Origin of the sequence: Pseudomonas sp. CCC3.1 (assembly GCF_034347405.1) — a bacterium.
Taxonomy (GTDB): Bacteria; Pseudomonadota; Gammaproteobacteria; order Pseudomonadales; family Pseudomonadaceae; genus Aquipseudomonas.
In genome coordinates this window covers 3,103,307-3,564,679 of sequence record NZ_CP133778.1, presented here as the reverse complement: position 1 = coordinate 3,564,679, position 461,373 = coordinate 3,103,307, and the positions used below count along the sequence as shown (strand labels likewise).

General features: G+C 57.6%; 384 protein-coding genes, 5 tRNA genes and 7 pseudogenes (2 of these 396 only partly in view). 214 read left to right on the top strand and 182 right to left on the bottom strand.

From position 1 onward, the window contains the following. From RHM56_RS15655 to araD1, 3 genes are all read right to left on the bottom strand, one after another. Window positions 1-336: the 5' end (the start) of an altronate dehydratase family protein gene (locus RHM56_RS15655; RefSeq protein WP_322233647.1), read on the bottom strand. The gene continues 1,221 nt to the left of window position 1, outside the view; only the first 336 of its 1,557 coding nucleotides appear in the window; it begins with the start codon at window positions 334-336; its stop codon lies beyond the left edge, outside the window. Window positions 337-364: 28 nt separating this feature from the next. Beyond that, the gene (locus RHM56_RS15650; RefSeq protein WP_322233644.1) at window positions 365-1,684 is read right to left on the bottom strand and encodes an MFS transporter; all 1,320 of its coding nucleotides are present in this window, start codon (window positions 1,682-1,684) and stop codon (window positions 365-367) included. A gap of 69 nt (window positions 1,685-1,753) precedes the next feature. Next, on the bottom strand, window positions 1,754-2,752 hold the full coding sequence (gene araD1 / locus RHM56_RS15645; protein WP_322233642.1) for an AraD1 family protein: 999 nt from the start codon (window positions 2,750-2,752) through the stop codon (window positions 1,754-1,756). A gap of 128 nt (window positions 2,753-2,880) precedes the next feature. On the opposite strand from araD1, the gene RHM56_RS15640 reads away from it, so the two are divergent. Beyond that, window positions 2,881-3,810 (top strand): LysR family transcriptional regulator, encoded by a 930-nt coding sequence (locus RHM56_RS15640; RefSeq protein WP_322233640.1) that lies wholly within the window; start codon window positions 2,881-2,883, stop codon window positions 3,808-3,810. A gap of 205 nt (window positions 3,811-4,015) precedes the next feature. Here the strand turns inward: RHM56_RS15640 and RHM56_RS15635 are convergent, their stop codons facing one another. Then, the gene (locus RHM56_RS15635) at window positions 4,016-4,636 is read right to left on the bottom strand and encodes a TetR/AcrR family transcriptional regulator (RefSeq protein ID WP_322233638.1); all 621 of its coding nucleotides are present in this window, start codon (window positions 4,634-4,636) and stop codon (window positions 4,016-4,018) included. Between the two features lie 120 nt (window positions 4,637-4,756). On the opposite strand from RHM56_RS15635, the gene RHM56_RS15630 reads away from it, so the two are divergent. The 13 genes from RHM56_RS15630 to RHM56_RS15570 all read left to right on the top strand — a co-directional run bounded on the left by RHM56_RS15630 (window position 4,757) and on the right by RHM56_RS15570 (window position 22,870). Beyond that, complete coding sequence (locus RHM56_RS15630) at window positions 4,757-5,962, top strand: MFS transporter (RefSeq protein WP_322233636.1); 1,206 nt, start codon at window positions 4,757-4,759, stop codon at window positions 5,960-5,962. A 346-nt stretch (window positions 5,963-6,308) separates the two neighbouring features. Further along, a complete protein-coding gene (locus tag RHM56_RS15625) occupies window positions 6,309-7,532 on the top strand; it encodes an SfnB family sulfur acquisition oxidoreductase (RefSeq protein ID WP_322233634.1) in 1,224 nt (407 codons plus the stop codon). A 2-nt stretch (window positions 7,533-7,534) separates the two neighbouring features. Then, window positions 7,535-8,200 (top strand): methionine ABC transporter permease, encoded by a 666-nt coding sequence (locus RHM56_RS15620; RefSeq protein ID WP_322233632.1) that lies wholly within the window; start codon window positions 7,535-7,537, stop codon window positions 8,198-8,200. Between the two features lie 34 nt (window positions 8,201-8,234). Further along, on the top strand, window positions 8,235-9,005 hold the full coding sequence (locus RHM56_RS15615) for a MetQ/NlpA family ABC transporter substrate-binding protein (protein WP_322233630.1): 771 nt from the start codon (window positions 8,235-8,237) through the stop codon (window positions 9,003-9,005). A 277-nt stretch (window positions 9,006-9,282) separates the two neighbouring features. Further along, window positions 9,283-10,338, top strand: coding sequence for an NADP(H)-dependent aldo-keto reductase (locus RHM56_RS15610; protein WP_322233628.1), 1,056 nt, complete (start codon window positions 9,283-9,285; stop codon window positions 10,336-10,338). Between the two features lie 15 nt (window positions 10,339-10,353). Continuing rightward, window positions 10,354-11,754 carry an LLM class flavin-dependent oxidoreductase gene (locus RHM56_RS15605; RefSeq protein ID WP_322233626.1) on the top strand — a complete coding sequence of 467 codons (1,401 nt, stop codon included), beginning with the start codon at window positions 10,354-10,356 and terminating at the stop codon, window positions 11,752-11,754. A 250-nt stretch (window positions 11,755-12,004) separates the two neighbouring features. Then, the gene (locus RHM56_RS15600) at window positions 12,005-13,657 is read left to right on the top strand and encodes an ABC transporter substrate-binding protein (RefSeq protein ID WP_322233624.1); all 1,653 of its coding nucleotides are present in this window, start codon (window positions 12,005-12,007) and stop codon (window positions 13,655-13,657) included. Between the two features lie 13 nt (window positions 13,658-13,670). Continuing rightward, complete coding sequence (locus tag RHM56_RS15595; RefSeq protein ID WP_322233622.1) at window positions 13,671-14,651, top strand: ABC transporter permease; 981 nt, start codon at window positions 13,671-13,673, stop codon at window positions 14,649-14,651. Continuing rightward, complete coding sequence (locus tag RHM56_RS15590) at window positions 14,648-15,511, top strand: ABC transporter permease (RefSeq protein WP_322233620.1); 864 nt, start codon at window positions 14,648-14,650, stop codon at window positions 15,509-15,511. Before RHM56_RS15595 ends, RHM56_RS15590 begins: the two co-directional genes overlap by 4 nt. Continuing rightward, window positions 15,508-17,220, top strand: coding sequence for an ABC transporter ATP-binding protein (locus RHM56_RS15585; RefSeq protein ID WP_322233618.1), 1,713 nt, complete (start codon window positions 15,508-15,510; stop codon window positions 17,218-17,220). The genes RHM56_RS15590 and RHM56_RS15585 overlap by 4 nt, the downstream gene beginning before the upstream one ends. Before the next feature lie 270 nt (window positions 17,221-17,490). Then, window positions 17,491-17,646 carry a hypothetical protein gene (locus tag RHM56_RS15580; RefSeq protein ID WP_322233616.1) on the top strand — a complete coding sequence of 52 codons (156 nt, stop codon included), beginning with the start codon at window positions 17,491-17,493 and terminating at the stop codon, window positions 17,644-17,646. Continuing rightward, window positions 17,643-22,478, top strand: a complete 4,836-nt coding sequence (locus RHM56_RS15575) for an RHS repeat-associated core domain-containing protein (RefSeq protein WP_322233614.1) — start codon at window positions 17,643-17,645, stop codon at window positions 22,476-22,478. Before RHM56_RS15580 ends, RHM56_RS15575 begins: the two co-directional genes overlap by 4 nt. Further along, window positions 22,475-22,870 carry an Imm50 family immunity protein gene (locus RHM56_RS15570; protein WP_322233612.1) on the top strand — a complete coding sequence of 132 codons (396 nt, stop codon included), beginning with the start codon at window positions 22,475-22,477 and terminating at the stop codon, window positions 22,868-22,870. The genes RHM56_RS15575 and RHM56_RS15570 overlap by 4 nt, the downstream gene beginning before the upstream one ends. A 342-nt stretch (window positions 22,871-23,212) precedes the next feature. Here RHM56_RS15570 and RHM56_RS15565 read toward each other — a convergent pair. The 6 genes and pseudogenes from RHM56_RS15565 to RHM56_RS15540 all read right to left on the bottom strand — a co-directional run. Beyond that, window positions 23,213-23,967: pseudogene (locus RHM56_RS15565) on the bottom strand (IS5 family transposase); the annotation flags it as partial. 276 nt (window positions 23,968-24,243) lie between these two features. Then, window positions 24,244-25,347, bottom strand: coding sequence for a sigma-54 dependent transcriptional regulator (locus tag RHM56_RS15560; protein WP_322233610.1), 1,104 nt, complete (start codon window positions 25,345-25,347; stop codon window positions 24,244-24,246). Between the two features lie 8 nt (window positions 25,348-25,355). Continuing rightward, entirely contained in the window at window positions 25,356-26,543 is a 1,188-nt protein-coding gene (locus RHM56_RS15555) for an acyl-CoA dehydrogenase family protein (RefSeq protein ID WP_322233608.1), read from the bottom strand. Between the two features lie 73 nt (window positions 26,544-26,616). Continuing rightward, window positions 26,617-27,018, bottom strand: a complete 402-nt coding sequence (locus RHM56_RS15550) for a biopolymer transporter ExbD (protein ID WP_322233607.1) — start codon at window positions 27,016-27,018, stop codon at window positions 26,617-26,619. Between the two features lies 1 nt (window position 27,019). Beyond that, a complete protein-coding gene (locus RHM56_RS15545) occupies window positions 27,020-27,739 on the bottom strand; it encodes a MotA/TolQ/ExbB proton channel family protein (protein WP_322233605.1) in 720 nt (239 codons plus the stop codon). 91 nt (window positions 27,740-27,830) lie between these two features. After that, window positions 27,831-28,634, bottom strand: a complete 804-nt coding sequence (locus RHM56_RS15540; protein WP_322233602.1) for an energy transducer TonB — start codon at window positions 28,632-28,634, stop codon at window positions 27,831-27,833. A gap of 572 nt (window positions 28,635-29,206) precedes the next feature. Between RHM56_RS15540 and RHM56_RS15535 the strand changes: the two genes are divergently transcribed. Next, a complete protein-coding gene (locus RHM56_RS15535) occupies window positions 29,207-31,300 on the top strand; it encodes a TonB-dependent receptor family protein (protein WP_322233599.1) in 2,094 nt (697 codons plus the stop codon). Window positions 31,301-31,658: 358 nt separating this feature from the next. On the opposite strand, the gene RHM56_RS15530 is transcribed toward RHM56_RS15535, so the two are convergent. Then, window positions 31,659-32,021 (bottom strand): MerR family transcriptional regulator, encoded by a 363-nt coding sequence (locus RHM56_RS15530; protein ID WP_322233598.1) that lies wholly within the window; start codon window positions 32,019-32,021, stop codon window positions 31,659-31,661. 76 nt (window positions 32,022-32,097) lie between these two features. On the opposite strand from RHM56_RS15530, the gene RHM56_RS15525 reads away from it, so the two are divergent. Then, the gene (locus RHM56_RS15525) at window positions 32,098-32,508 is read left to right on the top strand and encodes a hypothetical protein (RefSeq protein WP_322233597.1); all 411 of its coding nucleotides are present in this window, start codon (window positions 32,098-32,100) and stop codon (window positions 32,506-32,508) included. A 77-nt stretch (window positions 32,509-32,585) separates the two neighbouring features. Here RHM56_RS15525 and RHM56_RS15520 read toward each other — a convergent pair whose 3' ends face one another. Together RHM56_RS15520 and RHM56_RS15515 are read right to left on the bottom strand one after the other, a co-directional pair. Then, window positions 32,586-33,893 (bottom strand): HAMP domain-containing sensor histidine kinase, encoded by a 1,308-nt coding sequence (locus RHM56_RS15520; protein ID WP_322233594.1) that lies wholly within the window; start codon window positions 33,891-33,893, stop codon window positions 32,586-32,588. Continuing rightward, complete coding sequence (locus tag RHM56_RS15515; protein ID WP_322233592.1) at window positions 33,890-34,630, bottom strand: response regulator; 741 nt, start codon at window positions 34,628-34,630, stop codon at window positions 33,890-33,892. Before RHM56_RS15515 ends, RHM56_RS15520 begins: the two co-directional genes overlap by 4 nt. 289 nt (window positions 34,631-34,919) lie before the next feature. On the opposite strand from RHM56_RS15515, the gene RHM56_RS15510 reads away from it, so the two are divergent. From RHM56_RS15510 to RHM56_RS15495, 4 genes and pseudogenes are all read left to right on the top strand, one after another. Further along, the gene (locus RHM56_RS15510; RefSeq protein ID WP_322233590.1) at window positions 34,920-35,183 is read left to right on the top strand and encodes a DUF2790 domain-containing protein; all 264 of its coding nucleotides are present in this window, start codon (window positions 34,920-34,922) and stop codon (window positions 35,181-35,183) included. A 114-nt stretch (window positions 35,184-35,297) separates the two neighbouring features. Continuing rightward, a pseudogene (locus RHM56_RS15505) lies at window positions 35,298-35,735 on the top strand (thioredoxin family protein); the annotation flags it as partial. Window positions 35,736-35,886: 151 nt separating this feature from the next. Next, window positions 35,887-36,564, top strand: coding sequence for a glycoside hydrolase family 19 protein (locus RHM56_RS15500; RefSeq protein WP_322233588.1), 678 nt, complete (start codon window positions 35,887-35,889; stop codon window positions 36,562-36,564). Window positions 36,565-36,611: 47 nt separating this feature from the next. Then, a complete protein-coding gene (locus RHM56_RS15495) occupies window positions 36,612-37,145 on the top strand; it encodes a DUF3087 family protein (protein WP_322233586.1) in 534 nt (177 codons plus the stop codon). 78 nt (window positions 37,146-37,223) lie between these two features. On the opposite strand, the gene ppnN is transcribed toward RHM56_RS15495, so the two are convergent. From ppnN to csrA, 3 genes are all read right to left on the bottom strand, one after another. After that, window positions 37,224-38,597: a nucleotide 5'-monophosphate nucleosidase PpnN gene (ppnN, locus tag RHM56_RS15490; RefSeq protein ID WP_322233584.1), complete on the bottom strand. Its 1,374-nt coding sequence runs from the start codon at window positions 38,595-38,597 to the stop codon at window positions 37,224-37,226. A 554-nt stretch (window positions 38,598-39,151) separates the two neighbouring features. After that, window positions 39,152-39,697, bottom strand: coding sequence for a DUF1269 domain-containing protein (locus RHM56_RS15485; RefSeq protein ID WP_322233582.1), 546 nt, complete (start codon window positions 39,695-39,697; stop codon window positions 39,152-39,154). Between the two features lie 297 nt (window positions 39,698-39,994). Beyond that, window positions 39,995-40,189, bottom strand: a complete 195-nt coding sequence (gene csrA / locus RHM56_RS15480) for a carbon storage regulator CsrA (RefSeq protein WP_322233580.1) — start codon at window positions 40,187-40,189, stop codon at window positions 39,995-39,997. A 252-nt stretch (window positions 40,190-40,441) separates the two neighbouring features. Between csrA and RHM56_RS15475 the strand changes: the two genes are divergently transcribed. Then, window positions 40,442-40,798 carry a hypothetical protein gene (locus RHM56_RS15475; RefSeq protein ID WP_322233578.1) on the top strand — a complete coding sequence of 119 codons (357 nt, stop codon included), beginning with the start codon at window positions 40,442-40,444 and terminating at the stop codon, window positions 40,796-40,798. Window positions 40,799-40,996: 198 nt separating this feature from the next. Here the strand turns inward: RHM56_RS15475 and RHM56_RS15470 are convergent, their stop codons facing one another. Next, on the bottom strand, window positions 40,997-41,281 hold the full coding sequence (locus tag RHM56_RS15470) for a helix-turn-helix transcriptional regulator (RefSeq protein ID WP_322233577.1): 285 nt from the start codon (window positions 41,279-41,281) through the stop codon (window positions 40,997-40,999). Window positions 41,282-41,581: 300 nt separating this feature from the next. Between RHM56_RS15470 and RHM56_RS15465 the strand changes: the two genes are divergently transcribed. Further along, window positions 41,582-42,202, top strand: a complete 621-nt coding sequence (locus tag RHM56_RS15465; RefSeq protein ID WP_322233574.1) for a TetR family transcriptional regulator C-terminal domain-containing protein — start codon at window positions 41,582-41,584, stop codon at window positions 42,200-42,202. Between the two features lie 149 nt (window positions 42,203-42,351). On the opposite strand, the gene preA is transcribed toward RHM56_RS15465, so the two are convergent. The 3 genes from preA to hydA are packed head-to-tail and all read right to left on the bottom strand — an operon-like array spanning window position 42,352 to window position 46,492. Beyond that, window positions 42,352-43,626 (bottom strand): NAD-dependent dihydropyrimidine dehydrogenase subunit PreA, encoded by a 1,275-nt coding sequence (gene preA / locus RHM56_RS15460; protein ID WP_322233572.1) that lies wholly within the window; start codon window positions 43,624-43,626, stop codon window positions 42,352-42,354. Continuing rightward, window positions 43,627-44,994, bottom strand: coding sequence for an NAD(P)-dependent oxidoreductase (locus RHM56_RS15455; protein WP_322233570.1), 1,368 nt, complete (start codon window positions 44,992-44,994; stop codon window positions 43,627-43,629). Between the two features lie 58 nt (window positions 44,995-45,052). Then, window positions 45,053-46,492: a dihydropyrimidinase gene (gene hydA, locus RHM56_RS15450; protein WP_322233568.1), complete on the bottom strand. Its 1,440-nt coding sequence runs from the start codon at window positions 46,490-46,492 to the stop codon at window positions 45,053-45,055. A gap of 594 nt (window positions 46,493-47,086) precedes the next feature. On the opposite strand from hydA, the gene RHM56_RS15445 reads away from it, so the two are divergent. The 6 genes from RHM56_RS15445 (at window position 47,087) to RHM56_RS15420 (ending at window position 54,098) form a co-directional block, all read left to right on the top strand. Continuing rightward, complete coding sequence (locus RHM56_RS15445) at window positions 47,087-48,574, top strand: NCS1 family nucleobase:cation symporter-1 (RefSeq protein WP_322233566.1); 1,488 nt, start codon at window positions 47,087-47,089, stop codon at window positions 48,572-48,574. Between the two features lie 36 nt (window positions 48,575-48,610). Beyond that, entirely contained in the window at window positions 48,611-49,891 is a 1,281-nt protein-coding gene (locus RHM56_RS15440) for a Zn-dependent hydrolase (protein ID WP_322233564.1), read from the top strand. Between the two features lie 458 nt (window positions 49,892-50,349). After that, window positions 50,350-51,300 carry a PLP-dependent cysteine synthase family protein gene (locus RHM56_RS15435; protein WP_322233562.1) on the top strand — a complete coding sequence of 317 codons (951 nt, stop codon included), beginning with the start codon at window positions 50,350-50,352 and terminating at the stop codon, window positions 51,298-51,300. Beyond that, entirely contained in the window at window positions 51,297-51,881 is a 585-nt protein-coding gene (locus RHM56_RS15430) for a phosphoribosyltransferase family protein (RefSeq protein ID WP_322233560.1), read from the top strand. Before RHM56_RS15435 ends, RHM56_RS15430 begins: the two co-directional genes overlap by 4 nt. Before the next feature lie 46 nt (window positions 51,882-51,927). Continuing rightward, entirely contained in the window at window positions 51,928-52,842 is a 915-nt protein-coding gene (locus tag RHM56_RS15425; protein ID WP_322233557.1) for an EamA family transporter, read from the top strand. 8 nt (window positions 52,843-52,850) lie between these two features. Then, entirely contained in the window at window positions 52,851-54,098 is a 1,248-nt protein-coding gene (locus RHM56_RS15420) for an ATP-grasp domain-containing protein (protein WP_322233554.1), read from the top strand. Window positions 54,099-54,163: 65 nt separating this feature from the next. On the opposite strand, the gene RHM56_RS15415 is transcribed toward RHM56_RS15420, so the two are convergent. Genes RHM56_RS15415 through RHM56_RS15405 form a run of 3 tightly spaced genes read right to left on the bottom strand, consistent with a single transcriptional unit; the run spans window position 54,164 to window position 59,943 of the window. After that, window positions 54,164-55,582: an efflux transporter outer membrane subunit gene (locus RHM56_RS15415; RefSeq protein WP_322233552.1), complete on the bottom strand. Its 1,419-nt coding sequence runs from the start codon at window positions 55,580-55,582 to the stop codon at window positions 54,164-54,166. After that, complete coding sequence (locus tag RHM56_RS15410; RefSeq protein WP_322233550.1) at window positions 55,566-56,732, bottom strand: efflux RND transporter periplasmic adaptor subunit; 1,167 nt, start codon at window positions 56,730-56,732, stop codon at window positions 55,566-55,568. The genes RHM56_RS15415 and RHM56_RS15410 overlap by 17 nt, the downstream gene beginning before the upstream one ends. Then, window positions 56,722-59,943: an efflux RND transporter permease subunit gene (locus tag RHM56_RS15405; RefSeq protein WP_322233548.1), complete on the bottom strand. Its 3,222-nt coding sequence runs from the start codon at window positions 59,941-59,943 to the stop codon at window positions 56,722-56,724. The genes RHM56_RS15410 and RHM56_RS15405 overlap by 11 nt, the downstream gene beginning before the upstream one ends. Window positions 59,944-60,167: 224 nt before the next feature. Between RHM56_RS15405 and RHM56_RS15400 the strand changes: the two genes are divergently transcribed. Further along, the gene (locus RHM56_RS15400) at window positions 60,168-60,578 is read left to right on the top strand and encodes a hypothetical protein (RefSeq protein WP_322233546.1); all 411 of its coding nucleotides are present in this window, start codon (window positions 60,168-60,170) and stop codon (window positions 60,576-60,578) included. Between the two features lie 176 nt (window positions 60,579-60,754). On the opposite strand, the gene mapR is transcribed toward RHM56_RS15400, so the two are convergent. The 4 genes from mapR to RHM56_RS15380 all read right to left on the bottom strand — a co-directional run bounded on the left by mapR (window position 60,755) and on the right by RHM56_RS15380 (window position 65,391). Continuing rightward, window positions 60,755-62,164 (bottom strand): GntR family transcriptional regulator MpaR, encoded by a 1,410-nt coding sequence (mapR, locus tag RHM56_RS15395; RefSeq protein ID WP_322233544.1) that lies wholly within the window; start codon window positions 62,162-62,164, stop codon window positions 60,755-60,757. A gap of 122 nt (window positions 62,165-62,286) precedes the next feature. Continuing rightward, window positions 62,287-63,708, bottom strand: coding sequence for a cytochrome c oxidase accessory protein CcoG (gene ccoG / locus RHM56_RS15390; RefSeq protein ID WP_322233541.1), 1,422 nt, complete (start codon window positions 63,706-63,708; stop codon window positions 62,287-62,289). A 208-nt stretch (window positions 63,709-63,916) separates the two neighbouring features. Then, window positions 63,917-64,651, bottom strand: a complete 735-nt coding sequence (locus tag RHM56_RS15385; RefSeq protein WP_322233538.1) for an ABC transporter ATP-binding protein — start codon at window positions 64,649-64,651, stop codon at window positions 63,917-63,919. Beyond that, window positions 64,651-65,391: an ABC transporter permease gene (locus tag RHM56_RS15380; protein ID WP_322233536.1), complete on the bottom strand. Its 741-nt coding sequence runs from the start codon at window positions 65,389-65,391 to the stop codon at window positions 64,651-64,653. The genes RHM56_RS15385 and RHM56_RS15380 overlap by 1 nt, the downstream gene beginning before the upstream one ends. A gap of 962 nt (window positions 65,392-66,353) precedes the next feature. Between RHM56_RS15380 and glgB the strand changes: the two genes are divergently transcribed. Then, window positions 66,354-68,576, top strand: a complete 2,223-nt coding sequence (glgB, locus tag RHM56_RS15375) for a 1,4-alpha-glucan branching protein GlgB (RefSeq protein ID WP_322233534.1) — start codon at window positions 66,354-66,356, stop codon at window positions 68,574-68,576. Window positions 68,577-68,737: 161 nt separating this feature from the next. Here the strand turns inward: glgB and RHM56_RS15370 are convergent, their stop codons facing one another. From RHM56_RS15370 to RHM56_RS15345, 6 genes are all read right to left on the bottom strand, one after another. After that, window positions 68,738-69,538 (bottom strand): endonuclease/exonuclease/phosphatase family protein, encoded by an 801-nt coding sequence (locus tag RHM56_RS15370; RefSeq protein WP_322233532.1) that lies wholly within the window; start codon window positions 69,536-69,538, stop codon window positions 68,738-68,740. A gap of 139 nt (window positions 69,539-69,677) precedes the next feature. Further along, window positions 69,678-71,834, bottom strand: a complete 2,157-nt coding sequence (gene glgX, locus RHM56_RS15365; RefSeq protein ID WP_322233530.1) for a glycogen debranching protein GlgX — start codon at window positions 71,832-71,834, stop codon at window positions 69,678-69,680. 209 nt (window positions 71,835-72,043) lie between these two features. Beyond that, window positions 72,044-72,292, bottom strand: coding sequence for a DUF2934 domain-containing protein (locus RHM56_RS15360; protein WP_322233528.1), 249 nt, complete (start codon window positions 72,290-72,292; stop codon window positions 72,044-72,046). 116 nt (window positions 72,293-72,408) lie between these two features. Beyond that, window positions 72,409-74,490: a 4-alpha-glucanotransferase gene (gene malQ / locus RHM56_RS15355; protein WP_322233526.1), complete on the bottom strand. Its 2,082-nt coding sequence runs from the start codon at window positions 74,488-74,490 to the stop codon at window positions 72,409-72,411. A 72-nt stretch (window positions 74,491-74,562) separates the two neighbouring features. Beyond that, complete coding sequence (gene glgA / locus RHM56_RS15350; protein WP_322233524.1) at window positions 74,563-76,125, bottom strand: glycogen synthase GlgA; 1,563 nt, start codon at window positions 76,123-76,125, stop codon at window positions 74,563-74,565. 367 nt (window positions 76,126-76,492) lie between these two features. Further along, the gene (locus RHM56_RS15345; protein ID WP_322233522.1) at window positions 76,493-76,939 is read right to left on the bottom strand and encodes a DUF411 domain-containing protein; all 447 of its coding nucleotides are present in this window, start codon (window positions 76,937-76,939) and stop codon (window positions 76,493-76,495) included. A gap of 149 nt (window positions 76,940-77,088) precedes the next feature. Here RHM56_RS15345 and RHM56_RS15340 point away from each other — a divergent pair, with 149 nt between their 5' ends. Continuing rightward, the gene (locus RHM56_RS15340; protein ID WP_322233520.1) at window positions 77,089-77,874 is read left to right on the top strand and encodes a helix-turn-helix transcriptional regulator; all 786 of its coding nucleotides are present in this window, start codon (window positions 77,089-77,091) and stop codon (window positions 77,872-77,874) included. An 84-nt stretch (window positions 77,875-77,958) separates the two neighbouring features. Beyond that, window positions 77,959-78,918 (top strand): zinc-binding alcohol dehydrogenase family protein, encoded by a 960-nt coding sequence (locus RHM56_RS15335; protein WP_322233518.1) that lies wholly within the window; start codon window positions 77,959-77,961, stop codon window positions 78,916-78,918. Window positions 78,919-79,163: 245 nt separating this feature from the next. Here RHM56_RS15335 and RHM56_RS15330 read toward each other — a convergent pair whose 3' ends face one another. Further along, window positions 79,164-79,703, bottom strand: a complete 540-nt coding sequence (locus RHM56_RS15330) for a DUF4946 domain-containing protein (RefSeq protein ID WP_322233516.1) — start codon at window positions 79,701-79,703, stop codon at window positions 79,164-79,166. 228 nt (window positions 79,704-79,931) lie between these two features. On the opposite strand from RHM56_RS15330, the gene RHM56_RS15325 reads away from it, so the two are divergent. From RHM56_RS15325 to rfaD, 6 genes are all read left to right on the top strand, one after another. After that, window positions 79,932-81,209, top strand: coding sequence for a serine/threonine transporter (locus RHM56_RS15325; RefSeq protein ID WP_322233514.1), 1,278 nt, complete (start codon window positions 79,932-79,934; stop codon window positions 81,207-81,209). Window positions 81,210-81,370: 161 nt separating this feature from the next. Beyond that, window positions 81,371-81,883 (top strand): sigma-70 family RNA polymerase sigma factor, encoded by a 513-nt coding sequence (locus RHM56_RS15320; protein ID WP_322241788.1) that lies wholly within the window; start codon window positions 81,371-81,373, stop codon window positions 81,881-81,883. A 17-nt stretch (window positions 81,884-81,900) separates the two neighbouring features. Beyond that, window positions 81,901-82,875 (top strand): FecR family protein, encoded by a 975-nt coding sequence (locus RHM56_RS15315; protein ID WP_322233512.1) that lies wholly within the window; start codon window positions 81,901-81,903, stop codon window positions 82,873-82,875. A 131-nt stretch (window positions 82,876-83,006) separates the two neighbouring features. Then, window positions 83,007-85,460: a TonB-dependent siderophore receptor gene (locus RHM56_RS15310; RefSeq protein WP_322233510.1), complete on the top strand. Its 2,454-nt coding sequence runs from the start codon at window positions 83,007-83,009 to the stop codon at window positions 85,458-85,460. Between the two features lie 69 nt (window positions 85,461-85,529). Further along, window positions 85,530-86,306: a class I SAM-dependent methyltransferase gene (locus RHM56_RS15305; RefSeq protein ID WP_322233508.1), complete on the top strand. Its 777-nt coding sequence runs from the start codon at window positions 85,530-85,532 to the stop codon at window positions 86,304-86,306. Window positions 86,307-86,375: 69 nt separating this feature from the next. Further along, window positions 86,376-87,359, top strand: a complete 984-nt coding sequence (gene rfaD / locus RHM56_RS15300; protein WP_322233506.1) for an ADP-glyceromanno-heptose 6-epimerase — start codon at window positions 86,376-86,378, stop codon at window positions 87,357-87,359. Between the two features lie 77 nt (window positions 87,360-87,436). Here the strand turns inward: rfaD and tal are convergent, their stop codons facing one another. Next, complete coding sequence (gene tal, locus RHM56_RS15295) at window positions 87,437-88,360, bottom strand: transaldolase (protein ID WP_322233504.1); 924 nt, start codon at window positions 88,358-88,360, stop codon at window positions 87,437-87,439. 309 nt (window positions 88,361-88,669) lie between these two features. Here tal and RHM56_RS15290 point away from each other — a divergent pair, with 309 nt between their 5' ends. The 6 genes from RHM56_RS15290 to RHM56_RS15265 all read left to right on the top strand — a co-directional run bounded on the left by RHM56_RS15290 (window position 88,670) and on the right by RHM56_RS15265 (window position 99,259). Beyond that, on the top strand, window positions 88,670-89,338 hold the full coding sequence (locus RHM56_RS15290; RefSeq protein ID WP_322233502.1) for a DUF3313 domain-containing protein: 669 nt from the start codon (window positions 88,670-88,672) through the stop codon (window positions 89,336-89,338). 136 nt (window positions 89,339-89,474) lie between these two features. Continuing rightward, window positions 89,475-89,975: a thiol peroxidase gene (gene tpx, locus RHM56_RS15285; protein ID WP_322233500.1), complete on the top strand. Its 501-nt coding sequence runs from the start codon at window positions 89,475-89,477 to the stop codon at window positions 89,973-89,975. 305 nt (window positions 89,976-90,280) lie between these two features. Further along, complete coding sequence (locus tag RHM56_RS15280) at window positions 90,281-91,570, top strand: MdtA/MuxA family multidrug efflux RND transporter periplasmic adaptor subunit (RefSeq protein ID WP_322233498.1); 1,290 nt, start codon at window positions 90,281-90,283, stop codon at window positions 91,568-91,570. Continuing rightward, the gene (locus RHM56_RS15275) at window positions 91,567-94,668 is read left to right on the top strand and encodes an MdtB/MuxB family multidrug efflux RND transporter permease subunit (protein WP_322233496.1); all 3,102 of its coding nucleotides are present in this window, start codon (window positions 91,567-91,569) and stop codon (window positions 94,666-94,668) included. Before RHM56_RS15280 ends, RHM56_RS15275 begins: the two co-directional genes overlap by 4 nt. Further along, window positions 94,665-97,772: an efflux RND transporter permease subunit gene (locus RHM56_RS15270; protein ID WP_322233494.1), complete on the top strand. Its 3,108-nt coding sequence runs from the start codon at window positions 94,665-94,667 to the stop codon at window positions 97,770-97,772. Before RHM56_RS15275 ends, RHM56_RS15270 begins: the two co-directional genes overlap by 4 nt. Then, a complete protein-coding gene (locus tag RHM56_RS15265) occupies window positions 97,769-99,259 on the top strand; it encodes an efflux transporter outer membrane subunit (protein WP_322233492.1) in 1,491 nt (496 codons plus the stop codon). The genes RHM56_RS15270 and RHM56_RS15265 overlap by 4 nt, the downstream gene beginning before the upstream one ends. A gap of 206 nt (window positions 99,260-99,465) precedes the next feature. On the opposite strand, the gene RHM56_RS15260 is transcribed toward RHM56_RS15265, so the two are convergent. The 4 genes from RHM56_RS15260 to RHM56_RS15245 form a co-directional block, all read right to left on the bottom strand. Continuing rightward, window positions 99,466-100,557 carry a GGDEF domain-containing protein gene (locus tag RHM56_RS15260; protein WP_322233490.1) on the bottom strand — a complete coding sequence of 364 codons (1,092 nt, stop codon included), beginning with the start codon at window positions 100,555-100,557 and terminating at the stop codon, window positions 99,466-99,468. A 162-nt stretch (window positions 100,558-100,719) separates the two neighbouring features. Beyond that, window positions 100,720-101,436: an HPP family protein gene (locus RHM56_RS15255; protein ID WP_322233488.1), complete on the bottom strand. Its 717-nt coding sequence runs from the start codon at window positions 101,434-101,436 to the stop codon at window positions 100,720-100,722. A gap of 150 nt (window positions 101,437-101,586) precedes the next feature. Then, a complete protein-coding gene (locus tag RHM56_RS15250; RefSeq protein WP_322233485.1) occupies window positions 101,587-101,910 on the bottom strand; it encodes a hypothetical protein in 324 nt (107 codons plus the stop codon). A gap of 370 nt (window positions 101,911-102,280) precedes the next feature. Next, window positions 102,281-103,192, bottom strand: coding sequence for a MurR/RpiR family transcriptional regulator (locus tag RHM56_RS15245; RefSeq protein WP_322233484.1), 912 nt, complete (start codon window positions 103,190-103,192; stop codon window positions 102,281-102,283). Between the two features lie 380 nt (window positions 103,193-103,572). Here RHM56_RS15245 and RHM56_RS15240 point away from each other — a divergent pair, with 380 nt between their 5' ends. The 3 genes from RHM56_RS15240 (at window position 103,573) to RHM56_RS15230 (ending at window position 105,862) form a co-directional block, all read left to right on the top strand. Further along, entirely contained in the window at window positions 103,573-103,977 is a 405-nt protein-coding gene (locus tag RHM56_RS15240; protein WP_322233482.1) for a TraR/DksA family transcriptional regulator, read from the top strand. Window positions 103,978-104,173: 196 nt separating this feature from the next. Then, the gene (locus RHM56_RS15235) at window positions 104,174-105,517 is read left to right on the top strand and encodes a DUF2235 domain-containing protein (RefSeq protein ID WP_322233480.1); all 1,344 of its coding nucleotides are present in this window, start codon (window positions 104,174-104,176) and stop codon (window positions 105,515-105,517) included. Window positions 105,518-105,643: 126 nt separating this feature from the next. Further along, entirely contained in the window at window positions 105,644-105,862 is a 219-nt protein-coding gene (locus RHM56_RS15230) for a hypothetical protein (RefSeq protein ID WP_322233478.1), read from the top strand. Here RHM56_RS15230 and RHM56_RS15225 read toward each other — a convergent pair. Together RHM56_RS15225 and RHM56_RS15220 are read right to left on the bottom strand one after the other, a co-directional pair. Then, window positions 105,850-106,086 (bottom strand): DUF2789 family protein, encoded by a 237-nt coding sequence (locus RHM56_RS15225; RefSeq protein WP_322233476.1) that lies wholly within the window; start codon window positions 106,084-106,086, stop codon window positions 105,850-105,852. The genes RHM56_RS15230 and RHM56_RS15225 overlap by 13 nt on opposite strands. 102 nt (window positions 106,087-106,188) lie before the next feature. Further along, window positions 106,189-106,419 carry a hypothetical protein gene (locus tag RHM56_RS15220; RefSeq protein WP_322233474.1) on the bottom strand — a complete coding sequence of 77 codons (231 nt, stop codon included), beginning with the start codon at window positions 106,417-106,419 and terminating at the stop codon, window positions 106,189-106,191. A gap of 469 nt (window positions 106,420-106,888) precedes the next feature. On the opposite strand from RHM56_RS15220, the gene RHM56_RS15215 reads away from it, so the two are divergent. The 5 genes from RHM56_RS15215 to RHM56_RS15195 all read left to right on the top strand — a co-directional run bounded on the left by RHM56_RS15215 (window position 106,889) and on the right by RHM56_RS15195 (window position 113,442). Next, on the top strand, window positions 106,889-107,359 hold the full coding sequence (locus RHM56_RS15215) for a hypothetical protein (protein ID WP_322233472.1): 471 nt from the start codon (window positions 106,889-106,891) through the stop codon (window positions 107,357-107,359). Next, window positions 107,356-107,562: a hypothetical protein gene (locus RHM56_RS15210; RefSeq protein WP_322233470.1), complete on the top strand. Its 207-nt coding sequence runs from the start codon at window positions 107,356-107,358 to the stop codon at window positions 107,560-107,562. Before RHM56_RS15215 ends, RHM56_RS15210 begins: the two co-directional genes overlap by 4 nt. Window positions 107,563-107,853: 291 nt before the next feature. Continuing rightward, entirely contained in the window at window positions 107,854-110,265 is a 2,412-nt protein-coding gene (locus RHM56_RS15205) for an efflux RND transporter permease subunit (protein ID WP_322233468.1), read from the top strand. A gap of 82 nt (window positions 110,266-110,347) precedes the next feature. Further along, window positions 110,348-111,730: a DUF1329 domain-containing protein gene (locus RHM56_RS15200; RefSeq protein ID WP_322233466.1), complete on the top strand. Its 1,383-nt coding sequence runs from the start codon at window positions 110,348-110,350 to the stop codon at window positions 111,728-111,730. A gap of 98 nt (window positions 111,731-111,828) precedes the next feature. Further along, window positions 111,829-113,442, top strand: coding sequence for a DUF1302 domain-containing protein (locus RHM56_RS15195; RefSeq protein ID WP_322233464.1), 1,614 nt, complete (start codon window positions 111,829-111,831; stop codon window positions 113,440-113,442). 81 nt (window positions 113,443-113,523) lie between these two features. On the opposite strand, the gene RHM56_RS15190 is transcribed toward RHM56_RS15195, so the two are convergent. Together RHM56_RS15190 and RHM56_RS15185 are read right to left on the bottom strand one after the other, a co-directional pair. Further along, window positions 113,524-114,708, bottom strand: coding sequence for an acyl-CoA dehydrogenase family protein (locus RHM56_RS15190; RefSeq protein ID WP_322233462.1), 1,185 nt, complete (start codon window positions 114,706-114,708; stop codon window positions 113,524-113,526). Next, window positions 114,705-115,877, bottom strand: a complete 1,173-nt coding sequence (locus RHM56_RS15185) for an acyl-CoA dehydrogenase family protein (RefSeq protein WP_322233460.1) — start codon at window positions 115,875-115,877, stop codon at window positions 114,705-114,707. Before RHM56_RS15185 ends, RHM56_RS15190 begins: the two co-directional genes overlap by 4 nt. 254 nt (window positions 115,878-116,131) lie before the next feature. Here RHM56_RS15185 and RHM56_RS15180 point away from each other — a divergent pair, with 254 nt between their 5' ends. The 8 genes from RHM56_RS15180 to RHM56_RS15145 all read left to right on the top strand — a co-directional run bounded on the left by RHM56_RS15180 (window position 116,132) and on the right by RHM56_RS15145 (window position 123,753). Then, on the top strand, window positions 116,132-116,884 hold the full coding sequence (locus RHM56_RS15180; RefSeq protein ID WP_322241787.1) for an enoyl-CoA hydratase family protein: 753 nt from the start codon (window positions 116,132-116,134) through the stop codon (window positions 116,882-116,884). 10 nt (window positions 116,885-116,894) lie between these two features. Further along, window positions 116,895-118,049 carry an acyl-CoA dehydrogenase family protein gene (locus tag RHM56_RS15175; RefSeq protein WP_322233458.1) on the top strand — a complete coding sequence of 385 codons (1,155 nt, stop codon included), beginning with the start codon at window positions 116,895-116,897 and terminating at the stop codon, window positions 118,047-118,049. Between the two features lie 8 nt (window positions 118,050-118,057). Beyond that, window positions 118,058-119,116 (top strand): acyl-CoA dehydrogenase family protein, encoded by a 1,059-nt coding sequence (locus tag RHM56_RS15170; protein WP_322233456.1) that lies wholly within the window; start codon window positions 118,058-118,060, stop codon window positions 119,114-119,116. A gap of 3 nt (window positions 119,117-119,119) precedes the next feature. Continuing rightward, window positions 119,120-120,271: an acetyl-CoA C-acetyltransferase gene (locus tag RHM56_RS15165; RefSeq protein WP_322233454.1), complete on the top strand. Its 1,152-nt coding sequence runs from the start codon at window positions 119,120-119,122 to the stop codon at window positions 120,269-120,271. A gap of 13 nt (window positions 120,272-120,284) precedes the next feature. After that, on the top strand, window positions 120,285-121,163 hold the full coding sequence (locus RHM56_RS15160) for an SDR family oxidoreductase (RefSeq protein ID WP_322233452.1): 879 nt from the start codon (window positions 120,285-120,287) through the stop codon (window positions 121,161-121,163). Window positions 121,164-121,270: 107 nt separating this feature from the next. Continuing rightward, a complete protein-coding gene (locus RHM56_RS15155; protein WP_322233451.1) occupies window positions 121,271-122,056 on the top strand; it encodes an SDR family oxidoreductase in 786 nt (261 codons plus the stop codon). A gap of 9 nt (window positions 122,057-122,065) precedes the next feature. Then, a complete protein-coding gene (locus RHM56_RS15150) occupies window positions 122,066-122,536 on the top strand; it encodes a MaoC family dehydratase (protein ID WP_322233449.1) in 471 nt (156 codons plus the stop codon). A gap of 8 nt (window positions 122,537-122,544) precedes the next feature. Beyond that, window positions 122,545-123,753, top strand: a complete 1,209-nt coding sequence (locus tag RHM56_RS15145; protein ID WP_322233447.1) for an acetyl-CoA C-acyltransferase — start codon at window positions 122,545-122,547, stop codon at window positions 123,751-123,753. A gap of 102 nt (window positions 123,754-123,855) precedes the next feature. On the opposite strand, the gene RHM56_RS15140 is transcribed toward RHM56_RS15145, so the two are convergent. Beyond that, complete coding sequence (locus tag RHM56_RS15140) at window positions 123,856-125,373, bottom strand: MFS transporter (protein ID WP_322233445.1); 1,518 nt, start codon at window positions 125,371-125,373, stop codon at window positions 123,856-123,858. A 162-nt stretch (window positions 125,374-125,535) separates the two neighbouring features. On the opposite strand from RHM56_RS15140, the gene RHM56_RS15135 reads away from it, so the two are divergent. From RHM56_RS15135 to RHM56_RS15110, 6 genes are all read left to right on the top strand, one after another. Further along, on the top strand, window positions 125,536-126,420 hold the full coding sequence (locus RHM56_RS15135; protein ID WP_322233442.1) for a LysR family transcriptional regulator: 885 nt from the start codon (window positions 125,536-125,538) through the stop codon (window positions 126,418-126,420). Between the two features lie 106 nt (window positions 126,421-126,526). Beyond that, window positions 126,527-128,623, top strand: a complete 2,097-nt coding sequence (locus RHM56_RS15130) for a putative bifunctional diguanylate cyclase/phosphodiesterase (protein ID WP_322233441.1) — start codon at window positions 126,527-126,529, stop codon at window positions 128,621-128,623. Between the two features lie 67 nt (window positions 128,624-128,690). After that, entirely contained in the window at window positions 128,691-129,437 is a 747-nt protein-coding gene (locus RHM56_RS15125; protein WP_322233439.1) for an SDR family oxidoreductase, read from the top strand. A 281-nt stretch (window positions 129,438-129,718) separates the two neighbouring features. Continuing rightward, complete coding sequence (locus RHM56_RS15120) at window positions 129,719-130,219, top strand: sigma-70 family RNA polymerase sigma factor (protein ID WP_416194917.1); 501 nt, start codon at window positions 129,719-129,721, stop codon at window positions 130,217-130,219. Next, window positions 130,216-131,193, top strand: coding sequence for a FecR family protein (locus tag RHM56_RS15115; protein WP_322233435.1), 978 nt, complete (start codon window positions 130,216-130,218; stop codon window positions 131,191-131,193). Before RHM56_RS15120 ends, RHM56_RS15115 begins: the two co-directional genes overlap by 4 nt. Window positions 131,194-131,295: 102 nt before the next feature. Continuing rightward, complete coding sequence (locus RHM56_RS15110; RefSeq protein WP_322233433.1) at window positions 131,296-133,728, top strand: TonB-dependent siderophore receptor; 2,433 nt, start codon at window positions 131,296-131,298, stop codon at window positions 133,726-133,728. Between the two features lie 184 nt (window positions 133,729-133,912). Here the strand turns inward: RHM56_RS15110 and RHM56_RS15105 are convergent, their stop codons facing one another. From RHM56_RS15105 to pvdM, 6 genes are all read right to left on the bottom strand, one after another. Continuing rightward, window positions 133,913-135,157 carry an AGE family epimerase/isomerase gene (locus RHM56_RS15105; RefSeq protein WP_322233431.1) on the bottom strand — a complete coding sequence of 415 codons (1,245 nt, stop codon included), beginning with the start codon at window positions 135,155-135,157 and terminating at the stop codon, window positions 133,913-133,915. 86 nt (window positions 135,158-135,243) lie between these two features. Further along, window positions 135,244-136,107 carry a LysR family transcriptional regulator gene (locus RHM56_RS15100; protein WP_322233429.1) on the bottom strand — a complete coding sequence of 288 codons (864 nt, stop codon included), beginning with the start codon at window positions 136,105-136,107 and terminating at the stop codon, window positions 135,244-135,246. A gap of 144 nt (window positions 136,108-136,251) precedes the next feature. Next, entirely contained in the window at window positions 136,252-138,723 is a 2,472-nt protein-coding gene (locus RHM56_RS15095; RefSeq protein ID WP_322233427.1) for a TonB-dependent siderophore receptor, read from the bottom strand. 235 nt (window positions 138,724-138,958) lie between these two features. Next, window positions 138,959-140,623 carry a cyclic peptide export ABC transporter gene (locus RHM56_RS15090; protein ID WP_322233425.1) on the bottom strand — a complete coding sequence of 555 codons (1,665 nt, stop codon included), beginning with the start codon at window positions 140,621-140,623 and terminating at the stop codon, window positions 138,959-138,961. Between the two features lie 162 nt (window positions 140,624-140,785). Continuing rightward, a complete protein-coding gene (locus tag RHM56_RS15085; protein WP_322233423.1) occupies window positions 140,786-141,640 on the bottom strand; it encodes a formylglycine-generating enzyme family protein in 855 nt (284 codons plus the stop codon). 15 nt (window positions 141,641-141,655) lie between these two features. Beyond that, window positions 141,656-142,999, bottom strand: coding sequence for a pyoverdine-tailoring dipeptidase-like protein PvdM (gene pvdM / locus RHM56_RS15080; RefSeq protein WP_322233422.1), 1,344 nt, complete (start codon window positions 142,997-142,999; stop codon window positions 141,656-141,658). Window positions 143,000-143,208: 209 nt separating this feature from the next. On the opposite strand from pvdM, the gene RHM56_RS15075 reads away from it, so the two are divergent. Then, complete coding sequence (locus RHM56_RS15075; protein WP_322233421.1) at window positions 143,209-144,069, top strand: pirin family protein; 861 nt, start codon at window positions 143,209-143,211, stop codon at window positions 144,067-144,069. Between the two features lie 224 nt (window positions 144,070-144,293). Here the strand turns inward: RHM56_RS15075 and RHM56_RS15070 are convergent, their stop codons facing one another. Together RHM56_RS15070 and RHM56_RS15065 are read right to left on the bottom strand one after the other, a co-directional pair. After that, a complete protein-coding gene (locus tag RHM56_RS15070; protein ID WP_322233420.1) occupies window positions 144,294-147,581 on the bottom strand; it encodes an EAL domain-containing protein in 3,288 nt (1,095 codons plus the stop codon). 57 nt (window positions 147,582-147,638) lie between these two features. After that, on the bottom strand, window positions 147,639-148,532 hold the full coding sequence (locus tag RHM56_RS15065; RefSeq protein WP_322233418.1) for a LysR family transcriptional regulator: 894 nt from the start codon (window positions 148,530-148,532) through the stop codon (window positions 147,639-147,641). Window positions 148,533-148,664: 132 nt separating this feature from the next. Here RHM56_RS15065 and leuC point away from each other — a divergent pair, with 132 nt between their 5' ends. The 5 genes from leuC (at window position 148,665) to asd (ending at window position 153,865) form a co-directional block, all read left to right on the top strand. Next, on the top strand, window positions 148,665-150,083 hold the full coding sequence (leuC, locus tag RHM56_RS15060) for a 3-isopropylmalate dehydratase large subunit (RefSeq protein ID WP_322233416.1): 1,419 nt from the start codon (window positions 148,665-148,667) through the stop codon (window positions 150,081-150,083). A 10-nt stretch (window positions 150,084-150,093) separates the two neighbouring features. After that, window positions 150,094-150,738 (top strand): 3-isopropylmalate dehydratase small subunit, encoded by a 645-nt coding sequence (gene leuD, locus RHM56_RS15055; protein WP_322233414.1) that lies wholly within the window; start codon window positions 150,094-150,096, stop codon window positions 150,736-150,738. A gap of 24 nt (window positions 150,739-150,762) precedes the next feature. Beyond that, window positions 150,763-151,530, top strand: coding sequence for a class I SAM-dependent methyltransferase (locus RHM56_RS15050; protein ID WP_322233412.1), 768 nt, complete (start codon window positions 150,763-150,765; stop codon window positions 151,528-151,530). Between the two features lie 71 nt (window positions 151,531-151,601). Next, window positions 151,602-152,684, top strand: coding sequence for a 3-isopropylmalate dehydrogenase (leuB, locus tag RHM56_RS15045; RefSeq protein ID WP_322233410.1), 1,083 nt, complete (start codon window positions 151,602-151,604; stop codon window positions 152,682-152,684). A gap of 68 nt (window positions 152,685-152,752) precedes the next feature. Next, on the top strand, window positions 152,753-153,865 hold the full coding sequence (gene asd / locus RHM56_RS15040; RefSeq protein ID WP_322233408.1) for an aspartate-semialdehyde dehydrogenase: 1,113 nt from the start codon (window positions 152,753-152,755) through the stop codon (window positions 153,863-153,865). A gap of 204 nt (window positions 153,866-154,069) precedes the next feature. Here the strand turns inward: asd and RHM56_RS15035 are convergent. The 8 genes and pseudogenes from RHM56_RS15035 to RHM56_RS15000 form a co-directional block, all read right to left on the bottom strand. Then, window positions 154,070-154,384, bottom strand: a pseudogene (locus tag RHM56_RS15035) (transposase); the annotation flags it as partial. A gap of 525 nt (window positions 154,385-154,909) precedes the next feature. Continuing rightward, window positions 154,910-155,071 carry a hypothetical protein gene (locus RHM56_RS15030; RefSeq protein WP_322233406.1) on the bottom strand — a complete coding sequence of 54 codons (162 nt, stop codon included), beginning with the start codon at window positions 155,069-155,071 and terminating at the stop codon, window positions 154,910-154,912. Between the two features lie 190 nt (window positions 155,072-155,261). Further along, window positions 155,262-155,567 (bottom strand): hypothetical protein, encoded by a 306-nt coding sequence (locus RHM56_RS15025; protein WP_322233404.1) that lies wholly within the window; start codon window positions 155,565-155,567, stop codon window positions 155,262-155,264. A gap of 91 nt (window positions 155,568-155,658) precedes the next feature. Then, window positions 155,659-155,934 (bottom strand): annotated as a pseudogene (locus RHM56_RS15020) (IS630 family transposase); the annotation flags it as partial. Between the two features lie 210 nt (window positions 155,935-156,144). Further along, complete coding sequence (locus RHM56_RS15015) at window positions 156,145-156,636, bottom strand: hypothetical protein (protein ID WP_322233402.1); 492 nt, start codon at window positions 156,634-156,636, stop codon at window positions 156,145-156,147. A 105-nt stretch (window positions 156,637-156,741) separates the two neighbouring features. After that, entirely contained in the window at window positions 156,742-157,620 is an 879-nt protein-coding gene (locus RHM56_RS15010; RefSeq protein WP_322233400.1) for a tetratricopeptide repeat protein, read from the bottom strand. Then, window positions 157,620-158,912 (bottom strand): phospholipase D-like domain-containing protein, encoded by a 1,293-nt coding sequence (locus RHM56_RS15005; protein WP_322233398.1) that lies wholly within the window; start codon window positions 158,910-158,912, stop codon window positions 157,620-157,622. Before RHM56_RS15005 ends, RHM56_RS15010 begins: the two co-directional genes overlap by 1 nt. Continuing rightward, the gene (locus RHM56_RS15000; protein WP_416194858.1) at window positions 158,878-159,111 is read right to left on the bottom strand and encodes a hypothetical protein; all 234 of its coding nucleotides are present in this window, start codon (window positions 159,109-159,111) and stop codon (window positions 158,878-158,880) included. Before RHM56_RS15000 ends, RHM56_RS15005 begins: the two co-directional genes overlap by 35 nt. Window positions 159,112-159,497: 386 nt before the next feature. Here RHM56_RS15000 and RHM56_RS14995 point away from each other — a divergent pair, with 386 nt between their 5' ends. The 16 genes from RHM56_RS14995 to RHM56_RS14920 all read left to right on the top strand — a co-directional run bounded on the left by RHM56_RS14995 (window position 159,498) and on the right by RHM56_RS14920 (window position 178,887). Beyond that, window positions 159,498-164,168, top strand: coding sequence for a dermonecrotic toxin domain-containing protein (locus tag RHM56_RS14995; RefSeq protein WP_322233396.1), 4,671 nt, complete (start codon window positions 159,498-159,500; stop codon window positions 164,166-164,168). A gap of 126 nt (window positions 164,169-164,294) precedes the next feature. Further along, window positions 164,295-165,305 carry an aspartate-semialdehyde dehydrogenase gene (locus tag RHM56_RS14990; protein WP_322233394.1) on the top strand — a complete coding sequence of 337 codons (1,011 nt, stop codon included), beginning with the start codon at window positions 164,295-164,297 and terminating at the stop codon, window positions 165,303-165,305. 178 nt (window positions 165,306-165,483) lie between these two features. After that, complete coding sequence (locus RHM56_RS14985; RefSeq protein ID WP_322233392.1) at window positions 165,484-167,877, top strand: FimV/HubP family polar landmark protein; 2,394 nt, start codon at window positions 165,484-165,486, stop codon at window positions 167,875-167,877. A 303-nt stretch (window positions 167,878-168,180) separates the two neighbouring features. Next, complete coding sequence (gene truA / locus RHM56_RS14980; RefSeq protein ID WP_322241786.1) at window positions 168,181-169,005, top strand: tRNA pseudouridine(38-40) synthase TruA; 825 nt, start codon at window positions 168,181-168,183, stop codon at window positions 169,003-169,005. Between the two features lie 63 nt (window positions 169,006-169,068). Next, window positions 169,069-169,692 (top strand): phosphoribosylanthranilate isomerase, encoded by a 624-nt coding sequence (locus tag RHM56_RS14975; RefSeq protein WP_322233390.1) that lies wholly within the window; start codon window positions 169,069-169,071, stop codon window positions 169,690-169,692. 270 nt (window positions 169,693-169,962) lie between these two features. Continuing rightward, window positions 169,963-170,883, top strand: coding sequence for an acetyl-CoA carboxylase, carboxyltransferase subunit beta (accD, locus tag RHM56_RS14970; RefSeq protein ID WP_322233388.1), 921 nt, complete (start codon window positions 169,963-169,965; stop codon window positions 170,881-170,883). Then, a complete protein-coding gene (gene folC / locus RHM56_RS14965; RefSeq protein WP_322233386.1) occupies window positions 170,880-172,187 on the top strand; it encodes a bifunctional tetrahydrofolate synthase/dihydrofolate synthase in 1,308 nt (435 codons plus the stop codon). The genes accD and folC overlap by 4 nt, the downstream gene beginning before the upstream one ends. Then, the gene (locus RHM56_RS14960) at window positions 172,171-172,806 is read left to right on the top strand and encodes an SPOR domain-containing protein (RefSeq protein ID WP_322233384.1); all 636 of its coding nucleotides are present in this window, start codon (window positions 172,171-172,173) and stop codon (window positions 172,804-172,806) included. The genes folC and RHM56_RS14960 overlap by 17 nt, the downstream gene beginning before the upstream one ends. Before the next feature lie 106 nt (window positions 172,807-172,912). Further along, on the top strand, window positions 172,913-173,470 hold the full coding sequence (locus tag RHM56_RS14955) for a CvpA family protein (protein ID WP_322233382.1): 558 nt from the start codon (window positions 172,913-172,915) through the stop codon (window positions 173,468-173,470). A 41-nt stretch (window positions 173,471-173,511) separates the two neighbouring features. Then, window positions 173,512-175,017 (top strand): amidophosphoribosyltransferase, encoded by a 1,506-nt coding sequence (gene purF, locus RHM56_RS14950; RefSeq protein ID WP_322233380.1) that lies wholly within the window; start codon window positions 173,512-173,514, stop codon window positions 175,015-175,017. Between the two features lie 96 nt (window positions 175,018-175,113). Further along, entirely contained in the window at window positions 175,114-176,325 is a 1,212-nt protein-coding gene (locus RHM56_RS14945) for an O-succinylhomoserine sulfhydrylase (RefSeq protein WP_322233378.1), read from the top strand. Beyond that, the gene (locus RHM56_RS14940) at window positions 176,322-177,101 is read left to right on the top strand and encodes an SDR family oxidoreductase (protein WP_322233376.1); all 780 of its coding nucleotides are present in this window, start codon (window positions 176,322-176,324) and stop codon (window positions 177,099-177,101) included. Before RHM56_RS14945 ends, RHM56_RS14940 begins: the two co-directional genes overlap by 4 nt. 94 nt (window positions 177,102-177,195) lie before the next feature. Beyond that, window positions 177,196-177,271 (top strand) — tRNA-Val (locus tag RHM56_RS14935). Between the two features lie 55 nt (window positions 177,272-177,326). After that, a tRNA-Asp gene (locus RHM56_RS14930) sits at window positions 177,327-177,403 on the top strand. Window positions 177,404-177,504: 101 nt separating this feature from the next. Next, window positions 177,505-177,581, top strand: a tRNA-Asp gene (locus tag RHM56_RS14925). Between the two features lie 337 nt (window positions 177,582-177,918). Further along, window positions 177,919-178,887: a DUF2242 domain-containing protein gene (locus tag RHM56_RS14920; RefSeq protein WP_322233374.1), complete on the top strand. Its 969-nt coding sequence runs from the start codon at window positions 177,919-177,921 to the stop codon at window positions 178,885-178,887. Window positions 178,888-179,073: 186 nt separating this feature from the next. On the opposite strand, the pseudogene RHM56_RS14915 reads toward RHM56_RS14920, so the two are convergent. Together RHM56_RS14915 and RHM56_RS14910 are read right to left on the bottom strand one after the other, a co-directional pair. After that, window positions 179,074-180,170: pseudogene (locus tag RHM56_RS14915) on the bottom strand (AraC family transcriptional regulator). Between the two features lie 4 nt (window positions 180,171-180,174). Continuing rightward, entirely contained in the window at window positions 180,175-181,305 is a 1,131-nt protein-coding gene (locus tag RHM56_RS14910) for a carbon-nitrogen hydrolase family protein (protein WP_322233372.1), read from the bottom strand. Window positions 181,306-181,515: 210 nt separating this feature from the next. Between RHM56_RS14910 and RHM56_RS14905 the strand changes: the two genes are divergently transcribed. After that, window positions 181,516-183,552, top strand: a complete 2,037-nt coding sequence (locus tag RHM56_RS14905) for an NADPH-dependent 2,4-dienoyl-CoA reductase (RefSeq protein ID WP_322233370.1) — start codon at window positions 181,516-181,518, stop codon at window positions 183,550-183,552. An 81-nt stretch (window positions 183,553-183,633) separates the two neighbouring features. Here the strand turns inward: RHM56_RS14905 and RHM56_RS14900 are convergent, their stop codons facing one another. After that, a complete protein-coding gene (locus tag RHM56_RS14900; RefSeq protein ID WP_322233368.1) occupies window positions 183,634-184,542 on the bottom strand; it encodes a LysR family transcriptional regulator in 909 nt (302 codons plus the stop codon). A 120-nt stretch (window positions 184,543-184,662) separates the two neighbouring features. Here RHM56_RS14900 and RHM56_RS14895 point away from each other — a divergent pair, with 120 nt between their 5' ends. Beyond that, window positions 184,663-186,183, top strand: a complete 1,521-nt coding sequence (locus tag RHM56_RS14895; protein ID WP_322233366.1) for an MFS transporter — start codon at window positions 184,663-184,665, stop codon at window positions 186,181-186,183. A gap of 46 nt (window positions 186,184-186,229) precedes the next feature. On the opposite strand, the gene RHM56_RS14890 is transcribed toward RHM56_RS14895, so the two are convergent. From RHM56_RS14890 to RHM56_RS14865, 6 genes are all read right to left on the bottom strand, one after another. Then, entirely contained in the window at window positions 186,230-187,018 is a 789-nt protein-coding gene (locus RHM56_RS14890) for an amino acid ABC transporter ATP-binding protein (protein WP_416194857.1), read from the bottom strand. 16 nt (window positions 187,019-187,034) lie between these two features. Further along, window positions 187,035-188,276 (bottom strand): FAD-dependent oxidoreductase, encoded by a 1,242-nt coding sequence (locus RHM56_RS14885; RefSeq protein ID WP_322233364.1) that lies wholly within the window; start codon window positions 188,274-188,276, stop codon window positions 187,035-187,037. 49 nt (window positions 188,277-188,325) lie between these two features. Further along, window positions 188,326-189,036, bottom strand: coding sequence for an ABC transporter permease subunit (locus RHM56_RS14880; RefSeq protein ID WP_322233362.1), 711 nt, complete (start codon window positions 189,034-189,036; stop codon window positions 188,326-188,328). Further along, a complete protein-coding gene (locus RHM56_RS14875) occupies window positions 189,033-189,752 on the bottom strand; it encodes an ABC transporter permease subunit (protein ID WP_322233360.1) in 720 nt (239 codons plus the stop codon). The genes RHM56_RS14880 and RHM56_RS14875 overlap by 4 nt, the downstream gene beginning before the upstream one ends. A 103-nt stretch (window positions 189,753-189,855) precedes the next feature. Continuing rightward, a complete protein-coding gene (locus RHM56_RS14870) occupies window positions 189,856-190,611 on the bottom strand; it encodes a transporter substrate-binding domain-containing protein (protein WP_322233358.1) in 756 nt (251 codons plus the stop codon). A gap of 13 nt (window positions 190,612-190,624) precedes the next feature. Continuing rightward, the gene (locus RHM56_RS14865) at window positions 190,625-191,500 is read right to left on the bottom strand and encodes a MurR/RpiR family transcriptional regulator (RefSeq protein WP_322233356.1); all 876 of its coding nucleotides are present in this window, start codon (window positions 191,498-191,500) and stop codon (window positions 190,625-190,627) included. A 143-nt stretch (window positions 191,501-191,643) separates the two neighbouring features. Here RHM56_RS14865 and RHM56_RS14860 point away from each other — a divergent pair, with 143 nt between their 5' ends. After that, window positions 191,644-192,672, top strand: a complete 1,029-nt coding sequence (locus tag RHM56_RS14860) for an Ldh family oxidoreductase (RefSeq protein WP_322233354.1) — start codon at window positions 191,644-191,646, stop codon at window positions 192,670-192,672. A 214-nt stretch (window positions 192,673-192,886) separates the two neighbouring features. Here RHM56_RS14860 and RHM56_RS14855 read toward each other — a convergent pair whose 3' ends face one another. Beyond that, window positions 192,887-193,921, bottom strand: a complete 1,035-nt coding sequence (locus RHM56_RS14855; RefSeq protein ID WP_322233352.1) for an AraC family transcriptional regulator — start codon at window positions 193,919-193,921, stop codon at window positions 192,887-192,889. After that, window positions 193,918-194,838, bottom strand: a complete 921-nt coding sequence (locus RHM56_RS14850; protein ID WP_322233350.1) for a GGDEF domain-containing protein — start codon at window positions 194,836-194,838, stop codon at window positions 193,918-193,920. The genes RHM56_RS14855 and RHM56_RS14850 overlap by 4 nt, the downstream gene beginning before the upstream one ends. Window positions 194,839-195,206: 368 nt before the next feature. Here RHM56_RS14850 and RHM56_RS14845 point away from each other — a divergent pair, with 368 nt between their 5' ends. From RHM56_RS14845 to RHM56_RS14820, 6 genes are all read left to right on the top strand, one after another. Further along, on the top strand, window positions 195,207-197,741 hold the full coding sequence (locus RHM56_RS14845; RefSeq protein WP_322233349.1) for a TonB-dependent receptor: 2,535 nt from the start codon (window positions 195,207-195,209) through the stop codon (window positions 197,739-197,741). 195 nt (window positions 197,742-197,936) lie between these two features. After that, window positions 197,937-199,847, top strand: a complete 1,911-nt coding sequence (locus RHM56_RS14840; RefSeq protein WP_322233347.1) for a phytase — start codon at window positions 197,937-197,939, stop codon at window positions 199,845-199,847. A 116-nt stretch (window positions 199,848-199,963) separates the two neighbouring features. Then, window positions 199,964-200,674 (top strand): protein TolQ, encoded by a 711-nt coding sequence (gene tolQ, locus RHM56_RS14835; RefSeq protein WP_322233345.1) that lies wholly within the window; start codon window positions 199,964-199,966, stop codon window positions 200,672-200,674. 12 nt (window positions 200,675-200,686) lie between these two features. Further along, window positions 200,687-201,133, top strand: coding sequence for a protein TolR (tolR, locus tag RHM56_RS14830; RefSeq protein WP_322233343.1), 447 nt, complete (start codon window positions 200,687-200,689; stop codon window positions 201,131-201,133). Then, entirely contained in the window at window positions 201,130-201,915 is a 786-nt protein-coding gene (locus tag RHM56_RS14825; protein ID WP_322233340.1) for a TonB family protein, read from the top strand. Before tolR ends, RHM56_RS14825 begins: the two co-directional genes overlap by 4 nt. A 183-nt stretch (window positions 201,916-202,098) precedes the next feature. After that, the gene (locus RHM56_RS14820) at window positions 202,099-203,589 is read left to right on the top strand and encodes a DASS family sodium-coupled anion symporter (protein ID WP_322233338.1); all 1,491 of its coding nucleotides are present in this window, start codon (window positions 202,099-202,101) and stop codon (window positions 203,587-203,589) included. A 115-nt stretch (window positions 203,590-203,704) separates the two neighbouring features. On the opposite strand, the gene RHM56_RS14815 is transcribed toward RHM56_RS14820, so the two are convergent. The 7 genes from RHM56_RS14815 to RHM56_RS14785 form a co-directional block, all read right to left on the bottom strand. Further along, window positions 203,705-204,076: a Na+/H+ antiporter subunit G gene (locus RHM56_RS14815; protein WP_322233336.1), complete on the bottom strand. Its 372-nt coding sequence runs from the start codon at window positions 204,074-204,076 to the stop codon at window positions 203,705-203,707. Continuing rightward, a complete protein-coding gene (locus RHM56_RS14810) occupies window positions 204,073-204,351 on the bottom strand; it encodes a K+/H+ antiporter subunit F (RefSeq protein WP_322233334.1) in 279 nt (92 codons plus the stop codon). The genes RHM56_RS14815 and RHM56_RS14810 overlap by 4 nt, the downstream gene beginning before the upstream one ends. Continuing rightward, on the bottom strand, window positions 204,348-204,836 hold the full coding sequence (locus RHM56_RS14805; RefSeq protein ID WP_322233332.1) for a Na+/H+ antiporter subunit E: 489 nt from the start codon (window positions 204,834-204,836) through the stop codon (window positions 204,348-204,350). The genes RHM56_RS14810 and RHM56_RS14805 overlap by 4 nt, the downstream gene beginning before the upstream one ends. Then, window positions 204,833-206,512, bottom strand: coding sequence for a monovalent cation/H+ antiporter subunit D (locus RHM56_RS14800; protein ID WP_322233330.1), 1,680 nt, complete (start codon window positions 206,510-206,512; stop codon window positions 204,833-204,835). The genes RHM56_RS14805 and RHM56_RS14800 overlap by 4 nt, the downstream gene beginning before the upstream one ends. After that, entirely contained in the window at window positions 206,509-206,853 is a 345-nt protein-coding gene (locus RHM56_RS14795) for a Na+/H+ antiporter subunit C (protein ID WP_322233328.1), read from the bottom strand. The genes RHM56_RS14800 and RHM56_RS14795 overlap by 4 nt, the downstream gene beginning before the upstream one ends. Next, window positions 206,853-209,759: a monovalent cation/H+ antiporter subunit A gene (locus RHM56_RS14790; RefSeq protein ID WP_322233326.1), complete on the bottom strand. Its 2,907-nt coding sequence runs from the start codon at window positions 209,757-209,759 to the stop codon at window positions 206,853-206,855. Before RHM56_RS14790 ends, RHM56_RS14795 begins: the two co-directional genes overlap by 1 nt. A 204-nt stretch (window positions 209,760-209,963) precedes the next feature. Beyond that, the gene (locus tag RHM56_RS14785) at window positions 209,964-210,971 is read right to left on the bottom strand and encodes a DMT family transporter (RefSeq protein WP_322233324.1); all 1,008 of its coding nucleotides are present in this window, start codon (window positions 210,969-210,971) and stop codon (window positions 209,964-209,966) included. 15 nt (window positions 210,972-210,986) lie between these two features. Between RHM56_RS14785 and RHM56_RS14780 the strand changes: the two genes are divergently transcribed. Then, window positions 210,987-211,580, top strand: coding sequence for a helix-turn-helix domain-containing protein (locus RHM56_RS14780; RefSeq protein ID WP_322233322.1), 594 nt, complete (start codon window positions 210,987-210,989; stop codon window positions 211,578-211,580). 163 nt (window positions 211,581-211,743) lie between these two features. Here the strand turns inward: RHM56_RS14780 and RHM56_RS14775 are convergent, their stop codons facing one another. Next, a complete protein-coding gene (locus RHM56_RS14775; protein ID WP_322233320.1) occupies window positions 211,744-212,175 on the bottom strand; it encodes a hypothetical protein in 432 nt (143 codons plus the stop codon). A gap of 549 nt (window positions 212,176-212,724) precedes the next feature. Between RHM56_RS14775 and RHM56_RS14770 the strand changes: the two genes are divergently transcribed. From RHM56_RS14770 to RHM56_RS14760, 3 genes are all read left to right on the top strand, one after another. After that, window positions 212,725-212,798, top strand: a tRNA-Cys gene (locus tag RHM56_RS14770). A 387-nt stretch (window positions 212,799-213,185) separates the two neighbouring features. Then, window positions 213,186-213,548 carry a hypothetical protein gene (locus tag RHM56_RS14765; RefSeq protein ID WP_322233318.1) on the top strand — a complete coding sequence of 121 codons (363 nt, stop codon included), beginning with the start codon at window positions 213,186-213,188 and terminating at the stop codon, window positions 213,546-213,548. Continuing rightward, complete coding sequence (locus RHM56_RS14760; protein ID WP_322241784.1) at window positions 213,505-214,263, top strand: APH(3') family aminoglycoside O-phosphotransferase; 759 nt, start codon at window positions 213,505-213,507, stop codon at window positions 214,261-214,263. Before RHM56_RS14765 ends, RHM56_RS14760 begins: the two co-directional genes overlap by 44 nt. A 294-nt stretch (window positions 214,264-214,557) precedes the next feature. Here the strand turns inward: RHM56_RS14760 and RHM56_RS14755 are convergent, their stop codons facing one another. Beyond that, window positions 214,558-215,496, bottom strand: coding sequence for a LysR substrate-binding domain-containing protein (locus RHM56_RS14755; RefSeq protein WP_322233316.1), 939 nt, complete (start codon window positions 215,494-215,496; stop codon window positions 214,558-214,560). 135 nt (window positions 215,497-215,631) lie between these two features. Here RHM56_RS14755 and RHM56_RS14750 point away from each other — a divergent pair, with 135 nt between their 5' ends. After that, the gene (locus RHM56_RS14750; RefSeq protein ID WP_322233314.1) at window positions 215,632-216,114 is read left to right on the top strand and encodes a nuclear transport factor 2 family protein; all 483 of its coding nucleotides are present in this window, start codon (window positions 215,632-215,634) and stop codon (window positions 216,112-216,114) included. A gap of 34 nt (window positions 216,115-216,148) precedes the next feature. Continuing rightward, on the top strand, window positions 216,149-217,264 hold the full coding sequence (locus tag RHM56_RS14745; protein ID WP_322233312.1) for an alkene reductase: 1,116 nt from the start codon (window positions 216,149-216,151) through the stop codon (window positions 217,262-217,264). Between the two features lie 13 nt (window positions 217,265-217,277). Here RHM56_RS14745 and RHM56_RS14740 read toward each other — a convergent pair. The 27 genes and pseudogenes from RHM56_RS14740 to RHM56_RS14610 form a co-directional block, all read right to left on the bottom strand. After that, window positions 217,278-217,726: pseudogene (locus RHM56_RS14740) on the bottom strand (IS66 family transposase zinc-finger binding domain-containing protein); the annotation flags it as partial. Then, window positions 217,705-217,953, bottom strand: coding sequence for an IS66 family insertion sequence element accessory protein TnpB (gene tnpB / locus RHM56_RS14735; protein WP_322233310.1), 249 nt, complete (start codon window positions 217,951-217,953; stop codon window positions 217,705-217,707). The pseudogene RHM56_RS14740 and the gene tnpB, both read right to left, overlap by 22 nt. 205 nt (window positions 217,954-218,158) lie before the next feature. After that, on the bottom strand, window positions 218,159-220,162 hold the full coding sequence (locus RHM56_RS14730; protein ID WP_322233308.1) for an acyltransferase family protein: 2,004 nt from the start codon (window positions 220,160-220,162) through the stop codon (window positions 218,159-218,161). A gap of 207 nt (window positions 220,163-220,369) precedes the next feature. Beyond that, entirely contained in the window at window positions 220,370-221,686 is a 1,317-nt protein-coding gene (locus RHM56_RS14725; RefSeq protein ID WP_322233306.1) for an undecaprenyl-phosphate glucose phosphotransferase, read from the bottom strand. Window positions 221,687-222,017: 331 nt separating this feature from the next. Beyond that, window positions 222,018-222,671, bottom strand: coding sequence for a hypothetical protein (locus tag RHM56_RS14720; RefSeq protein ID WP_322233304.1), 654 nt, complete (start codon window positions 222,669-222,671; stop codon window positions 222,018-222,020). Window positions 222,672-222,763: 92 nt separating this feature from the next. Continuing rightward, complete coding sequence (locus RHM56_RS14715) at window positions 222,764-223,468, bottom strand: winged helix-turn-helix domain-containing protein (RefSeq protein WP_322233302.1); 705 nt, start codon at window positions 223,466-223,468, stop codon at window positions 222,764-222,766. A gap of 502 nt (window positions 223,469-223,970) precedes the next feature. Next, the gene (locus RHM56_RS14710; RefSeq protein ID WP_322233300.1) at window positions 223,971-226,052 is read right to left on the bottom strand and encodes a YjbH domain-containing protein; all 2,082 of its coding nucleotides are present in this window, start codon (window positions 226,050-226,052) and stop codon (window positions 223,971-223,973) included. Next, entirely contained in the window at window positions 226,049-226,795 is a 747-nt protein-coding gene (locus RHM56_RS14705) for a capsule biosynthesis GfcC family protein (protein WP_416194916.1), read from the bottom strand. Before RHM56_RS14705 ends, RHM56_RS14710 begins: the two co-directional genes overlap by 4 nt. Window positions 226,796-226,827: 32 nt before the next feature. After that, on the bottom strand, window positions 226,828-227,493 hold the full coding sequence (locus RHM56_RS14700; protein ID WP_322241783.1) for a YjbF family lipoprotein: 666 nt from the start codon (window positions 227,491-227,493) through the stop codon (window positions 226,828-226,830). A 12-nt stretch (window positions 227,494-227,505) separates the two neighbouring features. Continuing rightward, window positions 227,506-228,606: a polysaccharide biosynthesis/export family protein gene (locus RHM56_RS14695; RefSeq protein WP_322241782.1), complete on the bottom strand. Its 1,101-nt coding sequence runs from the start codon at window positions 228,604-228,606 to the stop codon at window positions 227,506-227,508. Window positions 228,607-228,692: 86 nt separating this feature from the next. After that, complete coding sequence (locus RHM56_RS14690) at window positions 228,693-228,992, bottom strand: hypothetical protein (RefSeq protein ID WP_322233296.1); 300 nt, start codon at window positions 228,990-228,992, stop codon at window positions 228,693-228,695. A 299-nt stretch (window positions 228,993-229,291) separates the two neighbouring features. Continuing rightward, the gene (locus RHM56_RS14685; RefSeq protein ID WP_322233294.1) at window positions 229,292-230,710 is read right to left on the bottom strand and encodes a mannose-1-phosphate guanylyltransferase/mannose-6-phosphate isomerase; all 1,419 of its coding nucleotides are present in this window, start codon (window positions 230,708-230,710) and stop codon (window positions 229,292-229,294) included. 29 nt (window positions 230,711-230,739) lie between these two features. Continuing rightward, window positions 230,740-231,210 carry a GDP-mannose mannosyl hydrolase gene (locus RHM56_RS14680; protein ID WP_322233292.1) on the bottom strand — a complete coding sequence of 157 codons (471 nt, stop codon included), beginning with the start codon at window positions 231,208-231,210 and terminating at the stop codon, window positions 230,740-230,742. 3 nt (window positions 231,211-231,213) lie between these two features. Next, window positions 231,214-232,422, bottom strand: a complete 1,209-nt coding sequence (locus tag RHM56_RS14675) for a glycosyltransferase WbuB (protein ID WP_322233290.1) — start codon at window positions 232,420-232,422, stop codon at window positions 231,214-231,216. Continuing rightward, window positions 232,422-233,399, bottom strand: coding sequence for a GDP-L-fucose synthase (fcl, locus tag RHM56_RS14670; protein WP_322233288.1), 978 nt, complete (start codon window positions 233,397-233,399; stop codon window positions 232,422-232,424). Before fcl ends, RHM56_RS14675 begins: the two co-directional genes overlap by 1 nt. A 2-nt stretch (window positions 233,400-233,401) precedes the next feature. Beyond that, window positions 233,402-234,523 (bottom strand): GDP-mannose 4,6-dehydratase, encoded by a 1,122-nt coding sequence (gmd, locus tag RHM56_RS14665; protein ID WP_322233286.1) that lies wholly within the window; start codon window positions 234,521-234,523, stop codon window positions 233,402-233,404. Between the two features lie 71 nt (window positions 234,524-234,594). Continuing rightward, window positions 234,595-235,551, bottom strand: a complete 957-nt coding sequence (locus RHM56_RS14660; RefSeq protein ID WP_322233284.1) for a glycosyltransferase family 2 protein — start codon at window positions 235,549-235,551, stop codon at window positions 234,595-234,597. Next, window positions 235,548-236,105: a putative colanic acid biosynthesis acetyltransferase gene (locus RHM56_RS14655; RefSeq protein WP_322233282.1), complete on the bottom strand. Its 558-nt coding sequence runs from the start codon at window positions 236,103-236,105 to the stop codon at window positions 235,548-235,550. Before RHM56_RS14655 ends, RHM56_RS14660 begins: the two co-directional genes overlap by 4 nt. Next, window positions 236,102-237,205 carry a glycosyltransferase gene (locus RHM56_RS14650; protein ID WP_322233280.1) on the bottom strand — a complete coding sequence of 368 codons (1,104 nt, stop codon included), beginning with the start codon at window positions 237,203-237,205 and terminating at the stop codon, window positions 236,102-236,104. The genes RHM56_RS14655 and RHM56_RS14650 overlap by 4 nt, the downstream gene beginning before the upstream one ends. A gap of 47 nt (window positions 237,206-237,252) precedes the next feature. Next, on the bottom strand, window positions 237,253-238,389 hold the full coding sequence (locus RHM56_RS14645; RefSeq protein ID WP_322233278.1) for a glycosyltransferase: 1,137 nt from the start codon (window positions 238,387-238,389) through the stop codon (window positions 237,253-237,255). Window positions 238,390-238,413: 24 nt separating this feature from the next. Continuing rightward, entirely contained in the window at window positions 238,414-239,565 is a 1,152-nt protein-coding gene (locus tag RHM56_RS14640) for an O-antigen ligase family protein (protein WP_322233276.1), read from the bottom strand. A gap of 193 nt (window positions 239,566-239,758) precedes the next feature. After that, a complete protein-coding gene (locus RHM56_RS14635; RefSeq protein WP_322233274.1) occupies window positions 239,759-240,721 on the bottom strand; it encodes a beta-1,6-N-acetylglucosaminyltransferase in 963 nt (320 codons plus the stop codon). Continuing rightward, window positions 240,675-241,508: a polysaccharide pyruvyl transferase family protein gene (locus RHM56_RS14630; RefSeq protein WP_322233272.1), complete on the bottom strand. Its 834-nt coding sequence runs from the start codon at window positions 241,506-241,508 to the stop codon at window positions 240,675-240,677. The genes RHM56_RS14635 and RHM56_RS14630 overlap by 47 nt, the downstream gene beginning before the upstream one ends. 62 nt (window positions 241,509-241,570) lie before the next feature. Further along, window positions 241,571-242,917, bottom strand: a complete 1,347-nt coding sequence (locus tag RHM56_RS14625; RefSeq protein WP_322233270.1) for a flippase — start codon at window positions 242,915-242,917, stop codon at window positions 241,571-241,573. A 40-nt stretch (window positions 242,918-242,957) separates the two neighbouring features. Continuing rightward, window positions 242,958-244,280, bottom strand: a complete 1,323-nt coding sequence (locus tag RHM56_RS14620; RefSeq protein ID WP_322233268.1) for a UDP-glucose/GDP-mannose dehydrogenase family protein — start codon at window positions 244,278-244,280, stop codon at window positions 242,958-242,960. Window positions 244,281-244,530: 250 nt separating this feature from the next. Beyond that, on the bottom strand, window positions 244,531-246,759 hold the full coding sequence (locus RHM56_RS14615) for a polysaccharide biosynthesis tyrosine autokinase (protein WP_322233266.1): 2,229 nt from the start codon (window positions 246,757-246,759) through the stop codon (window positions 244,531-244,533). 39 nt (window positions 246,760-246,798) lie between these two features. Further along, window positions 246,799-247,239, bottom strand: coding sequence for a low molecular weight protein-tyrosine-phosphatase (locus RHM56_RS14610; RefSeq protein WP_322233264.1), 441 nt, complete (start codon window positions 247,237-247,239; stop codon window positions 246,799-246,801). Window positions 247,240-248,204: 965 nt separating this feature from the next. On the opposite strand from RHM56_RS14610, the gene RHM56_RS14605 reads away from it, so the two are divergent. Both RHM56_RS14605 and umuC read left to right on the top strand, forming a co-directional pair. Then, on the top strand, window positions 248,205-248,633 hold the full coding sequence (locus RHM56_RS14605) for a S24 family peptidase (protein WP_322233262.1): 429 nt from the start codon (window positions 248,205-248,207) through the stop codon (window positions 248,631-248,633). Beyond that, window positions 248,623-249,897: a translesion error-prone DNA polymerase V subunit UmuC gene (umuC, locus tag RHM56_RS14600; protein WP_322233260.1), complete on the top strand. Its 1,275-nt coding sequence runs from the start codon at window positions 248,623-248,625 to the stop codon at window positions 249,895-249,897. Before RHM56_RS14605 ends, umuC begins: the two co-directional genes overlap by 11 nt. Before the next feature lie 15 nt (window positions 249,898-249,912). Here the strand turns inward: umuC and RHM56_RS14595 are convergent, their stop codons facing one another. Beyond that, a complete protein-coding gene (locus RHM56_RS14595; protein WP_322233258.1) occupies window positions 249,913-250,635 on the bottom strand; it encodes a pirin family protein in 723 nt (240 codons plus the stop codon). A gap of 622 nt (window positions 250,636-251,257) precedes the next feature. Here RHM56_RS14595 and RHM56_RS14590 point away from each other — a divergent pair. Continuing rightward, on the top strand, window positions 251,258-252,721 hold the full coding sequence (locus RHM56_RS14590; protein ID WP_416194856.1) for an ATP-binding protein: 1,464 nt from the start codon (window positions 251,258-251,260) through the stop codon (window positions 252,719-252,721). Here the strand turns inward: RHM56_RS14590 and RHM56_RS14585 are convergent. After that, a complete protein-coding gene (locus tag RHM56_RS14585; protein WP_322233255.1) occupies window positions 252,674-255,463 on the bottom strand; it encodes an ATP-binding protein in 2,790 nt (929 codons plus the stop codon). The two genes, RHM56_RS14590 and RHM56_RS14585, sit on opposite strands and share 48 nt — an antisense overlap. A gap of 267 nt (window positions 255,464-255,730) precedes the next feature. On the opposite strand from RHM56_RS14585, the gene RHM56_RS14580 reads away from it, so the two are divergent. The 3 genes from RHM56_RS14580 (at window position 255,731) to ycaC (ending at window position 258,880) form a co-directional block, all read left to right on the top strand. Then, window positions 255,731-256,324 carry an antibiotic biosynthesis monooxygenase gene (locus RHM56_RS14580; protein WP_322233253.1) on the top strand — a complete coding sequence of 198 codons (594 nt, stop codon included), beginning with the start codon at window positions 255,731-255,733 and terminating at the stop codon, window positions 256,322-256,324. Window positions 256,325-256,346: 22 nt separating this feature from the next. Next, the gene (locus RHM56_RS14575; RefSeq protein ID WP_322233251.1) at window positions 256,347-258,185 is read left to right on the top strand and encodes an amidohydrolase; all 1,839 of its coding nucleotides are present in this window, start codon (window positions 256,347-256,349) and stop codon (window positions 258,183-258,185) included. Window positions 258,186-258,250: 65 nt separating this feature from the next. Next, window positions 258,251-258,880, top strand: coding sequence for an isochorismate family cysteine hydrolase YcaC (ycaC, locus tag RHM56_RS14570; RefSeq protein WP_322233249.1), 630 nt, complete (start codon window positions 258,251-258,253; stop codon window positions 258,878-258,880). Between the two features lie 122 nt (window positions 258,881-259,002). Here ycaC and RHM56_RS14565 read toward each other — a convergent pair whose 3' ends face one another. Further along, window positions 259,003-260,427, bottom strand: coding sequence for a mechanosensitive ion channel family protein (locus tag RHM56_RS14565; RefSeq protein ID WP_322233247.1), 1,425 nt, complete (start codon window positions 260,425-260,427; stop codon window positions 259,003-259,005). Between the two features lie 110 nt (window positions 260,428-260,537). Here RHM56_RS14565 and RHM56_RS14560 point away from each other — a divergent pair, with 110 nt between their 5' ends. Both RHM56_RS14560 and RHM56_RS14555 read left to right on the top strand, forming a co-directional pair. Next, window positions 260,538-261,422, top strand: coding sequence for a LysR family transcriptional regulator (locus RHM56_RS14560; RefSeq protein WP_322233245.1), 885 nt, complete (start codon window positions 260,538-260,540; stop codon window positions 261,420-261,422). 164 nt (window positions 261,423-261,586) lie between these two features. Next, on the top strand, window positions 261,587-261,760 hold the full coding sequence (locus RHM56_RS14555; RefSeq protein ID WP_322233243.1) for a hypothetical protein: 174 nt from the start codon (window positions 261,587-261,589) through the stop codon (window positions 261,758-261,760). Here the strand turns inward: RHM56_RS14555 and RHM56_RS14550 are convergent. Beyond that, the gene (locus RHM56_RS14550) at window positions 261,757-262,248 is read right to left on the bottom strand and encodes a DUF2938 domain-containing protein (protein ID WP_322233241.1); all 492 of its coding nucleotides are present in this window, start codon (window positions 262,246-262,248) and stop codon (window positions 261,757-261,759) included. The two genes, RHM56_RS14555 and RHM56_RS14550, sit on opposite strands and share 4 nt — an antisense overlap. 80 nt (window positions 262,249-262,328) lie before the next feature. On the opposite strand from RHM56_RS14550, the gene RHM56_RS14545 reads away from it, so the two are divergent. The 4 genes from RHM56_RS14545 (at window position 262,329) to RHM56_RS14530 (ending at window position 266,770) form a co-directional block, all read left to right on the top strand. Continuing rightward, window positions 262,329-262,772, top strand: a complete 444-nt coding sequence (locus tag RHM56_RS14545) for a helix-turn-helix domain-containing protein (protein WP_322233239.1) — start codon at window positions 262,329-262,331, stop codon at window positions 262,770-262,772. A 94-nt stretch (window positions 262,773-262,866) separates the two neighbouring features. Next, window positions 262,867-264,582 (top strand): PAS domain-containing sensor histidine kinase, encoded by a 1,716-nt coding sequence (locus RHM56_RS14540; protein ID WP_322233237.1) that lies wholly within the window; start codon window positions 262,867-262,869, stop codon window positions 264,580-264,582. Further along, complete coding sequence (locus RHM56_RS14535) at window positions 264,582-264,950, top strand: response regulator (protein ID WP_322233235.1); 369 nt, start codon at window positions 264,582-264,584, stop codon at window positions 264,948-264,950. The genes RHM56_RS14540 and RHM56_RS14535 overlap by 1 nt, the downstream gene beginning before the upstream one ends. Window positions 264,951-264,979: 29 nt before the next feature. Further along, window positions 264,980-266,770 carry an EAL domain-containing protein gene (locus RHM56_RS14530; protein ID WP_322233233.1) on the top strand — a complete coding sequence of 597 codons (1,791 nt, stop codon included), beginning with the start codon at window positions 264,980-264,982 and terminating at the stop codon, window positions 266,768-266,770. Between the two features lie 102 nt (window positions 266,771-266,872). Here the strand turns inward: RHM56_RS14530 and RHM56_RS14525 are convergent, their stop codons facing one another. The 7 genes from RHM56_RS14525 to RHM56_RS14495 all read right to left on the bottom strand — a co-directional run bounded on the left by RHM56_RS14525 (window position 266,873) and on the right by RHM56_RS14495 (window position 274,505). Further along, on the bottom strand, window positions 266,873-267,415 hold the full coding sequence (locus RHM56_RS14525; RefSeq protein ID WP_322233231.1) for a sarcosine oxidase: 543 nt from the start codon (window positions 267,413-267,415) through the stop codon (window positions 266,873-266,875). A gap of 3 nt (window positions 267,416-267,418) precedes the next feature. Continuing rightward, the gene (locus tag RHM56_RS14520; RefSeq protein ID WP_322233228.1) at window positions 267,419-270,316 is read right to left on the bottom strand and encodes a 2Fe-2S iron-sulfur cluster-binding protein; all 2,898 of its coding nucleotides are present in this window, start codon (window positions 270,314-270,316) and stop codon (window positions 267,419-267,421) included. Further along, on the bottom strand, window positions 270,313-270,615 hold the full coding sequence (locus RHM56_RS14515; RefSeq protein WP_322233226.1) for a sarcosine oxidase subunit delta: 303 nt from the start codon (window positions 270,613-270,615) through the stop codon (window positions 270,313-270,315). The genes RHM56_RS14520 and RHM56_RS14515 overlap by 4 nt, the downstream gene beginning before the upstream one ends. 13 nt (window positions 270,616-270,628) lie before the next feature. Next, window positions 270,629-271,870 carry an FAD-dependent oxidoreductase gene (locus tag RHM56_RS14510; RefSeq protein WP_322233224.1) on the bottom strand — a complete coding sequence of 414 codons (1,242 nt, stop codon included), beginning with the start codon at window positions 271,868-271,870 and terminating at the stop codon, window positions 270,629-270,631. Then, window positions 271,852-272,757, bottom strand: coding sequence for a bifunctional methylenetetrahydrofolate dehydrogenase/methenyltetrahydrofolate cyclohydrolase FolD (gene folD / locus RHM56_RS14505; RefSeq protein WP_322233222.1), 906 nt, complete (start codon window positions 272,755-272,757; stop codon window positions 271,852-271,854). Before folD ends, RHM56_RS14510 begins: the two co-directional genes overlap by 19 nt. Beyond that, a complete protein-coding gene (gene purU / locus RHM56_RS14500) occupies window positions 272,754-273,620 on the bottom strand; it encodes a formyltetrahydrofolate deformylase (RefSeq protein ID WP_322233220.1) in 867 nt (288 codons plus the stop codon). The genes folD and purU overlap by 4 nt, the downstream gene beginning before the upstream one ends. Window positions 273,621-273,905: 285 nt before the next feature. Then, window positions 273,906-274,505, bottom strand: a complete 600-nt coding sequence (locus RHM56_RS14495; protein ID WP_048369155.1) for a helix-turn-helix domain-containing protein — start codon at window positions 274,503-274,505, stop codon at window positions 273,906-273,908. A gap of 282 nt (window positions 274,506-274,787) precedes the next feature. Between RHM56_RS14495 and glnT the strand changes: the two genes are divergently transcribed. From glnT to RHM56_RS14470, 5 genes are all read left to right on the top strand, one after another. Beyond that, complete coding sequence (gene glnT / locus RHM56_RS14490) at window positions 274,788-276,122, top strand: type III glutamate--ammonia ligase (RefSeq protein WP_322233218.1); 1,335 nt, start codon at window positions 274,788-274,790, stop codon at window positions 276,120-276,122. Between the two features lie 48 nt (window positions 276,123-276,170). Next, window positions 276,171-277,076, top strand: a complete 906-nt coding sequence (locus RHM56_RS14485; protein WP_322233216.1) for a glutamine amidotransferase family protein — start codon at window positions 276,171-276,173, stop codon at window positions 277,074-277,076. 11 nt (window positions 277,077-277,087) lie between these two features. Then, the gene (locus RHM56_RS14480) at window positions 277,088-277,771 is read left to right on the top strand and encodes a protein glxC (protein WP_322233214.1); all 684 of its coding nucleotides are present in this window, start codon (window positions 277,088-277,090) and stop codon (window positions 277,769-277,771) included. Between the two features lie 20 nt (window positions 277,772-277,791). Continuing rightward, complete coding sequence (locus RHM56_RS14475) at window positions 277,792-279,129, top strand: FMN-binding glutamate synthase family protein (protein WP_322233212.1); 1,338 nt, start codon at window positions 277,792-277,794, stop codon at window positions 279,127-279,129. Between the two features lie 113 nt (window positions 279,130-279,242). Continuing rightward, entirely contained in the window at window positions 279,243-280,568 is a 1,326-nt protein-coding gene (locus RHM56_RS14470; protein WP_322233210.1) for an ammonium transporter, read from the top strand. A 47-nt stretch (window positions 280,569-280,615) separates the two neighbouring features. Here RHM56_RS14470 and RHM56_RS25965 read toward each other — a convergent pair whose 3' ends face one another. Together RHM56_RS25965 and RHM56_RS14460 are read right to left on the bottom strand one after the other, a co-directional pair. Further along, complete coding sequence (locus tag RHM56_RS25965) at window positions 280,616-281,266, bottom strand: methyl-accepting chemotaxis protein (RefSeq protein WP_416194915.1); 651 nt, start codon at window positions 281,264-281,266, stop codon at window positions 280,616-280,618. Between the two features lie 1,733 nt (window positions 281,267-282,999). Then, window positions 283,000-284,709, bottom strand: coding sequence for an amidase (locus RHM56_RS14460; protein ID WP_322233206.1), 1,710 nt, complete (start codon window positions 284,707-284,709; stop codon window positions 283,000-283,002). A 344-nt stretch (window positions 284,710-285,053) separates the two neighbouring features. Here RHM56_RS14460 and RHM56_RS14455 point away from each other — a divergent pair, with 344 nt between their 5' ends. The 8 genes from RHM56_RS14455 to RHM56_RS14420 all read left to right on the top strand — a co-directional run bounded on the left by RHM56_RS14455 (window position 285,054) and on the right by RHM56_RS14420 (window position 294,618). Beyond that, window positions 285,054-285,395, top strand: coding sequence for a hypothetical protein (locus tag RHM56_RS14455; RefSeq protein WP_322233203.1), 342 nt, complete (start codon window positions 285,054-285,056; stop codon window positions 285,393-285,395). A 98-nt stretch (window positions 285,396-285,493) separates the two neighbouring features. Continuing rightward, entirely contained in the window at window positions 285,494-286,750 is a 1,257-nt protein-coding gene (locus RHM56_RS14450; RefSeq protein WP_322233201.1) for a TolC family protein, read from the top strand. Beyond that, the gene (locus tag RHM56_RS14445) at window positions 286,747-287,991 is read left to right on the top strand and encodes an efflux RND transporter periplasmic adaptor subunit (protein ID WP_322233199.1); all 1,245 of its coding nucleotides are present in this window, start codon (window positions 286,747-286,749) and stop codon (window positions 287,989-287,991) included. The genes RHM56_RS14450 and RHM56_RS14445 overlap by 4 nt, the downstream gene beginning before the upstream one ends. Continuing rightward, window positions 287,988-291,146, top strand: a complete 3,159-nt coding sequence (locus RHM56_RS14440) for an efflux RND transporter permease subunit (RefSeq protein WP_322233197.1) — start codon at window positions 287,988-287,990, stop codon at window positions 291,144-291,146. Before RHM56_RS14445 ends, RHM56_RS14440 begins: the two co-directional genes overlap by 4 nt. A 141-nt stretch (window positions 291,147-291,287) precedes the next feature. Then, window positions 291,288-291,497, top strand: coding sequence for a hypothetical protein (locus tag RHM56_RS14435; RefSeq protein ID WP_322233196.1), 210 nt, complete (start codon window positions 291,288-291,290; stop codon window positions 291,495-291,497). A 4-nt stretch (window positions 291,498-291,501) separates the two neighbouring features. Further along, window positions 291,502-291,807, top strand: coding sequence for an NIPSNAP family protein (locus RHM56_RS14430; protein ID WP_322233194.1), 306 nt, complete (start codon window positions 291,502-291,504; stop codon window positions 291,805-291,807). A gap of 153 nt (window positions 291,808-291,960) precedes the next feature. Then, on the top strand, window positions 291,961-292,341 hold the full coding sequence (locus tag RHM56_RS14425; RefSeq protein ID WP_322233192.1) for a RidA family protein: 381 nt from the start codon (window positions 291,961-291,963) through the stop codon (window positions 292,339-292,341). 24 nt (window positions 292,342-292,365) lie between these two features. Beyond that, window positions 292,366-294,618 carry an NAD-binding protein gene (locus tag RHM56_RS14420; protein ID WP_322233190.1) on the top strand — a complete coding sequence of 751 codons (2,253 nt, stop codon included), beginning with the start codon at window positions 292,366-292,368 and terminating at the stop codon, window positions 294,616-294,618. A 19-nt stretch (window positions 294,619-294,637) separates the two neighbouring features. On the opposite strand, the gene RHM56_RS14415 is transcribed toward RHM56_RS14420, so the two are convergent. Then, window positions 294,638-298,312 (bottom strand): tetratricopeptide repeat protein, encoded by a 3,675-nt coding sequence (locus tag RHM56_RS14415; protein ID WP_322233188.1) that lies wholly within the window; start codon window positions 298,310-298,312, stop codon window positions 294,638-294,640. Between the two features lie 164 nt (window positions 298,313-298,476). Between RHM56_RS14415 and crcB (RHM56_RS14410) the strand changes: the two genes are divergently transcribed. Together crcB (RHM56_RS14410) and crcB (RHM56_RS14405) are read left to right on the top strand one after the other, a co-directional pair. Beyond that, window positions 298,477-298,857, top strand: coding sequence for a fluoride efflux transporter CrcB (gene crcB / locus RHM56_RS14410; protein ID WP_322233186.1), 381 nt, complete (start codon window positions 298,477-298,479; stop codon window positions 298,855-298,857). Window positions 298,858-298,872: 15 nt separating this feature from the next. Further along, the gene (gene crcB / locus RHM56_RS14405) at window positions 298,873-299,271 is read left to right on the top strand and encodes a fluoride efflux transporter CrcB (protein ID WP_322233184.1); all 399 of its coding nucleotides are present in this window, start codon (window positions 298,873-298,875) and stop codon (window positions 299,269-299,271) included. Window positions 299,272-299,348: 77 nt separating this feature from the next. Here the strand turns inward: crcB (RHM56_RS14405) and RHM56_RS14400 are convergent, their stop codons facing one another. The 5 genes from RHM56_RS14400 to RHM56_RS14380 form a co-directional block, all read right to left on the bottom strand. Then, window positions 299,349-300,632 carry an FAD-binding oxidoreductase gene (locus tag RHM56_RS14400; RefSeq protein ID WP_322233182.1) on the bottom strand — a complete coding sequence of 428 codons (1,284 nt, stop codon included), beginning with the start codon at window positions 300,630-300,632 and terminating at the stop codon, window positions 299,349-299,351. Window positions 300,633-300,938: 306 nt separating this feature from the next. Continuing rightward, window positions 300,939-301,628 (bottom strand): RES family NAD+ phosphorylase, encoded by a 690-nt coding sequence (locus RHM56_RS14395; RefSeq protein ID WP_322233180.1) that lies wholly within the window; start codon window positions 301,626-301,628, stop codon window positions 300,939-300,941. Beyond that, on the bottom strand, window positions 301,628-302,029 hold the full coding sequence (locus RHM56_RS14390) for an MbcA/ParS/Xre antitoxin family protein (protein ID WP_322233178.1): 402 nt from the start codon (window positions 302,027-302,029) through the stop codon (window positions 301,628-301,630). Before RHM56_RS14390 ends, RHM56_RS14395 begins: the two co-directional genes overlap by 1 nt. A gap of 167 nt (window positions 302,030-302,196) precedes the next feature. Next, complete coding sequence (locus RHM56_RS14385; RefSeq protein WP_322233176.1) at window positions 302,197-303,291, bottom strand: DUF1615 domain-containing protein; 1,095 nt, start codon at window positions 303,289-303,291, stop codon at window positions 302,197-302,199. 56 nt (window positions 303,292-303,347) lie between these two features. After that, window positions 303,348-303,689, bottom strand: a complete 342-nt coding sequence (locus RHM56_RS14380) for an FKBP-type peptidyl-prolyl cis-trans isomerase (protein WP_322233174.1) — start codon at window positions 303,687-303,689, stop codon at window positions 303,348-303,350. Between the two features lie 342 nt (window positions 303,690-304,031). On the opposite strand from RHM56_RS14380, the gene RHM56_RS14375 reads away from it, so the two are divergent. From RHM56_RS14375 to RHM56_RS14335, 9 genes are all read left to right on the top strand, one after another. Continuing rightward, on the top strand, window positions 304,032-306,290 hold the full coding sequence (locus RHM56_RS14375; protein ID WP_322233172.1) for a TonB-dependent siderophore receptor: 2,259 nt from the start codon (window positions 304,032-304,034) through the stop codon (window positions 306,288-306,290). Window positions 306,291-306,422: 132 nt separating this feature from the next. Further along, entirely contained in the window at window positions 306,423-306,713 is a 291-nt protein-coding gene (locus RHM56_RS14370; protein WP_322233171.1) for an iron transporter, read from the top strand. After that, window positions 306,710-308,248, top strand: coding sequence for a PepSY-associated TM helix domain-containing protein (locus tag RHM56_RS14365; protein WP_322233169.1), 1,539 nt, complete (start codon window positions 306,710-306,712; stop codon window positions 308,246-308,248). The genes RHM56_RS14370 and RHM56_RS14365 overlap by 4 nt, the downstream gene beginning before the upstream one ends. Before the next feature lies 1 nt (window position 308,249). Beyond that, window positions 308,250-308,585, top strand: a complete 336-nt coding sequence (locus tag RHM56_RS14360; RefSeq protein ID WP_322233167.1) for a DUF3325 domain-containing protein — start codon at window positions 308,250-308,252, stop codon at window positions 308,583-308,585. A gap of 156 nt (window positions 308,586-308,741) precedes the next feature. Continuing rightward, window positions 308,742-311,537, top strand: coding sequence for a C2H2-type zinc finger protein (locus RHM56_RS14355; protein WP_322233165.1), 2,796 nt, complete (start codon window positions 308,742-308,744; stop codon window positions 311,535-311,537). A gap of 363 nt (window positions 311,538-311,900) precedes the next feature. After that, window positions 311,901-313,220, top strand: coding sequence for an MFS transporter (locus RHM56_RS14350; protein ID WP_322233163.1), 1,320 nt, complete (start codon window positions 311,901-311,903; stop codon window positions 313,218-313,220). A gap of 84 nt (window positions 313,221-313,304) precedes the next feature. After that, window positions 313,305-313,799, top strand: a complete 495-nt coding sequence (locus RHM56_RS14345) for a sigma-70 family RNA polymerase sigma factor (protein ID WP_322233161.1) — start codon at window positions 313,305-313,307, stop codon at window positions 313,797-313,799. Next, window positions 313,799-314,776: a FecR family protein gene (locus RHM56_RS14340; protein WP_322241781.1), complete on the top strand. Its 978-nt coding sequence runs from the start codon at window positions 313,799-313,801 to the stop codon at window positions 314,774-314,776. The genes RHM56_RS14345 and RHM56_RS14340 overlap by 1 nt, the downstream gene beginning before the upstream one ends. Before the next feature lie 228 nt (window positions 314,777-315,004). Further along, window positions 315,005-317,350: a TonB-dependent siderophore receptor gene (locus tag RHM56_RS14335; RefSeq protein WP_322241780.1), complete on the top strand. Its 2,346-nt coding sequence runs from the start codon at window positions 315,005-315,007 to the stop codon at window positions 317,348-317,350. A gap of 23 nt (window positions 317,351-317,373) precedes the next feature. Here RHM56_RS14335 and RHM56_RS14330 read toward each other — a convergent pair whose 3' ends face one another. Beyond that, a complete protein-coding gene (locus tag RHM56_RS14330; protein WP_322233159.1) occupies window positions 317,374-318,525 on the bottom strand; it encodes an MFS transporter in 1,152 nt (383 codons plus the stop codon). Window positions 318,526-318,660: 135 nt separating this feature from the next. Continuing rightward, window positions 318,661-320,676, bottom strand: a complete 2,016-nt coding sequence (uvrB, locus tag RHM56_RS14325; protein WP_322233157.1) for an excinuclease ABC subunit UvrB — start codon at window positions 320,674-320,676, stop codon at window positions 318,661-318,663. A 333-nt stretch (window positions 320,677-321,009) separates the two neighbouring features. Between uvrB and RHM56_RS14320 the strand changes: the two genes are divergently transcribed. Next, window positions 321,010-322,206: an amino acid aminotransferase gene (locus RHM56_RS14320; RefSeq protein ID WP_322233155.1), complete on the top strand. Its 1,197-nt coding sequence runs from the start codon at window positions 321,010-321,012 to the stop codon at window positions 322,204-322,206. Between the two features lie 65 nt (window positions 322,207-322,271). Next, a tRNA-Asn gene (locus tag RHM56_RS14315) sits at window positions 322,272-322,347 on the top strand. 88 nt (window positions 322,348-322,435) lie between these two features. Here RHM56_RS14315 and RHM56_RS14310 read toward each other — a convergent pair. From RHM56_RS14310 to RHM56_RS14290, 5 genes are all read right to left on the bottom strand, one after another. Continuing rightward, the gene (locus tag RHM56_RS14310) at window positions 322,436-323,632 is read right to left on the bottom strand and encodes an OprD family porin (RefSeq protein WP_322241779.1); all 1,197 of its coding nucleotides are present in this window, start codon (window positions 323,630-323,632) and stop codon (window positions 322,436-322,438) included. A gap of 147 nt (window positions 323,633-323,779) precedes the next feature. Beyond that, the gene (locus RHM56_RS14305) at window positions 323,780-324,067 is read right to left on the bottom strand and encodes a YciI family protein (protein ID WP_322233152.1); all 288 of its coding nucleotides are present in this window, start codon (window positions 324,065-324,067) and stop codon (window positions 323,780-323,782) included. 85 nt (window positions 324,068-324,152) lie between these two features. Continuing rightward, window positions 324,153-325,460 (bottom strand): MFS transporter, encoded by a 1,308-nt coding sequence (locus RHM56_RS14300; RefSeq protein ID WP_322233150.1) that lies wholly within the window; start codon window positions 325,458-325,460, stop codon window positions 324,153-324,155. A 42-nt stretch (window positions 325,461-325,502) separates the two neighbouring features. After that, window positions 325,503-326,282, bottom strand: a complete 780-nt coding sequence (locus RHM56_RS14295) for an SDR family NAD(P)-dependent oxidoreductase (protein ID WP_322233148.1) — start codon at window positions 326,280-326,282, stop codon at window positions 325,503-325,505. A 3-nt stretch (window positions 326,283-326,285) separates the two neighbouring features. Beyond that, complete coding sequence (locus RHM56_RS14290; RefSeq protein ID WP_322233146.1) at window positions 326,286-327,170, bottom strand: sugar phosphate isomerase/epimerase; 885 nt, start codon at window positions 327,168-327,170, stop codon at window positions 326,286-326,288. 128 nt (window positions 327,171-327,298) lie between these two features. Between RHM56_RS14290 and RHM56_RS14285 the strand changes: the two genes are divergently transcribed. Further along, complete coding sequence (locus tag RHM56_RS14285) at window positions 327,299-328,216, top strand: LysR substrate-binding domain-containing protein (RefSeq protein ID WP_322233144.1); 918 nt, start codon at window positions 327,299-327,301, stop codon at window positions 328,214-328,216. A gap of 3 nt (window positions 328,217-328,219) precedes the next feature. Here the strand turns inward: RHM56_RS14285 and RHM56_RS14280 are convergent, their stop codons facing one another. Next, complete coding sequence (locus RHM56_RS14280; protein WP_322233142.1) at window positions 328,220-329,476, bottom strand: MFS transporter; 1,257 nt, start codon at window positions 329,474-329,476, stop codon at window positions 328,220-328,222. A 103-nt stretch (window positions 329,477-329,579) separates the two neighbouring features. Here RHM56_RS14280 and RHM56_RS14275 point away from each other — a divergent pair, with 103 nt between their 5' ends. Next, entirely contained in the window at window positions 329,580-330,455 is an 876-nt protein-coding gene (locus tag RHM56_RS14275) for a LysR substrate-binding domain-containing protein (RefSeq protein WP_322233140.1), read from the top strand. Window positions 330,456-330,479: 24 nt separating this feature from the next. On the opposite strand, the gene RHM56_RS14270 is transcribed toward RHM56_RS14275, so the two are convergent. The 3 genes from RHM56_RS14270 to RHM56_RS14260 form a co-directional block, all read right to left on the bottom strand. Further along, window positions 330,480-333,005, bottom strand: a complete 2,526-nt coding sequence (locus RHM56_RS14270; RefSeq protein WP_322233138.1) for a TonB-dependent siderophore receptor — start codon at window positions 333,003-333,005, stop codon at window positions 330,480-330,482. A gap of 102 nt (window positions 333,006-333,107) precedes the next feature. Further along, complete coding sequence (locus RHM56_RS14265; protein WP_322233136.1) at window positions 333,108-334,055, bottom strand: FecR domain-containing protein; 948 nt, start codon at window positions 334,053-334,055, stop codon at window positions 333,108-333,110. Next, window positions 334,052-334,588 carry a sigma-70 family RNA polymerase sigma factor gene (locus RHM56_RS14260; RefSeq protein ID WP_322233134.1) on the bottom strand — a complete coding sequence of 179 codons (537 nt, stop codon included), beginning with the start codon at window positions 334,586-334,588 and terminating at the stop codon, window positions 334,052-334,054. Before RHM56_RS14260 ends, RHM56_RS14265 begins: the two co-directional genes overlap by 4 nt. Before the next feature lie 633 nt (window positions 334,589-335,221). On the opposite strand from RHM56_RS14260, the gene RHM56_RS14255 reads away from it, so the two are divergent. From RHM56_RS14255 to RHM56_RS14245, 3 genes are read left to right on the top strand one after another with little or no spacing between them, the layout of a single operon-like run. Then, window positions 335,222-336,655, top strand: a complete 1,434-nt coding sequence (locus RHM56_RS14255) for an aldehyde dehydrogenase family protein (RefSeq protein ID WP_416194855.1) — start codon at window positions 335,222-335,224, stop codon at window positions 336,653-336,655. A gap of 4 nt (window positions 336,656-336,659) precedes the next feature. Next, the gene (locus tag RHM56_RS14250; protein ID WP_322233132.1) at window positions 336,660-337,490 is read left to right on the top strand and encodes a shikimate dehydrogenase; all 831 of its coding nucleotides are present in this window, start codon (window positions 336,660-336,662) and stop codon (window positions 337,488-337,490) included. Beyond that, complete coding sequence (locus RHM56_RS14245; protein ID WP_322233130.1) at window positions 337,477-339,075, top strand: GMC family oxidoreductase; 1,599 nt, start codon at window positions 337,477-337,479, stop codon at window positions 339,073-339,075. Before RHM56_RS14250 ends, RHM56_RS14245 begins: the two co-directional genes overlap by 14 nt. Window positions 339,076-339,193: 118 nt before the next feature. On the opposite strand, the gene RHM56_RS14240 is transcribed toward RHM56_RS14245, so the two are convergent. The 5 genes from RHM56_RS14240 to RHM56_RS14220 form a co-directional block, all read right to left on the bottom strand. Continuing rightward, window positions 339,194-340,441: an aspartate aminotransferase family protein gene (locus RHM56_RS14240; protein WP_322233128.1), complete on the bottom strand. Its 1,248-nt coding sequence runs from the start codon at window positions 340,439-340,441 to the stop codon at window positions 339,194-339,196. 102 nt (window positions 340,442-340,543) lie between these two features. Further along, window positions 340,544-341,368 (bottom strand): ABC transporter permease, encoded by an 825-nt coding sequence (locus RHM56_RS14235; RefSeq protein WP_322241777.1) that lies wholly within the window; start codon window positions 341,366-341,368, stop codon window positions 340,544-340,546. 2 nt (window positions 341,369-341,370) lie between these two features. Further along, complete coding sequence (locus RHM56_RS14230; RefSeq protein WP_322233126.1) at window positions 341,371-342,627, bottom strand: ABC transporter permease; 1,257 nt, start codon at window positions 342,625-342,627, stop codon at window positions 341,371-341,373. Window positions 342,628-342,637: 10 nt separating this feature from the next. Then, window positions 342,638-343,765 (bottom strand): ABC transporter ATP-binding protein, encoded by a 1,128-nt coding sequence (locus RHM56_RS14225; protein WP_322233124.1) that lies wholly within the window; start codon window positions 343,763-343,765, stop codon window positions 342,638-342,640. A 103-nt stretch (window positions 343,766-343,868) separates the two neighbouring features. Beyond that, the gene (locus tag RHM56_RS14220) at window positions 343,869-344,921 is read right to left on the bottom strand and encodes an ABC transporter substrate-binding protein (RefSeq protein WP_322233123.1); all 1,053 of its coding nucleotides are present in this window, start codon (window positions 344,919-344,921) and stop codon (window positions 343,869-343,871) included. A gap of 387 nt (window positions 344,922-345,308) precedes the next feature. On the opposite strand from RHM56_RS14220, the gene RHM56_RS14215 reads away from it, so the two are divergent. Next, a complete protein-coding gene (locus RHM56_RS14215) occupies window positions 345,309-345,944 on the top strand; it encodes a cupin domain-containing protein (RefSeq protein WP_322233121.1) in 636 nt (211 codons plus the stop codon). A 68-nt stretch (window positions 345,945-346,012) separates the two neighbouring features. On the opposite strand, the gene RHM56_RS14210 is transcribed toward RHM56_RS14215, so the two are convergent. Both RHM56_RS14210 and RHM56_RS14205 read right to left on the bottom strand, forming a co-directional pair. After that, window positions 346,013-346,912: a LysR family transcriptional regulator gene (locus RHM56_RS14210; protein ID WP_322233119.1), complete on the bottom strand. Its 900-nt coding sequence runs from the start codon at window positions 346,910-346,912 to the stop codon at window positions 346,013-346,015. A gap of 110 nt (window positions 346,913-347,022) precedes the next feature. Next, window positions 347,023-350,046, bottom strand: coding sequence for an FAD-binding and (Fe-S)-binding domain-containing protein (locus RHM56_RS14205; protein WP_322233117.1), 3,024 nt, complete (start codon window positions 350,044-350,046; stop codon window positions 347,023-347,025). A gap of 185 nt (window positions 350,047-350,231) precedes the next feature. Between RHM56_RS14205 and RHM56_RS14200 the strand changes: the two genes are divergently transcribed. After that, window positions 350,232-351,110, top strand: a complete 879-nt coding sequence (locus tag RHM56_RS14200; RefSeq protein ID WP_322233115.1) for a LysR substrate-binding domain-containing protein — start codon at window positions 350,232-350,234, stop codon at window positions 351,108-351,110. Between the two features lie 10 nt (window positions 351,111-351,120). Here RHM56_RS14200 and RHM56_RS14195 read toward each other — a convergent pair whose 3' ends face one another. Beyond that, window positions 351,121-351,591 carry an FAD/FMN-containing dehydrogenase gene (locus RHM56_RS14195; RefSeq protein ID WP_322233113.1) on the bottom strand — a complete coding sequence of 157 codons (471 nt, stop codon included), beginning with the start codon at window positions 351,589-351,591 and terminating at the stop codon, window positions 351,121-351,123. Window positions 351,592-351,740: 149 nt separating this feature from the next. Between RHM56_RS14195 and yghX the strand changes: the two genes are divergently transcribed. After that, window positions 351,741-352,625, top strand: coding sequence for a YghX family hydrolase (gene yghX / locus RHM56_RS14190; protein ID WP_322233111.1), 885 nt, complete (start codon window positions 351,741-351,743; stop codon window positions 352,623-352,625). A gap of 81 nt (window positions 352,626-352,706) precedes the next feature. Here the strand turns inward: yghX and RHM56_RS14185 are convergent, their stop codons facing one another. After that, complete coding sequence (locus RHM56_RS14185) at window positions 352,707-353,078, bottom strand: hypothetical protein (protein WP_322233109.1); 372 nt, start codon at window positions 353,076-353,078, stop codon at window positions 352,707-352,709. A 268-nt stretch (window positions 353,079-353,346) separates the two neighbouring features. On the opposite strand from RHM56_RS14185, the gene RHM56_RS14180 reads away from it, so the two are divergent. From RHM56_RS14180 to RHM56_RS14145, 8 genes are all read left to right on the top strand, one after another. Beyond that, entirely contained in the window at window positions 353,347-354,321 is a 975-nt protein-coding gene (locus RHM56_RS14180; RefSeq protein WP_322233107.1) for a WD40/YVTN/BNR-like repeat-containing protein, read from the top strand. Window positions 354,322-354,331: 10 nt separating this feature from the next. Further along, on the top strand, window positions 354,332-356,758 hold the full coding sequence (locus tag RHM56_RS14175) for an efflux RND transporter permease subunit (protein ID WP_322233105.1): 2,427 nt from the start codon (window positions 354,332-354,334) through the stop codon (window positions 356,756-356,758). A gap of 165 nt (window positions 356,759-356,923) precedes the next feature. Continuing rightward, window positions 356,924-358,168 carry a helix-turn-helix transcriptional regulator gene (locus RHM56_RS14170; RefSeq protein ID WP_416194854.1) on the top strand — a complete coding sequence of 415 codons (1,245 nt, stop codon included), beginning with the start codon at window positions 356,924-356,926 and terminating at the stop codon, window positions 358,166-358,168. Between the two features lie 88 nt (window positions 358,169-358,256). After that, window positions 358,257-359,024, top strand: a complete 768-nt coding sequence (locus RHM56_RS14165) for an SDR family oxidoreductase (protein WP_322233101.1) — start codon at window positions 358,257-358,259, stop codon at window positions 359,022-359,024. 15 nt (window positions 359,025-359,039) lie between these two features. Beyond that, a complete protein-coding gene (locus RHM56_RS14160; protein ID WP_322233099.1) occupies window positions 359,040-359,873 on the top strand; it encodes an SDR family oxidoreductase in 834 nt (277 codons plus the stop codon). 498 nt (window positions 359,874-360,371) lie between these two features. Beyond that, window positions 360,372-361,409, top strand: a complete 1,038-nt coding sequence (locus RHM56_RS14155) for a Rieske 2Fe-2S domain-containing protein (protein WP_322233097.1) — start codon at window positions 360,372-360,374, stop codon at window positions 361,407-361,409. 28 nt (window positions 361,410-361,437) lie between these two features. Next, window positions 361,438-362,613 carry an MFS transporter gene (locus tag RHM56_RS14150; protein WP_322233095.1) on the top strand — a complete coding sequence of 392 codons (1,176 nt, stop codon included), beginning with the start codon at window positions 361,438-361,440 and terminating at the stop codon, window positions 362,611-362,613. Between the two features lie 80 nt (window positions 362,614-362,693). After that, window positions 362,694-363,707 (top strand): AraC family transcriptional regulator, encoded by a 1,014-nt coding sequence (locus RHM56_RS14145; protein ID WP_322233093.1) that lies wholly within the window; start codon window positions 362,694-362,696, stop codon window positions 363,705-363,707. Window positions 363,708-363,727: 20 nt separating this feature from the next. Here RHM56_RS14145 and RHM56_RS14140 read toward each other — a convergent pair whose 3' ends face one another. The 4 genes from RHM56_RS14140 to RHM56_RS14125 all read right to left on the bottom strand — a co-directional run bounded on the left by RHM56_RS14140 (window position 363,728) and on the right by RHM56_RS14125 (window position 367,313). After that, entirely contained in the window at window positions 363,728-365,266 is a 1,539-nt protein-coding gene (locus RHM56_RS14140) for a SulP family inorganic anion transporter (RefSeq protein ID WP_322233091.1), read from the bottom strand. Window positions 365,267-365,348: 82 nt separating this feature from the next. Next, window positions 365,349-366,077 (bottom strand): carbonic anhydrase, encoded by a 729-nt coding sequence (locus tag RHM56_RS14135; RefSeq protein WP_322233089.1) that lies wholly within the window; start codon window positions 366,075-366,077, stop codon window positions 365,349-365,351. A gap of 226 nt (window positions 366,078-366,303) precedes the next feature. Then, entirely contained in the window at window positions 366,304-366,528 is a 225-nt protein-coding gene (locus RHM56_RS14130) for a YgdI/YgdR family lipoprotein (protein WP_322233087.1), read from the bottom strand. 110 nt (window positions 366,529-366,638) lie between these two features. Further along, window positions 366,639-367,313 carry a histidine phosphatase family protein gene (locus RHM56_RS14125; RefSeq protein WP_322233085.1) on the bottom strand — a complete coding sequence of 225 codons (675 nt, stop codon included), beginning with the start codon at window positions 367,311-367,313 and terminating at the stop codon, window positions 366,639-366,641. Window positions 367,314-367,549: 236 nt separating this feature from the next. Here RHM56_RS14125 and RHM56_RS14120 point away from each other — a divergent pair, with 236 nt between their 5' ends. The 3 genes from RHM56_RS14120 to RHM56_RS14110 all read left to right on the top strand — a co-directional run bounded on the left by RHM56_RS14120 (window position 367,550) and on the right by RHM56_RS14110 (window position 370,046). Next, window positions 367,550-368,254 carry a YoaK family protein gene (locus tag RHM56_RS14120; RefSeq protein WP_322233083.1) on the top strand — a complete coding sequence of 235 codons (705 nt, stop codon included), beginning with the start codon at window positions 367,550-367,552 and terminating at the stop codon, window positions 368,252-368,254. 95 nt (window positions 368,255-368,349) lie between these two features. After that, on the top strand, window positions 368,350-369,099 hold the full coding sequence (locus RHM56_RS14115; protein WP_322233081.1) for an electron transfer flavoprotein subunit beta/FixA family protein: 750 nt from the start codon (window positions 368,350-368,352) through the stop codon (window positions 369,097-369,099). Between the two features lie 2 nt (window positions 369,100-369,101). Then, window positions 369,102-370,046, top strand: a complete 945-nt coding sequence (locus RHM56_RS14110; protein WP_322233079.1) for an electron transfer flavoprotein subunit alpha/FixB family protein — start codon at window positions 369,102-369,104, stop codon at window positions 370,044-370,046. A gap of 70 nt (window positions 370,047-370,116) precedes the next feature. Here RHM56_RS14110 and RHM56_RS14105 read toward each other — a convergent pair whose 3' ends face one another. Further along, window positions 370,117-370,446 carry a hypothetical protein gene (locus RHM56_RS14105; RefSeq protein WP_322233077.1) on the bottom strand — a complete coding sequence of 110 codons (330 nt, stop codon included), beginning with the start codon at window positions 370,444-370,446 and terminating at the stop codon, window positions 370,117-370,119. A gap of 751 nt (window positions 370,447-371,197) precedes the next feature. Here RHM56_RS14105 and RHM56_RS14100 point away from each other — a divergent pair. Genes RHM56_RS14100 through RHM56_RS14080 form a run of 5 tightly spaced genes read left to right on the top strand, consistent with a single transcriptional unit; the run spans window position 371,198 to window position 376,777 of the window. After that, window positions 371,198-372,862 carry an AMP-binding protein gene (locus RHM56_RS14100; RefSeq protein ID WP_322233075.1) on the top strand — a complete coding sequence of 555 codons (1,665 nt, stop codon included), beginning with the start codon at window positions 371,198-371,200 and terminating at the stop codon, window positions 372,860-372,862. 23 nt (window positions 372,863-372,885) lie between these two features. Beyond that, window positions 372,886-373,647, top strand: coding sequence for an SDR family NAD(P)-dependent oxidoreductase (locus RHM56_RS14095; protein ID WP_322233073.1), 762 nt, complete (start codon window positions 372,886-372,888; stop codon window positions 373,645-373,647). Window positions 373,648-373,657: 10 nt separating this feature from the next. Continuing rightward, window positions 373,658-374,851 carry an acetyl-CoA C-acyltransferase gene (locus tag RHM56_RS14090; protein ID WP_322233071.1) on the top strand — a complete coding sequence of 398 codons (1,194 nt, stop codon included), beginning with the start codon at window positions 373,658-373,660 and terminating at the stop codon, window positions 374,849-374,851. An 8-nt stretch (window positions 374,852-374,859) separates the two neighbouring features. Continuing rightward, complete coding sequence (locus RHM56_RS14085) at window positions 374,860-375,987, top strand: acyl-CoA dehydrogenase (RefSeq protein WP_322233069.1); 1,128 nt, start codon at window positions 374,860-374,862, stop codon at window positions 375,985-375,987. Window positions 375,988-376,003: 16 nt separating this feature from the next. Beyond that, complete coding sequence (locus tag RHM56_RS14080; protein WP_322233067.1) at window positions 376,004-376,777, top strand: enoyl-CoA hydratase; 774 nt, start codon at window positions 376,004-376,006, stop codon at window positions 376,775-376,777. Window positions 376,778-376,842: 65 nt separating this feature from the next. Here RHM56_RS14080 and RHM56_RS14075 read toward each other — a convergent pair whose 3' ends face one another. Beyond that, window positions 376,843-377,964 (bottom strand): NAD(P)-dependent alcohol dehydrogenase, encoded by a 1,122-nt coding sequence (locus RHM56_RS14075; protein ID WP_322233065.1) that lies wholly within the window; start codon window positions 377,962-377,964, stop codon window positions 376,843-376,845. Between the two features lie 19 nt (window positions 377,965-377,983). Next, window positions 377,984-379,462: a benzaldehyde dehydrogenase gene (locus RHM56_RS14070; protein ID WP_322233063.1), complete on the bottom strand. Its 1,479-nt coding sequence runs from the start codon at window positions 379,460-379,462 to the stop codon at window positions 377,984-377,986. Window positions 379,463-379,762: 300 nt separating this feature from the next. On the opposite strand from RHM56_RS14070, the gene RHM56_RS14065 reads away from it, so the two are divergent. The 8 genes from RHM56_RS14065 to catA all read left to right on the top strand — a co-directional run bounded on the left by RHM56_RS14065 (window position 379,763) and on the right by catA (window position 387,175). Next, window positions 379,763-380,719: an AraC family transcriptional regulator gene (locus tag RHM56_RS14065; RefSeq protein WP_322233061.1), complete on the top strand. Its 957-nt coding sequence runs from the start codon at window positions 379,763-379,765 to the stop codon at window positions 380,717-380,719. Between the two features lie 263 nt (window positions 380,720-380,982). Continuing rightward, the gene (benA, locus tag RHM56_RS14060; protein ID WP_322233059.1) at window positions 380,983-382,338 is read left to right on the top strand and encodes a benzoate 1,2-dioxygenase large subunit; all 1,356 of its coding nucleotides are present in this window, start codon (window positions 380,983-380,985) and stop codon (window positions 382,336-382,338) included. Then, the gene (gene benB, locus RHM56_RS14055) at window positions 382,338-382,826 is read left to right on the top strand and encodes a benzoate 1,2-dioxygenase small subunit (RefSeq protein WP_322233057.1); all 489 of its coding nucleotides are present in this window, start codon (window positions 382,338-382,340) and stop codon (window positions 382,824-382,826) included. Before benA ends, benB begins: the two co-directional genes overlap by 1 nt. Before the next feature lie 70 nt (window positions 382,827-382,896). Further along, complete coding sequence (benC, locus tag RHM56_RS14050) at window positions 382,897-383,910, top strand: benzoate 1,2-dioxygenase electron transfer component BenC (protein WP_322233055.1); 1,014 nt, start codon at window positions 382,897-382,899, stop codon at window positions 383,908-383,910. A 21-nt stretch (window positions 383,911-383,931) separates the two neighbouring features. Then, complete coding sequence (locus RHM56_RS14045) at window positions 383,932-384,693, top strand: 1,6-dihydroxycyclohexa-2,4-diene-1-carboxylate dehydrogenase (protein WP_322233052.1); 762 nt, start codon at window positions 383,932-383,934, stop codon at window positions 384,691-384,693. Window positions 384,694-384,721: 28 nt separating this feature from the next. Then, a complete protein-coding gene (locus tag RHM56_RS14040) occupies window positions 384,722-385,846 on the top strand; it encodes a muconate cycloisomerase family protein (RefSeq protein ID WP_322233050.1) in 1,125 nt (374 codons plus the stop codon). 60 nt (window positions 385,847-385,906) lie between these two features. Beyond that, window positions 385,907-386,197: a muconolactone Delta-isomerase gene (gene catC, locus RHM56_RS14035; protein ID WP_322233048.1), complete on the top strand. Its 291-nt coding sequence runs from the start codon at window positions 385,907-385,909 to the stop codon at window positions 386,195-386,197. Between the two features lie 54 nt (window positions 386,198-386,251). Then, window positions 386,252-387,175: a catechol 1,2-dioxygenase gene (gene catA, locus RHM56_RS14030; protein WP_322233046.1), complete on the top strand. Its 924-nt coding sequence runs from the start codon at window positions 386,252-386,254 to the stop codon at window positions 387,173-387,175. A gap of 17 nt (window positions 387,176-387,192) precedes the next feature. On the opposite strand, the gene RHM56_RS14025 is transcribed toward catA, so the two are convergent. Next, the gene (locus RHM56_RS14025) at window positions 387,193-388,563 is read right to left on the bottom strand and encodes a PLP-dependent aminotransferase family protein (protein ID WP_322233044.1); all 1,371 of its coding nucleotides are present in this window, start codon (window positions 388,561-388,563) and stop codon (window positions 387,193-387,195) included. A gap of 131 nt (window positions 388,564-388,694) precedes the next feature. On the opposite strand from RHM56_RS14025, the gene RHM56_RS14020 reads away from it, so the two are divergent. The 4 genes from RHM56_RS14020 (at window position 388,695) to RHM56_RS14005 (ending at window position 392,995) form a co-directional block, all read left to right on the top strand. Beyond that, window positions 388,695-389,981 (top strand): hydroxymethylglutaryl-CoA reductase, degradative, encoded by a 1,287-nt coding sequence (locus tag RHM56_RS14020; protein WP_322233042.1) that lies wholly within the window; start codon window positions 388,695-388,697, stop codon window positions 389,979-389,981. Window positions 389,982-390,071: 90 nt separating this feature from the next. Then, on the top strand, window positions 390,072-390,548 hold the full coding sequence (locus tag RHM56_RS14015) for a hypothetical protein (protein WP_322233040.1): 477 nt from the start codon (window positions 390,072-390,074) through the stop codon (window positions 390,546-390,548). Continuing rightward, window positions 390,545-391,933, top strand: a complete 1,389-nt coding sequence (locus tag RHM56_RS14010) for a tripartite tricarboxylate transporter permease (protein WP_322233038.1) — start codon at window positions 390,545-390,547, stop codon at window positions 391,931-391,933. The genes RHM56_RS14015 and RHM56_RS14010 overlap by 4 nt, the downstream gene beginning before the upstream one ends. 39 nt (window positions 391,934-391,972) lie before the next feature. Further along, entirely contained in the window at window positions 391,973-392,995 is a 1,023-nt protein-coding gene (locus tag RHM56_RS14005; protein ID WP_322233036.1) for an SMP-30/gluconolactonase/LRE family protein, read from the top strand. Between the two features lie 268 nt (window positions 392,996-393,263). Here the strand turns inward: RHM56_RS14005 and RHM56_RS14000 are convergent, their stop codons facing one another. From RHM56_RS14000 to RHM56_RS13975, 6 genes are all read right to left on the bottom strand, one after another. Next, window positions 393,264-393,785 carry a hypothetical protein gene (locus RHM56_RS14000; protein ID WP_322233034.1) on the bottom strand — a complete coding sequence of 174 codons (522 nt, stop codon included), beginning with the start codon at window positions 393,783-393,785 and terminating at the stop codon, window positions 393,264-393,266. Between the two features lie 172 nt (window positions 393,786-393,957). Continuing rightward, a complete protein-coding gene (locus RHM56_RS13995; RefSeq protein WP_322233032.1) occupies window positions 393,958-394,593 on the bottom strand; it encodes an XRE family transcriptional regulator in 636 nt (211 codons plus the stop codon). Between the two features lie 5 nt (window positions 394,594-394,598). Further along, complete coding sequence (locus RHM56_RS13990; protein ID WP_322233030.1) at window positions 394,599-394,760, bottom strand: hypothetical protein; 162 nt, start codon at window positions 394,758-394,760, stop codon at window positions 394,599-394,601. Between the two features lie 198 nt (window positions 394,761-394,958). After that, window positions 394,959-397,385: a TonB-dependent siderophore receptor gene (locus tag RHM56_RS13985; protein WP_322233028.1), complete on the bottom strand. Its 2,427-nt coding sequence runs from the start codon at window positions 397,383-397,385 to the stop codon at window positions 394,959-394,961. 287 nt (window positions 397,386-397,672) lie between these two features. Next, window positions 397,673-398,653 (bottom strand): DUF4880 domain-containing protein, encoded by a 981-nt coding sequence (locus RHM56_RS13980; RefSeq protein ID WP_322233026.1) that lies wholly within the window; start codon window positions 398,651-398,653, stop codon window positions 397,673-397,675. After that, the gene (locus RHM56_RS13975; protein WP_322233024.1) at window positions 398,650-399,159 is read right to left on the bottom strand and encodes a sigma-70 family RNA polymerase sigma factor; all 510 of its coding nucleotides are present in this window, start codon (window positions 399,157-399,159) and stop codon (window positions 398,650-398,652) included. Before RHM56_RS13975 ends, RHM56_RS13980 begins: the two co-directional genes overlap by 4 nt. A 432-nt stretch (window positions 399,160-399,591) precedes the next feature. Between RHM56_RS13975 and RHM56_RS13970 the strand changes: the two genes are divergently transcribed. From RHM56_RS13970 to RHM56_RS13905, 14 genes are all read left to right on the top strand, one after another. After that, window positions 399,592-400,287 (top strand): GntR family transcriptional regulator, encoded by a 696-nt coding sequence (locus RHM56_RS13970; protein WP_322233023.1) that lies wholly within the window; start codon window positions 399,592-399,594, stop codon window positions 400,285-400,287. Between the two features lie 14 nt (window positions 400,288-400,301). Next, window positions 400,302-401,213, top strand: coding sequence for a dihydrodipicolinate synthase family protein (locus RHM56_RS13965; protein ID WP_322233021.1), 912 nt, complete (start codon window positions 400,302-400,304; stop codon window positions 401,211-401,213). Further along, window positions 401,206-402,723 (top strand): aldehyde dehydrogenase, encoded by a 1,518-nt coding sequence (locus RHM56_RS13960; protein WP_322233019.1) that lies wholly within the window; start codon window positions 401,206-401,208, stop codon window positions 402,721-402,723. The genes RHM56_RS13965 and RHM56_RS13960 overlap by 8 nt, the downstream gene beginning before the upstream one ends. Beyond that, window positions 402,720-404,066 (top strand): FAD-binding oxidoreductase, encoded by a 1,347-nt coding sequence (locus RHM56_RS13955; RefSeq protein ID WP_322233017.1) that lies wholly within the window; start codon window positions 402,720-402,722, stop codon window positions 404,064-404,066. Before RHM56_RS13960 ends, RHM56_RS13955 begins: the two co-directional genes overlap by 4 nt. Before the next feature lie 67 nt (window positions 404,067-404,133). Next, window positions 404,134-404,982, top strand: coding sequence for a glycine betaine ABC transporter substrate-binding protein (locus RHM56_RS13950; protein WP_322233015.1), 849 nt, complete (start codon window positions 404,134-404,136; stop codon window positions 404,980-404,982). Window positions 404,983-405,058: 76 nt separating this feature from the next. Then, window positions 405,059-406,177, top strand: a complete 1,119-nt coding sequence (locus tag RHM56_RS13945; protein ID WP_322233013.1) for a glycine betaine/L-proline ABC transporter ATP-binding protein — start codon at window positions 405,059-405,061, stop codon at window positions 406,175-406,177. Next, window positions 406,174-407,022: an ABC transporter permease gene (locus tag RHM56_RS13940; RefSeq protein ID WP_322233011.1), complete on the top strand. Its 849-nt coding sequence runs from the start codon at window positions 406,174-406,176 to the stop codon at window positions 407,020-407,022. The genes RHM56_RS13945 and RHM56_RS13940 overlap by 4 nt, the downstream gene beginning before the upstream one ends. Then, a complete protein-coding gene (locus tag RHM56_RS13935) occupies window positions 407,019-407,870 on the top strand; it encodes an ABC transporter permease (RefSeq protein WP_322233009.1) in 852 nt (283 codons plus the stop codon). The genes RHM56_RS13940 and RHM56_RS13935 overlap by 4 nt, the downstream gene beginning before the upstream one ends. 107 nt (window positions 407,871-407,977) lie before the next feature. Then, window positions 407,978-409,003 (top strand): GlxA family transcriptional regulator, encoded by a 1,026-nt coding sequence (locus tag RHM56_RS13930; protein WP_322233006.1) that lies wholly within the window; start codon window positions 407,978-407,980, stop codon window positions 409,001-409,003. A gap of 95 nt (window positions 409,004-409,098) precedes the next feature. Continuing rightward, entirely contained in the window at window positions 409,099-409,608 is a 510-nt protein-coding gene (locus RHM56_RS13925; protein WP_322233003.1) for a sigma-70 family RNA polymerase sigma factor, read from the top strand. A 35-nt stretch (window positions 409,609-409,643) separates the two neighbouring features. Continuing rightward, the gene (locus RHM56_RS13920; protein WP_322241776.1) at window positions 409,644-410,555 is read left to right on the top strand and encodes a FecR domain-containing protein; all 912 of its coding nucleotides are present in this window, start codon (window positions 409,644-409,646) and stop codon (window positions 410,553-410,555) included. Window positions 410,556-410,723: 168 nt separating this feature from the next. Further along, window positions 410,724-413,114: a TonB-dependent siderophore receptor gene (locus RHM56_RS13915; RefSeq protein WP_322233002.1), complete on the top strand. Its 2,391-nt coding sequence runs from the start codon at window positions 410,724-410,726 to the stop codon at window positions 413,112-413,114. Between the two features lie 174 nt (window positions 413,115-413,288). Next, window positions 413,289-414,074, top strand: coding sequence for a hypothetical protein (locus RHM56_RS13910; RefSeq protein ID WP_322233000.1), 786 nt, complete (start codon window positions 413,289-413,291; stop codon window positions 414,072-414,074). 23 nt (window positions 414,075-414,097) lie between these two features. After that, the gene (locus RHM56_RS13905; RefSeq protein WP_322232998.1) at window positions 414,098-415,153 is read left to right on the top strand and encodes a linear amide C-N hydrolase; all 1,056 of its coding nucleotides are present in this window, start codon (window positions 414,098-414,100) and stop codon (window positions 415,151-415,153) included. An 84-nt stretch (window positions 415,154-415,237) separates the two neighbouring features. Here the strand turns inward: RHM56_RS13905 and RHM56_RS13900 are convergent, their stop codons facing one another. From RHM56_RS13900 to RHM56_RS13875, 6 genes are all read right to left on the bottom strand, one after another. After that, on the bottom strand, window positions 415,238-416,407 hold the full coding sequence (locus RHM56_RS13900) for a M20 aminoacylase family protein (protein WP_322232995.1): 1,170 nt from the start codon (window positions 416,405-416,407) through the stop codon (window positions 415,238-415,240). 25 nt (window positions 416,408-416,432) lie between these two features. Next, the gene (locus RHM56_RS13895) at window positions 416,433-417,665 is read right to left on the bottom strand and encodes a diaminopropionate ammonia-lyase (RefSeq protein WP_322232993.1); all 1,233 of its coding nucleotides are present in this window, start codon (window positions 417,663-417,665) and stop codon (window positions 416,433-416,435) included. A gap of 44 nt (window positions 417,666-417,709) precedes the next feature. Then, the gene (locus RHM56_RS13890; RefSeq protein ID WP_322232991.1) at window positions 417,710-418,486 is read right to left on the bottom strand and encodes an amino acid ABC transporter ATP-binding protein; all 777 of its coding nucleotides are present in this window, start codon (window positions 418,484-418,486) and stop codon (window positions 417,710-417,712) included. After that, on the bottom strand, window positions 418,479-419,147 hold the full coding sequence (locus RHM56_RS13885) for an amino acid ABC transporter permease (RefSeq protein ID WP_322232989.1): 669 nt from the start codon (window positions 419,145-419,147) through the stop codon (window positions 418,479-418,481). Before RHM56_RS13885 ends, RHM56_RS13890 begins: the two co-directional genes overlap by 8 nt. A gap of 8 nt (window positions 419,148-419,155) precedes the next feature. After that, window positions 419,156-419,797 (bottom strand): amino acid ABC transporter permease, encoded by a 642-nt coding sequence (locus RHM56_RS13880; protein WP_322232987.1) that lies wholly within the window; start codon window positions 419,795-419,797, stop codon window positions 419,156-419,158. Window positions 419,798-419,912: 115 nt separating this feature from the next. After that, window positions 419,913-420,818, bottom strand: a complete 906-nt coding sequence (locus tag RHM56_RS13875) for a transporter substrate-binding domain-containing protein (RefSeq protein WP_322232985.1) — start codon at window positions 420,816-420,818, stop codon at window positions 419,913-419,915. Window positions 420,819-421,156: 338 nt separating this feature from the next. On the opposite strand from RHM56_RS13875, the gene RHM56_RS13870 reads away from it, so the two are divergent. Beyond that, window positions 421,157-421,621, top strand: coding sequence for an Lrp/AsnC family transcriptional regulator (locus RHM56_RS13870; RefSeq protein ID WP_322232983.1), 465 nt, complete (start codon window positions 421,157-421,159; stop codon window positions 421,619-421,621). 22 nt (window positions 421,622-421,643) lie between these two features. Here RHM56_RS13870 and RHM56_RS13865 read toward each other — a convergent pair whose 3' ends face one another. Next, window positions 421,644-422,498 carry a LysR family transcriptional regulator gene (locus tag RHM56_RS13865; RefSeq protein ID WP_322232981.1) on the bottom strand — a complete coding sequence of 285 codons (855 nt, stop codon included), beginning with the start codon at window positions 422,496-422,498 and terminating at the stop codon, window positions 421,644-421,646. A 130-nt stretch (window positions 422,499-422,628) separates the two neighbouring features. Between RHM56_RS13865 and RHM56_RS13860 the strand changes: the two genes are divergently transcribed. Next, window positions 422,629-424,110: an MFS transporter gene (locus RHM56_RS13860; protein ID WP_322232979.1), complete on the top strand. Its 1,482-nt coding sequence runs from the start codon at window positions 422,629-422,631 to the stop codon at window positions 424,108-424,110. Here the strand turns inward: RHM56_RS13860 and RHM56_RS13855 are convergent. Further along, window positions 424,105-424,704, bottom strand: coding sequence for a TetR/AcrR family transcriptional regulator (locus RHM56_RS13855; protein ID WP_322232977.1), 600 nt, complete (start codon window positions 424,702-424,704; stop codon window positions 424,105-424,107). The genes RHM56_RS13860 and RHM56_RS13855 overlap by 6 nt on opposite strands. A gap of 92 nt (window positions 424,705-424,796) precedes the next feature. Here RHM56_RS13855 and RHM56_RS13850 point away from each other — a divergent pair, with 92 nt between their 5' ends. From RHM56_RS13850 to RHM56_RS13810, 9 genes are all read left to right on the top strand, one after another. After that, window positions 424,797-425,546 carry an SDR family oxidoreductase gene (locus RHM56_RS13850; RefSeq protein WP_322232975.1) on the top strand — a complete coding sequence of 250 codons (750 nt, stop codon included), beginning with the start codon at window positions 424,797-424,799 and terminating at the stop codon, window positions 425,544-425,546. Next, window positions 425,539-426,297, top strand: coding sequence for an SDR family oxidoreductase (locus RHM56_RS13845; RefSeq protein ID WP_322232973.1), 759 nt, complete (start codon window positions 425,539-425,541; stop codon window positions 426,295-426,297). The genes RHM56_RS13850 and RHM56_RS13845 overlap by 8 nt, the downstream gene beginning before the upstream one ends. 157 nt (window positions 426,298-426,454) lie before the next feature. Beyond that, window positions 426,455-428,530, top strand: coding sequence for a hydantoinase/oxoprolinase family protein (locus tag RHM56_RS13840; RefSeq protein WP_322232971.1), 2,076 nt, complete (start codon window positions 426,455-426,457; stop codon window positions 428,528-428,530). Between the two features lie 30 nt (window positions 428,531-428,560). Beyond that, on the top strand, window positions 428,561-430,228 hold the full coding sequence (locus tag RHM56_RS13835) for a hydantoinase B/oxoprolinase family protein (protein WP_322232969.1): 1,668 nt from the start codon (window positions 428,561-428,563) through the stop codon (window positions 430,226-430,228). Beyond that, window positions 430,228-431,430 carry an aminotransferase class I/II-fold pyridoxal phosphate-dependent enzyme gene (locus RHM56_RS13830; RefSeq protein ID WP_322232967.1) on the top strand — a complete coding sequence of 401 codons (1,203 nt, stop codon included), beginning with the start codon at window positions 430,228-430,230 and terminating at the stop codon, window positions 431,428-431,430. Before RHM56_RS13835 ends, RHM56_RS13830 begins: the two co-directional genes overlap by 1 nt. A gap of 35 nt (window positions 431,431-431,465) precedes the next feature. Continuing rightward, entirely contained in the window at window positions 431,466-432,278 is an 813-nt protein-coding gene (locus RHM56_RS13825; RefSeq protein ID WP_322232965.1) for an NAD(P)-dependent oxidoreductase, read from the top strand. Between the two features lie 33 nt (window positions 432,279-432,311). Next, complete coding sequence (locus RHM56_RS13820) at window positions 432,312-433,508, top strand: FAD-binding oxidoreductase (protein WP_322232963.1); 1,197 nt, start codon at window positions 432,312-432,314, stop codon at window positions 433,506-433,508. Between the two features lie 24 nt (window positions 433,509-433,532). After that, entirely contained in the window at window positions 433,533-435,221 is a 1,689-nt protein-coding gene (locus RHM56_RS13815) for a thiamine pyrophosphate-binding protein (protein WP_322232961.1), read from the top strand. Between the two features lie 75 nt (window positions 435,222-435,296). Further along, entirely contained in the window at window positions 435,297-436,748 is a 1,452-nt protein-coding gene (locus RHM56_RS13810; RefSeq protein ID WP_322232959.1) for an NAD-dependent succinate-semialdehyde dehydrogenase, read from the top strand. A 24-nt stretch (window positions 436,749-436,772) separates the two neighbouring features. On the opposite strand, the gene RHM56_RS13805 is transcribed toward RHM56_RS13810, so the two are convergent. Beyond that, the gene (locus RHM56_RS13805) at window positions 436,773-437,498 is read right to left on the bottom strand and encodes a FadR/GntR family transcriptional regulator (RefSeq protein ID WP_322232957.1); all 726 of its coding nucleotides are present in this window, start codon (window positions 437,496-437,498) and stop codon (window positions 436,773-436,775) included. 450 nt (window positions 437,499-437,948) lie between these two features. Between RHM56_RS13805 and RHM56_RS13800 the strand changes: the two genes are divergently transcribed. From RHM56_RS13800 to RHM56_RS13780, 5 genes are all read left to right on the top strand, one after another. Next, window positions 437,949-439,097, top strand: coding sequence for a branched-chain amino acid ABC transporter substrate-binding protein (locus RHM56_RS13800; protein WP_322232955.1), 1,149 nt, complete (start codon window positions 437,949-437,951; stop codon window positions 439,095-439,097). A gap of 148 nt (window positions 439,098-439,245) precedes the next feature. Continuing rightward, complete coding sequence (locus RHM56_RS13795; protein ID WP_322232953.1) at window positions 439,246-440,184, top strand: branched-chain amino acid ABC transporter permease; 939 nt, start codon at window positions 439,246-439,248, stop codon at window positions 440,182-440,184. Window positions 440,185-440,195: 11 nt separating this feature from the next. Further along, window positions 440,196-441,440, top strand: a complete 1,245-nt coding sequence (locus RHM56_RS13790) for an ABC transporter permease subunit (RefSeq protein ID WP_322232951.1) — start codon at window positions 440,196-440,198, stop codon at window positions 441,438-441,440. Next, complete coding sequence (locus tag RHM56_RS13785; protein ID WP_322232949.1) at window positions 441,437-442,210, top strand: ABC transporter ATP-binding protein; 774 nt, start codon at window positions 441,437-441,439, stop codon at window positions 442,208-442,210. The genes RHM56_RS13790 and RHM56_RS13785 overlap by 4 nt, the downstream gene beginning before the upstream one ends. Before the next feature lie 2 nt (window positions 442,211-442,212). After that, window positions 442,213-442,929, top strand: coding sequence for an ABC transporter ATP-binding protein (locus tag RHM56_RS13780; protein WP_322232947.1), 717 nt, complete (start codon window positions 442,213-442,215; stop codon window positions 442,927-442,929). A 184-nt stretch (window positions 442,930-443,113) separates the two neighbouring features. On the opposite strand, the pseudogene RHM56_RS13775 reads toward RHM56_RS13780, so the two are convergent. The 4 genes and pseudogenes from RHM56_RS13775 to RHM56_RS13760 all read right to left on the bottom strand — a co-directional run bounded on the left by RHM56_RS13775 (window position 443,114) and on the right by RHM56_RS13760 (window position 447,796). Continuing rightward, a pseudogene (locus RHM56_RS13775) lies at window positions 443,114-445,554 on the bottom strand (TonB-dependent siderophore receptor). 105 nt (window positions 445,555-445,659) lie between these two features. Further along, the gene (locus RHM56_RS13770; RefSeq protein WP_322232945.1) at window positions 445,660-446,628 is read right to left on the bottom strand and encodes a FecR family protein; all 969 of its coding nucleotides are present in this window, start codon (window positions 446,626-446,628) and stop codon (window positions 445,660-445,662) included. Continuing rightward, window positions 446,621-447,154: an RNA polymerase sigma factor gene (locus RHM56_RS13765; protein ID WP_322232943.1), complete on the bottom strand. Its 534-nt coding sequence runs from the start codon at window positions 447,152-447,154 to the stop codon at window positions 446,621-446,623. Before RHM56_RS13765 ends, RHM56_RS13770 begins: the two co-directional genes overlap by 8 nt. A 111-nt stretch (window positions 447,155-447,265) precedes the next feature. Further along, complete coding sequence (locus RHM56_RS13760) at window positions 447,266-447,796, bottom strand: glyoxalase superfamily protein (protein WP_322232941.1); 531 nt, start codon at window positions 447,794-447,796, stop codon at window positions 447,266-447,268. A gap of 252 nt (window positions 447,797-448,048) precedes the next feature. On the opposite strand from RHM56_RS13760, the gene RHM56_RS13755 reads away from it, so the two are divergent. After that, window positions 448,049-448,528, top strand: a complete 480-nt coding sequence (locus RHM56_RS13755) for an ATP-binding protein (RefSeq protein ID WP_322232939.1) — start codon at window positions 448,049-448,051, stop codon at window positions 448,526-448,528. Between the two features lie 6 nt (window positions 448,529-448,534). Here RHM56_RS13755 and RHM56_RS13750 read toward each other — a convergent pair whose 3' ends face one another. The 3 genes from RHM56_RS13750 to RHM56_RS13740 form a co-directional block, all read right to left on the bottom strand. Further along, window positions 448,535-448,978, bottom strand: coding sequence for a hypothetical protein (locus RHM56_RS13750; protein ID WP_322232937.1), 444 nt, complete (start codon window positions 448,976-448,978; stop codon window positions 448,535-448,537). A gap of 197 nt (window positions 448,979-449,175) precedes the next feature. After that, on the bottom strand, window positions 449,176-449,760 hold the full coding sequence (locus RHM56_RS13745; RefSeq protein ID WP_322232934.1) for a flavin reductase family protein: 585 nt from the start codon (window positions 449,758-449,760) through the stop codon (window positions 449,176-449,178). A 101-nt stretch (window positions 449,761-449,861) separates the two neighbouring features. Continuing rightward, window positions 449,862-450,443 carry an NAD(P)H-dependent oxidoreductase gene (locus tag RHM56_RS13740; RefSeq protein WP_322232932.1) on the bottom strand — a complete coding sequence of 194 codons (582 nt, stop codon included), beginning with the start codon at window positions 450,441-450,443 and terminating at the stop codon, window positions 449,862-449,864. Between the two features lie 92 nt (window positions 450,444-450,535). On the opposite strand from RHM56_RS13740, the gene RHM56_RS13735 reads away from it, so the two are divergent. From RHM56_RS13735 to RHM56_RS13710, 6 genes are all read left to right on the top strand, one after another. Next, window positions 450,536-451,174: a TetR/AcrR family transcriptional regulator gene (locus RHM56_RS13735; RefSeq protein ID WP_322232930.1), complete on the top strand. Its 639-nt coding sequence runs from the start codon at window positions 450,536-450,538 to the stop codon at window positions 451,172-451,174. Between the two features lie 182 nt (window positions 451,175-451,356). Further along, window positions 451,357-452,253, top strand: a complete 897-nt coding sequence (locus RHM56_RS13730) for a TauD/TfdA family dioxygenase (RefSeq protein WP_322232928.1) — start codon at window positions 451,357-451,359, stop codon at window positions 452,251-452,253. Window positions 452,254-452,289: 36 nt separating this feature from the next. After that, window positions 452,290-453,309, top strand: a complete 1,020-nt coding sequence (locus RHM56_RS13725; protein WP_322232926.1) for an ABC transporter substrate-binding protein — start codon at window positions 452,290-452,292, stop codon at window positions 453,307-453,309. Between the two features lie 5 nt (window positions 453,310-453,314). Next, on the top strand, window positions 453,315-454,175 hold the full coding sequence (locus tag RHM56_RS13720; RefSeq protein WP_322232925.1) for an ABC transporter ATP-binding protein: 861 nt from the start codon (window positions 453,315-453,317) through the stop codon (window positions 454,173-454,175). Window positions 454,176-454,193: 18 nt separating this feature from the next. Beyond that, the gene (locus RHM56_RS13715; protein ID WP_322232923.1) at window positions 454,194-455,060 is read left to right on the top strand and encodes an ABC transporter permease; all 867 of its coding nucleotides are present in this window, start codon (window positions 454,194-454,196) and stop codon (window positions 455,058-455,060) included. A 150-nt stretch (window positions 455,061-455,210) separates the two neighbouring features. Then, entirely contained in the window at window positions 455,211-456,266 is a 1,056-nt protein-coding gene (locus RHM56_RS13710; RefSeq protein WP_322232922.1) for an alpha/beta hydrolase, read from the top strand. Window positions 456,267-456,316: 50 nt separating this feature from the next. Here the strand turns inward: RHM56_RS13710 and RHM56_RS13705 are convergent, their stop codons facing one another. The 6 genes from RHM56_RS13705 to deoA all read right to left on the bottom strand — a co-directional run. Beyond that, the gene (locus RHM56_RS13705; protein ID WP_322232919.1) at window positions 456,317-457,228 is read right to left on the bottom strand and encodes a LysR family transcriptional regulator; all 912 of its coding nucleotides are present in this window, start codon (window positions 457,226-457,228) and stop codon (window positions 456,317-456,319) included. 11 nt (window positions 457,229-457,239) lie between these two features. Beyond that, window positions 457,240-457,860, bottom strand: a complete 621-nt coding sequence (locus tag RHM56_RS13700; protein WP_322232917.1) for a TetR/AcrR family transcriptional regulator — start codon at window positions 457,858-457,860, stop codon at window positions 457,240-457,242. Between the two features lie 118 nt (window positions 457,861-457,978). Beyond that, the gene (locus RHM56_RS13695) at window positions 457,979-459,067 is read right to left on the bottom strand and encodes an endonuclease/exonuclease/phosphatase family protein (RefSeq protein WP_322232915.1); all 1,089 of its coding nucleotides are present in this window, start codon (window positions 459,065-459,067) and stop codon (window positions 457,979-457,981) included. A 107-nt stretch (window positions 459,068-459,174) separates the two neighbouring features. Then, window positions 459,175-459,894, bottom strand: coding sequence for a purine-nucleoside phosphorylase (gene deoD, locus RHM56_RS13690; protein ID WP_322232913.1), 720 nt, complete (start codon window positions 459,892-459,894; stop codon window positions 459,175-459,177). 2 nt (window positions 459,895-459,896) lie between these two features. Further along, window positions 459,897-461,138, bottom strand: coding sequence for a phosphopentomutase (locus RHM56_RS13685; RefSeq protein WP_322232912.1), 1,242 nt, complete (start codon window positions 461,136-461,138; stop codon window positions 459,897-459,899). Then, window positions 461,135-461,373: the 3' end of a thymidine phosphorylase gene (deoA, locus tag RHM56_RS13680; RefSeq protein ID WP_322232910.1), read on the bottom strand. The gene runs 1,084 nt beyond the window's last position; 239 of the gene's 1,323 nt are visible here — the last part of the coding sequence; its start codon lies off the right edge, out of view; it ends in the stop codon at window positions 461,135-461,137. Before deoA ends, RHM56_RS13685 begins: the two co-directional genes overlap by 4 nt.

The window sequence follows — 461,373 nt, the reverse complement described above, 5'->3', positions numbered from 1 at the left end:
CGGGGTCTCGATACCACGCGCATCAACGCCAAAGGCGTAGTCACGAGCGAAGTCACCCATGGCCAGGTTGTGCACGTGCACATGCTCACCGGCCTTGATCGGCTGGCTGGCGAAACCAATGATCTGACCGTAGCGGCGCAGCGGTTGGCCGACCTCCAGGTCACGGGTTGCGATCTTGTGGCCAGATGGAATGGCGTTCAGGGCTTCAAGCCCTTCGGCTTCCAGCACCAGGCCCTTGGGGATGGGCTGACGGGCAATCAGCACATCGTCCAGCGGGTTGAGTCGGATCACGGCATTGGCAGCATTTTCGCTGCCTGTTTTAGTTATCAGTTGCATCACAGTTACCTCAATGAAATGCAGAGCCTCAGGCTAGGCCGCGTTCACGATAGTCGATGAGGGAGGAGAACAGCATCAGGCCGAAGGCCATCACCACAAAGAAGATCAGCGCCAGGAAATACGAGCCGGTGAACTGCACGATCAGGCCGATCAGGATCGGCACAATCACACCGACCATGTTGCCGCAGAAGTTCATGCTGCCACCCAGCACGCCCGCCTTGGATTTGCCGCCCAGAATGGCGGGCAAGCACCAGTACATGCCGCACCAGCGAATGAAAAACAGCGCGACGCACAGCAGTGAAATCACTGTGAATGCGTCCGGGGTGTACGCCACCAGCAGGATGCACAGGGCCGCAATGGCAGCCGAGCCGCCGAACATGGTGCGCATGACTTTGTTAGGCGCGCCGCCCGCGTCTTTCCATTTGTCGGCCAGCCAACCGCCGAAGATCTCGCCGATAAAGCCGCACATGAAGATCAGGAACGTAGCGCCACCCATGGCCTTGATGTCCAGGTTGTGGGCTTTGTGCAGGTAGCTCGGCATCCAGGTCAACAGGCCGTAGAACACGCTGTTGTAGCAGGCATAACCGGCGAACATCGCCAGTACCGAGCGGCTTTTGAGCAGGTCCTTGAGGATCGCTTTGCGCTCGCCGTTGGTCTTTGCCGCTTCGGCGTTGGCGTTGGTGATATAGGCCAGCTCAGCTGCGTTGACCTTCGGGTGCTCAGCCGGGTTGTTGCGGATGTACCACCACGCCCAGACACCGACAATCATGGTGCCGACACCGGCGATCACGAATGCGATACGCCATGAATCGAACCAAGTGATCAGGCCCGCGATGATGATTGCGCCAAACGCGGTACCCAGCGGCGCGCCGCCATCGACCAGGGTTGCACCGCGCCCGCGTTCATTGGGCGTCAGCCAGGCGCCGTTCAACTTGGCACCGGCGGGCATGATCGGTGATTCCGCCACACCCAGACCGATACGCGTGGCCAGCAAGGTCATCCAGCTGTGAGCACCGCCTGCAATGGCCTGGAAAAAGCCCCAGCCCACCGTGGCAACACCGACGATATTGCGCACCTGAAAACGGTCCAGCAGCATGCCGCCAGGGATTTGCATCAGTGCGTAAGACCAGAAAAACGCGCTCAGCATCAGGCCTTCCAGGGCCGGGGTCATTTCAAATTCGCTGGAAATCAGTGGCAAGGCCACCGACAGTGACGCGCGGTCGATGTAGTTGATCGCCGATAGCAGCAGCAGGATCAAAAATATGCGCCAGCGCACCGTGGTCGGCCGCGAGGCATCCGCGACTTCAGCGGCTTGGGGCGCAGCTGCGGATGCAGTTTTACTGTTCATGTTCATCTCGCTTTTTTATGTTTTTTATCAAGCGGGGAGCGGGTCCGGGCACAGACCCGCCAAGTGCTTCTACAACGTTGTGACTTTACCGGCAGGCAGTTCAGCGGCGCCTGCCTGTATGCCGTTGATCAGCGGTGCGCCGAACTCAGGCATGCTGATCTCGAACCGGTCGCCTTCTTGGGTCTGAATATTGTCGGCAACCGACAGCGTGGCGGTGCCGAAGAAATGCACGTGCACATCGCCGGGACGCAGGAACTGGGTGTACTTGAAGTGATGGTATTCAAGGTTTTCCAGGCTGTGGCACATGTTGTCCTCACCGCTCAGAAACTCTTTTTCCCAGACCACTTCATTGCCGCGCAGGATGCGGCTCATGCCGGTCAGGTGGCGCGGCAGTTCACCCACACGCAACTCAGGGCCGAAACTGCAATTGCGCAGTTTGGAATGCGCGAGGTACAGGTAGTTGCGGCGCTCCATCACATGGTCAGAAAACTCGTTGCCCAAGGCAAAGCCCACACGGTACGGCTTGCCATCGTCGCCGACCACGTACAGGCCGGTCAGCTCGGGTTCTTCGCCGGCATCTTCTGCGAAGGGAGGCTTATCAAAGGCGCTGCCGGGGCGTACCACAATCGAGCCATCACCCTTGTAGAACCATTCCGGCTGAACGCCCACCGTGCCGGATGCTGGACGGCCGCCTTCAATGCCCCACTGGAAAATACGCGCGGTGTCGGTCATGGCGGATTGATCGGAGGTGTTTTGCTGGTGCATCTTGTCGCGGGTCGAGGCGCTGCCCAAGTGGGTCAAGCCCGTACCGCTGATCAGGCAGTGGGCCGGGTCTTCATGGTCCAGCGGCGGCAATACGCGGCCTTCTTCCAGTAGCTGGCGGTAGCTCAGCGGGCTCTGCTGGGTGCCTCGGGCCAGCACTTCTTCAACCAGGCCATGGCCTTTACGAATGGCGCTGAGGGCCAGTTCACGGGTGTTTTCAGTGCCCTGCACGATGTGGATCTGGTCACCCTCGATCACGCCGACCTGGCGCTGGTCTTGAGCTGTTTCAAATTGGATCAAACGCATGACGTGAACTCTTGGCCGTTTATTTTTATGGCGGAGCTGTCAGCTCCCTCTGGCGTTCACTTTAATTTTTGTCAGGGATGCTGCCTAATGACAGATGCTGATTGAGCGATAACCAATAGTCATCCCCTATGCTGCCACCCCTCACTACCATCATTTCCCGGCTGCGCCTCAAGCAATTGCGGTTGTTGATTGCGCTGGACGAATTCGGCTCGCTGCACAAGGCGGCCGAGTCGGTGGCCATTACCCAGCCCGGCGCGACCAAGGCACTGCACGAAATAGAATCGACTCTGGGCTCAACCCTGTTCGAGCGCACGACCAAAGGCCTGACCCCCAATGACCTGGGGCGTTGCGTGATCCGCTATGCGCGGTTGATCCACACGGACGTGGCGCACTTGCGCGAAGAAATGCTCGGCATCATGCAAGGCCATGGCGGGCGGCTATCGGTGGGGGTGATCATGGGCGCAGTGCCAGCCTTGGTGGAGTGCCTGGCGCAATTGCGCGCCAAGCAGCCGCAGTTATCGGTCGAAATCGTCGAAGACACCAGCGCCCGGCTGCTGGCCTTGCTCGATGAAGGGCGGCTGGACGTGGCCATCTGCCGTACCAGCGTCAGCAAACACCCGGCGGCGTATGACTGCCGTTTTCGCGACCAAGAACCGTTGATCGTGGTTGCCAACACCGCGCACCGCTTTGCTGGCCGGAGTGCCTTGTCGTTGAGCGAACTGGCGGATTCGTCGTGGGTGGTGTTCCCGGTCAACATGCCCATGCGCTTGACCCTGGAGCGTGAGTTCAGAGAAGCCGGGCTGAGCTTTCCGACTTACCCGATAGAAACCTCGTCGACCTTCACCACGCTCTCGTTGCTGCGCCAAGACCCGCAACTGGTCGCCGTGATGCCCATAGACGTCGCGCAAATGGCTGTTAGCCACGGCATGCTGACGCGCTTGGCGCTTGAGCTGAAATCACGCAGCGAACCCTATGAAATCGTCACCCGGCAGGGCGTAGCACTCACAGCGCCGACCCAATTGCTGATTGAGGAACTGACCCGGCAAAAGCAGGAATGAGTACCCCTGTGGGAGATTTCAGGGTGTGCAGCAAGCCGATTTCGTAGCAGTTGCCGAGCCTGCGAGGCTACGTCCGGCTGCGCAGCAGTCGTAACATCAAGCACTGTGGGGCGCCAGTTAAACACTGCACTTAGGCTTAACGATCGCTTCGCAATCGGACGCAGCCTCGCAGGCTCGGCAGCTGCTACGAGATCGCGCGGGAGTATCAGGCGCGGTGTGTATCGGCGCACATAGCGTCCCACACACTCATTACCTGCGTCACACCCGCGTCCAGCACGGCATGCGATACGCCGTCCCGGGCAAGGGTCGTCAGCCCCAGCAAAAAACTTTCAAATACCGTGGCAAGCGCTACAGGGTCGGTGTGTGCGACCAACTCTCCCGAGGCCACAGCGCGCTCAACGCAGGCAATAAACCCGGCCCGGTTGCGGGCACGGGTTTCGGCGAGCGGGGCACACACCGTCTGTGCTGAGCTGGCGTTCATCAGCCCCAGCGTGACCAGACACCCCCGTGGATGCCCTGGCTCGCATTGCATGTTGGCCGAGCGGCGCAATGCCCGTTCAATGGCCTCGCGCGGCGCCATTGTCGTGTCTTGCAGGCTCTCGGTCACCCGGCCATGGGTATTCAGATAGCGCTCCATCACCTCTTTGTACAAGGCTTCCTTGGAACCAAAGGCGGCGTAAAAACTGGGCGCGGAAATCCCCGAGCCGATGTTCGCCTTGAGCTGACTCAGTGAGGTGGAATCGTAACCGTGCTCCCAAAACAGGTGCATGGCTTGGGTGATTGCCGCGTCACGGTCAAACGTACGTGGGCGTCCCATCTGGGCCATTTCAGTCTCCTTTTGTGTAAGACATAAATACTAGTCGATACAAAAGTCGTTGACCAATAGCTTTTGCCTGTCCTACATTTGTACTCATCGATACATAATTTGATAAGGCTGGAATACGCGATGACGGCAGGGCAAAACACCACTGAACGATTACCCATGGGCGCGCTGCTGGCGCTGGCCATGACCGGTTTTATTTGCATCGTCACCGAGACGTTACCTGCGGGTTTACTGACCCAGATCAGCAGCGGGCTTGAGGTGTCATCTGCGCTGGCCGGGCAGATGGTCACGGTCTACGCGTTGGGCTCATTGCTGGCAGCGATCCCGCTGACCATCGCCACTCAAGGCTGGCGGCGGCGCAATGTGTTGCTGCTGACGATTGTCGGTTTCTTGCTGTTCAACTCGATTACCGCGTGGTCTTCGCACTATGGCGTGACGTTGATTGCGCGGTTTTTTGCCGGTGCTTCTGCCGGTTTGGCCTGGAGCCTGTTGGCGGGTTACGCCCGGCGTATGGTCGCCCCGCATTTGCAGGGTCGAGCCATGGCAGTGGCGATGGTTGGCACCCCGATTGCCCTGTCGCTCGGGGTGCCGCTGGGCACGTGGCTGGGATCGTTGGTGGGGTGGCGAACCGCGTTTGGCCTGATGTCGCTCTTGACCCTGGTGCTGATGGTCTGGGTACTGGTCAAAGTGCCGGATTACCCTGGGCAGGCCAGCTCCCAGCGCATCGGTTTGCGCCAGGTGCTGCTAACGCCGGGCGTGCGTTCTGTGCTCGCCGTGGTGATGACCTGGATGCTCGCGCACAACATGCTCTACACCTACATCGCGCCGTTTGTAGCCCCGGCGGGCCTGGCCAATGAAGTCGACATCGTGTTGCTGGTGTTCGGTCTTGCGGCGTTGCTGGGCATTTGGGTGACGGGGCGTCTGGTCGATCGGCACTTGCGCAAAGCCGTGCTCGCCAGCCTCGCAACGTTCGCGGCAATCGCCCTGCTGTTTGGCCTGTTCGCCCAATCTGCGGAGGTGGTGTACGCGGGTATTTTTGTCTGGGGACTGTCCTTTGGCGGCGCAGCAACCTTATTGCAAACAGCGCTGGCCGATACGGCAGGCGAGGGCGCCGACGTTGCACTGTCGATGAACGTGGTGGTGTGGAACAGCGCGATTGCCGCCGGTGCGCTCACCGGTGGCGTGTTGCTGGACCAAGTCGGCGTGAGCGCCTTCCCCTGGGTATTGCTGGTGCTGTTGCTGGCCGGATGGTGGATTGTATTGCGCGCCCGCAGCCATGGTTTCCCCCATGGCCAGCGCCAGACCGGCGCCGCCGTAGTCGGGCACTGACCCGATAGCGTGTAGCAGTTGCCGAGCTCCGCGAGGCTACGTCCGATTGCGCAGCGATCGTAAAGTCTGAGAAGCCGATTTAACTGAAGGACCGCAATAGGCTATTTACGACGGCTCCGCCGCCGGACGTAGCCTCGCGGGGCTCGGCAACTGCTACGAGGTTTGGCAGCAGGTGTTGGCACATCAACAGTTGCTGCGCAGACTGTTGCCCTGACAACTATGCGGGCCCTGCATAAAACATAATCTGTTGATTTATATGTAAAAAATATCTGGCACAGTTCCTGCTCAGCCTCCTGTAACGGTCGCCCCTGTTGGCGATCCAACACGAGTAAAGAGTGAGAACTTCATGTCGTACACCCCTGCCGACGCCCCTTATCCACTGTCTGTCGCCGATGCCCATGTCATCCGCACTGACGCAGAAGCCATAGACGTCGCCCATAAAGTGGCGGCGTTTTTACTCGAAGGTGACGCTGAGCGTGACCGGCTGCGTGAAGTGCCCGCCGAGGTGGTAGACGTGTTCTCCAACAGCGGCCTGTGGGGCATTACCGTACCCAAAGAATGGGGTGGCGCACAGATCTCGTACGCCACGCTGGCTGAAGTAATCGCCATTATTTCTGCTGCCGATGCTTCGCTCGGGCAGATCCCGCAAAACCACTACTGCTTGCTTGAAGACATCCGCCTGCAGGGCACCGACGAGCAAAAAGCCTGGTTCTTCGACCTCGCGCTCAAGGGCAATCGCTTCGCCAATGCCATTTCAGAAACCGGCGGCAAGACCGTTCAAGACATCCAGACCCGTTTTGTCACTGAAGGCGATGAGGTGGTCATCAACGGTCGCAAAGGCTATTGCACCGGTTCGTTGTACGCGCATTGGCTCGGTGCGCTGGCCCTGGATCACGAAGAAAAAGCCCACTTGGCGTTTGTACCGCGCAGCACCCCGGGGCTGATTGTGGTGGATGACTGGTCGAGCATTGGTCAGCGCAACACGGCCAGCGGCACGGTGTTGGCTGAAAACCTGCGCGTGCCAGCGTTCAACGTCTTCAAGACCTATCGCTCCTATGAAAACCCGACCCTGGCCGGGCCTTTTGCGCAAATCACCACGGCGGCAATTGACGCCGGTATCGCCCGGGCCGCCTTGCGCGACACCCTGAGCTTTGTTCGTGATCACGCGCGCCCATGGATCGATTCAGGGCTGGAAAAGGCCAGTGACGACCCGCTGACGATCATCCAGATCGGCAAGCTGAGCATTCAACTGGACGCCGCCGAAGCCTTGCTCGAACGTGCGGGCAAGGTCATGGACAGCGTGCGTGCGGCACCCGATGAAGACGGTGTGGCGCGTGCCTCGGTGGCCGTCGCCAAAGCCAAAGTGCTGACCACGGAAATCGCTCTGGAAGCCAGCACCCGGCTGTTTGAACTGGGCGGCACGCGCTCTTCGCTGGCGCGCCACAACCATGATCGACACTGGCGTAACGCCCGCGTGCACACCCTGCACGATCCGGTGCGCTGGAAGTACCACGTGGTCGGCAACTGGTTGCTGAACGGGGTTAACCCGCCGCGCCATGACTGGTCGTGAACATGGGGGCGCTGCTAAGCAATATTAACTGGCCGGAAATCGGCCAGGCCTGCCTCGATACCTTGAGCATGCTCGGTATGGCTCTGGGTTTTACCGTGCTGCTGGGGTTGCCATTGGGGGTGCTGCTGTACCTCACCGGCAAGCAGCAGTTGCACGCTAAACCGGGCATGTATCGGGTGCTGTCGGTGGTGGTGAACATTCTGCGTTCGCTGCCTTTCATCATTTTGCTGATTGTGCTGATCCCGGTGACCACGTTGCTGACTGGGACTTCGCTGGGCGTGGCCGGGGCTATTCCGCCGTTGGTGGTGGGGTGCACGCCATTCTTCGCGCGGCTGGTGGAAACCGCATTGCGCGAAGTTGATCGCGGGTTGGTGGAGGCCACCCAGTCCATGGGCGCCACCACGTGGCAAATCATCTGGCACACCTTGTTGCCAGAGTCGCGCCCGGGGTTGATTGCCGCCGTCACTGTGACCGCCATTGTGCTGGTGGATTACACCGCGATGGCGGGCGTGATCGGCGGTGGCGGCCTTGGGGATCTGGCGATTCGTTTTGGTTATCAGCGTTTTCAGACCGACGTCATGGTGGTCACCGTGGCGCTGCTGGTCATGTTGGTGCAAGGGCTGCAAATGACAGGGGATCGTCTGGTTTCGCATTACAGCCGTCGCTGAGACGGTCCATTTCTAATTGTTTGGAGTTTGTGCAATGAAAAAGCTGCTTGCTCTGGTGGCCGTGGTTGCTGCCTTTAGCGCCCAGGCCAATGAAAAGCTGGTGGTTGGCGCCACCCCGGTACCACACGCCGAAATCCTTGAATTTGTGAAGCCTGAGTTGGCGAAGGAGGGCGTTGATTTGCAAATCAAAGTGTTCAACGACTTTATCCAGCCCAACAAACAGCTGTCGGAAAAGAACATCGACGCCAACTATTACCAATACCGGCCGTTTCTGGATGAGTACAACAAGACCCGTGGAACTGATCTGGTGCCTGTCGTTGGGGTGCACATCGAACCGTTTGGTGCTTACTCGACCAAAATCAAGAACATCGCGGAGTTAAAAGACGGCGCTTCGGTGGCGATTCCCAATGACCCGGTAAACGCGGGTCGCGCGCTGGTGCTGCTTGAGGAAGCCAAGCTGATTACCCTCAAAGAGCCGGGCAATCCGCAGGCAACCACGCGTGACATCGTGGCCAACCCCAAGCACCTGAATATCCGTGAGCTGGAAGGCGCGATGCTGGCCCGTTCGGTGAACCAGGTTGATTTGGCCTTTGTGTTTGCCAACTACGCGCTGGAAGCCGGTATCGACACCAACAGTGCGTTGATTGTCGAGAAGGGCAAGGACTTGTACATCGAATTTTTGGTCGCCCGCCCGGACAACATTAATGATCCGGGGATCCAGAAACTGGCCAAGGCGCTGAACTCCGATGCCGTGCGTCAGTTCATCCTGACCCGCTATAAAGGTCAGATCGTTCCAGGTTTCTAACACCATTGCGCATTACACCCCGGTAGGAGCGAGCTTGCCTCGCGATCTTTTAAAAGATCAAAAGATCGCGAGGCAAGCTCGCTCCTACCGGGGTGTGTTGTTGGTGGTTAAACAGTTGATAAGCAGATTGCATGACGCTCAACAATGCGTCGCGCTGTGTACGTAAGTGAATAGACCCAAAGCGCGCAGGCGGGCAGGTGTTCGTTATCCGGTAATTGTCCGTGGCATGTTCGGTGCATAAGCCCTTGGCAGTGCTAAACACTTAAAAGGACTTCCCATGCATTACCGTCAACTGGGCAACAGCGATATTAAAGTCAGTGTTCTGGGCCTAGGCACCATGACCTGGGGCCATCAGAACAGCGAAAGCGATGCCCATCAGCAGATCGAACTGGCGCTGGCCGAAGGCGTCAACCTGATCGACACAGCCGAGATGTATCCCACGCCCACTCGCGGCGAAACCTGGCGCACCACCGAACGTTACATCGGCAATTGGCTGGCGGCGAACAGCGCGCGTCGTGCGGACATCGTGCTGGCGAGCAAAATTGCCGGTCCGGCCCGTGAACCCGGCGGCCAGTTGCACATTCGCGACGGCCTGACCCGTCACGACCGGCGCAACATCGTCGAAGCCCTGGACGGCAGTCTCAAGCGCCTCAACACCGACTACCTCGACCTCTATCAACTGCACTGGCCGGATCGCCCGACCAATATTTTCGGGCAGCGCGAATACCCGTATGTCGAGGACACGCAGAGCGTGGCCATCGAAGAAACCTTGTCGGTGCTGGCCGATCAGGTCAAGGCGGGCAAGGTGCGGCACATCGGTGTGTCCAACGAAACGCCGTGGGGCGTGGCCGAATTTATCAAGCAGAGCGAGCGCCTGGGCCTGCCGCGAATTGTCAGCGTGCAAAACCCCTACAGCTTGCTCAATCGCTTGTACGAAGGCGGCCTGTCGGAATTCACCCATCGCGAAGGCGTGGGGCTGCTGGCGTACTCGCCGCTGGCGTTCGGCACACTCACCGGCAAGTACCTGGGCGGTGCGCGTCCTGAGGGCTCGCGTCTGGCGGCGGTGTATCGAACCTTCAGTCGCTACGACAGCGTGCTGGCACAAGAAGCCATCGCCGGTTATGTGCAGATCGCCCAAGAGCACAACCTGACTCCGGCGCAATTGGCCCTGGCGTACGTCATCAACAAACCCTTTGTGGCCAGCGCCCTGACCGGGCAGACCAGTCTGGTTCAACTGCGCGACAACCTCAGTGCGCGCAACGTCACCCTCAATGAAGAAATCCTGAACCGGATTGAGGCCATCCATCAGCGCATCCCCAACCCGGCGCCATAGGAAGGAGTACGGGCGATGCCCAAGCAACTGCACGTCAACCTGTTTGAAATGAATTGCGTGAGCCATATCGTTCACGGCTTGTGGGTTCACCCCGAGAACAATCGACACCGCTTCAACGACTTGGATTACTGGACCGAACTTGCGCAACTGCTGGAGTACGGGACATTCGACGGGGTGTTTCTGGCGGACGTGATCGGCACCTACGACCGTTTTCGCGACGGCCCGCAAACGTCATTGCGCGAAGCCATGCAAATCCCCAGCAACGACCCGCTGATGGTGATTCCGGCCATGGCCGCAGTGACCAAAAACCTGGGCTTTGGCGCGACCTTTTCGACCACCTACGAGCCGCCGTTTGCCTTTGCCCGGCGCATGAGCACCCTTGATCACCTGACCAAGGGCCGAGTCGGCTGGAACATCGTCACCTCATATTTGCCCAATGCTGCGCGCAATTTCGGGCATGCCACCGAGGTGGTCCACGACCATCGCTATGAAATCGCCGATGAATACCTGGATGTGCTCTACAAGCTGTGGGAGGGCTCTTGGGACGATGACGCGGTGATCCAGGACCGCGAGCAGCGCGTGTACACCGACCCGCAAAAAGTGCGCTACATCAACCACGTTGGCGAGCATTTCCGTGTGGCTGGCCCACACCTGTGCCAGCCCTCGCGGCAGCGCACGCCGGTGTTGTTTCAGGCAACCGGTTCACCGGCCGGAATCGAGTTTGCCGGTCGACATGCCGAAGTGGTCTTCACAGGCGGACTGGACACCCGAGAGGTACGCGCCAACATCCAGGCCATGCGCAACAAGGCCATCGCCCATGAGCGGGACCCGGCGGGCTTGAAATTCATCGTCATGGCCGGGGTCATTGTGGGTCGCACTGATGAAGAGGTCAGTCGCAAACTCGACAGCTACCGTCAGTTGATGAGCGTTGAAGCGTCACTGGCCCATGCGCAGTCAGCGATTGATCTCACGGTTTACCCCAAGGATGCGCTGATCAGTGATTTGATCGAGCTCAAGGTTGAGGGCTGGGAGAGCTTGCAGCGCTATAAGCCCGAGTGGACCGTGGGCACGGTGTTGGCACAGTTTTCGGGGTTCAACCGAGAGCGATTCTTCGTGGCCGGAACGCCGACGGTGGTGGCGGATGAAATTGAAAAGTGGCTGGATGTCGACGGCATCGACGGGATTAACCTGCGCCAGTACCTGTCGTTCGAAACTGCCCGTGACTTTATCGAACTGGTGATCCCGGAACTGCGTCGTCGGGGCCGTTTTCGTGAGCGTTATAACGAAGGCGAAACCCTTCGCGAACGCTTGTTTGGGGCAGGGCAGACGCGCTTGCCGAATGATCATTTCGGCGCCCGTTATCGCGACCCGGCGCTGTTGCAGCAGCCCGCCAAGCCGTTGCGATTTACCCGGTAAACCCGCAATAGCAGCCTCCGTAGGAGCGAGCTTGTCTCGCGATCTTTTGATCTTTTAAAAGATCGCGAGGCAAGCTCGCTCCTACACAAACGTACGGCGTTACATCCCAACTGTTGGCTCCCCAACAGTCGCTGCACACACTGTTGCTTTTTACCCCCCTCCCACGCCAATTCACACCTGTTTAGCGGGTAAAAAACCCGGCATGCCTTGTGCAATAGCCTTGTTTCCGGACTTAAGGCAGCAGGCCCTCATGCGCGATAACTCCCCCTCTCTTCGACGCCTTCCATTGCTCGGTATCGCGACCCTGTGCTCTGTGTTGATCGGCTGTGGTCAACAAACGTCAACCGTCGCCCGCAGCGACAAGCCGGTCAGTGGCGGAACGCTGATTTACGCCACCGACCGCGAACCCACGTGCCTCGACCCCCATGTGTCAGGTGACATGCCGCAGGTGTTCATCGGTCAGCAATACCTCGATTCGCTGGTGTCGATGGATGCACAAGGTCAAATCGGCCCGTGGCTGGCCACGCGTTGGGAGGTGTCCGCCGACGGCCTGGATTACACCTTCCATTTACGCGATGACGTGCACTTTACTGACGGCACGCCGTTCAACGCTGCCGCGGTCAAGGCCAACCTCGATCACATGGCCAACCCCAAAACTCAGTCGAGCACGGCAGGCGGCTATATCCGTCAATACCGCAGCACTGACGTGGTCGATGAACACACGGCGGTGGTGCATTTGGCCACGCCGTACGCGGCCTTTCTGGAAGTGCTGGCGCAGGGTTTCCTGGGTATTGAGTCGCCCACCGCCTTGCTGCGCTCGCGTGACGAAAACTGTGAAAGTCCGGTCGGCAGCGGCCCGTTCAAGATTGTCCGCTGGGACCGTCAAAGCCAGGTCGAACTGGTGCGCAACCCCGATTACAACTGGGCGCCACCGACCGCCAAGCATCAAGGCCCAGCGTGGCTGGAGCGGATCGTCTGGAAGTTCATTCAAGAACCGTCTATTCGTTTCGCCTCGTTGCAAGCGGGGGAGGTCGATGTGATTGAGGCATTGCCGCCGGAGTCCCATGAGGCTGCGCGGCGCAATCCCGACCTCACCATGCTGGTTGCGTTGCGCCCCGGCAACCCGACCAACGGCACGCTGAATATCACCCGCGCACCGTTCGATGATCTCAAGGTGCGTGAAGCCTTTGTGCGCAGTGCCGATGTCGTGGGCGCACTCAAAAGTGTGTACTTCAATGAGTTCCCGCGTGCAGGTGGGCCGCTGAGTTCGGCGACTCGTTTCTACAGTCCGGATTTCGAACACGCTCAGGACTACGACCCGGCTCGCGCCGCCCAACTGCTGGATGAAGCCGGTTGGACCGGGCGCGATGCCGAAGGGTACCGAACCCGTGACGGCAAACGCCTGCAAGTGCATGTGGTGATGGGCAATCGAACGCCGCCTTCGGAAGTCACGCTCTGGGAGCAGGTTCAGGCGACCACGCGCCAAGCCGGTTTCCAGCTCATTGTCGAGCTGATGAGTGATGTTCAAGCCACCAAACGCCAGGCTGACTGGGACTACGACATCCGCCTTGGCTACTGGAACACCAATACCGCTGACGTGCTGCGAATCATCTTTGGCTCTGAATTCATTCGCCCTGCCGGTGTCGGCGGCTATCACCAGAACACTGCGGGCTTCAATGACGCGACGTTCGACGGCCTGATCCAGCAAGCCTTGGCCACGCAAGATTCTGAGCAGCGGCGTGCGCTGTATTACAAGGCTCAGCAGATCGCCTCAAGCCAATACCTGCAACTGACCACCTACCCGCAAAGCTCACGCTTGGGCATCTACAAGACCACTCAGGGCGTGCGGCTGGAGCCGTCGTTGGCGGTGACTTATCTGTATGACGCCTGGGTCAACAAATGAAAAGGGTGAATATATGAGCCAAGTAGAAGCCGTGAATCCGCAACGCGAACGCTGGGCGCAATTGGGGCGGCGTGCCGTGTGGCGCCTGGCCGGTGGGGTGCTGGTGCTGTGGGCTGTGGCCACCCTGACCTTTTTTGCCCTGCGCCTGATACCGGGTGATCCGGTGCTGGCTATCCTCGGTGGGCCGAGCGCCAACCCCACCCCGGAAACCATCGCCGAAGCCACCCGTGAATACGGCCTGGACAAGCCTCTGGCGATTCAATACCTGGTGTATCTGGGCCGTCTGGTTCAGGGCGATCTGGGGGTTTCTTACTCTCAACATTTGCCTGTCACCAAGGTGCTGGCCGAGCAGTCCTGGGCCACGCTGCAACTGACCTTTACCTCGCTGCTGCTGGCTTGGCTGTTGGTGTTGCTGCTGACCGTACTCACCGCGGGGCGTCGGCGTTGGGTGTCCAATCTGGCATCGCTGGCCGAAACGGTATCAGGCGCATTGCCGCATTTCTGGATCGGTATTTTGCTGCTGGCGGTGTTTGCCTTTGGTTTGCGCTGGTTCCCGCCAGCCGGTAGCGATGGCTGGCGCACGTTGGTGTTGCCGTCTTTGGCGCTGGCGATTCCGCTCGCGGGCTTTATCGCTCAAGTGACCCGTGAGTCTCTGGAATTCACCTTGGAACAACCCTTCGTTCTGACCGCCCGGACACGCGGCTTGAGTGAGACGGCCGTGCGTTTCAAGCACGCGCTGCGGCATGCCGTATTGCCCGGGATTTCATTGTCAGGGTGGGCCATCGGCGCGTTGATCAGTGGTGCGGTGGTGATTGAAGTGATCTTTTCACGCAAGGGATTGGGCCGTCAGCTGTATCAGGCGGTGCAGGCGCAGGACTTGCCGCTGACCATCGGCATCAGTCTGGCGGTCGCCGCCGTCTATGTGCTGGCCAACATTGTGGTCGACCTGTTGTACCTGTGGGTCGACCCTCGCCAACAGGGGAAAACAGCATGAGCGCACTGACGTTGGAGACCCCATTACCCGGTATTCGGGTGCAGCGAGCAGCCCGTAAAGTACGACTGGGTTCTCTGCTGGCGTTTGGATTTTTGCTGTTTGTGATCATCGCGACGCTGGTGCCGCAACTCTTTGCCCACAGCAATCCCTTGGCGATTGTGCCCAATGACGCGTTTCATCCTCCCGGATGGGGCCACTGGTTCGGTACCGATCAGTCGGGGCGCGATATTTTTTCGCGGGTGATTTACGGCACACGCCAGTCGTTGTTGATCGGTTTGGCGGCCACTGCGCTGGCCATGTCTATCGCGATTGTTTTGGGACTGCTGGGCGGGCTCGGCGGGCCTCGGCTGGATCGCGGGGTCAACTGGCTACTGGAAATCCTATTCGCGTTCCCCAGCCTGATACTCGCACTGCTGTTTGTTGCCGTATTTGGCAGCGGTATCGGGCCACTTATTGTCGCCACCGGACTGGGCACGGCACCCGGCTATGCGCGGATGGTGCGCGGTCAGGTATTGGCCGTGCGTAACGCAGGCTACATCGAAGCGGCTGTTGCCCTTGGCCACTCGACGTGGCGGATCATCGTGCGCCAACTGCTGCCCAATGCCATGCGCCCGCTGATCGTGACCCTGACCATGGGGGTCGGTCAGGCGATTGTCTGGGCGTCGGCTCTGAGTTTTCTGGGCCTGGGTGCACCACCGCCAGCGCCGGAGTGGGGGACCATGCTGTCCATGGGCCGCGACTTTGTGGCCAACGCCTGGTGGCTGACCTTCTTCCCGGGGCTGTTCATCGTCCTCACCACGCTGTCGACCACAGTCGCTGGCCGTTACTTGCAACAACGTCTGGAGGGTCGTCTGTCATGAGCGACAAACATTTGATCGTCGAGGGCTTGTCCATCGAATTTGGCGGCCAGTCTGTGGTGCGCGATGTGTCTTTTACCCTGGCGCCGGGCAAAACCCTGGCGTTGGTGGGGGAGTCGGGCTCAGGCAAAAGCGTGACCGCCCGTAGCCTGATTGGCCTGGCTGGTGCGGGGGCGCGAGTGACGGCGCGCACCTTGAGTTATGGCGGGCAGGACCTGCTCGCGTTGTCCGAACGCGGCTGGCGCGGGTTACGTGGCAAAGGCATTGGTTTTGTGTTGCAGGATGCGCTCGTGTCACTCGATCCCTTGCGGCCGGTGGGCAAGGAAATTCTTGAAGTGCTCAAGACCCACAACTGGGGGGATCGGCGCAGCCGCAGCGAGCGGGTCATCGAGTTGCTGGAGAAAGTCGGCGTGCCCGAACCCGAACTGCGTGCTCGCCAGCGTCCCGATCAACTGTCGGGTGGTCTGCGTCAGCGCGCGTTGATTGCCAGTGCGCTGGCGATGAGCCCCGGCCTGGTGATCGCCGACGAACCGACCACCGCGCTGGACGCCACGGTACAGGCGCAGATTCTGCACGTGCTGCAAGAGATCAAGGCACGCGGCGACTCGCTGCTGATCATCAGCCATGACCTGGCAGTGGTCGCGCAGTTGGCCGATGAAGTGCTGGTGCTGCGCCACGGCGTGGTGGTCGAGCAAGGGCCCATGCAGCACGTGTTGCGCAACCCGAGTCACCCCTACACCCAAGCGTTGCTGGACGCGGTGCCCGCCGAACATGCGCGGGGTACGCGCCTCTCGCCACAAGGCAGCGCTCAGGCGGTGGCGCCTCGCCCTGGAGTCGACTCGCCGGTGTTGCTCAAAGCCACCGGGCTGGGCAAGCGCTACATCGGCCCCGATCAGCAATCGCGTCAGGTGGTGGACGACGTCAGCTTTGAACTGCGGGCGGGGCGCACACTGGGCATCGTTGGAGAGTCCGGTTCGGGCAAAACCACCGTCGCGCGTATCGTGCTCGGGCTGCTGGAGCCGGATGCCGGTCAGGTGCAGTTTCTTGGCCATGCGTGGTCGGGCGTTGGTGCTGAGCGGGTGCTGGAAAAAGACCGCCGCGTGCATCGACGTGACATCAGCGTGATCTATCAAGACCCGCTGAGCTCGTTCGACCCGCGCTGGAGCATCGGCCAGATCCTTGCCGATGCGCTGGATGTGGCGGGGGTGACGGCAGAGCAACAACCTGCGCGCATCAGCGAGTTGTTGGAGCAAGTGCGCCTGCCGGCCGAACTGGCCATGCGCAGGCCCTTGCAATTGTCAGGTGGGCAACGCCAGCGCGTGGCCATCGCCCGGGCCATTGCCAGCAACCCGAAAGTGATTATTTGCGATGAGCCGGTCTCGGCACTCGACGTCTCGGTGCAGGCGCAGGTATTGGATTTGCTGGCAGACCTGCAAGCGGCGCTGGGGCTGGCGTATCTGTTTATTTCCCATGACCTGGGGGTGATACGCCATGTCAGCGACGAAGTCTTAGTGATGCGCCACGGCAAAGTGGTGGAAAGCGCGCCGGTCGACGTACTGTTCGAAAGCCCCCAGCACGCCTACACCCAGCGCCTGTTGGGTGCCGTGCCACGCCTGCCGGGCGCAGGCAGCGAACTGGTCGTGCCGCCCCTGGAAGCAGAAAATACAGCGTGGTTATTCGATGAATCACAGCTGTGGAAAATCGCTATTTAGGTTGCTGCTACTGAACAGCCTGTGAAGTGGCTCTCCCGGCACAGATGCCGAGAGAGCCGTGACGCGAAAAGTCGTACACCCTCATTCTCCTGCGCTTCCACGAATGCGGACTACATCTAACACCTCCAAACTCCTACCCAATATTCGCCTAGAGCCTTGGCCGGCATAGACTCGCCCTACATCCAGCCTCTACACCGTCCTTGCACACTTGCGCACCGAAAAACCTGACGTTTTGTTACATCAGGACGACCGCAGCGCAAGGAATCGCGGATGTCACGCTCACAGCCCCCGTTTCGTTTCAGCCTGACCCTTGATGGTTTTACTGGCGAAGATGCCATCAGCACGCCCTACGCGCGCTCATCCCCTTCACAACGCCAAGACAGCGGGCTGTTGCTGGCTCATGTGCAGCAAGGGGCTTGCTCATGATCCTCATTCCTCTGGGTAGCCTGTTTCTGTCCGTCGATGCCACCCAGCCTGACCCACAGCAGGTGCTCAACGAGCTGACGCATTGCCTTGAAGGCTACCGCGACCACGCTGATGCCTGGTACGGCGGCATGCTCGACGTAGAACAACAGTTCCGCGTCGGCAATGAAGTGGTAACACGCGACAAGGACAGCAGAGCGCCGGTGGTGTTTTATGCCCAATGTCAGCGGGACGCCAAGCTGACCTTGGTCCACGCCTTCGAAGCCACGCGTTTCGTGCCCATCGGCAATACCCGTGTGCGTTTGGTGCCCGTAGGCGGCGGCCCTGTCATTGAAACGCTCATTGGCGACTCCGGTATCAAACTGATCGAGGACTGCCTGCCCAATCAGAAATACCAGATCACCTTTTACCCGCAGATCACGGGCGAACAGATCGATGCATTTTTCGATTCTTACAAAACCGTGCTCAACGACCTCAGCCGTTGGCTGGGTACCCAGTGGGACACGGAATATCTATCGCTCTGGCAAGCGCACCAACAAGCCGATGCACTGGGCCGCGCCCGCATGGAGATGCAAGCTCAGTGGGATGGCCTTATCAAAGCACTGCTGGCGGTGTGGGATGACATCACCGGCTTCTTCACGCTGATAAGCCATCCCGAAGAGAACTACGAAAAGCTAAAAAAATACTTCACTGAAGAGCAGCTCCAACTGCTGTTGAAGGCCTCCAAAGAGGCGCTGCAAACAGCGTTATTGATTGCCAGCGATGAACCGCTGATGTGGGCCTACTTCTCGGCCATGATTGCCTGGCTGAAACTGTTGCCGCCGCCAATTCGCAGCGAAATACAGGCGCGCCTCACCAGCGAAGTGCTGATCGGTATCGTGTTGGGGATTCTGTTGACGGGCGGTGCTGGCCTGGCCATACGCCTGTCCCTCAAGGGCGCCAATAAGGCCGTCGAAGCGGCCAAGGCCACCGGGCTGCTGGAGGACTTTGTCGAGCTGCTGATGCGCACCAGCAAGGCGCATTCAGGCCCTCATGCCGCGGCAGGCAAACCCATTTTGCTACAGGGTGAAGGGCGACTGAATTCAGGGTTGAAGGCTGACCTGGACATCAACCCGCAGAACGAACCCAGCGCGGCCACACGCATTCCTGACGGCACCGTAGCGGCTCGCCGCAAACCTCAAGCGAAAACCTCCCTCGAACTCGTCCAGCACGTCGACGACGCCCCCGCTCAATCCAGAACCCCCAACGACAAAGCCGCTGAGCCGGCCAAAGACACCCAAACCCACGGCTGTCCGGTCTCAATGGTCACCGGCGAAGAACTGCTGACCCTGACCGATGGCGTGCTCGACGGCGCGCTGCCACTGGAGTGGACGCGCCTGTACCGCACCAGTGCCGTCGAGATAAACGGCGATCTGGGATTTGGCTGGAGCCACACGTTGTCCCATCGCCTGCAACGCGATGGCGACGACCTGCTGTGGACCGATCACGAAAACCGTCAGACCCGTTTTCCGCCCCCCAGCGCTCAACGCCCGGCCATCATCAACAGCCTGGCCAAGGCCGCGATTTACCTGGGCGACAAAGACAACGAACTGATCCTCGCGCACGCCGGGAAAAACAGCCGTTTCTACCACTTCAACGACCTGCGCCTGTCGGCCATCAGCGACGCCTACGGCAATCGCCTCAAAATCACCTACCGCGACGGGCGCCTGCACCGCATCGATAACGGCGCCGGGCGCGCCTTGCTGTTGCGTTATGACCACGCTCGCCTTAGCGCGGTGGACTACCAGCACTACGATGAAAGCCGCGAATTTGCCGAGCGCTCTAACGCTCACCACGCCACACACCGCGTGCACCTTGAACGCTGGACCACCCTGCATACCCAGGTCAGCTACCGCTACAACGACGCCGGGCAACTGATCAGCGCCAGCAATGCGCTGCAAGAAACCGAGCATTACCGCTACGACGCCGAACACGTCATTCAAGAGCGGCAACTGGCCGGTGGCGCGGCGTTTTACTGGGCGTGGCAACACGCGGGCAAACAGGCGCGCTGCACCCGTCACTGGGCCAACTTCGGGCAGATGGACGCCACCTACGAGTGGGATGACAACGGTTCGGTCACCGTCAAAAACCGTGACGGCAGCCAGCAGGTGTATGTGCACGACGACAACGCCCGGCTGATCAGCCAAACCGACCCGGACGGCGCCGAACACCACAAAGCCTACGACGAAAAAGGCCGCCTGATCGCCGAAAAAGACCCGCTCGGCGCCGTCACCGAATACCAGTACAACGAAGCCGGGCAACTCACCGCACTCATTCCGCCCGCGACCGAGCCGACGTTCTACAGCTACTTCAACGGCCACGTGCGCAAAGTGCAACGCGGCCTGGCGAGCTGGAAATACGAACACAACCCCCAAGGTGACATCACCCGCCAGACCGACCCCGACGGCAACATCACCCACTACACATACACCGCCAAAGGCCAACTGAGCGGCCTGTATTACCCGGACGGCAGCCAGCACACCCTGACCTGGAACCCGCTCGGGCAACTGCTCGACGAAACCCTGCCCGATGGCACGCAACGGCGTTACCGCTACGACGCCCAGGGTCGAAAAATCACCCAGCAGGACGAACGCGGCGCCATCACCCAGTACCAATGGGACGCTGCCAACCGCCTGATCCAAACCACCTTGCCCGGCGGCAAAACCCGCGCCTGGAGCTACAACGCCTACGGCAAAGTCACTGCCGAGCGCGACGAACGCGGTCACATCACCCGCTACGAATACGCCGACAACCTGCACCTGATCAGCCGCCGCATCAACCCGGACGGCAGCCAGCTCAACTACCGCTACGACAACGCCCGCCTGCTGCTGACCGGCATCGAAAACGAACGCCACGAACACTACCAGCTGGAGTACCACCCCAACGGCCTGATCCGCCAGGAAATCGGTTTTGACGGCCGCAAAACCGCCTACGCCTACGACCTCAACGGCCACCTGCTGGAAAAAACCGACTACCCGGACGCCGACCACCCCGACACCGAAGCCCTGAAAACCGCCTATCAGCGCGACGCCGCCGGACGCTTGCTGATCAAAACCCTGCCCGACGGCAGCGAAATCACCTACACCTACGACACCCTGGGCCGCCTCACCGCTGTCGATGACGATCAATGGCCATTGGCCTACGAATACGACCTGCAAGATCGCCTCATCAGCGAGCATCAGGGCTGGGCCACCCTGCGCTACCGATACGACACACTCGGCCAACTCAGCGACTGCCGCCTGCCTGATGGCAACCGCCTGCACTACCACTACCAAAAAGGCGGCGCCCTCAAAGCCATCGACCTCAACGGCCAGCGCCTCACCGGCCACCGCTACGAAGCGGGTCTGGAAACCATTCGCCAACAAGGCCATCTGGTCAGCCACTACCAATACGATGAACAAGGCCGACTGCAAGACCACGCCGTCAGCCAACTGAACGCCCGTGGCCACATCGACGCCGACCCGCTGTACCGACGCAACTACCGATACGACGCCAACGGCAACCTCAGCCTGCTCAGCGACAGCCGCAAAGGGCAAAAAAGCTACGCCTACGACCCGCTCGACCGCCTGACCGAAGTGCGCGGCAAACACCCCGAACACTTCATCCACGACCCGGCGGGCAACCTGCTCGACCAAAGCACCGAGGTCCGCAGACACGGCAGCTACGCCAACATCAAAGGCAACCGCCTGCTGATGCAAGGCGACAGCCATTTTGACTACGACGCCTACGGCAACCTCCGCCAGGAACGACGCGGCGCAGGCCAATGCCTGACCCGCCACTACCGTTACGACAGCCAACACCGGCTGATCGGCATCACCCTGCCGGACGGCAGCCAAGTGACCTACCGCTACGACCCCTTTGGCCGACGCATCGCCAAAGAAGTCGACGGCACCACCACCCAATTCATCTGGCAAGGCGAACGCCTGATCGCCGAAAGCGCCCAACAAAAAGGCCGCTACGGCCTCAGCCACTACAGCAGCTACCTCTACGAGCCGGGCACCTTCAAACCCCTGGCCCTGCTACAAGGCGAAGGTAAAAACGCACAGATCTACCACTACCAACTCGACCACCTCGGCACCCCGCAAGAACTCACTGCCCACAGCGGACGAATCGTCTGGTCGTCCCATTACCGCGCCTACGGCAACGTACTCAAGCTTGATGTTGCAGACGTCATCAACCCGTTGCGCTTTCAGGGCCAGTATTACGACGAAGAAAGCGGACTACACTACAACCGCCATCGCTACTACAATCCCAACACCGGCCGCTACCTGACCCCCGACCCGATCAAACTGGCGGGTGGGCTGAACAGCTACCAGTACGTGCCCAACCCCACGGGGTGGGTGGATCCGTTGGGGTTGAGTGCTAGGTGTCCCGGCGGGAAAGATACCCCAGCGTGCGAGCGGCCAAATGAACTGAGTCCTCCCGAGGTCTCTCGAAACGGTGCTTTTAAGCAGGCTAAGCTTGAGGCGGGAATACCCAGGACACAACAGCCTGACCCTATATACGACCCTATAACAGGCGAGACTGGCCAGTATAAATACGCGAGAATGACTAGCAAAAACAATGAAAGCATTCTGAATAATGAAGGTAAGCCTATTATGACTAGGGAGTATCAATTCACTCGTGCCGATGGTTCAAAAATCATCATTCAAGATCATAGCGCCGGTCATAAATTTTTTGCGCCAGGAAATATAGGTGACCAACCAGCTCACCTCAATCTAAGACCAATCGAGAAAATTAGAACCGGTAAGGTCAGCGGGGCAAGAGACCATTTCTATTTTAAGGAAAGAAAATGAAGTTCTGGAACGATCTGGATGGTGCCGTCCTTCTAGGCAAGGTATTTAGCACTCCCGTGCCAGTCAGTGTCGTTGAACTTTCCGGCATAAGTATAGATAACGATAGAAATAACATAACTATTGGATTTGATATAGATGAAATTCCAGATGTTATTCCTGAAAAGTGGTTGAAAAATAAATTCAACACTTGTCGCATAGGTTTGGATTGCGGAGAAATTAAAAATCTCTTAATGGAAAATATACCAACAACATCGAAGCTAAAAGTGGAAATAAAAAAAGCTGACGATTGTTACCTGGTAATCATCTCAAGCAATACATCCGCAATAAAATTCACTGCTAAGTATATTTTTTTAAGGGGGCCTACTGTGTATTTTAATACTGAACGCCTGTAAATATTTACTTGATCGTTTGAGTTAAATAAAAATATACTATTTAAAAACTGATCTGTAATTAAAGAATTGGGGAGGTCCGAATGTAACTCGCTGGCTGACACCTGCGCTACCAAAAAGGCGGTATCTTCAAGGCCATTGACCTCAACGGCGCTCCTCTCTCCAGGCACCGCTATGAAGTAAGTCTGGAAACCAGAGTTCAATAAGTCCATCTGGTAAGCCGCTACCAATACGACGAACAAGGCCGACTGCAAGATCACACCGTCAACCAACTGAACGCCCGTGGCAACATCGACGGCCAACCGCTTTACAGGCATAACTACCGATACTAAGGTCGGTGGGGTTTATGGAGCGCTTACCTTTCAACCAGCCGAACATACGCTCGATGATGTTGCGCTGCCGATACTTGGGTCGATCAAAAAGCCTCGGCAACCCCGGTTTTGGTTTGCGTTTCATGCTGCGCAGAGGAATCACCGGCTGCATCCGATATCGGTCGCAATAGCGACGTAACGCTTCAGCGTCATAGCCTTTATCTGCGAGCAACCATCTGCACCTTTTACGGGGGCGACCGCGCAAGCTGGGTATATAGGCTTCATCGAGCAACGGCTGGGCATATGTGATGTCGCTGGCTTGGCCGCCCGATAATAGAAATTTCAGTGGCACACCATTGGAATCGCACAGCATGTGAATCTTGGTGGTCAGACCGCCCCGGCTGCGCCCGAGTGCGTGATCTTGCGGTTCTTCAGGCCCCCTTTTTTCCCGCCGCCAGAAGAGGCTCGGGTTGCGCGTACTGCTGTGGAGTCGATCATCCAGGTTTCCAGATCAATTAACCCTTGCTCGTTGAGCTTGATATGGAGTCGTTTGAGCATCTGGTCAAAAGCCCCGCGGTTACGCCAATCACGAAAACGCAGACAAACCGTCGACCACGGGCCAAAGCGCTCAGGCATGTCGCGCCAAGCGGCGCCTGAACAGAGCACCCAAAGTATACCGTTGAGCATCAAGCGATCGTCTGTTCGTGGACGCCCGCCACGACAAGGTTTATAGAAAATATCCGCAACCAAATCCCAGGCTGCATCGGGGAGTTCATACCGTTTAGCCATCGTGGGCTCCTGCCTTAGATGGTCACGGACTTTACTGAATCTCGATGCCTGTAGGTTTCAAATTGGTTTCGGATGATTTCGTACAGAACCTAAACCTGCCGCGTCCTTTCAAACCAACCCGGCTTTCAACTTTTAATAAGACTATTGAGTCCGACGCAGCCCCACGTTACTCCCCTGCGGCTACATGCCGGCATGCGCCTCAAATTCCCTCTAGTGAGCTTGCCCGCGATGCAGACGCTAGGTTCTCCAATCACGTCGCAAGCCCAGCCCAACCCCTCAAATCGACAGTTGTAGCACACGCTCGTTTTGTTGCTTGGGCTCCGACGCGCTGCGTTTGTTGACCTTCAATTCCCCCAGGTTAATTAGCAAGGTGCGGGTCACGTTACGGCTCAGCCCCAGCAGTTTGGCGGTGTGGACCTGGTTGTGGTGGCAGAAGCGATAAGCCGCCCGCAACAGGCTGCGTTCGACGTTTTCATGCAGGTTGTCGGACTGGCTTTCGAATAGCCGCTGGAACGCGTGCTCCAGTAAGTCTTCGGCGCTTTGATCGCTGCTGGTGACGCTGTCCTGGCGAGCAATGCGCAGGTTGGACATGCGTAAGTCATCACTCTGGATCACGCCGTCGCGGCAGATCAGCAGGGTGTGGTGGATGACGTTTTCAAGTTCGCGGATGTTGCCCGGCCAGGTGGAGTTGGCGAGTTTTTGCTCCGCTTCGGGGCTCAACACCACGTCGCCGTAACCCAGTCGGCGGCTGTAGGTGTCGATGAAGTAGCGCGTCAACGGCAGGATGTCACCGGGCCGCTCGCGCAGAGGGGTGAGTTCAAGGTTGACGACATTCAAGCGGTAAAACAGGTCTTCGCGAAAGTGCCCCGCGTTGATGGCTTTTTCCAGTTGCACATTGGTCGCTGCCAACACTCGCACGTTGATGGGAATGCTTTTGCGCGAGCCCAGACGCACCACTTCGCGTTCTTGCAATACACGCAGTAATTTGACCTGGATCGGCATGGGCAGATCGCCGATTTCATCGAGGAACAACGTTCCGCCATTGGCTTCTTCGAACCACCCAGCCTTGGCTCCCAAGGCACCGGTGAAAGCGCCTTTCTCATGGCCGAACAGTTCGGACTCCACCAGCGACTCAGAGAACGCGCCGCAGTTCACGGCCAGGAATGGCTGGTTTTTACGCGCGCTCAGGTTATGGATGTGGCGCGCGATCAGTTCTTTGCCGGTGCCGGTTTCACCAATGATCAACACGCTGGCATCACTGGGGGCGATTTGTTGCAGGTGCTGGAGCAAGGCTTTGGATTTTGGGTCTTCAAAGACTTGCGCTGTCGCCCGGATCGAGGTGGCCAGGGCGGGAGAGGGGGGCAGGGTTAGAAGTTGCATGTCGGTCCCTATGAATAAAATGTCGGGATGGGGGACGCGCCGTTGAGTGCCCAATCGCCCAGTTCCTGAAGCTTGTAATCCAGAGGGTCATGCAGGCTCTGTGTGCGCAAGTTGCGCCAGTGCCTGTCGAGTGCCACCGAGGTTTGCGTCGCGCGCGCGCCCGTGACATCGAAGACCTTGCTACACAGTTCCAGGCCGTTGCGGCTGGCAGCAACTTTGGCGGTGGCGATGGCGATGGCCACTTCGCCGCGCTCTTGGCTGGTCAATGCCGAACCTTTGGCCCAGGCGGTGTCCAGCACCACGCCTGCACGTTCAACCAGCAGGCGAGTGCTTTGCAGGGCGACCCAGAAGTCGCCGTAGTGGCCGAGAATGTAAGGGTCCTGTGTGTTATGCGTGGCGCTGGATTTGAACCAGGGCCGGGTTTCTTCCAGGGTGTATCGGCGTGCTTCTTCAAAGGCACCTTCGGCAATTCCGAGAAAGATATTGGCGAAGTGCAGTTGGGCAATCAGCGGCCGCAGGCAGGCAAAGGGCGTGCTCAGGGGGCCGGGATCAAGCAGCAGGTCCGACTCTTCAACGCGAACACGCTGAAAGGTCACGCTGCCGCTGTCTGTCTGACGCTGGCCCATGTTGTGCCAGTCGTTGTGCAAGGTAATGCCGGAGCGAGCGCTGGGAATCGCAGCAATCAGCAACTTGCCACCGGCGCTTTCATCGATAGCAGAAGCAATCAGCATTTCTGAATCGCTGGCGCCTGAGCAAAAGCTTTTTTTGCCGGAAAATTCACGCCAGCCGTCGTGGTCCTTGACCACGGTACGGGTGTCCAGCGGGTTGAGGGTGTTGCCCCAGAACCAGTTTTTGTTGGCCGTGAGTTTGAACCAGGTCTGCCATTGCGACGGTTTGGCGAACAGCCGCACCGTGGCCAGCATCAGGTGATGAAAGCCGAAGACATGGGCGATTGAACTGTCGACCCGGGCAAACTCGCGCACCACTTCGAAGGTCTCGGACCACGTGGCATTCAGGCCGTCAAACTGGCCTGGAATGCTCATGGCCAACAGGCCGCTGTCGCGCAACAAATTACGTTCATGCTTGGGCGTACCGCCTTTGGCGTCACGCTCAACGGCGGTAAGGGCGAACTCGACTGCCAGCTCTCGGGCAATGTCCAACGGCGCCTTCCTGGCATTTAGCACTGTGACAGTCACGTATGTTCACCTCATTTGAATGTCGCCCCCCCAACGTCATGTCGGGAGGGTTGCCAGTAGGCTGCTGTTCACTTCATTTGGCTGTGATGACCGACAGCTTGGTGATGCCAGCCCGTTCAATCGAGGCCATGGCCCGTGCGACTTCGCCGTAGTTCACGCCGTTGTCTGCCTGCAATTGCACGCGCACTTCGGGGTCTTTGGCCTTGGCCGCTTGCAGGTTGAACTCCAGCAGACTCGGCTCAACTTCATCTTTGTTGATGAACACTTTGCCTTTGTCGTCGATGCTCACCACCAGTGGGTCTTTTTGCTCCACGGGGGCGACCGAGTCAGTCTTTGGCAGGTTGATCGGGATGGCGTTGGTCAGCAGGGGCGCGGTGACGATAAACACCACCAGCAGCACCAGCATCACGTCTACCAGTGGCGTGACGTTGATTTCACTCAGCACTTCATCGCTGTCTTGGGTTGAAAAAGCCATCTCAGGAAGCCTCCTTCACTTTTGCCGCAGGGGCAGCTGACTTGTTCAGCACCGGGTGCAGGTGCACGCGGAAGGAACTCTTCTGGGCCAGGCTGTAGAAGTCGTGGGCGAAGTCATCGAGGTCCGCGGCGGTCAGTTTCAGGCGGCGCAGGAAGTAGTTGTAAACCAGCACCGCAGGCACCGCGACCGCGATCCCGACGCCGGTGGCAACCAGCGCCGCACCAATCGGGCCCGCCACAGTTTCAAGGCTCGCCGAACCCGCCGCGCTGATGCCTTTCAAGGCCGACATGATGCCCCACACTGTGCCGAACAGGCCGATGAAGGGCGAGGTGCTGCCGATACTGGCGAGGATCGCCAGGCCGGTTTCCAGCGAGCGGCGCTCACGCACGATTTGCTGACGCAAGGAGCGCTCAAGGCGATCTTGATGATTGATGGTGTGGGCCAGGTCATTGGCTTGCGGCGCTTCGGTGACTTGAATCGCAGCATAACCAGACTGTGCCACGCGAGCCGCAGCGCCAGGGGCGGTGCTGGCCAGTTCGGCGGCGGAGTCGAGGCTGGTGGCAGCCCAGAATTGCTTGAGGAAGCGTCGGTCCTGACGTTTCAGGCGACCGAACTGCACGCCTTTAAGCAGGAACAGGCCCCAGGTGGCGACCGAGAAAATAATCAGCAGCCAGATGACCGCGTGTTCAATGGATTCGAAGGGGGATGCAATCAGGTTCATGGTTCAGACTCTCTAAATTAGGACATCAAAAACGGTCAGAGCGATGCGCCTTTTGTCAGGTAGCCCGCGGTGCAGCAAATAGGGTGTCGGCTTATTTGATTTTGAAGTCGATGGGCACGCTGACCCAGCCGTCAATCGGGTCGTTGCCTTGTTTAGCTGGCACAAAACTCCAGCGTTTAACCGCATCTTTGGCGGCGCTGTCGAGCTGGTCGCGACCGCTGCTTTTCTGGATCTGGATCTCGCCCGGTTTGCCGCTGGCCAGTACGTGTACCCGTAGCAGCACGGTGCCTTCCCACCCACGGCGCATGGCCAATGACGGGTATTCAGGCGCCGGGTTGTGCAAATAACCGGCGTTGGCGGACGCTGGGGTTATCGGGGCCGGAGCGGGTGGCGCAGCAGGTGCGGGTGCGGCAACCGGCTGTGGGGGCGCAGGGGGTTGCTCTACAGGCTTGACCTCAGGTTTTGGAACAGGCTTGACCACGGGTTTGGGTTTTGGCTTTGGAATCGGTTTGGGTGGCGGTTTTACGGCCAGTTCGTCTTCCACGGGCGGTGGCGGTTCGACCACGGGCTCAACGATGGGCTCGGGGGGTGGAGGCTGAACCACTGGCGGTGCCGGCTGGGAAAACTCGATGGTCATCGGTGGAACTTCCGGCGGCACGATCGGTAGTGCAGGCGTCGGGTTCTGGCTGATCCAGTAAATCACTGCACCGTGTAACGCCAGTGCGAAAACCCCCAGCAATACCGCTTCACGGCGGCTCAGGATGCGCGTGGGCGTACTCTGCAGGCGTGACAATGACAGTGGGCCGCGAAACGTGCGCCCAAGATCAAGCAGCTCGCCGCCGGGGCCCTGGCGCCAGAGCACATCCAGCGCGCTGGCAGTTTGGACATTGGCCATTAATAACTCCTGGCTTTTAGCAAAACAGAGCCGTATTCGTGATCAATACGCTCCACTGGTTTCATCTACTTGCCGAAGCAAACAGGCATGTCGGAAAGTTAGAGCAAGAGCCATACCAACTATTAAGAACACCGAAAAGCTGGCCTGTCTGGTTATTTATCAGGCGTAAAGTTGTGGCTGAGACAGCGCTTTGTTCAACCACTGTTGCTGGAGCAACAGTGGTTGAGCAGTTACGTGTCTAAAAGCTCTATCTCGGGCATCTTGGCGAGGGTGGTGACAGCATAAAGGCATATGTATTAATCAAATTGTTATAAGCAAAGTTGAACTTTGTTCCGACTGTTGAAATGCAAACAGCCCCTTAACAAACTGTTTGATCCACACAACAAGATTGCTGTTTAAAGCCCGTATTCAGCTGTTTTCTGGCTGGCATGAACCCTGCAAAAGTGAGTGTGAGAGCGCGACTATACGAATAGATGCTCCACCCACTAATCGCCTACGTGTCTATCCCTATAGGGGGGAGCGCCCACACGGCGTGTAGATACCCGTGCACTCACCGGCAGGAGCATCAATTGATGTGGAACACCTTAGAGAGACGCGCACTGGCGACAGCCTCCAGCATGGGGATTCTTCTGATGCTGGTTCAAGCCACTGCTGTTGCCGCCGAAGATAAAGATCCAACGCTGGCCACAGTGGTGGTGACGGGAGCCGAAGCCAGCGAGGCGCAAAAGGCCCAAAAGGAACTGAAGAAAGTGGCGGGTAATACTGCCGTGGTCGACAACCACGACATTGAGCGCGGCCGTGCCGCCAATGCCGAGGACGTGCTGGCACTGCAACCCGGTGTGTTTGCACAGGCCACCAGCGGTTCCAGCGCCAACAAAATTTCGATCCGCGGTTCGGGCCTCAATACCTTCTACCAAGGCTATGTGCTGGGGATTAAGTTTTTGTATGACGGCCTGCCGCTGACAGGTCCGGGAGGCACCCAGGAAGACATGCTCGACATGGCGTCGGTGGATCACACGGAAGTGCTCTATGGCGCCAACGCTTACCGCTATTCAGCCCTGTCGTTGGGAGGCGCGATCAATTTTGTGAGCAAGACCGGCCGCACCGATCCCGGCAATTACGCGCGTTTTGAGGCGGGCAGTTACGGGTATCAGAAGGAGCAACTGAGCACCGGTGGTGTGGTTGGCGATGCTGATTACTACGTCAGTGTGTTGCACAACCAGCGCGATGGTTATCAGGACGACACGTCCAACAAAGGGCAGGGGCTGGTCGCCAATTTTGGTTATGTATTCAGCCCCAAGCTTGAGACGCGGTTCTTCCTGCGTTATCGCGAAGAAACCCTGACCCAGGGCAATACGCTGACCAAGTACCAACTCAAGCATGACCCTACAAGCAACGATGTGCCCTTCGGACGAAAAAAGAACGGCTCGACCTTGATCGGCAGCAAAACCACTTACACCTTTGACGACAACGCCAAGCTGGAAGTGGGGCTGGGCTACAACAACTATCCCTTGATTAATGGTTGGCGTTATTCGGCAACACCCGGTGACTGGCGTTCCACAGACCTTAACGTGACCCTGCGCTATTTGCGCACGGGCGATACGTTCCTTGGCTTGCCCAGTGACAGCAGCGTGACTTTCAGCAATACCCAGGCGTACCTGGCTGACGTGACAGCGCACAGTAGAAGCACGGGTGCCACGCTGCAAAAAACCGACTACACCGGTTCGCGTGACACGGTCTTTTCGTTGGGTAACGAACTGCAACTGGGGGATCGCACCTGGCTGTCCAGTGGTGTGTCGTTGATCAATGTGAAACGCAAGGCACAAATTGAATACACCACGGGGGTCAACACCAGTCAGTTCCCCAGTGGTGTCGAATACACCGAAACGGATCTCGCTCCGCGCCTGGGCTTGCGCTATCAGCTAACCCCGGAATTTGAACTGTTTGGTAACGTCAGTCGCTCCGTTGATCCGCCCGTTACCTGGCAACTGGGCAGCACCAGCGTGCCTTACATTCGTGATGTCAAGCCGCAAAAAGCCAACACCGTGGAGCTTGGTATTCGGGGTGGGCACGGCATTTTCGACGGCAGTTTCACGGTCTACCGTTCGTGGGTACAGAAAGAACTGCTGTCTGTTGTTGTCAGCCAGGCGACGGCGACGCAGGACCAAGTTGTGGCCACGTCCAATGGCAGCCCGACGATTCACCAAGGGATAGAAGCCGGGCTCAATGCTTTGCTTTGGGAAGGCGCCAATGGCGACACCGTGTCGTTGCGTCAGGCTTATACCGTGAACGACTTCCACTACCGCAACGACTCGACCTTTGGCGACAACCAACTGCCTGGCCTGCCACGTCAGGTGTATCAGGCTGAACTGCAATACCGGCAGTCGGGTGGTTTCTACGCGCAAATCAATGCCCGCGCTGCTACCAGCTATTACGTCGATTTTGCCAACACCTTGAGTGCGCCGTCTTACACCCTGTGGGGGGCCAAAGTGGGCTACGAAGCGCCCAGTAAAAAATGGGAGGTGTTTGTTGACGCACGTAACCTGACCAATCAGCGCTACGCCACGGCGACCAACACTGTGTATGACGCCAAAGGCAAGGACTCGGCCAACTTCTACCCCGGTGACCCCCTTACCGTCACTACCGGCGTGTCATTCCACTTCTAGCGGCTCAGTTCATCTGATCGCCACTCTCCGGCACATCGTGCTCCGCGTGTAACGCTTCTCCTGTTGAGTGCCATGGATGGCAACTCCAGCCCCCGACAGGGCAACTGATCCGTATTTTTTGGCTTTATCTGCGTCTGTTATGAGTGCAGATCAAGGTGCAAAATGCTTTCCAACCTTTCGAGACAGGCAATAACGCGAGACCAACACATCACTCGCGGGTTGTCAGCCGATGTTCTGCACCTGTTTTATTACGAATGTTTGACGGGGTACTGTTATGGGCAAGATGGCATGGTTTTTAGGTGGTTTTTTAGTACTGACCATCGGTATCGGTATTTTGGCGACCATTCCGCCGGGTTGATCAGCGACCTTCATTCAGCAGCGGGCATACCTGTTGTGCCCGCTCTGCCAAAGCACTTCGCAGTTGCTGCATCTGCGCGATGCGTTGATCAAGAATCTGCAGCTTCTGAGTAAATATCTGCGCCAGCAACGCTTGCGGCTCCTGTGTTGAAGACCACAGCATGGGCAGGTTTTCGCCTATTTCGGCCAATGAAAAGCCCAGTTGCTGCGCTGTCTTGATATACCCCACCAATTGCACCGTCTCGGGTGCGTAGCAGCGATAACCGTTGGCGCTGCGGGTTGAGTCAATCAGCCCTTTCTCTTCGTAAAAGCGCAAGGCATCCGGGCTTGTACCGGTCAACTTGGCGACTTGCCCGATCTTCATTGTGTTCTCTCACGCATGTTGACTCTGGACTTAAGTCCAGGGTTTAGGCTGGCTTTTTTGATAGTGAGGGAAGGCAATGATCGACTCAACCAGCAACCTGAGAATTGTTCGAGCCAGCGCTTGGTATGACTTAATCGTAACAGCCGGTTTCATGACGCCCTGGACGGCGGCGCTGGTGCTCAGTGTGCTTGGCACAGTGTCTGCACACCTGGGGCTTGAGCGTGGTTTTCCGGCAATGGATGCGACCCAGATGATGCTGGCTAACTTGCTGGGCAGCGTTGTGGTGGTGTGGTCGTTATGGCGTGTACGCCATGCCAGTCGGCAAGTGGGTTATTACGATGTTGGCGCCAGAGTGCTGTTTGCGGTCTGGCAGGTGTATGCAGTGAGTCAGGGTGCGAGTTACCTGATTTTGCTGTTTACGATGATGGAAGTGGTGTTTGGCATTGCGCAGGCGCTGCCTGTGCGCTCCCGTTCTGAAACGCCATAATGGGCGCGCGATTGGGGGGCTGAGGGCTGTGCGTCCAGCAGCTTGCGCGGGTTTATAGCTTCTTCACACGCCATCGTTTACTCAGCCGGCACTAAGAGTTGTGCACACAACCCACCCCCTTCGCGCTGGCTCAAACTGAGCGAGCCGCCCAGCGCCAATGCCAATTGCTGAGCAATGGCCAGCCCCAGGCCAGTGCCTCCGGTGTCGCGGTTGCGTGAGCTTTCCACTCGGTAAAACGGTTTTAGCACGTCATCCAGCTCATCGGCAGGAATGCCCGTCCCGCGATCCAGCACCTTGATCGATACGCTGCCGTCGGCCTCGGCGCTCACCACCAGTTCAGCCGCCCCGGAAAATTTCAGGGCGTTGTCCAGCAAGTTGATCAATACCCGGCGCAGCGCATGGGGACGAGTGTCGATAGGAGCGCCGTAGCGGCCGCTGCGCTTAACCTCTTTGCCCACGTCCTGATAGTCAAACACGATGCTGTCGACAAAGGCGTCCAGGTCCAGCCGGCAGTTGACTTCGGTCGATCCATGCACGCTGCGGGCATACGCCACGCCTTCGCGCACCAGGTGTTCCATCTCACTCAGATCGCTCTGCAATTTGTCACGCTCCACCGAATCGTCCATAAACTCGGCGCGCAGTTTCATGCGGGTAATCGGGGTCTGTAAGTCATGTGAAATGGCAGCCAGAATGTGCATGCGTTCTTTGAGGTAGTCGGCGATGCGTTGCTGCATGGCATTAAACGCTGCGGCCGCATGTGCGACTTCGGTGGGGCCGTTTTCGTCCAGACGCTTGATGCGGGCATTGGGATCAAGGCTTTCTACGGCGCGTGAGAGCTGGGTTAGCGGGCGTATCGCCAGTCTGACCGCCATCCAGGTGCAGCCCAGCAGCAACGCCAGTTGCAGCACCAGCACCACCGGTAGCCACAAGGCCACCGGTATGGCAGATGGATGAACGTCAATCGTCACGGGGTTGCCATCAGCCAACTGCAAGAGCACCTGATAGTGCGGGCGCACCCCCGGAATCTCGGCAAATGTCAGCGGGTAATGCTGGCCCAGCATGTCTTTGATTGAGGTGGCCGACATCGGCGGGTCTTGCGTGTCCATGGGCACGCCTGTGTCGCCCTTGCTCAGCAGGTACCGATAATTTTGCCGGTCAAGGCGCTTGAGCCACTCCGGGCGCTCTTCGGCAGGCAGGCGGTCGAGGATGGCAATCGAGGTCGAGACATCGTTTTCCATATTGCCGAGCATGGTCGAACGAGTGGTCAGATAGCGCTCATAGAACTGCACGCTGAACGAAAGCCCGTTGGCCAGTAACAGGCTCACCAAAAAGATCAATGACAGTTGTGATGCCAGGGTTTTTGGCCAGCGCAGATGTTTGATCATGCTGACGCACCGAGGATTTTCACCGGCAATGAAAATACATAACCTTCGTTGCGTACGGTTTTGATACAGGCCGGTTCGCGGGCGTCGTCCAGCAAGCGTTGACGCAGGCGGCTGACCAGCAAGTCGATGGAACGATCAAACAGATCAGCGTCACGGCCTTGGGTCAAGTTGAGCAATTGATCGCGGCTGAGGACCCGCTGCGGATGATCAAGAAACACCCGCAACAGGCGGTATTCGGCGCCGCTGAGGGCGACCATGGTGTCGTCCTGATCCAGCAAGTGACGCGCTGAGGTATCCAGACGCCAGCGGCCGAAGGCCAGCAGGCTGCCACTGTCAGTGACCTGCAAGTTGGGAGGCAACATACGCGTACGGCGCAGTACGGCGTTGATCCGCGCCAGCAGTTCGCGGGCGGCGAACGGTTTGACCAGGTAATCGTCGGCGCCCATTTCGAGGCCGATAATGCGATCGGTTTCGTCGCTGCGTGCGGTCAGCATCAAGACGGGCGTGGTCTTGTGCTTGCCGGCTCGCAGTTCGCGGCAGAGCAATAAGCCATCGTCACCGGGCATCATGATGTCCAGCACGATCAGATCCACCGGCGTGCCTTCCAGAAAACTGCGCATTTGCCTGCCGTCTGCGACCACGGTGGTGCGCAGGCCGTTTTTTTTCAGGTAATTACCCACCAGTTCGCGGATCTCACGATCGTCGTCGACGATCAGAATGTGATCGACATGCTCCATGGCTTTGCTCTCTCGCGATTGATTGGTTGTGCATCATAGCCAGACACCATTCCCTTGCCTGCAGGCCTTTGTATTCCAGTGTATCTAAGGATTTACAGATACACGGCGAAGTAAAAGTCCTGGCACCGTGCCACGGCCCTGAATGGTCGCAATGTATCGTGTTGTATCTGTCGGCCGTTCTGATACGCAAGGAGTCATCCTTCAGGTTTCTCGACACATTGGCGATACCTCGCGGGCTTTGAATAGGTTCCATCGAGGCAGTGGGTCTCGAGCCTGTGAGGAACTGACCATGAACATTAAAATCGCCTGTGTCGCCAGTGTGTTTGCCGCCCTGAGTGTTTTCACCCTCGCCGCACAGGCGCAGGAGGCACCGGCGTCGCAAAACTACACGTATGGCACGCATCTGGATGTGAAGAAGGTGTTGGCCATCAATGAAGATCCGGGCACTGACTGCCAAGTGGTGAAGTCGCACATGACGTACCTGGATTCTCAAGGACAGACGCATGTGCTCAATTACCTGAAAGTCTCCCAAGACTGCAATGAAGGGGGCTAACCCATGGTTGTCAGGTTTTCAGGCATGGGCGCAGTGGTGCGCTGGGCGATGCTGCTGAGCGCTTTTATGGCCGCGAGCTCAGGCACGTTCGCGGCCGAGCAGAGCGGCCCGCTGATGCCGCAGTTGTCGGGCGCAGTTGAATGGTTGAACTCCCCGGCACTGACGCGTGAGTCGTTGCGCGGCAAAGTGGTGCTGGTGGACTTTTGGACGTATGACTGCATCAATTGCCAGCGCAGTTTGCCGTATGTCAATCAGTGGGCGAAAAAGTACCAAAAAGACGGGCTGGTGGTGATTGGCGTCCATACACCTGAGTTTGACTACGAAAGAGTGGTCGATAACGTACGCCAGCAGGTGAAGAAACTCGGTATTGAATATCCGGTGGCTATCGACAATAACCACGTGATCTGGCGCGCATTTAATAATCAATACTGGCCCGCTCACTACTTTGTCGATGCCAAGGGGCAGGTTCGAGCGAGCCATTTTGGTGAAGGACAGTATCAGCAGCAGGAACAGTTTATTCGGCGTTTGCTTGAGGAAAGTCACGAGGGCTGATGCGTGGTGCCGAGATACAGGGGCAGCGTTAAGAAAGTGTGTCAGTTGATTCTGCATTGCCGGTGGGTTAATTCTATTTAAGTGTTTGGCTAGAGTTTTAAAAGACCGGAAGTGCTTCACTTTTGAAATTATTAATCAAGAGTGAACTACGATGTTGACCCGAGAAATCATGTTGCAGCTGTTTCCCAAGAGCGCACAGTTTGTTGATATTTATTTACCCTTTCTGAACGCGGCGACTGACCGGTATCAGATTGATACCCCCCGGCGCCAGGCGGCTTTTCTTTCGCAAGTCGGGCACGAGAGTGCCGGTTTTACCCTGCTGGTCGAAAGCCTTAATTACAGTGCTGACGGTTTAGCCATGACGTGGGGCAGGCGTTTCGCCGAGAAAGATTCTGCCGGTAAATACATCCTGGTGAAGGACGGCAGTCGCTTGCGACGTATGCCTAACAGTGCCGCGCAATCACTGCACCGAAAGCCCGAAGCGATCGCCAACCGGGTTTACAGTGATCGGCTGGGCAATGGCTCCGAGTTGTCGGGGGAGGGGTGGTTATACCGAGGCCGTGGTTTGATTCAAGTGACCGGCAAGAGCAACTATCAACAGTGCAGCCTTGCGCTGTTTTCTGATGAGCGATTACTCATGACCCCACAGCTGTTGGAAGAATGGCAATGGGCAGTGGAGAGCGCAGGCTGGTATTGGGCGTCGCGGGGCCTAAATGTACTGGCCGATGGCGATGATTTTGAACGTGTGACCGAGGCCATCAATGGTGGTTTGAATGGTCATGCCCAACGTTTGCAGGTGTATCAGGAGGCGCTGAGTTTATTGGGGTAATATGCCGCGCACATTGCCCCCATTCTCGCAGGAGCCACACTGTCGTGATGTTTGAAATAAAACCGGTCAGCCCCCAGGTTTATCGTCAGCAAACCCGACGCAGCACGCTGTATATCGCGCTGCTCTTTGCGTTGTTGGCAATGGTGATTTCCGGGTTGGCGGTCATGTCGCTGGGTGTTGCGGACGGCGACAACTTTCGGCTCAATCTGGCAGGTGTGCTAGTTGCATTGGTCATGACCCTTGCGCTGGTGCGTTACGTTTTTTGGTCGCAATCCTGGATGGCGCCCGCCGTCTATGGATGGCAGCTCAAGCGCAGTCTGATGAAAGTTACCAATGTGATGCATTACGTGACGGCGGGCGTGATGGCCGGTGATACCGCGGCCATGAAGTTGCTGCGTTTTTATCACCTGGGCATAACCCAGATGTACCAACTGGATGCCAACTCCAGTGCGTTGAGCCAGATGGTGCGCGAGATCGACTTGCACAAGGCGCGTCTGCAAGCGCTGCACATCGACACTGAACAGACCCGGCTTGATCCAGCCTGGCTTGAGGCGGTGAAGCAGTTCACGCCATTGAAGTGATGCCTTGGATGGGCAAGCCAAGCGAGGTGCGGGCATGATGCAACGCTTTTCGCTCAGCGAGCCCTTCGGGATGGCAGATTAGCTTACGACGCGATAGCACGGCACATAGGCCGCGCCGCCTGGCAGTTTCATGCGGTGTTGTTTGACGAACGCATGCAGCAGTTTGTCCAGCGGTTTCATGATTGCAGGGTCTCCGTGGATCTCATACGGGCCGTGCTGTTCGATCAGATGAATACCTTTCTCTTTGACGTTGCCTGCGACAATCCCGGAAAAAGCTTGACGCAAATTGATCGCCAGTTCGTGTGGTGGCAGGTCGCTGCGCAATTGCAGGTCGGCCATGTTGGCGTGCGTCGGATCGAATGGGCGCTGGAACCCCTCATCGATTTTCAATAACCAGTTGAAGTGGAAGGCGTCGTTGCGTTCGCGACGGAACTGTTTGACCGTCTTGAGGCCCGCGGTCATTTGACGCGCCACTTCAGCCGGGTTGTCGATGATGATCTGGTAGTGGCTTTGTGCAGTCTCACCCAGCGTTGCGCCGACAAACTCATGCAATTGTTGCAGGTACGGTTCGGCTTCTTTGGGGCCGGTCAAAATCACCGGGAAGGGCACGTCGATGTTGTCCGGGTGCATCAGGATCCCGAGCAAATACAGAAATTCTTCAGCCGTGCCAGCGCCGCCAGGGAAGATGATGATGCCGTGACCGACACGCACAAACGCTTCGAGGCGTTTTTCAATGTCTGGGAGGATCACCAGCTCATTAACGATCGGATTGGGGGCTTCGGCGGCAATAATGCCCGGCTCGGTGAGGCCCAGATAACGGCCGCCGGTAAGGCGTTGTTTGGCGTGAGAAATGGTTGCCCCTTTCATTGGGCCTTTCATCACGCCAGGGCCGCAGCCGGTGCAGATGTCGAGGCTGCGCAAGCCCAGTTCGTGTCCGACTTTCTTGGTGTATTTGTATTCTTCGGTGTTGATCGAGTGGCCACCCCAACACACCACGATCTTGGGTTCTACTCCAGGGCGCAAGGTGCGGGCATTACGCAGCAGATGGAACACATAGTCGGTGATGCCGGCTGAACTGCTCAGGTCAATGCGCGGGCTATCGAGGCCGCTCTGGGTGTAGACAATATCGCGCAGGGCGCTGAACAACATCTCACGGGTGCTGGCGATCATTTCGCCGTCGACAAAGGCATCCGCCGGAGCATTGAGAAGCTCAAGGCGTACGCCACGGTCTTGCTGATGAATCCGGACTTCGAAATCTTTGTAGGCTTCAAGAATGGTTTTAGCGTTGTCGACATGCGCGCCAGTGTTGAGGATGGCGAGCACGCATTGGCGGAACAGTGTGTAACTGCTGCCTGAGCCGACTTCGCTCAGTTGTTGCACTTCACGTTGCGAAAGCGTCTCCAGGCTGCCTTTTGGGCTGACCGAAGCATTGATGACTTGTCTTTGGACCATTGTGGGCTTCCTGTGAGCGGGATCGAAAAATGGCTTGGCGCTGCTCTGTCAGTTTTTTATCAGCAATCCGCATCTGCCGAGCGAGAGGTCCCAACTCTTGCGTCTTTAGGTTCATTCGATTTAAGCATAGCCGCCTCGGGTGAGGCATGTTGCAGAGCCATCAACCTCACCTTAACGGCGTGGCTACAGTAACACTGCTCGCGCATAAGGCTAGGCTCTGTACCAAATGTATCTACGCTCGGTTATGCGGCGTTGAAAACAGGCTCGGAATGCTCATTTACAGCCCGTAAACTCCGCTTCCTTGCCTGTTTTCGCCTTGCCTAACCTTCGCTCGAAAACATTTCGTACAGGCCCTGGCGCTGCCCTGAATACATTCAGGCACGGATTCGCACGCGTGTTGAACAAGCACAAGCGGGAGAGGGGAAGGTCCTCACGCAGAGCTTGAGCGTTTGCTGAAGATGGGCATTGCAGGGCTTTTTTGTTAAGGGTTTCGACTGCCCGGTACGCGCAGTCGAAAAGCCGGACAGGCAGTTGTCCGGCGGGGGGATACAGGTTTAAACCGTCAGAGAATCAGAGGCGGTCAAGGTGTTCTTGGACAGGGCTTCCTGAAGTTTTTGCTCTTGCTCAGGCGACAGTGAGGTACGCAGCACTTTGCCCTTGAAGTCTGAATCTTCAAGCTCTTTCAGGACTTTTTCCGGCTGGAATTTGCGCAACAGCACAAATAGCGCGGAAGAGTCATTGGGGATGGTCTCACTCAACTTCTTGATAAAGTCGTCGTCAATTCCGTAGTCGCTCAACGAACCCGACAGTGCGCCGGTGCCAGCGCCCAAGGCGCCGCCAATGGCAAAACCAGCCAATGGGTTGAGAAACAGCAGGCCGACCAATGCGCCCCATAGGCCGCCAGTGACCAAGCCTGAAGTGGCGCCGATTGCGGTGAGGTTGACGCTTTGTTTGATATGGATCTTGCCTTCGGCGTTGCGCACAACAATGACTGCGTCTTCCAGCTCAACCAAATGTTCTTTGCTGAGCGAAACCATTTTGGTGAGGGCGCGATCGGCTTTTTCGGTGTCTGAAAATCCCACTACGATTAGATCGGACATGTCTTTCATTCCTTGACGGTACAGGTCCAGCCCTGAAAGGGCTGACATTAGGAGGAGTCTCTCAAGTCGTCACAACGTATAAACGCCTTGCCCCGCAGTGATTCAGATGGATCGAATCTTCTGCGAAGATTGAGCGTGGTCGTAAACCTTGAGATGTCAAGTCAGCAGGAAATATCTGTTAGCTGTCACAGGGGGGGAGCTGAGGGAAGGGGAGGTACCGGCAGGTACATATTTTGAATTGTGGAGGGCTGGCTGCGCAGCCCTGACACTCACTCCAAGGGCTGATACCTCGGAGATTTACGATTGAGCGTTTTTGTCGGCTGCAGTCAGACCCGCCTGGATGCGTTGATAGATCTCTTCACGGTGGACAGCAACATCTTTCGGCGCATTGATGCCGATTCTGACCTGTTGGCCGCTGACTCCTAAAATAGTGATCGTAATATCGTCACCGATGTTTATGCTTTCACCAACTTTACGGGTGAGTATCAGCATTTTTTTCTCCTTGATGGCTTTGTAAGGCACGTCTCTGAGACGGTGCGGCTTCGGTCATGGCTACAGAATACTGCTAAGTGCATATAAATGCGCCGCTCATTACAGACGTCACTGCCAGATGTAAAATTCCCTGCACGCGGGAAACTCTCGCAGATGAACCTAAAATAGGGGCGGATTGGATTTGTTCAAGGAGAGCAAAGGCCGCTGCCTCAGTGATAAAATCGACCCACTCAAATAGATAGGGGAAACGCAGTGCGTAAAGTCATCATGATGACAGCAATATTGGCCTTGACGGCTTGCGGTCAGGAGTCTAACGATAAAATCGAGCGGGCTAAAGCTGCTTCTGAATCAACGGTGGTCCAGGTGCCGGTTGCTCACTGGGCGCTGGAGCTCACAGAGGGCCAGAGAGCCACAATTACTGATACCACTGGCAGGCTTCTTGACAACGGTTTTGTCACTTACATTTTAGAAAAAGATGGCGTTCAGCATTTTTTGATCGGGCCATTTGCGACCGAAGCCAAAGCCAAAGAGGCTCAGGACCAGATCAAGCTGAAACCTAAACTCGAAGGCATTGAAACGAATGTAATCGAGCTGCCACCGTCACCCTAATTCGCCAGCACCACGTTTGGTCGCTAAGCGTAGCGCTATATTAGCGTTACGCGACGTTTGGCAGATAAATGTTTGTTCATCTCCAGGCATAGGCGAATCCGGGGGGGAGGGACGTGTTTGAAACGATGGGATGCCCCGATTACGTGCGTATTAACGGCGATGCAGTCGACAACGTGGGCATCCATGCTCTTCGAGGTGTCAGCAGCGCTTGACTATCCCCAGTTCCATTGCTTTCGACACGGCTCCGGTGCGGTTCACCCCGCCAAATTTGAGACGAATATTACCGAAATGAAAATTGACCCCTGATTCGGAACATTTGAGGATCACGGCAATTTCCCACGAGGTTTTTCCCAGTGCTCCCCAAATGAGCACCTCTTTTTCTTTTGGGGTGAGTTTGATGGCGTTGTCACTGTTCTCTTGAGGCTTTGCGGGTCTGGCACGGCGTGGTGATTTTTCACTGGCTGTTGACTGAGACTGATGCATGGTAAGGCGCTCCCATAGATCAATAAAAACATAAGCTGGCTGTAGGAAATATCTTTGTGAATGCTAAGGATGTTTCGTAGGGTTTTTCTTCGGTACAGGTGTTGTTATAAACCGTTCTGTCTTCCTTGGAACCTGTCAAAAATGACAGTGCAGGCACTTTTCAGGCGACGCACAATCAAAAAATAAATCACCTTATTGCCACGGCCGTTAAGTGCTATTCAATTGAATGGCATGCCTTTATCAGGGCAAGCAGATGCCAGGGTATGCACCGACGAATCGCGATGCCGAGGGCAGGACGTAATGAGCAACCACAAGATCGAAATTCGTCGCAGCAACGTCGAAAAAATTCTGCTTGGCGCTGAAAAGGTTTTTGCCGAGAAAGGATTTGCTGGGGCAGCCATGGCCGACATCGCCGCTGAAGTTGAATTGCCGCGCTCCAATTTGCATTACTACTTCAGCACCAAAACCGAGCTGTACAACGCCGTGCTATTAGGCTTGCTTGAGGTGTGGAAACAGGATGCGCTGTGCTTCGAAACCTATGACGATCCGCGGTTGGTACTCAGCAGTTATATACGCGCCAAAATGACCCACTCGCGGACACGGCCTTATGGTTCGAAAGTCTGGGCGGATGAAATCATCCACGGCGCTCCGATGCTGGGACTGAGGTTGGATGCAAGCCTTTATGATTGGGCCAAAATGAAAGAAGCCAAAATCCGCCAATGGGTGGCAGACAAGCGGATTTTGGCGGTCGAGCCGTCCAGCGTGCTGTACATGATCTGGGCCTCGACTCAGCACTACGCAGACTTTGACCATCAGGTGAATATTCTGAACGAGCACCAACCACTGTCGGATATTCAGTTCGAGCGTGCGGTGCAGAGTGTTACCAGCATCATCCTGCGAGGGATCGGGCTGGAGCCGTAACAAAGGCTTTACGGATTGTGTGAGCGACGCAAAACCTGTGGGAGCCGGGCTTGCCCGCGATGCAAGCAACTCGGTTTCTCTGTTAAGCCACTCCGATACCATCGCGAGCAAGCCCGCGCCCACAGATCCGTGTTTGCCTGAGGCATCTCCTACGACGCCACGCGGTACGGGTTACGTGGATCATGGTTCCAATCCATGAATGGCTTACCGGTGCTTTGCGGCATCATCTCGATACAATCCTCGACCGGGCAGGTGATCTGACACAGGTTGCAACCCACGCACTCGTCGTCAATCACTTCATAACGATGGGTCCCGTCAGCCAACCTCAAGCTCGCAATCGCCTGGTGAGAGGTGTCTTCGCAGGCAATATGACAGCGACCACAGCCAATGCACGCCTCCTGATCGATTTTGGCAATCACCTGATAATTTATATCCAGATATTTCCAGTCGGTGGTATTGCCCACTGCACGCCCAGAAAAGTCCTCCAGACTCGAATACCCTTGGCTGTCCATCCAGCGCGACAAGCCGTCTTTCATTTCGTCGACGATCCGAAATCCGTGAAGCATGGCGGCTGTGCAGACCTGCACTGCGCCACACCCCAGTGCGATGAACTCAGCCGCGTCTCGCCAACTGCCAATACCGCCAATCCCACAGATCGGCAAGCCTTGGGTCTGTGGATCGCGGGCAATTTCGGCCACCATATTCAGCGCTATCGGCTTGACTGCCGAGCCGCAGTAACCGCCGTGGGTGCTCTGCGTTCCCACCATGGGCAACGCGACCATGCGCTCAAGGTCGACGCTGGTGATCGAGTTGATGGTGTTAATCAGCGACACCGCATCTGCTCCGCCTCGATAAGCCGCACGAGCGCTAAGGCGCACATCGGTAATGTTGGGCGTGAGTTTGACAATCACCGGCAGCGTGCAATACGTCTTGCACCAGCGCGTGACCATCTCCACGTACTCGGGCACCTGGCCAACCGCCGCGCCCATACCGCGCTCCGGCATGCCGTGGGGACAGCCAAAATTCAGCTCGATGCCATCAGCACCCGTGGCTTCGACCAGCGGCAAAATGTATTTCCAGGCCTGCTCCTCGCACGGCACCATCAGCGACACAATCAGCGCACGATCCGGCCAGTCCTTTTTGACTTGGGTAATTTCACGCAAATTGATTTCAAGCGAACGGTCGGTAATCAGCTCGATATTGTTGATACCCATGACTTCGCGGTTAGGCCCGAAGTGCGCCGAATAGCGCGAGGACACGTTGACCGCTGCCGGGTCTTCTCCCAGGGTTTTCCAGACCACGCCGCCCCAGCCTGCTTCATAGGCGCGGACTACGTTGTAGGCTTTGTCGGTGGGCGGCGCGGAGGCCAGCCAAAACGGATTAGGGGCTTTGATACCGGCGAAATTGATCGAGAGATCGGCCATTTACGCAGCCTCCTGGTTGAGCATGAGTTGGGCATGAATGGCTTCAGCGGCCAGCTTGCCGTGCTGCACAGCTTGCACGGTCAGGTCTTGCCCGAGCGAGGTGCAGTCGCCACCGGCATAAACCCCGGGAACGCTGGTGCGCAGTTGCTCGTCCACTGAAATGCGATCGCCTGTGCGTTGCAGTGAGTGCGCCAGCGGATCGCTCAGCGCGGTCTCATCAAAGGTTTGGCCGATAGCCTTGAACACGGCATCGGCCGCCAACTCAAAGGTTTCGCCGGTGTTGACTAAGTGCCCGTCCTCAAGTCGGGTGCGGGCAAAGCGCATGCCACGGACCTGGCCCTGTTCATCCAGCACCACTTCGTCAGGTTGTGCCCACGTCATCAGGCGTACCTGATTGGCCTTGGCAATGTCTTGCTCGTGCCCGGTGGCTCCCATGTCTTCCAGTCCACGGCGATACACCAGGTTTACCTCGCGGGCGCCAAGACGGGCCATTTGTACCGCCATGTCGATGGCCGTGTTGCCAGCGCCCAGCACAATGCAGCGCTCGGCCAAGGGCAGTTGGGTCAAGTCGTCGCTTTGGCGCAGTTCGCGGATATAGTCAGTGGCCGCCAGCACGCCGGGGGCGTCCTCGTGTGGCAGTCCCAGTTGCCGACTGGCCGCCAGGCCGATGGCCAGAAAGACGGAGTCAAACTGCTGGTGCAGTTCGCTCAGACTCAGGTTGTCGCCCAAGTGCTGGCCATGACGCACCTCGATGCCGCCGATCTGCAACACGAAGTCCACTTCGCGCTGGGCGAAATCATCCACCAGTTTGTATTTGGCAATCCCGTATTCATTGAGCCCGCCGGATTTCTCCCGCGCTTCGAAAATCACCACCTCATGCCCGTGCACCGCCAGTCGATGGGCGCATGCCAATCCGGCAGGGCCCGCACCCACCACGGCAATGCGTTTACCAGTAGGAGCGGCACGCTTGAACGGGTGCTCGCTGAACTGCGCATGGTCGATGGCGTAACGCTGCAGCAGGCCGATCAACACCGGGGCGCACTCCTGCGCGTTGTTGCGTACACACGCTTGCTGGCACAGCACCTCGGTCGGGCACACGCGGGCGCAACTGCCGCCGAGGATATTGGCCGAGAGAATTTTCTGCGCCGCACCTTGCACGTTTTCCTGCTGGATATTGCGAATAAACGACGGGATATCGATTTCACTGGGGCACGCATTAACGCAAGGTGCGTCGTAGCAATACAGGCAGCGTGAGCTTTCCAGTTCGGCCTGGCGCGCGGTCAGGGGGGGCGCCAGATCGGTGAAATGACTGGCCAGCACCAGGGCATTTTCATGGGGGTGCGGTAAATGATTCAGGGACTTGATCACAGTAATTGCCTCACGGTTGTGGGAAGCGTTCTGCCTCTGACGGGCAGTGGTTGTGCACTCAGCGTTTAACAGCGACGGGCGGGTGATACTCAGCGCGTTTTTTCAGCAGATCGAACACGGCCGGGTAGGCCGGGCGCTCGATGTAACGGCCAGCCCCGCGTTCTGCGCGCAGGTCGCCATCGGCCCACACCACGCGGCCTTGGCTGATGGTGTGACTGGGCACGCCGCGTACGATCTTGCCTTCGAAAATGTTGAAATCGACCTGTTGATGGTGGGTTTTAGCGGAAATAGTGCGCGTGCCTTGCGGGTCCCACAGCACCAGATCGGCATCAGCGCCGACCCGGATCGAGCCCTTGCGCGGGTACAGATTGAAAATCTTCGCGGTGTTGGTCGAGGTCAGTGCCACGAACTCTTGCATCGACAAGCGCCCGGTGTTCACGCCTTCATCCCACAACACCGCCATGCGGTCTTCAATGCCTGCCGTGCCGTTGGGGATCTTGCTGAAATCGTCGCGCCCGGCGGCCTTTTGTTCGGCGCAAAAGCAGCAGTGATCGGTGGCCGTGGTGTGCAAGTTGCCCGATTGCAAGCCATGCCACAGCGCTTGTTGATGACCGAGCGGGCGGAACGGCGGGCTCATCACATAACCCGCGGCGGTTTGCCAGTCGGGATGCTGATACACGCTGTCATCGAGCAGCAAGTGTCCGGCCAGCACTTCGCCATACACCGGCTGGCCTTGACTGCGGGCGTAGGTAATTTCGTCCAGTGCTTCACGGGTCGAGACATGCACCAGGTACAGCGGCGTACCAATGGTTTGAGCGATGCGAATCGCCCGACTGGCGGCTTCGCCTTCAACTTGCGAAGGGCGCGACAGCGGGTGCGCTTCCGGGCCTGTCATGCCCTGGGCCATGAGCTTGCGCTGCAAGTGGTACACCAGCTCGCCGTTTTCGGCATGCACGGTCGGCACGGCGCCGAGTTCCAGGCAGCGCTCAAAGCTGGCCACCAGCGTGTCGTCGGCGGCCATGATCGCGTTTTTGTAGGCCATGAAATGCTTGAAGCTGTTAATCCCGTGCTGGCTGACCAACTCAGACATTTCCTCGCGAACCTGCTCGCTCCACCAGGTAATGGCGACATGAAACCCATAGTCCGACGCTGACTTCTCAGCCCAGCCGCGCCATTGGTGAAACGCCTCCAGCAACGACTGCTGAGGGTTGGGAATGACAAAATCAATGATGGACGTTGTGCCGCCTGCCAGACCGGCCGCCGTGCCACTGAAGAAGTCTTCACTGGCCACTGTTCCCATAAACGGTAATTGCATATGCGTGTGCGGATCGATACCACCGGGAAGTAGATATTGACCGCTGCCATCCAACACTTCGCAGCCAGCCGGAACATCAAGATCAGTTCCAATTGCGCGGATTAGACCGTCTGCACAATAAACATCAGCACAATAACTTTCATCATGGGTCACAAGCGTAGCGCCACGGATTAACAGTGACATACCAAGTTCCTCGCAGGCAGACCGGCTAAGGCCGGTTCTAATGTTGTTATTACGACCGTAGTACAGGATTTCATTCCTGTCACTGGTGACAGGAATGAAATCTAGTGGGTTGTTAGCGAATGAGCAAATAATATTTTAAGCGCGCTTATTGTTAAGTAAGTTTATGATTTATATGGTTTTATTTATTTAAACGCCAAAATGGTGCATGCGTTCACCATTTCGGCGCACTTGACAGGAATAAAATATAGGCGAAGTTTCTTATGCTAAATCAGGTGCTTGAAGCACTCGGAGAACGCTACGCAGCGAACAAAAGTAAATAAGCCTGCACCGATATGTTTCGTTTAGTTCTATCAAAAAATTGATAAATGTTTTGAGGCAGGGTTTAAAGGCGCGGCCGGGGTCATTGAAAGCGCTTTAAAACCAGCCAGTTGTAAGGTGTGAACACCACTGTGGGTGAACACTGCAACTGTGTCGGCACAGTTTTTGATTACCGCTGCTTAACCCGGATGACCTAAATCCGAAAGGGAACGCTCTGCGTCCGTGCGCAGAGTCGATCACTAAAACAAGAGCCTCCAAACAAGAGAGTGAGCGAGCATGCAAACGAGCAGATCTCAAGTCACCGAACGAAACGGTTTGTACGAGTTGGAAGCCGGGCCTGAAATTCTCGACAGCCCCCGTTACAACCACGACATCGCCCCCACCAAAGTCCACGAGCGTACCTGGAACAAATGGCACATCACCGCGCTGTGGATCGGCATGTCCATTTGCGTGCCCACCTACACCTTGGGCGGCGTGCTCACTGCCTACTTCGGGCTGTCGGTTGGCGAGGCGCTGCTGGCGATTTTGCTGGCCAATATCGTGGTGTTGATCCCCCTGACCCTGAACGCGTTTGCAGGCACCAAATACGGAATTCCGTTCCCGGTACTGTTGCGTTCCTCGTTCGGCATTCTGGGTTCCAACGTGCCATGTCTGATCCGTGCTCTTGTGGCCTGCGGCTGGTTCGGGATCCAGACGCTGTTTGGCGGACTGGCCATTCACCTGTTTCTGGGGTCGGTATTTGAGGGCTGGAAAAGCCTCGGCGGCACTGGGGAAGTGATCGGCTTCATGCTGTTTTGGGCGCTCAATTTGTGGGTGGTATTGCGCGGCGCCGAATCAATCAAGTGGCTCGAAACCCTGTCTGCGCCGTTGTTGGTGCTGGTGGGTGTCGGCTTGCTGGTTTGGGCCTTGCCGAATGTGTCGATGACCGAGTTATTGGCCCAGCCGCCCAAGCGTCCCGAAGGTGCCAGCGTGTATGGCTACTTCTTCGCGGGCTTGACTGCGATGGTGGGGTTTTGGGCTACCTTGTCGCTCAATATTCCCGACTTCAGCCGCTACGCCAAAAGCCAGAAAGACCAGATATTGGGGCAAATATTTGGCTTGCCGCTGACCATGTTCCTGTTCGCTGCACTGGGCGTGGTGATGACTGCCGCGTCCGAAAAACTGGTCGGTGTGACGGTGTCTGACCCGGTCAGTCTGATCGGCCATATCCAGAGCCCTGTGTGGGTCGCGCTGGCCATGGCCTTGATCATCATCGCTACCTTGTCGACCAACACGGCGGCCAACATCGTGTCGCCCACCAATGACTTCCAGAACATCGCGCCCAAGCTGATCAACCGCACCAAGGCGGTGATGTTGACGGGCCTGGTGGGGCTGGCGCTGATGGCGCACGAACTGCTCAAAAAACTCGGCCTGCTGGTGTCCGATGTCAGCCTCGAAACCGTGTATTCCAACTGGCTGCTGGGCTACTCCAGCCTGCTGGGGCCGATTGCCGGGATCATGGTGGTCGACTACTTCATCATCCGTCAGCAAAAACTCGACCTTGCCGGGCTGTACCGCGACGGCGTCTACCCGGCCTGGAACTGGAACGGTTTCATCGCTTTTGGCGTCCCTGTGGTCTTGACCCTGTTGTCCTTGGGCAGCAGCGCTTTCAGTTGGTTTTATGACTACGGCTGGTTCACCGGATCGTTTCTCGGTGCAGCGATTTACTACGGACTGTGCCGCCTGAGCAGCCCGCAAACGGCCGCTGCCAAAGGCACGGTTTGAGCTGGATTTTTATAAGAAACTGCCTGAGGAAATATCATGAAAGCAGCACAAGACCTTCAGCAGCAACGCACAAAACTGGTCAACGGCGAACGCCTGTGGGCCTCGCTCATGGAGTTGGCGCAACTGGGCGCCACCGTCAAAGGCGGCGTCTGTCGCCTGGCCTTGACCGACCTCGACCGCCAGGCCCGGGACATCTTCGTGCGCTGGTGCCAAGACGCGGGTTGCACCGTCAGCGTCGACGCTGTGGGCAATATTTTCGCCCGCCGCCCTGGGCGCAACCCGGACCTGCCGCCGGTGATGACCGGCAGTCACATCGACACCCAACCCACCGGCGGCAAGTTTGATGGCTGCTTCGGTGTACTGGCCGGGGTTGAAGTGTTGCGCACGCTCAATGACCTCAACATCGAAACCGAAGCGCCACTGGAAGTGGTGGTGTGGACCAACGAAGAAGGCTCGCGTTTTGCGCCGTGCATGATGGGCTCGGGCGTGTTTGCCGAAAAATTCACCCTTGAAGAAACCCTGGCCAAAACCGATGCCCAAGGCGTGACCGTCGGCGAGGCCCTGAACGCGATTGGCTATGCGGGCAAACGAAAAGTCAGTGGCCATCCAGTGGGCGCCTATTTTGAAGCCCACATCGAACAAGGGCCGATCCTGGAAGACGAACGCAAAACCATCGGCGTGGTGCTCGGCGCTCTCGGGCAAAAATGGTTCGACCTCAACCTGCGCGGCGTAGAAGCGCATGCCGGCCCGACACCGATGCACCTGCGCAAAGACGCTTTGGTCGGCGCTGCGGCCGTGGTCGCGGCAGTCAATAAAGCCGCTTTGGGCCATCAACCCCACGCCTGCGGCACGGTAGGTTGTCTGCAAGCGTACCCGGGATCGCGCAACGTCATCCCGGGCGAAGTGCGCATGACCCTGGACTTCCGGCACCTACTGCCTGAGCGCCTGGACGCCATGATCGCCGAGGTTCGCGGTGTAATCGAAGCCACCTGTGCCAAACATGGCCTGAGCTTTGAACTGACCCCGACTGCCGACTTCCCGCCGCTGTACTTCAACCCCGACTGCGTCAACGCCGTACGTGAGGCGGCGAGTGAACTGGGGCTCAGCCACATGGACATCGTCAGTGGGGCAGGGCACGACGCAATCTTCCTCGCCGAGTTGGGCCCTGCGGGCATGATCTTCGTCCCCTGCGAAGGTGGCATCAGCCACAACGAAATTGAAAATGCCGACCCAAAAGACTTGGCAGCAGGGTGTGCGGTGTTGCTCAAAGCGATGCTGGCGGCGTCGAAAACAGTGGCGGGTTCAGCGGTCAGATAAAGCACAAATAACCACGTGGGGGTAGTCGCAGGCTGCGATCATTTGATCTTCAACATCAAAAGATCGCAGCCTGCGACTGTTCCTGCGAAAGTGTTCCTCTTTGAATTTTTCATTTACTTGAGTCTTCTCAGGCACCCCTCTACAAATAAGCCATCAAGGTCATTGTATCGGCAGGCGCTATACATGCCTGATGACCCACACCCTTCCGATGTCGCTATCCACGCGATGCTGAATATTCTCGAATTAGTATTTCAGGTTGTTACTTGTGCCTAAGTGAGTGCGCTGAAACTTTAGGTGGTGAAGTCATGAAAACAATGAGTTAGCGGCGTCTGAACGTTATAGGCGTAGTCCTGCGTAGGGCATTTCGATAAAATTTTGTTTGTTGAACTGTATTTGACAGGGTTAGCGTCTGTTTGTGAGTCCCTTACTTCGGTTTTCGTACTGATAAGGAGGTTGCGATGAAATTGGCTGATGTCGGAAATACGCCTTTTGTAGAAGTGTATGGATTACTCCCGAATGGCAATCGTCTTTTTTCAAAATGTGAATATATGAATCCTACAGGTAGCCATAAAGACAGAACCTATCTGAATATTATTGAAAACATGGAAAAGCAGGGCGTTATCAGGAAAGGAATGACGCTCATTGATTGCTCAACCGGTAATGGTGGGGCCGCCCTTGCATGGATAGGTAGAGAGAAAGGTTATAAGATAATTGTTTTTATGCCTGAAGGCATGACCGATGAACGCAAGCAGCAAATCCTCTCTTTTGGAGCGGATATTATTGAAACACCAAAAGAAACATTTTTGATGGGTGCCGCTATTGCAGCAGACGAATATCGGAAAAAACACCCTGTTGGAGAAGTTTGTTTTTTGGATCAGTCCAGTACATTGCTTAATAAAAGTGCGTGGCATGCCTGTGGGCAGGAAATTGTCAGCGCGTTGCATAGGCAACGAGTAGTGCCAGACTTATTTATTTGTTCGATCGGTACGGGAGGTACGTTTTGCGGTATTGCTGACATATTGAGGCGGGAATATAAAAATATTAAAACGATCGGTATTGAAGTAGATAGGTCCGCACCTTTGTACGCCTCCCGGCGAGGTGAGGTGTTTGAACATAAATCTCATAATCTTATGGGTCTTGGTGCTGGGGTGCTATCGGTTAATACAATTCCTGAGTTGATCGATGAAGTAAGGGTGGTCGATGGTCATGCGGCATGGGATCGAATGAAAAAATTTATAGCGGAATATAATTTTGGCATTGGCCCCACGTGTGGAGCAAACCTGATGGTGTGTGAAGACGTGGCCCGCCTGGAGAGTGGAAAAAATATTGTCACTCTTTTTTTTGACAGCGCCTGGAAGTATGAAAGTCGCTGGGAAGGTGTTTATCCTGATTATGCGGAGGCAGAATGAAACTGCTCAAAGATGTTTACGAGAAAGCTAAAGTTGTGAGTGTCGGATCGACATTGATTACAGTCAATGAATTCAGCGATCAACTCCCGGCCCTTCGACCCGAAGTGCTGTCTGAAGTGGCTAATGAGGTTGTTAAGTTGATGGATTCGACTGCAGATAAGATTGTCACAGAAGAAGATAAAGGTGCTCCTTTGGCAACGGCGGTATCACTGTTGACGGGTATCCCGATGGCAATGGCGCGTTGGTATACCTATCGTTTGGACAGTGTGAACCAGGCGGCGGTTGACATCACTTCTGAATATTTTCAGGGCACGTTGTACCTCAATGGTATTCAACCCGGTGATCGCGTTGTGATCGTGGACGACACCCTTAGCACTGGAGGGGCTGTGATCTCCCTGATTGAATCGATCAGGCAATGTGGCGGCGAAGTGATTGACGTAATCTGCGCAGTTGAAAAGGTTCAAAAAGAGGGCGCGGTCAACGTTTTTAACAAAACCGGTATTACGGTTAAAACGCTGATGAAAATAAAGCTGTCAGGCGAGAAAGTAGAGGTTTTAGGGTTTGACGAGCTAACTTCCTGATGCGAACGGTACCATTGGCTCTACCACTGCCAAGTAGGTTGGTCGAATGCAGATAAAAAACAAGGGTGTTGTTTTAGGGCTGTTATTTTGTTTTATAAGTGCTGCTTTTGATGTCTATGTTGCTTTTGTGACTCAGACACTCAGTACAGTTGTGGTGATTTTTTATTGCTTTGTTTCTTCTTCGTTGTTGTTTTTAGGGTGCAGCCTCTGGAAAGACCGAGTGTCATTGTTTTCTAATGTTAAGCAAGGGAGGATGCTGGTTGTCTGGATTAACATTTCAGTTGTTCTTAACTGGGGAGGGCTTTTTTACGCCCTGCGTTATTTGGAACCTGCGGTCGTAGGCGTGGCATCGGTTGCTTGTGGTCCGGCATTAACCATGATCATTTCTGCTTTTATAAAATCAGACAGTAAAGCGACACCGGCCGAAGCGGTGATTGCATGCCTGGTGTTGTTGTCAGTAGCGATTATGCTATTTCAATCATTTGTTGGAGTAAGCGGCATTTCATCTACGACGTTCGAACAGCGAATTATCGGTATCGTTAGCGTGGTGTTATGTGCGCTGGGTACTGTGCTTTATACCGTGGTTTCTAAAAGAATGTTTGCGCGCCACTGGAAGGTCGAGCAAATTTTGGCGATCAGAAATCTATTGATGGTTGCGATATGCAGTGTGCTTGTTTCTGTAAGTGATGTTTCATTCAGTGTCGCAACTGAGTGGATAGCGCCGATGCTGGTGTTGGTGGTCCTTGGTCATGTGTTACCCATTTATTTGATCCAGCAATCAATTTTTCACCTCAGCGCGCTGCATGTGTCTTTTGTATTGCTGACACTGCCAGTGTTCACGTTATGGCTTCAGTATATGGATTCACGTGTCGCATTTTCTATGTCGAGTGTGGTTGCAGTCGGTGTGATCGTGGCGCTGCTGTTACTGCTGTCGCTTTCAAGCGTCAGGAAAAAAAGGTAGGGTTTAATATGATCAAGGTTTTAATCGTCGACGGATTTTCCTCGGGTAAGTTTGTGGCGAAAAAACTATACGAAGACGGCTGCCTGTTATGGCACTTGGCGTCCAGTGCTGAGATTGACGATTATTACTACGTGGGTTTTGATTTCAGTATTTACCAAAAAGCAATGGTAAATGTGGATATCGACACCACACTTCTTGAACTCAAGCAGTTTGGAGCCGATGTCGTTGTCGCCGGTGCAGAAAGTGGTGTGCTGCTGGCCGATAGGTTGAATGAGTATTTTGGATTGAGCTATGCCAATGACGCTGGCAGTTCTTGTGCGCGAAGAAATAAATACCACATGATCCAATACGTAACTCATGCGGGGTTGTCAGCTGCCGCGCAGTGCGCAGTTGATAGTTGGGCAGCAGGGTGCGAATGGATTAAAACGCATCAAAAATTTCCTGTTGTCGTGAAGCCGCTGGAAAGCGCAGGGGCCGATGGAGTTTATATATGCCCAGACCTCGCGGCCTGCGAGCGTGCATTTAAAGAGCTGCTGGGGACGCGTAATAGACTCAATATCGAGAACAGGCAAGTGTTGCTGCAAGAGTATTTGGTAGGCACTGAGTATGTGGTGAATATGGTGTCTTTAGGCGGGCGGCAACTGGTTACGGAGGTTGTCAAATATCAAAAATGCCTTTTAGCCTCTGGCAGCGTTGTGTATGACATCGATCAATTAATCGACTCCAGCGCTGAGGGATACACCGAATTGGTCAATTACACCCGGCAGGTGGTTAAAAGTCTGGGAATTAAAAATGGGCCGAGTCATGCTGAGGTCATGCTTACCGAAAATGGCCCAGTGCTGGTCGAAGTTGCGGCCCGCACGGATGGGATTCTCAGGGCCAGTGTTTGCGCTGAAACAACTGGGCTAGGACAGATTGATGCATTAGCGCTATCGATTACTGACCCCGGCGAATTTGAGCAATTGTTGGCATCTGGCGCAGACTATGAAGTGTTCAATCACACTTACAACGTCTGCCTTATAAACACTGAAGAAGGTGTATTCCGACAAAAAGCGTTTCTAACTGAAGTAACTCGTCTGGACTCGTTTTTTGAAGTGGTTTTCTACCTCGCGGATGGGCAAAAAATCGGTATCACCCGCGATGTTTTTAGCCAGCCTGGTACGGTTTATCTGGTTCATCCTGACCTCAGTCAAATTGAAAGTGACTACGCTAGAATCCGCGAAATGGAAGCGGCAGGTATTTACCGAGAGCATTGAGTCTTCATGCGAGGTCTGCGCCGAGCCAGCGTACATAGGCAGTCTCGACGCAGACAGGTCCAACGTTACTGTTGGCCCTCCCAACCGCCTCCCAGCGCCGTCAACAACCCGACACTGGCCTGCAACTGCCGGGTACGCAGGGCTTGCACCTGACGCTGTGCCTGCAACGCCGCCGTTTGCGCAGTCACTACGTCCAGGTAACTCACAGCCCCCGCCTCGTAGCTGTTGGTGGCGAGGGTTTGGGTATGTTGCGCTGCGTTGGCTGCCGCTTGTTCGTCGAGGCTTTCCTGCCTCAGGTCGCGCAGTTGCGCCAGGTTGTCTTCCACTTCTCGTACGGCGTGCAGCACTTGGCTGCGGTAGTGCGCAGACGCTTCTTCGAACTCGGCTTTGGCCTGGCGCTCTTGGGCGTCCAACCTGCCGCCATCGAATATAGGCAAGCTGACCAGTGGCCCCAAGGCCCAGAAACGATTGCCCGCTGACAACAAATTTCCGCTGCCCTGGGTTTGTCCGCCCAGCAATCCGGTCAGGCTGAAGTCCGGGTACCAAGCGGCCTTGGCCACGCCGATTTGGGCGTTGGCAGCGAATACTCGGCGTTCGGCTGCGGCGATGTCTGGCCTGCGTTGCAGCAAGGTGCTGGGCAGGGCGGCGGGTTGCGCCGGGACGTTCAAGGTCTGCGTGCTCGGCGCCAGGGCAAAGCTGCTGGCAGGCTCGCCCACCAGTTCGCCAATGGCGTGTTCGGTCAGGTTGCGCTGGGCGCGCACGTCGTCCAATTGTGCTTCGGCTGTGGCCAATTGGTTTTGTGCGCGGGTCAGGTCGAGTTCAGAGGCAATTTGCCCTTGAAAACGGGCGCGGGTCAGTTGCAAGGCTTGGCTGTAGTCATCCAGGGTGCTGGAGAGGATGCGGCTTTGCGCATCCAGCCCGTCGAGTTGCACGTACAGGCTGGCCAGTTGTTGTTGCAGGCTCAAGCGTGCAACCGCCAGGTCATCGGCTGAGGCTTGGGCCTGGGCATCACCGGCCGCGACTTGATTGCGGATTTTGCCCCATAAGTCCAAATCATAATTGAGCGCAAAACCTGCGGTGTTGCTGTTGTACATCGAAGGCTGGGTGGTACCGCGCAACGGCCGGTTGTCTGATTGACGCTGACGCAACGGCTGCCCGCTGGCGGTGATTTGCGGAAACAATCCCGCATGGAACTGGCTGGCATACGCCTGCGCGGCATCGTAGTGCGCAAGGGCTGCCGCCAGATTCGGGTTGGCACTGAGCAGGCGCTGTTGCAGGTCGTTCAAGCGCTCATCGTGGTACAGCCGCCACCATTGTGGCGACAGTTGATCGCCCGGCTGCGCGCTGTGCCACGGGCCATCGCTAGTCTGCTCGCGGTAGTGCTGCGGCAGGTCGAGCACGGGCGGTTCGTAGGTCGGGGCCAGCGAGCAGCCTTGCAGCGCCAGCGCCAACAACAACGCGCTGCGTTTAAGCTTTGGCGACATGGGGCGCTCCTGTATCGGCAAGTTTGACCGTGTCACCTTCGCGCAAGGCATCAGGCGGGTTGTCGATGACCGTGTCAGCGGGTTTCAGGCCCTGGTCGATCACCAGTCGGTCGCCCAAGTCCATGCCGATATGGATGTTCTGCAAGTGCACGTGTTTCGCGCTGTCCAGCACCGCCACTTGGGTGCCTTGCGCGCGGAAGATCAGCGCACTGGCCGGAATGCTCACGCCATGGGTGTCCGCTGGAATGGACAGCACCGCTTCGGCATAGTCGCCGGGCAACAGGGCATCGTTGGGGTTTTGCGCGACGAACTGTGCCATCAAGGTGCCAGAGCGCGGATCAACCGACGTCGAGTTGCCGATCAACTGGGCGCTGAAGGTTTGCCCGGGATGCTCCGGCACATTGAGTTGCACCTGCATGCCGGGGCGAATCACGCTGGCGTAGTTTTGCGGCACGGGCACGTACAGGCGCAGTTGATGGATGTCGGCGATGTCGAACAATTCCGGGTCGCTGTCGGTGTCAGCCTTGACCAGTTGGCCAATGTCGGTGTTGCGCGCGGTGATGGTGCCAGCGAATGGCGCACGAATGGTTTTGTAGTCCTCCAGCGATGACAGCCGTGCGTAATCGGCTTCGGCGGCTTGGGCATTGGCCTTCGCGGCAGCGGCGTTGGAGTGTTTCTCGTCGGCCTCCTGACGCGATACCGAATGACTGGCCAGCAGGTTTTGCCAGCGGGTGGCCGTGGTCGCGGCAAGCCGGGCGTTGGCCTGTTCTTGAAGCATATGGGCGCGGGCTTGCGCCAATTGCTGGTCAAGGTCAGGGCTTTCAATCACGGCCAGCACCTGACCGGTGGTGACCTTGCTGCCGATGTCGGTTTTCCAGCTTTTGAGGTAGCCATTGACCCGCGCATGAATCGGCGCCTTGCTCCAGGCTTCAAGGTGCGCGGGCAGGCGCAGGGTGTCGCCGTGGGCGTTTTGCAGGGGCTGGAACACGCTGACCACCGGCAAGGCGGCGGCCTCGGTCCAGCCAATCACCGCATGCTCATGCCGGCTGCGCGCTGCCAGGCCATTGGCGACCAGTAACGCGGCCAGTGTCAGGCCGCCGATGCCCAGTAGCATCAAACGCTTGCGCGAAGGTTTTTGATCAGACGACATGGGTAGTTTCTCCAGCAGCAGCGCGATTTTTTTCACTGCCGTGCACCAGGCTGAACACCACGGGCACGAACAGCAGGGTGGCGACGGTTGCCAGCATCAGACCGCCAATCACGGCGCGTCCGAGCGGGGCGTTCTGTTCTTCTGAAATAGCCAGCGGCAACATGCCGATCATCATCGCCAGCGCGGTCATGCACACCGGACGGAAGCGTGTGTAACCCGCTTCGAGTGCGGCTTTGAGTGCATCGCCATGTTCGGCCAGGCGCTCTCGACAGAAGCTCACCACCAGAATCGAGTTGGCGGTGGCCACCCCCATGCACAAGATGGCGCCGGTCAAGGCCGGAACCGACAGCGATGTGCCGCTGAGAAACAGCATCCACACAATCCCGGCCAGGGCGGCGGGCAGGGCGGTGATGATCACAAACGGATCGACCCAGGACTGAAAGTTGACCACGATCAGCAGATAGATCAGCACCACGGCGCCGAGCAGGCCAAAACTCAAGCCATTGAAGGCTTCATGCAGGGCGTCGATCTGGCCGTGCAAGGTGATGGTTGCGCCTTTGGGACGCAGGTCCGATGCGCCGTCAATCACCTTCTGCACATCTGCCGCCACCGAGCCCAGATCGCGGCCCTGAATGTTGGCGTACACGTCCAGCGTGGGCTGGATGTTGTAGTGCGTGACCACGGCCGGGCTGTCGACGCGACTGATGGTTGCCAGGCCGCCAAGGATTTGTGTCTGGCCGTTGCTACCGGTCACCGGCAAGGCTTCCAGGGCTGGAAGGCTGTCCAGGCGGTATTGCGGGGTGGCCGCGACGACGCCGTAAGACACGCCGTTTTGCGGGTTAAGCCAGAAGGTCGGGGCCACCTGGGAGCTGCCGGCCAAAGACGCCACCATGCTGTTGGTGACATCGCGTTCGGTAATCCCTAGGCCACTGGCGCGCAGGCGATCGACGTTGACTTGCAGCGATGGGTAACCCACCGACTGCTGGATCCGCAGGTCGGCAATCCCCGGGACGTGTTGCAAGCGTCGTTGCAGTTCCAGTGCATACGCCCGGTTGGCCGCGTCGTCACGTCCGGAGATTTTTATGTCCAGCGGTGCCGGGGCTCCGAAGTTGAGGATCTGGGTACTGATATCCGCAGGCATAAAGGCAAACTGGCTGCCGGGGAAACTCTCGGGCAAGGCTTCGCGCAAGTGTTTCACGTAGTCCGCCGTCGGGCTGTGATCGGCCTTGAGCGAGATTTGAATATCGCCGTCTTGCGGGCCGACAGTGCCGCTGCTGCTGTAGGCCATGTCGATACCGCTTAACGGAATGCCAATGTTATCGATGATGGTGTCCAGTTGATCGGCCGGAATGATTTCGCGAATCCGCGACTCGATACGGTCGAAGGCGGCGGCACTTTCTTCAATCCGTGTCCCCAGCGGCAAGCGCACGTGCAGGGCCAATGCCCCGGCATCGGTGGCCGGAAAGAAGTCTTGCCCCAGGCTTGGCAGCAACACAAATGAGGCCAGTACACACGTCATGAATCCCAGCAAAAAACGTTTGCGATGGGCCAGGGCCAGTTCCAGCACGCCGTAGTAAGCATCACGTACAGCCGAGAAACGGCGCTCAAATCCTTGCTGAAAGTTCAGCAGTGCACGCACTGGCGCCGAGTGTTTCTGGGTGTGCTGATCGCCCTCGTGATGGTTGATGTAACCATCTTCCGGGTGATGCCCCGAGCCTTGCTCCGGCACGTGGGGCTTGAGCAGGAACATCGCCAGCGTTGGTACCAGGGTCCGCGACAGGATGAACGAGCTGCCCATCGCAAAAATCACCGACAGCGCCATGGGGCGGAACAGGTAACCGGCAATCCCCTGCAACATAAACATCGGCACAAACACGATGCAGATACACAGCAGCGACACAAATGCCGGGCCGACAATCTGCTTGGCCCCATCGAGAATCGCATCGCGCACCGACTTGCCTTGTTCAAGGTGCCAGTTGATGTTCTCGATGGTCACTGTCGCATCGTCGACCAATATTCCCACCGCCAGTGCCAGCCCTCCGAGCGTCATGACGTTCAGGGTTTGCCCACTGAGGGCCAGCAGAGCAATGGCTGAGAGCACCGCCAGCGGGATCGACACGGCAATGATCAGGGTCGAACGCCAGCTGCCCAGGAACAGCAGAATCATGGCGCTGGTCAGCAAGGCGGCAATGATGCCTTCCTGCGCCACGCTGCCGACCGATTGCTTGACGAACACCGACGCGTCGCCCAGCAACGAAGTTTTAAGCGAGGGCGGCAAGGTTTCATTGATGCGTGGCAGCATCCCGCGGATGCCGTCGACAATCGACAAGGTCGAGATATTTCCGTTTTTCAAGGCCGGCATCAGCACTGCCCGTTGACCGTCGACACGCACGATGTTGGTTTGCGGCGGCGATCCATCGCGCACGTGGGCCACTTGACCAATGGTAATCAGCGCGCCATTGACGGTTTTGATCGGCATGTCATTGAGCTCATCAATCGCCTTGGGGCTGTTGTTGAGCATCACGGTGTATTCGTAGGTGCCGAGCTTGGCCGTCCCGACCGGAATAATCTGGTTCTGCGCTGCCAGGGCGGCCCCTACGTCTTGTGCTGACAAGCCTTTGGCTGCCAGTGCCTGCGGGTCAAGGTCGAGGGTGATCTGGCGCTGTTTACCGCCCATGGGCGTTGGCATGGCCAGGCCAGGCAGCGAACTCAAAGGCAGGCGAATATTGTTCTGTACCAGATCGCGGATTTTGGCTTCCGAGAGCGTCGGGCTGGAGAACGCCATTTGCAGAATGGGCACCGTCGACGCGCTGTAGTTGAGAATCAGCGGCGGGGTGATGCCGGGTGGCATTTGCTTGAGCACCGTTTGTGACACGGCGGTCACTTGCGCGTTGGCGGTGCGAATGTCGACGCCGGGCTGGAAGAAAATCTTCACGATGCCCATACCGGGCAGCGATTGCGACTCGATGTGTTCGATGTCGTTGACCGTGGTACTCAACGAGCGCTCGTACGTATAAATGACCCGGCCTGCCATATCGGCAGGCGCCAGCCCGGTGTATTGCCATACCACGGCAACCACGGGAATACCAATGTCAGGAAACACATCCGTCGGGGTGCGCACAGCCGCCAGCGGCCCGATGATGCAGATGAAAATCGCCAGCACGATAAACGTGTAGGGCTTGTGCAATGCGGTCTTTACCAGCCCGAGCATGCCAGAACCTCCGAGGAGTGAAATTGCAAACACGGGCAGTCTTACCGCTCAAACCTAACGATCAGCTTTCAGCAACATGAAGGAAGGTTTAGGTATGGGCTGAAAATCCCTTCACCTTCATTCATTAGGCCGGTCGCGGGTTGCAGATCAAGCTTGAGGCCTATTCGACGGGTTGAGTGTTGGGCCTGTCGCACTCTTTGGTTTCATTTGTGAGGCACACCTTGATGAACCTTAAACCCCTGTTAGTGATTCCGTCCCTGAGCCTGGTGCTGTTGCTGTCAGCCTGTGCTGGCCCGATGCCCAAGCAAGACCCGAGCGAAGCCTGGATAGGCCTGAAGGAAGAAGGTAACAGCGACTTGATGGCCGAGCGCGTCGATGGCAAGAACATCAACGACGGCCGCTACTTTGAAGTCACCCCAGGCGCGCATCACCTTGATGTCACCTTGTTTGAAGGGGCCACCGGTGATGAGAACGAAGTGAATTGCCAAGGCAAGGTCAATTACCAGCAATTCAAGGCGGGCGAGCGTTACGAACTGATCGAATCGAGCTTGGGCCCAGAGGTCAGCGCCACGCTGGTTGATTCCCACGGTAAGGAAGTGGCCCACACCGCTGACTTCAACTGCATGCCGGGCTAACACCCCGCGTACTGTAGCCGCTGACGAGGTACGAAGGCTGCGATCGAGTGCGCAGCAGTCGTAAAATCTCAGGCCCCTCAGCGCATCTGGGACTCCGGGCCAACAGGTTTACGACGGCTGCGCCGCCGATCGCAGCCTTCGTGCCTTGTCAGCGACTACAGGGTTTGGTGTGTCAGTTAAAACGAGCGAACAATCTTGCCCAGGGTTTCCATGGCCTTTTCACAGGTCTCATCCCAGGGGCTGCCGTAGTTCAGGCGGATGCAGTTTCTAAAGCGCTGGGTCGCCGAGAAAATCGGCCCCGGCGCGATGCTGATGCCTTGGGCCAGGGCCATCTGAAACAGTTTGAGCGAGTCCATCTGTTCAGGCAGTTCCAGCCACAAAAAATACCCCCCTGCAGGTTTACTGACTCGGGTTTGCGCCGGGAAGTACCGCGCAATCGCTGCCAGCATCGCGCTTTGCTGGTCCTCCAGCGCATCGCGCAGGCGCCGCAAGTGACGGTCGTAACCGCCGTGCTGCAAATAGTCGGCAATCGCCGCTTGTGCCGGCATTGATGCGCACAGCGAAGTCATGAGTTTCAGGCGCTCTATCTTTTGCGCAAAGCGCCCGGCCGCGACCCAACCGATCCGATAACCCGGTGCCAGGCTTTTGGCAAATGAGCCGCAATGCATCACCAGCCCTTCGGTGTCGAAGGCCTTGGCGGGTTTGGGCGCGTGTTGACCGAAGTACAACTCGGCGTACACATCGTCTTCAATCAACGGCACCTGATGCTCGCGCAGCAGTTCGACCAGCGCCTGTTTCTTGGCTTCGGGCATGGTGGCGCCAATCGGGTTTTGAAAACTGGTCATGCACCACACGGCCTTGATCGGATGCCGATCGAGGGTCTGCGCCAACGCATCGAGGTCGATGCCGTCGCGCGGGTGGACCGGGATTTCGATGGCCTTGAGCTTGAGTCGCTCCAGCACTTGCAGGCAGGCGTAAAAAGCCGGGGCTTCAATCGCGACCAGATCACCGGGTTCAGTGACGGCTTGCAGGCACAGGTTCAAGGCTTCCAGCGCGCCATTGGTGATCAGCAACTCCTCCATCGGCAGCATCAGCCCGCCGACCATATACCGCAGGGCAATCTGGCGACGCAGTTGCGGGTTGCCCGGCGACATGTCGGTGACCACCATGCGCGGGTCCATTTCGCGGCTGGCGCTGGCCATCGAGCGAGCCAGACGTTGCAGCGGGAACAGCATGGGGCTGGGGAAGGCCGAGCCGAACGGCACGGTATGCGGGTCTTTGATCGAGTCCAGCACTGAGAACACCAGGTCGCTGACATCGACCTGAGTGGACTCGGTGGCGTGGCTGCTGACCACCGGTTCGGAAAACGGGCTGGGCGCGTGCGTGTTGACGAAATACCCCGAGCGCGGCTTGGCGCGAATCAGGCCGCGGCGTTCGAGCAGGTAATAGGCCTGAAACACCGTGGATGGGCTGACCCCATAAGTCTGGCTGGCATAGCGCACCGACGGCACGCGCTGACCGGGGCCGAGCACCCCGGATCGGATCAGTTCAGCAATATCGTCAGCGAATTTTTCGTAGCGTTTCATGAACTAAAACTCAGCTAATCCTGTGGAAGTGGGCTTGCTCGCGATGTTAACGCTGCGGTTTGCCGAAATGACCGCGTCGATGCTATCGCGAGCAAGCTCGCTCCCACAGGAGAATGTGTGATTTAACGATTTATCGGTGCAACAAACCGGCTCTTGGCCACACTGCGCACACTCGGTTCATCGGTGTCGGTGACCACAAATTCAATGGTCTGTGAGCTGCTCTTGGGGCGCTCGGCCAGCAGCGCCACCGACACCGGCACTTCGACAATTTCGCCAGGGGCCAGGGTCAACTCGGTTTTGCCCTGTAACTGGAACGCCTCATCCGGTTGCAGCAACACGCGATAGTGCTGCGGCTCCTGGGTTTTGTTAATGATTTTGAGGCTATAGATGTTCTCGATCTGCCCCTGGCTGTTCTCACGGAACAGGCCCCGGTCCTTGATCACATCCAGTGACACCATGGAACGTTGATTCAAGGCCACCACCAACGCGCCGATCATCAGCACCAGCACCCCTGCGTAGCCCATCAGGCGAGGGCGCAACCAGTGGGTTTTGCCGCCCTGCAATTCATGTTCGGAGGTGTAACGCACCAGGCCACGGGCATAGCCCATTTTGTCCATCACCGAATCACAGGCATCGACGCAGGCCGCGCAGCCGATGCACTCCATTTGCAGACCGTCGCGAATGTCGATCCCGGTCGGACACACCTGTACGCACATCGTGCAATCGATGCAATCTCCCAGCCCGACCTGCGCCGGTTCCACCCCGCGTTTGCGCGGGCCACGGCTTTCGCCACGGGCCACGTCATACGAAATCGCCAAGGTGTCCTTATCAAACATCACACTCTGAAAGCGTGCATAGGGGCACATGTGCATGCACACCGCTTCACGCAGCCAGCCCGCGCTGATGTACGTGGCGCCGGTAAAAAACAACACCCAGAACAAACTGATGCCGGCTATTTCCAGGGTCAACAACTCGATAGCCAGAGGGCGAATGGGCGTGAAGTACCCGACAAAGGTCAAAGCCGTCAGCACACTGATCGCCAGCCAAAGCGAATGCTTGGCCGTCCGCCGGGCAATCTTGTTCAAGCGCCAGGGCGTGGCTTGCAGTTTGATGCGCTGGTTTCTGTCACCTTCGGTGATTTTTTCACACCACATAAACAGCCACGTCCAGGTACTTTGCGGGCAGGTGTAGCCACACCACACCCGGCCTGCAAACACCGTGATCGCAAACAGGCCAAAGGCGGCAATGATCAGCAGTGCCGACAACAAAATAAAATCCTGAGGCCAGAACGTGGCGCCAAAGATGTGGAATTTGCTTTCGGACAAATCCCACAACACAGCCTGACGACCATCCCAATGCAGCCAGACGGTGCCAAAGAACACTAAAAACAAAAAACCGGTGCTCACGATGCGAAGCGTGCGGAACAGGCCGGTAAAACTGCGGGTGTGGATCTGGTTATCGCTGGCCCTGTTTTTAGTAGTGGAGGCTTTGGAATGCGCAGCCTCAAACGCTTCAAGTCTCTGGACGGGAATGTGATTGCTCATGGTCCTTCACTCATCAGCCTCCATCAGGCCAGAGCACTATCGCCCGCCAACTGTTTGCATAACAGGCTCAGCTAACTGATTAAAAGACGGATCAGATGGTTTTTTTCAGCCCGTATACCAATAAGCAATCACCCGTAGAATCTGGCCTTGGAGCCGTTAGCTCAAATATCTGGCGCAAGTACTGATCAAGATCAACGCACTCAGCGAATCAGGGGAAGGCGCCGTTTAAGGGCTGGTGAGAGCCTGCTGCTGCGTTAATAAATGCGCGATCAAGGGTGGCTGCCTGAAAACGCCTTTTGAATGCATCGCCGTTTTCAAAATGCATGAATTGCTGTTGGCTGATCATGTAAAAGCCATCGCAGTTTTGGCTTATTTCGTCAACGTTGTGTGACGAAACAAGAATTGCCGTGCCACCCTTCGTTGCCGCTCGCAAGCATTGCCAGATATAAAAGCGAAACTCGGGATCTACACCAGCCGTTGGCTCATCCAAAATTAAAAGATCAGCGTCTATCGACAATAAAGACACGGTAAAGAACCAGCGTTTTTCACCGTAACTGCACAGAGACGATTTCTTGCTCCATATCTCGTTGTAGCGCTCCACGACTTGAGGGCTCCAGCAGGCCAGCTTATCCAGGGTATTGTCCTTGGTCATTGAGGTGCTTGAGCAGAGCAGAGTCATCATTTTAAAAATATCAAACATACGCAGTGCGGGAGGTGTTATCACGGTTTGAGATAAATAAAGCTGTTTTGGAAACGTATTTATTAATTGCCCTGAGTTGGGCTGCTTTAAGCCACAAACAAGATCGAAAAATGTAGTTTTGCCCGACCCGTTAGGCCCTAGAAGACCGACGATTTGTCCTGGTTCAACCGTTAAGGATGCTTGTGTAAATAGGCTCTTGGCAGCGTATTTGAAATCAATGTTGTTCGCCTGCAGAACGTTCATCAATATCGGCTCCAAATAGGGTTGATTCGTAAATGTTTGCGTGCTTGAGTCATCGCCAAGCCGAATATTATAAAAATACTGATGATCAATAGTCGGGAAGAAGGGGCTTCATCTAGCATAATGTTTTTTCCGAGTTCCAGAATATTCAGTGCACTAATAGATGTGCCGACTGTGCCGGGCAATGCTGTTTGAGATATCCCCAGCGCCAGCATCAGGAAGGATGCAATTGAGAAAATAGTGTTGGCAGTTTGAAAGTTTAACGGCAGAAACGTTAATAACAGACCGGGAATGCAAAATAATACAAGGCAGCTATAGAACCGTAGAAAAATAGTAAGTGCTTCGTCAGCGGAATACGATCCGAAAGCAGGCCGGGTCATAATGTAGAAAATCATGCAATATATGAGCGCGATGACTGAGTAAGCCAAAAACTGTGCAAGAAGAAATACCGTTTTAGCATGGAGTGTGTAAATGAATGACCGCATGAATCCGCTTTCTCGTCTTCCGATGATATAAAAAGAGAAACCAAAGAAAGCAATGCTTAGTGATAGGTAAGCATAAAACCATGCCGCTGCGCTGGAGTAGTCTTGCTGGAAGTAGGTGCTGCCTTTTGAAAACGCAAGCAAATAAAAAATAGCACTGGGTGAGAGTAATATCCAAAAAAGTGCGATGGGCTCTTTTAATTGCTCTTTTATTAATATTCCGGCCAGCCGTACCGCTCGAATTGTCATAGGGCTATGCATGTTTTACCTGCTAAGGGAATGGCACCATAGTGCGCTGGCGTTCGGGGATTATGTTCTCTAGAAACTGTGCAGAATACGTATTTTTTAGATTGATGTTCTTGGCGTTATTCATGTGCATGAATAGTTGTGGGGGAATAAGTTTGCAGAGTGTTGCGGGATGATTTCCTAAAAATAATTATGCCCAATGTATCGTTCATGTCGATAACTCCGTGTTTAAGTTTTGAGTCGATTAAAATAGTGGTGGTTTAATATATTTTTTAGTGTCTGTCAAAACTACCGTCATGCTGCGTGGGAAAAGTCATCGGTGTGCTGGGTCATCAGCCTACTATTTAATAGGCGGTTCGAGAGTGGTGGCTTCGATGTTGAGTGAGCTCCCAGTTTTAGAGGGCGTTGATAATTGTTTGTTATTTTTATATTTTTAATTGGGTGGATGTGTCCGGACTTTGTTGGATGTTGGGAGTAGCGTCAAGTTGGTTGTAGGTTTTGCCTGTCAGATAAAAATAATGGGCTATCACAATAAATGACGAACGGTGCTGCATGTGTAGTGATTGATTAAGAAAACATTGCTCACGTCGCTTCTTGATGAGTGGGCTCTATAGAACAGAATTAGACCTGTCACTATCAGTCAATATTGAAACCTTACTCTTCCCGTACCGACCGCTGATGCAGTGTGTGCACGCCTTTTGCATTGATACCTGTGGGCTGGATGTTCCTTTCTTGGACACGCCCTTGCCAGAGCCTTGGCTGATGAGAGGTACGTTGCAGATTGCACGGTTGCTGTACGAAAACAGTGCACGACTGCTGTGTGATGTTGACCGTTTGGTATCGGGCCAATCATCAAGCGATACAGATTGTCTGACACCAGCTAGTCTTGGGGCTGACTGCGAGTTGTAGGATACGGCTCAGTGGATGGCTGAAACGCGTGCAGCGTCATGCGTAACCTTTACCGTATGGAGAGCAGCATGGGTTCGAGCAAGCAGGCAGGTAGAGGTAAGGACTCGCTGTTACCTGACATTTTGAATGTTGCCGCGCTGGAAAGCGCTGAGCACCCGGACCCGTTTTCGGTGTTGGGTCCGCATGCGGACGGCGAGGGCGGGCAGTTTATCCGGGCTTTTTTACCCGGTGCGGTCGGTGTCGAGGTGTTGTCGCGTGAGGGTGGCGACGTGCTGGGCAGCCTTGAATCCACGCAAACCCCAGGCCTGTTTGTGGGGCATTTCGCTCATGTGCAACCGTACCGGTTGCAGGTGAATTGGGGTGACGTGCAGCAGGTCAGTGAAGACCCTTACAGTTTTGGTCCGCTGCTCGGTGAGATGGATTTGTATCTGTTTGCCGAAGGCAATCACCGTGACCTTAGCAGTTGCCTTGGCGCGCAACTGATGCACGTTGACGGGGTGCCAGGTGTGCGCTTTGCCGTGTGGGCACCGAATGCGCGGCGGGTGTCGGTGGTGGGCGGTTTCAATGGCTGGGACGGGCGTCGCCACCCGATGCGTTTGCGCCATCCTAGCGGGGTGTGGGAGCTGTTCATTCCGCGCTTGCAGGCCGGTGAAGCCTATAAATATGAAATTCTGAGCCCCGCAGGCATTCTGCCGCTCAAAGCCGACCCCATGGCGTTGTCGGCCCAATTGCCCCCCGACACCGCGTCAACCGTCGCCGCACCGTTGAATATCGACTGGCAGGACGCCGACTGGATGCACGCGCGCGCCGAGCGTCAACGTAAAGACGCGCCACTGTCCATTTATGAACTGCACGCAGGTTCCTGGCAGTGCGAGGTCGATGACATTGGCGACGTGCGTCAGTACAGCTGGAGCGAGCTGGCCGAGCGCTTGATCCCTTACGTGCAGCAACTGGGCTTCACTCATATCGAGTTGATGCCGATCATGGAGCATCCGTTTGGAGGCTCGTGGGGGTATCAGCCGCTGTCGCAGTTTGCGCCGACAGCCCGCTATGGTTCGCCGCAAGATTTCGCCGCCTTTGTTAACGCCTGCCATGTGGCCGGGATTGGCGTGATCCTCGACTGGGTGCCTGCGCACTTTCCCAATGACGCCCATGGTCTGGCCCAGTTCGACGGCACCGCGCTGTATGAATATGCCGATCCGCGAGAAGGCTTTCATCAAGACTGGAACACCTTGATCTACAACCTGGGGCGCACCGAAGTGCATGGTTTTATGCTGGCGTCGGCCCTGCATTGGCTCAAGCACTTCCACGTTGACGGCCTGCGGGTAGATGCGGTGGCGTCGATGTTGTACCGCGATTACTCGCGCAAGCCTGGCGAGTGGGTTCCTAACAAGCATGGCGGTCGTGAGAACCTCGAAGCGACCGAGTTTTTACGCCATCTTAATGACGTCGTTGCGCACGAAGTCCCGGGTGCGCTGGTGATCGCCGAAGAATCAACGGCCTGGCCGGGAGTCAGCCAAAGCACAGAGCAGGGCGGGCTTGGGTTCTCGTACAAATGGAACATGGGCTGGATGCACGACTCGCTGCACTATATCCAGCAAGATCCGGTGTACCGCGCTCACCATCACAACGAACTGAGCTTTGGCCTGGTATACGCCTGGAATGAGCATTTCATCCTGCCGATCTCCCACGACGAAGTGGTGCATGGCAAACACTCGCTGATCGACAAAATGCCCGGAGATCGTTGGCAAAAATTCGCCAACCTGCGGGCTTACTTGAGCTTCATGTGGGCTCATCCGGGCAAGAAATTGCTGTTTATGGGCTGCGAATTTGGCCAATGGCGTGAATGGAACCACGACCAGCAACTGGACTGGTATTTGCTGCAATACCCAGAGCACCGTGGTGTGCAAAAGCTGGTGAGCGACCTTAACCAACTGTACCGCGAAGAACCTGCACTGCATGAACAGGACGACGTGCCGCAAGGGTTCCAATGGTTGATTGGCGACGACGCCACCAACAGCGTCTTCGCCTGGTTGCGCTGGAGCAAAGCGGGCAAGCCAGTGTTGGTCGTGGCCAACTTCACCCCTGTGCCGCGAGAAGCGTACCGCGTAGGCGTACCTGTGGTCGGCACCTGGAATGAAGTGATCAACAGCGACGCCGGTATCTACTCGGGCTCCAACTACGGGAATGGTGGGGGAGTTGCCACCGAACAACACGCGAGCCATGGGCAAGACGTCTCACTGGCATTGAATCTGCCACCGTTGGGGGTGTTGATATTGAGGCCGGAATAACTGAAATATCAATTTCTTTGTAGTCGCTGAGGAGCGGAGCGAGGCTGCGATTGGGGACGCAGTCCTCGCAAATCCGGACATTGCGATTGCTTGGTTTAGCGGCTGCTTCGCAGCCGATCACAGCCTCGCTGCGCTCCTCAGCGGCTACAGGGTTGAGGCTTTTACACATGCACCTCAACCGCCAATGGCAAATGATCCGACAAATGCGTCCAAGGCTTATTCCCCAAAATAGTCGGGTTCTGCGCCGTCGCATTGCGCAAATAGATCCGGTCCAGCCGCAACAACGGCCAACGCGCCGGGTAAGTCTTGGCCAACTGCCCGTGATGGCGCTCAAACACCTCATGCAAATCATCACGCTGAGACAGCGCCGCATTGCCCTGCAATTTCCAGTCATTGAAATCACCGGCAATAATCACCGGCTCATTTGGCGGCAAGGACTTGAGCAATTGATGCAGCAGCACAATCTGCAACTGCCGATGACTTTCCAGCAAACTCAAATGCACACAAATCGCATGCACGTTCTCATGCCCCGGCACGTCCAGCTCGCAATGCAACAGCCCACGCCGCTCCGGCCCGGTAATCGAAACATCAAGATTGCGCGACGACTTGATCGGGTATTTGGACAACAACGCATTGCCGTGATGCCCTTGCGGATACACGGCATTACGGCCGTAGGCAAAGTCGCTCCACATGCTGTCAGCCAGGAATTCGTATTGTGAAGTTTTTGGCCATTCTTCGTAGCGCGAGGCATGTTTCTCATGCTCGCCGAGCACTTCTTGCAGAAACACCAAGTCTGCCGAGGTGCTGCGAACGGCTTCGCGCAGTTCCGGCAGGATGAAACGGCGGTTCAAGGCGGTAAACCCTTTGTGGGTGTTGACCGTCAGTACCTTGATTCGGTGTACGGCAGGCGCCGTTGTGGGCGCCGCAGGTGTGCGAGTGTTACCGACAACATCAATGGTCATGGTCGCTCCTGTCCTTTAGGCGGCATGCCTCATGCCGCTGAGGTGTTTATAGCCCAGCGGTATGGGGGCGTAATTGATGTTTATCAATACCGGTGGCGTCAACCACGCCTGTGTCTGGAACGGGCGTGGCTGGCCATTTTTACGAGGCCGCAGATTGCAGTTCGAGCAGCACCAATGAGCGACCGGTCACGCTGTAAGGCGTTTTGAACGCCAGGTGTTGCGGGCCTTTGATCGCCGGATCGGTGGTGTCGAGCTTGCACGACCAACTGACCCCGTGCGCCACTTCAGGCAAGGTGAAATCAATGTCGTCGTGGCCCGCGTTGATGAGGATCAGCAGCGTGGCATCGACCCCGGAACGCTGTACCCCGGAGACTTGCGCGCGACCATCGAGCAGCATGCCCAGAGAGCGGTTTTGCGGGTCTTGCCACTGCTCGGTGCTCATCTCACTGCCATCTGCGGTGAGCCAGGTCACGTCCTTGACCCCGGGCGTGCTTTCGCTGTGCCCAACCAGAAACAGCCCGCGGCGCAAGATGGGGTACTGCAGGCGCAACTTGATCAGGCGTTTGACAAAGGCCAGCAGCGATTTGCCGGGCTTGTCCAGCGCCCAGTGGACCCAGCCGATTTCGCTGTCCTGGCAGTACGCGTTGTTGTTGCCGTGTTGGGTTCGAGCGAACTCGTCGCCTGCTACCAGCATCGGCGTGCCTTGGGCCAGCAGCAGGGTGGCCATGAAATTGCGCATCTGGCGCTGACGCAACGCATTGATCTGCGGGTCGTCAGTCGGGCCTTCAACGCCATGGTTCCACGACAGGTTGTTGTTGCTGCCGTCCTGGTTGTTTTCGTCGTTGGCTTCGTTGTGTTTGTCGTTGTAGGACACCAGGTCGTTCAACGTAAAACCGTCATGCGCGGTAATGAAATTGACCGAGGTATAAGGCCGTCGCCCGCGTCGGTTGAACAGGTCGGCAGAGGCGGTCATGCGTCCGGCGAATTCGGCCAATTGGCCTTCGTCGCCTTTCCAGAAGGCCCGCACGTTGTCGCGGAAGCGATCATTCCACTCGGCCCAGCCGGGCGGAAAACCTCCGACCTGATAGCCGCCGGGACCGCAGTCCCAAGGTTCGGCGATCATCTTGATCTGACGCAACAGCGGGTCTTGGCGGCAGGCCACCAAAAAGCTGTGGCGCTCGTCAAAACCATCGTGGTAACGCCCCAGAATGGTCGCCAGATCGAAGCGGAAACCGTCGACGTGCATTTCGTGGGCCCAATAGCGCAGCGAGTCGGTGACCATCTGCAACACGCACGGGTGACTCAGGTCCAGGGTGTTGCCGGTGCCTGAATCGTTGATGTAAAAGCGCTTGTTGTCGGGCATCAGTCGGTAGTACGAGGCGTTGTCGATGCCGCGCATGGACAGGGTCGGGCCTTGTTCGTTGCCCTCGGCGGTGTGGTTGTAGACCACGTCAAGGATCACTTCGAGCCCGGCTTCGTGCAGGTGCGCGACCATTTCCTTGAACTCGGCAATTTTGCCGCTGGCCAGGTAACGCGGATCGGGGGCGAAAAAGCCGATGCTGTTATAGCCCCAGTAGTTGGTCATGCCTTTTTGCAACAGGTGTTGGTCGTTGACGAAGGCGTGTATCGGTAGCAGTTCAACGCTGGTGACGCCCAGGGTTCGAATGTGTTCGATCACGTCGTCGACCATCAACCCGGCAAACGTCCCGCGCACGGCTTCGGGGACTGCCGGGTGGCGCATGCTGATGCCGCGCACATGGGTCTCATAGAAGATCGTGCGTTCCCACGGCACGCTGACGCGATGGTCATGGCCCCAGGTATGGGCCGGGTCGATGACTTTGCACTTGGGCACAAACGGCGCACTGTCGCGTTCGTCAAAACTCAGGTCGGCGTCCGGGTGACCGATGGTGTAGCCAAACAGGGCTTCGGACCATTTGAGTTCGCCCACCAATTGCTTGGCGTAAGGGTCGATGAGCAATTTATGGTGGTTGAAGCGATGGCCGTTTTCGGGGTCGTACGGGCCGTAAACGCGATAGCCATAGATCTGCCCCGGATGCGCGTCGGGCAGGTAGCCATGGAAGGTTTCGTCGGTGTATTCGGGCAGCTCGATGCGCTCCAGTTCCACCTCGCCTGTGCTGTCGAACAGGCACAGCTCGACCTTGGTGGCGTTGGCCGAAAACAGGGCAAAGTTGACGCCCAATCCGTCCCAGGTTGCGCCCAGCGGAAAGGGCAGACCTTCGCGAATGCGCGAGTGCTCGGCAGTGGCGGCATCGGGTGCTGAAGGGCTCTTGCTCATAGTCGCTCCTGCTGAATGGAAGAGTACAGCCATCGTTGAGATACCTCGTAGCAGTTGCCGAGCTACGCGAGGCTACGTCCGGCAACGCATTCGTCATAAACCGGCTGTGGCAACCTTGCAGACAAATAAGGTGCTTCGTCTTTACGATCGCTACGCAATCGGACGTAGCCTCGCTTAGCTCGGCAACTGCTACGGGGTTTGTGTGTCTTTCATGACGCTGGTTTGCGTGGGGCGCGGGGCTTTTTCTCGGCGGGTTCTTTTGGCTTGGGCGCCGCCTTGGGCTTTGCCGCGGCCTTGGGCTTGGCTACTTTAGGCTCGGCCTTGGTCGGTGCCAGTGCTTCAGCCTGGGCCAGTTTGTGAGCCATTTCCCAGTGCCGTGCTTGCTGGCCCTCGGGTTTGCCTTCGGATTCCCAGATTTGGTAGGCGAACTCACGTATGCGCTTATCGTCGTTACTCATGGCAATTGCTCCTGACGCTAGGGTGGATGGATCGGCAGTTACAGAAAGCGCTGAAAAATCCTTTTTAAATTGCAATGACATCCGCTCCGCGGCCGTTCAATCCTCGTGTTACGTCATTACCGATCTCGCTCATGGGCCTGCAAACGTGCGCAGGCCAGTAATTCGAAACGTCGTGTGGCGTCAATTGCGTCCAGCAGGGCGCTGCAATCGCCCGGTAAACGGCGGCACCAGTTAGGGTGGCCGCTGACGGTGCCCGGCAGGTTGGCCTGTTCTACAAGGCCCAGCGCATCTTCGATGGGCAGCAGAACCAGAGGGGCCCGGGTATGGCCAAGAAAGCGAATGCTCGCGTCCAGGGTCGGGGCGCTGCCTTGGGTTTCTTCCTGAAAATTTTGCGGGTCCTGACGCAAGGCTCGGTCCAGCCCCTCGCACTCGCGGTGACGATTTTCACGCCAGCGGTTGGCGGTGACCGGGTCGATCAGGTTGAGGTCTTCGTTCCAGTCAATATCGCGGCCCTGCAGCCAGCCGGTGAGCGTCGGCAGGTCATGGGTGCTGGTGGTGGCCAGGGCGTCGTCCGGCCACGCCAGAATGGGCTTGAAGTGGGCGCCGAAATCCTGCTCAAACAACAGCACGCGAATACCGAGAATGGCCCGCTCGCTGAGTTTTTCACGCAGGCCGTCAGGCACGGTGCCCAGGTCTTCTCCGAGCACGATGGCTTGATGGCGCACCGATTCCAGCGCGACCAGGCGCAGCAGGTCATCCACCGGGTAATACAAGTACGCGCCTTCGTTGGAAGGGGCGCCCAAAGGGATCACCCACAAGCGTTGCAACCCCAGTACATGATCGATGCGCAGGCCGCCGGCGTGGGCAAAGTTGGCTCGCAGCATTTCGATAAAGGCGCGGAAGCCGTTCCGTTTCAAGCCTTCGGGTGAGAACGCCGAAATGCCCCAGCCTTGGCCTGCGCGATTGAGCTGATCGGGCGGAGCACCCACGGTCAGCTGCGCCAGCAGTTCGTCTTGTCGGCACCAGGCCTGACTGCCCGCGCCATCGGCGCCCACGGCCAGGTCGGCGATCAAACCAATGGCCATGCCGCTGCCTCGGGCGGTGGTTTGTGCCCGGTCCAGGCAGCGTGCGATCAACCACTGACAGAACGCGTAATAAGCGATGAGGTGCGCGTGTTCTTCGGCGAAGTGCAACAGAGCCGGGCTGTCCGGATTGCGCAGTTGCTCGGGCCACTCGCGCCAGTCGAGGCTGCGCTGCTCGGCCGCACTGACGGCTTGCAGGGCTTCGAAACGGCAGTGGTTTTCCAGCGCTTCGCCGCCCAGATCGCGGAACCGCTGGAAGTCGCTCATGAGCGCTGAGTCCTCGTCGACAAAGTCTTCGTAGAGTTGGCGCAGCAAGGTCTGTTTGGCGCGGGTGGCGGCTGGCCAGTCGATCAATGGCAGCGCTTGCAGGCGCTGCAACTCATCTCGCAGACCGGTGGTTTCAATGGCCCGATCAAGCGCATCGCCTCCCAGAATGCTCGAAGGCTCGGCATACACGCTGTTGAGAAACAGACGGCTAGAGGGTGAGTACGGGCTGTAGTGTTGCGGCGCGCTGCTGAACATGGCGTGCACCGGGCTGATGGCCAGTGCATCGGCGCCGCGTTCACCGGCGGCCCGGAGCAAGGTTTCCAGTGCGCGGGTATCACCAAAACCACCATCGCCGTCACGGCGCAACGAGTAGAGCTGCACGCCGAGCCCCCACGCTCGCGGCGCAGATTGCTGCAACGCGTCGCCAATGCTGAAACATTTGGCGGGTGCGACCGCGAGGGTGAAGTGTTGATCCTCAATCTGTACCCGGTGATAGCCGATGGGGATCATGCCCGGCAGCATGGCGTCTGCATCAAGCTGGATCTCCAGTGATTCACCGTTTTCCAGGTGTACCTTGCTCTGGCTGTGGGAGTGGAAATAGCGTGACAGGTCCAGCGCCTTGCCCACGTCAGCGGTGAGCAATGGCGGCAAGCGCTTGTTTTGTTGCTCCAGTTGCAAGTTGAGCAGACTGGTTTCGATGGCTTCGGCGCTGTCGGCCGGTAACCCCAAACCGGCCAGGATGGCCTCCAGCACGTGTTGCGCGACTCTTTGTGGTTGGCCGTTGGCATCGATCCAGTCAACGGCCAAACCGGCTCGGCCGGCGAGTATTTCCAATTGCGCTTCGCTCATTGGCGGGCTCCCTAAGTGGCTGGCGAGTAGCTATTGAACGTCAGGCAAATCCGCGTGCTGTGGTACTGACAACTAGGTAGAGCGCACTCTTGATTGGGCGACCAGCCGCTCGTAAAGCTCGGCGTAGGGTTCAACCGCCTTGCACCAATTGAAGGGCGCTGCCATGGCACGGCACCGCATGGCATTGAACAGGCCGGGGTAGGCAAACACCTTGAAGGCACGGGTCAGCGCCTGGGTGTAACTCTCAACCGTGGATTCGTCGAACAAAAAGCCCGTCACGCCATTCTCGATGGTGTCGGCCAGGCCGCCGGTGTTGCGCGCCACCGGCAATGAGCCGAAGCGCTGGGCGTACATTTGGCTCAGGCCGCAGGGTTCATAGCGCGAAGGCATCAGCAAAAAGTCACTGCCTGCGAACATGCGCCGGGCATCGGTTTCATTGAAGCCAATGCGCGTGCCGATTTGGCCGGGGAAACGCAGGGCCAGATCACGCATGGCCTGTTCTTCTTCCGGCTCGCCACGACCAATGATGCAAATCTGCCCCCCGCGATTAACGATGAATTCGGCGACGCCTTGGGTCAGGTCCAGGCCTTTTTGATACACCAGCCGCGAAACCACTGCGAACAAAGGCCCCTTGGACGGCTTGAGGCCAAACAGATTGCGGACATGCTCGGCATTTCGGGCCTTGCCTTCCCAATCGCCGATGCTGAACGGCGCGACCAGATGCGGGTCGGTTGAGGCTTCCCAGGTGTCGTCGATGCCGTTGGGAATACCGCTGAGCAGACCTTGCTGGGTTTTGCTGGCCAAAAAGCCATCCAGCCCGCAGCCAAAGTCCGGGGTGGTGATTTCAGCCGCATACGTCGCGCTGACCGTCGTGATGTGGCTGGCGTAGGCCATGCCCGCCTTGAGGAACGATAACTTGCCGTAAAACTCCATGCCGTCCTGTTGCAGGGCGTGGGGCGGCACCCCCAGTTCCGGGCAACTGGCCCGGCTGAACACGCCCTGATACGCCAGGTTGTGAATGGTGAACAGGGTGGGCGTGCGTTGGCCGCGCCAGTGCATGTAAGCCGGGGCCAGGCCGGCGGGCCAGTCGTGCGCGTGAACCAGATCGGGCTGCCAATGAATCTGCGCCAGATTGGCCGCCATGTCGGCGGCGGCCAGGCCCAGGCGGGCGAAGCGAATATGGTTGTCTGGCCAGTCGCGGCCGTTATTCGCGCCGTAAGGCGTGCCCTCGCGTTCGTACAGTTCAGGGCAGATCAGCACATAGATGACCAGCCCGTCTTTCAAATCCATGCGCCCGATTTTGCAAGGGGGCAGGGCGGCATGCCCGCCCAGCTCACCGATGATATGAATCGGGTTGTCGCTGTTGAGCACCTGCCGATAGCCGGGAATCAGTACGCGTACGTCATGCAGGTGATGCATGGCCCGCGGCAGGGCCGCCGAGACGTCGCCCAGGCCGCCGGTTTTAACCAGGTCAGCCAGCTCGGAGGTGACAAACAGCACTTTCTTTTTGTTCGGATTGGCACTCGCGACCGGCAGCGCTGCCTTGCCTGCAGGCGCCAGCCCGGGCAGGGCTATCGAGGGCGTGGCTTGCAGGTTTAGCCGTTCATCTTGATGTGGGGCAGCAGCACTGTTCATGACTCTCTCCCTTTCTATTTATTGAACTGCCAATGGCCCCCATGGCCAGTAAGCCACCCCCTTCCTGATCGGCAAAGTCACCGATGGCGTGAATGCTCAAGAGGTGAAAAAGGCGTAGCAAGGAATGCACCAAATGTGCGGTCGCTGTGAGAAGTTGACCTGTCTTAGCGACTGAAGGTTCGCTTTACTGAATACGACACTTTTGTGTCGTGCATGCGACAGCGTTGAGTGTAGGAGAGATGTTGAAAGGTGGTAGGCAGGATGAGTAATTGTCTGACAAGAGGACGACAGACGGGTTTTGCAGGGCCAAGGCAACGCAGAGCCAGGTGACTCTGCGCTGTTTTTCGCACTGTTTTGGTGCGTTGTGTTAGTGGCCCGGGTATTCGGCGATGACTTCTTCTCGGCCGTCGTTGCGCAGACCTATCACCTGGAAGGCGTCTTTGCGGTCGCCCATTTCCATGCCTGGCGAGCCCATCGGCATGCCCGGCACGGCGATGCCTTTCAGGTCGTTGCGTTTGCTCAAAGCAATCACTTGCTCGGCAGGCACGTGGCCTTCTACAAATTTGCCGTTGATCACTGCGGTGTGGCACGAGGCCAGGCGCGGGGCAACACCGAGCTGGCGTTTGACGCTGCTCATGTCGTCTTCGACATGGTCGTTCACCTTGATGCCATTGGCTTGCAGGTGTGAGATCCAGGCTTTGCAGCAGCCACAGTTGGCATCGCGGTGCACGTCCATGGTCAGTTGTTCCGCCGCGTTGGCGAAACAGGAAAGCAGGAGGGTAGAGAGCGCCAGAACGCGTAACGGGCTTTTCATGAATGACCTCTTAAAGAAAATAACCAAGCCTGAACGACAGGGACTGTCAGGCAACTGAAGGAAAGATGACAGTTTTGTCAGGTGGGGACACTTTTGGTGTAAACAAGCTCAGGTAACATAAGCACTCACTTTTCTCACGCGGACTGCCCATGGCCCTTGCCGCCCCGCCTGATCTGTCTGACTCCGCCGTGCCGGTGCAACCCTTGGCGCGAACCTACCCGCGTGGTTTGTACATTGAGCCGCATCAGCATGAGTGGGGCCAGTTGTTGTACGCGGTGAGCGGGGTGATGTGGGTCGACACCCCGAATGAAGCCCTGGCCGTGCCACCGCAACGGGCGGTGTGGCTGCCACCGGGCGTGCCGCATGGGATTCGTGTGGTGTCGGACTTGCAAATGCGCAACCTCTATTTGCCGCAGACCACGGCCAGCACGCTGGACAGTACGGTGCAGGTGCTGGAGGTCGGGCGCTTGTTGCGTGAGCTGATTATTAACCTGGTGGAGCAAACCGACGAGCAAGCGGTTTACCGCCAAGCGTTGCTGAGCTTGACGTTGCTGGAGCTACAGCGCGCCCGTCGCACCGTGCTCAAGGTGCCACTGCCTGACACCTCGGATCGACGCTTGCTGAGTGTGTGCCAGTCAGTCATGGCCAACCCGACCCTGGACATTGCCTTTGAGCAACATGCCGAGAACGCCGGGGCCAGCGTGCGCACCCTGGCGCGTCTGTTTCAGGGCGCGTTGGGCATGGGCTTTGCCCGGTGGCGGCGGCAGGTGCAACTGGCGACCTCGGCCGCCGAGTTGATCCAGGGCGTGTCGGTCAGCCAGATCGCCCGCTCACTGGGGTATTCGCCCAGCAGTTTCAGCGACATGTTCCGCCGCGAGTTGGGCGTGAGTCCTTCTTTATATGGACAGGCTCAAGCACCCGGTGCTGCACTCTGACCGATAGGCAGAAGGCTTTGGCCGGTACTGGCCGCTTATCGGCCATAGACTGAGTGCCTCTCACTGTCCCTTAGAGGGTTGAACATGAAGGCTCTGCAATTTTCCAAAACCGGTGATCTGGCGGCGCTGACGGTGGTTGAACGGCCAACGCCGACCCCGGCTGCGGGCGAGGTGCTGGTGCACGTCAAAGCGGCGGGCTTGAACCCCAGCGACGTGAAAAACGTGCTGGGGCGTTTTCCTTACACCACGTTGCCGCGCATTCCGGGCCGGGATTTTGCCGGGGTGGTGGTCGACGGGCCAAGCGCATTGATCGGGCAAGCAGTCTGGGGCACCGGCAAGGACCTGGGTTTTTATCGCGATGGCTCCCACGCAGGCTATTTGACCTTGCCAGCCGAAGGCGTTGCGCAAAAGCCCGAGGCGTTGAGCTTTGTGCAGGCGGCGAGCCTGGGCGTGCCATACACCACGGCCTGGGACGCTTTGCAGCGCACTGGCGTTACAGCTGGAACCCGCCTGCTGGTGATCGGTGCCAACGGCGCTGTCGGTTCGGCGGCGGTTGCGCTGGCTAACGTGCTGGGCGCCCGCGTACTGGCGGCTGTTCGCCGCCCTGAACAGGCCCTTTTGCTACGCGAGCAAGGGGTTGACGTCATCGTTCTGGAGCAGCCCGACGCCTTGGCTGGCGAGGTCAACGCTGTGTTCTCGGGTGGAGCAGAGGTGATCTTTGACACCACCGGCCACTGGGTGCCAGCCGCAGTACCGGCATTGGCGGTGTTTGGTCGGCTGGCCATCATTGCCGCACCACTGGACGGCCATGTGCAACTGCCTGCCTTGGCGTTGTACCGCAAGGGCGGCTCCGTGGTGGGGGTTAACAGCCTGCTGTACAGCAGCGCAGAGTGCGCGCGCATGCTCAACCAGTTTGGGCAGTACTTTGATCAGGGATTACTGCCATTGCCGCGCGATCTGCAAGAAAGCCCGCTGGTCGAAGGGTTGCACTGTTATGCGCAGGTCAATGACGGCTCAAGCACCAAAGTGGTGCTGATTCCTTAAACGTCACATGGTGGGAGATGCCGCAGATCTATGGCGCGCGCAAATCTCGTAGCAGTTGCCGAGCACCGCGAGGCTACGTCCGGCTGCGCAGCAGTCGTAAAACCAAGCACTGCGGGGTATCAGTTGCACCCTGCACTTAGGGTTTACGATCGCTTCGCCATCGGACGTAGCCTCGCGGTGCTCGGCAACTGCTACGAAATCGGTTTGCTATACACCCTAGAACGCCCACGTGAGTTATGGGTCGTTTACTGAGCCGTTTCGCCCAGCCGCAAGCTGGCGCGAATACCCTGAACTTCCGCTTGGTTGGCTTTGTACCCATCGGCCGGGCCAGCGTAGGACAGGGCGTAAGCGCTGCTGCCCTGAGTGGCGGCTACCAGCGTCTGGGTGATCACGTGGTTGCCGTTCTGGGTGATCTTGCAGGTGGTTTCCAACGCTTTCAGACCGCCCAGCGTGCTGTCGTGAATTTTGTTACAGGCACTTTGATACCCGTCTTTGGCGAAGGTTTGCTGCAAGGTCTTGCGCATTTGCAGCAACACCGCCTCCATGTTCACCTGATGCTCAGGCGCCAGGGTCGACTGTGTCAGTTCCATGACCATCTGCGGATCGCCATTGGCGTCGTTTTTCACTGCTCGCTGGCGCTGGATGCTGTTGTCTTGCGCAGGCGGCACAGCCTGAACTTCCCAGCCGCCCGGCCAGGTAATCACTAAACCTTCGGCATTGGCGACAGGCAGTGACAGGGCAAGCAACAGGCCGGCAAATGCGGTGTAACGGTGCGAAACGGTCATGGGTCATCAGGCCTTTAGCGCAATCTTCGAATGGGGATAGTGTATCAATAGGTGTCAAAGTCTTGCTTTACCGTGAGCAATCATTTTCACCATTCCTCAGCTAAACCTTTGCTTCTTATGTCTAATCCCGGACAATCGCGCCCCTCTTATGGCTGGGGCGTGGTCAGTAAGGTGTGTTTTGTCCGCCCCGGCCGCGTGGTAACGACCGGCTAGCGGAGATTTGACCGGATGAATGACCAGGCTAACAGCGTCGATGAACGCTTTGACGCGGCCCCTGCGACCCTCAGTCGCTGGGACCGACACGACACTACCTGGATGCTGGGCCTGTTCGGCACAGCCATTGGCGCAGGTACTTTGTTTTTGCCCATCAACGCAGGCATTGGCGGCTTTTGGCCGTTATTGATTCTGGCGCTGCTGGCATTCCCGATGACCTTTTATGCACACCGCGGCCTGACCCGCTTTGTGCTCTCCGGTCGCGACGGCTCCGACATCACGGATGTGGTTGAAGAGCATTTCGGCCTCACTGCCGGGGCGTTGATCACGCTGCTGTATTTCTGCGCGATTTTCCCGATCCTGCTGATTTACAGCGTGGCGCTGACCAATACGGTCGGCAGTTTCATGCTCAACCAGTTGCACATCACGCCACCGCCACGGGTCATTCTGTCGCTGGTGCTGATCCTTGGCCTGCTGGCCGTGGTGCGTTGCGGCGAGCAAGTGATCGTCAAGGCCATGAGCATGATGGTCTACCCGTTTATCGTCGCGTTGCTGTTTTTGGCAGTGTTCCTAATTCCGCACTGGAATGGCGGCATTCTGACCACCGCCAGTACCTTTCCTGAGCCCTCGGCGTTGTTGCACACCGTGTGGCTGGCGATTCCGGTGATGGTGTTCTCGTTTAACCACTCGCCGATCATTTCGGCCTTTGCCGTGGACCAGAAGCGCCGTTATGGCGTCAATGCCGATGCGCGCAGTTCGCAGATCCTGTCGCGCGCGCATGTGCTGATGGTGGTGATGGTGCTGTTCTTCGTCTTCAGCTGTGTGCTCACGCTGTCGCCTGAGCAACTGGCTGAAGCCAAGGCGCAGAACCTGTCGATCCTGTCGTACCTGGCCAACCACTTCAGCAACCCGACCATTGCTTTTGCCGCGCCGGTGATTGCATTCGTGGCGATTGCCAAGTCATTCCTGGGGCACTACATCGGCGCCAGTGAAGGCCTTAAAGGCCTGGTGCTGAAAACCGGCAAGCGCCCGGCCAGCAAAACCCTCGACCGCCTGACGGCTGCGTTCATGCTGCTGGTGTGCTGGGCTGTGGCCACGCTCAACCCAAGCATTCTGCGGATGATCGAAAGCTTCGGCGGCCCGGTGATTGCGGCCATCCTGTTCCTGATGCCGATGTATGCGATTCGCCGCGTGCCCGCCATGCGTCAGTACTCGGGGCGCATTTCCAACGTGTTTGTCACAGTTGTTGGCCTGGTGGCGATTTCGTCGCTGGTCTACTCGCTGATCCCTTGATGCACCGCCTGTCGCTGCCGTTCTGCGCAGCGACAGGCAGATGATTGCCCCTAGCAAGCCGTTGCAGGCTTGAGTCTGGTGAATACTGCGAATATGATTGCGACCCATTCCTATTCGCAGTTTATTCCCAGCACGCACCGAGGGTTCCCGTGTCGTCATCACTGCCCACCCCATCGTTGTTGCACGCCGACGTCCATACCCTGTACAGCGACCACCATCACTGGCTGGTGAATTGGCTGCGACGGCGCCTGCGCAATACCGAGAATGCGGCTGACATGGCGCAGGACACTTTCCTGTATGTGCTGGGTAAACCCGAACAAGTGGCGCAACTGCGCGAGCCGCGTGCCTGGCTGAGCAGCATCGCCAAAGGCTTGTTGATTGACCGTTATCGTCGTCAGCAGGTTGAGCAGGCTTATCTGGACGCGCTCGCGCATCTGCCCGAACGGGACATGCCTTCGCCTGAAGAGCGTCTGATCTTGCTCGAAACCCTGACCCGCATTGATGCCTTGCTCGACGGCTTAACACCCAAGGTGCGCAGCGCTTTTCTGCTTTCACGGCTTGAAGGCCTGGGCTATCAGGCGATTGCCGAACACCTCGGGGTCAGCGTGAGTTCGGTTGAAAAGTACATGGCCACGGCCATCCGCCATTGTTTTTTGGCGCGAAACGCACAGTGAGCGGGGTTAACTGACCGATGCCGGCTTCTATTGAGTTCTCATCCGAGGTGCTTGATGTGGCGATTGACTGGTTGGTGAAAACCCAATCAGGCGCCGCCGATCCCCGCGTGCATGCGGCCTGCCAGCAATGGCGCGCCGCCAATGCCAGCCATGAGGCGGCCTGGCAAGCGCTGCAAGTCACCGAATCGACCTTTCGCCAGGCCTCGTTGCTGCCGGGGCGTGTGGCGCTTGACACCTTGTCGGGCAGTGGTCGCCTGCGTTCGCGGCGCCAGGCCCTCAAAGTGCTCGGGTTGGGGGTGTTGGGCGCCGGGGCGGCTGGCCTGGTGTGGCAGCAGCAACCCTGGCGCACGTTCGGCGCCGATTACGCGACAGCCGTGGGTGAGCGCCGCTTGTTCAACCTGGCTGACGGCACGCGCCTGCAACTCAATACCGACAGTGCTGCTGATGTGCTGTTCAGTGCGCAACAGCGGCTGATTGTGCTGCGTGAGGGGGAGGTTTTTATCCGCACTGGCCAAGACCCCGAGGCTGTTGCCGGGCGCCGACCGTTTTGGGTACAGACCCGAGAGGCGCGTTTGCAGGCCATTGGCACTGCTTTTGACGTGCGCCAGGAAGCAGGCCGCACCCGGTTGATGGTTGAAGAGGGCGTGGTGGCCATTCATCTGCCGGCTGCACAGCCGGTGCTGGTGCAGGCGGGCAATGAATACCTGATCGACACCCGGTCGGCCCGGTTGCAGCCATCCCCGGCGCTGTACGCCAGCAGCTGGGCCCGTGGCGCGTTGGTGGCCAAACACATGCGCTTGCAAGACTTGGCCGCCGAATTGTCACGCTATCGCCATGGGTGGGTGCTGTGCGATCCGAGCGTGAGTGAGTTGCGCGTCTCAGGGGTGTTTCAGCTGGACCAGATTGACCCTGCGCTGGAAGGCTTGAGCCAGTCACTGCCCGTGCGGATAGAGCGCAGAACGCGTTTTTGGACTCGGATAGTGGCCGCTTGACCCATACCCGCCAACTCCCCCAGATGTCTATAAAACGCATCAAACACGAATAATTCTCAAATTTCTTTGCGGGTTTTTGGGTGTCCTTCGACAAATAGGCATAAGACCTTTTAATTGCAGGAGCCAGACCCATGTCCCGTGTCGTTCGTCCTCTTTCTTTGCCCTCGCGCAGCCGCCTGGCCATCGCCATGCAGGCTGTTTTGCTGGGCGGTGCTGTGCTGGCAGCTGCGCAACCGTTTTCGTTGAGCGTGGCCGCGCCCCTCAGCGCACAACGCAGCTTCGATGTGCCCGCCAGCAATCTGGAAGAAGCGCTCAATCACTTCGCCCAGCAGGCCAACATCTCGCTGCCTTACGACCCGGCACTGGTCAGAAACAAACAGGCTGGGGCCCTCAAAGGGCGCTTTGATGTGGCGCAAGCGCTGCAGCAACTGCTTCAGGGCAGCGGCTTGACCGCCACCGAAGGCGCGAATGGGGTTTGGACGTTATACCCGCTGACGTCCAACGCCGAGGGCAAGTTGCAACTGCAAGCCACCAGTGTGACGGGGCTGGCGTTGAGCGCCACCACTGAAGGCAGCCATTCCTACACCACCGGCGAAGCCAGCACGGCAACCAAATTGCCGCTTTCGCTGCGTGAAACGCCACAGTCGGTCACGGTCATTACGCGTCAGCAAATGACTGATCAGGGGCTGGGCAGCATCGCTCAAGTCATGGAGCAGACGCCGGGCATTACTGTGATGCACGACGACAGCGAGCGTTACAACTTCTACTCCCGTGGTTTCACCCTCGATAACTTCCAGTACGACGGTGTGCCGACATCGGACTTCACCACCAACACCAACGGCCTGGGCATGCGCGACATGGCCATTTATGACCGGGTAGAGGTGGTGCGGGGCGCAACCGGTTTGATGAGCGGCGTAGGCAGCCCGTCCGGGGCCGTGAATCTGGTGCGCAAACGCCCGACCAAAGAGTTTCAGGGCTATGTGTCAGGCAGTGGCGGGTCGTGGGACCGCTATCGCAGCGAAGTTGATGTGTCTGGCCCGTTCACTGAAAACGGTTCGGTGCGCGGTCGTGTGGTGGCGGCCCGTGAAGACGGGCGCTCCTTTATTGATCGTTACTCGTCGATTAAAGATGTGTTCTACGCCATCGGCGAAGCGGATGTGACCGACGATACGACCTTGTACGCCGGGATCGACTACCAACAGATAAATTCCAACGGCTCAAGTTTTGGCCAATTGCCGCTGTACTACAGCGATGGCAGCCGAACGCACTTCAAACGTTCGATGAACCCGGCAGCCAAGTGGGCGTATGCCGACAGTGAAAGCACCAAATACTTCGCCGGGGTCGAGCAACGTTTCGACAACGACTGGCTGCTCAAAGTCGAAGCCAGCCACTGGAAGGGCCACACCGACCAGTTGCAGGGCAACATTGTGGGCTGGGGGCCTTTCCCGGACAAAACCACGGGTGAAGCGCAGTTCATGAGCGGGACCAAAACCTTCGAGATCAACACCGATACCCTGGACGCTTACGCCACCGGGCCATTCGAGTTGCTGGGGCGCAGTCACGAACTGGTGCTGGGGGTTAACGTCAGCAATCGTCGCACCGACTACCTGGCCGAGAACGCTGACGATGTCACCATCAACTATCAGAACTGGAACAATGATGTGCCGCGCCCAACCGACTTGAGCCAAGGTCTGAAGCAGCGCTACAAGACCAAAGAATCAGCGGTTTACGGGGCCTTGCGCCTCAAGCCGACCGATGATTTGTCGGTGATCGTGGGCACGCGCGTGGTCGACTACGACCGCAAAGGGGCGATGACCTACAACGCGGCGCAAACAACGCCTGAGACCGATAACGCGAAGAAAACCGGCAAGCTGATCCCTTACGCGGGCATCGTCTACGACTTGAACGAAAACCACTCGGTCTATGCCAGTTACACCGACATTTTCACCCCGCAGAGCTATTTTGACCGCAACGACAAAGCCCTCGCCCCGATGACCGGCAAAAGCTATGAGGCGGGCTTCAAGTCGGAGTATTTCGGCGGCGCGCTGAACACCAGTTTTGCGGTGTTCCTGATCAAGCAGGACAACTACGCCGAATACGATGGCGAGCGCGATAACGGTCAGGACGCCTACAAGGCCATCGATGGCACTAAAACCAAGGGTTTCGAAGCCGAAATATCCGGCGAAGTTGCACGCGGCTGGCAGTTGCTGGCGGGCTACACCTACGCCCAGCCACGGGACAAGGACGGCAAGCGAATCAACAGCAACTACCCCGAGCAATTGTTCAAGCTGGCCACCAGCTACCAACTCGACGGCGACCTTAAAGACCTGACTGTGGGCGGTAACGTGTCGTGGCAAGGTTCGACCTACAGCGAACTCGACTCATCGATCAAAGCTGACGCCAAGGAGGGCAGTTTCGCTGTCGTCGGGCTGATGGCGCGCTACGACATCAGCCAAAACCTCAGTGCCACCGTCAACCTCAATAACGTCTTCGACCGTGAGTACCTCAGCGGCTATGGTTTGTACTCGACCTATTACTACGGCGATCCGCGCAATCTGATGCTGGGCATGAAGTACAGTTTCTGACGAGAGTTTCACCCCGCACTGGACGCGAGTCGGCTATGGTTGAACAACCTTTCGAAACGGAGGCTGACCATGAGCGACGCAAAAATCCATCATTCAGCGGCTGAGGGCTATGCGCAGGGCGCCGACACGTATGTGCGTGGGCGCCCCGATTACCCGCCCCAAGTGGGCACATGGCTGTCCGACACATTGGGCCTCAAACCCGGCCTGACGGTTCTGGAACTGGGGGCGGGCACCGGCAAGTTCACCCCGCGCCTGTTGCAGACGGGCGCGCGGGTGATCGTGGTCGAGCCGGTGCAGGCCATGCTCGATAAACTGTCGACCGCTTACCCCGAAGTCGAAGCCCATCAAGGCACGGCACAGGCCATTCCCTTGGCGGATGCGAGTGTCGACGTGGTGCTTTGCGCGCAGGCCTTTCACTGGTTTGCCAACCCTGCGGCGTTGGCCGACATCCATCGTGTGCTGAAACCGGGTGGACACCTGGGGTTGATCTGGAACCTGCGCGATGCCAGCGTGCCATGGGTGCAGAAACTCGACGCACTGGTCAATCAATGGGAGGGCGATGCGCCGCGCTTTTACACCGGCGCCTGGCGTCAGGCGTTCCCGTTTGACGGTTTTGGCCCCTTGCAGCCGCAACAGTTCAGCCAGTCGCACACCGGGTCGGTCGAGGACGTGATCTTCAACCGTGTGCGCTCAACCAGTTTCATCTCGGCATTGGCACCGGCCGAGCGTGAGCAGGTCGAGCAGCAACTGCGCGCGTTCGTCGCCTCAGAAAGCACGTTGAATCACGGGGGTGAAGTCAGCGTGCCGTATATCACCTCAGCGTTTGTGACCGTCAAGCAGGCATGACCCACATCAATGCACAGGCCCGCAAGGGGCATAGCCTGACGTTTTAAAGGTTTCAGGAGGTGGTCTGGGATGAGCATCATCGTGACGGGGGCTGCCGGGTTTATCGGCAGCAACCTGATAAAGGCACTTAACCGACGCGGCGAGCGCGACATCATTGCCGTGGATGACCTGACTGACGGCGACAAGAGCCGCAACCTCTCGGATTGTGACATTGCCGATTACGTCGACAAGCGCGAGTTTGTTCAACTGTTTGCCGAGCGTCAGTTGGGCGAGGTGCAGGCTGTGCTGCATCAGGGCGCGTGCTCCAGCACGGTGGAAAGTGACGGGCGATTGATGATGGACAACAACTATCGCTACAGCTGCGATGTGTTGCGAGCCTGTCAGGATCAGTCGATTCCTTTGCTGTATGCCTCATCGGCGGCTGTTTACGGCGCCAACCGGGACTTTCGTATCGCCCGTGAGTGCGAGCGGCCGCTGAATGTGTACGCCTACTCCAAGTTCTTGTTTGACCAGCGCGTGCGCCGTTTGCTGCCCAGCGTTCGCAGCCAGGTGGTGGGGCTGCGCTACTTCAATGTCTACGGCCCGCGTGAGCAACACAAAGGACGAATGGCGTCGATGGTCTGGCATTGTTTTAATCAATACCGCGCCCGTGGCTATGTTGAGTTGTTTGGTGAATACGGCGGCTGCTCGGCGGGCGAGCATCTGCGCGACTTTGTGTCGGTGGACGATGTGGTCAAGGTCAACCTGCACTGGCTGGACAACCCTCAAGTCAGCGGTATTTTCAACGTAGGCACGGGGCAGGCCCGTTCGTTTAATGAACTGGCGCTGGCGACGATTAACAGCGTGCGTGCTGCTGAGCATCGGCCATTGCTGACCCGAGAAACTGCCCTGCTTGAAGGCGTGTTGCGCTATTGCGAATTCCCGGAAGGGCTCAAGCACAAATATCAGGTTTACACCTGCGCGGACCTGAATGTGCTGCGCGAGGCGGGTTACGACGAACCGATGTTAAGCCTAGAGGAGGGCGTCGCGCGTTATTGCCAGGCACTGCTGTAGGCGCAGGCGTGTCTCACGATCTTTGAATGTTTAAAAGATCGCGAGATACGCTCGTTTCTACAGACGGAGTCTGGGCATTACTGACCTGACAACAACGCCTCAAGTTTCTCTTGGTCGCGGGCGAATTGACGAATGCCCTCGGCCAGTTTCTCGGTCGCCATGGCGTCTTCGTTCGAAGCCCAGCGGAACTGCGCTTCGTTCAGGATCAAGCGCGGTTCGCCGGTTTTGCCCGGGCTCAATTTACGCTCCAGCGTGCCTTCGTCCAGTGCCAGTTTTTCCAGCAGGTCCGGGCTGATGGTCAGGCGGTCGCAGCCAGCCAGTTGCTCAATCTGGTTGAGGTTGCGGAAGCTGGCACCCATGACCACGGTGTTGTAGTCATTGGTCTTGTAGTAGTTGTAGATGCGGGTCACGGACTGCACACCCGGATCATCAGAACCGGTGTAATCAATGCCGGTGGACTTCTTGTACCAGTCGTAAATCCGGCCCACGAACGGCGAAATCAAAAACACCCCGGCATCGGCGCAGGCGGCGGCCTGGGCAAACGAGAACAGCAAGGTCAGGTTGGTTTGAATCCCGGCTTTTTCCAGCTTCTCGGCAGCGCGGATACCTTCCCAGGTCGAGGCCAGCTTGATCAGCACGCGGTCGCGGCCTACGCCAGCCTTGTCATACAGCTCGATCAACTGATTGGCTTTTTGCAGCAGGGCCGGTTCGTCAAATGACAGGCGGGCGTCGACTTCGGTCGAAATACGGCCCGGGATGACCTTCAAGATACCGCTACCTACCGACACGGCGAACAGATCGCAGGCCAGGCCAACGTCACCCTTGGCGTGGGTGATGGCGTTTTTCAGCAGGTCGGCATAACCAGGCAGTGCGGTAGCCTTGAGCAGCAGAGATGGGTTGGTGGTGGCATCAACGGGTTTGAGACGGGTAATGGCGTCGAGGTCGCCGGTGTCTGCGACCACGGTGGTGAACTGCTTGAGTTGTTCCAGCTTGGAAGTCATGAGCGTCTCTGTCTTAAAGGTATTAATGGCTGTACTGATGGAGTGCGATGTTGATTGAAAGTTCGTTAAGCGGTAGCTGGCAGAATGCCGTTGATCACCTGTTGAGTGCAACCAATGGTGCAGATTTAATCTTCATGACGCACGCGCAGCCCAAGATTGGACGCGCGCTATAAACACCGTTGCCAAACGGTGTGAGCAATGGATCACCGTAACGCTTGAATAAACGATGGTCGGGCGGTGTTTTACACAAAATTAGCTATAACTAAAGTTCCGTGAATCAACGGTTGCGCTGCTTACAGGAATTAACTAATGAAGCTTGGTCTCATGATCGGTACGTTGTGTATCGCCTCGATTGGGGTGGTCGGCTGTGCCAGCAAGGTTCAGCAACCGGATGAATACTCCGGATTCTTAAAAGATTACAGCCGGCTCAAAGAGGCCAAGTCGCCTTCCGGCGCCGAAGTCATGCGCTGGGTCGATCCCAAACTGAACGCCAAAAAATACACCAGTGTCTATGTTGAGCCAAGCCAGCTGTATCCGGCGCCGAAACCGACAGACAAAATCCCGCAAAGCACCTTGACCGCCATTACCCACTATTACGACCAGGCACTGAAACGCGAGATAAGCAAGTCGTTGCCACTGGCCAGCGGCCCGGGGCCCGGCGTGATTGTGGTGCGCCCGGCGATTACCGCCGTCAGCAGTAAAACCGAAGGCCTGGCGCCTTATGAGTACATTCCCGTGGCACTGGTGGTAGCGGCCGTGAGCACGGCTTCGGGGATCCGCGATCAGGAAACCCAACTGGCTACCGAAGCGGTATTTATCGACGGGCAAAGCCAGGATGTGATCGCGCAGGTGGTGCGCAAAGGCACCGGCAAACCGCTGAGCAACGACAGCCAGGTCATGAAGGCCGATGACGTCAAAGCTGTGATCGATGGCTGGGCGTCGGATATGCATCAGTCGTTTCTGAAGATGAGGCAGTAGTCGACTCAATGCTTCTTTAGGGGGTGAGCTTGGCCCGGAATATCTTAATGACAATTTATGCACAGGGCGTAGGTCGTCTGCGGGATTCGTGTTTAACTTCTGCCTCTTCAAAAACTGTCAAAAAAGGACATCGTTCATGGCTCAAGTGACGCTTAAAGGCAACCCTGTTCAAGTCAACGGCGAGCTGCCAGCGGTAGGCTCCAAGGCGCCAGCGTTTTCGCTGGTTGCGGGTAATTTGTCCGATACAACATTGGCCAGCTTTGCTGGTAAGCGCAAAGTGCTGAACATCTTCCCAAGCGTTGATACCCCGACGTGCGCAACGTCCGTGCGCAAGTTCAACGCCGAGGCCAATAACCTGCCGAACACCGTCGTGCTGAACATTTCGGCTGACCTGCCATTTGCCCAAGCGCGTTTCTGCGGTGCAGAAGGCCTGGAAAACGTACAGAACCTGTCGACCCTGCGTGGCCGTGAGTTCCTCGAAAACTACGGCGTAGCAATCGCTGATGGTCCGTTGGCTGGCCTGGCTGCTCGCGCTGTTGTCGTGCTGGACGAAAACGACAACGTACTGCACAGCGAACTGGTTAAAGAAATCGCTGAAGAACCAAACTACGAAGCAGCGCTGGCTGTTTTGAAGTAAGCCCTGCGCAACACTCAAAACGGCCTGGCATTGAATGCCAGGCCGTTTTTATTTGCAAAGACGAAAACCGTTTTGAGTGCTTTCAAGTGGGAGCGGGCTTGCTCGCGATGGCATCACCTCGGCATGACAGATACACCGAGTCGCCTGAATCGCGAGCAAGCCCACACACAGAATGTGGCCGCCTTCATCTCCTTGACACCTCTATAACGTAAATACCCGGTAAAGAGCCTTTTCATAACCGTCTGCACTGCTTATCTTTCAGACTCCTGAAAATAAGCGCACGCGCCCAACTGGTTGATCACTCAATGCAATCCTCTGTTTTCCACACATCTCGTCGCTGGCTGGTTGGCCTGCTGGTTCTGCTGATCGTTGTTGGCGTGAGCTGGTGGCTGTGGCCGTCAGCGGCGAAAAAGGCCCAGACCGCACAACCTCCGGGGCACACCAGCCGCACGGGAGCGATGCGTCCTGGCTTTGGTGGCTCAACTCAGGCGGTGCCGGTTCGGGTCGGAGAGGTGACGCGGGGTGATTTCCCCATTTTCTTTAAAGCGTTGGGCACGGTCACGGCCCTGAACACGATCAATGTACGCAGCCGCGTGGCAGGCGAGTTGGTGAAGGTGTATTTCAAAGAAGGGCAAATGGTCAAAGCCGGTGAGCTGCTGGCTGAAATTGACCCGCGCAGTTATCAAAACGCATTGCTCCAGGCTGAAGGCACGCTGTTGCAGAATCAGGCCCAACTGAAAAATGCTCAGGTCGATGTGCAGCGTTACCGCGGTCTGTACGCCGAAGACAGTATCGCCAAGCAAACCCTGGATACCGCCGAAGCGTTGGTCAGCCAATATCAGGGCACGGTCAAAACCAATCAGGCGGCCGTCAATGACGCCAAGCTCAACCTTGAGTTCACCAAGATTCGTGCCCCGATCACGGGGCGTGTGGGCTTGCGTCAACTGGACGTCGGCAACCTGGTCGCGGCCAATGACACCACAGCGCTGGTGGTGATCACTCAGACCGAGCCGATTGTGGTCAGCTTCACCCTGCCGGAAAACAATTTGGCCTTGGTGCTGGAACGTTATCGCAGCGGCGCCAAGTTGCCGGTGCAAGCCTGGGACCGTGGTGATCGCAAAGAGTTGGCCGTGGGCGTGTTGAGCAGCATCGATAACCAGATTGATGTCACCACTGGCACCCTGAAGTTCAAGGCGCTGTTTGAGAACCGCGATCAGGCGCTGTTCCCAAACCAGTTCGTCAATGTGCACCTGCTGGCCGACACGCTGAAAAACGTGGTCCTGGCCCCGACCCCGGCGATTCAGTACGGCACCAATGGCTCGTTCGTCTATGCAATGGATGGCGATAAAAAGGTCAAGATGCGCACGATTAAAGTCGGTGCCACCGATGGCGATCTGAGCGTGATTGAGGAAGGCCTTGAGGCCGGTGATCGCGTGGTGCTTGAAGGCACGGACCGTCTGCGTGATGGCGGTGCGGTTGAAGTGGTGAATGACAGCGCCGAGGTGCCAGTAACAGCGGCTGAACAACTGGACGATGGCCCGGACGCGGATGCCGATCCAGCTGCTGACAAGGCCAAGGGCAAGGCGCACGAATGAATCTGTCGCGGCTGTTTATCCTGCGCCCGGTCGCAACCACGCTGTGCATGCTGGCCATCGTGTTGTCCGGGATCATTGCCTATCGCATGCTGCCAGTGTCAGCCTTGCCTCAGGTCGATTACCCGACGATCCGCGTGATGACGCTGTACCCCGGCGCCAGCCCGGATGTCATGACCAGCGCAGTGACGGCGCCGCTTGAGCGCCAGTTCGGGCAAATGCCCGGCCTGACGCAAATGGCCTCGACCAGTTCTGGCGGCGCTTCGGTGCTGACCTTGCGCTTCAACCTCGACATTAATATGGATGTCGCCGAGCAGCAGGTTCAGGCCGCGATCAATGCCGCGACTAACCTGTTGCCCAAGGATTTGCCTGCGCCCCCGGTGTACAACAAGGTCAACCCGGCCGATACCCCGGTGCTGACGCTGGCGATTACCTCTAAAACCATGTTGCTGCCCAAGCTCAATGACTTGGTCGACACGCGCATGGCGCAAAAAATTGCCCAGATCAGTGGCGTCGGCATGGTCAGCATCGCCGGTGGTCAGCGCCAGGCGGTGCGGATCAAGGTCAACCCCGAGGCGCTGGCCGCCAATGGCTTGAACCTGGCGGATGTGCGCACCCTGATCGGCGCGTCCAACGTCAATCAGCCCAAGGGCAACTTTGACGGCCCGACCCGGGTGTCGATGCTCGATGCCAACGACCAGTTGAAAACCCCGCAGGAATACGCGGAGCTGATCCTGGCCTACAACAATGGTGCGCCGCTGCGACTCAAAGACGTGGCCGAAATTGTCGACGGGGCCGAGAACGAGCGCCTTGCGGCCTGGGCCAATGAAAATCAGGCGGTATTACTGAACATTCAGCGTCAACCCGGGGCCAACGTGATTGAAGTGGTGGACCGGATCAAGGCGCTGTTGCCGAGCATCACCGACAACCTGCCCGCAGGTATCGACGTCACTGTGCTGACGGACCGCACGCAAACCATTCGGGCTTCGGTGCGCGATGTGCAGCATGAATTGCTGATCGCCATCGCGTTGGTGGTGATGGTGACGTTCCTGTTCCTGCGCCGTGCCAGCGCCACGATTATTCCTTCGGTTGCTGTGCCGTTGTCGCTGATCGGTACCTTCGGCGTGATGTACCTGGCCGGCTTTTCGATCAACAACCTGACGCTGATGGCCCTGACCATCGCCACTGGTTTTGTGGTCGATGACGCCATCGTCATGCTGGAAAACATTTCGCGCTATATCGAAGAGGGCGACAGCCCGATGCAGGCTGCGCTCAAGGGCGCCAAGCAAATCGGTTTTACCTTGATCTCGCTGACCCTGTCGCTGATTGCGGTGTTGATCCCGCTGCTGTTTATGGCGGACGTGGTGGGGCGTCTGTTCCGCGAGTTTGCGATCACCCTGGCGGTGGCCATCCTGATCTCGCTGGTCGTATCGCTGACGCTGACGCCGATGATGTGTGCCCGTTTGCTCAAAGCGGAGCCCAAGCCAGAAGAGCAGGGTCGTTTCTACCGGGCCAGCGGCGCTTTTATTGACTGGATGATTGTCGAATACGGCCGCATGTTGCAGTGGGTGCTCAAACATCAGCCGCTGACCTTGCTGGTGGCCATTGGCACGTTGGCACTTACCGTATTTCTGTACATGGTGGTGCCCAAGGGCTTCTTCCCGGTGCAGGACACGGGTGTGATTCAGGGGATTTCCGAAGCGCCGCAGTCGATCTCGTTCAGCGCCATGAGCCAGCGTCAGCAAGAGCTGGGCAAAATCATCCTGCAAGACCCGGATGTTGAAAGCCTGTCTTCCTACATTGGTGTCGACGGTGATAACGCCACGCTCAACAGCGGACGCATGCTGATCAACCTCAAGCCCCACAGCGAGCGCCACGAGAGTGCTTCTGAAGTGATTGCGCGCTTGCAGCCGCAACTGGACAAACTGGTCGGGATCCGGCTGTTTATGCAGCCCGTGCAAGACTTGACCATCGAAGACCGCGTGAGCCGCACCCAGTACCAGTTCAGTTTGTCGTCGCCGGATGCCGAGTTGCTCAGTACCTGGAGCGATAAACTGGTGACCGCGTTGCGCAACCAGCCGCAACTGAGCGATGTGGCCAGCGACCTGCAAGACAAAGGTTTGCAGGTGTTCCTGGTCATCGACCGCGACGCGGCATCGCGCTTGGGCGTATCGGTGGCCAACATCACCGATGCCCTGTACGACGCCTTCGGCCAGCGGCAGATTTCGACCATCTACACCCAGGCCAGCCAGTACCGTGTGGTATTGCAGGCCAAAGATGGCGAGAAAATCGGCCCGCAGGCGCTGGATCAGATTCACGTCAAAACCACCGATGGCGGCCAGGTTCGCCTGTCCAGCCTGGCCAAGGTTGAAGAGCGTCAATCGCAGTTGTCCATTTCTCACATCGGTCAGTTCCCGTCAGTGATGGTCTCGTTCAACCTGGCGCCGGGCGTTGCCCTCGGGCAAGCGGTCGAGTTGATCGATCAGGTGCAAAAAGACATCGGCATGCCGGTGGGCGTGCAAACCGAGTTCCAGGGCGCCGCCCAGGCGTTTCAGGCTTCGTTGTCGAGCACCTTGCTGCTGATTCTGGCGGCAGTGGTGACCATGTACATCGTGCTGGGCGTGCTCTACGAGAGCTACATCCACCCGATCACCATCCTGTCGACCTTGCCCTCGGCCGCGGTCGGCGCGCTGCTGGCGCTGATTCTCAGCGGCAATGACCTGGGGATGATCGCGATCATCGGCATCATCTTGCTGATCGGCATCGTGAAGAAAAACGCGATCATGATGATCGACTTCGCCCTCGACGCTGAGCGCAACCAGGGCATGGCCCCGCAAGACGCTATTTATCAGGCGGCGCTGCTGCGTTTTCGCCCGATTCTGATGACCACATTGGCGGCGTTGTTTGGTGCCGTGCCGCTGATGCTGGCGACAGGCTCCGGGGCCGAACTGCGCCAACCGCTGGGTCTGGTGATGGTTGGCGGCTTGCTGGTGAGTCAGGTATTGACCTTGTTTACGACCCCGGTGATCTACCTGTACTTCGACCGCCTGGGCCGCCGCTGGCGGGGTGACAAGGCGACGGCTGAGCAGGCATCGGTATGAACCTGTCCGGCCCGTTCATTAAACGCCCGGTCGCGACCATGCTCCTGAGCCTGGCAATCATGTTGCTGGGCGGGGTGAGCTTTGGTTTGTTGCCAGTGTCGCCGCTGCCGCAAATGGACTTCCCGGTCATTGTGGTGTCGGCCAGTTTGCCGGGGGCCAGCCCCGAGGTCATGGCGTCTACCGTGGCCACGCCGCTGGAGCGCTCTTTCGGCGCGATTGCCGGGGTCAACACCATGAGCAGCCGCTCAAGCCAAGGCTCGACGCGGGTGATTCTGCAATTCGATCAGGACCGCGACATCAACGGCGCGGCGCGCGAAGTGCAGGCCGCGATCAACGCGTCGCGCAACTTGCTGCCCAGTGGCATGCGCAGTATGCCGACCTATAAAAAGGTCAACCCGTCGCAAGCGCCGATCATGGTGCTGTCACTGACCTCCGACGTACTGGCCAAGGGCGAGCTGTATGACCTGGCCTCGACCATCCTCTCGCAAAGCCTGTCGCAGGTACCGGGAGTGGGCGAAGTGCAAATTGGTGGCAGTTCGTTGCCCGCGGTGCGTATCGAACTGGAGCCGCAACTGCTCAACCAGTACGGCGTGGCGCTGGACGATGTCCGCAACACCGTTGCCAACGCCAACGTGCGCCGCCCCAAGGGCGCGGTGTCGGACGGTGATCGCAATTGGCAGATTCAAGCCAACGACCAACTGGAAAAGGCCAAGGACTACGAGTCGCTGATCATTCGTTATCAGGATGGAGCGGCCCTGCGCCTGAGCCATGTGGCCAAGGTCCAGGACAGCGTTGAGGACCGTTACAACAGCGGTTTCTTCAACAACGACGCGGCAGTTTTGCTGGTGGTCAACCGCCAGGCCGGGGCCAACATCATCCAGACCGTGAACGCGATCAAGGCCCAGTTGCCCGCGTTGCAAGCGGTGCTACCAGCCAGTGTCAAACTGAACCTGGCCATGGACCGCTCGCCGGTGATCAAGGCCACCTTGCACGAAGCCGAAATGACCTTGCTGATTGCTGTGGCGCTGGTGATTTTGGTGGTGTTCCTGTTTCTCGGTAACTTGCGTGCCTCGCTGATCCCGACCCTGGCGGTGCCGGTGTCGCTGGTGGGCACCTTTGCCATCATGTACCTGTACGGTTTCTCGCTGAATAACCTGTCGTTGATGGCGCTGATTCTGGCCACCGGGCTGGTGGTGGACGACGCCATCGTGGTGCTGGAAAACATCTCGCGTCATATCGACGCCGGGATTGCGCCGATGAAAGCGGCGTATCTGGGGGCCAAGGAAGTCGGTTTTACCTTGCTCTCGATGAACGTCTCGCTGGTGGCGGTGTTTTTGTCGATCCTGTTTATGGGCGGGATTATCGAAAGCCTGTTTCGCGAATTCTCGATCACCCTGGCGGCCTCGATTGTGGTGTCGCTGGTGGTGTCGCTGACCCTGACCCCGATGCTCTGCGCACGCTGGCTCAAACCTCATGTGCCGGGTACTGAAAACGCCATGCAGCGCTGGAGCATGCGGCTTAACGAGCGCATGGTTCACGGCTATGCGCGCAGCCTGGACTGGGTCTTGCGCCACAAGCGCCTGACCCTGCTCAGCCTGCTGGTGACCATCGGCGTTAACGTGGCGTTGTACGTGGTGGTGCCGAAAACCTTTATGCCGCAACAAGACACCGGGCAACTGATTGGCTTTGTGCGCGGCGATGACGGCCTGTCGTTCAGCGTGATGCAGCCCAAGATGGAGATCTTCCGCAAGGCGATACTGGCCGACCCGGCGGTGGACAGCGTGGCGGGTTTTATCGGCGGTAACGGCGGTACCAACAACGCAGTGATGATCGTGCGCCTCAAACCGATCTCCGAGCGCAAGCTGTCGGCACAAAAAGTCATTGAGCGCTTGCGTGACAGCATGCCCAAAGTGCCCGGTGGGCGCCTGATGCTGATGGCTGACCAGGATTTGCAGTTTGGCGGCGGCCGTGAGCAAACCAGCTCGCAGTATTCCTACATCCTGCAAAGTGGTGATCTGGGCGAACTGCGCACCTGGTATCCGAAAGTCGTGGCGGCCTTTAAGGCGCTGCCCGAACTGACGGCGATCGATGCCCGTGAAGGGCGGGGCGCGCAGCAAGTGACACTGGTGGTTGACCGTGATCAGGCCAAACGCCTCGGGGTCGATATGGACATGGTCACGGCCGTGCTGAACAACGCCTACAGCCAGCGGCAGATCTCGACCATCTACGACAGCCTGAACCAGTATCAGGTGGTCATGGAGGTCAACCCCAAATACGCCCAGGACCCCGAGACCCTGAATCAGGTGTACGTCATTGGGGCCGACGGGCAACGGATTCCGTTATCCGCCATCGCTCACTACGAGAACAGCTTGCAGGACGACCGCGTCGAGCATGAAGGCCAGTTTGCGTCCCAGAGTATCTCCTTTGACATGGCCCCTGGCGTGTCGCTGGAGCAGGGCACCGCTGCCATTGAACGGGCCATTGCCAAGCTCGGCCTGCCCGAAGACGTCATCGCGAAAATGGCCGGTACGGGCGACGCGTTTGCCGCCACCCAGAAAAGCCAGCCGTTCATGATCCTCGGTGCGTTGGTCGCGGTGTATCTGGTGCTGGGCATTCTCTACGAGAGTTACATCCACCCGCTGACGATCCTGTCGACCTTGCCATCGGCGGGGGTTGGCGCGCTGTTGAGCATCTACCTCACGGGGGGCGAGTTCAGCCTGATCTCCTTGCTGGGGCTGTTCCTGCTGATCGGCGTGGTGAAGAAAAACGCGATTTTGATGATCGACCTTGCGCTGCAGCTGGAGCGGCATTCGGGAATGAGCCCGCAGGATTCGATTCGCAGTGCGTGCTTGCAGCGTCTGCGGCCGATTCTGATGACCACCCTGGCGGCCATTCTGGGGGCCTTGCCGTTGATGTTGAGCCATGCCGAAGGTGCCGAAATGCGTCAGCCGCTGGGCCTGACCATCATTGGTGGGTTGATTTTCAGCCAGATCCTGACCCTTTACACCACCCCGGTGGTCTACCTCTATCTCGACCGTGCACGCCATCGTTTCAACAAATGGCGTGGCGTGCGTACTGATGCTGCTCTGGAAACTCCGCTATGACTTCTCGTTTGCTTAACCTTGCCCCGGCACTGTCGTCCCAACGTTGGGCGCTTGCCCGCGGCTCGCGCCTGCTGGGCCTGGTGCTGAGCGGGATGTTGCTCAGCGCCTGTGCGGTGGGGCCGGACTATCAGCGCCCTGCGCTGACAGCGCCGCAGCCATTCCAAGAAGTGCAGGGCTGGACCCAGGCCAACCCGAGTGATGCGCTGGCGCGTGGTGCCTGGTGGGAGTTGTACGGCGATCAGCAGCTCAATGCGCTGGTGGCACAACTCAACAGCAACAACCAGAGCGTTGCGCAATCAGAAGCCCAGTTTCGTCAGGCGCAGGCATTGGTGCGCAATGCACGGGCAGCGTTCTTGCCGAGCGCAGACTTGAGCGTTGGCAAAACCCGCTCCAGCCAGGGCACGGGCAGCTCCAGCTCCAGCCTGACCAGCTCCAGCAGCGGGATCCGCGACACCCTGAACGCGCAGGTCGGGGTGAGTTGGGAGGCCGATATCTGGGGTAAATTGCGTCGTGGACTTGAAGCCAACGAAGCCAGCGCCGAAGCCAGCTTTGCCGACCTTGCCGCGATGCGCCTGAGCCAGCAATCGGAACTGGTGCAGAACTACCTGCAACTGCGGGTGATCGATGAACAAAAACGCTTGCTGGAAGCGACCGTCGAGGCGTATCAGCGCTCGTTGAAAATGAGCGAAAACCAGTACCGTGCGGGTATCTCCGGCAAAGACGCCGTGGCGCAAGCGCAAACCCAATTGCGTAATACCCAGGCCAGCCTGATCGACCTGATCTGGCAGCGGGCACAATTCGAAAACGCCATCGCCGTACTGACGGGGCAGGTGCCTTCGGGCTTCAAACTGGCAGAAATTAAAGACATTCCCAAACTGCCTGAAATTCCGGTCAGCGTGCCATCACAACTGCTGGAACGTCGCCCGGACATCGCCTCGGCGGAGCGCTCTATCATGGCCGCCAACGCCAACATCGGCGTGGCCAAGGCGGCGTACTACCCGGACTTTAGCCTGAGCCTGTCGGGCGGATACAGCAGCAGCCAGTACCAGGACTGGATCAGCGTGCCGAACCGATTCTGGTCGGTGGGGCCGAAAATCTCCTTACCCTTGTTCGATGGGGGCCAGCGTTCGGCCGAAGTTGATCGAAACGAAGCGGTGTATGACCAGACCGTGGCCAAATATCGCCAGACCGTGCTGGATGGATTCCGCGAAGTGGAAAACTACAAGGTGCAGTTGAAAGTGCTCGGGGATGAAACCGTGGTGCAAGAACAGGCGCTGGAATCGGCGCGTGAGTCATTGCGCCTGACCACTAACCAGTACAAGGCTGGATTGATTGCCTATCTGGACGTGGTGAGCGTGCAAACCACAGCATTGAGTACTGAGCGCAGCGTACTGAACCTGCTGCAAAGCCGATTGATCGCCAGCGTGCAGCTGATTGCCGCGTTGGGCGGGGGATGGGATGGGAATACCGACTTGAGTGAGCGTTGATTTCAGATCAATAAAGCCCTGTAGTCGCTGAGGAGCGCAGCGAGGCTGCGATCGGAATGGTGCGCCACTGCGACGAAGCAGCCGCTAAACCAGACGACTCGGTGGATCAGGCGCATCGACATGTCAGGATTTGCGAGGACTGCGTCCTCGATCGCAGCCTCGCTTCGCTCCTCAGCGGCTACACAGGCAGATCGCAGCTGCGCTCCTCAAGCACCCATATCCTGCGCATAAAACGTAAACCTGTCTTTGCCACTGTTCTTGGACACATATAGCGCCTTGTCTGCATTGGCCAGCGCCTGGTTCAGCGTGTCATGGCCTTCAACCCGCGCCAGACCGATGCTGATGGTCACCGGGTGCTCATGCGGGTCTTCACGCACTCGACGACAGAGCGTGTCCATCAATGCGTCTACGTCGGCACGCCGTACCCCCGACACGTACACCGCAAACTCCTCGCCGCCCAGGCGCGCGTACTCATGGTCAGTCATCACCGCCTTGATGCTGGACGCCGTGCGCTTGAGCACTTCATCGCCAATGTCATGTCCAAACCGATCGTTGATTTTCTTGAAGTTGTCGATGTCGATCATTGCCAGGTAATGGTCGTGTTCCCGAGGCTGAGCGCGCAATACGCTACCCGCCCGGGTCATGAACGACCGCCGGTTGGGAATCTCGGTCAACGCGTCGATGTACGCCTGGTTCACCAGTAATTTGGACATGGTGTAGTTGTACAGCTTGACCCGGCGCAGTTTGAAAAAGCTGTAAATCGTTAAACTGCTGAGAAAGGCGTAATAGCACAGGATCATGGTGCCCCGCAGGTCCATGACCGAAACAAAGGTCAACCCAAAGGGGTTAAGCATGAGTCCCGCAATGACTGCACTGGTGAGAAATGCCCAGCGGCTCAATGGCAAGATCGAAGCACTGTAGAGGATGCTGGCGGTAGCCAGTACCAGCCAGACCGGTTGCGAGTCCTGAGGCAAGCCCATGATGATCAGGCGGATGCCCAGGGTAATCACGGCGACGAAAATAACGTTCAGCACGTCGAAGTGCCGATAATTGCGGATAAACCCCAGGATGAGGGTGATCGTCACCATCGTGCCCATAAACAGCATGGACAGACCGGTGAAGCCTTGGCCTCCCTTGGTGCTGATGATTAAGTCAAATAACAACCAGATGAAGATGCTGGCCGCGTAGGTCAAACGGCAAAAATTGCGCAGTTTTTCAAAATCATGTTGAGCAAATTCGGCTTGCAGCGCAGGGGGGGCGGCATGTTTTGAAATTTCAGTTTCAATGGTTTTGAGCATTGCGAGCCTTGATCACGGTCTGTTGACTGGACTCAGGGCACTTGCCCACGCAAGCCAAGTACCCTGTGAGCCCGGACGATCAAGTGCAGTGCAGCAGCGGCCGCCCGGACCCTGCAGAAATAACCCTAGCAGGATCTTCCGTGCGGCGTTGTGATGGCGGCGTTAACGGGCTTGGTCGAACACTTCACCGACGCTGCGTCGACGTGCGTTGTGCTCGCTGGCACGCACCAGGGCTTCGAGGTCTTCGGGGGTGACGTCGATAAATGCGTCCATTTGCTCAAGGGCTTTTTGCAGGTCTTCGGCAGTAATTCCAGGGTCGCCCGTAACGTGCGGTTCCACTATGGCCGGGATCGGCTCGGCGATTTTTTTCGGGTAACGCACCCGCGTCAGGTTGTTGTAGGCCAAGGCGCTCAGCACCATGCACACGGCGCTGAGCATTACCGGGGCGAGCATGCCCCAGCCCAGGCGCGCGCTGTCCGGATCAGCCAGTACCACCAGCAAGGCCAGCGCACCGGCTGGCGGATGCAGACAGCGCAGCAGGCACATGATCACCAGTGCCAAGCCTACGGCCAGGCACGCGCTGTCCAGGTTGCGGCCAAAAAAGTGCACCACGCCCAATGACACAACGGTTGCGCACAGATAGCCGCCGACAATCGACCAGGGTTGCGCCAGCGCTCCCGATGACACGGCAAACAGCAAAATGGCGGATGCCCCCAAAGGGCCAATCAAATGCATGGCTACGGGCAGGCCAAAGAACACACTGCACACCCAGACGCACAGCAGTGTGCCCAGTGATACGCCAATCGCAGCGCGACTCCATTCTGTGGGACGGGTGTTCGTGGCCGCAGGCAACAAGCGGCTGATCCAGCGGTTTTGCATGGTGGGAGAATCCGGTTTTGGACAACGAAGAGATAAAAAAAGGGCTGTGCGGGTTTCCCGGCAAGCCCTTGAAAGTGTTCCTTCATTGGGGGAGGAACGTGTGCAGTGTGCCCAGCTCCAATACAGTCCGCAAATTCATAATAATGATGGTTAACTGCATTTAATTTGATTTAAAGGCTGTGCAGTTTTTGATGAGTGAACCTGTGCACGTGTCGGAGTCGTGTTCGGTATGTCCGCAGTCAGTTTGCCCAGCACGCGTTCATAAACGTCATTGCTCAACAGCCGCCGTTCAATGGGGGTGCGCAATTCGCCACTGTTGGCCAATGGCAGCTTCAGCAGCAGCAGGGCATCGCGCAGTCTGATCAGCGGGCCCAATTCGGGAAGGCATGTTTCACGGTCGTAATCACCTGCCACAGCTGCGATTGGCAGGCTGTGCTCAAGTACCGGCTTGTTAGCAAACAAGGAATAATTCATCACGTCGTGCCCCTATAGAAAGCCTATTGAATATCTAGCGATGCAGACAACTGGTTCAGCATCATCTGCGTGGTGATACAAGCAGTGACATATCGATTATTTACTTGGCTTGGGATCTGAGATTTTTGCGAGCAATTGTAAAGCGCGTAAACCGCGCAGTATTGTCAGGCAGAGCGTAAGTAACGATAAGAATTACGGAGAGATTCGTGGGACTTTTCAGAATAGACAGCGGGAGTCATGTCACGGCTAAGTCGCACATAAATAGGGCTTGAAGCGCACTTTTGACGATGCCAATTCTTACTGATCTATACACCGGCGTAATAATGTGAAGTATTTTTGTGGCAAGCAGGTGAGGGCACAACGAATGGGGCTAGTCGTCAAAGCCGACTTGCTCGTGGATGTCGTCCACTTTGAGTTCCAGCCGATAGGCCACGGCTATAAACAATGCCTGACACAGGCACAGGGTTGCGCTTAATGAGCGGAACGCAAACGAACTGCCTTCATTAACCAGCAACACCGTGTTGGCTTTTTTGGCCAGCGGCGACAGAGTGCTGTCGGTGATGATCAGGGTTTTGGCCTGATGTAACTGGGCGAGGCGCAAGCAGTGCTGGGTTTCTTTGCCATACGGGGTAAAGCTGATGGCAATGACCAGGTCATTGGCGCGTACGCTGCGCATCTGTTCGCGGTAGCTGCCGCCGAGCCCCGAAACCATGTGAATCCGCTTGTTGGTGTGCTGCAGGTTGTACACCAGGTAATCGGCCACTGCGAAGGAGCGGCGCACACCGACCACGTAGATGTTATCGGCGTTGACCACCAGGTCCACGGCTTTCTCGAAGGCCTGCTCGTCGAACTCCAGATTCAGCCGCTCAATGCCTGACAGCGTGGCGTTAATGCATTCGCGCGCCAGAACACCGCCGCTGGCTTTTTGCGATTTGTCGGCAATCATGCTGCGAACACGCTGCTGATAGTTCTGAACAGGGGTTGCCTTGTGGGTGTACGCCTCACGAAACAACGCTTGCATTTCACTGAAGCCGCTAAAGCCAAAACGCTGTGAAAAACGCACGATGGCCGAAGGGTGCACCTCACACTCGCGAGCAATATCACTGATTCGGTCAACCATGATCCGGTCACTTTGCTGGCTCATATAACCGGCAATACGCTTGAGCTGGCGCGGCAGGCTCTCGTACTCCTGGGTAATAAGCTGCATCAGCCGCTCGGCATTGACTGGCGGGCTGGTCTGTTCGCTCCCTGGCGTTTGGGCCGACTGATCGGTGGCTGACATAAGTGCGTCCTTGAGATGGCGCTTGCAGGGCAGGTAGCAGTTTGGCGAGCGCAGTCTACAGCGTAGGCGTTCAAAAAATCCTGGCCAGCCATTCAGGGCCTGTTCGCTGAATCGATATTTCAGCTGCGCCGTTGAATTTCTTGCTATAAACGCACTCCACTGACGCCTGTGAAGGCCGCTTTTCGTCATTTTCCATGTTTTGCTGGACAAATAGCTGTCATTTCAGTTGCTGACTCGATAAGTCGGCCTTAGACTGCCGCCCCTCGTAAATTGAGTGCCGGGTGGCGCTTGAAATAGATGGCACCTAACTGGTTTGGATGAAGATCGGTCAGAACGCTCCCTAATTCGCCTTAATGCACGTATTTTTTATAGAGAAATCAATGACAAAGGATAAGTTGCTGGCCATGCCGGCGGATGACTACATGAATGCCGAGCAACTGGCTTTTTTCACTGAGCTGTTGCAAGCCATGAAGGTTGAGACTCACGAACGTATTGAGCAAAACCGCATTGCGATCGAAAGTCTGGACACTCCGGCTGATCCTGCGGACGCCGCTTCGGTTGAAGAAGAGCGCACCTGGTTGGTGAACTCCATCGATCGTGATCAACGCATGCTGCCTCAATTGGAACAAGCGCTGGATCGCATCAGAGCCGACGACTTTGGCTGGTGTGATGACAGCGGTGACGCGATTGGCCTCAAGCGCCTGCTGATCAGCCCGACTACCAAGTACTGCATCGAAGCTCAAGAGCGTCACGAGCAAATCGACAAGCACCAGCGTCAAGCCTGAGTGCTTGACCTTGCCGGGGCCGCGCCAAGCGGTCCTGGTAGCTGTCGGGCCCTGCAAGCGTTCGCCTTGCTGCCCATCTCCTCGTTGTAAAACCCTGTCTTACACGTTGCCGACATTGAGTGACTGGCTTCGGTTGAGCACCCTTATAGTTGCGCGGCACTTTTTCGTGTGGCCGATTTGATCAAGGGTGAAATTCATGGGTGATTCAAGCAACACAGGGCACGTGTTGCGCGTTGGTGTTTTCTTTGATGGAACGGCCAACAATCAATTCAACAGCGCAGAGGGGCTGGCGCGCCAAGCACGCGGCCTGAAGGTTGACGCTGACAGCAGCTACGCCAATGTCACGACTAATATCGCTGCACTGCATCAGCATTACCCTGCGCAACAGGCATTCGATGCAGATGGCAACGCGGTCACCTCGCTCTACATCAGTGGCATCGGCACGACGACGGGTGGCTCTGACACGCGCTTTCCGGCGCAGAGTTACGGGCGTGGCAGCAGCGGGGTGCTGGGCAAGGCTGAGCAGGCCTACGGCCAACTGGTTGAGTGCCTGACGCACTTTTTGCAGGGTGTGGCGCCATCGACCTTGTGCCGTTTGCAACTGGATATTTTTGGCTTCAGTCGCGGAGCGGCGGCGGCCCGGCACTTTGCCAATCGGATCAATAACACTGCTTTTAAATCACAATTTGCGCTGGCGCCTGATTTTGAGTGCGTGATCGTTTTTATCGGTTTGTTCGACACCGTCGCCGCCATGGGTGGGCTGGCAGATCTGGGCAACATCAGCGATGACATCAACCCCGGTCTAAATCTGTATCTCAGCCCTGACTGCGCGCAACACGTGGTGCAACTGACTGCGCGCGACGAGCAGCGGAGCAATTATTCATTGAGCCGCATCGCCCCGCAGTGGCCAATGGAGATCGCCGTGCCCGGCGTGCATGCAGACGTAGGCGGTGGGTACCCGGCGCAAATGACCGAACAAGTGTTTTTGACCCGCTGGCAGACCAATCGGGTCAGCCCGTCCACGCCGCTTATCTTGACCCACGCCTGGCAAAGTGCGACCGCAGAGCTTGTGCAATGGCAAGCCAAGGACCTGCTGGACCCCAGCGACCCGGATCGACTGCTGGAAGTGCGCAGCGCTGCACGTCGTGAAGCCAGCCGCGAAGACCCGATGCAGCAGGTACAGGCGGCGGTCTATATGCAACGTCGGGTGTTTGGCCAATTGTCGCGTGTTTACCTGCGCATCATGCATCGCCTGGCGTGTGAGCAAGGCGTTCCGTTCGCGGCATTGGCCGAGGCAGAGGCCGGTTTACCCGACGAACTGCAGTCCATTGAGGCCAGGCTTCAGGCTCAGGTGCGTGAAGGTGCAATTGCACTGACCGCACAAGAAGAGCGCCTGCTGCGCCAGCGTTACATCCATCAATCGGCACACTGGAACGCCGCAGTTGGCGCGGGTGAGGGCGTGGTGGACCAGGCTTTTTTCAATCGCCCCCAAGAGGGTGGGCGCCTGGTTTATGAGCAACATGAGACAGCCTTGGCTTAAGCGGACGCGCGGATTGTTACAAGTCATGCAACGCATCTATGCGGTACATAGCTTTTTCCGCAGGCAGTTAGCCACTAAGATAGCCAGCATCGTTAGGTGGCTAACTAAATGTGTGGAGTAAGCATCATGACCAACCAGGTTGATGTGGCAGTAATGATCGGCAGCGGTGTCCCTGAAAGCTTGCGCGCTATCGGCAAAAAGGCTTGCTGGGTCGTGCTGGTAAACGGCGAGCAACGTGGCACGGCCTTTTCCAGTCGCGTAGAAGCTGAAGAGTGTCGTGCCGCCTGGCTGGCGCAGCTAAGCGCCAACCGTTCAGCGGTGCGAATGCATGCTCAGCACGCTTGATGCAGGCGCGTATTCAATTCGTCGATAACCATGGCCCAATTGTCATCAGCCAGAAGTTTTTCTTTCAGTAATTGGGATTGAGCCTTTGTCCAAATGTCGGCATCGGCCAACTTGACGTCTTCAGGCAATCTGTTGGAGTCAATGAACGCGGTAATCGCAGCTTCGTCAGACGATAATCCCAGTTGCTCAAACAGGTTTTGCAGGGTGATAGCCGTGTCGTCCATGTTCATTTCCTTAAGTGAATGGGCCGGGTCTGTGCATCTGAGACCTTTGAACGCAAAGAGTTCGAGACCAGCCTAGCTCAATTGGAAACGAGACGATTGCCGTTAAACGTTAAGAGCGCCTGCGTCGACGGCTTCTTTCAATTGCTTGGCGGACTCCATGCCAGCAATTTTTGCTGACTCTGAGGTCTTGAACCAACGATCCTTTTCGACCTGGTGGTAGGTGAGCTTGGTCAGGGGTGGTTTTGGCCGCATCACGATCACTGCCTGAAATTCGCCATCGACTTCTTTGAAGTCACCGCGGATAAAATACTCGCCAATATCAAATTCAGTCACGTGTCACTATCCCTTGCAAGTAATAGAGTCCAGCCAACCTGGCGGCATAGGCCAGGCCGAATTTTGCGCAAGTATGGCAGTAGTTGGCCTCTCGTGGCGCAGTTAACACATCGGTACGACGAAAGCCTTGTTGAATACAGACGCAATCGGGCAGAAAATAAACCGTTTGCCTAATTGAACAGCGGATGTGTATACCCATCCTCGGGCATGAGTCGGTAGAATAGCGCGCCCGACTGTGTGTAAGCCGATCAACGCGAACACAGCCTTGGATAATTTCCTTCAAGCCCTGGCGATTGTTTGCCGGGATAGTTCAGGCGGAAATCCATTATCTTGATGTCACATGCCACCCCTGACTCCAGCAGTCAGGTCACCTTGTCGTACGCGGGTTTTTAACCTGGTGGCTGAGGCTTTTTTTCGGCTGCCTGTTTTTTGGCGGGCAGTTTAACTTTTTAATATCGAGGGCTTTTCGTTGGCAGTCAGCAATTTGGAGATGCATGCATTATTTGTGTTGGGTGACTTGCGGGCACGGTTGGTCAAAATGTTCCAGTCCCGCTTTGTGTATGTCACCGAACAAACGGCAGAAGGTATTTACATCGCTGAAATCGACACCGAAACAGCGCTGGTGGTAGACGACAAGCCTGGCCTGAAGTTAAAGGTCGGCGATCATTTCAGCGCCGCGGTGATGCCGAGCCGTGAAGGCGGCAAGCTGGACATCAAGTTTCGTGAAATCAAAATGACGGTGTATGGCATCGGTGACTATGCCTACGTCAGTTCGCCTTTGGGCGAAGGTATTGTCTTCAAGGAAGGCCAGACCGTGATGCTGGTGTTTGCAGCCAACGAGCAACTCGAAGGCGGCTTGAGCAAAACCTTGAAAGCAGTGACCACCAAAGTTGCCAAGTGGCCCAAGGGTGAACTCACGTTCAAGGCCAGCAAAGAGTGACAGCCACGCGTAGCGAGTTTCATCAGCAGTACCTTGCGCAAGCCCAGGCCAAGGCTGCCGAATTATTTGCCCAACAGCCCGTACTGAAAAGCGCCTGGCTGACTTGGGTGGCGGGGCAGCTCTACACCTTACGCCCCGCTGAATACGCAAGCATGGTTCGCCGCGAACTGCAGCGCTTGCAGATGAACCGCGAAAATCGGTAGTCGCTGACGAAGGCCGCGATGGGTTGCGCAGCAGCCCATGGTTGTAAAGAGCTAGCCAAGGTTCTTTGGCCCTTATGTTCAGTCTGCGGCAGCGACTACACATGCCTCTCCGTATTTTGCCCCTCAAACAGCCTAGGCCTAATGGACGATGTACACGCCCTGATCGGCCTTGATGATCGGTCGCACATAACGCGGCCGGGCTGAACAGACCCGCGCCACGAATAATAAAAAGTGTGCGAGGGATCGTGAGCATGGGCGCTGTCGTCTTTTTAATCGCTGTGCGAGGTCGAAATGACCGACGCGCTTAAGCTCACCGCGACACAGCGCTTCGTGAATCGCTGCGCCGAGTGGTTGATGGCTCGGCGCACGTTGCTGCTGAGCCTCTTTATGCTGCTCACCCTGGGGCTGGGTTACAGCGCCACTCATGTCCGGCTCGACCCCGGCTTCAATAAACAGATCCCGGTTCGGCATGCCTACATGCTCAACTTTCTGGATTTCAGCCGGATCTTCACCGGCGCCAATCGCCTGCTGGTCAGCGTGCATTGGAAAGGCCAGGGCGACCTCTACAACCCCGAGTTTCTCCAGACCCTGCAACAGGTCACCGACGATGTGTTCTTTATCTCGGGCGTCAGTCGCCCCAGCGTGACCTCGCTGTTCACCCCCAACGTGCGCTACATCGAAATCACCGAAGACGGTTACGTCGGCGATCTGGTAGTGCCGCCGCAATACGCCGCCACCCCCGAAGACTTGCAACAAGTGCGCAGCAATGCAGCGCGCTCCGGGCAGATTGGTCGGCTGCTGGCCAACGACCTGAAATCGGCAATGGTGCGCGCCGACCTGCAAGACACCGACCCCAAGACCGGGCAACCGGTGAGCTATGTGCAAATCGCCCAGCGCCTTGAAGACATTCGCGCCAAGTACAGCAACGACAACATCGAGATCAATATCGTCGGTTTCGCCAAGCTGGTGGGCGATGTGGTCGAAGGACTGAACACGGTGATGGGCTTTTTCGCCGTCGCCTTCCTGATTACCGGCGCGTTGCTGTGGCTATATTCGCGCTCGTTGCGCCTGACCCTGGTGGCGCTGTTTGTCGCTTTGCTCCCGGTGATCTGGCTGCTCGGACTGTTGCCCTTGCTGGGGCTGGGGATCGACCCGATGTCGATTCTGGTGCCGTTCCTGATCTTCTCGATTGGCGTGTCCCATGCGGTACAAATGACCAACGCCTGGAAGCAGGAAGTGCTGGCAGGCAGAGACTCGGTCAGCGCCGCGAAAGCGGCCTTCAGTAAAATATTCATCCCCGGCGCGCTGGCGTTGCTGATGAACGCGCTGGGGTTTGGCGTGATCATGCTGATCGACATTCCCATCGTTCATGAACTCGGCGTCACCGCCTGCATCGGCGTGATGCTGATGATCATCACCAATAAGATCATGCTGCCGCTGATCATCGCCCACCTGCCACTGGAGCCACGGCTGATGACGGCCCAGGCGCGCCTGGCAGACCGGCGTCACCCGCTCTGGTGGCGCCTGTCCGCGCTGGCCACACCGGGCCCGGCGCTCTGGGTGTTCGGGTTGAGCTTATTGCTGTTGGCAGCGGGCGCTTACAAAGCACGGGAGCTGGCAGTCGGAGACATCGGTTCCGGCGCCCCGGAACTGCGCGCTGACTCGCGCTACAACCAGGACAACCAGCAGATCATCAGCCATTACTCGATTGGCCTGGATGTGCTGTCGGTGTTCCTGAGCATCAGTGATCGCAGCGAAGCCTGCCTTGACCCGGCAGTGATGCGCGCAGTCGAGACCTTCGATTTCAAGATGCGCGAAGTGCGCGGCGTGCAATCGGTACAAAGTGTGGCTGGCATGAGCAAGCAAGTGATTGCCGGCAACAACGAAGGCAACCCGCGCTGGGCGGCGATTCCGGGTTCTGCCCAAGGCTTGCAACAGGGCGCCTATGCCTACTCGCCGGACTCGGGCTTGGTGACCGATGGCTGCCAGTACATGCAGATACTGGTGTTTTTGACCGACCACGAAGGCACCACCGTGGCCCACGTTTTGAGTGAGGCCAAGCGCATCATTGCCGCGATCCAGGTGCCGGGCGTGGCGTTCAAACTGGCGGGCGGCAATATCGGGGTGATGGCCGCGTCCAACGAAGCGGTCAAACAGGCCGAAGTGGTGATGCTGGCTGCGTTGTTTTTCTCGGTCGCGCTGTTCTGCTTGCTGACCTTCCGCTCAGTGCGCGCAGTGCTGTGCATTCTGGTGCCGCTGGCGATTGTCGCGGTGCTGTGCAACGCACTGATGGCGCTGCTGGGCATCGGTCTCAAAGTCGCGACCTTGCCGGTCATGGCCTTGGGCGTGGGGGTGGGCGTGGATTACGGGATCTACCTCTACGAGCGCATCGAACACGAAATGGCCGAAGGCCAGAACCTGCGCGAAGCCTTCTATCGCGCCATGTGCCAGCGCGGCACGGCGGCGGTGTTCACTGCCGTAACCATGTCGCTGGGGGTGTGCACCTGGGTCTTCGCGCCGCTCAAGTTCCAGGCCGACATGGGCGTACTGCTGGCCTTTATGTTTATGGTCAATGTGCTGGGCGCGATCTTCCTGCTCCCGGCACTGGCCGCGTGGTTCAACCTCGGCAAACCGCTGGTCTCAATGTCATCCCCTTTGCCTTCTGTGGGAGCGGGCTTGCCCGCGATGAAATCAGCGCGGTGAGCCTGGCACATTGAAGTGCTGCCATCGCTGTCACGCCGAATCCCACGACATCTCTGCATGACTCATAAGAAAGGAGAACCCCATGCGACATATCACTCAGATGGGCGGCTGGTTGTCAGTCGTTCTGGCTTTGCACAGTTACAGCGGGCTGACCCTGGCCCAAGCTCCCGCCGACCAGATTGCCCGGCTGGGCAAGGACCTGACCTGCGTCGGCGCGCAAAAAGAAGGCAATGCCCAAGGCACCATCCCGGCGTATACCGGCCAATGGCTGGGCGCCGCACCGGGTATGAAGTTCGAGGGCACCGGCAAGCATCCGCTCGACCCGTATCCCAACGAAAAGCCCCTGTTTGTGATCACTGCGCAAAACCTGGATCAATACTCGGCGCACGTGTCCGAAGGGCAAAAAGCCCTGTTCAAGCTCTACCCGCAAACCTTCCGCATGCCCATTTACCCGTCGCACCGCGACTTCCGTTTTTCGGACACGGTGTGCAAAGCCACCCTGGAAAACGCCTCGATTGCCAAACTGGTCGACGAAGGTGAAGGGGTCGTGGCACGCACTGGCGGGGTTGCATTTCCGATCCCGCAAAACGGCATTGAACTGCTGAAAAATGCCTCACTGTTTACCATTCGGGCCTGGACCGAGGAATACACCTCGGACAACGCTTACGTGCTCAAGGACGGCAACATCAACTGGGGCCGTGTGCACTCGCGCAACATGGCGCCGGGGCTTGAGCCGGGCAAGATCGGCGAGACCACTGGCAACTCTTCGTTCTACCTCAACGAAACCCTGCTGCCCCAGCGTGACAAGGGTGAAATCAACACCGGCACCGAATACTGGAACGACAAAACCGAGCCGCGCCAAAGCTGGCGCTACGACCCCGGCACCCGTCGCGTCCGGCAGTCGCCGGGGTATGGTTTCGACATGGCGTTTCCGGGCTCCGGCGGCTCAATCACAGTCGACGAAGTGCGCATCTTCAACGGTTCAGCGCAGCGCTATAACTGGAACATCGTCGGCAAAAAAGAAGTGTATATCCCGTACAACACTGCGCGCCTGCACGCCAACGATCTCAAGTACGCAAGTTTGCTGACGCCTGGCCACATCAACCCCGACAACATGCGTTACGAACTGCACCGCGTGTGGGTATTGGAAGGGGTGCTCAAGCCCGGTAACCGCCACCTGTACGCCAAGCGCACGATGTACATCGACGAAGACACCTGGTTCCCGATCATGGGTGACAACTACGACAACCGTGGCGAGCTGTGGCGCACCTCGATGGTCAACTACTTCTATGCCCCGGAAACCCAGACCTGGCAGGCCGGTGTTGGCCTGTACCACGACTTGAACGCGGGCAGTTACCTGGCCTTCAACCTGATCAACGAACAGCGCAACGGCTACGTGCTGAACAAAGGCGGCTTTGCCCCCGGCGACTTTGGTCCGGAAGCCGCACGTCGCGCCGGCAAGTAAATCTGTAACGCCCAACAACCCCCATCGTCATCTGCCACAGGGCCTGCTTGTGCGCAGAGCGCTGGGAGGCTGCAAAAAATAATAAGAAGGAGCATCGCATGTTTAAGCACTGCACACGTTTTGTGGGGACCGGTTTACTTTCAGGCCTGAGCAGCCTGGCACTGGCGGCGCCGACCATTGAACTGGGTGAAAACACCACCCTCGATTCCTCGTTGACCGTCAACTACACCGCTTCCATGCGAACTGAAAAACCGGATCACGCGTACCTCAACAACATCAACTACGACGACGCCACGCGTAACTTCAAGCGCGGCTCGCTGATCAACAACCGGGTCAGCGTGTTTGGCGAACTGATGCTCAAACACGACAACCTGGGCGCCGTAGTGCGCGGCAGTCACTTCTATGACGAGGTGTACCACCGCAGCAACGACAACGACTCGCCCGATACCGTCAACAAAACCGGAAGCTACAACGACTTCAGCCGGGACACGCGCAAACTCAGCGGCAGCAAGGCGCGGTTGCTGGATGCCTACGTGTATGGCGACTTCACCGTCAACGACGACCAGTACCTGTCGCTCAAGGCCGGGCGGCATCTGGTGGCATGGGGCGAGAGCCTGTTCTGGCCCAACATCAGCCAAGGGCAGGCGCCGGTCGACTCCACCAAATTCAACGTGCCGGGCACCGAGGCCAAAGACGCCTATTTGCCGGTCGGACAAGTCTCCGGATCGTGGTCGATCAATGAAGACCTGGCCTTGCTCGGCTTCTACCAATACAAATGGGAAGAAACCCAGCTCAACCCGGTGGGCGACTACTTCGGCAGTGACACCTTTGGGCCGGGCGCCGAGTTCTATCGATTGGCGCCGGGTATCGTCAACAGCTTGCCCGCAGGCCAGGCCGTGGGCTATGCCGGTTCGGTCAAACCGGGCGACAGTGGCGAGTGGGGCGTAGGGACGCGTTACCGGCTGACGCAAAACACCGAAATCGGCCTGTTCCACTATCGCTATCACGACCGGGTGCCGTCCCTGTTTTTCGACTTCACTGGCCAGACCCACTACTCCTCGCTGAACAAAGTGGGCGGCAATGGCGGTGGACCGAGCTATCAACTGGGTTATTTCGACAACATCAAACTGACCGGTGTCAGCTTCACCACTAAAGCCGGTGACTCCGTGCAATTTGCCGGAGACCTGAGCTACCGCGATGGCGCGGCGGTGTACCTGAGCAACGGCGCTCCGGCGCGTGGCCAGCTGTGGCAGGGCAACCTGAACGCGGTGTACATGATCGGGCCCACCTTTATGGCACAACAAACCACCCTCATGACCGAAGTGGTGCACCAGCGGATCCAAGGCGTGGACGACCTGACCGTTACGGGCGGCGGGGCGGGAGTCGATGGCACGTTCAACACATACGTCTATGACGGCCAGACCCGTGGTTCGAGCTTGCTGGGCATTGGCGCGTACTTCGATCACCCGAGCGTGTTCGACGGCTGGGACCTGACCACCAAAGCCACCTGGACCCAAAACATCGATGGCAGCGCCTACTCAGGACTGGGCCGTGCGGAAAAGCGCCTGACGTTGGGTGGCGACTTCAAATACCTGGGTAACTTCCAGGTGGGTTTAACCTACGTCGCCTACCTGAGTTCGGCAGACATCGCCCAAGGCCGAACCATGGCCGACCGCGACTACGTGTCGTTTAACGGCAAGTACACGTTTTGATGCAATCGCTGGCAAGCCAGCTCCCACAAAATGGACTCACTTCACAGACCTGTGGGAGCTGGCTTGCCAGCGATGCTTTGCTTACCGAGGCTCGCGCGGCATCCCCAGCGCCCGTTCGGCAATGATGTTGCGCTGGATCTCGTTGCTGCCGCCGTAAAGCGTGTCGGCCCGGGTAAACAGAAACAGTGCCTGCAACCGTGTCAGTTGATACGGCCCGCTCTCCAGCAATTCCGCTTGCGGCCCCAGCACGTCCATTGCCAATTTGCCCAGTTCCACATGCCAGGTCGACCACGCCAGTTTGTAGATCGTCGCTTCTGGCCGCAGGTTGCCATCCTGTGCGCCCGACAACATGCGCAACGAGTTGTAACGCAGCACCCGCAGACCGCTCCAGGCGTGTGCTATGCGTTGGCGCAACACCGGATCGTGTGCCGCGCCATTACCCTTGGCGATGCGCACGACTTCGTCCAGTTCGTTCTGAAACTGCATCTGTTGGCCCAGGGTCGATACCCCACGCTCAAAGCCGAGCAAGGCCATGGCGATTTTCCAGCCATCACCCGGCTGGCCAATCACGTTGTCAGCCGAGGTGTGTGCCTGATCGAAAAACACTTCGTTGAATTCACAGGTACCGGTCAACTGCCGGATCGGCTGCACGCGGATGCCCGGCTGGTCCATGGGCACCAGCAAGAACGACAAACCACGATGGCCGACACTGCCCGGTTCGGTGCGTGCCAGCACAAAGCACCAGTCCGACTCATGGGCCAGGGAGGTCCAGACCTTCTGCCCGCTGATCAACCACTGGCCACTGCTTTGATCGAAGCTGGCGCGAGTTTTGATGTTGGCCAGGTCCGACCCGGCACTCGGTTCAGAATACCCCTGACACCAAAAGTGCTGCCCCGCCAGAATCGCAGGCAAAAACCGCTGCTGTTGCTCTGGCGTGCCAAACGCAGCCAAGGTCGGGCCCACCAACCCCTCACCGATATGGCCCATGCGGCCAGGCCCGCCAGCGCGGGCGTACTCTTCAAAAAAGATCACCTGCTGAGTGATGCTCAGCCCCCGACCGCCGTGTTCCTTGGCCCAGCCCGCGCCCACCCAACTGCCTTTGGCCAGTTCCTGTTCCCAGGCTTTGCGCAAGGCGGGGGCAAAGTCTTCATCGCCGGGGCCGCCGCGAAAACGCAACACCGCAAACTCGCCTGCGAGGTGGCGCTGCATCCACTCGGCAACGTACAGGCGAAATTGTTCATCTGCTGCGCTAAAGCCAATGTTCATGACCGTTCTCCGAAAATCTGTTTCGCCAGTTGCTCACGATGAAACGCGGGGCTACCCAGCAATTGTTCGCTGGCCCGTGCACGCTTGAAGTACAGGTGCGGGTCGTATTCCCAGGTGAAACCGACGCCACCGTGCAACTGGATCGACTCGCTGGCGCAACGAAAAAAACCTTCGCTGGCATGAATCTTTGCGGTCGCTGCGGTCTCGGCCAATTGGCGCTGAACACTCGGATTGCCGTCGATGCTCAGGCATTCATCGGCAATACAGGCCGCGTAGTAACTGGCCGAACGGGCACATTCAACGGCCAGCATCAGGTCGGCACAGCGATGCTTGATCGCCTGGAAACTGGCGATGCTGCGTCCGAACTGCTCTCGACCCTTGATATAGCCCAGTGTCAGGTCCAGCACGTGCTGGGCGCCGCCGGTCTGTTCTGCTGCCAGGCCAATACAGGCGACGTTCAGCACGTCGCGCAGCATCGGCCAGCCAAGGCCCGGCTCACTGAGCAATTGCTCGTCGGTCACTATCACGTCATTCAGGGTGATGGTCGCCAGGCGCCGGGTCTGGTCCATGCCCGGTTGGTACTGACGCTGCACGCCCGGGGTGTCGGCGGGCAGGGCGAACAGGCGAATGCCGGCTTCACCGATGCTGCCGGGTGTGCGGGTGGCAATGATCAACAGATCGCACGCGGCGCCGTCGATCACATACAAATAGTGGCCGTTGAGGCGATAACCGCCCGCGCAACGCTGTGCATACACGTGCACCCCGCTGTCATCCCAGTGCTGGGTGCTGGTGTAGGCCAGACTGGCGCTGATCTCGCCTGCCGCAATCAACGGCAGCCACTGTTCCTTGAGCGCCTGATTTCGGCTTAGCAGCAGCGCTGGCGTGGCCAGGCAACCGGTGGCATAGAACGGCGAGGGCAGCAGGCAGCGTCCCAGTTGTTCCTGCAGCAGACACACCTCGACAAAGCCCAGACCGAGCCCGCCGTAGGCCTCGGGAATGGCCAGCGCTGGCCAGTACAGCTCGCGGGCAATACGCGCCCAGGTGCCGGGGTCATGTCCGGGTTCGCTGGCCATCGCCTGGCGCACGGCACTGGAGCTGCCAGCCTGGGCCAGAAAGCGCTCGGCAGACTGCACAATCATTCGCTGCTCGTCAGTCAGGGCAAGCTCCATAAGGTTCCTCGTCGTCAATTTAAACCCAAGGAGCCAGCATGAAAGGCCGCCAGGCGGGTGCAATCCTTGAGCCGGACTAGTCCGTTTGGCGGTGTGAGCAAGGGGTTTGCGTCTGTGCCTTCGGCGCGCTCGATCATCGCGCTTTCAGGGTTTGCCTCGGGGTTTTTAGTCTCAACGGACGATGAGCCACCGACGACCGCTTCCCATACTGCTCGCAAGCCTTTGCCAACCCAGGAGCACCTGTGAGCAGCGTAATCCCTACCGCATTCCACTCCACTATCGACGCCGGTGTCGCTGAGCTGGTAATCGACCGTCCGCCGGTCAACGCGCTTAACAGCCAGGAATGGCTCGATCTGGCCCATGCCCTCGACGCGCTGGGCCAGAACCCCGAAGTTCGGGTCATCGTGATCCGCGCCGAAGGCCGTGGTTTCTGCGCCGGGGTCGACATCAAGGAACTCGATGCCTACCCCGAACGTATCGTCAAGGTCAACGAGGGCAATTACGCAACCTTCAAGGCCATACACCGCAGCCCGGTACCGGTGATTGTGGCCGTGCACGGCTTTGTTCTGGGTGGCGGAATCGGCATCACTGGCGCCGCCGATATTGTCGTCGCGTCTGACTGTGCATCCTTCGCCTTGCCCGAAGTGGATCGCGGGGCCATGGGCGGCGGTGCGCATTTGCAGCGTCTGTTCCCGGTGCAAAAGGTCCGTTACCTGTTTTTTACCGGCGACAAGATCAGTGCACATGAAGCCCAGCAATACGGCTTTATCGAGCGCGTCGTGCCGCGCGAGCAACTGCGTGAAACCGCGCTGCAAATCGCCCACAAAATTGCCAGCAAAAGCCCGGTCATGATCCGCATCGCCAAAGAAGCGCTCAACGGCATCGAAGACGGCAACCTGGAAGACAAATACCGCTGGGAGCAGGGCTTGACGTTGCAGGCCTACAACGCTGCCGACTCTGCGCAAACCCGGCGCGCATTCGTTGAAAAACGCGACGCCAAGTTCTGAGGCACTGACGATGGAACTGACTTACTCCCCGCAACAAAAAGCCTTTCGCCAGGAAGTCCGGCAATGGCTGGCGGCTAATCAACCGTCTACCCCTCTGGCCAGTTACGACACCCGCGAAGGCTTTGAGCAGCACCGCCAGTGGGAAGCAAAATTGTTCGAAAGCCGCCTGTCGATGGTGATGTGGCCGACCGAACTCGGCGGGCGCGGCTGTGACCTGATCGAGTGGTTGATTTTCGAAGAAGAGTATTACGGCGCCGGCGCGCCGATGCGGATCAATCAGAACGGCCAGTTACTGCTTGGCCCCACCCTGATGGAGTTCGGCACCGAGGCGCAGAAGAAGCGTTTCTTGCCACGCATGGCCGCCAGTCTCGACATGTGGGCGCAGGGCTGGTCGGAGCCCAATGCCGGGTCCGACATGGCGGCGATCACCAGCAAGGCGACGCGCGATGGCGACAGCTACGTGCTCAATGGCCAGAAAACCTGGTCGAGCCGGGCGATCTATGCCGACTGGCTGTTCGGGTTGTTCCGCAGCGATCCGGGGTCGAGCCGTCATCACGGCCTGTCATTCGTGATGGTGCCGCTCGACGCGCCGGGGGTGACGGTACGCCCGATCAAGGCACTGAATGGCAAGAATGCCTTCGCTGAAGTGTTCTTCGATGACGTGCGTGTCCCGCTGGAAAATCGCATCGGCGATGAAGGGCAGGGCTGGCACGTGGCAATGGCCACTGCCGGTTTTGAGCGCGGCTTGCTGTTGCGTTCACCGGCACGCTTTCAGTACACCGCGCGCAAGCTGGTCGAGTTGTATCAGGCCAACCGCGCCAGCGCCGACCGCGACCCAACCTTGGGCGATGCTGTGTGCAAAGCCTGGTCGGACGCGCAAGCCTACGCCTTGTCGGCCTACCACACGGTGGGTCGCTTGAGCCGTGGCGCGCAGATCGGCGCCGAATCGAGCACCAACAAAATCATCTGGTCGGAACTGGACCTGCGCATGCACGAAATCGCCATGCGCATTCTGGGTGCCAGTGGCGAATTGACCGGCAAATCGGTGGAGGGCTACAGCTGGCTAGAAGGCTTCCTGTTTGCCCAGGCCGGGCCGATCTACGCCGGGACCAACGAGATTCAGCGCAACATCATTGCCGAGCGCATGCTCGGACTGCCGAAGTGAGGCCGGGTATGGACTTTACCTTTACCGATGACCAGCAGACATTCCGCGAGGCCATCAGCCGTTTTTTGATGACCGAAGCCGCGCCGGAAATGCTCCGTGAAATTTGGGAAACCGATGTCGGCCGCTCGCCGGACTTGCGCAACAAAATTGCCGAACAAGGCCTGACGGCATTGTCCGTGCCTGAAGCCTTTGGCGGGCTGGGCATGGACGATGTGGCGTGGGCGCTGATGACCCAGGAACTGGGTTACTACGCGATCCCCGACTCATTGGCCGACACCGCCTATGTGGCCTGCGCGTTGATTGCCGTTTTGCCGGACAGCGTGGCGCAGCGTGCGCAATGGCTCGAAGGCATTGCCGATGGCAGTTTGCGGATTGCCATTGGCCACCCGGTTAATCCGTGGGTGGCAGATGCCGCCCACGCCGACTGGCTGTTGTTGGCCCACGGCGATGAAGTGCACGCCGTGCCGCGCAGCCAGGTCGACGTGCACGCACACAGCAGCATTGATGCCTCGCGGCGCTTGGCGACCGTCAGTTGGCTGCCGAGCGCGGCCACTCTGGTTGCAGAGGGGCAATCAGGCCGCGACGTGTGGGCGCACACCCTCAATCGGGGCGCCTTGTCGGTGGCTGGGCAATTGCTCGGACTGGCGCAGCGCATGCTGGATCTGTCGGTGGACTACGCCGCCCAGCGCAAACAGTTTGGCAAGCCGATTGGCAGCTTTCAGGCGGTCAAGCATCACCTGGCCGATGTCGCCACCCAGCTCGAATTCGCCAAACCAGTGCTGTACCGCGCCGCCTACGCCTTGGCCCATAACGAACCGAATGCCGGGGTCTGGGTTTCACAGGCGCGTCTGGCCTGCTGCGAAGCCAGCTGGCTGGCGGCCCGGCACGGCATTCAGGTGCACGGCGCCATGGGTTACACCTGGGAAGTCGACCTGCAAATGTTCATGAAACGGGCCTGGGCGCTGGACAACGCCTGGGGTGATCGCGCCTTGCACAAAACCCGCGTGGCCGAGCATGTACTCAGTGGCACGACGCCTTTAGGCCCCGGCCATACGTTCGAGGATTGATAAATGCCCCAAGCCTATATTGTTGACGCCCTGCGCAGCCCCACCGGCAAGCGCAAGGGCGGCCTGGCCCATGTTCATGCGATTGATCTGGGGGCTCATGTGCTCAAGGCGCTGGTGGAGCGCAACCCAATCCCGGCGGATGAATACGACGACGTGATTTTTGGCTGTGTCGATACCATCGGCTCGCAAGCCGGGGACATTGCCCGCACCAGTTGGCTGGCGGCCGGTTTGCCGCTCAACGTGCCCGGCACCACCATTGATCGTCAGTGCGGCTCGTCGCAACAGGCGCTGCACTTTGCCGCGCAGGCGGTGATGAGCGGCACCCAGGACGTGATCGCGGTCGGCGGCGTGCAAACCATGACTCAGATCCCGATTTCGTCCGCCATGCTGGCCGGGCAGCCGCTGGGTTTCAGCGACCCGTTTTCCGGCAGTAAAGGCTGGCAGGCGCGTTTTGGCACGCAGCCGGTCAACCAGTTTTACGCTGCGCAACGGATTGCCGATCACTGGCAAATCACTCGCCAGCACATGGAAGCCTATGCGCTGGAAAGCCATCGTCGGGCGCTGGAGGCGATTGCCGGACAGCGTTTTGTGAACGAGATCGTGCCCTGCGAAGGCGTCTGGGACGACGAAACCCCGCGTCATACCACCTTGGCCAAAATGGCTGAGCTGGAGCCGGTGTTTGCCGAATATCCGTCGATCACGGCAGCGGTTTCCAGCTCGACCTGCGATGCCTCGGCGGCGCTGCTGGTGGTCTCCGAGACGGCACTCAAGCGCTACAACCTGACGCCGCGTGCGCGTATCCATCACCTTTCGGTGCTGGGCGATGACCCTATCTGGCACCTCACTGCACCGATTGCCGCCACCCGTGCTGCGCTGAAAAAAGCCGGCATGAGCATCAACGACATCGACCTGGTCGAGATCAACGAAGCCTTTGCCTCGGTGGTCATGGCCTGGGCCAAAGAGCTGGATTACGACCCGGCCAAGACCAACGCCAACGGCGGGGCGATTGCCCTTGGCCATCCGCTGGGCGCCAGTGGTGCACGGCTGATGACCGGCTTGCTCAACCAGCTTGAACGCAGCGGCGGCCGTTATGGCCTGCAAACCATGTGCGAAGGCGGCGGGCAGGCCAACGTGACGATTATCGAGCGCCTCTGACAGGAGCACTGACATGGCAATTTGTGAAGGACGTACCGTCATCATTACGGGCGCGGGCGGCGGCTTAGGCCGGGCCTACGCGCTGGCATTCGCGGCGCAAGGCGCGAATGTGCTGGTCAACGATATTCGCCGTGAAGCGGCCGAAGCGGTGGTAGCAGAAATCCGCGACGCGGGCGGCCAGGCCATCGCCAACGATGACGACATCACGACGACGGCCACTGCCCAGCACATCGTCGATGCCGCATTGGCGGCGTTTGGCGAGGTGCACGTGGTGGTCAACAATGCAGGCATCTTGCGCGACCGGATGTTTATCAGCCTGAGCGAAGAAGACTGGGATGCGGTGGTGCGCGTGCATCTCAAGGGGCATTTTTGTCTGGCCAACCTCCTGGGCAAGCGCTGGCGCGATCAGGCCAAGGCCGGGCAACCGGTGGATGCGCGCATCATCAACACCAGCTCCGGCGCGGGCTTGCAAGGTTCGGTGGGGCAGTCCAACTACAGCGCGGCCAAAGGCGCGATTGCCGCGTTGACCTTGGTACAAGCCGCCGAACTGGCGCGTTATGGCGTGACCGCCAATGCACTGGCCCCGGCGGCGCGTACCTCAATGACCGAAAGCGCGATGCCGGATATGGTGAAAAAGCCTGAAGACGGCGGATTTGATGCCTGGGCGCCGGAAAACGTTGCGCCGCTGGTGGTGTGGCTGGGCAGCAGCCTGTCGCGCGACGTGACCGGGCAAATCATCGAAAGCCAGGGTGGGCGACTGTCGCTGGGCGATGGCTGGCGCACCGGTGTCACCCGCGACAAAGGCGCGCAATGGCAGCCTGAAGAAGTGGGCGAGGCCATGCGCCAACTAGTGTCCGAAGCGCCCACGCCGCAACGGGTGTGGGGTAGCTGACACCCTGTAGGAGCGAGCTTGCCTCGCGATCATTCGATTGTTTAAAAGATCGCGAGGCAAGCTCGCTCCTACAGGTTTTGGGTCTGTTTTAACAAGAGAATTCAACCATGAGACAAGCGCCTCCTTACGTCCCCGGCCACCAGTTACTGGCCGGCAAGTCGATTTTGATCACCGCCGCCGCGGGGGCAGGCATCGGTTATGCCGCCGCCAAACGCTGCGCCGAAGAAGGCTGCCGTGCCTTGATGATTTCCGACATCCACCCGCGTCGCCTCGAAGAAGCCGTCGAACGCCTCAAGGCCGAAACCGGCCTGCAAGCGGTCTACGGGCAACTGTGCAACGTGACTGTCGAAGCAGACGTACAAGCGCTGGTCGCCGCAGCCGAAGATGCTTTGGGCGGGGTCGACGTGTTGATCAACAACGCCGGTCTTGGTGGTCAGGTTCGCCTCACTGAAATGAGCGACCAGCAATGGTCGTCGGTGCTCGACATCACCCTGACCGGCACCATGCGCATGACCCGCGCCATGCTCCCGCACATGGAACGGCGTGGCGCCGGGGCCATCGTCAACAATGCCTCGGTACTCGGCTGGCGCGCCCAGAAAGAACAGGCACATTACGCCGCCGCCAAGGCCGGGGTCATGGCCCTGACCCGTTGCAGCGCGCTGGAAGCCGCTGAAAGCGGGGTGCGGATCAACGCCGTGGCGCCGTCGATTGCCTTGCACGACTTTCTCAAAAAGGCCTCCAGCAGCCAATTGCTCGAACAACTGGCCAGCCGCGAAGCCTTTGGCCGCGCCGCCGAAGTCTGGGAGGTGGCCAACGTCATGGTGTTTCTGGCCAGCGACTACGCCTCGTACATGGTCGGCGAAGTGCTGCCCGTCAGCTCGCAACAGGCGTGAGGACAACCCATGAGCACGCTATTTAGCAGCGCCGAACAGCTACTGGCCGCGCAAGGCCAGGACCTGGGCCGTACCGATTGGCTGGAGATTACCCAGGAGCGCATCAACCTGTTTGCCGAAGCGACCGGCGACCATCAGTGGATTCATGTCGACCCGGTGCGTGCCGCCACAGGCCCGTTTGGCGCCTGTATCGCCCACGGCTACCTGACCTTGTCGTTGGCCAACCTGTTTATGCCGCAACTGATGCAGTTCGCCAACTTGGCCATGGGCATCAACTACGGCACTGATCGCGTGCGTTTTCCGGCAGCGGTAAAAGTCGGCTCGCGGGTACGTGGGCATGGCGAAATCCTGCGCGTAGAAGCACTCGGCGAAGCCCTGCAAGCGGTGGTGCGGATCAGCGTCGAAATCGAGGGCAGCGACCGCCCGGGCTGCGTGGTGGACACCATCAGCCGCTACACCTTCAACCCTCTTCACAAGTGAGCCGGAACATGAATTTGAATGATGTTGTGATTGTCTCCACAGCCCGGACCGCGCTGAGCAAATCCTTCCGGGGTTCGTTTAACGACACCGAAGCCCCCGTGTTGGGTGGGCATGTAGTGCGGGCCGTGGTGGAGCGCGCTGGCATCGAGCCGGGTTCGGTCGAAGACGTGATCATGGGTGCCGCAGCACAGCAGGGCACTCAGAGCTACAACCTCGGTCGTTTGTGTGCTTACACCGGTGGTCTGCCCGACACGGTGCCGGGCATGGCCATTGACCGCATGTGCGCGTCGGGCCTGATGAGCATCGGCCTGGCCGCCAAAAGCATCCTGACCGGCGAAATGTCGATTGCAGTGGCGGGCGGTGTCGAGTCGTTGTCGCTGACCCAGAATAAATACAAAAACACCTATCGAGCCCAGTCCGAAGCCGTGCTGGAGTGCATGCCGACCGCCTACATCCCGATGCTCGAAACGGCGGAAATCGTCTCGCGTCGCTATGGTATTAGTCGCGAAGCTCAGGACCAGTATTCGCTGCAAAGCCAGCAACGCACGGCGGCGGCGCAAGCTGGCGGTTTGTTCAGCGACGAAATCGTGCCCTTGGCCGCACGCAAACTGCTGTTCGACAAAGAAGGCCAGCCGAGCGGTCACCAGGACGTGATAGCCGATCGTGACGAGTGCAATCGTCCGTCCACCACCCTTGAAGATCTGGCTGCACTTAAACCGGTGTGGAAAGACGGCAAGTGGGTGCAGCAGGGCGAGTTCATCACTGCGGGTAACGCTTCGCAGTTTTCTGACGGCGCCTCGGCGGTCTTGCTGATGAGCCGTGCGCAAGCCAAAGAGCGTGGGATCGAGGCCTTGGGCGTGTATCGCGGGATTGCCGTGAGCGGCTGTGCGCCGGATGAAATGGGCATCGGGCCAGTGTTTGCGATTCCTAAATTGCTCAAGCGTTTTGGCCTGACCGTGTCCGACATTGACCTGTGGGAAATCAACGAAGCGTTTGCCTGCCAAGTGCTGTACTGCCGCGATTTCCTGGAAATCCCCAATGACCGTCTGAACGTGAATGGCGGGGCCATTTCCATTGGTCACCCGTTTGGCATGTCGGGTGCGCGGATGGTGGGCCATAGCCTGCTGGAAGGTCGGCGCTGGGGCGCACGGTTTGTCGTGGTTGCCATGTGCATAGGCGGCGGCATGGGCGCGGCAGGGTTGTTTGAGCTGAACTGACAGCCGCTATTCCAACTGTAGGAGCGAGCTTGTCTCGCGATCTATTGATCGTTTAAAAGATCGCGAGACAAGCTCGTTCCTACCCTTGGCCGTGCGCAACGCCTAAGTGAACCGCGGAATCGGTTTGCGCATCAGCGTTCCTACCAACAGCGCACCCAGCAAGGCCAATACCCCGGCCACCCACAGCAGGCTACTGAAACCCGCCATAAATGCCCGAGTCGCCAGCGGCTGGACTTGGGTTTGCACCGCCAGCGGCAACTGACTGAGCGCCCCCTGCATATCCCCGGCCACCACGCGCGAGGCAATAAAGTGGCTTTGCCCCAGCCATTGATCGGCTTCTTGCGCAAGGCTGGCGTGCAGATGTTGCTCGGTGTGGCCGCCCAGCAGCGCGCCGTATACGCCGATGGCCAGCACGATGGCGCTAAAGCGCATGGTGGTGCTCATGCCGGAAGCCATACCCACGCGATCTCGCGGCACGCACGCCATGATGTTTTTTTGCGTGTCGCCATTCAGTAACCCGGCGCCCGCGCCCGTCACTGCCGTGGCCAAGGCAAAGCTCAGGTAGCCGCCATGGCCGACCGCCCAGGCGCTGAGCACGTTGCCGCAACCGACCAGGGTCAAGCCTGCGGCCATCATGCTCGCCGGGCTGAACCGTGACGCCAGGCGTGCGCCGATGCGCGGGCAGATCAGCATGGTCAGGGCAAAGGGCAGCATGCCCAACCCCGACATAATGGCGCTGAAACCCAAGCCGTTTTGCAGGTAAAACGGCAGCAGCGTCATCATCACCTGGGCGCAACCGGCATAGGCAAACATACCCAGCAGGGCACCGATGAAGCGCGGATGGCGAAACAGTTGCAGGTCGATCATCGGCCGTTGCTGCACAGATTCAACCCACACAAACAGCGCCAGCAGCAACGCGCCGCCGCATAAGCGAGCGTAGGTCAGCGGGTTGTCCCAGCCAATGCGGTTGGCTTCGATCAACCCCCAGATCAGGCACAGCAAGCTGGCGCTGAAGGCCAGGCTGCCCCACGGGTCGAGCCGCGCCGCTTGCGGGTCGCGGGACTCGCTGATGGCATGCCGGACCAGCGCCAGCAGCCCTAAACCGATCGGCAGGTTGAGGTAGAAAATCCAGCGCCAGCCCAGGTATTCGGTGATCAGCCCGCCCAAGGTCGGCGCGGCGGTCATGGCCACGCCCATGCAGGCGCCCCAAAAAGCCCAGGCTTTGGCGCGCTCGACTTCGTCATGAAAGGCATGCCCGATGGAGGCCAGTGCAGAGGTCAGCAACAAGGCCGCGCCGACCCCTTTGACGGCGCGGGCGATTTCCAGCAGCAGGCTGTTGGGTGCGGCGCCGCAGCCGAGTGAGGCGAGCATGAAAATGCACAGGCCCCAGATCAGCGTGGTTTTGCGCCCGATGCGGTCGGCAATGCTCCCGGCGGGCAGCAGCAGGGCGGCAAACGCCAGCATGTAGGCGCTGACGACCCATTCGATGTCGACAAAATTGGCCCCCAGATCGCGGGCGATGGTGGGCAGGGTGACCGCGACGATGTTGGTGTCGAGCACGATCAGTGAACACACCCCGCTGGCAGTGAGCAGGGTCAGGCGCGGGCTGACTGTTTTCATGGGCGCAACCCTGGGTTAGAAAAGGCTATTACTTTGTAAGTAATCAGGTTGACGGGCATGTTCGGGGCTCTCTAGTGTGGCGGTGCTGACAGGGTATCGCTGCGCAGGCCGAGGTGCGTTAGCTGACTGCCCGAACTTCATTACCTTTGAGCTAACGCTGCTATGGATATACGTCACTTTCGCTACTTTCTGGCGGTTGCACAGCACTGCAATTTCACCCGTGCGGCCGAAGTGCTGGGCATTGCGCCGCCCACCTTGAGTCGACAAATTCAGGACCTTGAAAACGCCCTTGGGGTGCGCCTGTTTGTGCGCGAACAGCGTCAGGTCAGCCTGACCGAGGCCGGTCAGGCGCTGCTGCCCGAGGCCGATGCGACAGTGCGTCAGTTCGAGCGGGCACAGCACCATGCGCAACGTGCCGGGCGCGGGGAAACCGGGCATATCGAATTAGGCTACGTGGCCTCGGCGGTGTATTCCGGCGTGTTGCAACGCCAGGTACAGGCCTATTCGCACGACTCGCCGCAGGTCAGCCTCAGCGTGCGTGAAGCGCCGATGGCCAGCTTGCCAGCACAGGTTACCGAAGGGCGTTTCGACCTCGGCTACGTGCGTTGCCCGATGGCGCTGCCCCCCGAACTGGAAACCATTCGTCTGAAGGGTGAAGGGTTTGTCCTGGCGCTGGCAGCCGATAGCTGGCTAACGCGCCTCAAGCGCATCAATGCTGAGCATTTACAGCACGAAACGTTCATTCTGCCCGAGCAAATCAGCGGCACTTTGCAGGTCGCGGCACAGGGCGGTTATGCGCCGAAACTGGGCGCGCAGCCGGGTGGGTTGGTGGCGGTGATTGCGCTGGTCTCCTTGAGTCAGGGCGTGGCAGTCGTTCCGGCGTCAGTGGTAGGGCATATCTGCCTGCCGAATGTGCTGTATCGGACAATTGAAGGCAGTGAGGCTACGTCCTGGCTGTCTTTGATCTATCGTCGATTTGAGAAATCGCCTGCAGTGGTGCGCTATATCGAGAAAATCAGACTTGATGTTCGAGCTCAGACGGCCTGATTGATGACAGGTATTCGCATTAGCGTGCGTTCGCCTGAGGAAGCAGTACAATCGCGCATTTTCTACCGGGCATGGACGCTGTTCGGATTCGCTCAAGAGAAGGCCCATGGTTGCTGCAACGTACTCTCCCGCGCTGGTGTTTATTTCCCTTTGCGTCGCGATTCTGGCGTCGTATACCGCCCTTGACCTCACTGGACGAATCGCTACTTCGCGCGGTCGCACGGCCTACCTGTGGATGGCAGGTGGGGCCTTGGCCATGGGCTTTGGCGTCTGGTCCATGCACTTTATCGGGATGCTGGCGCTGGAGTTGCCGCTAGAACTGGGCTACGACGTGGGGCTTACGCTGTGGTCGTTGCTGGTGGCGATTTTGTCGTGCGGGTTTGCCTTGTGGCTGGTCAGCCAGCCGAGCTTGCCTGCGCTGCAATTGCTGTTCGGCGCTTTAATCATGGGCGCCGGGATCAGTGCCATGCACTACAGCGGCATGGCCGCCCTGCGCATGCAGCCGGGCATTGATTACGACCCGACCCTGTTTGGCCTGTCGCTGGTGATCGCCGTCGGGGCTTCAGCGGCTGCGCTGTCGATAGCGTTTCGCTTGCGCAAGCAAACCCCTTATGTGCGTCTGGCGCGGGGCGGGGCCTCGGTCATCATGGGCCTGGCAATTGTCGGCATGCACTACACCGGCATGGCGGCGGCGAGCTTCCCGATCGGCAGTTACTGCGGCGCGATTGCAACGGGGTTGAGCGGCAAAGGTCTCGACAACCTGGTGCTGGTGTCCAGTCTGGCGGTGTTGGTGATTGCCCTGCTGACCTCGATTTTCGATGCGCGGCTGGACGCCCGCACGGCGGCGCTGGCGGACTCACTGACCCTGGCCAACGAAGAACTCACCCAACTGGCCCTGCATGACACCTTGACCGGGTTGCCGAATCGCATTCTGTTGGCTGATCGGATCGAACAGGCCATGGGCAAAGTCACGGAGCAGGGGGGTTGTTTCTCGTTGATGTTTATTGACCTGGACGGCTTCAAGCCGGTCAACGATGCCTTTGGCCACCATTTGGGTGATCTGTTGCTGCGCGAAGTGGCCCTGCGTTTGCGCGAACAATTGCGCAGCCAGGACACCCTGGCGCGCATTGGTGGCGATGAATTTGTGCTGCTGGTGCGCTTGACCGAACCAGACGATGCGCCACAGGTTGCCGCGCGTCAGGTCAGCCTGCTGTCGAAGGGCTTTAGGGTGGCGGAGCATGATCTACAGATCTCTGCGAGCGTCGGCATTGCGTTGTACCCCGGCAATGGCCAGACCGCTGAAGAACTGCTGATGAATGCGGACGCGGCGATGTACCACGCCAAGGGCAGCGGTAAAAACAGCTACAGCTTCTTCGACGTCTCGATGAACACCAACGCCCGCAAACAACTGCAGTTGCTGCAAGACCTGCGTCAGGCACTGGAGCACAACCAGTTCCGGTTGCACTATCAGCCCAAATTCGACGCCAGCAATGGCAAGCCGGTAGGCGCCGAAGCCTTGTTGCGCTGGGAGCATCCGCAGCAAGGTTTATTGCTGCCGGAAACCTTTATCGAACTGGCGGAAAAGACCGGGCTGATCATCCCGATCGGTGAATGGGTGCTCAACGAAGCGTGCCGACAAATGCGCGTCTGGTTTGATGAGGGCTACAGCCACTGGCGCATCGCGGTCAACTTGTCGGCCTTGCAGTTTTGCTATTCCGGGCTGGTCGACAGTGTTCTCTCGGCGCTGGAACGTCATCAGTTACCGGCCAACAGTCTGACCCTGGAAATCACTGAAACCACGGCCATGAGCGATGCTGACGCGAGCATGACCGTGCTGCAAAAGCTGTCGCAGATGGGCGTTGACCTGTCCATTGATGACTTTGGCACGGGCTACTCAAGCCTGATGTACCTCAAGCGGCTGCCGGCCAATGAACTGAAAATTGACCGTGGATTCGTGCGCGATCTGGAGCATGACAGCGATGATGCCGCGATTGTCTCGGCGATTGTGGCGTTGGGTCAGGCGCTGGGGTTGCGGATCGTGGCCGAAGGCGTGGAGACCGACACCCAGCAAAGTTTCTTGACCACCTTGGGCTGTGATTCCTTGCAAGGCTTTCTGCTGGGGCAGCCATTACCGGCCGAGCAATTTATGGTAGACATTCATCGGGCTGAACAGCCTGTTTCAGGTAAACCGACACCGGCCTGACAAACTCCTCCCATCGCGGTTACTCTGGCGATCACATTGACACCGTTGTGAGTGGGAGCACGTATTTATGGATAAAGTCATCGTGATCACCGGTGGTGGGCGCGGCATCGGAGCGGCTACGGCGCTATTGGCCGCGCAACAGGGCTACCGGATTTGCATCAACTACCAGTCTGACGACGTATCGGCCGACGAAGTGCTGCGAGAAGTCCGCGCCCTTGGCGTACAAGCGATGTCCGTGCAGGCTGACGTGAGCAACGAGGACGAAGTTATCAGCCTGTTCGCCAGGGTTGACCTGGAGTTGGGGCGTGTCACGGCGCTGGTCAACAACGCGGGCACCGTGGGGCAAAAGTCCCGGGTCGACGAAATGTCGCAAAGCCGTATTGTGCACACCCTCAAAACCAATGTCCTGGGCCCCATCCTGTGTGCGAAACACGCGGTGCTGCGCATGTCGCCGCGTTACGGCGGGCAGGGTGGCAACATCGTCAACGTTTCATCGGTTGCTGCGCGCTTGGGTTCACCGGGTGAATACGTTGACTACGCCGCCTCCAAAGGCGCGCTCGACACCTTCACCCTGGGCTTGTCCAAAGAACTGGCAGGCGAGGGCATTCGAGTCAACGCCGTGCGACCGGGCTACATTTTCACTGACTTCCACGCCCTGAGCGGCGATCCGGGGCGCGTCAGCAAACTTGAGCCGATTATTCCCATGGGCCGAGGCGGTCGCCCGGAAGAAGTTGCCGAAGCCATTATCTGGCTGCTGTCGGACAAGGCGTCTTATGCCACCGGCACCTTCCTCGATTTGGGGGGCGGACGCTAAAGATCAAAAGCCGATTCCGTAGCAGTTGCCGAGCCTGCGAGGCTACGTCCGATTGCGAAGCGATCGCAAACGCCAAGTGCAAGGTTGAACTGACACACCACAGTGTTTGGTTTTACGACTGCTTCGCAATCGGACGTAGCCTCGCAGGCTCGGCAACGGCTACGAGTCCTTAGTTTTTTTTGAGGATACTGGTTCTTAACATCACCATTGCAATTCCTCCCGATCTGCCGATAATGCGACTTATTGCTATTTGAGTCTGGTTATCTATCGTGTCATCTCCTCTGGATCCCAAAGCCCTGCTGGCAAGCCTGTATCACGACAACCACACGTGGCTGCGCGGCTGGCTGTCGCGGCAGGTGCGTTGCCCGCAGGATGCGGCCGATCTGACTCAAGACACATTCTTACGCGCCTTCGACGCGCAACAGTTGCACCGTATCCAGGAGCCCCGCGCCTACCTCAGCACCGTCGCCCGACGCTTGCTGTGTTCGCTGTGGCGCCGACGCAAACTGGAACAATCGTACCTGGAGCAACTGGCTGATCTGCCGCAAGGCTACGCGCCCTCCGCTGAAGACATTATCCTGGTGCGCGAAGCCATCGAAGCCATTGACCGCGTGCTCGAAGGCCTGCCACAGCGGGTAAAACGGGCCTTTTTGCTGAATCGTCTCGATGGCATGCCGCAACAAGCCATCGCCGACCAATTAGGTGTCTCGCTGGCCACGGTGGAACGAGATTTGCGCCGCGCCTTTGTTCATTGCTTGTCTCAAACGGCGGAGTCCTTATGAGCAAAACCAAGGTCGATCCCATCACCCGTGCAGCCATTGACTGGATACTGCGCCTCGAATCCGGCCAGGCGTGCCCCTCGGAACGTCAGGTGTTTAAAGCCTGGCTGGCCGAAAACCCGGAACACATGGCCGCCTGGCAGCGTGTTGCCGGGCTGCTGAAAAATCCGCTGACCGATGTGCAGTCGGTTGACCGGCGCAGCCCTGGGCAGTTGCAAGCCGCTCGTAAAGCGCTGCTGCAAACAACCTCGCCTTCACGCAAAAAAGCCCTGCAAGGCGGCGTATTGCTGTTGCTGCTCGGGTTGGGCGCTGCGGGTGTGGTTGATCGGGTCACGCCGCTGGCGGGGTTGATGGCCGATCAACACACGGGCACCGGTGAACGCAAAACCCTTGAATTGGCGGATGGCAGTCGCCTGACCCTGAACGCCCGCAGCGCGGTCGATATCGAGTTCAGCGCCGGGCAGCGCCGCGTGCGGCTGCGCGAAGGCGAACTGCAGGTCGATGTCGCCGCCGATGCCAAGCGCCCGTTTGTAGTCGCCACCGCGCAAGGCCAGGTCAAAGCCTTGGGTACGCGCTTTATGGTCCGCCAAGGGGCAGACGAAAGCCTGGCCAGCGTGCAACAGCACAGCGTTCAACTCGATACTGTGGGCGGTTTGCAACGGCGGATTGAAACCGGTCAGGCCGTCTCGTTCACCGCCCATCAGATTGACCCGCAAACCCCGACTTCACGCAGTCAGGCCGATTGGCTCGAAGGGCGGGTCGAGTTGCACGATGAGCCGCTGTCGGCCTTGGTCGATGCGCTACGCCCTTATCAGTCCGGCATGTTGCGCATCAGCCCCGAAGCGGAGCGGGTTCGGGTGTTTGGGGTGTTCCCGCTGGATAACACCGCGCACACCTTGAGTGCACTGGCGCAAACCCTGCCGATCAAGGTCACGCGCTATGGGCCGTGGCTGACGGTGATTGATGTTCGCCGTTAAAAAACCAGCCAATAAGAATTATTTACACACAGTGTGAGGGGAAAAATCCTGCTCGTTGGTCAAGGTTACAACTGCCAACACTACAACGAGAAAGGACCCCCCATGCCGTACGTCCCGCTAAGACCGTGCCTGCTGGCACTGACCATTACCCTGAGCATTGCTGGCCACCCGTTGAGTGCGCTGGCCGAGTCTGTGACCCACCAACAAGGCGCCGTTCGTGCCTACGATTTGCCAGCCGCCCCGATGGGGGTAACCCTGAGTCGGATTGCCCGTGACAGCAACCTGACACTGTCGATTTCTCCAGCATTGCTGCAAGGCAAAACCTCGGCACCGGTGCACGGCATGTTCACCCCGCAGCAGGCCGCTGAACGTGCGTTGGCAGGCAGTGGCCTGGGCTTGAGCGTGACTGACAACGGCGCATTGAGTGTTTACCCGCTGGTTGAAACGGGCGCATTGAATTTGGGTGCGACCACGGTTTCGGCGCGGCAGGCGGAGGACGGCCGTGGTCCGGTGGACGGCTTTGTGGCCACCCGCTCGGCCACTGCGACCAAGACCGATACGCCGATCCTGGAGGTCCCGCAGACCATCAACGTGGTCACGGCGGACCAGGTACAGGTGCAGGGCGCCCGTGACCTGACCCAGGCATTGCGTTACACGCCGGGCCTGAGCACCAATGGCTTTACTGATCGCAACACCATTGCTGACGAGATCACCAGCCGCGGATTTGCCCCGACCTTGCTCTATCTCGATGGCGCCTACTTGCCCTCGGCGGGCAGTCTGGGCGGCGCGCCGCAAATCGACCCGTACACCCTGGAACGCATCGAAGTGCTCAAAGGGCCGTCTTCAGTGCTGTACGGGCAAAACCAGCCTGGCGGCATGATCAACCTGGTGTCCAAGCGCCCCAGCACCGAGGTCAAGCATCAAATCAAGGTCGGCACCGGCAGTTTTGATCGCTACAACCTCGCGTTTGATTTCACCGGGCCGCTGGATGAAGCCAAAACCCTGAGCTACCGGCTGCTGGGTGTCGGCAACACTGGCAGCGAGCAAGTGGATTACACCGAAGATTCACGCAAGCTGCTGGCGCCAAGCGTGCGCTGGACCCCCGATGACAGCACTGAGCTGACGGTTTACGCGCAATTGCAGCGCGATGATGGCCTGGCCGATTATCAGGCACTGCCCGCCGTGGGCAGCCTGTACCGCAACGCCCAGGGCAACAAGATTGATCGCGATGCGTTCTTGGGTGACTCGAAATGGAACGACTACAAACGCGACCAATACGTGCTCGGCTATCAGTTTTCGCATGCCTTCAATGACGTCATGACCTACCGCCAAAGCCTGAGCTACATCGACGTCAATGATCGCTACAAGGGTTTTTACCTCAATCGCTTTGTCACTGTAGACGGGGTCGCAGACACCCATGCCAGCCGGACCAAGCTCGACTGGCGTCAGCAAAACAGTTCGTACACCTTCGATAACCACCTGCAAAGCGACTTCGCCACCGGGGCGTTGCAGCACACCTTGCTGGTGGGGCTCGACTACCGGCATTTCACCCGTAAATACCAGGGCTACAACCTGTATGGCAGCGAAGTCATCGACCTGTACAACCCGACGAACTACCGCACCACGGGCGTGCCGACCCTGACCACGAAATGGGACAACCTGGTCAAGCAAACCGGCCTGTATGTGCAGGATCAGATCAAGTTGGACAACTTCATCCTGACCATTGGCGGTCGCCAGGATTGGGCCAAGGTTGAAAACAATGACTTGCTGGCCAACTCGCGGGTGTCGCAAAACGACAACAAATTCACTGGGCGCGTGGGCCTGACCTATGTCACCTCGTTCGGCTTGGCGCCGTACATCAGCTACACCGAATCGTTCTTGCCGTCTGTGGGCACAACGGCTCCGGAGCGTGGCTCCAAGGCGTTCGTGCCGGTGACCGGCAAGCAATATGAGGTGGGGGTCAAGTACCAGCCCAATGACAGCACCTTGCTCACGGCGTCGGTGTTCGATATCAAGCAACAAAACGTGCTGACCGGCGACTTGCAGAACCCGGAATATCAGGTCCAGGACGCTGAGATAAGTTCGCGCGGGGTTGAGCTGGAAGCCAAGAGCAGCTTGAGCCATATCGACCTGATCGCTTCGCTGTCGTATCTGGACGCCTTTTACAGCAAGTCCAATTACAGCACTAAAGGCAACCGTAGCGAGGCGCAAGCGCCGTGGGCGGCCAGCCTCTGGACCGACTACCACTTCAGCGGGGCGGTACTGCATGGTCTGACCCTGGGGGGAGGGGCGCGCTACACCGGTAAAAACAATGGCGACTCGGCCAACACCTTCAAAACCCCGTCATTTGTGATTTACGACGCCACACTGAGTTATGACCTGGCGGCGCTCGACCCCAGTTTCAAAGGCGTCAGCACCCGCCTGAACGTGCAAAACCTGTTTGACCGCGAGTACGTGTCGTCGTGTAACTACAGCTTTGGCTGCTACTACGGCCAACAGCGCACGGCGGCGCTGGAGGTTAAATACGACTGGTGATGCTCGCTAAATCGATTCCGTAGCAGTTGCCGAGCCTGCGAGGCTACGTCCGGCTGCGTTGCAGTCGTAAGATCAAACACCGCGGTTTGTCAGTTCAATCTTGCACTTAGCGTTTACGATCGCTGCGCAATCGGACGTAGCCTCGCAGGCTCGGCAACTGCTACGAGGTTTTGTGCGCCTGCCTTCAGCGGCGCAGTTTGAGCGCGCTGGCCAGGCTGATCGCCAGCGGCAAGCGCGGTAATAATGTGGCCTGGTAAGCATGGTAAAGATCCGGCTTGCCGGGCCAGATGTTTTCTGAGGGCAAGTTGTCCGGCCCCAGTTCGTGGTGCCAACTGCCGTTCTGACGGTCTATCAGGTGCAGGTCGATGTAGTCCCAGAAACGCTGATACCACTCGTCATATTCAGGCTCGGCGGTGCGTTGCACCAACGCTGCGGCCGCCGCAGCCGCTTCGGCCAGGGTCCAGTGCAAGCGCTCACGCACCACCGGCTGATGGTTCCAGTCCAGGGTGTAGACAATGCCTGCCTCACCATCGACGTTCCAGCCATGGCGACAAGCGCTGTGGAACAGTTGCCGGGCATCTTCCAGCAGCCAGTCAGGGCTCGGCATGCCGCGCTGTTTGCGGGCGGCCTCAAGGTGCAACAACAGGCGAGCCCATTCGAATGCATGGCCTGGGGTTTTGCCGAAAGGCCGAAAAGGGTCTGCCGGATTGTCGCGGTTGTAGTCGGGCAGCGGCTGCCACTGCGCATCGAAGTGTTCAATGGGCAAATGATCGGACTGCGCCGCGTGTTGATGAATCACCCGTTCAGCGATACGCAGCGCACGGTCGAGCCACAGGTCCTCGTCGAGCACATCGGCCAGTACCAGAAAGGTTTCGGTGCCATGCATATTGCTGTTGGCGCCGCGATACGCTTCGCAGTCGCTCCAGTCTTCAGCAAAGCTTTCCAGCAATGCCCCTTCGTCTTCTGACCAGAAATGCCGCTCAAGAACCCCCACTGCTTCGGCCAGTAACTCGGCAGCGCCCTGGCGCCCGGCAACCACGGCAGAGCTGGCGGCCAAGGCGACAAAGGCATGCAGGTAGGCGGCTTTGCGTCGATTGCCGTCTTGCGCATTCGGGGTGGCGAACCAGCCGCCATGGGTGGCATCGCGTAACGCGCCGGTCAAGGCCGCGATACCGTGATCAATCAGCGGTGCACAGCCTGGCAGGCCCTGAATATGGGCGAGGGCGAAGCTGTGAACCATGCGGGCGGTGGTGACAGTGTCTGTCTGTGCATCGTTCGGGCGTTTGCCAAAGCGGTCGAGGCTGGCAAAACCGAACGGAAGACGGGCCGCTTTGGCGAAATCCACCAGTGCCTGGCCTTGATCGTGCAACCACTGTTGATGGGAAGCTGAGGTCAACCAGCTGTCGCTGGCACGCGTGAGATCGGTCATGGGCCACCTGTGGAGTTCTTGTTATCAAGCGTTCGCAGACTAAGGGATTGGCCTTAAAGCTGAAAGCTTTCATCCCTGCACACATGTTAAATTTCCGGGCCCCAGCGCTGCGACCAGTCGCCGTCTTCTTTAACCCGTTCGCGCAGCAGTTCGATGGCGTGCTGCAAAGCCGCACTGTCGCGCTCGCGTGAATACACCAGATAGGTCGGGTAGTTGAATTCGGGGGCTTTGGGCACGCGTTCGAGTACGCCGCTGTCCAGGTAACTTTTGACCACTCGGGTGCGGAAGTAGCCGCTGCCGCCGTTTTCCAGAATGTAATGCAACGCCACGGGCCCCAGGTTGAAGCTGATGGGCGCTCGGGCCTTGTCGGGCAGGGCCGCGTCATGCTGGCGGCGGAAGTCTTCGCCCCAGTCCACGTACACATAAGGATCGGGCAGGGCGGGGCGGCGAATCTGGATCAGTTTTTCTTCGAGCAACTGCTCCACTTGCATCCCCGGCCAATACGCCGGTTGATACACCAGCGCGGCATCCATCAAACCCATTTCGATCTGGCGCAACAAATGCTCGCCGTCACGAATCTGGATCCGCAAGGCGTGCGTGGTGAGGTGTTGGCGCAGGGCTTTGGCCCAACTCAGGATCAGTGGGTTACACAGGCTGACTTCACCGCCGATGTGAAGCATTTTGTGCAGGCCCTCGGGGCGCGGCACATCGCGACGGGCGGCTTCCCAGGTTTGCAGCAATTGGTTGGCATAGACCACGAAGGCTTCGCCGTCGGGGGTCAATTTGGCCCCGGCGCGATTACGCACAAACAGGCCTGTCCCGAGCAGGCTTTCAAGCTTTTGCACCCTGGCAGTGACGGCGGTCTGGGTGATGTGGAGTTTTTCGGCGGCTGCCGCAAGGCTGCCGCAGCGAACGATTTCGAGGAAGGTACGGGCCAGGTCGAGGTCCATGATCGCGCCAGTGAGTCAGGGGCGGTCAGTGTAAGGGGATTACACGAAAAGCACAGGGGCAGACTGACTGTAGGAGCGAGCTTGCCTCGCGATCTTTTGATCTTTTAAAAGATCGCGAGGCAAGCTCGCTCCTACAGGAGAAGGTCAGAACGTGTACTTGGTGGTCAGCGTCAGGCTGCGGGGTTCGCCGTAGTAAACGGTGCTGAAGTTGCCCAGGCCCGACAGGTATTTTTTGTCGAACACGTTGTTGGCGTTGAGGTTGAACGTCAGGTGTTCGTTGTACTGGTAGCGGGTCATCAGGTTAACCAGCGCGTAGCTGTCCTGTTCGATGATGTCGTAGTCACCCTTCGAGTCGTTGTAGATCTTGCCGTAGAACGGGCTCTGCCAGTTCACGCCGCCGCCCACGGTAACTTTGTCAAGCACGCCCGGCAGGCGGTAAGTGGTGAACACCCGTGCCACGTTTTCCGGCTTGGTGGTCTCCAGCGGGTAGCCATACAGACGTTCGCCATCATTGGTTTTGGTCTGGGCATAGGTGTAACCGGCCATGACGTTCCAGTCCGGCATCAACTCACCCGCCAGTTCAAACTCGATGCCTTTGGTCTTGGCACCGTCAACCGACTCGTAGTAGGTATTGCCCGCGCCATCGATACCGGCATAGATCGGCAGCTTTTTCTGTTCGGTGCGGAACACCGCCACGCTGGCATTCAAGCGGCCGCCGAAGTATTCGCCTTTCAGGCCGAGTTCGTAGCTGTTGCCTTCTGTGGGGGCTAGCGCGTTGCCAGAACGGCTTTTCTCGGTGACAGGTTTATAGATCGAGGTGTAGCTGGCGTAGGTCGAGTAGGTGTCATTCAGGTCATACACCACACCGGCGTACGGCGTGACCTTGCCGTGCTGCTTGGAGCTGGTTTTGTTGTCACTGAACGTCGATGACTGCACGTAGTACTTGTAGGTGTCGTTGTACTGGAAGTCGCTGACGCGGCTGCCGAGGATCACCGCCAGGTCATCAACCGGCTTGAAGCGCGCAGCGATGTAAGCACTGTTCTGGTTGGTGTTCTCTTCGTACTTGCCGTTTTTCGGGAAGTTGGGCTGCGGGTATTTGCCGTTCCAGTCAAAGATGCTGCCAGGCACTAGGCCAAACTCAGTGGCGTCGAAGGTGGCGCCGGTTTGTCGTGAGGACTGCGACGTGGCACCTACGACCAGCTCATGCTCGCGGCCGAACAGGGTGAACGGGCCGGAGGCGTTGATGTCTGCGGTGTTTTGTACGCGGTGACCTTCCCACTTGCCCCAGTAGAAAAACATGCCTTCACCGGTGACCGGGTCCGGGTTGCCGCCACTGGCCGAGCCCAGTTGGGTGTCGTGGTCGTTGGTTTGCTGATTCAGCGTGCCTTTGACTTTCCAGTCGTTGGCAAAACGGTGTTCAAGGGAGGCGAAGACCGTTTGTGCGGTGACATCGCGACGGCTCCAGTCAGTGGCCGGGTTGAACGAACGGCTGAAGTCGGTCTTGCTGTAGTCCGAGACGTAGTACGGGTTGCCGGTCCAGGACGAGCCGCGCGGCTTGATCTTCTGGTAGTCCATGCCGAAAGTCAGCAGGGTGTCCGGGGTCAGATCGGCCTCGATGATGCCGTAGAACACATCGTTCTTTTTCGAGTAGTGATCCAGGTACGAGTCGGCGTCCTGATACACCCCCACCAAGCGCCCGCGCACGCTGCCATCGTCATTAAGCGGGCCGGAAATATCGCCTTCGGTGCGGTAGTTGTCCCATGAGCCGACGCTGCCGGTGATCGATGCCTTGAATTCGCGGGTCGGTTTCTTGCGGATCAGGTTGACCGTTGCCGAAGGTTCCCCCGAGCCGGACAGCAGACCGGTAGCGCCTTTGACGATGTCGACGCGGTCATACAAGGCCATGTCGACCTTGGTCGCGCCTTCATCGAAAACGCCATCGTATTTGCTGTTGACCCCGTCGTACTGGAAGTTGGTGATGGCGTAGCCACGCGCCGAGTACTCCATGCGGTCACTGTCGTAGGCCTGGGTGGAAATCCCCGGTGCGTTACGCAGCACATCGCCAATGCTCTGAGCGGCCTGATCGTCCATCAACTGGCGGGTGATTACTGTCACGGTTTGCGGCGTTTCGCGAATCGACAGCGGCAGTTTGGTCGAGCTGGCCGTGGCGCCGGTGGTGTAGGAACCGGAGTCTTCGGTCACCAGCGTGTTGCCCAGGCTCTGGCCGGAAATCGTGGTGGCGCCCAACTCCAGGCCTTTGCCCTGATGCGCGTTGATAATCACCGTGTCGCCGTTGAGCTGATACGACACGCCGCTGCCTTGCAGCAGGGCTTCGAGCGCCTTGACGGGCTCCAGCGAGCCGGAGACCGAATGCGACTTGATGCCTTGAACCTGATCCGGGCTGTAGAGAATTTGCAGATTGGCTTGTTTGCCAAATTCATTCAGCGCACTGGCCAGCGACTGAGCCGGAATATTCAACGCCACCGGAGCAGCCAGAACCATGGATGAACCCAGTAAAACCGATGCCACAAGGGCGCTGGATAACAGGGTGCGGCGAACAGTCTGACGCTGGGTAGCGATCGAAAGAGGGGTTCGGTTCAAGTTTGGTCGTAGCATTGCGTGCCTAGGCTCCGTAAGAAATTTCGTTCTTGTTAATGGGAATAGTTATTAGACGCAGCGCGATTGAGAAACCAGAAAGAAGTTCCCGAAAAAAAATGAAATTTATTATCGGAATGGGTCCCCCCCAGTGGGAGCGGGCTTGCTCGCGAAGGCATCAGTGCGGTGTTTCTATAAAAACCGCGTCGCCCGTATCGCGAGCACGCCCGCTTCCACCAGGATGTGACGTGCCTCGTCAGGCGACATCCAGCGCCGTGCTGACCTTGCCGCTGTCCATGCGCACCAATTGGTCGGCGATATCGAAATAACGGTCGTCGTGGGAGATCACGATGATGGTTTTGCCCAGCCGCTTAAGGTCTGGCAGCAGTTCGGTGTAGAAAATGCGCCGGAAGGTCGGGTCCTGGTCGGCCGCCCACTCGTCAAACACCAGCACCGGGCGCTCTTCAAGCCAGGCGTTGACCAGTGCCAGGCGCTTGCGCTGGCCGGTCGAAAGGTCGGTGGTGCTGAACTGGCCGTCAGTGATACTGACCTTGTGCGAGATTTCCAGACGCTTGAGGTACTGCTCGGCGTCCTGCGGGATGCGCATGTCGCCTTGCACCACGTCGTCGAACAGGTAGTAGTCGGCAAAAATGGTGGTGAACAATTGGCGATAGTCATCGCGACGCTCGGCCGTCACCGGCTGGCCGTTGAGGAGGATTTCGCCGTGTTGCGGGGCATACAGGCCCAGCAGCAGCTTGATCAGGGTGGTTTTGCCGCAGCCGTTTTCACCGACGATAAACACAATGTCGCCCTGCTTGATCGTCAGGTTCACCGGCCCCAGGCGGAAAGGCGCATGGTCGTCCACCGGCGCGAAGCTGTAGCTGACGTCCAGCAGCTCCAGGCTGTTGATGGTGTTGTCCTGGGAGCCCTGTTCGCTGAGCAGCAGGTGCGGTTCGGGCGAGTTGAATTGTTCGGACAAGTCGGCAATGCGCCGGAAGGCGATTTGCGCGCGGCTGATGATCGGCAGGGTGCTGATCAAATGTTCCAGCGGACCTTTCATGTACAACAGCACCAGCACGAAGCCGCTGATCACGCCGGGGTTGTTGCTGGGCCACAACGACTGCATGGCCAGCGCCAGACCGATTACCACGAAAAACAGCATCGAGCCGAGGCTTTTGGCGATGACGAAGGTGTTGATTGAGCGCACCTGAATGTCACAAATCTTTTGCGCGGTGCGCTGGATCCCCGAAACGAACATGCGCTGGCGGCGCGGGCGATGGATACGCAGCTCCTTGGCGCCCTCGGCAATGGCGTTGTAATGCTTTTGCAGGTCATCTTCGGCTTCACGGGCTTGCTCAAAGCCGTTAATCCCATAGCCGCGAGCGATGTATTGAATCACCGTGCCGATCGCAATCGCCACCAGCATCATCAAAAACATTGGCCACGAGAGCATGGCCAGATACCCCATGCAGCCCAAGGTCACCGTCAGGGAAATAGCCAGCGGGGCAAAGGCAAAAGCGAAATCGCTGATGGTGTCGACATCGTGGGTCAGCACCGGAATCAGCCGATGGCTGCGATAGCGTTCGATTTGCGAAATGGGTGCCGAGAGCACCTTCTCTCCCAGCTCTTTGCGCAGCTTGGCAATGATGTGCTGGCCGACATAATTGCTGCCGATGTCAGAGCCAATACTGCTGATCAGTGCCAGCACACAGAGCCCGGCAAACAGCGCGACAACCTGTTGGGTCAGGCCGTTTTCGGCGTGCAGGGCGCTGTTGATAGTGGCCAGCAGCACCGTGACGCTTAGCCCGCCGATCATGCCCAGCACTATCGACAGACTGACGATCAGCCGGAACGGCTTGAGCAGAGTAAACAGTTCTCGAAGAACCCCCGGGGACGTGCGGGGCGTAGCGGGCTTGCTCATAAACAAGAGTTCCTTGGATCAAGGGAAGGGCAGTCTCTTGTGAACGAGTGATTGAAGCGGGGATTTAGCCTTCATTCCTCTGTAGGAGCGAGCTTGCCTCGCGATCTTTTTAGAAGATCAAAAGATCGCGAGGCAAGCTCGCTCCTACCGAGGACAGGGCGGCTACAGGTCGCGCTCAACCCGAAAGCCGATCCAGTCGCCACGGGTTTGCGGGTAGATGTCATTGCGATTGCCCGAACGTGAAAACACCGGTGCTTCGCCCCAGTCGTTGCCACGAATTTGCATCAGCTCACCGGCGCAATCAGTCACCCACGCGCTGCCATCGCTCGGCGCGCCCACGTAGTTGTTGTGTTTGCAGTCCGCCAACCATTCGTACACGTTGCCGTGCATGTCATACACGCCAAAGGCATTGGCCGGGTAACTGCCCACCGGCGAGCTGTAGCTATAGCCATCCGCCGGGCCGTAGGTGTTGGCGTGTGTGGCGATGCTGTAGTCCTTGCCTTCGTCCATCGGGAACGGAAAAGGCCCGGTCGAGCCCGCGCGTGCTGCGTATTCGCGGGTGGCTTCGCTGACCATGCGGTAGGGCTTGCCGGTCTTTTTTACCAGCCAGCTGACGTAGTGTTTAACGTCTGCAAAGTCCATGCACACCGCAGGCTGGCGTGGCCCTTGCGGGTAGCTCGGTTTGCTGGCGGTGCATCTGCGTCCGGGCCGGTCATCGCCGTCGGCAATCTTGACCCCGGTTTCCTTTATGTAAGCGTCGAACTCAGCCGCCGTGACCTGAAAGCGACTGATGGCAACCGGCTTGCTGAACGTCACGGTGTGCATCGGGCCCTCATCGGGTTCGCGGCCGACTTCATCGTCTGGTGTCCCCATGGTGAAACTGCCGGTGGGCAGCGCCACCATTTCCGGGCAGTTTTTGCAGTCTTTGAACACCGTGCCCGGCTCGGCCGCGTGGCTTGGCGAGGCCCAGATCAGGGCGGCGAAAGGCAGGCAATACAGCAGTTTTAGTGTCGGCATGGTCGATAAGTTCACTTATGAGGTCGGTTTGGCGGCTTTTTGCACGGAGTCCCAAACCCGCAGGAAGTTGCCGCCCCACAGCTTGGCGATGTCCGCCTCGCTATAGCCGCGTTGCAGCAGTTCGGCGGTGACGTTGCGGGTTTCGCTCACGTCCTTCCAGCCATCCAGCCCGCCGCCATCGTTGAAGTCGGAACTGATGCCGACATGGTCGATACCGATTTTCTTCACGGCGTAGTCAATGGCATCGCCATAGTCTTTGAGGGTGGCTTTGGGCTCTTGCTCGACGATGCCGTACAGGCCGCTGGCGTACTGACCGAAACGTTGTTCAGGCCACACGGTAATGATCGCGTCGCCGGGCATCAGGGCCATTTCCAGATTATGCAAAGGCGGCAAGTCGAACTGGCTGCGCAGGGTGTTGAGCTTGTCTTGGCTGGCCTGGCTCAGCGGCCGCAAGTAGGTCGCAAAACCGACAATTTGCACCACGCCACCGCTGTTTTTAATCAGCTGCATTTCCCGGTCGCTGAGGTTGCGCGGGATGTCTACCAGTGCCCGCGGCGCCGAGTGCGAGGCGACCATTGGCGTGCGGCTGAGCTGGCTGACTTGCTCCAGCGCTTTGCTCGACATTTGCGACACATCGATGATCACGCCCAGATCGTTTAGGCGCTGCACGGCCTGCTTGCCGGTCTCGGACAGGCCATTGAGCGCATCAGCGGTGTCATTGAAAAACGGCAGCGGCCGCGAAGAGTCGGCCCAGTCGTTGTTGCCGACATAACTGAAACCAAACATGCGCATGCCGCGCGCGGCCCATTTGTCGAGCTGGTCGAGGTCGTTACCCAGCGGGTAGGCGTTAAGCATGCTGATGAAAATCGCAAACTTGCCTTCGCCGTGCAGGCGCCGAAAGTCATCCGGGGTGTAGGCAATTGCCACTTGATTGGGAAAGTCTCGAACCATGCCGCTGATGATTTGGTAGCGCACTTCCTGTTCATTGCGCGCCGCTTCGACAAAGCCGGCTGTTGGGCGGTGCGGGGCGTTGGGGCCGTTCCAGATTTCGGGCCAGCCGAAAATCGTCAGGGCCGCACCGGAAAGACGCCCTTTGGCCGCCTTGGCCAGGTCGAACTGGCCGGGGCCGTCTTTGTCAGCCTCATTGCCCGCGCTGCCGAGTTCCAGCGGCACGGTGATATGGCTGTCGAATGACAACAGTCGGTCTTGCAGTTCATCGGCTTGCTTGACGATGTTCAACGGGTAGCCCGCATTACCCTTGAAAAACGCGTCCCAGAGAAGAAATCCGCCGCCGATGGACACGGCCAGCGCGAGAGGAATACCGATCAACAGGGCTTTTTTAGTGCGTGGTTTAGTCATCGCCATCTCAGTAGAAGTCCGCCAGTGCAGGGCCTTTGCTATCAGGAGAGGACGAGGATCAATCGCGATAATTTAGATGCAACTCAGTGCGGCAGCTCCCGCGCTTAAATTATCGTTCTATGTATAGAACGCTGAGATTCAAAAATGCCATCTAGTTATATGGGTGATGCGAATCTATATTTGTCACTCTGCATGACAGGAGGTGCAACATGAAAAACATTTTGGGCATCTACACCGCGCCACGAGGTCATTGGGTCGGCGATGGTTTCCCGGTGCGCACGTTGTTTTCCTACGACAACATGGGCGAGCACGTCAGCCCGTTTCTTTTACTTGATTACGCAGGCCCTGCCCAATTTACCCCGACCACTGAGCGTCGCGGTGTAGGGCAGCACCCGCATCGCGGGTTCGAGACCGTGACCATCGTCTACCAAGGTGAAGTTGAACACCGAGACTCGACCGGTAATGGCGGGGTGATCGGTCCTGGCGATGTGCAGTGGATGACCGCCGCGTCGGGCATCCTGCATGAGGAGTTCCACTCCGAGGCCTTTGCCCGCAGTGGCGGCACGCTGGAAATGGTGCAGTTGTGGGTCAACCTGCCGGCCAAAGACAAAATGGCCGCGCCTGGCTATCAAGGCATTCTGGACCGCGACATTCCTGCGCTGGCGCTCAAGGACGATGCGGGCGCTTTGCGTTTGATCGCCGGTGAGTTCGACGGAAAACGTGGCCCGGCGCGCACGTTCACCGACATCGACGTGTGGGACATTCGCATGAACGCGGGCAAGTCGGCCGTCTTCGATCTGCATCAGGGCCGTAACACCGCGTTGGTGGTGCTGCGCGGCACGGTGAAAGTCAACGGCAAGGACGTGGTAGCCAAAGGCCAATTGGCATTGTTCGAGCGTGATGGTTCACAGGTACGCCTTGACGCCACTGACGACGCGATGCTGTTGATCCTCAGCGGTGAACCGATTGACGAGCCTATCGTGGGTCATGGCCCGTTTGTGATGAACACCGATGCCGAGATTCGTCAGGCGTTCAATGACTTCCAGTTGGGTAAATTCGGCCGGATGTAACGCCTGCTCCCTCAGATCTATGGCGCGCGCAAACCTCGTAGCAGTTGCCGAGCACCGCGAGGCTACGTCCGGCTGCGCAGCAGTCGTAAAATCAAGCACTGTGGGGTATCAGTTGCACCCTGCGCTTAGGGTTTACGATCGCTTCGCCATCGGACGTAGCCTCGCGGTGCTCGGCAACTGCTACGAAATCGGCTTGCTATACGCCACAGAATCTCCCACGGGGTTTATGGTCCCTTTTGCAACAACGCCCGAAATTGCGCCAAAGGCACTGGCCGACTGTGCAGGTAGCCTTGGTACAAATGGCAGTCCAGCGTCTGCAAAAATTTCAATTGCGCCAATTGCTCAACCCCTTCAGCCACCACCGTCAGCCCCAAACTGTGCGCCATGGCGACAATCGCGCGGACGATTTCGGCATCGTTGGGGTCATGAATGGCCTCCCGCACGAACGATTGATCAATCTTCAAGGTATCGACCGGCAAGCGCTTGAGGTGCGTGAGCGATGAGTAGCCGGTGCCAAAATCGTCCATCGCAAAGCTGGCACCCAAGGCAATCAGGTGGTGCATTTTTTCGATCGTGTCTTCCAGGTTCTGAATCACGATGCCTTCGGTGACTTCAAGCTTGAGCATCGAATAGGGCAGGTGGTGGTGCAGCAAGCTGCGTTGCACCCGTTCGGCGAAGTCGCTTTGCAGAAATTGGCGCGGGCTGATATTGACGCACAGGCTGAAATCCTCTGGGTCGATCAGGCCTTCACGCAGTAACTCACTGAACGAGCGGCAGGCTTCATCGAGAATCCAGGTGCCGACTTCCAGTATCAAGCCGCTGTCTTCCAGGATTTTGATGAATTCACTCGGCGACTGTGGCCCCAATTGCGGGTGCTGCCAGCGCAGCAAGGCTTCGGCGCCGACGATGCGGTGGGTGCGGGCGTCGACTTGCGGTTGAAAGTGCAGGGTGAATTCATTGCGTGCCAAGGCTGTGCGCAGATCGCTTTCCATGCGCATGCGCTCGCTGGCCGCCGTCTGCATATCAAAGTGAAACAGTTGCGTGGTGTTGCGTCCCGAGTCTTTGGCCCGGTACAGCGCAATGTCGGCGCGCTTGAGCAGGTCAGCTGGGGTTGAGCCGTGATCGGGAATCAGAGCGATGCCAATACTTGGGGTGACTTGCAGGCGCTGACCGTCGAGAAACATCGGTTCGGCCAGCAACTCACGCACGTTGTCGGCGATGCTGCACACCGATTGTGTGACCTCTTCCAGCGAGCCGTTAAGACCGGTAAGCAACACCACAAACTCGTCACCGCCCAGACGGGCCACGGTGTCCTCGCTGCGCACGCTGGCCTCCAGGCGCGCGGTGATGATGCGCAATACCGAGTCGCCCACCGGGTGCCCCAGCGAGTCGTTGATGTGTTTGAAGTGGTCCAGATCCAGAAACAACAGCGCGCCGCGCAGATCATGGCGTTTGAGCAGCGAGGTTTGCTGGCTGAGGCGGTCCATGAGCAGTGCGCGGTTGGGCAGGTTGGTCAAGGGATCGTGGTAGGCCAGATGCCTGACTTGGGCCTGCGCGGCTTTCAGCTGGCTGATATCGCGCGCGGTCAACAGCAGGCATGGCGTGGTATCGAGGGTAATGAGTTCGATTGAAACCTCGACATTGAGCATGTCCCCGCGTTTGGAGCGGCCGAGCACTTCCCGGTTGCTGATGCGGCCCTTTTCCCGCAGTTCATCGAGCAGCGCGTCGCGCTTTGAGCTGTCTCCCCAAATCCCCAATTCATAAGGGCTGCGGCCAATAACTTCGGCGCTGCTGTAGCCCGTTAAACGGCTGAACCCGTCATTGACTTCCAGGTAGCAGCCGGTGGCGAGTTCGCTGATGGTGATGGCGTCGGGGCTGGAGTGGAAGGCCTTGGCGAATTTCTCTTCGCTGGTTTTAAGCGCCGCCTCGGCGCGCTGTTGCTGGGTGATGTCGCGCAGCGTGGTGACGACGCACGGTTGGCCGTCGACTTCAATGTGGCGGCTGGACATTACGCAGGTCAGCAATTCGCCTTTTTTGTGGTGCAAGGTGATGGCGGTATTGTTCTGCGCCGGGGCACGAATAATGCGCTGCAACTGGCGTAAATGATGGGCGCTGGCGTCGCTAAGGGCGCTGCTGGTGTCGGCGTCGTCTTGCAGGTCGGCCACGGTCCAGCCAAAGGTCTGGGTGAAACTGGTGTTGATTTCGATGAAGTGCGCGCTGTCTGCCAGCATCACGCAAATAGGGTCGGGACTGGTCTGGAACACACTGGCGAATTTTTCTTCGGAAGCGCTCAGGCGTTGCTCGCGCTCTACCTGGTCGGTGATGTCGAGCAAGGTCCCGGCCATGCGCAAGGGCGCGCCAGCCTCATCGCGGTAAAGCCGGGCGCGGCTTTCGAGGTAGCGCGAGGTGCCGTTGACTAACGGCACGCGGTACGTCAGTTGGTAATTGCCTGCGGGCCCTTCGCGCAATGAGCGGTAGGCGTTGCGCATGCGGAAACGCCCTTCTTCGGGTACACCCTCAAAAAAAGCATCGAAAGATTCGTTGAACGGTTCGGGTGGCAAGCCATGCAATTGCGCTGCACGGGCCGAGCCGTAGAGGCGGCCACTGGGGATGTGCCAGTCCCAGGTGCCCAACTGGGCGGAGTCGAGTGCCAGGTCCAGGCGCTCCTGGCTGTCGATCAGTGCTTGTTCGGCCTCTTTGCGATTGCGGTTGTCAACGAAGGTGCTGACCAGATAGGCCTCACCTTCCAGTTCGACTTTTTGTGCGCTGAGGAGGCCGTCATGCAATTGCCCGTTGCGCCCGGCCAATTGAACTTCCATGTTGATCGGCGTGCTGTATTCGTTAACCGCCTCGATAAATTGCAGGCGTTGCTCAATATCGGGCCAAAGCCCCAGTTCTACGGTGGTGCGGCCAATGGCTTCAGCGGCGGTCCAGCCCAGCAGCTTTTCGAAATAATGGTTGGCCTCACTGATCAGTCCGTCTTCGATGCGCACCAGCAACACCATGTGCGGCGACAACTGAAAGAGCGTGGCAAAGCGTTGTTCAGAGTTGTTGAGTGCTTGCTGGCGCTGGCGCTGCTGGGTGACTTCGCGGATCACGCCCATCATGCGTGGCTTGGCATTTTCGCCGGGGATCAAGCTGCCACGGATTTCCAGCCAGTGCAGGCTGCCATCGGGCCAGCGCACGCGGTGATGGATGAGCTTTTGCAGCGGTGCGCCGTTAATGATCGCTTGAAAGGCCCGCTGGGCTTTGGGCCAGTCGTCAAAGGGCAGGGTGCGCAATTGCCCAAGGTTGCTGGGCAGCCCTTGTTGCGAGTCAAGCCCGAACAGGCTGTGCACACCACTCGACCAATGTATATGGCCACTCTCCAGCTCCCAGCACCAGGCCCCCAGTTGCGCGGCGTTCAGCGCATCAAGCAAGTGCGTGGCACTCAGCCAGTCATGTTCCTGCGTTTGCAAATCGACGTTTGCCAAACCTGTAAGGGGTAGCACAGCGTCTGTGGTGTTTGCCATGAACTGCGATCCTTCAGCTGGAAATCTTGAGAACTGTCCGTGTTTTCGCCTGTGTTTTCAGGGTTGCTCAGTGTGCAGCGTGTCGACCTGACTATCTAGCAGCGTCATGAAGGCGTGTGCGGCATTCGACAACGTTCGTTCGGTGTGCACGATATAGCCTAGCTGGCGCGTCAGTTGAATGCTCGGCAAGGCGATCGACGCCACTTGCTCATCGAGCATGGTGCGCGGCAACACGCTCCACGCCAGGCCGATGGAGACCATCATTTTGATGGTCTCCAGGTAGTTGGTGCTCATGGCGATGTTGGGCGTCAAGCCCTGGCCTTCAAACAGGCGCTGCACAATATGGTGGGTGAAGGTGTTGCCGCCCGGAAACACGGCTGGATGGTGCGCAATGTCGGCCAGGCTGACAGCGGCCTGGCGGGTCAGGCTGTGCTCGGGCGCGACCACGAAATCCAGCGGGTCATCCCACACAGGAACGGCACGGATCAGCGAATGTGGCTCTGGTGCCAGGGTGATAACCGCCAGTTCGGCGCGGCCGTGCAGAATTTCTTCGTAGGCAACTTCTGAATCGAGGAACTGAATATCGAGCGCGACCTTGGGGTAAGTCCGGGTGAACTCGCGCAACAAGGGCGGCAAACGGTGCAGGCCGATATGGTGACTGGTGGCCAGCGTGAGGCGCCCGCTGACCTCGCCATTGAGGTTGTTCAGCGCCCGTCGGGTGTCATCCAGCACGTTGAGAATCTGGTACGCCCGTGGCAGTAACGCCCGGCCCGCCTCGGTCAAACTGACTTCGCGGCCCAGCCGGTCAAACAGCCGCAGCTTGAGTTGCTGCTCGATGCTGGCGATGCGTTTACTGATCGCAGGCTGGGTCAAGAACAACCGTTCGGCAGCCCCGGAGAAGCTTCCGGTTTCAGCAATGGCGATGAAGGCGTTGAGATTCGCGAGATCCATCTATTCGAATTCCTGTTGGTTATCCAAAGCATAAAAATTATGAATTTGAGTTATTCACTGTAACCCCATAGGATCGACCTCACAAGCCAAGTGGTTATTGGCACAGAAAGTAGCTGATGAGGAAACCGTCTGATGGCCGGCAAAACGCTCTACGACAAGCTCTGGAATTCGCATTTGGTCAAGCAGCGCGACGATGGTTCGGCGCTGATCTACATCGACCGCCATATCATTCACGAAGTGACTTCGCCGCAAGCCTTCGAAGGCCTGCGTCTGGCAGGGCGCAAGCCTTGGCGCATCGATGCCAACATTGCGACTCCGGATCACAATGTACCGACCACGCCAGAGCGTAAAGGCGGGATCGAAGCGATTGCTGACCAGGTGTCCCGTTTACAGGTGCAAACCCTGGACGACAACTGCGACGAGTACGGCATTACCGAATTCAAGATGAACGACGTGCGCCAAGGCATCGTCCACGTGATTGGCCCGGAGCAGGGCGCGACCTTGCCAGGCATGACGGTGGTCTGCGGCGACTCGCACACCTCGACCCACGGCGCGTTTGGTGCCCTGGCTCACGGCATCGGTACCTCTGAGGTTGAGCACGTGCTCGCCACACAGTGCCTGGTGGCCAAAAAAATGAAAAACATGCTGGTTTTGGTGGAAGGTCAATTGCCGTTCGGCGTGACCGCCAAGGACATCGTGTTGGCTGTGATCGGCAAAATCGGTACGGCGGGCGGCAATGGTCACGCCATCGAGTTCGCCGGTAGCGCGATTCGCGAGTTGTCGGTTGAAGGCCGCATGACCATTTGCAACATGTCGATCGAAGCCGGGGCCCGTGTGGGTCTGGTGGCGGCTGATGAGAAAACCGTGGCTTACGTCAAGGGTCGGCCGTTTGCCCCCAAAGGTGCTGAATGGGACCTGGCGGTAGAAGCCTGGAAAGATCTGGTCTCGGATGCCGACGCGCAGTTCGACACCGTCGTTGAACTGGATGCCGCGCAGATCAAACCACAAGTCAGCTGGGGCACCTCGCCTGAAATGGTCTTAGCGGTGGATCAGAACGTGCCGGACCCGGCGCAGGAAGCGGATCTGGTCAAGCGAGGCTCGATTGAGCGCGCCTTGAAGTACATGGGCTTGAGCGCCAATCAGGCGATCACCGATATTCAGCTGGACCGTGTGTTCATCGGTTCGTGCACCAACTCGCGGATTGAAGACTTGCGCGCTGCGGCCGTGATTGCCAAAGGCCGCAAAGTGGCGTCGACCATCAAGCAGGCGATTGTGGTGCCGGGTTCGGGCCTGGTTAAGGCACAGGCTGAGTCGGAAGGGCTGGACAAGATCTTTTTGGAAGCCGGTTTTGAATGGCGTGAGCCAGGTTGCTCAATGTGTCTGGCGATGAACCCGGACCGCCTGGAATCGGGTGAACACTGCGCATCGACCTCCAACCGCAACTTCGAAGGCCGTCAGGGTGCCGGTGGTCGTACTCACCTGGTAAGCCCGGCCATGGCCGCCGCCGCCGCTGTAAACGGTCGTTTCATCGACGTCCGTGAATTGATCTAAGGAGCGCAGCATGAAAGCTTTTACCCAGCACACCGGGCTTGTCGCACCTTTGGATCGCGCCAACGTCGACACCGATCAGATCATTCCCAAGCAGTTTTTGAAGTCGATCAAGCGCACCGGTTTTGGCCCGAACCTGTTTGATGAGTGGCGTTATCTGGACGTGGGGCAACCTTACCAGGACAACTCCAAGCGTCCGCTGAACAAAGACTTTGTGCTCAACGCCGAGCGCTATCAGGGCGCCAGCGTGTTGCTGGCCCGTGAGAACTTCGGCTGTGGTTCCAGCCGTGAACACGCCCCTTGGGCGCTCGAAGAGTACGGCTTTCGCAGCATCATCGCGCCGAGCTACGCCGACATCTTCTTCAACAACAGCTTCAAGAACGGCCTGTTGCCGATCATCTTGAGCGATGCCGAAGTCGATGAACTGTTTGCCCAGGTTGAAGCCGAGCCGGGTTACCAGCTCAGCATTGACCTTGAAGCGCAAACCGTGACCCGGCCCGACGGCAAGGTGTTGAGCTTTGAAATCGATGCGTTCCGCAAGCACTGCCTGCTCAACGGCCTCGACGACATCGGCTTGACCTTGCAAGACGGCGATGCAATTGCCGCCTTTGAAAGCAAGCACCGCGCGAGCCAGCCTTGGTTGTTTCGCGACGCGTAATCAATGATCACAAAGGACGTCACCATGACCCGCTCCGCCCAGCACAGTCAGGTTGTACAGAAACAATTCGGTGAACAGGCTGCGGCCTATTTGAGCAGCGCCGTGCACGCGCAAGGCACTGAATTTGGCCTGCTGAAAGCCGAGCTGGCTGATAAGCCTGCGGCGCGTCTACTGGACCTGGGCTGCGGTGCGGGTCATGTCAGTTTTCACGTTGCGGCGCTGGTTAAAGAGGTGGTCGCCTATGACCTGTCTCAGCAAATGCTTGATGTGGTCAGTTCGGCCGCCGCTGATCGCGGGCTGAACAACATCAGCACCGTGTGCGGCGCGGCCGAGCGTTTGCCGTTTGCCGATGGCGAATTTGACTACGTGCTCAGCCGTTATTCGGCGCACCACTGGAGCGATCTCGGCCAGGCCCTGCGCGAAGTGCGCCGAGTGCTCAAGCCGGGTGGCGTAGCCGCCTTTATTGATGTGTTGTCGCCGGGCAGCCCGTTGTTTGACACCTACTTGCAGAGTGTTGAAGTGCTGCGTGACACCAGTCACGTGCGTGATTATTCGGCGGGCGAGTGGCTGCGTCAGGTCAATGAGGCCGGTTTGCAAGTGCGCAGCACACAGCGTCAGCGTTTGCGTTTAGAGTTCACCTCCTGGATTGAGCGCATGCGTACGCCGCCGGTGATGAGCGCGGCCATTCGCGAGCTGCAACAGTCGATGGGCACCGAAGTGCGCGAGTACTTTGAAATTGCCGCCGATGGCTCGTTCAGTACCGATGTACTGGTGCTGTGGGCTGAGAAGTAATTCAGGTCAGTTATTCAGAACATTTTCAGGGTGCGCCTGCGGGGGCATCAACCGACAAGAAAGAGGAACACATGAGCAAGCAGATTCTGATTCTCCCAGGCGACGGTATTGGCCCAGAAATCATGGCTCAAGCGGTAAAAGTGCTTGAGTTGGCCAATGACAAGTTCCAGCTCGACTTTGAGCTGACCCACGACGTGATCGGTGGCGCGGCCATCGACAAGCACGGCGTGCCGCTGGCAGACGAGACCCTGGAGCGCGCTCGTGCCGCTGACGCTGTATTGCTGGGCGCTGTGGGTGGCCCGAAGTGGGACACTATCGAGCGTGACATTCGCCCTGAGCGCGGCCTGCTGAAAATTCGTGCGCAACTGGGCCTGTTCGGCAACCTGCGTCCGGCGATTCTGTACCCGCAACTGGCCGAAGCGTCGAGCCTCAAGCCGGAAATCGTTTCGGGCCTGGACATTCTGATCGTTCGTGAATTGACCGGCGGTATCTATTTCGGCTCGCCACGCGGCACCCGCGAGCTGGAAAACGGCGAGCGCCAGGCTTTCGACACGCTGCCGTACAGCGAGAGCGAAATCCGTCGCATCGCCCGTGTCGGTTTCGACATGGCCCGTGTGCGTGGCAAAAAGCTGTGCTCGGTCGACAAAGCCAACGTATTGGCCTCCAGCCAACTGTGGCGTGAAGTGGTTGAGCAAGTGGCCAAGGACTACCCGGACGTTGAACTGAGCCATATGTACGTCGATAACGCGGCCATGCAACTGGTGCGTGCACCCAAGCAGTTCGACGTGATCGTGACCGACAACCTGTTCGGCGACATCCTGTCCGACCAGGCTTCGATGCTCACCGGCTCTATCGGCATGCTGCCGTCGGCGTCCCTGGACACCAATAATAAAGGCATGTACGAGCCGTGCCACGGTTCGGCCCCGGACATCGCCGGGCAGGGCATTGCCAACCCGCTGGCAACCATTTTGTCGGTCTCGATGATGCTGCGTTACAGCTTCAATCAGCAGGCTGCCGCTGACGCCATCGAGAAGGCCGTAAGCCTGGTTCTGGACCAGGGATTGCGTACCGGCGACATCTGGTCGACCGGTTGCACCAAGGTTGGAACACAGGAAATGGGTGACGCAGTAGTCGCGGCGCTACAGAATCTGTAATCTCTCGGGCCCGTTACTTCCTGTTGGTGGAAGTAACGACCCCACTTTTTGTTAAAGGTGTAGTTGCGATGAAACGTGTAGGTCTGGTCGGTTGGCGCGGTATGGTTGGTTCCGTGCTCATGCAGCGGATGCTGGAAGAGCAGGATTTCGATCTTATTGAACCGGTGTTTTTCACTACCTCCAATGTCGGTGGACAAGGTCCGTCCGTGGGCAAAGATATTGCCCCGCTGAAGGATGCTTACAACATTGAAGAGTTAAAAACCCTCGATGTGATCCTGACTTGCCAAGGCGGCGACTACACCACTGAGGTGTTCCCGAAGCTGCGTGAAGCGGGCTGGCAAGGTTACTGGATTGATGCAGCGTCAAGCCTGCGCATGCAGGATGATGCGGTCATTGTTCTGGACCCGGTCAACCGCAAGGTGATCGACCAGCAACTGGACGCGGGCACCAAAAACTACATCGGCGGCAACTGCACCGTCAGCCTGATGCTGATGGGCCTGGGCGGCTTGTTTGAGGCGGGTCTGGTGGAGTGGATGAGCGCCATGACGTATCAGGCGGCCTCGGGCGCCGGTGCGCAGAACATGCGTGAGCTGATCAAGCAAATGGGCGCGACCCACGCCGCGGTTGCCGATCAACTGGCTGATCCGGCCAGCGCGATCCTCGACATCGACCGTCGTGTGGCCGAAGCCATGCGCAGCGACGCTTACCCGACTGAAAACTTTGGTGTGCCATTGGCCGGCAGCTTGATCCCATGGATCGACAAAGAGCTGCCAAACGGTCAAAGCCGCGAAGAATGGAAAGCGCAAGCCGAAACCAACAAGATCCTGGGCCGCTTCAAAAGCCCGGTTCCGGTGGACGGTATCTGCGTGCGTATCGGTGCAATGCGTTGCCACAGCCAGGCGCTGACCATCAAGCTGAACAAAGATGTGCCAATCGCCGACATCGAAGGCCTGATCAGCCAGCACAACCCTTGGGTCAAGCTGGTACCGAATCAGCGTGAAATCAGCATGCAAGAGCTGAGTCCGACCAAGGTGACAGGCACCTTGAACGTGCCTGTTGGCCGTCTGCGCAAGCTGAACATGGGTTCGCAGTTCCTCGGTGCCTTCACCGTGGGCGACCAGTTGTTGTGGGGTGCGGCTGAGCCGTTGCGCCGCATGCTGCGGATCTTGCTGGAGCGTTGATTCGCTGATGCATCACAAAAAGCCGTGTCTTCTGCAAAGAAACACGGTTTTTTGTGGTGCGCCAGGCATGGCGCTGTTCAGCTCGCTATGGTGGTGAGTCGAACGACTTGGAGGTGAAAGTCCTGTACACACCCGGCAAGGGGAAGTGTTAGGCAAAGGTAAGCTAAGCGCTTTGAATGCGGGGTTTATGGGGCGCTTACAATTGATTTTCATAAGGCGCAGCTTGCCCGCGATTTGGTCGGTAGAAAAGCGTTCTCGAAGCAAGTGGATACCCAGCTCAAAGCGCTCATTGCCCATGGTCAACTTCTTGACGGGGCGACAGACCACGCGGCGCCTGCGGATAAAGAGTTGAGCTTCATGAGCCGAATAACCGGTAATGAGTTCATTTAGACGAAGCTCACGACTGATAGTGGATGGGCTACGGCCCAGCATCCGGGCTATTTCGCGTTGACTGAGGTCCTTATATTGCCCGACTTGAATGGTCGCACGCTCTTCAATGCTGAGTTCTGTATAGGACATGGCGGCACCTTACCGGAGGGGGAGGTGTTGCACTCAGTTTTCGCGGCCGCCATGAATCATTCCCTTGATAGAGGTCGTGAGAGGTGAAGTGTTGAGCTCTTCATATTTCATACTCTGCGTCCATTACATGCCTTGCATTTCTGAAGATTTCTACAGACTAACTCTCTCCATCAATAAGATGCTCATAAAAGGAACGATCTTTAGCCCACTCACGTATTACTAGAGAGGTGTGAAATTCTCCGTTCCTACCCGTTGTACTAGTTAAGAACCAAGATTTTGATAAGCGGTTATCTATGACTTTAAAAAAAGCACTTGAATAAGGCTTCGGATACTCGCTGTCCTCATCAACGCACGCATAAAACCAAGGATAGTTATCCCTAAGTTCGATTCCGTATACAGTGTATATTTTCCCGATTTCTAAATCAGTTTCGCCGTCAGATCTGCGCATGTATTTTGAGGTGTTGTTCAAAATGCAAAGCTCATTGATTTTGAATCTGTTATTTATTTCACATAATACTTTCATGGTTAAAATTCTCCAGGGGGTACTGAAGGGTCATTATCCCAAGGCTTTACATTGTCATTACTGTGCTTTTTGAATTTAAAGTCCATTAATTTTCCTGTTTTAGGGTCTTTAACATAATGAACAACTGAGTCTCGACCATTTTTGGACTTGATCTTCAATTCCATTTTGTATATTCCTGAATATCGGGGGTCACTCAAGTTAGCCATGATTTCCTCTCCCTCACCTGAGTAGGCAACTTTTAGTGTCATTTGATCCTGAATACGTTTAGGTTCTGCACCACTTTGGCCAGATAACAATCTCTCGTATAACAATTTGTATTGTCTACAAGATATATCTTAATAATGAAAATAATATCTAGTCAGCTTCTTGCGGAGGCTCCCAAGTGATTAGCTGGCTAACGTGCCTTTCAATGTCGTCCATATCGTCCTCTCCGAGAGATGGATCAAAGGAGTCGCTTAGTATTTTTCGAACCTTCGCGAGCCTCTGCGTGACATGCTTTCGATCTATAAATTTAGTCGTAGCGTGCTGATATTTATCAGTAGATTTATCTATATAATAGCTCCCTATTTTGTGCAGGGAAATCAGTATGAATTCCAGTTCTGCAAGTGCTTTGAGAGCAGATTCACCGCTTAGTGTTATCTTCTTATTTGCTTCGATCATTATTTTCGCCTTGTGAATTTCGGGTTTGAAAGCTTTATATTGCCTTTGATTGTGAGCTCTACAGATCCATACCTGGGGCTTTTGATTTTCTCTAGTGTGCTGTCTCAGAATTATTGACCCCGTTTGCCTGTGAGGCCAACGCCTCGCGGGCGCGCTGGATTTTGCTCAATTTATCTCCCCCTTTTGCACTCCATACGTACCGAGTCGGCTGTGCATTTCGCAGTGCCAGGAACGCTGTAATCGAAGCTTCCAACTCACGCACAGAACTGAAGCTGCCGTCACGCAGATACACCGTGATGTCGCGGAAAAAGCGTTCGACCATGTTCGTCCACGAACTGGAGGTCGGCGTGAAATGCATGTGGACACGTGAACAGCCTTGCGCGGCTAATAAAATTACACGCGCTCGACGACCATCACGTTGGTGGATGGTGGCAGATCTGACACGATGGCTGAGTTCGACAAACTCTTCTGGAGTAAGGGTTATGCCCTGGCGAGTGCTGGCTGATTGCACAAATATTGCCAGTCAGGCGGATATCTTATTTCTGAGACTGCACACTAGTCGACTGTTGTAAAAGGTTTACTCCTGCGGCCAGTTTGATTTAGTCGCTGGGGTAGGTCTCGCAGGAGGTGCAGGCATATCGGTATTTATAATGTCCTGATCGGGTGTTCTTTGACGTTTCATTTGTTTAAAGAAGTCGTAGGCAAAGAAAATGCATACGTTGGCAGTGCTTGCGGCCACTAAACACAGTAGAAATAAACGCTCAAAGTTAACTTCAGGCACGTTGTAAGGCGATCCAGTGATACTGGCCACAATAGTCAGCAAATACATCTTTGCGGTAAACGTTGCGGTAAATATAACCCCGAGAACTAATGAACAGCCCAGAGAAGATGCCCAGTTCATGCGGATAGAGTTGAAATGCTTTTGGTTATGCCCCACTAACAAAATGGGAACACATACAGTCAGTGCAGCGGCCATGGCAATACCTAACAATGTCGACACAGGAAGAAATAGGTTAGCCAACATGGCCAGCGCTGAATAGATCACATAAAACAAGGTATTAGTCTGCATGGAGTTCTCTCATAAGGGGCGCACGTGTCAAACCTCAAGGTCTACCTTAGATGATTTGATAGGTAGGTCGTGAGGTAAAAAAATAAGGCACTTCTATTTTTAATGTTATTGATCAGGCTTCCAGTCGGGCCTTTCTGCGTCAAAACCTTGAGTCGGATGTGGCGGAAGTGGGTGGTCTTTCATGAGTGTGGGGAAGCGTAGGTCGGGGTCAGCCTTTAGTTGTTGGTAGTAGCCGTTATACAGCTGGTTTAGATGCTCTTGCGGGGTGTACCACAGAGCCATATGTTGGGGTGTTTTTTTATCAAACACACTCGCCATGTAAAAAGCTGCATCAATATTTCCTCGCGACAGAGCTATTTGGTAGTTAATTAAAGATTTGGGGAAGTTCTTGGTGACGGATTCATGATACATGCCTAATTCATAGTTGGCAGGCGAATAACCTTGTTCTGCGGCGCAATGCGTATATTCAAGGCCCAACACCTCTTTATTGGCGACATAAATATATAGCTTTCCTAGTTGTGTGAGTGCGGGTGGATTTCCCATCTTGGCGGCTTTGCCCAGGTATGTAAGTCCGTCTGTCGCAGGATTAGTAATCCCAGCCTTATTGCCAATCATGGCTCCCATATTGTAAAAGCCTTGTGGGATATTGAGTTCTATCATTCGCCGATAGAGATCTATCGTTCTTTGAGTGTCTTTTTCAACACCGCCCGGCCAGCCAGTTCGATATAGCGCAGCAAGATTGTGCATGGCCTTCCAATGATTACGCTCAATTGCTTTTTCATACAACTCAACAATATGGTGCCAAGGCCTTAAGGTATCTGGTTTGGCTAACTGTACTGCTTCTCGATACCATGCGTCAGCCACAGGATCGAGTAGTGGCAGATAGTCTTTTTCATGAATGCATACAAACGAACTACTCTCAGCCATTGCTGGGGCTCCGAAGTTTAATGCGATTAACAGTACGCCAGATTTAAAAATAAACATTAGTCCACCGTAAAATCCGGGCTATAGGGAGTGACAACATCCCAAAAGCGTTGTAAGTGAGAGGCCAGCGGGTAGCCTTTGTTTTTTGCTCGCCAGTTGATTTTCATCATTTTGTTCCACAGCAGGTAATTGCCCACGGAAGAAGATTTAACCTCCCCCGCATGCATCCCCCACAACTTTTCCCTCAACGACTTCGCCAACTCGGGATTTGGCTGCGCAATGCCCAACTCCGAATCACTGTGCATGCTACGGATGTTGATATTGGCGGAGCTAAGCAATGTGTAAACGTCGTCCACCAACAGCAGTTTTGAGTGCACGTAGATGTGTTTGTAACGGGCTTTTAGCCTTGGCGCGTTGAGTATGGCTTCGGCCTCTGATGACAAGCGTGTAGGCGGCGGGCTACCGGGCGCTGGGTCACTGGTGGCGAGGGTTGCAATGACGACTTTCAGGCCCGGAATGTCGCTCAGTTGAAACGGTTTATCGTCATTTTCGTCGATGTGTTCCGCCAATCCGGGGATGTCGTCCGGTTGCTGGTCGCGCATACGCTCTTCAACCTGAGTGCTCACACCTTGGTCGCGCAGGGCCTGAATTTTATCTTGCAGTCGCTCAATACTTTTAAGCCGGTTGAGGTTCGCGAACGGTGATGAATGCGCATTGGCGCTATTGTTTAGTCGTTCAATTTGCTCTTGATATTCGCTCAAACTTTCGGACAAGTCTCGCTGCACTTGCGGCATTAGTTGTTCCTGCCCCAGTGCTTGAAGCATCTCGTAGGTGGTGGCTGAAGCCGTTTTTGAGTCGGGAGTATTGGTAACCACAAACAGGTGCAGGTCTCCCGGAACACCTCGGGCTTTTCGGGTACTGGCAATGTCACCCAAGCGTTTGGCAAAGTCCGGATAACGGAAATACTGGTTTTCCATGTACACGTAGTCGGTGGCGTTGCCGATGGCCTTGAGGTAGTGCTCCAAAATCGAGGTTTCTTTGTCTTGCGGCTGGGTGCGGCAGACCTGTGCAACGCTGTGGGCGGCGCGTGTCGCGACCCCAGGGACAGGCAGTGTATTGCGCTCAGCTTGCAGCGATTCGTAGCCAAACCAGCGGTTGTACCAAGGCTTTTCCAAGTCCCAGGCTTGGGAAAAGTTATGGCTCAAGTCGGTGAGCACCGGGCCATTGACCTTCATCGAAATGTCTTGCCAAGGGCCAAAACCCAAGTCGCGGCCAGCACTGCGGTCGTCAAACAAATGGGCGTCGGTGTCCCAATAGTTACGATGAATGGATGTGCCCGTGAATGCCCACACCCTCGGCGGCATAGGCCAGAAAGGCGGGGGTGTGCAGCAGCGCCACCAGGTCCAGATCAGAGCGCTCACTGACGAGTACCAGCTCAAAGGCGTAGGGCGTGCTGATGGCTTCTTTGCCGGTGAACGACAGGACCTGAAGCTCGTCAGCAAAGCCATCAAGGGTCAGGCTGAAACGAAACGGGGGCTGTGAGCGTGACATCCGCGATTCCTTGCGCTGCGGTCGTCCTGATGTAACAAAACGTCAGGTTTTTCGGTGCGCAAGTGTGCAAGGACGGTGTAGAGGCTGGATGTAGGGCGAGTCTATGCCGGCCAAGGCTTTAGGCGAATATTGGGTAGGAGTTTGGAGGTGTTAGATGTAGTCCGTATGAGGGTGCCCTTGATTTTGTGTGACCGGGATTTCTATTAAACCGTTAACAGCCGATCTTCAAACTGAATACGGAAGCGATTTAAAGCTGCTTTCCAGTCCCGGATCTTCTGTCTCAGCCGCCATGATTTGATATATCCATCTAGCACCTTTCCTTGCAGCGTCCGCGCGTAAATGCGTGATCGGCCACACGACCGATCACCATTTAACGAGGACTTTTTATGTCTACGCCCACCACGCCCCTCCCATCCGCTTTAACGGCAAATGCTGTCAGGGCACAGTTTGCCGGTCGCCCGACCTTGGAAGGTGTCACCCGGCAGTTGCTTGCAGCGGCATTTTCCGAAAAATACCCCACCCTGAAGATTGACCTGGCGCGTACCCGACTGGCCGTGCCCCGAGTGGGAGGTGGCTGGGAATTGCAGCCATTCGTGGCACGGGTCATGGATTACCTGGCCAACGGTAATGTGCTGAATCTCGAGATGATCGATGGTCAGTCCTACTATCTATGCGATGACGCACCCAATTGGCTAGAGCCTGATTTGCTTGATATGAAGGTCATTGACGCCTTGGTAAGGGAATTGACCTGGACGGTGCCCGCAGGTTTTCAAAATGCGCTGGCTGAGTATTGGTCCGGCCAGGCAGATACGGGTGTCAGCCGCTGGCGCTGGTTCAGCGATGTGCTCAAGGACACGCTGAGCATTGGTTTGATCCAGCAAGAGGATCTGAGTGACTTGGCGCGTGAAACCATCAACCAAGTGATTCTGTGCCCTGATCGAGAAGGGCGAGTACTCCAATACGGTGAGCACTGCGCGCAGGTTTATTGCCTGGAATCCACACTCATCGGCACGCAAGCCAGCAGTACCCGGCTGACTTCATCCATCGTGCTGGTACGCGCCCACCTGGTGCTTATGTGTCGGCCTAATGGCACTGTCAAATCGTTTCCCAGCGTCGACGCAGCCATCGAATACGGCGGGCAGCGCATGGGCGCAGCTTATGTGGCTGATGAAGTCCGTATCAAGCGTTACGAACTCGAGGGCAATGTATTCGACGTTCAAGCCGCGATCATTTTGGGTAGGCAGCTGGAGAGCCTGGGCGCTCTGAAATTGCCTGCGCGCGTCGGGGTCGAGGCGCTGCAAACGGTGTGTCTGAACCTCAGTGAACCCGCGCAGTACTTGCTCGCTGCGCCTGCGACAGATGGTCGTGCGGTCGATATGCTTAACGCTCATTTACCTGATTGGTTGAGGCAGGCATCTGCCGCCGAGCAATCCCAGTACCGCCAATACAGCCTGGCCTTGGCTCGCGCCAAGAAAAGCAGCCAGGGCCGTACCTTTCTCAGCGGTATTGCAGATATTCGCTCATTTGCGATCGATGTCTTGACGCAGCAGATGCAGCTCGACCAGGAGCGTCTGGAGCTTGATTCATCCCGCCATGTCTCTGTCGAGGCGTTTAACCCTGATCATGTCGAGTTGACATTCTTTTCCGCAGCCGGCTTCCCCAATGCGATCCCTGTCACTGAAACGGTGATCATGAGCCTGACCGAGCTTGCGCTGAAAAACCTGGTGGGGCGGCCGGAGGGGGTGTTAAGCCTGAAACATTCACACGGGCTGGCATTGCCTGTTTGGCTGACGCCCGACTACATCATCAGCAGCAATGGTCTGATTGAGCGGGTGGACATCGGCAAGGTGTATCCAGAGAGGCTCCAGAGTCTGCTGTTAGGCACTACGAGTGATGCGCGCAAGCGTGAACAATTGTTTGCGGAGCAAATCAGTGCGTATTTGCCCTTGCAGGCGTTGGAACTCAGTCTCAAGAAGGAAAACGGCCTCAGCCCGCACGGAGCACGCTATGTCGCAGCCTTGATGCAGAGCGACGCTGCCGACCGTCAGGTCGATGGCGTGCCGGTGGTCATTCGGCATCTGGCAATGGTCCGCAAGTCTGGCGCAGCCCCGGATGTGGTCAACAATATGTTCATCATTGAACCCGCGGATATGAGTGTCGGCCCGCACCTGCTCTATCGGCCGTTCTACCATCAAGCGCTGCATGAATTCGCCACTCGCGCCGCGCTGCTGGAGGCGGTTGCTCAGCCGGGAGAGCTGCAAACCAGTGTGCTGGTCTGGTTGAGCAACGTCGCCCGCCCGATCTACGACAATGGCGGTTTCCAGGAGCCCCATTACGTACGTTTTGGACTGGGCAGCGATTTCTCGCCTCTGGAAGTGCCGCAACCTGCCACGCTGTCTGTCGATGGCGCCAGCGACGAGTTGTTGCAATATTTGCACAACGGCAAGCTATTGCAGTTTCTCTATATCAGCAATGCAAGTGCTCTGGTGAGTCAGGCTGAAAGAGACTCTGTATCCAACACCGAAAGCCGCTGGGGTGTGTTGCTTGAACGAACCAACCTGATCTTCAACCTCGTGCTGCTGCCTTTTTTGAGTGTTCCCACTCTGCTGACTGTAGGGCTATCAGTCATGCTGCTGGCAGCCATCAAGGACATTCCGGCACTCAACAGCCAAGATCCGATCACTCGCGAGCTTGGGCTGGTCGATCTACTGCTTAATCTGGCCATGGTGCTGTTCCCGCTCCCAGCGTCGGTTCCCGCACGCCCATTGCTGGCCGATGGTGTCAGGGAGCAGGTGGTGAAACCTCGGGCACCTGAACGCAGCGCTGACCGGTGGCCAGAACTGCCATCGCCGCGTGTGAGTGCAGGAGCGGTTGCCTTTCCAGGTGAATTGCCTGATGTACAGAGCACGCCTCTGGATTTCAGTTTTGCCAGTTCTCAAAATCGGTTGACGCCCAATCAAAGGAAAATGCTGTCCCGTTTCGAGGTCAATAAGCCTGCCCAAATGCCGCAGCCGATCTTGCACAACCCACGTGCTGATGAGCCTCGCAAGGGGCTTTATGTGATTGACAATAAATGGCATGCCTTGGTTGAAGACACGTTGTATGAGATCGATGTAGGGCTCGAAGGCGTCGTGATTGTTGACCCCGCGGACGGCAATCATTTTGGCCCCTATTTGAAGTCCAGTGGGGACGGTCGATGGTCCCTGGATTTGCGCCTGCGTTTATCTGGCGGCATGCCGAAGGCTCGATTGCAGGCTTTGCGTGAGACAAAAAACGCGCGAAGACAGGAACTGCTGGACCAGTGGGAAAAGCTCAACGAAGAGACGCCGAAGATGAATGCAACATTCCAGGTCTCGATATCCGTGATGGAGCGTGCTGAAAAAGATCCACGTTTTACTGAAGAACAACGCAGTGTGTATCGCCGTAAAGCCGAGAGTGCCACCCAGCAATTGATCGACTCATACCTTCTGTTGCTGGCGAATCTCGATGAGTTCAAAAGCCTGTTTCCGGATGTAAAGAAATACGATATTGATGACCGCATATTGGCTCTGGCGACTGAATGCAACCATCTTCTGGTTATTTATGACCATGACTTGAAGGGTGTTCCTTTTAGAGTATTGGAGATGGCTAGCAGCTCTAACACTCTACGGTTTGATCAGGTCATGAAGGCCTATATCGATATTTATGAAAAGATGATTGCCACGCTTGAACTCAGGGCTCGCTATCTGGAACGTCTGGATCAGGCGGGGATGCAACGGTATGAGAGTTCTCTCGAAGACGTGAGTCTCAAGAGAACCAACGTGGATTTTTATGATGTCTCGATTAAAAATTCTTATTTGAATTGGTTGATAAAACCCAGTGTTAAAGAGTGGCAACGTAATACGGCGTTGGTTGAAACGCTGGAGGGGCTCGTCACGCCGGTGAGAAAACTTATCAGTACTCATGTGGAGCTCAATACGTTTGATTTCAGCAGCGGTGAAAGCCTGGAGGTAGTGAGCAGTCTCGTCGATTTCTATGCTCAATCGCTGGATGCCTTGCGCGGCTTGGGTATTCTCAGGGCGGATGAGTTGGACAGCGTTTTTTTCAACAAAATAATCACGATGCTGGATGGCCTTTACCAAGACGTCGCAAAAAAAATGGCTGCCGAGATTAAACCGGGTGCCAAGGCGGCTGAATTGCCGGACAAGCCCCACCGTGCGCCGACAACGGGTGCCCCAAAACGAATTATTAAAACCCGCAACAGTGGGCGGTTGATTGGCAAGTTAATACCGGCGGGGGGCGAGTGGCCTGTTGAAGTCGTCGAAGTTCGGTCTGAAGAAAACGATCAGCTACTCGGCACTTATTCAGAACACGGCGAGGTTTGGGACGAAATAAAAGTAGTGACGCCTATGGCCCCTTCCGCCACACGGCCCCTCGATATCCTCAAAGGTGAGGCTCGCAAAGGCTACGCTGACCTCGATAAGCATCTGCGCAGGGCTGAGGAATATAAAAAAATTTCCAGATACCCACAGGAAGTTCAAGAAGTTCTTCAGCACGAGGCAGATCGCCTCAATCGCTTGGCGGCAGAACTCAGCAAAGCCATCGATGCTCAGCCTCTAAATACAGTTGTGCAATCGGACCTGGTCTTGGTCGAAAACCTGCGCAGTGGCGCTACGCGCTTGACGGAGAAAGGCAAGGAACTGCGCATCCAGTTGAGCCTTGAATTGCCTCCCACTCACGGCAACCTTCAGTATCTGCTTGACCAAGACCGTGTGCAGATAGCGGGGTTGGGTGCGCGGATAAAACTGGCCGGCGAACGTCAAGACTTCATTCAGGAATACGCGATCAATGACAAGAAGGGTGCCCCGCTTTGGTATGCCCACATTCACTATGCGGAGGCGGAAACGCCAAAGGAAAACTACGGCGTGGCCCATTTGAAGCTCAAGTCCCAACGCAGAGAAAGCTATTACTCGCAGCTCAAAAAGTCGAAAAGCCCTCAGGCCACCGTCAACGTGTATCACGGCGTGATCGGCAAAGACCTTGTAGAGCGCTGGTTTTTGCCCCTTGATAATCATTAATGCACGCCAGCATGCGACTGCAACGCAGTCGTAAGGCTATGGCGTCACCTCATCCACCGCTTTAATTGCCTGGCTTACGCCGGGCAGTTAAAGTGCGCCTCCCCACGTTTCGCCTGAGGTAGATCCATGAACCAGTCCTTTGATATCGCCGTCGTCGGCGCCACCGGCACTGTCGGCGAAACTATTGTGCAAATCCTTGAAGAACGCGACTTCCCGGTTGCGAACTTGCATCTGCTGGCCAGTAGCGAGTCGGCCGGCAGTTCGGTGCCGTTTCGAGGTAAAAACGTCAGAGTGCGTGAGGTCGACGAGTTCGACTTCAGCAAAGTCCAATTAGTTTTTTTTGCGGCGGGGCCTGCCGTGTCTTTGAGCTTTGCGGCCAAAGCCAATGCCGCTGGCTGCAGGGTGATCGACTTGTCGGGCGCACTGCCTTCAGCCCAGGCGCCACAGGTGGTACCTGAGTCCAATGCACAGATTTTGGCCGGTTTGCCAAAGCCGGTACAAATCAGCAGTCCAAGCCCATCTGCCACCGCCCTGGCCGTGGTGCTGGCGCCGTTGCGCGGCGTGGTCGATATACAGCGGGTCACGGTAACGGCGTGTCTGGCGGTTTCGGCTCAAGGCCGTGAAGCTGTGTCCGAATTAGCCCGTCAGACCACCGCACTGTTGAATCTGCACCCGCTGGAGACCCGTTTCTTTGATCGCCAGATGGCCTTTAATGTGTTGGCGCAGGTTGGCAAGCCGGATACGCAAGGTCATGTGCCGTTGGAAAAACGCTTGGTCACAGAGCTGCGCGAAGTGCTGGGCATGCCTGGATTGAAGGTTTCGGTAACGTGCGTTCAAGCGCCGGTGTTTTTTGGCGATAGCTATAGTGTCTCGGTGCAGTTGGCTGCGCCCGTCGACCTGGATGCGGTGAATGCTGCCCTTGAAGCAGGCGACGGAATCGAACTGGTTGAAGCGGGCGATTACCCGACGGCGGTAGGGGATGCAGTCGGTCAGGATGTGGTGTATGTCGGCCGAGTACGTCACGGCGTGGATGACACCCGGGAACTAAATCTCTGGCTGACGTCAGATAACGTACGCAAAGGCGCCGCGCTGAATGCCGTGCAACTGGCTGAGTTGTTGATAAAAGACCCGCTGTAAAAGATACTTGGCGTCAATTTTTAGCAGGATTCCAGAGCCGGCGTCGCAGTCAAGCTGCTGTCAGGGCTTACAGATTCAATGAGGCAGCGTGTCGGGAGGTAAAAGCCCCCGGACCTGTCATCAGGCAGCAGCTCTACAGATCTCGTGGGACGAGGTCTGTACCCATAAGGAAGAGGCTATGGTTCAGGTTCGCAAATTAGTGTTAGCAATAGCCGCCGCTTCGGCGCTGTCATCCGGTATGGCGCAGGCGCTTGGGCTCGGAGAGCTGACCCTGAAGTCGACTCAGAACCAGCCACTGCTGGCTGAAATCGAGTTGCTGGATGTCAAGGATCTGAGTGCCGCTGAAGTGGTGCCGAGCCTGGCCCCGGCGGACGAATTCAACAAGGCCGGGGTGCCGCGTCCTTCCTACCTGAATGACTTGCGTTTTACCCCGGTGATCAACGCCAATGGCAAAAGCGTGCTGCGCGTGACCTCCAGCCAGCCGCTGACCGAGCCTTTCGTAAAATTTCTGGTGCAAGTGATGTGGCCCAATGGCCGCTTGATGCGCGACTACAGCGTACTGTTGGACCCAGCCAAGTTCTCGCCGCAAACCGCAGCCGCAGCTTCGGCGACCACGGCAACCGCTGCGGCGGCTTCGGGTGCCAGTGCACCGGCGCAACACACCACGACGTCCCGTGACACCTTGTGGGAAATCGCCGCGAAGGCGCGTAACGGCGGCTCGGTCCAGCAGACCATGCTGGCGATTCAGGCCCTTAACCCTGACGCCTTTATCGACGGCAACATCAACCGCCTGAAAACCGGCAAAGTGCTGCGCTTGCCGGACACGGCCCAAAGTGTCGAGTTGTCTCAAGCCAAGGCCGTGTCTGAAGTTGCGGCGCAGAACGCTGACTGGCGCAGTGGCCGTCGCACCGCGCCGCGAGCCCAACAGCTGGATGCCAGCAGCCGCAAGCCGGCCACCGTGACCCAGGCCAAACCTGTTGCTGCGGATGGTCTGAGTCTGGTGGCAGGGCAGGCGGGTAAAGGTGCTGGCGGGGACGCGAAGAATCTCAATGACAAGCTGGCCATGACCCAGGAAAGCCTGGACACCAGCCGTCGTGAAAGTGCCGAGCTGCAAAGCCGCGTACAAGACCTGCAAAGCCAGGTCGACAAGTTGCAACGCTTGATCGAATTGAAAAACAATCAGTTGGCCAAATTGCAGGGTGATGCTTCGGCGCCTGCTGAACCGGCAGCCGTGCTGCCAGCGCAATTGGCGAGCGAGGCCGCTGATTCCCCGGAAGCCGATATTGCTGCAGCCGTCGAAGGTGCGCCGGCCACAGCGGTGGCGCCGACACCTGAAGGCGGCGCAACGCCAAGTGAAGAGCGCAAAATCCAGGACTTGTTGGGCAGTCCGCTAATGGCCGCGTTGGTGGGCGGCGCTGCGGTCTTGTTACTGTTGCTTCTGTTGCTGCTACTTCGTCGGCGCAAGGCGCAGCAAGCAGCTGAGCGGCACGCGCGCATGGCGCGGGCGCTTGAAGAAGAGCCAGAATTTTCGGCTGACCTGGACATGCCGGACAGCAGCTTTGAAGGCCTTGAAGTGCCGCCGCCGAGTGTCAAGCTTGACACCGCCCCAACACCGGTGCCGTTGGTTGCCCCGGTTGCCCCGGTGTCGGTGGCCAGGTCTGGTGCAGAAGTGCTGGTTGAAGCCGAGCAACTGATCGAGCAGCAGCAGTTGCATGAGGCGGCCGGATTGCTTGAGGGTGCGGTCAGACAATCGCCACAGCGCAGTGACCTGCGTCTCAAATTGATGCAGGTGTATGGCGAGCTGGGAGAGCGCGATGCCTTTATCGCTCAAGAGCGCCAATTGATCGCCAATGGTAAAAATCACGCCGAGGTGGCGCAGCTCAAGCTTCGTTATCCGGGCATGGTGGCGGTGGCGGCCGGGATCGTGACCGCCGCGGTGGCCTCTCAATTCCAGGCTGACTTCGTCAAGGAAATGATGCGTGACGACCGTGTGGTTACACCGCAGCCCGAAGCGAAGCCAGAACCCGTTGTTACGCCTGCGGTTGAAGCGTTCGATCACGATTTCGATTTGAGCCTTGATGACCTCGAAGCAGCGTCACCGGCTGTGGTATCGCCTGAACAGAGCGTCGGCAAACTGGCCCGCGACCACGAACAGAGCTTTGAAGCGGTGCTCGAACAGCAAGCTGAAACGCAAGCGGCGCTTGAGGCTGCGTCTGATTTTGACCTGGACTTGCCAGCCGATTTTGACTTGTCGCTGGCGCACGAGGCGCCTGCACCCGAGGCGCCGGACAGCTTTTCGGTCGAACTGGACAAGGTCAATGCCGAGTTGCAGCGCTTGTCGCAGAGCCTTGAAGAACCCGCGATGGCCGAGCCGTTTGCGGGGGCTGACGAAGAGCCGGAGTTCGACTTCTTGTCGGGCACGGACGAAGCGGCGACCAAACTTGATCTGGCCCAGGCCTATATCGACATGGGCGACGACGAAGGTGCCCGCGATATTCTGACCGAAGTCATGGGCGAGGGCAACCCGGACCAACAGGCGCAAGCGCTGGAAATGATTGCGCGCCTGGCGTGATAAAAGCCCTGTGAGCGGGTACATCAGGCTTTGTAGCCGCTGAGGAGCGAAGCGAGGCTGCGATCGGTTGCGAAGCAGCCGCAAGATCGGATTACGCGGCGCATCAGATTCACCGCAATGCCCGAATTTGCGAGGACTGCGTCCTCGATCGCAGCCTCGCTTCGCTCCTCAGCGGCTACAAGCTCGGCCAGGCTCCTGCAATTTGTTTCATGGCGTCTTGGCCAGTGCGCCTTATAATGGCCGCTTTTGCGTTTATCAGCAGGCTGTTACTCCTTGGCAAATATAGATAACCCCGCAGCCGAAATGGCCGCCGAAGGCTTTTTCCGAATCGCGCTGGGCGTGGAATACAAAGGTTCGCGCTACAGCGGCTGGCAACGTCAGGCCAATGGCGTCCTGACCGTCCAGGAAACCCTGGAGAACGCGCTCTCAAAAGTGGCCGATTCGCCGGTTTCATTGATGTGTGCCGGGCGTACCGACGCTGGTGTGCACGCCTGCGGGCAAGTGGTGCACTTTGATACGCAGGCCGAGCGATCGCTGAAGGCCTGGGTCATGGGCGCTAATATCAATTTGCCCCACGACATCAGTGTTACGTGGGCCAAGGTCATGCCCGCGGATTTTCATGCGCGCTTCAAGGCAATCGCCCGGCGTTATCGGTATGTGATCTATAACGATCCGATTCGCCCGGCCCACCTGAATCAGGAAATTACCTGGAACCATCGCCCGCTGGACGTCGAGCGCATGGCTGAGGCCGCGCGGTATTTGCTGGGTGTACACGATTTCAGTGCATTCCGGGCCGGGCAATGCCAGGCCAAGTCTCCGATCAAGGAAATGCACCACCTGCGCGTCACGCGCCATGGCCAGATGATCGTGCTGGATATCCGCGCCAGCGCCTTTTTGCATCACATGGTGCGCAACATTGCCGGGGTGCTGATGACCATCGGTTCGGGTGAGCGCCCAGTTGAATGGATCAAGGAAGTGCTGGAGAGCCGTGAGCGTCGCTCGGGCGGTGTGACTGCGCATCCTTACGGCCTGTATCTGGTGCAGGTGGAATACCGCGACGAGTTCCCGTTGCCCAAGCGTTACATTGGCCCGCATTTCTTGACCGGTTTTAGCGAACTCGACGGCTGACGGCCGGGTAAGCATTTGTTAACATCCGGCACTTTCAAAGGTGTGCTAAGGGGTATCGCTAACATGTCAGCCGTTCGCAGCAAGATCTGCGGGATTACCCGCATAGATGACGCACTGGCCGCCGTGGCCGCCGGGGCTGATGCGATTGGCTTTGTGTTTTATGCGAAAAGCCCACGTGCCGTTACTGCCCAGCAGGCGCGCGCAATCATTGCGGCGTTGCCGCCGTTTGTGACCACCGTTGGCCTGTTTGTGAATGCCAGCGCCTGTGAGCTGAACGAAACACTGGACGCGGTACCGCTCGACTTGTTGCAATTTCACGGCGATGAAACCCAGGAGCAGTGCGAGGGTTATCACCGGCCCTACATCAAGGCGCTGCGAGTTAAGGCGGGCGATGACATTGCAGCAGCCTGTAACGCCTATGCCAGTGCGAGCGGGATTTTGCTCGATACCTACGTTGAAGGCGTGCCCGGCGGAACTGGCTTGGCATTTGACTGGTCATTGATACCTGAGGGCCTGAGCAAACCGATCATTTTGGCTGGCGGCTTGTGCGCCGAGAACGTGACGCAGGCCATTGCTCAGGTGCGGCCTTACGCCGTGGATGTGAGTGGCGGCGTAGAAAAGAGCAAAGGCATCAAGGATCACGATAAGATCCGCGCCTTTATGCAGGCGGTGCGTGCAACAAACTGATGCTGGATGTGACCGTTGGCAGCCTGCCGCCGTCCATCATTACCGCTGTGTGAAGCATGCGGGCCCGGTGGTTTGACGGGCAGAAATTAAAGCGGCAAGCGCTCTGCAGCGTGTTGCCGGGAGGGCTGAGGGTTTCGGGATTTACGCTGGTTTGCCCTGTGCTGACCGCTACTCCCCCAATCATCGCCGCACACCTAATGAATTTAGCTCAAGGGCATACACGGGGCCTGAACGTCAGTGTTCAGGTCACCGGTACTGGAGAAAGAAAGCATGAGCAACTGGTTGGTAGACAAGCTGATTCCTTCGATCATGCGTTCCGAGGTCAAAAAGAGTTCGGTACCTGAAGGCCTGTGGCACAAATGCCCGTCTTGCGACGCTGTGCTTTATCGTCCAGAGCTGGAAAAGACCCTGGACGTTTGCCCCAAGTGCAATCACCACATGCGCATTGGCGCACGTGCCCGCATCAATATTTTCCTGGATGTTGACGGTCGTAACGAATTGGGCGCTGATCTGGAGCCCGTTGACCGTCTTAAATTCCGCGACAGCAAAAAGTACAAGGACCGTCTGGTCGGCGCGCAAAAGCAAACCGGCGAGAAAGACGCACTGGTTTCCATGAGCGGCACCCTGTTGGGCATGCCGGTTGTGGTTTCGGCGTTTGAGTTCTCCTTCATGGGTGGCTCGATGGGTGCCATCGTTGGTGAGCGTTTTGTTCGTGCCGCCAACTACGCCCTTGAAAACCGCTGCCCGATGATCTGTTTCGCCGCTTCCGGCGGTGCTCGCATGCAAGAAGCGCTGATCTCGCTGATGCAAATGGCCAAGACCTCTGCGGTACTGGCGCGTCTGCGCGAAGAAGGTATTCCGTTTATCTCGGTGCTGACCGACCCGGTCTACGGCGGTGTTTCGGCCAGTCTGGCGATGCTTGGTGATGTGATCGTGGCTGAGCCAAAGGCGCTGATCGGTTTCGCCGGTCCGCGTGTGATCGAGCAGACCGTTCGTGAAAAACTGCCAGAAGGCTTCCAGCGCAGCGAGTTCCTGCTGGAGCATGGCGCCATCGACCTGATCATCTCCCGTCAGGAACTGCGTCCGCGTCTGGGTAACCTGCTTGCACAAATGATGGGCTTGCCGACACCTGTGTTTGTCGCCGCGCCTGTTGAAGCCATTGTTGTTCCACCGGCCCCTGTGAACCTATGACCCGGCGCACCCTTGGCGAGTGGCTCGCCTATCTTGAACAGTTGCATCCATCCGCCATCGACATGGGGCTGGATCGCGCACGAGAGGTAACGAACCGCATGGGCTTGCAAAAGCCCGCGCCTCGGGTGGTGACGGTCACGGGTACCAACGGCAAAGGCTCGACCTGTGCGTTTGTAGCGTCAATGCTGCGGGCGCAAGGTCTCAAGGTCGGGGTTTATAGCTCGCCGCACCTGCTGCGCTACAACGAGCGTGTGCAGATCGACGGTGCTGAGGTGTCGGACGAACTGCTTTGCGAGGCTTTCGCGGCCCTGGATGCCGGGCGTGGCGAGACCTCGCTGACCTACTTTGAAATGGGCACGCTGGCGGCTTTTTGGCTGTTTGAGCGTGCGCAGCTTGATGCTGTCGTGCTGGAAGTCGGTTTGGGTGGACGCCTGGACGCGGTCAATCTGGTTGACGCTGATCTGGCGCTGATCACCAGCATTGGCGTGGATCACGTGGAGTACCTAGGTAATACCCGTGAATCCGTGGCCTACGAAAAAGCCGGCATTTTCCGCGCAGGTAAACCTGCTCTGTGTGGTGATCTGGACCCTCCTCAGCCCTTGCTCGACAAAGCTCAAGAGCTGGGTTGCCCGCTTTTTGTACGCGGGCGCGATTTCAATCTGGGCGTGGCGGGCTCGGTTTGGCATTGGCAGGGTCGAGACGCGAAAGGGCAGGCGCTTGAATTGCGTGACCTGCCGTTACTGGATTTACCCATGGAGAACGCAGCCCTGGCCTTGCAGGCTTATGCGCTGACTGAGTTGCCATGGCAGCCTGAGCGGATTGTCGAGGCGTTGCAGGCGACCAAAATGACCGGTCGCCTGGATCGTCGCCAGGTCAACTGGCACGGCAAAACCGTGAATCTGCTGCTTGATGTGGGCCATAACCCCCATGCAGCCGAATATTTACTGAAACGCCTGCAGCAGCGTCCAGTGGCTGGCAAGCGCCTGGCGGTGTTTGGGCTGCTGGCAGACAAAGATCTGGACGGCGTGGTGTCGCAGCTTGTCGGCGTTGTCGATCACTGGGCTGTGGCGCCGCTGAACACTGGGCGTACGCGTCCGGTGGCTGAGTTGCAGGCTGCGTTACAGCGTCTGGACGCTTCTGTTGCGCCTTACGACAGTGTTGATGCAGCACTTGAGGCGCAGTGCGAGCGCGCTGCAGCGCACGATGAAATTCTGTTGTTTGGATCGTTTTTTTGTGTCGCCCAGGCGCTTGAGTGGCTGGAGCGGCGTGCCACGGAGGAGTCTGCAAATGGCATTGCTGGATAAAGTATTCAAGCAACGGATGGTCGGTGCGCTGGTATTGATCGCATTGGCGGTGATCTTTCTGCCGATGCTGTTTTCGCGCCAGGACGAAGAGCGTCAGATTCAGGTCGATGCGCCAACAGCTCCGCAGATGCCGGTGATGCCTGAAGTCAAGGTCGAGCCCGTCCCTGTGCCTGAGCCGCAGGCCATTGCTGAAGAGCCGGCGCCACCGGTTGAGCCTGAAGTGGTTGCGCCGCACAAACCGGCAGCAGCGCCCGTTGCTCCTGTGGTCAGCAAGCCTGCAGTTGCTGCGACCAAGCCACCGGCCGTCACGCCGGCGCAAGCCGTTGCACAGGCACCGGCCAAGCTGGATACCACGCAAAAGCGGGTAGATCCCAACGGTTTGCCCATCAGTTGGTCGATTCAGTTGGTGAGCCTGTCTAATCGCGCCAGCGCCGATGCCATGCAAAAAACCCTTCGTAATCAAGGTTATAACGCTTACGTTCGGTCTTCGGGCGGGATGAATCGGGTTTTTGTCGGCCCCTTGCTTGAGCGTGCCGAGGCTGATCGTCTGCGTGATGTGCTTGATAAACAGCAGAATCTCAAAGGTTTTGTGGTGCGCTTCCAGCCTGAACGCGGTTAAGCGCATAAAAAGGTGATATCTGATCGCCAAAGCGCTGATAAATCGCCTGACTTGAGAGGCGGCGCTCTGCTAAAATGCGCCGCCTTATCCGTCTGTAGGCTGAACTGTGCCATTTACCTGGGTTGACTGGGCGATCGTTGCAATTATCGCCATTTCCGCTTTGATCAGCTTAAAGCGCGGCTTCGTAAAAGAAGCGCTGTCGCTGTGCACCTGGATCATTGCCGGAGTCGTCGCCTGGATGTTCGGCGGTTCGCTGTCTCAATACCTCGCCGGATACATCGAAACACCTTCCGCCCGTGTCATCGCCGGGTGCACCATCATGTTTGTCGCCACCTTGCTGGTCGGCGCAATGATCAACTTTCTTATCGGCGAACTGATTCGCGTCACCGGCCTGTCCGGGACCGATCGTTTTCTTGGCATGGTCTTCGGCGCTGCGCGTGGCGCGCTGCTGGTGGTCGTGGCAGTCGGGCTCCTGAGCCTTGGGCCGGTACAGCAAGACTCGTGGTGGCAAGAGTCGAGGCTCATGCCACAATTTCTATTGGTTGCCGATTGGTCGAAAAACCTCATTTTGGGGTGGAGTAGTCAATGGTTGGCCAGCGGTATCAGCGTACCCGCTGATATTCCGTTCAAGGAACATCTCTTGCCGGCTACCCAGTCCAAGTGAGCGGTGTTCAGTTCAGATCCATTAAGTAGGGGTTGCGTCGCATGTGTGGCATCGTCGGTATCGTCGGTAAGTCGAACGTCAATCAGGCGCTGTATGACGCGCTAACCGTCCTCCAGCACCGCGGCCAGGATGCTGCCGGTATTGTAACCAGCCATCACGGCCGGTTATTTCTGCGCAAGGACAACGGGTTGGTGCGTGATGTGTTTCATCAGCGTCACATGCAGCGTCTGGTCGGACACGTGGGCATTGGTCACGTGCGCTACCCGACTGCAGGTAGCTCGACTTCAGCTGAGGCTCAGCCGTTTTACGTCAACTCGCCGTATGGCATCACTCTGGCGCACAACGGCAACCTGACCAACGTTGAACAACTGGCCAAGGAGATTTACGAATCTGACTTGCGTCACGTCAACACCAACTCTGATTCGGAAGTGCTGCTGAACGTCTTCGCCCATGAATTGGCGCAGCGCGGTAAATTGCAGCCGACCGAAGAAGATGTATTCGCAGCGGTCACTGACGTGCACAACCGCTGCCGCGGCGGTTATGCCGTGGTAGCGATGATCACCGGTTATGGCATCGTCGGTTTCCGCGATCCGAACGGCATCCGTCCTATCGTCTTCGGTCAGCGTCACACCGATGAAGGCGTCGAGTACATGATCGCTTCCGAAAGCGTTTCGCTCGACGTGCTGGGCTTTACCCTGATTCGCGACCTGGCGCCGGGCGAAGCGGTCTACATCACCGAAGACGGCAAGCTGCACACCCGTCAGTGCGCGGTAAACCCGCAACTGACCCCGTGCATCTTCGAGCACGTGTACCTGGCGCGCCCGGACTCGATCATCGACGGCGTTTCGGTCTACAAGGCGCGTCTGCGCATGGGCGAGAAACTCGCTGACAAGATCCTGCGCGAGCGTCCGGATCACGACATCGACGTGGTTATCCCGATTCCCGACACCAGTCGTACTGCGGCACTGGAGTTGGCGAACCACTTGGGCGTCAAGTTCCGCGAAGGCTTCGTTAAAAACCGTTACATCGGTCGTACCTTCATCATGCCGGGCCAGGCTGCACGTAAAAAATCCGTGCGCCAGAAGCTCAACGCCATCGAACTGGAGTTCCGTGGCAAGAACGTGATGCTGGTTGATGACTCGATCGTGCGTGGCACCACCTGCAAGCAGATCATTCAAATGGCCCGCGAAGCCGGCGCCAAGAATGTTTATTTCTGCTCGGCAGCCCCGGCTGTGCGTTACCCGAACGTGTACGGCATCGACATGCCAAGCGCGCACGAACTGATCGCACACAACCGCACGACCCAGGACGTGGCTGATCTGATCGGCGCTGACTGGTTGATCTACCAAGACCTGCCAGACCTGATCGAAGCGGTCGGTGGCGGCAAGATCAAGATCGAGAAGTTCGACTGTGCTGTGTTCGACGGCAAGTACGTGACGGGCGACATCGATGAGAACTACCTGGACCGTATCGAGCGTGCGCGCAACGATGCCTCCAAGGTGGTTGCTCAAGGTGTCGGGGCAACGATAGGCCTGTACAACAATTAAGCGTTCAACAAACCGGCCCTGATGGGCCGGTTTGCATTTCTCTTATCGAAAGCAAGCTGATACAACGTCATCAATACAAGGCAAGGAGTGGGCAGCATGAGTCAGGATTGGGATGCCGGTCGGCTGGATAGCGACCTTGAGGGCGTAGCGTTCGACACCTTGGCTGTGCGTGCCGGCCAGCACCGTACGCCAGAAGGCGAGCACGGTGATGCAATGTTCCTCACCTCAAGCTATGTGTTCCGCACGGCTGGCGATGCCGCTGCGCGGTTCTCGGGCGAGGTGGCTGGCAACGTTTATTCGCGTTACACCAACCCCACTGTGCGTGCGTTCGAAGAGCGCATCGCGGCACTGGAAGGGGCAGAGCAGGCCGTTGCCACGGCAACCGGCATGGCCGCCATTTTGTCGGTGGTGATGAGCCTGTGCAGCGCCGGTGACCACATTCTGGTCTCGCGCAGCGTCTTTGGTTCGACCATCAGCCTGTTTGAAAAGTATTTCAAGCGTTTCGGCGTCGAGGTTGATTACGTCCCGCTGGCCGAACTGGCGGGTTGGGATACGGCGATCAAGCCCAACACCAAATTGCTGTTTGTCGAGTCTCCGTCCAACCCGTTGGCTGAACTGGTAGACATCAGTGCGCTGGCAGAAATTGCTCACGCCAAGGGTGCGCTGCTGGTCGTCGACAACTGCTTCTGTACGCCTGCGTTGCAGCAGCCGGTCAAGTTGGGTGCCGACATCGTTGTGCACTCGGCCACCAAGTTCATCGACGGCCAGGGGCGTTGCATGGGCGGTGTGGTTGCCGGTCGCAGCGAGCAGATGAAAGAAGTCGTCGGTTTCCTGCGTACGGCCGGGCCGACCCTGAGCCCGTTCAATGCGTGGATCTTCCTCAAGGGGCTGGAAACCTTGAACCTGCGCATGCGTGCGCACTGCGCCAGCGCTCAAGCCCTGGCTGAGTGGCTGGAGCAGCAGGACGGCGTCGAGAAAGTCCATTACGCAGGCCTCAAGAGCCATCCGCAGCATGCGTTGGCCCAGCGCCAGCAGCGCGGGTTCGGGGCAGTGGTCAGTTTTGAAGTCAAAGGCGGCAAAGAGGGCGCCTGGCGCTTTATCGATGCCACGCGCCTGATCTCGATCACGGCCAACCTGGGGGACAGCAAAACCACCATCACCCACCCGGCGACCACTTCCCATGGTCGTCTGGCGCCACAAGAGCGTGAAGCCGCGGGCATTCGTGACAGCCTGATCCGCATCGCGGTCGGCCTGGAAGATGTGGCTGACCTGCAAGCAGACCTGGCGCGAGGCTTGGCCGCACTGTGACCGAATGGGCTCCTCAAGCACCGATTGAAGGCAATGGCCGTGTAGCGCTGGTAACAGGCGCTGCGCGGGGTATTGGCCTGGGGATTGCGGCATGGCTGATCAGCGAAGGCTGGCAAGTGGTGCTGACCGACATTGACCGCGCCCGAGGCTCCAAAGTGGTCAAGGCGCTGGGTGAAAGCGCCTGGTTTGTGGCCATGGATGTGTCGGTCGAGGCGGATGTGATCCAGTGCGTGGCACAAGTGTTGGGGCAGTTCGGTCGACTGGACGCTTTGGTGTCCAATGCCGCGATTGCCGACCCGCACAACATGACCCTCGAAAGCCTCGACCTAGCGCACTGGAACCGCGTGCTGGCGGTCAACCTGACCGGGCCGATGCTGTTGGCCAAGCACTGCGCGCCTTACTTGCGTGCGCATTGCGGTTCGATCGTCAATCTTGCGTCTACCCGTGCCCGCCAATCAGAGCCCGATACTGAGGCTTATGTGGCGAGCAAGGGCGGCTTGCTGGCGTTGACCCACGCACTGGCAATCAGCCTTGGGCCGGAGATCCGGGTCAATGCCGTGAGTCCGGGCTGGATTGATGCCCGTGACCCCTCTGTCAGGCGTGCAGAGCCGTTAACCGACGCTGATCACGCCCAGCATCCGACAGGCCGTGCAGGCACCGTGGAAGACGTTGCTGCCATGGTTGCGTGGCTACTGTCGCGCAATGCCGGATTTGTAACTGGGCAGGAGTTTGTGGTCGACGGCGGCATGAGCAAGAAAATGGTTTATGGCGAGTAGCGGTCTGTTTTTTTGCTTTTTTAGAAAAAAACTCAACCTTGTCCTTGACTTAGCTTCGATAGGTGCGTAAATTTCGCGGCCTCAACGAAGCAAAGGGTGATTAGCTCAGCTGGGAGAGCATCTGCCTTACAAGCAGAGGGTCGGCGGTTCGATCCCGTCATCACCCACCACTTCTTGAGTTTCTCGAAAGAGAAGGTCGCTTTTAACGAAGCTACCAACCGACGCGCAGCGGTAGTTCAGTCGGTTAGAATACCGGCCTGTCACGCCGGGGGTCGCGGGTTCGAGTCCCGTCCGCTGCGCCATATTTGTACAAGTCAGGTTCGCCTGGCTTGCGATTGAAAAGCACCGAAGCTCTTCGATCACAGGTTTAAAAGTTTCAAACGGACGCAAGTCCGAGCGATACGCAGCGGTAGTTCAGTCGGTTAGAATACCGGCCTGTCACGCCGGGGGTCGCGGGTTCGAGTCCCGTCCGCTGCGCCATATTTGCTTCAGAGCCCTTGAACTCTCTGAAGCTACAAAGAAAGCGACCTGAGGGTCGCTTTTTTTGTGCCTGCGATTCAAACAGATCGCAGCCTTCGGCAGCTCCGGTGTGCACACATAACGCCCTGTAGCCGCTGCCGAAGACTGAGGCTGCGAGGGATTGCGAAGCGATCCCGGACGGCTGTCCTGCGGCCCGCATCGCAGCCTCGTACCTCGTCAGCGGCTACAAGCCTGCTCACGCACCAAAAGCGTTGCCACATTTCATCCAATCAAACTGCGCGCTTAAATCACGAACTGATGCACAATACGCCCCGTTCCGTTCTCTTCAGGATTTTCAATGCCCATGTCATTCCCCTTGCGTACCGTGGTAGTGGCCCTTTTGCTGGCCGGCCTCGCAGGTTGTTCGTCGAAGAAGACAGCGATTTACGAACATGAAAACTTCGACGACTCAGGCACGTTCTCGCGTAACTACCCGGTTACCGATAAGGCTTCTTGCGAAGCCGCGCGTCGGGCATTGCTCAGTCAGGGCTACATCATCACCAGTAACGATCCCAAACTGATCAGCGGCCACAAGAGCTTTCAGCAAACCGGCGAGAGCCATCTGGAGATCAGTTTTAACGTGGTGTGTGCCGATGACGGCGGTTCAGCGCACCACGCGACCATGTTTGCCAACGCGCTGCAAGACCGTTACGCATTGAAGAAGGTCAATAACTCGGCAAGCCTGGGGGTCGGTGTGCTGGGGTCGGTGTCGATGCCAATTGGCTCGTCTGACGATTCAATGGTCAAGGTGGCCAGCGAAACGGTGTCGTCCCCCGAGTTCTACGATCGCTTTTTCTCTCTGGTCGAAGTGTTCTTGCCCAAAGAAGTGAAAAAAGCCGCCCATATTGAAGAAAAGCCCAAGGCTGACCTGGGCGTGCCAGAGCCGGTCGCCGCCAAGCCTCAGGTAGCGCCTGCCGTTATCCCGGTCACGCCAGTACCTGCCGCCGCGCCTGTCGTTGAGCCGACGACGACTGAGCATGAAGCTTCCAAGCCGGTCGTGCCGCCAGTAGACGCGCCAGCCATCGTGCCGGTTGACGTTCAGGTAGCTCCGACGCCTGTTGTGCCACCTGTTGTGCCCGATGCGCCCGCTGTGCCATCTCTCACGACACCGGCCACGACACCCGCGGTGACATCGCCTGCAGCTTCGCCCGCCGCCGAGAAAAAGTCTGAGGCAGCCACCCCTGAGACAGAACCGGCCACGACCCCGGAGACTGACTCGGCAATTACCCCTGTACCGGCTGTTGTAGAGCCTGTGTCGCCAAAATAAAGGGTTGCGCTAAATTTCTGCGGTCTGCTACGTTTAAAGTCAGTGCTGGAAGTGCTCGTGAAGGTGTCATTGAACCTTCATGCGGGCGCCTTAAGCTCATACCCAGCGCCACTCAGGCATGACGTGAACCAACAGACTTAAAGAGGATGCAGCCATGGATGACTATCAAGAAGAACTGCTCGAGTATCAGGCCTCGGAGTTAGACCCTCTAGAGCCTGCTGACGACGCAACTGAGCTTTGATTCAGGCCAATTGACGCTGGCGACGACGGAACTCTCCTGGAGTCTGCGCGTTCCAGCGCTTGAAGGCTCTCTGAAACGCCTCGGCTGAGGCAAACCCCAACAGATAGGCAATCTCGCCAAAGGCCAACTCCGTGTCGCGGATATAGGTCATGGCCAGGTCTCGCCGCGTGTCATTGAGAATCGCGCGAAACTGCGTGCCTTCTTCTGCCAGCTTGCGACGCAAGGTCCAGGTCGGCAACTTCAGACGTGCCGCCACTTCTTCCAGGTCGGGCTCTCGACCGCCATTGAGCAAAGGCCCCAGCAATTGCGTAATGCGCTCGCGCAGGCTGCGGGTGCGGGTCAGTTGTTCCAGTTCGCGTTCGCACACTTGCAACAGGCAAGCCCAGGTGCTCGGGCAATGCACGGGGTTGCGCAGATCCAGCGCCGCGTGGTTGAGACGCAACTGGTTGGTTTCTGCCCGGAAATTGATGGGCACTCGGCTCAGTGGGCTGTAGTGCTCGGAATACTCAGGCTCGCTGAACTCGATGTCGATCTGTTCGCAGCGCAAGGGTTGGGCGGCCACTGACGACAACTGTTGCAGCCAGCCAGCAATGATCGAGTCCACCACAAAGCGGTTGTAGGCGTTGTACGGGCTGATGGAGTAAAAGCGCAGCCAGGCGCCCTGAGCGTCTTCGTGCAGGCTCGATTGGCCGCGATAGTTTGAACCATACAGCGGCTCAAAACGGATTAACGTGCGCGCCGCTTCGCGCACAGTTGGCGCCTGGGCTGCAGTGACACCTGCCAGCCCCGCCTGAGGCAAGCGACTCAATTGGCCCATGCGCAACCCCAGCGCCGAATCACCCGTCAGCGCGATTGCCGCATGCCCCAAGCGCATGTAGCGCGGGATCGATAAACGGGCCGAAGGCTGAGCGAGTCGGGCCGGGTCCAGGCCGTATTGGGCCAGCAAGGGCAGGGGATCTTGCCCATAACTGCGCACGGCGTCCGCCAGGCATTCAACAAAACCGACAGAAAGGTCGCCCAGACGCATCGGCAGCGGCTTCACGGCGTTACAGCCACACGTTCAGCAGTTGTGCGCCGGTGCCGTACGTGTCGGCACTGGTTTGACCGTTGCGGCTGATAAAACCACGTCCGGCACTGCGTTTGTCCCAAAACTTGCCGCGCAAGAACACGGTCACACCCGCTTCGGCAGTGCTGCTGGGCACGCTACTGATCAGTGTCAGGCGATGCCAGGCTTCACCTTCGGTGACTTCACCGGGTTTGAGGCTGATTTCGCTGGGCGTCGAAACGCTCTTGTAGCCGCCCCAAGGTTGTTCCCACGTGTTCTTGCCCATGATGAAGGCGGGCACGGCAATCAACTGCGCGCCTTTCTCATTCAGGGCTTGATAGTTCTCGGGGTACCAGCTGTCGCTGCCGATCAAGATCCCCAGCCGTCCGGCCGGGGTATCGACCACATTCAACTGGTGGTCCGGGCTGGGTTGGATATAACTCTGTTCTTCGTAAGTGGGCAGTAACTGACGCTGAGGAAGGCCAAGCAGTGCGCCGTCGCGGCCAAACACCAGGCTGCTGTTGTACAGCGGCCCGCTGCCCGGCAACAACTTGCCGTTTTCAATGCGCGGGTCGGGCAGGGCGATACTGCCTGCCACCAGCGTGACCCCGAACTCTTTGGCCAGGCCGCCAAACAGGCTTTGGTAATCACTCGCCATGTGCCGGGCTTTCATGCGCAGGTGAGCATCGTTGGTCCGGTTGTCACCGTCTGCGCGCAACCAGGCATTGGCGAAGGCCAGCGGGTTGCTCAGTGCCAGCATGCGCATGGCTTCATTCAAATTGGCGGCCTGGTACAGCTCGTTTTTTTCGCCGCGAAACATCAGCCAGGTGCCGATGTGCTCAGGCAGGACCACAATGGTTTTGTCGTTGAGCAGCCCGTCATTGCGGGCACTGTTCAGGTAGGCGGACAGCTTTAAACGCACCAGCGCCAGGCTTTGGAAATCACGCGGTGACAGATCGGGTTCGATGCCCAGCAAGTTGCCACGACCCTGATCCGCGCCATCGTTGACGGCCAGTTGGATACGCAGATCAGACAAGTAGTGACCGACCTCGCGATGTTCAGCCCAGTACCCATAACCAGCGGCGCAAGCGACAAGAGCGATCAGTAGGGTGCAGCCAAATAATTTACGCATGAGAAATAAAGCGGTAACCGTGGGCAGAATTCGAGGACTAGGGTAGGTCGCCGGGCAGGGCTTGCCAAGAGGGGGTGCTCATTTAGGTTATTAATTTGTAAGTTTGAGTCATTGAGTACGTCACATAGGGCCTTTACTGTGCCAGGCATAAACGACGGGGAGCCAAAGAGCCCTCGCGTTCCGTGATATTGCCTGTTCCGGAGCATCCTGATGACCGCCACTCACTACCCGCATTTAATGGCCCCGCTGGATTTGGGTTTTACCACCTTGCGCAACCGCAGCCTCATGGGCTCGATGCACACGGGGCTTGAAGAACAGCCCGGAGGCTTTGAACGCATGGCTGCCTATTTTGCCGAACGGGCAAAAGGCGGTGTCGGGCTGATGGTGACAGGCGGCATTGCGCCCAACGATGAAGGCGGCGTGTACAGCGGTGCGGCCAAACTGAGCACGCCTGAAGAAGCGGAAAAACACCGGGTGGTGACCCGCGCCGTGCACGATGCGGGCGGCAAGATCTGCCTGCAGATCCTTCACGCCGGGCGCTATGCCTACAGCCCGCGTCAAGTGGCGCCTAGCGCGATTCAGGCACCGATCAACCCCTTCACCCCCAAAGAACTGGACGAAGCGGGCATCGAGAAGCAGATCAGCGACTTCGTGACCTGCGCCCAACTGTCGCAAAGCGCCGGTTATGACGGCGTTGAGATCATGGGCTCCGAAGGTTATTTCATTAACCAGTTCCTTGCCGCGCAAACCAACCATCGCACCGACCGCTGGGGGGGCAGCTATGAAAACCGCATGCGTCTGCCGATTGAAATCGTGCGCCGGGTGCGTGAAGCGGTGGGCCCGAACTTCATTATTATTTATCGCCTGTCGATGCTCGATCTGGTGGCAGGTGGCAGCGTCTGGGATGAAATCGTGCAACTGGCCAAGGCCGTGGAGCAGGCTGGCGCGACCTTGATCAACACCGGCATTGGCTGGCACGAAGCGCGTATTCCGACCATTGCCACCAAAGTGCCACGTGGTGCCTTCAGCAAAGTCACGGCCAAGCTGCGCGGTTCGGTCAATGTGCCGCTGATCACCACCAACCGCATCAACACCCCGGAAATCGCCGAGCAGATTCTGGCCGAGGGCGACGCCGACATGGTGTCCATGGCGCGGCCATTTCTGGCGGATCCTGAGTTCGTCAACAAGGCGGCGGCTGGGCGCAGCGATGAAATCAACACCTGCATCGGCTGTAACCAGGCGTGTCTGGACCACACCTTTGGCGGCAAACTGACCAGTTGCCTGGTTAACCCGCGCGCCTGCCATGAAACGGTGCTCAACTACCTGCCGACCCTCGCCGTGAAGAAAATCGCCGTGGTCGGCGCCGGGCCTGCCGGGCTATCGGCGGCGACGGTGGCGGCTGAGCGTGGGCATCAGGTCACGCTGTTTGATTCGGCCAGTGAGATTGGCGGCCAGTTCAACGTCGCCAAGCGCGTGCCGGGCAAGGAAGAGTTCTTCGAAACCCTGCGTTACTTCAAGCGCAAGCTGCAAACCACGGGCGTTGAGCTGCGCCTCAATACTCGGGTGGACGTGCAGCAACTGGTGGCGGGCGAGTTTGACGAAATCATCCTGGCTACTGGTATTGCGCCGCGAACCCCGGCGATCCCGGGTATCGACAACCCTAAGGTGCTGAGCTACCTGGACGTGATCCTTGGGCGCAAGCCGGTGGGAGCCAGCGTCGCCGTCATCGGTGCGGGCGGCATCGGTTTTGACGTGTCCGAGTTCCTGGTGCAACAGGGCGTGGCCACCAGCCAGGACCGCGAAGCCTTCTGGCGCGAGTGGGGCATCGATACCCACCTCGAAGCCCGTGGCGGCGTGGCCGGCATCAAGCCTGAAGTGCATGCGCCAGCGCGGCAGGTGTTTTTGTTGCAGCGTAAAAAGAGCAAGGTGGGAGACGGACTGGGTAAAACCACCGGCTGGATCCATCGCACCGGCTTGAAAAACAAGCACGTGCAAATGCTCAACAGCGTTGAATACCTGAGCATCGACAATGACGGATTGCACATCCGTATTGGCGAAGGCGAGCCGCAGTTGCTGGCAGTCGACAACATCGTCATTTGCGCCGGTCAAGACCCGCTGCGCGAACTGCAAGATGGCCTGCTGGCTGCCGGGCAGAACGTGCACTTGATTGGCGGCGCCGATGTCGCGGCTGAACTGGATGCCAAGCGCGCGATCAACCAGGGCTCGCGATTGGCTGCCGAGTTGTAAACCACCGCCAAAACTGTAGGAGCGAGCTTGTCTCGCGATCTGTTGATCTTGAAAGTCAAAGATCGCGAGACAAGCTCGCTCCTACACGGGTGTGCGGGGCGGGCTCAGGGTCATGTGCTCGGCCAAAAAATCCACAAACACGCGCAATTTAGGCAGCAGATGGCGGCTGCTGGGCCATAGCACCGAAAATCGGCCATGGGCGGTGATGTGCTCGTCCAATACCGCCATTAACTGATTGCTCTGCAATGCCTGACGCACCGCAAAGTCCGGCACATAAGCGAGACCAAAACCGGCTACAGCCGCGCTGATCAGCGCTTCAAGGTTGTTGAACACCAGTGGGTTCGAGCGTTTCCAGAGGCTGTCGTCATCAGCGCCAGTGAACGCCCATTCCTGCAATTGGCCGTTGCTGGGGAATCGATAGCGCAAGCACACATGCTGTTTCAGGTCCTGAGGTTCGCCAGGCTTGCCCAGCCGCGCAAAGTAATCAGGTGCACCGACCAGCACAAAGTGGAAGGCGCCCAGCGGTCTGCTCTTGAGTCGCGAATCGGCAAAGTCACCGCTGCGGATCACTGCATCCATCCCTTCCCCAATCACATCGACCATGCGGTCGCTGAAGTCCATGTCCAGTTCGATCTCCGGGTAGAGACGGGTGAACTCGCCCAGAATCGGTAGCAGCATCCGATAACCAATCGCTGGCAGGCTCACGCGTAAACGGCCGCGCGGCGCCTCGCGTGACGACGTCAACTCGGCTTCAGCTTCCTCCAGGTCATCGATGATTCGGCTGCAACGCTCAAAAAATAGCGTGCCTTCTTCGGTCAGGCTCAGGCGCCGGGTACTGCGATTGAACAGCCGCACCCCCAGCCCGTCTTCCAGGCGGGCCACGCTCTTGCCGACCGCCGACGCGGAGATGCCCAGCCGTTCGGCTGCCGCCACATAACTGCCCAATCTGGCGGCGGTCACGAATGCATTCAGGCCACTCAAGCTTTCCATGGGCCACCTTTATTCAGGAGTTTTAGTCGTGTTAGAGCGGATTTATAGCCTGTTTTTCGCCGAATGAATCGCTTTTATCCTTGTTTAACCCTCTTTCTCTGCACGCCTGGAGCCTTATTCATGAGTTTTCATTCCACACCGAGCAGGTCCGCAGGCTGGACGTTGCTGGCTGTTTGCACGGCCGCATTGATTCTGCCTCTGAGTTTTTCAGGCGGCGCGCTGGCGACGCCCGCCATTGGGCTCGACCTGGGCAGCGGGCCGCTGGGTATGACCTGGATCACCAATGCCTTTATGTTGAGCTTTGGCAGCTTGCTGATGGCCGCAGGCACCCTGGCAGATCGTTATGGGCGCAAACGCATGTTTATCTTTGGCGTCGCAGGCTTTGTGCTGGCGTCTCTGGCCCTGGGGCTGGCCCCGACGATCGTTTGGTTCGACGGGCTGCGGGCGGTACAGGGCGTGGCCGCAGCGGCTGCTCTGGCGGGCGGGAGTGCGGCGCTGGCCAATACCTTTGAAGGGCGCAGCCGGACCCGGGCCTTTAGCCTGTTGGGCACCAGTTTTGGTGTCGGCCTGGCGCTGGGGCCGATCCTGGCCGGGGTCTTGATCGAACACATTGGCTGGCGCGCGGTGTTTGTCTCGGGTGCGCTCATCGGTGGGCTGGCCTTGTTGATGGCCATCGCGATGATGCAAGAGTCCAAAGATCCGCAGGCCAGCGAACTGGACTGGAAGGGCACCTTGAGCTTCACGGCCGCGCTGGTGCTCTTCACCTGGGGCATTCTGCTGGTGCCCGGCAGTGGCTGGAGCAGCACCCCGGTGCTCGGCATGTTGTTCGGTGCATGGGTGTGCGTGGCGGTATTTGTGCGGATTGAACGGCAGGCATCGCGGCCGATGCTTGAGCTTTCATTGTTTCGTTACCCGCGTTTCGTCGGCGTGCAGTTACTGCCGATTGCGACCTGCTTTTGTTTTGTCGTGCTGCTGGTGTTGCTGCCGGTACGCTTGATTAGCATCGAAGGGCGCAGTGCAACGGAGACCGGGCTGCTGATGATCGCCTTGTCTGCGCCGATGCTGATCGTGCCTTACCTGGCCGGTGTGCTGACCCACTGGGCCTCGGCGCGGGTTTTGTCAGCCGCGGGCTTGATGATCGCGGCGGCCGGGTTGTTGCTGTTGAGCCAAGTGGGGATCAACCGGCCGTCAATTGAGTTGATCGTGCCGCTGCTGGTGATCGGCACCGGTACCGGTTTGCCGTGGGGTTTGATGGACGGGCTGTCGGTCAGCGTCGTGCCCAAGGAGCGTGCGGGCATGGCGACAGGCATCTTCGGTACCACGCGTGTAGCAGGTGAGGGGATCTCACTGGCCATTGTCAGTGCGCTGCTGGCGGTATTGATTCAAAGCCATTTGCCGCGCTCAAGCGCGGGGGCGGCGCAATACCTGGCGGCGGGTGACATGAGCCAGGCTGCGGGTTTGGCTCAGGGGCTTAATCAGGACGTACTGAGCGCCGCCTACCTGCACGCATTTCAGGCGCTGTTTTATGGGCTGGCAGCCCTGACCGTGGCGGTTGCACTGTTGATCCTGTGGTTTCTGCGTGAACACCCCGTAGTCGCTGCCGCAGGCTGCGAAGGAGTGCGTAGCACTCCGTTTCCTTGAAATCCTCGCGCAAGTCCTCGTAGCCTGCGGCAGCGGCTACAGTGGATCAGTGCACGATCTGCGCTAAAAACGCCTTGGCCCGCGGGCTTTTCGGGGCGTTGAAGAAGTCTTCGGGCGGCGAGTCTTCGATGATCATGCCGCCGTCCAGAAACAACACCCGCTCCGCCACCTGACGAGCAAAGCCCATTTCGTGGGTGACGCAGAGCATGGTCATGCCGCTGCCGGCCAGTTTGACCATCACGTCCAGTACTTCGCTGACCATTTCCGGGTCCAGCGCTGAGGTCGGCTCATCGAACAGCATGATTTTGGGTTCCATGCACAACGCCCGGGCGATGGCCACGCGCTGCTGTTGGCCGCCTGACAGTTGGCTCGGGTATTTGTCCGCCTGGCTGGCAATGCCGACCTTTTCCAGAAAGTGCTGCGCCAGTTCCACAGCTTTTTTGCGCGGCAACCCGCGTACCGACATTGGCGCCAGAATGCAGTTATCGAGCACGCTCATGTGCGGGAACAGGTTGAAATGCTGGAACACCATGCCGATTTCGCTGCGCACTTTGGCGGCTTCTCGGCTGGCTTCTGACAGGTCAGTGTTGTTGACCAGAATCCTGCCTTTCTCGGCGATTTCCAGGCGGTTGATGCAGCGAATCAAGGTCGATTTGCCCGAGCCGGATGGGCCGCAGAGCACGATGCGCTCGCCTTCACGCACTTTAAGGTCGATGCCTTTAAGGACATGAAACGCGCTGTAGTATTTGTTCAGCCCAGCGATGTCCACCACCACCTTGCGGGTGTCTGTCTCGGGCGACACGGGGTTATGAACGTAAGCAGGTTGAGCGTGCATAATGTGTCTCCAGAGATCAGTAAAAGCGCTCGGCGCTGTAGGGCGTAGGGTCGGTGAACGGGAATTCGCCCGTCATCATTTCGGCTAACAGGCGCCCGCAGACCGGGCCCAGGGTCAGGCCGTGATGCGCGTGGCCAAAGTTGAACCACAAGCCTTTGTGGTGACTGGCCGGGCCAATCACCGGGCACATGTCCGGCAGGCACGGGCGGCGGCCTAGCCAGGGCTCGGCATCGACGCGCGGACCCAGCGGGTACAGACGCTGAGCACGCTCTTCGCAGCGGCGCAGCTGGATTTCGTTGATCGGGTCATCACTGTCAGCGAATTCGATTCCGGTGGTCAGGCGAATACCACCCACCATCGGCGCCAACACATAACCGCCGACCGAATCGAGAATCGGGTGTTGCATGGTGTGACCGTCTTTGGCGGCGTAGTGCATGTGGTAGCCGCGTTTGATCGCCAGTGGAATCCGATAGCCCAATGGTTCGAAAATTTCCCGCGCCTGCGGGCCGAGTGCTACCACCGCTTCATGGGCGATGATCAACCCTTTTTGGCTCTCAACCTGCCATTGCCCGGCGGTTGCCCGCAGGCTTGTGGCATCGCCAATGACAAACGTGCCGCCGCGCTTGATAAACAGTGCAGCGTAACCACGGGTCAGGCCGCCTGGATCGCTGACGGTTTTTGGGTCCAGCCAATGAATACCGCCCAGCACATCGCCGTGCAGGCCCGGCTCCAGCGCGTGCACTTGCTGTTGATCGAGCACTCGGTAGTTGAGCTTGAATTCGGTCAGGGCTGCCGCATCGCGCTGGGCTTTGTCGAAGTCAGCCGGAGTGCGATACACCTCGATCCAGCCGCTGTCCTGAATCAAACCGGTCATGCCGGCGGGTTCTGCCAGCAGATCGTGTTCGCTGACGCATTTTTCAATCAGCGGCAGCATGGCCTGGGTGGCTTTGGCCAAGCCCTTGCTGCTGGATTGCTGCCAGTATTTCATCAGCCACGGCCCGGCTTTAGGCAGGTGCTTGAGGCTGTAGCGCACGTCGGGTTGCTGATTGAGCCCGTAACGCAGCAGCCGCGAGATTTCACGCGGGAACGAGTAAGGAATAACGCTGGCGCGCTCGATCAGCCCGGCGTTGCCATGGCTGGTGCCGCTGCCGGGCTGGTCGCGGTCGAGCAACACCACGTTGCGTCCGCGGGCCTGAAGTTGCAACGCGGTACTGACGCCGACAATGCCGGCGCCCAGAACGAGAGTGTCGCAATGCATACAAAAATCCTTAAAACGAGGGCCGTTTTAACAGCCCGAAAAAGTGGGCTTACTGCACATGGCGGCTGAGGCGGCCTTCGATATATTTCAGGCTGCGGCGCACGACCTCGACGATCAGCAGGTAGAGCACGGCGGCCCACAGATACACCTGGAAGTCGAAACTGCGGGAGAAGGCCATTTTGGTCACGCCCATCAGGTCGTAAATGGTCACCAGAGAGGCGATGGCGCTGGCCTTGATCATCAAAATCAGCTCGTTGCCCAGTGGGCCGATGGCCACCAGCAGCGATTGCGGCAGGACGACTTTGCGAAAGGTGGTCCAGCGTGACAGGTTCAGTGCCTTGCAGGCTTCACGTTGGCCTTGAGCCACAGACAGGATGCTGCCGCGCAGAATTTCAGCTTGATACGCCGCCGTGTTGAGGGTGAAGGCCAGCAGGGTGCAGAACCATGCATCGCGGAAGAACCACCACAAGCCGATGTCTTGCCAAAAACCTTTGAACGAGCCGAGGCCGTAATACAGTAAAAACAACTGAGCCAGCAGCGGCGAGCCGCGAAAGAAGTAAACATAAGCGCCGGTAAAGCTGCGTAAAAATCGGTTGTTGGACAATCGTCCCAAGGCAATCAGCAGGCCGAGCAGCGCGCCGAGGGTGAAGGAAATCGCCACCAGCTTGCCCGTGACCAGCAGCCCGTCGATAAAGCGCGGGCCGTAGCGCTCCAGCAGGTCAGGGTTGAGAAACATGTTCTGCAGATCCGCCAGGCTCATGGCTGCACGCTCCGTTGGTGGCGGCTGAAGTAGCGTTCAAGGAAGGCGAACAGCCGTCCGGAAATGGCTGAGAAAAACAGGTAGCCCAGGCACGCGACGCTGTAGAACAGCATCGGGTCTTTGGTCACGCTGACCGCCAGGTTGGTCTGGCGCATCAGGTCCACCAGGGAAATGGTCGACACCAGCGAGGTGTCCTTGAGCAACGACAACCAGTTGTTCGATAGACCGGGCAGGGCGATGCGCGCCAACTGCGGCAGCACCACCTTGCGAAAGGTGGTGAATTTGCTCAGGCCCAGCGCCGAGGCGGCTTCGAACTGCCCTTTGGGGATGGTCTTGAACGCACCCAGCCAGATTTCGCTGGAAAAGGCGGCAAACACCAGGCTAAAAGCCACCATCGCAGCGACAAAGGTATTGATCGTTACCTGAGCGTCATAGCCCATCATGGCGAGCAACTTTTGCGCGGCGATCTGGCAGCCGTAATAAATGATCAGCAGCGTCAGCAATTCAGGCAAGCCACGGAACACCGTGGAAAAGGTGGTTGCCCACGCCCGCACCCAGCGGTTTTTCGAGCGTGCCGCTGCGGCCACGGCCAGCCCCAGGGGCAAACCGATGGGCAGGCAGCTCAAGGCCAGTGCAATGGTCACCATGGCCCCGGCCAGTAGCGCCGAGCCCCAGCCGCCACTGGCGAAAGAAAGAAGTGAGAGTTGGTCGAGCATGCTCGAGTCCCCGGTCAAAAAAAGGCGAAATTCAGCCGCTGCGCACACGAGATGCGCAGGGCCGGGTCATTGGCAGGGAAGCCCTCAAACGAGGGCGGGCGACTCAGTAAATGTCGAAGTCGAAGTATTTGCTGCTGATCTTTTTGTAGGTGCCGTCGGCGACGATTTCGTCCAGCGCCTTGTTAAAGCGCTCGCGCAGCACGTTATCGCTCTGGCGCACGGCAATCGCCGCGTCGGCATTGGTGCCGTTGACGTCGCCGATGATCTTGCAGCAGTCGTCGCTGGCCTTGTTGATCCAGTCCAGCAGCGGGAATTTGTCGGCGATCACCGCATCGACGCGGCCGTTTTTCAGCTCGGCATTGGCCTCGTCCAGGGTCGGGTAGAGGTTGAGCTTGGCCCCGGCTTTCTCGTAGTGATCTTCGGCGTAGATGCCTTGGGTCGCTGCTCCCTGGGCGCCAATGGTGCGGCCCTTGAAGTTGATCTGCGCATCGGTGATGTCAGAGTCTTTGGGCACGGCGATCGACAGCGGGGTGCGGTAGTAGTGATTGGTGAACGCGATCTTCTTTTTGCGTTCATCGGTCACGATCATCGACGCGACAATGGCATCGTATTTTTTCGCCATCAGGCCGGGGATGATGCCGTCCCAATCCTGGGCGACGATCTTGCATTGTGCGTTCATGCGTTCGCACAGGGCATTGGTGATGTCGACGTCAAAGCCGGACACTGTGCCGTCGGAATTGGTGGTGTTAAAGGGAGGGTAGGCGCCTTCGGTGGCGATAGTCAGCGTGTCGGCGTGAGCGTTGGCGGCAACGGCGGCCACCAGGGCGCATGCACTTGCAAAGCGAATGACGTATTTCATCTAGCACCTCGTTTTATTGTTTTGATCCGGGTGAGGATGTGTAACCCACGAACTCATTGTGTAAGGTCGCGGTTGCCTCAAGACGCTTCTCGACGTCAGGCCCCAGTTGTTTGCACACTTCGTTGATCAGCAGGTGCACCAGCGACAGCATGGCTGCGGTGGATTCCCAGAACAGATTGAATTCGGTCGGTACGCGAAACACTTCATCGGCGCACTGCTCGGCCCAGTCGCAGAAGGTATCGGTCACCAGCGTGACGGGAATGCCTGCTTCACGGGCCTTGCGGCACAGTTGCTGGGCGTGGCGCGAATAACGGCGGGCTTCGAACACCACCAGTGCGCAATCTTGCGCCGGGCACAGCAGCACGTCGGCGTAATGCCCGGCGGCGCCATCGACCAATTGCACGCCATCGCGCAGGTATTGCAGCAAATGCACCATGGAGGCGGCGATCCCGCGCTCGGTCTGGAAACCTGCCACAAACACTTTGCGCCGCGTGGCCAGGCGCTGACTGACGGTTTGCCATTCGGGCGTCAGGCTGTATTCGTACACCTTGACCAAGGCTGCGACTTCCAGCTCAAAACTGCGCGGCAAGGCCTGCGGGCTTTGGCTCGATTGCTGTCGAAATTCTTGCAGGCGATCACCGACCAGCCACGGGCCATCGCCGAGGTCGTCTTTGAGATCGTTTTTGAGTTCTTTGAAGTGGCTGTAACCCAGCGAGCGGCAGAAGCGCCCAACACTGGACTCGCTGACACCCAGCTTGCCGGCAATGTCGGCGGCGGTCTGAAACGGCAGTTCGTAGAGGTTCGCCAGCATGTAACTGGCAATCGCCCGACCCGAAGGCGCGGCGGTTGACAGACTGCTTTCAAGGCGTTGTTTAATCGACTGGCTCACGGCTGCTTCCTGTTCTTGTTTCAGCACGATGCAGAAAGTGAATGTTTTCTGTCATTAAGTCAAGAATTGACAGATAACTGTCATAGCAGGATAGTTGGCCACGCCGTTGCACATCGACAATAACAACTAAACCGGAGCGCAGAATGTCCCAGCCCGTTACCTCCACATCGGCCACAGAATCGCTGTCTCTCAGCGAACTGAGCGCTTTGCTGCAACAGATTTTCGAGCGTCATGGCACCTCCAAGGCCGTGGCACAGGTACTGGCCGACAACTGCGCCCGGGCTCAGCGCGATGGTTCCTACAGCCACGGGGTGTTCCGTATTCCGGGGTATCTGGCGTCGTTGGCGAGCAACTGGGTGGATGGCCAGGCCATCCCGCAGGTCGAAGACGTGGCGTCGGGTTTTATCCGCGTGGATGCGGCCAATGGTTTTGCCCAACCGGCACTGGCCGCGGCGCGTGAGCTGTTGGTCGAAAAAGCCCGCAGTGCCGGGATCGCGGTGCTGGCGATCCGCAACTCTCACCACTTTGCAGCCTTGTGGCCCGATGTAGAGCCGTTCGCCGAAGAAGGCCTGGTGGCCTTGAGCGTGGTCAACAGCATGACGTGCGTGGTGCCACATGGGGCGCAAAAACCGTTGTTCGGCACCAACCCGATTGCCTTTGCTGCGCCGCGTGCTGACGGCAACCCGATCGTATTCGACCTGGCCACCAGCGCCATTGCCCATGGCGACGTGCAAATCGCAGCCCGCAAAGGCCACTTATTGCCTGCGGGCATGGGCGTCGACAAACACGGCGAGCCGACCGAAAACCCGAAAGAAATCCTCGACGGGGGGGCCTTGCTGCCGTTTGGTGGTCACAAAGGGTCGGCCTTGTCGATGATGGTCGAATTGCTGGCGGCGGCGCTGACAGGCGGCAATTTCTCGTTCGAATTCGACTGGAAGAAACACCCCGGCGCGCAAACCCCATGGACAGGCCAATTGCTGATCGTCATCGACCCGAGCAAATCGGGCGGCAACAGCTTCGCCCAGCGCAGTGGCGAGCTGGTACGCCAGATGCACGCCGTGGGCCTTGAACGCATGCCGGGTGATCGGCGCTTTATCGAACGCGCCAAGTCATTGGAGGCAGGCATCCCGTTGGGCGTTGAAGAATTGGCCAAGCTGCGCGCGCTGGCGTAATGGTTCGCGAACTCGTAGCAGCTGCCGAGCCTGAGAGGCTGCGTCCGCTTGGTGCGGCACCCCGACGCAGCCGTCGTAAAATCATGCACTGCGGTGTGTCAGTTAAACCCTGCACTTAGGATTTACGATCGCTTCGCAATCGGACGTAGCCTCTCAGGCTCGGCAACTGCTACGAAATCGGCTTGCTGCACACCATAGAGTCGCGTAGAGGGGGTTAGACCCGCAAAAATTGCCGGATCAAATTCGGCGTGCACCCGGTCCAGCGTTTCAGTGCGCGGCGAAAGTTGGCCGGGTCGTTGAAGTTCAAATACTCTGCCACCGCTTCGTTGCTCATGCCCTTGATCTGGTACAGGTACAGCGCCACATGCTTGCGGGCCTGGTCCTGCTGGGCCTGGAAGTGGGTGCCGTGTTTGCTCAGTTTGCGTTTGAGGGTGGCCTGGCTCATCGAAAAATGCTGCGCCACTTCTTCAAGCCCCGGCGCGCGTTGTGCGTGGTCGCGCAGGTGCACGTAAAGCCGGTCAAGCAGGCTGGCGCTGAAGCCAAGGTCGTGCAGTTGGCTTTGCGCCTGCTGGTGCGCCACTTGCCGGGCAATCGCCGAGGCAGTGGGCCAGGCATGCGTCAGGTATTCACGGGGTAAGCGCATCAGGTCGAGCTGGCAACCGAACTGGGTGTTTTCGCCCAGATGAACCCAGTACTGCTCCACATAACGCGGCTCGGGGTAGCTCAAGCAGCATTCCCACGGCAGGCGTTCGCCGCTGAGCCACTGACTCATGGCCTTGAAGGCGGTCATGCTGGCCTCTTGCACAAAACGCAGTTGCTCTTGCGCGCCGCAACTGTCGAGCCAGTACACGTAAGCGTATTTGTCATCCAGCAGCAGGCGCGGGGTCAGCAAGGGGCTGAGCAAGGCCCGATGGTGGATTACGGTTTCCAGTGCCTGATGCAGGTTCTGCGCCTGTTGCAGCGCATGGCTGGCAGGGCCGTAATGGCCCGGCAGCAAGCGCTGGCCAAACAAGAAGCTGCTGTCATCGGCGTCGAGCAAGCGCTGGGCATTGGCAATCAGACCGAAGAACTGCTGCGCACTGAGGCGGGCGCCCCCGGCCACGATGTCGTCGTAAAACAGCCCGGTCCCGCGCAGCAGTCGATGGCTGTCGATGTCTCGTGACAACGCCAGATCAATCAACGTGGCGGGTTGGTAATGCCCGGGTATAAAACGGGTGTCGGCTTCGTACCAGTGGCTGCTGAGTGTCATGCCCGTTGACTCCGTGGTGGCTTGGCGCGGGCCAAGGCCAGGTTCAGGCGCTTGAGCAGTTCATCCGGTGCTTCATCGAATGCCATCACCACCGCTGTGCTGGCAGATAAACAGACGCGCTCGCCATGTTGCCGGGTCTTATGGGCAAGGCTCTGTACCGCTTGTTGCAGCTCCAGCGCCAGCAAGCGGGCCTGACTCTCGCCTGTGTTGGGCAGCAGCACCACAAAGCGGTCGCCGGCCAGTCGGCAGAGCAGATCATGACGCCGCAGGTTGAGCAGCAGCAACTGGCTCAGAGCCTGTAACAGGGCGTCGCCTTCTGCGTGGCCGTAGTGCTGATTGATGCCCGAAAAGTCGTCAATATCCAGCGCCAGCAATGAGAGCGGTTGTTCCTGCTCGCGGCTTTGTGCCATGCATTCGCCGACCTGGTGCTTGAGGTAGTCGGCCCCGCCCAGTGGGGTCAGCTTGTCGAACAGGCGATGCTCACGAAAAACCCGTTCGCGTTTCTCCATTTGCTGATTGATGGCCTGTTGCTCGCGATGCCAGTGGTACAGGCCGATGGTCAGCACAATCATGCCGACAGGCATCGGTCCCGACTCCAGCCAGTGATCCCAGCCCAGGTGTTTGGGCAGGCGGATAAATTCGTCGAGAACGTCCATCCACCATGAAAAGAAGATGCAGCACAGGCCGATCGACAAGTAGTTGGTGACCCGGCCTGTGGGGCGGCTTTTAAGCACCAGAAACAGCCACAGCAGCACAAACAGCGCGGTGCCGCCTTCGCCGATGATGTCCAGCCATTGCCACTCGTGAAAGGCTTTGGGCGTACCGAATGCCAGGTTCAGCAGTAAGCCGATATTGGCGGCCAGCAACAGTAAACCGAGTTTCCAACGGTGGTGTTTAAGGATGTTTAGCCAAGTCATGACGGGTCTGCCCAAGCGTAATGCTGGTCAGCAGAACAGAGCGCTGTGACAGTAATGTTACAGGGTGTGAGGGTCGAATCAGCTCAGGCGTCTTGTCAAAAATCGTTGATATGAATTCTGTAGGAGCGAGCTTGCCTCGCGATCTTTTAAACAATCAAAAGATCGCGAGGCAAGCTCGCTCCTACAAGGTGTTTTGTGTGTCTGGGTCAAATCAGCTCATTTACCCCTGTGTTACCCCTCAAAAGCCTCTATTTACGGGGGTTGCGCCAAACGCTGTAACAGCACTGTCATTGAGCAGCCCTAGCGTTCGCTTCCAAGTTGTCGGGCCACTTGCCTGACCTTTAGCGCCAATTTGGGGGAGAGCAAGCATGTACAAGTGTCGGAGCAAGGCGCAGTGGGTGGGCTTCACGTTCAGTGCATTGGCGATGGCGATTGCCAGCGAACGCCTGAGCGCCGCCGAGTCATCGACCGCTGGCGTCACCGAGCACGTTGAGGTGGTTGGGCAGGCTGCCAGCTTGGACAAGGCGCTCAAGCAACAACGCAAGTCGGACAACATTGAAAGCGTGGTGCACGCCGATGGCGTGGCTCAGTTGCCAGACGCCAACGTTGCCGAAGCGGTACAGCGCTTGCCCGGCATCAGCATTGAACGCGATCAGGGCGAAGGCCGTTTCGTCAGCGTGCGGGGTCTGGGCCCGGACCTTAACAGCGTGACCATCAACGGTACGCTGGTGCCGTCTCCCGAAAGCGCACGCCGCGCCGTGGCGCTGGATGTGTTACCAGCCGAGCTGGTGCAGTCACTGTCGGTGATCAAAACCCTGACCCCGGACATGGACGCCAACTCGTTGGGCGGCACGGTTGATGTGCAAAGCCTTTCGGCCTTCGACCATGAAGGCCTGTTCTACACCGGCAGCACCCAGGCCGGTTACAACAAGAACACCCACCAGACCAGCCCTAAAGTCTCGGGCGCAATCAGTGATCGCTTCAGCCTGGGCGACGGCATCGACAACTTCGGTGTCGCGGCTGCCCTGAGCTGGAACAAGCGGGATTTCGGTTCGGACAACGTCGAAACCGGCGGTGACTGGGACTTTACCGACGGCGCCAAACTCAACAGCTTTGAACAGCGCGTGTATGACATCACCCGTGAGCGCACGGGCGGCGGGCTGAACTTTGATTACAAGCCAGACGATGACACCAAGCTGTACCTGCGCACGCTGTACAGCCGCTTCAAGGACAGCGAAATCCGCAACTCCGATGCCGTTGAGTTTTCCAACCCGCAAGCCGAAGGCGAACTGGGCAAGGCCAAGGGCAAGCGCAAACTCAAGCAGCGCGATGAAACCCAGGACATCCAGTCATACGTGTTCGGCGGCGAGCGCACCATGGGCCTCTGGACCTTGAGCGGGCAGGCCGGTTACAGCGAGTCCAGCGAAGACAGCCCGGCGGGCATTGCCGGGGCCACCTTCAAAAGCAATTCGAGCTTCTCGAACAGCGGTTTCTATGACTCCGAAAAACCGCGCCCGATCATCGGCGAAGGTTTCTATGACCCGGCCAATTACACGCTCGACAAAGTGGACGTCAAGAAAGAGAACACCAAAGACACCGAGAAGAACATCCGCCTCGATCTGGCGCGTGACTACGACGTGCAAGGGTATGCCTCGCAAGTCAAATTTGGCGGCAAGGTCAGCCGTCGCAACAAAGACAACGACACCGAGGCGTGGAGTTACAAGGACTTCTCGGCGCTGGGGTTCAGCGATGCTCAGCTTAATTTGAGCCAATTCAACAAGGGCAATCTGGATTACTCGCTCGGCCGCTACGGCCCGGGCATCAGTGCCAGTGCCATCAAGGGCTTGATTGGCGGCTTGAACCGCGATCAGTTCTATAACGAGCAAGATTCGCGGGTCAATGACTTCACCATGAGTGAAGACATCAACTCGGCCTACATGATGAACACCGTAGACATCGACGATTGGCGCTTTATCGCGGGCCTGCGTTACGAGGGCACGGAGTTCGAGGCCAAAGGCACAGGCGTGCGCGACGGCGTGTACGAGTCGCAAGACACCAAACGCGATTATCACCACTGGCTGCCGGGGCTGCATGCGCGCTATCAATTGGCGAAAAACACCCAAGTGCGTGCCGCCTGGACCAACGCGGTGGTACGCCCGACGTTCGGCCAACTGGCGCCCGGTTTTGTGATCGAAGATGACGTGGCCGAGTTCGGCAACCCGAATCTCAAGCCGCTGGAGTCGAGCAACTTCGACTTGGGCATTGAGCACTTCATGGGGCAGGCCGGTACGGTGTCGGCGTTCCTCTTCTACAAAGACATTAAAAACTTCGTCTACAACAATGACCTGGCTGGCACCGGCGCATGGACTGACTTCACCGAGGCGCATTCTTACGCTAACGGCGACAGCGCCAAGCTCTACGGCCTGGAACTGGCCTACTCGCAGAAATTCGATTGGCTGCCAGCACCCTGGAACGGCGTGATTCTGGGCGCGAACACCACGTTCAGTCGCTCCAACGCCAGCATCAAAGGCTACGACGCGGCCAGCGGAACCACGATCAAGCGCGACATCGACTTGCCGAGCCAGTCCAACACGGTTGGCAACCTGATGCTCGGCTGGGAAGACGACAAACTCAGCGTACGCCTGTCGGCCAACTACAAATCGGACTACCTGTACGAGCTGTCCGGGATCAACGACAAGGCTCACGACACGTACGTCGGTTCTCAGACGTTTGTTGACTTCAGCGCCCGTTACTCGCTGACCAAAAACCTGCAAGTCACCTTTGATGCGCAGAACCTGACCGATCAGCCGTACTTCGTTTACAGCGGCAACAGCCGCTACAACAACCAGTACGAAGAGTACGGCCCGACCTACTCAGTAGGGCTGACCTTCACCCATTTCTAATCTCGACCTAAAACGCGCACGTAGCAGTTGCCGAAGGCTACGTCCGGCGACGAAGTCGTCGTAAATCGGTTATCGCGGACGTCCAGATAGAACGGGTTCTCGGGATTTACGATCGCTTCGCAATCGGACGCAGCCTCCGGCAGCTGCTACGGGTTTGTGTGCACCTTAATGAAGACTTCAACGGGCTGTATAACCATGATTCTTTTGTTCAAACGCAAACCCCGGCTGTTGCCTTTGCTCGCGTGTCTGGCCGCAGGCGGCGTGCAGGCTGAAATCAATGCTCCAACCCTGCAACCCTGGGGCGCGACCAAGGCGCAGGCGCTGAGCTACTTGCCGACTGGGGCAGGCGACGATCGCCTGGCCGTGAGCAAGCGTGACGGGCTGCTGTTGCTCGACCCGCAAGGCAAGACCCTGAGCCAGGTGGCGGGCTCGTTCTCGGGTCTGGACAGCCGCGCCCTGGGTGACCAGGTGCTGGTCGCCAGTCACGACAAGAACAAACAGCAAGTTGCCCTGTTCAGCCTGGACCCGAAAACCCGTGAATGGCAGGCGCCGATGTACCTGCCAACGCGTGACTATGCGGTTAACGGGGTGTGTCTGTACCGCGATCCAGCGAGCAATGTGTACCTGTTTACGGTGGGCGAAGAAGGCAAGGGCGAGCAATGGCTGGTCGCCGCTGACAATAAACGCCTGGCCACACCGCACAGGGTGCGCAGCCTGCCGTTGCCGCCCGAAGCGAAGTTTTGCCAAGTGGATGATGCGGCGCAGCAGTTGTTCGTCAACGAACAGAATGTCGGCTGGTGGGCGTACCCGGCCCACGCCGAAGCGGATGCCTCGCGCTTGCCGGTGGCCATCGTCGAGCCGTTCGGTAACGTGAAAAAAGCCGCTGGCGCCATGGCTCTGGTGCCGGGTGGGATGCTTGGGCTTGATCCCGAGGCCGGGCAATTGAACCTCTATCAACAACAAGGCAAGCATTGGTCGCCGGTTGCCAGCCTGGCGCTTAAGGGCGTCACAGAGCCTGAGCATCTGGCGCTGCGTGAAACCCCTAAAGGGCTTGAAGTGTTGGTGCAAGACGGCGCCAGCAATCGCCTGTTTGAAGGCACGCTGGACTGGAAAGCCACGCCGGTAGACCTGCCGCCCGTATTGCCGGTGGTAAAACCCATTGTGCAAACCGACATCGTCATGAGTCAGGGCGATGCGGCGGATGATCCGGCCATTTGGGTTCACCCCAAAAATCCGTCGTTGAGCCGCGTGTTGGGCACCAACAAGCAGCAAGGGCTTGAGGTCTACGACTTGCAGGGCAAGCGCGTGCAGCATTTGCCGGTCGGACGCCTGAACAACGTCGACGTGCGTCCGGGCTTTGCCTTGGGGGCGAACACCGTTGACCTGGCGGTGGCGACCAATCGCGATCACAACAGCCTGAGCGTGTTCAGCATTGATCGTGCGACAGGCGTGTTGAAAACCGTGGGTGAGATTGCCACGCCAGTCAAAGACATCTACGGGCTGTGCCTGTTCAAGGCGCCGACGGGTGAGATCTACAGCTTCGCCAACGACAAGGACGGCACTTTTTTGCAGCATCGTCTGTTTGCCAAAGGTGACCGTGTAGAGGGCGAACTGGTGCGCCAGTTCAAGGTTGAGACCCAGCCTGAAGGCTGCGTAGCCGATGACCAACGTCAGCGCCTGTTTATAGGTGAAGAAGACGTTGCTGTGTGGGCGGTCGATGCGCGTCCCGACCAGCCGGCAACCCTGACCAGCGTGATCAAGGTCGGCGACCCGGTGCATGACGACATTGAAGGGCTGGCGCTGTATCAGACTGAAAAAGACAACTACCTGGTGATCTCCAGCCAAGGCAATGACAGCTACGTGGTGGTCGATGCCGAGCCGCCGTTTGCCCTGCGTGGAGCCTTTCGGGTGGGTGTAAATGCTGAGGCCGGGATTGATGGCGCCTCGGAAACCGACGGCCTTGAAGTGACCTCGGCCAACCTCGGCGGCCCTTGGAGCAAAGGCATGCTGGTGGTGCAGGACGGCCGCAAGCGCATGCCCGAACAAGCCCAGAACTTCAAATACATCCCGTGGAGTGACGTGGCCAAGGCGTTGCACTTGCCATAACCCAGTCACACGGATGTGCCTCTAATCAATAAACGTGGGTGCTGCGCAACGCTGCCATTGTTTAAAAGATCGCAGCCTGCGGCAGCACTCACGCGCAATCCAACAGGAGTTACAACATGCAAGCAACCATGGAACACATGACCATCTGGGGTCTGATCAGCGAAGCCAGCCTGCTGGTACAAGGCGTGATGCTGATTCTGCTCGCCGCCTCGTTGCTGAGCTGGTTTCTGATTATTCGTCGCAGTGCCATTCTGCGCCGCAGTGAGCATGACATCGACAGCTTCACCCAGCGTTTTCGAACCCAGGGTGACCTGAGCGCGTTGTATCGCGAAACCCGCGATTCGAGCCAAGAAGACGCGGGTGCCGAACAGGTGTTTGTCGCGGCCTACAGCGAATACTCGCAACTCAAACAACAGCCGGGGATTGATGCCGACGGCGTGATGCAAGGCATCGAGCGCTCACTGTATGTGGCCATCAGCGAACAGGAAGTGCGCCTGGAAAAAGGCCTGCAATTTCTCGCCACCGTGGGTTCGGTGAGCCCGTACATAGGCCTGTTTGGCACCGTGTGGGGGATCATGAACTCCTTTATCGGCTTGTCGCAGGTGCAACAGGCCACGCTGTCGACGGTCGCACCGGGCATTGCTGAAGCCCTGATCGCCACGGCCATCGGCTTGTTTGCCGCGATTCCGGCAGTCATCGCCTATAACCGCTTCTCGGCCCGTGGCCAAACCTTGCTGACCCGCTATTACAGCCTCGGCAACGAAGTCCAGATGCGCCTGTACCGTGGTTTGCACGCGGGTTCGCGGAACATGGCTGCGGCTGCTTAAGGGAGTTTGAAGATGCTCGCTCGACCACAACGCAAACACGGGCCGAAGGCCGAAATGAACGTAGTGCCTTACATCGACGTGATGTTGGTGCTGCTGGTGATCTTTATGGTGACCGCGCCGATGCTGACGCAAGGCGTGAAGATCGACCTGCCCAAAGTCGCCAGTGAAGCGTTGGCCAATGACACCCAGCAGAAAATCCTCACCCTGTCGGTCAAGGCCGAGGGAGGGTACTACTGGAACCTGGGCAGCGAACTGGACACCAAAAACCAGACTGACAGCGCCGTCAGTCTTGAAGAACTGCAAGCCAAGATTGCCCAGGTGGTCGCACACGATGGCGATACTCAGGTCTACATTCGCGCCGACAACGAGGCCGGTTATGGCAGCGTGGTCAAGGCCATGGCCGCCTTGCAGCAAGGTGGCGTGACCAACCTGGGGCTGGTGACAGAGGCCCCGCAATGAGTGCCGCGGTGATGCACGCCCCGCGAGTGGCCGCGCAGCCTGTGCCATGGACCAAACTGTGGCGCAACAGCCAAGCGGTGGCGGTCACAGTTGCCTTGCACAGCGCGGTGATTGCCTTTTTGGTGCTGGGGTGGAGCGTGGAGCACGAAATGGCCGTTCCCGCGCCGTCGACCCTGAAAACCCGGCTGGTCATGATGCCTGCCGAACCTGTGGCTGCGCCGCCCGAGCCAGCACCGATGCCTGTGGTGGATGCGCCGCCGGTGGTTGCAAAACCCGAAGTGGTCAAGCCGGACCCGCAGATACAGGCCCGCAAGCTGGAACAGGCCGCGCTGGCGCACAAGCGGGTAGAAGAGCAGAAGCAACTCAAGGAAGCGCAGCAAAAGGTCGCCCGGCAACAGGCCGAACAGGCTGAGATGCAACGTCAGCAAGCGCAGGCCGAAGCGGCGGCGCAGCAAGCCCGCGTGGCGGCTGATAACGCCCGGCGTGCCCAGCAGGCAGCTGCGGCGGCGGACGTGCGTCAATACTTGCCGATCAGCAAAGAAGCCCCCGACTACCCGCAGCGCGCGTTGGATAAAGGCATAGAAGGCGACTGCACGGTTGAGTACTCGGTCACCCCGCAGGGCAAGGTCGACAGCCCCAAAGTGGTTGGCGAGTGCCACCCGGCGTTTATCCGGCCTTCCTTGGTGGCAGCAGCGACATTCCGCTACCAGCCGCGCATGGTTGATGGTCAGGCCGTGACGGTGCCGGGGGTGCGTAATACCTTTCACTACAAAATCCGCTAACACCGAGCACTTGTAGGAGCGAGCTTGCCTCGCGATCTTTTGATCTTTAAAAGCAAAAGATCGCGAGGCAAGCTCGCTCCTACAGTTTTGCTGTGTGCATCCAATAAACAGCTGACAAGCATCAACGCTAAACCCGCGTCCTTGACCTATGCTGCATCCGATTTCAAGCATAAGGAGATGGTCGTGAACGCGCCTGCAACTACCCCGACGCCTGCGGCGGAGAAACTAAAGTTACCCATAGGCCTGGTCGTCGCTGTTCTGGTGATGGTGGGGGTGCTGATGATGCCATTGCCCGCCGACTTGCCGGTCGCCGGGCATCGCATGCTGGCAATTCTGGCATTTGCGGTGGTGGTGTGGATCACCGAAGCCGTGTCCTACGAAGCCAGTGCCATCATGATCACCTCATTGATGGCGTTTTTGATTGGCATGGCGCCCACCCTGCAAGACCCTTCGAAGCTCTACGGCACCAACGCCGGGATCACCATGGCCTTGACCGGGTTCTCCAATGCCGCGCTGGCGCTGGTGGCCGGGGCGCTGTTTATTGCCGCAGCCATGACCCATACCGGGCTGGACCGGCGCATCGCCCTGGTGACCCTGTCACGGATTGGTACCAGCACCCGGCGCATTCTGCTGGGGGCAATTGCAGTCACTATCTTGCTGAGTCTGGTGGTGCCGAGCGCGACCGCCCGTAGTGCCTGTGTCGTGCCGATCATGATGGGGGTGATTCTGGCGTTTGGCGTCGACAAGCGCTCCAACATCGCGGCCGGGATCATGATTGTGGTGGCACAAGGCACCAGCATCTGGAACGTCGGGATTCAAACCGCTGCCGCACAGAACCTGCTGACGGTGGGCTTTATGGACAAGATGCTGGGCGAGCGGGTGAATTGGCTCGACTGGCTGATTGCAGGCGCGCCGTGGGCCATCATCATGTCGGCCGTGCTGCTGTTTGTGGTGCTCAAACTGCTGCCGCCAGAAAGCGACAGTATCCCGGGCGGCAAAGAAGCGGTGGAAAAATCGCTGGCCGAACTGGGCCCCATGACTGGGCCGCAGAAACGCTTGATGGCGGTGTCCATTGCACTGTTGCTGGCCTGGGCTACCGAAGGCAAATTGCACAGCTTTGACACCACGTCGACCACCTACGCCGGACTGGTTTTTTTACTGTTGCCGCGTTTTGGGGTCATGACCTGGAAAGACGTGCAGTCGCGTATCCCGTGGGGCACGGTCATCGTGTTCGGGGTCGGAATCAGTTTGGGGACTGCCTTGCTCACGACTCAAGCCGGGCAATGGTTGGGCGGGCAAGTGGTGCATAACACCGGGCTGGACCAGGTCGGGCCGCTGGGGATTTTTGCGATTCTGGGGGCGTTTCTGATTTTGATCCACCTGGGCTTTGCCAGCGCCACCGCACTGACTTCGGCTTTACTGCCGATTTTGATCGCCGTGCTGCAAACGTTGCCGGGTGAATTCAATCGACTGGGCATGACCATGTTGCTGGGCTTTGTGGTGAGCTACGGCTTTATCCTGCCGATCAACGCCCCGCAAAACATGGTGTGCCTGGGCACCCAAACCTTCACCGCCAAACAGTTCGCCAAGGTCGGGCTGATCGTCACGGCGGTGGGTTACTTGCTGATGCTGCTGTTTGGTGCGACGTATTGGAGCTGGTTGGGCTGGATGTAATGCCGTGTAAACCTGTGGGAGCGGGCTTGCCCGCGATTGAGTCGACGCGATGTATTAGACAAACCGCGTCGTTTGCATCGCTGGCAAGCCAGGCTCCCACAGAGCTTTCGTTGTATTAGCTCCCACCCTCACTGCGCCCACCACTGCTGACTTCGGCGGGGACATCTTCCCCCGCCATCCGCTTGCGAAACAACGAAGTACGGGCCAACAGCAAGGTCGTTACCGGCACGGTGATGGCCAGCAAGATCGGAATCAGCCAAGCATGCAATATGGGCGTCGATTTAAGGGCCGAGAAGTACAGGATCGAAGCCAGGGCCACGCACCAGGCACCAATGGTTGAAGCCAGTGCGGGCGGGTGCATGCGCTGAAAAAACTCTTTGAGGCGCAACAACCCCACTGCACCACACAACGCAAATACGCTGCTGAGCACCAGCAGCACGGCCACCGGTATTTCAATCCAAAGCGACAGTTCGCTGACGGAATTCATTCGATCACCTCGCCACGCAGCAGGAATTTAGCCAGCGCAAACGAACCGACAAAGCCAAACAGGGCGATCAGCAAGGCGGCTTCGAAGTAGGTATCACTGGCATAGCGAATGCCCAGCACCAACATCATCAGCATGGCCACGATGTACAAGTAGTCGAGGGCCAGAACCCGGTCTTGGGCCGAAGGGCCCTTGAACAGCCGGATCACGGTCAGCACCATCGCCAGGCTAAAGAAAAACAGGCTGATCCAGATGGCACCGGAGAGCAGGGCACTCATTCAAAGATCTCCATCAAAGGGCGCTCGTAAGCGGTTTTGAAGTGCTCGATAAACTGCGCTTCGTCATCCAGGTCGAACACGTGCAACAGCAGCACGCTGCGATCCAGTGCCAGTTCAGACCAGATGGTGCCGGGCACCACGGTGGTGATCATCGACAAGGCCGCCAGGCCGTTGGCATCGCGCAGGTCGAGCGGTATTTTAATAAATGTCGAGCGTGGCGGGCGTCTGCCGGCATTGAGAACGCCCCAAGCCACGGCGATATTGGAGGCGATAACGTCACGCCCAACCAAAAAGAACAGCTTGATGATCACGCCAGGGCGGCGGATTTTAATCGGCAAGGGCCGCAGCGGCGCAAACATGATCGGGGCCAAAAAGCCCAGTGCCGCGCCGAGCAGCAGGTTGCCTGCGCTGAGCGACAAGTTGAGCAGCAACCACAGGGCCCATAACGCCAGGGACAACCATGGGGCAGGGAACAGGCGCTTCATGGCTGAATCTCCTGCAGGGCAGCCTTGGCTTCAGGGCTCGGCACCGGGCGTGCGCCCATCACCGCCATCACATAACGCTCAGGGTTGTTGAGGGTATCAGCCGCAGCTTGGGTATAACGCAGCAGTGGTTCAGCCTTGATGGTCAGCACGACGCACAGCCCGAGCAGCAGCACGATGGGCACGCATTCAATGCGTCGCAGGATGGGCGATGATCGCTCCAGCGGTGTCCAGAAGCGCTGTATACCCATGCGCGAGAATGCAATCAGTGACGCCAGCCCAGATAGAATCAGCAGTGCCAGCAGGCACCAGGCGGCCGTTGAGAGGGGCGCGTTGATTTCGTTGCCCAAACCGGCCGGGTTAAGCAGTGCATTGATCAAGCTGAGTTTGCCAATAAACCCCGATAACGGCGGCATGCCGATAATCAGCAGGGCGCAAGCAATAAAGCTCAACCCCAGAAATGCCATCGCCCAGGGAATGATCTGTCCGACCACGACTTTTTGTTCGTCGTCCAGGTTGCTTCCGCGTGGGGGCGGCTCGATCAAAGTCGGCAGCGTTTCGACATCCTCCTCAATCAGCCCATCGCTGGATGAACGCGAGCGTTCAATCAACTCGGCCAGCAGGAACAAGGCACTCAACGCCAGGGTTGAGCTGACCAGATAGAACAGCGCCGCAGCCGTCAGGTTAGGTTGGGCAAAACCTGCGGCCGACAACAGAATGCCGGCCGACACCAAAATGCTCAGGCTGGCCATGCGCTCCAGTCGCTGTGCGGCAAGGATGGCAATGGCGGCGCAGACAATAGTGGCCATGCCGCCGTAGATCAGCCAGTCACCGGCAAAGTAGGCCGACGCCCCGGCCTGTCCCGAGAACAACAGCGTCCATAACCGAAGCACGGTGTAGATCCCGACTTTGGTCATGATCGCGAACAGCGCGGCCACCGGGGCGCTGGCGGAAGAGTAGGCGGGTACTAGCCAGAAATTCAGCGGCCACATACCGGCTTTGGCCAGGAAAGCGATGGCCAGAATCGCGGCGCCGGCATGCAGCAGGCCGCGATCGGCTTCCGGTACCAGCGGGATTTTAAACGCCAGGTCGGCCATGTTCAGGGTGCCGGTGACGCCGTAGATCAATGCCGCGCCAATCAGGAACAGTGATGAGGCCAGCAGGTTGATCGAGATGTAGTGCAGGCCCGCCGAGACCCGGGCCTTGCCCGAGCCGTGCAGCATCAGCCCGTAGGACGCGGCCAGCAATACTTCAAAGAACACGAACAGGTTAAACAGGTCGGCAGTCAGGAAGGCGCCGTACAAACCCATTAACTGGATCTGGAACAGCGCATGAAAACTGGCACCGGCGCGGTCCCAGCGGGCCATGGCGAACAGCAGCGCGCAGAAGGCGATAATCCCCGTGAGCACCAGCATCAGCGCCGACAGGCGATCAACGACCAGGACAATACCGAACGGCACTTGCCAGTTGCTCGGCAGGTACACGCCAATCGAGGCCGGGCTGCTTTGATTTTGCGTCCAGAGCAGCAACAGCACAGAGATGCCCAGGCCGATCAGGGTCGATACCAGGTTGATCCGGGCTTTGAGCGGGCGATGTTTTTCACCCAGCAACAGCATGCAGGCAGCGGTCAGTAGCGGTAGCAGAATGGGCGCGACAATCAGATGCGGCATCAGATTCATTCTTTAGGCTCCCGGCCATCCACATGGTCGGTACCGGTCAGGCCCCGAGAGGCCAGCAAGACCACCAGAAACAGCGCGGTCATGGCAAAACTGATGACGATTGCGGTCAATACCAATGCCTGGGGCAAAGGATCGGTGTAGTTGAGCAAGTCTTGAGGCACGCCGGGCTTGATCACCGGTTCTTTGCCGATGAACAGGCTGCCCATGCTGAAAATGAACAGGTTGACCCCGTACGACAGCAAGCACAGGCCCATGACCACCTGAAAGGTCCGCGGGCGCAGGATCAGCCAGGTACCCGAGGCGGCGAGCACCCCGATAGCGATAGCGATGACTTCTTCCATCAGGCAGCTCCCGTCTTGGATTGGAGGGCGGGACGATGGGCCCGAACCGATTGGTGAGCCAGCGCCGTGAGAATCAGCAGCGTGGCGCCAACCACCACGGCGAACACGCCAATGTCGAAGAACAACGCACTGGCCACGTGAATATCACCCAGCACCGGCAAGCTGAAGTGCGCGGTATGGGTGGTCAGGAACGGGTAGCCCCACAACAGCGAGCCCAGACCGGTCAAGGTTGCACACAACAACCCGGTGCCCATCCAGCGCAGCGGACGCAGGCTCATTTGCGCCTCGACCCACTGCGTGCCCGCCACCATGTATTGCAGAATGAACGCCACCGACATCACCAGACCGGCAACGAACCCGCCGCCCGGCTGGTTGTGGCCGCGCATAAACAGGTACATCGAGACCATAAATGCAATCGGCAGGAGCAGGCGCACCAGCACGGCAGGCACCATCATAAAGCCCAGTGCTGTATCGCTGGCGCTACGCGGGTTGACCAGGTCAGTGACCACGTCTTTGGCCAGCAAGCGCTGCTGGGCAGGCAACTGCATGCTTTCTTTTGGTGGGCGGAAGCGGCGCAGCAGGGCAAACACAGTCAGGGCCACAGCGGCCAGTACGGTGATTTCGCCCAAGGTGTCAAAGCCCCGGAAGTCCACCAGCATCACGTTTACCACATTGGTGCCGCCGCCTTCTGGCAGGGCCCGGCTGAGGAAGAACGAGGAAATATGGTTAGGGGTTTGCCGGGTCAGCATGGCATATGACAACACCGCCATGCCGCCGCCGACCGCTGTCGACAACAGCAAGTCGCGCAAGCGGCGAATCCGCGCCTTGGTCAGGGTGCCGGGCAGTGGCGAGACTTCTTCGATCCGCCGTGGCAGCCAGCGCAGGCCCAGCAGGATCAGAACGGTGGTCACGACTTCAACCACCAACTGGGTCAGGGCCAGGTCAGGTGCCGAGAACCAGACGAAAGTCACGCAGGTCATCAGCCCGCAGACGCTGACCATGGTCAATGCAGCCAGACGGTGATACTTGGCTTGCCAGGCCGCACCCAGTGCGCAGGCAATCGCCAGCAGCCACAGGGTCACGAACACAATCGAGCCCGGAATGTTCGGCCGGTCGCCCCAGCTCAAGCCGCTGTAGAGCATCGGGATCAGCCCGGCAATCACGGCGGCCAACACCAGCAAAAACAGCTGGGTTTGCAGGCGTTGCGTGCTGATGCGCCGCTCAATGCGCCGCGCCGAGCGCATGATCACCACTAGGCTGCGCTCAAAGAAACGCTTGCCGTTGAAGTACTGGATAAGTGGTGGCAATGGGAAACGGTGGAGATTGAGCTGCTTGCGCAGCAGCACATACAGCACGATGCCGCCGGACATGGCGATCAGGCTCATGATCATTGGCGCATTCAGGCCGTGCCAGATGGCCAGGCTGTATTCAGGCAGTTCGCCACCCACCACCGGTTGTGCGGCAGCGGCAAGCAGAGGGCCAACTGTGTGGGCCGGGAAGATCCCGACCATTAGGCAAGTGAACACCAGCAGTTCAACCGGAGCACGCATCCAGCGCGGCGGCTCGTGCGGGGTATGCGGCAGGTCGGTGGCGGGAGGGCCAAAGAACACATCGACCGTGAAGCGCAGCGCATAGGCCACGCTGAATGTACCGGCAATGGTGGCGATCACGGGCAGGGCGATTTCAACCCAGGCCGTGGAATTGATGAACACGGTTTCGGCAAAGAACATCTCTTTGGACAAGAAGCCGTTGAGCAGCGGTACACCGGCCATCGAAGCACTGGCCACCATCGCCAGCGTGGCGGTGTACGGCATCAGCTTGAACAGACCGCTGAGCTTGCGAATATCCCGCGTGCCGGTTTCGTGGTCGATGATCCCGGCGGCCATGAACAGCGAGGCCTTGAACGTGGCGTGGTTGAGGATGTGGAACACCGCAGCCACGGCGGCCAACGGGCTGTTAAGGCCCAGCAGAAGGGTAATCAGCCCCAGATGGCTGATGGTCGAATAGGCCAGCAGGCCTTTGAGATCGTTTTGGAACATCGCGCAGTATGCGCCCAGCACCAAGGTGCAGGCCCCGGCGCCGCTGACAATCCAGAACCACTCTTCACTGCCCGACAGTGACGGCCAGAGCCGCGCCAACAGGAAAACCCCGGCCTTGACCATGGTCGCCGAGTGCAGATAAGCAGACACGGGGGTGGGCGCCGCCATGGCGTGTGGCAGCCAGAAGTGAAACGGGAATTGTGCACTTTTACTGAGCGCGCCGATAAGAATCAGCGGTAACAAAATGGGGTACAGACTGTGAGCCCGGATTTGATCGCCTGCGGCCAGCACGACGTCCAAATCGTAGCTGCCGACAACATGGCCGAGCAGCATGACCCCCGCCAGCAGGCACAAGCCGCCAGTCCCTGTGACCATCAGCGCCATATAGGCGCCGCGTCGGGCATCAGAGCGGTGGTGCCAATAGCCGATCAGCAAAAACGAGAAGAGGCTGGTCAGTTCCCAGAAAAATACAATCTGAATCAAGTTGCCAGAGATCACCAGCCCGAGCATCGCGCCCATGAAGGCCAGGAAAAAAGAGAAAAACCGCGGCACCGGGTCTTCGGGTGACATGTAATAACGGGCGTAGAGAGACACCAGGGCGCCGATGCCCAGTACCAGAATCGAGAACAACCAGGCAAACCCGTCCATGCGCAGGACGAAATTGAGGCCGAGACTTGGCAGCCACATAAACTCTTCACGAATCACGCCACCGTGGGCGATTTGCGGATAGAGCATGGCAACTTGAACGGTACCGATCAGAGCAATCAGACCGGCCAGCAGTGATTCACTGTTACGTGCGTTGTGCGGCAAAACAGCCGCCAGACAGCTGCCGATAAAGGGCAGAAGCAGTAGAACTATCAGGGACATAGGCTTCTAATCTGCAGGAGTTTGTGAGCGATCATACGTGGCGACTTGTGGATCACCAACAGCGGATCTGTAGATGAATCCTACAAAATGTGTGCAAATCATTAACAGAACAGCCCAATGCCTTCTCTTATATGAACACTCCCGTGTGGGTTATGCCGGTCTGTGAAGCAGGCGTCGCACCCTGTAAGAGCTGACGCCAAAGCATCAGTCGCAGGCTTGGTTACCTTGCTTCTCATCAGCTTCACTGGACGCTTTACCCTTTGTTTTTAACTCACTCACGATCACCGCTGCAACAATCAATGCTGCACCAAGCAAGGCAATACCAGGTAAACGTTCACCGGCCAGCCGCCCAGCGATCCCGGCCCATACCGGCTCACCCGCATAAATAAGCGTCGCGCGCGTCGGAGAAACACTTTTTTGCGCCCAGTTCATTGCAACCTGAATCATGGCGCTGGCTGCCCCCAGCCCGACCGCGCTGGCAAGCAGCAGCCATGAAAAATCGGGAATAGCTTCACCGGTTGGTACTACCATCAAAAAGGACAAAACGGACGCCGTGCTCAGTTGAACCACTGTTACGCGTCGCACATCGACCTTGCCAGCATAGGCGCCAATCAGGATTATTTCTGCCGCTATGGCAATTGCGCTGATCAGTGTTGCGATCTCGCCATGGCTGAAATCCAGCGATGCGCCATTAGGCCCGGACAGCAACATCAAACCGGTAAACGCCATTACGATACCAATGCTTGGCATCAGTCCTGGCCTGCGTCCCATGATCAACCACTGCAGCAACGGAACGAAGGGCACATACAGAGCGGTTATAAAGGCCGATTGGCTGCTGGGGATGGTTTGCAGGCCAATAGTTTGCAAGCCATAACCGAGCATGATCGCCACGCCGATGAAAAAACCGGCTTTAAATTCGAACCAGGTCATGCCACGCAGGCTTCGAAGCGAAAACAACGCCACGATAGTCGCGGCAGCGGCAAAGCGCAGCCCCACAAAAAACATCGGCCCGCTGGCCGTCAGCGCATGCTGGACTAAGAGAAAGGTAACGCCCCAGACCATGGTGATCAGCACCAGCACACATTCCGCTTTGCTGAAACGGGAGCTCAAAGACCCGAATTTGGAAGATTTCAATGTCGTCATGACCTTGCACGCTACAAGAAGAGAGACGCACAATGCGCCAAAGCTGAGCAGTATACTGCGCAGCCCCATGGAGTGAGCAATATAGTGCCCAATGAAAATTCTCAATCTGACGCGTCACAGCGCGGCGCATCGCAACGTGCGTCGGTCTTGCAACACGTCAGTCAGAACTTACGCCGCCTGAGACTGCTCGCGCACCTCAGCCAAAGTGCCTTGTCCGACCTCTCGGGTGTCAGCAGGCGAATGCTGGTTGCGATCGAAGCAGGCGAGAAAAATGTCAGCTTGAGCACCCTTGACCGCGTCGCAGAGGCTTTGGATGTCGCGTTCAGCGACTTGATCCAGGCGCCGGGCTCTGTTGATCCGAGTCGCATCAACGAATTGGCGTGGGCCGGGACTACAGCGGGCAGCAAGGCTGTATTGCTGGCCAAGGCTGTCGCGTGCAAAGAAGTTGAACTGTGGGAATGGACGCTGGAGCCGGGCGACGAGTATCACTCGCAAGCCGATGCGGAAGGCTGGAGTGAACAGTTGTACGTGTTTGAAGGCTGCCTGACCCTGGTCATCGACGATAAGTCGTTACAGTTCAGTGCGGGGGAGTTTTACATGTACGCCAGCAACAAGCCGCATTCGTACCATAACGAGGGAGATGAGGTTGTTCGCTTTATCCGTAACGTGGTGATCTGAGTGCAGGTGGCGGGACATGCGTCCCGACGAACCAGACTGCTATCAACCGTAGGCTCGCTGTTCAGGCCGTTCATTAGGCAAAAATGCCTGAACAGGGCATGTGCTGACTGGGGGATCAGCAGAGCGGTATAAGCCAAATAGCAAATCTGGAGCATCACGGGGCTTAGCGGATGGTTTTGATCATGCCCTTGTTGCCAGTCACAGTCACATTCACCTTCTTGAAGATGAAATAGTCTTCAACCGACACCGCATAACGTGGCGCAACGATCAAATCTGAACCCGAGCTCTTGACTGCTTTATAAGCGGCAGCAGCTTTGGTAGCAGACACAGGATCTGGCAGACTGAACGCCGGTGTCGGGCCGCCATAAGACACGCCGTCTGCGAACTCGCTGTCACCACTGATTTTCAACACACCGAACAGAATGTCCGAGGATGATTGGCCAGTAATCACGCCACCAACTTCAATGTTCGCTTTCAGGTCGGCAGTGACAGAACCAGCGATAGGAGCGTTTGGTTGGCTAACGTTGTGGCTCATGCAACCGCTGGTGGCCAAAATTACTGCGGCAACAGCGGCAGTCATCCATATTTTTTTCATCGTAAAGCTCCAAGAGATATGTCAGTCCGTTCGTTAACGGCGGCGAGACTTTACGTGAGCATCTTTTGGATTGAAGTCAGCTATGTCTCTCTGTCGCGCAGGCACAAACCCTATTGGCAGTAGGACGTCGGATGCGGCCCCGTATTTATGGATATTGGCTATAGGAGCTGTCGCAGAGGGAGAGGTCAACACAGCGGTAGAGAAACCTGTAGTCGCGGTCGAGGCACGAAGCTGCGTCCGGTTGCGCAACGATCGTAAACTGAGCGTCTGTACTCCCTGAAGAATCGCGATAGCTGATTCCCGTCGATCTACCAGAAAGGTTGCATCAAGAGCAGGCAGCTTATAGAGACTGATAAGAGAGCCACGGCTGCCAGTCATTAACTAAAAATTATTAGAATTCAGGGGGTTGCCAGCTTCATTCTTCTAGTACATAATGCGCGCCATCAGCTCAGGGGCAACTACCTGAATGACTAAAGAATCAAAAGGTTGTAGCGAGAAAATCGCAATTTTCTTTGCATTTGATGTTTCGCAAGGCATATCAAGCGCAATGGCCGAATAGCAAAATGGTTATGCAGCGGATTGCAAATCCGCCCACGCCGGTTCGATTCCGGCTTCGGCCTCCACCTTCGAAAGCCCCGCAGATTCACGTCTGCGGGGCTTTTTTGTGGGCGCGATTTGGCGGATCACTTCCGCATCTTTAGTAGGTGTTCCGCATGTTGGCTTTAGGGGAGGGAGGGGAATGGGCGCTATTTTATGGATGTAACAACTTCCCCGACCCGTCGATACAGGTCAATTCTTGTATTCAAATTGGCCGCCTCGGCGGCTTCGATCATTGCCATGGCGGGAGACGAAATCCGCATCGTCCGCGCCGGGTTCTTGAATATCCATAACTGCTGGGTCGTTGCCCTTGGCAATCGCCGGGACTTGCTGGAGGTGGCGGGCAGGCTCGAGCCCTGGCCTAGGTCTACGTGAGCCGTACTGGCTCAGAACTGAAGACCATGTAGCATTTGATGGATGCCGATTCATGCTTCAACGCAAGTGCTGCGGTTGAGCAGGGGGGCGATGACTTGCTCAAGTCGGATGAAGTCGTGCGCGAGGCGCAGCAGGCAGAGTTATTGGCACAGAGCTGTTTAAGTAACTTGCGATCCAGACACTTTGAATCAGATGGCGCAGTGACGCGTGTACTCAAAATTCCGGAATTCGATCAAGCCAATCAACTGACCTGTTGCACACCTATCCGGACGCAAGACAGCTTGCTAATGTTTCCGCACCCAACGTTGAGTACGCTGTGTAGCGTGCAGGTGATTAGCGATGTCTTTCAAATTGCCCATGGCGATCCAGTATTTTATTGGCGATGCGGTGTTGAATGCTGATGACATCGGCGAGTCACCTTGCGATGTTTACAGTTTTCAGCGCGGGAATGATCGATTTTTTCTCAAGTTCTGCCCTGTGATTTTGGCTCCCACCACCTATAGCGTTTTGCGTGAGGCACGAGTGCTGTCGTGGCTAATGGGCCGCTTGAATGTGCCCGAGGTCGTAATGGTCGATCACAACCTTGAGGGTGAATACATGCTCACTCGCTGCGTGCCTGGGGTGCCGCTTCAGGCTCGTATTGACGACCCTGCATCCATCACGGGGCTGTTCCGTGAATCTTTGCGTCAGATTCAAGCAGTGCCGGTCGGTGACTGTCCTTTCGACTCCGGTGTTGGGGTTCGCTTGCAGGAACTGGATTACTTACTGGCTCATGATCTTGGTGAATTAAACCTCGATCTGCTGCAATGGCCGCACTTGAATACACCGCAGAAACTCCTGGCTCACTTGAAGGCGACATTGCCCAGTGAGAGCAGGGTGTTCAGCCACGGAGACCTGTGTGATGCCAATGTGTTTGTCGATGCCCAAGACAACCTCCACTTCATTGATCTGGGGCGTGGCGGTATTGCGGATCGTTGGCTGGACATTGCTTTCGTTCATCGAAATTTGCGTAATAAAGTATCGGCAAAAACAGCGGACGCCTTTCTTCAAAGTCTGGATGAGCCTGATAACGCGGCTAAACGTGAGTATTTCGAGCAACTGGATGAGTTCTTTTAGCGTGATGATTCCACAGCCTGTTCATTGGTTTTTCATGCCATCTGAAGAGTTTGTGCGTCAAGTGGTCGCTCAGCTCTAGGCAGATATTCGAGTGCAAAAAATGCACCAGCCTGAAATGCTGGCGGATATCCAGCGGGCGGCAAGGTAACGCGGAGGGTTCCGGCTCAGGTTTTGCGTAGTTGTGCGCAAAAAGGCGTCTTCAGCAGTGAGTGCGTGGCCAGCCTGGGAGGACCGACTTCTTCAACAAAATCGGCCAGAAGCGGTCATCGAACTTCGTCACTGGCAGGATTAGCACTACGACATGCGGAGGGTGTCGGTCACACCGAACAGGGCTGCTTTCTCTTCGGCCATGTTGAGCAAAGCATCGACGACAATTCTCACTTTCGGCTGGATGTAACGCGTGCGCGGCCAAATAACGTGTATGGGCATGGTTGCGCCTGCGTAGTTGTCCAGAACAGTGATCAATGCCCCAGTGCGCAGGTGCTCCGAAACCAGCCATGTCGGCAACTGACAAAGCCCACACCCCTCCAGAGTTGCGCGCAACATCATTTCACCGTCGCCAAACTCATGCCGCACTCGGACCTCCTGCTCTTCAATTCCGGCTTTTGCGTTCTTCAATAGCCATGTCATACGCAGCCCCTTGCGCCAGGCAATGATGCAGTCGCGCTCCAGCAAATCGGACTTGTACAAAATCGGTGGGCATTGATTCAAGTAGTCGGGCGCCGCGCAGATCACCAGATGCTGCTCACCGAGTCGGCGCGCAATTAACTCTGGATCATCCTTCAGATCACCGATTCGAACCGCCAGATCGATACCATCGCTGATCATATCGACCGTCCGCTCACCGAAGGTCAACGTCAGATCAAGCTGCGAATATTTCCGCGCCAGGGAAATCAACATGGGGGCGATGTGTCGTCGACCAAAAGCGGCAGGAAGATCGATTCGCAAACGCCCCCTTGGCTCGGCACCCCCTGAAGAGAGACTGCTTTCAATGTCCGCAAGCTCGTCCATCACTCGCAAGCAACTGGCCAGATAGGCCTCCCCTTCACGGGTCAGGCTCAGCTTGCGCGTCGTGCGATGCAGCAGCTTGATACCCAAGCGTTTTTCCAGGCGGGTCACACTTTTGCCCACTGCCGAACTGGTGACGCCCAATTGCAATGCCGCCGCCGTGAAACTTCCCAGCTGGGCAGCGAGGGTAAATTCCGGGATGCCATCAAATTGAAAAGAATCCATAACCGGTTCCGCTGAGATAGACGCTTGATTCTATCCTCAGGGGATCAACTAATTGAATTTTTCATCGGTTTTTAGAATTTTCAAGCTGGATTAGAGTGGGCTTCACTTTTAAATACTCTTCATTTGAGGCCACCCTTGAACGCCGACCTGAACCGACTGCTCACGCTTGAAGCGATCAGAAACCTGCGCTTGCGTTATTGCCACTATCTCGATGCCAAACGGATGGATACCCTCGCACTGTTGTTTACCGAAGATGCCATCTGCCAAGTCGACCGCGGCTGCTGGAAGGGTCGAGAAGCCATCCAGAAGGGGTTGACCCAGGCTTTCTCGGCATTCGATGTGCAACAACGCGGGGCGTATCCGTTCATTCACGCGGTGTCGAACCACTGGATCGAGATCCTCGATGAGAACCGCGCCGAAGGCCGTTGCTACCTGATCGATTTCGCCACCCAAAGGGCACCGGGCGAAAACCCGCTGCTGCTCCTGGGGCTATATGCCGACGAATATCGGCAAGTGGACGGTCAATGGCTGATCAGCCGAACCCGCCTTGATGTCGTATGGCCGGTACCCGATGTCGGCGGCGGCGATCCTGGCAACGGGCTGGTTCTGCCCTGCTGATCCGTTTTCCCTTTCCATCACCACAGAGTTTCTGATGAAAACATTATTCAAATCCTACGATCTGTCCGGCACCGAGTTGGCCAACCGCGTGGTCATGGCCCCCATGACTCGCGCAAGAGCTCTTACCGGCATCCCGGATGAACACACCGTTCTCTACTACGCCCAACGCGCCTCTGCCGGGCTGATCATCAGTGAGGGCATTCCTATTTCCCGCGAGGGTTGTGGCTACTTGTTCAACCCTGGCCTCTATACCGATGAACAAGCTCAAGCCTGGCGCCGTGTGACGCAGGCCGTCCACGCCAAAGGCGGACGAATCTTCGCGCAGCTGTGGCATGTCGGGCGCGTGTCCCATGTATCAATTCAACCGGAGAATGGCGCGCCGGTGTCATCCGTCGCGAGCGTCGCCGCACACTCAAACGCCTACGCGTGGGTTGAAAAAGGCAAGCCCGGCCCCGTGCAAGCAAGCGCCTCCAGAGCATTGAGCGTGGCCGAGGTGCATCGCGTCACCGCCGACTTTGTCAGCGCCGCGCGCCGCGCGATAGAGGCGGGTTTTGATGGCATCGAATTGCACGGCGCCAATGGCTATCTATTCGAACAATTCCTTAACGGCGCATTGAATGATCGCCAGGACGCTTACGGCGGCTCCATCGCCAACCGCCAACGCTTCCTGCTCGAAACACTGGATGCCTTGGCCGCAGAAATCGGCAGTGCCCGGGTGGGCGTGCGCCTGTCCCCGTTTGGTCGCCTTTTCGACATGCACCCCTATGCCGAAGAAACCGATACCTGGCTAAGTCTGGCATCGACGCTCAATGACCGGGGCCTGGCGTACGTACATTTGAGCGATCAACTCACGATTGGCGCAGAAGCTATTCCGCAGGGTTTCGCCATTCGTTTTCGCCAAGCGTACCAAGGCACCCTGATCGCGGCAGGAGGCTTTAATCGAGAGCTGGCAGAGGCTGCTCTAGAGGCCGGTGATCTGGATTTGATTGCGTTTGGCCGCCCATTCATTGCCAACCCCGATCTCGTCGAACGGATGCAAAATGGCTGGCCAATCGCTGAGGGTGATCGGTCTAAATTTTACGGCATCGACGGTAACCCAACCAAAGGCTACACCGACTATCCAGCCTACGTCGCAACGGTGGCTAACTAAGTAATCCGGACGGCAACATTGGCAACACGCTCGAACTGGCTATGTTCTTTTCGATCTGCGGGTCCGGTTTATCAGCGGTGACCGGTACAACTTCACAGACACGAAAACTGTAAATCTTGCGGACATGTTCAATCACCCGAACTTGCATCGGTACGATATCCAATTGCTCGCTGATTTCATCTCCGATTACCTCTTTGCGGCAACCACAGGCGCACGTCAGTTCGTGCTCGGGCAGTCCATGGATTACTTCGAGGCGCGGTAATTCGGTCAATAATGGCTTGCGCTTACTACGTCGTGACGTTGGCGGAACGTGTCGCCGACGGAAGACATAGGCTCACTTTCAGGCTCATTAAACTGTGCAAGTTGGGGTGTATTAGGTTCTACAGTTTGCTCGGACTTGCGTTCGAAAAAACGATCACGCAACAGGTTGATCTGTTCTTTCAAGTCGATGATGTTTTGAATCGTTCGGACTCGAGACGTTTAAGCCAAAGGCAGAAGCTGTTGCGCTCCCAATACAGAATCTTCACTCGGTTGCGGGGTTTGTTGAGGAAGACAAAAAGCACGGGGTCAAAGACGGCGACCTTGATGTCCAACTCGACCAGTGCAGCGAGGCCATCGATGGACTTTCGAAAGTCGACTGGCTTGGGGTACAGATACACTTTTTCAACTTTTGCGTCGGGACGCATCATGGCGAATGGGCTCCAGAAAGAAATCGGGAGCACAGCATCCGAGATTACGCGTCAACTTTGAATGTGAGGTTTATGGAGCGCTTACCAATTAGCCGGCTTCGATGTAGCGCACTAACTTGATCCAGTAGCTGGTCAGTAGCTGATGGCTTTGGCCAGTGAGCTTTGCGGTGTCACTTGTGGCTGGATTTTCTCCAGCCATTACATTTCAAGGGTTAGCAATTGTCTCTTCAAAAACATGACGGAACAGTGGTATTAGCAGGGCACCGCCTCGTTCGCTTAAATGATTACTGTCGATGTAAATAGGAAGACTACTCTGAGTAGCATTACCATTGCATCGTCCCTCACCGCATAGACTAGGCAGCGGATCAAGAATTTTAACACCACAGCGCTTCACTGCTATATCTTGGGTTTCCCAAGAAAAAGCATGTCGTGCTTTATATTCTGCCATAGAGATTGAAACTTCCGCTGGGCGGCCTAACATGAGCGCTCGCCCCATTGTATTTGGAACATCAACTTTTAGTTCAGGGATAGGGCGGAGCATATATACTTGTCTAGTTTTGGCAAATTCGCAGGCCGTGTCTACTATGCCTTTACGCATTTCCTGAAGAAACTCTGGGCTGCGAGTTTTATAAGGCGAACTCACATAGAATGTAGGCGTGGATGCTTCTTCAGTTCGGTCAACTTCATTGGGCCCCATAAGATACACGTCTATCCGGTTGACAATGATCAGCGGCACGTTGCTTGGGAGTTCTTTTTGTTTGTTCAATGCTTTAGCTATAAATTCGCCGCAACGATAGTCAGGATCATTTAATTTTTTAATGCCGGATATTGTAGGGCAGCCACTTTCAGTCCAGTCAAGAACATGCAGATTTTTGTTTGGTAGCGCTTTTTCAATAGATCGGATCACGGAGGCTGCATGACTGTCACCTATCACAATAACTCCCAGCTTTTCACCACCATAAGTGCACTCTGGTACCGGGGTTTTACCGCTAACGTGGCACTCACTGCGGCGAGGATTCTTATTTAGCGCTTCATTAAAAACTGCATCTATTTGAGCAGGTAGTCGGCCGGGAATACCTTGTTTTAATTGAATCTGAAGGCTAAGAGTGACGATAATTATAATGCTGGCTAGCAATATACTAACACCGCGCCATTTAGGAAGTCTGGTGAGTGAGGTGCGTGCAAAATTCTCAATAAATTGGTAGGAAAGTCTTCCTAGTACTAGCGTCAGAATGAGACCGATAGTGATAAATCCTGGGTTATTTTGAAAGCCGAGATAAACCAAGATTACTACAAATGGCCAGTGCCATAGATAAAGCGAGTAAGAGCAGTCACCCAACCATTGGGCAATACGACTGCCTGTAAACAACGAACCCGTGCGAGCAGCAACCATTACTAACATCGTGCCTATGACAGGTACCAGCGCTCGCCATCCTGGCCAGATACTGCTGGCGTCGAAAAATAAAATGGATGCAATAATAAGTATAAAACCACTACATTCAATAGTTATTTTTGCTTTCTCAGAGATTCGTATTGAGTTTGCTAGAAGATAAACTAATCCGCCAGCCAACATTTCCCATGCTCGAGTAGGTAGCAAGTAGAAAGCGGCCGTAGTTGCGATAGGTGTAATAATGATTGAAAGTAGTAACGAGAGCAGAAGCCCAAGAGTAATAGCGATGATCAAATGTTTACGACTAGGCCAGATTTTCCAAATGCCCAGTAGGATTAAAGGCAGTATTAGATAGAATTGCCACTCGACAGAGAGCGACCATGTATGTAACAGAAGCTTTTCGTGGGATGCTGCATCAAAGTAACCATCCTCACGCCAGAATTTGATGTTGGAAAAAAAACCAATAGCGCTGACGACCTGTGAACCAAGTGCTTTGTATTCCAGGCTAGATAAAAAAAACCATCCGGAAATTATCAGAGCGATGCATAGCGTGAGTAGGGCAGGGATAATACGACGGGCACGGGATATGTAAAAATTTATTAGGGAGAAGCGTGCATTACCTTGGCTCTTGCTTGTTTTTTCTAATTCTCCGACAATAATTCCAGTCATCAAGAAACCGGATATGACGAAAAATATATCAACGCCAACAAAACCACCAGAAAATCCAGTGATCCCGAAGTGATAAAGAATTACCGCTACCACTGCCCACGCACGAAGGCCATTGATATCGTCTCTGAAGTTGCTGCTTCTGATGGACATGCCCTAATAACACCATTAAATTGAGAGGGTAATACCCGAGTAGGTTGAGTATTTTATATTTAGATTCGGTATTTTGGACTTTTCGGGGTTTTTTTGAGTGAAATATTTGTAGGTTAATGCATACCAAGCCTTAGGGGGCTAAGGCTTGGTTGAATAATGAAGTGGTTGGGTTTTAAGTTGCGCACAATGCTCGTCGCATCGAATCGATCAGTAAATGTCTTTAGAAATCAGCGTAAATGGCGTTTTGATGATGATTTTAATATCGAGCCACAAAGACCAATTATTGATGTAGTCCAGATCTATTTCTACCCGTTTTTGCATTTTTTCAATGGTGTCAGTCTCTCCGCGGCAACCGCTGATTTGCGCCAATCCTGTGATACCAGGCTTGATACGATGGCGGGCCATATAGGCATGAATTTTACCTGTGTAGTAATCATTGTGCGCAACCGCATGCGGTCGTGGCCCTACCAAGGCCATATCACCATGCAGTACGTTGAAAAGTTGTGGCAATTCGTCGAGTGAGGTACGTCGGATAAAGCGCCCAACCGCGGTAACGCGTGAGTCATTTCGGCTTGCCTGTTGCACATCTTTATCGTCATGCACTTTCATCGAGCGAAACTTTAAGACTTGTATCACTTTTCCGTTCCAGCCATGACGTTGCTGCCTGAAAAGTATCGGTCCTGGTGATGATAACTTAACGGCCAGGGCGACAGAGATCAGGATTGGACTCAAGCAAATAATGGCCGCAAGAGACAGTGATCGCTCCATTAATGCTTTGCTCAGAGCAGCCGTTGGGTGGCTGGTCAGTGGGCTTTCATTCAAATGAATAGCCGGACGCCCGCCCACTTCACTCACGGAGTGATTAAGCAGGAGCATGCTGTCCAAGTTGGGGATCCAGACTACGTCGACATTCAAGTCGAGCAAATCAATATATAACGCTTCTATGCGTTGAGCGTCTTGCAGAGATAAGGCGATGTAGAGTCGACGTATATTGTGCTCAGTAATCAGTGTGCGCAGTTGTGTCAATTCGCCGACGATCAAAGGGGAGTTTTTTCCGTCTTCAAACGGCGATGCGCTAACAACGCCAACTAGCGGGAACTGATTTTGCTGAATAAAGCTGTCAGCCAGTTTTAGTGCCACCCCGTCAGAGCCAATAATTAGGCTGTTGTAGTGATGGCTATTACGCTCGTGATAATGACGTGACAGAAAGTGCAGCAATAAGTAAGGCGGTATTTGAATGGCGTAACCCAGCAATGCCCAAGTAATGATAACTTCGCGTGAAAATAGTTCACTGGATTTAGTGACAAACGCGATGGTGCTTAAGCAGGTGAGTGTGAAGGTCCAGCCAAGAAACAGGCGAAGCACGCCCGTTAGGTAAGAATGCCTTTTGTAATAAGCATTAGTTGCTGAGTATGCGGGTACTGAGATAAGTAATGTCAAAATAACAGCAATTCGATAGTGGAAATCTATGCTTCCAAATTTGCTGTAAGCCAGTACCAGCAATGTTGATATGATTAGGCTCATAGAAATGAACCACTGTCCCCAAAATGTGAGTCCTCTGGCGACGGATTTTCGATCTATGCGTGTATGTATCAAGGTATCAGCCTTGTAGAAAATGCCTGACTATTTGGAAGCGGCTGTTGGAATATGGATAATCTCAGCGCACTTCTTGTGTGTGGTGCGCACAGCGGTGACGCTATTGATACTGAATGATTTTTGATAATAAGGCTTATTAGGTTTAAGGGTTCGACTTTTTATAACAGTGCGCACTTGTGCAAAATGCTATAGGCATGACTGTTGCAAGCAGGCGTCCTTAAAAAGCCATGGGTTGTTCATGCTTATGTTTTAGTCGGGCTCAGTGAATGATTTTGATATCTTGCACCAAGCAATAACCGCGGTTGCGCACCGAGCGAAATAGGCGCTCATTGTAGGCGGCTCTAAACTTGCTCTGTAGTCGGCTCAGGCACATTTCAAGACCGCTATAAGATTGTGGGTCCTTATCAATGCCCAAAATCAATGCTTGTTTAGCGCAAATACGCTCTGTGCTCAGCGTGAGTGTCTTGATGAGCAGCGATTCAATGGCGGTAAGCTTGATGCAGGTCGTGGCATTGCACAGTTCTCGCGTGGCGAAGCTGAAAAACCAGGTCTGCGGTTGTGCAGGCGAGTAGACAGAGAATGGGGGCGTAGAGGTTGGCACGTAGGAACTCAGCACTCTGTCTAGGGTTGGAGAGGTAATCGGGTTTACGGGGTTAGCATTGTTTTCTGGTAAGGGCGCTATTTTCAATTCCATTAAGGAGTGAAGTTCTCCTGCATCTATTATCTTCGGGGTGAGACCATAAAACGTAGTGTTGTCCAAAGACCAGGTGGGGTGGGGCATAAGCAACGGCTCATCAATTTTGAATACAGGTTGGTCCGTATTGGGCAGGGCACTTGTAAGATTCGAGAAACCTTTGTTTTGCGTTAATAAAGAGTCGATAACATGCTTAAAAGCCTTGGAAGTGAACTTCATGCTTCAACTCCTCCATGGGTTGGTTTGAGCGAAAAACCCACTCGACGCAGGGGCGCAGGTAAGTCGGCTAGCCCGCGCGAATAACGCTAGGATTACCCTGAGACTGTTCCTCGGCGCAGACGATAGCCATAAGCACGAACACTCAGAATAAGTTCTAGATTATAGGTTTTTTTAATTTTGGTTCTTAAGCGACTAATTGTTTTTTCTAGCGCCCTAGGGTCATAGAAAATAATGTTTGGGTCAAGAGTCTTGGCAATGCTGTCTTGGCTCATGACATGCTCAGGTGCTTGTATCAATGCATCGATAATAGTCATTTCGGTGTACGAAATTTCAAGTTTACTGTTGCTGTTATACAGCATTAGTCGTGTTCGATCCAAGTGCAGCTGGGCTGTTGTTTTCCAGTGAGAGTCTTGCAGTGTGTGCGTTAATAAATCCAGTTTTTCCTGTGGGTCGACTGGTAATTTAAGACAGTGATCTGCTCCAGCAAGATAGCAGCTAATGCTGGAGAAGGATTTGGTATGTGTCACTAGAATAAATATGCACGCGACTTGATTCCTCTGGCGAACTATCTTAATGAGCTCGAGAGTGTCATTAACACTTTCCGGTGTGTGAACTTCAATAAAGAAGGCCTTGGCCCGACTATAGTCACGGCATTGACTGTTCACATAATCAGAGATGTCAAAGTACTGCGCCTCTGAAGTGGTCAGTTGCTTAATGTCGTTAATCAGCGCTTTAGTTTGTACAAAACAGAACACCGAAGCGTTGCTTACGTCGGTCTTACACCCTGCAAAAAGCATATCACTTAACCTAAATACCTAGAGGCGGCTTGATTTTGCCATACCCCTCTTCGTTGAGATTGACATTTTATAACACTGTTGGTCTATACGAAATTGCTTGATCCGTTGTCTTGTGCACATGCACAAATGCTAAAAACGCCTGATTGAAAGGCAATGCGACATTGGGTTCCAGCAAAGGCAGCGTGTGTATGCATGTGCGAAGAAGGTTCGGTATCTTGCAAACAATAAGCCAGTCGCTGCGCTAAAAAGTGTTGGCTGGTGAATCGTACGATGAGGTGCTACCTATAGGGAACAGTTTTTTGCATATTCAATCATCACCCAGCCTTTCCGCTTCCTAGCGCAATCCAGCGTAGCTAATATGCTGGAAGGCTAGGCGACTACTGTGAGAAACAAATCAAGAAAACCCATCAAGGCGGTGGGCCTTATCTTCTTGCGTGAACACAGTTGTTAAAGGTAGCGCGAAACGTAGAGGTCGTCTGCATTAAGCGCTGTGACATAAAGCTTATTCCGTTATTTTTTCGAAGTTCTCATAGAACGCATCTTTATTACGGCCGTCCGTCATAGCGTGTAGCGAGTACTGGCGATTAAGGCGTGCGCCGCCGTCACGGGTCAGAGGTGCCCACACAATGTTGGCCCGCCCTCTTGTCGATACGCTCATCATTTCGTCAAATGGGATTGATATATAAATACCCTTATCAAAACTGCCTTCGCCGAACTCTTCTGCTGAGGCAGTAGTGCGGGTAACCCAGCCACCAAATTTCACACCATTGGTAAACTCGCGGGATATATCGATGGTGGCACCCCAGTCTCGGGCCAAATAACGGCCAATGCTCACTGCGCCATCTAAGTCAAATGGCAGCTTTGTGTAGGTGGTAATGTTACCGGTCACAGTTCTGTAGTCGCGAAGACCAAAACCCTGGTCAAAATCGCGTTGGCGAACATAGTTCAAGTCGGCCCCAATTGCCCAGCGCTCGCCCATGGGGCGGTAGAGAATTTCTCCGCCCACGCCTGCGTACATCGGCTCCAGATAGCCACCGTAGACCATCCCATATACGTCTTGATCAAGTTGTTCGGCATGGTTCAACTGCATAGCTGGCATGGTGACATCAGAGGTCGTGGCATATTTACGTAAATCGGTACGTACCCTTGGCAGGCCGCTAGGTGCGTCGTATTTGAATTTATCGTAGTTATTAAGCAGATTTAAACTGACGCCGCCGCTTGCCCATGTGTTAGAGGTAAATCGATATTGACCTTCTGCATAGCTAGTTATTTGGTAGAGCAGGAAGCCGTCGGGGCCACCAATGTTTTGCTGGTAACCAAGACCAAAGCCATAGGTAAAAGGTTTTGGTTGTGTCTGATACAGGGTCGTCTCAACGTGCGGCACCGCCCGGTTAATTTCGGTTGTGCGGTGCAGGTCGACCAAGTCCTGGTCATTGTTTACCACGTCGCGGAACGTTGCACGAGGTACGCTGATTTCTGCGACGGGCATGTCATACCGCTTATTGACCAAGGTGAACCACTGGATGTCATCAGATGCGGTATTGTCCAGAATTCGACTTGCTCGGCCTGCGCCTTTGGCTTCGTAGAAATATTTGGTCTGTTCGCCATAGACCATCAGCTCATCGTCTCGCTGTGCAATACGTTCTACTTTGTAGCCAGCGTTGCTTTCAAGTTTTTTTGAGACCGAGGCCCAGTCGACTTGATTCAGTGGCGTGGTCGGAGCTTTGGCGGGCAGTGGTTCAGCAGGTGGATCGTAGGTTTTGACCGGAGCCTTGCGACTGACAAAATTGGTATGCAGCGTTATGCCGAAGAGTGCGGTATTGCCGCGCTCCCATCCGACGCTCAAATCAACTGAGTTATTCAGTTTATAGACTGCGCCAATGTTGATCGGGGAGTCCTGGACCTGATTGTTGTCTTGAGGCTCATGCTTGTAGTCGTTGCCTTCAAGTTCAATTTTTAGACTCAAGGGTTCCCAGGGTGTTTGATAAGAAACGCCACCAAATAATGAAGGGGGGCCTTTAAAGTACATGTCAGTGTTAACATCGCCTGCAGAGTTGTTGCTGCGTCGATCGTTATAACTGTCACCGATATAGCTCAGTGGGTTTTTAAAATCCCCGCGGTTGCCTAAATAGCCCCAGGCAATTCCCAAGCTGAAGTCCAAGTTCTTATAGCGTTTGTTTGCTACGAAATACTCGCTAGAGAACAAACCAGTACCACCAACATCTCGAAAGCCGACCGCTAGTTCAGGTAACCAATGGCTTTCTTGCCAGAGACGGGCTTTAACATCTACGGCCTTATCCTTGTTGCTCTGGCTGCCGCTCAACGCTTCTGGCCCATAGCGACGGTTAGTCACGGAGGTATAGCGAAATGTTCCTTCAAGCCAATCCAGAGGTTGTAACGAAAGGCTGTAACGAGTGTTGGGGTCGGTGCGGTTAGCGTTCAGGCTCAGTTCGCCAGCAGGTGCCATGCGCGCAGTAGGGGTTTGTAGCAGGCCCACACCGCCGAAATCATTTTGGGTATAGCGCGGCTCGGCATGGGCAGCGCTGTACGGCAATAAGGCGACAACAATAAAACGTAATTTCAAGGGGCCACCTTAGCCAGCGGTTGAGTGGCGAGAAATTGCGCCAACTGCTCGTTCAAATCGGGCGTGGGTAAATCGGCATTGTCATTGCGTACGGGTACCAAAATCGTACTGCCAGCGACAGCGTGTACGCCGTCCTGACGATTCCAGGCAGCGATGGCGACGCGTTGATATTGACCGTCCGGGCGAATAAGCCACAGATAGTCTGTATCGGCTTGGTTTAGTCGCGGACAGCTATCAAGGTAGTCGCGTACTTCCTGCTTGGCCTGTAAGGCCAGCGTGCATTGTTGCTGCACCGCACCAACGACGGTAATCGTATCGGTGTAAGCAGGGTAAATCAGTTGATCGCCATCACTAAGCAGGTAGTTGTGCGCAAACCCGACCTCCAGTGCTACAGGGTCAAGTACGGCCACTTTGCGCCCGGTGACGGGCAGCCGGTTTATGTCTTGATACAGGCGTGCGGCCACATCGGCGAGGGCATCGTTATTGTTTAGCATCGACCCGCGTTTAAGCAGTTGTAGGTCGAACAGTACGCCTGCTTTCAATCTAGTTTGCTGTTCTAGCAGGGGCTGATTGAACCAGGCCGCCGCTAGCCAATAGCTTTCGGGATTTGGGCGGGTCTGAGTTACCGCATCCAACAGGCGCATACCCGGGGTGAACGCCAGACTTTCGGGGTTGCGCACATCGCCGCTGACGGTTACGTCGGCCAGGCTTTGTGCGCTTAGGCTGATCGCAGATAAGCCCAAAAATACACCCGCAGTAAAGTTTCTTAAAGGGTTCACCGGCCGCTCTCCCAGTCAGGGCGCAGGTGCACAATGTTCAAAAAGAGCTCCGGTGTCAGATATTGTTCGCTTTGCAGGATCTGGCCGTCGTCAGGTCGGATCCAGAACCGATTGGTGCCGCTAAAGCCCAAGACTGGAATATCCAGTGCTTCATCAATGCGTTGCAGTACATAAGGCTGATTAAGAATGGTCACTGTCTCCAAGCCTTTACGGCTAAAACGGCTGTTGACCACCAATTGGGTGCCTTCACGTTGATAAATATCAATTGTGCGCGTGCTGGTTTCGCCATCGACTATATGCTGCAGACCGCGTTTGAACGGGGACTCGCCTTCGAAGCGGGTGCCGTCCAGATCGTTTTCCACGCCAAGACCTACGCTGCGTACGGCAAAACCGTTGCGCATCAAGAGCACCTGTTTGCCCGCAGCGACCCAATATTGTAGATCGCCCTCTTGCCGAAGTTTTGCCATAACCCCCTCACTGCCAGGGGTGGTGACCTTGATTTGTGCATAGGGCACGGCGTCGACGTCAGCCTGCGAGAGTTGCAGGGGTTCTGCGCTGCTCAGAGTTGACCTGAACGTGTCGAGGGAGGCTTTGGTCAATGGCGTGCAGCCACACAGTAGCAGGCACGCCAATAGGCATGAGCAGTTACGAAAAGTTTTCAACACGGCTCAACCTTAATCGCGGAGGTTGTTCTGAGCCGAAGCTCCCGTACCCACAATGCTTGCAGATGGTACCAGTTGGCTGATCAAGCGGTTCCAGCGCGTAACCTGAGCTGGGCCAACGTAAACGATATCTTGAGGTTTCAGCTCGAATTGGCTAGCCACAGCAAAGGCGGTAGGTGATTTAGCATCTAGCTGAAACACTTTTGCCGGCTGGGTTTCCAGATTTTCTGCGCCGCGAATCACATACAGTGCATTGCCGTTGGAAGTAGTCTGATTGAGCCCGCCAACAGTACCGATGACATCTGCCAGGTTCATGTTCTTGGTTTTGAACTTGAGTGCTTGGGGTGCAACAACTTCGCCCAAGACATAGATTTTTTTACGGTCGTTGTAGGGAAGGTACAACTGGTCACCGTCTTTCAAATAAACCTTGTACAGATCAGACCCTTTGCTGTTGAGCGAGTCCAGATCTAATTGATATTCACGCCCGTCGCGGGTCAATACAACTCCTGACAAGTCGGCATTTACGGGGTCAATACCTGCTGCGCCAAAGGCCTCTGTAACGCTAAGAGGGGATGTAGTAATAAACACCGGCCCTGCTTTGCTCACAGCGCCAGAGATAATTGCTTTTTGACTGGCAAAACGCAATACGCTCAGATCCACCTGTGGGCTGTCAACAAACTGTGTAAGGCGTTTAGCAATTTCTGCGCGCAACTCTTCTACTTTTTTACCGGCCGCATCGATTTTCCCAATGAAGGGGTAATAGATACTGCCGTCTGGCCGCACGACGCGGCCATTGGCATCAATCTGTTGTTGGGCGCCTGAAGGCGCTGTCAGTTCTGGATGGTCCCAAACGGTGATATACAACACATCGTTTGGGCCAATTTTGTAGTCCGCCGGCTTAAATGCCAGCAGTTCTGCTGGCACCGAGCTTGAGACGTGTGTCGCCGCGTTTTGCGCAATCAGCTTGGGGGTTATTGGAATCAACTCGACCCGACTGCTTTCTGGAGAGCCTTCTTTACCGATTTCACTGGTATCCAGGTATTGACCGGGCGCAAACATACAACCTTGCAGGGCAAGCCCTGCAAGTACCGCGAGCGACAAACTACGAATCATCATTGAGGACACTTGTAAGAGATACACATCAAAATCAAATGCCTGGAAAGCTCCAGGTGGTTTAGTCCTTTCGACCTGGTCAAGCCTTAGCGCGTGGTACCTGTAGTACCTGTAGTGCCAGTGGTACCACCACCAGTGCCGCTGTTGTCGCTACCACCACCGCCACCACCGCCACCGCTAGCAGCGATGACTGCTACACCGGCAGCAGCTGCAACCCCAAGGCCGATTTTTTGGTTTTGCGAGAGGCTGCCCAGCACGCCAGTGTCAGTGTTCAGTGACGCTGGTGCAGCAGGAGGGGCTGACTGCGCAGGAGCAGGAGCGGGTTCTGCGGCGAAGATCGAGGCGCTCATGGCCAGTGCGAGTGTAGAAACGAGTAATTTTTTCATGGGTAAATCCTTTTGATAAATAGTCTGTATTGATGGGTTGAGTACTTGGGCGTTTTAGCGGTGTTCAAACGACGAGTCAAAAGCAGCTGATACAGCCGAGCCAGACGCTCAAGTGAGTCTTTACAGGCACTTTATTGTTCAATATCAACTTAAGAATACCTGTGCAGAGCGGTGTTGGTTGCTGACGTTTTATAACGTTTTCTTTCGGGTCACAAAAAAACTCTCGACAAATTCACTATCTGGGCGGGCGGCCCATTACTGTCGAACAGATTGCGCTATGGCAATTCAAGGTTTGAGCTTCAAGCCCGGCCGTATTTGTCTTCAAATCGAACGATATCGTCTTCACCCAAATACGAGCCTGATTGCACTTCAATGAGTTCCAGCGGGATGACCCCTGGATTTTCCAGTGCGTGGATCTGGCCGATGGGGATGTAGGTGGACTCGTTCTCGCACACCAGGTAAGTCCGCTCACCATTGGTCACCTTGGCCGTACCACTGACCACAATCCAGTGCTCAGCGCGGTGGTGATGCATCTGTACCGACAGCTTGGCTCCCGGCTTCACCGTAATGCGCTTGACCTGATAGCGATGACCGTTATCGACCGAGTCATACACGCCCCATGGACGGTACACCTCGCGATGGTTGATGTGTTCGCTACGCGAGCCGTTTTTTAATTGCTCAACGATCTTTTTGACATCCTGCACATGGTCCTTGTGAGCGACCAGTACCGCATCTTTGGTTTCAACAATCACTAGATCGTCCACGCCGACCGTTGCCACCAGGCGGCTGTCGGCGTGTACATAGGTGTTACGCGACTGTTGGTCGAGTACGTCACCCTTGAACACATTACCTTGTTCGTCTTTGGTGCTGACATCCCACAAGGCCGTCCAGGAGCCGATATCACTCCAGCCCGCATCCAGCGGCACCATCACCGCGTCGACGGTTTTTTCCATCACGGCATAGTCCACTGAGTCATCTGGGCAGGCTGCAAATGCGACTTCATTAACACGGGTGAAGTGCATGTCTTGTGTGCCGCCAGTCAGTGCTTCACGGCAGGCAGCGAGAATATCGGGGCGATGACTTTCAAGCTCCTGCAGATAGCGGCTGGCGCGGAACATAAACATGCCGCTGTTCCAGAAATAGCTGCCACTGGCTAGATACTCCTCGGCTGTCACCCGATCAGGCTTTTCTACAAAACGGCTCACCTTGAACCCGCCAATACCTACGCTGACACCTTGCTCGATATAGCCATAACCCGTCTCAGCATGGGTTGGAACAATACCGAAGGTCACGAGCTTACCGTCTTGCGCCAGAGGCAGAGCAGTTTTGATGCTGGCTTGAAACGCGGCAACGTCCTGGATCAAATGATCTGCTGCCAATACCAGCAAAATTGGGTCTTCTGTTTCGCTGCAGGCTTCAAGAGCGCTCAAGGCCGCCAAGGCAATCGCCGGTGCAGTATTGCGCCCGACCGGTTCGAGTAAAATATTGGCTTTTTCGAGCCCGAGCAGACGTAGTTGCTCCGCCGCGAGAAAGCGGTGTTGCTCGTTGCAGATCAGCCGCGGCAATGCAGCACCCAGACCATCAAGGCGCTGAAGGGTGGCTTGCAGCATTGACAAGTTGGCATCGGCTAGAGGCAGAAACTGCTTAGGGTTGAGCTGGCGCGACAATGGCCATAAACGAGAGCCGGAGCCTCCGGCCATAATGATCGGAAAGAGCATGTTCAACATCCTGTGTATGCGTCGAAGAGTTAACGCAGTGCTGCGAGATAGGCACGCGTATTGGCGTGCACGTGCTCATGCGTCTGCATCTCGATTAAAGGCCACCAGCGATAGGCCCCATGCTGGGCGTGGGGCAGTTGTAATTCTTGGCCTTCAGCCAGAACTAACTGATAGGCCAGTACTACATAGTGGGTGTCCGGTGCCTGCTCGCCTGCACCAAATACGCTATCGGCATAAAAGTGTTCATAGATCCCCAGCAGGCGAGCGTCACTGCGCTGGTACACCTGACCCAATTCTTCCAGAGTCAGGCGATTGAAGGCGGTGTCCAGTGTTTCATTTTTCAAAATACGCCCGCCAGGCACAAACCAGCTGTCTTTCGCGGGCCGATTGAGTCGCTGCCCCAACAGGCATTCGCCCCGTGCGTTCTGTACCATCAGATCGATCGAAACCAATGGAGTTGAAGCCACAACACTGCGAAACAGATCATTACTGAGCCACATGATTCAAATCTCGGCTAAAAAACGCGTCAGGATTTGGTCTTTGTCCAGAAACTCGCATGCATAGCCGGTGGCAATCGCATTCGGCATCGGCATGGCTAGCACGCGCTCTATGCCGTTGATCAGGGCCTCAACCGATTCCGGTTCCACCAGCGTGGCAACCCCGGGGTATTCAGCGCAGAGAACTCCCAGGCTGGTCTCTGGGTCGGCGGTAATCAATGCATTGCCACCCACCGCAAGGATATTGGTGAGCTTGGAGGGCAGCACTGCATCCGCCGCCCCACGCTTTTGTATCACCAGATGGCAATCCGCTGATGCCAGTAGCGCGGGCAGATCTTCATAAGGCTGGAGTGGTGCAAAGACCACGTTGTTGAGGTTGCGTTGCTGACTCAGTTCCAGCAAGCGGGCCTTGCCGGCGCCTTCGCCGACTACAAGGAATACCAAGTCCTTGCGATCAGCCAGACGTTCGGCAGCCTCAATCACACATTCCAAGCCCTGCTTTTCGCCAATGTTGCCGGAGTAGAGCAATACCCGTTTGTCCGGGTCCACGCCAAGCCTGCGTAACAATTCGGCATTACGCGGCACATTGTGGAACCGGGCTGTTTCCGACCAGTTGGGGAAAAACCGCAACTGCTCTTTGGCCACCCCCTTTTCTTCGGCACGCCGCAGCATGCCACTGGAGATAGTGGAAACCCGGTCGAAGCTACGTAACAGCGCCCGTTCAACAGCAAACGCCCAGCGCTTGAGCTTTTCGCCCTTGGCGATGGACAGCCCGAACAAAGCATCCACTTCATAATCCTGAACGTGTAACACCGACGTTGCGCCTACCAGCTTGGCCAGAACCAGAGCCTGCGGTGCGCAAAACAGGGTGGGCACGACCAGGATCACCAGCTCGGGCTTCCAGCGTAACTGTGCCAACACTGCAAAAGCTGATGACAACGAGAAACTTGCTAAATGCAGCAAACGTTTAACTGCCGTGGGTCGAGCAGGAACATATAGCGGGCAGCGAATAACGGTGACGCCAGCCTCCTGACGTTTATTGAAACGCCAGGCGCTGAAGCCTTGCCATACCTTCCAGTCCGGATAATAAGGCGGAGCTGTGACGACCCTGACCTCATGACCCTGAGCGGCCAGCCAAGCTGCCATTTCACCGCTGTACTTACCAATGCCGGTCAATTCAGGGCTGTAGTTAATGCCGTAGAGCAGGATTTTCATCAGTGTGTCCGCGCCTGTTGCACGTTGTTGACATACCAGTCGTAAGCGTCTTTCAGTCCGTCTTCCAAGCCGATACTGGCTTGCCAGCCCAGTGATTTGAGACGTGACACATCCATCAACTTGCGTGGAGCACCATCCGGTTTGCTGGTATCGAAGGTCAACTTGCCAGAGAAACCAGTGACGCTTGCAATGGTTTTCGCCAGTTCACCAATCGTGCAGTCAACGCCTGTGCCAACGTTGATGTGAGAGAGCATTGGCTGGGTGTTGGCCTGATAGGTCTGCTCATCCAGTTCCATCACATGCACGCTTGCGGCGGACATGTCATCGACATGCAGAAACTCCCGCATAGGCGTGCCGGTCCCCCAGATGACCATCTCTTCGTCCCCACGCTCAACCGCTTCATGGAAGCGGCGCAGCAGGGCAGGGATCACATGACTGTTTTGCGGGTGATAGTTGTCGTGCGGGCCGTACAAGTTGGTCGGCATTACGCTGCGGTAGTCACGACCGTGCTGGCGGTTGTAGCTTTCGCACAGCTTGATCCCTGCGATCTTGGCAATCGCATAGGGTTCATTGGTCGGCTCCAGTACACCTGTTAGCAAAGCATCTTCACGCATTGGCTGTTCGGCGTGCTTCGGGTAAATGCAGGATGAGCCAAGGAACAACAGCTTCTGTACGTCGTTCTGATGCGCAGCCTGAATCAGGTTGGCCTGGATCATCAGATTGTCGTAGATAAAGTCTGCCGGGTAATTATTGTTGGCCTGAATGCCTCCGACCTTTGCCGCTGCCAGATACACCTGATCGATCTGATGCTTTTTGAAAAAAGCCTGCACTGCCTGTTGGTCAAGCAGGTTCAATGTGTCACGGCCAGCGGTGAGAATACGGCTGTACCCCAGCGCTTGCAGACGTCGGACAATGGCGGATCCGACCATGCCGCGATGGCCGGCAACAAAGATGTTTTGATTCAGATCACGCGTCATGCTCAATTCTCCACGGCAACCGGCAGGTCGTGCCCGTGTTGCTTGAGCAATGCATGGCGCTGTGCGATTTTGAGGTCTTCGCGAACCATTTCGGCGCACATTTCCTGAGCCGTGATCTCTGGAACCCAGCCCAGCTTCTGTTTGGCTTTGGTAGGGTCTCCGAGCAATGTTTCAACCTCTGCTGGACGGAAGTAGCGTGGGTCAACCTTGACCACTACATCGCCGACTTTGAGTGCTGGAGCTTTGTCGCCTTCAATGCTTACGACAATTGCCTGCTCATCCACGCCTTCACCTTCGAACTGCAGGGTGACGCCCAATTCAGCGGCGGACCAGCGAACGAACTCACGCACCGAATATTGCACGCCAGTAGCAATAACAAAGTCGTCCGCTACATCTTGCTGCAGCATCATCCATTGCATGCGCACGTAGTCCTTGGCATGGCCCCAGTCACGCAGTGCATCCATATTGCCGAGGAACAGGCATTGCTCCAGACCCTGGCTGATATTAGCTAAGGCGCGGGTAATTTTGCGGGTGACAAAGGTCTCACCACGACGCGGCGATTCGTGGTTGAACAAAATACCGTTGCAGGCATACATGCCATAGGCTTCGCGGTAGTTAACCGTGATCCAGTAGGCATACATCTTCGCTACGGCATAAGGCGAGCGCGGGTAGAAGGGTGTGGTCTCCTTCTGCGGGGTTTCTTGAACCAAGCCGTATAGCTCAGAGGTAGAAGCTTGATAGAAGCGGGTTTTCTTTTCCAGACCGAGCAGGCGAATGGCTTCCAGGATACGCAGAGTGCCCATGGCGTCCACATCAGCGGTGTATTCCGGGGACTCGAAACTGACGGCCACATGAGACTGTGCGCCCAGGTTGTATACCTCATCCGGTTGTACTTCCTGGATGATGCGGGTCAAGTTGGAAGAGTCGCTCAAGTCGCCGTAATGCAGTACGAAGTTACGGTTGTCGACATGTGGATCTTGGTAGATATGATCTACGCGCTGGGTGTTGAAAGAAGAAGCGCGGCGTTTGATGCCATGCACTTCATAGCCTTTTTCCAGCAGTAACTCTGCCAGGTAAGATCCGTCTTGGCCAGTAATGCCAGTAATAAGAGCACGCTTCTTCATTGTTGCTTTCCTGTGTATGCAATCGCTCGGTGGGGGAGTGATTGATTATTAAATAAATTGAGTAGTTTTAGTTAGCGCGATTGTTCAGGCGTTAACGTGTGTCCGGTCAAACGCGAGAGTTCTGCTGCGATCTGATGCTTGTCGGAGAGATGAGAAATGGCTCTCTCTAACTCCATTACTTTCGACCCTACGAGGAAGCGGTACCAATACCCTTGAAGGAAATGGTAAACCAGTCCGGAGCGGCCATCGAGAAAGCCGAGTTGAAAAACATATCGCCACAAAAAGTAAAGTGGTGCGCTCACGGTGAAAGGAATGCGGTTGTAAATATGTTCTTTTATAAAAAATTTTGTAGCTGTTTGCAGTGATGTACTTTGCGCCGTAATAGAGTGATCGCGAGCTGAAAAATTCAAACGATAATTCAGGATTTCTATGGCTTCACGCGTTGCATATTTATTGTGCTTTTCAGTAAAAAAAGTCAAATCGTTTAAGTTGTGATCGGCAAACCCACCGTCAAAAGTCACGGTCCGTCCGCCCCAAATAACGACATGTTCGTCCATCCAGCGATTCTCAATACGGCCATGGCCTTTGCGCCAAATTCGCAGCATCACCAGTGGGTAGCGACCACCGTGCTTGACCCAGCGATCCATGAAAATATGTTTGCGTTTAAGATTGATGCCGACGACATCCGCTGGTAGATCTGGAAGTTTATGAGTTATTTCTGCAACAAGGTCCGGCTCGATTATTTCATCCGCATCCAGGCGCAGAATCCATTCACCCGTTATTGGTGCGTTATCAAGCGCCCACTGAAACTGCTGGGCTTGATTGACAAATTTATTTTGAAGTACGGTCGCGCCATGTTCACGAGCAATTTCTAGCGTGCGATCGCTGGAAAAAGAGTCAATAACAAAAATTTCTTTGGTCAGTTCGGCAACCGACGCCAACGCCCGTTCTAAATGCAGTTCTTCATTAAAGGTCAGAATAACCACAGAGAGACCAACCAATGGTCGATGCATTGTCTCTGTTGTCATTGCTCATTCCTTGTTCGTTGGCCAATGCGTTTGGCAGGTTGCCCTGCAAAGACAGTCCAAGGTTCCAGTATCGTTTTGGTGACAAGAGAGCGGGCGCCGACAACAACTCCATTAGGAATAGTCACACCTAGAGACACAAATGCTTCAGCACAAATCCACACATGCTCACCGAGAATAATGGGTTTCGCAAAAAGTTGGAAATTTGAACTGTTGTAGTCATGAGAACCGCCGCATAGATGAGCGCCTTGCGAGATAACGCTATAGCTGCCTACTCGAATCAAGTCCATGTTGTAGAGCGTTACACCATCGGCAATCCCCACATGGTCACCTACCTCCAGATTCCAAGGCGCCCATATTTTAGCGCCAGGATAAATATGCACGCCTTTACCTAGCTTGGCGCCGAACAGCTTCAAAAGTGCCGCACGCCACGAATGAAAGGGCCGAGGTGAAGTGCGGAAAAACATTAAATAAGCAATATTCCAAGTAAGCCGACGTAGTCGATTTGCCAGCGAGAATGAAGGTTTTCGATATGAGTCACTGCCCTGAATAATCATGCGCGGCGCTCCTCGATAATCTCAATCAAGCGTTCGGTGGCACGTTGTATATGAAACTGTTCTGCAAAACATTTCTTTGCCCGACTTGCCATTTGTGCATAGGCATCGGGTTTAAGGTCGAGCCAATGTTGCAGACTGTTTATAGTGCCTTGAACTGTATCCTCATCAACAAACCCAGCTTCGCTAACTTGAATTTCACGCCATATATTGACTTTGTTGCTGATAATGACGGGTTTGCCGCAGGCAAGCGCTTCCGCAACGACGATCCCAAAATTTTCTTGGTGAGAGGGAAGGCAAAATACTTCGGCCGCATAAAATGCGCCCCACTTAACATCCCCAGAGAGCATGCCCAACCAAGAAATTCGATCAGATATTCCGTGTTTGGCAGCAAGTAATTTTAATGTAGATGACCATCCCGTTTGGTCCGGTCCGGCCATGACTAACTGCAATGCCGGATCTTGGCTTGCAATTTTTGCAAAAGCCTCGATGAGCAGGTCACATCCTTTTTTCTCGTGAATGCGGCTAAGGTAGAGTGCTAGCCGTTTGTTTTTTAACTCGGGGTACAGATGCAAGAAATCATGCGTTAACTGATCTCCATTTTTGGGTGCATCCGCTGTTCCGAACGCGGTTACAACTTCATTAGCTTTGTATAGCCAGAATGATTGGCGCGCTAAAATTTTTTCTTCTTCGCAGGTAAATAATACAGCTTTGGCATCACGCAAAACTCGATATTCACCCCATGTCCAGTACAACCACTTTTTTAAATGTTTGAGAGGGTAGTTTTTTTTGAACCAGGGGTCGAGCATGCCATGTGTGAATATAAAGTAAGGTATCTTTTTTTTTGCTAGTGCTCGCCATGTGCCGAAGCTGTGATATTGCCATAAACCGTCAATGATAACGGCATCAAAGCTATCAATATTGTTAGTCAGCCAAGGGGTGAGTGCCTTGTTATATTGATACGTCCCTTTGGAGGGGCCTAGCGGATGAACTTTTACAGGGTATTGAGATATATAATCTGCGCGAGGATCGTCTAGGCAGACAAGTTCAACGTGGTGACCTAAGTGCATTAATGTGCTGTCGATTTTTCGTGCAGCTTCCATAGGTCCACCTCCTGCGGGGTCTATGGAGGATATAACTCGTAAAATCTTCATGGTTTTGCATCCGCTAACGTGTAATGGTTGCCGAGCACCAGTTGTACAAACTGATCTCCCATTGTGGGATTGTTAAGGTCTAAGTAAGTGTTGTAAGCGCTCACGGCTATGTCGCGCATTGTTTCCGCAGGGAGTTGCCATATAGAGTCTAGTGTTGCTGAAAGGCCCGACTCTCCCGTTGCAGGGTCAAATAAGAAACCATTACCGTTCGCGCTCACGTAAGAAGGCTCTGGTCCCATATGTGCTTCAATATTTTTATGTATCAGAGGAGGCAAGCCAAGGCTAAACAGGTGAACAACGCTTAGGCCTGCGTCTCCCGGATAACAGCCAATACGGCATAACTTACTGATTTCAGCGATGCGATGATTGTCATGTACAGGGCCGTGCCAGTGGAGCCATGTAATATTCTTGTATTGATTTTTATACTTGTCCTCCAGTTGCCCCCCGCCAATAATATGCAACTCAAGTAGTTGGCCATTGTTCCGGGTGATCTCAATGGCTTGAATTAACGTGTCGAGCCTGCACCCATCGCGCAATCGCCCAATGAATAGAACGCCGTTTTCGGTGTAGGTTTTTTGACTTGGCGCTATGGTAGTTTGTAATTCAAGTGAATTTCGTATGGTAATTAGCTTGTTAGCATCACAACCTGCTGCTATTAAACTGTCTCTTGACAGTTCAGTGTAGCAAACGTATTTGGTAGAAAACTTACATATGGCGCGATACATTATTTTTCGAAGCAGGCTGGGATTTTTATATGAATAAAGTCCTTGGCCGTGAGCGTAAAATTTAATACTCAGTGTGATGCTGAGAATCATACTAAGCCAGAGGGAGATAAAGCGCGGGTTTGCAAAAGAAATGATGGCGTCTGGTTTTTCTCGTAGTGTATGACGGATTATGTTTTTTTGATAAAAAAGACGGCCTCCAAGTAACGGAATCGAGGTTGACTGTATAACAGTTGAAAGGTGAGAGCTGGCCGCCAGATGACCTTGTTTCTGAGCTTCGGTGTTGTCATAAAAACAATGGGTGTCAAAGTTAATAGCTAGTTTTTCAATAATAGGAGACCGGTAGCCAGCGAGGATAGGTTGAATATAGAATACTTTATTTTTTTTAAGCTGGCTGTCGTTGTTGTACATGATGAGGGTAGCCTTTAATTTTGGTTATGCTCTAACGCTGAGTGGCTTGCGATAACTCAGTACAAATACAATAAGCACAAAATAGATCAGTCCTAGGCTGAGAGCGTCTGCAAGATAGCCTTCGGTGATGCTTGTGACTAAGATGCATAATAAGCCTGGGAGCCAAGCGTTGCGGAACTTGAATTTTTCGCGAACGCGCCATGTGCGTTTGATGCACAGCAGCATGCAAATTAAAAGCGGTATTGCAGCTGCTAACCCGCCCATGGATAAAACCCTAAGGTATGACCCCGCAGTTGCTTTTACTTCTAAGCCAGCACCAAATAAAGGGTTTGCCACAAAGTAATCCCACATACTTACCCAGACACCATCACGTGTGTTACCAGCCTCAGTAATTCGTTTTATTCCGGGTATGTTGTGGGCTAACACTTCGATTATTGAGTCGAGCGATAATAGTGTAATGAAGGCTGCAAAAGATAATAGAAATATAGTGCTTGGCTTGATTTTGTTTTGAATATACATGTATCCGATGGTTGCAGAGGCAAAGCCAAGTATTCCGGTTCGTGAGCCAGTTGCCATAATTAGAAGCGCGGATGTGATAAGTAATATTGTAGAAATAAAATTTGTGATCTTGCTGGTTGGGTAGTTTTTTTGTGTATAGTTAAATCCGAATATGATTGATGCGCATATTGCAAAGTTAACACCGGCGAAATTTGGATGCTGGAACACACCTACAAAACGCCCCTTCCAGCTGGTTGTGGAGTATTGAAATAAACACAGGTATAAATTCATCAGGAGGATAGCGGCAGCGAAATAGCACATGCCTTTGAATAGAGCTTCATAGTTTCGTTCTGAGCCTGGAGAGCCGTCTTTCGCAAGCATTATAAAGTAGAGCAGCGTCAGTGAAATAAAAGAAACTATTTGCTCCATTCCTGAGGTTGGGACAATGGCGATTCTGAGCGCTATGACAGCTTTGAAAATTAAAAACCATAGGGCTGGGTACGAAATTTGTAGTGGTGTTAATTTAGGTCGTCGGAGCCAGGTGAACAGTAGTAGAAGTAAGCCGACAATGCCTATGTGTTGACTGTGATCTCTTAAAAACGCTACTAGACCTGTATAAGTTACAGAGTCAAACTCGGTCAACGTACCAGGCTTTACAGCAGAAGCGAATAAAAACATTGCCATTCCGCAAGCAAATGTATCCGGTCGCCAATTGGTCTTAGGTTTCGAAGAAATGTCCGTTAAAGTGGATCTCATCAGTTTGCTTTTTCCAGAATTATCTTTCTATTTATTAAAAATATATTTACGCCGTGCACGTGATGAGTCAGTTTTTTTGAGCGGGTTTTGTAATGATTGGCGAAATAGGTTTGGGTCAGACGATATCGGTATTGATTTTTTTCACTAGTTCTTTTCCAGTATTGGAGTTGACTTTCCGAACAAATAATTTGTCAGACTTACTGATTTCTTCCCAGTCATTTAGGCTGAACCATTTTTGTAAAGAAGGACAAATTAGGTGGAAGTTAACCAGGCGCCAGAGTCCGCGCCCTTCGTATGTCTGTAACCCGTCTGCATTTTCATTAAACGGTGAATTACCTACAATAGTGTGGAAATAATGCTCGTCTGGGGAGAAAGTATGCTTATTGACTTCATAAAACCAGGGGTTGTTGGTGTGGAAATTTAAAATATATTCGCAACATGATGGCGTCAAGGCACACCAAGTGTGTCCAAAGTATGGAATCATATCGTTGTTCCATTTATTTGGTATGCCTAATGCTCTCAAGGTTTTTCTGATAAGTTTGTCAGTGAAAATCAAAGGCCTGTTGTTGGTCTTTATAAAAGGTTCTAGGAATTGTTTGCGGGTAATTAACTTTAAATAGTGTTCTGGTGAGTCTCTCATGTCGATATATTTAATGAACTCCCTTTCAGGTGCGGATGTAAATATATCGCTGATCTGTTTTTCTGGCTTGATTGGGTAATCCGAACCTGTGATAAACACGAAGTGCGTGTAGCGCTCTGAAAAAGGTAGGGCGGCACGGATTAGATTTAACAACGCATCAATCATGGACATTCCTGCCCATGCAACATCTACTCGTTCCTCGATAAAAATAGCAGACGCTGGGCATGTGGATGCAAACTCAGACAGGTTTGCCTTAGCATCTAAGTGAATATAAACATCTGCACAGGTACTTATAGACTTAACTAAAGCTCCCAGATGAGTGGCATCACTATGGGCGAGTATCAGGTAGGCTATTTTTTTCATGGCGGACCGATGTTTAGCATGAGTGTGTTTACTTGGTTTTGTAGCTGATGTTGAAATCGGTAAAAAATTGTTCAAATGCACTCATGGCTTGTAGTTGAATTTCGTCTAAAGTTTCTTTGTTAACAGTAAAAGTGTTTTTACTTAATAAGTCGTTACTGAAGTCATTTGATGGATTTATCTTTAGATTAAAGGGTCTTCCAACAGAAGAGAAATAATCATGGAACTTAAAATTTCCCCCGGTGTGCAATGAGCCTTCATCAAGCCAGATGTTAGGGATTTGAAATGCATCTGAAAGAATAAGGCCGTGCAAGGCTTGGCTCATGATGACTTCGCAAGAGAGGATTTCGCTTGCTATTTTTTTGAAGTCATTTGTTCTAAAGTCAATCACACGATATGACCCTAGTGCTTTATATTTTTCGTTTTGGTCTTCAGTGTCGAATTTTGTAAAGTGTGGGATGATGCCGTATTTGTATTTTTTTTCTACGGTTTGTCCTAAGTCGCCAAGTGCTAGAGGGACGAGAAGTCCAGGGTCGCCCAGCAAAATGTTGTTTGGATATTTGTCTGTTATGAGTTGTCGGGACAAATGTCCGCGAACTGAGTAGATTTTTGAAAACTTAAGCTTTCTCAGCTTCATGCCTGTGTATATGAAGCCGGAGCCTACGACTCCAATTGGTTTTCGTCTGAATAAGTACCTATTACCCCATATACTTTGAAGAATGCTTCCAGTGCTTATTAGCTTGGCTTCATCAAGGGAGGTAAGTTGGTGATTTACCGAGAAAAGCTCTGAGAGCAAAAATGTAGTGATCTCATCGCCAAGATTGAATTTTTCGTTGCCAGGGCGCCACCAAAATGTATTCAGCATTTTTCATCCGTTATTTGTCTGTACGCGTACTAGCTACTTTAATATTTTTAATATGGAGCAAATTAAAATGCTGTTGAGTTAAGGCCGGTACGTTTTCTTACTAGAAAGGCCAGTACCAAATTGCACGATACAATACTTAGTGCTGATGCTGTTGCTGCTCCGGCTATATCCCACAGTGGTATGAGTATTAGGCTAGATGTAATATTGACTGCAAAACCTACGAAAACACCAATTGAAGCGTCTCGCTCATGGCCAGTCATATATAAAATTTGACCAACTGATCCTGAGGCCGCGGCAATCACTTGTGCAACACATAAAATTGTCAGACTAAGTGCGCCACGTTTGAATTCAGGACCAAATACAGTTCCTAAAATAGGTTCGGCAAAAAAGCCCATAATTACCGCGAGCGGTACTGCTAGAGCTAAAGTTCCCCTAGCTGCAATAGTCAGCACCCGTTGAAGTTTTTTCACTTCTCCTAGCGAGTACAACTTTGAGATTGTTGGTTGAATTGCCATGTTTACGACCACTAGCGAAAAGGCAACAAGCTCTCCGCCCCGGGTTGCTATCTGGTAGATACCTGCAGACTCTGCACTTTGTAAACCAGAGAGCATTAACATATTGACCTGTGAGCCAATGATGCCAATCCCCACTATGAACAAAAGGGGTAACGCTGATCGGGTCCACTCTTTGATCTCATATCGAGGTTCCGAGCTGCGAATTTCTTCTGGTAATCTTTTAACCAGTAGCCATGCACCCACTAAAAAACTGATAGCAACTGCAGCGAACCGCGATGCCATTGCCGCTTCTGGTGTTAACGCCAGAGAAGAGCTCAACGTTAACCCAGCCCAAGCACTTATAAACAGTACAAACAAACCCGGCGTTAACAGATTTTCTGAGAGTTGACCAAGCACTACAAAATGCAAGCCTCTTAACAACGCCGAGCGTATGGCGCCCAGCGCCACCAGGGGTAGCATTGCCATCGCCCACCAAAGGCAGTTTGTGTAGGAGGGCGCTAGGTTTTCGCTCATAGCCGATATAATTACAGCACCCGCGCCTCCTAGTGCAATTGAAACCACTAGTATAAGTTGGTTCGAACGCTCAAGAAGGCCGCGCATCAGGCCCCATTTTTGGTGAGCGCGGTAACTGCTGAATAATCTAATGACCAGTGTTGGGAAGCCGATAGTTGCAAAAATACTGAGTAACGTCAGTACCGCCATAGAGGAAACATAGTACCCATAGCCTTCCGCACCCAGCCACCGTGCAAGAAGCACACTGGTCAATAGCATTAGCATTTTGGATGACAGACTAAGGGCTAAACTGCCTGCTGCAGCTCGGACCAAATGACGACGTAAGGCGGAACCTCCGACGATGAAGTTACGAATTTTTTCTGCTGCGGTGGTCATAGACATTCATGCTCATGCTGTACAGCATTATGTAGCTGGTAAAGTCTTAGCGGCCAATTGAGCGGTACTCAATCCCTTTCTTTTGGATGCGCTCAGGGTCAAATAAATTTCTGCCGTCGAAAATGACGGGTACACGAAGTTGCTGTTTTATAAGCTCGAAATCTGGCGCTTTAAATACTTGCCACTCAGTCACAATGACCAATGCATCTGCACCCTTAATAGCCGCCTCTTTAGTGCCACACAGGCTCAGGTCGTTTCGGCTGCCATAAATACGCTGAGTTTCTTCCATAGCTTCCGGATCATAGGCTTGAACGCTTGCACCTGCTTTCCAGAGGGACTCCATCAATACTCGACTAGGGGCTTCACGCATATCGTCAGTATTGGGTTTGAAACTAAGCCCCCACAAAGCGAAAGTCTTGCCATTCAAGTCGCCATCAAAGTGTTTTGATATCTTCTTGAACAGCACAGATTTCTGTTCGTCATTGCGGCTTTCTACGGCTTTGAGCACTTTGGCGTCAAAGTCAATGCTGTCGGCGGTTTTGATCAGGGCCTGCACATCTTTAGGGAAACACGAACCGCCATAACCAACGCCGGCATACAGGAATTGATAGCCAATGCGCGGGTCGGAACCGATGCCCAAACGTACCATCTCGATATCAGCGCCAAGCATTTCTGCCAGGTTTGCCATCTCGTTCATAAAGCTGATTTTGGTCGCCAGCATGCAATTAGCAGCGTATTTGGTCAGTTCTGCGCTGCGAACATCCATGACGATGATTTTTTCGTGATTGCGATTGAAGGGCGCATACAACTCGCGCATGACATCTTCAGTGGCCGTGCAACTGGTGCCGATCACTATTCGGTCAGGGCGCATGCAGTCGGCTACGGCGGAGCCTTCTTTTAGAAACTCCGGGTTGGACACCACGTCGAAGGTCAGATCACTGCGCTGGCGCTGTACCAAGACTTGAGCAATGCGCGCACTAACTTTGTCAGCGGTTCCGACTGGGACCGTAGACTTGTCTATGATGATTTGTGGACGCTCCATATGCTGGGCAATGGTCTCTGCGACCGCCAGTACGTATTTAAGGTCGGCTGATCCATCTTCGTCAGGCGGTGTGCCCACGGCGATAAACTGCACTTCGCCATGCTTGACCCCAGCAGCGGCATCGGTGGTGAAGTTCAATCGGCCCGCTGCGTAGTTTTCTTTGACCAGTGCTTCAAGTCCTGGTTCGTAGATCGGGATATGGCCTTGTTTAAGGCGTTCGACCTTATTGGCATCGATGTCAATACACACGACGTCGTGCCCAACTTCGGCGAGCACTGCGCCTTGGACCAAACCGACGTAACCGATGCCAAAAACTGTGACTTTCATGTCGATTCCCTTTAAACGTAAAGCGGGTGATAAAAGTAGAAAAGTTAGGTCTTGCAGGACTGAATATCGACTTGCTGCGGTATTGAGCTGTGCGGTTTATATTGATTAGACACGCTACCGCCCCAGGATTATTCGCCAATCCCTGAGAGCACTTACATTAGGTTCAAATGTTATGTTGCAAGTTGTCTTTGTACTGAGAGAGCGCCCTTGAACTCTCAAGGGCGCTTGTTAATTACGCTAAGTGTGCTGTTTAAACGTTGTCGGACTTATATTCGTAGTTGTAGTAACCATAAGCGCCATAACCGTATTTGGCCGAGGCGCGCTTTTCAACGCCATTGAAAATAGCGCCTTTCAGATCAATACCATTTTGTGCAAAGCGGCGCATGGTCAGTTCAACCTCGCGGGCCGGGTTGAGCTCAAAGCGGGTCACAATCAGGTTGGTGCCCGATTGGCGGCCAACAATGGCAGCATCGGTCACGGCCAAGAAGGGCGGGGTGTCCAGAATAACCAAGTCATATAGAGCGCTAACTTTGTCGAGGAACTCTGTGAAGTTCTTGTGCATCAACAGCTCAGACGGGTTCGGCGGAACTTGACCACGACCAATGACGTGGAGATTTTCGATTTCGGAGTGGTGTATGGCTGTGTCTAGATCACAGCGTTTTACCAGTAGGTCGGACAGGCCGTTTTCGACAGGGATGCCAAACATTTTATGGATATAGCCTTTGCGCATATCCACGTCTACCAGCAACACACGCTGGCCCGACTGTGCAATCACGGCCGCCAGGTTGGACGAGATAAAGGACTTGCCGACCTTGGGGCTTGGCCCGGAAATCATTAATCGGTTGTTATCGGCTTCCAGCATGGCAAAGTGCAGGCTAGTCCGCAGGCTGCGCAAGCCTTCAATCGCCAGGTCGGTGGGGTGGCTGCTGGCCAATAGCGGAGTAGCGCGGGTGCCACGGCCTTTAGTGCTTTTATCGTCTTCAACTTTTTGCAGCGAGCTGAAAGGAATCGAGGCATAAACCGGCAAACCGAGTCTTTCGATGTCATCCGGGTTTTCGACGCCGCGGTTAAGTGCTTTGCGGAACAGTACATAGCCAATGGCTATAAACGCACCCAGCAGGGTTGCAATCAGCACGATAAGGGGTTTTTTGGGTTTGATCGGATTACTCAGGTCTACATCCGCTGTGTCGATCAGGCGGGCATTACCTACAGTGCCAGCGCGCATCACGTCCAGCTCTTGGGATTTATTCAGCAACTGGGTATAAATTTCGGTGCTTACTTTCACGTCACGCGTCAGGCTCAGCAGTTCTTGCTGGGTCGTAGGCAGGCCTTCAACTTGTTTGGCCAAGCGGTTTTGTTTGCTGGTCAGTTCAGCCAGTTGGGCCAGTAATGCGCGGTAGGCTGGATGCTGCGGCGTGTATCTGCGGTCCATCTCTGCTTGTTGCAGTTTCAACGTTGAGATGCTGGTATCCAGTGCCACGATCTGGTCGAGGATAGCCTTCGCTTCTAGGCTGATATCAATCGACTTGCTGCGAATCTGGAATGCATTCAATGCATTTTCGGCTTTTTCCAGATCTTTACGCACCTGTGGCAGTTGATCTTTGAGGAAGCTGAGGCTTTGCGCGGCTTCGGCTGAAGTGCGATCAATATTTTGCTTCACGTAGAGGTGAGCAATCTCATTCAATATGGTTATTGCTTTGGCTGGTTCTGTGCTGTCGAGTGAGAGCCCGATCATTCCGGATTCTTTGCCTCGCTCAGTAACATCTAACGCATATTGATAATTCAATATCGTGGTTAAGCGCGGGCTACGACTTACGCTAAAGGTCGTGCCGGGGTTCGCTACCAACGAGTCGACTTTTAACTTGATGTTGTTTTCGTTGCAGACTTGCCCAACCTGGCACTTGACTAACAGGTTGTCGTCGTCATCCAGCAAGGTAAAACTTCCGCCTTCGCCGCTGACTAGGGTTAGTTGTTTGCCTAGTAATGTCTGGGGAAGAGTTAACTCAGCTATTTTCAGTTTCTCACCACCCCAAGCGAAGCTTTTTGCGCCTAACCAAGGCGTTGCCAAATTGCTTTCAGGGGTTGGCTTAAAGCGCCGGTAAATAAACTCGCCCACTAGCGGGAAGTAGTTGGGCTGTACCTGAATGTCCAACTTCAGGTTATCAACAGCGGCCCCAATGTTCTTGCGCGACTTTATCAGCTCAATTTCTGTTGCGGAGGGTGACTCCTTGCCAAGCATGCTACCGATATCCGAGAACCCTAGCGGATCACCTTTCTTCGGCTCAACCTGAACCAACGCATTCGCCTGGTAAACAGGCGTCGCCAGCAACGCATACGCAACACCCGCGGCCATAAAGACGCCGGTAACACCTGCGATCAACCATTTATGATCGATCAGCGTACCCAGCAACCCCATAAGGTCGATTTCGTCGTTATCGTCGTCGTGTTCATGGGGCTTTGTCACGGGTGCTTGCTGCATAGTTCGATTCTTTATCTTCACAGGTATTCGAGAAATGACTCAGCGCTTGAGGCGCTGGGCCCATGCATTTACTGCGCCATCAATCAACGCGTACGCGTGTATAAAGGCAGGCATGCCTTGACGGTAGGGGTCGTCGATTTCGTGGTTGCCTTGCCATTTGCTCAGCAGGAACACTTTGCCGCGTGCTTCTGGTGCGATTTTCAGTACACCGTCAATGTGTTTCTTCTCCATGACAAGGATCAGATCCGAGTCATTTATCAGAGAAGAGTTCAATTGGGTACCGCTGTGGTCGCTCAGGACATGACCTTTGCTCTCAAGGACAGCGCGCGCGTTTTTTTCGATGGGGTGTTTTTCGAGTGCGCCAAGGCCCGCTGAGCTTACGACGATGTCGGAAGGTGCGAGGGCGACCCGCAATAAGTGCTCTGCGGTAGGACTGCGGCAGATGTTGCCGACGCAGACAATCATGATTCGTTTAAACAAGGCAGCTTCCTTTGTGCCAAACATGCTCAGCCGGCGAGAGCATTCAACTAATCGTCACGTCCGCCATTCCCATTCAGGCAATGGCTGTACCCGTCTATAAAAGCCTATGCGCATCAATTGCTATGTGGACATGGCCTTCACAAGGCAACAGTTCCTTCTGTCTTATTACAGATAAAGGCCGGTGTGAAGTTGGAGATGCGAAAATATTAACGGCGAAGCGTCTGTAAGATCAACCTTTATATCTGGATGTAACGCAAGCCGCTATATATAGCTTTTTTCAATTGTTTTTACCTGACAAAAAATAACATTTCCTCTGTTTTAAGCTGACTAAAAATAACATTAGTGAATGCTGTAATGTCTTGTCTCGGGGGAGTGTGGTAATGGCGGTTTTCGCTCTGGCCAAGTATTTATGCGGTTTGCAGGGCAGGTTGTGCGGGCTTCAGGGCAGGAGGCCAGGGCAGCGTGCTGCCGCGAATAGGGCGGATACTGGCATTTTGACCACTCCCGGCTCGGCGCACCTTTATCGCGCAGGGTCTGTACACGCGACCGTGAAATCGGGTGGCGGGGCTACGTGGCTTCTCTCGTAAAAAACGCACATTTATATCTTGTGCACATGCAGACTTATGCATTTTAAGTTGTATAACTATTCATTTTAACTTAGGGGTGGTGGCACTGTGATATTGATGTCCGAATTCAAACATGTATTGCTGCGATAGCGGTAAATATTGGTTCAATGCGTCGGGTTATTGCTGAGTTCTGGTTCTCAATAATGCACGACAAGTGCGTTATATGACGGTTAGCTAACGCTTCAAGTTAGTGCAAATGTGCTAGGTATTGCACATTGATGAAGCGGGGGCGGGTTTAGGCGCCTTGCTCCATCTGTCGAAATGTCTGACAGAAGAATTGACCGGATTCGTCCTACGCAGTTAACTGTATATTCATACAGTAATTGAAAGGCGTGTGTCATGGGCTTCACTCTCTTGGGTCCTCTTGCTGAAGGTGGCGTTCGCCTGCCGCGGTGTTCGTTCAAGATTCCGGCGGGTTTCCCCTCGCCAGCAACGGATCATATGGAGGCACCCATTTCGCTGGATGAGGTGTTGAGCCTGCGTGCGCCGCATGTGTTTTTGGTGACGATTGATGGCGACAGCATGCAAGGGGTGGGGATTTTTTCCGGGGATCTGGCGGTGGTTGACCGTTCGATTGAGCCGGTTGACGGGCATGTGGTGGTAGCGCTGCTCAATAACGACCCCATTTGCAAACGCCTGTGTATTCGCGGTAAGCGCGTCATTCTGTGTTCCGAGAACACCCAGTATCCGGATCGTCATGTGCTGGAGGGTGATGATCTGTCTATTTGGGGGGTGATTACTTATAGCGTGCGCAGCCATGGTCATTAAGCCTGATCCGGTTTTTGCGTTGATTGACTGCAATAGCTTTTATGCCAGTTGCGAGCGGGTATTTCGTCCCGACCTGGCTAAAGTGCCGATTGTGGTGCTGAGTAATAACGATGGCTGCGTTATTGCTCGCAGTTATGACGCCAAGCCCCACGTGAAAATGGGCGAGCCGTATTTTCAGATCAAGCAGCGGCTGGAGGCGTTGGGGATTGTCGCGTTTTCGTCGAACTATGCGCTGTATGGCGATATGAGCGAGCGGGTGATGAGCCTGATCGAGTCGCAAGTGCCAGCGGTCGAGGTTTACAGCATCGATGAGTGTTTTGCGGATTTGACCGGTATTGCGGACCCCGGCGAGATGGGTCGCCGGTTGCGTGCTCAGATTGTGCAATGCACGGGTATTCCGGTTGGGGTGGGCATTGCGCATACCAAAACCCTGGCCAAGTTGGCGAATCACACGGCTAAGCGGTTGCAGGCGCAAACCGGCGGGGTGGTTAACTTGTGCGGTGAGCATGAGCGGCACTGGGTGCTGCGCAATACAGCGGTGTCTGAGGTCTGGGGGGTGGGGCGGCGGATGACGTTGCATTTGCAAGGCATGGGCATTTTGAGCGCCATGGACCTGGCCAAGGCTGAGCCGTGGATGTTGCGCAAAAAATTCAGTGTGGTGATTGAGAAGACCGCTCGGGAGCTGGCCGGGACGTCGTGTCTGGAGCTGGATGAGCCCGATCCGCCGAAGCAGGAGATCTGTTGCAGTCGCATGTTTGGCAAGCGCCTGACGACCATCGCACCCATTAAAGAAGCCGTTGCTACCTATATGATGCGCGCCTCGGAAAAGCTCCGGGCGCAGAAGTCTTATTGCCATAAGGTGCGGGTCAGCATTCGCACCGGGATGTTCAACCCCGACGAAGCCAAATACGCCAGGGGGGTGGTGGTGACGTTGCCGTACCCGACCGATGATGTGCGGCTACTGACCAAGGTGGCGGTTGAGGCGGTGGAGCAGGTGTTTCAACCGGGCTTTAGATACAGCAAAGCGGAAGTGATGTTGCTGGATCTGCGTCAGCCAGGCGAGTTCACCGATGATTTATTCGCGATCAATCAGCCCGCTGAAGCGTCGCGGGTGATGGCCGTGCTCGATGAGATTAACGGGCGCTGGGGGCGCGGCACGTTGCGTGCGGCCAGTGTGCCGGCGCATCCGGAGTGGGGCATGCGCCGGGAATTGATGAGCCAAGGCTATACCACCCGCCTGGATCAGTTGTGGCGGGTGGGGTGAGAGTGCCTGTGTCGATCAAGGCATATGCGGCAGTTCGTGCGGGCGCAGGTCGAACACCAGCACTTCAGCGTCCACGCCATGGCTGAGGGTCAGTGTGTGTTCGTCGCGTACCCGTATGCCGTCACCTTCCTGCAACGCCAAGCCGTTCAGTTCGACTTGCCCTCGAGCCACGTGGACATAGGCGTAGCGATTATTGGCGAGGGTCACGCTGGCACGCTCCTGGCCGTCGATCAGAGCGGCATACACCCGCGCATCCTGGCGCACCCGCAGTGAGCCGTGAGCGCCGTCCGGGGAGATGATCAGTTGCAGGCGGCCGCGTTTTTTCTCCGGGCTGAAATGCTCTTGTTGATAGCGCGGTTTGGCGCCTGTGGTGTCCGGCACGATCCAGATTTGCAGAAAGTGCACAGGCCGGTCAGCTGAGTGGTTGTACTCGCTGTGGGCCACGCCGCTGCCTGCACTCATCAGTTGTACGTCGCCAGGGCGGATGACCGAGCCGGTGCCCAGGGTGTCCTTGTGCTCCAGTGCACCTTCAAGCACGTAAGAAAAAATCTCCATGTCGCGGTGCGGATGCTGGCCAAAGCCTTTACCGGCGGCCACTCGGTCGTCGTTGATCACCAACAGATCAGAAAAGCCTTGCTCCTGCGGGTTGCGGTAACTGGCAAACGAGAAGGTATGAAACGACTTCAGCCAACCATGATTGGCCAGACCGCGATCAGTTGCTTTGCGTAGAGTCAGCATGGGGACATCTCCTGGCATGGGACGTGTGTTCGTCCGATTGAGGAGAAGGTTAATGGTTACTGGAAGGCGCAATAAGTAGATGAAAATTGAATAACTGTCGCGTATGGGTTGACAGCCTTAGGCGTGTACAGAAATGAGTTCAGTCCACCGGTCAAACGCAATGCAAGCTTTTGACCTGGTTTTTGACCTGGTTTTTGACCTGGTTTTTGATCTAAAGCGCCCCCTTAAACCACGCTGGCCGAGCGCAGGTATTGGGCCGTGGGTAACCCGGCAGGACGCCGGGTTAGCCGCGACACGGCCATGGATGGCCGATCGCGGCGGGCCCACGGAACAATGCCTGTGGTGAGGGCATACCGAGCCTGGGCGAGGTACCGAGTGGTAGGGGCAAGAGCGTTTTGGTTACTTTGTCGCTCTTAACAAAGTGACACGCCGTAAGGGCGTAACCCGTAAAAAGCCGTTGCGCAACTAAGGGATATGTACATAAAACACCGATAAAACACTGCCGTTGCCGCGCCAGATCGCAGCCTGCGGCAGCGGCTACAGGAATATGTAAAGAAGTGACACGCCGTAAGGGCCGGAACCTGTAACTTAACGCGTACTGAAAACGTTTTATGGAGCCCGGATGTTGAGCGCAGGAGCCGTTATGAATGACCTCCCGGTGGCGTTTGGACCTTTTGTATTGCTGGGGCGCCAGCGCTTGTTGTGCCAGAACGATCGGCCGCTGCGGCTGGGCGGGCGAGCGCTGGATATTTTGCAGGTGTTGATCGAACACGCAGGTGCGGTGGTCAGCCCGGATGTGTTGATGACCCGGGTGTGGCCGTCTTCGGTGGTCGAGGCCAGTACTTTGCGGGTGCATATCGCCGCGCTGCGCCGAGTATTGGGGCATGGCCAGGACGGTCAGCGCTATATCGTTCATGTGCCAGGCCAGGGTTATTGTTTTGCCGCAGCGCTGCGCCCTGTGCCGCTGGCACCGCGTAAGCACAATTTACCGGGGCGATTGACGCCCGTGATCGGCCGCAAAGCGTTGATCGCGCGCGTGGCGGCGCACTTGTCAGGCCAGCGCTGCATCACCTTGGTTGGGCCCGCAGGCATCGGCAAGACCACGCTGGCATTGAGCGTCGCTCAATCATTGCTTGGGCAATATGCCAACGGCGTCTGGCTGGTTGACTTGGCGACCCTCAGCGATCCAGCACAGTTACCCGCACTTGTAGCCAAAACCTTGGGCCTTGAAGCGGGGCTTGATGAGTTGTCAGGCTGGCAGGCGTTGTTGGTGTTTGACAGCTGTGAGCCGGTGCTGGATGGCTGTCGGGTGCTGGTAGACGAGTTACTGTCGACGGCGCCGCAGTTGACGATTCTGGTCACCTCCCGCGAGCCGTTGTCCGCGCGCGAAGAGATGCTGCTACCGGTGCCGGGCCTTTCAGTGCCTGCGTTGTGGGACATGCACAGTGTGGATCAGGTGCAAAGCTGCTCGGCCGTGCAGATGCTGGTGCGCTGTGCTCGCGCCCGGCAGCAAGGGTTTAGCGTGCGTGAGCAGGATGTGCAGACCGTGCACGATATTTGTCGACGTCTGGACGGCATCCCGCTGGCCATCGAACTGGCAGCGGCGCACATCGACAGTCTGGGGCTGGTCGGGTTGCATGCACAGTTGGGGCGCGGTTTTTTGCGTCTGGCTCAGGGCCGTCGTACGGCGGTGGCCCGTCATCAAAGTCTGTACGCCGCATTGGACTGGAGCTATGGGCGGCTGAGCACAGTTCAGCAGGCGGTGTTGCAACGTCTGGCGGTGTTTAAAAAGAGTTTCAGTCTGGACGCGGCCCTGCACGTGATCAGTGACGAAGAGCTGTCCACGACGCTCGCGCGTGGGGCTATCCCGCGCTTAGTGGCCACTTCGCTGCTGACATTGGAGGCGAGCGGCGAGGTGACGCGCTATCGCTTGTTGCACACCACCCGTGCCTATGCCCTGCACAAGCTGGAGCGCAGTGCTCAGTTGTGGGCGCTTGAGCAGCGCTACCGGCGCTATATAAGCCGTGGGCGCGGGCTGTCATTGGTCGCGCTGGAGCCGGCCGAGCAGATGCCGCACGTCGGTTAGCGCCGGGGTGTCCAGGCCCTCGCTGTAGCGTTGGTAGATCGGAGCCAGTAAGGCGTGGGCTTGCTGCGCGTGGCCTTGCTGTTGCCACAGTCGGGCCAGGCTGGTGGCGCTGCGCAATTGCCAGGCACGCGCGCCTTGGCGGTCAGCCAGCGCCAGGGCTTCAAGCAACAGCGCCTGTGCGGTGTCCGAATCGTCGGTAGCGTGCAGGCCAACGGCCCGCAAGCGCAGGATCTCTGCACCACACCAGCCCGCAGTGCCGGTACGGGCACGTTGCAGCAAATTATCATCGATAGGGCCGCCGTTGAGGGTCAGCACCATGTGCTGGATCAGCCCATCGTCCGGGTGCAAGGGCGCGGGTGCGCTGTTGGGTGCGATGACCTGCGCATAGTGCTGCCCCCAGGTGTAAAACAGCTGCACGGCGTGTAATTGCGATTGCTCCAGCAGCAGGTGCAACAGTTCCTGGGCGGTTGTGTGATCGCCGTTGTAATGGGCAATCGGGCACCCAGCCAGCGCCAGGGTGTAGCAAATAGACGTGCTGTGGTTGATTTGCAGGGCAATGTCCAAGGCCTGACGCGCGGTGCGCCAGGCGCTCTCGGGTTGGCCCTGCAACCATAAAATGCGCGCCAGCAGGGTCAGCGCGGCAACGCTCTGGTCGTACTGCACGCCAAAACCAGAGGTAAAGCGATTGCGGTGTCCGTTGTGAGCCATGCGTTGCAGCACCTGTTCGGCATTGCTGCGGGCCAGCACCTGCTCACCGGCAAAGTGCAAAGCCAGGCCGCGCAGGCGATCGGTGCTGAGGCTCAGGTCAGGCTCGCTGTGCAGGCCCAGTTGATCACAGTGGCGGCTTTGTTCCAGCGCCTCTGGGTAGTCGCCGCAGAGCAGGTTGGCCGCCATATGCCCGGACATCGCCCGCAGTTGACCGACCCTGTCGTTGCAGGTCTGCGCCAGTGCTTTGGCGCTGGCGAAGGCTTGGTGCGTGGCCGGAATGCCGCCTCGGGCGTGGTAACTGGCGTTGCCGAGGGCCAGTTTGAGGGCCATTGCCAGACGCGGACTCGGCTGCGTGCCCGCCTCCAGCAGGCGCAGCGCCTTGCGCACGTAGGCGCCGTGTTCTCTGGGCAATGACAGTTCCTGCCATAGCGGGGTCGACACCGCGGTCAGATTAATCGCTAGCGTGTGTGGGCCTTGAGCGCTCAAACCCCAGTCCAGCGTGGCCCGCACGTCTTCCAGGCAGTGGGCGTAACGTTCGATCCATTGCGCGGTGGGGGTTTGCTCCCAGGTGTTTTGGGCCTGTTGCATCACGTTGAGGCAGCATTCGGCCAAGCGCTGGCGGGTGGCGTGGTGCTCTGCGGGCGGGTCGAGTTTTCCCCGGGCATAGCTGCGGGTGGTTTCAAGCAGGCGATAGAGCACCTCGTGGTCACCGACCTGCACTGTAAGCAGGGACTTGGCCACCAATTGGCTGATGGCGTTGCACACCGCGCCGGGCTCCAGTGTGTTGTCGCCGGTTACGGCTGTGGCGCATTGCAGGGTAAACGCGCCGCGAAACACGCTCAGTCGGCGCAGGCAGATCTGCTCATCGGGGCTGAGCAGGGCATGGCTCCAGTCCAGCGTTGCACGCAGCGTCTGGTGTCGGGCCAGCGGTGTCTGAGCGCCATCGGTGTGCAAGTCGAGGTTGTCTTGTAACTGCAACAGCACCCCCTCAAGACCCAGCGGGCCGATGTGCGCCGCGGCCAATTCGATGGCCAGCGGGATGCCGTCCAGGCGTCGGCACATATCGATCAGCAGCGGCAGTTGCTCGGTGCGCAGTTCGAACTGCTCATGGCTGGCCGTCGCCCGTTCGATGAACAGTTGCAAGGCCGAAAAGCTCAGCGCATGGCTGCGCTCCAGGCGCGGCTGAGCAGGTGGGTAGTCGAGGCCGTCGAGACGTTGCACGTATTCGCCTTCGGCCCGCAATGCTTCACGGCTGGTGGCCAGAATATGCACCTGCGGGGCACCGCGCAGCACGCGTTCACACAGCTCGGCCACGGCGTGGATCAGGTGCTCGCAGTTGTCGATAACCAGCAGCAGGTGCTGGTCGTGCAACAGGGTGCACAGCTCTGTTGTGCACTGGCTGTCGCGCAGGGGCAGGCCGAGCAGTGTGGCCAGTTGCGGGATCATCAGGGCGGGGTCGCTGATGGGGGCCAGATCGAGCAGGTGAATCCCATGCCGGTAGTGACCGATCAACTGTTCGGCGGCTTGCAGGGCCACCGTGGTTTTGCCGATGCCGCCGGGTCCGGTCAGGGTAATGAAGCGCTGGCGTGCCAGATGCAGCAACAGGTTGCCGAGCACGGCCTGACGCCCGATCACGCGTGCGCGACGCAAGGGCAGGTTATGCCGCTGGGTGCTGGCGGGCGGGTTGGACGTCAACGGGGCGTGGCCGTCTTTGGCCAATGCGCCGACAAAGCTGTAGCCGCGCTGGGCCACGGTGACGATAAAGCGCTGGCCGTTTTGCCCATCGCCCAGGGCTTTGCGCAGCGCGGCCATGTGCACGCGCAGATTGATCTCCTCAACTACGCTATTGGGCCAGAGCTGTGCAATCAATTGCTGCTTGCTGACCACCGAGCCGGGGTGCTCAAGCAGCAACAACAGAATATCCATCGCCCGACGACTCAGGCGCAATGGCTGCTCAGCGTCCAGGATCAGGCGTTGCCCGGGGTAGACCCGGTAAGGACCAAAATGCACGACTTGCTCAGGGCAAAGCGTCAAGGGGCAGCTCCAATGGCGAGGTGTGCGGGAAGTGGCGACTAGGCTCTGTACGAAATATATCTGCGCTCGGTTATGCGGCGTTGAAAACAGGCTCGGAATGCTCATTTACAATCCGTAAACTCCGCTTCCTCGCCTGTTTTCGCCTTGCCTAACCTTCGCTCGAAAACATTTCGTACAGAGCCTGAAAATTAACAACGATTAACTCGTCGTGCACCTGCTCTGAGGCTAAAACTCAGTTCTTTGCATTCAGGTACGGAGCGTTTAGTGATGGCTGACTCCCATTCGGTTGAAGCGCCTGCCGAGCGGCCGGGGTTTGACGAGGTGGTCACGCTGGTGATCAAGCACCGGGTCCGCGCGGGTTTCGAAGAACCCTATGCGGCCTGGTTGCGCAATATTGTCAGCGTGGCGGGGCAACGCACAGGGCATTTGGGCGTGGACGTGATTCGTGGCAAACAGGCGGGGCTCGACAGCTACACCTGCGTGCTGCGCTTTTGCTCCACCGAGGCCATGCAGCACTGGCTCGACTCCCCGGAACGGCTGGCGCTGGTCGAGCAAGCGACGCCGATGCTGGCCGATGGCGATCAGACGGAGGTCAACCCGGTCAACGAATTCTGGTTCTCGCCGCAGAGCGCTTCACCCCCGCCGCGCTGGAAACAGGCGCTGCTGACGCTGCTGGTGATTTTCCCGCACACCTTGTTGGTGCCACTGGTCTGGCGCCCGCTGCTGCAACTCCATCCTTTTTTATCGAATTACCTGATAGCGACGTTTTTGATCACCCTGACCATTGTGCTGTCGGTGGTGTACGTGTTTATGCCCGCCGCGACGCGGCTGTTCGCCCCTTGGTTGCAAGGCAAGCCCTAATGACGTTGTCGAAGGAGATGCAATGAACGCCGACTTGATTCTGTTCAATGGCCGGTTTACTACCGTCGACCGAGAAAACCCGCACGCCAGCGCCGTGGCGATCAGCGATGGCCGGTTTGTCGCGGTGGGCACCGATGCGCAGGCGATGGCCTTGCGCGGGGCGAATACCCACGTGATCGACCTCAAGGGTCGTTGCGTGATCCCCGGCCTCAATGACTCGCACTTGCACCTGATCCGGGGCGGCCTGAACTACAACCTTGAACTGCGCTGGGAGGGTGTGCCCTCGCTGGCGGATGCCTTGCGCATGCTCAAGGCGCAGGCTGAGCGCACCCCGACGCCGCAATGGGTGCGGGTGGTGGGCGGCTGGAATGAGTTCCAGTTTGCCGAAAAGCGCATGCCGACCCTGGAAGAGTTGAATCAGGCGGCGCCAGATACCCCGGTGTTTGTGCTGCATCTCTATGACCGTGCTTTGCTCAACCGAGCGGCGTTACGTGTGGCCGGTTACACCCGCGACACCCCGAACCCGCCGGGTGGCGAGATTGTGCGCGACCGCAATGGCGAACCCACCGGAATGCTGGTGGCGCGCCCGAATGCCATGATTCTGTACGCGACCCTGGCTAAAGGCCCGACGTTGCCACTGGAGTACCAGGTCAACTCGACCCGCCAGTTTATGCGTGAACTCAATCGCTTGGGCCTGACCAGTGCCATTGATGCGGGCGGCGGTTTTCAGAACTACCCAGACGACTATGCCGTGATCGAGCAGTTGGCCAAAGACCAGCAACTGACTGTGCGCATCGCTTACAACCTGTTTACCCAAAAGCCTAAACAGGAACTGACTGACTTCAAAAACTGGACCAGCAGCGTGACCCTGCACCAGGGCGACGATTACCTGCGGCACAACGGCGCTGGGGAAATGCTGGTGTTTTCGGCGGCTGATTTTGAAGACTTCCTGGAGCCGCGCCCGGATCTGGCGCACAGCATGGAAAGCGAACTGGAACCAGTGGTACGCCATTTAGTGGAGCAACGCTGGCCGTTTCGTTTGCATGCAACTTACGACGAATCGATTTCGCGCATGCTGGATGTGTTTGAACGCGTCAACCGAGACATCCCGTTCAAGGGTTTGCCGTGGTTTTTTGATCACGCTGAGACCATCACCCCCCAAAACATCGAGCGGGTGCGGGCGCTGGGTGGTGGCATTGCGATTCAGGACCGCATGGCGTTTCAGGGTGAGTATTTTGTTGAGCGATATGGCGCCCAAGCTGCCGAAGCCACGCCCCCGATCAAGCGCATGCTGGCCGAAGGCATTCCAGTAGGGGCGGGCACCGACGCCACCCGCGTCTCGAGTTACAACCCGTGGACATCGTTGTACTGGATGGTCAGCGGGCGCACCGTCGGCGGCCTTTCATTGCACGAGGAAGGCCTGCCTCGCTTGACCGCGCTGGAGCTGTTCACCCATGGCAGCGCCTGGTTCTCCTCGGAACAGGGCAAGAAGGGCCAGATCAAGGTCGGGCAACTGGCGGATGTAGCGGCCTTGAGTGCCGATTTTTTCAGCGTCGATGAAGAAGCCATCAAGTGGATCGAGTCAGTGCTGACGGTGGTTGGCGGCAAGGTGGTATACGCCGCTGGTGATTTTTCGAGCCTGGGCCCGGCCAGCGTGCCGGTGCTGCCGGACTGGTCGCCGGTGGTCAGCGTGCCAGGGCACTGGCGCCCGAGCGCGCCCCTGCAGGCTCAGGTGCATCAATGCAGCGGGCCCTGTGCCGTGCATTCCCACCGCCATGAACGCGCGCGTGTTTCCAATGTCCCGGTCAGTGATTTCCAAGGCTTTTGGGGCGCGTTTGGCTGTTCGTGTTTCGCTTTCTGAATGTCCCTTCGCGTCGGCCTTGCGGGCTGGCGCATTCCACAACGTTTGATCCCAAGGAGTTACACATGAGCAACGGTCCCGCTTACAAGCGCTTAAACAAAGATGATGCGGTGGTGCTGCTGGTCGACCACCAGACGGGCCTGATTTCGCTGGTACAGGACTTCTCGCCCAATGAGTTCAAGAACAACGTGCTGGCGCTGGGGGATGTCGCCAAGTTTTTCAACCTGCCGACCATTCTGACCACCAGCTTTGAAAGCGGGCCGAACGGGCCGATGGTGCCCGAGCTTAAGGAGCTGTTCCCGGATGCGCCGTACATTCCGCGTCCGGGCCAGATCAATGCGTGGGACAACGAAGACTTCGTCAAGGCGATCAAGGCCACAGGGCGCAAACAACTGATCATTGCCGGTGTGGTGACGGATGTCTGCGTGACGTTCCCGACCTTGTCGGCACTGGCCGAAGGTTTTGACGTGTTTGTGGTGACCGACGCCTCGGGCACTTTCAACGAAACGGTGCAGCAGGCAGCCTGGGCGCGGATGACTGCCGCCGGTGCGCAACTGCTCAACTGGTTTTCGGTGGCGTGTGAGCTGCAAGGTGATTGGCGCAACGACATGGAAGGCCTGGCCAACCTGTTGTCGCAACGCATTCCCAACTATCGCAACCTGATCAACAGCTATACGGCGCAAAGCGCGAGGTAAGGCACAACACTGCCCGTAGGAGCGAGCTTGCCTCGCGATCTTTTGATCTATTAAAAGATCGCGAGGCAAGCTCGCTCCTACAGAGGGTTTGTCGTTGTGCAAAAACAGGGGCGAGCAGGCGATTAACGCTTCAACCACCCCAAAAAGCCGCCTTTCTTGATCGGTGCCGGTTTGGCCATCAGGGCCAGGCGGCTGCTTTGTTCGCGTACTGCTTGCAGTTTGTGCAGCGCCTGGGTCACCTCGGTGCGCTGTTGCATGCATTCGCGGGTCAGGGCTTTGTCGACCCGGTAAATGATGCAAGAGGTCAGCGCGGTGAAGCGGGCTTTGGACGGGGTGTCGTCGAGCATGCTCTGTTCTCCCATCACTTCTCCCGGCCCCATGCGCCCGGCTTCGATGGGCCCGTCTTCACCGGCAATCGTCACGCTGATCACGCCTGTTGCAATCACCATCAAGCTCTCAGGGATGTCGCCCGCGCCCAGCACCACTTGGCCAGCGGCGTATTGCTGCGCGGTCATGGCCTGCGCCAGCCGCTCGCGCTCCTCATCGGCCAGTGAACGGAAGATTTTCACCTCATTGATCAGCGTCCGGGCACGGCTGGCGGGTTCGATCACACCGTCCAGTTGACGCGAAATACCGGCGGCTTCCAGGTGGCGGTGAGCCAGATCAAACAGTTGATTGCGCACCTCGGTTTTGCTGCTTAGCTCGGCAATAAACCCGCTGATGACGTATTCGGACATGCTTTCGCCCGCGTCTTTGAACCAGGCTTTGGGAGCCGGGGTCAGCAACAAGCTGTTGCTGCCCTGTAAGGTGCGATCCAGCGCGTCCAGCACGCGGCGTGGGCGAATATTGTTGGGTACCTGGAGGCTGATTGACACGCCGTGCATGTTGCTGGGGCGGCTCAGGTTGACAATCTTGGCCTTGGCGGCGACCGAATTGGGCACCACCGCCGTGCTGCCGGTGCTGGTCAGCAGATGCGTGGAGCGCCAGTCGATGTCCAGCACTTTGCCTTCGATGCCGTCAATCTGGATCCAGTCATCCACCTGATAGGGTTTGGTGGTGTTGAGCACGATGCCGGAAAACACGTCACTCAGCGTGCTTTGCAGCGCCAGACCGAGCACGATGGCCACCACCCCGGAGGTTGCGAGCAGGCCTTTGACCGGCAGTTCCAGCACATACCCGGCAGCGGCCACAATGGCCACCAGAAACACCAGCGCCCCGACTACATCCTGAAGCAAGTGACCACTGTGGCCGATGCGCCGCATCAACAGCAGGCCGATGACTTCGGTGAACACCCTGGCCGCGTACAGCCACCAGCCGATTCCCAATGCGGTGGCCCCAAGATGCGCGACACTGTCATCGCCTTGCAAGGGCGCCTGCAAGGGGCTGATTCCGGCATTTATGATCAGCGCGCTGAACAGCACAAACAGCCCCAGGCGCAGCCCGACCCGTGCAGCTCGGTGCTGCCAGGGCGCGAGGTGCCAAAGCAGGGCGTCGATCACCAGTACCAGCGCGCTCCATAGCAGGGGGTGACGGTAAAGATCAGGCATGGGCCGCTCCGCAGAGGGGATGGAAGCATCCCGTAGGCAATGAGATTAGCCGGGTGCAGGCAAACTCGAAAGCGGCTATAAGGGGTTTTACTGTCAACCCGAGCGGGACAATGAACCCTTACGAAGACATGCGAATTTTCTGTCAGGTCATGGACTCTGGCAGTTTTACCGCTGCTGCCGAGCAGTTGGGGCTGTCCAAACAGTTCGTCAGCCGTCGATTGATGCAGCTTGAACAACGGCTGGGTGTGCGCTTGCTCAATCGCTCGACCCGGCGACTGGATGTCACGCCGTTGGGCCAGACCTATTACGAATCGGCGTTGCGCCTGCTCAGTGAAGTCGAACACATGGAGCAGGGGATTGCCGGGCAAACCAGCGAGTTGCGCGGCATCATTCGTTTGAGTGCGCCGCTGTCGTTTGCAATCACTCATTTGGGTGAGTTGCTGCCCGAATTTTTGCAAATCAACCGCCTTGTCACCGTGGAAGTCGACCTCAGCGACCGCGCAGTCGACTTGCTCAGCGAGGGCTACGACCTGGCATTGCGCATTGGGGTTCTGGAAGACTCGACCCTGATTGCTCGCCGCCTCAGCCGTATCGCTCGGGTCTATTGTGCGAGCCCTGCGTACCTGGCGGAACGCGGCACCCCCCTGACGCCCGAAGCGCTGCACAGCCATGACTGCTTGCCCTACGGCCACGGGCGTCAGGTGCAATGGCGTTTTGTGGTGCAGGGCAAAGCGGTGTTGATCAATGTCACGGGCCGGATGCGCGTCAACAACGGTGAGTTGCTCAAGGATGCGGCGATTGCCGGAATGGGGATCACCTACCTGCCGACGTTTATCGTGCAGGGTGCTTTGCAGGCTGGGCAACTGGTGCCGGTGCTGGAGGACTTTTGCCCCGAGCCGCTGCAACTGTCGGCGGTGTATCCGCAGCATCGCCAGGGGGCACGGCCCGTGCAGGCGTTGATCGAGTTTTTGCGTGAGCGCCTGCAACTGCGTTGAGGTGCGGCCCCCAGGTGCTGAAAACGACGACTACGGGGGAGAACGGTTGAGATGGGCAAGGAATGTGTGAAGTTAGGTAAAAATCAGCGATGGCCGCAGGAGGCTCCGGTATAAGACCGCACAATCGATGGATACCCCATTGTTGTTAAATTGAGAGCGCTGTAATGAAGTTGAATCACGTCGTAAAAGCCGCCGTTGTTGCGGTTCTCTTGACCTCTTTGTCGGGCTGCTGGCTGTTTATGCCGCCGGGCGGTGGCGGCGGTGGTGGCCATGGTGGCGGTGGCGGTGGCGGTGGTTTTGGCCAGGGTGGTGGCGGCGGTCAGGGCGGCCAGCGCTAAATGACAGCCAGTAACCACGCGCTTAGATAGAGCCCCAGACCAAAGGTCAGGTGTGTGACCAGGCTTCTTTGCCGGGCCACACCTGGTTTTGCCGTGCGTGAAGCCGCAACGCCCATACCCCAGGCAGGCTGCATGATCAGCCACGGGGCGGCGATGCTGAACAGTCCCGTTAACACGGCGGGCATCAGCGTGGGTGCGTTCAACCAGTCACTGCCCACGGTTACGACGAGCAGCGCGGCGAAGACAATCCCCGTCAGGTAATGAAACAGCCAGCCCACCAGTCGTTCATGCCGGGTAGGGGCGGCGGCTGCAATAGCGGGATGACGAATCTGCCCGTCGAGCATATGCCCCAACCAGCGCCCTACGAGTCGGTAATCCAGTGACGGCTGCGCAAAAAAACGCTTTTTGATCAGCGCCACTGCATCCATAAACAGGGTTGCGCCGACACCCACTCCCAGTACGCTAACCATCCATCCGATGCTATTCATCTCAAATACCCCTTGCCTGACGCGTTGTCTGATTGCTTGAATTGAGCAGTGTCAACGTTCAAGTCGACTTGAGGTCAAGCATGAAAGAGCTGGGGATTGGCGAGGTCGCAAGGCGTTCAGGGGTGGCGGCCTCGACCTTGCGCTACTACGAAGAAAAAGGACTGATTCGGTCGGTGGGACGCCGTGGCTTGAGCCGGGTATTTAACGCGGACGTTCTGGAAAAGCTGGCGTTGATTACGCTCGCCCAATCGCTGACGTTTTCTCTGGAAGATATTGCGCAGATGATCGCGCAGGGGCAGACGGCCCTTGATCGCCAGCGTCTGTCAGACAAGGCTGACGAGCTGGACCGCACGATTGCAAGGCTCAGCCTGGCCCGTGATGAGCTTCGCCGGGCAGCGGTCTGCCCTGCGGCAAGCCATGTGGAATGCCCAAGTTTTCAGCGTTTGCTCAAAGAAGCGTCCCGCGAAGACAGGCCACACACACACTCTGCATTACAGCGCAAAGAGGCCGGGCCTAATGATTGAGGCAGCAAACAGCCGGCGCGTGGTGAAATCTCGATAAGGGTGCTTTACTCCATCCACAAATGAACCCATTCGCCCGTTATAGGGATTCATAACGATGGACAACCCGCCTGCTGATAGTCCACCCACAGAACCTCGATCGCGAGCTGAAAAGATTGTTGAGTTTCGCCGGCAAAAAACCTTACTTAAAACCGGTGCGCTGCAAGACGCCATCTTCAATAGCGCTTATTTCTCCAGCATTGCGACCGACGAAAAAGGCGTGATTCAAATCTTTAACGTCGGCGCCGAACGCATGCTCGGTTATCAAGCTGAAGACGTGGTCAATCTGATTACCCCTGCTGATATCTCTGATCCTCAGGAGCTGATTATCCGCGCTGCGGCCCTTAGCCTTGAGCTCGATACACCGATCACTCCAGGGTTTGAAGCCCTGGTGTTCAAGGCCTCCAGGGGCATCGAAGACATTTATGAGCTGACCTACATCCGCAAGGACGGCAGCCGCCTGTCTGCCATGGTTTCAGTGACCGCGCTGCGTGACAGCGCCGAGACCATCATTGGTTATTTACTGATCGGCACCGACAACACCGCGCGCAAGCAGGAGGAAGCGACTCAAGCCTTGCTCGACCAGCGTCTGCGCGATCAACAGTTCTATACCCGCTCACTGATCGAATCGAACATCGATGCGCTAATGATGACCGACCCCCAAGGCATCATTTCCGACGTTAACAAACAGATGATGGCGTTGACCGGGCGCACCCGCGACGAATTGATTGGCGCACCGTGCAAAAACTTTTTCACGGACCCGGCCCGCGCCGAGGCGGCGATTAAACGGGTGCTGAGCGAAAACAAAGTCAGCGACTACGAACTGACGGTGCGGGCCTACAACGGCACCGAGACGGTGGTTTCCTATAACGCTGCGACCTTTCATGACCGCGATCGCAAACTGCAAGGCGTGTTCGCTGCCGCCCGTGATGTCACTGAGCGCAAGCGTTTTGAACGCACCCTCGAAGAAAAGAACATCGAACTGGAGCATGCCAGTCACATGAAGTCCGAGTTCCTGGCCACCATGTCCCACGAATTGCGTACGCCGCTGAACGCGGTGATCGGTTTTTCCGAGGCGCTCAGGGATGGAATGGTCGGTGATATGAGCGACACCCAGCGCGAATACATTGGCGACATTTTCAACAGTGGCCAGCACTTGCTGTCGCTGATCAATGACATTCTCGACCTGTCCAAAGTCGAGGCCGGAATGATGGAACTGGAGCTGGAACCCGTTCCCTTGCAAAGCCTGCTGAGCAATAGCTTGTTGATCGTGCGCGAGAAAGCTGCGTTGCAGCGGATTCAGTTAAAGCTCGAAGTCGAAACCGATTTCGGTGAGTTCGAACTGGATCTGCGCAAGACCAAGCAAATCGTCTACAACCTGTTGGCCAATGCCGTGAAATTCAGCGCCCCCGGTGGCCTGGTGACCTTGGCTGTACGCCAGGTTGCCAGTCATCAAGTGGGTCTTTTTGAGGGGGATTGGCCCACGTATGGCTTTGACATTCCAGACAGCGAATACGCACAGTTTTTGGAGCTGAGTGTCAGCGACAAAGGTATTGGCATCGCTCAGAGCAGCATGGACAAGCTATTTAAGGCGTTCACCCAAATCGACAGTAGCCTGGCGCGCAAATTTGAAGGCTCGGGGCTTGGACTGGCGCTGGTCAAGCAACTGACCGAGTTGCACGGTGGCAGTGTCGCGGTGGCCAGCCATGAGGGCTTGGGTGCGCGTTTTGTGGTGTGGTTGCCGATTCGGCGTTTGACGCAGGCGCAGGCATAGTGGCCACTATTCTGGTTGTTGAAGACAACGCCGCCAATATGCGTCTGACCTGCTTGTTGCTAGCCAATGCAGGCCACAGTGTGTTGCGCGCCACGGATGCAGAAACCGGCCTGACTCTGGCCCGCGAGTGCCAACCTGAATTGATATTGATGGACATCCAGCTACCTGGCATGGACGGCCTTACGGCGACCTTGCAGCTTAAACAGGATGCCCGTACAGCGGCTATTCCGGTCATTGCACTGACCGCGATGGCCATGAAAGACGACGAAGAAAAAACCCGTCTGGCTGGCTGCAATGCTTACATCATCAAACCCTTGCGCTACAAAGAGTTGTACCGGGTGATCGATACGCTGCTGGCCCATTCATAATTCAACAGCCTCTTATTTGAGGGCTTTTCATGTCTACCACGCCCGCCACACTGTTAATTGTCGACGACGATGTCAGTGTCCGAAAACTGCTGGAAGTGTTGTTACAGAATCAGGGTTATCTGACGCAGACCGCCAACTCAGGCGAAGCCGCTTTGGAGATGGTCGCGAAACAACCGCCCGATTTGATCCTGCTTGACGTCATGATGCCGGGCATGGACGGCTATGAAGTGGCACGTCAGTTGAAAGCGAATAGTTCGACCGCGAACATCCCGATCATCATGCTGTCGACCCTGGGGGAACAGAGTGCGCGGATTCTGGGGCTTGAAGCGGGCGCCGAAGACTTCCTCAGCAAACCCGTGATCAGTGCCGAGTTGTGGCTGCGGGTGCGCAACCTGCTGCGGCTCAAGGCCTTTGGCGATTATCAGATCGTCCATACCTTGATGCTCGAACAGCAACTGCAAAAGCGCACCATCGACGTCGAAAGGTTTCGCTCCGCCATGGGCTCTGATGAACGCCTGATGAAAATGGCCAACTACGACCCATTGACCGGCTTGCCCAATCGCAACCTGTTCTACACCACGTTGCAAATGGGCCTGACCCAAGCTGCGCTCAGAGGTTGGCAACTGGCTGTGTGCACGGTTGATCTCAACGACTTCAAAAGCATCAACGACAGCTGGGGGCATCTGGTGGGTGACCAGGTGCTGGCCGAGTTCAGCCAGCGCTTGTCCAACTGCCTTAACGTCAGCGACACCTTGGGGCGCATGGATGGTGATGAGCTGGCCTTGATCCTGATGATTCGCAAAGGCCAGTCAGGGCCCCGGCAAATGGTTGAGCGCATCCGTGAAGTCCTGCGCGAGCCGTTCAGGATCCAGGACCATGAAGTGACAATGACCGCCAGCCTCGGCATTGCCCTTTACCCTGATGACGGTGCCGACGCGCATCGCCTGATCAAACAGGCCAGCACCGCGATGAACCGCGCCAAACAAGCGGGCAGAGACACCTATCGGTTTTACACCGCGCAAATGAACGTCGAAGTCCAGGCGCGTCAAGAACTGGAAATTGCCTTGCGCGAGGCGGTTAAAAAGGAGGCATTCGAACTGTACTACCAGCCCAAGATCGGCCTGAGCGACGGTCAGATTTGCGGGGTTGAAGCCTTGTTGCGCTGGCACCGGCCGGGTTTGCCTTCGGTGTCGCCAGCCGTCTTCGTGCCGATTCTTGAGGGGTTGGGGCTGATATCCCGGGTGGGGCAGTGGGTCACTGCCAGCGTCTGCAAGCAAATTGCTCATTGGCAGCAATCAGGCCTGGAGCCCGTGCAGGTAGCGGTCAACGTGTCGGCGCACCAGATAACCGATGGCGATCTGGTGGACGATATCCAGCGCTCGCTCAAAGAGCATCAAGTCGAGCCGCAATGGCTTGAACTTGAACTGACGGAAAGCTCATTGATGGTGAACACCCCCGACACCATCGCCAGCTTGCTGGCGTTACGCGACATCGGTCTTAAAATCTCCATCGACGACTTTGGTACGGGCTATTCGAGCCTTGCGTACCTGAGCCGTTTTCCGATTGATAAATTGAAAATCGACATCGCCTTCATACGTGAAGTCACCCACAACCCCCAGGATGCGGCGATTGCCCGAACCATCATCGAACTGGCCCACAGCCTCAACTTGCAGGTCATTGCAGAAGGCGTAGAAACCAGCGAACAGCTGGCATTCTTGACCGACAACGGCTGTGACCAGGTCCAGGGCTACCTTTTTTGCCGGCCGCTACCGACCCATGAACTGGAAGCCTTGTTGCGCGAGCCGAGGTGTTTTACCTGAGGAGCCCCTGCATGCACTGCCTTAACTGTAGGAGCGAGCTTGCCTCGCGATCTTTTAAAAGATCAAAAGATCGCGAGGCAAGCTCGCTCCTACGCAGGGGTCTTAATGCGCAAACTCCTGCAAGGCATCCACCACCGCTTCATGGAAGTACGCTTTGGACGGTCGATCAAACAGGATGTGAAAACGCGGGTGCGCCGCGCTGCCCGAGTTGATGACGATGACGTTGATCCGCGCTGCTGAGGTTTGGGCCACGGCACCGATGCCAAAGGCTTGGGCGCTGAGGTCCACCCCGCACAGTTTGGCCATGACCTGGCTCAGGCGCTCGCCACTGAGCTCAAAGCAGGCGTGGCTGTCCTGGCGTGGCAGCAGGTAGTTGGCCTGGTGGTCCATTTCCCAGCGCGCTTCTTCGTCGGCGATGCGTTCGCCCAGGTCGTTGCCTCCGAGCAGTAGGTATTCGGTGTGCGACAGCCGCGCCACGAGGCTGCCATCGGCTTGGATAACCGCGCGGTTGGGGCTGTCGGGCAGCACGAAGTCGCGCCCGCGCAGGTAGTCGGCGCTGTCGGCGCCGCGAAAACCGACCCGGGGCAGGTCGGTCAGGTCGGTGAGGGTGCAGCCGCTCAAAGGCACTTGTCTCAGGCTGGTCATGGGTCAAAGCTCCTGGCGCTGGTTTTCGGGGTCAAAGAAGGGCAGGGGTACGATGTCGGCATGCACGATCACGCCGCCTTCAACGCGGATCGGAATGCGCTGCCCCGGCGTGCTCTGGTCGATGCTGGCGTACGCCAGGCCGATGATTTTGCCAAGGCTTGCCGAGTATTCGCACGAGGTGACGCTGCCGCTGATGTCCGGGCCGTTGAGCACCAGGTGCCCTTCAAGCGGTTGTGCGCTGCCTTTTGGCAGGCTGAAACCCACCAGTTTGCGTTTCAGCGGCTGGGCTTCGAGGATGTCGACCGAGCGCCGACCGACGAAGAACGGTTTATTGCGACTGACTGCCCAGCCCATGTCGATTTCGGCCGGGTGGGTCATGCCGTCGGTGTCCTGACTGATGATGACGTGGCCTTTTTCCAAGCGCAGCAAACGCTGGGTTTCGACGCCGAACGGGCGGATGTCGAAGGCCTTGCCAGCGTCTATCAATGCATCCCAAAGTGCCAGGCCGTGACGGGCCGGGACGTGGATTTCATAGCCCAGTTCGCCAACAAAACCGACCCGCAGCAAGCGCGCCTTGATCCCGGCCACCGTGCCTTGGCGCACGCCCAGGTAAGGAAATGCGCTGGCGCTTAAATCCAGGTCAGTGCACAGCTGTTCCAGCACGTTGCGTGAGTCGGGCCCGGCTACGTTGACGGCGCAAATCGCGGCGGTGACGTTGGTGATGTCGACGTCGAGGCGCCATTGCGCGTTCCACTTGAGCATTTGCTGGTAGATGCGGTCCACGCCGCTGGTGGTGGCGGTGACGTAGAAGTGTTGTTCGGCAAAGCGTGCGCACACGCCGTCATCGATGACTACCCCGTGTTCGTTGGTCATCAAGGCATAGCGCGAGCGGCCGACCGGCTGTTTGAGGAAGGCGAAGGTGTACATCCGGTTCAGCAGTTCTGCGGCGTCCGGGCCGCGTACATCGAGGCCGCCCAAGGTCGACACGTCGATGATGCCGACCTTGTTGCGCACGTGCAGGGCTTCGGCCTGCATGCACGGCTCGCGGTCTTTGGCCGAGCCGTAGTAGGCCGGGCGTTGCCAGATGCCGGCAGGCATCATTTTGGCTCCGGCTTGCAGGTGACGGGCGTGCATGGGGGTTTGTCGATACGGGTCAAAGGCCCGCCCGGCCACATGCGCCAGCTTCTCCGCGACAAACGGCGGCCGCGCGGTGGTGACCCCGGTTTCACTGATATTGCGCTGCGTGGCCCACGCCACCAGCCGTGCGGTGGGCAGCGCCGAGTGGCGGCCCTGGGACGGGCCCATGCCCACGGTCGAGTAGCGCTTGACCAGTTGCACGTCGCGGTAGCCGATGCGGGTGGCGTTGACGATGTCGGCCACTTGCAGGTCTTCGTCGAAATCAACGAAGTCTTTGCCCTTGGGGTGCGGAAAAATCGGCCAGTTAAAGTTGACGGGTGTTTCGGCGTTGAAACGCGTCGGTTGCTCCTCGACCACCAAGCCAAGTGCACGTGCTGCACCCGCCCCGGCATTGGCGCCGTCGGCCAGAACATTGTCGAGTTGATGACGACCGTTGACCGAACCCGCGACTTGCAGGCTGTGCGGCAGGCCGCTGAGGGTGAATTCGGCGCGTTTATCGTCATATGCCAGTTTGCCGCCTGCCTGACACAGCAATTGATAGACCGGCATATAACCTGCGGACATGCACAGCACGTCACAGTCCAGACGTTTGCCGGTGTCGGCCACCCGGCCTTGGGCGAGGATGGTGCGCACCTCAACTCCGGTCACATGGCGCATGCCTTTTTCGTGCAGGGCTTCGTAGACAGTGCTGTTGTTCAGGCACTTGATCTGCCGTTGCAGCACGGCTTCGCGCAACGCCAGGTTGCCCGGCGCGGCGCGCAGGTCGATCAGCGCGGCGACTTCGACTCCTTGATCATGCAAATCGAGGGCAGCCAGGTAACCGTCGTCATTGCCGGTCAGCACCACCGCACGTTTGCCGGGTTTGACCGCATACAGCTTCATCAAGCGTTGCGCGGCGCTGGTCAGCATCACGCCCGGCAGGTCGTTGTTGCGAAAGATCACCGGCTGGTCGAAAGACCCGCTGCACACCAGGCATTGGCGGGCGCGCACTTTGTACAGACGCTTGCCCTGAATCACCGGCAGGTAGTTGTCGGTAAACCAGGCGTTGCAGGTGGCGCTGCTCAACACCTGAATGTTGGGGTGCTGTTCCACTGCTGTCACTAAAGCATGGCGCATGGCGTCGGCTTGAAGGCCTGCCACGTCGAAGCGGGCATAGGTCAGCGAGCCGCCGAGCACCGGCTGTTGCTCGATCAGCAGCACGTTGGCCCCGGCATTGGCGGCGGTCAGGGCCGCTTGCAAACCGGCAGGCCCGGCGCCGATCACTGCCAGATCGGTGAACAGATACGCCTTGTCGTAATACTCGGGCTTGAAGCTCAGGTCGAGCACGCCGAGACCGGCCTTTTTGCGAATCAGCGGCTCCCAGATCTTCCACATGCCCTTGGGCTTGTAGAACGAGCGGTAGTAAAACCCCACCGGCATGAATTTCGAGCACGTGCCCAGCCAGGCATCGCGGTCGTTGTCCAGTGAACCGCTGACGTTTTGCGCGCTGACTTGCAAGCCCGAGGTCAAAGGCTGCGCATCGGCCAGCACGTTGGGCTCTTGCGGCAGTTGCACCAGGCTGTTGGCATCTTGCCCGGCCATGGTCAGCGGACCGCGTGGGCGATGGTATTTAAACGAGCGGGAGATCAGGAAGCGACCGTTGGCCAGCAGCGCGCTGGCGATGCTGTCGCCTTGCAAGCCTTGATAGCGCTCGCCGTCGAAGCTGAAATCCAGCGGCTGATTGCGGTCGATCAGCAGACCCATTGGGGCGGGGAGGCGGTTCATCCTGCAATCTCCTTGGCGGCGGTGCTGAACTCGACACGGCGGGTAAACAGTTCTTTGGGGTCGAAGGTGCGCAGCACTTCATCGCTGACGGTGTGTCGCTCGGCCACAAACCAGTAGCTGGACGGGGTGTGCATCCACCACTCGCGCACCACCCCAGCGAGGTTTTCGCTGTTGAACACGTAGTCGGCCCATTCACTGTCGCTGCAGGTGACGGGGTCGGGCATGACCTTGAACTCGCCGCCGTAGGTGAACTCGCTGATATTGCGGGGCCCGTTGAGCGGGCACATCATGATTTTCATTGCGTGCTCCGGGTCAGTGGCTGGCCGCTGTGGCGCCCATTTCGTTGACTTGCTGGAAGGTTGAAAAGCGCTCCAGGGCGAACGGTTTGATCAACTCGGGGACCTTGCCGCCGCTGGCCACCAGTTCGGCCATGGTTTTGCCGCAGATCGGGGTGGCTTTGAAACCCCACGTGCCCCAGCCCGCGTCGAGGTAGTAATTCTTCACCGGCGACAGGCCCATGATCGGGCTGTAGTCGGGGGTCATGTCGGTGATCCCGGCCCATTGGCGCATCAGTTTGGCGTTGGCCAGAAACGGGAACATTTCGATGGCGTGGGCCAGCAGGCTTTCTTTCAAGTCCAGGGTGGAGCGGCTGTTGAACAGCGGGTAAGGGTCGGAGCCGCCCCCAAACACCACCTCGCCACGGCTGGTCTGCTGCACGTAGCAGTGCAGGGCCGACGAACTCACCAGCGGGTCGAGAAACGGTTTGAACGGCTGCGTCACCATCGCCTGCAACGGGAAGGTCTGAATCGGCGAACGGATTCCGGCCTTGGCCATGAGCAGCGAACTGTGCCCGGCAATCGCTTGCACCGCGCAGCCGCATTGAATCGTCCCGCGATTGGTTTTCACGGCCGTGATCGCGCCGTTTTCGATCACCAGGTCCTGGACCTCGGTGAGCTGATGAATTTCCACCCCGCGCTTGGCTGCCTGCTTGGCATAGCCCCAGGCCACGGCGTCGTGGCGGGCGGTGGCGCCGTCGATGTGCCACAGCCCTGCGAGCACCGGCAAATGGCCGGGGTCAAGGTTGAGGCTGGGCACCAGTTCGCGGATTTGCTGGCGGTCGATCATTTCGCTACGGCCACCGAAGTGCTTGTTGACCTCGGCCCGTTGGCGGAACGAGCGCACGGTGGCATCGGTATGGGCCAGGGTCAGCTGACCGCGCTGCGAATACATGATGTTGAAATCGAATTCGTTGGACAGCGACTGATACATCCGCACTGATTCGGCGTAGAACTTCACGCCTTCGCTGGTCAGGTAGTTGGAACGAATCACAGCCGTATTGCGCGCTGTATTGCCGCCCCCCAGATACGACTTTTCCAGTACCGCGATATTGGTAATGCCGTGGTACTTGGCCAGGTAATAAGCGGTGGCCAGCCCATGGCCGCCCGCTCCGATGATCACCACGTCATAACGGGCCTTGAGCTCTTTGGGCGGCGGCAGGTCGACCTCCACCGGGTACTCCGAACTCAGTCCGTATTTCAATAGATTGAATGGCATACGGCCTCCGGCAGGCTGCGTTGCGCCTGGTGTTGGTTAAGGGCAGCGGTCACGGTGTTTTTCATCAGGAAAGCGATGGTCATCGGCCCCACACCACCGGGCACCGGGGTGATGGCGGCGACTCGGGTCAGGGCGCTGTCCATGTCGACGTCACCGACCAGACGGCTGCGGCCGTTGTCATCGATGCGATTGATGCCGACGTCGATCACCACGGCGCCGGGCTTGAGCCAGCGGGCGTCGATCAGGCGCGGGCGGCCCACCGCGGCGATCACAATATCGGCCTGACGGCACAGCGCTTGCGGGTCGGGGCTGCGCGAATGGAGGACGGTCACCGAGCAGTCGGCTTGCAGCAGCAGCGCGGCCATCGGCTTGCCGACGATGTTCGAACGGCCGATGACCACCGCATGCTTGCCGCGCAGGTCGCCGCAGGTTTGCTTGAGCAAATACAGGCAGCCGCTGGGCGTGCAGGGCGCCAGCACGGCGCGGCCCTGGCTCAGGCCGCCGACGTTTTCACTGTGAAAACCGTCGACATCCTTGTCCGGGCTGATGGCTTGCAGCGCGCGCAATTCGTCAATATGCGCCGGTAACGGCAGTTGCAGCAGCACGCCATGCACGGCGCGATCGGCATTCAGACTGGCAATCAGCTCGAGCAGGTGTTCGGTGCGGGTGTCGCTCGGCAGGCGATGCTCCAGCGAGCGGATGCCGACCTCTTCGGCGCGCAGCACCTTGTTGCGCACATACACCTGGCTGGCCGGGTCGCTGCCCACCAGAATCACCGCCAGAGCGGGCTCAATAGCCTGCTCATGCAGGCTGGCCACGGCCTCGCGCACGTGCAGCAGCACCTGCGCGGCGGCGGCTTTGCCGTCAATCAAAAGGGGCGTGCTCACCGGAAAATCACCGTTCTGTCCTGGTTGAGAAACACCCGGTGCTCCAGGTGGTACTTGACCGCTTTGGACAGGGCCACGGTTTCGGTATCGCGCCCAATCGCCACCAGGTCATCCGGCAAGTGAGCGTGGTCGACGCGTTGCACTTCCTGCTCGATGATCGGGCCCTCGTCGAGGTCGCTGGTGACGTAATGCGCGGTGGCGCCTATCAGCTTCACCCCACGCTGATAGGCCTGGTGATAAGGCTTGGCTCCCTTGAAACCGGGCAAAAACGAGTGATGAATATTGATCGCCCGACCTGACAGCTGCTTGCACAAGTCGTCGGAGAGGATTTGCATGTAACGCGCCAACACCACCAACTCAGTGCCGGTGTCGTCGACGATCTTCATCAACTCGGCTTCCTGGCGGGCTTTGCTGTCTTTGGTGACGGGCAGGTAAATGAAGCGAATGCCTTCGCGTTCGGCCATGGGGCGCAGGTCGAGGTGGTTGGAGACGATGGCGGTGATGGTCATGTCGACCTCACCCTTGTGATAGCGATACAGCAAGTCGCTGAGGCAGTGGTCGTACTTGCTCACCATCAGCAGCACACGCATGGGCTGGCGGGTGTCGTGCAACTCCCAGGTCATGTCGAAAGCGGCGGCAACGTCACTGAAACCATCTTTGATCTGCTGAATGTCACCGGCGTGATCATCGTTGAAGCGAAACACGGCGCGCATGAAAAAACGGCCGCTGAAATCGTCGTCGAATTGCGCCATCTCCCCGATGTAGCAACCGTTGTCCGCCAGGTAAGTGGTCACGGCCGCGACGATGCCAGACACTGCCGGACACGTGATCTTGATGATGAAATGGTTTTTCTCGTGTTGCATGACACGTCCTCGGGAGGGTAGTGGCAGCTCATCGCAGGGCGAAAAAAGACATCCGTACAGCGCGTTCTCGAGGTGGAACGTGTTTTCTTGAGGGGAATAAAATATTCCTGAATGTTGGCTTTATAGGGGAATGCCCGCGCCGAGTCCAGATATTTTGAGAAAGTTTTTTAACTGAGAGGAATTTTATGGGGAGGGTGAAAAACAGTAGTAGCGAGCTTGCCTCGCGATCTTTTGATCTTCAAAAAGATCGCGAGGCAAGCTCGCTCCTACAGGGGGAAATGGGGTTTATTCCTTGTCGTTGCCGTAGTTCATGATCGACAACAAACGGATCGGCACTTGCACCAGTTGCTCGGGCCCGTGGGGAATGTCGCCTTCGAAGGTCAGGCTGTCGCCCGCCTGCATGCGGTACAGCTGGTTGCCGTGGCGGTAGATCAATTCACCTTCCAGCAAGTGTAAAAACTCGGTGCCCGGATGGGCGAAGGTCGGGAATTCTTCGCTGGCGTCATCCATGCTCACCATGTACGCCTCAAAACTCTTCTTCGGCCCGCGGGTGTGGTTAAGCAAGTGGTAGGTGTGGCCTTTCTCGGTGCCTCGGCGCACCACTTCCATGCCTTGATCGGCCTTGACCAGCAGCGCGCTGCCGTCTTGCTGGTCGTACTCGCTGAACAATTTGGACATCGGCAGCCCGAGCACGTCGCACAGACGGCTCAAGGTGTCGAGGCTGGTAGACACCTGGGCGTTTTCGATTTTGCTCAGCATGCCTTGGCTGATGTCGGCAATTTTTGCCACATCGGACAATTTCAAATCCTGGGCCTGGCGCTGGCGCTTTATCTGCATGCCCAGGTATTGCTCAAGCTTGAGCCGTGGAGCGGGTTCGGTTGGCATCGTCATTAAATCCTGCACACTTTCCGTTCAGTAATATTAGTTTCGCACTGAGAAAGTGCAAACAGCGAGTCACAGGCTGGCGGTTCGGTAGCCGTATTCCCACTGGGAAAAGATTTTTCCCATATATACAGCACAAAAGCACGTTCGACGGCGTTTCGATGCTGCACTGGCCAATCTGGCAAGGGCTTTGCATTCCTATTGGGAAACTAACTTTCTTTTTAGGAATAAAAAGAGGTTGGCTCCAACCCACACTGTTTTGCCTTTCGCCAGGAGTGACGAGCAATGTTGCCAGCAGAAACCCAGCGCATCATCGATAAGCACGGGATCAAGTACGTGCTCGCGCAGTTTGTCGATATTCACGGTGCGGCCAAGACCAAGTCGGTACCGATCTGTGGCCTCAAGACCGTGGCCGAAGAAGGTGCGGGTTTCGCCGGTTTTGCCATCAGCGGCATGGGCATGGAGCCGCACGGGGCTGACTTTATGGCCCGTGGCGATTTGTCGACCCTGACGCCGGTGCCGTGGCAACCGGGTTATGGCCGGGTGGTGTGTGTGGGCCATGTCGACGGCAAGCCGCACCCGTACGACAGTCGTTATGTGTTGCAACAACAAGTGCAGCGCCTGGCCGACAAAGGCTGGACGCTCAACACTGGGCTGGAGCCGGAATTCAATCTGATGCGCCGCGACGAACACGGCGCCCTGCAACTGGTCGACCCCAGCGACAACCTCGACAAACCTTGCTACGACTACAAAGGCCTGTCGCGTTCACGGGTGTTTCTGGAAAAACTCACCGAAGCCTTGCAGGCGGTGGATTTCGAGGTCTACCAAATCGACCACGAAGACGCCAACGGCCAATTCGAAATCAACTACACCTACAGCGACGCGCTGACCTCGGCTGACCGCTTTACCTTCTTCCGCATGGCCGCCGGTGAAATTGCCAATGACCTGGGGATGATTTGCTCGTTCATGCCCAAGCCGGACCCGAAACGGGCGGGCAACGGCATGCACTTTCACCTGTCGATCAGCAGCGCCGAAAACAAAAACCTGTTCCACGACGCCAGCGACCCGAGTGGCATGGGCTTGTCGAAAATGGCCTATCACTTTGCTGCCGGTTTGCTCGCCCACGGCCCGGCGCTGTGTGCCTTTGCCGCACCGACCGTCAACTCCTACAAGCGTCTGGTGGTCGGCAATTCACTGTCTGGCGCCACCTGGGCGCCAGCCTTTATCGCCTTCGGTGCCAACAACCGTTCCGCCATGGTCCGCGTGCCGTATGGCCGCCTGGAGTTTCGTCTGCCGGATGCCGGGTGCAACCCGTACCTGGTCAGCGCCGCCATCATCGCGGCCGGGCTGGACGGCATCGACCGCCAGTTGGAAATCGACCATGTCTGCAACGAAAACCTCTACAGCCTGAGCCTTGAGCAGATCGCCGCCCGAGGCATCAAGACCTTGCCGCAATCGCTCAAGGAAGCCTGCGACGCGCTGCAAGCCGACCCGCTGTTCGCCGAAGTGCTCGGGCCGCAAATCGTGGGCGAGTTCATCAAGCTCAAACGCATGGAATGGGTGGAATACAGCCGGCACGTCTCCGACTGGGAGATCAAGCGCTACACCGAATTTTTCTGAATCTGCCTGGCGGCCAAGCCGCTCCCGAACAACGTGAGGATTGCTCTTATGTGTGGAATCGTAGGTCTTTATTTGAAAAACCCGCAGTTGGAATCCCGGCTCGGCCAGCTGTTCGAACCGATGTTGCAGGCCATGACTGATCGTGGCCCGGACAGCGCAGGCTTTGCTATTTATGGCGATGAAGTGGCGGCGGGCTGGGTCAAGCTGACCTTGCAGGCCACCACTGAGGGCTTTGACTGGAAAGCCCTGATGGGCGCGCTGGAAGGGCGTTTGGGCTGCTCGCTGGACGGGTTTCAGAACGCCAGCGCGGCGGTGCTCAAGGTCAATACCGATGAAGCCTCGGTGCGGGCGGCGCTGGCCGAGCTGGCCCCGACCGTGCGCATCATGAGTGCCGGGCAAAGCATCGAGATTCTTAAAGGCATGGGCTTGCCCCAAGAGATTTCCCAACGCTTCGGCCTGTCCGGCATGCAGGGCAGCCACATCATCGGCCACACCCGCATGGCCACTGAAAGCGCAGTGACGATGGAAGGCAGCCACCCGTTCTCTACCGGCGCGGACTTGTGCCTGGTGCACAACGGCTCGTTGTCCAATCACTTCCGCCTGCGTCAGGAACTCAAGCGCGAAGGCATTCATTTTGAAACCGACAACGACACCGAAGTCGCCGCCGGTTACCTGACCTGGCGCCTGCAACAGGGCGACTCGCTCAAAGAAGCGCTGGACCATGCGCTGGAAGACCTGGACGGCTTCTACACCTTTGCCATCGGTACCCGTAACGGTTTTGCGGTAATCCGCGACCCGATTGCCTGCAAACCGGCGATTTTGGCCGAAACCGACGATTACGTGGCCATGGCCTCCGAATATCAGGCGCTGTCGAGCCTGCCGGGCATTGAGAACGCACGGATCTGGGAACCGGCCCCGGCCACTTTGTACATCTGGGAACGCGAGTCAGCTTAAGGAGCGCACACATGAAAACCATCGATCTTTCCACTGCCAGCGTGCGTGACCTCAATCAGGCGTTGCATGACCAGGCGCACAGCGTTACCGATGCCGAGTGGCGGGTCACCCACTCCAATGGCAAACACAACCTCGCGGTGGGCGTGAACCAGGCCGTGTCCATCGATATTCAGGGGCACGCCGGTTACTACTGCGCGGGCATGAACCAGCAGGCCACGATCACCGTGCACGGCAACGTCGGCGTCGGTTGCGCCGAAAACATGATGTCGGGTGTGGTGCGGGTTAAAGGCAGCGCGTCGCAAGCGGCCGGTGCCACCGCCCATGGCGGATTGCTGGTGATTGAAGGCGACGCCGGGGCGCGTTGCGGGATCTCCATGAAAGGCATCGACATCGTGGTCGGCGGCAGCATCGGCCACATGAGCTGCTTCATGGGCCAGGCCGGGCGCTTGGTGGTGTGCGGCGATGCGGGCGATGCGCTGGGCGATTCGCTGTACGAAACCCATATTTACGTGCGTGGCACGGTCGAGTCGCTGGGTTCGGACTGCGTCGAGAAAGAGATGCGCGCCGAGCACCTGCAAGAGCTGCAAGCACTGCTGGATCTGGCCGGTTTCGCGCATCAGGCGGCGGACTTCAAGCGCTATGGCTCGGCCCGTCAGTTGTACAACTTCAAAGTCGATAACGCATCCGCGTACTGATCCGCGCGAGGAGAATCCCCATGAGCGACTCTACTAACCCAACAGCAGCCACGCCGGTATTGCGCGAATCGGCCACGTTCGACCGCCTGACCATTCAGGAAATCCAGCGTGCTGCGGAAACCGGCATCTACGACATTCGCGGCGGCGGCACCAAGCGCAAACTGCCGCATTTCGATGACCTGCTGCTGCTCGGCGCCAGCGTCTCGCGCTACCCGCTGGAAGGCTACCGTGAAAAATGCGGCACCGATGTCATCCTCGGCAATCGCTTCGCGAAAAAGCCGATCCACTTGAAAATCCCGGTGACCATCGCTGGCATGAGTTTCGGTGCCCTGTCGGCCAATGCCAAAGAAGCACTGGGCCGTGGCGCGACCATTGCCGGTACCAGCACCACCACCGGTGACGGCGGTATGACCCCGGAAGAGCGCGGCCAGTCGCAGCATTTGGTGTACCAGTATTTGCCTTCGCGCTACGGCATGAACCCGGATGACTTGCGCAAGGCCGACGCCATCGAAATCGTGCTGGGGCAGGGCGCCAAGCCGGGCGGTGGCGGCATGCTGCTGGGCATGAAAGTGACCGAGCGGGTGGCGGGCATGCGCACGTTGCCGATTGGTGTCGACCAGCGCAGTGCCTGCCGTCACCCGGACTGGACCGGGCCGGATGACCTGGCGATCAAAATTGCCGAACTGCGCGAGATCACCGATTGGGAAAAACCCATCTACGTGAAAATTGGCGCCAGCCGCCCGTACTACGACGTCAAGCTGGCGGTTAAGGCCGGGGCTGATGTGATCGTGCTCGACGGCATGCAAGGCGGCACGGCGGCCACTCAGGAAGTGTTTATTGAGCACGTGGGCATCCCGATTCTGTCGGCTATTCCCCAGGCGGTGCAGGCGTTGCAGGAGATGGGCATGCACCGCAAGGTGCAGTTGATTGTGTCGGGCGGGATTCGCAACGGCGCCGATGTGGCCAAGGCCATGGCGATGGGAGCCGACGCGGTGGCTATCGGCACGGCGGCGTTGATTGCCCTGGGGGACAACCATCCACGGCTGGATGACGAGCTGAAGAAAATCGGTTCGGCAGCAGGTTACTACGACGACTGGCAGAACGGCCGCGACCCGGCCGGGATTACCACCCAAGACCCGGAATTGTCGAAACGTCTGGACCCGATCGAAGGCGGTCGGCGTCTGGCCAACTATCTGCGCGTGATGGTGCTGGAGGCGCAGACCATGGCCCGCGCGTGTGGCAAGTCGCACCTGCACAACCTTGATCCCGAAGACCTGGTTGCCCTGACCGTCGAATCGGCAGCCATGGCCCGCGTGCCATTGGCAGGCACGCACTGGATCCCGGGCTCGGGCTACTGACCTACCCCTAAACCTGTAGGAGCGAGCTTGCCTCGCGATCTTTTGATCTTTTAAAAGATCGCGAGGCAAGCTCGCTCCTGCATTTTGAACGTTCTTTTGCAGGAGCTTTGAACATGGTCAATCGTCTTCTCGGCAAATCCCTACTGTTTTTGTGTGCGGCAACGCTGATGGCGCCGCTGGCTCAGGCCGCCGACGCGCCCACATTAAACACCGGCAGCACGGCCTGGATGATCACTGCGGCGGTGCTGGTGCTGTTTATGTGCTTGCCCGGTCTGGCGTTGTTTTATGGCGGGCTGGTGCGCGCCAAAAACATGCTGTCCCTGTTTACCCAGTGCTTCGGGATTGCCGGTCTGGTGGGCGTGCTCTGGGTGATTTATGGCTACAGCATGGTGGTGGACACCACGGGCATGGTCGAAGGGCAGGTGACCTTCAACAGTTTTGTCGGCGGTCTGGGGCAGGCTTTTTTGAAAGGCATTACGCCCGAGAGCCTGGTCGGCGACATTCCGGAGGGCGTGTACGTGACCTTCCAGATGACCTTCGCCATCATCACCCCGGCGCTGATCGCGGGAGCGTTTGCCGAGCGCATGAAGTTCTCGGCGGCGCTGCTGTTCATGGCGGTGTGGTTCACCCTGGTGTATGCCCCGGTGGCGCATATGGTGTGGGGCGGGCCGGGGGCATTGATGCATAACTGGGGTGTGCTGGACTTTGCCGGTGGTACCGCTGTGCATATCAATGCCGGGGTTGCTGCACTGGCCGCGTGCCTGATTCTGGGCAAGCGCAAAGGCTATGAAAACACCCCGATGCCCGCGCACAACCTGAGCCTGACCATGGTCGGCGCCGCCATGCTGTGGGTCGGCTGGTTCGGTTTCAATATCGGTTCGGGCGGCGGCCTGAATGGCTTGTCCGGAATCGTCATGCTCAACACGCAACTGGGCGCCTGCGCTGGCATTCTGGGCTGGATGTTCACTGAGTGGTTCAAGGTCGGCAAACCCAGCGCCCTGGGTCTGGCCAGTGGTGCGTTGGCCGGTCTGGTGGGCATCACCCCGGCGTGTGCCTATGTCGGAGTCGGCGGTGCGCTGGCGATTGGTTTGCTGTGCGGGGTGTTCTGCTACCTGAGCGTCACCGTGCTCAAGCGTCGCTTCGGGTATGACGACAGCCTGGATGTGTTCGGCTTGCATGGCATCGGCGGGATGATCGGCGCCGTGCTGACCGGGGTGTTCTGTATGCCGTCCTTGGGTGGTCTGGTCGAGGGCGTCACCATGGGCGGGCAAGTGTTGGCGCAGCTCAAGGGTGTACTGCTGACCACAGTCTATTGTTTTGCGGTGAGCTGGGTGATTCTCAAGTTGGTCAACAAGGTGGTGGGCTTGCGCGCCGATGAATCGGTGGAAGAGATGGGCCTGGATATGGCTGAGCATAACGAGCGGGCTTATAACCATTGATGGCAAGCAGGCTGCCAGGTCACTGGCAGCCTGACGCAGGTCCGTACTCAGGCTGCTGCACCCGGTACAGGCTGTTGACTGACTTCGAACTGGCCCACCAGCTTTTGCAGCTTGTTGGCATTAAGCCTCACGCTTTCAGCGCTGCTTTGCAGCACGACCACGGTCTGGCGCATTTCGGTTGAAGACTGATCGACGCTCTTGATGGTTTTGCCGCAGTCCAGGCTGCGGCGATTGAGCTGTTGAATGATCGCAAACATACTTTCTACCGCCTGATGCAATTGCACGTTTTCCGATGAAGCTTCTTCGGAGAGGCGCAGGCTGTTGTCGACGTCTTTAACCCCGTCCTCCATAAAACTCACGGCCTGCCGGGTTTCACTTTGCAGGCCTTCGACCATCTTGCGAATGTCATCGGCGGCGCGCGAGGTGCGCGATGCCAGGCTGCGCACCTCATCAGCAACCACCGCAAAGCCGCGTCCATGCTCGCCTGCGCGAGCAGCTTCAATGGCCGCGTTCAGCGCCAACAGGTTGGTCTGGTGGGTGATGGCGCTGATCAAGCCTGTGATGTTGCCGATTTGCGCCATGCGGCTGTCGAGCAACTGCACGCTGGACGTCGAACGCTCGACCACATCGCGAATCGATTGCGTGCCTTGCTGCACCTTCAAAAACTGTTCGCGGGCGCGGGTGACCACTTCATCCATGGCCTGTTTCATCTGTTCGGCGCTGGCGCTGGCTTGCTGAATTTCACCCAGTTGGTCTTCGACAATAAGCATCATGTGGTGCACGGCGTCAGTGACTTCGACCGAGGTCAGGCTGGCTTCCTGGCTGCGGCCCAGCATCATTTGGTTGGTGGCGCCGACGTGATGGCTGGCCTTGACCACTTGCCCGACCACCGAGTCCAGATGGTCGATAAAACTGTTGATCCAGCGGCCCATGTCGCCGGTTTCATCATTGGCCATTTGGCGGGTGTCCAGACGCTGGCGCAGATTGCCTTCGCCCTCGGCAATGGTCCTGATCACACCGGTCATTTCGCTCAGGCGGGCGGCCAGTCGCTTGGGTCCCAGCAGACCAAAAAACACGGTGGCACCGGCCATGCTTACTACCTCAATGGCATCGATCAAGGTCTGATCCAGGCCACTGTAATGCTGAACCGCAAAGTTGCAGGCAAACAGACCGGCCATGGTCGCGAGGTAGGGCTTCATCAGCCCATAACTCAGCGAGCGGCGGCGGTAGACCTCTTCCAGATCGGCTTCGCACATCATGCCCCAGCGATCTGGCGAGCCGGGCAGTTGGAAGGTGACCCCCTTGCCGACCACCGGGATATGCCGGTAGTCCGAGTAACCGGGGTAGGTCACGAACAGATTGGAGCCGTTGCGAATGGTTTCACGCACGCCGGGGTGCAGTTGTTGGGTGGCTGGGTCGGTGAAGCGCAACTCCAGCTCGGTGTGGCGCTGAATCTGCACGGTTTTCCAGGGCGTGTGCACGCCACTTTTCAGGTTCTCGCCGTGGCTGAAGGTGCCGTCTTCAAAGCGTGAGCGCGACAAGGCCGTGCCCGGTTGGATAGCCGGGTCGAAGCGTGATTGCGCCATAAACAGATAGTTGTCGCCCGACTCGGCATAAATATGCCCGGCCTCGCGCTGAATCAGGTCGCCGAGCACATCGTTGGGCACGCGGGCGCACAGACAGCCCAGGGTTTTGCCATGGGCGTTGAGGGGTTGATAAAACATCAGCGTGACTTCGTCATGGAACTTCGACGACGAAGGACCGATTTGCAGGGTCAGTGGGTCTGCGTAGGGGCCGTGCAGAAACGGCGCTTTCAAGCCTTCGGCTAAAGCCCTAGGGGTGTGCGGCTGGTTTTTGCTGCGTCCGCTCCAGGTCGAGGTGATTACCTGGCCGTGCGGGTCAACCACAAACAATTCCGAAAAGTCTTCGGCTTGCTTGAGCGTGTCGAGCAAGGTGGTCTGATCGAGATGGGCCAAGTCGTTGCCCACATGCTCGGCCAACTCGCTCAAATGCTCCCACTGCTCGCGGGTCCAGTTGTGCAGCAATTGCACGCGGGTCTGCGCAATGGCTTCGAAGGTTTGCTCCAGCACCGGATACGCCGAACGATTGAGCCAGCATGCCCAGCCCATGGCCAGTTTTCCGGTCTTGCCGAACCAGGGCAGCCAACGTTTTTCGTTGGAAGAAAGCTGCATTGAACTGCTTGATAGCGACATTCACGTCTCCAACGGCGGCATTGAGATAGAAAAGCCACAGCAAGAAGCAGGCCACTAGCCATCATGGGGTGTGGTGACTCAAGGGGAGGGAATACGCATTAAATCAGTGCGTTGGGTGTTGTTAGTGACCGAGGTTGGTGCCTGTAGGAGCGAGCTTGCCTCGCGATCTTTTAAACGATCAAAAGATCGCGAGGCAAGCTCGCTCCTACAGAGGGGGCTTACACCGCCGACAACGGCGGGGTACGCGGGGGGATCATGCGTATATTGCCCAGCGATTCGAACGCCGAGCCAAAGCGCAGCAGCGCCGAGTCGTCATAGGCACGTCCGGCAAAGGTCAGCCCGACCGGCATGCCTATGTCGGCCATCACACCCATCGGTACGGTGACGGTCGGCACGCCCAAATGGCGGATCGCAAGGTTGCCGTTGGCCACCCACACGCCGTTGCTCCAGGCAATGTCGGCCGACGCCGGGTTTACATCGGCATCGGCCGGGCCAACGTCGGCCACGGTCGGGAACAGCACGGCGTCCAGTCCCAGGCGGTCCATCCAGTCTTCAAGGTCGATTCGACGGGTCTGTTCCAGGCCGCGCAAGCCGTCCGGCAAGGTGGAAATCTGATCCCAAGGGGTAATCCCGCGTTCGGCCATGCGCACGTATTCGTCCATGCCCGCCCCCAGGTCGTCTTCGCGGTTGGGCAGGGTGCCCGGGTCGTGAGGGAATATCAGCGCGCCGTTAACATCTGCCAAACGGTTGAGTTTCGGGTCGTCGTTGGCCCGCAAGAAGTCGTCGAACGCCCAGGCTGACAAGTCCCACAGTTCATGGTGCAAGAACTCTTTGGACACCAGGCCGCGGGTAAACACGGTCGGTGCACCGGGACGGTCGCCTTCGCAATTGGACACCAGCGGGAAGTCGACTTCGATCACTTCGCAGCCTTTGGCTTCAAGGGCCTGGCGTGCCGCTTGCCACAGGTCGATGACCGAGGCTCGGGTGATAATCCGTTGCCCGGTCGGGCCACCGATGCCAGGTTTCTCTGCCGTGCCGGCTTCAGGGTCAGCGTTGATGTACATGCGCGGTACACCAAAGCGTTTGCCAGCCAGCGATTGCGCATTGGCTGCCAGGTCCAGATATGACGCCGGACGCACCGATTCAACGCTCGGCAGCGGCACCCAAGGTTGCATGCGCCACAGGTCGCCACGGGTGTCCGGGTCTTGGGCGACCACCACATCGAGCACTTGCAGCAGGTCGGCCATGGTTCTGGCGTACGGCACCACCACATCCATGGTCGGGGTCAGCGGCCAGTTGCCGCGCACCGAAATCACGCCGCGTGACGGGGTGTAGGCGCACAGGCCATTGTTCGACGCCGGGCCGCGACCGCTGGACCAGGTTTCTTCTGCCAGGCCAAAGGCCGAAAAGCTGGCGGCTGTGGCCGTGCCGGCGCCGTTTGAAGAACCCGAGGCAAAGGGCGCCGTCAGGTAGTCGGCGTTGTACGGGCTTTCGGCGCGGCCATACACGCCGCGCTGCATGCCGCCGTTGGCCATGGGCGGCATATTGGTTTTGCCCAGGCAAATGGCCCCGGCGCCACGCAAACGCTCGATGGTGAACGCATCGCGATAGGCAATCAGGTCTTTGAAGGCCGGGCTGCCGGACGCGGCGGTGAGCCCCTTGACCAGATAGCTGTCCTTGGCGGTATAGGGAATGCCGTCCAGCGGCCCGAGGGTCTGGCCCTTGGCGCGACGGGCATCCGAGGCTTGGGCTTCTTTCAGCGCTTCGGGGTTGCGCACCACCACCGCGTTGAGTGCGGTCGCTGTGTCGGGGCCATCGTAGGCCTCGATCCGTGCAAGGTACGACATGACCAGCTCAACCGCCGTGGTCTGACCCGATTCAAGGGCCTCACGCAATTGGGCAATGGAAACTTCAGTGACTTCGATCATGCGCTCACCGCTGACGGTTGGAGGATGTGGGAGGGTGGAACGTCATAGTGCTCAAATAACGTTTCATATCGGGTTCTGCGCAGCGCTGCATGAGGTGCACATGTGCGCAGCTTAGCGAAACTGGGGCCTGTTGAGCCAGTCAATGTGCTATCTAATCGATATTTATCCGTAAATTTGGGTTTGGACAGTGGCTCAAAACCTCTGTAGGAGCGAGCTCGCCTCGCGATCTTTTGATCTTTTAAAAAATCGCCCGCGTTGATAATGCGCGCTTAATTCCACCACGTTTTGATGACGCCTGACCGACCAATTGTATGCGCTATTTTTACCGATTAGACTCGCGCCCCATGAAACGCTACCTGCGACTTTGCCTCATTTTCGTTCTTAGCCTGACGCTTCCCCTGAGCGGGATGGCGGGCGTTCAGTCATCGACCGAGCCGTGTCCGATGCAGGCCCTGAGCATGAAGATGATGGACGACATGGGCATGGACTGTTGCGCTGACAGCAAGGCCCCGTCCGATCATGGCAAGTCGTGTAAACCTGGCCAAGAGTGCAAGGCCGGGACCCTGCTGCAAGTTTCAGTCATCAAGCCCGCACTCTCTTTGCGTCACCCGGTAACGCCTGCGTTTTTCAGCGATGCCGTGCCTGCTTCCACCCCGTCCGGGGTCTGGCGTCCGCCACGCGTTTAATTCCTGTCCTTTTTTCAAGTGTGTTCCGCATGAGCGGGATGCAGTGTTGCGCGCTGCTTTTTTGCAACGCGCACGGGATCATCACAGGAATTTAAAACATGAAATCCATGTGCTTTCGCACAGGTTGGCCCTTGGCGGTCGGCCTGGTTGCAAGCGTACTTGCGTGGCCGGCTTTTGCGAGCGGGTTGACCTTCGATGAAGCGTTGCGGCTGGCCGAAAACACGGCGCCTGCGCTGGCGGCACAGAATGCCAGTATTCTGGCCGCCAGCCGTTTAGCCATTCCCGCCGGTGAATTGCCCGACCCGAAGCTGGTGCTGGGGGTGCAGAACTTTCCGGTCGGCGGCCCGAATCGCGGCAGTCTGGACCGCGACTTCATGACCATGCAGATGGTCGGTATCCGTCAGGAAGTGCCCAACAGTGACAAGCGCAAGGCGCGGGTCGAGGTGGCAGATGCGGCGGTGGACAGTGCCATCGCGCAGCGTCGGATAGCCCTGTTGAATGTGCGCCAAGCCACCGCGCTGGCCTGGATCAGCAGTTATTCGGTTGAGCGCAAGGACGCGCTGTTCCAGGACTTTTACAAAGAAAACCGCCTGTTGAGCGACGCCGTGCGCGCCGCAATTGCGGGCGGTCGCGCACAACCCGCCGACGCCGTGACGCCTAAACAGGAAGCCGCGCAACTGGACGAACAGCAGGACGACTTGATTCGTCAGCGCGCCCAGGCGCGTGCTGCCCTCAAGCGCTGGATTGGCCCGGCGGGCGGCGATAAACCGTTGGGACGCTTGCCCGAATGGCCGGTCGAAACCGGGCGTTACGAACACAACGTGCAGCACCATCCGCAACTTGCCGCCTTTGTGCCCATGACCCGCGAAGCGCAAGCCAGGCTGCATGAAGCCGAGTCGCAGAAGCACTCTGACTGGGGCTGGGAGGTGGATTACCAACACCGTGACCCGCAGTTCGGGGACATGGTCAGCGTGCAGTTCTCATGGGATCTGCCGCTGTTTCCCGGTACTCGGCAAAACCCGGTGATTGCCGCCCGGCAAGCTGAACTCAGTCAGCTCGATGATGAGCGCGAAGACCTGGCCCGCGAGCATGCCCAGCAGTTGGAAAATGACTTGGCTGACTATCAGCGCCTTAATCGCGCCGTGCAACGCAGCCAGGACAGCCTGATCCCGCTGGCCACGCAAAAGGTCGACCTGAGCATGGCCAGTTACCGCGCAGGCAAGGGCGACTTGAGTGCGCTGGTGGCGGCCCGTCGCGCGTTGATCGATGCCCGTCTTAAGCAGGTCGATGTTGAAGAGCAGCGTGCGGCGGTCAATGCCCGTCTGTATTTCGCCTATGGGGAGGGTGCGCAATGAGGCTTAACACGGCAACAGTGTGTCTGCTGGTCGGTGTATCGGTGGCGTTGGGGGTTACAGCAGGCTGGTGGGTGGGGCATCCCCATGGCGCTGGAATGGGCATGGCGCAGACCGGGGCGATGAACGAACCCAAGGCGTTGTATTGGTACGATCCGATGTTCCCGCAGCAAAAGTTCGACAAGCCGGGCAAATCGCCCTTTATGGACATGCAATTGGTGGCGCAGTACGCCGACGACAAAGGCGGCACGGCGGCGCTGAACATAGACCCCAGCCTGACCCAGAATCTGGGCGTGCGCCTGGCAACGGTCAGTCGCGGCATGTTGGCCACACGCGTCGATGCGTCCGGGGTGCTGGCGCTCAATGAGCGCGACGTCGCAGTGATTCAGGCCCGCACGCCCGGTTTTGTCGAGCGCGTGTATAACCTGGCGCCCGGTGATGTGTTGAAGGCCAATGCCGCATTGGCTGACGTGCTGGTCCCGGAGTGGGCGGCGGCTCAGGAAGAGTTCCTGGCCCTCAAGCGTACGGGCGATGCCGGGTTGCTGGCCGCGGCCCGCCAGCGTTTGCGCCTTACCGGCATGCCAGAGGCGTTGATCACACAGGTTGAGCGCAGCGGCAAGGTACAGCCCAATCTGACCATCACCAGCCCTCTGGGCGGCGTGTTGCAAGAATTGAATATCCGCCAGGGCATGACCCTGGCGCTGGGTGAAACCGTAGCGCGGGTCAATGGCCTGGACAGCGTCTGGCTGGCCGTGGCGTTGCCCGAAGCGCAGGCGGGAGCGGTGCTGGTCGGGCAAACCGTCGAGGCGCGCTTGCCAGCGTTACCGGGGACGGTGCTCAAAGGCACGGTCAGTGCGATTCTGCCGCAAACCCGTGACGACAGCCGGACGTTGCAGGTTCGGGTCCAATTGCCCAACCCCGACTTACAGCTCAGGCCGGGTTTGACTGCACAGGTCAGCCTTGAACGCAGCGTCCCGCAGAGCGTGTTGTGGGTGCCCAGCGAGGCCGTGATTCGTACCGGGCAGCAGGCCTTGGTCATGGTGGCGCAAGAGGGCGGTCACTTTCAGCCGGTCGAGGTGCAGACCGGTCAGGAAAACGACGGCCAGACCGCAATCTTGCACGGGCTGCAGGAAGGTCAGCAGGTGGTCAGTTCAGGCCAGTTCTTGCTCGATTCCGAAGCCAGTCTCAAAGGCCTTGTCGTGACGCCGCTGGACCTCGGTGCACCCACAGGAGAGCAGCCATGATTGCAGCGCTGATTCGCTGGTCTATCGGCAACCGTTTTCTGGTGTTGCTGGCGACCCTGTTTGTCACTGCGTGGGGCATCTGGGCGGTGCAAAACACGCCGATTGATGCACTGCCGGACTTGTCCGACGTGCAAGTGATCATCCGCACGCCCTACGCCGGTCAGGCACCGCAGATTGTAGAAAATCAGGTGACCTACCCGTTGACCACCACCATGCTTTCGGTGCCCGGCGCCAAGGCGGTGCGCGGTTATTCGTTCTTTGGTGACAGCTATGTGTACGTGCTGTTCGAGGACGGCACCGATCTGTACTGGGCCCGTTCGCGGGTGCTGGAATACCTGAGCCAGATCCAGAGCCGTTTGCCGGCCAGCGCCAAACCGGCATTGGGTCCGGATGCCACGGGCGTAGGCTGGATTTATCAGTATTCACTGGTAGATCGCAGCGGCGGGCATGACCTGGCGCAACTGCGTGCCTTGCAGGACTGGTTTCTCAAGTTCGAGCTCAAAACCCTGCCCAATGTGGCGGAAGTTGCGACCGTGGGCGGTATGGTCAAGCAGTATCAGGTGCAACTTGAGCCACTGAAAATGGCCGCGCTGGGCATCACTCAGGCCGACGTGACAGATGCCATCGGCAAGGCCAATCAGGAAACCGGCGGTGCGGTGCTGACCATGGCCGAAAGCGAGTTTATGGTCCGGGCTTCGGGGTACCTGAAGACCCTGGATGACTTTCGTGCCATCCCGCTCAAACTGGGCGCCGGTGCGGTGCCGGTCACCTTGGGAGATGTGGCGAACATTCAACTGGGGCCGGAGTTGCGACGCGGTATTTCGGAGCTGGACGGTCAAGGTGAAGCGGTGGGTGGTGTGGTGATTTTGCGCAACGGCAAGAACGCCCGCGAGACCATTGCCGCTGTCAAAACCAAGCTTGAGGAACTGAAGAAAAGCCTGCCAGCGGGGATGGAAATCGTCACCACCTACGACCGTAGCCAGTTGATTGACCGCGCCGTGGACAACCTCAGCCATAAACTGCTGGAAGAGTTTTTGGTGGTGGCATTGGTGTGCGGGATTTTTCTCTGGCATTTACGCTCTTCACTGGTGGCGATCATCTCCTTGCCGGTGGGGGTGCTGGTGGCCTTTATCGTGATGCACTACCAGGGCATCAACGCCAACATCATGTCCTTGGGCGGGATCGCCATCGCCATTGGCGCCATGGTCGACGCCGCGGTGGTGATGATCGAAAACGCCCATAAAAAAATCGAGGCCTGGCACCACGCGCACCCCGGCCAAGTGCTGGCGGGCGCGCAGCACTGGCAGGTGATTACCCAAGCGGCGACTGAGGTCGGGCCAGCGCTGTTCTTTTGTTTGCTGATCATTACCTTGTCGTTCATTCCGGTGTTCACCTTGGAAGCGCAAGAGGGACGATTGTTCGGCCCGCTGGCGTTCACCAAAACCTGGTCCATGGCGGCGGCCGCCGGATTGTCGGTGACACTGGTGCCGGTGTTGATGGGCTACTGGATTCGCGGGCCGATCCCCGATGAGCAGAAAAACCCGCTTAACCACGGGTTGATCCGGCTGTATCAGCCAGCGCTGGACGCGGTGTTGCGTCGCCCCAAAACCACGCTGTTGGTTGCTCTGTTGGTGTTTGTCAGCGCGTTGTGGCCGATCTCGCACCTGGGGGGCGAGTTTCTGCCGCCGCTGGATGAGGGCGACTTGTTGTACATGCCTTCGGCGTTGCCGGGGCTGTCAGCGCAAAAAGCCGCGCAACTCCTGCAATTGACCGACCGGATGATCAAGACCGTGCCAGAAGTGGCGCATGTGTCGGGCAAGGCCGGACGTGCAGAAAGTGCGACTGACCCGGCGCCGCTGGAAATGTTCGAAACCACCATTGAGTTCAAACCGCGTGATCAATGGCGACCGGGTATGACCCCGCAAACGCTCGTCCAGGAACTGGACCGCGTGGTGCAGGTGCCGGGGCTGACCAACCTGTGGGTGCCGCCGATCCGTAACCGCCTGGACATGCTGGCGACCGGAATCAAAAGCCCGATTGGGGTGAAGGTCAACGGCGGTGATCTGGCGGCGATCGACAGCGTTGCGCAAGCCATCGAACGGGTGGCTAAGACCGTGCCCGGCGTCAGTTCGGCGCTGGCCGAGCGCCTGACGGGCGGGCGTTACATTGACGTCGATATCGACCGCATCGCAGCGGCCCGTTACGGGCTCAATATCGCGGATGTGCAGTCGATTGTGGCCGGTGCGGTGGGTGGTGAAAACATCGGTGAAACCATTGAAGGGCGGGCGCGCTTCCCGATCAATGTGCGTTACCCGCGTGCCTGGCGTGACTCGTTGAGTGCCTTGCAACAGTTGCCGATCTACACCCCGCGTGGCAGTCAGATCACCTTGGGGGCGGTGGCCACGGTACGGATCAGCGAAGGCCCGCCGATGCTCAAAAGCGAAAATGCCCGGCCTTCGGGCTGGATTTACATCGACGTGCGCGACCGCGATATCGCCTCGGTGGCGGCCGACCTGCGGCGGGCTGTGAGTGAACAGGTGCCGTTGCAGCCGGGCATGAGCGTCAACTACTCGGGGCAGTTTGAATACCTTGAACGGGCCAATGCGCGGCTCAAACTCGTCGTGCCAGCGACCTTGCTGATCATCTTTGTGCTGCTGTACCTGACCTTCACCCGCTTCGACGAAGCCTTGCTGATCATGGCCACTTTGCCGTTTGCCCTGAGCGGCGGTGCCTGGTTTTTGTACGTGCTGGGTTTCAATTTATCGGTGGCGACGGGCGTCGGTTTTATCGCCCTGGCCGGGGTGTCTGCGGAGTTTGGCGTGATCATGTTGCTGTACCTGAAAAATGCCTGGGCCGAGCGTCAACAGGCAGGCGAGGGCAGTGAACAAGCGCTGGTGGCGGCTATTCGCGAAGGCGCGGTGCAGCGTGTGCGTCCCAAGGCCATGACCGTGGCGGTGATCATCGCGGGGCTGCTGCCGATTTTGCTGGGCGGCGGCACGGGCAGCGAAATCATGAGTCGGATCGCCGCGCCCATGGTGGGCGGAATGCTCACCGCGCCTCTGCTTTCGTTGTTTGTCATCCCGGCGGCGTATCGCCTGATGCGCCGTCGACAACTGTCTGTAGAGCCCCCTCAACCTCAAGGCAAAAACCTGTGAAGCGCGCTCTTTTCTCGTTGCAATCGGTAGCGTTGCTGCCTTCGCGTGTGCCGTTCAGGTGCAGACATTTTGGGCATGAAAATGTATGGGCAATGCGCCCTTTAACGTATTCTGCGAGCCGACTTTACAAGGACGTTATGGATGCAATGGTTTAGACGATTCAATCAGGCGTGCGAAAACCTTGGCAAACGGGTTCCGACCTGGCTCTTTTGCCTGATCGCCGCCGTTTTTTTTACCGCATGGATTGTCACGCTGTTCATACCGCCACCGTTCAACCCGGTGTTGCTCACCATCCCGGCGGTTGTTATCACCCTGGGCGTACTCAATCGAATTTATCCTCAAAGGAAATGAAGTAATGATCACGTGCTACCTGCGATACGTTATTGACCCTTACAAACTGGCTGAATTCGAAGCGTACGGGCGCATCTGGATCCCGCTGGTCGAGAAATTCGGCGGCACACACCATGGCTATTTCCTGCCTTCGGAAGGCGCCAACAACATTGCCCTGGCGATGTTTACCTTTCCAAGCCTGGCCACTTATGAAGATTATCGTGAGCGCTCGAAAACGGATGCCGAGTGCATTGCCGCGTTCAAACTGGCCGAAGACAACCGCTGCATCTTGAGCTACGAGCGCAGTTTCTTCCGTCCGGTTTTCGAATAAGCCCACAACAATAGATCGCAGCCTTCAGAAACCTGTGGGAGCCTGGCTTGCCAGCGATGCAGGCGATGCGGTTTTTCTGTTAAACCGCACCGATACCTTCGCGGGCAAGCCCGCTCCCACAGGGATATGTATTACCTCGACCAAGAGACCCTCATGGCAAACCAAGACATTACCTTTACCCCTGATCCTGACGCCGATTCCATCTCTTCGGATGTGGCCGGTTTTGCCGGCATGCTGGTGTCCACGCAGATCCCGACCCGTGCTGACGGCAGTCTGGAACTGGGTGGGATCACCGAACAAAGCGAGTGCACGTTGCAGGCGCTCAAGGTTGCGCTGGAACGTGCCGGCAGTTCCATGGATCGGGTGTTGCACTTGACCATCTACCTGACCGATATGGCCGACCGCGCGGCGTTTAACGAGGTGTACAAGCGCTACTTCGCCAAGCCGTGGCCGGTGCGGGCGGCAGTAGGTGTGGCGGCCCTGGCTGTCGAGGGCATGCGTGTGGAAGTGACTGCAATGGCGGCCAAGGCCTGAGTCGATTTTTGCAAGGAAGCTGGAATGTTCAATCGCCGTAACCTGTTGTTGACCTTGTGCTGGGTCGTAACCCTGGGCTCGGGTTGGTATGGTTTTTATCTGTTGGAGCCCAAGGCTCCAGTGCTCTCCAATGTGTACTCAGCACTCCAGTTGTTTGGCCTTAATGGCAGTTTCAACGATCAGCCTTTGCCGTTGGGGGTTGAAATTGCCCGGTTCGCCGCGCCCTTGTTGACCGTTTACACGGTGATTCTCGCGTTTGCCGGCAGTTTTGCGCAGACCGCTCGCCAGCTCAGGGCGCGTTTTGTGTGGCGTAACCACGTGATCGTTTGTGGCCTTGATGAGCGCAGTTTGAGTGTCACTCAGAGCTTGATTGATGCCGGTAAACGCGTGGTCATCATTGATCCGGCTGCGAACGCCGAGACGTTGCCGTTATTGGCCAATCACCCGCGTGTGGTGCTGGTGCCGTTGAGTGCCACCCGCCCTGAGGCGTATCGAAAAGCCGCGCTGGACAAGGCCGGGCATGTGATCGTGGTGTCGGCCAATGATTCGCGCAATGTCGAAATCTGGGAGCTTGCCCGGCAGGTCAAGGGGGCGCGCGACCTGACCGTCACCGTGCATATTCAAGACCCCAACCTGGCCAAACGCCTGGAGCTCAATACCGATGGGCAAGCTGCAACGAGCCCTATGCCACGATTGCGTCTGTTGAACAGCCATCAATTGGCGGTTCGGCAACTGTTTCAACGCTATCCATTGAGTGCGCTGAGCGATGCCCACGGCTGGCCAGCTCCGCATCTGGTGGTGATCGGTTTTGGGCAGATGGGGCGCCATGTCTTGCTTGAATCCATCCGCCTTTACCGCTCTGAAAACAGCGCACCGTTGCGGGTCAGTATTGTGGATCGGCAGGCCACTCAGGCCTGGGCTGAGTTGAAGGCTTATACGCCGGGGCTCGAAGCCTTGTGCGAGGTTCATCTGTTCAATGCGCCGGTGATTGCTGAACCCCAGGTGCTGGCTGATGTGCTGGCTGCTGCCGGGCCTGTGGCGGCGTGGTATGTCTGTCTGGATGACGACAGCAACAGTGTTCGTGAGAGCCTTTACCTTCGCCAGCGTTGCTTGCAGAGCACCCATGCCAATGCGCCGATTTTTGTCCGCTTGCGTGACAGCCGTGGTTTCGAGCAATTGATTGCACCTGCCAAAGGGGCGTTGAAACCGATTGAGGGCATCCTCGCTTTTGGTGCGTGGTCTGACAGCATGACCTGTGAAGTCATTCTTAAAGAGAGCCTTGATCAGTTGGCTCGCAGTGTTCATCAGTACTATTTGCACCAACTGGGGGCTGTGGTTGTGCCGGGTGCGGCGCAGCAACCTTGGGCTGATCTGGGTGAAGACTACCGGCGTGCTTCTCGACAGCTGGCCGATCACCTGGCCGTAAAGCTGGCCAGTGTGGGGATCAGCGCAGTACCGGCCAAGCCCGATGAAGTGGCTGCGTTTGAGTTCAGCCCTCTGGAAATCGACAGGTTGGGTGAGTGCGAGCACATTCGTTGGTGCGCCGATCGTTTGCTTGAAGGGTGGCAGTATGGCGCGGAGCGGGTGAATGCCGTGAAGCTGCACCCAAAACTCTTGCCCTGGGGTCAACTGAGCCCTGAGGTGAAGTTGCAAAACTTCGATCAGGTGCGCGCATTGCCCGACATCCTGCGTGGAGTGGGTTTGAGGTTGCAACGCCAGTTGATCGTCGGTGTCACCGGGCATCGGCATTACGATGACATCGAGCACGTGCGCTCAGCGATTCGGGCTACATTCCAGACCTTGGTCCAGGCCCACCCCGACCATCAGTTGATTTTGATCAGCGCGTTGGCCAGCGGCGCAGACCAGCACGTGGCACGCATCGCTCTGGATGAGTTTGGTGCACAGCTCTGGGCCGTTGCCCCGTTCCCGCTCAATTTGTACGTTGAGGATTTCGCCGGTACCGACCGCGCCGACCTCAACCGGCTGCTGGTGCGCGCCACGCGCTATGCCGAGATGCCGCTGCGTTTTGGTTCGTTGACAGCGGTCGCCAGCGATCAAACGGTGCGGGTCGATCAATATGCGCTGGCCGGTGCCTACATTGCGCAACGCGCCCAGGTGCTGATTGCGCTGTGGGATGGCCAGCCCGCGCGCGGTGTGGGCGGAACTGGCGCCGTAGTGGGTTGGGTTAATGCCGGTGAGGTGCCGCAGGCTTTTCGTTTTGCCGGGTTGGCCAGCCAAGGGCTTGCCCGCCTTGAACACATCCGCGTGACCCGCTGAGGTGTTCAAGGCAGGGTGATTACCAGAATTTCCACCAAGGCGATTTGGCAGGCATTTGCGCCCGGATCGTTTGCAAGAACGCGGTCAGCCTCTCGACGACCTGTGCATTGACCGGACGCTGACGCTGATAAAAAGTCAGTGCCTGGGTCGCGGACTCGCGGGCATGTGGCAAGTCACCCAACTGGTACTGAGCCATTGCAAATGAGCTCAGGCAAACGGCAATCATTTCAAGGTTCTCGGGCGGTGTGCGGTGATAGATCTTCAAGGCATTGCCCAATGCGTTTAAAGCACGCTCCCAGTGCTCCAGTTCCACATAGCAGTCACCGAGGGTCTGCAAGCTTTGCCCTACGCTCGGGTGGCTATCGGAAAAATGTGCGATGCGCATCTTCAACACGTCCAGATAGAGATTCACGGCCTCTTCGTGCCTGTGTTGATCCCAGCGCAAGGCCGCTAACCCATTTTTGATGCTTGCCAGATCGCCACGGTCGAATGCGTCGTCGCGGCTGGCCAGTTGCAGCGCTTCAAGGAAATACGCTTCGGACTCTTGCAGGCGCCCCCAGTCCTTGTATTGCACGGCGCTATTATTGAGCTCGATGACACGCTGGTTCAGGTGTTCAGTCTCGTCATCAGTGGGCGCTAAATGTCTGAAAAGCGCGCGCAAGCTGCTGTCTTCCTGTTCGGCTAAAAACACCGCAATCACTTTTGCGTTATCCAGGCAGCGTTTGTGCTCGGGATGGCCTTCGGGCAGATCCTTGACCAGCTCCCACGTGCGTGCGTTCCATTGCCCTGCGTCCTCAAGCAGGCCCTGTTTGCACAGAACATACGTCAAATTGTTGGTCATGATCGGTAGCGAAATGGCATCTGCCAGTGAGGCTTGACTGGCGATACCGATGGCTTCAATGAGGTATTCGGCCGCTTCGGCGGGGCGATTGAGTTGGGTAACGGCTGCCGCCAATTGGGCAAGAATTTTTGCCCGCATCTGATGCACCGCGGGCAGCGTGACGGTGGCCAGCTCAAGTGTCTGCAAGGCCCAGTCGTGTGCCTCCTCAAACGCTCCTTTCTTGTAGTACAGCTCACTGACCCCGACTAGCACGTTGAGCCAGACGATGTCTTTGGGGCTAAGCACGCGCTCGGCCATTTCCAGTGCGGCGCTGTAGCATTGCTCCGCGTTGACCAGGTCGTCCATTTCGGTATTGAGCACACCCAGGCTGCAATAGGTAATGACCAACTGACGGTCACCCTCAGGGTAGGCCTTGCGCTGTAGATCCAGTGCCGTTCGATAGGCGTGCGTGGCTTCTTGCTGTTGCCCTAGGCGGTACTTGGCGTTGGCTATCCTGAACCAGCAAATAGCAACCTGTGGATCATCGTCTGCCAGCACGCCTTTGTACGCTTGCAGCAGTGCGAGATCGAGCTGTTCGGCTTCTTGATAGCGGCCCTGGCGGACGAACAAATCAGCGCGGTTGCCGCGATTCATGATGCTCAGCAGCGGTTCATCGGCGAAATGCTCGCGCACCAGTTGCTCGGTGGTCGCAATCCAGGCATCGCACAGGTGGAAGAAGTTCAGGTCGATGAACAGGTGGGTGATTTCATTGCAGCTTTGAATCTCTTCAACCGTGCCTGCCAGCTTGAACAGGTCCGGGTTTTTCCAGCCTTCGGCAATCAGGTGTGCAGGCTGAGCCGTGGTGTTGAGGCTGGCGCCCAGTAACGACAGCGCATTGAACAGCACCGAACGGTCGATACGAAAACAATCAACGACGTTGCGGCTGACGTTCAACAGGGTTGTCAGCGCTGTTACAGCCTGTTTGTCTTCGCTGTTGTGCTTGAGCAGTTCTGTGTACTGGTACACCTGCTCGGTGATGCCTTGCGCCGTGCTGTCACAGGTGAGTGCAATGTTCAGGCGACGGGTTCGGCTGGCCAGGTCTTTGAGTACTGCGCTCTGCAACGTGCCGTGCATGAGCTGCTCGGCGCCGTCGTGCCGCAGCAGGAAAGGCCGCAGGATAGCCAGGATCAGGCTGACCTGCTGGCGCGGCAGCGCAGCCGGTAGTGGGTTCGGCTCCACGTACACGGTATTGCAGGTCAGCACCCTGGCTAACTGCGATTCATCAAGGCCGCCACGGGTGAGGGCGATGTAGCGCGTTGCCTCGGTCACCGGCTGTTGCAGCCGGCTATCGCTCAAATCCGTGTCCCAACTGCCCAGAATGTGTTGGAACAGCGTGCCGACGCTGGGGTACGTGAGCAGTGTTTCGACCTGTTGCGCCAGTGTTTCATGGGTGGCGCGGACCCGCAGTTCTTCCAGTAGGACGCGCAGGTACAGCGGCAGTGCGGCGTAGGGGCTAGCGTGTTCATCGCTCAGCCGCTCAACCAGACTGTGCGGCAGGCCTTTGCGGAAGTTTCGGGTATAGGCTTCGATGATCAGCTTGAGCTGGGCGCGATCAGGTGTGTTCAGCCTGTAGGGCCAGACATGCTGCGACTCAACGGCCAAATCATCGGTGGCCGACAGGATCAGGATGACGTTAGCGGGCAGGTTCAGCTCAAGCAGCCGGTGCAGGTCCTGCTCAGGCGTATCGAGCTGGTTGATGGCGTCCAGCAGCAGGATCAGCGGTTGTTCCTCGTTGCTCGCGGCGACGTGGTGCAGCAATCGCTGGAAGTTGTCCCACAGGGTGTCTTCATCCTTGAATGCGCCAGGTTCGAGCTGCGGCTCAGGTGCGCCGCCCAATAAGGCCCACAAATAGTCGCGCCATTGCGCGAGCCGGTGCTGTCCGTCAGCGCCAATGTAGAAGTCGTGCACCTGTGCCTGTTTGAAGGTCTGTTGCAGGTGCTCAGCCAAGTCGGCCATCAGCGCACTTTTACCCACGCCGCTGACGCCGCTGATCAAGCAGGGGTGTTGTTCGATGCCCTGCATGCGCAGGGTGCAATAGTCCGTGAGGTCTGAACGCACATTGGTCAACGGGACGTAGCAGGTCTTGCGCGCCTGTGCGAAGCGCTGGTGCTGGCGCTGGATTTCAAGCAGCGGGGACACGTTTTCGCGTGCCGGGTAGCGCCGTTCCAGTTCATCCAGCAGATGCTGTTTGATGCGCTCGCCAAAGTCCTCGATCGACGCGTATTCACTGGCAGGCGAGGGGGCGTCCCGTAGTTGCTGCTTGAGGCGCTCCAGTTTGCCGTCTGCTGTGTCGTAGAAATCACCGACTTGCTGCGATCCCGAGGCCTCGAACAATTGGTCGGTCAGCCACTTGTCGCGCAGGAAGAACAGCGATTCGGCGCGCTTGTTTTCGTGCCCCTTGAGGGCGTACTGAAATTCAAGCTCGGTGACACTGATTTGCTGTTCCAGCGCGTTATTGATCTGCTCCCGGTATTGATCGAGCTGTTCGTGGTGCAGGTAGTTTTGCAGGTCTTTGGCGTGTGGCACCCAGCCATAACGCTCGCCCAGAAAACCGATGAAGAAAGGCGGGAAGCCACGGCAACGGTCGATTTCGCTCAGGCAAATAGCCACGGTGGTGCCATTTTTGGCTTCTTCTTCGGTGACGCCCCAGCGCAGATCAATTTCTGTAAAACCCACACCCCGTTCCGCACAGCGCTCACGTACAGGGGGGAATACGTGCTTGATCAGGTGATTGCGTTCTGCCTGGGTGTCTTTGAACGTGGAGGAGAGGAATACCCGGATTTCCCGGGTTGCGTCGGTGTACGGGTTTGACATGAAAACGTCCTTGTAGGCGCTGCACAGCGCGGTGATGGCTGTTTGGCAGTATCCCAGATACTTGAACAATGACCAACAAAGGGTGGTCTGCGCTGCGCGCCAGATCGCAGCCTTCGGCAGCGGCTACACTTGCGCAGTGGCCAACAGACACGAGAGGGATCTTCATGACTGCGCTGGACGTTTTTTGGGTTGGGTTGGGGGGCGGCCTGGGTTCGCTGCTACGGTGGTGGATCGGGTTGCGGGTGGGCCAGTTGTACAAGGGCAAGTTGCCGCTGGGCACGTTTTTGATCAACGTCAGCGGTGCCTTTGTGATCGGCTATTTGAGCATTCTGTTCAGCGTCGACTGGCGTGATCGTTATGGTGATGTACTGAACGCAGCCGTGTTGACCGGGATTCTGGGTGGCTACACCACGTTCAGCAGCATGCAACTGGACGCGTCCAAGCTGGCGTCTATCAAGGACCGCGTATGGGCTGCCGGTTATTTGATTATCTCGGTACTGCTGGGGCTGGCCGCTGCGGCATTCGGCGCCTGGCTGGCGCGCTGACAAGGAGCTGAAAACATGCTGAATATGATCATTCTGATATTTGTCGGCGGGGCGTTTGGGGCCACTTGCCGTGAGTTCGTGATGTTATCGGTGCCGCGTCTGGCCGATGGTTTTCCCATGGATATTTTTGTCGCCAACATCGTCGCCGCGTTTTTGCTGGGCGTTGCCACGTCGCTGTTCAAGAGCAATCGAATCAACCAGTACGTGCACGTGATGGTCGGGACCGGGATCATGGGCGGCCTTTCGACGTTCTCCAGTTTTGTGTTTGGCGCCGTCGAAATGATGACGGACCCGGGCGGGGTGCTGGTTTCTATCTGCTATCTGGTGGCCAGTCTGGTGATCGGGTTTTTGGCCGTTGAACTGGGTTTGCTGGCGGGGGCCAAAGTCCCACCGACTGCGGCCGATGCTCTGTAGGAGCGAGCTTGCTCGCGATCTTTTAAAGATCAAAAGATCGCGAGCAAACTCGCTTCTACATGGGCGCAATTCAGTGATTAGCGAAACCGCTCAAGCATCTGGTAGTACCACATGCCCGCCGCCAGCATCGGGTTGCCAAACACATCGCCCATGGGCACACGAATGTGCTGGCACCCGGCAAAGGTGTCGAATTGCTCCAGTTGACCTGTGATCGCGCGGCCCATGATTTCGCCCATGATGTGCGTGGTGGCGATGCCATGGCCTGAGTAGCCCTGGCAGTACCACACGTTGTCCGAGAGCTTGCCCAGTTGCGGGATGCGATTGATCACGATGCCCATCGCGCAACTCCACTGGTAATCGATTTTCACCCCTTTGAGTGCCGGAAAGGTCTGCTCGATGCAGGGCAGCAATTCGGCTGCAATGTCGCGCGAATCTTTGCCGCTGTAGTTGGCGCCGCCGCCAAACAGCAGGCGGCCATCGGCGGTCATGCGGTAATAATCGAGGACAAAGCGGCAGTCATACACCGCCAGGTCTTCTGGGTTCAGTTGCCGGGCCAGGGCGCCCAACGGTTCGGTGGTAACGATCCCGCCCATGGCCGGGAAGATTTTGCCCTTGAGTTTGCCAGGCTCCAGCGTGTGGTAGACGTCGCCCGCCAGCAGCACCTGATTGGCATCAATGCGCCCATGCGCAGTGCGCACGCCGGGGGTGTCGCCATGGATGATTTCCAGCACTTCGCTGTTTTCGAAAATCAGTGTGCCCAGGCTTTCTGCTGCTCGCGCTTCGCCAATACACAGGTTGAGCGGGTGCAGGTGCATGTTGCGGGTGTTTTTGATGGCGCCGTGATACAGATCGCTCTGCAAAATATCGCGCACCTGATTGCGGTCGAGCAGCGACACCTGCGCCCCCATGCCCCGATGCACGGCTTCGTCGTAATCCTTGCGTAAACCTGCCATGTGGCTCGGCTTGTAGGCCGCATGCAAGTGGCCGTGCTTGAGGTCGCACTGGATGCCGTATTTGTCGACGCGCTGCTGGATGATTTCGTGCCCGCGCCAACGCAGGTTCCAGATGAAATCATCGACCTGGCTGCCCAGGCGCCGGCGCATCTGCTTGCGCATGGCCTCATCGCCCGACAGGCTGCCGGTCACTTGACCGCCATTGCGCCCCGTGGCTCCCCAGCCGATTTTGTGGCTCTCGACGATGGCCACTTTCAGGCCTTTTTCTGCCAGTTCAACGGCGGTCGCCACGCCGGTAAATCCGCCACCGATAATCACCACATCGACCCGGTGCTGGCCTTGCAGGGGCGGGTAGCTGGTTTCGTGGTTGAGGGTCGCGGCGTAATAAGAGTTGCAGCGTTCAGTCATGGCAGGCTCCGTGAAATTTCTTATAAGGTTTGTGAGGCAGAAAGGGGGCTTTTAGGTGCCCGCACCGGTCCTGCTCATCCACTTCGGCCATGCGCTGACGATATTCGATTTGTGAGGGCCAAATAACCCCCCTGACAACGCAATGCTGTTCACTTAAGAGATGCGCACGACTAACTGTAGGAGCGAGCTTGTCTCGCGAGCTTTTAAAAGATCAAAAGATCGCGAGACAAGCTCGCTCCTACAGGGTCCGCTTTCGCTTATGTGAACAACATTGCTCCTGACAACGAAGTTTCTGACGCTGCTTGATCAGAACGTGACTTCGCTCACGTGCAACACCCAGGCGATGGCCTGTTTTTTGTCATCCCAGACATAGCGAAAATGCGGGCCCTGCACCGGAATCGAGAGCGCAGGCGGGCGAAAGGCGGCCACGCATTCGTGTCCGTTGAGGCGCACGCTGTTGTAGAGCAACCCCCAGGCCAGTGCTTCGCGGTGCGGCCGGGCAAAGGCTTGTGCGACCCCATAACTGGCGGGCGAAGGTTGATGCACTGTGGGGTTGTCGCGCACATCAATCATCGGCTGGAGCACCTTGTTGATGTAGGTGCGCATGGTGATTTCGATGCTTGCTTCTTGGGTGGCGCGCCAGAATTGTTCTTGATGGAAGCAGGTTTCGGCAATAGCTGCCTCGACGCTGCTGGCGCAGTAGTACACACCATAACTGCCGTCGGTAAAGCGGCTGGCGCGACCAATATGGGTAAAGGCGGCCATGATCGGGGTCGAGCCTTCACCGCACAGGCGGTCTTCGGGGCGTACCCGGTTTAGCACCCCGGCCTGGTCGCGCAGGCGGTCATTGGTCAAGCTTTCGAGGACGAAGGCGATGTCCAGATCGTCGGGGTCCAGGGTGTCTTCAAACACCGATATCGGCGGGAATGCACTGTTGATGATGCGATAAGCGTTGCTCCACTCGGGTAGCACAGCAGGCCTTGAGGTGTCTGGCATCAGCCGCGCACCCCGTCCAGATAGCGCCGAACATCCGCGAGGTCGACCACCTGGCCCGCGAGCATATAGCTCAAAGCACTCTGGCCATTGAAAGGCGCTGCGGTGTTGGTCTTGTGTATCCACTCATAGGCGCGCTCAGGCTGATTGCTGAACAAGATGCGCAACGCTTTGTGCACGCCCATCAGGTACGAGATGCGTTCAAGGGTGTCGTGAGGCAGGCGCACATTCGGTAGCTTTTTATACTTGAAGTACGTGGTATTGCCGATTGAGCCGAGCAGGGTGCATTGCTGGTCTTTGGTGCAGCCCCAGTGCTCCATTAAATTGAAAAAAAATGTCAGGGCCACGCGGCCGGCGTCACCACTGGTGATGTCGGGCTGAGAGTGGTGGGCGACTAACTGCATGATGACCTCCAGGCTCTGTACGAAATGTATCTGCGCTCGGTTATGCGGCGTTGAAAACAGGCTCGAAAACATTGCGTGCAGAGCCTGGCGCGAATACGTAAGAGCGTACACCGCATCTGGATAATTACAACAAATGTATCCGCATATGAACTTTTCGGGATGTTGCTTCACGACGTGGGCAATGACTTGGCCCGGTTCATACAGCGCTGGCGGCGCTCATCGACGCGTTGGGCAAACCAGGCGGTGGTCAGGTTACGGGTGATTTTCGGGCTTTGCAGGGTAATGCCGGGCAATACAGCACGGGGCAAGGGTTTGCCTTGTTGGCGATCTGCCAGCGCAAACACGGTGCGATACACCTCAGTCTGATCAAACTCAAGGCTGTCGCCTTTGAGCAATTGCTGCCTGATTTGGTTGTTGCTCAAGCCCAACGGTTTGCCCAGCGCGCGCACGGCGCGTTCGGTCGAGCCCACGGCGTAAGAATCGGGGATCGTCACGTCACCATCCAGTGCCAGCGCAACACCTGAAACCTGGCTGACGGCGTTCTGAAAGGCGGCATTGCGACTGGCATACCAGCCCGCATTAAAGTCGGCAAAGCGGTACAGCGATTGTGTGTAATCGACGGGATAGCCGAGCAAATGGGCGGTGCCGAAATACATGCCGCCTCGACGGGTGAAGACTTCTTGTCGGATCGTGCCCGGTATCGGGTATGGATAATCCTTCGCGTGTTTCTCGGCAAACGCGATGCTGACCTGCATCGGGCCACCGGTATGCACCGGATTCAGGCTGCCAAACAGGTTTTTACCCAGCGGCACCATGCCGATAAAGTCATCAAAAATGGCACTCAACTGGCCTTCGGTGCGCGCGGCATCGAGGCGCTGGTTATAGGTTTTGCCATTCGGCGAGGTGATGTTCAGCGCGCTATGAACCACAAATTCGGGGATGTGCAGCTTGCCTGCGCGGCGATTGATTTCGCTGCGGGCGATTTTCGCCAGGTTTGGCACCGGCGGGTCTGCCTGAAAGGTCGACTCCTGTTCGGTGACGGCCAGCACCGAACACAGGTTTTCGTCGTTGGGTTCAAGTGCTTGCGCGGCAAAAGCGGCGTAAATATCGGTGGCCCAACCCTGTCGATCCTGGAGGTTGGTGGGCAGCAGCTGCATGAATCGTGCACGGGCCTGTTCGGGCGTACGGCTCGGTAACGTCTGGGTGTTTGTGCTGCTGCAACCGGCTATCGCAATCGGTAGAGAAAGCGTTAAAAACCGCATGAAGAATCGATTCACTAGCGCTTAACTCCCTGAAAAAAATGCTATGTGTCAGTGACTTAGTCGTCTCGAGTGAGCACTTCCAGCAGTTCGATCTCAAAGGTAAGGTCGGCGTTTGGTTTGATGTGCGCGCCCATGCTTCTTTCACCATAGGCCAAGTGTGCAGGGACTTGCAGTGTGCGTTTGCCGCCGACTTTCATCCCCATCAGACCCTGGTCCCAGCCCTTGATCACGCGACCGCTGCCAATCACGCACTGAAACGGCTTGCCGCGCTCGAACGAGGAGTCGAATACCGTGCCATCTGCGAGCCAGCCGGTGTACTGCGTGGTGATCAGAGCGCCTTTGACACAGGCTTTGCCGTCGCCCAGTAGAAGGTCGGTGATCTGGAGTTCGTTCGTCATGGTGCTGCACTCATAAAGCTGGAAAGAAGGACGTTGAAGTGCGCCACAGTTTACAGGCGGACTTTAGGGATGCAATCGCTGGCAAACCAGCTCCCATCGCCCATTTGGCAACCTGTCTTTAATTTTTTTGTGCAGGAAATGTCTTTTAAACAAAGGGATTTGGGAACTTGCTAATGAGGATAGATGTCAATTGCGCTTTACTCTCATTTGAGAATGTTTACTATTGCAGCCCTGGCAGCGCCGGGGAGAGTTAAGCGATGTGGGTCTTCTGGATGGCCCGCGCGCAAGCAATTCCAGTTTTCGCCTGCAGAGCACACTCCATTGTTAAGGGATCAATTGGACATGTCGTCTCGATTCAAACGCAGTCAATTTTCACTGGCTATCGTGGCCGCACTCGCTTCACCCACCTTGCTCGCCGATGCGCTGGAGCGCGAACGCGATGAGGTGCCAGTCGAGGCCAACGATTTGCCGGTGGATGGCAGCAAGCAAGCGCTGCAACTGGAAGAAACCCGCGTGTTGGGCACCGCCGCCGAAGAGCTGAAGCAAGCGCCGGGCGTGTCGATCATCACCGCCGAGGACATTAAAAAACGTCCGCCAGCCAATGACCTTTCCGACATCATTCGTCGCGAACCGGGGGTCAACCTCACCGGTAACAGTTCCAGTGGTGCTCGCGGCAACAACCGCCAGATTGACTTGCGCGGCATGGGCCCGGAAAACACCTTGATCCTGATCGACGGCAAGCCTTCTTCTTCGCGTAATGCTCAGCGTTATGGCTGGAGCGGCGACCGCGACACCCGAGGTGAGACCAACTGGGTCCCGGCCGAAGAAGTCGAGCGTATCGAAATTCTCCGAGGTCCGGCTGCCGCCCGTTATGGCTCTGGTGCGATGGGCGGGGTGGTCAACATCATCACCAAACGCCCGACAGACCAACTCCACGGCTCATTGACCGCTTACTACTTGTCGCCGGAAGACGATTCGGAAGGCATCAGCAAGCGCACCAACTTCAACCTCAGCGGCCCGATCACCGACGACCTGGTGTTCCGCGTGTACGGCGGCCTGAACAAGACCGACGCCGACGATGCCAAGATCAACACCGCGCAGCAGGCGTATGCCGACAGCGTGGTGGCGGGCCGTGAGGGTGTGCGTAACAAAGACGTCAATGGTTTGCTGAGCTGGCAATTCACCCCCGAGCAAACGCTCGACCTGGAAGCCAGCTACAGCCGCCAGGGCAATATCTTTGCCGGCGATACCATGCTCAACAGCGGGGGCGACTTCGTTAACAGCCTGTATGGCAAGGAAACCAGCGTCCTGCAGCGCAGCACCTTCTCGGCGACCCACAATGGCTCGTTTGACTGGGGTTCGACCACCGCCTCGCTGACCCATGACCTGACCCGCAACTCGCGTCTTAACGAAGGACTGGCCGGTTATGGCGAAGGTGCGCCATCGGAAAGCGCGGGGAGCTTCGAGTCACGTTTGCGCAATACCCGCGCCAACGCTGAAGTCAACCTGCCGCTGGACGTGTACACCCACCAGGTTCTGACCTTGGGTGGCGAATACCTCTACGAGTCGCTGAACGATCCGGGCTCGCTGCGTCCACAAAGCTGGGATCCGGGCGCCGATGGTACGCCGGGTATTCCTGGAACAGACCGTACCCAAACCAAATCCACCGCCAACAGCTACGCGTTTTACGTAGAAGACAACCTCGAAGCCGGGGCCAAAACCATCGTCACGCCGGGCTTGCGCTTCGATCACCACAACAAGTTTGGCGGCAACTGGAGCCCAAGCCTCAACGCTTCGCACCAGATCACTGACGAATTGAGCATCAAGGGCGGTATTGCCCGAGCTTACAAAACTCCGAACCTGTACCAGTCCAACCCCAATTACCTGTTGTACAGCCGTGGCGCAGGCTGCAGCTCGGTTGAGGTCAACATCGGTGGCTGTTACCTGGTGGGCAATCCGGACTTGAAGCCTGAAATCAGCGTCAACAAAGAGATTGGCCTGGCGTTCGACAAAGGCACTTGGCGCACCAGCGGCACGTACTTCCGTAACGACTACCAAAACAAAATCAATGCCAGCAACGAATCGGCCTTCCGCCTGCCCAACGGGCGCCGGGTGTTGCAGTGGGAAAACAGCGGCAAGGCCATCGTTCAAGGGGTTGAAGGGAACCTGTTTGTCAGTTTGCGCAAAGATCTGGACTGGAACACCAACCTGACCTACATGATCGAAAGCAAGGACAAGGAAACCGGCGAACCGCTGAGCATCATCCCCAAGTACACGCTCAACACCACGCTGGACTGGTACGCCACCGAGCAGCTGTCGTTCCAGGTCAATGGCACTTACTACGGCGAGCAGAAAGCGCCGAAGTACAACATGCGTGCCAACGAAGCACTGGACAAATCGGTGCAGCAGTCGGTTGATCCGTACGGTCTGGTGGGGCTGAGCAGTGGTTATGAGTTCAATAAAAACTTCAGCGTGCGGGTGGGCATCAACAACCTGTTCGACAAACAGCTGTATCGCAAAGGCAACTCTGACGAGGCGGGTGCCCAGACGTATAACGAGGCGGGCCGCGCCTACTTTGCGTCGGTGACCTCTTCGTTCTGATAACCCAACTGGCCTGACCGCTGATACGGTGCAGGCATTTACTGGCGCGACATCCTCTTTTAGCGGGTGCCGCGCCGTTGTCGCATTTGGAACAGGCTAAACCGTGATGGGTACCGTTGAAGGATTGATCCGATGAAACACGCAACGTCGGCCTGGATGCCGATTCTTTCTCGCACACTGGCTGCACTGGTTGGCGGCTATGTGTTCACTTATGCGTTTACGGCCGCGCTGGCGCGACTGTTGCCGCTGGATAACGTCGACTCGATGCTCGTTGCCAGTCTGTTGTCATTCGCGATCTACACCTGCGCCATTTTGTGGGCCTTTATCGCTCGCCATCAGTGGTCGGCATGGATGGGGGCCGTGCTGGCGCTGCCTTTGGCCGCAATCGGTTTTTGGCCGCAAATGCTGGAGCGCCTCGGATGAAACAGACCCTGACCCAATCCCTGGCGTGGCTGCACACCTGGGGCGGATTGATTGTTGGCTGGTTGCTGTTCGTGATCTTCCTGACTGGCAGCCTGGCTGTGTTCGATCAAGAGATCGACAACTGGATGCACCCTGAGTTGCCCGCTCACCAATTGACCGATGAACAGGCAGTTGAGCGTGCACTGGGTTATTTGCGTGAGCACAAACCCGATGCCAAGCAATGGGGCATCAGCTTGCCGTATGAGCGCTCGCCAGAATTACAGGCCTCAACGGGCGGGCGCCGTGACGGCGTTTCGGTAACGCTGGACCCGAACACCGGTGACGTACTGCCGGTGCGCGAGACAGTCGGGGGACGGTTCTTTTTTCTGTTTCACTTCACCTTGCACATGCCGCGCATGATCGGCATTTATCTGGTAGGTGCGCTGGCGATGGGCATGCTGGCGGCCTTGATCAGCGGCATCGTGATTCACAAAAAACTCTTCAAGGAGTTCTTCACCTTTCGGCCTGCCAAAGGCCAGCGTTCATGGCTTGACGCCCACAACGCCAGCGCAGTGCTGTTGCTGCCGTTTCACTTGATGATCACCTACAGCGGGCTGGCGATTTTCCTGGTGATTTACATGCCCGCGGCCATGGATGCGCTGTTTGATGGCGACCGCGATGCGTTTTTCAAAGCTCAAGACACGACACCCGCCGCCCTTGAAGTCAAACGTGCGACGAGCGTTGAACCGGCACCGCTGGTTGCCATCGGGCCGCTACTGGCCAAGGCTCGCGACGTCATGGGGCCTTTGGGCGCAGTCAGCATCAGCAACCCTGGCCAGAGCAATGCCGAGATCCAGATTCGCCCGATTCTGGGCAACCGAATTGCCCTGGTAAAAGGCGGGGGCATGCGTTTTGACGGGGTCACGGGCGAGCAACTGTCCGGGCCAACCGACATGCGCGCCAGCGTACTCACCCATCGGGTGATCTCCGGCATGCACTTTGCCCAGTTTGGTGGCTATCCGATGCGTTGGGTGTACTTCATTTGCGGCCTGATCAGCAGCGCCATGATTGCCAGCGGGCTGGTGCTGTTCACCGTTAAACGGCGTCGCAAATACGCCAGCGAAAGCCGGGTCGCCCAAGTGCTCTACCGTTTGGTCGAGGCGATCAACGTCACCGTAATGGCCGGTTTGAGCGTGGCGTGCATCGGTTTGCTGTGGGGCAACCGCTTGTTGCCGGTGAACATGGCCGAACGTGCCGATGCCGAACTCAACGTGTTCTTTGGCCTGTGGGCCTTGAGCTTTGTGCATGCCGTATTGCGTGCGCGCATGCAGGCCTGGCGGGAGCAATTGGGCCTGGCCGGGGTGATGTGCCTGAGCTTGCCGCTGCTGAGCCTGCTCACCGTCAACCAGCCGTGGGCGGTACACAGCAGCATGGGGGTGGAGTTGACCGCCATGGTGCTGGGCGGCCTGTTGTTGTGGGCATGCTGGAAAGTCTCGCAACCGGTGGTCGAGCGGGTGCCACGTAGAAAAACCGCTGTTATGGCCGAGGTGAATTGAGATGCTGGCGGACTATTTTGCGGCGTGGGCCTTCGCCTATATGGGCATGCTTGCGTTGTGCCAAGGGTTGGAGCGCCATTACAAACAGGTGTGGAACAAAGCGCCGTCACCTGGCCTGCGTCGTACATTGCGTGGGGCAGGGTGGTTGAGTCTGGCCTTGAGCTTGTACTTTTGCGCTCAGGCCTGGGGATGGGCGATGGGCCCTATCGGCTGGTTTGGGCTGATCTCGCTCAGTGGTTTTGGGCTGCTGATGTTATTGCCCTATCGCTCACGCCTGGCCGTGTGGCTGCCACTGGGCTTTGCCCCAGCGTGGGCAATGATCGCAACCTTGTCCTAGGCTCTGTTTGGGGCGCACTTCAGAAACCTGTGGAAGCGGGCTTGCCCGCGATTCAGTGATAGGCAGCCACCCAGATCATGACTGTCATTTCTGACAGCAGACGCACTCACGCCTTGAGCGCATGCTGTGTGGCAGAAAGTTCTGGAGGGCCTGCCTATGACGTCGCTCCACGCCCGCACACCGACACTCGCGGTCATCGAGCCGCGCGGATTGCCAGTTCGCTCGGTGGCGTTTGCGTGTTCAGTGAGTGGGCAAACCCCTGAGCAACGGGTGACGTGGAGCACGTTCGATCCCATGGGGCGGCTGGTGGCGCAGCGCGACCCTCGGCTGTTCGCGGACTCTACTGCCCCTGCCAACCTGCTGACCGTGTACAGCCTGTCCGGTCAGGTATTGGCCACTGACAGCACCGATGCCGGGTGGCGGCTCAGCCTTCCGGGCGAGGCCGGGCAGACGCTGGAGGTGTGGGACGCCCGCGAGAGCCATTGGCAAACCACCTATGACGACTCGATGCGCCCGGTCAGCGTGACTGAAAACAGCACCCATGTGATCGAGCGTTTTACCTACGCCAGCACCAGCGTGGAGAGCGCCCGGCACAACCGCTGCGGCAGGCTTTTGCGGCACGACGACCCGGCGGGCACACGGCACATGACCGAGTACGGCCTGGCAGGCGGATCGCTGGAAGAAACCCAGCAGTTTTTGCGCAGCCTTGACCTGCCACATTGGCCCGAGTCCGAGGCGCAGCGCGACCCGTTGCTGGAGGAGGTCGAGCCGTTCATCAACCGCTGGCACTACAACGCTGCGGGTGAACTGCTCAGACAGACCGATGCCGAAGGGCATCAACAACACTTCAGCCACACCGTGGCTGGGCAGTTACGCGATACCGGCCTGCAAACCGCGGGCAGCAGCGCGGTTAAAATCCTGGTCAGCAACATCCGTTACAACGCCTTTTCTCAAGTCGAAAGCGAAACCGCTGGCAATGGCGTTGTCACTTTTCTGACCCACGAATCGGCGACTGGCCGCTTGGCTCGCCTACAGGCGCAAGTGCCGGGTAAACGGCTCTTGCAAGACTTGCACTACCGCTACGACCCGGTCGGCAACCTCATTGAGATTGAAGACACAACCCTGGGCACCCGTCATTTTGCCAATCAGCGCATCGAACCCATTCGCCGTTTTGCTTACGACAGCCTCTACCAACTGATTGATGCCAGCGGCTGGGAGACCGCCCAGCCGTCACTCGGCCCGGACTTGCCGACCTGGCAAACCCCGGACACCAGCCGGGTGGTCAATTACAGCGAAACCTATCGCTATGATGCGGCGGGCAATCTGCTGGAGCGCATTCACCTAGGGGGGAGTGATCACACCCAAACGCTACACATCGCCCCACACAACAACCGTGTTATTCGCAGCGGCGAGACTGAACACACCTACGATTCCAATGGCAATCTTCTGACCCTGCAACCCGGCCAACCCCTGCAGTGGGATGCCCGAAATCAACTGTGCGCTATCGCCCAGGTCACGCGTAAGGCCGCTGCCAACGACGAAGAACGGTATATCTATGGCGGTGGAGGCAAACGCCTGCGCAAAGTCCGCACCTGGCAAGCGCAGGCCAACAGCCACCTCGCCGAAACCCGCTACCTACCGGGGCTGGAAGTGCGCACCAACAGCGCCACCCAAGAGAATCTTCAAGTCGTCACCCTTCAGGCCGGGCGCTGCCGCGTGCAATGGTTGCACTGGGACACACCGCCCAGCGGCCTTGAGAACGATCAACTGCGCTACACCTTCGACGACCACCTGGGTTCCAGCACCCTGGAACTGGATGATCAGGCCCAACTCATCAGCCAGGAAACCTACTACCCGTTCGGCGGCACCGCGTGCTGGGTCGGGCGCAATGAAGTGGAGGCCAGTTACAAAACCCTTCGTTACTCAGGCAAGGAGCGCGATGCCACGGGCCTGTATTACTACGGCTATCGCTACTACGCCCCGTGGCTATATCGCTGGCTGAACCCCGACCCGGGCGGCGCCATTGATGGGCTGAACCTGTATAGATTTGTGGGCAACGCCCCGATGGGGCATGTGGATGCGGATGGGCGGATCAAACGCAGAGCGGATGGGAGTCTGATTGCCGAAGCGGCCGGATCTGAATCTGGGTTTGAACAATTTCGAGATCAATATATTGGAGACGAATCGTTAGATAGTTTCAGCGATATAGGTGATTCAAGGGACTCATTCGCCAATGCTCCGCCGACACCTGCGGCGTATATCAATAATTTTGATGAGGGTCTGTTCTCAACCCCATCCTCACCGGCACCGTCTCTGAGTGATTTTGATATGGGTTTGTTGCCCCCACTCGGCTTACAGGCACCAGGGCCACAGCCTGGCACATCTTCGCAAGACCAATTCCGAGTGCCTGCTGTGCCAGCACTGCAGCGTTTTGACTGTGTTGAGCCTGGCTGCGGGAAAAGTTATACAAATATGCAAAATCTAACTAGACACCTGCTCTCTCACACTGGAGAAAAACGGTTTTCATGCCCCAATTGTCCATCCCGTTTTGCCCGGAAGGATGTTTTAGACATTCACCTACGCATTCATACAGGGGAGAAAACTTTCTCATGTGAGTATCCGGGCTGCGGTAAAAGCTTTGGTGACCCAGGGGTTTTGTTACGGCACCAAAGGGTTCATACAAAAGAGAAACCTTTCCCATGCACGTACGGGGTTTGCACCCTAAGTTTTGCGCGATCAGAGCATTTAGCACGCCATCAAAGTGTCCATACAGGGGCGCAAACTTTCCCATGCACGCACTGCACCCAACGCTTTGCGCGATCAGAGAATTTAGCACGTCATCAAAGTGTCCATACAGGGGCGAAACCATTCCCATGCACGTACGAGGGTTGCCCCCAACGCTTCACGCGATCTGCGCATTTAGCAAATCACCTCAAACGCAAACACCCATAGAAGCGACACGCGTCGCATGCACGTATCCGGGTTGCACTAAAAGCTTCAATCAAAACGGTACTCGTCAACCTGTAGAGCGGGCCCGCTCATTCGCGGGTTTGAACGAGAAGCCCGCCCACTCCCTGACCCCGTGGGCGCGAGCTTGCCCGCGATTCAGGCGATGCGGTTTTTCTGTAAACCGCGTCGATACCCTCGCGAGCAAGCTCGCTTCCACAGGGGATTCGGCCATCCCTGGCCGTGTCGCGGCAAACCCGACGTCCTGCGCAATACCTGCCTGCGACCAGTGTGGTTCAGATTTGTTATGCTCGCCGCCTCGACAACAAACGCCAGCATAGGCGTGTCCAGTTCATATTGAGCGTATTTATGTCTGCCGATTTTCAAGCAACGACCACGCGCTTTTCGCGCTCCGACTACAGAACCCTTGGGCTGGCGGCTCTGGGTGGAGCGCTGGAAATCTACGATTTCATCATTTTTGTGTTTTTTGCCCTGACCCTCAGTCAGTTGTTTTTTCCGCCGGATATGCCCGAATGGCTGCGCTTGTTGCAAAGCTTCGGGATTTTTGTGACCGGCTATCTGGCCCGTCCGCTGGGCGGCATTCTGATGGCGCACTTTGCGGATCATCTGGGGCGCAAGCGGGTGTTCAGCCTGAGCATTCTGATGATGGCCTTGCCCTGTCTGCTGATCGGGATCATGCCGACCTACGCCGAGATTGGTTATTTCGCGCCGCTGATCCTGCTCGCGCTGCGCATATTGCAAGGCGCAGCCGTCGGCGGCGAAGTCCCGAGTGCCTGGGTGTTTGTGGCTGAGCACGCGCCCGCCGGTCGTCGTGGCTATGCGCTGGGCTTTTTGCAGGCTGGTCTGACGTTCGGTTACCTGATTGGCGCCCTGACCGCCACTTTGCTGGCCCAACTGTTTACCCCCACTGAGATTCTTGATTACGCCTGGCGCTTTCCGTTCTTGTTGGGCGGGGTGTTTGGGGTGATCGGGGTATGGCTGCGCCGCTGGCTGAGCGAAACCCCTGTGTTTCTGGCCTTGCGCGAGCGCCGTGAGGGGCGGGCAGAGCTGCCGCTGCGCACGGTGTTGCGCGACTATCGTCCTTCTTTGTTGCCCGCAGCGTTGCTGACGTGTGTGCTGACCAGCGCTGTGGTGGTGTTTGTGGTGATTACCCCGACCGTGATGCAGCAGCGTTTCGGCATGACCGCCAGCCATACGTTTGCCCTGAGCAGCCTGGGTATTGTGTTTCTGAACATCGGTTGTGTGCTGGCCGGGTGGGTGGTTGACCGGATTGGCGTCTGGCGCAGCATCGTGTTGTACAGCCTGCTGTTGCCGCTGGGCATTGGCGTGCTTTACGCCAGCCTGGTCGGACAGTGGGGCTTGCCGGGGCTGGCTTATGCCTTTGCTGGCTTGACCTGCGGGATTGTCGGGGTGGTGCCGTCGGTGATGGTCGGTCTGTTTCCGGCAGCGATCCGTGTGTCGGGTATTTCCTTCACCTACAACATTGCCTACGCGCTGTGGGCCAGTACTACACCGCTGTTGCTGATTGCATTGATGCCTTGGAGTCCATGGGTGTGCGTGGTGTTTTGCGCCCTGATGGGGCTGGTAGGTCTGTTGACTGCGCGCAGGTTCGGTTTTGCGCGGGACAATCAGGTCGAACGGCGCTTGCGAGCGGTCACTGAAATGTAGTCAGATCGCCTTCTGTCATCGCAATGATTGCTGCGTTTAATAGGAAGCATTATTATTCACGCCCCTCCTATTCAGTCCAGTGCGATGACTCACAAAGTGCCCCGCCGAACGGGCTTTTTTGAACATTACGAAGAGTTGATCGGAACCTGGACGCGCCGCTTGCGTAATCGTCAGCAGGCGCAGGACCTGGCCCACGATACCTTTGTACGGGTACTCGAATCCGCTTCGGAGACGGTCGAACAGCCGCGTGCATATTTGCATCAAATGGCGCGTAATATCGCGGTTGACGGTTTTCGTCGAGAAGAGTTGCGTGACGCCAAGGAGCAGGCCGCCGTTCCACCAAGTTCGTCCGAAACGGGCGATCCGGAGCAGTACATGCGTGCTATCCAGTTGGCTGAGTCTGTCGAAAAAGCCTTGCAGGAGCTCCCGCTAAACTGCCGGAAGGTGTTTGTCTGGCAGAAGATCGAAGGCTTGACTCAAGCCGAGATTGCCGAGCGCCTGGGATTGTCCAAGAACATGGTGGAGAAATATATGATCCGCACTCTGCGTCATCTGCGAGAACGGGTGGAGGCCCCATGATGGATACGCGTGAATGCACCTGCGACAGCGCAAGCGTGCGTGATGCGGCGGCCACCTGGTTTTCGCGTGTGCAGTCGCAATCGATGAGCGTCGCTGAGAAGGCCGAATTTGACGCGTGGCGCGCGCAACATGCGATTCATGAAACGGAATACCAGTGGCTGGTCAGTCTGTGGTCGGCCGCCGATCTGGTGCCCAAGGCCCGTCTGCAGGCACTGTGTGAGATGCCCGTCACCTCAATCCGGCGCCGTTCTGTACTGGGTTTTGGGTTGGCCGCCAGTGTGCTGGCCGTCGCGCTGGGAGCGGGCGTATGGATGCATCTGCAATCGCAAACCGGGTATCGCGCCGACTTTGCCACGGCTTTGGGCGAGCGCCGGGCCGTGACGCTGCCGGACGGTTCATCCATCGAACTCAACAGCCGCAGTCGGGTGCGAATCAACTTTGAGCGTCAGCAGCGAAACGTCGAGCTCGAACAAGGTGAGGCGATGTTCACCGTCGCGCACGACAGCGAATGGCCTTTTGTGGTGCAGGCAGGTCTTGGGCAGGTGACGGTCACCGGTACCCGTTTTGATGTGCGGCACGACGGCGAGCAAGCGCAGGTGGCGGTTGAGTCGGGTAACGTGCGGGTGCAAGGCACCGATGCCCAGTCGGTGGTTAACCTGACGGCGGGGCTGGGCACTGTGGTGAATGCCAAGGGGCAGGTCGCCGCTGCACAGCCGGTCAATACCGAGGCACTGCTGGCCTGGCGCAAAGGCCAGTTGGTGTTTGATAACGCCAGCCTCGCGGAGGTGGCGATCGAGGTGTCGCGCTACCGGGACAAGCCGCTGCGCGTGAGTACGCCTGCGCTGGCACAGTTGCGCTTGTCCAGCGTGTTCAAGACAGATGACACCGACGCGCTGCTCACCGCTTTGCCACGCATCTTGCCGGTCGCGATCAAAAACCTCGCCGATGGCAGCCAGGAAATCATCTCGGCAAAATAATTCAAAGATGGATTCAGGTTTTTTTCGAGTTCTTCGTCTTCTTGATCAACTGCAACTGGTTTGCATTAACAGACGCACTCAATTGCGATCAATAGGGCAAGACTCGACGTGAAAAACAACAATCCTTGTGTGCGGCATTCCTCGCTTGAAACACCTCTGAATACGCCATCGTCAATTGCCCGATCGCGCCTGTTGCCGCTGGCGCTGGCTCTTGCAGTCAGCGCGGCGATGCCGTGTGCGTTTGCGAGCGAGCCTGCGTCGAGTGCGATTCATATTCAGGCCCAGCCGTTGGGTGCGGCGTTGAGCCAACTGGCTCAGCAGACCTCATTGCAGGTGTTCTTCAGCCCGCAACTGGTGGCTGGCAAACAGGCGCCAGCAGTCAACGGCAACCTGTCGCCTGAGCAAGCGCTGCGTGAGTTGCTGCAAGGCAGTGGTCTGGGCTATGAACTCAATGGCGATGCGGTGACCTTGAGCCCGGCGCAAACAGTCAGTGCCTCAAGCGGCTCTGGCCCGCTGGAGCTGGGGCCGGTGGACGTCAAGGTGGTGGGCGACTGGCTGGGCGATGCCAATTCTGAAGTGGTCCAGAACCACCCCGGTGCACGTACCGTGGTGCGCCGCAAGGCGATGATTGAGCAGGGCGCGATGAATGTCGGCGATGTGCTCAAGACCATCCCGGGGGTGCAGGTGCAGGAGTCAAACGGCACCGGTGGCAGTGATATTTCCCTGAACGTGGGCGTGCGAGGCCTGACCTCGCGCCTGTCGCCGCGCTCGACGGTATTGATTGATGGAGTTCCGGCGGCATTTGCCCCGTATGGCCAGCCACAATTGTCGATGGCGCCGATTTCGGCGGGCAACCTGGACAGCATCGACGTGGTACGCGGTGCCGGTTCCGTGCGTTATGGACCACAGAACGTGGGCGGCGTGATCAACTTTGTGACCCGCGCGATCCCGGAAACCTTTCAGGGTGAAGTCGGCACTACCCTGGAAACCTCCGAACGCGGCGGCTGGAAGCACATTGAATCGGCGTTCTTGGGCGGCACGGCCGACAACGGTATGGGTGCGGCCTTGCTGTATTCCGGTGTGAAGGGTGATGGCTACCGAGCGAGCAATAACAACAACGACATCGATGACGTGTTGCTCAAAACCCATTGGGCGCCGACGGATCAAGACGATTTCAGCCTTAACTTTCACTACTACGACGCCACCGCTGACATGCCTGGCGGTTTGACCCAGAAACAGTTTGATGCTGATCCGTACCAATCGGTGCGCGATTACGACAACTTCACCGGTCGCCGCAAGGACGTGTCCTTCAAGTATTTGCGCCAGATTGATGACCAGACCCAGTTTGAAGTCCTGACCTATTACACCGACAGCTTCCGTGGCAGCAATATCGCTGCGCGCAACCTGCAAACACTGGCCTCGTACCCGCGCAGTTACCACACCTTCGGGATTGAGCCGCGCGTGTCGCATGTGTTCATCTTGGGCGATGTCACGCAAGAAGTGGGTCTGGGCTATCGCTACCTCAAAGAAGCCATGCAGGAAGAGGCCAGCCAGGTTTACCTGGTTAACAACGTGCCAACCCCAGGGCCAGGCGCTGACGGGCATATCTATCAGGACCGCACTGGCGGCACCGAAGCCAGCTCGTTCTACATCGATGACAAGATTGATGTCGGCAACTGGACCGTCACACCGGGCATTCGCTTTGAACGCATCAGCACTAACTGGCAAGACCACTCGGTGCTGGACAACAAGGGGGTGCCGGTCCCGGAAAAGAACCGCAGCATCGACAGCAACGAAGCGTTGCCTGCACTGAGCGTGATGTATCACCTCTCGGACGCCTGGAAACTGTTCGCCAACTATGAAACCTCGTTTGGCAGCTTGCAGTACTTCCAGCTTGCCCAAGGCGGTACAGGGGACCAGACCGCAGCTGGCCTGAAACCTGAGAAAGCCAAGACCTATGAAATCGGCACCCGCTATGACAATGGCGTGTGGGGCGGCGAAGTGACGCTGTTCTACATCGACTTTGCTGATGAGCTGCAATACGTCAGCAACGATGTGGGCTGGACCAACTTAGGCGCAACCAAGCATCAGGGCATCGAGACCTCGGCCCACTACGACATGTCGGCGCTGGACCCGCGTCTTGACGGCTTGTCGGTGAATGCTGGCTTTACCTACACGAAGGCGACGTCCGAGGGTGACATCGTCAACTTCAAGGGCCGTGATCTGCCGCTGTACTCGCGTCAGGTCGTCAACCTTGGCGCGCGTTATGTGGTGAATCGCTGGACCTACAACCTCGACATGTTTGCGCAGTCTCAACAGCACGCACCGGGTACGGGCGGCGTTTACATCACTGACCCGACGCCAGATGGCCAATACGGCGACATTCCGGGTTATGCCACCTGGAGCACCCGCGTTGGCTACGATTTTGGTCCGCAGGCGTCGAACCTGAAGGTCGGAGCGGGGATCAAAAACCTGTTCAATCAGGAGTACTACACACGCTCCAGCGACAACAACTCTGGCATCTACGTGGGCGAGCCGCGCACCTTCTTCGTGCAGGCGAGTGTCGGGTTCTAAAGCGGCTACAAAGTCGTGATGGTTTAAACCTTTAAAATCCGCCCGCTGATGGCCACGGCCACCAGCATGGCGGCGATCAACAGGAAGGCAATATTCAGGCTGCTGGCATGGGCAATAAAGCCGATGGCAGCAGGCCCCGCCAAAATACCCGTATAGCCCAGGGTGGTAATGGCGGGCACCGCAATGCTTTCGGGCATGACGGTTTGCTTGCCTACGGCGGTGTACAGCACCGGCACGATGTTCGAGCAACCTGCGCCGACCAGTGCATAGCCCATCAACGCAACTTCCCAGCTGGGCGCCAACGTTGCTAGGGCCAGGCCCGAGGCTGCGAACAACCCTCCCAGCACAATCACTCGACGGGCGCCCAAGCGCTTGACGATACGATCGCCCATCAAGCGGCCAGCGGTCATGGTCAGCGCAAAGGCGGCATAGCCGAGCCCGGCATACACCTCATTGATGTGCTTTTCAGCGGTCAAAAATACCGCACTCCAGTCGAGCATCGCGCCTTCGGCCAGGAACACGGTAAAACACAGCAAACCGATAAACAGCACCACGCCGTGGGGAATTGCGAACGCGGGTCCGGTGCTTTTGCTGGCATAAGGCAGCAAATGCGGCGCCGCTTTAAACAGGGCCACGAGAATCAGCACGACCACCACTGCAATTGCCCAAAGTGGTGGCAGGCCCAGCGCCAACAGCGCGCTGACGCCGCCCGCACCGGCAATCCCGCCGACACTGAACAGGCCATGAAAACCCGACATCATATGGCGCCCGCTGGCACGTTCAACGATCACTGCTTGCAAATTGACGGTGGAATCGACGGCACCCAGGCCTGCGCCAAACACAAACAGCGTCGCGACCAGCAACGGGATGGAACTGAGTGTCGCCAGCAGCGGCAGGCTCAGGCAAATCAATAACGTACCGACCGTCAACACCCGGCGGCAGCCAAAGCGCGAAGCCAGCACCCCGGCAATCGGCATCGCCAGAATTGAGCCGACGCCCAGAGACAGCAGCAACAAACCGAGTGTGGCTTCATCGAGCCCTGCGCGGGCTTTGGCATAGGGCACCAACGGCGCCCAAGCGGCTACGCCAAAGCCTGCGATGAAAAAGGCAACGCGTGTCGACATTTGTTCGAGGCGCCCCGGGACCGCGGGCGTTTGGGTGTTGATGGCAGTCATGGTCTTCCTTGACGGACGAGATACTGTTTGACGTTGAAAGGGTGGCTGAGCTTTCTGTAGGAGCGAGCTTGCCTCGCGATCTTTTGATCGTTTAAAAGATCGCGAGGCAAGCTCGCTCCTACAGGTTTTACAGGGTTAAACCTGCAACAAGCGCTCTCTGAGCTTGCCGATTTCGTCGCGCATTTGCGCAGCGGCTTCGAACTCCAGATCGCGGGCGAGGGCGTACATTTTTTCTTCGAGTTGGCGAATGCGCTTGCTGATTTCGCTCGGTGAGCGCAGTTCGTTTTCGTATTTGGCGTTTTCTTCGGCCGCTTTGGCCATGCCTTTGCGCTTCTTGCTGCGCGAGCCCGGTACCACCGCGCCTTCCATGATGTCGGCGACGTCTTTGAATACACCTTTGGGGGTGATGCCGTTGGCCAGGTTGAAGGCGATCTGTTTGTCGCGTCGGCGCTCGGTTTCGCCAATCGCCCGTTCCATCGACCCGGTGATGCGGTCGGCGTACAGAATCGCCCGGCCATTGAGGTTGCGGGCCGCACGGCCAATGGTCTGGATCAACGAACGCTCGGAGCGCAGAAAGCCTTCTTTGTCGGCGTCGAGAATCGCCACCAGCGACACTTCGGGCATGTCCAGGCCTTCACGCAGCAAGTTGATACCCACCAGCACATCAAACACGCCGAGGCGCAGGTCGCGAATGATCTCGACCCGTTCCACCGTGTCGATGTCCGAGTGCAGGTAACGCACGCGCACGCCATGATCGGCCAGGTAGTCGGTGAGGTCTTCGGACATGCGTTTGGTCAAGGTGGTCACCAGCACCCGTTCTTCCAGCGCCACACGCTTGGAAATTTCGGAGAGCAGGTCATCCACCTGCGTCAGTGCCGGGCGAATTTCGATTTGCGGGTCGACCAAGCCGGTCGGGCGCACCACTTGCTCAATGGTCCGGCCTGCATGTTCGGCCTCGTAGTTGCCGGGGGTGGCCGAGACGAAAATCGTCTGCGGGCTGATGCGCTCCCATTCATCAAAGCGCATCGGCCGGTTGTCCAGCGCCGATGGCAAGCGGAAGCCGTACTCCACAAGGGTTTCTTTGCGTGATCGGTCGCCTTTATACATGGCGCCGACTTGCGGCACGCTGACGTGCGACTCGTCGATCACCAGCAGTGCGTCGGCAGGCAGGTAATCAAACAGGGTGGGCGGCGGGGCACTGGACTCGCGTCCCGAGAGGTAGCGCGAGTAGTTTTCGATGCCGTTGCAATAACCCAGCTCCATGATCATTTCCAGATCAAAGCGCGTGCGCTGCTCCAGGCGCTGCGCTTCTACAAGCTTATTGTTTGTGCGCAGGTAGTCGAGGCGCTCCTTGAGTTCTTCCTTGATCCCTTCAACCGCGCCGAGCAAGGTTTCGCGCGGGGTTACATAGTGGCTTTTGGGGTAGAAGGTAAAGCGCGGCATCTTGCGGATGACTTCGCCGGTCAGCGGATCAAAGGCGCTGATGCTTTCGACTTCGTCATCGAACAGTTCAATGCGAATCGCCTCAAGGTCGGATTCGGCCGGGTAGATGTCGATCACATCGCCGCGCACCCGGAAAGTGGCGCGGGCAAAATCCATGTCATTGCGGGTGTATTGCAGGTCGGCCAGACGGCGTAACAGTTCGCGCTGGTCGAGTTTGTCGCCGCGATCAACGTGCAACACCATCTTTAAATAGGTTTCCGGGCTGCCCAAGCCGTAGATGCAAGAAACCGTGGTCACGATGATCGCGTCTTTGCGCTCCAGCAGCGCCTTGGTCGCCGACAGCCGCATCTGCTCGATGTGGTCGTTGATCGAGGCGTCTTTTTCGATAAACGTATCGGAGGAGGGCACGTAGGCTTCGGGCTGGTAGTAGTCGTAGTACGAGACAAAGTATTCCACCGCGTTGTTCGGGAAGAACGACTTGAACTCGCCATACAGCTGCGCCGCCAGGGTTTTGTTCGGCGCCAGTACCAGCGTCGGCCGATTTACATGGGCGATCACGTTGGCAATGCTGAAGGTCTTGCCCGAGCCGGTTACCCCGAGCAGGGTCTGGTGCGACAGACCGGCCTCAATGCCTTCGATCATCTGGCGAATGGCTTCGGGCTGGTCGCCTGCGGGCTGAAAGCGGGTAACGAGTTGGAAATCAGACATAACGGACCTCTGGATTCGCTTCTATAGCGCTATGGACCCTGCAAAAGCGAGAAAGACTGCATACGACGCATGCCGCAGAACAAACAGGATACGGCTAAATATGGAGATCGTGACTGACTGTTTCAAGGCGCAATGCTGGCACGGTCATTTAGACGAATATTGCAATTAGACCAGTGGGCTGAAAATAAACGTAAATACTTGCCCAAAACCGGGAATCGCCTGTTGCCCCAATCGCGATCAGCTTTATACTTGCTCCCCGTTTGTGCACCGCTCTAGTGCAATCGGCTGGAGCGTTGTCACCCCCTCCATTCTCCATTCAGAGCCGCCGTAATAATGAGCCTGTTCTCCGCTGTCGAAATGGCACCACGCGATCCTATCCTGGGCCTCAACGAAGCATTTAACGCCGATACTCGTACCAGCAAAGTCAATCTGGGGGTTGGTGTTTACTGCAACGAGGAGGGACGAATTCCACTCTTGCGTGCCGTTGTCGAAGCCGAAACGATCCGGGTTGCTCAGCATGCGTCGCGCGGCTACCTGCCGATCGATGGCATTGCAGCCTATGACCAAGCGGTGCAGAAACTGCTGTTCGGCGCAGAGTCGCCACTGCTGGCCGCTGGCCGTGTGATCACCACCCAAGCTGTTGGCGGTACAGGCGCGCTGAAAATCGGTGCTGACTTCCTCAAGCAATTGCAGCCTAACGCTGTGGTCGCGATCAGCGACCCAAGCTGGGAAAACCACCGCGCGCTGTTCGAAACCGCGGGTTTCCCGGTGCAGAACTATCGCTACTACGACGCCGCCAGCCACGACGTAAACCGTGCCGGCATGCTCGAAGACCTCAACGCCTTGCCAGCAGGCTCGATCGTTGTACTGCACGCTTGCTGCCACAACCCGACTGGCGTCGACCTGACCCCGACCGACTGGCAGAACGTGCTGGACGTGGTTAAAGCCAAAGGCCTGATTCCGTTCCTCGACATGGCCTACCAGGGCTTTGGCGACGGCATCGCCGAAGACGCCGCTGCTGTGCGTCTGTTTGCCGAGTCTGGCCTGAACTTCTTCGTTTCCAGCTCGTTCTCCAAATCGTTCTCGATTTACGGCGAGCGCGTGGGTGCACTGTCAATCGTCACTGACTCCAAAGAAGAGAGCGCGCGCGTTCTGTCCCAGGTCAAGCGTGTGATCCGCACCAACTACTCCAACCCGCCGACCCACGGTGCAACCATTGTGGCGGCGGTGCTCAACAGCCCAGAGCTGCGTGCCAAGTGGGAAGAAGAACTGGCCGAAATGCGCCTGCGTATTCGAGGCATGCGTTTGCAGATGGTTGAGCTGCTGGCGAAAAAAGCCCCAGGTCACGATTTCAGCTTTGTTGCGCGTCAGCGTGGCATGTTCTCGTACTCCGGCCTGACCGTTGAACAAGTGGCGCGCCTGCGCACCGAGTTCGGCATCTACGCCCTCGACACCGGTCGAATCTGCGTTGCTTCTTTGAACCAGAGCAACATTGAAGCGGTCACTGACGCCATTGTTCAGGTCATCTGAATAATGCCGGGAGAAGTCATCGAAAGTGTTGACTTCTCTTTTTATATCAGTAAGATAGACGCCATTCCGCGATAGCTCAGTTGGTAGAGCAAATGACTGTTAATCATTGGGTCCCTGGTTCGAGTCCAGGTCGTGGAGCCAGACACAGTTTCAGAGTAGGTTTTCAGCCTCTTTGAAATGTTAGAAAAAACCGCCTTCGGGCGGTTTTTTCGTTTCTGCGTGTCTCAGATCACAACAGCGATATCGGGTAAGAAACAATCAGCCGGTTTTCGTTGAAGCTGGTGTTGTTGCCCCAGTCGCGACGCAGGGTGGAGTTACGCCACCGCACGTTCAGCGCTTTAAAGCTGCCAGACTGCACCACGTAAGCCAATTCGCTTTCTCGCCCCCATTCCTTGCCGTCGCTGACGGTTCCCACGTGGGCGTTTTCGCCGCTGATGTAGCGGTTCATCAAGGTCAGACCAGGCACGCCGACACCGGCAAAGTTGAAGTCATGACGCACCTGCCAGGATTTTTCTCGGGCGTTGTCGTAGCTGGAGTTATAGCTGTCGTTGGCCAAGGTACCGCCGCTGGTGCCGTTGACTCGCATCCAGGCGTCGTCACCGCTGACGCGCTGCAAACCCACGTAGAAACTGTTGCTGGCGTATTTGGCGGAGAGCAGGGCAGACCCGGTGCGGTTGTCGAGATCGCCCGCCAACGCACTGCCGTCTTGCTTGCCCGTGAAGTAGCCAAGGTTGGCGCCCAAGGTCCAGTCACCGACCGGCTGGCTGTGCAAGATTTGCAAGTATTGCTGCTGGTAGATGTCTTTGAGTTCGGCATGCCACAGGCCGAGCAGGGTGCGATTGTCATTGAAGGTGTATTCGCCCCCGGCAAAGTTGAAGCGGTCGGAGGTAAAGGCTGCGCGCCCGGTCATGAACATGTCCTCCATGCTGGAATCGTTGCGCGGGCTGTTGCTGCGCATTTGCCCGCCATAGAGGGTCAGGCCGGCGATTTCCTTTGAGGTGATCTGCGCACCCTGGAAGGTTTGTGGCAGGGAGCGCCCATCATCGGAGCGCAGAATCGGCAGTACGGGCATCCACTCCCCGATCTTCAGGTCGGTTTGGGAGATGCGCATCTTCCCGGCAACGGCGAGTCGACCAAAATTGTCGGCGGGGCGTCCATCGCTGCCTATCGGCAATAGTTGGGTGCCTTTGGTCCCTTTGCCGCCATCCAGTTTGACCGAGAACAGACCCAGTGCATCGACGCCGAAGCCCACCGTGCCTGGGGTAAAGCCGGATTTGGCATCGAGGATGAAGCTTTGGGTCCATTCATTAGCTTTGTTTTGGGACGTCGAGTCGCCGACAAAGTTGCGGTCGATATAGAAGTTGCGCAGCGTAAGGCCAATTTTGGCCTCATCCTGGGTTTGCGCCTGCAGCGCTTGAGTGCCCATGAGCAGGCTGGACGCGGTGACGCACAAGCTGAGACGAGAGAGTGTGTTCATTTTTATTTTTCTTTTGGCGTAAGTGGACCGCGCAGCCGATTGGCTGCTAGGCCCGATCATTAAAGTGAGTTGGCAGAGTGCTTTGCCTTTGGTCTATCAGGACGGCAGTTTCAGCGGCTTGATTTCCAGAATCTCGATTCGCTCCCAGACCCGACCCACGATGTAAGGCTCGTCTTCAAGCCAGCGTTGCAGGTCCGAACGTTGATCGAAATCCAGATGAACATTGGAGCCAATCATCTTGCCTTGCTCATTGAGCAAGACCCCGCCGCCAAGGAATTTACCCGCTTGGGCGAGTGCTTCAAGCCGCTCCAGATGCTGTGCTCGGCAGGCAATTCTGCGTTCCAGGGCGTCGTCGTGATCAAAAGCTATGAGTGCGAATGGCATGGTGACTCCAAAAAAAAGGCGCAAGTTGTCCCTGTGCTGCATGGGAAGCCAGCGCCATGTGGTGTGTGAAATGAGCGGTGGTTGATCAGTGCGTCGCGGGGCTGGCACTGGCCTGACGGCTGGTTGTAACTTCGTTGGCCGGTCGGGAGATCATCGCGGCAATGGCAGCGATAAGGGCCAGGCCGCCGACGAAGTAAGCCACCGGTAACCAGCTGCCATCTTTGCCTAGCAGCGCGTAGCAGATGCTGGGTGAGAAGCCGGCGATGATAAAACTCAGTTGGGTGGCAAGACCGACCCCGGTATAGCGCACGCGCATGCTGAACATCTCGGCATAGAAGGACGGCCACAAGGCGTTAGGCGCGCTGTAACACACGGCTTTGAGCAGCACGGTGGTGCAGATGATCAACCAGATCTGGCCGGTTGTGATCGACCACAAGAACACAAACACCCCGGCGCAACTGGCCAGCGAGCCGATGGCAAATATCCGCTTGCGGTCCCATTTATCGCCCAGCCAGCCAAAAAACGGCTGGCAGATCAGGGCACCGACCTGGCTGGCGGCAATAGCGGAGAGCATCGATGCCCGGTCGACATGCTGGTTGTTGGTTGCCCAGGACAAGCCGAAGATCATCACCAGCGACGACACCGAAACAATCAGCGCACAGCAGAACACGGTGAAAAATGCCCGCGACTCTTTAGCAAACAGCTCCGCGATGGGCAGGTGCTGCTCTTTGGGCTTGTTGGCCTTGAACTCCGGGCTTTCATCGACGCCGCGACGGATCAGCCAAGTGATCACCACCATGACCGCGCTGAGCAAAAATGGAATGCGCCATCCCCACGAGAGCAACTGATCTTCGGACAGCATGGACAACGGAATGAACACTGATGTGGCAAGGATCGAGCCCATGGAGGCGCCATTGATCAGCCAACTGGTGTAGAAGGATTTTTTCTTGCCGGGGGCATGCTCCATGGTAAGCAGGCTGGCACCGACCTGTTCGCCACCGGCAGACAGCCCTTGCAGCAGTCGGCAAAAAACCAGCAACGCCGGTGCCCATGCGCCAATGCTGGCGTGGGTGGGCAGCAGGCCGATGGCGAAGGTGGCCAGGCCCATCAACAGCAATGTCAGCATCAACACCTGTTTGCGGCCGTAACGGTCGCCCATATGGCCGAACAGCATGGCCCCGATCGGACGGGCGATATAGCCGACGCCGAACGTGGCCAGGGCGGCGAGGGTGCCTGCCATCGGGTCATCGGAAGGGAAGAAAATCTTGTTGAAAACCAGTGCCGCTGCCGAGCCGTAGATAAAGAAATCGTAGTACTCGACGACGCTGCCGAGAAAGCTGCCGAAGGCGGCTTTCCTGGCCATGCGCTGGTCATTGGGCGGATTAACGTTCATACGCAACCTTTCTTGTCTTTATGGTGGTTGGACGGCAGGCGTTTAACGCGTGCCGAAGGGGGCCAACTGGCTGCCGCCACACACATGAATCACTTCAGCCGTGATGAAGGCAGAATCGCTGGAAGCCAGGAACGACGTGGTGTTGGCGACGTCCTCAGGCCGGGTCAGGCGTTTTAGGGGCGTTACATTGATGGAGCCCTCGGCCATCTGATCGAAATCTTCTGGATTGCGTCCCTCCAGGGTGAAGGCCGACGGCAGCAGACCGGGGGCAATGGCGTTGACCGTGACGTTATGCGGGGCAAGTTCGCGGGCCATGGAGCGCGTAAGGCCAACCAGCCCGGCCTTGCACGCCACGTAGGCGGGCGGTCCGCCGGCGACCCAGCAGCGTGAAACGATGTTGATCACCCGACCGCTCTGTTGCTTGACCCAAAACGGCGCGATCTTCTGGCACAACAGCGCCGGGCCACGTAGGTTCACGGCCATCATTTTGTCCCAGTGTTCGGGGTTGAAGTCGTAGATCGAGCCACGCAGGTTGATGGCGGCATTGTTCACCACCACGTCGATGCGCCCGAATAACTCGCCTGCCTGATCGACCATGGCGCTGATCGAGCGCTCATCACCCATGTCAGCCTGAATCGCCACGACGCGTTGATCGCTGGACCGATTCAGGGTGTGCGCCAGCGCCTCAACGGCGCTGAGATTTATGTCCACCGCGACGATGTTCAGGCCGTCCTGATACAGGCGCTGGCAAATGGCCCGCCCGAGTTCACCCGCAGCGCCGGTCACCACGGCCACGGGTCGGTTGGAGAGTAGAGCGTTCATGATTCAGGCCTCTTGGGGATGAGAAAGGGTGTGTTGATCGCCGATCTGCAGGTACTCAAGCATCAGCGCCCGATTGCGTGCCAGCTTCTGCCGGTCGGTGTGGGCGTCCGAGAAATCCTCCACCGAGACCCAGTCGTCGAAGCCATTGGTGCGCAACGTTTGCAGCATGGCTTGCAAAGGCAGCACGCCTTCATCGGGAGGGCACCACGCCCATGACCAGCCTTGACCGGGGGCTTGTGGTGTGTAGGCCACATTTTTGACCTGCACGTGGGTCAGGTGCGGGCCCATCAAATCCAGCGACATCTGTACGTCTTCGCGGCCTTCGATGGCCAGGTTGCCCAGGTCGTAAATGATGCCCAGATGCTTGGCGGGGTAGTGTTCTGCCACACGCATCGCCAGCGACGGGCTGGAGCAGATGGTGCGTTGATGAACCTCCAGCGCCAGTTGCACGCCCTGGGCTTCGGCGCGCGGCAGCAATTGATCGAGAAAACGCCGCATCCGTTCATAGGCTTCTGGATAGCGCTCGTTGCTGTAGCCCGGCGCCCAGATTCTGAGGCGTGCCTGACTGGCGATGGCGGCCAGGTCGATCAGCCGCAGGCCGTGCTCCAGGTCGCCGATTTTAAGGTAGGGGCTGAGCCCGAAGATCTTCAGCCCCAATGCCTGACAGTGATCCTGAATACGTTGCACCGCCGCCGTTGTAGGCGCAATCGTGCAGCGATTGTTGGTGCTGGCATGCCAAGGCTGAGCCGGGTTCAGTCGGCTGGTATCGGCAATCCGCCATTCCACCCCCTGATACCCCTGGCGAACCATTTCCTCGGCCAGTTCTTCGGGGTTCAGAGTGGGCAACGAAGCGCTCGAAACGCCGAGTCGCGGTTCCCGAATGTTCATTGGATGTGTCCTCGCATTACAGCGTCTGGATGTGATGGGTGCATCCTAGATGAAACTTTTTGTTGATTAAATTGATATAAATTGCGTATTAAGTTAACCCTCAGGTTAACCATGAGAGGCCGATTCCCTTGAGCCAGTCCGCTATCAACCTTCGTCATTTACGCGCCTTCACCACTGTGGTCAGTTGCGGCAGTCTGGTCAGCGCTTCAAAGCTGATGCACATCACGCTGCCTGCGGTTTCCAAAAGCCTCAAGGAACTGGAGCAGGAGCTGGGCGTGCAACTGCTGATTCGCACCCGCAAAGGTGTGCAACTGACCCAGGCCGGTGAAGCATTTCACAAGCATGCCGTGCAGGTGCTCAGCAGTTTCAATCAGGCGATGGATCAGGCGCAGACAACTGCGGACGCTCCGCAAGTCCTGCGCGTGGGTGCGCTGCCGACCGCCGCGGGCTACATCCTGGCGCCGGTGGTCGAACAAATGCGCCAGCGTTACCCGACGATAAAGGTGCAGGTGCTGTCAGGGGTTTATGAATATCTGGTAGGGAAGTTGCGAACGGGTGAGATTGACCTGATCGTCGGCCGCCTGATCGGGCGAGACATGCTGGGCGTGACCTTTGAAGCGCTGTACGAAGAAGACCTGGTGCTTGTGGTGCGCAAGGACCACCCCCTGGCGCAACGCGAGCGGGTGGAACTCAATGACCTGCGCCCTTACGTGTTGCTGGCATCGCCCCAGGGCACGCTGGTGCGCATCAGCGTCGACAACTTTTTGTTGTCCAACAGCTCGCTTGAAGGCTTGCAGATTCTGGAGACACTCAGCGAAACCTTCTCACGGGTCTATGTTCATGATTACGACGGGGTGTGGTTCGTCCAGCGGGGGCTCGTTGACCTGGATTTGCGTTTGGGCAGTGTGCGTGCGCTGCCTTTTGCCAGCCCATTGCTCAGGGCGCCGATTGGCTTGACGACGCCGACAGATCGCCCTTTGTCGGATGCTGCGCAGCAATTTATGGAGTTGCTGCGTGCCTGGCACAAAAACAAATCTCAGCCGTAGGCGCTACTCGTCGAGACCTTGTGACAGGGGTTTAGGTTTTCCTCGCGAATCCATCAAAGTCTTTGCGGCGCGTGATGCTTGTGCAAACAGCCAGGCGGCAACCAGTCCACACACAGCACACAGCGCCCAGAGTGCTCCCCAGCCCCAATGACTGACGGTTGCAGAGGCGGCGATGGGAGTGAGGAACAATCCAAGGAAAACCCCGCTGTTGCCCATCGACAGAGCAGTGCCTGAGCGTTGTGCGCCTGCCAGCGTTGCCAATTCGGCGTACGCCACGCCGTGCCAGATCGACACCCCAATCCCCGCCAGGATCACGGCGATGGGCAACGCGATGCTGGCCAGAAAAGAGGGCGTTTCGAGCACGCTGGCGATGACGCTCAGCCCCGCAAACGCCACCGCGCAGAACAAGGCGCAGCCTTTGAGGTACGCGCGGCGATTGTTGTGTTGATCTGTCCAATGACCGCTCCACAGGCGTCCGACGACTGCACCGATCTGAATCACTACCAGAACCAGCGATACCGTCGTCACACTGAGGCCCAACGCATCGTGGAAGTACACCCCTGCATACGTCAGTACGGCAAATTGCGGTGCGCACAGTACGCTGATCGCCAGCACTGCGCGCCACACCTGTTTGTCGCGCAACGGGCTTAGGCGCGGCATTTCGGTCTTCGGTTGTGTAATGCCCGGCTCATGAATCCAAAACCAGACCAACCCGCTGCACAGCAGGCACAACGAGGCGGCCGTAGCAAATACAACACTGAAGCCATAGGTGTGTGCGAGCCATGGCAATAACACCGCACCCAGTGCGTAGCCTGTGGGCACGGCGGTTTGCCGGATGCTCATGGCCAGACCCCGTTCGCGCTCCTGAAACCAGAGCATGATCGCCCGCCCGCTGGCGCCGTTGACGCTGCTGCCCAGCAAACCGGCTGCGAACAGCCCGAGGCAAAGCCCTGGCGCGGTAAGTGTGTGGGCCGAGAAGGCGGCGAGGATGAGCAGCGACAATGCCACGCTCAGCAACCCCGTCAACAGCACAGGCCGATCGCCCCAGCGGTCAGTCAGCAGGCCCCAAGGGATTTCACTCACAGCAATACCCAGCCCGAGGATGCCCAACGCCAGCCCCAGTTCGCTGTTTGACAGGTGATAACTGCTGCGCAGATACACCGCTGTCGCAGGCACGCCCCCGATCACGCATGAAAAACTGACGTTCGCGGCCACCCCGGCGGCCAGCACTTTCCAGCGATGTTGTTGATTAAGCGCCATTGACCCTCTCCCGATGTGTGACTTGTGAGAGGCCAGCGTCCCATGCCAAGATCGTTCGCAAAATCAACTAATTTTTAAAATAATCCCGAAAAGCAGGACGATTATGCGCCCAGTCAGTTTTGATATTGATGTGCTGCGAAGTTTTGTCTGCGGCGTGGAGTCCGCAAGCTTTGCGGTTGCGGCAGACAAGCTCGCACGCTCGACATCGGCCATCAGCGCGCAAATGAAAAAGCTTGAGGCACAGGTCGGTGTGCCCTTGTTGCGCAAGGCGGGCCGAGGGCTTGAATTGACGCAGGCCGGAGAGCAATTGCTTGACTATGCGCGGCGTCTGCTCAGCCTGAATGATGAAGCGGTGTTCGCGGTCTCTGAAGCCTCACTTGAAGGCTGGGTGCGTTTTGGGCTGCAAGAAGACCTCAGCGGGTTTTTGCCTTCGGTGCTGGGCCAGTTTACCCGTGCGCATCCCCAGGTTCGGGTTGAGGCACAAATTGCCCGAAACGCCGAGTTGCTCAGTCGCTTGGAGTCCGGGGCGCTGGACATGGCGGTGGTGTGGGGCGAGGGCGGACGCCGCAGCGAATTGATTGCCCAGTTGCCGATGCGCTGGATCGGCTCCGAGCAGCAGGCACTGGCCTGGAGAGTGTCGGGGGCAGAACCGCTGCCGCTGATCATGTTTGATACGGCGTGCCCGTTTCACACCAAAGCCACTGACGCGCTGGCGCGTGAACACATTGATTGGCGCGTCGCGTTTACCAGCTCCAGCTTGCCGGGCCTGGCGGCGGCAACCCAGGCAGGCTTGGGCTACACCGTCAGAACCCGCCTGGGTTTGCAGGCGGGCACCTGTGTGCTCGATGAACAGCAGATAGGCTTGCCAGTGTTGCCTTCCATCGCGTTGACATTGCGCTATCAGCAGACCGAACGATCGGTTGCCGTCGAGCGCTTGTCGCGCATCGTTTTGCAGGCGGTCAAGTTGCAGTTGGAGTGAACGGTCGAGGGAGCAGGTGTTTGCTTAAAACGCGTACTTGGTCGTCAGCATGAAGTTTCGCGGCGCGCCGTAAGAGCCGCTGCGGAAGTTTTCATCCAGCGAGCTGATGTACTTCTTGTCGAGCAGGTTATTGACCGTGGCGGTGGTGGACCACTCTGGCGTCAGTTGGTAACGGGCCATCAGACTCACCGTGGCATAGTCGCCTTGCTTGACCTTGGCCGGGGCCGGCAATTGCCAACTGTCCACAGTCATGTGGATAGCGCTTTGCCAGTTGATGCCGCCGCCAACGGTCAGGCGATCCAGCTCGCCGGGAAGGCGGTAGGTGGTCCAGACTTTCACCATGTCGGCAGGAATAATGGTTTTGACGCGTTGGTTGTCGGCGTCCTTGACCACGCTATGGCTATAGCTGGCATTCAGGTTCCAGTCTGGCAAGAGTTCGCCGCTGACCTCCATGTCGATGCCCCGGGTCTTGGTTTTTTTTGCCAGATAGGCCGTCTGTATGTCACTGCCTTCAATCAGACCATTGGCGATGGCGTCATTCTTCAGGTCGACTTCGAACAGGGCGATGGCGGTGTTCAACCGGCCGCCATAGTAGTCACTCTTGAGCCCGATCTCGTAGTTGTCACCTTCGCGCGGGTCCAGCAGATGACCTGCCGTGTCGCGGTACGGCTGGGGTTTGAAGATGCTGGTGTAGCTGGCATAGACCGAGTGGTTGGGGGTCAGGTCATAGACCACGCCAGCATAGGGCGTGACCTTGCCGTTGACGCGCAGTGTGTCATCGGTGTTGTAGGGTACAAGGCTCGCCACGTTGTAATGAAGCAAGGCGTCGTAGCGGTAGTTGCTGACGCGCGCGCCGAGGATCACCGACAGGTCATCGACAGGTTTGAGGCGAGTGGCCAGGTACGCCCCGTTCTGCCATTGGTCGATGTCGTCGTTTTCTCGGTTGAAGTTGTAAGACGCGGTGGGCGCATAGTTGTCCCAGGTGTAGATGTTCACCGGTTTGCCGCTCACACCGTTGTTGCTGGTGCCATTGGCGAGCAAGTTGCCGAAGCCATTGCGGCGGTTCTCGTAGCTCTGGTAGTTAAAGCCCACCACCAGATCATGCTCGCGCCCCATCAATTGGTAAGGGCCGGAGAGCATGATGTCCAGACCGTTTTGTTTCTGGGTGTTGTCGCCTTTGGTCGCGGTGTAACTCAGGCCATTGCCGGTCTGCGCGTTAGCGAAACCAGTGGTGGTGCCGACGATGATCGAGTCGTAGTCCCGGGTGCCGTACAGGGAGTTGGCGGAGACTTTCAGGGCCCAGTCGTTGGCCAGCTTCTGCTCAATCGAGGCAAAGGCGTTCACCGATTCCTGGCGATTGCTGCTGTCGCGGCTGGCCGGGTTGTCGCTGCGTGAGGTGTGCAGGCGGTTGCCTTGGTTGTCCAGTAATGGCAGGCCAGTGGTGGAGAACCCGCGGGGGTCGTTGTAGAGGTATTCGGCCCCGACTGTAAGCAGCGTGCTATCGCTCAAGTCGGCTTCCATGACCCCGTAGAGAATGGTTTTTTGCTGCTGTAAGTGATCAGTGAAGCTATTGCCTTGTTGGTAGGCCGCGACCATTCGCCCACGCAGGTTGCCGGTTGGCGTCAACGGGCCGGAAACGTCTGCTTCGGTGCGGTACTGGTCCCAGGAACCGAGGCCTGCGCTGACGTAACCCTGGAACGTCGAGGTGGGTTTTTTACGCACCATGTTGATCGTCCCGGAAGGGTCGCCCGTGCCGGACAGCAAGCCGGAAGCCCCCCGCAGCACTTCGATATGGTCATAGATCGCCATGTCTGACAGGGCCTGGGGCAATGCCTGGCTGAACGCAAATGAGGTGGTCGGCATCCCGTCATATTGGTAGTTATCAACGGCCAGACCGCGGGCGAACACATACAGCCGGTCGCTGCCCGGGCTTTGGACGTTGATCCCCGGCGTCTGCTCCAGCACCGAGCCGATGCTGCTCAAATTCTGGTCATCAATGCGCTGGCGGGTCATGACACTGACCGATTGCGGCGTTTCACGCAGTGACAGATTGAGTTTGGTCGCGGTAGTGGTCACGCCTGTCGTGTACGACCCCGTGCCCTCTGTGGTGCTGCCTGATTCCAGACCATCGATGCGAGTGGTCCCAAGGCTCAGGGCGCCGCTCTGTTCCTGCCTGGAAATCAGGTAAGTCCTTTCATCGATTTTTTGTGCTTGCAGACCGCTGCCCTTGAGCAAAACAGCGAAGCCCTGGTCGACGCTGTAGACGCCATCCAGCCCGGACGTGTTATGCCCGGCGGTCAAGTTCGCATCAAAAGACACCACCACGCCCGCCTCGCCGGAGAAGCGGGTAATTGCCGCCCCCACAGGGCCCGCCGGTATCTTGAACGTCTTCTGCTGCGTGCTGGCTTGCGCCTGTGCAGCATTCACAGCCATTGGCGTCAGGGCGATGCATTGCAAAGCAACGCTGGCGCAAAAAATGGCCTTGGCCAGCGGCGATTTGCGCGGCGGGCAGTGCCGCTCTGCACTGTATTGGGTTTGCCGGGGGGACATGACAGCTCCTGATAGATGTGGCAGCGTTTTTATTTAATTCAGGAGTAGGTCGAACGGAGCGGGGCGTTTCTACAGAGGTCTGATTAATTATTTTTTTGCCCGTCAGGCTTTTTTCACGACGCGTGTCCAGTATCGGGTGCGCTGGACCATTTCGACCGGGAGTGCGCGCGCGACAGCGGCCAGCGCCATATCAATGTTGTCCAGCGGGAATGCGCCCGACAGCAAGAGGTTGCGCACCTCGTCCGAGCACCCGAGGTAGCCCGTGCGATAGCGGCTCAACTCGCCAAGCAGACGATGCAAAGGCCAAGCGTCTACCAGCAAATACCCGTTTACCCAGTTTTCACTGCCGGGAACCGCTGCTTGCAGGGTGCCGAATTGGTGCTGGCTGAAGGTTATTGCTTGCCCGGCGTTGAGCCTTTGCGTGCGGCCATCGGCCAAACTGATTTGCACGGCATGTTCAGACACGCTCAACGCGGTGCCAGCGTCCAACTGGCGCACGTCAAAACGCGTTCCCAGCGCCTGCATATCGCCTTGCGCACTGCGTACCACGAAGGGTCGCGAGTCTTTGCCGGTGTGTACCTGGATTTCCCCGGCCCGCAGTTTGATCAGGCGCAATTGGGCGCTGAATTCAATATCCACCGCCGTTGAGGTATTGAGGACCAGCCGGGTGCCATCAGCCAATTGCAGGGTGCGCCGCTCACCGACCGCCGTACGCTGGTCAGCCAGCCACAAGGGCGCTTGTCGGTAGCCCGACCAGCCAAGACCACTGATCCCGCCGATCAGGACGATACCTTTGAGCAGTGAGCGACGGTTTAGCTCAGGGAGCCTTGTTGGGGTGTGATCGAGCACCTGACACGCCACATCAGCGGGTAATTGGCCCAGTTGCGATTGCAGGCGTTCAACACGCTGCCAGGCCCAGTGATGGGTCGGGTTTTCCATGCACCACTGCTGCCAGGCATGGTGCAGTGCCATGTCATCAGGGGCGCCTGCCCGGCGAGCCAGCCATTGTGCTGCAGCACGCAAGGCCTGACGTTTGTCGTCGGCAGTCACCGCTCTGATTCCAGGGCAAACAACAAGCAATGCTCGGAAGCCTTGGCGACATACTGCGTAATCGAACTGACTGATACGCCCAGTTTTTCGGCGATTTGCTTGTAGGGCATACCTTGCAGTTGTGAGAGCAGAAACGCCTGCTTCACCTTGCGGCCTAACCCGTCGAGCATGGCATCCACAGCATGCAGCGCTTCGACCATCAAGAGCTTGTCTTCGGGTGACAGTGCATAGGTTTCCGGTTGCAGGGCGAGTGCTTCCAGATAAGCCTGCTCCAGCGCGCGGCGGCGGAAACTGTCAACCATCACTCGCCGGGCAACAGTCGCCAGATAGGAGCGGGGCTGTTTAAGCGGGGGCGCTGCCGGATCTTTGCGTTCGCTGAGCAGTAGCCGCACGAAGGTATCCTGGGCCATGTCTGCGGCTTGATGAGAACATCCCAGGCGTGCCCGCAGCCAACGGACCAGCCAGCCATGGTGGTCGCAGTACAGACTGCTGATGGTCTGAGGGGCTTCGTGTGGAGAGATGTCAGGAGACATGATAATGGTACGCAGTTGAGAATTAATCTCAATTTAGCCGAAAGGCCAGATGATGGCAATTACGTGTAGCGCATGCCATCTACTCTCAAAGCACCCGCCCGATCGCAGTCTTCGGCAGCGACTACAGTGTGTTGAAAGTTGTAGGCAGTAAGAGCCAATCAATTAAAACGTGAAGGATATAGCAGCATGAACTTTCCTTTACCGTTACTTGTATTTCTTGTTGCCAATACTGTCTATCAAGTGATCAAACTTTAAACAAATACAGATGACAGCCTCTTGTCCTTGCCGGGCATAGCACGTCATTGCTGATTTCACCTGTGCGCACGAGGCACAGCCGGTGTGAATCCACGTCACAGCCTATTGATAGACGCTGTGTGGGCACAAGCGTATGTTTTGCTCATCACCCTCTGACGTAACCCGTCATTGCACTTTCGGTATTCAAGCAGCCTGTAAAGCCAGGCCTGCCCTCTCAAGTCCAGGGCTGTCGGCTGTGTTCGACAGACTGAATCCATACAGAGAGTTGCGCGCCTATTTTCGTTTCTTTGACATCGTTGTTGAATCGCAGTCGTCAGGCCGCAGGGTTAAGTCATGATGTTTAAAAAACGAATTAATCCCTTTGCTGGAGCCATACGCGTGAATAAAAACTATATAGGCGGAGAGTGGGTTTCGGGCGTAGATGTGAATCTGAACATCAACCCATCAGACACTAACGATGTGGTCGGCGAATACGCGCGTGCGGACGCTTCGCAGGCGCACGCGGCCATCGATGCGGCGTTCGATGCCCAGCCTGCATGGGCAAAGTTCACCGCTGAGCAACGCAGTGACGCGCTGGACCGTATCGGCACCGAGATATTGGCGCGCCGCGAAGAGTTGGGGTATTTGCTCTCGCGTGAGGAAGGCAAGACCCTGGCCGAAGGCGTCGGTGAAGTGGTTCGCGCAGGTCGCGTGTTCAAGTTTTTCGCCGGTGAAGCGCTGCGCTTGTCGGGGGAGCGTCTGGCCTCTATCCGGCCTGGTGTGGAAGTCGATGTGCGGCGTGAGCCAGAAGGGGTCATCGGGATCATTACGCCGTGGAACTTCCCGATCGCAATCCCGGCCTGGAAGATCGCGCCTGCGTTGGCTTACGGCAACACGGTGGTGTTCAAACCCGCAGACTTGGTGCCGGGCAGTGCCTGGGCGCTGGCCGAAATCATCGTGCGCGCCGGTGGACTTCCGGCAGGTGTGTTTAACCTGGTAATGGGGCCGGGTTCGAAAGTCGGCGATGCGTTTGCCACGTCACGCAAAGTTCGTGCGGTTACCTTCACGGGCTCAACCGGCACCGGCCGTCAAGTCGGCCTGGCGTGCATGCAAAGAGGTGCCAAGGTGCAACTGGAAATGGGCGGTAAAAACCCGCTGATCATTCTTGATGATGCCGATTTGCAGCAGGCCGTTGAAGTGGCTGTGTCCGGTTCGTTCTTCTCGACGGGGCAGCGCTGCACCGCTTCAAGCCGCTTGATCGTACAAGAAGGCATTCACGACCGGTTTGTTGAGGCGGTGGTACAGCGCCTCGCGGGACTTCGGGTCGACAATGCGCTGGCTGACGGCTGCGATATGGGCCCTGTCGTGTCCCAGGCGCAACTCAAGCAGGACTGCGACTACATCGATATTGCGCGTCTTGAAGGCGGCAACCTGGCGTTTGGCGGTGAGTTGCTCGAACGGGCTACACCGGGCTATTACCTGTCCCCGGCACTGATCACCGAGACCACCAATGAGATGCGGATCAACCGCGACGAGGTTTTCGGTCCGGTCGCCAGCGTCATCAGGGTTCGCGATTATGAGCACGCCGTGGCGTTGGCCAACGATACCGATTTTGGCCTTTCTTCGGGCATCTGCACCACCTCGCTCAAGCATGCCTCTGACTTCAAGCAGCGTTCCAGCGCGGGCATGGTGATGGTCAATGTGGCGACCGCCGGTGTCGACTATCACGCCCCGTTTGGTGGCAGAAAAAGCTCCAGTTATGGCTCGCGAGAGCAGGGCAGCTATGCCCGCGAATTTTATACAGGCGTCAAAACCGCCTACACCTTGGCCTGATTTTATGACTGATATAACGCAAATAAGCGGCACCACACGGGTATGCGCAATCATTGCCGACCCGATTCACCATGTGCAGACCCCGCAAGCGATGAACACGCTGTTCTCAACGCTTGGGCAGGATCGGGTGCTGGTGCCTTTTCATGTGTCGCCTGCTGACCTTGCGGCGGTTGTCACGGGGTTGCGCGGTATTCAGAGCCTCGATGGCTTCATCGTGACAGTGCCGCACAAAACCGCCATTTTAGACCTGTGCGATACCGTCTCTGACGCTGCCCGACTGGTCGGTGCGGCAAACGTTGTCACCCGTTCAAACACTGGCCAATTGCATGGCGAAATTCTTGATGGCGACGGTTTTGTTACCGGGCTGCGCCAGGCCGGTATCGAACTGGAAGGGCGGGCGGTGTATCTGGCCGGGGCTGGCGGTGCCGCGAACGCGATTGCTTTTGCCCTGGCAGCCTCCGGCGTCGGTTGGCTGACTATTGCCAACCGCAGTCAAGATAAAGCCGTGGCGCTGGTTGATCGGCTGGCCCGTGCGTTTCCTGATCTGGAGGTCTGCGTCGGTACTTCGGACCCCTCCGGGTATGACCTGGTCGTCAATGGCACCTCACTGGGCTTGAAAGAGGGTGATGCGCTTCCTTGTGACGTGACACGGCTGACGGCCGAGCAGGTTGTGGCAGAAATCATCATGCAACCCGTGATTACCCCCCTGCTGGCGGCCGCGCAAAAAGTCGGCTGCCGGATTCATGAAGGACTGCCTATGTTGCTCTGCCAGATTGAATTGATGGCAGCGGCGATGGCCTCTAATAAGAACGAGTCGAGACATGAGTGCGTTTGATTACATTATTGTCGGCGGTGGCACGGCGGGCTGCATTCTTGCCAATCGTTTGACCGCTTCCGGCAAGTACCGGGTATTGGTGCTTGAAGCCGGTGGCGAGCCCAAAGGTTTCTGGATCCCGATTCCGGCAGGGTTCAGCAAGCTGCTGGTCGACAAACGCTACAACTGGCGTTTCAAGACCCAAGCCGAAGAGAACACCCGCGGCCGTGAAATTGCAGTACCGCGTGGCAAGGGCCTGGGCGGTTCGACCTTGATCAACGGCATGATCTACGTGCGCGGTCAGCCCGGTGATTACGACGCTTGGGAAAACAGCGGCGCCAAAGGCTGGAACTTCGCCACGCTCAAACCCTACTTCAAGAAGATTGAAAATTACCCGCAAGGCGATCACCGCCGGGGTCATGACGGGCCGATGCACCTTGAGCAAGTGAAAGAACGCTATCCCATCTCCGATGCGTTCATGCATGCGGCCAAACAGGATGGACAGCCGTTCAACGGCGATTACAACAACGATGAGCAAACTGGCTTTGGTTACTACCAGGTTGCTCAGCGTTTGGGGCGACGCTGGAGCGTGGTCGACGGCTACCTGAACCCTGCGCGGCGTCGGCCCAACCTGACGATCGAGACCCATGCCCATGTGCTGCGCCTTGAACTCAAGGGCACTCGTTGCACGGGCATTACCTACCGCCAGCACGGTAAGGAAATCACCGTCAACGCCACCCAAGATGTGATCTTGTGTGCGGGCGCGATTCAATCGCCGCAGATTCTGGAGTTGTCGGGCATTGGTCGCCCCGATGTGCTTGAAAAAGTGGGAATCACCGTCAAGCATCGTTTGGACGGTGTGGGTGAACACTACATCGATCACTTTGCGACGCGCATGAACTGGAAGTTGAAAAACGCCATCACGCTCAATGAAATGGCGCGGGGCTGGCGTTTGGGCATGGCGGTGGTGGAGTACTTCACCAAACGTACCGGGATTCTGACCTTGGGGACCGGGTTGGTGCATGGCTTTGTGAAAACCCAGCCGAGCATGCCGACTCCCGATGTGCAGTATTTTGTCGTGCATGCCAGCTATGCCAACGCCGCAGAGCGGATTCTCGACAAACATCCCGGGTTCACCATCGGGGTCAGCCAGTTGCGGCCAACCTCTAAAGGGAGCATCCATATCCAGTCTGCCGACCCGGCTGTCATGCCAGCGATTCGGCCTAATTTTCTGAGTGTGGAAGAGGACCGGACCAGCTTGATCGAAGGCATGAAAATCGCCCGTCGGATCATGCAACGGCCTGCCATGCGGGCCTTTGTGGAGATGGAAACCGGCCCGGGGATCGAGGTGCAAACGGATGAACAATGGCTTGAGTTTGCTCAGGCCAATGGCCAAACCATCTACCACCCGATTGCGACTTGCCGCATGGGGGAAGACGCCGAGGCGGTGGTTGACTCCTCGCTTCGGGTGCGCGGCCTGGCGGGCTTGAGAGTTGTGGATGCCTCGGTCATACCCTCGATGATCTCCGGCAACATCCAGTGTGCTGTCATGGCCGTGGCAGAGCGGGGTGCAGATCTGATTCTGGGGGATGCTTCATTGCTGTGAAGTTCGTAATCGCTGAGGAGCGGTGCATCAGGTGCACCGCAATACCTGAATCCACGAGGGCTGAGCCCTCGATCGCAGCCTCGCTTCGCTCCTCAGCGGCTACAGATGTTGAACCCCGTCAAGCATTGGCAAAAGCACTGCTGAGCTGAGCCGCAGCCTGTTCAAAAGCGGTCTTTATTTCCTCGATCACCCGGTTGTTGTGTTCAAAGGAAATATACAGCCGACCATACGGCGACGGCATGATCAAAACGCCTGCTTCGCGCAGCGCCAGATGCAGCGCCTTAGTGAAGTCCGGGTTGGCAATCTTCTCGGCTTGCTCGTAGGTCATCGGCGCTACAGCACCCAACCAGATACCAAACACATTGCCATAGCCGCTGGTGGTCACAATCAGGTTGTGGGCTTTGAATATCGCCTCAATCGCTTCACGCAAGGCGTTGCCACGTGAAATCAACAGCGCGTAGTCGCTGTTATCCAGTTGCGACAAGGTGCTGGTCACCGCCGCACAGGCCAGCGGGTTACCGCTGAATGTCCCACCGCGAATCACTCGGCCTTCTTCAAAGCCGGCCAGGATGTGCGGCTTGGCGACCACCGCAGACACCGGAACACCATTGCCAATGGCTTTGCCGACGCTGGCGATGTCCGGGTCCAGACCTTCGCGCAACCCCGCCAGACCTGCATACAGGCGAAAACCCATCAGCACTTCGTCACAGATCACCAGAGCGCCGTGCTGGTGGGCGACGTCTTGCACGTGTTTGAGGTAGCCGGGCAAGGCCATGATGCAGCCCGCGTTAGCCAGCATCGGCTCCAGCACCACAGCAGCAATGTCGTTGTCCTCGGCGAACAGCCGCTCAATATCGTCGAAGTCGTTGAAACGCAGCAGCGTTGTGCGTTCTGTCGACGGACGCTGGCCGTCCTGGAAAGCCGCTTCTCTGGAGGTGACGTTGCCATAGCTCACATCATCGAACCAGCCATCGAAGCCCGCCGCCATTTTGGCAATCTTGCCGCGGCCGGTATACGCACGGGCGGCGCGACAGGCGAGGTGAACCGCCTCGCTGCCCGAGTTGGTGAAGATGACCTTGGACAGCTCGCCTGTGTGCTTGGCCAGCTCCGTTGCAGCGCCATGCTCGCGAACATGCGCCCAGGATGGCGCAGCACTGTCGCTCAAGGCCTGGCTGACGGCGGCGTTGACCGCGTCATTGGAGTGGCCGAGCAACACGGCGCCAAAACCCAGCGCGGTATCGATGTATTGACGTCCTTTGTCGTCCCACAAATAGGCGCCCTTGCCGTTGCGAATAAACAGTTTTTCACCCTTGAGATCAGGCAGGATGCGGGCAGCACTGGAAACATCACCCACTAGATTAGGCATAAAAACCTCTGATTTTTGACAGTCGTTACCCGTCCCGGGCTTTAAGCCCAGGAGGGTTTCACGGTGTTGGTTAGCGAGCCGGCAAAGGCGGCGGTTGTTTTCTTATTGTTGTTTTATTTTCAATTTTTCGTTGCGACGTCGAAGCACTTCAAGGGTCAAGAGCATCAAGACCGACAGGATGACCATGATGGTGGCGACCGCCGCGATATTGGGGCTGATGTTTTCCCGGATGCCCGAGAACATTTGCAGTGGCAAAGTTCGCTGTGATGGGCTGGATAGAAACAGTGTGACCACCACTTCATCAAACGAAGTGGCAAAGGCGAACAACCCTCCCGAGATCACGCCGGGCGCAATCAGCGGCAACATCACCTTGAAAAACACCGTTAGCGGCGGGGCGCCCAAACTGGCGGCGGCTCGGCTCAAGTTGGTGTCAAAACCCTGCAAGGTCGCGTTGACCGTGATAACCACGAATGGCACACCGAGCATGGCATGGGCCAGTACCAGGCCAATGTAGCTGTTAAGCAATTGCAGCTTGGCAAAGAAGAAGTACAGGCCCACTGCAACGATCACCAGCGGCACGATCATCGGCGAGATCAGAAAAGCCATGATCAGGCCCTTGAAACGGAAGTTGCCCCGGCTCAAGCCCACAGACGCCAGGGTGCCAAAGATCATCGCCAGAGCGGTGGCTGCCGGGGCAATGAGAAAGCTGTTTTTGAAGGCCTGACGCCATTCTTCAGACGTCATCAGCTCTTCGTACCAACGCAAGGAGAAACCGTCCATTGGGTAGGTGAGGAACGATGATGAATTGAATGACAGTGGAATAATCACCAGCACCGGAATGATCAAAAACAGCAATACCAGCAATGAGACGGTGACCAATCCAAATCGGGCGAGTTTTTCGGCCGTAGAAGCATAAGGCTGCATCATCGTCATGACCTCGCCTGGTTGGGATTAGTGAGTTTGCCGTACACCGCGTACAGCAGCAGCGTTGCAATCAGCAGCAGGCTGCCGAGCGCCGAGGCCATGCCCCAGTTCACGGTTTTGTTGGTGTAGAAGGCGACGAAGTAGCTGACCATTTGATCGGCCGCACCGCCGACGAGCGCGGGTGTCACGTAGTAACCAATGGCGAGAATAAATGTCAGCAACGCGCCTGCGGCCAGACCGGCGAAGGTCTGCGGAACGTACACCCGCCAGAACGCGACGAAGGGGTGGGCGCCGAGTGATATGGCCGCCCGCACGTAGTTTGTCGGGATGTTTTTCATCACGCTGTAAAGCGGCAGGATCATGAACGGCAATAACACATGGGTCATCGCGATGATCACGCCCGTGCGATTGAAGACCAGTTGCACCGGCGCATCAATAACGCCCAGAAACAGGAGTGAGCGGTTGATCAGGCCATCAGACTGCAACAGCACGACCCAGGCGGCGGTGCGCACAATCAGCGACGTCCAGAAAGGCAGCAGCACGCAGATCATCAGCAGGTTGCTTTTGCCTTCTGGCAATGTGGCCAGCCAATAAGCGACCGGGAACCCCAGCAGCAGGCAGAGAATCGTGACTACGCCCCCGATGTAGAAGGTGCGGGCGAAAATATCGACGTAGATCGACTGATTGGGGTCGGCCTTGACGATGCTGCCAGAGGCAGAATCGATGCGATGGTCGAGTGCAGCCAGCAGGAAGTACGGGGTGAAGGTTGATGATGCCTGATTCAGCGCTTTCCAGTAATTAAGCTCGCCCCAGGCGCTGTCGATTGCAATCAACGCGTCACGTTTGGATACCACGCTGCTGTCCGGAAGGTTGCGCAGGGTCTTGCTGATGACTGTCCGAAATGCCGGAATTTCATAGCTCAAACGCTTGGAAAGCGCCCCGATCTGCCCCTTCTCTTTGGCATTGGCCAAGTCGGTGACCAACGCCGCATAAGCCAGCTCGCCCGGTAGCGTCTTGCCTTTCCAGGTTGCCAGCGCTTCTGTGGTGGCAGGCAGTGCGGTGTTGACATCGGGGTTGTCGACGCTGCGCGTCAGCAGGGTGCCAATGGGGAAGGCAAAGCACACTAGGACAAACAGAAACAGCGGAGCGATCAGCATCAAGGATTTGAGCGTGCGGGCGCGCTCGGATTTTCGGAGCTTGGCCCTCAGATCGAGCGTTTGCGCTTGGGCTTTGCCCGGGGTGATGACTGCGGACTGACTCATAATCGACGACTCAGTGTGTGGTTACATCCAGCGCACGAATGTGCTCTGGTGCCCAGGAAAGGGAAATCGAACTGCCGACAGTCCAGCTAGTGTTCATCTGGGAGGCAGGCAGCTTGATCATAAAGTCCGCTTGCCCGGCTATTTCAGTGATCATGCGCACGTGGTCACCCAGGTAAATGTATTCCTGGATCCGCGCAGTTAACGGGGTGCTACCAGCGGGGCCGACAATCACGCGCTCTGGTCGGATACACAGCGCCACTTGATCACCCGGCTGAGCCTCGACCACCGAGATTGCGCGGATCAGGCTGCCGTCAGCCAGACGTGCCACTGCGTAATGCTCGTCGCGGTATACGAACGTACCGATCAGGGTGTTGTTTTCACCGATAAATTGCGCCACGAAGCTTTTGTTCGGCGCTTCGTAGATAGCGGTCGGGGTGTCGATCTGCTGAATGACGCCGTCATTGAAGACGGCCACGCGATCAGACATGGTCAGCGCTTCGCTTTGGTCGTGCGTGACATACACCACGGTCAGGCCGAGTTGCTGGTGCAGGTGTTTGATTTCCAGTTGCATGTGCTCGCGCAGTTGTTTATCGAGCGCGCCGAGGGGTTCATCCATCAGTACCAGCTTGGGTTCAAACACGAGCGCACGTGCCAGTGCGACACGTTGCTGCTGACCACCCGAGAGTTGCGCCGGGTAGCGTTTTGCGAAATCGGTAAGTTTCACCATGTCCAGGGCGCGGCGTACTTTCTCTTTTCTATCGACGCTGTTCATTTTGCGGACAGAGAGAGGGAAGGCCAGGTTTTGCTCAATGGTCATGTGCGGAAACAGCGCATAGTTTTGAAACACCATCCCGATGTCGCGCTTATGCGGAGGGAGGTTGTGCAGCGGCTTGTCTTTCAGAAAAATCTCGCCGTGAGTCGGCGTTTCAAATCCGGCCAGCATCATCAGGCTGGTGGTTTTGCCCGAGCCCGATGGGCCGAGCAAGGTTACAAACTCCCCCTCTTTGATATCTAGGTTCAAATCTTTAACCACGGGACGTAAACCGTCGTAGGTTTTCTGGATATTTTTAAAACTGACCAAGTGTTTCACGTGGCAATCCTCACTCGAGAGCAGGCACACATCATCTTCGCTACTCATCTGCAGCGGCATGCAAAATGAAGAAGCAATGGTTAATCGCTCAAGTCGCGTGACCTGCCACCTGGAACCAGGTGGCAGGGTGACCTAAAGAAGAGGCGGGGATTTACTTCTGAGCAACCCAGGCGTTGAAGCGTTCGGTCAGCGGCTCAATGTTTTCAACCCAGAACTCGACATCGATAGGGATCGATTGCGCCAGGTTTTCCGGCGTGGTTGGCAGCGTGTGTTTGAGCTCTTGCGGTACAAAGTCGTTGGCCTTTTTGTTGGTCAGACCGTATGCGATGTACTTGGGCAGCTTGGCTTGTTCTTCAGGTTTGCTGGAGAAGGCGATGAAGTCCATGGCGGCGGCTTTGTTCTCGCTGCCTTTGAGCACAGCCCACGAGTCGATGGCCGACACGCTGCCGTTCCACAGGAACTTGAAGTTTTTGCCTTCGTTGTTGTTGAAGCCAGTGATACGGCCGTTGTAGGAGGAGCTCAGCACGATGTCACCGGATGACAGCATTTGCAGCGGTTGTGCGCCAGCTTCCCACCACACGATGCTCGACTTGATGGTGCCCAGTTTGTTGAAAGCACGGTCAACGCCTTCAGGTGTGCGCAATACGTTGTAAACCTCGGAAGGTTTTACGCCATCGGCAATCAGAGCGAACTCAAGTGCGTATTTAGGACCTTTGCGCAGACCGCGCTTGCCAGGGATTTTTTCCAGGTCAAAGAAGTCGGCCCAAGAGGTCGGTTCGGTCTTGAGCTTGTCGCCGTCCCAGGACAGGCCGGTATTCCAGACAATGTTGCCGACACCGCACTCGTTCACGGCCTCCGGAATGAAATCCGCCTTGTTGCCAACCTTGGCCCAATCTATCTTTTCAAGCAGGCCTTGTTCGCAGCCGAGCGCGAGGTCTTCAGCTTCAACTTCGACGACGTCCCAGTTAGGGTTGCCGGCTTTCACCTTGGCATCGAGAACACCAATACCGCCATCCCAGGTCTGATCAAGAATTTTTTGGCCCGTTTGCTTACCGTAGGGTGCGAAAAACAGCTCGCGCTGAGCGTCCTGAAAGTTTCCTCCCCAGGAAACTATCGTAAGATCACGGGCGCTCGCAGCTTGGGAAACTGCAAGTCCAATGAGGGCAAGTCCATATGCTGCAACAGCGTGGCATGATTTGTGCATTTTAGCCTCTACGCAGATGTTGTGTTTAGGTGGTAAAAATTTTTACCATTCGGGAATAAGCTAGGCAAGCTTTATTTCTGGCCTGGCCGACAAAACTCACAATCGCCCAGTTAACGGCAAGCGATTGTTTTTTTACGCCTTAAATTTGATGAGGCAGGTACAAATTAATCTGATCGGTGTTTTTTTAGCTAGAGTGTTAAACGTTTTCTCCATGGATGAGCCTTTTTGAAACCGTGTTATTTTGCTGCACTTGGAATGTGTTGCAGGGTGCGCAATCACCTGACCTGGTGCGTTTGAGTTGTCTTTTACCGCAGAAAAGAACTCGGCAGTTCAAGGTTCGAATTTACTTTTGGCCCACTCGGGTGCCGTTTATCTAAGGAATCAACCGTGATAGAAACATCGGCGACAGGCCGAAGCCCACATGTTCAAGAAGAGCCACCCGAAAGCTTGGCAGAGGCTTTGGAGACGGCTTCAGTAGGTGCGAGGCTCAAGGCTTTGCGACAAAGCCGTGGGCTCTCGATTCGAGGGTTGGCTGAGCAGGCCGGAGTGCCGCATGCCACGCTTTCAATCATCGAACGGGACAAATCCAGTCCGTCGGTCAGTGTCTTGAAACGCTTGCTTCGGCCCTTGAACGTCACCCTCAGCGTGTTTTTTTCAGACTCTGCTGTTGTCGACCGCGCAGTCTTTTACAAAGCCAGTGATCTGGTCGAATTGGCCGATGGCAAAAAGCTATCATATCGACAGGTCGGTGCAAACCTGGAAAACAGTTCGATGATGATTCTTCATGAGCGTTACGAGCCAGGCGCGGATACCGGCGAAGAAGGCGAGGAGCTGTATTCGCATGATGCCGAAGAGGGTGGAATCATCATCGAGGGTCGACTGGAAATGACCGTAGGTGATGAGATTCGAGTGCTGTCACCGGGCGATGCTTACTACTTTGACAGCCGACTCCCACATCGAATGCGCAACCCCTTTGACGAAGTGTGCATTGTGGTGAGCGCGGTTTCACCGCCTACGTTTTGAGTTTTTGCGTGCCGAACGTGGTGATCGTTGAGGATCAAAAGATCGCCGACTTCGGCAGCTCTCACAGGTTAATCCCAGGGTTTTTCCTGCAACTTTTTTTCCAGAAAGTCCCGAAATACCCGAATGCGCGGGCTCAGGTGTTTTCGATTGGTGTAGATCAGGTAGATAGGTTCCTTGGACGGTATGTCAAAGCTTTGCAGCAGCGGCACCAGCCTGCCTTCCTTGAGGTCTGCACCGATGTGGAACTGAGCGAGTTTGACGATTCCGCCGCCGCCCAAGGCAATGTCTCGCTGTAAATCCCCTTGGGCGAAAACCGCCTTGGGCTTGATCGCAACCGTGACCTTTTCGCCATTCACCCTAAACTGCCAGTTATTCCACGCACTGTTAAACCCGAAGTTGTAGCAGTCGTGAGCCAGCAATTCTTCAGGGTGGCTCGGTGTGCCTCTGCGTGCCAGATACTCGGGAGATGCACAGGTTATCCATGCGCTTTCGCCGATTTTTTTCGCCACTCTCGACGAGTCGGGCAGTACGCCGCTGTGGATGGCAATGTCGAGCCCTTGGTCGAAGTGATCGACATATTGAGCGCCAACCTGAAGGTCGACAGTCAAGCCGGGGTAAGCCGAAAGGAACTCAGGCAGCCACGGCACGATTTGGTGTTTGGCGAACGTGGTCATGGTGTGAATGCGTAACGCGCCACTGACCCGGTTCGGAAACGCTTCTGCCAGAGAGTCCGCCTCGGCCATGGCATTCATCACTTCGCGCGCGCTGACCAAGTAGGCCGAGCCTTCTTCAGTGAGCGTCAAATTACGCGCACCGCGCTGAAACAGGCGCACTTGAAGTCTGTTTTCAAGGCGGGTAATCAACTTGCTGATGGTGGACGGTGTTAACCCGTTCGCCCTGGCTGCCGCAGAAAAGTTGCCATGTTCGTTGGCCCACAGAAAGGCCTGCATTTGGGAAAAATTATCCATTTTGATTCCTCAATTCCTGTGGGGGCACCTGTAGTCGCAGCCTCGTGCCTCGACAGCGACTACAGAGCCATAGTGGTAGCCTGCCATCATTCAAGGACCCAAACAACACGCTAGCCCGCGCGCAGGTGGCCGAGCAGTGCCTGCAATGGATGTTGCAACGCGTGCCCTGCGTGACGTTTCACTTGGCTTCGGCATGAATAGCCATCGGCAATCAGCCTGCCGTTCGATTGGTGGCGTTCAACCAACGGCTGCCAGGACTGCGAGTAGATGATCGCAGAGGTGCTGGTATTGCGCGCTTCATGGCCGTAGGTACCGGACATGCCACAACAGCCGCTGGCCAAAACGTTGAGCGTGAGACCAAAGCCCTCGAAGACGCTCTTCCACAGTTCTACACTCGCGGGCTCGTGGGTGCGTTCAGTGCAATGTGGCAGAAAATGATAGACCTCTTTAGCGCGTGGCAACCCAGAGGCTGGCAGGGCATTCGCCAACCATTCTTGAGGCAGGGCAACGTGTGGCGCGGTGCCTTGGTCGAGGGTTTTGGCGTATTCCTGGCGATACACCAAGGTCATGGCCGGGTCGAGGCCCACCAGCGGCAGGCCGCTTTGTTGCAGCGCCATCAGCCCTTTGGCGGTGTGCGCCGCCGTTTTTTTAAAAGCGCCGAGGAAACCTTGCACTTGCAGTGGTTTGCCATTGGGTGAGAAGGGCGCGAGGTAGACCTGGTAACCCAGTCGTGCGATCAACTCGATCCACTGTGCGGCCAACGGGGTTTCGAAATAGCGCGTGAACGCGTCCTGGACCAAGATCACGCTGCGTTTGCGCTGTTCGTCAGTCAGGCGTGAAAGGCTCTGAGGCGTGGCAATGTGTACATTCCAGGTGGCGCACACCTGATGAAAATCCATCAGGCTCAGTAACGGGCTGTCGACCATTCCCACAACGTGCTCAAGCATATACTTAACGGGTTTGGCACTCATCATCGCGTTGTACACCCTTGGGAAACGCGCGATGTGAGGAATGCTGAATTCAAGCGAGCCGACCGCGTAATCCTTGAGCGGGCGCAGATAGCGGCTGTGATACAGCTCAAGAAAGCGTGCTCGGAAATCCGGCACGTTGACCTTGATCGGGCACTGGCCAGCGCATGACTTGCAGGCCAGGCAGCCGGCCATCGCGTCATAGACCTCGTGCGAGAAATCCTTTTCGCCCATTCGTTTGGCCAGGCTGTTGCGGGCTCTGCGCCATACGCTCGATGAGTAACTGCCCAGCAGGTCGATCCCTTGGGCGCCTTGCAGACGCAGCCATTCGCGCATCAGCGACGCGCGACCTTTGGGGGAGTGAATACGGTTGCGGGTGGCTTTCCAGGAAGGGCACATCGCGTCATCGGGGTCGAAGTTGTAGCAAGCGCCATTGCCGTTGCAATGCAGTGCTGTTTGATAGCTTTGCCACACGCGCTCATCGACTTGACGATCAAGATCACCGCGTAACGGGACTTCATCCACCGGGGTCAGGCGGGCGTTGCTCACCTGTGCCGGGGTGGCGATTTTGCCCGGGTTTAATTGGTTGAACGGGTCGAACGCGCCCTTGATCGCCTGCAATGACGGATACAGCGCGCCAAAGTATTCAGGCACGTATTCGGAGCGCAACCCCTTGCCATGCTCACCCCATAGCAAACCGCCGTATTTGCGCGTGAGCGCAGCCACGGCATCGGAAATAGGCCGAATCAGAGCAGCCTGCCGAGGGTCCTTCATGTCCAGAATTGGCCTCACGTGCAGCACCCCGGCGTCGACATGGCCGAACATGCCATATTCCAGCGCGTGACTGTCCAGCAGCGCACGGAACTCGGCAATGTAATCCGCCAGATTCTGCGGCGGTACGGCGGTGTCTTCCACAAACGGCTGTGGTCGGGCTTCGCCTTGAACATTGCCCAGCAGGCCCACTGAACGTTTGCGCATGGTGTACACCCGTTTCACCGCTTCGCTGCCGATAGCCAGCGTATGGCCCAGACGGCGCACGCTGTTATCGGTTTGTAAGTGCTCGGTAAAGTCGTGAACCCGTTGCTCCAGCCGTTCAAGGTCATCGTCACTGAATTCGATCAGGTTGATACCCAGGGTCGGGTGGTCCAGATCCTGTGGGAAATACTCGGCAACGCCGTGCCATACGATGTCTTTCATCGCCAGCATCAGCACTTTTGAGTCGACGGTTTCAATCGACAGCGGCTTGAGGGCCATCAGTGCCTTGGCGTCGCGCAGCGCATCCATGAATCCGGCGTAGCGCACGTTGACCAAAATAGAATGCTGCGGGATGGGCAACACGTTGAGCGTGGCCTCGACGATAAAGCCGAGCGAGCCCTCGGAGCCGCACAGAATGCTGTTCAGGTTGAAGCGCCCGTCGGGCTCGCGCAGGTGGGCGAGGTCATACCCGGTGAGGCAGCGATTGAGCGGGGGGAAGATGTCTTTGATCAACTGTTGCTGGTTATCGGCGATGCCTTGGGTGCAGCGGTAAACCTCGCCAATGACGTCCTGCCGGGCCGCCTGCTGATGGGCCGCCTCGCTTGCCATCACCCGACTGTCCAGCCGTTGCCCTCCTAGCAGTACCGTCGAAAGGGCCAGTACGTGATCGCGGGTTTTGCCGTAGGTACAACTGCCCTGACCACTGGCATCGGTGTTGATCATGCCGCCGATGGTCGCCCGATTTGAGGTCGACAGCTCGGGGGCAAAGAACAGTCCGTGGGGTTTTAGCACCGCGTTCAATTGGTCTTTGACCACGCCGCTCTGTACCCGCACCCAGCGCTCTTCAACGTTGATTTCAAGAATAGTATTGAGGTGCCGCGAAAGGTCGACCACCAGACCATCAGTCAGTGACTGGCCGTTGGTACCGGTCCCGCCGCCACGCGCGGTGAGCACAATGGAGCGGTATTCAGGCCGCGCCGCGAGTTTGGCAATGCACTCGACGTCGGTGTAATCCCTGGGAAAAACCGCCGCCTGGGGCAAGCGCTGGTAGATGGAATTGTCCGTCGCCAGCACTGTTCTGAGGCCGTGATCACTGGCGATTTCGCCTTTGAAACCTGCTGTTTCCAGTGCGCTCAGAAAGCGTTGGTAAGCGTCATCAAGGCGATGGGGCGAGTCGAGGCGGGCGATCATTGACGGTATTTCCTGCGGGCTAAATTCATTTCTACATTCACTCAACGTATGCTTGCTCGCGAGCTGACCTACGCGGTGAAATTGATTTGGCCTGATTTTCAAGGTCTGGCGGCACCAAGACAAACGTATAACGTGCAGCTTTTGCATGAGGTTTATGAATGAATCCGAGACGTCTTACTCCCTAGATGTCGGTGTTGGTCGCTTTTGAGGCGGCTGCCAGGCATGGCAGCTTTACCAAAGCGGCTGATGAACTGTCGCTGACCCAAAGCGCTGTGAGCCGTCAGGTACAGGCTTTGGAGGCGTTGCTCGGGGTGGATCTGTTCAATCGTGACGGGCGGCGTATTGAGCTCACAGCGGCCGGGGCGTTGTATCAGCATGAGCTGTCGGCCGCCCTGGGCCGGATCCGCAGTGCCACCCTGCAAACCATCGCCTTTCGCTCCCAGGGCGGGACCTTGAACCTGGCGGTGCTGCCTACGTTTGGCTCCAAGTGGCTGCTGCCACGCATGAATGACTTTTACACCCAACACCCGGACATCGTGGTGCACATCCATTCGCGAATCATGCACGCAGACCTGGCCAGTGTGGCGGGGGACATGCACGCCGTTATCGTCGCCGGAGCCGGGCCATGGCCGGGCTACAAGGCGCACAAACTGCTGACTGAAAAACTGGTGGTCGTGGCTAGCCCGCTAGCATTACCGGAGTACCGCAGCATGACTGCGTCAGACGTGGGGGCGAGCCATGCATTGCTCAGCGTTGTTTCCAGAGCCAATGCCTGGTCGGACTGGTTTGAGCGTAATGGCCTGGACCATCGCGTGATGCGCCCAGGCCCGAGCTTTGAGCTCACGGCGCACCTGATTCAGGCTGTGGCTGCTGGCATCGGCATCGGGTTGGTGCCGCGTATTCTGGTGCAGGACGAGATCAAGGCCGGCACCTTGGTGGCGCTGTTCGAACCGATGGAAAGTGGCAGGAACTACTACCTGGCGCATGCCAATCGGTACCAGAACCTGCCCGCGTTGATGGCGTTTAGCGAGTGGCTGTTGAGTTTGTCTTTTCCGGACAATTAGCCGTTGGCTTTTACTGAACCGGCAATTTTTCCAGCGCAGCACGCAGTTCATCGGCATTGGCAAAGTCTTGCTGTGAAACCAGGGTGCCGTTGTCCAGTTGCAGCCACAGCACCTTGTCTTCAGCGCCGGGATACTGGGCGGCAATTTTGCCGTCTCGGTCAAGCACGACGCGGTAGGTGTAATCGCGCATTTTCGGGATGGCGATGAACTTGCCGATTATCGAAGGCATGCCTTTCACGTCGGCGAGGAAGGCCACATGACGTGCTTCCAGATACCCTTTTGGCTGGTTCTCCAGCGCGGCTTTTACCAGTTTAGAACCGTCCATGCTGCGGGCGACCAATAAAACGTGGGTGTCGTTGTCCAGGGTATAAGGCTGGTCGTGCTGATCTTGCAGGGTCCAGGGCGTCAGGTGTTCACCTATGGTGGCCGCTACCGCTTGCATGGACAGCGCGCTCAACAGCAGTAAAAGTGCAATTCTCACTGTTTAATTTCTCCGTTTTGGTGTTGTTTACCGTCAGACAAGCCGCGCATGGTAGCTCATGGCCGCGCTTAAAAATCCGGATACTCATTTAGTGACAACTTGCTCTATGGTTATGCAGGCACCCAAAACCGCCCTGGAGGAAATGCTTGATGAGCCGTCTGACTGCGAAAGACTTTGCGCCCCAGTTGCTGGAACTTTACGACAACTACGCCCATGGCAAAATCAACCGGCGCGAGTTTTTGGAGCGTGCCGCCGTGTTCACCGCAGGTATATCGGCGGTGTCGGTACTTGGCGCGCTAAGTCCCAATTACGCTCTCGCCGAGCAGGTGTCCTTTACCGATCCTGATATTAAAGCTGAGTACATCACCTACCCGTCGCCCAAAGGTAACGGTGAGGTTCGGGGGTATCTGGTGCGCCCGGCACAGGCTCAAGGCAAGCTGCCAGCGGTGGTCGTGGTGCATGAAAATCGCGGGCTCAATCCTTACATTGAGGACGTTGCCCGGCGTTTGGCCAAAGCGGGCTTTATTGCGCTTGCTCCCGATGGCCTGAGCTCAGTGGGCGGTTATCCCGGTAATGATGAAAAAGGCCTGGCGCTGCAACAAACAGTCGACCCGGAAACGCTGATGAATGATTTTTTCGCCGCCATTGAGTGGTTGATGCAGCATGACGCGGGCACCGGCAAAGTCGGCATCACCGGTTTCTGTTATGGCGGGGGCGTGGCGAATGCGGCGGCGGTGGCTTACCCGGAGTTAGGGGCCGCCGTGTCGTTTTACGGGCGTCAGCCGAGTGCCGATGATGTACAGCGTATTCAGGCGCCGATCCTGTTGCACTACGCTGGCCTGGATACCCGTATCAATGAAGGCAAGCCCGCCTATGAACAGGCCTTGAAGGCCAATCACAAGACCTATCAGGCTTACGTCTACTCAGGCGTGAACCACGGCTTTCATAACGATTCCACGCCGCGTTACGACAAAGCTGCCGCTGATTTGGCATGGAACAGAACCCTGGCGTGGTTTCGCAAATACCTCGCCTGACGCACGTCAACTGCTTGCCCGCGATCTTTTAAAAAATCCAAAGATCGCGAGCAAGCTGCTCCTACAGGCGCAACTTTTTAATCACGCGCGGCCCGGATTCTTTTGTGCCAGGCGCTTGGGCCAGTCACCGCCACAGGCGCGCTGACATTCTTCTTCAGAATCATAAAACACGTGATTCGCCACCTTGCGCACGTTCACATTGGCATCCTCTAGGGCCTTAGTGGTCAGATCGACCATAAACTTGGCCTCGCCATCAGCCAGCGCAAAGTCCTTGCTGACTTGGGTATCGAAGACCCAGACCACCTTCAGGCTTGCCGGGAAGGCTGCAAAGTCGACCGCGTGAGTCAGCCAGACAAATCCCGGGATCTGCCCTTTAGCCGCTTCACAGGCATCGGTCAGGTTTTTAATCAGGCGACGTTCAATTTGCGCCTGATTGCGTTTGTTCAAAGACATGGGTGAATCCTGTGGGCTGCGATGGCAAAAAGCGGATTGTACGTGACTTGAGCTTTTTGTTTTGGGCCGAGTTGGACAAATGCTGTAACACCCCCGTCCGTGTCAGCTAGGCCATTTGGACGATGTGCCTGTGACTGACCAGTCCGATGATCAAAGTCAGGTTCTAGGCACCTCGCCGCCGAGGTCGCCAGAGCATCCACGACAATAAAAAGAGGACTGGCTGCATGAACTCTGCCCAGCAACTGAATCGTGCAGCGAGGCATCGCCCATGCGTGCATTGATCGGCTATCTGGTTTGCCTGATTGTGGCGGCAACCATCGCGTTTACGTTCTCTGCCCATAAACCGGTTAGCGACGAGACGGCCCAACTGCGTCCCGACCGCCTGCAAATCAACGGCATGCTGTACCTCGACCAGCGCGTGGTAGCGGTGGGCGAGCGCGGCAATATTCTGCTCAGTGATGATCAGGGGGGGACTTGGCAATCAGCGGCGGTCACGCCACAACGGGATTTGACCCTGACGGCGCTGGTGGCGCTGGACGATAAAAGCCTGTTGGCGGTCGGCCATGACGGCTGGATTCTGCGTTCGGTCGATGCGGGCGCGAACTGGGCTGAGGTGCGCTACGACGCCGATGTCGCCGAGCCTTTGCTGGGCATCTGGAATGCCGGGGGCAAGCAAGTACTGGCGTTTGGCAGCTTCGGCAAGTTTTACCAGTCCAATGATGACGGCCGTACCTGGCAAGCGTCGGCGCTGGAGGTCGACAGCGCTCACCTCAACGGCATGGACGGCGGCGCCGATGGGCGGCGGATGCTGGTTGGCGAGCAAGGGCTGGTGATGCGCAGTGATGATGCCGGACGTACCTGGCACAAGCTGCCCGCGTTTTATAACGGCTCTCTGTTTGGTGTGGTGCGCCTGAGCCCTGATCGTTGGGTGACGTACGGCATGCGCGGTCATGTGTTTGTCAGTCAGAACTTTGGTCAGACCTGGGCCCCGGTCAATGTGGGCAACCAGTTACCGCTCTACGGCCACGTACTGCTGCCCAACGGCGGCGGCCTGCTGATTGTCGGGGCGGGCAGTTCCATGGTGCGCCTCGACGGCAACGGCCACTTGCTCAATGCCACACGCTTGTCAGGCCTGGGGACCTTGACCTCGGCTGTGCTGGTGAACGCGCGACGCCTGCTGGTCGGAGGTGAGCGCGGTGTGTTCCAAGGCACAGACGGCAGCGTTGCTGCGCTTGGACAATAAGAGGCGCTATATGAACGCTGAAAAAACCGCAGTAAACCGAATGGTCGAGCGCGTCGCTGACCTGTTGATCGCCTGGCGCAAGGGGTTGCTGGCGCTCTTTGTGTTGTTGACTCTGGCGCTGGGCTACAGCGCGACGCACACACAACTGGATCCGGGCTTTAACAAGCAGATCCCGGTGCGCAACGAGTTCATGGTCAACTTCCTTAACTTCAGCCAGTACTTCACTGGCGCCAACCGCTTTTTAGTCAGCGTGAAGTGGAAAGGCGAGGGCGACATTTATAACCCTGAGTTTCTCGACACCCTGAGAAAGGTCACGGACGACGTGTTCTTTATCAACGGTGTCAGCCGCGCCAGCGTGACCTCGCTGTTTACTGCGAACGTGCGCTATATCGAAATCACCGAAGACGGCTTTTTTGGCGATGTTGTAGTGCCGCCGCGCTTCACCGGCTCTACTGAAGATCTGGCGCAAGTGCGCAGCAATATTGCCCGTTCGGGGCAGATCGGACGGCTGGTGGCCAACGACTTGAAGTCCTCCATGGTGCGCGCCGACTTGCAGGATCTGGACCCTCAGACCGGCAAGTCAGTGTCGTATGCCGAGGTCGCCAGGCACCTTGAGGACATTCGCGCCAAGTACAGCAATGACGACATCGAAATCAATATCGTCGGTTTCGCCAAGCTGGTGGGCGATGTGATCGACGGCTTGACCACGGTGATCGGCTTCTTTGTGGTTGCCTTCGTGATTACCGGTGTATTGCTGTGGCTGTATTCGCGCTCTTGGCGCTTGACCGTGGTCGCGCTGCTGGTGGCGCTGCTGCCGGTGGTGTGGTTGCTGGGCCTGTTGCCGCTGTTTGGGCTGGGGATCGATCCGATGTCGATTCTGGTGCCGTTTTTGATCTTTTCGATTGGCGTGTCGCACGCGGTGCAAATGACCAACGCCTGGAAGCAGGACGTGTTGTCCGGCAGTTCGTCGATACAGGCGGCACACAGTGCCTTTTGCAAAATCTTCATTCCCGGTTCGCTGGCGTTGCTGATGAATGCGCTGGGCTTCGGCGTGATCATGTTGATCGACATTCCTATCGTGCATGAGCTGGGCGTGACCGCGTGCATTGGCGTGATGCTGATGATCATCACCAACAAGCTGATGCTGCCGATTGTCCTGTCGTATCTCACCCTCGAATCGCGAGCTTTGGCTCAGGGGCTCAAGGCTCAGGGTAAACATCAACTGTGGTGGCGTCTGTCGGCTCTGGCCGAACCTAAGCCAGCCTTGGCGGTGTTTGTCATCAGTCTGTTGCTGCTGGGAGTGGGTGCCTACAAGGCCCGTCAACTGGCCGTGGGCGATATTGGTGTAGGGGCGCCTGAACTGCGCGCCGATTCGCGTTACAACCAGGACAACCAAAAGATCATCAACAGCTACTCCATCGGCCTGGATGTGATGTCGGTGTTCGTGCAAGTCAAAGGCATTGAAGAAGGTTGCTTGGCGCCTCAGGTAATGCGCGCCATTGAGTCGTTCGACTTCCAGATTCGCAGCGTGCCGGGTGTGCAGTCGGTGCAGAGCGTGGCAGGCATGGGCAAAAACGTGATTGCCGGCAACAACGAGGGTAATCCGCGCTGGTCGGCCATTCCGGGTTCGGCGCAGGGTTTGAGCCAGGGTTCGCGGGCTTATCTGCCGGATGACGGGCTGGTGACCGAAGGGTGCCAGCGCATGCAGATGCTGGTGTTCCTCACCGATCATGAAGGGCCGACGGTGAGCCACGTGGTCAAGCAAACCCAGCGCATCATCGCGGGTCTGCAAAGCCCCGAGGTGCAGTTCTTGATGGCCGGTGGCAACGTCGGGGTGATGGCGGCCTCCAACGAGGCGGTCAAGCAGGCCGAGGTGGTGATGCTCGCGGCCCTGTTCAGTTCGGTGGCGCTGTTTTGCTGGCTGACCTTTGGCTCGTTCCGCGCCGTGCTGTGCATCCTGGTGCCGTTGGCGATTGTGGCTATCCTGTGCAATGCCCTGATGGCAACCCTGGGCATCGGCCTCAAGGTCGCGACTCTGCCAGTGATGGCGTTGGGCGTTGGAGTGGGGGTCGACTACGGGATTTACCTGTATGAGCGAATTCAACATGAGATGGCCGAGGGCAAAGACCTGCGCAACGCCTTTTACCTGGCCATGTGTCAACGCGGCACGGCAGCTGTCTTCACCGCGTTGACCATGTCCATCGGGGTGTGCACCTGGGCGTTTGCGCCGCTTAAATTTCAGGCCGACATGGGCGTGCTGTTGTCCTTTATGTTCCTGGTCAATGTACTCGGGGCGATCTTCCTGCTGCCGGCATTGGCTGCCTGGTTCAATCTGGGGCGCCCGCTGGTCAAGGTCAAAGCACCGTCTGGCGCAGCGTCTGCCGGGCATTACCCACTCAAACAAAGCGTGGCTGCCAAGGATCCTTCAAACCGTTGAAACAGAGCATTTACCGGGCTTGAATGGCGGTAAACATAAAGACACACTGAGGCGTTTTTACGCAGATACCCAAGCGTTGGCCGGGACTGCGTAAAGACAACCGCTGGTTATAAGAACAATAAAAAGGGTCGGTCATTGAACCTGACCCAATGCGAGGAAATGTCCGTGGATACAGTGACCCTGAATCACCAAACCCTGGCCAGCCTGGGGCTCGAATTGTCCGATTATGATCGAGTGATCGGCAGCTTCTACGATGGCGCGCTCGATCCCAAAGTCATGGGTAAAACCCTGTGTGCCGTGCGCAACCTGTTCCAGGCCAACTACGCGACCCTGATTTTACGCGTGCCGGACCAACCGGACCTGGGGTTGATGATTGTCGCGGGCGACATTGAAGGCGAGGGTGAGCTTTGCTACCAGACTTACCCGCAAACCAACACACCGTTTGTGGGGCAGGCGCTGGATCAGGTGTTCACCGTCGAAGACCTGATGAGTGAAAATGATTGGGTGCATTCGGCTTACTTCAAAGCCTTCTGCAGCCCGCAGGACGTGTACCACGTAATGGGCGCGGACATCTCAACGCCAGACGGCGGCAAGTTGCGTTTTCGCATCACCCGGCCCAAAGCGTCACCTAAATTCTCCGCTGCCGAACGTGCGCTGTGCACGATGTTTCTGCCGCATCTGCGTCGCGCCTTGCACCTGCACAACCTGCTTGATCGCAGCGAGTCCATGAGTGAGCTTTACGCGCAGGCCATCAGCCGCCTGTCGGTGGCGACCATCGTGCTGGATGAAACCGGCAAAGTACTGCGCCTCAACCCGGTGGCTGAAGAAATCCTCAAAAGCGCTGATGGCTTGAAGCTGGTGGGCGGCAGGTTGGAAGCCACCTACCCGAGCGACAACCGTGAATTGCAGCGTCTGGTCAAACACGCTTTTAGCCAAGAAGTGCGCGAGGGCGGGGTGACCGCTGACGCCATGTCCGTGACCCGACCATCGGGGCAAGTCAGCCTGGGACTGGTGGTCGAGGCGATTCCTTCGCTGGAATGGGCCGAGGGCAAGAGCAAGCCTGCGGCGGTGATTTACATCCGCGATTCGGTGGGCAAGTCGATGGCCAGTGAGGTGGTCACCAAGCAATTGTTCAACCTGACCAAGGCCGAAACGGCGTTGGCAATGGAGTTGGCCAACGGCTTGTCGCTGGAAGAAGCGGCCGAAAACCTGAACATTCGGCGCAATACCGCTCGGGCTCACCTGCGTTCGATCTTTTCCAAGACCGGTGTGCGTCGGCAAACCGAACTGGTAAGGATTCTGCTGAACAGCGTGGTCGCGTTGGGAAAGCCCAAGTGCGCCTTGCGAGCAACTGACGCGGTGGTTGTGCCAGCGCCGCACTTGGCGCGCCCGTTCCGCAAAAGCGCTTAACGTTTGCGCCGGGACGGGGCCGTTGAGTGCCACCGTCCCTTCATCGTCAGTCAGGCCAGTGTGAGCCTGCATCATCAGGGAAACTCTTATGCCAGTTACAGCTGTCAGCGGTTCCGCATCGGGAATCGGCGCCGCGGTGTGCGCGGTTTTACGCGCCGCAGGGCACCGCATCATTGGGATTGACCGGGCCAACGCCGAAGTCGTGGCCGATTTATCGACCCGTGATGGGCGTCAGGCGGCAGTGGCGCAAGTGCTGGAACAGTCGGGCGGTGTGCTCGACGGTCTGGTGTGCTGCGCCGGGCTGGGGGTAACAGCGCCTTCGAGTAGCGTGCTGCTGGCGGTGAACTATTTTGGCGTCAGCGATTTGCTGGATGGCCTGGCCGACGCCTTGGCCAAAGGTCAAAACCCGGCGGCGCTGGTCATTGGTTCCGTGGCGGCGACTCATCCGGGGGCTGATCAGCAGCCGATGGTTGAAGCCATGCTCGCGGGTGATGAAGTGCAAGCGCTGGACATGGCCAATGCGCTGGGCCTGTCACACGTGGCTTACGCCTGCTCAAAATACGCGGTGACCTGTGAAGCCCGGCGCAAGTCAGTGAAATGGGCAGCCCAGGGCATTCGCTTGAACGTGGTTGCGCCGGGCGCAGTTGAGACACCGCTGCATCAGGCGGCCAAAGACGATGCGCGCTACGGCAAAGCAGTCAGCGAATTTGTCGCGCCCTTGGGACGTGCCGGTCATACCGAAGAAATCGCCCGGGTGGTGGCATTTCTACAGTCCGAACACGCCAGCTTTGTGACCGGCAGTGTGGTGTTTGTCGATGGCGGCATGGACGCGATGGTCAGGCCTCAGCGCTTCTGACTTTAAGGAGTTGGCATGAATAAAGTGGCCTTCATCACGGGTGCCAGTCGAGGTATCGGGCGTGAAACTGCCTTGGCGTTTGCGCGTGCAGGCTTTGATCTGGCCATCAGTGCGCGCAGCCTGGACGAGGGTGAAACCCACACCCATGGTTTGCACAACCCTGACGGCACGGCGTTGCCGGGTAGCTTGAACAGCACAGCAGCAGCGATTCGCGAATTGGGACGCAAGGCTTTTGTGGTACGCATGGACTTGCTCGACAGCCAATCCGTGCTGGCGGCCAGTCAGGCAGTTTTTGCCGAGTATGGCCGGGTTGACGTGTTGATCAACAATGCGATCTATCAGGGCCGCGACCTCAATGCACCCTTTATGGAACTGCAACCCGAGACCCTGGAACGGGTGTTCCAAGGCTACATCATGACCCCGGTGTTACTGACCCAGGCCATCGTCAAACACATGCTGGAGCAAGGTGGCGGGGTGGTCATCAACGTCACCTCCGGTGCGGGCGAAACCGACCCGCCGGTGGCAGCGGGCAAGGGTGGCTGGGGATATGCCTATGGCGCAGGCAAGGCGGCCGTATCGCGTTTATCGGGGATCTTGTCGGTCGAATTTGGCGAACAAGGCATCTGTGCCTACACCCTCAACCCAGGTGTTGTCACCACCGACGCCTTGCGCGCCACCCTCGGCGACAAAGGCGTGATAGCCCTGCGTGCTGGCTCCGCACCGCCGCAAGTCCCGGCGTCCGTCATGCTGTGGTTAGCGACCAACGAAGCGGCCGTGCAACACCAACGCAAAACCATCCAATGCCAACCGTTTGCGCGTGAACACGCAATCGTTGCCGACTGGCGCTGACAGCCAATCCGGGCCGGCGCGACTGCAAAGCCCCCGATCCAGGTTCTTGATCTGGTTTGTGATCTGGCTTGTGATCTTGATCGATCGGCCCCTTTCGGCAGGCCGAATGGAGGTTCTGCGCAGTGGGTCGACCGGCATGGATGCCGGGAGAGCCGCGCTGGGCCATGGATGGCCCGTCGCGGCGTGCCCACGGAGCGGGACCGGAGTGAGGGAACCCTCGCGAAGCGAGGGCCGTACGTTGGGGCAAGGACCTTTTGGGTACTTTTGGGGCTGTTTGCCAAAAGTGCCTCGCCGCAAGGGCGAAACCCGTAAAAAGCCGTTGCGCATCAAACGGATATACATACAGAGCGCTGCCGCTACGCAGCAGATCGCAGCCTTCGGCAGCGGCTACAAGGCTATGACATCAGACCTAGTCCATCTGAACGATGAACCCACCCCCCACCTCGGTGAAGATCACTCAAGCAGGCGCCCTGGCCCTTAACCTGAGGAATAATAAGAATGACTAAGCTCGCAGAAATCCACGTCGAGAACGCCTTATCACCGCGCTTTGGTCGTGGTTGGCATTGTCTGGGCGAAGCGGATGAGTACCGTGATGGCAAGCTGCATACCTTAAATATATTTGGCACCCGGCTACTGGCGTTCGCTACATCGAAGGGCGAAATCAGCGTACTCGATGCGCATTGCCCGCACATGGGCGCGGACCTGTCGCAAGGCACTATCGAAAACGACCGTGTGGTCTGCGCGTTCCACCACTGGCAGTACGACGCCAGCGGCAAGTGCGTCGAAATCCCGTATTGCAAACGCATTCCGCCAAAGGCCAAAACCCGCGCCTGGCAGACGTGTGAAGTGAATAATCTGCTGTTTGTGTGGAACAACCCTGAAGGCAAGCCACCCGCTGAAGGCGTGGTCATTCCGCATCTGCCGGAAATTGACAGCAACGAGTGGCTGCACAGTTGGCACATGGACAAGCTGATCATCAATACCAACCCGCGCGAGCTGGTCGACAACCTGGTCGATGCCCAGCATTTCGGGCCGGTACACGGCACGCCCACCAAGTATTTCCACAACATATTTGAAGGCCACATTGCACAGCAAATCTTCCACGGTGACTCTGAACGGCTGGGCGGTGATCTGGTGGCAGAGTCGGCTTATTTCGGTCCTGCGACTCACTTTACCCGCATGAGTGCGATGTTTGACGGTCAGGAGATCAAGTCGATTCTGCTCAACTGTCACGTGCCGATTGGCCCTAACAGTTTTGAACTGCGCTTTGGCTGCATGGTGAAAAAAGTACCGGGCTGGAGCGATGAGCAGAACGAAGCACTGGCCCTGGATTACGTGCAGCGCAACCGTGATTCGTTCTATCAGGACGTCGACATCTGGACCCATAAAATACGGGTCAACAACCCGGTACTGGCTGAGGGCGATGGCCCTGTGTATCAACTGCGCGAGTGGTATCAGCAGTTCTTCACTGACGAGGCGAGCGTACCGGCGAGCATGGCCGAGCGCCGTGAAATCACCACGGTTGATCAACGCTGATCGATGACCTGAGCGAAGGGCACTGCTGATGACGCTGAATCAACGTAGAACGCTGACTTTTATGCTGGCCGCGAGTCTGGCGTCGACGATTGGCGGGTTGCCCTTCAATACATTGCCGATCTTGCTTGGCGCGCTGGCGGACAGCTTCGGCTTCGCGCCGTCGCAAATCGGTCTGTTGGGCTCTGTGTGTTTCACGGGCTATTTGCTGGGGACGCTGGTGGCAGTGGGCTTTATCGACCGTTGCAACTGGCGGTTTTTGACGTTCGGTTGTGCGTCGGGAGCTGCGCTGGCGCTGCTCGCATCGTCGCAATTACCGGCCACGGTGCAGTTGCCGTTGTGGGCCTTGATCGGTTTTTTTGCCGCGCTGATGACCTGCCTCGGCATGCGCATCATGGCCGAAATGCCGAACAAGGAGCGTGCCTTTGGCCTGCGTCAAGGCATTGAATTGGGCTTGGTGGCGTTGGTGCTGTTTGTGTTGCCGTCGGTGGTGATTGCGCATTTTCACTATGCCGGTGCTGCATTGGTGCTGGCAGCCATGATTGTGTTGCTGAGCCTGAGCGCCTTTGCATTGCCTCGGCGCAGCGACTTCGCGGTAAAGGTTGATGTGGCGAAAGACCGTTCCCTTCAAGGCCGTTTTCGCTTCCCGGTGCCAGCGTATTGGGCACTGGGGTTTTTCTTTGTGTTTGGCGCCGGGCAGATTGGTCTGTGGGCGTTCCTTGAGCGGCTGGGTCATGGGCTGAACGTCGAGCCTGCGCAAATGGGTGTGGTGTTTGCCGTGCTCAAACTGCTGGGTGGCGGGGCGGCGCTGGTTCTGGCGCTGGTCGGTGATCGTTTGGGGTCGCGTTGGCCGCATGTGCTGGTGTTGGCCGTGATCGGTTGCGGCTTGTTGTTATTGGCTTATGCCCAAGGCTTTGCGATGTACGCGCTGGGTGCCTGGATCTGGGAAGTCGGTTTTTGCTGGGGCTGTATCTACCAGACCGCAGCCGTTGCCCGTCTGGACCCAAGTGGCCGCGCGATCATGCTGATTCCGGCAGCCTTTGCTCTAAGCTCCATGGTCGGCCCAGCGGTGGCCGGGCAATGGGTGGCAGACGGCTTTACCGGGTTGCTATGGCTGGCACTGGCTACGGCCGTCGTGCCGGTCGTGGCGTTTTGCGGGGTGTTGGCGAGCCGCCTCAGGTCAAGCCCGGTCGTGATACCCATCTAGCTAAAGGTACTACTGGCTTTTTGATCTGCTCTGCTTAAGATGACCGACACCTAACCGTCATCGGGCTTGGATCATGGCCAATGTTGAATAAAGACACCATCTCCATTCAGTTGGTGCGTGAAGCGCTGTTGCAAAGTTGCGCCTCGACCAGCGGCATGCACGAAGTGCTGCAAAAGATCGGGATTAACCCAGCGTTGCTGGACCAGGCGGATGCCCGCGTACCCGCCCTGGCGTACGCGCGAATGTGGCGGCTTGTGGCGCGGCGCCTCGATGACGAGTTTTTCGGCATGGACCCGCGCAAGTTGCGGGCCGGGAGCCTGGCGTTCATGTGCCGCTCGGCTATGGCTCAGCCCTCGTTGACGCAGGGCCTGGAGCTGGTGCTGGGGTATTTGTCGTTAACGCTGGAACGCTTGCCTGCACGTTTGGTACGTCAGCAGAGCGTGGCAGAGATCGTCTTGCACGAGCCACAGACGCAGTCGAGCCGCGCTTTCACCTACTTTGCCTATTGGATGATCGTGCATGGCGTGGCCTGTTGGCTGGCCGGGCGGCGGATTCCGATTTTGGCCATTGAGTTGCGGTGTGCGCAGCCTGATTACTGCGGTGATTACGAAGTGATGTTTTCCGAAAACCTGCGCTTTGATCGCCCGCGGACGCGGATGATATTTGCAGCTGACTGCCTGGATGCACCGATCAAACGCAGCACCGAAGAATTGCAGCGATTTTTGGCCCAGGCGCCGGCCAATATCCTGGTCAAATACCGCGACCCGCAAAGCCTGGCCAGCCAAATCAAGCAAGACCTGCGGCAACTGCCAGCAGAACAATGGCCAGAAACCCAGAGCATGGCGCAAAGTCTGTGCATGTCGGCCTCGACCTTGCGTCGGCGTTTGGCCGACGAAGGTCAGACTTTTCAGGGGCTCAAAGACGGTGTGCGCAAAGAGTTGGCCATTGGTTGGCTGGCCGAGCCGGACCATAGTTTTGCCGATATCGCCCTGCGTTTGGGCTTTGCCGACACCAGCTCGTTTTACAAAGCCTTTCGCAAATGGTCCGGCACCAACCCGGGGCACTACCGCAGCTTGATCTTGGGCGGTGGTTAACCCCGGTTTTCAATGGCGATCTACAACGCCGAACCCAAGCCAGTCGTGGTGCGTATTCTGCCCTCCAGTCGGCGCTTCAAACCCCGCGCCTCAATCATCAGGATTGAGCCATTGCCTGCATTGGCCCGGCCCCATTCTTCAAGCAGCTCCAGGCAGGCGTGGTCGATATAACTGAGGTGGTTGAGCGGTACATGCAGAGTGCTGCCAGCGGGTATACGTGACAACACCTGAGTCAGGGCCGGAACTTTGAGAAAAGTAGCGGCGCCAGCCAGGCGTAATTCCATATGGTCAGCTTCAGGCTGCTCAATCAGGCTGATTTTGAGTCGCGAGGCTTTCCAGGCCAATTTGGCCAACGTGAGGCCGAACCCCACGAGCACACCGGTCAGCAGATCGGTGAAGACGATAGCCAAGGCGGTCGCCGCGTAGGTCATCATCGGCATGCGTCCATAACGGCCCAGAGCGCGAAACGCCTTGAGGTCCACCAGCTTGAACCCGGTATAAACCAACACCCCGGCCAGACTCGCCACCGGAATGCTTTGCAGCGCACTGGACAGCAGCACTACAAAAACCAGCAGCCAGACGCCGTGAAACATGGCGGACAGCCGGGTGGTGGCACCCGCCTGGACATTGGCCGAGCTGCGCACGATCACTCCGGTCATGGGCAAGGCACCGAGCAGGCCGCAGAGCATGTTGCCGACGCCTTGTGCCGTCAGTTCTTTGTCAAAATCCGAGCGCTGGCCGTTGTGCATACGGTCTACGGCCGCTGCCGACAACAGCGTTTCTGCGCTGGCGATAAACGCAACAGTGAAGGCGGCGATCAATAAAGCAGGGTCTGCGAGGTTCAGCAGGTCGGCAGGGCGTAGCCAGTCGATGGCGTCGGCCAGGTTGTCCGGGACTTGCACCCGCTTGACCTGCAAGGCCAGCAACAGGCTGGCGCCGGTGGTCAAGCCAACCCCGAGCAGTGCTCCAGGCACAAACCGCAGAGCGTGCGGCCGCCATTTATCCCATAGCCACATCACCCCTATGGTGCTCAGCCCCAACAATCCGGCTTGCCAGCCAAATCCGCTATCCAGGCCTTGGGCGGCTTGGGTCAAGGCTGCTGGGAAGCCCAGCAGGTTGTCCAGGCCTGAGGGTTGCGGCGTGGCATCGAGCATCACATGCACTTGTGATAGCACGATCAACACGCCGATTCCGGCGAGCATGCCGTACACCACGGCGGGTGCCGTTACCCGAAACCAGCAGCCCAGGCGTAAACGTCCCGCCACCAGTTGTAAAAAACCCGCCAGCAGCAGTATCGGCCCCAGCATGGCAATGCCATGTTGGCGAACTAGTTCGAAAACCAAGACCGCCAGACCGGCGGCCGGGCCGCTGACTTGCAGGGGGGAACCGGCCATCCAGCCCACCACCAAGCCGCCGATGATGCCAGTAATCAAGCCCTTGGCCGGTGGCATCCCGGACGCAATGGCGATGCCCATGCACAAGGGCAGGGCGACCAGAAAAACCACCACCGAGGCCAGTAGCTCCCGTGGCAGCAGCGCTTTTAATTGTTCCGCACGCATGACTATCTCCCGAGAGATTTTTTAGGCGTAGCAAACTCTGGCTACCCATTGGGCAGCCACAGCGTTAGCCGCGTAGATAGGTTTAGAAGCGCGCTTTAGGCGTCGCGCAAGGGATAGTCAGCAGATTGTCCAAGGGCAAAAATTGCCCTTGCTCTGCATCGTAGGCTTTGATTTGGCTGGTTTCGATGTTGTAGATCCAGCCGTGGATAAACAGTTGGCCGTTAGCGATACGCGAAGCTACCGAGGGATGAGTGCGCAGGTGCTGCAACTGCGCGATCACATTTTCCTCGGTCAAAATGTGCATGCCTTCTGCTTCGTTGGCACAGTCACAGTTCTCTTGAACCATGGTTTTGGCGACCTCGGCGTGGCGTAGCCAGGCTTTGACCGTGGGCATTCTATCCAGGCTGGCGGGGTTGAGCACCGCGCGCATTGCGCCGCAATCGGAGTGCCCGCACACGATGATGTGCTGCACGCCAAGCGCCATGTTGGCGTATTCAATGGCCGTGGAAACCCCGCCGTTCATCTCGCCGTAAGGCGGCACGACGTTGCCAACGTTGCGGGTTACAAATAGATCGCCGGGAGCGCTTTGGGTGATTAATTCGGGAACGATGCGTGAGTCGGCGCACGTAATGAACATGGCCTTTGGGCGCTGAGCCGTGGCCAGCTTTTTGAACAGATCTTTCTGCTGGGGAAAAATCTCATGATGAAAATGTAGAAATCCTTCGACTATTTGCTGCAGCGCTGCATGGGAGTGCTCCGTCTCGCATTGGGCAGTGGCTGCAGCCAACGGCTGATTATTCTGGTTTCTCATTTTTTTGAACCTCTGTGTGGAGCAAGAGAGCAGGCTGTTTTAGCCCGCGCGACAGGGTGAAGCAGTGCTTACCCTATCGAGCGAAACTTAAATAAAACTTAACAAACCGCTCTCGCACAGTGTTTTTAGGCGTTTCTCGTGTTTTCGTAGGCTGGGAACTACAGAGGCAGGCAGATTTCTTGTAGGTGCGAGCCTGCAGTCGATTCGGGTTGAAGCCGGGGCTGTATTAATTATCAGACTTGATAGTCGCTACATCGTCAGCCTTGACCTTGATGTGCTTGCCGGCAATGTCCACGAACTCGTAAAAGCCGCTAGCATTTTTAGTGGTTGGCAGGTCCTTGGTGAGGTACTGCGTGCCGTTTTGCAATGTCACGACGGTGGGGGTTGCACAGCCAGCCAGTGCCAAAACCGCCACCATGACCAGAGGCAAACCGATAATGTTGATCTTCATACACGTACCTTGAACGGTGCAAATTAAGGGGTGATTGCGCTGAGTGTGCCAATGGGCTGCTTACTGCCGCGCTTTATACCAACTATACGTTTGGTGTTGAAGGGGATGTGTCACGTTGGACAGATGTGGGTGCCATTGTTCAGACCTTGCTGGTCGACGCGGCTGTTCAACGTGGCTTCGCCGTCCTTCCAGGTCAAGGTCAAGACATACAGGGAATCAAAATCATTGCCTGACCAGTCTTCAGTCAGCGTGGTTTTTTTGCCAAGGGCCTTGCCTGCGACCCTGTTGATCAACTCAGGCAAATAACCGTGTGACCACGCGGTATAAACAGTCGCGTTGTGATACTTGTCACGGGTCAATTCATTGGCCAGTTCGCGAGTGTCATTGGCCGAGAATTCCAGGTTGATCGGCAACCCCAGCTTGATCGCACTCGGGTTAATAGTCATCAGCGGTCGTACATAGTTGTAGGCGTCATCGTTCGCGCCTTCTTCTACTTGGCGTGACGGGTCGGCGGCAAATATATAGTCAGCATTGCCATAGCGTTGTGGCAGCAAAGTTGCCAAATCGATTGCGCGGTTAAGCCCCTGGCAGTTGAGTTGCCCAAGGCCGTTGGCCGGTTTTTCGGCGTGGCGCATAAAGACCAGCGTTTGCACGCCGTCCACCGGCTGGGCAAACGCGGACTCCACATGGGTGGTCAGCGTTGCGGCAGCCGTGATCAATAACAGCGGGATAACTGCCAGCGCGTAGGGTTTGAATTGAGGTTTTATCCAGCCGGGCAAGGTCATGGGGTTCTTCTGTATAAAGCCATTAAGGCTGATTTGCCTGATCACTCGTGAGTGTTTGTCCTTGTCAGCGCAGTTTTGTGCGTCTCTTCCTTGAGAAGGTGTTTATTAGACGCCTTTTTTGAAGTTGGTTCGCTTATACCTATGATTAATGCGGAATTTTCACACGTAGTAACGGGTGTTTATCGCTCTTTCCTGCCTATATTTAAGCCTGCACCTCTTTACAAGGACTTAACCCGATGCTCCCAGTGCCATTTTCAAAGTCGAATAATCTGTTGTACGTGCGCGTGCGCGCCTGGCGCGGTCGTGTGGGATTGGGGCTGGTAGCGAGTTTGTCGGTATTGGCTGGCATGACCGACGCCATTGGTTTTTTAGCCACGGGTGATTTCGTTTCATTCATGAGTGGTAATACCACGCGTCTGGCAGTGGCCATCGGCGAGGGCGATCTACGGGTGATTGCGCGCCTAGGGGGAGCGGTAATGGCATTTATTGCCGGTAACGCGCTGGGTATTTTGCTTGCACGCTTGGGTGGTCGGCGGGCCTTGCCGCTGATGCTGATCATCGCGGCATTGTTGTGTACCTCGGCGCTGCTGCCGTTTGAGTCGCAGGTGCCCGCGCTGTTGGCGGCAGTGCTGGCGATGGGCATGTTAAATGCGGCTGTGGAGCAGGTGAACGGCCTGCCGGTTGGGCTGACCTATGTCACCGGAGCTCTGTCGCGCTTTGGTCGTGGCGTGGGGCGCTGGCTGCTGGGCGAGCGGCGTACTGGCTGGCGCGTGCAGTTGGTACCTTGGGCGGGCATGCTGATCGGCGCGGTATTGGGGGCGATGCTGGAGGCCCGGTTCGGGGTCAAGGCGATGCTTTTTAGCGCCGGGCTTGCGGCAGTGTTGGGGCTGATTTCGCTGAAAATCCCGCGCCGCTGGCAACGTGATTACATGCCGCGATAACCCTCATTTGTTGCCCGATCTAACCCATATGGTCGATACGTGCGCGCTGACCCGCGCGTTAAGCTGGCGCATCCATACCCATCGAGGGAGACGCAATGAAGGTGCTGGCTTGTATCAAACGTGTGGTCGATTACAACGTCAAAGTGCGGGTCAAAGCCGACCACTCCGGCGTTGATCTGGCCAACGTCAAAATGTCGATGAACCCCTTCTGCGAAATCGCCGTGGAAGAGGCTGTGCGCCTGAAAGAGAAGGGAATTGCGACTGAAATTGTCGTGGTCTGCGTCGGCCCGAGCACCGCTCAAGAGCAACTGCGCACCGCGCTGGCGTTGGGGGCCGATCGCGCCATTCTCGTCGAATCCGCTGAAGATCTGACTGCGCTGGCCGTGGCCAAGCTGCTCAAGGCTGTGGTTGACAGGGAGCAGCCTCAGTTGATGATCCTGGGCAAACAGGCCATCGACAGCGACAACAACCAGACCGGGCAAATGCTGGCGGCATTGAGCGGTTATGCGCAGGGTACTTTTGCTTCGAACATTGAAGTCAGCGGTGAGAAAGTGGTGGTGACCCGTGAAATCGACAGTGGTGCGCAAACTGTTTCGCTGAACCTACCGGCGATCATCACCACCGACCTGCGTTTGAACGAGCCGCGTTATGCGTCTTTGCCAAACATCATGAAAGCCAAGAAGAAACCGCTTGAAGTACTGACGCCAGACGCGCTGGGCGTATCGACGGCTTCGACTAATAAAACCTTGAAAGTTGAAGCACCGGCTGCTCGCAGCGCGGGGATCAAGGTCAAGTCGGTGGCTGAATTGGTCGAGAAACTGAAAAATGAAGCGAAGGTGATCTGAGCATGACAGTCCTCGTAATTGCAGAACATGACGGTGCCGCCATTGCGTCGGCAACCCTGAACACGCTGGCCGCTGCTGCCAAAATCGGTGGCGATGTGCACCTGCTGGTTGCGGGTCAGGGCCTTGATGGTGTCGCAGACGCTGCCGCAAAAATCGCTGGTGTGGCTAAAGTCCTAGTGGCCGACAACGCCGCTTACGCGCATCAACTGCCAGAAAACGTTGCTCCGCTGGTCGCTGCTCTTGGTCAAGAAGCGGGGGGTAAAGGCTACAGCCATGTCCTGGCTGCCGCGACCTCCAACGGCAAAAACATCCTGCCGCGCGTTGCTGCCCAACTGGACGTTGATCAGATTTCCGAAATCATCTCGGTCGTCAGCGCTGACACCTTCACCCGCCCGATCTACGCTGGCAACGCCATTGCGACCGTGCAGTCGAGTGCGCCGGTCAAAGTGATAACCGTGCGTGCCACCGGTTTCGACCCGGTTTCAGCTGTTGGCGGGGCGGCTTCGATTGAAGCGGTCGCAGCGGTTCACGATGCAGGCACTTCGTCGTTCGTCAGCGAAGCGCTGGCCAAGCTGGATCGCCCTGAACTGACTGCGGCCAAAATCGTCGTGTCTGGCGGTCGCGGGATGCAGAACGGTGAGAACTTCAAATATCTGTACGCACTGGCTGACAAGCTGGGCGCCGGGGTGGGTGCATCGCGCGCAGCGGTCGACGCGGGCTTTGTGCCGAACGACATGCAAGTTGGCCAGACTGGCAAAATCGTTGCGCCACAGCTGTACATCGCAGTCGGTATCTCAGGCGCGATCCAGCACCTGGCTGGCATGAAAGATTCGAAAGTGATCGTCGCAATCAACAAGGATGAAGAAGCGCCCATCTTTCAAGTGGCTGATTATGGCTTGGTGGCGGATCTGTTTGAGGCGGTGCCTGAGCTGGAAAGGGCGGTCTGATGAGGACGGGACAGACGTGATAAAAAAGCCCCGGAGGTCATCCAGGGCTTTCATATCGGGCGGGGGGTTATCAGCTGTAGCTGTTAACTTTGACCAGGGACGGCTCGGTTTGCGCCTTTTCCCATGTCAGGGTCAGTGTTTGTAGCACTCGCGCCATGAAGTCTTTATCGGCGGCGGCCTTCTTGCCCACGTAGCCTTGGCCACGACGGTACATCTTGAGATGAGCTCGCATTTGTGGGCGCTCTTTCTCGAATTGGGTCTCTTCCTTGCAAGCAACCACCGGTTCAATGCGTACATCACCGGCCTCACTGATCCACAGGATGTGGTCGTTCAGCGAGTCTTTCTGGGCAGCGAACAGTCGAGCCAGCTCGTTAACAGTCGGTTGATTATTCAGGTTCATAGCTAACTCCTTGACCACTCGTTGATCTGTCTAATTGATTCGCGCAACTGCTTATGCAGCGCTACGTAGTGTCCATCTAAAGAAGATCCGGTCTTGAGTCCTTCATATGTAGTAGTGAAATAAAACACTACAACATACTGCGTAAAGCGAGGGAGGCAACGTGAACCAGGATGCTTGGGTGACATGACACATCAACCACAAGCCTCTTGAAGACGTTTCGCCAGCTCCTTGCGCCCTTTGCGTGGACGATCAAGCCAGGTCCGCTTCATCAATTCTGCCTTGTGGGCAGTACCTATCCCGGAACAGCTCGACAGCTCGTCGAGCATGCTTGCAACAACCCTTTCCAGCGCTTCCGGTGGGGAAGACGTCTGCATAATGCGTTGGGAAAATCGTGTCGTCAACAAATATGTAGTGTTTATTTTTAAGCACTACATATGTGACTGATGGGTCGGTTTTCAGCATGCCGGTCATCCTCGGCAAGACGCTGCAACGGCTGCCGCAGGCCGTGGGAGCCTGGCTTGCCAGCGATTGCATCTGCGCGGTCTAACAGTAAAAAACGCGTCGCCTGCATCGCTGGCAAGCCAGGCTCCCGCAGGTTCTACGGGCGCGCCAGATCAGGCCTCGGTCATTGGCTAAAACAGTCAACCAGCTTGAGCGGTTTGACCATTGTTGCAGAGCCCTCGCAAGGCGATTATCAGCAGGACTGTTCACGGTTCCCACTCCTAACAATAAAGACCGAGGGATTCTGCTGATGCGCGACTATCAGGCAGCAATGAATGACTTTGACTACCAACGGACGGTAGGCAGTGCACTGAACGGCCATTTGGCAGCACTCAATGCCTGTGTTGAGTGTTGCGACCGGCATGCTTTGCCGGGGCATATTGCGTTGTTTTGGGAGGGGCGCGACGCCAGCAGTGCGGCGTACACCTTCACTCAGTTGCAGGACCATGCCGCACGCTTTGCCAATTTCTTGCTGGCTCAAGGGGTAAAGCCAGGCGACAAGGTAGCGGGTTTGCTACCGCGTACTGTCGAGTTGCTGGTCGTCGTGTTTGCCACTTGGCGTATTGGTGCTATCTACCAACCTTTATTCACTGCATTCGGCCCTAAAGCCATCGAGCATCGCCTCAATGCTTCGGGTGCTGCGTTAGTGGTCACCGATGCAGTGAATCGCCCCAAACTCAATGAGGTCAATGACTGCCCGGCCATCGTCACAGTGGCGGGCGCTAAAGGCCAGGGCCTGGTGCGCGGCGATTTCAGTTTTTGGGCAGAACTGGACAATTACCCGGCGGTCTGTGAACCCGTGATGTTGAGCGGTGAAGACCCGTTTCTGATGATGTTTACGTCGGGCACCACGGGGCCGGCCAAACCGCTGCTGGTGCCGCTCAAGGCGATTGTCGCGTTCCAGAGTTACACCCGCGATGCAGTGGATTTGCGCCCTGAGGATTCCTTCTGGAACTTGGCCGATCCGGGCTGGGCTTACGGGATTTATTTCGGGATTACCGGACCGTTGTCGATGGGCCATCCGATCACGCTATACGATGGCCCGTTCACAGTTGAAAGCACCTGCCGGGTGATCAAAAAGTACGGCATTACCAATCTCACGGGCTCTCCGACGGCCTATCGCATGTTGATTGCGGCCGGGGAGGCCTTTTCCAGCAAAATCAAAGGTCAGTTGCGGGCCGTCAGCAGTGCGGGTGAACCGCTCAATCCCGAAGTGATTCGCTGGTTCGCTGATGAACTCGACGTCACCATTCACGATCACTACGGGCAAACCGAAGTCGGCATGGTGCTATGCAACCACCACGGTTTAGACCACCCCGTGCATATGGGGGCCGCAGGCTTTGCTTCGCCAGGGCATCGCATTGTCGTGCTGGATGATCACCATCAAGAACTGCCGGTGGGGCAGCCGGGGATTTTAGCGGTCGACCGCAGTCAATCACCCATGTGCTGGTTTGGCGGTTATGAGGGCTTTAAGACCAAGGCATTTGTTGGTAATTACTACTTGAGCGGCGACACCGTGGAGTTGAACCCGGACGGCAGCATCAGTTTTGTCGGCCGCAGCGATGACGTGATCACGACGTCGGGCTACCGGGTCGGCCCTTTCGATGTCGAAAGCGCACTGATTGAACACCCAGCAGTGGTTGAAGCGGCAGTGGTGGGCAAGCCTTGCCCAGAGCGTACAGAGGTGGTTAAAGCGTTTGTGGTGCTGAGCCCGCAGTACCTGGGCGATGCGCAATTGGCCGAAACCTTGCGCTTGCATGTGCGCCAGCGACTCGCCGCGCATGCCTACCCTCGTGAAATCGAATTTGTCAGCGAGTTGCCGAAGACCCCAAGCGGCAAGTTGCAGCGCTTTATTTTGCGCAACCAAGAAATCGCCAAGGCTGAACTGGCTCAAAACGCCAAGGTTACAGCCTGATCTTTTATTAGCCAGGAATGCTCATGCAAATCGAAAACAAGGTTTTTATCGTCACCGGTGGTGCATCAGGTTTGGGCGCCGCCACGGCTGAGATGCTGGTAAAGGCGGGCGCCAAAGTGATGCTGGTTGACCTGAACGCAGATGCCGTCGCGGCACAAGCGGCCAAATTGGGGGCCAAGAGTGCGGTGGCTGACATCAGTCAGGCGGATGCCGCGCAGGCCGCAGTGGATGCCACCGTCGCGGCGTTCGGCACCGTCAATGGTTTGGTCAATTGCGCGGGGATCGTACGCGGTGAAAAGATCCTCGGCAAAAACGGGCCACATGCGCTGGAGAGCTTCAGCCAGGTGATCAACGTCAACCTGATTGGCAGCTTCAACATGCTGCGCCTGGCCTCAGCGGCGATTGCCGAAAGCGCTGCCGATGCTGACGGCGAACGCGGGGTGATCATCAACACGGCGTCGGTAGCCGCCTTCGATGGTCAGATAGGGCAAGCCGCGTATGCAGCCTCCAAAGGCGCGATTGCTAGCCTGACCTTGCCCGCTGCACGTGAACTGGCGCGCTTCGGGATTCGGGTGATGACCATCGCCCCCGGCATTTTTGAAACACCGATGATGGCTGGCATGACCCCTGAAGTGCGCGATTCACTGGCTGCCGGGGTGCCGTTTCCAGCGCGCTTGGGCAAACCTGCCGAGTACGCTTCGCTGGTGCGGCACATCATCGAAAACAGCATGCTCAATGGTGAGGTGATCCGTCTCGACGGCGCCTTGCGCATGGCCGCGAAATAAGAGGTGTGACATGACCATTGCTAATGATCCGGTTGTTATCGTCAGCGCTGCACGCACGCCCATGGGCGGTTTTCAGGGCGATTTCAAAGGCCTGACGGCCCCGCAGTTGGGGGCTGCAGCCATTAGCGCTGCCGTTGAGCGAGCCGGTATTGCGGCGAACGGTGTGGATGAAGTGCTGTTTGGTTGCGTGTTGTCTGCCGGGCTTGGCCAGGCCCCGGCGCGTCAAGCGGCTTTAGGTGCCGGGCTGGACAAGGGCACGCGTTGCACCACGCTGAACAAAATGTGCGGCTCGGGGATGCAAGCAACGATTCTGGCCCACGATCAACTGCTCGCTGGCAGCGTTGATGTGATGGTGGCGGGCGGCATGGAGAGCATGTCCAACGCGCCGTACTTACTCGACCGGGCGCGAAGCGGCTACCGGATGGGCCATGGCCGGGTGCTGGATCACATGTTCCTTGATGGCCTGGAGGACGCTTACGACAGTGGGCGCTTGATGGGCACCTTCGCCGAAGATTGCGCGCAGGCTCACGGCTTTACCCGCGAAGCGCAGGATGGATTTGCTGTGGCCTCGCTGACCCGTGCACAACAGGCGATCAAGGCCGGCAGTTTCAGCGCCGAGATCGTACCGGTGCAGATCACCGTCGGCAAAGAACAGCGTTTGATCAGTGATGACGAGCAGCCACCCAAAGCCAATCTGGCAAAAATACCGACCCTGAAACCGGCCTTCCGTGACGGCGGGACCGTGACCGCAGCCAACTCCAGTTCGATTTCGGATGGCGCGGCGGCACTGGTGTTGATGCGTCGTTCCGAGGCGTACAAACGCGGGCTTAAACCGTTGGCGGTGATCCACGGGCATGCGGCGTTTGCCGATGAGCCGGGGTTGTTCCCGACTGCGCCAATCGGGGCGATCAAACGGTTGATGAGCAAGACCGGCTGGGACCTGGCTGAGGTTGATTTGTTTGAGATCAACGAAGCGTTCTCCGTGGTGACACTGGTGACCATGAGCGAGCTGGATATTGCGCATGACAAGGTCAATGTCTACGGCGGGGCTTGTGCGTTAGGTCACCCGATTGGTGCTTCGGGCGCGCGGATTCTGGTCACCCTGTTGTCAGCCCTGCGCCAGCACAACCTCAAACACGGTGTTGCAGCCATCTGCATTGGCGGCGGTGAAGCCACGGCGATTGCCGTGGAATGTCTGTATTAAGGATTTTTATGCTTCCCACATCCGAACAACTACAAATCCGTGAAGCGGCCCGTCAGTTTGCGCAAGAGCGTTTAAAGCCCTTTGCGGCTGAGTGGGACAAGCAGCATCGCTTTCCGCGCGAGGCCATCAGCGAGATGGCCGAACTGGGCTTTTTTGGCATGTTGGTGCCGGAAGAGTGGGGCGGTTGCGACACGGGTTATCAAGCGTACGCGATGGCCCTGGAAGAAATCGCCGCTGGTGACGGTGCCTGCTCCACGATCATGAGCGTGCACAACTCGGTGGGCTGCGTGCCGATTCTCAAGTACGGCAGCGATGAGCAAAAGCGCGCGTTTTTGACGCCGTTGGCCAGCGGCGCGATGTTGGGCGCGTTTGCCTTGACTGAGCCGCAAGCCGGTTCTGACGCCAGCGACCTGAAAACCCGTGCTCGACGCGAAGGCGACTATTACGTGCTCAATGGGTGCAAACAGTTCATCACCTCTGGGCAAAACGCCGGGGTGGTGATTGTGTTTGCGGTGACCGATCCGGCAGCAGGAAAGCGAGGGATTACGGCGTTTATTGTGCCCACCGATTCGCCGGGCTACAGCGTGGCTCGAGTGGAGGACAAGCTGGGGCAACACGCCTCGGACACCTGCCAGATTCTGTTCCACGATCTTAAAGTGCCCGTGGCCAATCGCTTGGGTGAAGAAGGGCAAGGCTACAAAATCGCCCTGAGCAACCTGGAAGGCGGGCGCATTGGTATTGCTTCACAAGCGGTGGGCATGGCCCGCGCTGCGTTTGAGGCGGCTCGTGATTACGCGCGTGAGCGCGTGACCTTCGGTCAGCCGCTGGTTGAACATCAGGCGGTGGCGTTTCGTTTGGCGGACATGTCGACTGAAATCGCCGTGGCCCGGCAAATGGTCCAATACGCCGCGGCGTTGCGTGACAGCGGGCAGTCGGCGTTGGTCGAGGCCTCACAGGCCAAGCTGTTTGCCTCGGAAATGGCCGAGCGGGTTTGTTCCAAAGCGTTGCAAACCCTGGGCGGTTATGGCTATTTGAGCGACTTCCCGCTGGAGCGAATCTATCGCGATGTGCGGGTGTGTCAGATCTATGAAGGCACCAGCGATATTCAGCGCATGGTCATTTCGCGCAATCTTTGAATTGAGGACGTTATCGATGAGCTACGAAACCATTTTGTTGGACATTCATGGGCAAGTGGGCCTGATTACACTGAACCGGCCGCAGGCGCTGAATGCCTTGAATGCGCAGTTGGTGAGCGAAGTGAATCACGCGCTGGACGCCCTGGAGTCCGATAACTCGATTGGCTGTATCGTCATCACGGGCTCGAAAAAGGCCTTTGCTGCCGGGGCTGATATCAAGGAAATGGCGGAGCTGACCTACCCGCAGATTTACCTGGAAGACCTGTTTTCGGACAGCGATCGGGTATCGACCCGACGCAAACCGATTATTGCTGCGGTTGCCGGTTTTGCCTTGGGCGGCGGCTGTGAGTTGGCGATGATGTGTGACTTTATTCTGGCCGGTGACAACGCTAAATTCGGCCAGCCTGAAATCAATCTGGGCGTGCTGCCGGGTATGGGCGGCACCCAGCGCCTGACCCGTGCCGTGGGCAAGGCCAAGGCCATGGAAATGTGCTTGAGCGGGCGCTTGATGGATGCCGTCGAGGCTGAGCGTTCGGGACTGGTTGCGCGTGTGATTCCAGTGGATGAGTTGCTGGAAGAAGCGCTGAAAGTGGCAGCAACCATTGCCAAAAAATCCTTGCCGGTGCTGATGCTGACCAAAGAAAGCGTGAACCGCGCGTTTGAAGTCAGCTTGTCAGAAGGCGTGCGCTTTGAGCGTCGAGTGTTTCACTCGCTGTTTGCGACCCATGATCAGAAAGAAGGCATGGCGGCCTTTGTGGGCAAGCGTGAGGCGCAGTTCAAGAATAATTGATCGGGGTAAAGCGCCCTCATCCCAACTGGCATCAGGAGGGAGAGGGGGCTCGCAAGGGGCGGCGGTTAGCCGATACGGATGATCGGCTTGAGGGTCAGGCCTTTTTCGCTGTCTTCAGCGGCCTGGTTAATGTCTTCAAAGCTGTAGAACTTGACCAGTTTGTCGAACGGGAAACGCCCTTGCAGGTACAGGGTGATCAGCTCAGGAATGAACTGATGCGGGTTGCTGTCGCCCTCGACGATGCCCAGGATGGTTTTGCCGCCCAGCAACAAGTCGTTCACGTCAAACTGCGCCGTGGTGCCTAACGCTGGAGCGCCGACCACGCCCAGCACGCCGCGGCTGCCCAGCGCATCCACGGCCTGGCGCAGCACTTGCGGGCGCCCGGTGGATTCCAGGGCAAAGTTGACGCCCCCGCCGGTTATCGCGCGTATGGTGTCTACCGGGTCCACTTCCAGGCTGTTGACCACATGCGTGGCCCCCAGCTCCAAGGCCAATGCCAGCCGCGACGGCACCACATCCACCGCGATGATGGTGGTTGCGCCTGCTACCCGTGCCGCCAGTACCGCACTCAAACCCACCGCGCCGCCGCCAAAGGCACAGAAACTGCTGCCCGGTTTAACGCGCAATGAGTTGATGACCGCCCCGGCGCCGGTCTGGATGCCGCACCCCAACGGCCCGAGCAGTTCCAGTGGCGCGTCCTTGCTGACCTTGACCACATTGTTTTCGCGGCCCAGGGCCAGGGTGGCAAACGAGGATTGCGCAAAGAAGTGCGCGCTCAGGCGGCTGCCGTGGTCGTCTTCAAGGGCGCTGTTGCCTTGCGGGTCGGCGCCGCTGAAGTTACGCCCGAAGAACTCAGTGCAATAAGCGCTGTGGCCACCGGCACACGAGGCGCACTGGCCGCAGGAGCCGTAACTCATCACCACATGGTCGCCCACCGCGAGGCGCTTGACCAACGGGCCAACCGCTTCGACGATGCCCGCACCTTCATGGCCCAGCACCGCAGGCAGCGGCACCGGGTACAGCTGGTCCCGCACGACCATGTCGGTATGGCACATGCCTGTCGCGACGATTCGGACCAGCACTTCGTCGCCTATGGGCTCGCGAAGACGGGCCGACTCCAGGGTAAACGGTGCGCCTTTGCCTCGGGTGACAGCAGCTGTGATGGGACGATAGAGAGCGGTAGTCATTGTTATTGTTCTCCCAACGTTAAAGCGGGTAGGCGGGCGCGTCGCCCTTCAAGGTGAGCCATTGCCACTGAGTGAATTCTTCAATGTTGGCTGGCCCGCCAATGCTGGTGCCATTGCCCGAGGCGCCGACGCCGCCGAACGGATTGATGACTTCATCGTTCACGGTCTGGTCGTTGATGTGCAGCAAGCCGACGCGCAGTTGCTCGCCAAGTTTGAGTGCGCGGCCCACGTCTTTGGACAGCACGGCGGCTGACAGGCCGTAATCGGTGTCATTGGCCAATTCGATGGCCTGCTCGTCGGTGTCGAACGGAATGACCACCGCCACCGGGCCGAAGATTTCTTCGTGGAACACCGGGTTGTCGCGGGTCACGCCGCTGAGCACAGTCGCTTCAAAGAACAGGTCTTGATAATTGCCGCCGACTTCCAGTTTGGCCCCAGCCTGTTGGGCGGCTTGCACCGACTGATAGACATGGTCACGTTGATGCGCGTTGATCAGCGGCCCAAGGTGTACGTGTTCGGTCGCGGGGTTACCCACCGTCAGGGTTTTGGCTTTGGCGACCAGGCGCTGCACAAACTGCTCATAAATACCGCGCTGCACCAGCAAGCGGCCAGTGGCCATGCAAATTTGCCCCTGATGCAAGTAAACGCCCCAGGTGGCGTTGGCCAGGGCCAGATCGATGTCCGCGTCATCCAGCACAATCAGCGAGTTTTTACCGCCCAGTTCCAGCGAGACTTTCTTCAAGTGTTTGCCGGCAGCTTCACCGACTTTGCGCCCGGCGCCGGTAGAACCGGTGAACTGGATCATCGCCACATTCGGGTCGCTGGTCAGGGCCGCGCCCGCTTGTGCGCCGCCTGGCAGTACATGCAGCAAACCCGCGGGCAGACCCGCCAATTCAAAGATCCGGGCAATCACAAAACCGCCACACACCGCTGTCCGCGGGTCAGGCTTGAGGACCACGCCATTGCCTGTCGCCAACGCTGGCGCCACGGCGCGAATCGCCAGGTACAGCGGGAAGTTGAAGGGCGAGATCACCCCGATGACCCCCAGCGGGCGACGACGTGCCAGGCTCAGGCGGCCGTGGGTGGAGGGCAGCACTTCGCCCTGACTGCGCGAGGGCAGGCCTGCGCTTTCATGCAGCGCCTTGATACTGACCCTGGCTTCCGCTGTGGCCTTGGCACGTGTCGAGCCACTTTCGCGCACCAGCCATTCAACGATGCTCTCAACATGTTGCTCGGCAATCTGTGCGGCTTTGCGCAACACCTCGGCGCGCTCATCGTAGGGTTTGGCAAACCAGTCGCGTTGTGCGGCGCTGGCGGCCTTGGCTGAAGCCGTCACAGTGGCCGCGTCGGCGTTGCCCACGGCGCCAAGGCGTTCGCCGGTCGCGGGCTCGATCACATCGGTGGCCGGCAGCGGGCCAGACACCCAAGCGCCGGTGAACAGGTGGGTGTTCCAGCGTTCGAGAGGCAGAAAATCGGCAGTAGATATTGTTGCAGGCATGGTGGAACTTCCTGGGGAAATGTCCGGCTGGAGTGTGCAAGCCTGTCTATGCAGAGGGGCAAACCCCATGAACATGCAGGCACTCTGATGATTTTTTAGCTGATACAGAGTAGGACGCGACGAGCAGGACAACAAAGGCAGTTGATCGGTAATCGCACAGATTTGAAGATTTAGCGGCGTCCGCAAATAGTGTTCGATTATCGGGCACCGTCCATCTGCCCAATTGATATGCCGCAAGGCAGGTGGGTACTCTGGCTGACGTGACACCCACAATAATTAAAAAAGCTTGAGACCCTGCCGATGGATAGCCGCCTGTTGAGTGAGCGCAGTAGCGTGTTTCGGCACGCCGATCCACATGCCGTCTCCGATTATGTGAACCTGCATGTCGGGCAACACTGTATCGGCCTGTCGCGGACCACTCGACCGCAGGCCAGCCTCAATCACCGCAAGTTCGCCGAGCTTGATCTGTGTCGCATCAGCTACGGAGGCAGCGTGCGCGTGACCTCGCCAGCGCTGGAAAACATCTTTCACCTGCAAGTGCTGCTGCGTGGCAATTGCCTGTGGCGCGGACCTACGCGCGAACACCATCTGGTGCCGGGCGAGCTGCTGCTGATCAACCCGGATGACCCGGTCGACCTGACGTATTCCGAAGATTGCGAAAAATTCATCCTCAAACTGCCGATCAGCGTGCTTGAGTCGGTGTGCGATGAGCAACGCTGGAAACGCCCGGCCAGTGGCGTGCGTTTTTTGCGCAATCACTATCAACTGGACGAGCTGGAAGGGTTTCTCGGCTTGCTCGGGATGGTCTGCCAGGAGTCAGAAGCCAGTGAGCCGTTGCTGCGGGTGCAGGAGCACTACACGCAGATCGTCGGCAGCAAATTGCTGACGCTGATGCACACCAATATCAGCCGCGAAAACCTGGCCGCGGGGGGTGCCAACCTTGAACGCATCCTCGATTACATCGAGCGCAACCTGAAACAGGAATTGAGTGCCGAGCACTTGTCGACGCAGGCCTGCATGAGCCAGCGTTCGTTGTACGTGCTGTTCGAGCGCGAATTGGGTGTGACGCCATTGCAGCACATTCGCCAGCGCAAATTGGCGCGCATCCACGCTTGTCTGAGCGACCCGAGTTGCACCGTGCGCAGCCTGACCGAGCTGGCACTGGATTACGGCTTTTTGCATTTGGGCCGGTTCTCTGACAGCTATCGCCAGCAATATGGCGAACTCCCTTCCAGCACCCTCAAGCGCCGACACTAAACCCGCACAGCCTTTAGACATGGGGCGCACTTCAGAAACCTGTGGGAGCGGGCTTGCCCGCGAAGGTATCGACGCGATTTGACAGAAAAACCGCATCGCTTGTATCGCTGGCAAGCCAGGCTCCCACAGGTTTCGCAGCAGCCGTTGCCGCAGCAATGGGTGATTGCAGTAATCGGATAGCGATCTGCAGCAAACGGATAGTGCCCCGCCCCTCGATTCCCTACCTTGACCTGGCCTGAATAATAACAACGGAGGCCCTGGCCATGTCCCTGGGAATCGACTACTTGAATGCCATGCTTGAGGAAGACAAGGAGCAGGGCGTCCACCGCTGCAAGCGGGAGATGTTCACTGATCCACGGCTTTTTGAACTGGAAATGACGCATATTTTCGAGGGCAACTGGATTTATCTCGCTCACGAAAGCCAACTTCCCAATGTGAATGATTTTCTGACCACCACCATGGGCCGCCAGCCGATTTTTATCGCGCGTAACAAGGCCGGTGAGTTGAATGCATTCCTGAATGCTTGCAGCCATCGTGGCGCCATGCTGTGCCGTCACAAAACCGGCAACCGTGCCAGCTACACCTGCCCGTTCCACGGCTGGACTTTCAATAACAGCGGCAAATTGCTAAAGGTCAAGGACCCGAGCGAAGCCGGTTATCCCGCGGGCTTTAACTGCGAAGGGTCCCACGATCTGACCAAGGTCGCGCGTTTCGAGTCCTATCGCGGCTTTCTGTTTGGCAGCCTCAACCCCGACGTCAGCACGCTGGCCGAGCACTTGGGGGAGTCAGCCAAAATCATCGACATGATCGTCGACCAGTCCGCCGATGGCCTGGAAGTATTACGCGGCTCCAGCTCGTACATCTACGAAGGCAACTGGAAACTCACCGCCGAAAACGGCGCCGACGGTTATCACGTGAGCTCCGTGCACTGGAACTACGCCGCCACCCAGAACCAGCGCACCCTGCGCGAGGCCGGTGGTGAAATCAAAACCATGAGCGCCGGTAGCTGGGCCAAAAGTGGCGGCGGTTTCTACTCGTTCGACAATGGTCACTTGCTGCTCTGGACCCGCTGGGCCAACCCGCAAGACCGTCCGGCCTATGAGCGCCGCGATGAACTGGCCCGCGATTTCGGCCAGGCCCGGGCCGACTGGATGATCGAGAATTCGCGCAACCTGTGCCTGTACCCGAACGTGTACCTGATGGACCAGTTCAGTTCGCAAATCCGCATCGCCCGACCGATCTCGGTCAATAAAACCGAAATCACCATTTACTGCATCGCCCCAAAAGGTGAGAGCCGCGAGGCGCGCACCCAGCGGATTCGTCAGTACGAAGACTTCTTCAATGTCAGCGGCATGGCCACCCCGGATGATCTTGAAGAGTTTCGCTCCTGCCAGACCGGCTATGGCGCCGGGCGCGGCTGGAATGACATGTCGCGCGGGGCAACGCACTGGGTTGAGGGCGCCGATGCGGCGGCCAAAGAAATCGACCTCACACCGCTGCTGTCCGGGGTGCGTACCGAAGACGAAGGGTTGTTCGTGCTGCAACACAAATACTGGCAGGAGACCCTGCTCAAGGCTGTCGCCAGCGAGCCGACGCTGATTCCAGTGGAGGCCGTGTGATGAGCACTACCTACGACACCGTGCGTGATTTTCTGTACCGCGAAGCGCGCTACCTGGATGACTCGCAATGGGACCTGTGGCTGGAGCTGTACGCCGCCGACGCCAGTTTCTGGATGCCCTCCTGGGATGACAGTGACGCGCTGACCGAGGACCCGCACAGCGAAATTTCGCTGATCTGGTACGGCAACCGTGGCGGCCTCGAAGACCGTGTGTTCCGGATTAAAACCGAGCGTTCCAGCGCGACTCTGCCGGACACCCGCACCTCGCACAATCTGAGCAACATCGAGATCGTCGAAGAGCGCGACGGGCAATGCCGGGTGCGTTTCAACTGGCACACCCTGAGCTTTCGCTACAAGACCACCGACAGCTACTTCGGTACCAGCTTCTACACCCTTGACCTGCGCGGCTCACAGCCGTTGATCACGGCCAAGAAAGTGGTGCTCAAGAACGACTACGTGCGTCAGGTCATCGACATCTACCACATCTGATTAACCGGGTGCCGAGTGGCAGCGGGTGCCTGTGGGCGCCTTCGGCCCGGCACTGTGCGGGAGACATACCATGAGCTTTCAGATTGCGCTCAACTTTGAAGACGGGGTCACCCGTTTTATCGAGGCCAACGGCCAGGAAACCGTCGCCGACGCGGCGTATCGCCAGGGCATCAATATTCCGCTGGACTGCCGCGATGGCGCCTGCGGCACCTGCAAATGCTTCGCTGAAGCGGGTCGTTACGACCTGGGCGATGAGTTTATCGAAGACGCCTTGAGCACTGAGGAAGTCCAGCAGGGCTACGTGCTGACATGCCAGATGCGCGCCGAAAGTGACTGCGTGCTGCGGGTGCCAGCCTCTTCGACGGTCTGCAAGACCCAGCAGTCCAGTTTCGAGGCCGTGATCAGCAACCTGCGCCAACTGTCCGAGAGCACCATCGCGTTATCGATCAAGGGCGACTCGCTCAGCCGCCTGGCGTTTCTGCCGGGCCAGTACGTCAACCTGCAGGTGCCCGGCAGCGCGCAAACACGCGCGTATTCCTTCAGCACCCTGCAAAAGGACGGCGAGGTCAGCTTTTTGATTCGCAACGTGCCGGGCGGGCTGATGAGCAGCTTTTTAACCGGCCTGGCCAAGGCCGGTGACAGCATGACCTTGGCCGGGCCGCTGGGCAGTTTTTACCTGCGCCAGATCCAGCGCCCGTTGCTGTTGCTGGCAGGCGGAACAGGGTTGGCACCGTTTACCGCAATGCTCGAAAAAATCGCCGAGCAGGGCAGCCCGCACCCGGTGCACCTGATCTACGGCGTGACCAACGATTTTGATCTGGTCGAGCTGGACCGCCTGCAAGCCCTGAGCGAACTGATCCCCACGTTCAGCTTCAGCGCTTGCGTGGCCAACCCGCAAAGCCTGCACCCACTCAAGGGGTACGTGACCCAGCACATCGAGCCGCGCCATTTGAACCAGGGCGATGTCGACGTGTACCTGTGCGGCCCGCCGCCGATGGTCGAGGCGGTCAGTCAGTACATCCGCGAGCAGGGCATTACCCCGGTCAATTTCTATTACGAGAAGTTCGCAGCCGCTGCGGCGTGATCTTTTTAAATCGAGGTAGCCATGAACAACCGATTCGACAACAAAGTCGCGCTGGTGACAGGCGCTGCGCAAGGAATAGGCCGCCGTGTGTGCGAACGTCTGCTGGCCGAGGGTGCGCAGGTGATCGCGGTCGATCGCTCCGAGCTGGTTCACGAACTGCAAGGCCCTGGTGTGCTGACGTTGACCGCCGATCTTGAACAGTACCCGGACTGCGCACGGGTGATGGCACAGGGCGTACAGGCCTTTGGCCGTCTGGACGTGTTGGTCAACAACGTCGGCGGCACGATCTGGGCCAAACCATTTGAGCACTATCAAGTGGACGAGATCGAAGCAGAAGTCCGGCGCTCGCTGTTTCCGACGCTGTGGTGTTGCCACGCAGCATTGCCGTACATGCTCAAACAGGGCAGCGGAGCGATTGTGAATATTTCTTCAATCGCTACCCGAAGTGTCAACCGCGTACCTTACGGGGCTGCCAAAGGTGGGGTGAATGCCTTGACCGCCTGCCTCGCCTTCGAAAATGCCGAGCGCGGTATTCGGGTTAACGCCACCGCACCGGGAGGCACCGAAGCGCCGCCACGGCGCATCCCGCGTAACGCTGGCGAACAGAGTTCGGAAGAAAAAACCTGGTATCAGCAAATCGTCGATCAGACCCTCGACAGCAGCCTGCTGAAACGCTACGCGAGCGTTGACGAACAGGTCGGCGCGATCCTGTTTCTGGCCAGTGACGAGGCGTCCTATATCACCGGCGTGACATTGCCGGTGGGTGGCGGCGACCTCGGCTGATACCTATTCATCTGACTGGAGAACCTGAATGAGCCAAGCCCTGATTGAAAGCCTGACGACGATCATCGTCGACCTGCCGACCATTCGCCCGCACAAGCTGGCGATGCACACGATGCAAAAACAAACCCTGGTTATCGTGCGCCTGCGCTGCAGTGATGGCATTGAAGGCATCGGCGAAGCCACCACCATTGGCGGCCTGGCCTATGGATATGAGAGCCCTGAAAGCATCAAGGCCAATATCGACGCGCACCTGGCCCCGGTGCTGGTGGGTCTGGCCGCTGGCAACCTCAACGCGGCCATGCAGACCCTGGACAAAACAGCTAAGGGCAACACCTTCGCCAAGTCCGGAATCGAAAGCGCGCTGCTCGATGCACACGGTAAACGCCTGGGCTTGCCGGTCAGCGAATTGCTGGGTGGGCGGGTGCGCGACAGCCTGGAAGTGGCCTGGACGCTGGCCAGTGGCGACACCGCCCGCGACATTGCCGAAGCCGAGCAGATGCTTGATGCGCGGCGCCACCGGATCTTTAAGTTGAAGATTGGTGCCAACCCGCTGGAGCACGATCTCAAGCATGTGATCGCGATCAAAAAAGCCCTTGGTGAACGCGCGAGTGTGCGCGTCGACGTTAATCAGTATTGGGACGAGTCCCAGGCGATTCGTGGTTGCCAGGTGTTGGGTGACAACGGCATTGACCTGATCGAACAGCCGATTTCGCGGGTCAATCGTTCGGGGCAGGTGCGCCTCAACCTGCGCAGCCCGGCGCCGATCATGGCGGATGAATCGATTGAGAGTGTCGAGGATGCCTTCAGCCTGGCGGCCGAGGGTGCGGCCAGTGTGTTTGCACTCAAGATCGCCAAAAACGGCGGCCCGCGCGCCGTGCTGCGAACGGCGCACATCGCCGAAGCGGCGGGTATCGCGCTGTATGGCGGGACCATGCTCGAAGGCTCGGTCGGCACCCTGGCGTCGGCCCACGCGTTTCTCACGCTCAAGCAACTGACCTGGGGCACCGAGCTGTTCGGGCCATTGCTGTTGACCGACGACATCGTCATCGACGCCCCGGTGTACCGCGATTTTGAACTGCACATCCCGCGCACGCCGGGCCTTGGCCTGGCGCTGGACGAAGAGCGCCTGGCGCATTTTCGCCGCCCTGTGTGAGCCAGTTCCCACAGTAGGGCGCGTTTATAAAATTGTGAATGGCTCTTTAAGGAGAACCCCATGCTCTTCCACGTAAAAATGACCGTGAACCTGCCACACGACATGGACCCAGCCAAGGCCGCCCAGCTCAAGGCTGACGAGAAAGAACTGGCCCAGCGACTGCAACGCGAAGGCCAGTGGCGCCACCTGTGGCGCATTGCCGGGTACTACGCCAATTACAGCGTGTTCGACGTGGCCAGCGTCGAAGCCCTGCATGACCTGCTGCTGCAACTGCCGCTGTTCTCGTACATGCACATCGAAATTGACGGTCTGTGCCGCCACCCGTCTTCGATCCATGCCGACGACCGTTGAAGTCTGTTTGACCCTGATAAATCCGTTGCATAAAAACAATATGAGGTGAGCAACATGACCGTGAAGATCTCTCACACCGACGCGATTCAGACCTTCTTCAAAGAAGCCGCGGGCTTCGGTAACGATAATGGCAACCCGCGCCTGAAAAGCATCCTCCTGCGAGTGTTGCAAGACAGCGCCAGACTGATAGAAGACCTCGACATCAGCGAAGACGAGTTCTGGAAGGCGGTGGACTACCTCAATCGGCTGGGCGGGCGCTCGGAAGCTGGTTTGCTGGTGGCGGGGCTGGGCATCGAGCACTTCCTGGACCTGCTGCAAGACGTCAAAGACGAGCAGGTCGGGTTGACCGGCGGCACGCCACGGACCATTGAAGGCCCGCTGTATGTGGCCGGCGCGCCGATTTCTGAAGGGGAGGCGCGCATGGATGACGGCAGCGAAGACGGCGTCGGCACCGTGCTGTTTCTGGAAGGCCAGGTATTCGATGCCCACGGCAATCCGGTGCCTGGCGCCACGGTCGACTTGTGGCAGGCCAACACCAAAGGCACGTACTCGTTTTTTGATCAGAGCCAGTCGCAGTACAACCTGCGTCGCCGGATCATCACCGACGCCGACGGTCGCTACCGGGCTCGCAGTATCGTGCCATCCGGCTACGGCTGCGACCCGCAGGGCCCGACTCAGGAATGCCTAGACCAGCTCGGTCGCCATGGTCAACGCCCGGCGCACGTGCACTTCTTTATCTCGGCCCCCGGCCAGCGGCACCTGACTACCCAGATCAACCTTTCAGGTGAGAAATACCTGTGGGACGACTTCGCCTATGCCACCCGTGACGGGCTGGTGGGCGAGGTGGTGTTCCGTGAGGACGGCGCCCGTGGTGTGCCGGGTCGATATGCCGAAATGAGCTTCAACTTCCAGTTGCAGCAGGCGACAGACCCTGCCGCCGAACAGCGCAGCCATCGTCCACGGGCGCTGCAGGGCTAGGTAGCGGCAACACGGTGTTAACCCTTGAGCACGGCTTTAAGCAGTGGGTCGTTTAAATACGCCACGTTGAGCCGGGTCCAAGGGTTGATGCGCGATTGCTCGGGCGAAAAAATATGCCCCGGCGCGATCATGAAGCCTTTGGGCAATAACTGACGGGTCAACGCTTTGGCATCGTCGATATGCGCAAAACGTGCCCACAGATACAGGCTCTGTTCCGGGCGACAAAAGACCTCGGCGCCGATCTCGTCGAGCACCTGCAAACCGGTCGCGGTGGCGACTTTGAGGCGCTCTTGCAGGCGGATCAAATGGCGCAGGAAATGCCCCTCCATCAGAATCACATCCACCGTTCGCTCACAGAACTCGGATGAGCTGGTGTGCAGCAGCATCTTCAAATCCCCCAATTCATCGATGACATCCTTGCTGCCCGCAATAAAACCGACCCGCAATGCCGCAGACACTGATTTCGAAAAACTGCCCACATACAGTGAACGTTGCAGTTGATCGAGCGCCGAGACCTTGATCGCCGAGGCGGGTTTAAAGTCGGCCAGGGCGTCGTCATCGACCAGAATAAAGTTATGCCTCTGCGCCAACTGCACCAGCCGATGGGCCTTGCCGGGAGAAATGTCGGAGCCGGTCGGGTTATGGCCCACAGACTGGATAAAGAACAATTTTGGTTTGTGGACCTGCAGGTGCTGTTCCAGCACGTCCATGTCGGGCCCATCCGCCAGGCGCGGCACACACAGCATCTGTGCGCCTTGCAATTGCAGTTTGCCGAACAGCGGGTAGTAACCGGGGTCTTCAACCAGCACCGCATCGCCATGGGCAATAAAGCGTCGAATGATCAGGTCCAGTGCGTGGTTAGCGCCGTGGGTGGTGACGATTTGCCGAGGGCTGGCGGTGATCGAATAGCTCGCCAGTTTTTGCACCAGGTGCTGGCGCAGACTGGCATTGCCCAGTCGGTTGCCGTAGCGAAACAGCGTGTTGACTCCGGTGCGCATGATCTGTCGGGTGAACTTGTCGAGGCGCAAGTCCATCAGCCATTCCACTGGCGGGAAACCTTCGCCGAGCGGCGAATGCCCCGGTTCGCGAACGAACTGCTGGCGCATCAGCCAAATGGTGTCCATGGCCCGCGCATAGGGCAGGGGTTCATCCGGCTCGCTGTGGCTGGGAGCGCCCTGGCGCACGAAAAAGCCCTGCCCGTGGCGTGCTTCAACCAGCCCTTGGGACGCCAGTGCTTCGTACGCGTTGATGACCGTATTTTTGGAATGGCCAAACAGGCGCATGCACTCGCGCAGCGACGGCAAACGATCACCAACCCGATAGGTGCCGTTACCGATCTGTTCGACCAGAGACGCAGTCAGTTGCTGAGCGAGGGTCAGGCGCGCCATGGTCTGGAATCCTGAAGAAATTGAATGAGGGTACAGATTGGGTACTGTTTGTGCGAACTGTACCTTTTATGCGGGCACAGAGCGATTTAGGGTGGCGCCACAGACAACAATAATGACCACAGGATTTCGCCATGAGTATTGATTCGCGCCTTCCCATGTTTCGCAGCATGGCGCCTGCCGAGCGTCTGGGGCATTTGCAGGACCTGCTCGAACTGTCTGCCGATGACATCAGCCTGCTGGCCAATCCGGGCGCACTGGCGCTGGAAATTGCTGACGGCATGATCGAGAACGTGATTGGCACCTTCGAATTGCCATACGCAGTGGCCAGCAACTTCCAGATCAATGGCCGCGATGTGATCGTGCCGATGGTGGTTGAAGAACCTTCGGTGGTCGCGGCTGCGTCTTTTATGGCCAAACTGGCGCGCGAGGCGGGTGGTTTCCAGACCTCAAGCTCGCTGCCTCTGATGCGCGCCCAGGTGCAGATCGTAGACGTCGAAGACCCTTTCAACGCCCGTTTGAGCCTGCTGCGCCGCAAAGACGAAATCATCGAGTTGGCCAACCGCAAGGACCAACTCCTCAATTCACTGGGCGGTGGTTGCCGGGATATTGAAGTTCACACCTTTGCCCAAAGCCCGCGCGGACCCATGCTGGTGGCGCACCTGATCGTCGACGTGCGTGATGCCATGGGCGCCAACACCGTGAACACCATGGCCGAAGCGGTTGCGCCACTGATGGAAGAAATTACGGGGGGTAAAGTCCGTCTGCGCATTCTCTCCAACCTCGCGGACCTGCGCCTGGCCCGCGCGCAAATCCGCATTGCGCCCGAATTGCTGACCACCCCCACGTTTCAGGGCGAGGAGGTGATTGAAGGCATTCTCGATGCCTACAACTTTGCCGTGGTCGACCCGTACCGCGCCGCCACCCACAACAAAGGCATCATGAATGGCATCGACCCGCTGATCGTCGCCACCGGCAACGACTGGCGCGCCGTCGAGGCGGGCGCCCATGCCTATGCGTGCCGCAATGGCCATTACGGCTCGCTGACCACTTGGGAGAAGGATGGCAAGGGCAATCTGGTGGGGACGTTGGAAATGCCGATGCCGGTTGGGTTGGTCGGCGGCGCCACCAAGACCCACCCGTTGGCTCAACTGTCGCTGCGCATTCTGGGGGTCAAGACGGCTCAGGAACTGGCCGAAATTGCCGTGGCGGTCGGCCTGGCGCAAAACCTCGGCGCGCTGCGGGCGCTGTCCACCGAAGGTATCCAGCGTGGGCACATGGCCTTGCATGCGCGCAATATCGCGTTGTCGGCAGGCGCTCGGGGTGAAGAACTCAATTGGCTGGTCAAGCAGATGGTCGAAGCCCACGATGTGCGCGCGGATCACGCCGCGGCGTTGCTCAAACAAAAGCGTGGTCAGTAGCACGGCCCTGTCGGAGCGAGCAAACGCGCGCCCACAGAGAAAGCTGCATCTCTTCACGTTCATAACAATAAAAAGCAGTGGGAGAATTCTTTGAAACCTGAACTCTATGAAGTCTGGGGCGACACCGTGGATGCGCGTCATCTGCTTTACGCCATTGTGATTGGAGCCATCGTCAGCCTCAGTGCCTTTTTTACGGCGCAGCACTTCTTGCTGGAGTGGGTGGCCTCGGCGCAGATGGCACGCGCCTATGCCATGTTGATCGGCATTGTCGGCTGCCTGGTGGGCGGCACCATCAGCGCAACCCTGTTCAAACCCAAGCGCCATGTGGTCGAGCACGAGGCCGATCCGGCGTGGCGTAGTCAGGTGCTGAGTGATTTGCAAAATGAATTCGGTGATCTCGGGCGGCTCGCTGACTTGCCTCCAGAAACCATCAAAGAGCTTCGGGACATGGACCTCTACGACCTGTTCGTCGAATACGAGCAAGGTTTAGTCGATGCCAAACAAGACCTGGCCACTGCCAGTCCGCATTCGACACCCGGCCTCATGGCCAATGGAGGTCGGTCATGATTGCTTCCTTGCTGGATCAGGTGCTGATTGCGCTGGGCATGGGCATTCTGGGGGCGGTGATCTTCGCGGCCATTGGGCTGATCTCCGGCAGTGACGAAACCACGACCCTGGCCCCGCTGACCTTGCTGGTGGTTTTGCTGGGTGTGCCTGCGCCCGGCGTGCTGACGTTTTTCCTGGCGGGCGCCGTGGCCAAACACATGACTCACGCGGTGCCCACGGCCTTACTGGGTATTCCCGGCGACACGATGGCCACGCCGCTGATGCGCGAAGCCAACTTTTTGCGCAACCTGGGGGTGCCTCACATTGCCTTGCGCAAGATGATCTCCGGGGCCGTGATTGCCGCGCTGATTGCAGTGCCCATGGCGGTATTGTTTGCCGTCATGCTGGCGCCGTTCGGCGACACCATTAAACGCACGGCCCCCTGGATTTTTCTGGCAGCGGCCATTGCTATTGCCTGGTTCTCCAAAGGGCGTCTGGCTGCTGTGCTGGCATTGATCCCCTTTGTGCTGATCATCCTGGGCCTGCAAACCCTGACCGGGCAATACGGGGTCAAACTCAGCGTCAGTTACTTTTTGGGCATCGCCATCGGGCCGTTGATTGCGGCGTTGTTTGCCATGCTGGCACCGGCCGAACGCGAAAAAATGCGCCGCCGTGAAGTCCGGACGTTTTCGTTGTCGCCCGACGTGAAAAACGGCGGTGGTTTCTTCCCTAATCCGCTTAAGGTGCTGGACCGTAAGCAAAGCCTGTGGACCGCCATCACCGCGGTCATATCGAGCGCCACCTTTGTGTTCAGCCCGGTGGCCATGACCGTGATCATGGGCGAACTGGTCGGCTCGCGGGTCAAGCATGTGTACCACCGCCTGACGACGGTGATTACCGCGCGTAACGGCGTGACTGAGTCCACCTACATTGCTGAAGCGCTGATCCCGCTGATTGCCTTTGGCTTGCCACTGAGCCCGGTGGCTGCGGGCCCGGCTGCGCCCTTGTTCAACGCGCCGCCGCGCTTTAGTGTCGATGCCGCATCGGGCGAGGTGCATAACCTGCACTCGTTGCTCAACACCTGGGAGTTCTTGGGCTACGGCATGCTGGCGGTGGTAATTGCCATCTTGATCGCGTACCCCTTCACCATGAATTACGCGTACCGGGCAGCGTCTTACGTGTCGCGCAAAATCAGCCACGAAGCGGTGATCGCGACGTTTGTCGGGCTTATCCTGGTCATCGGTATCTGGGAGGGTGGCTTGCTGGGGTTGTTGGTGATTGTCACTGTCGGGCTGTTGGGCGGTTTTCTCTCACGTTTTCTGGGGTTCAACATCGGCGTGCAATTCATGGGGTACTACACAGCGGTATTGACCGTGCCCGCGTTGGTCGCGCTGTTGGGCGCCTGACCGATTGCCAACCATCACAACATTCATCGGGTATTGAGCATGCACAAGCCACTTTGCTTTTCCCTATGGTTGGCACTGAGCGCTGCGCCGGGTATCGCCCACGCGCAAGCGCCCATTCCGACCCTGAGCTATGCGCCGGGCGGTCCACAGCTGTACGCCATTCCTGCGGCGGAACGAGATTTGCCGACCGTCACCGCGCAGCTTTGGTTAAAAGTATCGGATACCCCGAGGCAGCTGGAAGGCCCCTCGTTTGATCGCGAGGGCAATCTGCTGTTTGTCGACGTCTTTGGCGGTGAGGTTCTCAAGGCTGATCCGCAGGGCAAACTCAGCGTACTGGTGCCTGAAAACACCTTGGGCTCTGCCGGGCTGGCGATTCACAAAGACGGGCGTTTGTTTGTCGCGGGCTTGGGCAACTTCAAGGACACCGGCAATGTCATGGCTTACAACGCTGACGGCTCGGGCCAGCACGTGGTCATCGACGAGAAACAGAAGTACCTGGTCGACGACCTGGTATTCGACAACAGCGGTGGTTTCTACTTCACCGACTTTAAAGGCTCCTCCACCGAACCGACCGGGGGCGTTTACTACCAGCCCGCCGGTGGTAAACCGGTGGTGACGATCTTGCCCAAGCTGGCGATTGCCAATGGCATCGCCTTGTCGCCTGATGGGAAAACCCTGTGGGTGACCGAGTTCGCCACCGGTTTGCTGCACCGCATCGAACTCAAGGATGCGACGACTATTGCGCCGTTTGGCGAAGCGGTGGTTTACCGCTTCAACGGCCCGGCGCCCGACTCGATGCGGGTTGATCAGGACGGCAACCTGTATGTCGCCCTGTACAGCCAGGGGCGGGTACTGGTGCTCAATGCCAACGCGCAACCCATCGGTCAAATCCTGATACCGGGCCGCGAAAACGGGCATTTTTTGCGTTCCACCAGCCTGGCGCTCAAGCCCGGCACCCACGAGGTGTACCTGGTGGCCAGCGACGGTGACCTGGGTGAGGGCAGCGCTATTTTTCGGGTCAAAGGCTTTGCCAATGCGCTGAAGCTGTACTCCCATCAGTAATGGCCCGGCGTTCTGACCTGCCGGTTAGACCGTTTATTTCTTTCAGGTCTTTAGATATTCCTCGATTGAATATCCATTGCATCGGTTTGGCTGTAGCAGCAGATAATTTTTAGTGTTGTGACAGGTATTTACCTGTAATAGCAGATTTAAAGGCTGTATTGCTCAGGTAAAACCAGGGTGCAGCGTCCATTTCTGCTGCTCGGCCGGCGCCTTGCGCGGGTGGCGGATGGCTCTAGAATCGAACGCAGAATTTCTACATTACTGTCGATTACGGAGTTTCGAACATGATGAACGCCATGCAAATGCCAATGAACAACGCCATGCCAATGATGCCGATGATGGGCATGCCGATGATGATGGCAACCATGACCTGCGCCATGACCGACAAGGGCATGAAGTGCACCATGAAACCTGCTGCTGGCATGGACATGGCCATGTTCAAAAACAACGCCGAAATGATGGCGATGATGATGAACTGCGGCATGCCGATGATGATGCAATGCGCCAACATGTCGATGATGTGCATGTCTGAAGACGGCATGGCGATGATGAACAGCATGTCCAACATGAACATGCCGATGATGATGCCAATGGGCATGCCGATGCCGATGATGAAGTGCGTCATGGAATGCAAAATGGAGGCCGATTGCATGACCTGCATGATGATGCCGATGCCTGGCATGAGCATGGACATGATGAACAACTGCTGCATGCTCATGATGAAAATGATGAACGACTGCGCCATGCCCATGATGATGAGCTGCAATGGCATGCCGATGATGTGCTGCACCTGCTAAGTTCTGAGTTCGTAGCAGTTGCCGAGCTTTGCGAGGCTACGTCCGAGGACGTAGTCGTCGCAAATGGGTTATCCCGATCCTTTCAGATAAACCCGGTTTTCAGGGGTTGCGATCGCTTCGCAATCGGACGCAGCCTCGCAAAGCTCGGCAGCTGCTACGAGAGCTTTAATCCAGTCTCTCCGGATAAGTGATCACCAAAAAAGCCACCGCCTCGCTGTCTGCCGGGTTTCGATAGCGGTGGGGCTGGTCGGCATAAAACAGAATCGAATCCCCGGTGGACAGTAAATAGCGCTCCTCGTTGACGCTGACTTCCATCACCCCTTGGGCCACCACCAGGTTTTCCTGGATCCCCGGCCCATGCCCCTCGGATACTTCTTCGCCCAAGGCTCTGAGGCGTATTTCGTAAAATTCCGACTGACGTGCCATGTCGTAAGGGAACAACGCCCGGCTGATAAACGCGCCACTGGCACTCACCAGTCGTTTGCTGTGTTGCGCCGGCAGCAGTTCGACCCCTTCAAAGGCCCGGTTTTCCAGAAACGCGGCCACCGAGACTTTTAGCCCCTTGGCGATTTTGCACAGTACCTTGATCGACGGCACGCTGCGCCCGGACTCAATCTGAGCCAGCATCGCTCGGCTTACGCCGCACGCACGGGCCAGCGCATCGAGTGACAGATAGCGCTTACTGCGCAGGCGTTGCAGGTTGTGGGCGACGCATTGGCCAATCGCGTCGTCGCCAGTGTTGCAGTCTTTGGTTGGGGTGGGTGTTTCAGGCAGATCAGGAACTGTATGCAGGAAATTCATACGGCTCACGCCCGGCGAGTATCGCTGGGAGTACTCACCGACGGGGCAAAGAACACGGCGATCCCGGCGCGAGCGGCGTAGGTGGTCCACATCAGCTCAGCCGCAGCACGTGCCTGACGGCGTTTTCGGTACAGGGTGAAATCAATGACATTGGCAGATACGGACATGGGCAGATCTCTTGTGCAGTGGCAACTCAATGGCTCCACCTTAATCCGTTGTTTTTATTTCTATAAATACTGAATTTTCATTTGTTAATTCGATTTAGGACTTAGCGCGCAGGTTAAGCGAACCCGTAGGAGCGAGCTTGCCTCGCGATCTTTTAAAAGATCAAAAGATCGCGAGGCACGCTCGCTCCTACACAGATTTTAGAAATCCCAGCGGGTATTGAGCATTACATTGCGCGGGTCGCCGTAGTAGGCGGTGTTGTAGAAGCCAATGTTGGTGTAGTAGTACTTGTCGAACAGGTTATTGACGTTCAGGGTCGCTGACAGGTTATCGGTGACTTGGTAACGCGCCATCACGTCGACCAGCCAGTAAGCTTCCTGCGAAAAGTCTTGGTACTGAGCTTTGGTGCGGTTGTAGATGTTCTGCCAGCTGCGGTTCTGCCAGCGGGCTCCACCGCCAATGGTCAGGCGGTCTAGCGGGCCCTGAAATTTATAGGTGGTGTAGGCGCTCAACTGATCTTGTGGCTCCCAGGTCGAGATTTTTTCGCCTTGGTGATCGCGGATGATTTTATGCGTGTAACCCGCCTGGGCCTGCCAACCCGGTGCCAGTTCGCCGGATACCTCAGCTTCAAAGCCTTTGGTCTTGGCTTTGGTGCCGATCGAGGCGTAAAGAATCGAAGGGTTGGTCGGGTCGGCGTTGTACTCGGCGTCGGGTTCGGCACGGTTGTCTTCATGCACTTCGAAGTAAGCGAGGCTGGTGTTCAGCCGACCGCCGTAGAACTCGCCCTTGATCCCCACCTCGTAGTTTTTGCCTTCATCCGGTTGCAACACTTTGTTCTCACGGTCGCGGTTGTAGGTCTGCGGCATGAAAATATCGGTGTAGCTGGCATACGCGGTGAAGGTGTCGTTGAGGTCATACGTTACCCCTACATACGGCACGACTTTGCCTGTCTCACTGGAGTGATAATCGCCAGTCAATTTGTAGTTGGCGATCCGACTACCCAACAGTAGGTTCAGCTCATCGGTGAGGTTAAAGCGCGCAGTGAAGTAACTGGCGGTTTGCCGGGTCGTGGTGTCGTTGATCTGGGTCGGTGCACCCCAGTCCGGCTCGGGGATGACGCCGTTGTAGTTCCAGAAATCGATCACTTTGTTGCCATTCACAAAGGTCGGGTTTCCATAGTCTTTGCCTTTCCAGTGGGCGCTGGAGGCCGAGGCGCCAATCACCAGTTCGTGTTCACGACCCGCCAGGCTGAATGGGCCGCTGAAGTAGGCATCGGCAGCGTCGGTGCGGGTCGTGCCGGTGAATTTGTTGGCATACACCGACGACAAGCCGGTAGCGGGGAAGGGCCCATCCATGACCGAACCCAGCGGGGCGTCGTAGCTGTTGACCTGATGCGTCAATTGGGCCTTGCCGACCCAGCCGTTGGCGAAACTGTGTTCCAGGGTTGAGAACACGCTCTGGGTGGTCTGTTCCCAGCGGCTCCAGTTGGCGCCGTTGTTGTAGGAACGCTTGACGTCGATACGGTCGCCATTGCGGTCGAACAATGGGCGGCTGCCAGACCAGCCCGAGGCATGCGGGTCGTTGTTTTGATAGTCGAAGCCCACAGTCAGCAAGGTGTCGTCGCTGAGGTCGGCTTCGAGTGTGCCGAAGTAGACTCCGGTCTTGCGCTCATAGCGGTCCATGAACGAGCGCTTGTCTTGATACGCCGCCACTGCACGCCCGCGCACGTTGCCGCTGTCGGTCAACGGGCCGCTGACGTCGACCTGCGTGCGGTAGTTGTCCCAACTGCCAGCGCCAAGCTCGACACTGGCCTTGAAGTCGCGGGTCGGTTTTTTGCGAATCAGGTTGATTGTTGCGCCGGGAGCACCGGCACCGGTCAGCAAGCCGGTTGCACCCTTGAGGATTTCAACGCGGTCATAGATGGCCATGTCGCTTAGGGTTTGCCCCGACGAATAGGCCGAGTTGCGCAAGGTGGGGATGCCGTCGTACTGGAAGTTTTCGACCGAAAAGCCACGCGCGTAGTAGTTGGTGCGCTCGCTGTCGAAGGTCGAGACGGTGATACCCGGCGTATGACGCATCACATCGTCGATGGAGCTGAGGCCAAAGTCGTCCATGTGCTGGCGGGTGATCACGGTGATCGACTGCGGCGTCTCGCGTGGCGACAGCACCAGTCGGGTAGCCGTGGCGATGGTGCCGGGGGTATACGAGCCGCTGCCCTCGGTGATCGTGCCCAACTGGTTGGCCATCACTTGAGTGGACTGCAATTGCAGTTGCCCGTAGCCCTCGTGCGGCTTGGCGATGATGCGGTAACCGGGGCCTTCACTGACTGCTTGCAGCCCCAGTGGCGCGAGCAACTGTTCCAGGCCATCGGCGACCGCGAAGTTACCTTTGAGGCCGTTACTCTGAATGCCGGTGGTCAGTGCCGAGTCAACGGCAATCATCACCCCAGCTTGTTGCCCAAAGCTGCCCAGTACTTGGTCCAGGCTGGCGGGAGCAATGTTGAAGGACTGGCCTTGCGACTGCTCGCTGGCTGAAGCGGCGAGGGCTGTGTGACTGGCCGAGGCAAGCGTCAGACCCAATAAAACGGTGCGCAAGGCGCAGGCAAGGGGCGTAAGTCGGATGTGCATAGAGACTGTCCATGTGTGAAAAGGGGCGGTGGTGCTAATGCCAGTCCGTTAAGCGAACGCTGTTTAAATTACAGCGAGAAACCCATGGGAGCCTGGCTTGCCAGCGATGCAGGCGATGCGATTTTTCTGTTAAACCGCGTCGATACCATCGCGGGCAAGCCCGCTCCCACAGGGGAGTGTGCGTTAACTGACTGGCATTAGGCGGCGCTGCGCTGTTTTTCAGCGTCTTCCCTTAACCTGATGCACGAGATTTAAAAAACTGCCGCTTATGCTGAAAAATAATTGAATCAGGCGGGCACCACGTTGGCCCAGTAACCGAATACTCGTTGCACACGAATCGGCAACACCCGGGCGAGCAGGTCGAGGCTGGCATCTGGCTGGTCAATCGAAAACGAGCCCGAGACCTGCAAGGCCGCGACCGCCGGATCGCAGCGCAATACGCCGCGTCGATAACGATTGAGCTGGCCAATCACGTGCGCCAACGGCATGCGGTCGGCGATTAGCAGGCCGTTGAGCCAGGCCTGTGAGGCCGCCGTGACTTGACTGGACTGCCCGGCGCCATGGCTGTCGACAGTCAGTTGCTGACCGGCCTCCAGACTGATGCGTCCACCGCGGGTGAGTTCAAGTGACGCGCTGCCTGCCAGCATTTGCACCTGAGTGCCGGGCAGATCGGGCAGCCCCTGGCTGACGATCAGCCGTGCAGGCGTGGTCGGTTGGACGCGGCCGTGAATGGTGTTCAGGGTGATGTGGGCGGGCACGGCGCAGGTGAGCAGAACCCGACCCAGATTCAGCGTCAGGTCGATACCCGTCGCGGTCGCCTGGGTATCGAGCGCCGTGTGGGTGTCCAGTGTCAGGCCCACGCCATCGGCCAGATAAATGCGTCGCCGTTCGCCGGTGGCAGTGCGGTAGTCACTGAATAGCTCGGGCAGCAGCACCCGTTCCCGCACGCCGACGCCTGCGGCCATGACCAGCCCGAGCCCGGCAAAGCCCTTGAGCAGCGTGCGCCGCGACGTGGTATTACGTGCCCGGAGCAAACTGCGGGCGCCTTCGGGGGCCAGTAAATGCGTACTTTCACGCACATCGCGGTTTAGCCCGGTCAGGCGCTGCCAGGCCATTTCGTGGGCGGGCGATTGTTTGCGCCAGTTGTAGCAAGCTTGATGTTCGGCCTCGCTACACACGCCCGACTGCAACGTGACCATCCATAACATGGCTTGCTCGACCACATCCTGATCCAGCCGTTGCGCGTTGGCCGGTTCGAACAGACTCACGCTGCGTAGACTGCGCAATAGCAATGACGGTATGCCTTGAGCATGGCTTTTTGCACCACGTTGACTGTCAAGTCCATGCGCTCGGCGATTTGCGGATAGGTCAGGCCGTCCAGTTGCGACAACAGGAAAATCTCCCGCACCTTGCTGCCGAGTCCATCCAGCACCTGGCCCACGGCGTCCAAGGCTTCCAGTACCAACAGACGCGATTCGGGGGAGGGCATGTGCTCGGGTTCCAGGATGGCCAGCGATTCCATATAGGCCCGCTCCAAGGCTTGGCGGCGCAAATACTGGCCACATAAACGGCTGGCAATCGTGGTGAGATACGCGCGTGGTTCTCGCAACGAAGGCTGCGAATCCGTGCGCAGCATTCGCACAAACGTATCCTGTGCGAGGTCCAGAGCCTGTTCTTGATTACCCAGCTTGCGCCGTAAGAGCTGCACTACCCAGCCATGGTGCTGGACGTACAACTCGCCTACGACACTGCGCGTGGAAGAGGATGGAAGCATCGTTGGCCATTCCAGAGCGGAGATTGACAAAAGATCGCAATGATAGCGCTTCTCATTAACGTGCGCTTGGGAAAGTTTCGTACAGGCCATTAAGGTGAGAGACCTGGCATGTCGCAATGGATCTTCTTAATGTCGCAACTGACCAACCGGCCTGCTCGACACTGAGTCGGGTGTCAGGCGTGCTCATGCTTGTTCCCGTCATAAACGTTCCAAAAACGACCTTGTTCTTTTGTTTTATCGACGGAGTTGCTTTTCCGACTATTTAATAAATCTATGATTTGTAAGGTAAAAGAAGAATTAAACCTGCGTTTCTAGATGTGTTTTCTATGTATACACAGAAAATACAATATGTTGACGACCCTAATGCCCCATGCGAGTCTGGCCTCAACGGTCAGGCCTAACTGGCGGCGCAACTCCCTCTGGAGGTTGTTTGTGAAAAACGGCAAAACCTGTCTCTACGAAGACTTGAAGCGGCAAATTCTGACCATGGAACTGGACCCTGACGAAGCGCTGGATGAAGTGCTTCTGAGCGAGCGATACGGTCTTTCACGCACGCCCGTTCGAGAAGTGTTTCGCCGACTGGCCGGTGAAGGGTATGTCGATATTCGAGAAAATCGGGGCGCGCGGGTTATCCCGATGAACCATTCCACCTTGCGCAACTTCTTTCTGGTTGCGCCAATGATGTACGCCGCTATTGGCCGTCTGGCGGTGCAGAACTTTAAACCTCGGCAGTTGGTTGATTTAAAAGACACGCAGTCGCGGTTTCGTCAGGCCACACGTTCACACGATGCGCTGGCAATGGTGGTCGAGAACAATCGTTTTCACGCCATCATGGGTGAAATGGCCGGCAACCCTTATTTGCAACCCAGCCTTGAACGTTTACTGATTGATCACTCGCGCATCGGTAATACCTTTTTCCGTCCTCAAAACGAGGATATGCAACAGCACCTCGAACAGTCGGCTGAACATCATGATTCGTTTATCGAGGCCATTGAGCGCCGTGATGAAGGTGCGGTGGTGGACTTGGTGTTTGAGCACTGGGAACTGTCACGTCAAAACATGGAAATCTTTATTGCGCCCCAAGGCATTAAGGCGGACGCACTGGTCGATCTTGCAGGTCATTCTTAACCGGAGAAATAGTCTTGAAATTTGAAGGTATTTATACGCCCGCGGTAACGCCTTATAAGGCTGATGGAGACATTGACTGGGCGGTGTACTCGCAGGTACTGGAGTCGCTGATCGAAGCCAAGGTTCACGGCATTATTGTCGGCGGCTCTACCGGCGAGTATTACGCGCAAACCACTGAAGAACGGATTGAACTGGCTGCCTACGCCAAAGATGTGATCGGCACACGTTCACAACTAATTGTCAGTACCGGGGCGATTCGTACTGAAGACGCCGTGCACTATGCCAAAGAAGCCAAGGCGATTAACGCCGATGCCATTTTGGTGACGTCGCCGCCTTATGCATTGCCCACCTCGCAAGAAAACGCGGTGCATGCACTGACCATTGATCGCGCGGCCAATTTGCCGATCATGCTTTACAACTATCCAGGGCGCATGGGCGTGTCGATGGATGAGGATTACCTGGCACGTGTCAGCAAGTCGACCAATGTAGTGGCCATCAAGGAAAGTTCCGGAAGCATGGCCCGTGTCCATGTGCTGGCTCGTGAGTTCCCGCATATCGCGCTGTCATGCGGTTGGGATGATCAGGCCCTGGAGTTCTTTGCGTGGGGCGCGAAAAGTTGGGTGTGTGCCGGTTCCAACTTCCTGCCTAAAGAGCATGTTGCGTTGTATGAAGCCTGTGTAATCGAAAAGAACTTCGATAAAGGCCGTCAAATCATGTCGGCGATGATGCCGCTGATGAATGCCCTGGAAGAGGGCAAGTTTGTGCAGTCGATCAAGTACGGCTGTGAAGTGAGCGGCCTTAAAGTCGGTGATGTGCGCTTGCCATTGTTGCCGCTCGATTCTGACGAAAAAAACAGCCTGCAAACCATTATTGCCAATGTGAAACGCACGGTGGCACACATTACTTCGGGGGTCAGCCATGGGTGATTTACTGACCGCGCCGGAGTATGCCGCCCTCGCGCAATCTATTTCGTTTCCGTCCAATGCCTTTATCAATGGCGCGTTCAAGCCCGCCATTTCCGGGCAGACCTTTGCCACGTATAACCCGGCCACCGGCGAGTTTTTGACCGATGTGGCGGCCTGCGCCAGTGAAGACGTTGATTACGCGGTAGCCAAAGCCAAAGAAGCCTTTGACGATGGGCGCTGGCGGTTGCTGGCACCTGGCGAACGCAAAGCCGTGTTGCTCAAGTTTGCCCGCCTGATTGAGCGTAACCGTCACGAACTGGCCGTGCTTGAGAGCCTGGACAGCGGCAAACCGGTCAGCGAGTGCCAGTTGGTCGATGTGCCCGATACCATTCACACGTTGCGCTGGCATGCCGAGTTGATCGACAAGCTGTACGACACCACGGCGCCGGTGAGCAGCAATGCATTGACGCTGATTGTGCGTGAGCCGATCGGGGTGGTGGGGTGCGTACTGCCGTGGAACTTCCCGCTGTTGATGCTGGCCTGGAAAATAGGCCCGGCACTTGCCGCCGGTTGTTCGGTCATCGTCAAACCTGCAGAGCAGACGTCGCTGACCACGTTGCGCGTAGCCGAACTGGCCTTTGAAGCCGGTGTGCCTGCTGGCGTGCTGAACATTGTGACCGGCACCGGCAAGGATGTTGGCGAACCTATCGGCTTGCACAACCATGTCGACATGGTGAGCTTCACTGGATCCACGGCCACTGGCCGACGTTTTCTGCACTACGCAGCGGATTCGAACCTCAAACGTATCGTGCTGGAGTGCGGTGGCAAAAACCCGGCAGTGGTCATGGACGATGCCGAGAACCTGGATTATGTGGCTGAACAGGTGGTCAACGGTGCGTTCTGGAACATGGGCGAAAACTGCTCGGCGACCTCGCGCCTGCTGGTGCATGCATCTGTCAAAGATGCGTTGCTCAAGCGCATGGGCACCTATATCCGCGAATGGAAAATGGGTGATCCACTCGACCCGCAAAACCGTGTCGGGGCGCTGGTCAGCCCTGAGCATTTCGAGAAAGTGAAGTCGTACCTCCAACAGGCGGTGGCCGGCAAGCTTGAGGTGGTGTACGGCGGCGATACCGTCGACGGCGCTTTTGTGCAGCCAACGGTGATTGATGGGGTCGACCGCGACAGCCGACTGTTCCAGGAAGAAATATTTGGCCCCATTTTGTCGGTCACGACTTTCAGCACAATGGCTGAAGCCATTGCCCTGGCCAATGACACGGTGTACGGCCTGGCAGCGTCGGTGTACACCGGCAGTTTGCGCCGGGCCATCAAATTGTCGCGTGACATTCGCGCTGGCATCGTGACCGTAAACTGCTTTGGCGAAGGCGATGCCTCTACGCCTTTCGGTGGCTATAAACAGTCGGGATTCGGGGGGCGAGACAAGTCCATTTTTGCTCACGATCAGTACACCGAAATCAAAACCATCTGGATCGACGTGACGGATCACGCGGTGGATGAGACTGACCTATGAGCACTCACACCATCAAGCGTCTGCCGGTAGACACCGGGGTTTCAGGTTGGGAGGCTATTTCGACGCGCACAGCACCTGTGCGTCAGCTTGATGGACGGGTATCGGCGGACTGGCTGATTATCGGCGCCGGTTTTGCGGGTTTGTCTGCCGCCCGCAGGCTGTCGCAGTTGCACCCTGGCGACAGCATTGCGGTGGTGGATGCCCATGAAGTGGCGAAGGGCCCGGCAGGTCGAAACTCGGGTTTTATGATCGACGTGCCGCACAGTCTGTCGTCGGGCGAGTATTCGGTGGCGGGCGAGTCCGCTACCGCGCAGGAGATCGCGCAGAACCGTTTTGCGATTGCCTTTGCTGCGGATGTCGCTCGCGAATATGGCCTGTCGGCGCAGACGTTTGACCCGTCCGGCAAGATCAACGCGGCAGCCACCGAACGCGGGATGAAGCTCAATAGCAACTACGCCCGTTCGCTCAACAGCATTGGCGAGCAGTACCAGTTGCTGGACGCGGCGCAGATGCAGGCCATCACCGGCTCCAGCTATTACCACGGCGGGCTGTATACCCCGGGTGCGGTGATGATTCAGCCCGCGCAATACATCCGTGACCTCGCCGCCGGGTTGGGGGACAAGATCAGCCTGTACGAACGCTCGCCGATCATTGAGCTCTCACGCGCAGCGGGTACCTGGACCGCCAAGTCTGCACGTGGGGTGATTCATGCGCCCAAGGTGATTCTTGCGGTCAACGGCCACGTCGAAGACTTCGGGCATTTTCAGGGGCGGTTGCTGCACGTATTTACCTACGCCTCCATGACGGCCGCTTACCGCCATGATGCGTCTGCAAAACAGGCGGCAAGTCAGGAGCGCTGGGCACTGCTGCCGGCTGACCCGATGGGCGCGACGCTGCGAAAGATCACCATCGAGGGTTATTCGCGCATTGTGATCCGTACCCGCTTCACCTATGACCCCAGCATTCAAGTCACGCCTGCGCGGGTGGCCGCGATTGCCGAAGAACAGCGCCATTCGATGGATGCACGTTTTCCCGAGTTGAAATCCATACCGCTGGAGTTCAGTTGGGCAGGGCGGCTGTGCTTAAGCCGTAACAGTGCACCGGCCTTTGGCGAGGTGGAAGAAGGGCTGTATTCAGCCTGTTGTGAAAATGGTTTGGGTACGGTCAAGAGTACGTTGGCCGGGGTGATGGCGGCGGAGTTGGCGAGCGGTATGCACTCCAGCAGTCTGGATAACTTCAGTCGTTTGCCTGGGCCCAGCAAGTTACCGCCCAAGTTGTTAACAACATTAGGTGTTAATTCAGTGATTCGCTGGCAGGCCTTAAGAACCGGGCGCGAGGGCTGAACGCTTCAACAACGCTTTTATTTAATAAAAGCTAACTTCTCGTTGTATTCGTAGATCGAGGCACGCCATGAAAAAAATTTGGAAGGCACTCTGCGCTCTAACGGTGGCCGGCATGATGAGTTTGCCAGTGCATGCAGAAGATAAAACGATCACCATGGGCACATTGTCATGGGAAGATTTAACGCCGATTACTGCAATCACAAAAAAAGTGCTTGAAGACTCCGGTTATAACGTAAAAGTTGTTGAGTTCTCCGAGTGGGGTATTGCTTACGCGGCGTTAAGTAAAGGTGATATTCAGGTCATTGCTTCGCAAACAGACTATGCGGCGCAAGACTATTGGAACAAGAATAAAAACCGCATTGAAAAACTGTCGCCAGTCTCTTATGGGCTCTATCAAGCGTTTGCTGTTCCCAAGTATGTCGATATTGATTCGATGGAACAGTTGAATGACAACGCTGACAAGTTTGGCGGCAAGATCATCGGTATTGAACCCGGCTCTGGCGTGATGAATGACGCGGCCAAGGCCGTCACTGACTACGGCCTCAAACTTAAACTGCTGGACGGCAGTACTGCGGCCATGACGGCTGCATTAAAGTCGGCAACCGACCGTAAGGAATGGGTGGCCGTCACTATTTGGGAGCCGTCCTGGATGGCACAAAAGTATGACCTCAAATTCCTTAAAGACCCGAAAGGCTCTTTCCCGCCGCCTCAGGGTTATTACTGGATCGGCCACAAGGGTTTCTCTCAGGACTACCCGCGTGCCCGTGAAATCATGGCCAGTGTGTATGTACCGCTTGCCGACATCACCGCGATTAACGGTGAAGTGAAAGATGGCCAAACCCTTGATCAAGCGGTGAAAAGCTGGACAGACAGCCATGCCGACCTGTTGAAACGCTGGGAAAACATAAAGCAATAACAACGCCTTTGCTGCGCCACTGCCGCCCTACGATCAATTAGAGAAACCAGCCCAAACTGGTTCGACGGGTTACCACATGACTACGGCTAAAATTGACACAAACGAAGTACTGGTGGATTGCCAGTCAGTCTGGAAAATCTTCGGAAAAAACGCGCCTGCGGCCATGAATGCAGTGGTTCAGCAGGGGTTGTCCAAGACCCAGATCTTGCAAAACTACGGCTGTGTAGTGGGCGTCTCTGACGTCAGCCTTCAAGTTCGGCGCGGAGAAATTTTTTGCATCATGGGGTTGTCCGGCAGTGGCAAATCCACCTTGATCCGATTGCTTAACAAACTGATTGAACCCAGTGCCGGAACGATACGGGTAAAAGGCCAGGACCTGATGTCGATGACGGCCGCTCAATTGCGCGAAGTACGTGCGCGGCATATCAGCATGGTGTTTCAAAGTGTCGCCTTGTTGCCTAACCGCACCGTACTCGAAAACACCGCCTTCGGCCTTGAGGTGCAAGGTGTTGGCAAGGCTGAACGCTATAAGGTGGCTGAAAAATCGCTGGCCAAGGTGGGACTGAGCGATTGGTCTTCGCGCTACCCGAACGAATTGTCTGGCGGCATGCAGCAGCGGGTAGGGCTGGCGCGGGCGCTGACGGCTGATCCGCAAGTGATTCTGATGGATGAGCCGTTCAGTGCGCTTGACCCGCTGATTCGCCGTCAGTTGCAGGATGAATTCCGACAACTGACCAAAGAACTGGGCAAGTCTGCGGTGTTTATCACCCACGACCTGGACGAAGCGATCCGAATCGGTGATCGCATCGCCATCATGAAAGACGGGGTAATCATTCAAGTGGGCACCGCCGAGGAGATCGTTCTCAACCCGGCAGATGATTATGTGGCGGAATTTGTGGCCGGTATTTCCCGGCTGCATCTGGTCAAGGCGCATTCGGTGATGACGCCAGTGGCGGCATACAAAGCCGCGCACCCCGGTTGTGACATCAGCCGACTTTGCAAAACCACGCCAGAGGCCGATATTGACGCGTTGATCGAGTTGACCATGAAGTCTGAGCGCGAAGCCCTCGCGGTCGTAGACCAGCAAAAAGTGGTCGGCATTATTACCCCGCGTGATTTGCTGCGCGGCGTGCAGGGTATTCCCAATGAGTTCGCAGCGGCCCCCGCCGCCACGGTGCTGGAGGCTTCTCTATGAGCACGCCGGACTTTGCCAACGCATTCGACACGGCAGTCGATTCTGGCCTTGAATGGCTGATGGACAACGGCGATGGGCTGTTCAGTGCCTTGAACAAGGGGCTCAAGGGCATGCTCGAAGGCGTGCAGGCCTGTCTGGCCTTCCCTCCGTTTTATGGTGTGGCCCTGGTGATGGCGCTAATTGGCTGGCGGGTGGTCAGCGCCCGGTTCGCGGTTTTGGCTGGCTTGGCGTTTATGTTTTGCCACCTCATGGGGCTGTGGCCAGAGACGGTCAGTACGCTGGCTCTGGTGCTGACCGCCACCTTGCTGGCGCTGGTGGTGGCGATACCGCTGGGGGTGCTGGCGGGGCTGACGCCTTCATTTGATCGTGTCGTGGAGCCTTGCCTGGACTTGGTGCAAACCTTGCCGCCCTACATCTACTTGCTGCCCGCCATTGCCTTGCTTGGCTATGGTTCGGCCACGGCATTGTTGGCGACCTTTATCGTGGCCTTGCCACCGGCCATGCGCCTGACATCACTGGGCATTCGTCAAACGCCCCGCGAATTTATCGAGTTGGGTGATGCCTGCGGGGTCACGGGTTGGCAGATGTTTTTCAAAATCCGCTTGCCATTTGCGCTGCCCAGCATCATGGCCGGGGTCAATCAAAGCCTGATGATGGCGTTCGGCATGGTGGTGATCGCCGGGATTGTCGGTTCTGGTGGTCTGGGTGAGGCGATCTACGGGGCGATCCGCACGCTGGATATTGCCAGGTCGATCAACGCAGCCATCGCTATCGTGATCCTGACCATGATTTTGGATCGTCTGGCGCAAAGCGCCGCTCAATGTCGAACAGGAGCCGCCCAATGAGTGCAACCCCTCTGAGTTTTTCGCCGGGCGACTACCTGGCACCGCTGGTTGACTGGCTCAATGGCAATTTCCACGGGCTGTTCAAAATGATCAGCCTGGTCATTGAAACGGTATTGGGCGTGGTTGAGAACGCCCTGTTGGCCCCGCATCCGTATGTGCTGATGGCTGTGGTGGTGGTATTGGCGCTGGTGTTCACCAATCGCAAAGTGACTGTGTTTGCAGCGCTGATGCTGGCGTTCTGTTTGTTCTCCGGGCTGTGGGTGGCTTCGATGCAGACCATCGCGCTGGTCTCGGTTTCGGTGCTGTTGTCGGTGGCAATCGCCTTTCCACTCGGCGTGCTGGCTGCCCGAGTGAAGCGGGTTGATGCAGTGCTGGTGCCGCTGTTGAACATAATGCAAACCGTGCCGCCGTGGGTGTACCTGATCCCGGCGGTCATGCTGTTCAGCCTGGGCCGAGTGCCGGCCATTATTGCGACCATCGTTTACGGGATTCCGCCGATGTTGCGACTGACCACGCTGGCCTTCAAGCAATTGCCCAAAGACCTGCTGGAGCTGGGGCAGGCGATGGGGGCCTCGCCGCGCTCGATCCTGTTCAAGATTGAGTTGCCGACCGCCGCGCCCACACTGCTGGTGGGGTTGAATCAGTGCATTTTGATGTCTCTGGCGATGGTAGTGCTGGCGGGGCTGGTGGGGGCGGGCGGTTTGGGGGCTGAAGTGACCCGTGGTCTGACACGCATGGAAATGGGGTTGGGCTTGCGTGCCGGGCTCGCGATTGTGGCGGTGGCTCTGCTATTGGATCGACTGTCACGCGGTCTCTTGCAGCGTCAATCACCGCGCACACTGGCCTGATCGGTCGTCAGTAGGCGAAACGCCAGCAGCAAGAGCTTTTTGCCCTGCTGGCGGTTAGCATTACGCATTATCAACGCAGCCAACTGCGTGCTCGTTAACGTAACCAGATGGATCGAATCTTGATCGAACGACGTCAATTCAGCGGCGGGATGAAGGGGAAGAACCTGCGCTATTTAAAAGAAAACCCCGGCGACACGCGGCCATTGGTCCGCACTGGTTTCGTATTGCTTGAACACTTCTCCTTGCCCGCGTTCACCCAGGCGCTGGATACCCTGATCACCGCAAACTTGCTGCGCCCCGGCTTGTTCTCATCCAAGACCTTTGGTTTAGGCCAAGCAGAGGTTGTCAGCGATCTGGGGCTGGTCATTCGCCCCGATCAACAGCTGGACATCGCCCAACTCAATGAGCTGGATCTGCTGGTGGTGTGCGGCGGCTACCGCACTGAGCTCAAAGCCGATGACGGGTTCATCCACGTGCTCAAAACCGCTGCCCAGCAGGGCATCAGCCTGGGCGGATTGTGGAATGGCGCCTGGTTTCTTGGCAACGCGGGCCTGCTGGAAGGCTACCGTTGCGCGATTCACCCCGAGCATCGGCCAGCGCTGGCGGAAGTATCCAAAGGTGCGCACGTCACCAGCGAGCCTTATGTCATTGATCGCGACCGCTTGACGGCTTCCAGCCCTTCGGGGGCATTCCAGATGGCGCTGAACTGGATCAAGGCGCTGCACGACAAAGCGCTGGTCGAAGGGATTGAAGACATTCTGGCGTTTGAAGAGTCGCGCTACCGGCGCATCAAACCGGCCGAAAAAATCAGCGTCAGCGCGCCCTTGCGCGAGGTGGTGAAGCTGATGGACGCCAATCTTGAAGAGCCGCTGGAACTCGAGCAACTGGCGGTCTACGTTGGCCGTTCCCGTCGCCAGCTTGAACGCTTATTCAAAGAACAGTTGGGCACCACGCCGCAGCGCTACTACCTGGAACTGCGCATCACCGAAGCACGGCGCCTGTTGCAACATACCGAGCTGTCTCAGGTTGACGTGCTGGTGGCTTGCGGTTTCGTCTCGCCCAGCCATTTCAGCAAATGTTACAGCGCCTACTTCGGCTACCGCCCGTCCAAGGAAAAGCGGCTGGTCAAATAGGCAGGTGCGGCGCGGCAAAAAGAACTTGGTTTCGAGATGTAACCCAAATTAGAATCAGTCTCATTTACTGCATTCTTCGCACAGGGTCTCTTGAGATGATTGAAGCCGCGCCGCCCACCGAGCCGACCCTGCATGCCCTGTATCGCGACCACAGTGGCTGGCTGCAAAACTGGCTGCGCCAGCGCATGGGCAACGCCTGGGATGCGGCGGACCTGAGTCAGGACACCTTCCTGCGGGTGCTTTCAAGTGCTCAACCGTTGGTGGATGTCCGTGAGCCTCGGGCCTATTTGCTGACGATAGGCAAGCGTCTACTCAGCAACTTTTACACCCGACGCAGTCTGGAACAGGCCTATCTGGAGGCCTTGGCGAAACTGCCCGAGGAGTGCGTGCCGTCGCCCGAACAGCGCTGGCTGCTGCTCGAAACCCTGCAAGCACTCGATGAATTGCTCGATGGCATGCCTGCCGTGGTGCGTCGGGCGTTTTTGTGGAGCCAGCTTGAAGGGTTGGGCTATCGGGAAATCGCCGAGCGCTTGAAGGTGTCTGAGCGCACAGTTAAGCGTTATATGGCGCAAGCCTATGAACATTGCCTGCTGGTGGACGCTTGAAACCTGCTGGCGCCGCATCCGACGCCCGTGAGGTCATGCGCGCGGCAGCGCAATGGCTGGCACTGCTGGAGTCCGGTGGCGCCACCGACAATGACCATCTGCGATTGCAGCATTGGCGTGACAGCGACAGTGCTCATGAACGTGCCTGGCAAAAGGCGCAGAGCTTGCGCCAACGTTTCAGTGCGCTGCCAACAGCGTTGGCGATGGCCACACTGGATCGCCCGGATACGGGGCGTCGTGCGCTGTTGAAGCAGGCGCTGTGCGTGGCAGCGGTGGTGCCGACAGCTTGGCTGGTGAGCCGCCAACTGCCGCTGGACGTGTGGCGGGCGGATGTACAGACCGCCACAGGCGGGCACTCGCGAATGTCGCTGGCCGATGGCAGTTCGCTGCAACTCAACACCGCCAGTGCCGTGAATGTCGACATGAAGGCCAGACTGCTGACCCTGGTGCGTGGCGAAATGGCGCTTAAAGTGCCGGGCAGTGCGCCGTTGACGATACAGGCGCCGTACGGGCGTATCAGCGTCAGTCGCAGCGAAGTGTGCGTGCGCCTCAACGCCGAGGATTGCCAGGTGTCGGTGGTCAGCGGAGAGGTGCAATTGCAACCGTTGCGCGGCCCTGCGTGGGTGTTGCGTGAAGGCCAGCAAATGACCTTGCGCGCGGCGGGGGCAGGGGCTGTTACGGTGTTTGATGCGCTGTTGCCCGGCTGGCGCCAACGCGTGTTGATGGCACACAACCAGCCACTGGGGAGCTTTCTGCGTGAATTGAGCCGTTATCGACCCGGCTTGCTGCGCTGGGAGCCAGAGCTAGAAGCGTTGCGCGTGACCGGCAGCTTTGGCCTGGACAACACTGATCGGGTGCTGTCGTTACTGGCTGCCAGCTTGCCGGTCGATGTGCACACGCGTACCCGATATTGGGTAACGCTGGTGCCACGGAAAAATCTCACGTGACAGGTCTTTACCTCTGACTGTGGGCGTCTGGCTTGCCAGCGATGCAGGCTGCGGTTTTTCTGATAAATCGCGGGTAAACCCGCGCCCACAGAGCTGCAAGAGCCTGTCCCTTTTTTTCATCTCGCTTGTCATTGGAGGTAAGTGAATAAAATACGAGAGCTTTGTCCCATGCCTGCAGTTCCCTCTTTATTGCGTTTTGGTCTGGTATTGACCCTCAGCGCCAGCCCTTTGTTTATCTCCTCCAGCTGGGCCGAAACTGGCCAGCGCCGCAGCTATCAAGTACCCGCCGACAGCCTGGGCGCGGCATTGACCCGCTTTGCCGGACTGGCCGGGGTCAACCTGTCTATCGATCCGGCGCTGGTCAGTGGTCACTCCAGCAGCGGGCTGTCCGGTGAGTACGCGGTAGAAGAGGGCTTTGACCGCCTGCTGCAAGGTTCCGGTTTGCAACTGCTGAAGGCCGGTGCTCAGGACTACACCCTGATTGCAATCCCGCAGGGCGATGACAGCCTGCAATTGCCCAGCACCTCGATCTTGGGTGCGGGCGGCTCCACGGGTGCTGAGGTGTACGCCGGTGGTCAGGTCGCACGTCAGGGCTCGCAAGGTCTGCTCGGCTCGCGGGACTTTATGGAAACGCCGTTCAGCATGACCACCTACACCCGCGAGGCGAGCAAAAACCTGCAGGCGCGAACCTTGGGTGACCTGATTGCCAGTGATCCATCGGTGCGCGCCACCAACCCGGCCGGTGGGCGCTATGAACAGTTCACCATCCGTGGCTTTAGCCTGTTCAACAGCGATGTGTCCTATAACGGCCTGTATGGCGTGCTGCCGACCTACACCATCGACATGGAAATGGCCGAACGGGTCGATATTCTCAAAGGCCCAAGTCAGCTCATTAATGGCATCTCGCCGCGTGGCAGCGTGGGGGGCGGGATCAATATCGTGCCAAAGCGCGCCACCGATTCACCCATTACTGAGTTCACGGGCAGTTTCGCATCGGGTAGTCAGGTGGGCGGAGCGGTCGATGTCGGCCGTCGTTTTGGGGACGAAAACCAGTTTGGTATCCGTTTCAACGGGGTCAAACAGTCAGGTGACACTGAATGGGATCACCAGAGCGTCGACCGTGAAATGGCGGTGCTGGGGCTGGATTTTCGTGGCGAGCGCTTGCGCCTTTCAACCGACATAGGGCACACCGAACGCAACACCGATGCCCCGCAGGAACGCGTGCAAATTGGCCCCAAGGCCAAGGTGCCGAATGCCAACGATGTGCGCCACAACTACGCCGAGCCCTGGAGCCGGGCACGCACGAAAGACACGTTCGGCACGCTCAACGGCGAATTCGATGTCAATGATTCGGTCATGCTCTATGGCGGTGTCGGCGCACGCAAAAGCAACCACGACTTCCTCCGGCATGCGGTGCCTGTGACCAACGACGCAGGCGATTTCATCGTGCAGCCGCGTGACTTCACCCGTGACGAAAACGTGCGCACGGCAAGCGCCGGTGTGCGCAGTTGGTTGCACACCGGCGACGTGAGCCATGAGCTCAATCTGGCGACCAGCTACTACTACATGGACTTCACCAACGGCGGCGCTCGTTACGCGACAGCGCCCAGCAATATCTATGACCCCGTGGTGACACCGACACCTGGCACACCAACGCGCATGGATTCCAAGGTCTACACCGAAAACCGTTTCAGCGGCGTGGCGCTGTCCGACACGCTGGGCTTTTTCGACGAGCGCCTGTTGCTGACCCTGGGCGCGCGCTGGCAGCGGGTCAAGGTTGATGACTGGAATAACGGCATTAAAGGAAAAACGGCTTACGACGAAGAAAAAGTCTCGCCCTCGGGCGGCATTTTGTACAAGTTGACCGATAAGTTGTCGCTGTATGCCAACTACATGGAAGGCCTGAGCCAGGGCAAGATCGCGCCGTCAACATCAGTCAACGATGACGAAATCTTCCCGCCGTTTATCAGCCGTCAAATCGAAGCCGGTGCCAAGTACGACATGGGGCCGATGGCCTTCACCGCCAGTGTGTTTCGCATCAAGCAGCCGGCTTATGAAACCAACAGCACGACACAAGTCTTTGGCCCCAATGGCAAACGCCAGAACAGTGGTGTGGAATTGAGTGTGTTTGGCGAGCCGCTCAAAGGCTTCAGGGTGCTCGGTGGTGTCATGTACATCGACAGCAAATTGACTGACACCACCAACGGCACCTATGACGGCAATCGGGCACCAGCGACGCCGGAGTACAACGTCAACCTGGGCACCGAATGGGATGTGCCAGGCGTAGCGGGGCTGACCCTGACCGGGCGCGGTATTTACTCCAGTTCGCAGTATCTGGACCAGGCCAACAGTAAGGAAATCGACCCCTGGGAGCGTTTCGATGTGGGCGCGCGTTATGCCTTCAAGGTTGACGACAAGGCCATTACCTTGCGCGCTACGGTCGAAAACGTGATGGATAAACGGTACTGGAGTTCAGCGGGCGCCTCGGATGACAGCGAGCCTGGCTTGACGCTTTCAACGCCACGCACGTACCTGTTGTCCGCCACGGTTGGTTTCTGACCGCGTGCCATGCGTGTCTGGCAGGCTCAACCCACTGGCTGTTGAGAGGTTCAAAACAGGTTCAGATGTGTTGTGCTATACCCTTAGGTCAGACATTTGAACCAGTCAGTCAGGAAGACGAAAGCGATGGCACTGAGGCTAGTTACGGCTAAGCAGATGTTCAGGATGATGTGCATGGCTTGGCCTGTGTTGGGTATGTGTTCAACGGCACAAGCTGAAGCGCCTTTTGGCAATTCAGGTGCTGACAAAGATGAGTGGCTGGTACTGGTGAGCCCATTTGTCTGGGCGCCTTCCATGAGTGGCCAGGTCGCGCTGGGCGGGGTTGAGACCAAGGCCGATGTGGGGTTTCGCGAGGTGTTCAATAACCTCAACGAGGTCTTCATGGGCAACCTGGAAATCACCAACCGCACGCTGGGTTTCTATGTTGACGGCGTTTACGCCAAGACCGGCCAGTCTGAAAGGGTCTATGGCCAGAAAATCGGCCTGGACATCACCCAGACCACCTTGGCAGGCGGCATTTATTACCGGGTTTATGAGCAGGCGTTAGGTGGCAATACGGTCTTTGGCGAGCCGCGAAGCTGGCGGGTTGAACCGACTGCGGGCCTGCGCTGGACCAAGCTCTCGACCAAAGTCGACATCGATCCCGCAGGTTTCAGCACCAAGAAAAAAACCGAATGGACTGACCCGTTTGTGGGCGTGCGCCTGCAAGCTGACCTGACTGATCGCTGGCTGCTCTCTGGCGCCGCGGACACCGGTGGTTTTGATACCTCATCGAAGAAAACCTATAACGCTCAGGCCTACCTCGGTTACCGCCTGTACCTGTTCGAGCACCCGACAATAGTGCGCCTGGGCTATCGCGTGTTGGCGCAAGAATATCGAAGCCGGGATTTCACCGGCAACACCTTCAAATACGATGTGACCCAGCGTGGGCCTGTGCTGGGCCTGTCCATGCGTTTCTAATGAGTGTTGCAAGGATCAAAGGAATGAAAAAACCAGTCATCAAAGCGCTGATTCTGGCTATGTCAGGCTTCGTTTTATCGCTGCCACTGGCGCAGGCCTGTACCCGTTTGGTTTACCTGGGAGACGATCAGAGGGTGATCACGGCCCGTTCCATGGACTGGAAGACCGATGTCGCCACTAACCTGTGGGTGTTCCCGCAGGGCATGCAGCGCAATGGCGAGGTCGGGCCATCGTCCATTAAATGGACCTCCAAGTACGGCAGCGTGATTGCCAGCGGCTACGATATTTCGACCACAGACGGGGTTAACGAAGCCGGGCTGGCGGCCAACGTGCTGTGGCTGGTCGAGTCGGAGTATCCGCCGTTTAACAAGGACAAACCGGGCTTGAGCATTGCCGCCTGGGCTCAGTACGTACTGGATAACTTCAGTACCGTGGCCGAAGCAGTGGAAGTGCTCAAAACGGAGCCCTTCAATGTGGTGACTGCGCAGGTGCCGGGTGAAAGCCGCTTGGCCACGCTGCACCTTGCAATGTCTGACGCCTCGGGTGATAGCGCGGTCATTGAATACATCGACGGCAAGCAAGTGATTCACCACAGCCGGGCGTACCAGGTGGTCACCAACTCTCCGGCGTTTGATGCTCAATTGGCCATGAATGCTTACTGGCAGGCGATTGGCGGCACCGTCATGCTGCCCGGTACCAATCGCTCGGCCGACCGATTTGCCCGCGCCTCGTTTTACGTAAACGCAGTGCCCAAAAATCAGGACGCACGCCTGTCGCTAGCCAGCGTGTTTAGCGTGATCCGCAACGTGTCGGTGCCTTACGGCATCACCACCCCCGGAGAGCCGAATATCTCGTCGACCCGCTGGCGCTCGGTGATCGATCACAAGCAAGGGCTGTACTTTTTCGAATCCGCCATCACCCCCAATACTTTCTGGGTAGACCTTAAAAAACTGGACTTCACCCAAGCCACCGGTCAGGTCAAAAAGCTTGATTTAGGGCCGGATCAAAGCACCATTTTCTCGGGTGAAGTGTCGAGTCGCTTTCAAGTGAGCCCGCCCTTCAAGTTCGAAGGCGCCTGATATTTATCTGTAGGAGCGAGCTTGCCTCGCGATCGTTTGATCTTTTAAAAGATCGCGAGGCAAGCTCGCTCTTACCGTCGTGGGTTATTGGGTTGCCAGCGCGATGCGTGCAACCTCTGCGAAGTAATGGGCACCGGTGGTCAGCACGTTGTCGTTGAAATCGTAGTGGGCGTTGTGCAAAGGCGTGCCGCCTTCACCGGTTTTTTCACCGTTGCCGATGAATACAAAATTGCCTGGCACGACTTGAAGAAAGGCCCCGAAATCCTCCGAGATCATCATCGGCTGGATGTCTGCGTTGACCTTTCCCGCACCCACTACGTGGATCGCCGCTGCAACTGCGATGGGCGTGCATTGCTCCCAGTTAACCGTCGGGGCAAATTCGTGGGTGTACTCAAACTCGCAGGTGGCGCCATGCATCTGGCAAATCCCTTGGGCTATTTCGCCCATGCGCTTTTCCAGCATGGCCTGGACTTCAGGCGCGTAGCTGCGGGTATCGCCCTTGATCACCACATTCGTCGGGATGGCGTTGCGTATGCCATCGGTAATGAATTCGGTGCAGGAGATAACCGCCGGGACACTCGGATCGAGGTTGCGAGAAATCACGGTTTGCAGGGCCAGTACGATCTCGGAGCCAATGACGATCGGGTCGATGCCCATATGCGGCCTTGCGGCGTGGGTGCCCTGGCCCTTGATGCGAATAACGAAGTTGTCTTCGCTGGCCATGACCCCGCCCGAGCGGGTGGCGATTGAGCCAGCGGGCAGCCCCGGCATGTTGTGCGCGCCGTAGATCGCATCCACCGGGAAACGCTCAAACAGGCCATCGGCAATCATCGCCTTGGCACCGCAGCCATGCTCTTCCGCGGGCTGAAAGATAAAGCGCACGGTGCCGTTGAAGTCGCGGCGTTCGGTCAGCAATTTAGCCGCGCCGAGGATCATGGCCATGTGTCCATCATGACCGCAGGCATGCATTTTTCCGGGGGTGACCGAGGCATGCTCGCGTCCGGGGGCGCTTTCGTGAATGTGCAGGGCGTCCATATCGGCACGCAGGCCGACCACTGCCGCGCTGTCGCCAATGCTCAGGCTGGCCACCAGGCCGGTGCCGCCAATGCCCCGGTGAACCTCAAGGCCCATGGCTGTGAGGGCATCCGCGACATAGTCAGAGGTCTGGACCTCTTCGAAACCCACCTCTGGGTGTTGATGGAGGTGGTGGCGCCAACTGACCAGTTGAGCGTGAAAATCGTGTTCGTGGTTCACGGCAGGTGCTCCTTTATGGTTCTGCTTATACGCTGTGTTTTAGTTGCCACTGGTGTTGTCGGGCAAGCACGACTTCAGCAGATTCCCCCACCAATTGCGTGTACACGGTCGGCGCTGTGGCGCCTTCGGTGTTGATGATCAGCACGCGCGCGTTGTGGTCGATGCCAAGCGTTTGGGCGGCTTGCGGCTGGTTTGCCAACCATTGCAGGGCCGCCAGACCGGCTACCCCTGACTCGCCGGCAACTAGCGCAATGTCGCGCTCGCTGCCGCGTGCCAAGCGCTGCATGGCGGTCACGGCGTCTTCGTCGCTGATGGTCATGAAAAAATCGATGCTCGTCTCTAGAAAGCGCCAGGCCAGCGGCGATGTTTCACCACAGGCCAGGCCTGCCATCACCGAGTCCACGGAGCCGGTGGCTTTGCTCGCATGGCCCTCAATTGCGCTTTGATAGAGACAATCGGCCTGATGTGGCTCGACCATGATCAGTATTGGGCGTTGCTCTTGATAGATTTCCCACAAGTAACTGCTGATACCCGCTGCCAGGCCGCCCACGCCACCTTGCAGCAAGACATGCGTGAACGGGCTAGCGGCGTTGGCGTCGCCCGTGGTTTGCTCGATCAACTCGGCGCAGATAGTGCCGTAGCCTTGCATCACATCACGCGGAACGGTTTCGTAACCTTCATAGGAGGTGTCCGATACCACCGGCCAGCCGTTCTGCTCGGCTATGTCGGCAGTGTGCTGTACCGACTCGTCGTAGTTGCCCTTGATCCGGATGATCCGCGCGCCGTACTCGGCAATCGCCGCTTCACGCTCGGTGCTCACGTTGGCGTGCAACACGATGACGCATTGGCAGCCGACGCTTTGGGCAGCTGCGGCCAGCGCTCGGCCGTGGTTGCCGTCGGTGGCGCTGATCACGGTGAAGTCGCGCAGACGCTCTTGGTATTGACCTTGAATCAGTCCCTTGGGGTCAAAGGACTCGTGCGGCATAAGGCGCAAGATCAGCCTGACCAGTGCAATCGGTGCGCCCAAGGCCTTGAAGCTGGCCAGAGGCGAACGGGTCGATTCGTCCTTGACCCAGAACTGGCCAATGCCAAGTTCTGCCGCAATCCCCGGCAGTTGCCACAGCGGTGTGGCGTGCGGGCTCAGGTGTTCCCAGCGCGACAACCAGTCGCGTGATTCATGGGCGGCCTGCACGCTCATTACATCCTGAAGGCTGGCGGGATAGGTGCAGCGTGTGGCGCGAGGGTTGGCGAATAACATACCGGCTCCATCGTTGTTCATTGGAAATAAGAGATGAATGCTGTTCATGCACTGGCTGTTCTGTAGCGCCCTAAAAACTGGCGGACCCGCTCACTGTCGGCGTCAGTGAAGAATTTTTCCGGGGCGGCCTGCTCAATAATCTGGCCTTTCTCGATGAACACCACTTCATCGGAAACAGCGCGTGCGAACTCCATTTCATGGGTCACGATGACCATGGTGAAACCGTCTTCGGCCAGCGAGCGGATAACCGCCAGCACTTCACCGACCAGTTCCGGGTCGAGGGCGGAAGTAGGCTCATCGAACAAAATCACTTCGGGGTTCATCGCCAGGGCTCTGGCGATTGCCACCCGTTGGCGTTGCCCGCCAGACAACGACCACGGGTAGGCATCGTGCTTGTGCGACAGGCCGACTTTTTCCAGCAAGGCGGTGGCCTGCCCGGTGGCCTCTTTGCGGTTGACCCCCATGACATGGATCGGCGCTTCGGTAATGTTTTGCAGCACCGTAAGGTGCGGCCACAGATTGAAGCTCTGAAACACCATGGCCGTGCGAGCACGCATCGCCGCCAGCTCGCGGTTTGACATGGGTTTAACCCCGCAGCCTTTGACGCCCATGCGCTCGCCGCCAATATAAATCTCCCCGGCGTCGGGCACTTCCAGCCAGTTGATGCAGCGCAGCATGGTGGATTTTCCTGAGCCCGAAGAGCCCAGAATACTCACGGTTTGTCCGCGTTCGACCTGCAGGTTGATGCCGCGAAGCACCTCAATGCCGCCGAAGTTTTTGTGCAGATCGCGTATTTCAACGACCGGGGCCGACTTATTCATGAACCAGTCCTCTTTTCTGCGCGCGTCGGCCAAGACGACGCAGCAATGCCTCGACCAGAAGTGTGATTGACCAATACAAGGCGATGACGAAAACAAACGGTGGCAGCGGCACAAAGTATTTGGCTTGTACGGCCGAGGCCGCAGCGGTCAGGTCCATCAAGGTGATGATGGACAAGAAGGCGGTGTCTTTTAAAAGGCAGACCAATTGGTTGCCAAACAGCGGCCCTGAGCGCATCACCATTTGTGGCAGCAGAATCCGCCAGTACATCTTCGAGTTCACAAACCCGTGGGCATAGGCCGCTTCTGCCTGGCCAGCCGGAAGTGACGTTCTGGCAGCGCGCAATATTTCGGCAAAGTAGGCCGCGTGATAGGTGATCAGCGCCAGGAACCCTGCAGACCACACATCCAGGCGGATGCCAACGTTGGGCAAGCCGTAATACAGCAGGTACAAAAAGATCAGGAAAGGCAGCATTCGCATCAGGTCCATCGCCCCGCGAATCAGTTTTCCGGTGACGTTGTTGTCGCGCCCCTCTAACAGGAAGGCGATAACGCACGCCAACAGAAAAGCGCACACCGATGACACGCAAAAAAGGATCAGCGTGTTTTGTAACCCCAGCGCAAACACGTCCAGGTTGTCCCACAGCATGGTTAGTCCGTTCATGGGCTCTCCTACATGGCCAGGCGCTTGGCGCGCGAATCTGCGATTCGCTGGAAGCGGACAAGCCCGCCGATGATCAGGATATAGAGCAGTCCGGCTGCCAGAATCGGCGGCAGCGGGTCATAGGTCACGGCTGCAATGCGATTGGTCACGCGGGTTAATTCGACAATGCCGATCATGGCGATGGCCGGACTGCTTTTGACCAGCAATGACATTTCGTTCACCAGCCCTGGCAGGCTGGTCGTCAACATTTGCGGGAGCATGATGCGCCGCAGGGTTAAACCCGTGGTCATGCCGGCGGCTTTGGCGGCTTCAAGTTGCTCCTTGGAAAAACTGTTCAGCGCGCCGCGCCAGATCTCGGCGTTGAACGCCGTTGTATTGAGCGTCATGGCGGCGATAGCCACCACGCGAGCATCAACTTCCCAGCCTGCTGACGGTGCAATCACAAATAAGAACAAGACCAACGTGACCATCGGCGTCGCTCTTATCAAGCTGACATAGACCGAGAGAACGTGGCTGATGACAGGGATTTTGGCAGCACGTAACAGTGCAACCACCAGCCCGAGCATAATGCCGAGCGCGATAGAAATGCCGCACACCCAAATAGTTGTCCATGCGGCATACAGGAGCGTGATCCAGTCACTGCTTTCCATTAACGACATCCTTCGAACACGTTCTTAGGCATTCAGCTGCCTGCCGAGCCAACAGAAATCTGTAGTGACCTGAGCATTGTTGGTACGTCATGCACCAACAATGAGGGCGTTCAGGTTATTGCGCGGTCAATTGAGTGAACTGTGCTGAAGACGTAATCGGTTCGCGCGGGAGAGTGTCGAAGGACTGTCCAAGCCATTTGACTTGAAGTTCGGCAAGTTTGCCGGTGTCGCGCAAGTGGTTAACAAAGCCGCTGAGGTAATCCAGCAGTTCCTTATTACCCTTGGCCACGGGCCAGGCGATGTAACCCATGCTCGACGTGGCTTCGCCGACGGCAAACACTTTTGGCCGTTCCTTGACCAGCATGTTGGCCGGAACAATGGAGTTCACGACATAGTCGAGTCGGCCATTGGCCAGGTCGGCATAGGCTTCCGGGTAAGACTGGTACTGAACAATTTTGCCAAGCGAACCGCCACCGGCTTTGAGTTTGGCATCTAGTTGCGTCAAGCGCGCCAGTTGCGCGCCACCGGCCTGCACACCCACGGTCAAGCCCGACAGGTCGGCGATTGATTTGATACGGTCGTCATTCGCCCGTTTGATGTAATGCGACACTTCAGGCGCGACCGGGGCTACGAAATCAAATGCGCCCAGGCGTTCTTCGGTCACTCCGGCGCCGGTGATTGCGGCGTCGTACTTGCCGGAAGTAATACCGGCCAGCAAACCGGTCCACGGCATGATGTCCTGGTTGACTTTAAAGGGCGCGTACTTGCGAAGTTCAGCAATGACATCCTTGTGAAAACCATCGGACTGGCCGTCCTTGATAAATTCAAAAGGGTAGTAACTGTCTTCGGTGGCGATATTAAGCGTGCCGCGGCTTTTGATCTCGTCCAGGTTGGCGGCTGTCGCCACAGAAGTAAAACTTAACGTGGCACTGATAATAAGACTGACCGCGCCGAGTGCAATTAGTCGACCTGCTTTAATCAATGCAGTGTGGGGAATTCGTTGTACTTGAACTGGATTCATCGCAAGGCTCCCATCGGATAAGTGGCGGGGCAGTACCAAACTAAAAGCTGCAAGTGCGGTTGGGATAGCGTTAAACATGCTTCCTCCTTTCTTATTGTTTTGATCTGTGGGAAGTGCAGCCCATTCCTGACCAGCAGGCGGGATGAAAAGATGCTACTGCCGGGGCTGCGCACAATTGCTCGAAAATCGAGGGTTGAAATGGGTCATTGTTGCGTTTTCGGTTTTTTGTTGCGTCAGGCGCTGTTTAATGGCCTGTTTGCGACCAGTGTGCGCAAGGAATGAGCGTACAGACGCATTATCTGCTGTAATCCCCCGGCCCCTTGTGAAGGAATCACCCCATGCAACTTGATGCTTATGACCGCAAGATTCTCAATCTTTTGCAGGACAACAACCGGATCTCGCAGCGAGAATTGGCGGAGGACGTCAACTTGTCGCCTTCGGCCGTTAACCGAAGAATTGCTGCATTAGAGGCTTCAGGCGTGATAAAGCAGAACGTCAGTATTGTTGACCCGGCCGCCGTGGGACGACCTATTACGGTGATTGTCGAAGTCAAACTTGAAAATGAACGTCTTGATCTGCTGGATGAAATCAAAAAACGCTTTGTCAGTTGCCCACAAGTGCAACAGGTGTATTACGTGACCGGTGATTTTGACTTTTTGCTGGTGATGAATGTGCGAGACATGAGTGAGTACGAACTGCTGACCCGAGAGCTGTTTTTCTTTGGCAATATCAAACAGTTCAGAACCTGCGTGGCCATGCAAAACATCAAAAGAACCTTTGCCGTACCGATCGACCTTGAATAACAAGGTCGTACTCGGTTTTGCTTCAATTCGGCTCGCACACGCTCACCAGTAGTTTCCCAAACGCACAGGCCGCTGGGTTTTTTACGGCGATACTCCAAATAAGCCTGAAGTCAGCCTTGGGCAGTGCCGGAAGGCCATATTGGCCGTCAATCACGCGCATGCCCGGCTCCAGATCGCCCTTCGGCAAAGCGGTAACGGCAAGCCCTGCCAGGACTGCGGCGCGTAGGCCTTGCTGGCTGGCTGAGGTAAAGGCCACTCGCCATTCCACGCTGGAGTCCTGCAGAGCGTCGATGGCTACTTGGCGATGCACGCAAGGCGCAGGGGCAAAGGCCAGTGGTAACAGGCCAGCGTCCGGGAATTCAAAGTGTTGCGCGGCGACCCAGACAAAATGGGTTTCGCGCAGCACGGTGCCGCCCGCCGGACTGCCCGGTAATGCCAGGACTACGGCCAGATCGAGTTTGTCAGTATCGACTTGAGCACGCAGGTCCAGATAAGGGCAAACGGTGACGTCGAGGCGCACCGCAGGAAACTGCCGGGTAAAGCGGGTCAGCAACGGCGGCAAGCCATCGCCGATAAAGTTCTCTGGCAGGCCAAATCGCACGGCCCCAGTCACCGATGACGTTTCAAAGCGGCGGATCAAGGCGTCGTGGGCCTTGATGATGCATTCGGCATGGCGCAGAAAATCTTCGCCGTCTTCGGTCAGCGTCAAGCGCCGGGTGGTGCGGGTCAGAAGTGTGGTGCCGGCTTGTTCTTCGAGGCGGCGGATCTGATGACTGATCGCCGATTGGCTCACGTGCATGCGCTCGGCAGCACGCGTGAAACTGCCCGTTTCTTTGATTGCGATAAGCGCTCGTAACAGGGCTGGGTCGAAGTCCATTTGGCTAACTCATGATGAAAATTAATAAAACCTACGAAATTAAATCATTTTTGTCATCTTCGGATTGCTCCCAGAATGCCCCCGGTCGCGCTATAGGCGCTAGCCCATCCCTTTGATCTGGAAGATCTTGATGCCGTTTTCGTCGTCACAAAAAGATGTGTTTACCCTCGCAGCCGTGTGCATAGCCGCGCTGATGTTTGGCTTGGAAGTGTCCAGCGTGCCCGCCATCCTGCCGACCCTTGAGGCGGTGTTGCACAGTAATTTCAACGATCTGCAATGGATCATGAATGCCTACACCATCGCCTGCACCATGGTGCTAATGGCCATCGGCACGCTGGCGGACCGCTATGGGCGCAAGCGGGTGTTCATGATCAGTCTGGTGTTGTTCGGCATGACCTCGTTGAGTTGCGGCCTTGCACAAAACAATGACGTGTTGATTGTCAGTCGATTTTTGCAAGGCATGGCAGCGGGGGCGATGTTGATCTGCCAGGTGGCCGTGTTGTCACACAGGTTCCAATCAGCGGCAGCCCGGGGAAAGGCATTTAGTGCTTGGGGGATTGTGTTCGGCATTGGCCTGGGTTTCGGGCCGATTATCGGTGCGGCCATCGTGACGGTGTCGAGTTGGGAATGGGTGTTTTTGGTGCATGCGCCGATTTCCGTACTGGCGCTGGGACTGGTGATTGTCGGGATCGATGAGTCAAAAGACCCGCAACGTCGACGCCTTGATGTGCTGGGGATTACGTCGCTGTCATTGGCGGTGTTGGGGCTTTCGTGGTTTCTGACCCAAGGCGCTGCAACGGGTTTTACTACCCGCAAAGTGCTGTTCAGCCTGTTGGTGGCGGTCGTCAGTTTTAGCGTTTTTGTGGTCTCGCAACGGCGTGGCGTCGATCCAATGTTCGACTTTTCGGTGCTGCGTATTCGTCGTTTCTCGGGCGCCTTGATTGGCGCAGCTGCGATGAATTTCAGTTTCTGGCCCTTCATGATTTACCTGCCGTTGTACTTTCAGAACAGCCTGGGTTACGGCAGTGTTGGCACCGGTCTGGCGTTACTGGCCTACACGCTACCGACCCTGGTGGTCCCGCCGTTAGGCGAGCGTCTGGCGTTGCGCTATCGGGCGGACGTGGTGATTCCTGCCGGATTGTTCACCATTGGGTTGGGTTTTATGTTGATGAAATGGGGGAGTAGCGTCGAGCAGGCCAGTTGGTTGAGCATGCTGGCCGGTTGTGTGCTGGCAGGGGCCGGGTTAGGGCTGACCAACACGCCGGTGACGAATACCACCACCGGCTCGGTGTCCAGTGAACGCTCGGGCATGGCGTCGGGTATCGACATCAGCGCACGCATGATCAGCCTGGCCATCAATATCGCGCTGATGGGCTTCATTCTGGTGCAAGGCACGCTGTCCTCTCTGCGCAGCCAGATGCCCGGCGTGGTCGATGAAGAGCAACTGAGATCGCTGGCGCAGAGTATTTCGGCGGGAAACCTGAGCGCAGCGGGGCAGGGCGCTGCATTGGCGCACGGATTTGGCTGGGTGATGGTGTATGGCGCGATTGCTGCTTGGGTGTTGATGGCGGTGAGTGGCTGGATCTTTTGGCAGGGCAAGCGCAACTCATGAGTGTTTGGGCTGCTCGGTGGTGATCATGCCCATGACGAACGAAGTCAGGGTGTCGGCCAGATAACGCTCCGTCACGTCGATGCTGCGCCATTGCGACTGGCCGAAAAGCATGCCGATCACCGCTTCGGTAATCAGCGTGGTGTGCGCATTGTTGGCGTATTCGGCCGAAATAATGCTGTTGAGCAAGGCCGCGTAATGGCTTTGTAGTTGGTTGATTTCTTGCTGTTGCTGGTCATTCAGGTTGATGAATTCCCGGGTGACCAGCAGCAGACGATGTTTTTCGGCAAGGTTGAAGGTGACAAACGCGTGGACGAATCGATGCAGACGTTCGCGCTGGCTGCTTGCACCGCGCATGCGGCGTTTGGTGTCGGCCAGCAGGTCGCACAGGGCGCCCTCGATCAACTCGAACAGCACGCACTGTTTGTTTTCGAAGTGGGCGTACAGCGAGCCCGCATGCAACCCCACCCGCGCGGCCAGATCACGCAGGCCAATCGCCTGATAACCCCGCGTCGCAAACAATTCCAGGGCCACATCCAGCAAGCGGTCGCGCACCGTGCCGGGAACAGATTTTGTCGCGAGGAGGGCGGCTGGCATGGTGCTGTCCTGTACCCGTGTCGGGCAAATTGAATTTGACCAAATGTAAGACAACAGGCATCTTACGTAAAGACTAATCGTGGAGGTGTTTGATGGACGGGCAAACGGTTGTAATCGTCGGTGGTGCTTCGGGTTTGGGGTTGGAAACAGCCAAGCTGATGCGTAAACGCGGGGCCGCAAAGATTGGCATTATCGATAGAAACGAGCCGTTGATGGCGGCGGCAGCCGAACTGCTTCGCGCCGAGGGGTGTGAAGTGGCCACGGCGGTCGGCGATATTTCCCGTCAAGCCTCGGCACATGCTGCTTTCCAGCAGATTGTCGATGCCTTGGGTCGTGTCGATTGCCTGGTGAACAGTGCCGCGATTTATCCCAGACAAGACATTTTCGAGATCAGCGACGAAGAGTGGGACCTGGAAAACGCCGTCAACATCAAAGGCACCTATCACATGATGGTCGCGGCGGTGAAGCACATGCAGGCCTACGTGGCAGCGCCGGCAGTGACCGGTCGCATCGTCAATGTGACCTCGGTGGATGCCTTCAAGGCCCACCCACAAAACGCCCACTACGCCGCGACCAAGGCGGCGGTCGTCAGCCTGACCAAGTCCTTCGCCCAGGCCTGTGCCAAAGACCAGATTCTGGTCAACTCGGTGGCCCCGGCCGGTTTTGCCACCGAGCGCGCCAAGCAACTGGGTTTTCTCGGTGAACTGGCGGCTGCCAACCCGCTGGGTCGCGCTGCTGAACCTGCCGAAATAGCCGAGTGGATCGTGATGATGGGCAGTAGCCGCAATAGCTATGCCACCGGCGAAAACGTGATTGTCAGCGGGGGCTATATCTATGCCTGATTCAGTGTCGATTGCCGCCCGTTATCGTTGTGCGCTGGTCACGGGTGCCACCAGCGGGATCGGCAAAGCGGTGGTGCTGGCACTGCGCGATGCCGGGTTGCAGGTGATCGCGGTCGGTCGCAACCCTGAGGCGCTGGCCCAATTGCGTGAAGAGCAGGGCGTGATCGTGGTCGAGGCCGATGTGCGGCAGATCAATGAGTACGCCGATGTGCTGGCGCGTTACCCGGTGGATGTGCTGGTCAATAACGCCGGTGTCCTGTCTACCCGCGCCTCTTTTCAAGAGATGGACCCGACTGAAATCGACAACATGTTCGATATCAACCTCAAGGCGCCTTTGCATCTGACGCGGCAGGTGCTGCCGGGGATGATCGAGCGCGGGCATGGTCATCTGTTCTTTATCGGTTCCAGTGCGGGTCGAGCGCCGCATCCGGGCGCAGCGGTGTATGGCGCGTCCAAGGCCGGTATCAGTCTGTTTTGTGATGCGCTGCGCTGTGATTTGCTCGGCAGCGGGGTGCGTGTCACTGAAATTGCCCCGGGCCGGGTGCAGACCCAGTTGTACAAGACCGCCATGGGCATGCAGGCCGCAGGCAGCGAGCTGTACGACGGCTATGAGTCGATCCAGCCGCAGGACATTGCCACTTTATTGCTGGCGGCCTTGAGCTTGCCGCAGCAGGTCGATGTGTCGCGTCTCGAAGTGTTCCCGACCGCCCAGGCCGTGGGCGGCTCGCGCATGGTCAAGACACTGGGGTGATGACATTGCCGGGATCTCACAAGCCCCGGCAATCCCCGAAAAGAATCAAAAAGCCGTGTGACAGTGCTTGACTGCCTGTAAGACAACTTATAACTTACATTTCAAGCGGGCTTGAATGCCTCTTGTCATGAGATCAGGAATTTCAGGGGATACGACGATGACTGCTACTTCATGCCGGGTCGGCGTGGACATAGGTGGGACCTTTACCGATATCGCGCTGGACGCAGGCGGGGTGTTGCACTCAACCAAAATCCTTACTGACTATGAGCTGCCAGAGCGCGCCATTCTCACGGGTGTGAAAACCGTTCTGGAGGCTGCAGGGCTACAGTTATCGGACATTGAGCAGTTGATCCACGGCACCACGCTGGCCACCAATGCGCTCATTGAGCGACGTGGGGCCAAGACCGCTTTTATTACCACTGAAGGGTTTCGTGACACGCTGGAAATGCGCACCGAAAACCGCTTCGAACAATACGACATCAACATCACCCTGCCGCCACCGCTGATCGAGCGCGAACATCGTTACACCCTGCGCGAGCGTTTGAATGTCCGCGGCGAGGTGCTGATCGCCCCGCAACAAGCCGACATCGACGCGCTGGTGGAGCACGTGGCCGAGGGTGGCTACGAAAGCATCGCGGTGGGCTTTATTCACAGCTACGTGAATGGCGCACATGAGCGCCTGCTGCGTGATGCGTTGCAGAGCCGACTGCCGACGGTGTCGATCTCGATTTCCAGCGAAGTATCGCCGCAAATGCGCGAGTTCGAGCGTTTCAACACGGTGTGCGCCAACGCCTATGTCAAACCGCTGATCAAGTCCTATCTGGACCGATTGGTGGTTACGCTCAAAGCGTCCGGCGCCAACTGCCCGGTGTTTATGATTCACTCCGGCGGCGGGATTATTTCAGTGCAGAGCGCGGCTGAGTTTCCGGTGCGGCTGGTGGAGTCGGGGCCTGCGGGTGGAGCAATTTTTGCTGCCGATATAGCTCGTAAATATGCCCTGGATTCGGTGGTCTCGTTCGACATGGGCGGCACCACAGCGAAAATTTGCCTGATCGAAAACCAAGTCCCTAAAACCGCCAAAACATTCGAAGTAGCGCGCACCTGGCGCTTCAAGAAAGGCAGCGGCATGCCGATCTCGATCCCAGTGGTGGAGATGGTCGAAATTGGTGCTGGCGGTGGTTCGATTGCGAGCATTGACAGCATGCGCCAGATTCGCGTTGGCCCACACAGCGCAGGCTCCGAGCCGGGCCCCGCGTGTTACGGGCGTGGTGGTCAGCAACCGACCATTACCGATGCCAACCTGCTGCTGGGGCGTCTTGATCCGGACAACTTTGCCGGTGGCGCCATGCGCCTGTCGACAGACGCGGCCACCTCGGCCACAGCGCGTGCCATTGCGCAGCCGCTGAACATGGATGCGGTCACCGCTGCCTATGGCATCTGTGAAGTGGTCGACGAAAACATGGCCAATGCGGGCCGCGTGCATGCGGTTGAAAGCGGCAAGGATATTAGCGAATACACCATGATCACCTTCGGTGGCGGCGGTCCGCTGCACGCGGCGCGGCTGTGCGAAAAAATGGGTGTTTCGCGCTTTCTGGTGCCCGCCGGTGCCGGGGTTGGTTCAGCCATTGGCTTCCTGCGTGCGCCGTTTGGTTACGAAGCAGTGCGCAGCGCCTTTGTCAGGTTGTCCGAGTTTGCTGCGCCGCAGGTCAATGCACTGATTGACGACATGCAGGCCGAGGCGATCAGCTTCTTGCGTCAAGGCATGCCTGAAGGCGAGCCGGAACTGGAATGCACGGCGTTTATGCGTTACGTCGGTCAGGGCTGGGAGATTCCGGTGGCCTTGCCGTTCAAACCGTTCAGCAACGCTGACACTGCGCAATTCAAAACCCTGTTTGAAGCGGCCTACACCGTGTTCTTCGGCCGTCCGATTGAAGGGCCGGACATCGAGATTGTCAGTTGGTCAGTCAAGGCCAGTTCGCCTTTGCTGCCGGTGGATGAGGTGGAGCAGGTCAAGGCTTCACACCGTGCCCAGGAAGTCGCTCGGCGCGAGGTTTTTGACGTGGTGATTGGCGGCTTTGTCGATGCGGGCATCTACCAGCGCGAAACCCTGCAATCGGGGGCGCGTATCGACGGCCCGGCAATCATTGCCGAGCGCGAAACGTCGACCTTTGTGTCGTCCTCCTTCACGGCCACGGTTCAGCCAGATGGCTGCCTGCTGGTCGTCCGGCGTTAAGCCTCACTTGCATAGAAGGCGATTTTTCCAATGAGCGATACCTTGATCGATATTCAAATGCAGGTGATGTGGAATCGCCTGATTTCGGTGGTTGAAGAGCAGGCCCTGACCCTGATCCGCACGGCGTTTTCGACCAGTGTGCGTGAGGCGGGCGACTTGTCTGCCGGGGTGTTCGACCGGGCTGGCAACATGCTGGCGCAGGCCGTCACCGGCACGCCGGGGCACGTCAACACCATGGCTGAGGCCGTGGTGCATTTCATCAAAGACATCGGCCCCGAGAATATTTTCGAAGGCGATGTGTACGTGACCAATGACCCGTGGAAGGGCACCGGGCACTTGCACGACATCACCATCGTTTCGCCCTCGTTCTACAAAGGCCAGTTGATCGGCTATTTCGCCAGCACCGCGCACGTGGTGGACATTGGTGGTCGTGGTTTTGGCCCGGATGCGCGTGAGGTCTACGAAGAAGGCCTGTTTATTCCAATCATGAAGCTGTTTGAGCGGGGTCAGGTCAATCGCGACCTGATCAACATTTTGCGCAACAACGTGCGTGAGAATGATCGGGTGGTCGGCGATTTTTATGCGCTGTCTGCCTGCAACGAAACCGGTCACAAGCGCTTGCTGAGCATGCTCGAAGAGTTCCGCCTGGACGATCTGGAGCACATCGGCGGATTCATTCTGGAGCACAGCCGCCGGGCCACGCTGGAGTGCTTCAAGTCACTGCCGCATGGCACCTACCAGAACAGCATGACCCTGGACGGCTATGACGTTCCCGTGACCTTGTCGGTGACATTGACTGTCGGGCCAGACGGCATTTTGACCGACTTCAATGGCACCTCCGGCATGAGCCAGTTCGGCATCAACGTGCCGCTGGGGTACGCCAAGGCGTACGCCTGCTATGGCCTCAAATGCATCATCGCCCCCGAGATCCCTAACAACTCGGCCTCGCTGGAACCGTTTGAAGTTGTGGCGCCCGAGGGCTGCATTCTGAATGCCAAGCACCCGGCCCCGGTTTCGGTGCGTCATGTGCTCGGTCATTTTGTGCCGGATCTGGTGCTCGGCGCGCTGCACAAATGCCTGCATGGCCAGGTTCCGGCTGAAGGGGCCAGCGCACTGTGGAACCTGCATTTGAGCGTTCGCCCGCTGGAGAGCAATCCGCAGGGGCGCAATGCCGAGATGCTGATGTTCAACAGTGGGGGCATGGGCGCCCGTTCGGCCAAGGACGGCCTGAGCGCCACCGCATTTCCGAGTGGTGTGCACACCATGCCGGTTGAGGCCACTGAGCACGCAGGCCCGGTCATCGTCTGGCGCAAAGAGCTGCGCAACGGCTCCGGCGGTGCCGGGCAATTGCGCGGTGGTCTGGGGCAAGAGATCGAAGTCTCGGCGGCCGAGGGTTACTCGTTCCGTTTCAGCGCGATGTTCGATCGGATTCTGTACCCGGCGCGCGGCCTTGAAGGTGGCAAAGAGGGCGCCAAGGGGTATGTCGGCCTGGACGACGGCACTGTATTGCGTGGCAAGGGGCAGCAGTTTGTGCCCGCTGACAGGCGTCTGTTGCTCAGCTTGCCAGGCGGTGGCGGTTACGGCGACCCGCGTCAGCGGCCTCGGGCAGAGGTGGAGCGCGATTTGCGTTTTGGCTACATCAGTGCCGAACAGGCGCGTGACGACTACGGCTATGACGCCGGGCAGGGGGGCAAATAATGGAATTTCAAAGTTCGCGGGTTCGCAGCGTAAAAAGCTCGCCGAGCATGGCGGTGTCGGTGTTGGCCAAAAAGATGCTGGCGCAAGGCGAGCCGGTCATCAACCTGAGCCTTGGCGAGCCAGACTTCAACACCCCGGCGCATGTCATCGAGGCGGCTCATCAAGCCATGCTGGACGGCCATAACCATTACACCGCGCCGAATGGCTACGAGGTGCTGCGCCAGGCCATCGTTGACAAGTTCTCGCGTGAAAACGACTTGCACTATGGTCTGGATGAAATCTGTGTGGCCAATGGCGCCAAGCAGCTGCTGTACAACGCCTTTCTGGCGACCCTGGAGCCGGGCGATGAAGTCATCACGCCTGCGCCGTATTGGGTCTCCTACACCGACATGGTGCTGCTCAACGGCGGTGTGCCACGGGTTATTCCTTGTGGTTCCGAGCATGGCTTCAAGCTCGATGCGGCCCGGCTTGAGGCGGCGATAACCCCGAAGACGCGCTGGTTGATGCTCAATTCCCCGAACAACCCGTGCGGGGCGATCTATAGCCGTGAGGAGTTTGCGGCGTTGGGCGCGGTGCTGCAAAAACACCCGCGCGTGCTGGTGATCTCCGATGAGATTTACGAACACATCATTCTTGGCGACAAGCCCTTTGTCCCGTTCGTCATCGCCTGCCCTGAGTTGCGTGAGCGCACGCTGCTGATCAATGGCGTGTCCAAAGCCTATGCCATGACGGGCTACCGTCTGGGCTACGCAGCAGGGCCAAAAGAGCTGATTGTGGCGATGAACAAAACCCAGTCGCAGACCACCACTTGCCCTTCAGCAATCTCGCAGTTGGCGGCGGCAGCTGCCCTGAATGGCCCGCAAGACTTTGTCCGCGACGCCAATCGTGAGTATCAGGCACGCGGCGCCTTGGTCGTCGAAGGGCTGGCGGCCATTGAGGGGCTAGAGTTGCAGATGCCGGAAGGGGCGTTCTATGCCTTCCCCAAATGCGCGGCCTTTATGGGCAAGCGCACCCCGGACGGGCAAGTGATCGAGACCGATACCGACTTGGCCAACTACTTGTTGCGTGTGGGCAAGGTCGCGACGGTGCCAGGGTCTGCGTTTGGCCTAGAACCCTATATTCGTCTGTCGTTCGCCACATCGCGTCAGCAACTTGAGCAAGCCGTGGTGCAGATGCGCGATGCACTGGCTTTGCTGGTGTAAATGCTGCGCCCACTGACTATTACGAGAATTTCCTGATGAGCAAGCCTTTCAAACGATTGTTGATTACCGGTGCTGCGGGCCGTCTGGGCCGCGTATTGCGCGCCGAGATGCAGGCTTTTGCCGATGTTATTCGCCTGACCGACATCGCTGACATGGGTGAGGCGGCACCCCATGAAGAACTGGTGCGTTGCGACCTGGCCAATTTTGCCGATGTGCTGCCGCTGGCCGAGGGTGTTGACGCGATCATCCATGCCGGGGGTGTGCCGCTGGAAAACACCTTTGAGCTGATCCTCAACGGCAACATTGTCGGTACGTACAACATCTACGAAGCGGCCCGGCAGAAGGGCGTCAAGCGGGTGATCTACACCAGTTCCAACCACGCCATCGGTTTTTACGACCGCACCGAAACCATCGACGCCAGTGTGGCGCACCGACCGGATTCGCTGTACGGCCTGAGCAAGTGTTTTGCCGAAGACCTGGGCCGCTATTACTGGGACAAGTTCGGCATCGAGTCAGTGAATCTGCGCATTGGTTCTTCATTTGAAGAGCCATTGGACCGTCGCATGCTGGCGACCTGGCTGTCGTTTGGTGACTTTGCCCAGCTTGTCGAGCGTTCGCTGCTGGCCCCTCGTGTCGGGCACATGATTGTGTATGGCATGTCTGCCAACCGCGAGTCGCTGTGGGACAACCGCGCAGCGTCCTCGATCGGTTATGTGGCCAAGGACAGCGCCGATGATTATCGCGAGAGCGTTGAGGCGAAATTCCCGCCCATGGACCCGAACGAGCCCGCGGCGCGTTACCACGGCGGCAATTTCGCCGGTGCCGGGCATTTCGAAGATCCGAAATAACGCCTACTTATCGAATTCTCAGAGGTCCGCGCTATGGCTTCGACAGCGACAAAGCAACATTACGATGTGGTCATCGTCGGCGGTGCCGTCAATGGCAGTGCCACGGCCTATTTTCTGGCCAATAACCCGGACTTTACCGGGTCGGTGCTGGTGATCGAACGCGACTGGACGTATGCGCAGTCAGCGACGGCCTTGTCCAGCAGCTCGATACGGGTGCAGTTTTCCAATCCGATCAACATTCAGATTTCCCGTTTCGGCGCGCAGTTCATCCGTGATTTCCCGCAATTGATGGAGGTTAACGGCGATCAGCCAGACCTGGCCTTCAAGGAGAACGGTTACCTGTTTCTGGCGGATCAGAAGGGCTTTGACGTGCTCAAGCGTTTGCATCAGACCCAACTGGACAACGGCGCCGATGTGACCCTGATGGACACTGAAGCACTGATCAAGCGCTTCCCTTGGGTTAACCCGGACAGCCTGGCTGGCGGCACCTATGGCGAGAAGGATGAAGGCTGGTTCGATAACTACGGGATCATGAACGGCTTTCGCAAAAAGGCCCGTTCGCTAGGGGTCGAGTACATCGAGAACGAAGTGGTCGAGGTGCTGCGCCAGGGCGATGTGGTTACCGGTGTGCGGCTGGCCAGTGGCGAGCGCATCGGCTGCGACACGCTGGTGAATACCGCGGGCACCCGCGGCCCGAAAATCGCGCGCCTGGCCGGGCTGCAGATTCCGGTTGAGCCACGTCGGCGCTCGCTGTTTGTCTTCGATTGCCATACGCCGTTGCCGGGTGTAGTGCCGTTGACCATCGACCCGACCGGGGTGTTCTTTCGCCCCGAAGGCCATCTGTATCTGGGCGGGACGTACCCCAAGGTCGACCCCGAAGTCGACTACGAGGACTTCGACGTGCTGCACGACGAGTTTGAGGAAGAGGTGTGGCCGATTCTGGCTGAGCGCGTACCGGCGTTCGAGGCGATCAAGGTGGTCAACTCGTGGGCGGGGCACTACGACTTTTGCGTGCTGGACCACAACGCAATCGTGGGTCCGCACAATGAAGTGCGCAATTTTCTGTTCTGTAATGGTTTCAGTGGTCACGGCCTGCAACAGGCGCCCGCTGTCGGTCGCGGCCTGAGTGAACTGATTACTTACGGCGAGTACCGCAGCCTGGACCTGAGTGCGCTGTCGTACGAGCGTGTGGTTGAAAATCGTCCCTTTTTGGAAGACTCGGTCATCTGATCGTGTGGCCTGATGGAGAGCAAAATGACTAATAACAATGCCACAGCAGCCCGCACAGGCGGTCAGGTACTGGTGGATGCCTTGCGCATCAATGGCGTTGAGCGCGCATTTTGCGTGCCCGGCGAAAGCTACCTGGCAGTGCTCGATGCGTTGCATGACGCACAAGATGATATTGAGCTGATTGTGTGTCGCCAGGAGGGGGGCGCAGCCTACATGGCTGAGGCCTACGGCAAGCTGACCGGCAAGCCGGGGATCTGCTTTGTGACCCGTGGGCCGGGGGCAACCAATGCGTCGGTCGGCGTGCACACGGCCTTCCAGGACTCGACGCCGATGATCCTGTTTATCGGTCAGGTGGCCCGCGATCAGGTGGAGCGCGAGGCGTTTCAGGAAATCGACTATCGACGCATGTACGGTCAGATGGCCAAGTGGGTGGTCGAGGTGGATGACGCGGCGCGTTTGCCGGAGCTGCTCAGTCAGGCCTTTCACCGCGCCACCAATGGCCGGCCGGGGCCGGTGGTGGTGGCGTTGCCGGAAGACATGCTGACGGATGTGGTGACAGTGGCTGATGCAGGCCCGGCCCAATCCATCGAGCCGGCGGCTTCCCAGGCGTCGCTGGAGCAGTTGCAAAGCCTGATCGGCCAAGCGCAGCGCCCGCTGGTGGTGCTGGGGGGTGGCGGCTGGAGCGCTCAGGCCGTCAACGATATTCGCACTTTTATTGAGCGCCAGAACGTGCCGGTGGCAGCGTCGTTTCGTTGTCAGGATCTGTTCGATAACACATTGCCTAACTACGCCGGTGATTTGGGATTGGCCGCTGGCCCGGAGTTGGTTGAAGCGGTTAAAAACGCCGATTTGCTGATTGTGATTGGCGCCCGCTTGGGCGAGATGACCACGGGCGGTTATGCGCTGGTCAATATCCCGGTGCCCAAGCAAAAGCTGGTGCACGTGCATCCGGGCATCGAAGAGCTAGGCCGCGTCTACCAGCCGACGCTGGCAATCAACGCCGGGATGAAAACCTTCGCCGCACAGTTGGCGCAGTTGCCAGCAGTCAATGCGCAAGGTCTGGCGGATTGGACCGCGCAGCTTAATCGCGGATATCGGGCCAATTTTGATTGCCCACCTTCGCCGGGTCCGGTGCAAATGAGCGAGGTTATCGCTTGGCTGAATGAGCGTCTGCCGCATGACAGCATCATTACCTGCGGCGCTGGTAACTACACCGGTTGGGTGCACCGTGGCTATCAGCATCGCGCGTTTCGCACCTTGCTTGGCCCCACCAACGGCTCCATGGGCTATGGCGTACCCGCGGCGGTAGCGGCAAAAATTACTGCGCCGGAGCGCACAGTGGTGGCGTTTGCCGGTGACGGTTGCTTCCTCATGAACGGTCAGGAGCTGGCGACGGCGGCCAACTACGATGCGCGGCTGATCGTGATCGTGGTCAACAACGGCATGTACGGCACGATCCGCATGCACCAGGAGCGTACGTATCCGGGGCGTGTTTCGGGTACTGAGTTGCATAACCCGGACTTCGCCCTGTTTGCCAAATCGTTCGGCTTTTACAGTGAAACCGTGGTGGCGACTGAGCAGTTCAGTGCGGCGTTCGAGCGTTGTGTGGCGTCGGGCAAGCCTGCGCTGATCGAGATCCAGGTCGATCCGGAGGCACTGACCCCGCGCATGACCTTGAGCCAGATCCGCGAAAAAGCCCTCGCTTCGCGCTGATTCATTCACCTGGGGCGGGACAGAGTGATCGTCCCGCCTTTTTTTCGCCTTTTATTTAGACACGAGCACCTCATCATGAGACTTGCCGATCCTGCACTGCTGCGTGAACTTTGCTATATCGATGGCGCTTGGCTGGCGGCTGACAGCCAACAGACCCTTGACGTCACCAACCCGGCGACCGGTGAAATAATCGGCCGCGTACCCCGTATGGGCACCGCTGAAACCCGTCGCGCGATTGACGCTGCGCAGGCTGCATTGCCGGTGTGGCGAGCGCTGACGGCCAAAGAGCGGGCGGCTCGCTTGCAGGCCTGGTTCCGCGAAATCATGGCGCATCAAGAAGATCTGGCGCAGATCATGACCGCCGAGCAAGGCAAGCCACTGGCTGAAGCCCGAGGTGAAATTGCTTTTGCTGCGGCTTATGTCGAGTGGTACGCAGAAGAGGGCAAGCGCATTTACGGCGATGTGATCCCGTCGCCACAGGCGGGGCGTCGACTGATCGTCACCAAGGAGCCGATTGGTGTATGTGCAGCGATTACGCCGTGGAACTTCCCGGCTGCGATGATCACTCGCAAGGCCGCGCCAGCCTTGGCGGCGGGTTGCACGCTGGTGCTCAAGCCTGCCTCGCAAACGCCATTGAGCGCGCTGGCGCTGTGCGTGCTGGCTGAGCGTGCCGGGATTCCGCGCGGGGTGCTTAGCGTGGTCACAGGGGATTCCGGGGCGATTGGTGGCGAGCTGACGGCCAATCCGCTGGTGCGTAAGTTGTCCTTCACCGGGTCGACACCGATTGGCATCAAGTTGCTGGAACAGTGCGCCGCGACTGTCAAGAAAGTCACCATGGAACTGGGCGGTAATGCGCCGTTTATTGTGTTCGATGATGCGGACATCGATGCCGCTGTCGAGGGCGCGTTGATCGCCAAATTCCGCAACTCCGGGCAAACCTGCGTCTGCGCCAACCGCTTTTACATTCAGGACGGTGTTTACGATCAATTTGTGGACAAATTCGCTGCGCGCGTGGCGCAGTTGGTAGTGGGCGAAGGCACGCAAATCGATACGCACGTGGGGCCGATGATTGACGGCAAGGCTGTGGCAGGCGTTGAGGCGCTGGTCGCACAGGCGCAAGCGGCCGGTGCCCGCGTCATTGCGGGTGGCAAGCGCCATGCATTGGGCGGCGCCTTTTATGAGCCGACGCTGTTGGCCGATGTGACTTCGCAGATGCGTGTGGCCCAGGAAGAGATCTTTGGCCCGGTTGCGCCGTTGTTCCGCTTTCACACGGAAGAAGAGGTTATCCGCGAGGCAAATGCCACGGAGTTCGGCCTGGCCTGTTACCTGTATGCACGCGATATTGGTCGGGTGTGGCGAGTGTCCGAAGCCCTGGAATACGGCATGGTCGGGGTCAATGTGGGCGTGCTGGCCACAGAAGTGGCGCCGTTTGGCGGGGTTAAATCCTCTGGGCTGGGGCGTGAAGGGTCGCGCTACGGCATCGAGGATTACGTTGAAATCAAATACGTGTGCCTGGGGCTTGGCTAATGCAGTGAAACAGCAGGGCGGAGATTACTCTCCGCTCTGTACCAGACGCTGATAGCGCGAAAGGCTTTCTTCCAGATGTTTGCGCAGCGCACTGCGGGCTGCGCTGACGTCGCCCATGGTGATCGCTGACAAGATTGCCCCGTGTTCGCGGCCAATCTTCTTGATGTGCGCCTGACGGCTTTTGCCGGTGGATTGGCCGTGCTTGAGGTGCAGGTCGAAAATGATGTCCGGGCCCAATGCTTCTAGCAACTGGGTGAAGTGCGGGTTGTTGGTGGCACGGGCAATGGCCAGGTGGAATTCGAAATCGGCTTTGGCTTCTTCTTCCAGGTCGGTGCCGTCCAGTGCGTTGAAGCGATCAAAGGCCTGGGTAATGTCGGCCATGCTGGTCGGGCTGCGGCGTTCGGCGGCACGCGCCACGGATTCGGTTTCAATACCCAGGCGCAGTTCCAGAATTTGCGCTGCTGCGCGCACATCATCGACCGCCGTGCTGAGGGCGTAGCCAATGCGCTTCACGTCCTGCTCAACCACAAACACCCCGACGCCCTGGCGTGCGATCAGGCGTCCACCCAGGCGTAATGAAGCGACAGCCTCGCGAACCACCGGGCGGCTGACCCCGAATTCTTTGCACAGCTCTTGCTCGGAAGGCAGTTTTTCGCCTGGCCGGTAAGTGCCCACGTCAATGCGATTAGACAGCTCACGGATAACCGTTTCTGCAAGATTGCCCCTGCGGGTCCCAGGTGTCGCGTCCATTTATGTAACTCCTGAATCTGAGTGCTCATCACGGAAGATGAATAGTGAGTCGTTTAATAGCTGATCGGGCTTCGTCAGATAAGTTGCAAAGCCTCATTTTTTATTGCCAGCAGTGTCTGTTTTAAGCTTTGTCGGATGACCGGTATGTTATCAAACAACTGACCTCCTATGGTGCTGGCTCAATTCTAGACCAGCGTTTGTGCCTCAGTTTTGTGCGTTTTTACGGTGGTTAAAAAACTTCAGTGCCTTTTTGTTACGGTCAAGCATACACCCATTGACAGTTGCCTGCTGACTGTTATCTTACAAGTGCGGTCGCTTAGGGGGCCGCCTACTGCAGTGAGAGTGTCCCGAATAACCTCTGGTTGCCGTGACAGGGCCCAGAAGTGGAATAGAAGACTTGCACGCCAACGTGCTCAATTCGTTTTATCCGATGATTTCTGGGAGGGGTATATGCATAAAAACAACCTGATTTTCACAGCACTCGCTGCTGCCATGGCCACCGTATTGAGTGTTGGCGTGGCTAGCGCCGCCGACACCGAAGTGGTTCGCATCGGCTTTGCCGGGCCATTGACCGGGCCGTCCGGGCACCAAGGCCTGGACGTTGAGCACGGGGTCAGTATCGCTATCGAAGAAGCCAACCAGCAGAAATTGAAAATTGGGGACAAAGTCGCCGAATTCAAGCTGGTGTCCGAAGACGATGTGGCCGACCCACGCACTGGCACCGCCGTCGCTCAGCGTCTGGTGGATGCCAAGGTGGCCGTGGTAATCGGTCACTACAACTCAGGCACCAGCATTCCTGCTTCCAAGATTTATGCCGCCGCCGGCATTCCGCAAATCTCGCCTTCAGCCACCAACCCGGCCTTGACCCAGCAGGGCATCAAGTCGGTGTTCCGCGTGGTCAACGATGACGCGACCTTGGGTCGTTACGCGGGCAACTACCTGGTCAACAAACTGGGCGCCCAGCGCATCGCCATCTTTGATGACCGTACCGCGTATGGCCAAGGGTTGGCCGATGAAGTAAACAAGGCGGTGAAGGCGGCAGGCGGCAACGTGGTGGTGCGTGAATACACCAACGACAAGGCCACTGATTTCAACGCGATTCTGACCACTGCCAAAGCCAAACAGGCGGATGCCGTGTTCTTTGCTGCACTGGATTATCAGGCTGCGCCCATGGCCAAGCAGATGAAGAACCTGGGCATCAAGGCCAAGTACATGAACATCGGCAACCTGCCAAATGATGAGTTCAAGAAGATGGCTGGCAGTGCTGCCGAAGGCACTTACGCCTGGAACTACGGCACACCGTTGCAAGACCTGCCGCGTGGCGTGGCCTTCGAGAAGAAGCTCAAGGACAAGTACGGCGTCGGCGTGGTGCAGTCATCTCCGGCTGCCTACGACGCGACCTGGGCCGCCATCACGGCGATGGTCAAGGCGCAATCCGACGATCCGGCGGTTTACCTGCCAGTGCTCAAAGACTCCAGCTATGACGGCGTGACGGGCGTCATTGCCTTTGATGACGCAGGCAACCTGAAAAATGCCGCGGCAACGATTTTCCAGTTTGAAGGCGGCAAGTGGAAAACCCTGTCGATCGAACGCGACTAAGCAACACGCCACACCTAAAAACTATAAGCGGGCCGGTACGGCCCGTGACCAGAACAAAAAGAACTTTTTCTGATCTGCCCTGAATGTCACCGCGTTGTTGCCACCGGCAAGAGCGGGTGGTTTTGACGCAGCTTTGAGGATCCATCTCGTGGAAGCCAATCTCGATATCTTGTTGCAACAGGTGCTTAACGGCCTGGTGCTGGGCAGTATTTATGCCTTGGTTGCTCTGGGTTACACCATGGTTTACGGCATCATCGGCCTGATCAACTTCGCCCACGGCGAGATTGTGATGGTCGGTGCAATGGTGACAATTTCAGTGCTGACCATGCTGGCAGGTTTTGGCTTCGCGCCGGGCGTACTGACTCTGCTGTTCGCCATCATGATCGCGGCCATTATCTGCATGTTGATGGCCCAGGGGATGGAAAAATTCGCCTATCGACCATTGCGCAAGGCCCCGCGCCTGACGCCGCTGATTCTGGCCATCGGTATTTCGATCTTTCTGCAAAACCTGGCAATGATGATCTGGGGCCGGGGCTACAAGACGTTTCCCGAGGTGGTTGAAACCCAACCGATTGCGGTGTTCGGCGCGACCATCACCAATATTCAGATGAGCATCATGATCATCTCGGTGGTCATCATGTTTGCCCTCTGGCTGCTGGTGGATAAAACCAGGCTGGGCAAGGCCATGCGCGCCACCGCGCAAAATCAGGAAGTCGCAGGCCTGATGGGCATCAACATTAACCGGGTCATTTCCGCGACGTTTCTGATTGGTGCATCGCTGGGTGCGATTGCCGGGGTGATGCGCGCGGTCAACTACGGCCAGGCTGATGCCTACATGGGGTTGCTGCTGGGGCTCAAGGCGTTTTCCGCGGCGGTACTCGGCGGCATTGGCAACCTGTTCGGGGCGATGGCGGGCGGCTTGCTGCTCGGCCTGATCGAGTCCCTCGCGGCGGGTTATACCGGGCAGTTGACCGGCGGTTTTCTGGGGGCGAACTACCAGGACATCTTTGCGTTCATGGTGCTCATTCTGGTGTTGCTCGTACGGCCGAACGGCCTGATGGGTGAGCGTCAGGCCGATCGCGCCTAGGAGGCTGTGTCATGAAGAATAATTACGCTCAATATGCGCTGCTGATTCTCGCGTTCATTGCGTTGCCGTTTGTGGTCGAGGCTATCCCGGTTCTGGGCCCGACCTGGGTGCGCATCCTCGGTTTCGCCATGCTCTACGTGCTGTTGGCGCTGGGGCTCAACATCGTGATCGGCTACGCCGGTTTGCTGGACATGGGTTATATCGGTTTCTATGCCATCGGCGCCTATCTGTACGCGTTGCTCTCGTCACCGCACCTGAACATGGCGGGGCTGGTGGAGGGCGTGATGAACTGGCCGCTGTGGCTCATCATTCCGCTGGCTGCCGTGAGTGCGGCGATTTGCGGGGTGCTGATTGGTGCGCCCGTGCTCAAGCTGCGCGGCGACTACCTGGCAATTGTCACCTTGGGGTTCGGCGAAATCATCCGGATTTTCATGAACAACCTCGACCAGCCGGTGAACATCACCAACGGCCCGCAAGGTATTTCGGGCATTGCGCCGCTGCACATTGATGGCGGAGCCTGGAGTTACCCGGTCGGGCATGCGCCTGAGGCGATCATTTCGTTGCAGACAAAATGGAGCTTTCTAGGGCTCGAAGTCTCGCCGGTCATCAGTTATTACCTGTTCTTTTTAGCGGTGGTGATTTTCGCGATCATCCTGTCCAAACGCCTGGAAGTGTCGCGTATCGGCCGGGCCTGGATGGCGCTGCGCGAAGATGAAGTCGCGGCTGAGGCGATGGGCCTCAACAAACGCAACCTCAAGCTGCTGGCGTTTGCCATGGGCGCCACGTTTGGCGGGGTGTCGGGTGCGCTGTTTTCGGCTTATCAGGGTTTCGTCAGCCCAGAATCATTCACGCTGATGGAGTCGATCATGGTGTTGGCCATGGTGGTGTTGGGTGGCATGGGATCCATTCGCGGTGTGGTGCTGGGGGCGTTGATTCTGTCGATCATGCCTGAGGTGTTCCGTGATCTGGTGAACTGGATTCAGCCATTCGTCCTGGACAACGTGACCTTTATCAGCCGTGAAGTGCTGCGCAATATCCTGGATGCTTCGACCCTGCGAATGTTGGTCTTTGGCCTCGCGCTGATTCTGGTCATGCGCTTTCGCCCTGAAGGGTTGTGGCCGTCGAAACGGCGCCGGGCTGAATTGCATGATGAAGACAGCGAGCCTGTAGAGCCTGCACCCGGACTGGATGTCACGGTTAAACATCTGAATCCGGCCCCGGTCGAGTTCGGTCTCAAAGAGGCGAATAAGGTATGAGCGACGTACTGCTGGAGTTGCGCTCGGTCAGCAAGTTTTTTGGTGGTCTGCAAGCCTTGCATGGCATCGACCTGAGCATTAAACGCGGTGAAATTCGTGGCTTGTTGGGGCCAAACGGCGCAGGCAAGACCACGCTGTTCAACGTGTTGACCGGCTTGTATCAGGCTGAGGAAGGCAAGGTCGAGTTCAATGGCAAGCCGTTGCGTATCAGCAAGCCGCACAAAGTCGTGGAAGCTGGTATTTCACGGACATTTCAGAATATTCGGCTGTTTCACAACATGACCGCGCTGGAAAACGTGATGATCGGCCGTCATGTGCGCACCCGGTGCGGGGTGTTCGGGGCTATTTTGCGCACCCGGCGCTGTGTCCAGGAAGAACGTGAAATTCATGAAGCGGCGCGTTACTGGCTCAACTATGTGGGGATTGGGCGTTTTGCCGGTGAATTGGCGAAAAACCTGTCTTACGGTGATCAGCGACGCCTGGAAATAGCCCGCGCACTGGCAACCGAGCCGCTGCTGGTGGCGCTGGATGAACCAGCGGCGGGCATGAACGCTTCCGAGACCGAAGGGCTGCGTCAGTTGATGTGCAAGATGCAGGCAGACGGTAAAACGGTGCTGTTGATCGAGCACGATGTGAAGCTGGTGATGGGCCTGTGCGATCACGTGACCGTGCTGGAGTTCGGCAAAAAGATTGCTGACGGTCTGCCGGCGCAGGTGCAGAAAGACCCTCGGGTGATCGAGGCCTATTTGGGTACGGAGACGGTGGCGTGAGCATGAAAAGAATCCTTCAGGTAACCGATCTGCAAGTCTCCTACGGGGCTATTCAGGCCATTAAAGGGCTGGATTTTCACGTGGGTGAGGGCGAAATGGTTGCCTTGATCGGGGCCAACGGCGCGGGCAAGACCACCACCCTCAAAACCCTTGCGGGCTTGCTTAAACCGACAGCCGGGAACATCACCTTTGACGGCAAGGTGCATTCGAAAATCAAGAGTTTTGACCTGATCCGCGAGGGCTTGGCGTTGGTGCCTGAGGGGCGGGGTATTTTTCCCAAACTGACGGTTTACGAAAACCTTGAAATGGGCGCCTTTTCACGCACGGACGGCAAGGCCGCCATTGAGGCCGACATTGAACGCATGTTCGGCATTTTTCCGCGGCTCAAGGAAAGGGCTTTTCAGCTTGCGGGCACCATGTCTGGCGGCGAGCAGCAGATGTTGGCGATTTCCCGGGCCTTGATGGGCAAGCCCAAGTTGCTGTTGCTGGATGAGCCATCCATGGGGCTGGCGCCGATCATCGTGCAGAAAATCTTCGAGACCATCCGTGAAGTGGTGAAAGGCGGTGTCACGTTGCTGCTGGTTGAGCAAAATGCCCGGCTGGCGTTGCAGACCTGCCAGCGCGCGTACGTCATCGATGGGGGGCGAATTGCGCTGGAAGGGCAGGCCGACGAACTGTTGCACAACGAACAGGTACAAAAGGCCTATCTGGGCGAGTAAATCGCAGACCAAGGTTAACCTCAGTCCGTTAAGTGAACGCTGTTGCAAATGCATCGATAGACCTGTGGGAGCCTGGCTTGCCAGCGATGCAGGCGATGCGGTTTTTCTGTTAAACCGCATCGATACCTTCGCGGGCAAGCCCGCTCCCACAGGGTTCTAGCCGCTGTTCAACCTGCGCGAAGCATTAGAAATCCCAACGTGTGGTGACCATGAAGTTACGCGGCTCGCCGTACACCGCCGAGTTATAGAAGCCAATGTTGGTGTAATAGGACTTGTCGAACACGTTGTTCACGTTCAGCGTGGCCGACAGGTTTTTACTGATCTGATAGCGGGTCATCAGGTCAACTACCCAGTAATCAGGCTGTTCAAACTTTTGGTATTCACTGTGCGGTGAGTTGTAGATGTTCTGCCAGGCGGTGTTCTGCCAGCGAGCGCCGCCCCCGACGGTGAACTTGTCCAGGTCACCTTTGAGTTTGTAACTGGTGAACACCTTGAGCTGATCCTGTGGCTCGAAGGTGGATATTTTCTCGCCGTTGTCATCGCGCACGATTTTGTGGGTATACCCCGCTTGTACCTGCCAGCCCGGGCTCAGTTCGCCCGACACTTCAAGTTCAAAGCCCTTGGTCACCGCCTTGGTACCGATGAATGCATAGTTCGGCGGGGTCGGGGTCTGGTTGTTGTAAGCATCATCAGCGACCGAGCGATTGCTTTCTTTGACCTGGAAGTAGGCCAGGCTGGCATTCAGGCGGCCGTCAAAATACTCCCCCTTAAGTCCGATTTCGTAGTTCTCGCCTTCATCCGGTTCGATCAGCCGCTCATTTTTGTCGCGGTTGTAGTTTTCTTGCGGCATGAAGATGTCGGTGTAGCTGGCGTACACCGAGTAGGTGTCGTTGAGGTCGTAGATCGCACCCACATAGGGAATGAATCGACCCGACTCGCGGAAGGACGGCGTGAGTCCGGTCATGTGGTAATTCACCACGCGGCCGCCAACCAGCACTTTCAAGTCATCGCTGACGTTGAAGCGGGTGGTCATGTAGGTCCCGGTCTGGCGAATCACGTCGTCGGTGTATTGGCCAACAGGCCCCCAGGCCGGTTTTTCGGCGTTGCCGTCCCAACTGCCGAAATCCACTACGTTGGGGTTCTGGTAGATGGGGTTCCAGTAGCCTCGGCCTTTCCAGTGCGCGGAACTGATGGAGCCGCCCAAGACCACTTCATGCTCGCGCCCGAACAATTGGAATGGGCCGCTGACATACAGGTCGGCGGAGTTGCTGCGGGTGTCGCCGACGTAGCGTTGGGCGGTGATCGGGGTGGTGCCGTCTTCGTACGGGTAAGCGCCCTGGATCGAGCCCAGTTGCGCATCGTAGCCGTTGAGTTTGTGATCGAGTTGCAGCTTGGTCACCCAGCCACCGCCCATGTCGTGTTCAAGGGTGGCGAAGACGGTGCGGGTGTATTGCTGCCAACTGCTCCAGTCCGTGCCGTTGTTGAACGAGCGCTTGACGCTGTTGAGGTCGCCCTTGGAATTGATCAGCGGGAAACTGCCGGACCAACTGGAGCCCTTGGGGTTGTTGTCCTGGTAGTCGCCGCCGACCGTCAGCAGGGTGTCGGGCGTCAGATCAAATTCGAGAATGCCGTAGTAGACCGACGTTTTGCGCGAGTAGTGATCCATGAACGAATCTTTGTCCTGGTAAGCCGCTACCGCCCGACCACGCACGTTGCCGGTCTCGGTCAAGGGGCCGCTCACGTCGACTTCGCTGCGATAGTTGTCCCAGGAACCGGCGCCGAGCGAGGCGTGGCCCTTGAACTCGGCGGTGGGTTTTTACGCACCAGGTTCAGGGTAGCGCCCAGCGAGCCTGCGCCAGTGAGCAAGCCGGTTGATCCCTTGATCACTTCGATGCGGTCGTAGATCGCCGTATCGCTCAAGGTGTTACCCGCCGAGTAACCGACGTTGCGCACCGCCGAAGGGATGCCGTCGTACTGGAAGTTGTTGATCGAGAAACCGCGAGCGTAGTAGTTGGAGCGATCACTGTCGTAGGCTGACACGGTGATGCCGGGGGTGTTGCGCATCACATCGTCGACGTTGTTGAGGCCGAAGTCGTCCATGTGCTGGCGGGTGATGACGGTGACCGATTGCGGCGTCTGGCGCGGGGTCAGAATCAGCCGTGTGGCAGTGGCAATGGTGCCCGGTGTGTAAGAGCCCGAGCCCTCGGTTACGGTGCCCAACTGGTTGGTGGTGACCGCGGTTGCACCGAGCTCCAGGGCGGATCCGGTCTGCGGCAGCGGTGCCAGGACCACGGCATTTTCGCCGCTTGGCTGCGCTTCAAGGCCGGTGCCTGTCAGCAATTGTGCCAGCGCTTGGCGGGTGGTCATGGTGCCGTTGGCGCCCGGCGACACAAGCCCTTGGGCCATGTCTGAAGAGTAGGCGATTTGCAGGCCGCTTTGCGTACTCAACTGGTCCAGTGCACTGGCCAAGGGCTGGCGGGCAATCGCGAATGTATGGGTCTCAAGCGCTTGATTGCTGACGGATTTAGCGCCGGGCTCGACGGCCTGAACGTTGCTGTATGCGAGGAAAACAGCGAGCGCCAATGCGCTGCGTGCATAAGTGGTGCTGAGGGTAGGAAAGTACATGCGAGCCCCGAGTGAATAGGAAGTATTTGCAATAGCAAATACCTTGACGGGTTGAGCTCGCGAAAGCCGTAACACTTTTTAAAAAATATTTATTCGCCGTTTGCTTTAGTGAATCACCAGCATGCCGCCCGGCAAACGTGTCAGTTGGGTCGACGTCACCTTGTTCAGGGCCTGGACGATTGCCAGCGGATTATCCAGTTGGTAATTGCCACTGACGCGGTGTTTGGCTGCGTTGTCGTTGAACAGCAGGATGGGCTGCGGGTAATAGCGTTCAAGGGTGTTCAGCACCTGAGCCAGCGGCTGGTCCTGAAAAGACAGGCGGCCCTGCACCCAGGCCATTTGCCGCTCAGCGCCTTCGGTGTTCACGGGTTGCAGGTGAGCGTTCTTGAGTTGCTGCCAGTTACCTGCCAGCAACAGACTTTGCTCACCGGTCTGGTCGGCAAAGCGCACCTTGCCCTCACGCACTGCGACGGTCACGTCCGAACCTTGCAGCTCAACGCTGAATTGGGTGCCGACCACGGTCACGGTGGCATCAGCGGCGCTGATAGTCAGTGGGCGCGAGGGATCGTGAAAGGCTTCGACGTAGAGCTCGCCGCGTAGCAAATGCACGCGGCGGTGGTCGTTATTGATGTCAGTGCTGATTGCGCTGTGGCTGCCCAGAACAATCTGCGAGCCGTCGTCGAGGGTCAGGTGCCGAACCTCGGCCACGGCGGTGATCTGATCGGCGCGCAGACGCATCGGCAGGTCGGAAAGCCAGCCACTGGTGAGCATCATCAGCACCATGGCGGCTGTCGCAACCCACCACGCTTTGCGCGGTGTACGGGCAGGGCGGACCGGAGCGGCTGGCAGGTCGAGGTCAAGACCGCGCAGCGCCTGCTCGAACTCATGGCTTTGCCACAGTGTTTCGAGTGCCTGGTACGCGGCGGCGTGTTCCGGGTTTGCCTGGTGCCATTGCTCAAAGCGTTGACGCAGTGTTGGCTGTTGCGCCATCTCCTCGCGCTGGGCGAACCAAGCGGTGGCCTGGCGCTGGACGTGCTCGCTGGGCACAACAGGGGCGTCTGGTAAGTCAGTCATGGGAGGCTTGCTTCTGGATGGCTTTGGCGCAGGCATTAAGCGCAGTACGCAAATCTTTTTCAACCGTGCTGATCGAAACATCCAGGCGCTGGGCGATTTCCACCTTGGACAAGTCATGCAATTTGCTCAGCACCAGAATCTGTTGCTGGCGCTTGGGCAGCGTGGTGAGCGCTGCTTGAAACTGTTTCAGAGATTGTTGGCCTTGCAACTGACTGTCGGGGCCGGGCGCGTTGGTGGCGATTTCGGTGAGGTGTCGCTCGTCACTGACCTGGCATTCGAAACGCCTTTTGCTGCGCAAACTGCGCAGGTGATCGAAGGCCAGATAACGGGCGGTCTGATACAGAAAAGGGTGCAGGTATTCGATAGGCCGGGTGTTCAAGGCATTGGCCACCTTGACATAGGTTTCTTGCGCCAGATCTTCCGCCAGACTGGCACACCCCACCACCCGAGATAACATCCGAACCAGCGCACTGCGCTGGTTGATGTACAGCTCGCTCAGCTTTTGCTGACTGTCCTGTGTGCTCATGCCGAACCGCTCCCGCCATCCCCACGCATATCCAGCGTGCCCGGCGAGCATTCTATTGAGAATTAATATCATTTCCACACAATTTTTTACGGCCCCTTGCGATTGCGCAGATCAGCGTTGGCAGAATCGAATCCGATTGCCGAAAGGGTCGTGCACTTCCAGCACCTGTCCCCAGTCTTGTTGAACGATCTGTGGACGCCCGTAGCCGTAATGCTTGGCCACTAATTCATCGCGAAACTGCTCGACGGCGTGCATCGGTACAAAGAGCGTTGCGCCTGGGCTGGCGTCGCCGTGATGTTCGGACAGGTGCAACTCCAGGCCATTACGGCTGATGCCCAGATACAGCGGCATGCCGGCCTCGAACCGATGCTCGAACTCCACGCCAAAACCCAGAAAGTCCAGATAGAACTCGCGTGCCTTGGTCTCGTCAAACATTCGCAAAACGGGAATCGGTTTGTCGAAAGTGACACTCGGTTGGGAGGCAGGCGGGGCCAGCAGGGCGGACGCGGTGTTCCAGTCCTTGTACCCCAGTTGCTGCGCAACCAGCTCCAGCGCTGTGCTGTGCGGTATCTCGTGATTGCGTGTCGACAGTGACGTGCGCAGTTGCTTGGCCATGTGCTTGGCCTGCTCGATTGAAAACATAGTGCCTCCTGCCATCGAGATGCTTTGGTGCTCGCGTTGCCAAACCTCGATGCTCAAGAGAGACAAAAGGGGGTTGGAAAATCCGTCATGCTTTCACCTTCCCTGCGGGAGCGAGCGGCGGGCAGCATCGGCCAGGCGCTGAGCATACTCAAGCAGGCAACAAGGTGAAAGTGGTCTGTGCAGCGTGGATGTCACTTGCCGGTGAAGTACGCGATGGGCATGATCGTTGGCTCGCCAACAGGAAGGACTTCCATGACCCCCTCTGTATTGCATCTGATGTGCGGCAAGATTGCTTCGGGTAAATCGACGCTGGCAACAGCACTGGCGGAACAGCACGCGGCGATTTTGATTAGCGAAGATCGCTGGCTGGCGGCGCTCTATCCCGATGAGATTCATTCGGTGGCCGATTACGTGCGCTGTGCCCGGCGAATTCGCCAGGTGCTGCAACCGTTGGTGAGCAAGCTGTTGGGGTCAGGTGTGAGCGTGGTGCTGGATGTACCGGCCAATACGGTCGCTGATCGCCAATGGCTGCGAGCCTTGGCCGATGGCGCGCAGGTGCCGCATTGCCTGCATTACCTGGATGTCACTGACGACACGTGCCGCGACCGATTGCGGGTGCGCAATGCCACCGGTGATCATGATTTCGCCGCGACCGATGCCGAGTTCGACCTGATCACGAGCTACTTCCAGATCCCGAATGTGCAAGAAGGGCTGACCATCATTGCTCACTAAGAGCGATCAGGCTGAGGTGCTGACCATCGAGCCCGAGCTGCTGCCGCCTTGCGCCGTCAAGGCTTGCAGCAGTGCGGCGGTCGCTTCTTGCAGGGCTGAAGTGGTGGTCGTCACGGCCGCTTGAGCCGCAGTCAAGGCGGCGGCCTTGGCCTCTGGAGCCTGATTGCTGGCCTGAATTCTTTGCATCTCTTGCATCTGCTGTTGCAGCTGTTTTTGCAGTTGCGCAATTTGTTTTTTCAACTGTTTGACGATGTCGGAGCTGTCGTCACTGTCATCGGCAGGTGCTGACGCTGCCCCTCGGGCGGCACGGGGCTTTACTTCGCTGGTCGCTGTCGCCTCAGCATCGGCCACGGCAGCATTGTCGGCATTTGGAATCACGGTCTTGTTGGTGGTGCCGGTCGCACCAGGAACGTTCAAGCTGGTTGCCAGGTTGTTTATGCTGCCGAGCATGATGTTTCATCCTTTAAGCCCAATGTCATTAAAGGTCATCGGCTACACGGCCCAGGTCTTTAGGGGGGGCGGATGAGATAAATGCGGGCTATTTGTGGGAGCGGGCTTGCCCGCGATGGTATTTGCGCGGTTCAACAGAAAAACCGCATCGTCTGAATCGCTGGCAAGCCAGGCTCCCACAGGTTTATCGGACGTCGTTACACCTGATGGTCATCAACATCCAGCGCTTCACCGGTCGCGTAATAGTGACCCCCCGCGATGTAATGCAGGCTGCGCCATGCCGGATCTGCGTTTTCGAAGTGCCAGTGCCCGTCCTTGAATACCCGGGTGTCGGCCCAGGCGCCGACCACTTCACCTATGAACAAGTCATAGGCGTTCTGGTTGTGGGGTTCGGGGATCAGTTTGCAAGCCAGCCAAGCGGAACACCCGGCTACAAACGGCTGGTCATGCCCTTCAATCTCAAACAGCTCAACGCCGCTGTCGCTGAGTTTGTTTGGGTCGGTATTCAGGCTCAGGCTGCCAACCTGACTGGTCAGTTTGAGCTGCGCCACGGTGGGCACCTGAATCACAAACAACCCGCTTTGTTCCACCAGTTCACGGGTTTTGACGCTCTTGTCCAATACCACGGTGACTTTTGGCGGGGCAAAATCCAAGGCGCAGGCCCAAGAGGCTGCCATGACGTTCTGCACGCCTGCATGGCGGGCCGACACCAGAATCGTCGGGCCGTGATTGATCAGTCGATAGGCTTTGTCCAAGGGGACGGCGGCAATGTGCTTGTCCATTCTGGCTCCTGAAAAGTGTCCCGAGTGCGTGACCTGCGCGATAACGGGCAGGTGAGTGGGCCGATAATGCCGGATTTGTTCAGCCCCGTCAGTGGGGTTGTTCAGGAGAAAAGTGTTCGTCCCAAGGCTTGCGCGGTATTCAAATGAATCAGCGGGTCTTGGGTTTCGGACTCTAGCAGCAGGTTGGAGGTCACGGCCTGTACGCCGCAATAATCGAAAATACCGTGCTCTATTTGCGTCTTCATGGCTTGGGTGTAGCCGCGCCGCTCGTACGTTGCGCCGTCAGCCCCGCCGAGCGCGAGCAGGTGTACACGCAGGTGGCTGAGCTTTTTTTCCAGCTTGGCATCGGTACTGAAGTCAAACGCCCAGCCATTGGCAAACACGCGGTCGATCCAGCCCTTGAGCAATGCAGGCATTGACCACCAGTAAACAGGGAAGACCAGCACCAGCGCATCGGCGCGATCGATTCGCGCCTGTTCGGCCAGCACATCTGCCGGTGCAGCGGCCTGTTTGTGATGCACAGCAAGGTCTGCTGCGCTAAACCGTGGATCAAAGGCCTGCGCTGACAGATCGGCGATTTCAAAGGTATGGCCAGCGCCTGCCAAGCCTTGCGCAACGTGAGTGGCCAAGCCATGGGTCAGCGATTGGGGATTGTGATGAGCAACAACGATCAGTGCGTGCATGTCGAACATTCCTGCGACGGATTGAGGGCCGTGGATGAGCCCTATATACTCTTGGTAAGTTACGCTCAGTAAGTTACTTTTGGTATATTGCGATGTCAAGCACCGAGACAAGCACTCAGGATTCAAGCAAACAGCCCCGTCGTCGCCTGTCCAGGGAGGATCGGCAACGTCAATTATTGGATGTCGCCTGGCAATTGGTGCGCGAGGAGGGGACCGAAGCGCTGACTCTCGGGCGGCTGGCCGAGCAGGCGGGGGTCACAAAGCCGGTGGTCTACGACCATTTCAGCACGCGGGCCGGGCTGCTGGCGGCGCTCTATCAAGACTTCGATGCGCGCCAGACAGCGTTGATGGATGGGGCCCTGAACACCAGCGAGCCGACCCTGATCAGCAAGGCGAGGGTCATTGCCGGGTCTTATGTCGATTGTGTGCTGCTGCAAGGCAACGAGATTCCCGGTGTGATCGCGGCGCTGACCAGTTCGCCTGATCTTGAGCAGATCAGGCGCGAGTATGAGGCCATCTTCCTCGAAAAGTGCCGCGTGGTACTCTCGCCCTTCACCCGTGAAGGCGGCCTTACAGCGGCTCATTTGCGAGCGATGCTCGGTGCCGCAGAAGCTTTATCCCAGGCTGCTGCCACAGGGGAAATCACTGCGCAGCAGGCTCAGGAAGAGCTTTTTGAAACGATTATTGCCATGGTCGAGAGAAGTGCGCGGCACGTTGTCGGAATGACGTAGTCAACGCGTCATATCGTTATTCCGTAAAGGTATTTAAATTAATTTTCTTATACCTATAAAGTCACCCTCCTGCGTACAGGCCGACCAATCGGCGCGCCGCACGAAATGAACGAACACGGGACCACCGTGAGTTTCTGATCGAGGTGCGCGCCATTGATTGCGCACCGTGTGGGAGTGAAATCATGTCTGCACCGTCTGCCTTTGCGAATGCCGTTGGCATCGCCCCTCAAACCTTCGACATTCGCCCGTTCAGTGGCGCCGTAGGTGCCGAAATAATCGGTCTTGATCTGGCACTGCCGGTCAATGACCAGGATTTCGCCCGTATTCACCGCGCTCATCTTGAGCATCACGTGGTGGTGTTCCGTGATCAGCGCATTACCGCGCAACAGCAAATCGACTTCAGCCGCCGCTTTGGCGTGTTGCAAATCCATGTGCTCAAGCAGTTTTTGCTGACCGGCCACCCAGAAATACTCATTGTTTCCAACATTATTGAGAACGGCCAATCCATCGGCCTGGGGGATGCCGGCAAGTTCTGGCACTCCGACCTGTCTTATAAAGAACTGCCAAGCCTGGGCTCGATGCTGCATGCCCAGGAACTGCCGTCCGAAGGCGGCGACACGCTGTTTGCCGACATGCACAAAGCCTGGGATGCGTTGCCGCACGCACTGCGCGCAGCCGTTGAAGGTCGCTCGGCTGCGCACTCGTACACCGCGCGTTACAGCGAAACCAAATTCGAAGGCAACTGGCGTCCCACCTTGACCCCGGAGCAACTGGCTCAGGTCAACGAAGTGGTGCACCCCATCGTGCGTACACACCCGGAAAACGGGCGTAAGGCACTGTTCGTCAGTGAGGGTTTCACCACCCGCATCGTCGGTCTGCCAGAGGATGAAAGTCGGCAATTGCTGGCTGAGTTGTACGCCCACAGCGTGCTGCCAGAGAACATCTATCGCCACCAATGGCAGCCCCATGACCTGGTGTTCTGGGACAACCGTTCGCTGATTCACCTGGCTGCCGGCTGCCCAAGCCATCTGCGCCGCAAGCTGTATCGCACCACTATTCAGGGCGACGCCCCTTTCTGATCGGCCACGGTATGCCTGCATACCAGGAGCATTTCCATGTCTACCTCTATCAAATCCCTGGCCGTCAGCATCGGCCTGGGCATCAGCTTGCTCGCCGGCAGCTTTGTCGCCCCGACTGCGGCCCATGCCGAAGGCGAGATTCGTATCGCCGAACAGTTCGGCATTGTGTATTTGTTGCTTAACGTGGTGCGCGATCAACACCTGATCGAGAAGCATGGCAAGGAGCAGGGCATCGACATCAAAGTCGACTGGACCCAACTGTCCGGCGGTGCCGCGGTCAATGATGCGCTGCTCTCAGGTTCTATCGATATTGCCGGTGCCGGGGTCGGCCCGTTGTTGACCATCTGGGACCGTACGCACGGCAAGCAGAACGTCAAAGCCGTGGCTTCGCTGGGCAATTTTCCGTACTACCTGGTGAGCAACAACCCGCAGGTTAAAACCATCGCTGACATCACCGAAAAGGATCGGATTGCCGTGCCTGCGGTGGGTGTTTCCGTGCAATCGCGCTTCCTGCAATACGCGGCTGCCAAGCAATGGGGTGACAAGGAATACAACCGCCTCGACAAATACACGATTGCCGTTCCACACCCCGATGCCACCGCGGCATTGATTGCCGGCGGCACCGAGCTGAGCGGGCACTTCTCCAATCCGCCATTCCAGGATCAGGCGCTGAAAAACCCGAACGTGCACGTGGTGCTTAATACCTACGACCTGCTGGGCCCGAACTCGCCCACCGTGCTGTTTGCCACCGAAAAATTCCGCAAGCAGAACCCTAAAACGTACACCGCCTTTATTGAAGCCCTGCGCGACGCGGCCGAGTTTGCCCAGAACGATAAGGGCGCGGCAGTCGACACTTATATCCGCGTCACGCACTCCAACGTGGATCGTGCCGAGTTGCTGAAAATCATCGACAACCCGCAGTTCGAATTCAGCATCACGCCGAAAAACACCTACCCGCTGGCGGAGTTCATGTACCGCGTCGGTGTGCTTAAGAACAAACCTGAATCCTGGAAGGACTACTTCTTCCAGGACGCGAAGCCGCTGCAAGGGAGCTGATGACCATGAACGCGTCTGTGCAAGGCCACGCGGCCAGCCATCTGACAGCTAACGCCCCGGCACTGTTGTCGGTCGATCAAGTCAGCCTTGAATACCGCTCTGCGCAACGCGTGGTGCGGGCGACTCATCAGGTCAGTTTCGAAGTCGATCCGGCCGATCGTTTTATCCTGCTTGGCCCTTCGGGATGCGGTAAATCGACCTTGCTCAAGGCAGTCGCCGGATTTATCGAACCCTGCGAAGGGCAGATCCGCCTGCAAGGGCAACCCGTCACAGCGCCGGGCCCGGATCGGATGGTGGTGTTCCAGGAGTTCGACCAACTGCCGCCTTGGAAGACCGTGAAGCAGAACGTGATGTTCCCGCTGCTGGCCTCCAAAACTCTTAACCGTCGAGACGCTGAAGAACGGGCGCTGCACTATCTGGACAAGGTCGGGCTGGCGGCCTTTGCCGACGCTTACCCGCACACCTTGTCGGGCGGGATGAAAGCCCGCGTGGCGATTGCCCGCGCGCTGGCGATGCAGCCGAAAATCTTGTTGATGGATGAACCTTTCGCTGCGCTCGACGCGCTGACCCGACGCAAGATGCAAGAAGAGTTATTGCTGCTCTGGGAGGAAGTGCGCTTCACCTTGCTGTTCGTGACGCACTCCATTGAAGAAGCGCTGGTGGTGGGCAACCGGATCTTGCTGCTGTCGCCACATCCGGGGCGTGTGCGGGCCGAAATCAACAGCCACCAGTACAACTTGCACAGCCTCGGCGGCGTGGAGTTCCAAGCGTCGGCGCGGCGTATTCATCGGTTGTTGTTTGATGAAGATGAAACGCTGCACACCGAGCAGACACTGAACTTCAACGATATTCGTATCGCTTATTGAGCCTTGGAGGATTGCCCGATGAGCCATTCATCACCTGTACGTCAAGAATACGAAGTGGTACTGGAACCCTTGTTGAGCGTGCCGCTGGAGCGTGAACTGCCGCTTGGCCAGCGCCTGTGGCAGCAAGGTTGGGTCCGCAAGGGCTTGATCTTGATTTTGCTGGCGGTGATCTGGGAGTTGGTGGCGCGCTATCAGGATAACGATCTGCTGCTGCCCAGCTTCCTGCAAACCGCCAGTGCACTGTATGACGGCCTGATTAGCGGCGAGCTCTTGAGCAAGGTCGCCATTTCGCTGGTGGTGCTGCTCAAGGGGTACCTGATCGGCATCGTCCTGGCTTTCGCCCTGACCACGTTGGCGGTCTCGACTCAGTTTGGGCGCGACCTGTTGAGCACCTTGACCTCGATGTTCAACCCGCTGCCGGCGATTGCCCTGCTGCCGCTGGCGTTGCTGTGGTTCGGGCTGGGACAGAACAGCCTGATTTTTGTGCTGGTGCACTCGGTGCTATGGGCTTTGGCTCTAAACACGTACGCAGGGTTTCTTGGCGTCTCGGAAACCCAGCGCATGGCCGGGCGCAACTACGGCTTGAAAGGCATTCGTTTTGTGCTGTTTATCCTGATCCCGGCGGCATTGCCGTCGATCCTGGCCGGGCTGAAAATTGGCTGGGCATTTGCCTGGCGCACGTTGATCGCGGCCGAGTTGGTGTTTGGCGCCACTAGTGGCAAAGGAGGGTTGGGCTGGTACATCTTCCAGAACCGCAACGAGCTGTACACCGACAAGGTGTTTGCCGGGCTGGCAGTGGTCATCCTGATCGGTTTGCTGGTCGAAAACCTGGTGTTCGACACGCTGGAGCGAGTGACAGTGAAACGCTGGGGCATGCAGCGCTGACAGGTTCATTTATGCAGTTTTGGTATCACTGCTATCAAGTAACAGGCCTGTTAAAAGAGCTACTTGGGGACTAGTTTGTTTGTGGATTGGCGACGCGCACGCTTTTGCCGGGCGTGCGCCCCACAAGCAACCTCTTACAGGAGCAGTCAAATGAAGGACAAAGCCCTCAAAGCCAGTTTTCTGGCGGCCATGATCAGTCTGGCTGGAGCCGATGCCGGCGCCGCAGATTCGCGCGAGAACCCCTTCACGCTGGTCTACGGTGGCGCGATCACCCGGAACGAAGTCGGCAAGGTCAATATTCACCCTGTGACATACACGCTAAATGGGCTAAACATCGCCGCCAATGTCTACACGCCTGCCCATTATGATCCAACCAAAAAGTACCCGGCCGTGGTGGTGGCCCACCCCAACGGGGGCGTCAAGGAACAGGTCGCGGGCTTGTATTCTCAGCGTCTGGCCGAGCAGGGTTACATCGCGATAACGGCGGATGCAGCCTACCAGGGCGCTAGCGGCGGCACGCCACGCAATGTCGACAAACCCGCCAACCGAGTTGAAGACATCCACGGCATGGCAGATTTTATCGCCAGCTATCCGGGTGTTGACCCGCAACGTCTGGGGCTGCTGGGCATTTGCGGCGGTGGCGGTTACTCACTGAAGGCCGCGCAAACCGACAAGCGCTTCAAGGCAGTGGCTACGTTGAGCATGTTCAACTCCGGCGAGGTGCGGCGTAATGGTTACATGGACTCGCAACTCGACAGCATTCAACAACGGCTGAAACAGGCTTCTGAGGCCCGTGCCCAAGAGGCGGCAGGCGGTGAGGTGCTATACGCCAATGATGTGAAGCTGACCGATGAGCAGATCGCCAAGCTTCCGTTTGAACTGTATCGACAGGGTTTCGAATATTACGGAAAAACCCACGCCCATCCGAACTCAAGCAGCAAGTTCACTTTGAGCAGTTTGCTTGACCTGATGAGCTTCGATGCCAGGGATCAGCTGGAGTTGCTGAATCAGCCGTTGCTGATGTTGGCGGGCAGCAAGGCAGACAGCCTTTACATGACGAATCAGGCGTTTGCCAAGGCTACGGGTACTCAGGACAAAGAATTGTTCCTGATCGACGGTGCGACCCATATCGAAACGTATTGGGTACCCGAGTATGTCGATGTCGCCCTACAGAAGCTGAGCGAATTTTACGGTCGAACGCTTTGACGGCCTCGGTATCGTTGTAGTCGCTGGCGAGGTACGAAGGCTGCGATCGGTCATCCCTGACCGGGTTTGGCAAGCTGCTGGCACAGGGCATCGCGCAATAATTTGAAGGCCGGGGAGGATTGGTTCCTGCTGGGGTAATAGAGGTGGTAGCCGGTGAACGGTTCGCACCAGTCGTCCAGCACGCGAACCAGTCGCCCTTCGGCAATGTGTGTCATGACCAGGTCTTCGGGAATGTAGGCAAGGCCCAGCCCTTGAAGGGCGCTTTCCAGGCGCATGGCGATGGTGTTGAACACCAGTTGGCCAGATACGCGCACGTTGACCTCGCGACCGTTTTTCTCAAACTCCCAGGACAGCAAGCCGCCGTAAGTGGGCATGCGCAGGGTGATGCAATTGTGTTCGGCCAGGTCGTTTGGGGCCAGCGGCTTGGGGTGATGGGCGAAATAAGCCGGAGATCCAACCACCGCCATGCGCATGTCGGGGCCAATCGGCATGGCGATCATGTCCATTGCCACTTTGTCACCCAACCGAACGCCCGCATCGAAGCCATCGGCGACGATGTCGGTAAAGCCGTACTCGACAATGATCTCGATTTCCAGCTCCGGGTTGTCTGGCAGCAACGTGGCAAGCACCGGGTGCAGGACGGTGATTGCACAATGTTCGCCTGCGGTAATCCGCAGTTTGCCCGCAGGTTTGTCGCGGTACCGGCTCAGCGCTTGCAGTTCGCTGTCGATTTCCTGAAACCTGGGCGCGATCACCTTGAGCAGCTGTTTACCGGCTTCTGTGGGGGCTACGCTGCGCGTGGAGCGTGCCAGCAACCTGACTCCCAGGCGCTCTTCGAGTTGACGCATCGCTCGGCTGATCGCCGGTTGCGACATATTGAGGCGGGCGGCGGCGCGGGTGAAACTGCACTCCTGCGCCACGGCCGAGAAAATCGCCAGTTGATCGTAAACTTCTGTGCCCATTGAGGGGGTCCTTAAGGCTCCAGCCCGATCCCGCGCAATATAACCGCGGTAATGGTCTGCACTGCCTGGTCGAATTGATGATCAGACAAGGGTTGATGACCGTTGAGCACGTTGACCTGGTAGTCGAAGTCGGCGTAGTGCTGGGTCGAGGCCCAGATCATGTACAGCAACGCAGAAGGCTCGACGGGGTTGATGCGTTTTTCGTCGACCCACTGGCTAATCTTCGCTTCCATGAACTTGGCGCCCTTGGACATGTGTTCTTCGAGCATGTCCTGAAACAGTGGCGCTCCGCGCATGATCTCGTTGGCCCAGAGTTTTGAGCCGTGGGGGCGCAAGCGCGAGTGGGTCATTTTTTTCATCACGTAGCTGGTGAGCACCACGCGCGGGTCGTCGAAACGCACAAAGCAGTCGCCCTCCAGGTCCCAGGTGTCCAGCAGGTTGACCAGTACTTCGCGGTACAGCTCCTCTTTGGTGGTGAAGTAGTAATGCAGGTTGGAGCGTGGCAGTTCGGCATGCAGGGCGATGTCAGCCATTTTGGTCCCGGCATAGCCCTGTTCGGCAAAAATTTTCTCCGCAGCCAGAAGGATTTTCTCAACGTTCTTTCGGCGGATTTTAACTTTGGGGTTGGTCATCGAATTCCAGATTCAGGACGATGGAGTAGCCTGAGAACAGGCGTGGGTAGCATAGATCAAATCTTTCAGGAAAATCAGGTCAGCCGCCTGAACAGACGGCTGACCCATACGCCTTTGGTTAATGCGCCGGGCGGAAAATTTCGGCGTACAACGGCCAGTGATCAGACACACCTTCGGCATGGCGTGCGCTGTCAAAACGGGCCGGGCTGCCCCAGCGGTTGACTTGATACGGGCTCCGGTTGGGCAGGCGAATGCTCGCTGGATCAACCTGCCAGCCATTGAAGCCGCTCGCTGTGGTCATTTGCTTGGGAAACAGCAGCATGTCGAAGAACGACCACTCGCGTTTGGTGTGGTAGTAGTAGCTGCCTTTGCAGTCGTTGCAGCCAATGAACTGTGACACGGCCCAGGTGCTGGCCAGGTCTTTGGCGATATAGCCATGCTGTTTTTCTTCGCCGGCATTGATGTTGAAGTCACCGCCGACAATCGGCAGTACATCGCTTGGCAATTCACGTTTGAGTTGCGCCAGATACGCAACGGCTTGTTGACGCAGGTAGCCCGGAGCTCCGCCGGACGGCAAGTGCACGGCAAAGACGGCGGCTTTCTGGCCATCGGGCAGCAGCAGGCGGACTTCGAGAATGCCCCGGGTTTTACTGACGCGCTCTTGATCTTCATTGCCAAGGGCCTTGTAGGGCACGCGGTGCAGGCGGGCCTTGTCCCATTGCGGCAAGCGGCTGAGCACGGCGGTGTCGATGCCGCGCGAATCCCAGCCTTCGATCAAGACGCGGGTCTGGTAATCAGACGTGTCGAGATGGCTATTGAGCTGCTCGATGACGTTGATATTTTCAACTTCGTCGAGCATCAGAATGTCAGGGCCACGGCCTTGATTGATCTGCTTGATCACTGCGCTCAAGCGCTTGAGTTTTTCGCTGAGCAGGGCATCGGTCCAGTCGTTTTCTTCGCATTCCTTGCGCCACGCCGCGACGTCAATTTTGGCGCACGTGGCGAGGTATTCCGGGTGGGCCTTTTTCACGCTCAGGGGCAGGTAGGCATAGTCTTCCTTGCCCTCGTCGTGCACGGTGTCGAACAGGTTCTCGACGTTGTAGGTCATCAAAGACACCCGTGCCGTTTCTGGCGCGTGGTGCGTGGTGCAGGCGCTAAGGCACAGAACACCAAGAGCAATGGCTAAATGAGCACGCAGGGATTTCATCGTGGATCTATCCAGACAAGTAGGGGGAAAAAATCCCTGTAGGAGCGAGCTTGCCTCGCGATCTTTTGATCTTCTAAAAGATCGCGAGGCAAGCTCGCTCCTACAGGCTATTTGGGTTGAGGTCCGGCAAGCGCCTCCAGGCTTAAGCGCATCATGCTGTGGAAGTCATCCTGGCGTTGCTGGGCGGTGAGGCGTTCGCCCGTGAGGATGTGATCGCTCACGGTCAGCACCGTCAGCGCTTTTTTGCCCCGTTCAGCGGCGACGCCGTACAGCCCGGCCGCTTCCATTTCTACCGCCAGCACCCCCATTTTCTGCATGCGCTCGAACAGGCCGTCTTGCGGCTCGTAGAACAGGTCGGCAGAAAAGATATTGCCCACATGCACCGGCAGGTTTTGCGCATCGGCGTGGCGAACCACACGTTCAAGCAGGCGGTAATCACTGATGGCGGCAAAGTCATGCCCGTCCAGGCGCTTGCGATTGACGTTTGAGTCGGTGCAGGCGCCCATGGCGATCACCAGATCGCCGAGCTGGACATGGGGTTGTACTGCGCCGCAGCTGCCGACGCGGATAATGCGTTCCACGCCAAATTGACTGAACAGCTCGTGGGCATAGATGGACACCGACGGGATGCCCATGCCAGAGCCCATGACCGAGATCCGCTGGCCCGCGTAGAGGCCGGTAAAACCGAGCATGTTGCGCACACCGTTTACCTGAACCACGTCGCTTAAATAGGTGTCGGCCAGCATCTTCGCGCGCAAAGGGTCGCCGGGCATCAGCACGGTTTCAGCGAAAGCGCCGAGTTCGGCGTTGATGTGTGGAGTGGCCATGATCAAGTGTCTCGTGAAGGTGCACAGTGAAGAAAAGACCGCCCATGGGAGCACGACGGTAGCCTAAAGAATTCGGCCAGGGTCTGACCAAAATCGGCAAAACTTTCGCGTTGGCCGAGGCTGCCGGGCGTGATGCCCGCGCCTAGGGCCAACACAGGGATGTGTTCGCGGGTGTGATCGCTGCCCGCAAAGCTCGGGTCGCAGCCATGGTCGGCGCCGATCAGCAGTAAATCGTCGGCTTGCATCTGCGCGAGCAACTCGGGCAGGCGGCGGTCGAAGGCTTCCAGTGCGGCGGCATAGCCAGGAATGTCACGGCGGTGGCCGTAGAGCATGTCGAAATCGACAAAGTTGCTGAATATCAGTGTGTTCTCAGGGGCATCGGCCAAGGCGGTGAGCGTAGCGTCGAACAGCGCTTCGTTGCCGTCGGCCTTGTACAGTTTACTGATGCCGCGATGGGCAAAAATATCGCCGATCTTGCCCACGGCGAACACCTGGCCACCGGCCTCGCACAGGCGATCGAGCAAGGTCGGTGCCGGTGGCGGGACGGCGTAATCACGGCGATTGCCGGTGCGCACATAGGTGCTCGGGCTGTCGCCTTTAAAGGGGCGGGCGATGACCCGACCAATGTTGTACCGGTCGCACAGTTTGCGGGCGATCTCGCACAGCGCCAGCAACCGCGGCAGGCCAAAGTCATCTTCATGGGCCGCGATTTGCAACACGCTGTCGGCTGAGGTGTAGAGAATCGGCTTGCCGGTGCGACGATGTTCGTCGCCCAATTGTTCAAGAATGGTGGTGCCGGATGCGTGGCAGTTGCCGAGAATGCCCGGCAGGTCGCCATGCGAAATCAACGCTTCAAGCAGCGTTGGCGGAAAACTGTTGCTGCGTTCGCTGAAGTAACCCCATTCGCTCAGCACCGGCACCCCGGCCATTTCCCAGTGCCCGGACGGCGTGTCTTTGCCGCTCGACACCTCACGGGCGTAACCGTAGGCACCGAGTACCTGAATGTCGGCGGGCAGGCCGGGCGGGAACTCACCGGCACTTAATGCCGCCGCATGGCCTAGCCCCAGGCGAGCCAGGTTGGGCACGTGCAGCAGTCCCTGACGCTGGACGTTGTCGGCTTCACCACGGGCACAGGCTTGGGCGATGTGCAGCAGGGTATTGGCGCCGCTGTCGCCGAACGCTGCGGCATCGGCGCTGGCGCCAATACCGAACGAGTCGAGTACAAGGAGCAGTGCCCGGCTCATGATGCCTCCAGAAACAGCTGCACGATCAGCGGTGATGTGCTCTCGGCCTGTTCGGCGATCTCATAAGCGGCAAGCACGGCCTTGGCCGCTTGCTCGGCTTTGAACGGGTTGCTGGCGTGCACCCGTGCCAGCGGTTGCCCTGCCTCGACGTGCTCGCCCGGCAGGACTAACTGGCTGAGGCCGACGCTTGGGTCGATCACGTCTTGCGGGCGCAAACGACCGCCGCCCAGCGAGA

Bases quoted from the DNA above. Each gene is read 5' to 3' on its own strand.
- RHM56_RS15110 (WP_322233433.1), top strand. From the start codon at position 131,296: ATGCCGTACGTCCCGCTAAGACCGTGCCTGCTGGCACTGACCATTACC.
- araD1 (WP_322233642.1), bottom strand. From the start codon at position 2,752: ATGCGTTTGATCCAATTTGAAACAGCTCAAGACCAGCGCCAGGTCGGC.
- RHM56_RS15290 (WP_322233502.1), top strand. From the start codon at position 88,670: ATGAAGCTTGGTCTCATGATCGGTACGTTGTGTATCGCCTCGATTGGG.
- RHM56_RS14480 (WP_322233214.1), top strand. From the start codon at position 277,088: ATGAAAACCATCGATCTTTCCACTGCCAGCGTGCGTGACCTCAATCAG.
- RHM56_RS14260 (WP_322233134.1), bottom strand. From the start codon at position 334,588: ATGTCTCCTGACATCTCTCCACACGAAGCCCCTCAGACCATCAGCAGT.
- tolQ (WP_322233345.1), top strand. From the start codon at position 199,964: ATGCAAGCAACCATGGAACACATGACCATCTGGGGTCTGATCAGCGAA.
- RHM56_RS13805 (WP_322232957.1), bottom strand. From the start codon at position 437,498: ATGGACGCGACACCTGGGACCCGCAGGGGCAATCTTGCAGAAACGGTT.
- RHM56_RS14860 (WP_322233354.1), top strand. From the start codon at position 191,644: ATGTCCCAGCCCGTTACCTCCACATCGGCCACAGAATCGCTGTCTCTC.
- RHM56_RS13975 (WP_322233024.1), bottom strand. From the start codon at position 399,159: ATGCTTCCATCCTCTTCCACGCGCAGTGTCGTAGGCGAGTTGTACGTC.
- RHM56_RS14280 (WP_322233142.1), bottom strand. From the start codon at position 329,476: ATGGCGCTTAATCAACAACATCGCTGGAAAGTGCTGGCCGCCGGGGTG.
- catC (WP_322233048.1), top strand. From the start codon at position 385,907: ATGCTCTTCCACGTAAAAATGACCGTGAACCTGCCACACGACATGGAC.
- RHM56_RS13725 (WP_322232926.1), top strand. From the start codon at position 452,290: ATGTCTACCTCTATCAAATCCCTGGCCGTCAGCATCGGCCTGGGCATC.
- RHM56_RS14855 (WP_322233352.1), bottom strand. From the start codon at position 193,921: ATGACACTCAGCAGCCACTGGTACGAAGCCGACACCCGTTTTATACCC.
- RHM56_RS15100 (WP_322233429.1), bottom strand. From the start codon at position 136,107: ATGGACCTCGACCTGGCCCGTACCTTCCTCGAAATCGTTCGCTGCGGC.
- RHM56_RS14495 (WP_048369155.1), bottom strand. From the start codon at position 274,505: ATGCCAACCGAACCCGCTCCACGGCTCAAGCTTGAGCAATACCTGGGC.
- RHM56_RS14685 (WP_322233294.1), bottom strand. From the start codon at position 230,710: ATGCTCTTTCCGATCATTATGGCCGGAGGCTCCGGCTCTCGTTTATGG.
- RHM56_RS14810 (WP_322233334.1), bottom strand. From the start codon at position 204,351: ATGAGTGCCCTGCTCTCCGGTGCCATCTGGATCAGCCTGTTTTTCTTT.
- benC (WP_322233055.1), top strand. From the start codon at position 382,897: ATGAGCTTTCAGATTGCGCTCAACTTTGAAGACGGGGTCACCCGTTTT.
- RHM56_RS15545 (WP_322233605.1), bottom strand. From the start codon at position 27,739: ATGAACCTGATTGCATCCCCCTTCGAATCCATTGAACACGCGGTCATC.
- RHM56_RS13860 (WP_322232979.1), top strand. From the start codon at position 422,629: ATGCCGTTTTCGTCGTCACAAAAAGATGTGTTTACCCTCGCAGCCGTG.
- RHM56_RS15255 (WP_322233488.1), bottom strand. From the start codon at position 101,436: ATGCAAAACCGCTGGATCAGCCGCTTGTTGCCTGCGGCCACGAACACC.
- RHM56_RS13785 (WP_322232949.1), top strand. From the start codon at position 441,437: ATGAGCGACGTACTGCTGGAGTTGCGCTCGGTCAGCAAGTTTTTTGGT.
- RHM56_RS13790 (WP_322232951.1), top strand. From the start codon at position 440,196: ATGAAGAATAATTACGCTCAATATGCGCTGCTGATTCTCGCGTTCATT.
- RHM56_RS14800 (WP_322233330.1), bottom strand. From the start codon at position 206,512: ATGAATCTGATGCCGCATCTGATTGTCGCGCCCATTCTGCTACCGCTA.
- RHM56_RS14300 (WP_322233150.1), bottom strand. From the start codon at position 325,460: ATGAACGTTAATCCGCCCAATGACCAGCGCATGGCCAGGAAAGCCGCC.
- RHM56_RS14225 (WP_322233124.1), bottom strand. From the start codon at position 343,765: ATGAGTAGCGAAGATGATGTGTGCCTGCTCTCGAGTGAGGATTGCCAC.
- RHM56_RS14805 (WP_322233332.1), bottom strand. From the start codon at position 204,836: ATGAAGCGCCTGTTCCCTGCCCCATGGTTGTCCCTGGCGTTATGGGCC.
- RHM56_RS14415 (WP_322233188.1), bottom strand. From the start codon at position 298,312: ATGTCAAACCCGTACACCGACGCAACCCGGGAAATCCGGGTATTCCTC.
- RHM56_RS14345 (WP_322233161.1), top strand. From the start codon at position 313,305: ATGACTCACAAAGTGCCCCGCCGAACGGGCTTTTTTGAACATTACGAA.
- RHM56_RS13915 (WP_322233002.1), top strand. From the start codon at position 410,724: ATGCCTGCAGTTCCCTCTTTATTGCGTTTTGGTCTGGTATTGACCCTC.
- RHM56_RS14245 (WP_322233130.1), top strand. From the start codon at position 337,477: ATGAGTGCGTTTGATTACATTATTGTCGGCGGTGGCACGGCGGGCTGC.
- RHM56_RS14335 (WP_322241780.1), top strand. From the start codon at position 315,005: ATGCCGTGTGCGTTTGCGAGCGAGCCTGCGTCGAGTGCGATTCATATT.
- pvdM (WP_322233422.1), bottom strand. From the start codon at position 142,999: ATGACTAAACCACGCACTAAAAAAGCCCTGTTGATCGGTATTCCTCTC.
- RHM56_RS15205 (WP_322233468.1), top strand. From the start codon at position 107,854: ATGACCGACGCGCTTAAGCTCACCGCGACACAGCGCTTCGTGAATCGC.
- RHM56_RS13840 (WP_322232971.1), top strand. From the start codon at position 426,455: ATGACTGCTACTTCATGCCGGGTCGGCGTGGACATAGGTGGGACCTTT.
- folC (WP_322233386.1), top strand. From the start codon at position 170,880: ATGACCCGGCGCACCCTTGGCGAGTGGCTCGCCTATCTTGAACAGTTG.
- RHM56_RS14520 (WP_322233228.1), bottom strand. From the start codon at position 270,316: ATGAACCGCCTCCCCGCCCCAATGGGTCTGCTGATCGACCGCAATCAG.
- RHM56_RS14510 (WP_322233224.1), bottom strand. From the start codon at position 271,870: ATGCCATTCAATCTATTGAAATACGGACTGAGTTCGGAGTACCCGGTG.
- RHM56_RS15305 (WP_322233508.1), top strand. From the start codon at position 85,530: ATGAGCGACGCAAAAATCCATCATTCAGCGGCTGAGGGCTATGCGCAG.
- RHM56_RS14765 (WP_322233318.1), top strand. From the start codon at position 213,186: ATGGATGCCGATTCATGCTTCAACGCAAGTGCTGCGGTTGAGCAGGGG.
- RHM56_RS14450 (WP_322233201.1), top strand. From the start codon at position 285,494: ATGAAATCCATGTGCTTTCGCACAGGTTGGCCCTTGGCGGTCGGCCTG.
- RHM56_RS15175 (WP_322233458.1), top strand. From the start codon at position 116,895: ATGGAACTGACTTACTCCCCGCAACAAAAAGCCTTTCGCCAGGAAGTC.
- RHM56_RS15315 (WP_322233512.1), top strand. From the start codon at position 81,901: ATGCCGGCTTCTATTGAGTTCTCATCCGAGGTGCTTGATGTGGCGATT.
- RHM56_RS14045 (WP_322233052.1), top strand. From the start codon at position 383,932: ATGAACAACCGATTCGACAACAAAGTCGCGCTGGTGACAGGCGCTGCG.
- RHM56_RS15160 (WP_322233452.1), top strand. From the start codon at position 120,285: ATGGCAATTTGTGAAGGACGTACCGTCATCATTACGGGCGCGGGCGGC.
- RHM56_RS15085 (WP_322233423.1), bottom strand. From the start codon at position 141,640: ATGCCGACACTAAAACTGCTGTATTGCCTGCCTTTCGCCGCCCTGATC.
- RHM56_RS14150 (WP_322233095.1), top strand. From the start codon at position 361,438: ATGACGCTGAATCAACGTAGAACGCTGACTTTTATGCTGGCCGCGAGT.
- RHM56_RS15465 (WP_322233574.1), top strand. From the start codon at position 41,582: ATGAGCAACCACAAGATCGAAATTCGTCGCAGCAACGTCGAAAAAATT.
- RHM56_RS15380 (WP_322233536.1), bottom strand. From the start codon at position 65,391: ATGCATAGCCCTATGACAATTCGAGCGGTACGGCTGGCCGGAATATTA.
- RHM56_RS15170 (WP_322233456.1), top strand. From the start codon at position 118,058: ATGGACTTTACCTTTACCGATGACCAGCAGACATTCCGCGAGGCCATC.
- RHM56_RS15590 (WP_322233620.1), top strand. From the start codon at position 14,648: ATGAGCGCACTGACGTTGGAGACCCCATTACCCGGTATTCGGGTGCAG.
- RHM56_RS14485 (WP_322233216.1), top strand. From the start codon at position 276,171: ATGTGTGGAATCGTAGGTCTTTATTTGAAAAACCCGCAGTTGGAATCC.
- RHM56_RS14990 (WP_322233394.1), top strand. From the start codon at position 164,295: ATGAACCAGTCCTTTGATATCGCCGTCGTCGGCGCCACCGGCACTGTC.
- RHM56_RS14025 (WP_322233044.1), bottom strand. From the start codon at position 388,563: ATGGCGCGCCTGACCCTCGCTCAGCAACTGACTGCGTCTCTGGTCGAA.
- RHM56_RS15470 (WP_322233577.1), bottom strand. From the start codon at position 41,281: ATGCATCAGTCTCAGTCAACAGCCAGTGAAAAATCACCACGCCGTGCC.
- RHM56_RS14110 (WP_322233079.1), top strand. From the start codon at position 369,102: ATGACAGTCCTCGTAATTGCAGAACATGACGGTGCCGCCATTGCGTCG.
- RHM56_RS15385 (WP_322233538.1), bottom strand. From the start codon at position 64,651: ATGAACGTTCTGCAGGCGAACAACATTGATTTCAAATACGCTGCCAAG.
- RHM56_RS14305 (WP_322233152.1), bottom strand. From the start codon at position 324,067: ATGCCATTCGCACTCATAGCTTTTGATCACGACGACGCCCTGGAACGC.
- RHM56_RS15640 (WP_322233640.1), top strand. From the start codon at position 2,881: ATGCTGCCACCCCTCACTACCATCATTTCCCGGCTGCGCCTCAAGCAA.
- RHM56_RS13930 (WP_322233006.1), top strand. From the start codon at position 407,978: ATGGATCGAATCTTGATCGAACGACGTCAATTCAGCGGCGGGATGAAG.
- RHM56_RS15535 (WP_322233599.1), top strand. From the start codon at position 29,207: ATGTGGAACACCTTAGAGAGACGCGCACTGGCGACAGCCTCCAGCATG.
- RHM56_RS13835 (WP_322232969.1), top strand. From the start codon at position 428,561: ATGAGCGATACCTTGATCGATATTCAAATGCAGGTGATGTGGAATCGC.
- RHM56_RS14065 (WP_322233061.1), top strand. From the start codon at position 379,763: ATGGATAGCCGCCTGTTGAGTGAGCGCAGTAGCGTGTTTCGGCACGCC.
- RHM56_RS14475 (WP_322233212.1), top strand. From the start codon at position 277,792: ATGAGCGACTCTACTAACCCAACAGCAGCCACGCCGGTATTGCGCGAA.
- umuC (WP_322233260.1), top strand. From the start codon at position 248,623: ATGGTCATTAAGCCTGATCCGGTTTTTGCGTTGATTGACTGCAATAGC.
- RHM56_RS15485 (WP_322233582.1), bottom strand. From the start codon at position 39,697: ATGTCCGATCTAATCGTAGTGGGATTTTCAGACACCGAAAAAGCCGAT.
- RHM56_RS14655 (WP_322233282.1), bottom strand. From the start codon at position 236,105: ATGATTATTCAGGGCAGTGACTCATATCGAAAACCTTCATTCTCGCTG.
- RHM56_RS15585 (WP_322233618.1), top strand. From the start codon at position 15,508: ATGAGCGACAAACATTTGATCGTCGAGGGCTTGTCCATCGAATTTGGC.
- RHM56_RS14340 (WP_322241781.1), top strand. From the start codon at position 313,799: ATGGATACGCGTGAATGCACCTGCGACAGCGCAAGCGTGCGTGATGCG.
- glnT (WP_322233218.1), top strand. From the start codon at position 274,788: ATGTTGCCAGCAGAAACCCAGCGCATCATCGATAAGCACGGGATCAAG.
- RHM56_RS13955 (WP_322233017.1), top strand. From the start codon at position 402,720: ATGAGCACTCACACCATCAAGCGTCTGCCGGTAGACACCGGGGTTTCA.
- RHM56_RS14565 (WP_322233247.1), bottom strand. From the start codon at position 260,427: ATGCCTGATCTTTACCGTCACCCCCTGCTATGGAGCGCGCTGGTACTG.
- RHM56_RS14825 (WP_322233340.1), top strand. From the start codon at position 201,130: ATGAGTGCCGCGGTGATGCACGCCCCGCGAGTGGCCGCGCAGCCTGTG.
- RHM56_RS13885 (WP_322232989.1), bottom strand. From the start codon at position 419,147: ATGAACGGACTAACCATGCTGTGGGACAACCTGGACGTGTTTGCGCTG.
- RHM56_RS13695 (WP_322232915.1), bottom strand. From the start codon at position 459,067: ATGAAATCCCTGCGTGCTCATTTAGCCATTGCTCTTGGTGTTCTGTGC.
- RHM56_RS15230 (WP_322233478.1), top strand. From the start codon at position 105,644: ATGACCAACCAGGTTGATGTGGCAGTAATGATCGGCAGCGGTGTCCCT.
- RHM56_RS14775 (WP_322233320.1), bottom strand. From the start codon at position 212,175: ATGAAAAAAATATGGATGACTGCCGCTGTTGCCGCAGTAATTTTGGCC.
- RHM56_RS15070 (WP_322233420.1), bottom strand. From the start codon at position 147,581: ATGGCAAACACCACAGACGCTGTGCTACCCCTTACAGGTTTGGCAAAC.
- RHM56_RS14755 (WP_322233316.1), bottom strand. From the start codon at position 215,496: ATGGATTCTTTTCAATTTGATGGCATCCCGGAATTTACCCTCGCTGCC.
- RHM56_RS15420 (WP_322233554.1), top strand. From the start codon at position 52,851: ATGATCAAGGTTTTAATCGTCGACGGATTTTCCTCGGGTAAGTTTGTG.
- RHM56_RS14350 (WP_322233163.1), top strand. From the start codon at position 311,901: ATGTCTGCCGATTTTCAAGCAACGACCACGCGCTTTTCGCGCTCCGAC.
- RHM56_RS15440 (WP_322233564.1), top strand. From the start codon at position 48,611: ATGAAAGCAGCACAAGACCTTCAGCAGCAACGCACAAAACTGGTCAAC.
- RHM56_RS14295 (WP_322233148.1), bottom strand. From the start codon at position 326,282: ATGAACGCTCTACTCTCCAACCGACCCGTGGCCGTGGTGACCGGCGCT.
- RHM56_RS15050 (WP_322233412.1), top strand. From the start codon at position 150,763: ATGACCCGCTCCGCCCAGCACAGTCAGGTTGTACAGAAACAATTCGGT.
- RHM56_RS14850 (WP_322233350.1), bottom strand. From the start codon at position 194,838: ATGACTTGGCTAAACATCCTTAAACACCACCGTTGGAAACTCGGTTTA.
- RHM56_RS15240 (WP_322233482.1), top strand. From the start codon at position 103,573: ATGACAAAGGATAAGTTGCTGGCCATGCCGGCGGATGACTACATGAAT.
- RHM56_RS13865 (WP_322232981.1), bottom strand. From the start codon at position 422,498: ATGGACTTCGACCCAGCCCTGTTACGAGCGCTTATCGCAATCAAAGAA.
- RHM56_RS14135 (WP_322233089.1), bottom strand. From the start codon at position 366,077: ATGAGAAACCAGAATAATCAGCCGTTGGCTGCAGCCACTGCCCAATGC.
- RHM56_RS14605 (WP_322233262.1), top strand. From the start codon at position 248,205: ATGGGCTTCACTCTCTTGGGTCCTCTTGCTGAAGGTGGCGTTCGCCTG.
- RHM56_RS15125 (WP_322233439.1), top strand. From the start codon at position 128,691: ATGGATAAAGTCATCGTGATCACCGGTGGTGGGCGCGGCATCGGAGCG.
- RHM56_RS15510 (WP_322233590.1), top strand. From the start codon at position 34,920: ATGAACATTAAAATCGCCTGTGTCGCCAGTGTGTTTGCCGCCCTGAGT.
- RHM56_RS15235 (WP_322233480.1), top strand. From the start codon at position 104,174: ATGGGTGATTCAAGCAACACAGGGCACGTGTTGCGCGTTGGTGTTTTC.
- RHM56_RS13960 (WP_322233019.1), top strand. From the start codon at position 401,206: ATGGGTGATTTACTGACCGCGCCGGAGTATGCCGCCCTCGCGCAATCT.
- RHM56_RS13905 (WP_322232998.1), top strand. From the start codon at position 414,098: ATGAAAAAACCAGTCATCAAAGCGCTGATTCTGGCTATGTCAGGCTTC.
- RHM56_RS14675 (WP_322233290.1), bottom strand. From the start codon at position 232,422: ATGAAAATCCTGCTCTACGGCATTAACTACAGCCCTGAATTGACCGGC.
- uvrB (WP_322233157.1), bottom strand. From the start codon at position 320,676: ATGTCTGATTTCCAACTCGTTACCCGCTTTCAGCCCGCAGGCGACCAG.
- ppnN (WP_322233584.1), bottom strand. From the start codon at position 38,597: ATGGTCCAAAGACAAGTCATCAATGCTTCGGTCAGCCCAAAAGGCAGC.
- mapR (WP_322233544.1), bottom strand. From the start codon at position 62,164: ATGAAACGCTACGAAAAATTCGCTGACGATATTGCTGAACTGATCCGA.
- RHM56_RS15010 (WP_322233400.1), bottom strand. From the start codon at position 157,620: ATGTTTATTTTTAAATCTGGCGTACTGTTAATCGCATTAAACTTCGGA.
- RHM56_RS14175 (WP_322233105.1), top strand. From the start codon at position 354,332: ATGAACGCTGAAAAAACCGCAGTAAACCGAATGGTCGAGCGCGTCGCT.
- RHM56_RS14625 (WP_322233270.1), bottom strand. From the start codon at position 242,917: ATGTCTATGACCACCGCAGCAGAAAAAATTCGTAACTTCATCGTCGGA.
- RHM56_RS13750 (WP_322232937.1), bottom strand. From the start codon at position 448,978: ATGCTCGGCAGCATAAACAACCTGGCAACCAGCTTGAACGTTCCTGGT.
- RHM56_RS15370 (WP_322233532.1), bottom strand. From the start codon at position 69,538: ATGACCATTGATGTTGTCGGTAACACTCGCACACCTGCGGCGCCCACA.
- RHM56_RS14615 (WP_322233266.1), bottom strand. From the start codon at position 246,759: ATGCAGCAAGCACCCGTGACAAAGCCCCATGAACACGACGACGATAAC.
- RHM56_RS14235 (WP_322241777.1), bottom strand. From the start codon at position 341,368: ATGATGCAGCCTTATGCTTCTACGGCCGAAAAACTCGCCCGATTTGGA.
- RHM56_RS14645 (WP_322233278.1), bottom strand. From the start codon at position 238,389: ATGTACAACAACGACAGCCAGCTTAAAAAAAATAAAGTATTCTATATT.
- yghX (WP_322233111.1), top strand. From the start codon at position 351,741: ATGAGCCGTCTGACTGCGAAAGACTTTGCGCCCCAGTTGCTGGAACTT.
- RHM56_RS15445 (WP_322233566.1), top strand. From the start codon at position 47,087: ATGCAAACGAGCAGATCTCAAGTCACCGAACGAAACGGTTTGTACGAG.
- RHM56_RS14330 (WP_322233159.1), bottom strand. From the start codon at position 318,525: ATGACTGCCATCAACACCCAAACGCCCGCGGTCCCGGGGCGCCTCGAA.
- benA (WP_322233059.1), top strand. From the start codon at position 380,983: ATGTCCCTGGGAATCGACTACTTGAATGCCATGCTTGAGGAAGACAAG.
- RHM56_RS14975 (WP_322233390.1), top strand. From the start codon at position 169,069: ATGTCAGCCGTTCGCAGCAAGATCTGCGGGATTACCCGCATAGATGAC.
- RHM56_RS14650 (WP_322233280.1), bottom strand. From the start codon at position 237,205: ATGGAAGCTGCACGAAAAATCGACAGCACATTAATGCACTTAGGTCAC.
- RHM56_RS13735 (WP_322232930.1), top strand. From the start codon at position 450,536: ATGTCAAGCACCGAGACAAGCACTCAGGATTCAAGCAAACAGCCCCGT.
- RHM56_RS15275 (WP_322233496.1), top strand. From the start codon at position 91,567: ATGAATCTGTCGCGGCTGTTTATCCTGCGCCCGGTCGCAACCACGCTG.
- RHM56_RS13990 (WP_322233030.1), bottom strand. From the start codon at position 394,760: ATGTCCGTATCTGCCAATGTCATTGATTTCACCCTGTACCGAAAACGC.
- RHM56_RS13715 (WP_322232923.1), top strand. From the start codon at position 454,194: ATGAGCCATTCATCACCTGTACGTCAAGAATACGAAGTGGTACTGGAA.
- RHM56_RS13815 (WP_322232961.1), top strand. From the start codon at position 433,533: ATGACTAATAACAATGCCACAGCAGCCCGCACAGGCGGTCAGGTACTG.
- RHM56_RS14550 (WP_322233241.1), bottom strand. From the start codon at position 262,248: ATGAATAGCATCGGATGGATGGTTAGCGTACTGGGAGTGGGTGTCGGC.
- RHM56_RS14580 (WP_322233253.1), top strand. From the start codon at position 255,731: ATGGCTGACTCCCATTCGGTTGAAGCGCCTGCCGAGCGGCCGGGGTTT.
- RHM56_RS13890 (WP_322232991.1), bottom strand. From the start codon at position 418,486: ATGAATAAGTCGGCCCCGGTCGTTGAAATACGCGATCTGCACAAAAAC.
- RHM56_RS14555 (WP_322233243.1), top strand. From the start codon at position 261,587: ATGAAGTTGAATCACGTCGTAAAAGCCGCCGTTGTTGCGGTTCTCTTG.
- RHM56_RS13740 (WP_322232932.1), bottom strand. From the start codon at position 450,443: ATGCACGCACTGATCGTTGTTGCTCATCACAATCCCCAATCGCTGACC.
- RHM56_RS15000 (WP_416194858.1), bottom strand. From the start codon at position 159,111: ATGTCACGCTCACAGCCCCCGTTTCGTTTCAGCCTGACCCTTGATGGC.
- RHM56_RS14355 (WP_322233165.1), top strand. From the start codon at position 308,742: ATGACGTCGCTCCACGCCCGCACACCGACACTCGCGGTCATCGAGCCG.
- RHM56_RS14220 (WP_322233123.1), bottom strand. From the start codon at position 344,921: ATGCACAAATCATGCCACGCTGTTGCAGCATATGGACTTGCCCTCATT.
- RHM56_RS15520 (WP_322233594.1), bottom strand. From the start codon at position 33,893: ATGATCAAACATCTGCGCTGGCCAAAAACCCTGGCATCACAACTGTCA.
- RHM56_RS15145 (WP_322233447.1), top strand. From the start codon at position 122,545: ATGAATTTGAATGATGTTGTGATTGTCTCCACAGCCCGGACCGCGCTG.
- RHM56_RS14290 (WP_322233146.1), bottom strand. From the start codon at position 327,170: ATGAACATTCGGGAACCGCGACTCGGCGTTTCGAGCGCTTCGTTGCCC.
- RHM56_RS15330 (WP_322233516.1), bottom strand. From the start codon at position 79,703: ATGACCGTTTCGCACCGTTACACCGCATTTGCCGGCCTGTTGCTTGCC.
- RHM56_RS13850 (WP_322232975.1), top strand. From the start codon at position 424,797: ATGGACGGGCAAACGGTTGTAATCGTCGGTGGTGCTTCGGGTTTGGGG.
- tpx (WP_322233500.1), top strand. From the start codon at position 89,475: ATGGCTCAAGTGACGCTTAAAGGCAACCCTGTTCAAGTCAACGGCGAG.
- gmd (WP_322233286.1), bottom strand. From the start codon at position 234,523: ATGAAGAAGCGTGCTCTTATTACTGGCATTACTGGCCAAGACGGATCT.
- RHM56_RS15335 (WP_322233518.1), top strand. From the start codon at position 77,959: ATGAAGGCTCTGCAATTTTCCAAAACCGGTGATCTGGCGGCGCTGACG.
- RHM56_RS15280 (WP_322233498.1), top strand. From the start codon at position 90,281: ATGCAATCCTCTGTTTTCCACACATCTCGTCGCTGGCTGGTTGGCCTG.
- RHM56_RS15150 (WP_322233449.1), top strand. From the start codon at position 122,066: ATGAGCACGCTATTTAGCAGCGCCGAACAGCTACTGGCCGCGCAAGGC.
- fcl (WP_322233288.1), bottom strand. From the start codon at position 233,399: ATGACGCGTGATCTGAATCAAAACATCTTTGTTGCCGGCCATCGCGGC.
- RHM56_RS14075 (WP_322233065.1), bottom strand. From the start codon at position 377,964: ATGACTACCGCTCTCTATCGTCCCATCACAGCTGCTGTCACCCGAGGC.
- RHM56_RS14130 (WP_322233087.1), bottom strand. From the start codon at position 366,528: ATGAAGATCAACATTATCGGTTTGCCTCTGGTCATGGTGGCGGTTTTG.
- RHM56_RS14870 (WP_322233358.1), bottom strand. From the start codon at position 190,611: ATGAAATACGTCATTCGCTTTGCAAGTGCATGCGCCCTGGTGGCCGCC.
- RHM56_RS15530 (WP_322233598.1), bottom strand. From the start codon at position 32,021: ATGAAGATCGGGCAAGTCGCCAAGTTGACCGGTACAAGCCCGGATGCC.
- RHM56_RS15430 (WP_322233560.1), top strand. From the start codon at position 51,297: ATGAAACTGCTCAAAGATGTTTACGAGAAAGCTAAAGTTGTGAGTGTC.
- RHM56_RS15650 (WP_322233644.1), bottom strand. From the start codon at position 1,684: ATGAACAGTAAAACTGCATCCGCAGCTGCGCCCCAAGCCGCTGAAGTC.
- RHM56_RS14730 (WP_322233308.1), bottom strand. From the start codon at position 220,162: ATGTCCATCAGAAGCAGCAACTTCAGAGACGATATCAATGGCCTTCGT.
- RHM56_RS13800 (WP_322232955.1), top strand. From the start codon at position 437,949: ATGCATAAAAACAACCTGATTTTCACAGCACTCGCTGCTGCCATGGCC.
- RHM56_RS14320 (WP_322233155.1), top strand. From the start codon at position 321,010: ATGAGCCTGTTCTCCGCTGTCGAAATGGCACCACGCGATCCTATCCTG.
- RHM56_RS14040 (WP_322233050.1), top strand. From the start codon at position 384,722: ATGAGCCAAGCCCTGATTGAAAGCCTGACGACGATCATCGTCGACCTG.
- RHM56_RS14370 (WP_322233171.1), top strand. From the start codon at position 306,423: ATGAAACACGCAACGTCGGCCTGGATGCCGATTCTTTCTCGCACACTG.
- RHM56_RS15090 (WP_322233425.1), bottom strand. From the start codon at position 140,623: ATGAGCAAGCCCGCTACGCCCCGCACGTCCCCGGGGGTTCTTCGAGAA.
- RHM56_RS13705 (WP_322232919.1), bottom strand. From the start codon at position 457,228: ATGGGCACAGAAGTTTACGATCAACTGGCGATTTTCTCGGCCGTGGCG.
- RHM56_RS14985 (WP_322233392.1), top strand. From the start codon at position 165,484: ATGGTTCAGGTTCGCAAATTAGTGTTAGCAATAGCCGCCGCTTCGGCG.
- RHM56_RS14125 (WP_322233085.1), bottom strand. From the start codon at position 367,313: ATGACCTTGCCCGGCTGGATAAAACCTCAATTCAAACCCTACGCGCTG.
- RHM56_RS14100 (WP_322233075.1), top strand. From the start codon at position 371,198: ATGCGCGACTATCAGGCAGCAATGAATGACTTTGACTACCAACGGACG.
- RHM56_RS14660 (WP_322233284.1), bottom strand. From the start codon at position 235,551: ATGACAACAGAGACAATGCATCGACCATTGGTTGGTCTCTCTGTGGTT.
- RHM56_RS14085 (WP_322233069.1), top strand. From the start codon at position 374,860: ATGCTTCCCACATCCGAACAACTACAAATCCGTGAAGCGGCCCGTCAG.
- RHM56_RS13780 (WP_322232947.1), top strand. From the start codon at position 442,213: ATGAAAAGAATCCTTCAGGTAACCGATCTGCAAGTCTCCTACGGGGCT.
- csrA (WP_322233580.1), bottom strand. From the start codon at position 40,189: ATGCTGATACTCACCCGTAAAGTTGGTGAAAGCATAAACATCGGTGAC.
- RHM56_RS14205 (WP_322233117.1), bottom strand. From the start codon at position 350,046: ATGATCGCCCGCCTCGACTCGCCCCATCGCCTTGATGACGCTTACCAA.
- RHM56_RS13730 (WP_322232928.1), top strand. From the start codon at position 451,357: ATGTCTGCACCGTCTGCCTTTGCGAATGCCGTTGGCATCGCCCCTCAA.
- RHM56_RS13765 (WP_322232943.1), bottom strand. From the start codon at position 447,154: ATGAGCACACAGGACAGTCAGCAAAAGCTGAGCGAGCTGTACATCAAC.
- RHM56_RS13945 (WP_322233013.1), top strand. From the start codon at position 405,059: ATGACTACGGCTAAAATTGACACAAACGAAGTACTGGTGGATTGCCAG.
- glgA (WP_322233524.1), bottom strand. From the start codon at position 76,125: ATGAACAGTGCTGCTGCCCCACATCAAGATGAACGGCTAAACCTGCAA.
- leuB (WP_322233410.1), top strand. From the start codon at position 151,602: ATGAGCAAGCAGATTCTGATTCTCCCAGGCGACGGTATTGGCCCAGAA.
- RHM56_RS15575 (WP_322233614.1), top strand. From the start codon at position 17,643: ATGATCCTCATTCCTCTGGGTAGCCTGTTTCTGTCCGTCGATGCCACC.
- RHM56_RS14445 (WP_322233199.1), top strand. From the start codon at position 286,747: ATGAGGCTTAACACGGCAACAGTGTGTCTGCTGGTCGGTGTATCGGTG.
- RHM56_RS13825 (WP_322232965.1), top strand. From the start codon at position 431,466: ATGAGCAAGCCTTTCAAACGATTGTTGATTACCGGTGCTGCGGGCCGT.
- RHM56_RS15550 (WP_322233607.1), bottom strand. From the start codon at position 27,018: ATGGCTTTTTCAACCCAAGACAGCGATGAAGTGCTGAGTGAAATCAAC.
- RHM56_RS13855 (WP_322232977.1), bottom strand. From the start codon at position 424,704: ATGCCAGCCGCCCTCCTCGCGACAAAATCTGTTCCCGGCACGGTGCGC.
- RHM56_RS14070 (WP_322233063.1), bottom strand. From the start codon at position 379,462: ATGCCTGCAACAATATCTACTGCCGATTTTCTGCCTCTCGAACGCTGG.
- RHM56_RS14900 (WP_322233368.1), bottom strand. From the start codon at position 184,542: ATGGAAAGCTTGAGTGGCCTGAATGCATTCGTGACCGCCGCCAGATTG.
- RHM56_RS14695 (WP_322241782.1), bottom strand. From the start codon at position 228,606: ATGATTCGTAGTTTGTCGCTCGCGGTACTTGCAGGGCTTGCCCTGCAA.
- purF (WP_322233380.1), top strand. From the start codon at position 173,512: ATGTGTGGCATCGTCGGTATCGTCGGTAAGTCGAACGTCAATCAGGCG.
- RHM56_RS15270 (WP_322233494.1), top strand. From the start codon at position 94,665: ATGAACCTGTCCGGCCCGTTCATTAAACGCCCGGTCGCGACCATGCTC.
- RHM56_RS15075 (WP_322233421.1), top strand. From the start codon at position 143,209: ATGAAAAACATTTTGGGCATCTACACCGCGCCACGAGGTCATTGGGTC.
- RHM56_RS13925 (WP_322233003.1), top strand. From the start codon at position 409,099: ATGATTGAAGCCGCGCCGCCCACCGAGCCGACCCTGCATGCCCTGTAT.
- RHM56_RS14020 (WP_322233042.1), top strand. From the start codon at position 388,695: ATGAGTATTGATTCGCGCCTTCCCATGTTTCGCAGCATGGCGCCTGCC.
- RHM56_RS14725 (WP_322233306.1), bottom strand. From the start codon at position 221,686: ATGAGCCTAATCATATCAACATTGCTGGTACTGGCTTACAGCAAATTT.
- RHM56_RS13910 (WP_322233000.1), top strand. From the start codon at position 413,289: ATGGCTTGGCCTGTGTTGGGTATGTGTTCAACGGCACAAGCTGAAGCG.
- RHM56_RS13985 (WP_322233028.1), bottom strand. From the start codon at position 397,385: ATGCACATCCGACTTACGCCCCTTGCCTGCGCCTTGCGCACCGTTTTA.
- RHM56_RS14420 (WP_322233190.1), top strand. From the start codon at position 292,366: ATGTTCAATCGCCGTAACCTGTTGTTGACCTTGTGCTGGGTCGTAACC.
- RHM56_RS14380 (WP_322233174.1), bottom strand. From the start codon at position 303,689: ATGACGAACGAACTCCAGATCACCGACCTTCTACTGGGCGACGGCAAA.
- RHM56_RS15115 (WP_322233435.1), top strand. From the start codon at position 130,216: ATGAGCAAAACCAAGGTCGATCCCATCACCCGTGCAGCCATTGACTGG.
- RHM56_RS14365 (WP_322233169.1), top strand. From the start codon at position 306,710: ATGAAACAGACCCTGACCCAATCCCTGGCGTGGCTGCACACCTGGGGC.
- RHM56_RS14840 (WP_322233347.1), top strand. From the start codon at position 197,937: ATGATTCTTTTGTTCAAACGCAAACCCCGGCTGTTGCCTTTGCTCGCG.
- glgX (WP_322233530.1), bottom strand. From the start codon at position 71,834: ATGAGCAAGAGCCCTTCAGCACCCGATGCCGCCACTGCCGAGCACTCG.
- RHM56_RS15500 (WP_322233588.1), top strand. From the start codon at position 35,887: ATGTTGACCCGAGAAATCATGTTGCAGCTGTTTCCCAAGAGCGCACAG.
- RHM56_RS14425 (WP_322233192.1), top strand. From the start codon at position 291,961: ATGGCAAACCAAGACATTACCTTTACCCCTGATCCTGACGCCGATTCC.
- RHM56_RS15580 (WP_322233616.1), top strand. From the start codon at position 17,491: ATGTCACGCTCACAGCCCCCGTTTCGTTTCAGCCTGACCCTTGATGGT.
- leuD (WP_322233414.1), top strand. From the start codon at position 150,094: ATGAAAGCTTTTACCCAGCACACCGGGCTTGTCGCACCTTTGGATCGC.
- RHM56_RS13685 (WP_322232912.1), bottom strand. From the start codon at position 461,138: ATGAGCCGGGCACTGCTCCTTGTACTCGACTCGTTCGGTATTGGCGCC.
- RHM56_RS13755 (WP_322232939.1), top strand. From the start codon at position 448,049: ATGACCCCCTCTGTATTGCATCTGATGTGCGGCAAGATTGCTTCGGGT.
- benB (WP_322233057.1), top strand. From the start codon at position 382,338: ATGAGCACTACCTACGACACCGTGCGTGATTTTCTGTACCGCGAAGCG.
- RHM56_RS15615 (WP_322233630.1), top strand. From the start codon at position 8,235: ATGAAAAAGCTGCTTGCTCTGGTGGCCGTGGTTGCTGCCTTTAGCGCC.
- RHM56_RS14090 (WP_322233071.1), top strand. From the start codon at position 373,658: ATGACCATTGCTAATGATCCGGTTGTTATCGTCAGCGCTGCACGCACG.
- RHM56_RS14180 (WP_322233107.1), top strand. From the start codon at position 353,347: ATGCGTGCATTGATCGGCTATCTGGTTTGCCTGATTGTGGCGGCAACC.
- RHM56_RS13720 (WP_322232925.1), top strand. From the start codon at position 453,315: ATGAACGCGTCTGTGCAAGGCCACGCGGCCAGCCATCTGACAGCTAAC.
- catA (WP_322233046.1), top strand. From the start codon at position 386,252: ATGACCGTGAAGATCTCTCACACCGACGCGATTCAGACCTTCTTCAAA.
- RHM56_RS14795 (WP_322233328.1), bottom strand. From the start codon at position 206,853: ATGGAAGAAGTCATCGCTATCGCTATCGGGGTGCTCGCCGCCTCGGGT.
- RHM56_RS15495 (WP_322233586.1), top strand. From the start codon at position 36,612: ATGTTTGAAATAAAACCGGTCAGCCCCCAGGTTTATCGTCAGCAAACC.
- RHM56_RS13745 (WP_322232934.1), bottom strand. From the start codon at position 449,760: ATGGACAAGCACATTGCCGCCGTCCCCTTGGACAAAGCCTATCGACTG.
- malQ (WP_322233526.1), bottom strand. From the start codon at position 74,490: ATGAGCGAAGCGCAATTGGAAATACTCGCCGGCCGAGCCGGTTTGGCC.
- RHM56_RS15620 (WP_322233632.1), top strand. From the start codon at position 7,535: ATGGGGGCGCTGCTAAGCAATATTAACTGGCCGGAAATCGGCCAGGCC.
- RHM56_RS14815 (WP_322233336.1), bottom strand. From the start codon at position 204,076: ATGAATTCCGTCAGCGAACTGTCGCTTTGGATTGAAATACCGGTGGCC.
- RHM56_RS14715 (WP_322233302.1), bottom strand. From the start codon at position 223,468: ATGCTTTTTGCAGGGTGTAAGACCGACGTAAGCAACGCTTCGGTGTTC.
- RHM56_RS14560 (WP_322233245.1), top strand. From the start codon at position 260,538: ATGAACCCTTACGAAGACATGCGAATTTTCTGTCAGGTCATGGACTCT.
- RHM56_RS14525 (WP_322233231.1), bottom strand. From the start codon at position 267,415: ATGACCAGCCTGAGACAAGTGCCTTTGAGCGGCTGCACCCTCACCGAC.
- accD (WP_322233388.1), top strand. From the start codon at position 169,963: ATGAGCAACTGGTTGGTAGACAAGCTGATTCCTTCGATCATGCGTTCC.
- RHM56_RS14360 (WP_322233167.1), top strand. From the start codon at position 308,250: ATGCTGGCGGACTATTTTGCGGCGTGGGCCTTCGCCTATATGGGCATG.
- RHM56_RS15025 (WP_322233404.1), bottom strand. From the start codon at position 155,567: ATGATCGAAGCAAATAAGAAGATAACACTAAGCGGTGAATCTGCTCTC.
- RHM56_RS15225 (WP_322233476.1), bottom strand. From the start codon at position 106,086: ATGGACGACACGGCTATCACCCTGCAAAACCTGTTTGAGCAACTGGGA.
- RHM56_RS14390 (WP_322233178.1), bottom strand. From the start codon at position 302,029: ATGCAGTTAGTCGCCCACCACTCTCAGCCCGACATCACCAGTGGTGAC.
- RHM56_RS14945 (WP_322233378.1), top strand. From the start codon at position 175,114: ATGAGTCAGGATTGGGATGCCGGTCGGCTGGATAGCGACCTTGAGGGC.
- RHM56_RS13700 (WP_322232917.1), bottom strand. From the start codon at position 457,860: ATGACCAACCCCAAAGTTAAAATCCGCCGAAAGAACGTTGAGAAAATC.
- RHM56_RS13870 (WP_322232983.1), top strand. From the start codon at position 421,157: ATGCAACTTGATGCTTATGACCGCAAGATTCTCAATCTTTTGCAGGAC.
- RHM56_RS14455 (WP_322233203.1), top strand. From the start codon at position 285,054: ATGAAACGCTACCTGCGACTTTGCCTCATTTTCGTTCTTAGCCTGACG.
- RHM56_RS14400 (WP_322233182.1), bottom strand. From the start codon at position 300,632: ATGACTGAACGCTGCAACTCTTATTACGCCGCGACCCTCAACCACGAA.
- RHM56_RS13880 (WP_322232987.1), bottom strand. From the start codon at position 419,797: ATGGAAAGCAGTGACTGGATCACGCTCCTGTATGCCGCATGGACAACT.
- purU (WP_322233220.1), bottom strand. From the start codon at position 273,620: ATGCAACACGAGAAAAACCATTTCATCATCAAGATCACGTGTCCGGCA.
- RHM56_RS14530 (WP_322233233.1), top strand. From the start codon at position 264,980: ATGTCTACCACGCCCGCCACACTGTTAATTGTCGACGACGATGTCAGT.
- RHM56_RS14210 (WP_322233119.1), bottom strand. From the start codon at position 346,912: ATGGATAATTTTTCCCAAATGCAGGCCTTTCTGTGGGCCAACGAACAT.
- RHM56_RS14435 (WP_322233196.1), top strand. From the start codon at position 291,288: ATGCAATGGTTTAGACGATTCAATCAGGCGTGCGAAAACCTTGGCAAA.
- RHM56_RS15610 (WP_322233628.1), top strand. From the start codon at position 9,283: ATGCATTACCGTCAACTGGGCAACAGCGATATTAAAGTCAGTGTTCTG.
- RHM56_RS25965 (WP_416194915.1), bottom strand. From the start codon at position 281,266: ATGGATGAAGTGGTCACCCGCGCCCGCGAACAGTTTTTGAAGGTGCAG.
- RHM56_RS15340 (WP_322233520.1), top strand. From the start codon at position 77,089: ATGGCCCTTGCCGCCCCGCCTGATCTGTCTGACTCCGCCGTGCCGGTG.
- RHM56_RS14680 (WP_322233292.1), bottom strand. From the start codon at position 231,210: ATGTGGCTCAGTAATGATCTGTTTCGCAGTGTTGTGGCTTCAACTCCA.
- RHM56_RS13895 (WP_322232993.1), bottom strand. From the start codon at position 417,665: ATGTTATTCGCCAACCCTCGCGCCACACGCTGCACCTATCCCGCCAGC.
- hydA (WP_322233568.1), bottom strand. From the start codon at position 46,492: ATGTCACTGTTAATCCGTGGCGCTACGCTTGTGACCCATGATGAAAGT.
- RHM56_RS15245 (WP_322233484.1), bottom strand. From the start codon at position 103,192: ATGTCAGCCACCGATCAGTCGGCCCAAACGCCAGGGAGCGAACAGACC.
- RHM56_RS15595 (WP_322233622.1), top strand. From the start codon at position 13,671: ATGAGCCAAGTAGAAGCCGTGAATCCGCAACGCGAACGCTGGGCGCAA.
- rfaD (WP_322233506.1), top strand. From the start codon at position 86,376: ATGAGCATCATCGTGACGGGGGCTGCCGGGTTTATCGGCAGCAACCTG.
- RHM56_RS13995 (WP_322233032.1), bottom strand. From the start codon at position 394,593: ATGAATTTCCTGCATACAGTTCCTGATCTGCCTGAAACACCCACCCCA.
- RHM56_RS15405 (WP_322233548.1), bottom strand. From the start codon at position 59,943: ATGCTCGGGCTGGTAAAGACCGCATTGCACAAGCCCTACACGTTTATC.
- RHM56_RS14460 (WP_322233206.1), bottom strand. From the start codon at position 284,709: ATGATCGAAGTCACTGAAGTTTCCATTGCCCAATTGCGTGAGGCCCTT.
- RHM56_RS14470 (WP_322233210.1), top strand. From the start codon at position 279,243: ATGGTCAATCGTCTTCTCGGCAAATCCCTACTGTTTTTGTGTGCGGCA.
- RHM56_RS13710 (WP_322232922.1), top strand. From the start codon at position 455,211: ATGAAGGACAAAGCCCTCAAAGCCAGTTTTCTGGCGGCCATGATCAGT.
- RHM56_RS13830 (WP_322232967.1), top strand. From the start codon at position 430,228: ATGGAATTTCAAAGTTCGCGGGTTCGCAGCGTAAAAAGCTCGCCGAGC.
- RHM56_RS14250 (WP_322233132.1), top strand. From the start codon at position 336,660: ATGACTGATATAACGCAAATAAGCGGCACCACACGGGTATGCGCAATC.
- RHM56_RS13820 (WP_322232963.1), top strand. From the start codon at position 432,312: ATGGCTTCGACAGCGACAAAGCAACATTACGATGTGGTCATCGTCGGC.
- RHM56_RS14165 (WP_322233101.1), top strand. From the start codon at position 358,257: ATGCCAGTTACAGCTGTCAGCGGTTCCGCATCGGGAATCGGCGCCGCG.
- RHM56_RS14200 (WP_322233115.1), top strand. From the start codon at position 350,232: ATGTCGGTGTTGGTCGCTTTTGAGGCGGCTGCCAGGCATGGCAGCTTT.
- asd (WP_322233408.1), top strand. From the start codon at position 152,753: ATGAAACGTGTAGGTCTGGTCGGTTGGCGCGGTATGGTTGGTTCCGTG.
- RHM56_RS15015 (WP_322233402.1), bottom strand. From the start codon at position 156,636: ATGCAGACTAATACCTTGTTTTATGTGATCTATTCAGCGCTGGCCATG.
- RHM56_RS13920 (WP_322241776.1), top strand. From the start codon at position 409,644: ATGCGCGCGGCAGCGCAATGGCTGGCACTGCTGGAGTCCGGTGGCGCC.
- RHM56_RS15155 (WP_322233451.1), top strand. From the start codon at position 121,271: ATGAGACAAGCGCCTCCTTACGTCCCCGGCCACCAGTTACTGGCCGGC.
- RHM56_RS15600 (WP_322233624.1), top strand. From the start codon at position 12,005: ATGCGCGATAACTCCCCCTCTCTTCGACGCCTTCCATTGCTCGGTATC.
- RHM56_RS14270 (WP_322233138.1), bottom strand. From the start codon at position 333,005: ATGTCCCCCCGGCAAACCCAATACAGTGCAGAGCGGCACTGCCCGCCG.
- RHM56_RS15310 (WP_322233510.1), top strand. From the start codon at position 83,007: ATGTCCCGTGTCGTTCGTCCTCTTTCTTTGCCCTCGCGCAGCCGCCTG.
- RHM56_RS15635 (WP_322233638.1), bottom strand. From the start codon at position 4,636: ATGGCCCAGATGGGACGCCCACGTACGTTTGACCGTGACGCGGCAATC.
- RHM56_RS14960 (WP_322233384.1), top strand. From the start codon at position 172,171: ATGGCATTGCTGGATAAAGTATTCAAGCAACGGATGGTCGGTGCGCTG.
- RHM56_RS13760 (WP_322232941.1), bottom strand. From the start codon at position 447,796: ATGTTTTCAATCGAGCAGGCCAAGCACATGGCCAAGCAACTGCGCACG.
- ycaC (WP_322233249.1), top strand. From the start codon at position 258,251: ATGAGCAACGGTCCCGCTTACAAGCGCTTAAACAAAGATGATGCGGTG.
- RHM56_RS13940 (WP_322233011.1), top strand. From the start codon at position 406,174: ATGAGCACGCCGGACTTTGCCAACGCATTCGACACGGCAGTCGATTCT.
- tnpB (WP_322233310.1), bottom strand. From the start codon at position 217,953: ATGATGCGTCCCGACGCAAAAGTTGAAAAAGTGTATCTGTACCCCAAG.
- RHM56_RS15425 (WP_322233557.1), top strand. From the start codon at position 51,928: ATGCAGATAAAAAACAAGGGTGTTGTTTTAGGGCTGTTATTTTGTTTT.
- RHM56_RS15195 (WP_322233464.1), top strand. From the start codon at position 111,829: ATGTTTAAGCACTGCACACGTTTTGTGGGGACCGGTTTACTTTCAGGC.
- RHM56_RS15345 (WP_322233522.1), bottom strand. From the start codon at position 76,939: ATGAAAAGCCCGTTACGCGTTCTGGCGCTCTCTACCCTCCTGCTTTCC.
- truA (WP_322241786.1), top strand. From the start codon at position 168,181: ATGGCCGCCGAAGGCTTTTTCCGAATCGCGCTGGGCGTGGAATACAAA.
- RHM56_RS14920 (WP_322233374.1), top strand. From the start codon at position 177,919: ATGCCCATGTCATTCCCCTTGCGTACCGTGGTAGTGGCCCTTTTGCTG.
- RHM56_RS14115 (WP_322233081.1), top strand. From the start codon at position 368,350: ATGAAGGTGCTGGCTTGTATCAAACGTGTGGTCGATTACAACGTCAAA.
- RHM56_RS15065 (WP_322233418.1), bottom strand. From the start codon at position 148,532: ATGGATCTCGCGAATCTCAACGCCTTCATCGCCATTGCTGAAACCGGA.
- RHM56_RS15360 (WP_322233528.1), bottom strand. From the start codon at position 72,292: ATGAGTAACGACGATAAGCGCATACGTGAGTTCGCCTACCAAATCTGG.
- glgB (WP_322233534.1), top strand. From the start codon at position 66,354: ATGGGTTCGAGCAAGCAGGCAGGTAGAGGTAAGGACTCGCTGTTACCT.
- RHM56_RS15630 (WP_322233636.1), top strand. From the start codon at position 4,757: ATGACGGCAGGGCAAAACACCACTGAACGATTACCCATGGGCGCGCTG.
- RHM56_RS15260 (WP_322233490.1), bottom strand. From the start codon at position 100,557: ATGCTCAAAACCATTGAAACTGAAATTTCAAAACATGCCGCCCCCCCT.
- RHM56_RS14910 (WP_322233372.1), bottom strand. From the start codon at position 181,305: ATGCGTAAATTATTTGGCTGCACCCTACTGATCGCTCTTGTCGCTTGC.
- ccoG (WP_322233541.1), bottom strand. From the start codon at position 63,708: ATGAGCAATCACATTCCCGTCCAGAGACTTGAAGCGTTTGAGGCTGCG.
- RHM56_RS14120 (WP_322233083.1), top strand. From the start codon at position 367,550: ATGCTCCCAGTGCCATTTTCAAAGTCGAATAATCTGTTGTACGTGCGC.
- RHM56_RS15560 (WP_322233610.1), bottom strand. From the start codon at position 25,347: ATGCAACTTCTAACCCTGCCCCCCTCTCCCGCCCTGGCCACCTCGATC.
- RHM56_RS15415 (WP_322233552.1), bottom strand. From the start codon at position 55,582: ATGTCGCCAAAGCTTAAACGCAGCGCGTTGTTGTTGGCGCTGGCGCTG.
- RHM56_RS14540 (WP_322233237.1), top strand. From the start codon at position 262,867: ATGGACAACCCGCCTGCTGATAGTCCACCCACAGAACCTCGATCGCGA.
- RHM56_RS14375 (WP_322233172.1), top strand. From the start codon at position 304,032: ATGTCGTCTCGATTCAAACGCAGTCAATTTTCACTGGCTATCGTGGCC.
- preA (WP_322233572.1), bottom strand. From the start codon at position 43,626: ATGGCCGATCTCTCGATCAATTTCGCCGGTATCAAAGCCCCTAATCCG.
- RHM56_RS14790 (WP_322233326.1), bottom strand. From the start codon at position 209,759: ATGTCCCTGATAGTTCTACTGCTTCTGCCCTTTATCGGCAGCTGTCTG.
- RHM56_RS14845 (WP_322233349.1), top strand. From the start codon at position 195,207: ATGTACAAGTGTCGGAGCAAGGCGCAGTGGGTGGGCTTCACGTTCAGT.
- RHM56_RS15135 (WP_322233442.1), top strand. From the start codon at position 125,536: ATGGATATACGTCACTTTCGCTACTTTCTGGCGGTTGCACAGCACTGC.
- RHM56_RS14105 (WP_322233077.1), bottom strand. From the start codon at position 370,446: ATGAACCTGAATAATCAACCGACTGTTAACGAGCTGGCTCGACTGTTC.
- tal (WP_322233504.1), bottom strand. From the start codon at position 88,360: ATGACTTCCAAGCTGGAACAACTCAAGCAGTTCACCACCGTGGTCGCA.
- RHM56_RS15525 (WP_322233597.1), top strand. From the start codon at position 32,098: ATGATCGACTCAACCAGCAACCTGAGAATTGTTCGAGCCAGCGCTTGG.
- RHM56_RS14160 (WP_322233099.1), top strand. From the start codon at position 359,040: ATGAATAAAGTGGCCTTCATCACGGGTGCCAGTCGAGGTATCGGGCGT.
- RHM56_RS14005 (WP_322233036.1), top strand. From the start codon at position 391,973: ATGCACAAGCCACTTTGCTTTTCCCTATGGTTGGCACTGAGCGCTGCG.
- RHM56_RS14880 (WP_322233362.1), bottom strand. From the start codon at position 189,036: ATGAGCCTGGCGGATCTGCAGAACATGTTTCTCAACCCTGACCTGCTG.
- RHM56_RS14275 (WP_322233140.1), top strand. From the start codon at position 329,580: ATGCGCCCAGTCAGTTTTGATATTGATGTGCTGCGAAGTTTTGTCTGC.
- RHM56_RS14310 (WP_322241779.1), bottom strand. From the start codon at position 323,632: ATGGGCACTCAAGCGCTGCAGGCGCAAACCCAGGATGAGGCCAAAATT.
- RHM56_RS14230 (WP_322233126.1), bottom strand. From the start codon at position 342,627: ATGAGTCAGTCCGCAGTCATCACCCCGGGCAAAGCCCAAGCGCAAACG.
- RHM56_RS15570 (WP_322233612.1), top strand. From the start codon at position 22,475: ATGAAGTTCTGGAACGATCTGGATGGTGCCGTCCTTCTAGGCAAGGTA.
- RHM56_RS14590 (WP_416194856.1), top strand. From the start codon at position 251,258: ATGTTGAGCGCAGGAGCCGTTATGAATGACCTCCCGGTGGCGTTTGGA.
- RHM56_RS14890 (WP_416194857.1), bottom strand. From the start codon at position 187,018: ATGCACGCTCAACCTGCTTACGTTCATAACCCCGTGTCGCCCGAGACA.
- RHM56_RS14440 (WP_322233197.1), top strand. From the start codon at position 287,988: ATGATTGCAGCGCTGATTCGCTGGTCTATCGGCAACCGTTTTCTGGTG.
- RHM56_RS14145 (WP_322233093.1), top strand. From the start codon at position 362,694: ATGTTGAATAAAGACACCATCTCCATTCAGTTGGTGCGTGAAGCGCTG.
- RHM56_RS15105 (WP_322233431.1), bottom strand. From the start codon at position 135,157: ATGACCGATCTCACGCGTGCCAGCGACAGCTGGTTGACCTCAGCTTCC.
- RHM56_RS15190 (WP_322233462.1), bottom strand. From the start codon at position 114,708: ATGAACATTGGCTTTAGCGCAGCAGATGAACAATTTCGCCTGTACGTT.
- RHM56_RS14885 (WP_322233364.1), bottom strand. From the start codon at position 188,276: ATGCATTGCGACACTCTCGTTCTGGGCGCCGGCATTGTCGGCGTCAGT.
- RHM56_RS14140 (WP_322233091.1), bottom strand. From the start codon at position 365,266: ATGCGTGCGGAACAATTAAAAGCGCTGCTGCCACGGGAGCTACTGGCC.
- RHM56_RS15605 (WP_322233626.1), top strand. From the start codon at position 10,354: ATGCCCAAGCAACTGCACGTCAACCTGTTTGAAATGAATTGCGTGAGC.
- RHM56_RS14720 (WP_322233304.1), bottom strand. From the start codon at position 222,671: ATGAAGTTCACTTCCAAGGCTTTTAAGCATGTTATCGACTCTTTATTA.
- RHM56_RS14010 (WP_322233038.1), top strand. From the start codon at position 390,545: ATGATTGCTTCCTTGCTGGATCAGGTGCTGATTGCGCTGGGCATGGGC.
- RHM56_RS14745 (WP_322233312.1), top strand. From the start codon at position 216,149: ATGAAAACATTATTCAAATCCTACGATCTGTCCGGCACCGAGTTGGCC.
- RHM56_RS14690 (WP_322233296.1), bottom strand. From the start codon at position 228,992: ATGAAAAAATTACTCGTTTCTACACTCGCACTGGCCATGAGCGCCTCG.
- RHM56_RS14385 (WP_322233176.1), bottom strand. From the start codon at position 303,291: ATGCGGTTTTTAACGCTTTCTCTACCGATTGCGATAGCCGGTTGCAGC.
- RHM56_RS15185 (WP_322233460.1), bottom strand. From the start codon at position 115,877: ATGGAGCTTGCCCTGACTGACGAGCAGCGAATGATTGTGCAGTCTGCC.
- RHM56_RS14630 (WP_322233272.1), bottom strand. From the start codon at position 241,508: ATGCTGAATACATTTTGGTGGCGCCCTGGCAACGAAAAATTCAATCTT.
- RHM56_RS14095 (WP_322233073.1), top strand. From the start codon at position 372,886: ATGCAAATCGAAAACAAGGTTTTTATCGTCACCGGTGGTGCATCAGGT.
- RHM56_RS15130 (WP_322233441.1), top strand. From the start codon at position 126,527: ATGGTTGCTGCAACGTACTCTCCCGCGCTGGTGTTTATTTCCCTTTGC.
- RHM56_RS15030 (WP_322233406.1), bottom strand. From the start codon at position 155,071: ATGGAATTGAAGATCAAGTCCAAAAATGGTCGAGACTCAGTTGTTCAT.
- RHM56_RS15200 (WP_322233466.1), top strand. From the start codon at position 110,348: ATGCGACATATCACTCAGATGGGCGGCTGGTTGTCAGTCGTTCTGGCT.
- RHM56_RS13845 (WP_322232973.1), top strand. From the start codon at position 425,539: ATGCCTGATTCAGTGTCGATTGCCGCCCGTTATCGTTGTGCGCTGGTC.
- crcB (WP_322233184.1), top strand. From the start codon at position 298,873: ATGCTGAATATGATCATTCTGATATTTGTCGGCGGGGCGTTTGGGGCC.
- RHM56_RS15400 (WP_322233546.1), top strand. From the start codon at position 60,168: ATGAACCTTAAACCCCTGTTAGTGATTCCGTCCCTGAGCCTGGTGCTG.
- RHM56_RS15625 (WP_322233634.1), top strand. From the start codon at position 6,309: ATGTCGTACACCCCTGCCGACGCCCCTTATCCACTGTCTGTCGCCGAT.
- RHM56_RS15410 (WP_322233550.1), bottom strand. From the start codon at position 56,732: ATGTCGTCTGATCAAAAACCTTCGCGCAAGCGTTTGATGCTACTGGGC.
- RHM56_RS14185 (WP_322233109.1), bottom strand. From the start codon at position 353,078: ATGTCTTTGAACAAACGCAATCAGGCGCAAATTGAACGTCGCCTGATT.
- RHM56_RS14760 (WP_322241784.1), top strand. From the start codon at position 213,505: ATGGCGATCCAGTATTTTATTGGCGATGCGGTGTTGAATGCTGATGAC.
- RHM56_RS13770 (WP_322232945.1), bottom strand. From the start codon at position 446,628: ATGACTGACTTACCAGACGCCCCTGTTGTGCCCAGCGAGCACGTCCAG.
- RHM56_RS14995 (WP_322233396.1), top strand. From the start codon at position 159,498: ATGTCTACGCCCACCACGCCCCTCCCATCCGCTTTAACGGCAAATGCT.
- RHM56_RS15140 (WP_322233445.1), bottom strand. From the start codon at position 125,373: ATGAAAACAGTCAGCCCGCGCCTGACCCTGCTCACTGCCAGCGGGGTG.
- RHM56_RS14395 (WP_322233180.1), bottom strand. From the start codon at position 301,628: ATGCCAGACACCTCAAGGCCTGCTGTGCTACCCGAGTGGAGCAACGCT.
- deoD (WP_322232913.1), bottom strand. From the start codon at position 459,894: ATGGCCACTCCACACATCAACGCCGAACTCGGCGCTTTCGCTGAAACC.
- crcB (WP_322233186.1), top strand. From the start codon at position 298,477: ATGACTGCGCTGGACGTTTTTTGGGTTGGGTTGGGGGGCGGCCTGGGT.
- RHM56_RS14875 (WP_322233360.1), bottom strand. From the start codon at position 189,752: ATGCTCGACCAACTCTCACTTCTTTCTTTCGCCAGTGGCGGCTGGGGC.
- RHM56_RS14240 (WP_322233128.1), bottom strand. From the start codon at position 340,441: ATGCCTAATCTAGTGGGTGATGTTTCCAGTGCTGCCCGCATCCTGCCT.
- RHM56_RS14640 (WP_322233276.1), bottom strand. From the start codon at position 239,565: ATGTTTTTATTCGCTTCTGCTGTAAAGCCTGGTACGTTGACCGAGTTT.
- RHM56_RS15265 (WP_322233492.1), top strand. From the start codon at position 97,769: ATGACTTCTCGTTTGCTTAACCTTGCCCCGGCACTGTCGTCCCAACGT.
- RHM56_RS14545 (WP_322233239.1), top strand. From the start codon at position 262,329: ATGAAAGAGCTGGGGATTGGCGAGGTCGCAAGGCGTTCAGGGGTGGCG.
- RHM56_RS15540 (WP_322233602.1), bottom strand. From the start codon at position 28,634: ATGGCCAATGTCCAAACTGCCAGCGCGCTGGATGTGCTCTGGCGCCAG.
- RHM56_RS14080 (WP_322233067.1), top strand. From the start codon at position 376,004: ATGAGCTACGAAACCATTTTGTTGGACATTCATGGGCAAGTGGGCCTG.
- RHM56_RS13810 (WP_322232959.1), top strand. From the start codon at position 435,297: ATGAGACTTGCCGATCCTGCACTGCTGCGTGAACTTTGCTATATCGAT.
- RHM56_RS15515 (WP_322233592.1), bottom strand. From the start codon at position 34,630: ATGGAGCATGTCGATCACATTCTGATCGTCGACGACGATCGTGAGATC.
- RHM56_RS14595 (WP_322233258.1), bottom strand. From the start codon at position 250,635: ATGCTGACTCTACGCAAAGCAACTGATCGCGGTCTGGCCAATCATGGT.
- RHM56_RS14895 (WP_322233366.1), top strand. From the start codon at position 184,663: ATGAGTTTTCATTCCACACCGAGCAGGTCCGCAGGCTGGACGTTGCTG.
- RHM56_RS15325 (WP_322233514.1), top strand. From the start codon at position 79,932: ATGAATGACCAGGCTAACAGCGTCGATGAACGCTTTGACGCGGCCCCT.
- RHM56_RS14155 (WP_322233097.1), top strand. From the start codon at position 360,372: ATGACTAAGCTCGCAGAAATCCACGTCGAGAACGCCTTATCACCGCGC.
- RHM56_RS13935 (WP_322233009.1), top strand. From the start codon at position 407,019: ATGAGTGCAACCCCTCTGAGTTTTTCGCCGGGCGACTACCTGGCACCG.
- RHM56_RS15165 (WP_322233454.1), top strand. From the start codon at position 119,120: ATGCCCCAAGCCTATATTGTTGACGCCCTGCGCAGCCCCACCGGCAAG.
- RHM56_RS13950 (WP_322233015.1), top strand. From the start codon at position 404,134: ATGAAAAAAATTTGGAAGGCACTCTGCGCTCTAACGGTGGCCGGCATG.
- RHM56_RS14785 (WP_322233324.1), bottom strand. From the start codon at position 210,971: ATGGGGCTGCGCAGTATACTGCTCAGCTTTGGCGCATTGTGCGTCTCT.
- RHM56_RS15435 (WP_322233562.1), top strand. From the start codon at position 50,350: ATGAAATTGGCTGATGTCGGAAATACGCCTTTTGTAGAAGTGTATGGA.
- RHM56_RS14575 (WP_322233251.1), top strand. From the start codon at position 256,347: ATGAACGCCGACTTGATTCTGTTCAATGGCCGGTTTACTACCGTCGAC.
- RHM56_RS15250 (WP_322233485.1), bottom strand. From the start codon at position 101,910: ATGAATTATTCCTTGTTTGCTAACAAGCCGGTACTTGAGCACAGCCTG.
- RHM56_RS14905 (WP_322233370.1), top strand. From the start codon at position 181,516: ATGACCGCCACTCACTACCCGCATTTAATGGCCCCGCTGGATTTGGGT.
- RHM56_RS14620 (WP_322233268.1), bottom strand. From the start codon at position 244,280: ATGAAAGTCACAGTTTTTGGCATCGGTTACGTCGGTTTGGTCCAAGGC.
- tolR (WP_322233343.1), top strand. From the start codon at position 200,687: ATGCTCGCTCGACCACAACGCAAACACGGGCCGAAGGCCGAAATGAAC.
- leuC (WP_322233416.1), top strand. From the start codon at position 148,665: ATGGCCGGCAAAACGCTCTACGACAAGCTCTGGAATTCGCATTTGGTC.
- RHM56_RS14515 (WP_322233226.1), bottom strand. From the start codon at position 270,615: ATGAAAATCATGATGTGCCCGCTCAACGGGCCCCGCAATATCAGCGAG.
- RHM56_RS13875 (WP_322232985.1), bottom strand. From the start codon at position 420,818: ATGAATCCAGTTCAAGTACAACGAATTCCCCACACTGCATTGATTAAA.
- RHM56_RS14430 (WP_322233194.1), top strand. From the start codon at position 291,502: ATGATCACGTGCTACCTGCGATACGTTATTGACCCTTACAAACTGGCT.
- RHM56_RS15095 (WP_322233427.1), bottom strand. From the start codon at position 138,723: ATGCTACGACCAAACTTGAACCGAACCCCTCTTTCGATCGCTACCCAG.